Below are 450,704 nucleotides of genomic sequence, written 5' to 3' on the forward strand. Positions count from 1 at the left end.
GCCGCTTTGCCTGCGAAGCGCTGCGCCCGCGCGGCGTGTGGTGCGCGCACATCGCCCAGTTAAAGGAACAGCCGCAGCGGGCCTTGCCCCTGTTGCAGCCCTTGCGCGCCGACCCGGCCGTCTACGTGCAGGATTCCGTTGCCAACTGGCTCAACGATGCGGCCAAGAGCCAGCCGGAATGGGTGCGCAGCCTGTGCGCGCAATGGTTGCAGGAAAGTCCCGACGCCGCCACGCAACGCATCTGCAAGCGGGCCCAGCGCTCGCTGGCTTGACAATTGATTACCCAAGGAGAAAGTATGCATTATTTGTTAGAGCTGTACAGCCCGAAACCCGCCTGGCTGGTCCTCGATGGCGCCGCGCGCCAGGCGTATTTCGACACGGTGGGCGCCGGCATGGCGGCCTTGTCCGGCACTGGCGCCGAAGCGCTCGCCATGGGCGCCATCGATGGCGGCAAGCTGCATGCCGCTGCCCAGCAATTTTATGCCGTCTGGCGCTTCCCGGACGAGGCGGCGCTGGACGCTTTGCTGGCCGGCATCGCCGCCACGGGCTGGCATGATTATTTCGACACCGTCAATGCGGCTGGCCCGGCCGTGGATTTTCCTGGGCACCTGGCGCAGCTGGCCGCCTAAGCGTCCGACGTTTTTCTTGCCGCTGCGGTAAAGTTGGCATTTCCATCCGACCATCGACGTTGATGCCAACCAAACTGCTCTCCCTTCTGCTTCTTGCGCTGGCGCCCATGCTGACCTCGGCAGCCCCTGCTGCCACCCCGCAAGCCCTCGTCGCCGCTGCCCGCAGCCAGGTGGGCGTGACCCTGCAGTACGACCCGCGCTACGAACGTCTCGCCTATCCGGGCGGCGACGTGCCGCTCGAGCGGGGCGTATGCACGGATGTGATCGTGCGCGCCTATCGCAAGCTGGGCCAGGATTTGCAGGTGCTGGTGCATGAAGACATGCGCAAGGCCTGGCAGGTGTACCAGCAGCAGGGGCGCTGGCAGATGAAGGGGCCGGACCGCAATATTGACCACCGCCGCGTGCCGAACCTGGGCACGTTCTTTACGCGCCACGGCACCAGCCTGCGTCCAGCCAAGGAAGCGAACGCTTACCGCGCGGGCGACATCGTCACATGGCGCCTGCCGCGCAACCTCACGCATATCGGCATCGTCAGCGACAAGCAGTCATGGAGTGGCGTGCCGCTCATCATCCACAACATCGGCGAGGGCGCGCGCGAGGAAAATATCTTGTTCAGTTATCCCATCACGGGGCATTATCGTTGGCAACCCGGCTTGCAAGTCCGCTGAGGGGCAGCGGTGCCATCTCTTGCAGGATCGCCAGCACCTTGGCCAGCGCCGTGTCGATATCGAGCCTGTCGATGGCGCCATAGCCGAGGAACAGGCCTTCATGGCGGGCGGGGCCATCGTAAAAGCCGGATAGCGCATACAAGCTGATGTCGGCCAGGCGCGCGCGACGCAGCAATTCGGCGATATCGAGCGGCGCCTGCGCCAGCGCCGCCACATGGAAGCCGGCGCTGGCTGGCACCAGGCGGAACCATGGCGACAACGGACCGTTGAACCAGTGCTGCAGCCGTTCGCGCCGCCCTGCATAAATGTCGTGGCAGCGGCGTATGTGGCGCAGCAAATGGCCGTCCAGGATGAACTTGGCCAGCGCATGCTGGCCCAGGCTGGCAGTATGGCAGTCGCTCAGGTACTTCACTGTCTGCATGGCAGCCACGATGGCTTGCGGCAGCACCACATAGCCCAGGCGCAATTCCGGCAGCATGATCTTGGAAAAGCTGCCTACATGCGCGACGACGCCGTAGCGGTCCATGCTTTGCAGGGAATCCTCGGGCCGGCCTTCATAGCGGAAGGCGCTGTCGTAATCGTCCTCGATGATGATGGCCCCCAACTGCCGGGCACGCTCCAGCAAGGCATGGCGGCGCGCCATGCTCATCGGCATGCCGAGTGGAAATTGATGCGCGGGTGTGACATAGATCAAGCGCGTGCCGTCCGGGACTTGCGCGACGATGAGGCCATCCTCGTCCACGTCGACGCCCACCACGCGCGCGCCCTGGCTGGCGAACACGGTGCGCGCCACGGGGTAGCCGGGTTCTTCCACGACTACCGTGTCGCCCGCCTCCAGCAGGGTTTGCGCCAGCAGCTGCAAAGCCTGCTGCGCGCCGCTGGTGACGAGTACCTGTTCCTCGGTGCAATGGATGCCGCGGCTGAAGGCGGCATGGCCGGCAATCGCCGTGCGCAAGGCGGGCAAGCCTTCCACTGGACCGTAGCGGCCGCGCGCCTGTCCATCCTGGCGCAGCGCGTGCAGCATGCAGGCGCGCCATTCATCTTGCGGGAAGTGCGCGGGCGTGGCGCGCCCGCCGATGAAGGCGTAGCGGGCGGGCGTTTCCTGGCTGGCGCGGCGCAAGGGCGTGGGCGTCGCTTCCCAGTGGGCGATGCGCTGCGCGCTGGCCAGCGGCGTGCTGGCGTGGCGGCGCTGCGGCGAGGCACGCGGCGTCTGCACGAAGCTGCCCACGCCCACTTTTCCTATGAGCAGCTTCTCATAGCCCAGCTTTTCATACACGTCGGACACCGTCTTGCGGGACAGTCCCAGCTGGCTTGCCAGCAGGCGCGAAGGCGGCAATTGCTGGCCGTCGGCCAGGCGGCCCGAGCGGATGGCTTCGCTGAGCTGGCGATACAGCTGGCCGCCCAGGTCGCGCGTGCCGTCGATCAGGATATGTAATTCCATGGGGTATCTGTGGGTGGTCTGCCGTTTTTCGGCAGGATTGGCCTGCCGCGCGCTGTTGGTGCGCTTCTACAATGGCGCATCTTTCATTATCAAGGAATGCATCATGACACAGCAACGACTCGATTTTACACAAGCTTCGCCAGACGCCGTCAAGGCCATGTACGCGCTGGAAGCGGCGATTGCCAAGCTGGGCGTGGAACACTCGCTGGTCGAGCTGATCCGCCTGCGCGCCTCGCAAATCAATGGCTGCGCCTTTTGTGTGGACATGCACACGAGCGACGCGCGCAAGGCGGGCGAAACGGAGCGCCGCCTGTATGCCGTGTCCGTCTGGCGCGAAACGCCGTTCTTCACGCCGCGCGAGCGTGCCGTGCTGGCCTGGACGGAAGCGCTGACCTTGCTGCCACAGAATCATGCGTCGGACGAAGACTATGCGGCGCTGGCGGAGCAATTGACGCCGGCGGAAATGGTCAACGTCACCCTGGCCATCGGCGCCATCAATACCTGGAACCGCCTGGCCGTGGGTTTCCGCAAGATGCCCGAATAACTCTGTGTTCGTTCGCGAACAGACGCCTGGCATGTCTTTGCGTAGTCTGGCAAGATGATTGATCAGCCAGGGAGCAGCCATGCAGGTACATATCGGAGAAGGCGTCGAGAAGACGCCGGGGCAGCAGGAAGTAGCACTGGAAGAGGCGCGCCGTGAATTCATTACTGAACTATGGCGGCGCTTTGAAACCTTGCAGGAATGGGCCGTCAGCCACTGGCCGGACCAGCAACATCCTTTGAGTTCCGCCGACTTCGTCGAATCGCGCAAGGAAATCTTGAGTTTGCGTTCGCCGGCCGGGCCGTTGAACCAGCCGGCCGCGCGCGATGCGGCCGAGCCGGCCCCGGAGCAGGGCGGGGCGCAATATCTGGATGTGACGCCAGCACCGTGGCCGTAGGTTGGATTAGGACCGAAGGGCCGTAATCCGACAACGTGGTTGGCGGGTGATGTCGGATTACGCGCTTGCGCTAATCCGACCTACGCTTCAGCCTTACCCTGCGCAAACACCCAGCACAGCAAACTCACCAGCAGTCCCGCCATCACGCCATACGCCAGGTTCAGCGCGCTGTCGAACAGCAGCGGCGCCACCAGGCCCGAGACCAGCGCAAACAGCAGCATCTGGATGAACGACTGCATCGACGACGCCAGGCCGCTATTGTTGGGGAAGTGGTTCAGTGCCATCAGGGTCATCGGCGGCATGGCGATGGACAGGGCGAACGAGTAGAAGAACAGGGGCAGCACGGCCCATGGTACTTCGGCGGCAAAGAAGTAGTTGTAGCCGATGTTGGCCAGTGCGGCCACCAGCATCAATATGAAGCCGGCCCAGATCATCTGGCGCTGGCTGTAGCGGTGGGCAATTTTCGCCGACAGGGCCGAGCCGAACACCATGCCGCTGATCAGGGGAATGAACAGCCAGGCGAATGCCGTTTCCGGCAGGTGCAGGATGTTGATGATGAAGTAGGCGGCCGAGCCGATGTACAGGGCGAAGCCGCCAAAGGCGGCGCCGATGGCCGTGGACAGCAGCAGGAACTGGCGGTGGCACAGCACTTTCCAGTAATTGACGGCGATGTCGCCCAGGTGGAAGGCGTGGCGCTGCTCCTTCGGCAGGCTTTCCGGCAGCGCGCGCCAGACGACGACGAACATCAGCACGCCGAAGGCCGTGAGGAACCAGAAGATCCAGCGCCAGCCCAGGCCCACCTGCAGCCAGCCGCCCAGCACGGGGGCGATGGCCGGTGCCAGCGCGAACACCATCATGATGTGCGAGAGGATTTTTTGCGCGGCGGCGCCCGAATAGCGGTCTTGCACGATGGCGCGGCCGATGACGGAACCGGCGCCTGCGGACAGGCCCTGCAGCACGCGCCAGGCCAGCAGCCAGCCCAGCGACGGCGCCAGCGCGGCGCCCACGGAGGCGATCACATACAGCACCAGCGACACGAGGATCACGGGACGGCGGCCGAACGAATCGGACAGCGTGCCGTAAAACAGCATCATGAAGGCGAACGTGAACAGGAAAAAGCTCAGGGTTTGCTGCACCAGCAGGGGGCTGGCATTGAAATCGTGCACGATGGCGGGGAACGACGGCAGATAGGTGTCAATTGCAAGCGGTCCGACCATCGCCAGGCCCGCCAAAATCCATGTTAATAATTTAGTCATGTTAAAGAGTGTTTTTGTTAGCCCGTCATTTTACGCTAGTGGCAACAATCGGGTTTGGCGCCGCCGCTGTTTGCCATCCTTATGCGTTTTTCGTATATGGAATCTTGAAATTCTTCGTTTGAATCGTGATGCCTGGCCGCTAAGCTTGGGCGACCCGGCTTGTTTGCCGTTTTCTGGAAGTGATACGCCATGCACAGTATTTATCCCGCAGCGCCCGCTGACGACACGGCCCAGTGGAATCTGGGGCCCGTGATCCAGGCGCTGCGCACCTCGCGCGAAGACAAGCACAAGATCCGCCATAACGGCAGGGTGCGCGAACTGCCGTCGCGTGAAGCTTTGACCACCATCGTCAACGGCCTGTCGGCGGCCCTGTTCCCCACGCATTACGGGCGGCCCAACCTGACGGATGAAAGCATCGACTATTTTGTCGGCGACACGCTCAACACCACCCTGAACCGCCTCAGCGAACAGGTGCGGCGCGGCCTGCTGTTCTCCGTCCCGGCTGGCGATGAAGAGGGTGGTGCCAGCGACGATGCGGCGCTGGCGCAGCAGGCGCGCGACATCACACGCGCCTTTGCCGCCAGCCTGCCCGATATCCGCGCCCTGCTGGTGTCGGACGTGCAGGCCGCTTACGCGGGCGACCCGGCCGCCACCTCGGTAGCTGAAATCATGCTGTGCTATCCGGGCACTATCGCCATCCTGTACCACCGCCTCGCGCACCGCCTGCACGCTTTGGGTGCGCCGTTCCTGGCACGCCTGATCGCCGACATCGCGCACACTTTGACGGGCATCGACATCCATCCGGGCGCGCACATCGGCGCGTCCTTCTTCATTGACCATGGCACGGGCGTGGTGATCGGCGAGACGGCCATCATCGGCCAGCGCGTGCGTCTGTACCAGGCCGTCACCCTGGGCGCCAAGCGTTTTCCTGCGGATGCCAGCGGTGCGCTGATCAAGGGTACGCCGCGCCACCCCATCGTCGAGGACGACGTGGTCATTTACGCGGGCGCGACCGTGCTGGGGCGCATCACCATCGGCGCGGGATCGACCATCGGGGGGAATGTGTGGCTGACGCAAAGCGTACCGCCTGAGAGTAACGTATCGCAGGCGCAGATGCGCAACGACTAGGTACTGCGGACCGGAAAAAGCCCATAGTCAAGGCTGGGGTCAGACCCGGCGGGTCTGACCCCACAGTTTTACTTCACCGTCAGCGCTTCATAGCGTGCCACGGCCGCGCCATCCTTCAGCAGCAGCAGTTCCTGGTCGGCGTAGCGGTAGCCATTGACTTCGCCCAGGGTGGTCAAGAGCAGGCGCTCGAGGTCCATGTCCTGCGGCTGGCACATCATCATGGTGCCGGCCAGCTGCGAGAAGGCCAGGGTGCTGACGCCATCGCTGGTGTAGCCGCCCATCATCTGGTTGCAGCCGCTGTGGCCACTGGCGCGGCCTTCGGCCAGCTGCAGGGTCACCTCGCGCTGCTCGGGCGCCTTGCGGACCACTTGCTTGCCCTTCAATTCCTTCAGCTTCCATTGCGTGCCCGTCAGCTTCGGTGCCGGCTTGGCAGGCGAGGTGGCGCCTGGCGCGGCGGCGGCAGCGTCGCTGCGCACGGGCGTTTGCGCGCAGCCGGCGGTGATGGCGACGATGGCGGCGAGGGGGATCAGTCTGGCGAGTTTGAACATGGCATTTCCTTCTTGATGTGAATGGCGCCAGCGTAGCAGATTGGCGGCACGCCAGCGTGCACGGTTGACAAGTTCAATGGCAAGCTTACTGCTGTTTTTCCTGGTCCAGACGAGAGTCGAGCAAGGTGCGCGCCGCCGCCACGTAGGCGCGGCAGGCCTGCGGATCGACGAAGGCATCACTGCCGCCCGTGGCGCTCGCTTCCAGTCGTTCCCACAATTGCGACGCCTCCGGATGCGCCGAAATGAGCACGTCGCAGGGCAGTTTTTCCAGGGTCTCGAAGCTGTGGCGCAAGTCCGCCAGGGCGTTCGGATACTCACTGCTGGCGCTGAACTTGAAACCGGGGCGCGAGACGGCGTTGATGCTGTCCGCGTAGACCATGTTCAGGCAGCGGGGGCCGTCGCACGATTGCCACGTCCAGCTCAGGCCCCCGGGCGTGTGCCCTGGCGTGGCATGCGCCGTCAGGTAGACGGGGCCGACATTGAACTGGCTGCCGTCGCGCGCCAGGCGCATGTCCTTGACGGGCGGATATTTGGGCAGCGCATGGTATTGCGGGTCGTCCGGGCCCACTTCGCCCGACGCCAGGTCCAGCGCGGCCGACGGGCTGGCCGCCACCAGGGCATTGCTGCGCCGCTGCAGTTCGGCCAGGCCGCCCGCATGGTCGATATGGCCGTGCGAATTGAGGATCAGCTTGACGTCCTCTATGCGAAAGCCCAGCGCGCCGATATTGGCGATGATCTTGGGCGCCGATTCCGGCAAGCCGCCATCGATCAGCACATGGCCCTGCGGCGACGTCACCAGCACGGAACTGAGGCCTTTCACGCCCACGTAATAGGTATTGCCGAAGAGGCGGAACGGTGCCTGGTCGGCATTCCAGGTGGCGCAGACTTCGCAGCCCGGCGTTGGCGGCGTGGCTGGAGCCGGTGTTTGCGCCTGGGTGCCGGGGCTGGCCAGCAGCAGGGCCAGGACCAGCGCGCGTGGTGGTGTGAGGGACATTGCGATCCTTATCCGTATTGCCAAGGTGGCGTATGCTGACATGGAACGGGGCTGGACGCAAACGCTCACGGGGAGGCTGGCGGGGTGCCGGCGGCATCCTGCTGGTAGACCAGTTCGATCAGGGTATCGTCCGCATAGCGGGTGTCGCCGATGGGAGCGAGAAAGGAGCGCCCCTCTTTTTCCACCTTCACGGCGATGCGTTGCTCGCCAGCGAGCAGGGTGGCGCTGGCGAGCGGCGCATCGCTGCGGGTGCCCATCTTGAGCTGTTCGGCGGAGCACCAGTCGGTGGTGCGCAGCAAGGTGCCGACCAGGGTGCGTACCCAGAACGGGATCTCTTTCTTGGCGATGGCGATCATCACCTGGCATTGCAGTCGCAGGTCGCCCAGGCGGCGCATGCCGGCCGGCACGCCGTCGCTCTGGATGGCTGGCTGCCAGCGATACTGTCCCTTTTTCTTGTTGGTGATCAGGTCCGCGTCCTCGCTGTCGGCCTGCGCGCTGCGCGGCAAGGTAAAGCTGCCGTCGGCTGACAGGGGCAGTGCAATCGAGGTTTCGTTGCCGGCGATGCGCAAGGCCAGGTCCCGCATGGCGTCGGCCGGGGCGCGGCTGCCCGCGACCAGCTTGAAGCGCACTTCGCGCGCTGTCGGCGCCAGCGCATGGTGTTCGTCGAAGGCATCGAGGCCAGCCGCCATCACGCGGTACGATTTCAGCTCCGGATTGCGGATGCTGTTGATGTGGATGGACTGGCTGGTGTCGGCCGGCGCTTCGGCTGGGGTATCCGCCTGCGTGTCGGCGTGCGCCGCGATGTGACTGGCCGCCAGGATGGCGAGGATGGGAAGGAAAGAAAGGTGCACGTAGTCGCCTGTTTGTTTATAACATGGCAAGCTAACATGAATGACAAGGCTTGTCACTGGCGGCGGTGCGCAAGCTTCAGATCGCATGCGCGGCGTGCAGTTCGCCGAGGATGGCTTCCTTCAATGGGGCGTGCGCCGCCGGCGTGCGCAGGCGCGGCCGTGGCGCGGCCACGTCGTAACGGGCGCGTGGCGGTCCGGCGTGGGTGTCGAGCATGACGATGCGGTCGCTCAGGTACAGTGCTTCATCGATATCGTGCGTCACCAGCAGCACGCTCAAACCATGGCGCGCTGCGACGGTGGCCAGCAGGTCTTGCAGCTTCATGCGGGTAAATGCGTCGACGGCGGAAAACGGTTCGTCCAGCAGCAGGATGCGGGGTTGGCCAAACAGGCCGCGGGCAATCGCCGCCCGCTGCGCCTGGCCGCCCGACAGCTGCTTGGGCAGGCAGTGTGCGTGGCCTTGCAAGCCCACTTCCTCCAGCAATTGCGCGACCCTGGGATCGTGTTCGCCACCAGCACTGAGGCCGAAGGCGATGTTTTGCGCCACTGTCAGCCAGGGAAACAATCGCGGTTCCTGGAAGATCAGGCCGATGTCAGCTTGAACCCCCGCCAGCAGCTTGCCGTCGAGGCGCAGGGCGCCGTGATAGTCCGTATCGAGACCGGCTACGATCGATAGCAGGCTGCTCTTGCCGCAGCCGCTGGCGCCGATCAGGCTGACGATTTCGCCCTGGCGCAGCTGCAATTGCAGATTGTGCAGCACGCGCCGCGCGCCATAGGATTTGTCACGGATGGCAATGTCAAGCAGGGCAGTCATGCGTGGGTGCTTTCGTCAGGGAGTGGCATAGCTGTCGCGCCACGCGAGCAAGCGGGTTTCCAGGCGCTGCATCAGGCTGTCGCTGGACTTGCCCAGCACGGCCAGCAGCACGATGGCAGCAAGCACGATGTCGGCACGGCTCGTTTCGCGCCCGTCGCTGAGCAGGTAGCCGAGGCCCTGGCTGGCGGCGATCAGTTCGGCCGCCACCATGAACATCCAGGCCAGGCTCAAACCGTTGCGCAGCCCCGTGAAGATGGCTGGCAGCGCGGCCGGCAGCAGCACGCGCCACGCCAGCGCAGGGCGGCTCAAACGGTACATGCGGGCCGCGTCGATCAGCTTGCGGTCCACGTCGCGTATCCCCGACGCCACGCCCATGTAGACGGGGAAGAAGGCGCCGACGCCGATCAGCACCAGTTTCGGCGCTTCATCGATGCCTAGCCACAGCAGCAGCAAGGGCACCCAGGCCAGCGAAGGAATGGCACGCAGGGCCTGGAAAGTGGGGTCCAGCAGCGCCTCCATTGTGCGGTTCAGGCCCACGGCCGCACCAATGACAATGGCCAGCAGCGCGCCGCCGGCAAAGCCGATTGCCACGCGTACGGTACTGGCCAGCACGTGGCCGGCCAGGCCCTGGCGCACCAGCTCGGCGATGGTGGCGGCGATGTCGCTCGGCGCCGGCAGCAGGTTGGCAGGGATGGCGCCCGTGCGTACGCCCACTTCCGCCGCCAGCAGTGCCAGCGCGGGCAGCAGCAGGCCAAGCGCCGTGCGCGGCAAGGGCTGGCGAAAGAGCCTGCGCCGGACGCCGGTGTCGTGGGCCGATGCTGGAGCGGCGAGCGTGTTTCTGGCCATGATCGCTTACGCCTTGCGGATGAACGGCTGGGCAAAGCGCGTGTCGACCAGCTCTGCGATGGCGCGGTTCAAGTCGGCACCTGGCTTGATCAGCGCTTCGTCAACGAGGATGGGCGCGGCCACCAGCAGGGCCTTGACGTGTTCGTTCGATGGCTGCGGATTGCTGAAGTCACTGCGCAGTTTTACCTGCAGCAGCGCCACCGGAAGGCTGACCTTGGCTTCTTCCGACAGGATTTTCGCCGCTTCGGCCGGATTTTCGCGTATCCAGGCGCGGGCCCGTTCGTAGGCCTGTATCACCTTGCCGACTTCGGCGGGACGGCTGGCCAGGAAGTCCTCCCGCACGTTCAGGAAACCGTAGGTGTTGAAGGCCACGTTACGGTAGATCAGACGCGAGCCAGCTTCCAGTTCGCTGGCGGCCATGTGCGGATCGAGGCCGGCCCAGGCATCGACCTTGCCTTGCTCCAGCGCCGCGCGGCCATCGGCATGCTGCAGGCTGACGTGTTCTATATCGCTGCGTTTCAGGCCCGCAGTCTTCAATGACCGCAGCAGGAACAGATATGGGTCGGTGCCCTTGGTGGCGGCCACCTTCTTGCCCTTCAAGTCGGCGACGCTGCGGATGGGGCTATCCTTGCGCACCACCAGCGCCGTCCATTCTGGGCGCGAAAAAATGTACGGCGCGCGGATAGGGTTGCCATTGGCGCGCGCCAGCAGGGCGGCCAGGCCGGCGCTCGAGCCGATGTCGATGCTGTTGGCGTTCAGGTATTCGAGCGCGCGGTTGCTGCCCGCGCTGAGCACCCACTTGATGCTGGTGCCATCCGGCTTGAATGCTTCTTCCAGCCAGCCGAAGCGGCGCAGCACCAGGCTGGTGGGCGAATAATAGGCATAGTCGAGGCGCAACTCCTTCAGGGGCGCTTGCGTGGCTGCGCGGGTGAAGCTGGGCAAGGCGGCGAGGGCGGTGCCGCTGGCTGCCAGTTGCAAGATGGTTCTGCGTTTCATGGTGTCCTTGGATGTTGGGGAGAGGGGTCAGGCCGCCAGTGCAGAGGCGGGCGCGGACGCGGGGACGATGCTGACCTGGCGGCCCGCATGAGCAGCCGGCAGGCGCGGACCCTGGCCGAAGACCTTGTGGCGCAAGCTGCCTTCCTCATATTGCGTGCGGTAGCGGCCGCGCCGCTGCAGCTCCGGCACGATGTGGCGCACCACGTCGGCCATGCTGTCGTGGGCCACGGCAAAGGCCAGATTGAAGCCGTCGATGCCCGTCTCGTCCAACCAGCTTTCCAGCTGGTCGGCCACCTGGCGCGCATCGCCCACCAGCACCGGACCGCGCCCACCGAGGCCGATGTATTCGGCAGCCTCGCGCACCGTCCACGTGCGATCCGGATCGGCCTGGCTGAACGAGGCCAGCGCCGAGCGGCCGGCCGGGGAATCGATGTAGTCGATAGTGGCGTCGAGCGGATAGCGGCTGAAATCGACGCCCGTCCAGCCGGACAGCAGTACCAGCGCCGCCTCGATATTGATATGGCGCAGATATTCGGCGTGCTTGGCGCGCGCCTCTTCTTCCGTGGCACCCGTGATGACTAGCGCTTGCGCGTAGATCAGCAGCGCATCGCCATCGCGTCCCGCCAGTCGCACGGCGGCGCGCAAGTCGTCGGCGTAGCGCTTCACTACCGTCTTGCTGGGGCCACTGACAAAGGTGGCCTCCGCATGGCGCGCCGCGAAGCGCGTGCCGCGCGGCGAGGTGCCCGCCTGGTACAGCAGCGGCGTGCGTTGCGGCGACGGTTCGCACAGATGGATGCCGGGCACCTGGTAGTGGCGCCCGGCATGGTTGATCGGATGTACTCGGGCCGGATCGGCGTAGATGCCGCGCACCTTGTCGTTGACGACGGCATCGTCGTCCCAGCTTTTTTCCCACAGCTTGTAGACGACCTCGAGGTATTCATCGGCCAGGTCGTAGCGTTCGTCGTGGCCCAGTTGCTGGCTCAAGCCCAGGTTGCGCGCCGCGCTATCGAGATAGCCGGTGACGATATTCCAGCCGATGCGCCCGCCCGTCAGATGATCCAGGGTGGAGATGCGCCGCGCGAACGTGTACGGATGTTCGTAGGTGAGGGCGCAGGTGACGCCGAAACCCAGGTGCGTGGTGGCCTGCGCCATGATGGGTACGAGCGCCAGCGGATCGTTCAGCGGCACCTGCACGCCGTGTTCCAGGGCCGCATCGTTGCTGCCCCGGTACACGTCATACACGCCCAGCACGTCGGCCAGGAATACCGCGTCGAACAGGCCCGCTTCCAGCAGCCGCGCCAGTTCCGTCCAGTGCTGCGGGTCGGTATAGCGGTGGCTGCGGTCGCGCGCATGCGTCCACAGTCCCGGCGACTGGTGGCCCACCGTGTTCATCTGGAAGGCGTTGAAGCGTATCGACTTGGCCATGGCTTATTTCGCGGCCGTCTGCAAGGCTTGCTGGTAATCGGGTTTCGAGTAGCCGGCAAAGTGCTTGTTGGTGATGTCAAGGAATTCGCGCGAACGGTAGGCGGCCGCCAGGTCTTTCGCGAACTGCTTGTCCTTGTCCGCCGTGCGCACGGCCACCAGGTTGATGTAGTTGGGCGAGATTTTCTCGGCCACCAGCGCGTCCGTCAGCTTCAGTCCCGACGCCAGTGCGTAATTACCGTTGATGAAGGAGTAATCGGTGTCGCCCAGGGAGCGTGGCAGCTGCGCCGCTTCCAGCGGCAGCAGCTTGATTTTCTTCGTGTTGACGGCGATATCCTTTTCCGAGGCGCGCACGGGGTCGAAGCTGGCGCGCAACTTGATCCAGCCCAACTGGTCAAGCAGCACCAGCGCGCGCGCCTGGTTGGTCGGATCGTTCGGCAAGCCTACCGTCGTGCCTTCCTTCACCTCGTCCAGGCTCTTGTGCTTCTTGCTGTAGATGGCGATCGGCGCCGTGGGTATCGTGATCAGGTCGGTCAGGGCCAGCTTGTGTTCCAGCGCGAATTTCTTCAGGTAGACGATGTGCTGGAACACGTTGGCGTCCAGCGAACCTTCGGCCAGCGCGAAGTTCGGCTGGATGTAGTCATTGAATTCCACCAGCTTGACCTTGTAGCCCTGTTTTTCCAGGATAGGCTTGATGCCCAGCTTGATCTGGTCCGCGTACGGGCCGGCGCTGGTGCCGATGGTGATGTCTTTCGGCCCTTTCGCGTGGACGAAACCGCTGGCCAGAGCCAGGGTCAGGGCGGTGAGGAGGATGCTGCGGCGGGCGATGGTCATGTTAACTCCTGCTTAGTGAAGAACTGGGGTCAGACCCGCCGGGTCTGACCCCGGAAGTCCGCTAAATAGCCTGCGGCGCAAATGTATCGATGTGCCCAGGCCCGTTTTTACGAATACGCGGTCGGCTCGGGCACCGTGCCATTCAAGGCAAAGCGTCCCAGGTCGCGCAGCTTGTAGTCGATGGGGTCGTGCAGGGTATGCACGCGCACGTTGCGCCAGTAGCGGTCGAAGCCATACTGGGCCGAGGTGGATCGGGCGCCCGTCAGTTCGAACATCTGGCTGCTGATCTCCAGCCCCGCCTTGTGCGCCAGGCACTTGGCTTCGGCCACGGAGACGGCCAGCAAGCCCCGTTCGTGCGCCGTGACCAGCGGTCCCTTGCGGAACACGGTTTCCAGTGCCTGCGCCGCCGCGTCGGCCAGCACTTGCGCGGGGCGCAGCAGCAGCCACAGCTGGCCGTAGCGGTGCTGCACCAGCGGGTCGTCCGTCGCCTGCGCCACGCCCGAGGCAAACCAGGCTTTCGCCTGCTCGTCCGTGTAGCGGCGCGCCGCCTCAAACGCGCCTTCGGCGATACCCAGATACAGGTTGCTCATGATCAGTTGCGCGATCTGCGAGCGCACGGTGGCTTGCGGCGTGGCGGCCTGCGCGGGCGCCTGCAGCACCAGTTCCTGCGGCAGGGCTACCGCCTTGAAATGCACATTGCCGCTGTCCGTCTGGCGCTGGCCGAAGGCATCCCAGTCCGCCTGCACGGTCACGCCATCCTGGCGCGTGGGCAGGGCGGCGATCAGCGCCGTTTGCGTGGGGGCGTGCCAGGCCGAGACGGTCAGCCAGTCGGAACCGACGGAGCCGGAAGAAAAGCTCTTGATGCCATCGAGGATGAATCCGTCGTCACTGTCGGTTGCCGTGACCCGTTTGTCGAGGGGATTCAGGGCATTGCCCCAGAACAGGCGCTCGTTGACGGTCAAGGCAAGCAGGCGGCGCTGCTGCTGCGCGCTGCCATACAGCTGCAGGCCCGCCAGCTGCAAATGGTGGAAGCCAAAGACATGCGCCAGGGCGCTGTCGGCGCGCGCCAGGATGCGGATCACCTGGTACACGAGGGGCCACGACGCGCCCTGGCCGCCGAATTCCACGGGAATCGACAAGGTCAGCAAGCCTGATTCGCGCAGCCATTCGCGCTCCTGCGCGGCATGTCCGCCGGCCTGGTCGCGGGCATTGGCCGTTTCGGCCAGGCGCGCGGCCAGCGCGGTGGCGACGCTGATGGCGTCCTGCAGCGGTTCCGCTGCGGGGGCGGCGGGACGGGTGGCATGGAGAAAAGCGCTAGGCATGGGGCAGATTCCAGAAAGACGATGACGCCGATATTGCACCGCCAGGCGCGCGCCGTACACGAAGAAAACCGCGCATGGATATGCGAAAAAAGCCGCGCGGGGAGCGGTGCCTTCGCTTGCGGGGCGTCAGGCCCGGATAGTCAAAAAACGCATATCGAAGCGCGAAAGCATTCGTTTTACCAGGCTGCTGATGGCGATAGGCTGCAAGCATCCGAGCAAATCCACTTCGATAACCTACAGGGACGGGCATCACATGAGCATCTTGTTATTGGGCGGTAGCCCGCAACTCCCATCGAGTTCCAGTCGCCTCCTGCTGCATATCGGAGAGCAACTGGCGCTGCAGGGCCACAGCTACGCCGAGCTGCATGTGCGCGACCTGCCGGCGCGTGCCCTGCTGCAGGCCGACTACGACGATGTGACGATTGCCCACGCCGTGCGCGCCGTGGCCGATGCCGACGCCATCGTGATCGCGACGCCCATCTACAAGGCGTCCTATACGGGGCTGCTGAAAGCCTTCCTCGACCTGTTACCGCAAGATGGCCTGGCCGGCAAGCTGGTGCTGCCGCTAGCCACGGGCGGCGGCCATGCCCATACCCTGGCGCTGGACTATGCGCTGCGGCCCGTGCTGCATGCGCTGGGCGCCAAGCAGGTCTTCACCAGCATCTATGCCAATGCACAGCAACTGGAGTGGCACGAAGGGCGGGGCCTGAGCCTGGATGCGCCGATTGCCGCACGCGTGCAGGCCGGCATCGAGGAACTCTCCACCGGCCTGTTCGTGCTGCAGGGGAAGCGCCCGCCAGCACCAGCGCCTGCCGCTGCGGCGGATGCTTCCGTGCCCGGCCGCTCGCTGCGAGACCAGCCTTACGCTGCCCACTATCAAGCCGCCTGATTATTCACCGACCAAGGAAGCACCATGACACACCGCCACGCACAACGACTCTCGCGCCGTACCACTCTGGGCTTGCTGTTTGCAGCCGCCGCCGGCGTGATGGCGGCCGGCATGCCGGCCGCGGCGCTCGCGCAGTCCAAGGGGGAGGTCCGCATCGGTTATCAGAAATATGGCACCCTGACGCTGCTGAAAGGGCGCGGCACGCTGGAAAAACGCCTGGCCGAACAGGGCGTGGGCGTGAAATGGACGGAGTTCCCGGCCGGGCCCGTGCTGCTCGAAGGCTTGAATGTAGGCAGCATCGATTTCGGCACCGTGGGCGAAGCGCCGCCGATTTTTGCGCAGGCGGCCGGCGCCAACCTGGTGTATGTCGGCAATGAGCCGGCGTCGCCGGCCAGCGAAGCCATCGTCGTGCCCAAGGGCTCCGGCCTGCGCACCCTGGCCGACTTGAAGGGCAAGAAAATCGCCCTGAACAAGGGCTCCAACGTGCACTACCTGTTATTGAAAGCGCTGGAAAAGGCCGGTGTCGCGTACGCCGAGATCCAGCCCGTGTTCCTGCCGCCGGCCGATGCACGCGCCGCCTTTGAGCGGGGTAGCGTGGATGCCTGGGCTATCTGGGATCCGTTCCTGGCGGCCGCCGAAAAGCAGTTGGGCGCCCGCGTGCTGGCCGATGGCAAGGGCTTGGTGGCGAACTACCAGTTTTATCTGGCCTCGCGTACCTATGCGGAAAAAAATCCCGAGATCCTGCGCATCGTGCTCGATGAAGTGGCCAAGGTCGATGACTGGGGCCGCACGCACCCGGACGAAGTGGCGACGATCCTCGCCGCGCAGACGGGCTTGAGCACGGAAGTGGTGGCGCTGGCCGCCTCGCGCTATGCCTACGGCGTCAAACCCGTCTCGGTCGATGTCATCGCGTCGCAGCAAAGGGTGGCGGATGCATTTTCCAGCCTGAAGCTGATTCCAAAGCCCATCGTTGTCAAGGATGCGCTGCTGCCGGCGCGCCAACTGGCCACCAGTAGCAAATAATAAAGAGAGAACACCATGTCATTGAATATATTCTGGTTCATCCCCACCCACGGCGACAGCCGCTACCTGGGCACGTCGCAGGGCGCGCGGCCCGTCGATGCCGATTATTTGCGCCAGGTGGCCGTAGCCGCCGATACGCTGGGCTACGACGGCGTGCTGCTGCCCACGGGCCGCTCTTGCGAAGATGCGTGGGTGGTGGCGTCATCGCTAATCAGCGTGACGCAGAAACTCAAATTTTTAGTAGCCGTGCGGCCAGGCCTGTCCACGCCGGGCCTGGCCGTGCGCATGGCATCCACGTTTGACCGGCTGTCGAACGGGCGCCTCCTGATCAATGTCGTCACCGGGGGCGATCAGGGCGAACTGGAAGCGGATGGCCTGTTTGCTGACCATGCCAAGCGTTACGAGATCTCCGATGAATTCATCAAGGTCTGGCGTGCGACGCTGGCGGGCGAGGGCGGCGCGGCCGGCTATGATTTCGAGGGCAAGCATATCCAGGTCAAGGGCGCGAAAACCCTGTACCCGCCCGTGCAGAAACCATACCCACCGCTGTACTTCGGCGGCTCGTCGGAGCCGGCGCATGAACTGGCGGCCGAGCAGATGGACGTGTACCTGACCTGGGGCGAACCACCCGCCGCCGTGGCGGAAAAGATCGCCGACATCCGCTCGCGTGCGGCAAAAAAAGGCCGCACAGTCCGGTTTGGCATCCGATTGCACGTGATCGTGCGCGAGACCAACGAGGCGGCATGGCGCGCGGCCGATGAACTGATCAGCCACCTGGACGACGACATCATCGCCAAAGCGCAGGCGGCCTTCGGCAAGATGGATTCCGTGGGCCAGCAGCGCATGGCGGCCTTGCACGGCGGGCGGCGCGACAAGCTCGAAGTGTCGCCCAACCTGTGGGCCGGCGTGGGCCTGGTACGCGGCGGTGCGGGCACGGCCCTGGTGGGCGATGCGCCCACAGTGGTGGCGCGCATGCAGGAATACGCTGACCTGGGCATCGATACCTTCATTTTCTCGGGCTACCCGCACCTGGAAGAGTCGTACCGTTTCGCCGAACTGGTGTTCCCACTGCTGGGCAAGGGCAAGGCCTTGGGTGAGCAGTCCTTGAGCGGCCCTTTCGGCGAAGTCATGGCCAGCAATATCGTGCCGGCCGCGCCGCAGAAAAAGGCGGCCTGAGATGGGCGCCGGCCCCACTTTCTCCACCAAGCATCTGCGCGGCACTCTCTGGCGTCATGCGCTGGCGCCGTGGGCCTTGCCCGTGGCGCTGCTGCTGGCCTGGCAACTGGCGGCGCAGTGGGGCTGGCTGTCGAGCCGCATCCTGCCCGAGCCGTGGGCCGTGGCGAAAGCTTTCTGGCAGCTGGCCGTGTCGGGCGAATTGTGGCTGCACCTGAAAACGAGCTTGTGGCGTGCCACTGTCGGCTTCGTCATCGGCGCGGGACTGGGTCTGCTGCTGGGACTCTTGACGGGCAGCTTCCGCCATGCGGAAACCCTGCTCGACACGACATTGCAAATGGTGCGCAACATCCCGGCCCTGGCCCTGATCCCGCTGGTGATACTGTGGTTCGGCATCGACGAGACGGCCAAGCTGTTTCTGCTGGCCGTCGGCGTCTTCTTTCCCGTCTACCTGAACACCTTCCACGGCATCCGCTCGGCCGACCAGGGCTTGATCGAAATGGCTAAAAGCTATGGCCTGTCCGGCTGGCCGCTATACCGCGACGTGATCCTGCCTGCCGCCATGCCTTCCATTCTGGTCGGCGTACGCTTTTCGCTGGGACTCGTGTGGGTGCTGCTGATCGTCGCCGAAACCATCTCGGCGCAGGCGGGCATCGGCTACATGACCATGAATGCGCGCGAATTCCTGCAAACGGACGTGGTGCTGGTGGGGATACTGCTGTACGCCTTGCTGGGCAAGCTGGCCGATTTGTTTTCGCGGGGGCTGGAGCGCCACTGCCTGCGCTGGAATCCCGCCTACCGATAGTGACGAAATGAGGAAAGATAAAACCATGCTGCTCGCCCCCATCCAGATTGAAACGGATTTTTTGTCGCACTTCGTCCAATACGACCCGGCCGGCGCGCCGCCGCAAGCGAAGGTCGCCCCGCAGGTCCCTTTGGCGCGCCGTGGTGTGCCGCTGGCATTGACGCAATTGAGCAAGGCCTATGGCGAACGCCCCGTCCTGAACAATGTCGACCTGCGGCTGGAAGCGGGCGAGTTCGTCGCCATCGTGGGGCGCAGCGGATGCGGCAAGAGTACCTTGCTGCGCTCGATCGCCGGGCTGGAAAGCATCGATGAAGGCAAGATTGCCATCGGCAGCGGCGTGGGCGCGCCCGATATCCGCATCATGTTCCAGGAATCGCGTTTGCTGCCGTGGAAGACGGTGCTAGCCAACGTTGCTCTGGGCTTGCCCCGCTCCGTCGGCGCGGCGGCCGCCTCGCTGTGGACGGTGGGTCTGGCCGAGCGGGCCGACGACTGGCCGGCTTCCCTGTCGGGTGGCCAGAAGCAGCGCGTGGCGCTGGCGCGCGCCCTCGTGCACGAGCCGCAATTGCTGCTGCTCGACGAGCCATTGGGTGCGCTCGACGCCCTCACGCGCATTGAGATGCAGCAACTGATCGAGTCGCTGTGGCTGGCGCGCGGTTTCACGGCCGTGCTGGTGACGCACGACGTGGCCGAAGCAGTGGCCCTGGCCGACCGGGTGCTGCTGATCGAGGATGGGCGGATCACCCTGGACATGCAGGTGGACTTGCCGCGCCCCCGCCAGCGCGGTCATGCGGCTTTCGCCGCGCTGGAGCAGGCTATCTTGTCGCGGGTGCTGAAACCGCAGGGTCAGATAGCTGCGCCAGCACGATGAAACCGTCGCCATCGACCGTCGCCACGATGCCCTCGTAGCTGTCGATGGCGGGGTGGCGCGTGGCCAGTGGGTGTGCGTGCGTGGCGGTGACGACGATGATTTTCGCACCAGCGGCTTCGCCCGCCTCGATGCCGACGGACGCGTCTTCAAACACCAGGCAATCAACAGGCGCCACGCCCAGTTTTTCCGCCGCCAGCAGGTAGCAATCGGGTTTCGGCTTGCCCGCCTTGACGTCTTCCGCCGTCACCATGATGGCGGGAATGGGCATGCCGGCCGCCTTCAGGCGGGCCGTCGCCAGCGCGCGCGGCGCCGAGGTGACGATGGCCCATTGCGCCGGCGGCAGCGACTGCAGGAAGCGCAGCGCGCCCGCAATTTCAATAATTCCTTCCACATCGATGATTTCCGCATCCGTGATGCCCTGCGACTCGCGCTGCGCGTCGACGCCGGGCAAGGCCAGCTTGGCGATGGTGTCTACCGAGCGGGCGCCGTGGATGGTGGGCAAAAAGGCCGCCACGTCGAGGCCCTTGCGCTGCGCCCAGGTGCCCCAGATGCGTTCGGCGGCGGCGATGGAATTGATGACGGTGCCGTCCATGTCAAAGAGAAAAGCCCGGTAGCGGCCGGCGGCCGATGGTGTCGGGGATGAAGACGGCGAGGGCAGTGCGGACATGGCTTCCTTCCGGATGATGGGCTGGAAGCCATTGTAACGGCAGTCGATTTTTATTTCACAGGTAGACCGATTCAAAGCGGGCCACGGGTGCGCCATCCTTGAGCAGGATCAGGTATTCGCCATCGAAGCGGTAGCCCGTCACGCTGTTCAAATTGGCCAGCACGGCGCTTTCCAGCTGCATCAGTGGAGGCGGGCATGCCATGCGCGTGCCTGCCAGCTGCGTGAAGCGCAGGGCCGTGCCAGCCACCGTGTAGCCACCCATGACCTGGTTGCAGCCCGTAAAACCATGGACCTTGCCATCGTCGGTGAGGGTGATGCGCACTTCGCGCTCCTGCTCCGGCGCCATCGTGACTGGGGCACCATCGAGTTCTGTCAGCTTCCAGTAGGTATTTGTCAGGCTGTAGCTGGGCGTCAGGCCGGCGTCCGGCTTGGCGCTGTCTGACGTGGTGGTGCAACCGCCGGCCATGGCGATGGCGGCGGCGAGTGGCAGGTATTTCAGGCGATGCAGCATGGGACGCTCCTGTGAGAGGGAAAATGCCTGCAGACTAGCAGATTTTTCGCGCCACCCAGCGTACGGCAGCAGCGATTGTTTTCATTTTGCCAGCCTTGGCATTACACTCATGCTTTCTGCTGTTTTCACTTTATCGGGGAGCCGGGTCGATGCTGCATGCACAAGCGCTGGATAATCGACTGGTCGCCACCACTGGCGACGACGTGCTGGTCGACCGCATCGTGCCCGGCGCCCCGCTGGTGATCGCTTTTGGCTTCGTCTCATGGACCACGCGCCCCGCCTTTGATTTTTACGGGCGGTTGAGAAAACTGGAACAGGTCAGCGGCCAGCCGCTGAACAAAATCCTGGTGCGCGACTCCGGCAACGCCTGGTATCACCGCCAGATCGCGGGCCTGGGTAATCACGTGGATGAAACGGCGCAAGCCCTTCGGGAGCTGGTGCGCAGCATTGCGCCCGCCAGCATCACCACCATCGGCCAGTCCATGGGCGCGTATGCGGCCGTCATGTTTGGCTTGCTGATTGAGGCGCAGCAGATCGTCGCCTTTGGGCCATTGTCCTTCCTCGATGTGCAGCAGGCACGCCTGTACCACGAGCTGCGCTGGCTGCCCGTGATGGAGTCGCTGGCGCAAGACCCGCCACCCTCGGGCTATTACGACCTGGCGGCCCTGTGCCGCGCCAGGGCGTCGGAGCGAACGCATCTGCACCTGGTGTTCGGCACGCGGCCAGACGCGGTCCGGCCGGACGTGGCCAGCGCGGGAGGCAGTGCCAGCGCCAGCGAATCGGTGAACCTCGACGCCATGCATGCGCAGCGCCTGGCCGCCTTCGGCCGCTGCACCCTGCACCCGTTTCCCCATTCGGGGCACGCGGTGGTGCAGCACCTGATCGACACCAAGCGCCTCAACGGCTTGCTGGCAGCATGCATACTCGGTCTCACTTTGGCGCCCGAGCCCATGCCGGAGATCGGCGCCGCGTGGCAGGACTGGGTAGCGGAAAATCTGCGTTTGGGCTGCACCGGCGAACAGCTGGTGGCGGTACTGCAGCAGCATGGCTTTTCGCCGGCCAGCAGCACGGCCGCCGTGGATGCTGCCCGCGCCGCGCGGAAGGCGCCATGACGGCGCAGTTCGAACTCGACACCCTGAAGATCCGCATCGCCGCTCCTGAACTGGCGGCGCTCGACCTGCGCGTGCGCGTGCAGCGCGCGCTGCGCCAGCTGATACTCGATGGCGTGCTGGCGCCTGGCCTGCGCCTGCCGGCCACGCGCGCGCTGGCGCAATCGCTGGGCGTGTCGCGCGACACGGTGGAAATGGCGTACGCGCAGCTGCGCCTGGACGGGTATATCCAGCGGCAGGCCGGATCGGGCAGTTTCGTGTCACAGTCGATAGGCGCCAGCTTGCTGGGCACGTGCCAGAGCGCGCCGTTGCTTCACTTGCCGGCGCAGCCGGTGGCGCTCAGCGCCAGGGGCGCGCACATCCTCGCCAGCGGCGGCGTTGTCGACCAGCAGAGCGTGAAGGCGTTTGCCACGGGCTTGCCGGAAACGCGGGCCTTCCCCCACGACGTGTGGGAGCGCTTGCGGCGCCAGGCGGCCAGTAGCGAACACCATGTGCTGCTGCACGGCGACCCGCAAGGCGCCGCACCGCTGCGGCAAGCGATCGCCGACTATGTCAACCTGGAGCGGGGCGCGCGGGCCACGGCCAGCCAGGTGCTGGTGCTAAGCAGCACGCGCCAGGCCCTGTACCTGTGTGCGCAGGTGCTGGCCGATGCGCATGGCCCGATATTGATGGAAGATCCCGGCTATTTCGGCGCGCGCAAGGCGTTCGAGATGGCGCAGTTGCGGGTGCTGCCCGTGCCCGTCGATGCGCATGGACTGTCCATCGAACACCTGCGGGCGGACCGCAGCGGGGCCAATACGATTTACGTCACGCCGTCGCACCAGTATCCGACGGGCGTCACCCTGACGCTCGAGCGCCGCCTGGCGCTGAACGCCTGGGCTGCCGAGCGGCAGGGCTGGATCATCGAGGACGATTACGACAGCCAGTTTCACTACGCCGGCTTGCCGACGGCTTGCGTGCAGGGGCTAGATACGCAGCAGCGCACGATTTACCTGGGCACCTTCGCCAAGTCGCTGTATCCGGGCTTGCGCATCGGCTACATGGTGCTGCCGCCCGCCCTCGTCAAGCCGATGACGCATGCGCGCAGCATCCTCGACGGCCACACGCCGCAACTGGATCAACTGACACTGGCTCGTTTCATCGCCGACGGCCATTTCGCGGCCCATGTGCGCGCCATGCGCAAGGTCTATGCCGTGCGCCGCGACGCGATGGCGCAGGCCGTGCGCCGGCACTTGCCGCAGGTGGTCACGGCGCAGCTGCCGCCGGGCGGCTTGCAACTGCCGTGTCTGCTGCACGAGGGCAGGGATGAGCTGGAAACGATACGGCTGGCGGCGCAGGCGGGCATCGTGCTGCCGGGCTTGAGCCGGCTGTATGCGACGCCGCCGGAGCGGGGCGGCTGGCTGCTGGGCTTTGCCGCGTTGACCCCGCACGAGATCGATAGCGGCATCGTCCGCCTGGCGCGCGCGCTCGGATAAACACGCTAAAGTGGTCTGCTGTTGGCTGATGAATTGGCCTGCTTTGGCAGTCCACATGACCATTAAGATGCTCCCTTTTAATGGCGGGGCATATACATGACGACAAGCGCAACCACAACAAGCACAACAAGCACAACAAGCACAACAACCGCCGCCATGGCCAGCCGGCTGCGATGGCGCGATCTTGCTTCTCCCACGTTGGCGGCCTGCATTTCCGTCCTCGTCAACTATGGCGGAACCTTCGTGCTGGTATTCCAGGCGGCCCAGTTGGCCCAGCTGAGCGCGGCACAGACGGCGTCCTGGGTCTGGTCGCTGAGCATCGGCGTGGGTGTGACGGGCATCTGGCTCAGCTACCGCTACCGCGCGCCTGTCATCACGGCCTGGTCCACGCCCGGCGTGGCCTTCCTGGCCACCGTCATGCCGCACACGCCGTACGCGGAAGTGATCGGCGCGTACATGGTGTCCGCGCTCGCCTTCATTGTGCTGGGCATGTCCGGCGCCTTCGAGCGCCTGGTGCGCCTGATTCCTGGCGGCATCGCTGCCGGCTTGCTGGCCGGAATCTTGCTGCAATTTGGCGTGAATGCCTTCGGTGGCGCCAGCGCCGACCCGCTGCTGGTCGTGGTGCTGCTGCTGTCGTATGCCGTGCTGCGCCGTTTCACGGCCCGCTTTGCCGTGGTGGGCATCATGCTGATCGGCCTGGGCCTGCTGCTGGCGCAGGGACGCATCGATGCGCAAGGCATCGAACTGGCCCTGGCGGCGCCCGTGTTCGAGATGCCGCGCTTTTCCGTGGCGTCGCTCTTGGGCGTGGCGCTGCCGCTGTTCCTGATCACCCTGACGGGGCAATACATGCCCGGCATGCTGGTGCTGCGCAATGACGGTTACGGCGTCAGCGCCAATCCAATTCTCACGGTGACGGGCCTCGGTTCGCTGCTGATGGCGCCGTTTGGCGCGCATGCCTTCAACGTGGCCGCCATCACGGCTGCCATTTGCACGGGCAAGGATGCGCATGCGGACCCGTCGAAGCGCTATGTCGCCGGGCTCGCTTGCGGCGTGCTGTACATCCTGGTGGGCGTCTTCGGCGTCACCCTGGCCAGCCTGTTCATGGTCTTGCCGCGCCCCTTCATCACGGCGCTGGCTGGCCTGGCCCTGCTGGGCGCCATCGGCAACAGCCTGGCGCAGGCGATGGCGGACGTGCGCATGCGCGAAACGGCGCTGATCACTTTCCTGGCAACGGCCGCGAACGTGACCCTGCTGGGCGTGGGCGGCGCCCTGTGGGGGCTGGCGGCCGGACTGGCGGCGCATGGGCTGATGCATGGCTGGCGCAAGCCCGTGGCGGCTTGATCGGGACGCATGGGCGATTTTTTGCCCGTTTTCCTTGCCGCCGCATACAATTGCTGCCGCCCGTGCCCGTTGGCACCTTGTGACTGAACGATCTGAACGATGCCCGAGCTGACTTCCCTGGCGCAGTACCTGCTGGCGATCACGCCTGCCTTCCTCGTCTGCGCCGCCTTGCTGCTGGTGTTGCCACGTACTGTGCCAGGCTCGGTGCCACTGCTGCGCGTGCTCGTACACATTGTCTTTTTCGTGCTGGCACGCGATGCGATGACCACGCACGGTTACTGGCAGGTGGCGGCGGGCGGCTTGCGCTTCACGGCGCCGCCGCTGGTCTTGCTGGCGCTGGGCGCCATGTCACTGGGGCTGGTGGCAAGTACTTGCTGGCTGGAAAGCGAGGCGCGCCGCCAGATCCGCTGGCTCGGCCTGCGGCCGGCCCTGTCCCTGCTGCTGGGCGTGGCGGGCGCCGCCCTGATCATCGCGCTGGCGACGGGCTTGAAAGCCCTGTTCGGCCTGCCATCCCTGGCGCCCGTCGCGCCATCCATGCTGCCCTTGCTGCTGGGCTTTGCGCTGGCGGCCAACTGTTACGAGGAATTGCTGTTCCGCGGCTTGCTGCAGCAGCAATTGCTCGCCTGGCTGCCGGCCTGGCGCGCGGCGCTGGTGTCGGGTTTGCTGTTTGCCCTGTGCCACGCCTTCCTTGCCACCACCGTGACGCAGGTGGGGGCGCCCATCGTCGTATTTACCGTGATCGAAGGCGTGGTGGCTGGGCTGGTATATTGCCGTGCCGGCTTGCTGGGCGCGTCCCTGGCGCATGGACTTGCCATTTTTGCACTGGCCGCCGGCTGGGTGTGATGCCTGTTGTTTAATTTGATGAAGAGAGAGAGCGATGCCTGTCAGTTCCTACCTGAATACCCGCCCCGTGCTGGGCGAAAGAATCTACCTGCATGACACGGCGCAAGTGATTGGCGATGTGCAGATCGGCGACGACTGTTCCATCTGGTGCAACAGCGTGCTGCGCGGCGACGTGAACCGCATCGTCATCGGCGAGGGCAGCAATATCCAGGACTTTTCCATGGGTCATGTGTCGCACAAGAATGCGGCCAAGCCGGACGGTTCGCCCTTGACCATCGGCAAGTACGTGACCATCGGCCACTCCGTGATTTTGCATGGCTGCACCATCGGCGACGAATGCCTGATCGGCATGGGCAGCATCGTCATGGATGACGTGGTGGTGGAAAAACACGTCATGCTGGGCGCGGGTAGTCTGGTGTCGCCAGGCAAGGTCCTGGAAAGCGGGCATCTGTACGTGGGTCGCCCCGCCGCCAAGGTGCGCCCCTTAAGCGCAGCGGAGATTGCCTACCTGCGCTATTCGGCCGAGCACTATGTGCGCGTAAAGAACAATTACCTGGCGGGTGGGGACGGGGCCTGATAGTCCGCGCGGCCAAGGCGGCGCAATTCCGGCCGCGGCGCCAGGTCTTGCGGCAGGCGCAGGGCGGACACGAGTCCCAGGCGCCGCAAGAGCAGCAACATCCACCAGCCCGGATCCCATTCGCCCGGCAGCAGGCCCAGCCTGGCCGAGCCCGGATAGGCGTGATGGTTGTTGTGCCAGCACTCGCCCATGGTCAGCAGCGAGACCAGGCGGATATTTCTCCCTTGCACGGCGGCGCCACCGACATGAAAATGCATTTGCCCATGGTTGTGGGCAAAGTAGCCGATCAGCCAGTGGCCCAGCACGCCGGCGCTGACTCGGGCGCAGACACCCCAGCAGACCAGGCCCCAGCCGCCCCAGGCGAAGAAGAGCAGGGCCCACGGCAGTTGCTGCAACATCCATGTTGCTTCCAGAAAACGATAAAAGCGGTCGTGCGCGATGCGCGGCTCGATGGCGATGTGCGGCGGATGGACAAGCTGCAAGCTGCAGTGGAGTTGCCACCAGGCATCGCGCCAGAAGCCGGCGCCGTGGAGCAGGTAGGGGTGGCAGTCGGGCAGGCGCTGGGCATAGTCGCGCAGCTCGTGCTGGCGCAGCAGGCCCAGCGGGCCGCTGAGTCCCACCAGCACGCCCAGATACACCAGCAGGTATTCCAGCCAGCGGGGGCAGCAGTAGCTGTCGTGGATCAGTTTGCGATGGCTGCCCAGGGAATGGCCGAAGAGCAGGACGATGGCCGTGCTGCTCACAAACAGCAGCAGGCCCGTCCAGCTGAAGAAGAACAGGGCGCCAGTCACGGCGCCGGCCAGCATGGCCGTCAGCCACAGCGATTGCACTGGTGCATGGCGCACCGTGCCATCAAGCACGCTGTCGGCGTGGGTGGCGCGAGCGCGGTGGCTGTCCAGGCTGGCCGTAGGCATCAGCCTTTGGGGGCAGACGACGGTTGCGTGTACTTGTCGAAGTTGGTGATGTAGTCGTTGAAGTTGTCGGTCAGCATGCGTTTGTACTGTTCCGTGAAGAAGGCCACGGCGCCTTCCTTCTCTTCCTGCATCTTCGCCACGTCCTTGCTCTTGCTGGCGACGAGGAAGGCATTGAAGCGGGCGGCAGCGTACAGCAGCGAGGTGGCCACTTCATTGCCGCCGCTGTGCATGCATTGTTCGTTGGCCAGGGCGATGACCTGGTCGGCGCGTTCCCAGAATTCCGGGCCCGGTGCTGGTTTTGTCGTTGGTGTGGTCATAAACATCCTTCATGAAAGTGCGCGCCAGTCTACACAGGGGGCCGCGGGCTGTCCAGCCGCGCGCCTGTCAGGGCGCTTGCAGGATCTGTTCGACCAGCACGGCCAGAGGCTGGCGGATATCGAGCACGATGCCGGCTTCGTCCTGCTGTAGTGGCTGCAGGGTGGCCAGCTGGCTGGCGAGCAGGCTGGACGGCATGAAATGGCCAGGGCGCTGCATGCGGCGCTCCAGCACCTCGCGCGGACCGTCCAGGTGGGCAAAGCGCAGGGCCGGGTCGCCCTCGCGCAGCACGTCCCGGTAGGCGCGTTTCAGGGCCGAGCAGGATACCACCAGGCCACTGCCTTGCGCGCGGGCCATGGCGATCCGCTCGCTCAGGGTGGCCAGCCAGCCGGCCCGGTCGGCATCATCGAGCGCGATGCCGGCCGCCATCTTGGCCACGTTTTCCGGGGAATGCACGTCGTCGCCCTCCACGTAGGGCAGGTGCAAGGCTTCGGCCAGCAGGCTGCCGACGGCGCTCTTGCCGCAGCCGGATACGCCCATCACGACCCAGCGCACGGCGGGCACGCCCACGTTCAAGGCGCCGAAACGATGACGGTGACGCGGCGGTTTTCCGCCTTGCCCGTCTTGCTGGCGTTCGAGGCCACAGGTTTGCTCATGCCCAGGCCCTTGACGGTGATGTTGTCGCGCGGGATGCCCGATGCGCTCATGGCGTCGGCCACCACGTTGGCGCGCGCCAGCGACAGCCTGTTGTTGTACGCTTCCGTGCCTTCGTTATCCGTATGGCCTTCCACGCGCATGTGGGTGATGCCCACTTTCAGCAGGGCGGCGCTGATTTTCTGGATGGCGTTGCGGCTCGGCGGCGTCAGCTTGGCGGCGTCGAATTCGAACAGCAGCTTGTCGGTAAAGCTCAGTTCCCAGCCTTCGTCCGTCTGGTTGAAGCCCTGTTCCTTCAAGGTGGCGACTTGCTCGCCACTGAACAGCGGTTTGGCCTCTGGCGTACTCTGGCAGGCGGCCAGCAGGCCCAGCATGAACAGGCCGAGGAAGCCGCGGCATAATTGCTTGTAGATAAAGTGCATGGTGTTGCTCCTTGGTTCAGGGGTGAGTGTGGGGTTGGGGCAGGCGCGCCACCTGGCGCGTGCCGCGCTGCGCCTGCTTGGCGCGGTACATGGCTTCGTCCGCTGCACCGACCAGCGAGGCGGCGTCGATGGCGTGATCGGGGAAGACGGCCACGCCGATGGTCAGCGAGCTGACGATGCTGTTGCCAGTGGGTAGTTCAATGGCTTGCGCCATGGCGGCGATGATGTTGTCGGCGATGTGCATGGCGTCGCTACTGTTGCGCAGCGGCTTGAGCAAAATGGCGAATTCGTCGCCGCCCAGGCGCGCCACCAGGTCGCCTTCGCGCAATTGCTGCTTGATGCGCGCAGCGATCGTCACCAGCACGCGGTCGCCCGAGGCATGGCCGAAGGTATCGTTGATGTACTTGAACCGGTCGCTGTCAAGGAACAGCACGGCCACCTTGCCGTTGCCGATGCGCGCTTCGAGGATGGCCCGTTCCAGTTCCGCTTCCATGAAGGCGCGGTTCGACAAGCCCGTCAGGCTGTCGTGGTTGGCGCGGTGCGACAGCGAGGCGTGTTCCTTTTGCAGATGGCTTTGCCACTCCTCCAGTTCGTCGAGCAGGGCGTTAAAGTCGTCATTGATCTGGTTCAGTTCGGCGATGTTGGCGGGCGGCACGCGCAATTCGAACGAGCGGTCGCGCCGCACGCGGTGGGCCGTTTCCGCCAGATGGCGCAGGGGCGACGTGATCTCGGCTTCCATGCGGCGCGACAGGCGCACGGCGACGACCAGGCTTAGCACGAGACAAGCGAGCAAACAGGATAGGCCGCTCAGCAGGAAGGGCAGCAGGCTGCGGCTGTGCGGCACCAGCTTGATGTTGCCGATGGCCTGGTCATTGCGCATGATGGGAAACGTCAGCGAATCGGGCAGTATCCAGCCCGTCAGCGCGCGTTCGATGTAGTAGCGCGTGCCATGCTGGCCCCGTTCCCAGCGGGCCAGCACCTTGCCCGTCTTGTCGCTCACTTGCGCCTGGTCGACATCTTCATTGACGCCGATCAAGGCCAGCGCTTCCTTGGCGGCCATGGAGTCGCCAAAGACGACGGCCCCTTCCACCGTGTAGCTCATCGAGCGGGCCACCAGGCGCAGGTTCTGGTCCGAATACACGCGCAGGGCCAGCAGCGCCACGGCCGTCAGGGTCAGGCCGGCCGCCAGCACGGCGATCAGCGACACGCTCAGGTGGGCGCGCCGCAGCACGCTGTCGAGCGTGGGGCGGGGCTTGCGCGCCAACCGGGAAGGCATGCTGGCGCTCATGGCGGCGGTGCCTTGCGACGTGCAATTTGCAAGGCGTTCGGATGCACGCGCAGGCCGCTGCGGGCGATGGCGTCGAGGTTGACGTCAAAACCGATCTGCGCCTCGTTCAGGCGCAGGCAGAACATGGTGCCCACGGTACAGGACGTGCCGGGTTCGGCGACCGATAAAATCGGCTTGCCGATGATCTGCGCCAGCAGATGCTCGCGTTCGCCCTCGGGCAGGCTGCCCAGGTAGACGACGTCGCATTCGTTGACAGCGGCTGCCGCCGCCGGGATTTTCACGCGGATGCGCTGGCCCAGGCTGGAGGCGGGCGTGTCGACAATGGCCGCGCCATAGCGGGGCGCGCCTAGCATGCAGACGCGCACTTCCGGGCGCGCCACGGGCCAGCGCACATAACTGATGATGCCAAACAGGACCTGGGCCACCTCGGCCGGCCGCTTGGCTTCGGCAGTCGCGCCCGTTTGCGCCCGCGCCACGCACGGCGCCAGCACAATGCAGGCGAGCAGCGAAGCCAGCAGCGAGGTCAGCAGCACGGCGAGCAGGGCGGGCGGCGCGGAGCGCTGCCGATGGAGAGCGAAAGTGGGCACGGCGTCGGGTGTCTTTATGCAGGTCGGGTGGTTACTCAAATTGCTACTCAGCAACACACACTCTACGGAAGTCCATGCTGAAAGTAAATCACGGCACTAGGCCATAAACCTTGCATTATAAACACGAATGTTAAAACTTGCATTCCTTGCCATGAAAATTACTTATTAACACTGTCTTGGCGCGCCAGAGTGTTGCTATTCTTCCAGTGTTGCTTCCAGCAAGTCGATTTCGCGCAGCAGGCGCAAATGGATGGTGTCGTCCAGTTCGCCCGAGATGCGGCGGCGGAACAGTTCGTCCCGCTCCGCATTCAGCGCTTCCAGGCGCAGCGCGCGTTCAGCCTTGGCCAGCTCTTGCAGCCGCATCGCCTCGTCGTTGCTGCTTTCGCCGTATGCCAGGCGGCGCCGGTAGGCTTCGATCAGGCGGTTGGCCGCCTCGGTGACGACTTGCTGCTTGTCATTCTTGTCGATGCCTTCGCACACTTTTTCCAGCCGCGCAATAGCCGCTTCGGCGGCAGCGGCGCGGGCATTGCGCTCTTCCGTCGAGCGGCGCGCGGGCGGCGCGAACACCAGGCCCTTGGTCAGCAGGGGCAGGGTGACGCTTGCCAGCAACAGCGACAGCAAAATCACCCCCATGGCCAGGAAGATGACCAGATCGCGCGCGGGGAAACGATTTCCGTCAGGCAAGAACAAAGGCAGGGTCAAAATGCCGGCCAGGGTCAGCGCGCCGCGCACGCCCGCAAACGAGGCCACCAGCAGCAGGCGCAGGCTGGGACGGGCCAGCAGCGCCGCTTCCTTCGATTCGCCCGGCATTTTCTTGTGGTGCTTGAACAAGGTCAGTTTCATGGAAATGAAGACCCAGATGAAGCGCATGAAGGTCAGCCCCACCGTGATGGCGATGACGAACAGGGGCAGCTTCCAGGCGCTGCCGGCGCCCACTTCCATGGACGCGGCGGGCAAGCCGGCCACGGTGGTGGGCAGCTGCGCGCCCAGCATGACGAAGATCACGCCATTCAAGACCAGTTGCACGGTATCCCACACGGCCTTGCGCTGGGTGCGCGTGGCGGCCAGCGGACGCCCGATCAGGTCGGCGTAATGCATGGACACGCCCGCCGTGGCGGCCGCCAGGATGCCCGAGCCGTGGATTTGCTCGGCACCCAGGTAGGCGGCGAACGGGATCAGGATGCTGATGAGGATTTGCAGGCCAGGCTCTTCGCCGACCTTGCTCACCAGCCATTTATTCGCCAGGCCCACGCCCCAGGAGATCGCCAGGCCGATGACGATGCCGCCGCCCGCTTCCTGCAGGAAACTCAGCGAGGCGGCGCCGATGGAAAAGCCGCCCGTCATCATGGCGCCCACGGCAAACGTGAAGCAGACCAGGCCCGAGGCGTCGTTCAGCAGGGATTCGCCTTCCAGGATGTGCATCAGGCGCGGCGGGATCGGGTTGCCGGCCGCGATCGCCGACACGGCCACGGGGTCCGTCGGCGACAGGATGGCGCCCAGCGCAAAGGCGACGGCCAGCGGCACGCTGGGGATCAGCCAGTCGATGAAGAAACCCATGCCCAGCACGGTAAACAGCACCAGGCCGATGGCCAGCATCAGGATCGAGCGCGCATCGGAAAAGAAGGCGCCCTTGGGAATGCGCCAGCCATCGAGAAACAGCAGCGGCGGAATGAAGAGCAGGAAGAAAATATCGGGATCGAGCGGCACTTGCACGCCAAACAGGGCCAATCCCGTGCCGCCGGCGATCTGGATCAGGGGCAGCGGCAGCTTGACCCAGCGCGAACGGGCGATGAAGCCGCACAGGACGACGCTCAAGACGAGGATGAGGATGATGGTTACGGTATGCATGAAGGAGCGGCGGCGTGCTGAAACGCTGATTATAAGGTGCAGCCCGCCCGCGGCGTTGCCTGCGTGTCATTGCGTACATACAACAAGTCACAATCGCGGTAAGATTGTCCCTATCATTGTCAACATTTGCCCTGTTGCTGCCGTCCGTGCGCGGCAGGCGCGTGCTCAGCCTTTTATCGGACTCCTGTTTTGCTCAAAAAGATTTTCACCGGCTTGCTGCTATTGCTGGCGCTGCTCATCGTGGCCGCCCTGGCTGCCTACTTGTATTACTGGCGCCCCGCGCTGGCGCCCGTCAATCCGCCTGCCGCCACGGCATTTTCTCCGCAAGTGGTGGAAAAGGGCCGCGTCCTGGCTGGCATGGGCAATTGCGCGGCCTGCCATACGGCCAAGGGCGGTGCCGATTATGCGGGTGGCCACGGCCTGGCCACGCCGTTCGGCACGATCTACGCGACGAATATCACGCCGGACACGCAAACGGGTATCGGCCGCTGGTCGCTGGCCGCCTTCCAGCGGGCCATGCGCGAAGGCGTGGGCCGCGATGGCGCCCATTTGTTTCCCGTCTTTCCGTACACGCACTTCAACCTGGTCTCGGACGCCGACCTGACGGCCTTGTACGCGTATTTCATGACACGCCCGCCCGTGTATGCGGTGGCGCCCCCGAACAGTGTGCCTTTTCCTTTGAACCTGCGCCCCTTGCAGGCGGGCTGGAAGTTGCTGTTCTTTAAGCCGGCCAGCTATCAGCTTGATGCCGCGCAAGGACTGGACTGGAACCGGGGCCGGTATCTGGCCGAAGGCCTGGCCCATTGCGCGGCCTGCCACACGCCGCGCAATGCGCTGGGCGCCGAGCTTGCCGGGTCGTCGTATCTGGGTGCGTCCATCGATCACTGGTATGCACCGGCCCTGACCAGCGCCAATACGGCACCATTGCCGTGGACACAGGATGAACTGTATGCCTTCCTGCGCACGGGGGCGACGGCCCTGCACGGCGTGGCGGCCGGGCCCATGTCGGACGTCGTGCACGAAGGCATGGGCGCCTCGCCCGATGGCGATATCCGCGCGCTGTCCGTGTATTTTGCCGGTGTTTCCGGTGCTGCCGGGCGCAAGGTGGATGTGGATGCAGTGATAAAGACCGGCATCGCCCGTTCGCAGCGCGTCAGCCTGGTCGACAACGACCGTGGCGCCAGCCTGTACGTGGCCGCCTGCGCCTCGTGCCACTCGAACAGCGATGGCCAGCCTGTGGCATTGCGTCCGGAACTAAGCCTGAACAGCGCCGTCAGCGCGCCTGATCCCGCCAACCTGATCCAGGTCATCCTGCACGGTTTGTCCAGGGATGAGGCCATGCCCAACGTGCTGATGCCCGGCTTTGCCGCCTCGCTGACGGACAACGACGTGGCCCAGCTGGCCGCCTATCTGCGCCGCAGTCGCAGCCACCAGCCGGCATGGACCAATCTGGAAGCGGTGGTGGCACGCACGCGCGCCGGCAAGTAATTCTTGAAAATTTCTTATCCACAATACTTATGTATAACATTACCGTGAATGGCCAGCCCTTCGGCACCGAGGCCGACGCCGAGACGCCGCTGCTGTGGGTGCTGCGCGACGAAGCCCATTTGAAAGGCACCAAGTTTGGCTGCGGCATCGGCATGTGCGGCGCCTGCACCGTGCATGTGGATGGCCGCGCCATGCGTTCCTGTATCACGCCCATCGCCGCCGTGACGGGCTGCGCCATCACCACCATCGAAGGCTTGTCGGCGGACGGCACGCATCCTCTGCAGCGGGCTTGGATCGCCACGCAGGCTCCCCAGTGCGGTTATTGCCAGTCGGGCCAGATCATGCAGGCGGCGACCTTGCTGCGCGACTATCCGCAGCCGACGGATGCGAATATTGATGCCGTCATGAGCGGTAACCTGTGCCGTTGCATGGCGTACGTGCGCATCCGCAAGGCCATCAAGCTGGCGGCCGGGATGCAGGAGGCGTCCGGTGTTTAGGTTGCCGAAAGAAAATTCAGCTGCCCGACCCAGTTCGCTGGGCCGGCGCGGTTTCCTGATCGCCGCCGCCGGTACGGGTTTTTCTCTGGCCTTCTTGCGTGCCGACAGCTCATTGGCCGCCGGCAAGGTGGCGCCCGTGCCGCCGGTCAAAGCCAGCGCGCCCGTGTTCGATCCCAGCATCTGGTTTCAGATCGGCCGCGACGGCATCGTCACCGTCAACATTGCCAAGGCGGAAATGGGCCAGCATATCGGTACGGCCCTGGCGCGCATCGTGGCCGAGGAACTGGAGGCGGACTGGGACAAGGTGCGCCTGCATTACGTGGACACGGACCCGAAATGGGGCTTGATGGTGACGGGCGGTAGCTGGTCCGTCTGGCAGAATTTCGATCCGCTCAGCCGCGCTGGCGCGGCCGGCCGCCTCGCGCTGGTCGAGGAGGGCGCGCGCCTGCTGCGCTTGCCCGTGTCGGCCTGCCACGCCAGGCTGGGCGTCGTGCATGGCCGGGGGCGGTCCATCAGCTATGGCGACATCGTGCGTCGTGGCAAGCTGGCGCGCCAGTATACGCCCGAGCAACTGAAAGCCATCGTGCTCAAGTCGCCGCAGCAGCGCAGCCTGATCGGCCAGCATGTGCAGGCGCTCGATATTCCGGCAAAAACGGATGGCACGGCCGTGTATGGCATCGATGCGCAGGTGGAGGGCATGCTGTATGCGCGCCCGAAGATCCCGCCCACGCGCTACGGTGCCAAGGTGGTCTCTATCGACGACTCGGCCGCAAAAAAGGTCAAGGGCTACTTGCGCTCGGTTGCCTTGCAGGACCAAAGCGGCACGGTGCCCGGCTGGGTCATGGTGGTGGCCGACACGTATGCGGCCGCCATGCGCGCGGCCGACCTGGTGCAAGTGAAATGGCGGGCCGGCGCGGCAGCCCACGTGGCGGAGCAGGATATCCTCAACTACGCCACCAAGCAACTGGCCGATGCCAGCCTGGGCGCCCGCGTGGTCGATGATGATGGTGTGGAGCAGGCGTTCAAGGATGCCAGCCTGCAACTGGAACGCCACTACACGACCAGTACCGTGCTGCATTTCCAGCTCGAACCGGTGAATGCGCTGGCGCAGGAAATCGACGGCGTCTGGCATATCCATGCGGGCAACCAGTGGCAATCGTTGATCCTGCCCGTGCTGGCGCAGGCGTTGAAGGTGCCGGAAAGCAAGGTGATGCTGCATACCTATCTGCTGGGCGGCGGCTTCGGTCGACGCCTGAATGGCGATTATTGCGTGCCGGCCGCGCTGGCGGCACAAGCCGTGGGACGCCCCGTCAAGATGATTTGCACGCGGGCCGACGATGCCCGTTTCGATTCGCCCCGCTCGCCATCCGTGCAGCATGTGCGCATGGCGTTCGACGAAGCCGGCAAGGTGTCGGCGATGGTGCACGAAGCGAGCGCGGGCTGGCCCACGCAAGCGATGATACCCGCCTTCCTGGCCAAGGATACGCAGGGTCATCCATATGACCCGTTCGCCATCGCCGGCGCCGACCACTGGTACGCGGTGGGCGCGCACCGCGTACGGGCCGTGTCGAACGACCTGGCCAACAGCAGTTTCCGCCCCGGCTGGCTGCGTTCCGTGGGACCAGGCTGGACGAATTGGGCAGTGGAAAGTTTTATGGACGAGGCGGCGCAGGCGGCCAAGGTCGACCCGCTGGCCTTCCGTTTGTCGTTGCTGCAGGCGACGGGGCGCAATGCGGGCAGCGCACCGAACGCCGTCGGCGGCGCTGCGCGCCTGGCCCATGTGCTGCAGCGGGTGGCGGACAAGGCGGGCTGGGGCACGGCCATGCCGCCCGACACGGGCCTGGGCATCGCCGCCACGTTCGGCCAGGAACGCGACATGCCCACCTGGACGGCCTGCGTTGCCCGGGTGAAAGTAGACCGCAGCACTTGCATGGTGAAAGTCGAAAAGTTGTTCATGGTCATTGATGCGGGCAGCATCGTCGATCCTGATGGCGCGCTGGCGCAGGCGGAAGGGGGCGCCCTGTGGGGCGTGAGCATGGCCTTGCATGAAGGCACGGCTTTCCTGAATGGCGAGGTGAAGGATACCAACCTGAATACCTACACGCCCCTGCGCATGGCCGATGTGCCCGAGCTCGACATCGAATTCGTGGCCAGCACGGCAACTTCGACGGGCATGGGCGAGCCGCCCACGACGGCCGTGGCGCCCGCCATCGGCAACGCCATCTTCGCCGCCGTGGCGTCGCGCGTGCGGCATTTGCCGATCCGCCCGGAAGCCGTGCTGAAGGGGCTGGACCGGCACGGCGCCGTTTGATGCGGACGCGCGGCAAAATGACGTGCGCCGCGCGTGAACGGACGCAGGCTGGTACACTGAGGATTGCAGCGCAGGGCGCGCAGGCGGCGCCCGGTTCGGCAAAATCAGCGCAGCAGTGTGATTTCAGCTTGATGTCAGCTCGATTCCAGCTCGATAGCGGAGGCAGCCATGCAAGAACAATTTGTCAGCATCACGGCCGATGAACTTCAAATGGACGGCGTGCTTGAAATGCCCGAGCGACCGGTCGGCATCGTCCTGTTTGCCCACGGTGCAGGCGCCGATAGCGACTATCTGGGCGCTTCAAGCCACGCCACTTCCCAGGATTTTCTGCGGGCGGGCATCGCCACCCTGCGTTTCGACCAGGGCGGCGTCGGGCCCGGCGGCGGCAGCAATGGCCACTCTTATTTTGTGCGCAGCGACATCGTGCTGCTGGCGCGTCAACTGGAAAAAGCCCTGGGCTGGCTGCAAGTCGATCCAGCCACGCGGCGCTTGCCTTGCGGCCTGTATGGCTATGGCACCAGCGCCGCCGTGGTGATGCAGCTGGCGGCCTGGCGCAGCGCGGAGATCGCCGCGCTGGCTGTCTGTGATGGCCAGGTGGAAATGGCGGGCAAGGCGGCGCTGGAAAATGTGCGTGTGCCTTCGCTGCTGATCGTGGGCGGGCGCGACCCCGATGTGGCTGGCCTGAACCGCATGGCCTTCGCCACCTTACGCTGCGACAAACAACTGGAACAGATCGCCGCACCCGGTGCTCCCGACACGCGGCACCAGGCGGCCTTGCTGGCCACTGACTGGTACATGCGCCATTTCAACGGGCATACCAGCACGGCGCAATAGGCGCCAGTCAGTCTGTGGCGCGCAGGTTTTGTGCATGGAAGCGCAGATGCTCTTCCATGAAGCTGGCGATGAAATAATAGCCGTGGTCATAGCCGGCATGGCGGCGCAGCTGCAGGGGCTGGCCGGCGTCGCGGCACGCCGCTTCGAACACCTCGGGATACAGTTGCTCGGTCAAGAACTTGTCGGCCAGGCCCTGGTCGATCAAGATGCCGCCAGGAAATAGTGCCGGCTTGCCTTGCAAGCCGCGCATCAGGGCGCTGGCGTCGTATTGCTGCCAGCTGGCTGCATCGCTGCCCAGGTAGCCTGTAAAAGCCTTTTTGCCCCAGGGACACTGGCTCGGTGCGGCGATGGGCGCGAAGGCGGACACTGAGCGGAACAGTTCCGGGTTGCGCAAGGCCAGCACCAGCGCGCCGTGGCCGCCCATCGAGTGGCCGAAAATACCCGTGCGTTGCGCATCGATCGCCAGTTCCTGTTCCAGCAGCGCGCGCAGTTCCAGGAGGTAGCTGTACATGCGGTAGTGGCTGCTCCACGGCGCTTCGGTGGCATCGACGTAAAAGCCGGCGCCCGCGCCGAAATCCCAGGCATCCGTCTCGCCCGCGATGTTGGCGCCACGGGGGCTGGTGTCGGGCGCGATCAGGATCAGGCCTTCTTCGGCCGCCACGCGCTGCGCGCCACTCTTGATCATGAACGTTTCTTCCGTGCACGTCAGGCCAGCCAGGTAAAACAGGGCGGGGCGCTTGATGCTGACGGTGTCGCCTGGCGCCGTGTCGGGAATGAAGGCCGAAAAACGCATGGGCAAGCCGATGGCTTGCGCGTCGTGGCGATAAAAGCGTTGTACACCGCCAAAACAGGCGTGTTCACTCAACAGTTCCAGCATGAATTCTCCTCGTCAATGCCATAGTATAGCGAGAGCGGCGCACCGCTGAGCCCGGATCAGTCCAGCATGGCCGCTAATGCTGGCAAGATGTCCTGTGCCGGCGCATCGGTCTTGAATGCCAGCAAATGGTCGGCGCGCGTCTTGCCCATGTTGATGGCGGCCACGGGCTTGCCCGTCTCGGCCGCCATGCGGCACAGGCGAAAGCTGGAATACACCATCACGGACGAGCCGACTACCAGCAGGGCGCTGGCCTCCATCAGCTTGCGCTCGGCCTCGGCCGCGCAGGCGGAGGGTACGCCATCGCCAAAGAACACCACGTCGGGCTGCAGGGTGCCGCCGCAGCGGGGACAGACGGGAAGGTGGAAGGTGGCCAGTTGCGACGGCTCCAGCAAGGCGTCGCCATCGGGCGCCGGCGTGGCAGTGGCGCCCAGCAACTGCGGATTGTCGCGTTCCAGCATGCCCTGGATCAGGCGGCGCGTGTGGCGGGCCTGGCAATCGAGGCAAACCACGCCATGTATGCTGCCGTGCAACTCCGTGACGGTGGCGCTGCCTGCCTGCTGATGCAGGCCATCCACGTTTTGCGTGACCAGGCCGCCGATGTGCTGGCGCTGCGCCAAATGCGCGATGGCCAGGTGGCCGGGATTCGGTGTGGCGCGCGCCAGGGTGGGCCAGCCTACCATGCTGCGGGCCCAGTAGCGGCGGCGCACGGCTTCCTCGCGGCGAAAGTCGGGACCTTGCACGGGGGCATTGCCGCGCCGCACGCCTTCCGTATCGCGGTAAGCGGGAATGCCGGACGCCGTGCTGATGCCGGCGCCCGTCAGCAGCAGCACCTCGGGATGGCGCTGCAGGAACTGCGCCAGCTGCTCGAGGGCGGGATCGTCGCTGGCGCTCTGCTGGCTGGCTGAGGGAAAGTTTTGCATGATGCGCCATGCTAACCGAAAAGCACGGCGCCGTTGCAAGGGGGGTGTTTACTCCAGCTTCATGCCGAAACGCTGCAGCCGCGGCTGCCAATGCTCTTCGATATTGGCCGAGACGAGGATGCGCTCGGCCTTGCCAATCAGCAATGCCCGTGGCACGAAGCCGAAATAGCGCGAGTCGGCGCTGTTGTCGCGGTTATCGCCCAGCATGAGGAAATGGTCGGCCGGCACCGTCACGGGGGCAAAGCTGCGCGCCGCGCCCGCGATTTGCGGCAAGACCTGGATGCGGTGCTGCTCGGTCTGGTTGCGCTCGCTGATGCGCTGCGCTGTCAGCTGGCCCAGGTGGGCGATGGTTTCAGGCGCCGTGTCGAGCGCCGTGTACCGGGCGGGCTGGCCATTGATGATCAGCTGTTCATTGCGCATTTCCACCGTGTCGCCGGGCAGGGCGATGATGCGCTTGATCAAGCGCGTGCCATCTTTCGGCGAGGAAAAGGTGACGATATCGCCCCGCTGCGGGTCGCCCAGGCGTTGCAGCACGATATCGGTGAGCGGCACTTTCAGGTTGAAGGCCAGGCGGTTGACGAAGACGACGTCGCCTTCGAGCAGGTTGGGGCGCATGGATGCCGACGGTATCGGATTCCAGTCCGCCACGGCCGTGCGGAAGACGCCGAACAGCAGCAGGAACATCAAAAAACCTTTGTTGGCGCGCATCCATGTTTTCATATTGGCTCTTTCGCTGGGCCGTGCCCGTGATGGTGAGGAGAGGCGCCATGGCTGCTGGCGCCCTATCCACGATGCACGGCGAGGCTGAAGCCAGTCTTAAATCAGGTGCATGCATGGCCGGCAGCGTGGCCTTTGTTGCGTGCAAGCGTCAGCGACGCGGCTATTTGAAGGCCTTGATGACGGCATCGAGCTTGACCTTCAGCGACTTGTCGTGCGCGTGGATGGCCGGCACTTCGCGCTGTACGCCGAGCAGCTGGTAGACGGCCGTCTGCGCTGCGCGTACCGAGTATTCCACCGTGAAGACGACATCGTCGGCGATTTCCACGAACTGGCTGACGAAGGCCAGGTTGACGGAGTTGGCCGGCACGGGCAGGGGACGGTCGCTCTTTGCGCGGGGCATGAACATGCTGGTGATGTAGGGCATGCGGCAGGGAATGCAGTTGGCCGTGGCCATGATGTCGAGGTCGAAGTTCAGGTGGCCGCACAGCTCGCGCAGGATATCCGCGCCGCTGCATTCGGACATGGGCTTGGCGACGAAGTTGCCGATGCGGTCAGGGTGCAGCGCATAGCCCCAGAATACTTGCACGCCCTCGGGCTGGCCGGCGAAATGGGGCTGGTGCGCCAGCACGATGGACATGAACCAGTTGCTGTCCTTGAAGGTGACGAGGCCGCCCGTGCCCGCGCTGTTGCCCGTGAATTGCTCCATCCTGTCAAAGAAGGCGCTGTCTTTCAGGGTGACCGTGTACGAGGCCCAGTATGATTCGGGGATGCTGCTGTTGAAGGCGGCGGGGCGTCCCAGTTCCGGGCGGCCCTCGGCCAGCTTTTCCCACAGGCGCCAGCCCTGGCTGTCGTTTTTCGTGCGCTGGGCAGGCGCGCTGTGCATGCTGCCATAGCTGGAGGCATCCGTCATCGAGGCGTTCTGGAAAAAGACCAGGTCGCCGGCGGCCACGGGGATCACGTCGGCCAGGCCGTGCCGCTGGCAGGCGATGGCGGTGGCGCTCAGGCGGCCGTCGCTCTCCTGCACCTCGATATCGCTCACCGTGCAATCCATGATGATGTTCACGCCTTGCTCCTGCAGCCAGGCGACCAGGGGACGTACCAGCGAATCGTACTGGTTGTAGACGGTGCGCTTGACGCCGGCCAGGGTTTCGATGCGCGAAAACTCCATCATGAAGCGGTGCAGGTAGCGCTTGAACTCGACGGCGCTATGCCAGGGCTGGAAGGCAAACGTGGTGGCCCACATGGTCCAGAACTTGGTGTCGAAAAATTCGGGTGAGAGCCAGTCCGTGATGGCGCTGCTGCCCAAGGTGTCTTCGTCGGCTTCCGTCAGCTTCAGCAGTTCCAGCCTGTCCTGCATGGAAAAGCCCATGCTGCTGACATCGACCTTGAAGCGGTTGCGGTCGACCAGGCGCGCGCGCGAGTGGGGAAGGTGCTGTTCGTTGAAGGCGATGGTTTCATCGTAGACGCTCTGGCCCGCATGTTCGAGCGAGGGTATGCTCTTGAACAGGTCCCAGGTGCACTCGTAATTATCGGTGGTCAGCATGCGCCCGCCGCGCAAGGTGTAGCCATCCTCTGCATTGCCGCCGCCATCGAGGCTGCCCCCGGTCACGGGCGACGCTTCGAAGACGGTAATGTTGCAACCTTGCATGCCGCCGTCGCGTATCATGAATGCGGCTGCGGCCAGCGAGCCGATGCCGCCGCCGACGAGGTAGGCTTTTTTGTCTGTGTTAGGCATGGTTTTCCCCTGAGTGTGAGTGCATCTGCATGCGCGAAAGGCTGGCAAGCGGCACGGCTGATGCCGCGCCATATTTGCCTATTTTACAACATCAGGGGAGAATCGGCAGATAAATAGAGCGTTCGTTCGGTTTTTTCAGGCGCTGGCGTGTTCCTTGCGCCGTTCAAAGTACAGCAAATCCGACCAGGCATCCTGGAAGTGCATGGCTTTTTCCGAACGGCCATATTGGCGAAAACCGTTGCGTTGCATGACGGCGATCGAACCCAGGTTTTGCGGCCGCGCCGTCGCTTCCAGGCGCCACAGTTCCAGTGCACCGAACGCTTCTTCCAGCAACAGGGCGACCACGCGCGTGGCGTAGCCGCGTCCGCCAAACCGTTCGCCGATGCGATAGCCGAGCGTCGCCTTGTTGAAATACGGGCGCGTGACGGCAGTCAGGTTGACTCTGCCGATGATCTGCCCGTCCAGCTTGGCCAGGTACTGGTATGCGCTGTCTTTCTCACGTTCGCGCTGCGCCTGCTCGATGGCGGCGGCGATGGCTTCATGGTGGTAATAGGACGGTGCGCGCGCCGTGACCCAGGATTCAAAATAGGTGCGGTTTTCCAGTTCAAAGGCCAGCAAGGCGGGAAGGTCGGCGCTGGAGGGGGGGAGCAATTGAAGGCGGTCGAGGTCTGGCATGGGATCGTGTCGGAAAGCGATGCGCCATTATAATCAGCTGGCGCATTTCGCCGCACATGCTTGAATTCATGAAGGAGCAGCATGCTGTCCCATATTTGCCTCGGCACCAACGACTTTCCCCGCGCCTACGCCTTTTACACGGCACTGATGGGAGAACTCGACTTGATCGAGAAATTTCACGATCCGGCCCAACCCTGGGCGGGCTGGATGGCGCGGGGGGCGCCGCGCCCCCTGTTCGTGCTGACGGCGCCGCATGACGGCTTGCCGGCCACTCCCGGCAATGGCCAGATGACGGCCTTGCTGGCGGCCAGCCGCTTGCAGGTGGACCGTTGCCACCAGGCCGTGCTGGCGCTGGGCGCCGTGTGCGAAGGGCTACCCGGCTTGCGGCCCCATTACCATCCCAATTACTATGGCGCTTATTTCCGCGACCTCGATGGCAACAAGTTGTGCATCTGCTGCCACGGCGAAGAATGATTCAGCGCTCTTTCCACACGTCGTCTTCCGTCCAGCCCAGTTCCAGGAAATCCTGCGCCCGCTCGTCCGCTTCACCTGCGCAATAGAACTCGTCGAGCTGGGGCACTTCGATACGCGTGCCGGCCAGCATGGCGTGCACTTGCCCACGGTGGTGGATCTGGTGCTGGAACAAATGCGCCAGCATGCGCTGGCGCGTGTCGACTTGCGGGGTGTCGCGCAGGATCGTCACGGGCCGCGCCAGGTCCGCATCGCACAGGCTGCGGCAATGGGCGATCAGGCGCAGGTCCGATGCGCGCTGCGCCGCGTGCAGGGCCGCGCCATCGGTGTACGGTTCGTCCTGTGCAAAAAAGACATAGCAGTCGGAATGAGGCTTTTCGCCGCGCAGCTCGCGTTCGAGTGCGTCGAGATAGAACCAGTCGCACGTCAGTATGTGGTTCAGGGTGAACTGGATGGTGGGGAAAAAGCTGACGCGCGTGGCCTGGAACTCGGCCTGGGTCAGCTGCCCGCAAGCCTTCAGCAAGCGGTGGTTGGCCCAGGCGTTGTTATACGCCTGGCCGGTGACGTAACGGGCCAGTGGATTGTTCATGATGTACCTTGCAAGGCAGGGAAGGCTGCGAGAGCGCCACTGTAGCACTTTGCGCCAGGTGGACCCAGCCGGTCACGCCGGCCGCCCCAGTACTGCTGTCATCAAGTACAATCGCGCAGCGGATTTCGCGATAGTGATGCATAAAGGTTTGGATAGCAAAATGGGTTGGATAGGAAAATTACTGAACGGCGGCGATGAAAAAAACAAGGCTGCGCCGGTCACGGCAGCGGCGGCGCCCGATATGACGCGGCAGCCAGCCACCATCACCGAAATCGATGCCATCTACTACCGCTGGCTGGCCGCCGCCGGTTCGGCGCAGGCTCCCGAGCAGGCCGAACAACAGATTCTGGACGAATTGATGCGCCTGGCCCGTGAACCGATCGCTGGCGCCGCGCTGGTGCCGCGCATTCCGGCCATCATCCCGCAGTTGATGCGTACCTTGCAAAATGAAAACATGAGCGCAGCCGAGCTGTCGCGCCAGCTGGCCCAGGACGTATTGCTGGTCGCCGAGGTCTACCGCGAAGCGAACCGGCCGCGCTACCATTCTCGCTACAACGCCAGCCCGTCGATCAACAACATGGAAGGCGCCATCATGCTGCTCGGGCAAAACGGCATGCGCATGTTGCTCGCCCGCGTCGCCTTCCGCCCCATCGTCAGCATGCAAAGCGGCGGGTTGACCATACGCACGGCGCCGCTGATCTGGCGCCAGTCCGAGAAATGCGCGCTGGCGGCCAACCTGCTCGCGCCGGCCATGCAGGCAAACGCCTTCGACGCCTATCTGGCGGGACTGATGGCCAATGTCGGCCTGGTGGTGGCGTTCCGGCTGATCGACCAGATGCATGCGCCCGATGCCTTCCCGCAATCGGACGCCTTCATTGCCCAGGTGTTTGCGCAAGCGCGTATCTTGTCGGTACGGATCGCCGAATTATGGGAGTTTCCCGAGTCCGTGACCAATGCGATCGAGCATGCCGGCGTCGATGCCCACGCCGATGCCGATCCGCAGGCGCAAGCGCTGGCGCTGGGCGATCGCTTGAGCAAGCTGCGCATGCTGGTCGATACGGGCCGCTTTCCTGCCGACGATCCCTTCGTGATGGCCGGACTCGGAAAAAGTCAGATGCTGGTGTTCGACAAGCTGGCCGACGAGGACGAGGACGACGAGGAGTGATGCCAGCTGCATGCAGCGGATATCACTCAGCGCGCAAAATAGAGTTCGTGCAGATGCTCGAGATCGACCTCGGAAGCGGCCTGCGACAGCGCCACTTTGCCGCTCTGCATCAGGTAGACGTGATCGGCCACGCCCACGGCGCGCGCCGTGTTTTGCTCGACGAGGATGATGGTGCGCCGGCCATCGTTCAGGCGCGCGAGGATCTCGAACAGCTCGTTGACCACCAGCGGCGCCAGACCCAGCGAAGGTTCGTCGATGATCAATAGCGACGGGTCCGACATCAAGCCCCGCGCCATGGCCAGCATCTGCGCCTCGCCACCCGATAGTGACCCGGCCAACTGCTTGCGGCGCTCGTGCAGGCGCGGGAACATGGCGTAGGCTTCGGCCAGGCGCACCGGCATGTGGCTGCGGTGCTCTTTCGGGAAGGCGCCCATGATCAGGTTTTCTTCCACACTCATGTCACGGAAGGTCATGCGCCCCTCGGGTATCATGGTGACCCTCGCGTCACTCATCTTCCACGTCGGTGTGCCATTGATGCCCACGCCATCGAGCGCGATGCTGCCCGCGCCCACGGGCAGCAAACCCATGATGGCGCGCAGCAGGGTGGTTTTGCCGGCCCCGTTCGGGCCGATGATGGTGGTCAGCTTGCCTTTCTGGATGGACAGCGACACATCCCACAGCACATTGATGGCGCCATAGCCGGCGCGCAGTTGACTAATTTCAAGCATCGTTTCAGGCATGAACTGCTCCCGTATAGCTTTGGATGACGGCTGGATCGCGGAACACGGCGTCCGGCGTGCCATCGGCGATCAGCTGGCCAAAATTGAGCACGGCCACGCGCTGGCACAGATTGCTGATGGTTTCGATATCGTGCTCGATCATGACGATGCCTACGCCAAAGGCGGCATGCAAGTCCTTGAGCATGCCCATGAAGCGGCGCTTGCCGTTCGTTTCCAGGCCTGCCAGCACTTCATCGAGCAGCAGCAGTTTCGGATTGGTGGCCAGCGCCTTGGCCACTTCCAGCGCCTTCAGTTCCGTCAGCGCCAGTTCGCTGGCAGCGTCGCGCCCGGCCTTGTCCGCCAGGCTGGTGAAATCGAGGATTTCATCGATCTTGCGCTGATCCACCTTGCCGGTGCCGAAGCGCTGCGCCACGATGAGGTTTTCGCGCACCGTCAGTTCATGCATGGGCTGCGGAATCTGGAAGGTGCGGCCCAGCCCAAGCCGGGCGCGCTGGTACATGGGCGTGGCCATGATGTCGCGCCCGTCGAAGCGGATGTGGCCACTGGTGGGGCGCACCAGGCCGGAAATCGCATTGAACAGCGTGGTCTTGCCGGCACCGTTGGCGCCGACGAGGCCGATCACGTCGTGGCTGCCCACGTTCAGGGTGACGGCATCGACGGCCGTCAGGCCGCCGAAGCGCACGGAGACATTATCGAGTTCAAGCATGGGATTTCTCCTTGATCATCGCTTTTTTCAGCCATTTTCGTAGCAGCGGCAGCAGGCCGTTCGGACTGAAGACAATCATCGCCACCAGCAGCACGCCCAGCACCAGCTGGTGCCCGGTGGGTATCAGCGACTTGAAAATGAGCTGGTCTACCAGGTAGACCACCACGGCGCCCAGCACGGGGCCGAGTATCGTGCGGTAGCCGCCGAAGATGGCCGCCACGATGGGCAAGGTGACCCACAGGCTGTTGAAGGCGTAGTCCGGTTCCAGGAAGTTGATGTAGTGGGCGTTGAAGGCGCCGAACAGGCCGGCCATGAAGGCCGACACGAGCAGCATCATGCCTTTCAACAGGGTGCTGTTGACGCCGACGACGCGCGTGGCGTCTTCGCTGTCGTGCATGGCGCGCAGGGCGATGCCGTAATGGCTGGAACGGATGCGACTGTACGCCAGCGCGCAGGCCACGACGAGGGTCAGCACCACCAGGTAGGCGCCCGTCTTGCTGGCCAAATCAAAGCCGAAGACGGTGGGCAGGGTGGGAATATTGTTGACGCCGCCGGCGCCGCCCGTCAGCGCACTCCATTCCGTGGCCAGGATGCGGAAGATGTGGGCGTAGGCGAGGATGGCCAGCGCAAAATACGGCCCGCGCAGGCGCAGCACGGGTAGCATGATGACGGCTGCCGCCGCAGCGCCGACGCCGCCCAGCAGCATGGCGGCAAACACGGGCAAGCCCAGTTTCACGGTGGTCAGCGCGGAGACATACGCGCCCACGCCGAAGAACGCCGCATGGCCGAAGCTGACCATGCCGCCCAGGTTGCCCAGCAGGGCCCAGGACATGGCCACGCCGCCGATGATCAGGGCCGCCACCACCATGCTCATCACATACTGGTTGCCGCCAAGGGCCAGCGGCACGGCGACATACGCGGCCAGCAGAAGGCCCGTCGTGGATATCAGTGTCGAGCGCTTCATCCGCGCCTCCGTTGTGCGCCAAACAGGCCGTTTGGCATGATGAACAGCACCAGCAGGAACAGCACCATGCCGGACAATTCCTGCAGTGCGGAGCTGGCCAGGGTGACGGTCAGCGCCTCGGCGACGCCCAGCAGTACGGCAGCGAGCAGCACGCCAGGGATGGAACCAATGCCGGCCAATACGGTGATGATGAAGGCTTTCACCGTCAGCGCGCCGCCGTAGGCGGGCTGGATCACGCCATAGCTGAACAGGGCCACACCGGCGAAGGCGGCCAGGATGCCGGCGACTAAAAACGAGACCAGCTCCGTGCGGCCCGGGTCGATGCCCATCAGCTTGGCCGCGTCGCGGTTGCTGGAGACGGCGCGCACGGCGCGGCCATACCAGCTGGTGGCCAGCCAGCGCCACAGGGCCGCCATCAGCACCAGGCTGACGCCGAAGAAAATCACTTCGCTGCGCATGCTGAAGAAGGGGCCAATCTCGATGCCTTCCTGCAGCCAGCTCGATGAGGTCGAGCGAATGTCCGCCTTCCACACCAGCAGGATGAAATTGGTGAGAATGACGCCGATGCCGTAGGTGAGGATCAGCGAATTGATTTCGCGGTCTTTCTTGATGCGGCTGACGATCAGGTACACGCCCACGGATGTGAGGCTGACGATCACCAGTGCGATGGGAATGGCGAACATGGGACCGAGTCCCAGGCCTGACTCCACGCTGTAGGCGATATAGGCGGCCAGCAGCACCAGTTCGCCGTGCGCCAGGTTGATCACTTTCATGGTGCCAAAGACCAGCGCCAGTCCCAGTGCGATCAGGGCGTAGGAGCCGCCCTGCAGCAAGCCTGAATAGAGGGCTTGCAAGATTAATTCTGTCATGTCGTCATCCCGTCAGGCAGCCCTGGCGAGGGCCAGAACTGCCGTTCATCGGTGCGCGCCCTGGCGGGCGCGCGCGTGTGCGCAGGGGAGGCTGCTGTTACCAGGGCAGGGCAGGATAAGCCAGCTTGCCCGTCGCGTGTTCCTTCGGCCAGACGATTACCACCTTCTTGTCCTGGTGCTGCGCCATGCGGTGCACGAAGTTCTGGTTGTCACCATTGGCGGAGAATTGCACCCGGCCGATCAGGGTTTCCCGGTCCGTCTTGCGCATTTCCTCTGCCACGCCGCCTTTCTTGATCGTGCCCTTGTCGGCCGCGCGCGCAATCGCCTCGAACAGCAGCATCGATTGCACGTAGCCGAACTGGCCCAGGTAATCCGGCTCCTTCTTGTACAGCTGCTTGTAGGCATCGCTGAAGGCTTTGCCGTCGGCCGTCTTGAATTCGGTGGGGAAGGGCAGCAGGGCCGTGCCGAAGACATTCGGCATCAGGTCGGGGAAGTCGGCCGCCATTTTCGGCGTGGCCAGCGACCACACGCCCACCATGGCCTTGATCTTCGGCTTCAGTACGCGGGCGGCGCGGATGATGCCAACGTAGTCGTTTTCATAGCCGACCATGGCCACCACTTCCGATTTATCCTGCAGCTTGATCTTGTTGATGATGGGCTTGAAGTCGGTAATGGCCGGATCGAACGAGTGCGTCGTCACCTTGACGCCCCTGGCGGCCAGGGCCTTTTCCACGTCCTTCGCCAGGCCCGTGGTGGCATCCTTGGTCGAATACACGATGGAGACGGACTTGGCGCCCACGTCCTGCAGCAGCCCCAGCATGGCTTTTTCGTAGCCGGCCGTGTTATTGATGCGGAAAAAATTCTTGCGTCCGCTGGCCACCAGGCTGTCGTCCACGCCGCCCGAGGTGATGTAGACCAGGCCCAGTTTGTTCGCCGTGTCCGAGGCGGGCGAGATATTGTTCGAGCCATAGCCGCCCGTGATGGCCACCACGCCCTGGCTGGCCAGTTTTTCCACGGCGGCGATGGCCTTGGCGGGTGCCGATTCGTCGTCGACGGTGACGATCTTGACGGTGTGCTTGCCGTTGGTCTTGTTGAATACCTCGGCTGCCACCATGATCCCTTCCTGCATGCCGGCGCCGACCCTGGCCAGGTTGCCCGTCAAGGGGATTTCGGCCCCGACCAGGAATTCGTCGGCGCTGGCCTGCGCCATCCAGGCGCTGGCAACCAGCGCTGCCATGGCGATGCGTGTGTATGTGCGTTTCATCGTGTCTCCTCCGGTGATGTGACTCGGTTTGCCGGCGCCAGGATCGGCACCGGCAAAACCACCCGCCTGGGTTTTATTGTCGGGTGTATTGAAAGCAACTGCAATGGTGAATTTACTGCCTGTTTTTACTGCCTGTTTTGCGCCATCTGCCGCAGCTGCCCCTTTAAAATCTTGCCTGTGGCGGCCGCCGGCAGCGCTTCCATGACGATGATGGCTGATGGACATTTGTAAGGCGACAGGGTCTGCGCCAGGTAGTCCAGCAAGGCCTGCACCGTCACGGGGTGCTGCGGGTCCAGCTCTACATAGGCGATGACGTCCTCGTTGCCATCGTCCAGGGTGCGTCCCACCACGGCCGATTGCACCACGGAAGCGTGGGCGTTCAGCGCCGTTTCCACTTCCAGCGGATACACATTGAAGCCGGAGCGGATGATCAGTTCCTTGGTGCGGCCCACGATGAACAGCGCGCCATCTGGCTCTTGGCGCGCCATGTCGCCTGTATTGAGCCAGCCGCCGTCGCGCATGGTGGCTGCCGTCATGTCCGGTTCGCGGTAGTAGCCGGCCATGACATTCGGCCCGCGTATCCACAGTTCGCCCGCATCGCCCGGCGCCACGTCCGCGCCGGCCAGGTCCACCACGCGCACTTCCACGCCGGGGATCGGCGTGCCGACGGAACTGTCATGGCGCGGCGCATCGAGCCGCGTCTGGCTGATGGTGGGCGCGCTTTCCGTCATGCCGTAGCCGTTGTGCAGCGCGGTGCCCAGCAGCTTTTCCACGTCGCGCTTGAGCGATGGCGCCAGCGGCGAGCCGCCCGCATACGCAAAGCGCAGCCGCGTGGGCAGCGGCGTATCGGTGCCGCCCAGGGTTTGCAGCAGCTTGGCGTACATAGCGGGCACGCCCTGCACGATGGTCAATTCATCGTCTTTCAGCGCGGCCAGCAGGCCATCGACGGAAAAGCGCGGCACCAGATACAGAGCGGCGCCCGCATACAGGGTGCCAAGGGCAACCGAGGCCAGGCCGTACACGTGAGAAATCGGCAGCACGCCGTAGGCGCGGTCGCTGCGCGTCAATCCCCGCAAGGTGCTGGAGACGGCGGCAATGAACAGCAGATTGCGGTGCGTCAGCATGACGCCCTTCGATTGTCCCGTCGTGCCCGTGGTGTAGATCAGCGCGGCCACCTGTTCGTTGCCGGGTACGCAGGCTTCCGCGATAGCTGCGCTGTTCAATTCGCCCGCCAGCAGCTCGCCCATGCCGTCGACCGTGGCGCTGGCCGCGCCCAGACGTGCCGCATGCGCTGCCGCTTCCGGCGAGGCGCCGGCCAGGAACAGCACCCGCCGTGCGGAACTGTGCGCCGCGATGGTGTCGATCTCGCGCGCCGACAGGCGGGCGTTGACATTGACAACCCACGCATCGATGCTGGCGGCCGCGAAGATCAGCGCCACCTGCAGCGCGCTGTTCTCGCCCACCACCATCAGGCGGTCGCCGGCGCGCACGTCCAGCTGGCGCAGCAGTTGCGCGGCGCTCGCCACGCTGTGCTGCAGCTGCCCGTAGGTCCAGTGCCGTCCGCCTTCATGCAATGCCGGCGCGTCGGGCACGCGTGCTGCCCAGTGGGCGGGGATGGCCGAGAGGCGGGCCGGAAGACCGGCCAGCAAGGCTGGAATATCCATCGCTGCCTCCTTCACTTTTGCGCTGCCTTGATCATGTTGCGGGCGATGACGATCTGCTGGATCTGTGTCGTGCCTTCGTAGATGCGGAACAGGCGCACGTCGCGGTAGAAGCGTTCGGCCGCGTATTCGCTGATGTAGCCGGCGCCGCCGTGGATTTGCACGGAGCGGTCGGCCACGCGGCCGCACATTTCGGAGGCGAACAGCTTGCAGCACGACGCTTCCGTCGAAATGTCTTCCTTGTTGTCGCGCCGGCGCGCGGCGTCGAGCACCATGCTGCGTGCCGCGTAAATCTCGGCCTTGCTGTCGGCCAGCATGGCCTGGATCAGCTGGAATTCCGCAATGGGCTGGCCGAACTGCTGGCGCTCCATCGCATACGCCAGCGCGTCAGCCAGCATGCGTTCGGCCGCGCCCACGCAGACGGCGGCGATGTGCAGGCGGCCCTTGTCGAGCACCTTCATGGCTGTCTTGAAACCCACGCCTTCCTTGCCACCGATGATGTTCGCGGCTGGCACGCGGCAGTTTTCAAAGATCACGTCACAGGTGTGCGCGCCTTGCTGGCCCATCTTTTTATCGATTTTTCCCAGCGAGAGGCCCGGCGTGTCCCTTTCCACGATGAAGGCGGAGATGGCAGAGGCGCCCCGCTTGACGGGGTCCGTGCGCGCCATGACGGTAAAAATGCTCGCTTCGGGTGCGTTGGTGATATAGCGTTTGCTGCCATTGAGGATATAGAAGTCGCCGTCGCGCACGGCGCTCGTGCGCAGCGATGCCGCATCGGAGCCGGAACCGGCTTCCGTCAGGGCGAACGAGCCGATGATCTCGCCGGCCGCCAGTTTCGGCAAATAGTGCTGTTTCTGCGCTTCCGTGCCGTCGATGACAATGCCTTGCGAGCCGATGCCGTTGTTCGTGCCGATCAGCGAGCGGAAGGCGGGCGAAGTGCGGGCGATTTCAAACGCGACCCTGACTTCCTCTTCCATGCTCAGTTCCAGGCCGCCGTAGGCTTCCGGGATGGACAGGCCGAACAGGCCCAGTTCGCGCATCTGTGCCACGATGGCGGGCGGTATCGTATCCGTGTCGGCCACCAGCGCCTCGTTCGGCACCAGCACTTCGCGCACGAAACGGGCGATGCTATCGAGCAGGATGTTCAGGGTTTCTTCGTCGCGTATCATCGGGGTCCTCGGAGGCGATGTTGAGAGGGGGCGCGCAGTCTAACCGCGGCCCAGGTTTTTTTCCACTGTCTTGACCAGGGCGACCAGGCGTGGTCCCAGGTCCGATTCGAGTTTTTCACGCGATAGCAGGAAGGCGGGGCCACCGCAATTGAAGGCCATCACCTGTTCGCCGTCAAAGCCCTGCATGGGCACGCCCACTGCATGCACGTCGTTCTGCCACTCGCCGGCCGAGATGCAAAAGCCCCGGTCCTGGTAATCCTTGAAGCCTTGCTCGATGCCGGCCTTGATGCGCGGCCAGCGTTCCGTCTCGTGCACGCGCGCATGGTCCATCAGGTAGTCGCGTTCTGCCTGCGGCAGGATGCACAGCAGGGCCTTGCCCATGGCCGTCGTCATCAAGGGAATGCGCGAGCCGACGTCGAGGCGCAGGGTGACATTGGCGCTGCTGCGGCAGGTTTCCACGTAGACCATGCTGAGACGGTCGCGCGTGCCCAGAGAAACGGAGGCCTGTGCATGTTCGGCCAGTTCTTCCATCAGCGGGCGCGCCATCTTGCGCACGTCGAGGTTCGACAGCATGCGGTAGCCGAGGGCCAGTACGCCGGCGCCCAGCTGGTACTTGCCCAGACTATCCGAGTAATTCAGGTAGCCCAGTTTGGTGAGTGTGTAGGTGAGGCGCGAAATCGTGGGTTTCGGGATGGCCGTGCGCTTGGCCATGTCCGCGTTCGACAGGAATACTTCGCCGGGTCGGAAGCAGCGCAGCACTTCCAGGCCCCGCGCCAGCGCGTTGACGAACTGGCGGTCCTTGCCTTCCTCGTCATCGCTGAAAACGATGAGTTCCGGATCGGCTGCGGCCTGAGTATTTGTCATATTTGCTTTCATTTTCTGACTCCCTGCAAATCAGTTTGCCTAGCCGAATCTCGCATGTCAATCGTTTTGTGAAACATTCGTTCGCACAGCGAAATGCTGCGCTGCATGAAAAAGGCGTGAAATTTGACCTGCGCAAGTGTTTCCAGTCCTGTCGCTTGAGCATCGCTATATACGTCTGTATATTGCGCTATTGGGTGACGGCCGCTGCATGTGTGGCCGATTTTTTTGTATATCGCTATATAAAACGGTATATAACGCATATGACGAGAGTGGAAAGAACAAGACGATGTTGAAACAGGTAATGGCAGGCGCCGTGATGCTGGCGCTGGCGCAGATGGCACTGACGGCGCAGGCGCAGCAAACGGCAGGCAAGGAGGAAATGGAGGCGGCGCCGTTCGTGCTGGGCACGGTGACGGTGATCGGCCAGCGCGACCAGCTGGGGCAGGTGGCGCAGTTGGATGAGCAGCAAGTGGGTTCGCAGGTGAGCCGCGCCGAAATGCGCCGCTTTAACCGCGACAACGTGGGTGACGCCCTCAATTTGCTGTCGGGCGTGTCGCTGTCGACCAATTCGCGCAACGAAAAAACCGTCGCCATCCGCGGTTTCGATGCGCGCCAGGTGCCGCTGTACATCGATGGCATTCCCGTCTACGTGCCCTATGACGGCTATGTCGATTTCAACCGCTTCACGACGGCCGACCTGGCCGCCATCCAGGTGGCCAAGGGCTTCAGCTCCGTGGCGTATGGCGCCAACACCCTGGGCGGCGCCATCAATCTGATTTCGCGCAAACCCACGGCGCGCCTTGAGGGCGATACCTCCATCGGTTTCGGCTCGGGCAGCGAGCGCCAGGTGTCGGCCAACGTGGGCACCAACCAGGGCCTGTGGTATCTGCAGGCGGGTGTGTCTTACATCGACAGCGACGGTTTCCCCCTGTCGTCCGACTTCCGTCCCACGGCCACGGAGGACGGCGGCATGCGCAACAATGCTTACCGCAAGGACCATAAACTGTCGTTCAAAATGGGCTACACGCCCGGGGGCGGCGACGAGTATGCGCTCAGCTACTACAAGCAGCATGGCGAAAAGGGCCAGCCGCCATCGACTAATCCCGTGGGCGCGCGCTACTGGCAATGGCCGTACTGGAACAAGGAAAGCCTGTATTTCGTCTCGCAGACGCGCCTGGGCGAGGTCGAACGCCTGAAACTGCGGCTGTACCACGACAGCTACGACAATGAAATCACGTCCTACACGAACGGCAGCTACGCCACGCTGAAGACCAGCGGCCAGGGCAGCGTCAGCGGCGGGCGCAGCATCTATAACGACCGCACGAACGGCGGCGCAGTGGAGCTCGAATCGTTCCGCCTCGCCACGCACAGCCTGCGTTTCGTCGCCAGCGTCAAGGCCGACGAACACCAGGAACTGGACGCCAGGGGCGTGCGCAATACCTGGTACAAGGATGTCCTGTGGACCCTGGGTGCGGAAGACAGCATCGCCCTCAATGCGGCGACGGAGCTGTCGCTGGGCTTGTCGCGCAATGCACTGCGCCCGGACACCGTCTACAGCGCCGGCAATGCGTATACCTTGCCGAGCAATCAATCGGCCACCGACCTGCAGGCGGGCCTGTTCCACAAGATCGGTCTTGATGCGCGCGTGTACGCCACCGTTGCGCGCAAGTCGCGCCTGCCGACCTTGAAGGACCGCTACTCGCAGCGCCTGGGCACATATATCGAAAACCCGGCCCTGCGCGCGGAAGAGGCGATGAATTATGAGCTGGGGTATCAAGGAAACTCCCAGGGCGCCAAGGTGGAAGTTGCGCTGTTCTACAGCGACGTGAAGGACAAGATCCAGAGCGTGGCGAATGTCTCGGGTGTGCGCGCGCAGATGCGCAACGCGGGCAGGGCGCACATCAGCGGCGTGGAACTGGGCTTGCGCGGCCGCGCCGGCGCCTGGCTGGATGTCGGTGGCAACTATACGTATACGGAGATGAAGAATGTTAGCGACCGCGCCATCCGCCTGACGGACGTGCCGCGCCACAAGCTGACGGCGCACGCCGTGCTGCATGCTGCACGCCAGGTCGACGTGGTGGCCGTCGCGGAATCGAACAGCGGGCGCTGGGTTTCGAACACTTTGGCACTCGGTGGTTTTACGACGCTGAACCTGAAGGCCGTCTACCGCCCCTTGACGGACTTGACCCTGGAAGCGGGCGTGGCGAACCTGGGTGACCGCAATTACGCGCTGTCCGACGGCTTCCCCAGCGCCGGGCGCACCTGGCTGGCCAGTGCGCAGTACCAGTTCTGATTTTTGACTGTTCAATGAAAGGACACAGCATGTTCAAGAAAATATTTGCTGCTTGTACAGCGGCGTCGTTGCTGGCGTCGGCACCGGCCGCGTGGTCGGCACCCGCTGGCGCGCGCGACAACATGAGCCACGCGCTTGCCGTGACGGGCATGGTGGAAACACCTTTGATTCTGAAGGTGGCTGACCTGCGCCAGATGCCGCCCGCGAATGGCGGGGAAATCGCCGTCACACGCCATAATGGCGACAAGGCCGAGACCATCACCAGCTATCAGGGTGTGCGCCTGCGCGACATCCTCGACAAGGCGGTGCTCGATGCGCCGGGCCATAACGACGTCAAGAAGATCGCCATCATCGCCACGGCGACCGATGGCTATGCGGTGGTGTTTTCCTGGGGCGAGCTGTATAACGCACCGGCCGGCGAGGGCGTGATCGTCTACTACGAAAAAAACGGCAAGGCGCTCGACGACAACGATGGTGAAATCGCCCTCATCTCGGCGAAAGACATTCGCACGGGGCCGCGCCATGTGAAATGGTTGAACGGCATCGAGGTGCGCAAGCTGGTGGAGTAATGAGAAACGCCGCCGTGGAGCCTTCCCCGGCGGCGTATTTTTTACCGTCGCTGCTTACCTTCCCAGCGCTGTTCGCATCGCCTGGCCCGCCACTTCAAACAATCCCCGCGCCGCTGGCGTCAAGCCCAGCATGTGCATAGCCGCGTGGATCATGCCGTCGAGCTGCACGCATTGCGCCTCGACGCCATCGTCTTGCAAGCGCCGTGCATACGCCGCACCTTCGTCATGCAGCGGATCAAATTCGCACACCAGCACGGTCGCCGGCGGCAAGTCCTTCAGCGAGGCGGCCCGCAGGGGCGCCGCGTAGGGATGCGCGCCATCGGCCGGCTCGTTCAGGTACGCCGACCAGCAAAAACGCATCGCTTCGCGCGTCAGCGAATGGCCCTCAGCATAGCGCTGGTAGGACGGCGTGTCGAAAGCGAAATCGAGCGCCGGGTACAGCAGCAGCTGGTGCGCCAGCGCGGGACCGGCCTGGTCGCGTGCCATCAGTGCCGCTGCCGCGGCCAGGTTGCCGCCCGCACTGTCGCCGCCCACGGCCAGGCGCTTCACGTCGATGCCCAGCGCCGCGCCATGCTCGGCGACCCAGCACAGCGCCCCGTAAAAGTCGTTCAGCGGCACGGGGAACTTGTGCTCTGGCGCCAGCCGGTAGTCGACGGAAAAAATCACGCAGCCGGTGGCGTTGGCAAGCGCGCGGCACGGATTGTCGTACAGGTCCAGCGAACACAGGCACCAGCCGCCGCCATGCGCGAAGACGATGGCGGGCAGAAGCTTGCCCGTATCCGCGCCAGCCGGCACGTAGGTGCGCACGGTCAGCGCATGTTCGCCCGGCAGCACGTAATCCTTGATCGAGGCGACGTCTTCCAATGGCCCGTGCAACTGGCGCAGCCCCGTTTCCGTGGCGGCGCGCAGGTCTGCCAGCGAGGCGGGCGGCGGCGCATCGTTTACCTGTGCCAGGAAGGCCGCTACTTGCGGGTCCAGGCTCATGCCGGCGCTCCCGCCAGGAAGGGCAGCAGGTGGGCGATGAACGCTTCCGGCTGTTCTTCCATGATGAAGTGGCCGCATTCGGCGACGATGGCGCCTTGTAAAATGTCGGCCTTGCCCTGCATGGTCAGCAGGGGCGCGTCATTCGTCGCGTGGTCGGCGCCGATGGCCAGTACGGGCATGGCCAGGCTCTTTTTCGCCCGTTCCAGGTTTTGCCGGATGGTTTCGGGTATGGCCCGGTAGTAGGCGAAGCCCGCGCGCAGGGCGCCCGGCGTGGCGTAGGCATCCGCATACACGTCGACGGCCACCTTGTCGCGGCGGTACGACCAGCGGTCGAAAATGAAGCGGATGTATTCGCGCTCCTTGCCCGCCGTGAGCATTTCCGGCAAGTCCAGCACCTGGTTGAACATGAAATGCCACAGGAAGATGTTGTCGGACGGCGCCACGAAGATGGGCGGCGCCGGCGCGAGGCCGGGAATCACGGCTTCCGTCAGCGCCAGTTTCGTCACGGCCTGCGGGAAGTCGCTGGCCAGCGCATAGCCCACCCACATGCCGATGTCGTGACCGACCACATCGTAGTGCGCGTGGCCCAGGGCCAGCATGGCGCGGTGCAGGGTGGCCGCCACGGTGCCCGTATCGTAGCCATCGGCCGGGCGGCTGGAGTGGCCGCTGCCTGGCGGGTCGATGGCGATGGCCTGGTAGCCATTGGCCGCCAGGGCCGCCATCACGTGGCGCCACGCATACCAGGTCTGCGGCCAGCCGGGAATCAGCAGCACGGGTTTGCCTTCGCCGGCAATCACGCAATGCAGGCGCTGGCCGTCGATGCGGACGTAATCATGTGTAAATTCGTGGGTAAAATCGTTCACGGGGTTTCCTTGTTTAGTTGTGCTCGATGCCGAGCAGGGTGTTGATTTGTTGCGCGCTGACGGGGGCGCCGGCGAAGTCGTCGAAGATCTTGTCCGTCACGGGAATGATGTGGGCATTGATGAAAGCCACGCCCTCGCGCGCACCCACTTCCTGGTCCTTCAGGCAGCATTCCCATTCCAGGGTGGCCCAGCCCGCGTAATCGTTTTGCGCCATCTTCGAAAAGATCGCCTTGAAGTCGACCTGGCCATCGCCCAGCGAGCGGAAGCGCCCGGCGCGGTTTTCCCACGACTGGTAGCCGCCGTAAATGCCTTGCCGTCCCGTCGGATTGAACTCCGCATCCTTCACATGGAACATGCGGATGTGGTCTTTGTAAATATCGATGAATTCCAGGTAGTTCAGCTGCTGCAGCACGAAGTGGCTGGGGTCGAACAGCATCTTGCAGCGCGGGTGGCGTCCCACGCGCTCGTAAAACATCTCGAAGCTGATGCCATCATGCAGGTCTTCGCTGGGGTGGATTTCGTAGCACAGGTTGACGCCCTGTTCCTCGCACACGTCGAGGATAGGCAGCCAGCGGCGCGCCAGTTCGTCGAAGGCCGTTTCGATCAGGCCGGGCGGGCGCTGCGGGAACGGGAACAGATATGGCCAGGCGAATGAGCCGGAAAATGTGCCCATTTCCGTCAGGCCCAGGCGCTTCGAGGCCATGGCCGCCAGCTTGACCTGCTCGATGGCCCATGCCGTGCGTGCCGCCGGCTGGCCACGCAGGTGTTCCGGCGCGAAGCTGTCGCACAGCGCGTCGTAGGCCGGATGTACGGCCACCAGCTGGCCGAGGATGTGCGTTGTCAGTTCGCTGATGACCAGGCCGTGGCTGGCCAGCATGGCGACCAGTTCGTCGCAGTATTGCTGGCTGTGGGCGGCTTGCGCCACGTCGAACAGGCGCGCATCCCAGGCGGGAATCTGCAGGGCCTTGAAGCCCATGCCGGCCGCCCACTCGGCGATGGCAGGCAGGGTGTTGAAGGGCGCCGTATCGGCGGCGAATTGTGCCAGGTGCAGGCTGGGTCCTTGGATGGTTTTCATATCGGCTCCTATTGTTTGTCGATCGACAAAGAATAGGTGAAATTTTTTGCGCGGTCAAGGTGCAACTGCAAAATAAATCACGAAGGCGGCTTGCATGCCAGGCGTTATACTGGCCGCCAGTTTGCAAGCAGAGGATGAAAATGGCAGGAAGACCGAGGGAATTTGACCGCGCGCTGGCGCTGGCAAAAGCGCGCGACGCATTCTGGACGCGCGGCTACGAGGGTGTGTCGATGGCCGACCTGGTGGCGGCGCTGGGCATCGCCTCGGCGCGCATCTATGCGGCGTTTGGTTCGAAAGAGCAGCTGTTCCGCGAAGCCGTGGAGCTATACGAGTCGGGTGAGGGCGCGTTTGCCGTGCATGCCTTGGCCGCCAGCTTGAATGTGCGCGACGCGGTGGCGCGCATGCTGGAAGAAGCCGTGCTGCTGTACACGCGCAGCGGCCAGCCGCAAGGCTGCATGGTGGTCACGGCCGCCACGAATACGAGTGCGGAAAACGCCGGCATCGCCGACTGGCTGGCGCAACACCGCCGCGCGCGCACGCAAGCCGTCATCGAGCGCTTGCGCGCGGCGCAGCTGGCGGGAGAATTAAAAAAGGAAGCGGATGTGCAGGCGCTGGGCGACTACTATGCAGCCTTGCTGCACGGCCTGTCGGTGCAGGCGCGCGACGGCATTCCCGCCGAACGGCTGCTGGCGCTGATTCAGCCTGCCATGGCGCCGCTGGCGCTGGCTATGATGTAAATAGTCACAGGGTTCAGGTTTTGACGTCGATCAGGCTACCCAGGGCCTGGTCGGCTGCCTTGACGACATTGGCCGACAGGTTGAAACCTGCCTTGTAGACCAGGTTATCCGTCAGTTCAGAAGCGAGGCCCACGCCGTTCGGCCGGCTTTCAGCCGTCTTGGCCGCAGTCGCATTGGCGCCGCTGACGCTTTCGCCGGCGGCCAGCTTGCGCCCTTCGACGGAGAGGGTGACGCCCGTGCCGGCCGGGCTGGCTTCCTGGAAGTTGGCCGACTGTGGCTGGAAGCCCGGCGTATTCGCATTGGCGATATTGTTGGCGGCCACATCCAGCGCGCGCTGGTTGGCGGTCAGCCCCGAGGTGCCGGTGGTGAGGGCGGATATGGACATGGCAGCTCCTTCAGAATGCACCTAGTTTACTCCTGCCAGCGGGAAAAGTGTGGTGGTGCAAGGCAACAATTTTTCCTGGCGGTACTTGCCGGAAAAGGAGGTGCATGAGGTGATTTTTCATATTCTCCTGTGGCATTTCACTGCCTGGAGTGGCACGGTAGTCTTCCGCCGAGTCCGCCACTTCCTGCCTGTATCGTTTCATGCTCCGGAGGTGTGCTGCTCAACTTGTGTCGGCCAGCGGCGCAGCAGCATGCCGTGCCAGCTGTATTCGGTCGATGAAAGCGTTGCTTGGCCAGGCGCCAGCACCTGCGCGAGTACCGCCGCCGATGCGCAATAGGTGCACCGCGCACGATAGTTGTCGCCGAAACGGGGGATGGGCGAATATACTAGGCGAAAAGGGAGGCGTAGCGCTTCCCGTCCGCCCTTATCATCCAGCGAGAATTCACCCTTATGGCGTCATCCCCAGAAAACCTCAGCATGGCCGTGTTTTGCGACTTCGAGAACGTCGCGCTCGGCGTGCGAGATGCAAATTACGAAAAATTCGATATCAAGCCCATCCTTGAACGCTTGCTGCTCAAGGGCAGCATCGTTGTCAAGAAGGCATATTGCGATTGGGACCGTTATAAAAGTTTCAAGGGCACCATGCATGAGGCGAACTTCGAACTGATCGAAATTCCCCACGTGCGCCAGTCCGGCAAGAATTCGGCCGACATCCGCCTGGTGGTCGATGCCCTGGACCTGTGCTATACCAAGGCTCACGTGAACACCTTCGTCATCATCAGCGGCGATTCCGACTTTTCCCCGCTGGTGTCGAAGCTGCGCGAGAACGCCAAGCAGGTGATCGGCGTGGGCGTCAAGCAATCGACCTCCGACCTGCTGGTGGCCAACTGCGATGAATTCATTTTCTACGACGACCTGGTACGCGAGAGCCGCCGCACGGCCGCCAAGCGCGACGCGCGCGAAAGCCCGGCTGCGGCCACCAAGCGCTCGCCCGACGAAGAAGTGCGCCGCAAGGAAAAATACGAGTCGCGCAAGACGGAAGCGATCGAGATGGCCGTCGAAACTTTCGACGCGCTGGTGTCGGAGCGCGGCGACAGCGGCAAGATCTGGGCCTCGATGCTGAAAGAAGCGATCAAGCGCCGCAAGCCGGACTTCAGCGAGTCCTACTACGGTTTCCGCACCTTCGGCAACCTGCTGGAAGAAGCGCAGGCGCGCGGCTTGCTGGAATTTGGCCGCGATGAAAAATCGGGCGCCTATGTCTACCGCAGCAGCGGCCTGGTGGCCGTGCCGGCCGCCGTGAACGCGGATGCAGCCGGCGAGGCAAGCGGCAATGGCGAGACCGACGTGACGGCGGAAGAGGGCAATCATCGCGAAGGCGGCAATCGCCGCGATTCGCGCCGCAATGGCCGTGGCGGCCGCAAGCAGAACGAGCATCGCCGCGGCGAAGCGCCACAGGCCTTCGTGCCGGTGGCCGACGCCGAAGCAGTCGTCGTCGAGCAGTATGCGCCGACGCCGCAGCCGGAAGTGCAGCACGAGGTAGCCGAAGCGGTGGCCGAGGTGGTGGCCGAAGAAGGCAACGCCAAGCGCGGTTCGCGCCGCAATGGCCGTGGTGGCCGCAAGAATAGCGATGGCGCCCGTGAAGCGCGCGCCGAAGCGGTCGAGGTGGCGTCGGTGGAAGCCATGCCTGCGCCAGTGCCTGAACCTGTAGCCGAAGTGATCGTGGAAGCCGTCGCCGAAGCGAAGACTAAGGCCAAGCCGCGCACGCCGGCGCGCAAGACCGCAGCAGCCAAAAAGCCGGCCAAGAAGGCGGTCGACGTCGAGGTGGAAGCGGTGCCTGTCGTTGAAGCGGCGCCGGCGGAAGCGGCCGTCGTGGCGGAAGACAAGCCGGCCAAGGCGCCGCGCAAGACGCCGGCACGCCGTCCCGCGCGCAAGAAGGCGGAAGCGGCTTGATTGCAACCCCAAAGCAAGAACTGGGGTCAGACCCGGCGGGTCTGACCCCGGAATTTTGCTGCGTCTTGGCAAAGCGGCATTAGTCCATGTACCACGGTGAACGGTTCAACAGCATTTCCCATACGGTGGGCGCCGCGCTGGCGGCCATCGGCGGCGTCATCCTGATCGTCGCGGCGGCCCGCACGGGCGACCCCTGGAAAATCGTCAGCTGCAGCGTGTATGCTGCCATGCTGCTGACCTTGTACCTCACTTCAACCCTGTATCACAGCGTGCGTGGCAAAGCCAAGGCCGTGCTGCAGCGGCTCGACCACTGCGCCATCTACCTGCTCATCGCGGGAACCTACACGCCCTTCATGCTGGTGACCCTGCGCGGCCCGTGGGGCTGGTCGCTGTTTGGCGTCGTGTGGGGCCTGGCCCTGCTTGGCATCGTGCAGGAATATATGTACGCGAAAGGCGCGCGCATCCTGTCGCTGGTAATTTACGTGGCCATGGGCTGGCTGGTCGTCATCGGCATCAAGCCGCTGCTGGCGGCGCTCGAATGGAACGGCTTCCTGTGGCTGGTGGCAGGCGGGCTGTGCTACACGGGCGGCATCGTTTTCTACGCCACCGATCACAAGCTGCGCCATGGGCACGGCATCTGGCACCTGTTCGTGCTGGCCGGCAGTAGCTGTCACTTTATCGCCATTTTGTTCTACGTTGCCTGACGTTGCCTGTTGCCATCACTGTTGCTGTGATTCCTTTATAATGGCGCCATATGTGAAACACAGGCAATAATAAGGCAGCAATGGATATCAATTCGGACGACTTGAAAATCTTCGTCACCGTCATCGACAGCGGCACCCTGAGCGCGGCCGCCGTGCATCTGGGACAAACCACCTCGGGGGTCAGCCGCGCCCTGTCGCGCCTGGAAGACAAGTTGGCCACCTCGCTGCTGACGCGCACCACGCGGCGCATGGAGCTGACGGAAGAAGGGCAGTTGTTCCTGGACAAGGCGCGCGCCATCCTCGCCTCGATGGAAGATGTGGAGGAGTCGATCCGCATCCGCCGCCAGAAGCCGGCCGGGCGCTTGTCCGTGGATGCCGCCTCGCCCTTCATGCTGCATTGCGTGGTGCCCCATGTGGCCGAGTTTCGCGCCATGTACCCGGACATCCGCCTGGAGCTGACCAGCAACGACCAGATCGCCGACCTGCTCGAGCACCGTACCGATATCGCCATCCGCATCGGCGCCCTGGTCGACTCGACCCTGCATGCGCGCCCGCTCAGTGCCAGCCCGCTGCACGTGCTGGCCACGCCCGCCTACCTGGCGCGCCACGGCGTGCCAGAAACGCCGGAAGCGCTGTCCGGCCATGCGTTGCTGGGTTTTGCGCAATATGAACTGGGCAATCACTGGCCGCTGCGCCACGACGACGGCAACAGCCTGCAGATCGTGCCCGCGCTGGCGGCCTCCAGCGGAGAGACCCTGCGCCAGCTGGCGCTGCATGACCAGGGCATCGTCTGCCTGTCCGACTTCATGACGAAGGACGACATCGCTGCCGGCCGCCTGGTGCAGGTGCTGCAGCCGTTCTATACGGGCTACCGCCAGCAGATCCACGCCGTGTATTACCGCAACACGCAGCTGGCGCAGCGCATCAGCTGCTTCCTCGAATTTTTGCAGCACAAGCTGTAGGCATGATGGAGCGAGGCATGCAATGTCCGACTTGCGGCGAGTATGGCGACCTGCTGCACGCAACGGTCAAGAAAACGGGGCAGGCGGTGATCGTTTGCACAGAGTGCGATTTGCTGTGGGCGCATCCACAACAGGATATCGATCTGGCCCGTGCATCAGATGTGGAGTTGTTTTTGGCGCAAGCGGGTCTCGAACCCGATTGGCAAGAGCTGCAATTGGGTGCCAGGGTGCCGCCGCCCCCTAGTGCATGACGTGCGTTTCTTCCGCCCGCAGCAGAGCTTCGACTTCGTGCGCCGGCAGCGGGTGGCTGAAGTAATAGCCTTGCGCTTCGTCGCAGCCGTGCTGGCGCAGGTAATCGAGCTGCGCAGCCGTTTCCACGCCTTCGGCTACCACGCGCAACTTTAAATTGTGCGCCAGGGCGATGATGGAGACGACGATGGCAGCATCGTCCGCGTCGCGCGCCACGTCACCGACGAAACTGCGGTCGATCTTCAGCACGTCGATGGGGAAGGTGCGCAGGTAGGCGAAGCTGGAATAGCCGGTGCCGAAGTCGTCGATCGACAGCTGCACCCCCAGCGCCTTCATGTCGTGCAGCTGGCTGACGGCCAGCGCCACGTCGTGCATGAACAGGCTTTCCGTCAGTTCCAGTTCCAGGCAGGCGGGCGGCAGGCCCGTTGCAAGCAGCACTTCGGAGATCGAGGCGACCAGGTTCGGCTCGTTGAACTGGCGTGCCGACAGGTTGACGGCCAGACGCAGCTTGTCCAGTCCCGCCGCGTGCCAGCTTTTCACCTGCGCGCAGGCCTGGCGCATGACCCAGGCACCGATCGGCACGATCAGGCCCGTATCCTCTGCCAGCGCGATGAAGCGCTGCGGCGCCACCATGCCCAGGTCCGGGTGCTGCCAGCGCAGCAGCGCTTCCACGCCGACAATGCGTCCGCTGGCCAGGTCCACTTGCGGCTGGTAATACAGCACGAACTGCTCGCGCTCCAGCGCGTTGCGCAGCGCCGTCTCGATGCGCAGGCGCTCCAGGGTGGCCTGGTTCATGGCCGTCGTGTAGAACTTGATGTTGTTGCGGCCCTGTTTCTTGGCGCAGTACATGGCGATGTCGGCTTGCTCGATCAGGTTCTGCGTCTCGCCATTCAAGGTCACGTCGCCCGGGGCGTCGTAGCGCGACATGTCGTAGACGGCCACGCCGATGCTGCAGGTGACGAAAAATTCCTTCCCATCTAACAATACCGGCTGCGCCACGGCATCCATCACGCGCTGCACGATGGCGCCGCTGAGCACTTCGTCGGCCTGTTCGCACAGGATGGCGACGAATTCATCGCCCGACAGGCGCGCCACCGTATCGCTTTCGCGCAGGCTGGCCTGCAAGCGCGTGGCGATGGTTTTCAGCAGCAGGTCGCCGGCCTTGTGACCGAGGCTGTCATTGACGAACTTGAAACGGTCGAGGTCGATCAACAGTACCCACAATGCGCGGTTCTTGCGGCGCGACAGGGCCATCGCCTGGGCCAGGCGGTCGCGCAGCAGGGCGCGGTTGGGCAAGCCCGTCAGCACGTCGTGGTGGGCGATGTGCTGGATTTGCTGTTCGACCAGCTTGCGTTCCGTGATTTCGGACCCCGTACCCCGGTAGCCGCGAAATTCGCCCAGTTCGTTGAACAGCGGTTCGCCATTGATGCTGAACCAGCGCAACTGGCCATCGCGGTCTTTCATCGCATATTCGAGGTTGGAAAAGGGCAGGTGCGCTTCCAGATTGGCGATATGCTGCTTGCCCCAGCGCGAGTTGCGCATCTCCGGGTTGTTTTCCCAGCGCGTCATGCCGATGAAGCGTTCCAGCGGCATGTTCGACTTGTCCGTGAAACCGCTGGTGATGTGGGTGAAGCAGAAGTTGGCATCCTGTTCCCAGTACCAGTCCGAGGACAGGGCCAGCAGGCGGCGGAAGCGCTTTTCGCTTTCCTGCAAGGCGCGCTCCGTGCGCTGGCGCGCCCGCACGTCGGCGCTGAGCAGTTCATTGCTGCGCTTGAGGTCGGCCGTGCGCTGTTCCACCAGCAGCTGTACGCGGCGCGAGCGCTGCGTCAGTGTCTGCACGAAGGCCGCCGTCAGCACGCTGAACAGCAAACCCGTGATCAGGGTGAGCAATGAGCCCAGGTGGTCGGCCAGGAAGGGGCGCGGAAGGGCCACCACGCGCACATGCCAAGGCCGGCCGGCGGAGGAAAAGGCCCGGTCATAATGGCTGTGATAGGCAAATTGCAGCCAGCGTGGCAGCGACTTCCAGGCGTCGCCCGCTTCGTTGGCAGGCGCCTGGCCATGCCGGAAGATCAGCTGGTGCGGATCGGCGCCGGCGTCGGCGTAAACGCTGAGTTCGAGCTGCGGGTCGCCCAGCAGGTCGGCGCCGGCGAGGATCTTCTGCACCAGTTCCCCGGCGCGGACGACGACCGCGGTATCGCCGATCAGCGCCGCGCGCCGCTGCTGCACCGTTTGCAAGGGCACGCCGTGGCGGTACACGGGGCGCAGGATGACGAAACCCTGCTGCGGTCCCTGCGCCAGGGCCAGCAGGCCAGTGGCAGTGGTCTGGCCGCTGATGATGGCCTGCTCCAGCGCGCCGGCCAGCAAGCCGTCAGGGCGCACGTTCAGGCCGAAGGCGGGACGGTTGCCCTGCAGTGGTTCGAGATAGTCCACCACCAGGTAGCTGGCGCGCTTCGTGGCGGGCACGATGACGCCATCGCGCATTTCCGTCATGGCGTAATCGGGGGTGATGCGTCGCAGCTCGGCCTCGAAGGCCGCGCGCTGGGCATGCGGCACGATGCGGTGGAAGTTGAAAGCCTGGATGAAAGGGTGGCGCTGCAGCAGCGGCGTGGTGAAGGCGTGGAACTGCTCGCGTGAGACGGGCACGACGGCGGCAAACAGCTGGTTCGTCGTGGTCAGTACCTCGACCGCGTCATCGAGTCCCTGCTCGATGGCGGCCACGCGCGCGCCGGCGCGCTGCTGCAAGCTCAGGCTCATCTTGTCGTATTCGAGCTGGCTGATGGCGGCGAACAGCATGGCGGTGATGCCGACGCCGCTGGCAAAGGTCAGCGCAGCCGCGGCAGAAATCGACAATGGCAGGCGGCCACGCAGCATGGTTTTTCCTATCTCACTTCATGGACACTTGAATTGGGCGGCGCCTGCCGGCCCCGCGCTGGCCGTAGTTTGTCATAAACCACATTCATCATGCAGATTTTGCACCAAATTACTGCTAATAAGCAACAACATCCATGTCCATGGCGGGGGAAGACGGCAGTCAGTCTCTGCCCGCGCCTGACTGCCGGCGCATACGCCACAACTGCCATGCCGGCAGCCAGCGGTTCAGGAAAGCCATGCCGCACACCCGCCGCCAGCGCACCAGGCGCACGACGCGCAGTGCACGGCCCGCGCCTAGTTTGTCTGGCCTGGCGGCGAAGACGATGCGGTTATTGCCCGCGATGCCGTCGAAGTGGCAGACGGCGCCGCGGAAGGTGAGCATCAGGCGCGCGAGCATGGCGGGATAGTGTTCGTCATAACTGAACAGGTTTGCCACCAGCACGCCGCCGGGTAGCAGGGCGCGCAGGCAGTCCGCATAGAAGCGCGCGCTGCCCAGTGCGGGTGGCAGGCCCGTTTCATCATAGCCATCGAGCAGCAGTACGTCGGCGCAGCCCGGATGCTGGCGGATATAGCTGACGGCGTCCGTTTCGATGATATGCAGGCGCGCGTCGTCGGGCGGCAGCATGAACTGCTCGCGCAGGGCGATCACGTCGGCGCGCAATTCCAGCACGGTGATGCGCGCTTCGGGCAGGTGGCGGTGGCAGAATTTCAGCAGCGAACCGCCGCCCAGTCCCACCATCAGGATGTGCCGGGGACGCGGCACGAACAAGGTGAAGCACATCATGGCGCGCGCATAGCGCAGCAGCAGGTGGTCAGGGCGAGACAGCAGCATTTCGCTCTGGATCATGCCTGGCTGGAATTCCAGGCGGCGCCGGTCGCCGCAGGTATGCACCTGGGGCGCGCGTACGGCAGGTAATTTGCTATCCGACATAGGACGACTTCGCTGAGTGGACTGGGGGAGATGCTTTGTTGCATTCAGAGAAATCTGATAAGCTCCCGTGAGCATACCCGATTAATCCGCACCGAGCGTCCGTATATGGCAGAGGCGGGCTCGCCACTTGCCGTCCGACGTGCGGTGTGGCGCAGCGCAAGGCAGTCTACGGCACGCGGCGCCACGGCCGCGCAGTCGGGCACCATGGAGACAAGCATGTTTTTGGATCACCCCATCATTACCGCGACGAATAGTTTTACCGAGCCTGACCGCATCGAGCGGCTGACGCGCGTATATGGTTACGCAGCGGCGCTGGCCGACGTGGCCGCCAATGTCGGATTCATTGAAAAAGTGGCCCAGATCCACGATCACAAGGGTACCCTCATCGTGTTCTGGCATGAGGCGCCCAACGAAGTGGAAAAGCAGTATTTCGTGCAGGCGTGGGCCAGCAAGGTGGGCGACGGCAGCACGAATGTCGAACACGAAATCTGACCTGGCGCACCGCGCCTGCGCATCGATAGCGTAGCCCATGGATATCAAGACCCTGGTACTGGCCCTGGCGCTCGGCAACCTGAGCCTGTGCGCGGCCCTGTTCTTCTTCGAGTACGAGCGCAAGAAGTCGCTCAGCATGTCCACCTGGGCGGTGGCCAAGCAATGCCAGGCCGTGGCCTGGTGTTTGCTGTATTTCCGTGGCGTCTTGCCCGATGTGCTATCCATCCTGCTTGGCAACAGCCTGCTGTTTGCCGGCATGGCGCTGGACGCGGGCGCGCTGTGGCAGGCGGCCGGCCGCAGCGGCTGGCGCCGCACCATGCTGCCAGCGCTGGGCCTGTCGGTGGCGCTGTTTGCCGCCTGCTACCTGTTTGACGTGGCGCCGCTGCTGCGCAGTGCCGGCGGTTCGCTGATCGTGGCCGGTTTTTTCATTGCCGGCGTGGCCGCGTTGTGCATCAAATGGCGGGAGGCGAGCATGCTGCGCCGTTTTCTCGTCGTCAGCATGGGTATGCTGTCGCTGCTGATCGCCGCGCGCGGCGTGCTCGCTGCCGCCATGCCGTATGTTGACACCGAGCCGCTGCAGCTGGCCGGTTTTGGCGCCCTGTACCTGATGATGCTGACGAACGCCTTCGGCTATCTGCTGCTGTCGCGTGAAAAACTGGGCGGCGAACTGGCGCGCCTGGAAGTGCTCGACGCGGCCACGGGCGTGCCGAACCGGCGCGGCTTTTACCAGGCGCTGGCGCCGTGGATGGCGCTGGCGCGCCGGCCCGGCCTGCCGACGGCGCTGGTGGTGCTCAATATCGACCATTTCAAGCGCGTCAACGACAGCTACGGCCATCCGGTGGGTGACGCAGTGCTGAAAACCATCGTCGATACTTGCCGCCAGCAACTGCGCGACAGCGACCTGATGGGCCGCCTGGGCGGCGCCGAATTCGCCATCCAGCTGCCGCGCACGACCCTGGCCGATGCGCTGATGGTGGCCGAGCGCATCCGCGCCGCCGTCGAAGTGCTGCCCGTCAAGACGGAGCGCGCCGTGCTGCAACTGACGGCCAGCCTGGGCGTGACCACCATCCGTGCCGAGGACAGCACCGTCAGCCTGTTCAAGCGGGCCGACGAGGCGCTGCAGGCTGCCAAACAGGCGGGCCGCAACAGGGTGGTTGAAGCGCAGGGCGCGTGCACGCTGGACGTGTAGCGCCCCTATTTCTTGGGTGACCCCAGCCAGCTGGGCTCTTTGCCGCATTCCTTGCTAAGGAACAAGGCGTCGAGGCCGGGATCGCAGCGCCTGTCGGGCGCCTTCATGGGCTCCGCGCTGAACCATTCACTCCTGGGCAGGATCTTTTCTTCGCGTGGCGCCACCGGCGGCGCGGGCGGCAGGCGCAGGTGGGGTGGCCCAGTTTGCATCAACCTGCACTTCGCGGGCCTGTGGTTTGCTCGCGTCCTCGCGCGGCGCCTGCGTGCCTGCCTGTGCGGCGGCACACAGGACGCTGGCGAAGACGAATAATACGGTGCGCATGGCTGCGCTGCTTGATCGATTCATGGTCTGTCCTTGGTCGGTAGCGGGAGGGTCTGCCCTGCAGTATGACGGAATCTGCAAGCAAAAAGACAAGGAATTGCAACGGCATGTTACCAAAGGGACTATAGTTATGGGTAGCAAGCAGGTGCACTGCAGCAAGGTGAGCGAGGCGCGGGGCGCCGGCATGCGGACGTGTGTATTCCCTAACTTTCATTTAAGCTAAGCAAGTTATGCTGTGGGGTGCACGCTAGGCCCCTCTTGTCGTCCGCACCGCAGTTCCCCTTTTTTACTCTTGCCAGGCCCATAATGAAAATGCTTAAATCCCTGCCTGTATGGCCGCTTGCCGCCCCCCTTGCCGGCTGGCTGTTCCTGTTCGGTTCCACGTTCAATGTCGGCGGCGCTTACCAGATCCTGCTGGTGGCTGGCTTGATCGGCAGCGTGCTGGCCGCCGTGTACCATGCGGAAGTGGTGGCGCACCGCATCGGCGAACCGTATGGCACCCTGGTGCTGGCGCTGGCCGTGACCCTGATCGAGGTGGCGCTGATCGTTTCGCTGATGCTGGCCGGCGGGCCGGAAACGACGGGACTGGCGCGCGACACCGTGTTTGCCGCCATCATGATCATTTTAAACGGCATCGTCGGCATCTGTTTGTTGCTGGGCGCCGGGCGCCACAGGGAACAGACCTTCGGCCTGCTCGGCGTGAGCGCGTCGCTGGCGACCCTGGCGGCCATCGCGATCCTGACACTGGTGCTGCCGAATTACACCTCCAGCGCCGCCGGACCATATTACAACTCCAGCCAGCTCATTTTCATTGCCGTCATCTCGCTGGTCCTGTACGGCACTTTCGTGCTGGTGCAGACGGTGCGCCACCGGGACTACTTCCTGCCCAAGGAAGCCGTCGGCGACGAAGAGGTGCATGCTGCGCCGCCCACGCCCACCGTCGCCTGGGTCAGCGCCGGTGCGCTGCTGGTGTGCCTGGGCGCCGTGGTGTTGCTGGCCAAGTCGCTGGCGCCCGCGCTGGAAACGGCGATTGCCGCCATGGGGGCGCCGAAAACCCTGGTCGGCATCGTCATCGCCGCCATCGTGCTGCTCCCCGAAGGCCTGGCCGCCGTGCGCGCGGCGCGCGCCAACCGTTTGCAAACGAGCTTGAACCTGGCGCTCGGCTCCGCCCTGGCCAGCATCGGCCTGACGATTCCCGCCGTGGTGGTGGTATCGCTGGCGACTGGCCTGACGATCACCCTGGGACTCGATATCAAGTCGACAGTGCTGTTGCTGCTGTCGCTGATGGTCGCCACACTGTCGCTGGGCACGGGCCGCACCACGGTCATGCAGGGCACGGTGCACCTGGTGATTTTTGCTGTCTATTTGTTTACCACCATCGTGCCTTAAACGTCGTCGCCGCGCGACTTCTTGTCACAATCCTGTCACGCCGCTGTCATACGATGGGGGTAGTGTGGTAGGATTTTTAAATCGTTTAAATGATTTATATAGTTTAGCAACTGAGTTTGCCAACTTTTCCGGTTGGCACAGCAATGACAAGACAAGAGGCCAGTATGTATGCAGCGGTGGACCTAGGGTCCAACAGTTTTCGTTTACACGTCGGCAAGCATGATGGAGACACCATACGCGTAGTCAAGAGCGTGCGCGACCCGATACGCCTGGCCGCCGGCCTGGACGCCAATGGCGACCTGACCGAGGCGGCCATGCAGGGGGCGCTGGCCTGCCTGCAGCGCTTTCGCGCCATCCTCGCAGGCTTCGAACTCGATGCCGTGCGCGTCGTGGCCACGTCGGCCATGCGCGTGGCGCGCAATGGCGCCGTCTTCCTGCCGCTCGCCGAGCAAGCCATAGGCTACCCGATCGAGATCATCTCGGGCGAAGAAGAGGGGCGCTTGATCTACATGGGCGTGGCCAATGCGCTGGCCATTCCTGGCGAACGCCGGCTGGTGATGGATATCGGCGGCGGTTCGACCGAACTGATACTGGGGCGTGGCAACGATATCGAACGGGTAGAGTCCTTCAGCCTGGGCACCGTCAAGCAAAGCCTGTCGTTCTTCATCGGCGGGCGCATCGACGCACCGTCGTTCGAGGCGGCCATCCTGTCGGCGCGCAGCCATTTCGAGGATGCCGCGCCGCCGTACCGCCCGCAGCACTGGAAGACGGCCTACGGCTCTTCCGGCACCATTCGCACGATCGCCGACATCATCGCCCGCAACAAGCTCGGTGATGGCTTGCTGTCCGGCACCAGCCTCGATGCGCTGGCGCGCCGTTTCATCGAACTGGGCCACACCAGCCGCATCGACATGCCCGGCTTGCGCCCCGACCGCGCCAGCACCATCGTCGGCGGCCTGGCCATTTTGATCGGCCTGTTCCGCGAACTGGCCATTCCCGTCATGACGCCAATCGAGGCGGGCCTGCGCATGGGCGTGATGTGGGATTTGTACCTGCGTTCGACCAAGCGCGACCGCCGCGAACAGTCGGTGCAGGGCTGCATGGAGAAATTTCATATCGACCAGCAGCGCGCCGGCCGGGTGGCCGAGCAGGCACTGGCCATGTACGCGCAGCTCAAGCCCACGTCCGACGCCATGGTGAAATGCCTGCGCTGGAGCAGCCTGCTGCACGAAGTGGGCCTGGCCGTGTCGCAGACGGGTTACCACAAGCACGCATCCTATATCGTGGAAAATGCAGACTTGCCCGGTTTTACCACGCGCGAACAGAAGACCATGAGCCGCTTGATCCTGGCGCAGAAGGGCAACTTGCGCAAGATCGGCGAAGTGCTGTCCGATCCTGATTTCGCCAAGGCCGTGCTGGCGCTGCGCCTGTCGATTCTGCTCATGCATGCGCGCATCGAAGCCGATTTCAGCGAACTGCGCCTGCGCATGAAGAGCCGCATCGAGCTCGACATCAAGCGCGGCTGGGTGGCGCACCATCCCACCGTGTCGTTCTGGATCGAGAAGGAGCAGGAATTCTGGGATGAGGTCGGGGTCGATTTCACCATCCGCGCCAGCGCCTAGGAGGTCATGCCGTGTGCATGACTTGATGTGTAGCATGCAAGATTTTAAAAAACAGTATATATTGTTTATATTATTTGTTAAATTGGAAAATCCATGACCAAATCCACCCCAGTGAAAAAAGCCGAGGGCGCGCCCGTATCGATGTTCCCCACCAGCGCCTCGATCAATGCGGCAGCGGCAAAGAGCGCACCGGCCGCCAAGCCTGTCGTGAAGCCAGCTGCCAAGCCGGTGGCAAAAGCCGCAGTCAAGCCAGTGGCCGCCAAGGCCGCCGCAGCGAAGCCTGTTGCCGCCAAGCCTGCCGTTGCCAAGGCGCCCGCCGCCAAGCCGGCGGCCAAGGCCGTCGTCGCCAAACCAGTTGTGGCCAAGCCAGTCGCCAAAGCCGCTGCCAAGCCGGCCGCCAAGGTTGCGGCCAAGGTTGCTGCGAAACCCGCCGCCAAGGCTGCGGTCAAGCCGGCAGCGAAAACTGCCGTCAAACCGGTGGCCAAAGCTGCCGCCAAGGCTGCACCAGCGAAAAAAGCGCCGCTCGCCAAGGTCGCCGCCGTCAAGGAAAAAGCCCGCAAGCCGAAACTGGTGCGCGACAGCTTCACCATGCCGGAAGCGGAATATGAAGTTTTGGGCCAGGTCAAAAAAGCTTGCCTGAAGGCCGGTTTCGAGATCAAGAAAAGCGAATTGCTGCGCATCGGCGTGGCGCTGATCAGCCAGATCGACCTGGCGACCCTGCAAAACGTGCTGGCCGGCCTGCCGCAGCTGAAAACGGGCCGTCCGAAGAAGGATTGATGACGCGAGCGGAGGGGCCGCCCCCCGCTTGCCCGTTCTGGTTTACCATGGGGGCTGTGATAGTTCCCCCGTGGTTGCCATGTCAGAAGAAACCAGTATTGAACGCGCCGGCTTCGTCGAGCGCGCCATCATCCGCCACCGCGCGCACCAGTCCATTGATGCCATCGACCATGTCGCCGAGGAAATCCCCGTCGCGCTGGTCTTCAATGGCATTTCCCACGTCGTCATGATGGCCACCCCGCGCGACCTGGAAGCATTTGCCTACGGCTTCGCGCTGACGGAAGGCGTGGTCGCTTCCGCCGGCGCCATTTTCGATTGCGAAGTGGTCCTGCGCCCTGACTCCGCCGAAGTGGCTTTGAGCATTGCCCAGGAGGATTTCGTGCGCCTGAAGGACCGGCGCCGCCAGCTGACGGGCCGCACGGGCTGCGGCGTGTGCGGCATCGACAGCATCGACATGCTCGATTTGCAGCCCGAAGCGCTGCCGCCGCCTCTGATCCACGTCGACTTGCCGGCCGCGCTGGCGCGCGCGTCGGGCGGCTTGCACGAACACCAGGCGCTGATGCGGGCAACGGGCGGCGTGCACGCGGCCGCGTGGTGCACGCCCGAAGGCGATATCGTCCACGTGTTCGAGGATGTCGGCCGGCATAACGGCCTCGATAAACTGATAGGCCATTTGGCACTGAGCGGCACTGACATGCGGCGCGGCTTCGTATTCCTGTCCAGCCGCGGCAGCTACGAACTGGCGCGCAAGGCGGCGCGCATGCGGATCCCGCTGCTGGCGACGATCTCCGCCCCCAGTTCGCTGGCCATTTCCATTGCCACGCAGGCGGGCATGAAGCTGGTCGGCTTCTGCCGCCAGGATGCGTACGTCGATTACACGCCCGGGATCACCTTGTAAGTTCCGCTGCGTTCCAGCAGCACGGGGACAGATTTCGACGTCGGCGTGCCGGCGCCGTCCGCCGTGCTGGCGAGCGGCACCAGCGCGTTCGTCTCCGGGTAATACGCGGCCAGGCAGCCGCGCGGGATGTCGTAGTCCTCCAGCCGGAAACCATCGGCACGGCGCGCCACGCCATCGTCCCAGGCGCCGATCAAGTCCACCAGGTCGCCATCGGAAAAGCCCAGCATGGCGATATCGTCCTTGTTGGCGAAGACCACCTTGCGCGTGCCGTACACGCCGCGGTAGCGGTCATCCATGCCATAGATGGTGGTGTTGTACTGGTCGTGCGAGCGCGTGCTCATCAAGACCATCAGGCGCTCGCCGTGGCGCGCGCGGGCGCGATGCAACGGCGTGTCGAGGTCCAGCGGGGCGACGAGGAAGCTGGCCTTGCCGCTGGCCGTCTTCCACACGCGTTCGCGCGAGGCCACCGTCAGATGAAAGCCGCCCGGCTGCGCCACCCTGGCGTTGTAGTCATAAAAGTCGTCAAACACTTTCTCGATGTCGTCACGGATACGCGCATAGTCGGCCGCATACGCGCGCCAGTCCACCAGGCCGTTGCCCAGCGTCGCTTCGGCCATGCCGGCCACGATGGCCACTTCCGAGCGCAGCTGTGGCGAGGCGGGCGCATTGCGGCCGTACGAGATATGCACCATGCTCATCGAGTCTTCCACCGTCACGCCCTGCGCCACGCCGTGCTGCAGGTCGATCTCCGTGCGCCCCAGGGTAGGCAGCAGCAAGGCTTCCTTGCCGATGACCAGGTGGCTGCGATTGAGCTTGGTGGCCACTTGCACCGTCAGCGCGCACTGGCGCAACGCGGCAAAGGTCAGCGGCGTGTCGGGCGTGGCGGCCGCGAAATTGCCACCCAGCGCAATGAATACCTTGACGTCGCCGCGCTGCATGGCTTCGATGGTGGCCACGACGTCGTGGCCGTGCGCGCGCGGCGGCGCGAAGCCATACACCTGGCCCAGGCGGTCGAGGAAGGCGTTGGTGGGCTTTTCCTCGATGCCCATGGTACGGTCGCCCTGCACGTTCGAGTGCCCGCGCACGGGGCATAGGCCCGCGCCCGGCTTGCCGATCTGGCCGCGCAGCATCATCAGGTTCGACAACATGCGGATGGCTGCCACACTGTGCTTGTGCTGCGTCAGGCCCATGCCCCAGGTGGCGATAATGCGCTGGCCCTTGATGAAGATGTCCGTCAGCGCCTCGATCTGCGCGCGCGCCACGCCCGACTCCCGTACCAGCAGTTCCCAGCTTTCTGCGCGCAGGTCGTCGCGGAAGGCCTCGAAACCGCTACAGTGTTCAACGATGAAAGCATGGTCGATGACGGCGGGCTCGCCGCTGGCCTGCGCCGCATCGTCATGCTCGACGACGCGCTTGGCGACAGCCTTGATCAGGGCGAAGTCGCCGCCCAGGGTGGGTTGCACGAACAGGCCGGCCAGGCGCGTGCTGCCCAGAGTCGCCATTTCCAGCGCGCTTTGCGGGTCCATGAAGCGCTGCAAGCCCCGTTCGCGCAGGGGATTGATGGAAACGATGGAGCCGCCGCGGCGCGCGCAATCGCGCAGTTCGCCCAGCATGCGCGGATGGTTGGTGGCGGGATTCTGGCCGAAGATGAGGATGGTGTCGGCCAGTTCGAAGTCGGCCAAGGTCACCGTGCCCTTGCCGATGCCCACGGTGGCCGGCAAGCCGCGGCTGGTCGCCTCGTGGCACATGTTGGAGCAGTCGGGGAAGTTGTTCGTGCCGTACAGGCGCGCCATCAGCTGGTACAAAAAGGCCGCTTCGTTGCTGGCGCGGCCCGACGTATAAAACGCGGCCTGGTTCGGGTCGGGCAGGGCGCGCAGGTGGCGGCCCACGAGGGCGCAGGCGTCTTCCCAGGCGATGGGCACGTAGCGGTCGCTGGCAGGGTCGTACACCATCGGTTCGGTCAGGCGGCCGTGCTGCTCCAGCGCGTAGTCCGACTGTTCCAGCAGCTGGGTGACGGTATGGCTGGCAAACAGCTCCGGGCCGGCGCGGCGGCTGGTCGCTTCGGCGGCGACGGCCTTGGCGCCGTTTTCGCAAAAGGCAAACGTGGAAGCGTGGTTGCGGTCCGGCCAGGCGCAGCCGGGGCAGTCGAAGCCGTCCGGCTGGTTTTGCGCCAGCAAGGCTTTCAGATTGCCGGGCGTGACCCGTTCCTGGCGCAGGCTGATGACCACGTGTTTCAAGGCATCCCAGCCGGCGGCCGGCTTGGCATAGGGCGTGATGTGGGGCGCTTCGTGTTCGTCCATGGTGGCTTTCCGGAAGGGGCGTGTGGTAATTATGCACGATCCCCGAATGACATTGACTAGCGTCATGGAAATGACATTCGGCTGTCATTTTCCTGACATATTAGGCAAGTACGCTGGAGTCGTCTTGATCACAGGGATGAAACCATGCAAAACATAATCGCATCAAACGAAGCCAAGGCCCGGCCGGTTCAACTGGTGCTGAGCCAGGCCACTACAGCGGCGGAATTGCGCGAAGTCCAGCGTTTGCGTTACAAGGTGTTTATCGAGACCATGGGTCTGACGTCGCTGGCCAACGCCGATGGCCTCGACAGCGATGAATTCGACGCGCACTGCGATCATCTGATCGTGCGCGACGCCGATACCCTGAAAGTGGTGGGCACTTACCGCGTGCTGAGCGCGGCCAAGGCGGCCAAGATCGGCCGGCTGTATTCGGAAAACGAGTTCGACCTGAGCCGCCTGAAGAACCTGCGCGGACGCATGGTCGAAGCGGGCCGCGCCTGCATCCACCCGAAATACCGGGGCGGCAGCGTGATCATGCTGCTGTGGTCGGGCCTGGCCGAGTACATGCGCCGCGAGCGCTGCGATTACCTGGTCGGCTGCGCCAGCATCAGCCTGGCCGATGGCGGGCATAACGCTGTCGCCGTGTACCAGGCGCTGGCGGAAAAGCACATGGCGCCGGCCGAATACCGCGTCACGCCGCACCTGCCTTTCCCCATCCACCAGGTGGAAGCAGCGCACAAGCCGCAAGTGCCGCCGCTGATCAAGGGCTACCTGCGTTCGGGCGCCTGGATTTGCGGCGAACCGGCGTGGGATCCTGATTTCGAAAGCGCCGACATGTTCATGATGATGCCGCTGGCGAATCTGGACGAGCGCTATGCCCGCCATTACGGGGTGGTGCCTGGTTAAGGCTGCCAAGGCGAATGCCGGGCAGTGAGGCCAGCCTCGCTACTGCCAGCGCGGCCAGGCAGGCATCGGTCATGGCGCGCTGCGCCGGCGCGCCAATTTCACCGGCGCGCCAATTTCACCAGCGGGCCGCGATGGCCGCTTGCGAGCCCTTTTCAATGAAGGCCGTGGCGAGGATGGCGGCCAGTGTCGAGCATGGCGCGATGACGTCGGGGCGCATGTCGCCCAGGAGCGTCGCCGGGGTGCGCTTGAGATCGCTGGTTAAAAGCTGACCTTGATGCCTGCGGGGACTATGCGTGTTGTGTCAGATCAAAGGTGAGTGCTCATGCTGGCTGGCAGAGGGCAATGCGGAGTGAATGCGGGGGGGGGGTATGGCGCTGGAGCGGGTGGGCAGAGAAACGGTCAGCATGGTTTGGGCTGGGTCTCTTCGCTATCGTGCTCGGATGTTGTACTGTGAGCGAACTACGCGAATTTCATGGCAAAAGTTCATGGCGCCGGGGACCTGGGTGCCTGGCATGGCATTACAACAGCGGGTGACTCAATGGACTGGCGTGGCGGACAGTTCCTTCAGTTCGCGGATGGTGATGTCCGATTTTTCATGCATGCGCAATAAAATCGTTGCACCGACCGACAGTTTGCCGTGACGAATCTTGCTGATGATGGGGGGCTGGACTTCCAGAACACGGCACAGTTCCGCATCATTTTTCAGGTTCATCTTCTCGATCAGGGTATCGAGCAGCTTGTTGGGCACAAAACTCGATGGCTCGAGCGCCCGCGCCCGGTTCATCGCTTCAATCATTTCCAGCTTCTTTTGCCGAACGTTCATTTACTCCTCCTTCAGGTTATGCAAGGGACGGGACCACACTGATGCGGCCCCGGCTAAAGTTCGTCATCGCAGTACGGCTGTCTGGGTGACGTGACAACATTCGCGTTAAAACATTGATAACCAGGCAAGTGTTTTCAATAATACTACGATAACAAAACTTGTGACAGATGGTCAGTTAAATTAACTGATTGTTTGATCAATTTGGTTGACGGTTGTTGTATTTTGTAAGCCGTTTTTCGTCAGGATCATGGTTCTGTCCGCCATTTCTGCGGCGGCCAGCGAATGCGTGACCATGATCGCGCAACTGCCGTTGGCCTTGATTTCGGCGCGTAGCAATTGCAGGATGCTGTGCGCCGTATCCGGATCGAGGTTGCCGGTAGGCTCATCGGCCAGCACCAGTGCCGGCTTGTGCACGAGCGCGCGGGCAATGGCCACGCGCTGCATTTCGCCGCCCGACAGTTGCTGCGGAAAGTCGCCGCCGCGTCCGCCCAGGCCGACCGCTTCGAGCATGGTGGTGGCACGCTCCTGGGGCAGTCCGTTGAGCAGCAGCGGCAGGGCCACGTTTTGCAGCAGGGTCAGGTGCGGCAAGACGTGGAAGGCCTGGAAAATAAAGCCCATGCGGGCGCGACGCAGCCGGGTGGCGGCGGCGTCATCGAGGCTGGACATGGCTATGCCGTCCACCAGGATAGGATGCGCTTCGGTACCCGCATCGGGCGTATCGAGGCCGGCGATCAGGTTCAGCAAGGTCGACTTGCCGACGCCCGAGTCACCCATGATGGCGATGAATTCCCCGGCCTTGAAGCGGCAGGAAATGTTGGCCAGCACGGGACGGGCATGGGCATAGGACTTCGACAGATGGCGCAATTCGAGCATGGTGTTAACGGCTATCGTAAAGGGTGGCACGCGGGGGAGAGGGGGGCCTGGGAACTGCAAAGGGGCGCGGATTGTTTGGCCGGCAATGTGTAGTATACGACAGGCTTATCATTTTTGCTGGCTAATACCAATTTTGTTTGCACACTGTTAGTTTGACCTTAAGTTACCTGTCGCACGGCCGGCTTGTGCGGATTCCGCTATGATGGGAAAAAGTCATCGGCAAAGGCGCCCGCAAACCGCTGTGGCAGGGGCGGCGCCCGGTGGCTGACCGTGCAAGTCCATTGTGAACCTTGATAAACGACGCCAGCCCATGACCATGCCATTCGCCCAACAGCAGTCAGAGTTGTATCACCCTAACAACGTCCGGGTGGCCAGCGCCACTCCTGCCACAATAGTCGAAATTAGCAGCGGCCTGCTGGCGCGCGACGCCTGGACCTCGCCCAAGTACCTGTACGACGCCTTGGGCTCGAAACTGTTCGAAGCCATTTGCGCCTTGCCCGAGTACTATCCCACGCGCACGGAGGCCGCCATCTTCGCCCGTTACGGCGCCGAGATCGCGCACGCCGTGGGGCCCGGCAGCACCCTGATCGACCTCGGTGCGGGCAATTGCGCCAAGGCCGCCAGCCTGTTCCCCCTGCTGCACCCGGCCCAGTATGTGGCCGTGGATATTTCCTATGATTTCCTCAGCGAATCGCTGAGCCGGCTGCAGCAGCGCTTTCCGCACATCGAGATGACGGGCCTGGGCCTGGATTTCTCCAGCCGCCTGGACTTGCCCGACAGCGTGCGCGAGGCGCGGCGATTGTTCTTCTATCCTGGTTCGTCGATCGGCAATTTTGCTCCCGAGCAAGCGACTGCCTTCCTGCGCCGCCTGCGCGCGAATGCGGACGGCGATGGAGGCCTGTTGATCGGCGTCGATCTGATCAAGGATGATGCCGTCCTCGACGCCGCCTATGACGATGCGCTGGGCGTCACGGCCGCCTTCAACCTGAACATGTTGCGCCACGTGAACGGCCTGATTGGCGCGGACTTCGATGTGCGCGCCTGGCAGCATCATGGCTTTTTCAACGCCGACGAGCGCCGTGTCGAGATGCACCTGGAAGCACGCAGCGAGCAAGTTGTCCATTGGAAAGGTGGTCAGCGGCGTTTCGCGAAAGGCGAGCGTATCCATACAGAAGACAGCTACAAATACACGCGCGCGACCTTCGTCGGCTTGCTGGAGCAGGCGGGGTTTTCCACAGTGCAAGTCTGGACGGATCCGCAGCAGTGGTTTGCCGTCATTTACGCGCGCGTGATCCGGGATTGAGAAGGAAAAGATGCTGATCGATCATTACAACAAGGTGCGCCAGCACTCGCTGCGGCTGGCCGAACCCCTGTCCGACGAAGATTGCGGCGCCCAGTCGATGCCGGACGCCAGTCCCGTAAAATGGCATCTGGCGCATACCACCTGGTTTTTTGAAACGTTTATCCTGGAAAGCATGGAAGCGGCGTTCGTGCCATTCCACCCCGCCTTTCGCGTGCTGTTCAATTCCTACTACAACGGCGTGGGCGAGAAGCATCCGCGCGCGCAACGGGGCTTGCTGACGCGCCCCGGCATGGCGCAAGTACGCGCCTACCGGATGGATGTCGATGCGCGCATCGCCCGTTTGCTGGCGGGCGAACTGGCGCGGCCCGAGCGCGAACGCCTGACCATGCTGCTGGCGCTGGGCCTTGAACACGAGCAGCAGCACCAGGAATTACTGCTGACGGACGTGAAACACTTGCTGGCGCAGAGCGCCCTCTTTCCCGCTTACCTGGATAGCGCGCTTGGGCCAGCGCAAGAACATGCGCAGCCCACGGTCTGGCTCCCGTTTGACGGCGGCCTGGCGCAGATCGGCCATGCGGGCGATGGTTTTTGCTTCGACAATGAATTGCCGCGCCATCCGCAGTACGTGGCGCCGTTCGAACTGGCCAGCGCGCTGGTGACGAATGGCGAATTTCTCGCCTTCATCGAGGCGGGCGGCTACCGCATGGCGCACTTGTGGCTGGCCGAAGGCTGGGACTGGGTGCGCAGCCAGCAGCTCGTATGCCCGCTGTACTGGCAGCGCGACGAGGCGGGCCACTGGCAGGAATTCACCTTGTTTGGCTTGCGCCCGCTGGACCCGCACGCGCCGGCTACCCACCTGTCGCTGTTCGAGGCGGATGCGTATGCGCACTGGGCCGGCGCGCGCCTGCCGACGGAAGGGGAGTGGGAAGTGGCGGCGCAAGGCGTCGCCGTGGAAGTGGGCCAGCTGCATCCGGCCCCGGCCACCTTGGGCGCAGGCTTGCGGCAAATGTTCGGCCACTGCTGGCAGTGGACCAGCAGCAGCTACGCGCCGTATCCCGGCTACCGCACGGCGCCGGGGGCGCTGGGCGAGTACAACGGCAAGTTCATGTTGAACCAGTATGTGCTGCGCGGCTCGTCGTGCGCCACGCCGGTCGGCCATGCACGCGCCAGCTACCGCAATTTCTTCCCGGCTGGTGCGCGCTGGCAATTTTCCGGCATCCGCCTGGCGCGCCAGGTGGAATAGCTTGCTTACTGCAAGCGCGGAACGGACGGGGCAGGGCGGGGTGGCGCCTTGCGGTCGGCGTTTTGCTCCAGCTTGAACTGGCTGACGAGGGTCTCCAGTTCGCCTGCCTGTTCATGCATGGCTGCCGCTGCTGCCGCCGCCTCCTCGACCAGGGCCGCGTTCTGTTGCGTCGTCTGATCCATCTGCATGATGGCGGCATTGATCTGCTCGATACCTTCGCTCTGCTCGTGGTTGGCGACGCTGATTTCACCGACGATGGCGCTGACCCGGCCCACGCTGGCCACCACTTCTTCCATCGTGGCGCCCGCCTGACTGACCAGCTGCGCGCCCTGTCCTACCCGGGTGACGGAGTCGGCAATGAGTTCCTTGATTTCCTTGGCGGCCTGGCTTGACCGCTGCGCCAGGTTGCGCACTTCGGACGCCACCACGGCAAAGCCACGGCCTTGCTCGCCGGCCCTGGCCGCCTCGACTGCCGCGTTCAGGGCCAGGATATTCGTTTGGAAGGCGATGCCGTCGATGACGGCGATGATGTCGACGATCTTGCGCGAGGAAGCATTGATGGCATCCATGGTGCCGATCACTTCCGCCATGGCCGTGCCGCCGCGCTGCGCGATGGCCGACGCCGAGCGGGCCAGGCTGTCCGCCTGGCGCGCATTGTCGCTGTTGCTGCGCACGGTACCCGTCAGTTCGATCATCGACGAGGCCGTTTCTTCCAGTGCGCTGGCCTGCGCTTCCGTGCGGGCCGACAGGTCGGCATTGCCGCTGGCAATCTGGCTCGACGCCACGGCGATGGTGCCCGTGCCGCCGCGCACCTGTCCTACCAGGGTGGCCAGGTTGGTATTCATGTCGCGCAGTGCCTGCAGCAGCTGGCCCGTTTCATCCTTGCCATCGGCCGCGATTTTACTGCTCAGGTCGCCTGCGGCCACGGCTTGCGCCACGCGCAAGGCATACGCGATCGGCGTGGTGATCGAGCGCGTGACCCTCCAGGCGAAGAGCACGCCCAGCAGCAGGGCGACTGTGCCCAGGCAGGCCATCAGCACATTTGCCGCGGAAATATTCTGCTGGATTTGCTGGCCGCCATGCACGACCACTTGGCGCTGCAGTTCGTTCAGTTGGTTGACCGTTTTTTGCAAGCGGTTCAGGGCGGGCAGGGTATCGTCGCGCACATGCACGGCTGCTTCCGCGCGCTGTCCCGCCATCAGCAGCTTGTCGGCCTGGCTGAACGAGACGACATAGGCCTTGCGCTGCTGCTTCAGGGTGGCCAGCAGTTCCTTGCCTTCAGGCAGCACGATCAGGCGGTCGAGGATGGCCAGCGCATCGCTGATGGTGGCCTTGTTCGCGTCGATTTCTCCGTGGATGGCGTTGGCGCGGGCCGGATCTTCATGGATGAACAGCTCCAGCACGAGCGCAGCGTTCGACCGCGTGGTGCTGCGGATGGTGGCAATGGCATCGGCCTTGGCCCAGTCTTTCTCAATGATCGCTTCGCTGAGCGCGCCGATCTTGTCCAGCCGGAAAAGGCCCGTGCCTACCAGCACTGCCATCAGCAACAGCACCACGCCAAAACCGGCACCCAGGCGTACGCCTATCTTCATATCCGTCAATTTCATACTGATTCCCTCGGTAGCTAATGATCTGTCTCCGGTGGTCTTGTTATGAAACGATTATACGGTCGGCGATACCTGATTTGCACTATTAATTGCTCAATAGAAATGAAAAAGCGGCACGGCGATCAAGCCGTACCGCTTTTTCTCCCTATGAGGGATGCCCGAGTCGCGCTCAGGCGGCGCTGGCCGCCAAGTCGGACGCTGTTGTTTTTTCGGCTTCCGTCTGCCCGATGCGGCGGTTCACGGCCGACAGCACGGCCTTGAACGAGGCGGTGACGATATTGCTGTCGATGGCGGCGCCGAACAGGGTCGGGCCGTTGTCGAGGCGCAGTTCCACGTAGCAAGCCGCTTGCGCGTTGGCGCCCGAGCCGATCGAATGCTCATGGTAATCCATCAATTTGATGTCCAGGCCCAGCGCATTGACGAAGGCATCGATGGGGCCGTTGCCGCCGCCTTGCAGGGCCAGTGGTGTCTGGCGGTGCGACAGGTTGATGTCGATCTGCACGGATTCATCGCTGTTCGTGTCTTCCACCATGCGGTGCGAGGCGTAGGCGTACGGCGCCGTCTGCTCCAGGTATTCCTTCTGGAAAATTTCATGGATATCCTGTGCGGCGATTTCGCGGCCCGTGGCATCGGCCACGGCTTGCACGGCGCGCGAGAATTCGATCTGCAGGCGGCGCGGCAAGACCAGGCCGTATTCCTGTTCCAGCAAATACGCCATGCCGCCTTTGCCGGACTGGCTGTTGACGCGGATCACGGCATCGTAGCTGCGGCCCAGGTCGGCCGGGTCGATCGGCAAGTACGGTACTTCCCAGATGCTGTCCGGTTGTTGCTTGGCAAAACCTTTCTTGATGGCATCCTGGTGCGAGCCGGAAAACGCCGTGAAGACCAGGTCGCCCGCATACGGGTGGCGCGGGTGGACGGGTAACTGATTGCACTCCTCCACGCACTTGCGCACGGTGTCGATGTCGGAGAAATCCAGGCCCGGGTGCACACCCTGCGTGTACAAATTCATCGCCAGGGTGACCAGGTCGACGTTGCCGGTGCGCTCGCCATTGCCGAACAAGCAGCCTTCGACGCGGTCGGCGCCCGCCATCACGGCCAGTTCGGCCGACGCGACGGCCGTACCGCGGTCGTTGTGCGGGTGCACGCTGATGATGATGGAATCGCGGCGCGCCAGTTTGCGCGACATCCATTCGATCTGGTCCGCATACACGTTCGGCGTGCTGCATTCCACGGTCGATGGCAAGTTGATGATCATCTTGTTGGCCGGCGTCGGTTTCCAGATGGCGCTGACGGCGTCGCAGATATGCTTGGAGAAATCGAGTTCGGTAGTGGAAAACGATTCCGGCGTGTATTCAAAGCCCCATTCCGTTTCCGGATGCTGGGCTACCAACTGTTTTACCAAGGTGGTGCCGGTGGTGGCGATATTCGTGATTTCTTCGCGCGACATGCCGAACACGACCTTGCGGAACACGGGCGCCACCGAGTTGTACAGGTGGACGATGGCGCGCTTGGCGCCGACGACCGATTCCACCGTGCGGCGTATCAATTCTTCGCGCGACTGGGTCAGCACGATGATGGTGACGTCGTCCGGGATGCGGCCTTCATCGACGAGTTTGCGCACGAAGTCGAAATCTGTCTGTGATGCCGATGGGAAGCCCACTTCGATTTCCTTCAGGCCGATGGCGATCAGCATCTCGAAGAACCGCAGCTTCTTTTCCGCGCTCATGGGCTCGATCAAGGATTGGTTGCCGTCTCGCAAGTCGGTGCTCATCCAGATAGGCGGTTTGCTGATGATCTGGTTTGGCCATTGACGGTCGGTCAATTTGACGGGAGGAAAGGCGCGGTATTTGGAAGCTGGGTTTTGCAACATCATGATCGGGTACTCCTGAAGATAGGGGGAAATCAATGGTTGTGGCGCAAGCTTGCCGGGCGGCCACGCAACACTAGGCCAGGCAAGCGGTCGGTAGTTTTAGCAGGCAAAGCAGGGCAACGGCGCCAGCGGTGGCGGTCGCGTCAGAAGTTACGGGTGTAGCGGGGGATGGTGCAAACATCATCAAACCTTCCAGGGTTTTTGAAACACGCCGGCGTGTGGCCAGGCGAAGCAATGCGGCAAACTTATGCGCGTGCTAGGTGTAGTCGCGATAGCGACAGCAGGGAAGGGGAGGAATGTTTGAAGGAGGACATGCACTTAATGTACGGGAAGTTGGGCGCGGCTGTCAAGCGTTTCCGTTCTACATGTAATGTACCTGCGTCGCCCCGTCCGGCGCATCGTGCGCCATGCGCGCCAGGATGCGCTGCAGGAGGGCCGCATCGCGCGGCAGCCGCTCTTCCAGCATGTGCCACCCCATGAATTGTATCTGTTGCGGCATATCCACCAGGCCAGTGATGGCATCCCAGAAGGCATCCCAGTTCATGCCGTAATTGGCAGGAAAGGCCAGCGCGGCTGCCAGGGTGGCATGCAGCTGGCGCGCGGTGTTGATATCGCTCAAGTCGATGCTGATATGGACTGGCCTGTTCACAGTATGCCCTTGAGCAGGTTCTGCAGGTTTTGCCGCATGCCACCCACCACTGTTTCGTGCCGCTCCAGGATGGAGGAAGCATCGTTGAACGGTGCCGGGTCGAGGTACAGGCGCGGCAAGTCGGCCACGGCCACGCCGCGGGGTCCGCCGCGCAGGATGCCGTCCACATGCTTGTTGATCGAATTGACGGCCGCCTGGATGCGCGGCGTCGCTGACGCTGCCAGGCAGGCGGCCAGCGCGGCATCGAGGTAGGCGCGCGTGGGCGCTTGCGGCAGCACAGGCGCGGCAATCTGTTCCAGCGGCGACATGTTGGCGGCTGGTCTGCGGTAGGCATGCAGGGTATCGAGCGCCATCAGCCGGTGCGGGCCACCGCGCTGCAGCCAGGCAGCGATGCGCGGCCAAGGCGTGCCCAGCAGCGCCGCCGCCACGCCCCATTGCCCCGCCACGGGCGAGCCGACATAGTCGTCGATCCAGTCCAATGCGGCTGGATTGCCCGTGTAGGCCAGCAAGATGGCGTTCGACGAACGCAGCGCGGGCGCCTGTGTGGCGAGGATGGCAGTCAGCCAGGTGAGGGCGCCATCGGGAGGATAGCTGGATAACTGTTGTGCAAATGGGGCGCTCAGGGCGCGGCTGTCGGAAAATTGATATTCGTCGGACATGTCATTGAAGGGTGGGGAGTCAACGGCCAGTCTAACAGCCGGGGCAGCGCGCACGGAAACATTGTCACCGCAATCATTTAAGACAGCCTTCAGTGCGGGCAACCCAGCTTGCGCTACAATCGGCACTCCTTTGTTGCCACTGCCGCGCGCAGTTCTCTTCTGCCATTATGTTTCCTAAACGCCTGACCCTGCTTGCCCTGGCCGCCTTTGTGCTGGCCGGTTGCGATACCACCGCCCCGAAACCCGTACAAGTATTGACGCCACCCGAGCCCATCGTCGTGGCGCCGCGCAAGATCAAGATCGGCCTGGCGCTGGGTGGCGGCGCGGCACGCGGCTTTGCGCATATCGGGGTGATCAAAGCGCTCGAATCGCAGGGTATCCATGCCGACATTGTCACCGGCACCAGCGCCGGCAGCGTCGTGGGCGCCTTGTATGCGGCAGGCAACTCCGGCTTTGCCTTGCAAAAGATGGCCTTTGATATGGACGAGGCGGCCATTTCGGACTGGGCCTTGCCCCTGTTCGGCAAGTCGTCCGGCGTACTCAAAGGCGAAGCGCTGCAAAGCTATGTCAACAAGGCTGTCGGCGGCTTGCCCCTGGAAAAGCTGAAGATTCCGTTTGGCGTGGTGGCGACCGACCTGAAAAATGGCCAGCCGATCCTGTTCCAGCGTGGCAACACCGGCATGGCCGTGCGCGCCTCGTCGGCGGTGCCCGGTGTGTTCCAGCCCGTGACGATAGCCGGCCACACCTATGTCGATGGCGGCCTGGTCGCTCCCGTGCCCGTGCGCTTTGCGCGCGACATGGGCGCCGATTTCATTATCGCCGTGAATATCTCGTCGCAAACGGATACGCAAAAGGCCATCAGCTCGATGGAGGTGATCATGCAGACGTTTGCCATCATGGGTCAGCGCATCAACCAGTTCGAGCTCAAGGATGCGGACGTGGTGATCCAGCCCAGCCTGGGCACCATGAAGGGCAACGATTTTAACAGCCGCAACCAGGCCATTCTGGCGGGTGAGCAGGCGACGTTTGCCGTCATGGCGCAGCTCAAGCAAAAGCTGAAAGCCAAACGCGAGCAGTAAGCGATAGCGCTGCTGCGCATTTCGTATACAATTTTGATTCAACATAACAAGGATGCACCATGCAATCGAAACCGATTTTGACCCTGGACGACGTAAAGAAAATCGCTGCCGCCGCCGAAGCGGAAGCGGTCAAGAATAACTGGGCGGTCACGATCGCCATCGTCGATGACGGCGGCCACCTGCTGTGGCTGCAGCGCATGGATGGCGTGGCGCCGATCTCGTCGCACATTGCCCCATCGAAAGCCAAGACGGCGGCACTGGGCCGCCGCGAGTCGCGCATCTATGAAGAGATGATCAATGGCGGCCGAGTATCATTCCTGAGCGCGCCGGAAATCGACGGCTTGCTCGAAGGCGGCGTGCCCATCGTGTTTGATGGTCACTACGTGGGCGCCGTTGGCGTCTCGGGCGTCAAGTCGGCGGAAGACGCGCAAATCGCGAAAGCCGGTATTGCTGCGTTAGTGTAATTAATAAGGGTTATGGCCTTGCAAGCCGCCCCGCGCAAGCCGGGCGGCTTTTTTCATGGGGCGGTGGATTTATGCTGCTGTGCAAAAAAATGCCGGCCATTCCACATTTTCTTCCTTGTGGAAAAGCTTCCTTTTGGTTATAATTCAAAGGTTTAGCCAATCACACATATACCGTAGCGACTACCCATCCCCTCATTCAAAATGACCGTTGAAACACCCTGAGTGCATCTGGCTCGGGTATCTAGGCGGTCGGTCTGACGTGGCGCAGCTACGGTAACTTTATCAGGAGTTGCCCTTGCCGCCATTTTTTTCTGGCCCTGCCGTTCCAGCCATATTAGCGCTTGCTGATGGAACGATCTTTAAAGGTTTTTCGATCGGTGCCGCCGGTCATACCACGGGCGAGGTTGTTTTCAACACCTCCATGACCGGGTATCAGGAAATCCTTACCGACCCAAGCTATTGCCGCCAGATGGTCACCCTGACCTATCCGCATATCGGCAATACGGGCGTGAATCCGGAAGATGTCGAGTCTTCCAAAGTACACGCTGCTGGCCTCATCATCCGTGATCTGCCATTGCTGGCATCCAATTTCCGTTCCACCCTCTCCCTGTCCGATTACCTGAAAGCTGAAAATATCGTCGCCATCGCCGGCATCGATACACGCAAGCTCACGCGCATCCTGCGTGAAAAAGGTGCGCAGGGCGGCGCTATCCTGGTCGGCACGCAAGGCAACGAGCCATCCGCCGCGCAAGCGCTGGAACTGGCCCGTTCCTTCCCTGGCCTGGCCGGCATGGACCTGGCCAAGGTGGTATCAAGCAAGACTGCCTATGAATACCGCGAAACGGAATGGACCCTGGGTGCAGGCTACGGCCAGCTGGCGGACGCCGACGCGAAATACCACGTGGTCGCTTTCGACTACGGCGTCAAGCGCAACATCTTGCGCATGCTGACGGCACGCGGCTGCAAAGTCACCGTGCTGCCGGCGCAGGCGAGCGCTGCCGACGCCCTGGCTTTGAACCCGGACGGCATCTTCCTGTCGAACGGCCCCGGCGACCCGGAACCGTGCGATTACGCCATTGCGGCGACCAAGGAATTGATCGAGAAGGGTATCCCGACCTTCGGCATCTGCCTCGGCCACCAGATCATGGCGATCGCTTCCGGCGCGAAAACGCTGAAGATGAAGTTCGGCCACCACGGCGCCAACCACCCGGTACAAGACCTGGAAACCAAGCAAGTCTTGATTACCTCGCAAAACCACGGTTTCGCAGTCGATGCGGCAACCTTGCCCGCAAATTGCCGCGTGACCCATGAATCGCTGTTCGACGGCTCCCTGCAGGGCTTTGCCCGCACGGACAAGCCGGCCTTCTGCTTCCAGGGCCACCCTGAAGCGTCGCCGGGCCCGATGGATGTTGCTTACCTGTTTGACCGCTTCATCAACTTGATGGCTGCGGAGGAGAAAAAGAAAAATGCCTAAACGTTTAGATATTAAAAGTATTCTGATTATTGGCGCTGGCCCGATCGTGATCGGCCAGGCCTGCGAATTCGATTATTCCGGCGCGCAAGCGTGCAAGGCCCTGCGCGAAGAGGGCTATAAAGTCATCCTGGTCAACAGCAATCCTGCGACCATCATGACGGACCCGGAAATGGCCGACGTGACCTATATCGAACCGATCACCTGGTCGGTCGTTGAGCGCATCATCGCCAAGGAGCGTCCTGACGCCATCCTGCCGACGATGGGCGGCCAGACGGCGCTGAACTGCGCGCTGGACCTGTTCAACAATGGCGTGCTGGCAAAATACAACGTCGAGCTGATCGGCGCGTCGCCGGAAGCCATCGACAAGGCCGAAGACCGTTCCAAGTTCAAGGACGCGATGACCAAGATCGGCCTCGGTTCGGCCCGTTCCGGCGTGGCGCACTCGATGGAAGAATCGTGGGCCGTGCAGCGCACGCTGGGCTTCCCGACCATCATCCGTCCATCGTTCACCATGGGCGGTTCCGGCGGCGGCATCGCCTACAACGAAGAGGAATTCGAAACCATCTGCAAGCGCGGCCTGGAAGCCTCGCCGACGAAAGAGCTGCTGATCGAAGAATCGTTGCTGGGCTGGAAAGAGTACGAGATGGAAGTGGTGCGCGACAAGGCGGACAACTGCATCATCATTTGCTCGATCGAAAACCTTGATCCGATGGGCGTGCACACGGGCGACTCCATCACGGTGGCTCCTGCGCAAACCCTGACGGACAAGGAATACCAGATCATGCGCAATGCCTCCCTGGCAGTACTGCGCGAGATCGGCGTCGACACGGGTGGCTCGAACGTACAATTCTCGATCAACCCTGTCGATGGCCGCATGATCGTCATCGAGATGAACCCGCGCGTATCGCGTTCGTCGGCCCTGGCATCGAAAGCGACGGGTTTCCCGATCGCGAAAATCGCCGCCAAGCTGGCCGTCGGTTTCACCCTGGACGAGCTGCGCAATGAAATCACGGGCGGCGCCACGCCGGCCTCGTTCGAGCCGTCGATCGATTACGTCGTCACGAAGATCCCCCGTTTCACGTTCGAGAAATTCCCGACCGCCGACCACCACCTGACGACGCAGATGAAATCCGTCGGCGAAGTGATGGCCATAGGCCGTACCTTCCAGGAATCGTTCCAGAAAGCCTTGCGCGGCCTGGAAGTGGGCGTGGACGGCATGAATGAAAAGACCAAGGACCGCGAAAAGATCGAAGAAGAACTGGGCGAGCCCGGTCCTGAGCGCATCTGGTACGTGGGCGATGCGTTTGCCCAGGGTTTCACCCTGGAAGAAGTGCACAACCTGACCAAGATCGACCCATGGTTCCTGATACAGATCAAGGAAATCGTCGACCTGGAACTGTGGCTGGACACGCAGAAGCTGGACAACCTGGACAAGAACACCCTGTACAAGTTGAAACAGAAGGGCTTCTCGGACCGTCGCCTGGGCTTCCTGCTGCAGACATCGGACACTGCCATCCGCGCCAAGCGTCACGAGTTGGGTATCCGTCCCGTCTACAAACGCGTCGACACCTGCGCGGCGGAATTCTCGACCGACACGGCGTACATGTATTCCACGTACGACGAAGAGTGCGAATCGAATCCGACCGACAAGAAAAAGATCATGGTGCTGGGCGGTGGCCCGAACCGTATCGGCCAGGGTATCGAGTTTGACTATTGCTGCGTCCACGCTGCCCTCGCCATGCGCGAAGACGGCTATGAAACCATCATGGTCAATTGCAACCCAGAAACGGTTTCGACCGACTACGATACCTCGGACCGCCTGTACTTCGAGTCCCTGACCCTGGAAGACGTGCTGGAAATCGTCGCCATCGAAAAACCGGTGGGCGTGATCGTGCAGTACGGCGGCCAGACGCCATTGAAGCTGGCGCTGGATCTGGAAGCGAATGGCGTGCCTATCATCGGCACTTCGCCCGACATGATCGATGCGGCCGAAGACCGCGAGCGTTTCCAGCAAATGCTGCACAAGCTGGAGCTGCGCCAGCCGCCTAACCGCACCGCGCGCACGGAAGCCGACGCTCTGGCGCTGGCGCAGGAAATCGGCTACCCGCTGGTCGTGCGTCCATCGTACGTGCTGGGCGGCCGCGCCATGGAAATCGTCCATGAGCAACGCGACCTCGAGCGCTACATGCGCGAAGCCGTCAAGGTATCGCACGATTCGCCCGTGTTGCTGGACCGCTTCCTGAACGACGCCATCGAGTGCGACGTCGATTGCATCTCCGACGGCGAAACCACCTTCATCGGCGGCGTGATGGAACACATCGAACAGGCTGGCGTGCACTCGGGCGACTCGGCTTGCTCCTTGCCACCGTACTCGCTGTCGCAAGAAACCATTGATGAACTGAAACGCCAGACGGCGCTGATGGCCAAGGGCTTGAACGTGGTCGGCCTGATGAACGTGCAATTTGCGATCCAGAAACAAGAGATCGATGGCGAAATGAAAGACGTCGTCTTCGTACTGGAAGTCAATCCACGCGCTTCGCGTACCGTGCCTTTCGTGTCGAAAGCCACCGGTTTGCAGCTGGCGAAGATCGCCGCCCGCTGCATGGTCGGTCAGTCGCTGGCTTCGCAAGGCATCACGCAGGAAGTCGTGCCGCCATACTTCAGTGTCAAGGAAGCCGTGTTCCCGTTCGTCAAGTTCCCTGGCGTGGACACCATCCTGGGTCCTGAAATGAAATCGACGGGCGAAGTCATGGGCGTGGGCCTGACGTTCGGCGAAGCGTTCGTGAAATCGCAACTGGGCGCCGGCGTGAACCTGCCAAAATCGGGCAAGGTCTTCATCAGCGTGAAAGCGTCGGACAAGCCGCGCGCCGTGCAAGTGGCGCGCGATCTGGTCGAGTCCGGTTTCACCGTGGTCGCCACCAAGGGTACCGCCGCCGTGATCGCTGCTGCCGGCATCGCCGTCACGCCAGTGAACAAGGTGATCGAAGGTCGTCCGCACATCGTCGACATGATCAAGAACCATGAAATCGTGCTGGTGATCAACACCGTGGAAGAAAAGCGCAGCGCCATCGTCGATTCGCGGGCCATCCGCACCTCGGCCCTGGCCTCGCGCGTGACGACCTACACGACCATCGCCGGTGCGGAAGCGGCCGTTGAAGGCATCCGTCACCTCGATGAGTTGCGTGTGTACGATTTGCAAGGCTTGCACAAGACCCTGCAGCAAGCTGAATAGTCCGCGTGTCATTTGCAGTGGCCGCCGTTAGGCGGTACACTGCATACTTATCAACCACAGAGTTCCGTGCAGAGCAGCGCGCGGCCTCTGTGGTTTTCACTTGGTAAGTCCGTTAAGCGCGACAAAACGCTGCAACGGCGCCGATAACTAGCAGATAGTAGAGATAACATGACCTCAGTCCCATTGACCAAATACGGCGCAGAACTTCTGAAGGAAGAGCTGCATCATTTGAAGACCAAGGAACGCCGCATCGTCATCGATGCGATCGCCGAAGCGCGCTCGCACGGAGATTTGTCGGAAAACGCCGAGTACGATGCCGCCAAGGAACGTCAGGCCTTCGTCGAAGGCCGTATCGCCGAGCTCGAAGGCAAGCTGGGCGCAGCGCAAATCATCGACCCGACCGCGCTCGACGCGGAGGGCCGCGTGGTGTTTGCCTCCACCGTGAACCTGGAAGACCTGGAATCGGGTCAGAAAGTCACTTACCAGATCGTGGGCCTCGATGAAGCCGACCTGAAAAAGAATAAAGTGTCTGTGACGTCACCGATCGCCCGCGCGCTGATCGGCAAATACGCCGGCGACGTGGTGGAAGTGCAGGCGCCGTCCGGCCCGCGCGAATACGAAATCCTGGAAGTACTGTACATTTGATGCTGAACCGCGTGCGCCTCCTCGTTGCCACCCTGTGGGCGGGCAGCCTGTGGACCATCGGCTTCATCGTGGCGCCGACCCTGTTTGGCACCTTGAGCGACCGCGTGCTGGCTGGCAATATCGCCGGCAGCATGTTCCGCGCCGAGGCCTGGCTGTCCATCGCCTGTGCCTTGGTGTTGCTGGCCTTGCTGCAATGGGGCGCGGGCGCGCTGGAGCTGAAACGCCGGCGCCTGCTGGCCGCGCTGGTGCTGTCCATGCTGGTGTGCGCGCTGCTCAGCCATTTCGGCATCTCGCCCCTGATGGCTGAACTCAAGGCGCAAGCCCCGTCTGGCATCATGGACGAAGCCATGCGCAGGCGCTTCGGCATGCTGCATGGCGTGTCGACCCTGATCTTTGCCGTGCAAAGCTTGCTGGCGGGCGTGCTGATCTGGAAACAGCAGTAATCGCTGCCGTGCTTGTCGGATTACGCACTGCGCGCTAATCCGACCTACATGACAATACGTAGGTCGGATTAGCGAGGCCGTAGGCCACGCGTCATCCGACGCCGCAGCGGCAATAAAAAAGCGGAGCAGGGGATATCCCGTGCTCCGCTTCTTGTTTCAAGCCCGGCAGCCTTGCGGTTGCCGGGTGAACAGGCTTACTTGCTGCCCAGTGCGCTTTTCTTGGCGCTTTTCTGACGTGGCTTGGCACGCTTGATGGAACCGCCTTCAGTAACGCGCTCATTGCCCTTGATCATGACTTTCGTCACGCTGGGGCGCTTGGTGCCGCTGGCGCTGGCCTTGACGATGGTCACTTCGCGCATGCCTTTGCCGGCGCTGACCTTCTCCTTAACCACTTCTTTTTTCGGACGGTAGATTACCAGCAGTTTGCCAATATGTTGTACCGGGGCGGCGCCGAGATTGCCGCAAATCGTATCGTACATTCCGACGCGGGCTTCGCGGTCGTCGCCGAACACGCGGACTTTAATCAGACCGTGCGAATCCAGGCCAAGGTCGATCTCTTTGAGGACAGCAGGTGTCAAGCCCGCTTCGCCAATGATGACGATAGGCTTCAGCGCGTGTGCTTCGGCGCGCAGTGCGCTGCGCTCTACGGGTGTAAGTTTTAGCATAATAATATTTAGTAATTCCCTTAAAAGCAGTATTCTACGCGAATGGCAAAGAAGAAATTAAACAAAAACTGGTTGCACGACCACATAAATGATCCTTATGTGAAGTTGGCGCAAAAAGAGGGCTACCGTGCCCGGGCAGCATACAAGCTCAAAGAAATCGATGAAGACGAAAAACTGATCAAACCTGGCCAGGTGATTGTCGACCTTGGTTGTACTCCAGGCAGCTGGGCCCAGTACACGCGGCGCAAGCTGGCTGGCAAGGACGGCGGCGGGGTCAATGGTACCCTGATTGGCCTGGACATGCTGGAAATGGAGCCGATCGCCGACTTCCACTTCATTCAGGGCGACTTCCGCGAGGCGCGCGTGCTGCGCCAACTGGAAGTGGTGTTGCAAGGGCGCAAGGTTGACGTGGTCCTGTCGGACATGGCGCCGAACCTGTCGGGCATCGCCACGGCGGACGCTGCGCGCATGGAACACCTGATCGACCTGGCTATCGAATTTTCGCAATTGCATTTGAAACCATCGGGCGTCTTGCTGGTGAAATGCTTCAAAGACATGGGTTTCAGCCAGATCGTGGAAAAATTCCGCGCTGAATTCAAGGTCGTGGTGCAGAAAAAGCCCAAGGCTAGCCGCGATAAATCGTCGGAAATCTTCCTGATGGGCCGTGGAATCAAGAATCCCCTGAAAAATGCCGTGCAAGAAGATGATTCCGCCCTTGATATTTAAGAGGGAATCCGCACATGGGAACGAGAAGTGCAGTAGCGTCTGATGGCATAAAAGCCTAAATTGTTTATACTGCATTTTTTTTGCGTGAACGCGGTTTTTTCGCGCGCACGGATCGGCGGGCTTTGGCACGGCCCGCTTATTGCGAGTAAAATCGTGTTTCTAGCTATTGGTAAAGAGATGCGCACTGCATCCAAGGAGTCTTCGTGAATAACATGTTTTCCAAATCTGCCATCTGGGTAGTCGTATTGCTGCTGTTGTTCATGCTGTTCAAGCAATTCGACAGTCATGGCGCCACAGGCGGCAGCAAGGCCATCGCTTATTCCGATTTGCTGGATGAAGTCAAAGCCAAGCGCGTCAAGGATGTCGTGATCGAAGGTTCGTCGATCACCGCCAAGCTGATGGACGACACCAAGGTGCGTACCACCGCAACCAGCCTCGACAAGGGCCTGATCGGCGACCTGCGCGACAATGGCGTGCATTTCGATGTGCGCCCGCCTGAGGAAGCGTCGTTCCTGCAAACTATTTTTGTATCCTGGTTCCCCATGCTGCTGTTGATCGGCGTCTGGGTCTTCTTCATGCGTCAGATGCAAGGCGGCGGCAAGGGCGGGGCATTCTCGTTCGGCAAGTCGAAGGCGCGCATGATGGATGAAGCCAGCAACACCGTTACCTTCGCCGATGTCGCCGGTTGCGATGAAGCGAAAGAAGAAGTCAATGAAGTGGTCGACTTCCTCAAGGATCCGAGCAAATTCCAGAAACTGGGCGGCCGCATTCCCCGCGGCGTGCTGATGGTCGGTCCTCCGGGCACGGGTAAAACCCTGCTGGCACGCGCCATCGCAGGCGAAGCCAAGGTACCGTTCTTCTCGATTTCCGGTTCCGACTTCGTGGAAATGTTCGTCGGCGTGGGTGCTAGCCGTGTCCGCGACATGTTCGAAAACGCGAAAAAGCATTCGCCATGCATCATCTTCATCGATGAGATCGACGCTGTCGGTCGTCACCGCGGTGCCGGCATGGGCGGCGGCAATGACGAGCGCGAACAGACCTTGAACCAGTTGCTGGTCGAGATGGACGGTTTTGAAGCGAACTCCGGCGTGATCGTCGTGGCCGCCACCAACCGCGCCGACGTGCTCGACAAAGCTTTGCTGCGTCCGGGTCGTTTCGACCGCCAGGTCTCGGTCGGCTTGCCCGATATCCGCGGTCGCGAGCAGATCTTGAACGTGCACATGCGTAAAGTGCCTATCAGTACTGACGTGAAAGCCGATATCCTGGCCCGCGGCACCCCCGGTTTCTCGGGCGCCGACCTGGCCAACCTGGTCAACGAGGCAGCCCTGTTTGCCGCCCGTCGCAGCAAGCGCCTGGTGGAAATGGCTGACTTCGAAGATGCAAAAGACAAGATCTACATGGGTCCTGAGCGTAAATCGATGATCATCCGCGAGGAAGAGCGTCGCAATACGGCTTACCATGAGTCCGGTCATGCGGTGGTCGCCAAGCTGCTGCCGAAGGCTGATCCCGTGCATAAAGTGACGATCATGCCGCGCGGCTGGGCCCTGGGCCTGACCTGGCAATTGCCGGAACACGACAACTTGTCCGCCTACAAGGACAAGATGCTGGAAGAAATTTCCATCCTGTTCGGTGGCCGTATCGCCGAAGAGATTTTCGTGGGACAAATGTCCACCGGGGCATCGAACGACTTCTCACGCGCCACCAAGCTGGCCCGTTCCATGGTGACCCGCTTCGGCATGTCCGACAGCATGGGTGTGATGGTCTACGAAGACAGCGAAAACGAAGGTTTCTTCGGTGGCGCCACCAAGACGATCTCGGAAGCGACCCAGCAAAAGGTCGATGCTGAAATCCGTAACATTCTCGACAAGCAATATGCTTTGGCGCGTACCTTGCTGGAAAGCAATCGCGACAAGGTCGAAATGATGACCAAGGCCTTGCTGGAATGGGAAACCATTGATGCAGAGCAAATCAATGACATCATGGCCGGCCTGGAGCCGCGTCCACCGAAAGTCATTCCACCACGCCGCAATGCGGGCGGTGATAGCGGCACAGGCGGCATTTCGCCTAACGTGACGGCGCCAGCCTGATAGCGACCACTGCTTGATCGGTGGCGTGAAATAAAAGGGTAAGGAGCAATCCTTGCCCTTTTTCGTTGCCGCAGCAGTTTTTTCCCGACGACTACAAAGATTCACATGCGACACTATTTGCAATTCGGCCGTTTCGGCTTCAACCTGCAGGGTACGCAGGCGCTGGTGATGGGTATCCTGAATATCACGCCCGATTCCTTTTCCGATGCCGGCCAGTACCAACACCTGGAATTTGCCCTCTCGCGCGCGGAGCAGATGATAGTCGACGGCGTCGACATCATCGATATTGGCGGCGAATCGAGCCGTCCCGGCGCGCTGCCGCTGCCGCTGCAGGACGAGCTGCAGCGCGTCATGCCGGTGCTGTACGCCTTGCGCGACTGCGGCAAGCCCCTGTCCGTCGACACATATAAACCCGAAGTGATGCGCGAAGCCATTCTGGCGGGTGCCGACATGATCAACGACATCAACGGTTTCCGCGCGCCGGGCGCCATAGCGGCCGTGCAGGATAGCGATTGCGCGCTGTGCATCATGCACATGCAAAACGTGCCAGTAACCATGCAAGCCCAGCCCCAATATGAGGATGTGGTGCGTGAAGTCATCGACTTCCTGCGCGAGCGCATAGTGACGATGACGGCCGCCGGCATAGACCGCGAGCGCCTGTGCGTTGATCCCGGCTTTGGCTTCGGCAAGACGGTGGAGCAGAACTATGCCTTGCTGCGCGCCACGCGCCAGTTGCGAAGCGAGCTGGACCTGCCCGTGCTGGCCGGCCTGTCGCGCAAATCGATGATAGGCGCCGTGACGGGGCGTCCCGTCGAGCAGCGCCTGGCGGGCAGCGTTGCCGGTGCGCTTGCTGCGGTAGCGCAAGGTGCGGAAATTATCCGCGTGCATGATGTCGCTGAAACCGTCGATGCGCTGAAGGTCTGGCGCATGGTGCACTGAAGCTGTAAGATTCATTATAAACAACAAAAAGAGAAATATATGACGCGTAAATATTTTGGCACCGATGGTATTCGCGGCCTGGTGGGCACGGCCCCGATCACCCCCGATTTCGTCATGCGCCTCGGTTATGCGGCCGGCATGGTGCTGGCCAAGTCGCAGGGCGGCAAGGCGCGCCCGACTGTGCTGATCGGCAAGGACACGCGCATTTCCGGCTACATGCTGGAAGCGGCGCTGGAAGCTGGCCTGTCGGCGGCCGGCGTGGACGTGATGCTGGCCGGCCCCATGCCGACGCCGGCGATCGCCTACCTGACGCGGGCGCTGCGCCTGTCTGCCGGGGTGGTCATTTCCGCGTCGCACAATCCGTATCACGACAACGGTATCAAGTTCTTTTCCGGCCAGGGCACCAAGCTGCCCGACAGCGTGGAACTGGAAATCGAAGCGGCGCTCGACGAGCCCATGGCCTGCGTGCCATCCGACAAGCTGGGCCGCGCCAAGCGCCTGGACGATGCCCAGGGCCGCTACATCGAATTTTGCAAGAGCACCTTCCCGAACGAACTGGACTTGCGCGGCCTGAAGATCGTCGTCGATTGCGCGCATGGCGCCGCCTACCATATCGCGCCGCACGTGTTCCATGAGCTGGGCGCGGAAGTCATCGCCATCGGCAACAAGCCCGATGGCTTCAACATCAATGCGGGCTTTGGCGCCACGGCAACCAAGGCCATGGCCGAAGCCGTCGTCGAGCACGGTGCCGATCTCGGCATCGCCCTCGATGGCGACGCCGACCGGCTGATCATGTGCGACGCCACGGGGCGGCTGTATAACGGTGACGAGTTGTTGTATATCATGGTCAAGGACCGCCTGGCGACGGGCCCCGTGGCCGGCGCCGTAGGAACGTTGATGACCAACATGGCGCTGGAAGTGCTGTTCAAGCAGCAGGGCATCGGCTTTGCGCGCGCCAAGGTGGGCGACCGCTATGTGCTGGAAGTCATGAAGGAAAAGGGCTGGATACTGGGCGGCGAGGGCTCCGGCCATTTGCTGTGCCTGGACCGCCACACGACGGGAGACGGTATCGTCTCCGCGCTGCAAGTCTTGTCCGCGCTCAAACGCAGCGGCCAGAGCCTGCAGCAATGCCTGGCCGAACTGGTGCTGTTTCCGCAAACCCTGATCAACCTGCGCGTGGCGCCCGGTTTCGACTGGCAACAAAATGCCGCCATGGTGGCCGAGAAAGCATTGGTCGAGGCCGAACTGGGCGACACAGGCCGCGTGCTGATCCGCGCTTCGGGCACCGAACCGCTGATCCGCGTGATGGTCGAGGCGAAAGATAAAGTGCAGGCCGAGAGCATGGCGCGCCGCATTGCCGATAAAGTCACCGCGTGATAGGCAGGAACCGATAGTTATTTCCATCTAATTCGTCTATGGCAATTGACGAAATTGGGTGGGGGCGTTATTATCTTGTCTTCGGAGTGTGGCGCAGCCCGGTAGCGCACCTGGTTTGGGACCAGGGGGTCCAAGGTTCGAATCCTTGTACTCCGACCAAAGTCATAAGCGGGCTGTCAGAAATGACAGCCCGTTTTCTATTCCGCGCAGGCATTTCATTGCTAGCGCGCATGGATTAAAATACTGCACCTCTCCGCCCATCGTTCAACGGATAGGACAACGGTCTTCTAAACCGTGAATGGGGGTTCGATTCCCTCTGGGCGGACCAGTTTCATACTGGCCACGGCTTGCGCCATGCGGCCGCATCCTTCTCTCTTCCTGTCTATACGCTCGCGGCCTTATGGCTGCGCAAACAGCACCACGCTCAGCAAATACAGCAGCGGCACCGCGCACAGCAGCGCAGACAATACGGACAGTATTTTCTTGCTCGCCAGGCGTGCCAGGCGCAGCCTTTCACGCGCAGGCAAATGCTGGCGGATCAGGTCGCGCGCGCGTGGCTGGAATGGGGATTCATGCATGGAAGCTCCTTCGCAAGGGTGGCGGTGGTGCCAGCCAGCATAGCGAGAGAGGCATAAAGACGGTGTAAAGAGTCGGGCGCCGCGTGTATGCGGCGTGTAAACGCTGCGCTTATTTCTCGCTGTCGTCGGGACTCTTGCCAAACAGGCGGTCCTTGGCATTGAGCAGCTTTTGCACCTTGGCGCCCATTTTCATCAGTTGCGCCATCGATTCGGGCGACAGGCGCTGCAAGTCGTCGAACCAGGTGTTGGCCAGGTCGACCAGTTCATACATTTCGCGCATGCGCTCTTGCGCATACTGGTCCACGGGTTCCGTGGCCGGCGCCAGCAGCGATTCGCGCAGCACTGTCAAGGTGGGTGCCACTTCGCGACGGCGGCGTTCGGCGGCCACCACGCGGAAGATTTGCCACACATCGCCCAGCGAGGAAAAATATTCGCGCCGGTCGCCGGGGATGCGCGACTGGCGGATCAAGCCCCAGCCCTGCAATTCCTTCAAACCGATGCTGACGTTCGAGCGTGAAAAACTCAGGTGTTCCGCGATTTCGTCCGCGTGCAAAGGAAGCTCCGAGACAAACAACAAGGCGTACACTTGTCCCACCGTACGGTTAAAGCCCCAGCGGCTGCCCATCTCGCCGAAATGGCTGACAAAGGTCAGGATCAGCGGCGTCATGTGGATATTTTGAGTTTTCATAATTATCTGAATTTTTTCACGCCACACCCGCAGGGTCAATTGATTTATGTCATGTTTCGCAGTATTATACAAAAAATCGAATTTACAGAAAATTCTGAAAACTCAAAAAGTTTAGAGATGCCTGCCACGCCACCATCCTTGCCCCGCTTTATTCTTCCCCGTGCCGCCAGCCTGGCGCAAGGTGGTGCCGCCTTGCTGTGGCTGCCGCAAGCGGCCTTGCTGGCCTGGGCCGTGCAAGCCATGCTCGACGGTGCGCCCTGGCGCGCGGCCCTGCTGCCGACCGCTGGCGTGCTGCTGCTGGGCGTGCTGCGCGCCGGCTGTGAAGCGTGGGGCGCGCGGCGCATGTATGCTGCGGCGCGCGAGCACCTGTCCAGCCTGCGCGGGGAAGTGGCGCAGGCGCTGGCGCGCCGTTCGCCGCTGGACCGCCAGCGCGCGCAGTCGGGCCAGGCGGCCAGCGTCATCGCCGAGCAGGCCGAAGCCATCGTGCCGTATCTGGTGCGCTACAAGCCCGCGCGCTGGAAGGTGATGCTTGTGCCCCTCGTGATCCTCGCCGTGGTGACGCCGCTGTCATGGATCGCCGCCTTGATCCTGCTCATCGCCGCGCCCCTGATTCCCGTCTTCATGGCCCTGGTGGGCATGGGCGCGCAAGCGGCCAGCCGCGCGCAGATGGTGGAAATGGGCAGCATGAACGCCTTTTTGCTGGACCGCCTGCGCGGTCTGGCCACCTTGCGCGCGCTCGATGCCGTCGACGCCACGGCCGCAAGGCTGGATGTCTCGTCGCAATCCGTGCGCCGGCGCACGATGGTGGTGCTGCGCATCGCCTTCCTGTCGTCCGCCGTGCTGGAATTGTTTTCCGCGCTGGGCGTGGCCATGGTGGCGGCGTTCATCGGTTTCTCCTTGTTGGGCAGCATCAATTTCGGTACCTGGGGTCGGGAACTGAGCCTGGGGCAGGGCTTGTTCATCCTGCTGCTGGCGCCCGCATTCTTCGAGCCGCTGCGCGAACTGGCCGCCGTCTGGCACGACAAGGCGGCCGGCGAAGCGGGCCTGGCCGGCTTGCACGACCTGGCTGCCGATGGCGTGCCCTTGCCTGGCGCCGGGGTGGAAGCTGCTGCCGTTTCCGCCGCCGCCATGGCGGTGGCGCCACCTCCCGCCGTCGAGATCCATCAACTGCGCTTTGCCCATCCTGGCGAAGCGCCCGTGTTCGAGCAGTTCAAGCTGACTGTGCGCGCCGGCGAGCACGTGGCCCTGCTGGGTGCCAGCGGCGCCGGCAAGACCACCTTGCTATCCTTGCTGGCCGGCTTGCTGCCCGCCAGCGGCGGCGATATCCGCATCGGCGGCGTGCGCCTGACCGACAGTACCGTGAATACCTTGCGCCAGCGCATGGCCTGGATGGGCCAGCGTCCGCACGTGTTTGCCGCTTCCGTCAGCCAGAACGTGACCCTGGGCCGCGTTGGCGCAAATGCCGCGCACGTGACGCAGGCGCTGCACCTGGCCGATCTGGCCGCCGTGGCGCAGGCGCAGCCGGCCGTCATGCTCAGCGATGGCGGCCAGGGCTTGTCCGGCGGCGAGGCCGTGCGCCTGGCGCTGGCCCGCGTGGCCCTGCATCCGCACGCCGATTTGCTGCTGGTCGATGAACCGACGGCCCACCTGGACAGCGAAACGGCGGCACGCGTGACCGATGCCTTGCTGGAATTGGCCAAGGGCAAGACGATGATTGTCGCCACGCATGACCCCGTGCTGGCTGGCCGTTTGCAGCGCACGGTGCAGGTCGATGCGCAGGCGCAAGTGCAGGAGCATAAGGAAGAAGCGCGCGCATGAAAAATTCACTTATAGCGAACCCTGTCCTGCGGCAATTGCTGCTGGCCCAGCCGGGCAAACTGATCGGTGGCGCCATGCTGGCGGCCCTGACGGCGGTGGCCGGCATGGCCTTGCTGGGCCTGTCCGGCTGGTTCATTACGGCCACCTCTATCGCTGGCTTGCACGCTTCGACGGCCTTGCTGTTCGATGTGTTCGGTCCTTCGGCCGGCATCCGCCTGCTGGCCATCGGCCGCACGGGTTCGCGCTATGCGGAGCGCCTCGTCACGCATGACGCCACATTCGCCGCGCTGGCCAGCATCCGCGTGCAGCTGTTCCGTGGCTGGTCGCGCCCGGAAGCGGCCAGCCGCTTGCTGCGCCAGCCGGCCAAACTGCTGTTCCGCCTGACGGCCGATATCGATGCGCTCGAAGCGCTGTACCTGCGCCTGCTGGTGCCAGCCTTCACGGCACTGTGCGCGGCCTTGCTGGCGGGCGTGGCGCTGGGCGCGATGCAGTGGCAGCTGGGCCTGGGCCTGGCTGCGTGGCTGCTGGCCGCCGGCGGGGGCATCAGCTGGCTGGTCGCGCGCGCTGCCCGCCGTCCCGCCATCGTGCGCTCGCGCGCCATCGAAAAACTGCGTTCCGGCACCATCGACCTGGTGGCGGGCCAGACGGACCTCGTCATGGCGGGGCGCATCGACGCCCAGTGCGCCGCGCTGGGGCAGATTGATTGCTCGCTGGCGCAAGCCGATTTCGCCCTGCAGCGCCTGGAGACGGCGGCTGGCGCCGCTTACGGCGTGGCCGGCAGCGTGACCCTGGCCGGCGTGCTGCTGGCCGTGGCCGCGCTGGTGCAGCAGCAGGCGCTGAACGTGCCGCTGGCAGCCCTGGCCCTGCTGATCGCCCTGACGGCCGTGGAGCCGTTTGCGGGACTGCGCCGTGGCGCCCTGGAAGCGGGCCGCATGCTGCTGGCCATGCGCCGCCTGGCGCCGCGGCTCGATGCTCAAGAGATCGCCGCTCTGCCGGCTGACAGCGCGCCGGGCTTGCGCCTGGAACATGTCAGCGCCGCGCATGCGGGCAGCAATGTCGCCATTTTGCATGACGTATCGCTGCACATCGCGGATGGCGAAAGAGTGGCCTTGATCGGTCCCAGCGGCGTGGGCAAGTCCACCTTGCTGGCCATCGCCGCCCGCGAACTGGCGCCGTTGTCGGGCAAGGTGAGCGCGCCGCGCGCCTGCCTGTTTACCCAGAAAACGGAACTGTTCCAGGACAGCCTGCGCGATAACCTGCGCCTGGCCGACCCGTCCGCCAGCGATGCGCAGCTGTGGGCTGCGCTGCAATCGGCCGGCCTGGACGAAGAAGTGCGGGCTTTCGCGGGCGGCCTCGATACCTTGCTGGGCGAAGGCGGCCTGGGCTTGTCTGGCGGGCAGGCGCGGCGATTGGCACTGGCGCGATTGTTCCTGCACGAATCGACCTTGTGGCTGCTGGACGAAGCCACCGAGGCGCTCAATGCGCAGGTGGCAATCGATGTCCTGCAGCGCCTGCGCGCGCGCAGCGACGGACGTACCTTGTTGATCGCCACCCACTTGCGGCGCGAAGCGGCGCTGGCGGACCGGCTGGTCAGCCTGCGCGATGGCCGCATCGTGGCTGACGCGCACCGTGGCACGCAAGCCTTCGAGGCGGCGTTGGCCGGCTTGCGCGGCGATTGAAGAAGAATAGGGGAGCCACAGGCGGCGCTGACTGACAATTTTACAACACCGGCGCCAAGCGGACTGCAGCAGATAGATGCCAAGTTTACAATCACAGTAGGGACACACCAAGGAAATCATATGGACTTCGATATTGTCGCTTTATCCAGACTGCAGTTTGCGCTGACAGCTCTGTACCACTTTATATTCGTTCCGCTGACGATAGGCCTGTCAGTGATCCTCGCCATCATGGAGACGGTGTATGTGATGACGAACCGCCCCATCTGGCGCGACATGACCAAGTTCTGGGGTGTCTTGTTCGGCATCAACTTCGCCATGGGCGTGGCGACGGGCATCGTCATGGAGTTCCAGTTCGGCATGAACTGGAGCTATTACAGCCATTATGTGGGCGACATTTTCGGCGCGCCGCTGGCCATCGAGGGCTTGATGGCCTTCTTCCTGGAAGCGACCTTCGTCGGCCTGTTCTTCTTCGGCTGGGACAAGCTGTCGAAGCGCGGCCACCTGGTCACGACCTGGCTGGTGGCCATCGGCTCGAACTTCTCCGCCCTGTGGATACTGATCGCCAACGGCTGGATGCAAAATCCCGTCGGCGCGGCCTTCAATCCACAGACCATGCGCATGGAAGTGACGGACTTCGGCGCCGTGCTGACAAATCCTGTAGCACAGGCGAAATTCGTGCACACCGTGTCGGCTGGCTATACGGCTGCGGCGATTTTCGTGCTGGGTATTTCCGCCTGGTATTTGCTGAAAGGCCGCCACGTGCAGCTGGCCAAGCGCTCGATGACGGTGGCTGCCTCGTTCGGCCTGGCCGCCGCGCTGTCGGTGGTGGTGCTCGGCGATGAAAGCGGCTACCTGTCGTCAGAACATCAAAAGATGAAGCTGGCCGCCATCGAAGCCATGTGGACCACGGAGCCGGCGCCTGCCGCCTTCACGGCCTTCGGCTTCCCTGACGCGAAAGCGCGCGAGACGCATTACGCCGTGCATATCCCGATGGTGATGGGCCTGATCGGCACGCGTTCGCTGACGACGGAAATCCCCGGCATCGAGCAATTGGTCGATCGCGGCGAGCTGCTGATCCAGGATGGCATCAAGGCGTATGACGCGCTGCAAACCATCCGCAGCGTGGCGCCAGGCAGCCCCGTACCGCAAGAGGCGAAGGACATGTTCGAGTCGAAAGGCCAGTCCATGGGTTATGCCCTGTTGCTGAAACGCTATGTCGATGATCCGCGCCAGGCCACGCCCGAGCAGATCCGCAAGGCCGCGCTCGACACCGTGCCGCCCGTGGCGCCATTGTTCTGGTCCTTCCGCGTGATGGTTGGCCTGGGCATGTTCTTTATCTTGCTCACTGGCACGTTCTTCATCCTGTCGACGCGCCGCACCCTGGACAAGCACCGCTGGCTGCTGAAGCTGGCCGTGTTCGCCATTCCGCTGCCGTGGGTGGCGATTGAAGCGGGCTGGATCGTGGCCGAAGTGGGCCGCCAGCCGTGGGTGATCGAAGGCGTGCTGCCAACGGCCGTGGCTGTCTCTAACCTGGGCGCTTCGACCCTCTTGATCACGATTGCCGGCTTTGCCGCCATCTACACCGTGCTCTTGGTTATTGAAATGAAGCTCATGCTCAAGGCCATCCGCAAGGGGCCGGAAGAGAAGGCGCCGGCCCCCGTGCCAGCGGCCGCAGCCATTCATACTCAACGCGCCTAAGGAGGGCCAGACCATGATTTTGCATGAAATGATTTCTTACGAAACCCTGCGCCTGATCTGGTGGCTGCTGATCGGCATCTTGCTGGTGGGCTTTGCCATCACGGACGGCTTCGACCTGGGCACGGGCATCTTGCTGCCCTTCGCCGGCAAGACGGACCTGGAACGCCGGGTCATCATCAACAGTATCGGCCCCGTATGGGAAGGCAACCAGGTGTGGCTGATCCTCGGCGGCGGCGCCATCTTTGCCGCCTGGCCGCAGTTGTACGCCGTCTCGTTCTCGGGTTTTTACCTGGCCATGTTCGTCATCCTCGTGGCGCTGATCGTGCGTCCCGTGGCCTTCAAATTCCGCAGCAAGCGCGAAGACCCGCGTTGGCGTGCCCGCTGGGACGCGGCCCTGTTCGTGGGCGGCTTCGTACCGGCCCTGATCTGCGGCGTGGCGATAGGCAATGTGCTGCAGGGCGTGCCGTTCCGTTTCTCGTCAGACATGCACATCTTCTATGACGGCAGCTTCTTTGCGCTGCTCAACCCGTTCGCCTTGCTGTGCGGCCTCGTTTCGGTGGCCATGCTGGTGATGCACGGCGCCACCTGGCTGCAAGTGAAAACGGACGGTGCCGTGGCTGACCGTTCGCGCCGCTACGGCAGCGTGGCGGCGATTGCGACCGTCGCGCTGTATGCACTGGCCGGCGTGGCCCTGTGGCTGTGGGTCGATGGCTACCGCGTCACCAGCGCCGTCGTCGTCGATGGCCCGTCGAACCCCATGCTGAAAACGGCGGAAGTGCACGTGGGCGCCTGGTTCCTCAACTTTGCCGCCCATCCGTGGACCTGGATCGCCCCTGCGGTGGGCCTGCTGGGCCCCTTGCTGGCCTTCGCCTTCCTGCGCGCGCGCCGCGAAGTGCCTGCCTTGCTGGCCAGCGCGGCCAGCATCGCCGGCATCATCCTCAGCGTAGGCGCGGCCATGTTCCCGTTCATCCTGCCATCGTCGATCGATCCGCGCGCCAGCCTGACGGTGTGGGATTCATCGTCCAGCCACATGACCCTGTTCATCATGCTGGTCGTTACGGCCGTCTTCATTCCCCTCATCGTGGCTTACACGACCTGGGTATATAGAGTGCTGTGGGGTAAGGTTGACGGCAAAGCCATCGAAGACGAAACCGGTCACGCTTACTAAGAATTAACGAAAAGGAAATAATTATGTGGTATTTCGCCTGGATACTGGGTCTTCCGCTGGCGGCGACGTTCGCCGTGCTCAATGCGATGTGGTATGAAGTCGCCGATGGCGACACGACGCCCGAGCAGTACCGCGACACGCCCAAATAGGCGCGTGTCGGCTTGACTGGCCCCGCCTGGCGCAAGCGTGCCCGGCGGGGCTTTTGCTTTCTATTAAAGCAAAATGAATTCGCCGCGGATGCGCAGCTTCATGCCGCGCGGGGCGTCGGCGCCCGCCGCCACGGCCCAGGCCGTGATCCATTGCGCGCAGCGTTGCCGCTCCGCCGCATCGTGCAAGCGCTGCAAGCGCGCATCGGCCTGGTCGATGCGCTGGGCCAGGTACAGGCGCTGGTCCATGGGATCCGTCTTTTTGCTGTAATGCTGCATGGCAATTCCTTTCCGCGTGGTAACTTCGTTTGCTCATGGCATAGCCATGTACGCGGGGGCGGGGCGTCTGGATTCAGTTCAGGTAAAAAAGCCACCGCAAGGGTGGCTGGTCGGGTGTGCTCTCAGGCTGGCGCCTTGCTGGCCGGTTTGGGGGTGGCAATGGCGATCGGGTCGCTGGCCGGAAAGCTTTCTTTCAGTGCTTCATCGAGCGCTTGTTCGGCATGGCTTTCGCTGGCCGGCGTGGGCGAATCGCGTTCTGGTGGCGGGGTGGGCGTGGTGGCGGCGTTGGTGCTCGAATGCATGGTAATCCCCTTGCGGTGGTGCGCCTCGCGGCCGGGATGACCATGGCGCATGCTGATGTTTCCAGCCTAGCACATCGCGCAAAAAGAGCGCGCCCGCTGCGCCTGCGGAAGGGAAGGATGACGGCGTCTGCTACACTGCGCTCCACATTTATCGACGGAACTGCCATGACTTCGAACTCCCTGCCGTACCGCGCCACCGCCTTTGACGCCTGTGCCTGGCTGGCGCAACAGACGGGCACCCCGTGGACCCTGGCGCGCCTGCTGGAGCAGGGCGGCTTGCCATACGTCTGGCTCGATTACAGCGACGAGTGGGCCGAACTCTTCCATGACGGCGTGACGCGCTACGCGGCGCCCGTCGTGTTCATCGGCGACAAGGAGCACCTGGCCTCGGGTGCAGACGATGTGTGGCTGCGCTTTACGCGCGACTCCGGCAATATCGCCATCGAACTGAAGGCACCGGGCTTGCGCGTGCCGGTAGATGGCTTGCATTTCCAGGAACGCGATCTGCTGCGTTTGCTCAAGGACTTGCAGCATCCGCAGCCGGCAGAGGCCGAGATTGACAAGGCGCCGGTGGTCTTGCCCAGCGCCTTGAAGGGCCTGGGACGCGAACAGATTTTGATTGCCTTTGCCGGCGTGGGCAAGGTCAACCTGGACCTGGGGCTAGCCAGTGGCGTAGGCATCTTTGGCGACGATGGCGCGCGCGTGCGCAAGAATTCGCGGGGCGGCAAGAACAGCCACCTGTGGCATCCGGTGACGTTGGCATTCGGCTTGCACGATGTGCATCGGGTGCCGATGGCGCACCTGAAGAAGGCATTTGCCACGCAGCCCTTGCTGCGTGAATGGAAGGCGGACTGGCTGGAATCGCTGCGCCTGCTGGGCGAGTGAGCTTACAGCTCGATGGGCGCCACCTCGGTGCCGATGTCGGGCGCCGCGTAATGCATGCTGAAATACACGAAAGCGCCGATATTGAGGGCGACCGTGATCCAGAACAGGATGCGGAACGAGCGCTTGCTGGACTTGTGGCGCAGCCATTGCTGGGCCAGCACGGCCCCCGGCCAGCCGCACAGCAGTCCCAGCAGTAGCAAGGTGCGTTCCGAGGTGCGCCAGCGGCCCTGTTTGGCAGCCGACTTGTCGATCGCATAGGCAACGAAGCAGCTCAGGCTCAGCACGCCATACACGAGGGCGACCAGGGCGGGAATGTGGAAAAAGAACGTGGCCAGTAAATACAGAGCGACAAAGAACAGGATGACAAAGTAGGGCATAGGATGTGCAGACTTGAGCGGAGGGCGTGAGTATCCCACACGGGGAGCGATATTGCCGCCTAAAACAAACAGCCTTGTGCCGTATCCACATGCACGGCGCGGCGCCTGGCGTGGCCCGTCTTCAGCGCTTCGCGCTCGCTGGACAAGGAAATGCCTTCCAGTGCCAACAGGGTTGCCTTGGCATGCAGGCCGCCCGCAAAACCCGTCAGTTCGCCCGTGGCGCCGATGACGCGGTGGCAGGGGGCGATGATGGAAATGGGGTTCTTGCCGTTGGCGGCGCCCACGGCGCGCACGGCGGCGGGGCGGCCGATCTGGCGCGCGATCTCGCCATAGCTGCGGGTTTGGCCATAAGGTATCGTCAGCAGCGCGCGCCAGACTTCTTGCTGGAATGGCGTACCGGAAAAATCGAGCGGCACATCAAAGCATTGCAGCGTGCCGGCAAAATAGGCGCGCAGCTGGCGTGCCGTTTCCTGCAGCACGGTGCAACCGTCATCGACGCGCATCTGGCCCAGGCGCACGCGGTTCGGCGTGTCGTTTTCCCACAGGATGGCGGCCAGCGCCGCCCCGCGCGCCACCAGGGTCAGCTCGCCCACGGGCGAGGGCACCACGAGGCAGTCGTATTCCATGTTTCTTCCTTGGATCAGATGGCGCCAGTGTAGCAGGATGGCGGCAGCGTGCATATCGCGTGTAGCATAGTGTTTTTCGGCATGGAGAACTGGCTTTGACGACGATCCCCACTTATGACGCCATCCGCGCGATTGCCTTGCGGCTGGTGCAGGAACACTACCCCACGGCCGTGGCGGCCATCATCGGCGGCTCGTTCGCCACGGGCCGGCAGACGCCCACTTCCGATATCGACTTGCTGCTGCTGTTCGAGCACGTCGATTGCGCCTGGCGCGACACCCTTGTCGCCGAGGGACGCACGGTGGAACTGTTCGGGCATGACCAGGGCACGTTCACGTACTTTTGCCAGGAAATGGATGCACCGGGCGGCACGGCGCCGCTGGCGATGATGGTGGTGGAAGGGGAAAATATCCTCACTGGCAGCGATGCCTACGCCCGGCTTCACGCGCTGGCGCAAGGCATCGTCGTGGCCGGGCCGCCCGTGCTCGAGGTGGACAATGTGCAGCGGCGCCGCTACGCCATCACCACCGGGCTGGAAGACCTGGTCGACAGTCGGCACCCGGGCGAGGCGCTGGCCGTGGCTTGCCAGCTGTATCAAGCGCTGGCCGACCTGCACCTGCGCGCGGCCGGCGAATGGAGCGGCGGCGGCAAGCACCTGTTCCGCCGCCTGCAGGCATTCGACGCCGATGTCGCCACCCAGCTCGATGGTGCCCTGCGCCTGGTTGCCAGCGACTTGCCTGCCGGCCAGCGCGCCTTCGAGCAGCTGAGCGCCGTCGTGCTGGCGCCCGTGGGCGGACCCTTGCTGGAAGGATTTACCTTGCCCGCACCCGCCCACTGGCGTGCTTAGAATGCCGTTCGCACGGACAGGCTGATGTTGCGCGGCTCGCCCCAGAACACGCCATCGAAGAAGCCCACGTTGCGGTAGTACTTTTTATCGAGCAAGTTATTCACGTTCAGCTGCACGCTGGCGTGGCCGTTGAGCGCGTAGCTGGCCATGGCGTTGACCAGCGCATAGCCCGCTTGCGGGATGTTGGTGATGGTTCCTGATGGCGGGCGGCCGTACCACGATTCGCTGTAGGTGGCGCTTTGCGCCGTCATGCTGGCGCCTGCTTTCAGGCCAGCCAGGCGGCCGTCGAAGCGGAAGCTGGTGGCCAGGCGCAGCAAATGGCGCGGTTGCGTGGTGGCGGCGCGGCGGCCATCGGCTTCGGCCGCGTGCAGATAGGTGTAGCCGCCGCTCGCTTCCCAGGCGGGCGTGATCTGGCCGGAGACGTCGAATTCCACGCCCTTGGCCGTGATGCCGGCGCCATTGGCCACCATGGCCTGGCCACCGTCGGGCAGCAAAAATCCTGGCGGCACGCTGCGGTCGAGTTCCGCCAGATTCTTTTTCTTCGTGTGAAACACGGCGGCCGACGCGTTCAGCTTGCCTTCATAGAATTCGCCCTTGATGCCCAGTTCCGCATTGTCGCCCGTTTCCGGCGCCAGGAACTGGTTGTTGCGGTCCTTGCTCGATTGCGGGTTGAACAGCTGCGTGAAGCTGGCGTAGGCCGAATATTGCTTGTTGATATCGAACACGGCGCCCACATACGGCGTGACTTCATTGCGCGTTTCCGTAAAGTCGCCGCTGCCCGTGTACACGCCTTGCGTATTGTAGTTGCGCGTATCCGTGCGGTAAGTGCTGCTGCGCGCGCCGATGATCACGTGCAGCGGGTCGGCCAGGCTCAAACGCGTGGCCACATAGCCGCCCGCCAGGCGCGTCACGGTTTCCGTGTGCGCGCCGTCCGGGTGGAAGACGGGGCGGGGGATGTTGCCCGTCCAGCTGCGGTAATCGGGGATAAAGGCCGGGTAATTGATTTCCGCCTCGCCGCCCAGCGAGCGGGCGCGCTGGTTGCCGCCGTTCCAGCCGGCGATGGCCGTATGCTTGCGTCCCAGCAAGGTGAACGGTCCGCTGGCGTAGACGTCGAAATTGTCGCTGGTATTCTTGCCCGCGCCCCAGGCGCCCGTCCACAGGCGCATGCCTGCACCGGTGGCCGGGTCGGGGTAACCCGCGCCCGCGTAGGCGACGGTGGTGCGGTTCGTGCTTTCCGTGCGCGCATAACCGAGGTGCATATTCCAGTTGCCGGGCAGGCGCTGGTCCAGCGACGTGAACAGCGTATGCTGCTTGTTGGCCCAGGTGCTCCATGGCGTCGTGAAACTGGTGTTGCGCGGCAAGTTGGCCAGGCTGCCATCCGCATTCCAGTAGGGCACGGCACCCCAGGTGGCGCCTGTCGGCTTGTTGTCCTGGAAGTCGACGCCGGCCGTCAGCAGGGTGCCGGGACGCAAGTCCGCCTCGACGATGAGCATGCCGACTGTCTTGCGCTCGTGATACATATCCAGGTAGGAATCGCGTTTTTGCCAGGCCAGGGCCGTGCGTGCGCGCACGCTGCCTTCGGCGTTCAGCGGCGTGGACAGGTCGGCCTCGAAGCGCTGGTCATCCCAGCGTCCCATGATGAGTCCGGCGCTGGCCTGGAATTCCTTCGTCGGCCGCTTGCGTATCATGTTGATGGTGGCCGACGGATCGCCCGTGCCGCCCATTAGGCCGGTGGCGCCGCGCACGACTTCGATGCGGTCATACAGGATGGTGTCTTGCAGCGGCGCATTGCCGCCGCGCGCCATGCCGTCGATCTGGAGACTGTTGATGCCGAAGCCGCGCGCATAAAACGTCGTGCGCTCCGTGTCGTTCTGGCCTACCTGAATGCCCGTCGTCTGCGCCAGTGCCTGGTCCAGGCGCACAGCGCCCAGGTCGTCGAGCAACTGGCGTGTGATGATGCTGACCGATTGCGGCGTTTCGCGCAGGGACAGGTCCATGCGCGTGGCGCTGCGCGTTTCTCCTGCCGTGTACGATTGCGTGCCTTCCGTAGTCGCCGTCGACTGGCCCAGGACGGTGACGGCCGGCATGGTCACATCGGTCGCAGCGGCGTCGGTGGCCTGTGCCGGCAGGGCCACGCCGGCGGCAAGACTGAGCAGGCTGATGTGTAATAAACGGGGCAGGGGGCGCAAGGCGGGCTGGCGCGAAGAAGAGAGTACGGTAGTCGATTGCATTATTTTCCTGGCATATTTTTAGTCGTGTTTTCCTATCTCGTCTGGCGAAGTGCGCAGTAGCTGGGGGATGGCATGACGCTGGCCCGTGGTCTGGCTTGGATAGCAGTTCCACCGCAAGGCCCGGCGCGAACGGGTGGTGGAAAAGAGGGGCGCGCGATTTCCGTCGCATTGCGAATAGGAATCATTATCAATATAGATGATATTTGCTACATAATCAAGCGAACGCACCAAAAGAGTGCAGGCAGGCCAGAAGCGGCGCATTGGCTGGCCTTCTGCGATAATGCGGGGCTGATAAAATATTTTCCTTATTGAAAGAAATGCATGCGTACATGGATCGCTTGTGCCGGATGGTTGTGTGTCGTGTCGCTGGGCCAGGCCCAGGAGCACGCGCCGCCGCCAGCTGTTCCCGCGCCGCTGCAGAGCGCCAGCATGCCGCCCGCCATTGATGCCGTGCCTGCCACATCTGCTGCGCCGACGCTGCCGACGGTGCCGGCGCCCGCAGAAGACGCATTGCCCTCGCAAACGGTGACGATCACGGCCAACAGCGACGCCAAGGCGCCGCGCATCCGTTTCACGGCGTACCGCGAGAGTTATCTGACGGCCAGGAAAGTGTGGCAAGTGTCGAGCGGCAGTGTGGTCATGGCCCTGCGCCTGATTCCGGCCAAGCTGAGCGCCACCATCGACGATGTGCGCGTGGCCCTGCAAGGCAATGGCGCCCCTGTGCCGATCAAGGTGTCCGACGGCGGCGTGTTTGTCGTGCCGCTCAATGAGGACATTGCCGCGCAGGATGGCACGTTCCTGGTGAACAAGGGCAGGGGCGAACTGACGGCAAATATCGTGCTGCAGCCGTCCGTGGCGCGCGATGCGTGGAATGTCACGCGCGTGGGGCAAGTCTTGCGCGACGCGCGGCGCGCCGTGCGGGCCATCACGCCGTGGTACAAGCGGCCGTTCGCCAGCGATGTGCAAGCGCTGGCGTTTTGCGCGGCCGAGCGGGGCAGCGCCTTGCAGTTGATGGATGGTGAACAGCTGATCGCTACCTTGCCCATGCACGAGCCGGCCGTCAACGATATCAACCAGCCCGTGTTTTGCAAGATTTTCGACGGCGAAGACAAATACCCGGGACACTACCGCGTGGTCTTGCCCGAGCAAGCCACGGTGCTGCTGCTGTAGTGTCTAGTTCGGCTGGCGCTGCACCAGCTCCAGGGCCGCCGCCAGGGCCAGGTCCATGGTGGCTTGATGAAAGATCAGCCATTGCGGCAAGAGCGATAGCGCATGGCGCCCCTGTTCCAGGTCGCCTTCATCGACGGCGGCCCACGCATGGTGCAAGCCGCTGAGCACGCGCGCATGTTGTTCGCGGTGGTTGGCCAGCGAGGGAAAGGCGATTTGCTCCATCAAATCCTCTTCCTCGCGGAAATCGCGTTCGACGGCCGCAATCAGGTCGCGAAACGCCATGCTGAAATGCTGGTCGCTCAACTGCCCCAGCCGCGCAAGTTCTTGAAACAGCGCCTCATGCGCTTCGTCAATGGCGGGAACGCCCAGCGCCATCTCATCCTTCCAACCCGATATACCCATGCCGATGCTCCCGGTTAAGTCCGTCGCGATGTGGAGCGGACTGTTCCAGTGTGGGCGCAGCGAAGGTGGAAATCCATGATCTGGATCAAAAGTATGGCGAAGTGGAGAAAGTGTGGGCTACTGATCAATTTAAACAAAAAGTGGGGAACAAATTCCCACGTGCTACAAGGCGCTTTTGGAACGTGCATGCCACTAGCGAGCGCCGCTGAAAAACGCCGTCAGCAGCGCTTTCTCAGGCGCGCGTATTACTTAGTGCTTGGGCCAGTGGGCCCACAGGGCCTGCGCATCGACATTCGGCACCTGCAATTGCTGCCCGGCCGACAACTGCATGGTATCCCTCAACACGAGGGGGGCGAGCATCAAGGCCGACAGGGCAAGGCAGGCCAGCACTTTAAGCGTCAACATGGTCGTCTCCCGGTGTCCCGGTGGCGGCGCGGGGATGCGGCGCCTGCCGGTCACTTCCTTATGTACTACCATGCTTGCAGTTTAGTTCATCTGATTGTAATTTCAACTTATTGCTGTGATGCACCGCACCAGTTCGCCTATTGCCAGGGTCTTATTTTGCCTTGCGGCGGCGCCGCGGCTTGCCTGTTGGCGGAAGAAAGGAATCGAACCACACCTGCGTCAACTGCTGCGTATTTTTCGCCGCTTCACGCTTGACGGCGGCCGTGGCATGGCCGCGTGCCGTGCTGGCGATGCGGTTAGCGGCGCTCAGGTACATGCTCATCCAGGGGTTCTTCATGGCTAGTCTCGCAGAAAGTGGGTGGGGCGGCGCTTGTGCCGCGATGTCCCCACTCTAATCCGATGGCTGGCGCTGACTGTGCGCCCGCCCACATAGCCGGGCGGCGCCGGCAATGTGCTGAGGCAGATCAATACACGTCGCGGCGGTAGCGTCCGGCCGCCAGCAGGGCGTCGAGACCTTCCTGGCCCAGCACTTCTTGCAGTACAGCATCGATGCCAGCCGCCATGCCTTGCAGGCTGCCGCACACGTAGACGATGGCGCCTTGCGCAAGCCAGTCACGCAGTTCATCCGCGCAGGCGCGCAGGCGGTCCTGCACATATTCACGTTTGCCACCTTCCTTGCCATCGCGCGAAAAGACGCGGTCCAGGCGTGCCAGGTGGCCAGTGTCGAGCCAGCCTTGCAACTCTTCGCCGCAGACGCTGTCAAAAGCTTGCTGGCGCTCGCCGAACAGCAGCCAGTTGCGTGCCAGCCCCGCCCGCCGGCGTGCGCGCAGGTGCGCCCGCAGGCCCGCCAGGCCGGAACCGTTGCCAATATAGATGCAGGGCACGTCGACCAGGGCGGGCGCGAAGGCGGGATTGGCTTGCAGGCGCAGGCGGATGGTGGCGCCCGGCGGCGCGAAGCGCGTGAGCCAACCGGAACAGAGGCCAAAGCCCTGGTTGTCAATGCCCGCATGGCGTTCCTGGCGCACCAGCAACTGCAGTTCGCCATCCGATGGCAGCGAAGCGAGCGAATAGCTGCGCGGCGCATATTGTGCAAAATGTGCGTCGCCCTCGCTGCCGTCCGCGTTGCACCCGATGATTTCGGCCAGCGCACCCGCTTCCCAGGTGGCTTCGGCCGGGCCTGTCAAGGTAATTTCATGCAGTTCGCCGCCCAGGCTGCCCGGGTTGAGCAGCACGCGGCGCAGCAAACGCCACTCGTCATATGACGCGTCTTCCTGCACGCCGATGGCGTCGATGGCGCTGCCGCTGCAGCGGGCCAGCGCGTGCGACCAGTCGGCCAGCGCGTTCGCGTCGTGTTTGTCGACTTCGATCAGGGGGAACAATGGCGTTGCGCCCAGCGTTTGCAACTGTTGCGCCAGCGCATGGCCAAAGCCGCAGAAGGCGCTGTAATGGCGGTCGCCCAGGGCCAGCACACCCACTTGCAAGCCGGCCAGCGGCGTGCCCGATGTTTGCTGCAACAGGCGCGCGAAGCGGCGCGTGCCGTCCGGCGCCTCGCCTTCGCCAAAGGTGCTGGCGACGATCAGGGCCCGTTCGTACTGGCGCAATTGTGCTGGATCAAAGCGGTCCAGCGATTGCACGTCGACGGCCACGCCCGCCTGTTGCAGGGCGCGCGCGCTTTCCAGCGCCAGGCGCTCGGCCTGGCCCGACTGGCTGGCGTAGGCCACCAGGGTGGCCAATCCAGTATTTTTCTTGCCCGTCGCGCCGGCGCCCAGCATGGCCCGCTGCGCCTGCACAGCCCGTTTTGCCTTGCGGCGGCCCAGGTACAGCATCCAGCCTGTGATGGCGAACAGGGGCAGGCCCAGGCTGGCCACGGTGACGATGATGCGCCCCGGCAAGCCGAAATACGTGCCCATGTGCAGCGGATAAATGATGTTGACGAGGCGCGCTCCCAGCGCCTGCTGGCTGTACGGGTCGTTTTCCGTGACCGTGCCATCGGCCGGCAGAATACTCATGCGGCTGCGCGCCCGCTCGTGCGGTGCATCGCTGGCCAGCCACGTGAATTGCACGGCTTCTCCGGAACGGGTGGGCAGGCGCACCGTAGCCAGGGTCCAGCCGGGGGCGTGCTGCTGGAAGCTGCTCCAGGCCAGGCCGATGTCGACGGCGGGCGATAGCTCCTTGGGCGCGCCTTTCTTGCCTGGTGCTTGCGCCACCCGTGGGGGCTTGCCTGCCCAGGCGTCGATGTTGTCGCGCACCACGTCATAGCTCCAGTAAATGCCCGTCAGGGTCAGTGCCACGTAGACGAGCAGGCACCAGGTGCCGGCCACGGCGTGCAAGTTCCACAGGAAGGAGCGGCCTTTCAAGGCCGGGTCGACGGTCAGCCAGGTGCGCCAGTCCAGCGGGCGGCGCGGCCAGCGCAGGTACAGGCCGGACAGCGCCAGGCCCAGCAGGCACAGCGCCAGCGCGCCCGCCACTTGCCGGCCCGGATCGCGGGGCAGCAGCAGCCAGCGGTGCAATGACTCCGTCCACTCGAAAAAGCCCACGCCCGCCAGTGCCGGCCGGGTGGCGCCCGTGTACGGATGTACATAGATGGACTCGCCACGCCGCTGGCCATTCTTCGGCATGAAGAACAGGCGCGGCGCGGCGCCTGCCTGCGCATACACGGTGATGGACGCCACGCGCTGGCCATGTTCGGCTGCGGCAATGCTGCTCAGCTGGGCGGGCGTCAGCGGCGCGCGGGTTTCCACGGCCACATGGCGCACGCCGGGATTCATGACATCGAGCAATTCCTCCTTGAAGGCCAGGGTGGCCCCGCTCAGGCCGATGATCACCAGCACCGTGCCGGCCGTGATGCCGATGAACCAGTGCAGTTGAAACCAGACCTGCTTCCAGCTCCAGTGCCAGCGCCTTTGTTGCGGCGCGGCGGCAAGCGGGCGCTGCTGGCGGGTATCCGAAGCAGCGTCAGCGCTGGCGCGCAACTGGGGTTGTGGAAGGGTGGAGGTCGTCATGGCGGCTTTCGATAGCGCTGCCATGCGGGGCGTCAGGCATGGCAGGGAAGAAGGAAGGCTGACATATTAACGCAAACGAGAATCATTCGCAAATGATGGTGTGCGTTTTCGCGGGGCGGGGCCGTCGTCTTGCCCATCCTCCTGCCCATCCCTGTCTGGCCATCCTCCTGGCCATTCTCGTTTGCCTGATCGGGCGCCAGAGGCGCTACAATAGGGATACTGTTCACTAGTTACCATTGCTGCCATGACCACTTCCACACCGAATCTCGTCGTCACTCCATCCGCCCACCCCTTGTCCGATGCCGAGCGCGCCGCGCGCATGGTCAGTCCCGCCTTCGGCCGCATCTTCACGGACCACATGGTGGTAATTCCTTACCGTGACGGCAAGTGGCAGCAGGGCGAACTGAAGGCTTACGGCCCGCTGATGCTGGACCCGTCCGCCTCGTCCCTGCATTATGGCCAGGCCATTTTCGAAGGCTATAAAGCGTTTGCCCAGCCCGATGGCAGCATCAAGACTTTCCGTCCAGAGCAAAATGCCGCGCGTTTCAACCGCAGCGCCGCGCGCCTGGCCATGCCGGCCATCCCTGTCGAGCTGTTCCTGGAAGCGGGCGACGCGCTCATTTCCCAGGATCGCAACTGGGTGCCGAAGAACACGGGCGAGAGCCTGTACATGCGTCCGCTGATGATCGCCACCGATCCTTACCTGGGCGTGCGTCCATCGGAAGAATACCTGTTCGTGCTGTTCGCCTCGCCGGCCGGCGCCTATTTCCCGAAAGGCGTGAAGCCCGTCACCGTGTGGATCAGCGAAGACTTCGTGCGCGCCGCGCCGGGCGGCACCGGTGAAGCCAAGTGTGCAGGCAACTACGCGGCCAGCCTGATGGCCCAGTCGCAAGCACAAGAGAAGGGCTGCGACCAGGTCGTGTGGCTGGACGCCGTGCACCGTGAATTCATCGAAGAAATGGGCGGCATGAATTTGTTCTTCGTCTACAAGGATGGCGAGAAAATCACCGTCGTGACGCCGGAACTGACGGGCACCTTGCTGCCAGGCATTACTCGCCGCAGCCTGCTGGAAATGGCCAAAGACCTCGGCTATGCCACGGAAGAGCGTAAATTGTCCGTCCAGCAATGGCGCGACGACATCGCCTCGGGCCGCATGACGGAAGTGTTCGCCTGCGGCACGGCTGCCGTCATCACGCCCGTGGGCGTGGCCAAGGCCAATGGCTTTGAAATGACCATCAACAACAATGAAAACGGCGCCGTCACCCTGGCCCTGCGCGAAGCGCTGCTGGGCTTGCAGCATGGCACGGCTCCTGATACGCATGGCTGGATGCACACCGTTTGCTAGTAGATGTCACCTGACCAAACCTACTGCGCGTCGCGCTTTGCGGCCGGCGATGCTCACCGTACTAGAGTACGGTTGCGCTTCTCGGCCACAAATTACTGACGCTCGCTACGGTTTTGTCAGGTGTCGTGACTGATGTTGTTCGTTTTGACTCCGCCGGCACTTTGTTGCCGGCGTTTTTATATCTTGAAGGAAATACGATGAAAATTCGCTCTGTCTTGCCCGCGCTGGCCGCCATTTTCCTCAGCCTGTCGGCCGGTGCCGTCCACGCGGCCGATGCCACCTGCGCCATTCCCCGCAACGTCAGCTACGTCGATTACGACGTCAAGCCGTCGGACGAGAAAAACACCTGCTACAAGCAAAGCACAAACGTGCCCACGGATTCCTTCATCCTGGCGCTGTCGTGGTCGCCCGGTTTTTGCGACAGCCAGCGCCGCCGAGGCGAAGTGTCGAAAAAAGCCGCCTTCCAGTGCGCCGAGAGCAACCACTTCGGCTGGATCGTGCATGGCTTGTGGGCGCAGTCGGCCAATCCGGCCACCTGCGAGGATATTTCCGTGACGCCGCCGCGCAAGACGGAGCTGCATCCGCGTTACTGCAAGGGCAATCTGCCGAAGCTGGCGCCGTCCGAGATCTTGCCCTACATGTGCATGCAGCCCGGTGAAGCCTTGCTGCAGGGCGAATGGGAGAAGCATGGCGCCTGCGATTTCGCTACGGCCAAGGAATATTTCGAGAAAGAACGTGAATTGTTCCAGGCTTTGAAATTGCCGGACAGCACCATGCCAAAGAATGAGCTGTTCCAGTGGATGAAGCAGCACAACCCGCAACTGAAGGGCCGCTGGCTGGGCTATGAAAAGCACTCGGGCGAGTTGCGCATCTGTTATTCGAAAGACTACAAGGTCATCGACTGCCAGAAGTGATGCGGGGGAATCGGCGGGCCTGCCCGGCAGAGTCCATCCATCCATGCTAGTGTCTTGCCTGCGGCGAGTTGCCGCGCACGCTAGGCATGACGAACAGGCAACATGATGAAGCAGAAAAACGGGGCGCAGCCCTTCCTCGTGGGCGAGGACGGCTTGCCGCCCGATGCCCGGTTATGGGCCATGCTGGCGCTGGCCATTGGCGTGGGCATGGCCTCGCTCGATACGGCGATCGCCAACACGGCCTTGCCGGCCATCGCCAGCGAGCTGCACGCGACGCCGGCCGCTTCCGTCTGGATCGTGAATGTGTACCAGCTGGCCATGGTGGCGACCCTGCTGCCGTTTTCCGCCCTGGGCGAGATCGCTGGCTACCGCCGCGTGTTTATCTCCGGCATGTTTTTATTTACCCTGGCATCGCTCGCTTGCGCACTGGCCTGGTCCTTGCCGTCGCTGGTGGTAGCAAGGTTTTTTCAAGGCGTCGGCGCCAGCGCCATGATGAGCGTCAATACGGCGCTGCTGCGCGCCCTGTACCCTAAACATTTGCTGGGCCGCGCGTTCGGCAACAATGCGCTGGTGGTGGCTGTCGCGTTCGCCATCGGGCCCACGGCCGCCTCGCTGATCCTGGCGACGGCGTCGTGGCCGTGGCTGTTCGCCATCAATGTGCCGTTGGGCGTGATCGGCTTCTTCCTCGCCAGCCGCATGCTGCCGGCGACAAAACTCTCAGGGCACACGCTCGATGCGCGTACGGCGCTGTACAACGTGGGCGCCTTCGGCTTGCTGATTTTGCTGTTTGGCGATGCCGCCCATCACGCGTCCAGCGCCGTCCTGCTGCCGGAACTGGTGGCCGTGGCCGTGTTCTTTGTCTTGCTGCTGCGCCGCCAGGCGGGGCACGTGGCGCCCATGCTGCCCATCGACCTGTTTCGCCGCCCCCTGTTCCTGCTGTCATCGCTGACGGCCATCTGCACGTTTGCCGCGCAAGGACTGGCCTTCGTCTCGCTGCCATTCTATTTTGAAGTGACACTGGGCCGCTCACCCGTCGAGACGGGTTTTTTGATGACGCCTTGGGCCGTGCTGGTAGCCGTGATGGCGCCCGTGGCCGGGCGTTTGAGCGACCGTTATTCACCGGGCGTGCTGGGCGGCATCGGCCTTGCTGCGCTGGCCGGCGGCTTGCTGACATTGGTGTGGATACCGGCCCATCCGAGCGCTTTTGACATCGGCTGGCGCATGGCCTTGTGCGGCATCGGTTTCGGCTTTTTCCAGGCGCCCAATTTGAAAGCCATCATGGGCAGCGCGCCGCCCGAACGGGCTGGCGGCGCCAGCGGCGTGGTAGCCACGTCGCGCCTGATCGGACAGGCCACGGGCGCGGCGCTGGTCGCGTATTGTTTTACTGTTTCCGCCGCCAAGGGCACGACCTATGCGCTGTGCCTGGCGGCAGGATTCGCCGCCGTGGCCAGCATCGCCAGCTTTTCGCGCCTGGTGGTGGCGCAGCCGGCATGGCCGCAAGGCAGGCGCGACTGACGGGGTTGGGTCAGATGTCGATGGCCTTGTCTGACTGCATGCGCTTGCGCAACTCGAACTTCTGGATCTTGCCCGTCGAGGTGCGGGGCAGGGGGCCAAAATAAATGGCCTTCGGCACCTTGAAACCGGCCAGGTTGTTCTTGCAAAAGGCGATCAATTCCGCTTCCGTCACGGTGCCGCCTTCGCGCAGTTCGACGAAGGCGCATGGCGTCTCGCCCCATTTCTCGTCCGGCTGGGCGATGACTGCGGCGGCCAGCACTTGCGGGTGGTGGTACAGCGCATCTTCCACTTCCACGCTGGAAATATTCTCGCCTCCGGAAATGATAATGTCCTTGCTGCGGTCCTTCAGCTTGATATAGCCGTCCGGATACATGACGCCCAGATCGCCCGTGTGGAACCAGCCACCGGCGAATGCTTCCTGCGTCGCCCTTTCATTCTTCAGGTAACCCTTCATGCAGATGTTGCCTCGGAACATGATCTCGCCGATCTGCTCGCCGTCGGCCGCCACGTGCTGCATGGTTTCCGGGTCAATCACGGCGACCGCGCTTTGCAAATGGTAGCGCACGCCCTGGCGCGACTTTAATACCGCCCGCTCTTCCTGGCTCAAAGCCGCCCATTCGTCCTGCTCGGCGCAGATGGCGGCCGGGCCATATACTTCCGTCAAGCCATACGAGTGGATCAGATCAAAGCCCATGGCTTCGATCTTTGCCACCATGGCCGCTGGCGGCGGCGCGCCGGCCACCATGCCGCGTACTGACCAGTCGATTCCTTCGCGCCAGTTGGCGGGCGCGTTGGCCAGGGCTGCGTGCACGATGGGCGCCGCGCAATAGTGGGTGATGCGCAATTCGCGCATCAGGTCGAACACCAGTTTCGGCTCGAACTTGCGCAGGCACACGTTGACGCCGGCGCGCGCGGCGATCGTCCACGGGAAGCACCAGCCATTGCAGTGGAACATGGGCAAGGTCCACAGGTAGACGGCATGCTTGGGCATGTCCCACTCTAATATGTTCGACAGGGCATTCAGGGCCGCGCCCCGGTGATGGTAGACCACACCTTTGGGGTCGCCCGTGGTGCCGGACGTGTAGTTGAGGGCGATGGCATCCCACTCATCTGCTGGCGGCTGCCAGTCGTAATCGGGGTCGCCGCTGGCCAGCAAGCTTTCGTAGTCGAGGTCGGAAAAAGCCTCCACTTCCGGTCCCAGCACGTCATTGACCTGGATCACGCGCAGACCCGGGATCTGCGCCGCCATCTGGCGCGCCAGCTCGGCAAACTCCGTGTCGGCCAGCAAGACTTTCGCCTGGCCGTGGCGCAGCATGAAGGTCAAGGAGGCCAGGTCGAGGCGGATATTCAGGGCGTTGAGGACGGCGCCGGCCATGGGCACGCCAAAGCTCGCTTCCACCATGGCGGGCGTGTTCGGCAGCATCACGGCTACCGTGTCGCCCGTGCCCACGCCCAGCTTGATGAGGCCGGAGGCCAGGCGGCGCGTGCGCGCGTACGTTGTGCGCCAGGTCTGGCGCACGGCGCCATGTGCAATTGCCAGGCGATTGCCATATACTGCGGCTGCCCTGGCGATATAGTCGAGCGGGGTGAGGGCGGCGTAGTTGGCGCTGTTTTTGCCGAGGCCGGTGTTGAAATCAGGTGTCATGCTTGTCTCCTGGTAAATAATATTGGCACTGGAATTCTGTAGCTCCCTGTTTCGGGATTGATACCGGCCAGCATAGCACCGGCACTTGGAAATCACTGTCATCTTAGTGACAGGTCTGAAAGATGGAATGGATAGCAACGATAGTGTAGACCGTGCGGTGCCAGAACTCGATAGCCACGATTGGTTCAAGGCCCTCGATACGCGGCATCAGGCTCTGTTGCGCGCCGGCAGCGTGCTCCGGCATTACGAGGCGGGCGCCTTCATCACGCGGCGCGGCGAACCGTCGGCGCACTGGATAGGCGTGCACACGGGTTTGATCAAGCTGGCCGTCTACAACGCCGATGGGCGCGGCGCCACGTTTTCCGGCGTGCCGGCGGGCGGCTGGTGCGGCGAGGGCAGCGTGCTCAAGCGCGAACTGCGCCGCTATGACGTGGTGGCCGTGCGCGCCGCGAACATCATCCTGGTGCCGGTGGAGCTGTTTCATCTGCTGCTGGCCGAAAGCCTGTCGTTCAATGCCTTCGTCATCCGCCAGCTGAACGAACGCATGGGCCAATTCATCGCCACCATCCAGAACCAGCGCCTGCTGGCCGTCGACGCGCAAGTGGCGCAAGCGATCGCGCAGCTGTTCCACCCCATGCTATACCCGCGCACCTCCAGCGTGCTTGAGCTGTCGCAGGAAGAAATCGGTTTGCTGACCGGCATTTCGCGCCAGAGGGTGAACCTGGCCCTGGGCCGTCTTGCCGAATTGAAGCTGATCAGCATTGCCTACCAATCCATCCGCGTGGTGGACCTGGACGGCTTGCGCCGCTACGGCGTGGCGTCGCTGTGATGACAGACTGCTTGCGCGATGTGTGGCATGCTGATGGCTTGTTCACCAGATTGACCTGACGCATGGCCCTCGTTTCCGATCATCCCTTGCACTTGCTGGGCTTGCGCTTTCCGCTCAGGCTGCGCGTGACCGTGCGCCAGGGTTTTGTAACCTTGCACAATGAAATCACCACCAAAAAGCTGGGCAGCGGCGACAGCTTTGTCGTGCCCGCTTTCTTGCGCTTTGCCTGCGACGTGATGCCGGGGCGAGGCAAGCCGGCCGTGTTCACCCTGGCGCTGGAAGGCGACGCGCCGGAAGGCAGCCACGGCGGCGGCAAGCGCTGGAGCCAGGCGCTGGCGCAGCACATCTTTGATACACCGCAAGGCAAATGGACGGCGGCGCGTCTGGCGGCCCTGTGGCAAGTGACGCCGCACAAGGCCAGGGCGCGCCTGTTTGCCGAGGGCGAGGCATTGCTCAGCCTGGTGCGCGAACAGCGCCTGGCGCACGCGCTGCATACGGCGGCGCAAGCGGGCGCCGATGGCGAAGGCGGCGAGCGCGATCTGGCGCAAGTGGCGGCCGGTTCCGGTTTCGCCTCGATCCCCGCGTTTTGCGACGCCTGCGTGGACGTGGCGGGCGTGCGCCCCAGCCTGTTCCTGCGGGGACAGGCGGGCGCGCTTGCGCAACGCGAAAGCCATACTCCGCTATAATCGGCGGCATGGGATCTTTATTGAAGCGCAAACAATGGCATCTGTGGTTCGCCTGCCTGGCGATACTGCTCAATGCGCTGTCGCCGTCCCTGTCATATGCGTTTGCCTCGCTGCACGCGAACACGAACAATGCCGCCGTCGAGATTTGCTCAGCCAGTGGCGCCGTCTACACACAAGCGGACCTGGCGCCAGCCGTCAAATCCACCACCGATTCCGTACTGCACTACATCGAGCACTGCCCGTTCTGCATGAGCCATGCGGGTAGTGTGGGCCTGCCGCCGTCATCATCGCCGCTGGCCGTCATCACGGGCCATGACCACTATCCGCCCCTGTTCTACCAGGCGCCCCGGCCCCAGTTTGCGTGGCTGGGCGCCCGCCCGCGCGGCCCGCCCGCGCTGGCCTGAGCATCGCTGTTCTGCCTGCCGCACTGCGGCAGGGCATCTATCTCTTAATTTGTATTCACTACGCCCATTGGGCTGGAATTACCATGAAACGTCGTCTTTTCCTTCTCGCCGGCACGGCGGGACTGCTCACGCTTGCCGCTTGCGAACAAGCACCGAAACCCCATTACAACGGTCTGGACTTGACGGGAGGCGATTACAAGCCCGACTTCAAATTGAGCGGCCCCGATGGCAAGGTCTACACCCTGGCCGATTTCAAGGGCAAGTATGTGATGGTCTTCTTTGGCTTCACGCAATGCCCGGACGTGTGCCCGACTGCCCTGTCGCGCGCGCTGGAAATCCGCCAGAAACTGGGCGCCGATGGGGATAAACTGCAAGTGATCTTCATCAGCATCGATCCCGAGCGCGACACGCCCGAGTTGCTGGGCGAATACATGCGCGCCTTCGACCCCAGCTTCCTGGGCTTGCGCACGGACCCGCAGGCGACGGCGCAGACGGCCTTCAACTACAAGGTCTTCTACCGCCGCGTTCCCAGCGGCAGCTCGTACACGATGGACCACACGGCCATCAGCTATGTGCTCGATACCGAGGGACGCATGCGCCTGGGCTTGAAACACCAGCTGACGGGCGACGAGTGCGTGCAAGACATCAAGACCCTGATGAAATCGAAATACACCTTATAACAACACCGAGGAAATAATCATGACCCATTTGAAAACCCTGCTGGCCACGGCCCTGACCGTGCTGTCTTTCTCCGCCGTCGCACAAAACAGTGTGCAGATTACCGACCCGTGGGTGCGCGCCACCGTGCCGCAGCAAAAAGCCACGGGCGCCTTCATGCAGATCACGGCGCCGAAAGCCATGCGATTGCTGGAAGTGCGCTCGCCCGTGGCCGGCGTGGCGGAAATCCATGAAATGAGCATGACGGACAATATGATGCGCATGCGCCAGGTCAAGGAAATCGCCTTGCCGGCCGGCAAAGCCGTCGAACTGAAGCCGGGCGGCTACCACGTGATGCTGCTGGAACTCAAAGGGCAAGTAAAGGCGGGCGACAAGATCCCGCTGACCCTGGTGCTTGAGGGCGAGGACAAGCACCGCGAAACCATCGAAGTCAATGCCGTGGCACGTCCGCTGGGTGCGACCTCGACTTCACCCGCGATGCCCGCGATGAAACACTAACTCTGCCGCAATGCGCTTGAAAAGCCCGGTGCGCCGGGCTTTTTTGCGTCCATTTGAAAGTTAAACGGCTGTTTGATACAATGGAGGGCAATATTAAACAGCTGTTTAAATAATGGGAATGGCATGACGGAACAGATGGAAAACGATAAGTTCGGCGAACCGGCGCGTGCGCGTATCCTGCAGGCGGCGGCGGACCTGTTTGCCGAGGAGGGCTACAAGGCCGCGTCCGTGCGCAGGATATGCGAGGCGGCGAGGGTCAATGTGGCGATGGTCAATTACTATTTTCATAGCAAGGAAGAGCTGCACCTGGCCGCCTTCGACCATGCGCGCGAGCTGGCGCGGGCCTCGGCCGCCGACGTGGCGGCCGCCAGCGCGAGGGCGAAGCTGCCGCCCGTGGAACAGTTGCGCCTGGCCATCGAGGCGCTGGTGTCCGATATGCTGCGCTCGGGGTCGGCGTCGCTCTTCAGCCGCCTGGTGGCGCGCGAACTGATCGAACCGACGGCCGCCATCCACAAGCTGGCCGAACGTAATGTGCGCCCGCAGCATGCCTTGTTCACGGGTTTGATCCGTGGCGTGGTGGGGCCTTCCATGCCGGCGGACGTGGTGCAGAAATGCGTGTTCAGCGTGATCGGCCAGGCCGTGTTCTATGCCCGTTCGCGCATCGTGCATGAACTGGTGGTGCCGGAAATAACGTATGACGAGGCGGGCATCGCCAGCATCGCGCGCCATGTGTCGCAATTCTCGCTGGCGGCCCTGGCTGGCTTGCGCCGCCAGTGTGACGATGCGCAGGCGGGCGCATGAAGGCCCGCAACCTGACCCTGGTGCTGGCCGGCCTGGCCATGCTGGGCCCGTTCGCCACCGATACCTTTCTGCCATCATTTCCCGCGATCGGCATGCATTTCGACGTCAGCAGCGTGCTGGTGCAGCAAACCCTGAGCGTCTACCTGGCCGCCTATGCCTTCATGACCTTGTTCTACGGCACCTTGTCCGACTCCTTCGGCCGCCGTCCCGTGATCCTCGCTTCCCTGCTGATCTTTGCCGTCGGCTCCATCGGCACCGCGTTTGCGCCCAGCTTTGGCTGGCTGCTGTTCTTCCGTGGCATGCAGGGCGCCTCGGCGGGAGCGGGCAGGGTAGTCGGGCAAGCCATCGTGCGCGACACCCTGTCAGGCGCGGCCGCGCAAAAGATGCTGGCCAATATCATGATGGTGTTCGGCATCGCGCCCGCCATCGCCCCCATCATCGGCGGCTGGCTGCACGTGGCCTATGGCTGGCAATCAACGTTCGTGTTCACCTTTTCCGTCACGGTGCTGCTGGCGCTCGCTTGCCTGAAAGGCTTGCCGGAAAGTTTATCCGTAGAGCAACGCCAGCCTTTCCATCCAGGCAACATCGCGCGCAATTACTGGCTGGCGTTGCGCCACCGGGCATTCCTCTTGCGTTCGCTGGCCGTGGCCTTCGCCTTCGGCGGTTTCGCCCTGTACATCGCGTCCGCGCCGCATTTCATCCTGGAATTGCTGCGCCTGCCGGAAACGGCGTTTGGCTGGATGTTCATCCCCATGGTGGCCGGTTTGGTGCTGGGCTCGGCGCTGTCGGGCAAGCTGGCCCATGCGGTGAAAAGCACCGTGCTGGTGCGCTGGGGCTTGCTGGCCATGGCCGCCACGGGGGCGATCAACATAGGCTACAACCACTGGTTTAGCGCCAGCATCCCCTTTGCCGTCGTGCCGGTGATGCTATACGCCTTCGGCATGTCGCTGGCCTTGCCGGGCATGACCATGTCCACGCTCGACATTTTCCCGCAGATGCGGGGCCTGGCCGCCTCCTTGCAAAACTTCGTGCAAATGCTGGTGTTTGCGCTGGTGTCCGGTTTTGTCGCACCCTTGCTGTTCGACAGTGCCTTCAAGCTGGCGCTGGGACAGGCTTCGGCCGTGGCGCTGGCCGCCGTGTTCTGGTGGCTGGGCAGCCGCCAGGCGGCGGGGCAGGGCGCATCTGCCATTATTAAAACAATATGATAGGCCTTGGAAAATAGTGGCATGCTTCCTGCTTTGTTACACTGTGACAATCAGACCCGTGCTGCGGGCGCCAAAGCACGCGCGCGGGTCTAAGCAGTTTTGCAACTTTACCTTTGGCTATCATGCACTTGATTAACTCCAGTTTGAACCACGCCTTGCGCGTGCCGCTGGCTGCGGAAATCCACTCGCGGCCGTTTTTGCAGCTCGATGCCCCCGAGCTGATCACCCATCTGGCCGTCTACAAGGATGACAGCGCGGCACCGGGCGCGTCGAATATGGCGGCCCAGCACGCCACTTTGGCTGCCCTGTGCACGCATTTCGGCGTCACGCCCCCGACCACCGAAGCCAAGTATTTTTATTACGACTTTGGCCGCTTCCGCCTGAAATGGGAATGCCACACGGAATTTGCCACGTTTACCTTCGCCGAACATGGGGGCGCCGCCTTGCCGCTGGAGCAGGCGTTCGAGCGCATGCCGTTGGAACAGTTGCCGCAGCAATGGCTGGCGGGCTTGAAGGGCAAGCTGATGGTGGCCGCGCACGTGGTGCTGGAGCAGGCGACGGAGCCCGCCGAGATTTTCATGCAGGATTTGTCACGCGTATTCGAGGGCAATACCCTGGCCGGCAGCAAGGTGTTGCAGGGTGGCGAATTGTGGACGGACTTCACCATCCAGTCTGACGGCTTCAGCCGTTTCGTCATCCGCGATGCGGGCATGCGCTCGCAGCAGTCGGGCCGTTTGGTGCAGCGCGTGCTGGAAATCGAAACCTACCGCATGATGGCATTGCTGGGCTTGCCCTACGCCATGCAGGCGGCGCCATCCTTGAACGCCATCGAGAACGAACTGGCGACCTTGGCCGCCGCCATGGTAGACACGGATGACGCGCCGGGCCTGGCCAAGGGCGACGAGGGCCTTGCGGAGCAAGCCTTGCTTGACCGCATCACGCGCCTGGCGGCCCGCATTGAAAAGCTGTCACTTGACAATAGCTACCGTTTTTCTGCCTCGAAAGCCTACATGGGCCTGGTCAAGGCGCGCATCGAGGAATTGCGCGAAGTGCGCATCGAGGGTATTCCCACGGTCGAGGAATTCATGGATCGCCGCTTGACGCCCGCCATGAATACCTGCGAAGCGATGGCCAGCCGACAGGAAGCGATGGCGCAGCGTATCGCCAACACGAATGATTTGCTGCGCACGCGCGTGGGCATCGTGCAGGAATTGCAAAACCGGCAAATCCTGCAATCGATGAACGCCCGCGCGGCGCAGCAGCTGCAGCTGCAGCAAGCGGTGGAAGGCCTCTCCGTGGCGGCAATCTCGTATTACGTAATCGGCCTGTTCAGCTACACGGGCAAGGCGGCCAAGGTGATGGGCTTGCCCGTGAACCCTGAAATCCTCGTCGGCGCCCTGGTGCCCTTCGTGGCGGCCGGCGTCTGGCTGGGGCTGCGGCGCATGCACCACAAGCTGCACGCGCACTGAGCGGGACGACAGGGGGGCAACATTTTTGCTATCTTCCGGCATTCGACCGTCAGGTGTTCTGAAAAGGAAAATGCGTGCTACCGAATGTTGGAGATGTTTACTGTGTGTTTTCGTCCGAGCTGCAGCAATATGTGGCTTGCCAGGTCACCCGCATCAAGGATGCGTCCTCGTCCAGGCCGCTCGCTGCCGTGCTGGAGCTGGACTGGAGTGGTGACGCCTTGCCCGATGCGGCGGCCGTGCAAGCCATGCAGCCGCTCGTGTGCGACTATTTCTTCTGGAATAAGCGCCACGATCACTGCTATGCCACGGCGAATGTGCCGCCTGGACATACCCTCATTGGCAATATCGCGCCGCTGGTCGATGTGGAAGTCAATAGCTACCGCAGCGGCTGGAACGTGGGGGATAGCGTTGTACGCCAACGCCGCTGGGAGCGCATCGATCCGGTGCGGCGCCAGCAGTTCAAGGCAGCGTCGCGCGAGCATGAAGTGACGCTCGGCGGCCAGGCCTTCCGGCAGGATGCGACGAAAATCAATGACAGCGTCTTGCAGGCGCTGGGCGACATGTCCGAGCTGGAGCAACTGCCTTGCCTGATGTCGATCGAGACTGGTGACGGCACGCAGGCATTGATGGAGTTTATCCAGGGCAATCCCTTCATCAATGAACTGCACTGGCAATCATCGACAGTGCATGTGCTCGATTTCAGCGGCAGCGGCCTGGAACGCCTGATCCTGCAGCCCGATGGCGTCACCAGCCTGGTCTTGAACAAAGGCTTGAGCCTTCTCGCGCTGCGCAGCGCGCCGTCGCCGTCGTTGCGCATCGACGATGGCGCGGATGGCCGCCATCTGACACTCCAGTGTACGCACGCGCTGCCGCCGTTCCACGGTCTCGACCGGCTGGGTGGCCTGTCGCTGGTGAGCATGAAAGAAGTTGATTTGGCACAAGTGGCACAGCGCTTTCCTCATCTGACGGCCTTGCGGATCTGGGGCAAGCCGGGGCTGGCGTCGCATATGACCAGCCTTGCGCAGCTGACCCAGCTGCAAATGTTTACCACCTATGATCTGTTCGGTTTCAAGGCGGAGGACTTTCCTCTTGCCACACAATTGCCGAAGCTGGCAACCCTGAGGATGACCAGCTTGCCCGCCGATGCGGCCAAGGTCATCAAGGCCGGTTACAAGAAAGCGGCGGCGCTGGGACTGGACTTATCGGTGACCAAGGCGCGCAAGCCGGAATGGCTGGCTGAAAACCTGCTCAACCCCTTCCGCGACTGGGATGGCCGCGAGCATATTTCTCCCGCGTATGCGAAAAAGGCGGCACTGGCCTACAAGAACATGCTGGCCGTGACGCGCAGCATCGATGCCGCCATGGAGGCAACGGCCGCCACTGCGGCGCTGGAGGCCATGGTCGCCGCCTATGTGGACGCCTTCAACAAGATGGACCGGCGCTCTGGCATCATCGAGACGGTGGAACGCGAGGAAATTTACGTGGTGCTGGTGGCGTTGCTGGCTCAGCTGGTACAGCAGCTGGGAGAGCAGGGTGCGGCGCTCGTCGACGAAGCGGCCTTGCTGGAGTTGTTCGACCATTTGCGCGATTTTTAGCTCCTTTCGCTCTCTAGAAAAAAAGTTCTAGACAATCGATTCTAGAATGGGTATTCTGGCTGCATGTTAAAAAATACTTCCACCCCCCATCCCACGGCCGCCGAACTGGACTTGCTGCGCATCTTGTGGCAACGCGGTCCTTCCGACGCCCGGGCCGTGTACGACGCCCTGGCTGCAGAGCGTGCCGACGCCAGTTACGCCACCGTGCTGCGCCAGCTGCAATTGATGCATGGCAAGGGACTCTTGAGCCGCGATGAAAGCCAGCGGCCGCAGTTGTATGCCGCCGTCGACGCGCAGGAAAAGTTGCAAACCAGTTTGCTCAAGGATTTGATCGGCAAGGTGTTTTCCGGTTCCGGCAAGGCGCTGGTGCTGACGGCGCTGCGTGAACACGTGAGCGACGCGGAACGCCTGGAAATTGAAAAGGTACTGCGCAGCAAGGATGGCAAGGCGCCATGAACCTGGACATGCGCTTGGGCATAGAGTTGGGCAACCTTGTCCCGGCGCTGGGCTGGGTCTTGCTGTACTTTGTCTGGCAGGGCGTGATCGTCGGCGCCGTGTCCGCTGTCCTGCTCTGGCTGCTGCGCCACGCCAGCGCGCGCTGGCGCTATGCGGTCTGCGCGCTGGCGCTGCTGCTATGCCTGTGTATTCCCTTGCTTCATCTGCTTACTCTCCTGTCTGGCACATCGCTGGCCCAGTTGCCGATGGCCGCGCCGCCCGCCTGGCGCGCCGCGCTGCAAGCGTGGATGCCGGCCCTGGTGCTGGCCTGGAGCGCGGGCGTTGGGCTGATGAGCTTGCGCCTGTGCCTGGGCCTGGCATGGGTCGGCAAGCTGCGCCGCCAGGCAGTGGCCGCGCCGGCCATCTGGCAGACGCGCCTCGATGCGCTGGCGCTGCGCATGGGCTTGCGCGGCAGTCAGCAAGTGCCGCTGAAGCTGCACGCGGGACTGTCCAGCCCCGTGACCGTGGGTTTCTGGCGCCCCGTCATCCTGCTGCCAGCCGCCTTGCTAAGCGGCATGCCCGTCGCCCTGCTCGAGGCGCTGCTGGCGCATGAGCTGGCGCACGTGCGGCGCTGGGATTACCTGGTCAATCTGCTGCAAAGCGTGGCCGAGGCGCTGCTGTTCTTCCATCCAGTCGTCTGGTGGCTGTCGGCGCGCATGCGGGCCGAGCGCGAACAGGTGGCCGACGCCCTGGCTGCACAGGCACTGCAAGACCCGCAGCAGCTGGCCACGGCGCTGCATGCGCTGTCCTTGCACGCTGCCACGCCGAGCCAGCCCGGCTTGCTGATGTCGGCCCGGGGCGGAGCGCTGCTGACGCGCATCGAACGCCTGATGGCGCCCGGCCCCGACACGGCCGGCTGGAAACTGGCCGTGCCCGCCTTGCTGCTGGCCTGCGCCACCTTGCTGCTGCAGGTGCAGGGCAAGCCTGCCGTCAGCGGGGCGACCCTGGCCGAGGCCGCCGCCGGCATGCTGGCCTTGCCCGTCAGCGCGAAACATATGCTGGTGTTCGACGACGCCAGCGGCAAGGTATTGATGGCGAAAGATGCGGACGCCGTCGTGCCCATCGCTTCGATCACCAAGCTGATGACGGCCATGGTGGTGCTGGACGCGGGCCTCGACCCGGATGAACAGCTGCGCATCGTGCGCGCCGATGGCGACTCTTCGCTGCAGCGCCACAGCCTGCTGGCCGACGGCGTGGCCGTGTCGCGCGGCGCGCTGTTGCAACTGGCGCTGCTGCCGTCCGAAAACCGCGCCGCCGCCGCGCTGGCGCGCACCTATCCGGGTGGCAGTGCGGCGTTTCATCAGGCACTGCAGGCGAAGATCCACAGCCTGGGCCTGGTGCGCACCACCCTGACGGACCCGGTCGGCAGTTCTCCCGCGAATACCTCCACGGCCAGCGAGGTGGCCAAGATCGTGGCGGCCGCCGCGCGCTATCCGGACATTGCCCGCATCACTAGCCACCCGCAGGCCAGCGTGGCCGTCAATGGCAAGACGCGCACCCTGCACAACACGAATCCGCTGGTAGGCGGCAAGGGCTGGGACATTTTGCTGTCCAAGACGGGCAGCAGCCACGAGGCGGGCAGCTGCCTGACCATGCGCATGCGCAGCGGCGGCAAGCACGTCACCGTGGTGCTGCTGGACGCCGATGGCGCGCAGCGGCGCTCGCTCGACGCCGGACACATCCGCGACACCCTGGCCGACAGGACTGGCCGCATGTAGTGATACCCCCCCGGGCGCGCCAGTGCGGGCGCCCTTCTTTTTACACTCTGGAGATGAAGATGACACTATTGGCGAAGTTGATGCTGGCTACGGTTGCGACCATGGCGGCAGGTACGGTGCAGGCGAAGACGCCGGCACCGGTGCAGGATAAACCGGTCAATTGCGATAATTGCAAAGAATGGAATGCGCCCGTCAAGCCGTTCAATATCCATGGCAACAGCTGGTATGTGGGCACGGCCGGTCTGTCCGCCGTGCTGGTGACGAGTCCGCAGGGCCATATCCTGCTCGACGGCGCGCTGCCGCAATCGGCACCCCTGATCATCGCCAGCATCAAGGCGCTGGGTTTTCGCATCGAGGACGTGAAATACATCCTCAATTCGCATGCCCATTGGGATCATGCGGGCGGCATCGCCGCGCTGCAGCGGGCCAGTGGCGCCACCGTCATGGCCAGCGCAGCGGCGGCCCCGGTGTTGCAAAGCGGCACCAATGGCAAAGATGATCCGCAGTACCAGGCCGATCCCGTCGTGCACGTTGCCAAGATAAGCAAGGTCAGCCTGGTGGGCGAGGGCGATACCGTCAAGGTGGGCCCTTTGACCTTGACGGCCCACATGACGCCGGGCCACACGCCCGGCGGCACGACATGGACCTGGACGTCGTGCGAAGGCCAGCGCTGCCTGGATGTGGTGTATGCGGATAGCCTGAACCCGTATGCCAGCGGCGATTTCCGCTATACGGGCAAAGGCGCGGGCAAGGGTGGCTCGCCTGACGTTTCGGCCTCGTTCGAAGCGAGCATCGCCAAGGTGGCTGCCTTGCCATGCGACATCATCATCCCCGTGCATCCGGGCACGACGGACGTGCTGGGCAAGGCGGCCAAGCGCAGCGGCACGGACAATCCCCTGATTGACGCCAACGCCTGCCGCGCCTATGCAGCCGAAGCGGGCGGCATGCTGGCCAAGCGCCTGGCGAAAGAACGGGGCGTTGCGTTACCAGCCGAAGCCAAAGACGCCGCGCACGCGCATTAATCGTTTTACTCTGCCGCCTGCTGCTGTTTTTGCAGGCGTTTCAGGAACACCGTCATTTCCTTGACGGCTTGCAGGTCGCCTTTCTGCTGGGCCACAGTCACGCCCGTTGTCCAGGCGGCCTGCGCTTCGTCCAGCCGGCCCAGCTGCTGCAAGGCCTTGCCCAGCAGTTTCCAGGCGGCGGAATAGCCCGCTTGCTGTTGCGTCGCCTGCGCCAAGTGCAGGGCTGCTTGCCCGGCGTCATGCTCTTTCAGACAGGCGTCGCCCAGGCCGAAGCGCAGCAGGGCGCTGTCGCGTCCCTGCGCCAGCAGTTTTTCCAGCTTTTCACGCATTCCCGGCCTCATCTTGATATGCAAGTATATTCTTGCATATTAACGCTTCGGCCTGCAAGTAACAAGCCGGCGTTCAATTGGCCACATCCACCACCAGCTTGCCGCGCGCGCTGCCATCGATTTGGGCTACATGCGCATCGTGCACCGTGCGCAAGCTAAAGCGGCGTGGATCAAGCCGCACCCGCAGCTTGCCCGCGTCGATCAGCTTGTTAGCTTCGCGCAAGATCGCGCCATGGCGCGCATGGCCCTCGCCGCTCAACAGGGGCAATAAGGTGAACACGCCCGAGTAGCTGGCCGCGCGCGCCGTCAGCGGGCTCAGGGCGAACGTGCCCCAGCCCAGGCAACTGACGACATGGCCACCATAAACCTTCGCTGCCCGGAAACTGGCGTCCAGGGTGGCGCCGCCCACCGTATCGTAGACGATGTCGAAGCCGGCGCCGCCCGTGTGTTCGGCCACGTAGTCATCCACCGTGCTGGTGCGGTAATCGATGAAGCGCGCGCCCAGCGCCTCGATGGCAGCGCGGCTGGCGGCGCTGCCCGTGGCATACACCGTGGCGCCAAAGGTGAGCGCGAGCTGCACGGCCATGTGCCCAACGCCGCCCGCGCCGCCATGCACCAGTACGGTGTCGCCCGCCTTCACATGGGCGCGGTCGACCAGCCCTTCCCAGGCCGTGATGAAAACGAGGGGCAGGGCGGCCGCTTCGCGCATGCTCAGCGCTGGCGGCACGGGCGCCAGCAGGGCAGCGTCGAAGACGCCGTACTCGGCTAGCGAGCCCTGGACACCTCCGATGCCGCCCGCCATGCCATAGACTGTTGCGCCAACGTGAAAAGTCGTCACGCCCTCGCCCACGGCCGCCACCGTGCCGGCCACGTCGATGCCGAGGATGGCGGGCAGGCGGGGCCGGGCGTGCGGGGCGGTGCCGGCGGCGATTTTCGTGTCCAGCGGATTGACGCCGCTGGCGGCGATGCGCACGAGGACTTGGCCGGGGCCGGGCTGTGGCAAGGGCAGGTTTGCTATGGTCATGGGGGCGGCAAAGGTGGTGAGGACGAGGGCTTGCATGGGGTTCTCCTGTGGTTGATGCCCCAGTCTAGGCGGCGACGGCACAAAGAAAAACGGGGCGCGGCCCGATGCACTATTTCAGTATCGTGGATAATCGCCGGCATCAAGGAGTTCACAGGGAGACAGAAATGGACAGGCTGGAAGCGATGCAGGTGTTTTGCGCGGTGGTCGAGGCGGGCGGCTTCAGCAAGGCAGCGCAGCGTCTGGGCATCTCGACCTCGTCCGTGACGAACCAGGTGGCGGCGCTGGAAAAGCATTTCGGCGTACGGCTCTTGCAGCGCACCACGCGCAGCATGTCGCTCACGGCTGAAGGCCTGCAGTGCCATGCGCAGGCGCGCCAGATGCTGGCCGACATGGCGGCGCTGGAAACGAGCCTGCTGCAGGCGGCCGCGCGGCCATCGGGCAGCTTGCGCGTGGATATGCCCAGCAGCATCAGCCGCAACCTGGTGGCGCCCGCCTTGCCCCGCTTTATCGCCGCCTATCCCGACATCGCCCTGCGCCTGACGGTCAGCGACCGCCTGGTCGACATGGTGGAAGAGGGCGTCGACGTCATGCTGCGCATCGGCGAGCCGCAGGATTCATCGCTGGTGGCGCGCAGCCTGCTGGCAATGGATTATCTGTGCTGCGCCTCGCCCGCCTTTGTCGCCCGGCATGGCATGCCGCAGGCCCCGCAGGAACTGGATCAGTTTTCCTGTCTGCATTTCCTGTACCCGAAATCGCGCCAGGTGCGGCCCTGGCTGTTCCAGGACGGGGGCGCGGGCGCACCGTATGCCCACACGCCTGCGGCTGCCTTGGCCTTCGACCATATCGAATCGATGATCGCCGCCGCCCAGTCCGGTTGCGGCATCGTCCAGGCGCTGTCCGTTTCTGTGTTGCAGCCTTTGCGTGACGGCAGCCTGGTGCCCGTGCTGCAGCCATTTCGCACGGCTGGCCCCGACGTGTGGGCGCTGTTCCACCCGCGCCAGTTGCGTGCGGCCAAGGTGCAAGTGTTCGTGGATTTTTTGGCGCAGATCTTCCGGGAAGGCTTTAATGGGAATTGATTATCAATTATAATGCAAGTCTATTGCATTAATTTGCGCTATTGTCAGGTATCCCATGTCCTTGTTTTCACGCCGCCCCGTGGCGCTCCTGCTGGCCGCTGCCAGCCCCTGGTCACTGGCAGTCGACAGCGCCGCTACCGATTCCGCGCCGTCCGACGCTGTCGTCACCGTCAGTGCGCAGCGCCAGCATTACCGCAGCCTGTCCGCCACGGGCGCCACCAAGACGGATGCCTTGCTGATGGACTTGCCGCAAAGCGTGCGCGTGCTGACCAGCGACCTGCTGCGCGACGCGGGCGTGACGACACTGGCCGGTGCGCTGGACCTGGCCAGCGGCATCGCGAAGCAAAGCCCGCTGGGCGGCCTTTGGGACAGCTACGCCATGCGCGGCTTCACGGGTGACCCGAATTTCGGTTCCGACTACATGGTCAACGGTTTCAGTTCCAGCCGGGGCTACAACGGCATGCGCGACGCCGGCAACACGCAGAACGTGGAAGTGCTGAAAGGCCCCGCTGCGGCCCTGTACGGCCGGGGCGAGCCGGGCGGTACCGTTAATATCACGACGAAAAAGCCGAAGTTCGCGCCCGAAGTCAGCGCCGATGTGTCCTTCGGCAGTTTCCAGACGCGCCGCGCCGCGCTGGACTTGACGGGGCCCTTGAGCGACAGCTTTGCCTACCGCCTGAACGCGGCGCATGAAGAAGGGCACAGCTTCCGCGATACGCTGCACGTCGAGCGCAGCCTGTTTTCTCCCTCCTTCCTCTGGCTGGTGGGCGAGCACACGACCGTGTCCTACGAAATCGAAGCGGTGCGGCAGCGCGCGCCGTTCGACCGGGGCGTGGTGGCTGTGAATGGCAAGCTGGGCGCCGTGCCCGTGTCGCGCTTCCTGGGCGAACCGGACGACGGCCCCATGACGGTCAAGTCGCTGGGGCAGCAGTTATTTATCCACCATGCGCTGTCCGACGACTGGACGTTGCAGGCAGGTGCCTCTTACCGCGACAGTGCATTGAACGGCTATTCGACTGAGGCGAACAAGCTGTTGGCCGATGGCCGCACCCTGAACCGCCAGCGCCGCCACCGCGATTTTTCTGCCATCGACGTGTCGGCCCGCGTTGAATTACTGGGCAAGTTCAAAACGGGCGCGCTGGCGCACGAGGTGCTGGCCGGTGTCGACGCCTATCACTTCGACGACCACCGGGTGCAGCTGCGGCGCAATCCCACCGCCGCGTATGCGTATGCCATCGATATTTTTGCACCCGTGTATGGCGGCAAGGCCGCTCCGCTGGCCCTGTCCATCGACACGCAGGAAGGGCAACAGGCACGCGGCCTGTATGTGCAAGATCAACTGGACCTGGGCGCGCAGTGGAAGGCGCTGGTCGGCGTGCGCCGCGATACATACACGCAGGACGTCACGAACAATCGCCTGAACGTGAGCAACCGCCAGTCGCTGTCGGCCACTAGCCCCCGCGCGGGCCTCGTCTACCAGCCGTCAACAACATGGTCGCTGTATGCGAGCGTGGCCAAGGGCTTCCGGCCCAACAGCGGCATCAGCATAAACAACCGGGCCTTCCCTGCAGAGCGCAGCCGCTCGTATGAGCTGGGCGCGAAGCTGGATACGGGCAAACTGACGGGCACCGTGGCCGTGTACGACATCCGCAAGAGCAATGTGCTGACGACGAATCCCGCCAACACGGACTTCGCCATTGCGGCGGGCGAGGTGGGGAGCCGGGGCCTGGAACTGGACGTGTCGGGCGAAGTGGCGCGCCGCTTGCGCGTCTCGGGCGCCTATGCGTACACGGACGCCACCGTCACGCGCGGCGACAATACGATTTTGACGGGCAGCCGCTTCGCCAACGTGCCGCGCCACAGCGCCAACCTGCTGGCCACGCAGCAATTCGCGCTGGGCACGGGCACGGCCAGCGTGGGTGGCGGGGTGCAGTATGTGGGTGAGCGCCAGGGCGACGTGGCCGTCAGCAGCAGCTTTACCCTGCCGGCCTATACGACGGCCAGGCTGCTTGCTTCCTATTCGCCGACTGCGAAGCTGCGCCTGGCTTTGAGCGTGGAAAACCTGTTCAGCCGCAGCTACTATGCGAGTTCCTATAGCCAGCTGTGGGTGGCGCCGGGGGCCGAACGCACGGCGACCTTGAATGCGCATTACAGGTTTTGATTTGCTAAATGCCGGGGCATTGTTTAGAACCAGCAGCATAAAGCTGGGGTCAGACCCGACGGGTCTGACCCCGGATTTTTGCCTGTGCGGCAAGTGACGTCTACGACACTCCAACGCACCAAGGCACCAATACATAGACATAAACTAATGACTGTTTCCACATCCCTAAATTCCCCCGTCACCCTGCGCACCCGCATCGCCGTCATCGACGTCATGCGCGGCCTCGTGATGCTGATTATGCTGTTCGACCATGTGCGCGAAACGGTCTTCCTGCACCACCAGGTCGGCGACCCGATGGATGTGGCCAGCGTCGATCCGGCCCTGTTCTTCACGCGCCTGGCCGCGCACTTTTGCGCGCCCATGTTCGTCTTCCTGACGGGCTTGTCGGCCTGGCTGTATGCGCATCCGGCCGCCGGCCCCCGCAGCGCGGCCGGCTTTTTGTTCAAGCGGGGCTTGCTGCTGGTGGTGCTGGAACTGGTGTTCGTCAACTTCGCCTGGAGCGGGGCGTTTCCGCCAGCCGTGCTGTATTTGCAGGTGATCTGGGTCATCGGCCTGGCCATGATGGCGCTGGCCGTGCTGCACCGGTTGCCATTGAAAGTGCTGGTGCTGCTGGGCGTGGCGATCATCGCGGGACAGCATCTGTTGACTGGTTTGCGCGCGGAAGAGGGCAGCTTTGCTTATTATCTGCTGACGGTGCTGCTGCAACGTGGTTATCTGGTGGCGGACGGCGCCATGAAAATCAAGGTCAGCTATCCGCTGCTGCCATGGATAGGCGTGATCGTGCTTGGCTATGCGGCCGGCCCGCTGTATGCGCGCGGGCAGTCTGCCGAAGGCCGGTGCCGCCTGTTGCTGGTGCTGGGCGGTGGCAGCTTGCTGCTGCTAGCCGTCTTGCGCGGCTTCAATCTGTATGGCGAAACCCTGCCGTGGGTGGCGGGCGACACGGCCCTGCGCACGGCCATGAGCGTGCTGAACTTCACCAAGTATCCGCCGTCGCTGGACTTTTTGTTGTTCACCCTGGGCCTGGGCCTGCTGGGCCTGGCCTGGCTGGAACGCGTCGACAACTGGTTTACAAGGGCTTGCGCCACCTTTGGCGGCGCGCCCATGTTTTATTATCTGCTGCACCTGTATCTGCTGCTGGCCATCGGCATCACCTTGACGGCGGTGCTGGGCGCCAATCATGGTGCCCGCTATGGCGTCGAACATATCTGGCAAGTGTGGCTGATCGCGCTGTCCCTGATGCCCTTGCTGTACTTTCCCTGCCGCGCGTTTGCCAATTACAAGCGCACGTCGAAGCAGGCGTGGGTGCGTTATTTCTAGGCTAGTCTATTGCGTGAGAATGGCTATTTGATCAGCGCCAGCACCTCGCGGAAACGCGGGTGCTTGCAGTCGCGCAGCCATTCAAAGGCCAGCATTTCCACCGTCACCAGATGGGCGCCCAGCTTGCCCAGGCGGGCCAGTGCCGCATCGCGGCTGGCGCCATGGCGCGAACCGACTGCGTCGATGGCGATGATCACCTCACACCCCAGCTCCAGCAAACCGATGGCCGTCTGCAGCATGCACACATGGGCTTCGCAACCCGTGACGACGATTTGCCTGCGCCCCGCGGGCAGTATGGCTTGCAAGCCGTCGGCACAGGCGCCGAAATGCGTCTTGTGCAAGGTCTGTTCGCACAGGGCGGCGATTTCTTCCACGTTCGGTCCCAGTCCCTGGCGGTTCTGTTCCGTGCCCAGCACGGGCACGTCGAGCAGGCGGGCGATCTTTGCCAGGCGCAGGTTCTGCGCCAGCACCAGGCCCGCATCGTGGATGGCCGGCATCAAGCGCCCTTGCAGGTCGACAATGACCAAAACAGCCTGGTTCGCATCCATCAGCATGGCATTCTCCTTTAATCAGTAGTGGCGACAGTGTAGCGTGCTCAGGCTGGCCAGCTGGGCGTGGACGTTTCGCCCATCAGGTAGCCGTGATTGAGGTCGATGGCGGTACGCAGGTAATTCCACAGGGCGCTGACCCGCGCGATGTTGCGCCGCTCGCTCGGTGAAATCATCCAGAAGGCGCGCAGCAAATCGATCTCGCCCTCGAGCACGGGTACCAGTTCGTTCGACTGCTGGGCCACGAAGCAGGGCAGGATCGCCAGCGCCTGGCCCGCGCGCGCCGCGTGGTACTGGGCGATCACGCTGGTGCTGCGAAACGCGCGCAGCGAATCGGGCGCCACATTGTCCATGTAGCGCAGCTCCGCGCTGAAAACCAGGTCGTCCACGTAGCCGATGATGGGGTGCTGCGCCAGCTGCGCCACGCTGGTAATGGGCGCGTGGCGCGCCAGGTAGGCCGGCGTGGCATACAGTTTCAAGCGGTAGTCGGACAGCTTCGTCACGACATACGGGCCAGAGAGGGGGCGCTCGATGGAAATGGCCACGTCCGCCTCGCGCTTGGACAGGCTGACGAAACGGGGTACGGCGATCAGATCCACGCTGATGTGCGGGTATTTCCCGCAAAACTGCGCCAGGTGGGGCGCCAGCACGATGGCGCCGAAGCCCTCGGTAGCGCCCAGGCGCACCTGGCCCGACAGCAGGCGGTTATGTTCGCCCAGTTCCTCGGTGGCGGCAAACACCGTGCTTTCCATCGTTTCCGCGTATTCCATCAGCCGGTGGCCCTCGGGCGTCAGCTGGTAGCCCACGTAGTTGCGGTCGAAGAGCTGCGTGCCCACCTGCTCCTCGAACTTGCGCATGCGCCGCGACACGGTGGAATGGTCGATGCCCAGCTTTTTCGCCGCATCCACCAGGCCAGCGCTGCGCGTCAGTTCCAGGAAGACCCGTACATTGTCCCAATCGAGCATGGCAATCCCTCTCTGTGCATTTTTGCAAAGGAATTATGCATTAATTTCACTTGAGTGCATATTTTTACACATGCAGAATGCATCTAAACATATAAGAAAACCCATCCACCTGGAGACACGCATGAAAAAAACCGTACTGGCCATGGGCGCGCTGGCGCTTTCCCTTTCCTTTGGCGGCGCGCAGGCGCAGATTTCCGATGGCGTCGTCAAGGTCGGCATCCTGACCGACATGTCCGGCCCGTATTCGGCCATGGGCGGGCGCGGCTCCGTCGTCGCCAGCCAGATGGCCGTCGAAGATTGCCTGAAAGCCGAATGCAAGGGCATGAAGATCGAGATTCTCTCGGCCGACCATTTGAACAAGGCGGACATCGCCGCCTCCAAGGCGCGCGAATGGATAGACCGCGACAAGGTCGACGCCATCGCCGACCTGACCAATTCCTCGGTGGCCCTGTCCGTGCAAAAGCTGATGAAAGAGAAGGGCGGCATCGCCATGTTCAGCGGCCCTGCCACCGGGCGCCTGACGAACGAGGATTGCTCGCCGAACGGCTTCCACTGGATGTTCGATACCTATTCGCAGGCGGCCGGCACGGCGGCGGCACTGACTAAATTAGGGCAGAAATCGTGGTATTTCGTCACTGTCGATTACGCGTTCGGCCACTCGCTGGAAAAGGACGCCAGTGAAGTCGTCAAGCGCAATGGTGGCACGGTGCTGGGCGCCGTGCGCCATCCGCTCAACGCGTCCGATTTCTCGTCCTTCCTGGTGCAGGCGCAAGGCTCGAAAGCGCAGGTGATCGGCCTGGCCAATGGCGGCGCCGACACGGTATCCGCCATCAAGCAGGCGCGCGAATTCCGCATTGGCAGCGGCAAGGACCAACGGCTGGCCGCCTTGCTGGTGTTCCTCTCCGACGTGCATGCGCTGGGGCTGGAAACGGCCCAGGGCCTGGTCTACGCGGACGGTTTTTACTGGGATTTCGATGACCGCAGCCGCGCCTTCGCCAAGCGTTTCGAGGCGCTCAACAAGGGCGCCAAGCCAACCATGGTGCAGGCGGGCGTGTATTCCAGCGTCTACCACTACCTGAAATCGGTGGCGGCCGCGAAGAGTGACGACTCGAAGATCGTCGCCCAGAAAATGCGCGAACTGCCCATCAAGGATGCCGTCATGAACAACGCCTCCATCCGTCCCGATGGCCGCGTCATCCACGACATGTATCTGGTGCAGGTGAAAACCCCGGCCGAATCGAAAGGCGCGTGGGATTACCTGAAGGTGCTGTCTACCATCCCCGCCGACCAGGCCTTCAAGCCTATGGATGCGGCCGCGTGCAACCTGGTCAAGAAATAATTTTCGGCTGAGCAGCAGAGGGCCGGGGTCAGTTCCTTCGGAATCGGAATTTCCCCCACTGGGGGAAATTCCCCCGGCGGGTCTGACCCCAGTACTCATTTGCTCAGCCGCACCCTATGAATATCGCACACCCGGAGCAAACCATGAACCAAGCACTCACCCAAGTCCCAAGCATCCCCCTGCATATCGGCGGCAAGCACCACGCTTCAATCAGCACCGAGTGGCGCGACGTCGTCAACCCGGCCACGCAGGAAATCGTCGCCAAGGTGCCGTTTTCCACGCCGGACGAAGTCAAGCTGGCCGTCGCCACGGCCAAGGAAGCATTCAAGACGTGGCGGCATACCCCGCTGGCCGCGCGCATGCGCATCATGCTCAAGTACCAGCACCTGATCCGCGAAAATATCGGCACCCTGGCCGCACTGATCACGCGCGAGCACGGCAAGACCCTGCCCGACGCGGAAGGGGAAGTCATGCGCGGCCTGGAAGTGGTGGAGCACGCGTGCTCGATCGCCACCCTGCAGCTGGGAGAAATTGCTGAAAACGCGGCCACCGGCGTCGATGTCTACAATATCTACCAGCCGCTGGGCGTGGGTGCCGGCATCACGGCCTTCAACTTCCCCGTCATGCTGCCGTGCTTCATGTTCCCCATCGCTATCGCCTGCGGCAATACTTTTGTCCTGAAACCGTCGGAGCAGGATCCGTCGTCGACCATGTACCTGGTCGAACTGATGTACCAGGCGGGCTTGCCGGCCGGCGTGCTGAACGTCGTGCATGGCGGTGCCGACGTCGTCAACATGCTGTGCGACCATCCCGACATCAAGGCCGTGTCCTTCATCGGCTCCACCCACGTGGGCACGCATGTGTACCGCCGCGCCAGCGAATCTGGCAAGCGCGCGCAATCGATGATGGGGGCGAAAAACCATTGCGTGGTGCTGGCCGACGCTAACAAGGAACAGGCGATCAATAACCTGATCGGCGCCGCCTTCGGCGCGGCCGGCCAGCGCTGCATGGCCAATTCCGTGGTGGTGCTGGTGGGCGAGGCGCGTTCCTGGCTGCCGGAAATCGTCGCCCGCTCGCAAGCGTTGAAAGTGGGGCCGGGCAGCGACCGCACGGCGGACCTGGGGCCGATGGTCTCGAAAGCGGCCATGCAGCGCGCCGAAAAGCTGATACAGGCGGGCGTGGACGAAGGCGCGGAATTGCTGCTGGACGGCCGTGGCCTCAAGGTGGCCGGCTACGAGGGCGGCAACTTCATGGGGCCGACGATTTTCTCTAAGGTGGCAGCATCGAATTCCGTCTACACGCAGGAAATCTTCGGCCCCGCCATGTGCGTCGTCGAGACGGAAACCCTGGACCAGGCCATCGCCTTCATCAACGCGAACCCGAACGGCAACGGCACCTCGATCTTCACCTCGTCCGGCTGGGCAGGGCGCAAATTCCAGAACGAGATCGACGTGGGGCAGGTGGGTATCAACGTTGCCATACCCGTCCCTGTCGCCTATTTCAGTTTTACGGGGTCGCGCGCGTCGAAACTGGGCGACCTGGGCCCGAACGGCAAGCAAGCCTTGTACTTCTGGACGCAGACCAAGACCGTCACGGCGCGCTGGTTCGCCCCGGACGACGGCGGCAGCGGCGTCAATACCACCATTTCGATGAAATAAGGGGCGGTGATGAGCGCAAACATCGTTTTTATCGGCCTCGGCAACATGGGGCTGCCCATGGCGCAGAACCTGGTGCGCGCCGGCCATGCGGTCACGGGCTTTGACTTGCTGCCGGCCAGCGTACGGCAGTTTGCCGATGGCGGCGGCCTGGTGTCTGATGACCAGGCGGCGGCGATCCAGGCGGCCGACATCGTCATTACCATGTTGCCTGCCAGCCGCCACGTGCTGGGTGCTTATTTGGGTAACCCTTTGGGTGGGACTGGCATTCTGGCGCAGGCGCGGCCCGGCACCCTGCTGATCGACTGTTCGACGATTTCCACCGAAGCAGCGCGCCAGGTGGGCCGCGCTGCGCAGGAGAAGGGCATGCCCATGCTGGATGCGCCCGTCTCGGGCGGCACGGCGGGCGCCACCAACGGCACCCTGACCTTCATGGTGGGCGGCGAAGAGTCCGCGCTGGCGGCGGCGCGACCCTACCTGGAGATCATGGGCAAGGCGATTTTCCACGCGGGCGGCTCGGGTTGCGGCCAGACGGTCAAGATCTGCAACAACATGCTGCTGGGCATACTCATGATCGGCACCAGCGAAGCGATACGCCTGGGCGTGGCCAATGGCCTGGACCCGAAGGTGGTGTCGGACGTGATGGCGAAAAGCTCGGGCCGCAATTGGACCCTGGAAGTGTACAACCCGTGCCCCGGCGTGGCGGAGAACGTGCCCGCGTCGCGCGGCTACACGGGCGGCTTCGGCGTCGACCTGATGCTGAAAGACCTGGGCCTGGCCGTGGAAAGCGCGCTGGCCAGCGGCGCGAGCGTGCCGCTGGGCGCCCTGTCGCGCAATTTATATAGTGTGCACAGCAAGGCGGGAGCGGGCGCGCTGGATTTTTCCAGCATTTATCAACTGCTGGGGGAAAAAGCTTAAGGCTGTTGTGCCTGCAGGGCGGCCAGATCCGCCCTGGCTTTTTCCAGCTTCCCTTCCAGCTTGGCGATCTTTTTCGGCTGCTTGTTCGCTTCCTGGGCCAGGCGCAGCGAACGCTCCGTCTGGTTCACCTTCGCCTGCGCCTTCAGCACCTTCTTGTTGTGACGTTCGACCAGCATGTTGTCGCGGCAGTGGGCGTTGACTTCGTCGAGCGCGCGCGTGAGGCCCGCGACCTTGTCGGACAAGCCCTGTTCCTGCGCCTGGCGCAATTCGCTGCGGATGCTTTCGCGCTTGGCGGCGCAGCCCGTCAGTTGGGTGTCGGCGGCGCTGGCAGTGGCGCTGGCGGCGAGGGCGACGAGCAAGGTCAAGGCGGTTTTCGATAGGCGATTCATGGCGTTCCTGGGGAGGTTGGTTTAGTTGATGCAATGTAAGCCTGCCGGCGTACCCTGTCAAACTTCCCGTGCAGTGCGCGCCTCCCGTGCGGGGCATCGGCTACCATGCGTATTTTCTTCCTCCCGACTCCCTCGCATGCACAAGAATTTGATTCCGCTGGCGCTGTTGCTGCCGCTGGCAGTCCTGGCGCAAACTTCCCCCACTTTGCTCGACCTGCAGTTGCTGGCCATCGAAGCGCGTGCCGATGCGCCGGCCAGGGACCCGGCCAATATCGCCGCATTTGCCGAGACACGGCGTGCTGCCGAAGCGGGCGATGTGGTAGCGCAGCTGGAACTGGCACGCAAGCTACAGCTGGGCGTCGGTGCGCCGCAAAGCACGGCGCAGTCGATGGCCTGGCTGCGCAAGTCGGCCGAAGGCGGCTATGCGCCGGCACAAGGAGACATGGGACTGGCCTATACCGTAGGCGGCAAGGTGCCCATCGACCGCGTGCAGGGCGAGTACTGGCTGCGCAAGGGCGTAGCGCAAGGCGACGTACTGGCGCAAACGATTCTGGCGCTGGAGTTCATCGACGGCGGCAGCAGTGCCGAAGAACAGGCGCTGGCCATCATCTGGCTGAAGGCGGCGGCAGAGCAGCACTTTGTTCCTGCCTACAATGCGCTGGGCGAGCGCCTGATGCGGGTGGCCACGGACGATGAACAGCGCAGCGAGGCCTTCGCCTGGTATGAAAAGTCGGCGCGTGAAACGGATCCGGCGGGCATGCGCAACCTGGCCCGCGCGCACGAGCTGGGCCTGGGTGTGAAACAGTCGGACAAGTGGGCGCTGACCTGGTATGAACGGGCCGGATGGAGCGGCGACCTGCCCGCCATGCGGCGCATGATTGACGTGTATGTCAAAGGCGAACTGGGACAACAGGCGAATGCCGAGGACGCCGCCGAATGGCGCGGCAAGCTGGCTGAGAAGGAAAAGAAATGAAGACTATCCTGTTCATCTTGAGCCTGACGCTGGCGCAGCCCGTGCTGGCGCAGCAGGCGTCCACCAAAGCACCGCGCCAGCATCCGGCGCTGGCCGAATTCGATATGTCCGGCCTCGATGACATGCGCGCGCGCGTGCAGGCCGTGATCAACCGCCCAGCCGACCTGTCGCCGGACAAGGTCGCCGCCTTCGAGAAGGCGCGTATCGCTGCCGAAGGGGGCGACACGGTCGCCCAGCTGGACCTGGCGCAACTGCTGCACGAAGGCGAGGGCACGCCGCGCGACCGCGACCTGGGTCTGGCGTGGATGCAGAAATCGGCGGAAGGCGGTTATGGTCCGGCGCAGGCTTTCCTGGGCGTGGCGTACACGCTGGGCCAGGGCATGGCAATCGACCGCAAGCTGGGCGAATACTGGTCGCGCAAGGGTGCAGCGCAAGGCGTGGAGCTGGCCAATTTCACGCTGGCCATGCACTTCGAAAACATCCGCAGCAGCGTGGAAGAACAGGCGCACGCGCTGCACTGGCTGAAGTTTTACGCCGAAAAGGGCTTCATCCCCGCCTACAATGAAATCGGCTACCGGCTGATGATGACGGCGCACGATGACGCGCAACGCAAGGAAGCATTTGGCTGGTACATGCAGGCGGCCAAGGTGCTCGACCCGCCCGGCTTGAACAATGTGGCCTACTCGTACGAAGTGGGGCAGGGCGTGCCGCAGAGCGACGAGGCGGCTTTGGGCTGGTACGAAATGGCTGCCATCGCGAAAAGTCCACCGGGCCAGACGGGCTTCGCGCGCCTGCTGGAGCAGGGCCGTGGCGGACCCACCCGGCAGGGGCCGGCGCCAGCGCCGTTCACGCTGTACCTGCTGGCCGCGAAGCAGGGCGACGTGGAAGCCATGGAACGGCTGGTCAAGGTGTACGCTAAGGGCGAACTGGGACAGCTGGCCGATCCCGCGCAGGCGGCGCTGTGGCGTGAAAAGCTCAGACTGGCCAAGACCCCCTGACTGGGCATGACGGAGTGGGGGCGGCATGCTATCATCATTGTTATCGATAACAATATGAAGAGACATTCATGAATCCCGATTTCCGCTCCAGGGAAATGCTCGAAAAGCATATCCTGCACACAATGCACTTTTATCACCCGCGCGCCATCGATGCGAGCGGCGGCTTTTATCACTTCTTCCGCGATGACGGCACGGTGTATGACGCCAGCACGCGCCACCTGGTCAGCAGTACGCGCTTCATCTTCAATTACGCCATGGCTTACCGCCGTTTCGGCGACGACGATTACCAGGCGGCCCTGCGCCACGGCGTGGCCTTTTTGCGCGACGTGCACCGCGATCCGGTCACGGGCGGCTATGCCTGGCAACTGAAATGGCAAGACGGCGGCAAGACGGTGGAAGACGGCGCCAACCACTGCTACGGCCTGGCCTTCGTGCTGCTCGCGTATGCGCACGCCTTGCAAGCGGGTATGCAGGAAGCACGCGCGTATCTGGACGAGACGTTCGAACTGATGGAGCAGCGCTTCTGGCTGCCCGAACACGGCCTGTATGCGGACGTGGCCAGCGCCGACTGGGCCACCCTTGACGGCTACCGGGGCCAGAATGCCAATATGCACGCCTGCGAAGCCATGCTGGCCGCGTTCGAGGCGACGGGCGAAGCGCGCTACCTGCACCGCGCAGAAACCCTGGCACACAATATCACCGTGCGCCAGGCCGGCCTGGCCAATGGCATGATCTGGGAGCACTACAAGTCCGACTGGTCGATCGACTGGGACTACAACCTGCACGACAAGAGCAATATCTTCCGCCCTTGGGGCTACCAGCCCGGCCACTTCACGGAATGGGCCAAGCTGCTGCTGATCATGGAGCGCCACGCCAAGTTCATGGCTGGCCCGTCCGACTGGCTGCTGCCGCGCGCGCGCGCCCTGTACGACACGGCGCTGGCCAAGGCCTGGGATGGCGTGCATGGCGGCATCCACTACGGCTTCGGCCCGCACGATGAAATCTGCGATGGCGACAAATACTTCTGGGTGCAGGCGGAAAGCTTTGCGGCCGCCGCCGTGCTGGCCGCGCGCACGGGCGACGACGCCTATTGGCGCAGCTACGACAAGATCTGGGACTACAGCTGGACGCATTTTGTCGACCATGAACACGGCGCCTGGTACCGCATTTTGACTCCGGAGAATCGCAAGATCAGCGACGAGAAAAGCCCGGCCGGCAAGGTCGATTACCACACCATGGGCGCCTGCCATGAAGTGCTGAACGTGATTGGTGGTGCCGCATGAGCGCCACTTTCCCTCCTTTTGTTTCAGCCGGCGAAGCGCTGACGGATATGCTGCGCACGGGCGCGGATACCTGGAGCAGCCAGGTGGGCGGCTCGACCTGGAACGTGGCGCGCGTGATGGCGCGCCTGGGCGTGCCCAGTGCCTTTGCCGGCGCCGTCAGCCTCGACGTCTTCGGCGATGCGCTGGCAGCGGCCACCAAAGCGTCGGGCCTGGACATGCGCTTCTTGCAGCGCTGTGCGAAGTCGCCGCTGCTGGCCATCGTGCACGAACTGCATCCACCCACGTATTACTTCATCGGCGACGACAGCGCCGACCTGCATTTCGACGCGGCGCTCTTGCCGGCCGGCTGGATGCAGGGGGCGCAATGGGTGCATTTCGGCGGCATCAGCCTGGCGCGCGAACCGCTGGCGGGCAAGCTGGTGGCGCTGGCGCAGGAACTCAAGGCGGCTGGCGTGAAAATCAGCTATGACCCGAATTTCCGCGTCATGATGGATGAGCGCTACGACGCCACCCTGCGCCGCATGGTGGAACTGGCTGACGTCGTCAAAGTGTCGGACGAAGACCTGGCGGGTCTGTTTCGCCACGATGACATCGATGGCGCGTTTGCCGTGCTGCGCGGCTGGAATCCGCAAGCCACGTATCTGTATACGCGTGGCGCGCAGGGCGCCGCCCTGTACCAGGGCGAACAGACATGGCAGGCGGCGCCGCCCGTCATCGAGGTGGTCGACTCGGTGGGGGCGGGCGACGCCAGCATCGGCGGCTTGCTGTATAGCCTGATGTACCGGCCCGATGCCGATGGTGGCCAGCACTTGCGCTTCGCCGTCGCGGCCGGGGCGGGCGCCTGCCTGGCCGCTGGCGGCTCGCCGCCCTCCGTGCAATTGGTGGAATCGTTGCTGGAGCGCACTATATTGGGATGATGTGGGCATGGTGTGTGTATTCAGCAGCGCCAGTGCGCCCTTCTTGCAATAAAAGGCGTAAGATTTGCTTTCTTGCCATGTCAAGAGCCTGTCCCTGGAGCGCATTCATCTGCGGGGACAGGCTGCAAGTCATGCGCTGAAAAATATGCCGTTCCTCCCAGTGCCATGCATGGCGCTACCTGGCCGGATCTGTGCGCTTTACAGAGCATGGGCGCTGAGAAGGAAGTCCGCATGCATAAGGTCCGGAAATTTTTCAATCCCAGGAGCTTCAAATTCAAGATGGCTGTGCTTGTGGGCGTGCTGGTGCTGTGCGCGACGGGTTCTGTTGCGCTCACATCGCTCTCTGTCGCGCAAGGGCAGATGGCATCCGTCATCGGCAATCAGCAATATGCCTTGCTGGCCAGCGCGGCCGCATATATCGACGACGATTTGAATGCGAAGAAAGCACTGCTCAGGGTGCTGGCGGAAGGGCTACCCGCGGACGTGGTTGAACATCCGCAGCGCATGCAGGCATTTATTGAAAATCATCCAAGCCTGCGCGAGGAATTTTTCAATCTCGTCGCCTTTGATGCTACGGGAAAATTGATTGCCAGCATGAATGACCGGAGCGTGGTCGGCAAGCTCAATTTCGCCACGCGTGACTACTTTATCGATACCGTCAAATTCAGGGAGGGCGTGATATCGCGTCCATTCAGGAGCATGCTGTCGGGCAAGCCCATCGTGCTGGTAACCGAACCGATCTATGACGAAGCCGGTCAATTGCGGTATATCATCGCTGCCGGTATCAATTTGCAAAGCCCCACATTTTTCGGCCAGTGGGAGCAGCTCAAGCCGGGCAAGAGCGGCTATCTGTTCATGTTGACCCACGACGGCACGATCCTCCACCATCCTGACCCGGCGCGCGTCCTGAAGCGGGTGAGTGAGGAAAAGGGTGGGGCGACGCCTTCCACCGTGGCTGCATTGCGTGGATTCGACGGCTGGATGCAGGGTAAAACCAAGCTGGGCGTGCAGGCAATTATCACGTACAAGCATTTGCGCGCGGCAGATTGGATCATCGGCGCCGTCTACCCTGAAAGCGAGGCATTCACGCCGATCACCGATATTTATGCCAAAGTCATCATTGCTTCGTCAGGCGTCGCCTTGCTGGCCAGTTGTGCCGGCTGGTTCGCGGTGCTGCTGCTCTTGCGCCCCTTGGGCGATCTGGGCCGACATGTGGCGAACATACGCTCAGGCAATGCCGATATTGAGGTTTTTGATATCGCCCGCAAAGACGAATTCGGAAAGCTGAGCCGTGCATTCTATGCGCTGTCGCTGCAGAGGGAGGCTGCGGAGAGCAACCTCGCTGCTTTGGCGCGCACTGACATGCTGACCGGCCTGCACAACAGGCGCATGTTTGACGAGGCGCTGGCTGGGGCATTGACGCGTGCCCGGCGCGCTGGTACGGGCCTGGCGCTGGCTTATCTGGATATCGATTATTTTAAATCAATAAATGACACATATGGGCATGGCATCGGCGACCTGGTATTGATTGAATTTGCCAAACGGCTCAAGGCTTGCGTCCGGGCCTCGGACACGGTGGCGCGCCTTGCAGGCGATGAGTTTGTGATCATTTTTGAACAACTGACGGATCAGTCCGAACTCGCGATACTGGGCAAGAAAATCGTGCAAGAGATGGTTGTGCGCTTTGATTGCAGCGGTATCGGTCTGCATGTCGCCACCAGTGTCGGCCTGGCGTTCTGCGCCCGGGGCGACACGACGGAAGGGGCTTTATTGACGGCGGCCGATACGGCGCTCTACAAGGCAAAAAGCGCTGGCCGCAACGGTTATGCCATCACTTCGGTCGGCAGCCTCGCCTTGACCGAGGCGCTGTAGGGGCGGGTGCGCCGGCAAGGCGAGTGACTGGCATCGCCTGTTCTGGCAGCGTCAAGGCCTGCGCTGGTCTTTTTCCGCCGGCGGCGCAAATCTACCCGACGATGCCCGCTCTACCAGGGTAAATTCCATCAAGCGATGGGTGGCCGGCATGGTTTCCCCCGCGCGGCGCTGGCGTATCTCATCGATGACGAGATTGACGGCGGCGCGCGCCATGTCGGCAATGGGCTGGTGGATGGTGGTCAGCTCGGGCCAGACGGTGCTGGCGACGGGTGTGTCGTCGAAGCCGCACACGCTCAATTGCGCCGGTACCTGCAAGCCCATGCCGTGCGCCACGGCCAGGGTGGCGGCCGCCATGTCGTCGTTGCTGGCGAAGATGGCGCTGGGGTACGGTTGTTGCGCCAGCAACTGGCGTGCCGCGTCGAGACCCGAACGATAGGTAAAGTAACCTTGCGCCACCCTGTGCGGCGGCACCTGCAAGCCCGCTTCCCGCATGGCGTCCTCGAAGGCCTGGCGGCGTAGCAGGGCGGGCGTATGCGCCGGATCGCCTTCGATGAAGCCGATGTCGCGGTGGCCCAGCGCGAGCAGATGGCGCGTCATGGCCAGCGCGCCTTCGTAGTCGTCGATGCGCACGGCCGACACATCGGGCGAGGGGCGCGCCGTGGCAACGGCGATGGCGGGGATACCCATCTGATTCAGCTGCGCCAGCACTGCGGGCGAATCGCACAGGGGCGGCGGCACCAGGATGCCATCCACGCCGGCCGCCACCAGGCAGGCGATGCCGGCGCGCTGGCTGTCCAGGTCTTCGCAGCGCTCGAGCAGCAGCTGGCCGCCGCCCTGACGGCATTGATCCATGGCGCCGACCAGGAATTCGCTGAGGAAGGCGGCGCTGGGGTTGCTGTACAGCAAGCCGATGCGGAGGGTGCCTGTGCGGGCCGCCCTGGCCGCCAGGTTGGGTTGATAGTGCAGGCTGGCGATCGCCGCCTCGACCTTGTCCCGCGTGGCCGTGCTGACGCTGGCGCGTCCGTTGATGACGCGCGATACCGTCATGGCCGACACGCCTGCCACGCGCGCCACGTCATGCACGGTCGCGCCGCTGGCGGTATCGGGGGCGGCGTGCGCCGCCTTATTCGAGGTGGCCACCGAATTTCAGCTTGCCGCTGATGCGCATGCCGTGCAATTGTCCCTCTTCCAGTTCGGCGGCGCTGGTGCGCTGCGCCGTGTCGCGCCGCGCCAGTCCCACCGACAGGATATCGAGCATCATCAGCTGCAGCAGCCGCACGATCATGGGCACGAAATTGAGGTTGCCCTCCGGGTGGTTCAGGGTCAGCAGCACGTCGGCCAGCTTGGCCAGCGGCGAACCGCTGGCGGTAATGGCCAGCACGCGCGCGCCGCAGCCCTGCGCCACCTTGACGGTGCGCAGCAGCTCGGGCAGGGCGCCCGAGCGGGAAATGACCAGCGCCACGTCGCCGGGCTTGAGCATGGCGGCGCTCATTTCCTGCGCCTGCGGATCGGCAAAGAAGCTGCTGATGATGCCCAGGTTGAGCAGCTTCTGCTGCATGTCATCGGCCACCACGCGGGCGCTGCCCACGGCCAGCAATTCCACGCGCTGCGCGCCGCGCAACAGTTCGATGGCGGCCGTCAGCGCCTTCACGTCGAGCATGTCGCGCAGGGCCAGCGCGGCCGAGGCGTTGTTGCCCAGCACCTTGCGCGCCAGTTCGGCATCGGAGTCCGAAATCTCCACATGGCAGTGGGCCACTGTGATGGCGCCGCCCGTCAGGCCGGAAGCGAGCTTCAATTTGAAGTCGGCCAGGCCCTGTACGCCGATCGAGCGGCAAAATCGCATCACGGTCGGCTGGCTGACGCCGACCCTTTGGGCGATCTCGGCGATCGGCAGGGTCAGCATGGCGTTTGGCTCCTTCAGCACCCAGTCGGCCACCTTGCATTCCGAGGGGCTCATGCGCCCGCGCGCCTGGCGTACGGATTCGAGCACGGGTGCGCCGGAATGGGCGCGCTTGAGCTTTTGCGCCAGGATGGCGGCGATGCCCAGAAAGGTCGGCAGTTCGGCTGTGATTAGGAAAGTGGGGATCTGCGCCAGGTATTCGTTCAGGCGGCCCTTTTGCTCGAAGCGGGCACGGAACTGCGACTGTTCGAACAGGGGCCCCAGGCGCGGCACGATGCCACCGCCGATATAGATACCGCCCAGCGCACCGAGGGTCATGGCCACGTTGCCGGCGATGGAGCCAAGGATGGCGCAAAAGCAGTCCACCGCTTCGATGCAGACGTGGCATTCATTGTTCAGGGCACGGCTGGTGATGTCGGCCGCCAGCAGCGGTAGGGCATCGGGCTTGCCGGCGCGCTCGGACAGGGCGCGGTAGATCAGTTCCAGCCCGCGCCCGGAGGCGAGACGCTCGGCCGAGACGTGCGACAGCTCGCGCCAGGCGAAGGACAGCACGTCCATCTCGCGCTGGTCGCAGGGCGCGAAGCTGACGTGGCCGCCTTCGCTGCCCAGCGCGATCCAGCGGTCTTCGGCGGGAATCATGCCCGATACGCCCAGGCCCGTGCCCGAACCGAGCAGGCCGATGACGCTGTCGGCGCGCGCCATGCCGCCACCGATCTGCAGGCGCTGGTCGGGCCGCAGATAGGGCAGGGCCATGGCCAGCGCCGTGAAGTCATTCACCACCAGCAAAGTATCGAGGCCCAGCGCGGCGCGCATGGCCTCGATCGAGAAGAACCAGTGATGGTTCATCATGCGGATATTGTCGTCGTCGATGGGATTGGCGATGGCAATGGCCGCATGGCGCACGCGTGCCGAACCGGCGGCGCGCGCCTCGCTGCTATCCATATAGGCGGTGATGGCGTCGAGCAGCGAAGCATAGTCGTCGCAGGGCAGCACGGCTACCGCTTCCAGGTGGCCCTGGCGGGTTTCGAGCACGAAGCGGGCATTGGTGCCGCCGATGTCGGCCAGCAGGCGTGGCCCTTCACTGAAACGCTCCGCCGGATCGCTGCCTGCTACTTCCATTTTTTCATCAATTTTCATGGCGGTGCTTTGTCTCGTCTGCGTGCGCGGTCGTGGCGGCGCACTATCGTTATGGGCAAAAACCAAGGATTTTAATTCGTATACGTGCCGCGTGCCGAAAAATGCAGGGTGCCTGCGCAAATGCCTGTCCACTGTGCCAGATAGGTGGGCGGCAGTGGAAAAAACAGGGCAGTCGAGCCGCACATCAGTACGCAAATAAAGTGTCGCAGAGTAGTCGTAGGATTACAACATAATATGTTGATATTTGTTCGTAGTATAGTTACTATGTCCCTGCTGGAAAGAATTCTGGCCAGTACATTCGGCCACGAATGACTAGATAAAAAATAACTACTGAGGAGACTTACCATGCTGCATAGCACCATGTTGAAGGCCGTGTTGAAAACGCTGCCAGCTGCCATCGTCTTAGCCATCGCCAGCGGTTCCGCTGCCGCCGACCCAATGTACCCAAGTGACTCCGAAGGCTTCCATGGCTACCTGCGCGCTGGCGCCGGCAGCAATACATCGGGCGACGGCGGTTCGCAAGGCTGCTTCGGCCTGGGTGGCAACACCATGAAATACCGTCTGGGCAATGAGTGCGACGCCTACACGGAATTCGGCTACACCAAGTCCGTCGCCAAGTCCGGCGGCGTGAACTACCTGGCCACCATCTGGGTCAATGCCTACGCGCCAAATTCCGATTTCGGCGACAACAAGCTGGGCATCGTCAAGGCCTATGTCGAAGCGCAGGGACTCGATTTCCTGAACGGCGGCACGGCCTGGATCGGTAAGCGCTTCTACTACCGTCCTGACATCCACATGCTGGACTTGCAATACATCAACATGAACGGCACGGGCGCCGGCCTGGACCGCATTCCTGCAGGCCCGGGTAAATTCTCGTATGCCTTCTTCAAGGACAACGATATCAATACCGTGTCGCCGACCGGCGTCGTGAGCACCAAGTCTGCCGTGCGCCAGAACTTCATTTTCGGTGAAATTCCCGTCAATGAAAACGGCACGCTGGACCTGGCTGCGACCTATATCATCGGTGAAGGCAAGGACAACGACGCTTTTGGCCAGAAACACAATGGCTGGCAGTTGTCGGCATTCCACCGTCAAGGTAAAGTATTTGGCGGCGGCAATACCTTCGGCGTGCAATACGGCGTCGGTCCTGGCACCGGCAAGGGCGCGCAGTTCGGCGCTTCGGGCGACACCAATTTCGGTTCGGACGTGAAACGCACGCGCATCTTCAATGACATGGCGATCCAGCCGATGGCCAACTTCGGCATGGAATTCGTCGCCCTGTGGCAAAAAGACGAGTCGAATGCCACCGGTTCCTCGACCTGGACCTCGGTTGGCGTGCGTCCCGTGTACGCGTTCACCGACAACTTCAAACTGGTGGGCGAACTGGGCACGGACCGCGTAACGCAAGCGGGCGGCCTGCCAGCCAAGCGTTTGACCAAGCTGACCATCGCACCGACGATCTCCGCCGGCCCTGGCCTGTGGTCGCGTCCTGAACTGCGCGCTTTCGTCACCTACGGCAAATGGAACGATGCGGCCACCGCGTCGGTCAATGCATCGAACAACGGCGGCCCGATCTATAACAACAATACCAGCGGCACGTCGTATGGCTTCCAGGTAGAAACCTGGTTTTAAACACCGAACCAAGCCTGTTGCGCGGCGCGCTTTTCGGCCACACATGAGTGCCGCGCGCGACGGTTTTGTTCAGCGTTGATGTTTGTAAGTGCAGATCAACCTGGCGCATCCTTCGCGGATGTGTTTTTGGCGCCGCCCCGTGATATAAATACAATGTAAGCATGTCATGGATCACGGCGCCGTCTTTTCACTGATGATGATGCCCGTTTGCAAGCGGGTCTGAGCACAAGAGCGCCGGTACAGGCGCACTATCACCTTTTTCGGCCACCGTATGCCGAAGCCCCCTAAAAGCTTGATCAAAAAAGGAATGTGGAGATGAAACTGAAATTCAAGATTACCCAACTGGCCGCACTGACCACCCTGGCATTTGCCGGCAGCGCTTTTGCAACCGACGTGGAAGTGTTGCACTACTGGACCTCCGGCGGCGAAGCGAAGTCCGTGGGCCAGTTGCAGCAAATCGTGAAGGAAAGCGGCTTTGGCTGGAAAGACTTCGCCGTGGCTGGTGGCGCTGGCGAAAACGCCGCGACCGCGCTGAAAACCCGCGTCATTTCCGGCAACCCGCCAACGGCCGCTCAGATCAAGGGACCATCGATCCAGGAATGGGGCGCGGAAGGCGTGCTGGCCAATATCGATGATGCAGCCATTCCAGGCAAATGGGATGCCGTGCTGCCGAAAGTTGTCGCCGACATCATGAAATACAAGGGCCATTACGTTGCCGCCCCTGTCAACGTCCACCGCGTCAACTGGATGTGGGTGAATCCGGAAGTGCTGAAAAAGGCCGGCGTGGCCACCACTCCGACGACTTGGGATGCGTTCTTCGACGCGGCCGAGAAAATCAAGAAATCGGGCGGCATCGCGATTGCCCACGGCGGCCAGCCATGGCAGGACGCCACCGTGTTTGAATCCGTCGCGCTGGGCGTAGGTGGCACCGAATTCTACAAGAAGGCCATCCTCAAGCTGGACCAGAAGGAATTGACCGGCCCGACCATGCTCAAGGTGTTCGACACCCTGGGCAAGGTGAAGACCTACATCGACAAGGATGCGGCCGGCCGCGACTGGAACCTGGCCACTGCCATGGTCATCAACAACAAGGCCGGCTTCCAGTTCATGGGTGACTGGGCCAAGGGCGAGTTCACGGCTGCCGGCAAGGTGCCGGGCAAGGACTACCTGTGCGTGGCAGCGCCTGGCACGGACAAGGCCTATACCTTCAACATCGATTCGTTTGCCATGTTCACGCAAAAGGATGCGAATGCGAAGAAAGGGCAGATCGCCCTGGCCAACGCCATCATGAATCCGAAGTTCCAGTCGATCTTCAACCTGAACAAGGGTTCCATCCCCGTGCGTTCCGGCGTTTCCAAGGACAAGTTTGACGCTTGCGCCCTGAAATCGATGGAAGACATGGATGCCACCAACAAGACCGGCGGCCTGGTGCCATCGTTCGCCCACGGCATGGCGCTGCCATCGGCCACCCAAGGCGCCGTGACCGACGTCATCGCCAAGTTCATGAATACCAACATGAGCTCGAAAGACGCGGTTGCAGCTTTGGCCAAAGCGGCAAAAGTGAAGTAATCACGCCGGCGCCGGCACTCCCGCCGGCGCCCGCAGTATCGCATGCATCGCAGGCGCCCGCCCTGGCGTTCGTCCAGGCCGGCGCCACACGCAGTTTTACTTCTACGGCTGTCCTATGTCCATACGCAAGCAATTCGACCGATGGATACCGCAGATGGTGCTGGGCCCCACGCTCATCGCCAGCTTGGTATTTGTCTATGGTTTTATCTTTTTGACCGGTTGGCTGTCGCTGACCGAATCGCGGCTGATGCCGAACTACGAGTTCGCCGGCCTGGTGCAATACGTCGAGCTGTTCGACAATGAGCGCTGGTGGACCTCGCTCAAGAACCTCGGTATCTTTGGTGTCCTGTTCATCGGTTGCAGCATCGCCATCGGCCTGTTCCTGGCGATCCTGCTGGACCAGAAAATCCGCGCCGAAGGCGCGCTGCGCGCCATCTACCTGTATCCGATGGCGCTGTCCTTCATCGTCACCGGCACGGCCTGGAAATGGATGCTCAATCCCAGCCTGGGCCTGGAAAAAGTCATGCACGACTGGGGCTGGACGTCGTTTACCTTCGACTGGCTGGTGAACTCCGACATGGCCATCTACACGGTGGTGATCGCCGGCGTATGGCAATCGTCGGGCTTTGTCATGGCCCTGTTCCTGGCCGGCCTGCGCGGCATCGATGATGAAATCATCAAGGCGGCGCAAGTCGATGGCGCGTCCTTGCCGACGATCTACTGGCGCATCGTGATTCCCGCCATGCGTCCCGTGTTCTTCAGCGTGCTGCTGATCCTCGCGCATATCGCCATCAAGAGCTTCGACCTGGTCATCGCTTTGACCGCCGGCGGACCTGGCAATTCGTCGTCCGTGCCGGCCATCTTCATGTACCAGTTTTCCTTCACCCGCGGCCAGCTGGGCCTGGGCTCGGCATCGGCAATGATGATGCTGGCCACCATCGTGGCCGTGCTCGTGCCGCTGATGTACCTGGAAACGCGCAGCGCAAAGGCGATGAGATGACACCTACACGTAATAATCGCCTCACCCTCGGACGGGTGGTTGTATACCTGCTGCTGATTCTGTTTGCGGTGTACTACATCGTGCCCCTGTACGTGACCCTGTCGACGTCGTTCAAGTCGCTCGACGAGATCCGCAGCGGCAACCTGCTGGCCTTGCCGCACGTGTGGCAGTTCGAGTCCTGGTCCAAGGCCTGGTCTTCGGCCTGCACGGGCGTCACCTGCGACGGCATGCAGCCGTTCTTCTGGAACTCGATCAAGATGGTGATTCCCGCCGTGCTGATTTCGACCTTCCTGGGCGCCTTCAATGGCTATGTGTTCGCGCACTGGCGCTTCCGTGGTTCGGAAATCCTGTTTGCCGCCTTGCTGGTGGGCTGCTTCATTCCGTTCCAGGTGGTGATCCTGCCGATGGCGCGCCTGCTGGGTGAATTTGGCCTGGCCAATACCACCACGGGCCTCGTTTTCGTGCACGTGGTGTATGGCACGGCCTTCACGACCCTGTTCTTCCGTAACTACTATATCGGCGTACCGGAAGAACTGATCAAGGCAGCGCGCATCGACGGCGCCGGCTTCTTCCTGATCTTCCGCAAGATCGTGCTGCCGATTTCGGGTCCGATTTTCGTCGTCTGCATCATCTGGCAGTTCACGCAGATCTGGAACGACTTCCTGTTCGGTATCGTTTTCGCCAGCGGCGATTCGCAGCCGATCACGGTGGGCTTGAACAACCTGGTCAACACGTCCACGGGCGTGAAGGAATACAACGTCAACATGGCCGCCGCGGTGATTGCCGCGCTGCCGACCCTGCTGGTCTATCTGGTCGCAGGCCGTTATTTTGTGCGCGGTCTGACCGCAGGCGCAGTCAAAGGTTAAGGAAATAATATGTCCAGTTTATCGATACGCGGTATCCGCAAGGTGTACACGAATGGCGTCGAAGTCCTCAAGGGCATCGACATCGAGATCAAGGATGGCCAGTTCCTGATCCTCGTCGGCGGCTCCGGCTCCGGCAAATCGACCTTGCTCAACATGGTGGCCGGCCTGGAAAGCGTCACCTCGGGCGAAATCCTCATCGACGGCAAGGTCGTCAACGACCTGCCGCCAAAGGACCGCGACATCGCCATGGTGTTCCAGTCCTATGCACTGTATCCGTCCATGACGGTGCGCGAAAACATCGCGTTTGGTTTGAACGTGAAAAAAGTGCCGAAGGCCGAGCAGGAAGAAATCGTCGCCCGTGTCGCCGAAACCCTGCAGATCACACACTTGCTCGACCGCCGTCCGGCGCAGCTGTCGGGCGGCCAGCGGCAGAGGGTCGCCATGGGGCGCGCCATTTCGCGCAAGCCCTCGCTGTTCCTGTTCGACGAACCGCTGTCGAACCTGGACGCCAAGCTGCGCGTGGAAATGCGCGCCGAGATCAAGCTGCTGCACCAGCGCCTGAAGGCCACCATCGTCTACGTCACGCATGATCAGATCGAGGCGATGACCATGGGCGACCTGATCGCCGTCATGAAGGATGGGGTGGTGCAGCAACTGGGCACGCCGCAGGAGATTTACGACAATCCGGCCAACCTGTTCGTGGCCGGTTTCATCGGCTCGCCATCGATGAACTTCATCACCGTCAAGCCTGTCATCGAGGGCAACGAGGTGTTTGTTGCCATCGAGAATGCGGGCAAGAGCATGCGCCTGGCCCTGCCATTTGCCGCCGACAAGCTGCGCAGCTATGCGGGCCGCGACGTGATCCTGGGCGTGCGCCCGGAGCAAATCACGGACATGAGCAGTGCGCACGGCGACGTGGGCCAGGAACTGGGCTGCCTGATCGACCTGGTCGAGCCAACCGGCCCCGATACCTTGCTGACGACGCGCCTGAATGGTGCTGCCGTGACTTGCCGCACGCATCCGCGCGAAGCCGTGCTGCCGGGGCAGACCATGCAACTGTCGTTCAACCTGTCGAAGGCGGCCATGTTTGATCCGGCCAATGGTGAACGCATCGCGTAAGCAGTATCTGCATAGATAACGGCCCGCCTGTCAGCTGACAGGCGGGCCGTTGTTGTTTACGCCGGCGCGCCTATTTGGCCAGCGATTGCTTGTACGCGATGGCGTAGCGCAGCTTGCCCGTCGGCGTGACCAGCTCGTCCAGCGCCCCCTGCTTGAAGACACCCGTCCAGCCCAGCGTTTGCGCCGTCATGCCGCCGCTGACGATATCGTTCGCCTTCAGGCCCGCCATCGCCATCGATGCGCTCCTGATGGTGCCCATGTAGCTGCCGGCATCGCGCATGTCGGTCTTTGCCAGGTCAATGCCGGCCTGCTTGCGCAGCCAGTCTGCCCAGTAGAATTCGAGGAATTCCGTGGCCGTCGATGGCACCACGTAGCCGGCGTCGCGCGTGAAGTAGACGAGCGAGCGGTATGGGTCATCCCCCAGGGCTTTCAAGCCGATGGAGGCCGGCAGCTGGCTGGTATTGATGGCCTTGTTGCTACCATCTTTCAGCCAGACCTTGTTTGCCTTCTTCATCTGCGTCCAGAAATCGTCTTCATTGAGCTTGCTGAAATTGTCTGTCACCTTGACCCACACTTTCAGCTGATGGTTCTGGCCATTGTCTGCATCCCAGAAAGTGGAAAACGTGTGGTGGCCATCGGTCAGGTACAGGGTGCCGCGCGGGCCGATCACGACAGTCTTCATGTCATGCGGACGGCTTCCCACGGCCGCCTTGCAGCGGTAGGCGGCCGGTGGCGCGGCCAGGGTGGCGCCAGGTACATTGGCCGTGTTGGGCAAGACGTCGCCCTGGCCATTGGCTACACACAGGTCGGCGAACTTCTTTGGTTTTGCGATGTCGGTGATGTGCTTTTCTTCGGCGGCATAGCGTCCCAGCTTGTAATACACCTGGTCGTAGCCGATGGCCGGCTGGGTGGGATGCAGTTCATCGAGGCGCACCTGCAGAATGCGCGGATGCGCTGCGCTGCCCACCACGGTGGCCATCAGCGCTTGCTGGCGCGCGCCGAGCGCCGGTGCCGTGGCGACGGCCGCATCCCTGGCCCACGCCACATTGCTGAAGGACAGGGCCAGCAGCAGGGCGCTGGCAGTGTGCGTCGTGTGCATGCGACTCTCCATTATCGTTTGCGCCTCATTCCAGCAGCGCGCTGGGCACGCGCGGCGAAGACATCAGGTCACGAAAGGCGGCCCAGTGCTCGGCACGCGTGGCGCCCTGGCGTTCGACATAGGCTTTCGCCATGTCCTGGCCCAGGTTGTAATTGATGACATAAGCACCCATGGCATCGTAGAACTGCAGGCGTTGCGCGGATTTTTCGGCCGGATACAGGCGCACATTGACCAGCCATTCCAGTGCTTCTTCGCGCGTGATGCTACCTTCGAGGTACTGGCGCGCGATGTCGTTGTCGGCGTAGCCGAGTTTGGCCAGCAGCGCATTGAGTTGCGCATAGCGGGGCGCCAGCGCAGGGTCCAGGCCGGCCAGCGGGTACAGCACCTGCTGCTCGAAATTCAGTCGTTCCGCATCCGTAAAACTCAGTTCGATGCCGTAATTGGCCGTGCCTTCGGCGATCAAGGATTGCGGCGAATACAGCGGATAAATGCAGTACTCCATCCAGCCCTTGCCGCGCACCAGGTCGCGCTCCAGCAGCACATTGTAGACATGGTGGCCCGGATAAGCCTCGTGGCAACCGAGGTCGACCGCACGGTCTATATACACGGGCAAGTCCGTATTGATCTGGATCACGCTCTGGTAATTGCCCTTGTACCAGTTGTAGCCGCTCCAGGGTTTATCTGTCACAAATTCCAGCACGAAATCTTCGCCTTCGGGCAGGGCGATGTACTGCAAGGTGTGCTCGCGGCCCGCGCGGATGGCCGCATCCATGACGGCGCGCAGCTTGTCCGCGGGAATGACGAGTTGCGCGCGCAAGGCGTTGACCCTGTCGCTCACCGTGCCGTCGCCGGGCAGCAGGGCATCGATCTGCGCCACCAGCTGTTCGTACCAGGCTCGGTCGTGGTGCGGCGAGACAGCGTCGTACAGGCGCGCGCTTTCCGTATCGAAATCGAGGCGTGCGCCTTGCAGCATGTCTACCTTGGCCAGTACGGCTTGCAACTGCTTGCGCAGGTTGAGGGCGCGCAGGCAGTGTCCGTCAGCCAGCTGAGCCAACGCTTCATGCGCAGCAGCCTTGATGTCGTTCAAACCCTGTTGCTGTTCGACCGCTTCAGCCTGCCAAACGGGCGGGCCGTAATAGGCGTCGACATACGAGGCATCGTGCTGGCCCATGGCCAGGACCAGCTTGACGTAGCGTTCGGCCACGTGGGCAAGAATGGGGGAATGGCTGTCGTTGATCGTCATGGCGGCGCGGCAGGGGCGGAAATGGTCAGGCGCTTATTGTATAGCGCAATGCCAGGGGGCGGTTTCACTGATGGGCTGCGCCTGGCGGTGCAGCCCGTGCAACCATGTCCGCTGGCGGCCTCCTAGAACTCGACCGGGCGTCCTGCGCGCATCGCTTGCGTCATGGCCAGGCCGATGCGCGTCGCCTCTGTCGCGTCGTGCAAGGTCAATGACAGGATGCGCCGGCCCAGCGCCGCATCGGCAAACTCCTGCGCCTCGATCAGAAAAGCGTCGGCGAAGCGGGCATAGAAGTCTGGCGTGCATTCATTGCGTACGCCATGCGCATCCGAGATGTCCACGCGGTTCAGGCGCGGATTGCTGCCTACGGCCAGGCGGCCGCCCGTGCCGAACACTTCCGTCAGGGTTTCATGGCCATGCGCCATGGTGCGCGACGCCATGAAGCTGGCCATGCTGCCATCGGCAAACTCGACCGTTGCCAGGCCATTGTCGACGTCGCCGTACGCCTGCAAGCCCGTGTGGATGGCGTTGGTGCCGCTCGCATACACGCGTTTAGGCACGGGGTTGCCCAGCAGCCAGCGCGCCAGGTCGATATCGTGCACGCTGCAATCGAGAAAGATGCCGCCGCTGGTGGGGGCGAAGCGCATGAAGGCGCCGCTGGGGTCGTTCTGGTCGCAGGTTTGCGAACGGACTAGATAGGGCTTGCCGATCAGGCCCTGGGCGATCTTTTGCTGCGCGTCATGGTAGCTGGCGTCGAAACGGCGCACGAAGCCGATCATGATGGTCAGCTGCGGATGGCGCGCCGCTTCCGCCTCTACTTTCAGGCAGTCGGCCAGGTCCAGCGACAGCGGCTTTTCGCAAAACACGTGCTTGCCTGCGCGCAGGGCGGCGATGATCTGCTCCGCATGCAGCGAGGTGGGCGTGACGAGGAAAACGGCGTCCAGGCCAGGGTGGGCCAGCAGGGCATCATAGTCGGCATAGCCGGTGGTGACGCCCAGCTGGCTGGCCGCCCAGTCGAGTTCGGCCGGCACGGGGCTGCAGGCGGCCACCACTTCGGCGTTGGGCACGCGCTGCGCCAGGTTGATGGCGTGGCGCTGGCCCAGTCGGCCCAGGCCGACGATGCCGACTTTTAATGTTGGGGATGACATGGTGTCTCCAGATATTTTTATTATTGGTTTATAAATTGACTACGCGCTGTTCGCGCCACGACAGCGTGGCCGCCTCGGCCAGTTCCAGTGCCTTCAAGCCATCATGGACGGTGGTGCGCAGCGGCGTGCCGTGGCTGAGGGCATCAAAGAAATGCGCCATTTCCTGCGCGTATGCCACGCGATAACGTTCCAGGAAAAAATCTTCCGGCTTGTCCACGCTGACGTTGACAGCACCATACGCCGTCACTTCCGTCGGCTTGTGGTTGCCCGCCTGCAGCATGCCGGCGCTGCCCAGCACTTCGAAGCGCTGGTCGTAGCCATACGCGGCGCGGCGCGAGGCATTGATCTGGCACAAGCGTCCTTTTGCCGTGCGGATGGTGACGACGGCGGTGTCCAGGTCGCCCGCCTCGCCGATGGCCGGGTCGACCAGGCAGCTGCCCGTCGCGTGCACGCTGACGGCTTCATCGTCGAGTATCCAGCGGAAGATGTCGAAATCGTGGATCAGCATATCCTTGAAGATGCCGCCCGAGACCTTGATGTAGCTCACGGGGGGCGGGCCCGGATCGCGGCTGGTAACAATGAGCAGCTCCGGCGTGCCGATTTCGCCCGCTTCGATACGTGTCTTGACGGCATTGAACGTGGGATCATAGCGGCGCTGGAAGCCCAGCATGCACATGACCTTGGCTTCCTTGACGGCGGCGGCGCAGGCGCGTGCCCGGTCTAGCGTCAGGTCGACGGGCTTTTCGCAAAAGATGGCCTTGCCAGCAGCGGCCGAGCGCAGTATCAGGTCCGCGTGCGTGTCCGTGCTGGAAGCGATGACGACGGCCTTGACGGACGGGTCGGCCAGTGCCGCTTCAACGGTGGCACTGCTGCCGCCGTGCAGGCCGGCCAGCGCGGCGGCCGCTTCCTGGTTGACGTCAACCACGTATTTGAACTGCACGCCGGGTTGGGCGGCCAGGTTGGCCGCGTGGATTTTGCCGATGCGTCCGGCGCCGAACAACGCTACTTCAATCATCATGTTCTCCTGGGGTGTGGATTTCTTCGATATCGAGCTCTAATTTGTATGCCAGCGCGATGAATAGCGCCTGGCACAGGCAGATGGTGCTGGTCAGCGAGCGGAAAGCGAAGGCGCTGCCCTCGGTGACGGTCAACAGCGCGTCGGCGGCCCGCGCGAGCGGCGCCAGCTTGCTGTCGGTAATCACCAGTACCTTGGCGCCCTTGTCTTGCGCTGCCTTGATGCACTGCTGGGTTTCCTTGCCGTAAGGCGAGAAACTGATGGCGATCGCCACATCGCGTTCGCGCACGCTGCGCATCTGCTCGCGGTGCATGCCGCCCAGTCCGCTAATCAGGTGCACGCGCTTGTCCGTGTGTTCCAGCGCGTAGGCGATGTAGGAGGCGATCGGAAACGACCGGCGTACGCCGATCACATAAATATTTTCAGCCTTGAGCAGCAGGTTGACGGCCGCTTCCAGCTGCGCGTCGTCGAGGCCGGCGGCCAGGTCGTCGAGGCCGGCACGGCTGGCGCCGACGAATTCGCGCGTCAGGTCGCCTGCGCTGAGCGCGGCGTCGCGCGTGGAAATGAGCTTGCGGATGCGCTGCTGGTAGTCGGGCGTGGCGCCGGCCTGGTCTGTGTATGCCTGGCGGAACACATCTTGCATTTCGCTGAAACCCGTGTAACCGAAGCGCTGCGCGAAACGCACGATGGCCGATGGCTGCACGTCGCAGGCGGTGGCGATATCGCTGATGCGCTCAAGCATCAGGCTGGCGCGGTGCTTTTCGATGTATTGGGCGATGACTTTCAACTGGCGCGACAGATTGTCGTACTCGGCGGCAATGTGCTGCATCAGCTGTTCGATGGGGGCGGTGGCTGCCATGTTGTTTCCTTTGTGCTCTATGTACTGACTGGGCCGCGATGGTCGATGCACGCGGCTGGTTCTGGCGAGAATTATAGGAGTGAATCCAGAAAATAGAAATGATTTTCTATTTAAATATATTTTGAAAATTTTATTGCATTTGTCTTTTTTGTGGCCTAAGCTGTGCGCAGTGCATCGGGTCTTGCCGGTTTTCCGGTTCCCCGCTGACACGCGACAAAAGCTGGCAACTATAAAAATTAATCCTTCAAGGAGACATTCATGCAAAGCAATAAGCGTAAGGGATTTCTGAAGAGCCTGGCCATGCTGGGCCTCGGCCTGGGACTGGGTCTGGGCATGAGCGCCAGCCACGCGGCGGGCGAGAAATTCGTGTTGATCAGCCATGCGCCTGATTCCGATTCCTGGTGGAACACGATTAAAAATTCCGTCAAGCAAGCAGGTGAAGACTTCAATGTCACCGTCGACTACCGCAACCCGCCGAATGGCGACCTGGCCGACATGGCGCGCCTGGTCGAGCAATCGGCAGCCCGCAACTACGACGGCGTGATCGTCAGCATCGCCGACTTCAGCGTGCTGCAAAAACCGCTGGGCCTTGTCGCCGCCAAGAAGATTCCGTTTGTCACGATTAATTCCGGCACCCTGGCGCAAAGCGAGCAGCTGGGCGCCGTGATGCACGTGGGCCAGCCTGAGTACGAGGCAGGCAAGGGTGCCGGCGAAAAAGCCAAGGCGGCTGGCATCAAGTCCTTCGTCTGTGTTAACCACTATGCGACGAATCCATCGTCGTTCGAGCGTTGCCGCGGCTTTGCCGAGGCCATCGGCGTCGATTTCAAGGCCGCCACCCTGGATGCGGGCGAAGATCCCACCACCATCGAAAGCAAGTTGAGCGCCTATCTGCGCAACAACCCGAAAACCCAGGCCGTGCTGGCGCTGGGGCCCACCTCGGCCCACGCTTCGTTGAAAGCATTGGAAAAAATGGGCTTGAAGGGCAAGATGTGGTTCGCCACCTTCGACCTGTCCGATGAAATCTCGAAAGGCATCAAGGATGGCAGCATCCAGTTCGCCATCGACCAGCAACCCTACCTGCAAGGCTATATCCCCGTTGCCGTGCTGGCCATCATGAAGCAGGACAAGACCACGGACCTGGCCAAGGTACGCGAAAAGCTGATCAATAACGCCAAGTTCAAGGCGCGCCTGGCCGAATATGGCCTGGCACCATCATATGGCCCGCGCCATATCGGTTCCGGTCCTGGTTATGTCACCAAGGACAATATCGGCAAGGTGGAGAAATACGCCGGCCAGTTCCGTTAAGCCTCCGCTTTTCAATTCCACCAATACCTTAGTCGTTGTCCCCGCGCGCAGGCCATGCTTGCCGGCGCGCGGGTCCTGCTGCCCTGGAATGGTTGTTTGGGCTGGCAGGTTGCTATAAAACAAGGGAGACATAGCATGAGTACCGTGAAATTAAGCGTGAAGCAGGGTGGCATGGCCGCCTCGGGCACGCCGCCGCAAAAGCAGGGCGCCGATGAACGCGTGGGGCAGGTCAGCTGGCTCAAGCGGCTGTTCAGCCGCCCGGAATTCGCCTCGATCTCGGGCGCCATCCTGGTGTTCGCCTTCTTCATCCTGACGGCCGGCGACTCTGGCATGTTCAACCTCGACGGCGTGATCAACTGGGCGCAAGTGGCCGCCTACCTGGGCATCATCGCCATCGGCGCCTGCGTATTGATGATCGCCGGCGAATTCGACCTGTCGATCGGCTCCATGATCGGCTTTGCCGGCATGATGATCGCCATCCCTTCCGTCTACTTCCACTGGCCCGTGTGGGCCGCCATCCTGTTCGCCTTTGCCGGTTCAATGGCGCTGGGCTGGCTCAACGGCTACCTGGTCATCAAGACGCGCTTGCCGTCGTTTATCGTCACCCTGGCCTTTTTGTTCATCCTGCGCGGCCTGACCCTGGCCCTGTCCATCATGTTTGCCAACCGCACCATCGTCAGCGGCATCGGCGCGCTGGCCGCCGATGACTGGCTGGCACTGACGCTGTTCCATGGCGAAGTGGGCACCTCGCTGTTCGCCTGGATGGCCAAGGCGGGCTGGATCACGGCGCTCGACAATGGCGCGCCATTGGTCAAGGGCATACCCAAGGTCATCGTCTGGTGGGCCGGCCTGGCGCTGGTGTCCGGCTTCGTCCTGGCGCGTACCCGCATCGGCAACTGGATTTTCGCCGTCGGCGGCGACGCCAACGCTGCCAAGAATGTGGGCGTGCCCGTGAAAACAATCAAGGTATCGCTGTTTGTCTTCACCGCTTTCTGCGCCTGTTTGTTTGCCACGCTGCAAGTATTTGACGTGGGATCGGCTGCCGCCGACCGCGGCATGCAAAAGGAATTCGAAGCCATCATCGCAGCCGTCATCGGCGGCGCCTTGCTGACGGGCGGCTACGGTTCCGTCGTCGGCGCCTGCTTCGGCGCGCTGATCTTTGGCGTGGTGCAGATCGGCATTACTTATACCAACATCAATTCGGACTGGTTCCGCGTCTTCCTCGGCGTCATGCTGCTGATCGCGGTACTGTTCAACAACTTTGTCCGTGCCCGCGTCACGGAAGCGAGATAAACCATGAGCGAATACATCCTTGCGCTGGAAAATATCAGCAAACGTTTCGGCTCCGTCATCGCCCTGCAAAACGTCACCCTGCGTTTGAAACCGGGCGAGGTGCATTGCCTGCTGGGCGACAACGGCGCCGGCAAGTCGACCCTGATCAAGACCCTGGCCGGCGTGCACCGGCCCACCAGCGGCGACTACCTGGTCGACGGCAAGAGCGTCAGCTTCAATTCGCCGAAAGAGGCGCTGGACCTGGGCGTGGCTACCGTCTACCAGGACCTGGCGCTGGTGCCATTGCTGTCCGTGGCGCGCAATTTCTTCATGGGGCGCGAGCCGATCAGGAAAATGTTCGGTGTGCTGCCCGTGATGGACATGGAGTACGCCGCTACCACGGCGCGCGACAAGCTGGCCGACATGGGCATCATGGTGCGCGACCCGCACCAGGCCGTGGGCACCATGTCGGGCGGCGAGCGGCAATGCCTGGCCATTGCCCGCGCCATCCACTTCGGCGCGCGCGTGCTGATCCTCGACGAGCCGACGGCCGCGCTGGGCGTGAAGCAATCGTTCAATGTGCTGAAACTGATTTACAAGGCGCGCGAACGGGGTTTGTCCGTGATCTTTATTACCCACAATGTGCATCATGCCTATCCCGTGGGCGACTCGTTCACCCTCTTGAACCGGGGCAGGTCGCTGGGTACCTACACCAAGGAAACCGTTTCCAAGGACGAAGTACTCGACATGATGGCGGGTGGTGCGGAAATGCAAACGCTGATGGCTGAACTCGACGGTGTCACGATTTAAGGATAACCATGAATAACCCGACACAATTTGCCCAGGGCCGCGCGCTGGACGTGATTTGCCTGGGCCGCCTGGCGGTGGACCTGTATGCGCAGCAGATCGGCAGCACCCTGGAAGACGTGACGAGTTTCGCCAAGTACCTGGGCGGCTCATCGGCGAATATCGCCTTCGGCACGGCCAGGCTGGGCTTGCAGTCCGCCATGCTGTCGAAGGTGGGCGACGACCACATGGGGCGTTTCCTTACCGACACCTTGTCGAAGGAAGGCTGCGACGTCAGCCATGTGGGCATCGACCGCGACCGCCTGACGGCCCTCGTCATGCTGGGCATCAAGGATAAAAACACCTTCCCCCTGATCTTCTACAGGGAAAATTGCGCCGACATGGCCATCGACGCGTCGTCGGTGGATGCGGCCTTCATTGCGTCGAGCAAAGCGCTCCTGATCACCGGCACGCATTTCTCTACGAGCGCCATGCACGCTGTCAGCACGCAAGCCCTGAAATTGGCCCGCGCCAACAACGTGCGTACCGTACTCGACATCGATTACCGGCCCGTGCTGTGGGGCTTGTCGGGCAAGGCGGACGGCGAAACGCGTTTCGTTTCCAACGAAGGCGTGACCCGCCACCTGCAGGCGATCCTGCCGCAGTTCGACCTGATCGTCGGCACGGAAGAGGAATTCATGATCGCCGGCGGCGGTGCCGATATCATGGCCAGCTTGCGCGCCGTGCGGGCCGCCACCCTCGCCACACTGGTGGTCAAGCGGGGCCCGCTGGGCAGCGCTGTCATCGACACGACCATTCCGCACAGTCTCGACGAAGCGTACAACTACCGTGGCGTGCGCGTGGAAGTGCTGAACGTGCTGGGCGCCGGCGACGCTTTTCTTTCCGGCTTCTTGAAAGGCTGGCTGCGCGGCGAGGATTACGAAGCGTGCTGCCGCTATGCGAATGGCTGCGGCGCCCTCGTCGTGTCGCGCCACGGTTGCGCGCCGGCCATGCCGTCGCCAGTCGAGCTCGACTATTTCCTGGCCCATGCGGCGACACTGACGCAGCCGGATCAGGATGCGACCCTGTCGCGCCTGCACCGCACGACTGTAGCGCGCAAGCAATGGGATGAGTTGTGCGTGTTTGCGTTTGATCATCGCACGCAGTTCTTTGAGCTGGCACAACAAACGGGCGCAGCCGAATCGCGTATCTCGGCTTTGAAGCAATTGATGGTGCAAGCCGTGGCCCAGACGGAAGCGGCCTTGCAGCTGGCTGGCAAGACGGGCGTACTGATCGATGGCCGCTATGGTGTCGATGCGCTCAACGATGCGACGGGGCGGGGCTGGTGGATAGGCCGTCCCGTGGAATTGCCGGGATCTAACCCGCTGCAATTTGACTGGGGCCGTTCCATCGGTTCGCACCTGCTCAGCTGGCCAAAGGAACACGTGATCAAATGCCTGGTGCAGCTGCACCCCGATGATGCCGTGGAAAACCGGCTGGAACAGGAAGCGCAGATCAAGGCCCTGTATGACGCGGCGCAAGTGAGCGGTCACGAACTGTTGCTGGAAGTGATACCGTCGGACGCCTTGCCGCAGAGTGACGATACCGTCTTGCGTGCCGTCAAGCGCCTGTATAACCTGGGCATTTACCCCGAATGGTGGAAGCTGGAAAGCATGTCGGCCCGGCAATGGCAAGCCATCGATGCCCTGGTGCACGAGCGCGATCCCTATTGCCGTGGCGTCGTCTTGCTGGGCTTGAATGCTCCGATCGAAAAACTTGCCGCCAGTTTTGACCAAGCCAGTGCCAGCACGACGTGCCGCGGCTTCATGGTAGGACGCACCATCTTCCAGGAACCGAGCCGCCGCTGGCTGGCAGGCGAACTCGACGATGCGGGCCTGATTGCCGCCGTGCGCGCCAACTTCGAACAGCTTATTGGCCTGTGGCAGCGTACGCGCAAGCACCTGGAGCGTGCAGCATGAGCGCCACGATCAGATTGACCATGGCGCAGGCGCTGGTGCGCTACCTGGCTGCCTTGCGGGTGGAAGGGGGCGAACCATTATTTGGCGGCGCCTTCGCCATCTTTGGCCACGGCAATGTCGCTGGCCTGGGCGAAGCGCTGTACCAGTATCGCGACAGCTTTCCCACTTACCGCGCCCACAACGAACAGGCGATGGCGCACTCGGCTATTGCGTATGCGAAAGCCCACATGCGCCGGCGCATGATGGCCGTCACCAGCTCCATCGGCCCGGGCGCCACGAATTTGCTGACGGCCGCCGCCCTGGCGCATGTGAACCGCCTGCCCGTGCTCTTGCTGCCAGGCGACGTGTTCGTCTCTCGCGCACCGGACCCGGTGCTGCAGCAGCTGGAAGATGCCACGGATGGCAGCGTGTCGGTGAACGATGCCTTCAAACCGCTGTCGCGCTATTTTGACCGCATCGTGTATCCGGAGCAATTGCTCACGGCCTTGCCACGCGCCATTGCCGCCTTGACGGACCCGGCCGCCTGCGGTCCCGTGACTTTGTCTCTGCCGCAAGACGTGCAAACGATGGCGTATGACTATCCGGCCGACTTTTTCGAGCCGAGAGTCGTGCGTTTTCGCGCCGTGCCGCCGGTGGAATCCGAACTGCAAGAAGCGGCGCTGCTATTGAAAAATGCGAAACAGCCGCTAATCGTGGCCGGTGGCGGTGTGCTGTACGGCAAGGCCAGCCCCGCCCTGCAGGCGTTCGCCGAGCGCCACGGCATTCCCGTGGCGGAAACCCAGGCGGGTAAAAGTTCCTTGCCGTGGGACCACCCTTTGCAGCTGGGCGCCATCGGCGTGACGGGCTCGCCCGCCGCGAACGCGCTGGCGGCGGACGCGGACGTGGTGCTGGCCATCGGCACGCGCCTGCAGGATTTCACGACCGGCTCGCATTCCCTGTTTGCGCAGGCGCAGTTGCTCAGCCTGAACGTCAACAGTTTTGACGCGCTGAAACGCCGTGGCCTGGGCTTGCAGGCGGACGCGACGCTGGGCTTGCAGGGACTGTCGCGGCTGCTGGGGAACTGGAACAGTGCGGGCCACTGGCTGGACCGTGCGCAGCAGGCGGGCAATGCCTGGCGCGCGACAGTTGCAGGCATCACCGGCCAGCGCGAGGTGGCGGGCTTGCCGTACGACGGTGAAGTCATCGGTGCCGTGCAGCGTTCATCCAGGGATTCCACCACCCGCGACATCGTCGTCTGCGCGGCAGGCACCTTGCCGGCCGAGCTGCACAAGCTGTGGCGCACCAGTACACCGGGCGGCTACCACATGGAATACGGCTATTCGTGCATGGGCTATGAAATCGCCGGCGGCCTCGGTGTCAAGATGGCCAAGCCGGATGCCGAGGTGATCGTCATGGTGGGCGATGGCAGCTATCTGATGATGAATTCGGAAATCGCCACTTCCGTCATGCTGGACAAAAAGCTGATTATTGTCGTGCTCGACAACCGCGGCTATGGCTGCATCAACCGCCTGCAGCAGGCGTGCGGCAATGCCTCGTTCAACAATATGTTGCCCGACAGCGCACCCGTGGTCGACTTCGCCCTGCATGCGCAATCGCTGGGCGCCTTGAGCGAACACGTGGACTCGATTGCTGAACTGGAACAGGCCATGCTGCGCGCCCGCGCCGCACCGCGTACGTATCTGATCTGCATCAATACGGACGACACGCGCACGACAGAAGAGGGTGGTTGCTGGTGGGAAGTGGCCGTGCCCGAGGTGTCCACCCAGCCAGGCGTGCAAGCTGCGCGCGCCCGTTATGAACTTGACCGTCTGAAACAAAGGAATTGAGATGACTACCTGGAATGTCAAGATCGGCATCAACCCGATCTCGTGGATGAACGACGATTTGCCAAGCCTGGGCGGCGAAACGCCCCTGGAGACAGCGCTGAAAGAGGGCGCCGAGATTGGCTACGTGGGTTTCGAGCTGGGCAACAAGTTTCCCAAGGATGCCCCCGCGCTGAATGCCGTACTGGGCAAGTATGGCCTGGCGTGCGTGTCCGGCTGGTATTCGGGCCGGCTGGCGCACCGCTCGGTGGAAGAAGAGATCGCTTCCGTAGCCTCGCATTTACGCTTGCTTGCCGACAGCGGCGCCAGCGTCATGGTCTACGGCGAAGTGGCCGACGCTATCCAGGGCGAAGCCCGTCCCCTGTATAAACGACCACGTTTCCAGACGCAGCAGCAATGGCAGGCATATGCGGACAAACTGACGGCCTTTTCCGCCCACCTGCTGGCGCATGGCGTGCGGCTGGCCTACCATCATCACATGGGTGCCTACGTGGAAACCCCGGCCGACGTGGATCAACTGATGGCCTTGACGGGGCCGGAAGTGGGCTTGTTGTTTGATACGGGTCATATCACGTTTGCCGGCGGCGACGCGGTGGCGGTGTTAAACAAGCATATCGATCGCATCTGCCACGTGCATTGCAAGGATGTGCGCCCCAACGTGGTGAAACTGGCCCGCAATGGCCACTGGAGTTTCCTGCAGGCTGTCATCAATGGCGCCTTCAGCGTGCCTGGCGACGGCTGCATCGACTTTCCGGCGATCCTGAGGCGTTTGTATCTGCACGGCTACGAGGGCTGGCTGGTGGTGGAGGCGGAGCAAGACCCGGCCGTCGCGCCCAGTTACCAGTACGCCAAGATGGGCCACGATTACCTGGCCCAGCTCGTCGGCGCCATTCCCCGCCTGGGCCGGGAGGCAGCATGAGCCCGCTGCTGGTCAAGGCGCGGCCTGGCGCCACCATCGTCGAGGTCACGCCCGAGTCGGCAGGCTGGACGCATGTGGGCTTTGCCGCGCACCGCCTGGCTGCAGGGGAACAGTTGAATCTGGACACGGGCAGCCGCGAGCTGTGCATCGTTGTATTGACGGGCACGGTCACCGTCCAGGCGGGCGAGCAGAGCTGGGAAGCCATCGGCGGGCGCGCCAGCGTCTTCGAGGACCGCTCGCCATATGCCGTGTATGTCCCCCTGGATACGAAGGTCAGCATCACGGCGGTGGACGCCGCCGAAGTGGCCTTGTGCAGCGCGCCAGCCACAACGCACCGCCCGGCACGCCTGATTGAACCGGCCGCCATGACGCGCTCCGTGCGCGGCAAGGGCGCCAATACCCGCTATGTGTGCGACATCCTGCCGCAGACGGCAGAGGCCGATGGCTTGCTGGTGGTGGAGGTGCTCACGCCGTCCGGCCACTCGTCCAGCTATCCGCCCCATAAACACGACAGCGACAACGTCCCGCTGGAAAGTTCACTGGAAGAAACGTATTACCACCGCCTCAATCCCGAGCAGGGCTTTGCGTACCAAAGAGTCTACACGGATGACCGCTCCATCGACGAGGCCATGGCAGTGGAAAACCACGACGTGGTGATGGTGCCCAGGGGTTACCACCCCGTGACCGTGCCGTATGGCTACGACGGCTATTACCTGAACGTGATGGCCGGCCCGAAACGCGTGTGGCATTTTAAAAACGACCCGGCCCATGAGTGGCTGATGAATACCAAATAATCGAGGATCCTGCTATGACAACGCAACAGATCGGCCACTTTATTGGTGGCAACCCCATGGCTTCGCGCTCCGAGCGTACGAGCGACGTCTTCAATCCCGCCACGGGCGCCGTCACGGCCAAGGTGTCGCTGGCGACTGCCGCCGAGCTGAACGCGGCCGTGGCCGCTGCCCACGCGGCCTTTCCCGCCTGGTCGCAAACCTCGCCCTTGCGCCGCGCGCGGGTCATGTTCAAATTCAAGGAATTGCTGGAAGAACATGCGGATCAATTGGCCGCCCTGATCACGGCCGAGCACGGCAAGGTGTTTACGGATGCCAAAGGGGAAGTGACGCGCGGCATAGAAGTAGTGGAATTTGCCTGCGGCATTCCGCAAATGATGAAGGGAGAGTACTCGGAACAGGTGGCTGGCGGCATCGACGCCTGGTCCATCCGCCAGGCGCTGGGCGTCTGCGTCGGCATCACGCCCTTCAACTTCCCTGTCATGGTGCCGATGTGGATGTTCCCCATGGCGATTGCCTGCGGCAATACCTTTGTCTTGAAACCGTCCGAGCGGGACCCGTCGGCCAGCCTGCTGCTGGCACAGCTGTTGACAGACGCGGGCTTGCCCGACGGCGTTTTCAACGTGGTGCAGGGAGATAAGGAAGCGGTGGACGGCTTGCTGCACCACCCGGACGTGCGCGCCGTCAGTTTTGTCGGTTCCACGCCGATTGCCGAGTATATCTATGCCACCGGCTGCGCGCAGGGCAAGCGTGTGCAAGCCTTGGGTGGCGCGAAAAATCACATGGTCGTCATGCCCGACGCGGATATCCCGCAAACGATAGACGCCCTGATGGGCGCCGCCTTCGGGTCGGCGGGCGAGCGCTGCATGGCCATTTCTGTCGTCGTGGCGGTGGGCAATGTCGCCGATCAGCTGGTCGAAGCGCTGGTGCCGCGCATCGCGGCCTTGAAAATCACGCAGGGCATGGATTTACAAGCGGAAATGGGTCCTGTCGTCACGCAAGTGCACAAGGAAAAGATCGCCGGCTACATCGCCACGGGCGTCAAGGAAGGCGCCAGGCTGGTGGCCGACGGGCGCGGCTTCGTGCTGCCGGGCCATGAAAATGGCTTTTTCCTCGGCGGCAGCCTGTTCGACCATGTCACGCCGGAAATGACCATCTATAAAGAGGAAATCTTCGGCCCCGTGCTGTGCATCGTGCGCGTGCCCGATTTCGCCACGGCGCTCGATCTCGTCAATGCGCATGAATACGGCAATGGCACGGCGATCTACACGCGCGACGGCAACACGGCGCGCGAATACACGCACAGGGTGCAAGTCGGGATGGTCGGCGTCAACGTGCCCATCCCCGTGCCGATGGCCTTCCACAGCTTCGGCGGCTGGAAGCGCAGCCTGTTCGGCGACCACCACGCGCATGGCCCGGAATCGGTGCGCTTCTATACGAAGCAGAAGGCTGTGACGCAGCGCTGGCCAGCCTCCACGGCCGCCGGTGCCGAATTTGCCATGCCGACCCTGAAGTAAGGCATAGAGCGCCATCTGGTTCGCTTCTTGCTTACTGCAATGGTTAATTGTTTAGCCATTGCAGAATGCTCCCATGACGTCCAGCCGTACCCAGCCTTTGCGCATCGTTGTCGTCAACACCATCGTCGAGCACGGCGTGCACGCGGATGCGGCATTGGCTGCCCAGGTGCAGCGCGGCAATGCCTTGCGCATCGGCTTGCTGGAATCGGGCTTTGACATCGTCGCTTCCTTGCCAGCCGACCTCTACCTTCCTGAGCGCATTGCGCAGCTGCAGCCTGACCTCATCATCATCGATGCCGAATCGGACGCGCGCGACGTGCTCGAGCACATCGTCATCGCCACGCGCGACGAGCGCCGCCCCATCGTCCTGTTTACGGAAGACGGCGCCACGGCCAGCATCGACGCGGCCATGGCGGCCGGCGTGTCCGCCTATATCGTGGCCGGCTTGCATGCCGAGCGCATCTTGCCCGTGCTGAACGTGGCGCTGGCGCGCTTCCGCCAGGAAGAAAAATTGCGCGCCGAATTGCTCGACACGCGGCACAAGCTGCTCGAACGCAAGGTGATCGAACGGGCCAAGGGCTTGTTGATGACGCATCAGGGCTTGACGGAAGAGCAGGCATACCAGCGCTTGCGCAGCATGGCCATGAACAAGAAACTGAAGCTGGCGGACATTGCCCAGCGCATCCTCGACGTGGAGGATTTGCTGGGATGACCCGTCCATTTCCTGACACATGCTGGTGCAGTGCACCATCGCGGTGCGTTGCCAGCCTTTCTGAACAGGGCGTATATTTGGCTCAGTCTAGGCACGGTCCTTGCTGCTGGACGGGGAGAGCCTTGCCCATGGTGGCGCGGAAAAACAGTATTTATCATCAAGGAATAGTATGACGGCGCAAGTGGGCAAAGAGGCAGGGCATGGCTCCCAGGTGATGCGGACCCTGCCGCCGGAAAAACAGACGCTACGCATCGGCTATCTGCCGCTGACCGATTGTGCCTCGCTGGTGATGGCCTCGAAGCTCGGCCTGGACGAGAAATATGGCATCAAGATCGAACTGAGACGCGAGATGTCGTGGGCCGGCGTGCGCGACAAATTGAACAACGGTGAACTCGACGCCGCCCACGTATTGTACGGACTCGCATATGGCGTGCAGATGGGCATCGGTGGGCAGCAGCGCGACATGGCCGTATTGATGAACCTCAATCATAGCGGCCAGGCCGTGACATTGTCTGCGGCGCTGGCGCGCGAGGGTGCCCACGATGGTCCCACTTTGGCGCGGCATATGCGCACCGTGGCGCGGCCTTTTGCGTTTGCGCATACTTTCCCGACCGGCAACCACGCGATGCTGCTGCAATACTGGCTGGCCGCGCATGGCATCGACCCGCTGCGCGACGCGCGCGTGATGACGGTGCCGCCATCGCAAATGGTGGCGTCCCTGCGCGCGGGCCAGATGGACGGTTTTTGCGCGGGCGAACCGTGGGGCTACAAGGCCATCGTCGACGGCGTGGGCGTGACGGCCGCCACCAGCGGCGCCATCTGGCCCGACCATCCGGGCAAGGTGCTGGGCACCAGCGCCGCATTTGCGCAGGCGCATCCGAACAGCTGCCGCGCCCTGATCGCCGCCGTGCTCGAGGCGGGGCGCTGGATCGACGCCAGCGATGCCAACCGGCTGGCCATGGCGGCCACCCTGGCCGAGCCCGCTTACTTGAATACACCGCAGGAAATGCTGGCACCGCGCATGCTGGGCCATTATCAGGATGGCCTGGGCAAGACCTGGGACGAGGCGCACTGTGTGAAGTTTTATCAGGGCGGCGCCGTCAATTTCCCCTACCTGTCCGACGGCATGTGGTTCATGACCCAGCACCGGCGCTGGGGCTTGCTGCGCGATGAGCCCGATTACCTGTCGGTGGCAAGGCAGGTGAACCGCATCGACCTGTATCGCCAGGCGGCAGAAATGACGGCCACGCCCTTGCCGCCATCTGCCCTGCGCAGCTCCACCCTGTGCGACGGCGTGGTGTGGGATGGCAGCGCGCCGGAAGCGTACGCGGCATCGTTTGCCATCGGCCATTTTTTCTGATTGGAGAGTGCATCATGGCACAACACGGTAGCGTGACACTTGTCGGCGCGGGGCCAGGCGATCCGGACTTGCTGACGATCAAGGCAGTGAAGGCCATCGCTCGGGCCGACGTGGTGCTGATCGACGACCTCGTCAACCCGGCCATCCTCGCGCATGCGGCACCCGGCGTGCGCGTGGTTGAGGTGGGCAAGCGGGGCGGCTGTGCGTCCACGCCGCAAGCCTTCATCGAGCGCCTGATGCTGGCCGAAGCCCGCGCCGGACTGCATGTGGTGCGCTTGAAAGGGGGCGACCCCTATCTGTTCGGGCGCGGCGGCGAAGAGCGCGCCTACCTGCACAGCCACGGCGTGGCCGTCGAGGTCATACCCGGTATCAGCAGCGGCCTGGCCGCGCCATCGGCCATCGGCGTGCCGCTGACGCACCGCAGCTGGAGCCAGGGCGCGATTTTCGTCACGGGCCACGGCAAGGATAGCGCCTCCGAACCGAACTGGGCGGCATTGGCACAAAGCGGCCTGACCCTGGTCATCTACATGGGCGTGGCGCGGGTGGCGGCCATCCAGGCGGGCTTGCTGGCAGGCGGCATGGCGCCGGGCACGCCGGTAGCCGTGGTGCAGTCGGCCAGCTTGCCGGCGCAGCGCCAGTTGCTGAGTACCTTGCACGCCTTGCCGCACGACTTGCTGGCGAGCGGCCTGGGCAGCCCCAGCATCATCGTCGTGGGCGACGTGGTGCGCTGCGCCGATGCCTGGGATGACCACGGCGCCGCTACCTTGCAGGCCGCTGCCGTCTGACCCTGGCGGATCGGCAGTGCCACTGGGCGGATGGGTGCCGCGTCGCCGCCGCGAAATTTCAGCGAGGCGCCGATGAAGGCAAACTGGTAGACCTTGTCGCGCGACAGCGCTTCCAGGTCGACCAGTTCCATGATGGGCGTGCCCTGCTGCGCCAGCAAATAGGTGTGCACGGGCAGGTAATTGCCCGCCACTTCGGAGGGGAACGCTTCGAAACTGAGGTTGTCCGCCCCCACCACCATGGCGCCGCCATCTTCCACGAGGAATTTCGCCGCATCGAGCGACAGGCCGGGGGGATTCGCCATGTACGCTTGCGCCTGCTCATAGTGCTGCATGCGGCCCGTGCGTATCAGCACCACGTCGCCCTTTTCCAGCGTGACCTTCTGATGCGCCAGCGCCGCGCGCAGGTCCTGCCGCGTCACCCGGTAATTGTCGGGCAGTTGTTGCAATCCCTTGGCCACGGCCACGTCGATCAGCACACCGCGTGCGACGATGGGCGGCAGCTTTTCAGCGCCTGTCACCGTCCAGCCCCGGTCACCCAGGTATTGCGCTTCCGTAAAACCATTCCAGATCTTGCCGTTCAGGCCGAAGTGGTTGAGCGCGTCGATATGCGTGCCCATGTGCGCATACATGGACACGGCCGAGCCCGTGTAACTGACGTGGCGGTTCATCTGTTCGCCCACGCGCATCGAGTCGGCCACCACATTGCCTTTCGGCGTGTGCGTCATCCACATCTGGTAGGGTGGATCGCCGGCCGCCTGCCAGCTGGGCATGCCGATATGGAAATCGACGGCCAGGTCATAGCTCTTGCCGCCATCGATGCGCGCCAGGATGGCGGTGCGCGAGGCCGGCGTCATCAGGTTCAGGCGGCCGATTTCGTCTTTCGGCCCCCAGGGGCTGATGCCCACTTCAGGCAGGGCGGCGGTGGCCGGCGTTGCCTGTGCTGTGCCGGCCAGGAGGGCCAGCAGCAGGGGCACGGTTGTTAACGGGGAAGGGACGGTGAACATGGGGTGCTCCGTGTGTCAGGTGAAGAAAGAAGCCAGCATCATATTGTTTTTCATTTGCATGATAATCAGCGATAAAATAATAAGATATTCAACTGCAAGGAAAGAATGATGGATGTCCTCGCGCACATGCGCGTGTTTCGCAAGGTGGTCGAGCGTGACAGCTTCAGCAAGGCGGCGCTGGACCTGAGCCAGTCGGCGGCGGCCATCAGCAAGCAAGTGCGCCAGTTGGAGGCGCGCTTGGGCATCGTGCTGCTGGTGCGCACCACGCGGCGCATGAGCTTGTCGGACGGCGGGCGCGCCTACTATGTGGAATGCTGCCGCCTGCTTGACGAGGTCGATGCGCTGGAACTGGCTACGCGCGGCAGCGCTGGCAAGGTGGCGGGGCGGCTGCGCGTGAATGCGCCGCTGTCGTTTGGCTTGAAAGTGCTGTCGCCGCTGCTGCCGGATTTCATGGCCCGCTATCCGGAAGTCAAGCTCGAACTGACGCTGGACGACCGCCTGCGCGATGTGGTGGGCGAGGGCTATGACGTGTCGCTGCGCATCCGCGCCGCGCTGGCCGATTCGTCCTTGGTGGCGCGCCGCCTGGGGGACGTCGAGCAGATGATTTGCGCGGCGCCCGATTACCTGGCGCGGCGCGGCACGCCGCTGCGGGCGCTGGATCTGCATGACCACGATTGCCTGGCCTACCGCCTGGCCGACAGCCCCGGCGTCTGGCAGCTCGATGGCCCGGAAGGGGCGAGCAGCATCGTGCTGCCCGTGCGTTTTTCCGCCGACAGCAGCCTGCTGCTGGCCGACATGCTGGTGGCGGGCATCGGCGTGGGCGCGCTGCCATCGTTCGTCGCCGCGCCGCTGCTGGCCAGCGGCGCCCTGGTGCGCGTGCTGCCGTCGCACGGCATGGCCAGGCGCGGCGTGTATGCCTTGACGCCCGACGGACGCCATGTGCAGGAAAAAGTGCGCGCCTTTTGCGACTTCCTGGCGGGGGTGCTGCAGACGGCATAGGGACGCGGTGTTTTCCAGGGCAACCATCGCGCACGCTTTTTTTCGTCCACAAGCGCGTCGGGCAGGGGCTTTGATAGTATCCTCGTACTTGCTGGGCTGCCTGCACGGCCCATTCGAGGAACCGGAATAAGCGATTGACAATGCACACTTTGAGCAAGGGCGGGGCGGGATCAGGCATCAGGATATGGGCAGGCGGCCTGCTGCTGGCGTTGGCGGTGGGCGGCGCCCTGTACGCTGGCGCGGCGCGCACGGTCAATGACGACGCCGAACAGCGTTTCGACAATCTCACGCATGACGCCCAGCATAGCCTGGCCACGCGGGTGAAAAGCTATGCCGACCTGCTGCGCGGCCTCGAAGCCCTGTTCCGCACCAGCGAGCATCTGACGCGCCGCCAGTTCCACGATTACGTGGCCGGCCTCGATATCGCGCGCCAGTTTCCCGCCATCGAATCGGTCAATTATGCGGTGGCGCTGACGCAGGCACAGCGCGCGGCCTATGTCGCCGAGGTGCGCCGCGACTCCAGCCTGTCGCCGCGCGGCTATCCGGCCTTCACCATTCGCCCGCCCGGCGAGCGGCCGGAATACACCGTGCTCACTTACCTGGAGCCCGATTCCCTGCTGCCAGAACGCATGGGCGTCGATATCGGCGCCAACCCGCTGGTGGCGCAGGCCCTGGCGCAGGCGCGCGACAGCGGCGAGCTCAGCGCATCGGGACAGGTGATCATGATCAAGGGCCCGCCCGCGCATGTGGGCCTGGGCATGCGCTTGCCCGTATACCGCAATGGCATGCCGCAAGGCAGCGTGGCCGAGCGCCGCGCCGCTTACCAGGGGTCAGTGGGCATCGGTTTTGGCGTGGCGCAGCTGGTGCACAGCGCGCTCGAACGCAGCGCACTGGAACCGCTGCACCTGACCCTGTACAGCGCGGTCGAACCTCTGCCGGCCCAAGGCGTCCTGCGCATCACGCCGCAGGATCGTTTGCTGTTCAACGATGACGGCGATCTGGCGATACCGCCGCCGCAAGCGGGCAGCGATGCCACATATTTTGACCAAGTCCTGCCCATCGTATATCAGGGAGGACTGTGGAAAGCCCATTTCCGCGTACGCAAGGTGGAGATGTACAGCGGCTTTGACCGCTATTTTCCATGGCTGGCGCTGGCCGTCGGTGTGGCCGGCACCCTGCTCATTTACGGCTATATCTTTACCCTGTACCGTTCGCGACGCAACGCGGTGGCGCAGCGCACCCTGCTCGATACGGTACTCGACAGCGTCGACGCCTACGTCTACATGAAGGATGCCGACCTGCGCTACCGCTACGTGAATGCGCGCACGGCGAAGATACTGGGCCGTTCGGCGGAGCAGCTGATAGGTCGTCAGGATGGCGAGTTGATGCTCGGCGATGCGGCGGCGGCCGCACAGCTGACCGAACGCCAGGTGTTCGACAGCGGCACCAAGTTCGTCGGCGAGGAGCGCTTCGTCGATGCGCAGGGGCAGGTGCATCACTTGTGGAGCGTGAAGGTGCCGCTGGGATTGCCCGGTCCCGTCACTGGCCTGATCGGCCTGTCCACCGACGTGACGGAACTGCATCGTCTGAAAGAGCAGGCCGACGCGGCCAGCCAGGCCAAGAGCGACTTCCTGTCGAACATGAGCCATGAAATCCGCACGCCGATGAACAGCATCATCGGCATGGCGCACCTGGCGCTGAAATCCGTGGCTGACGCGCGCCAGCGCGACTATCTGCAAAAAATATTCCATTCGGGCCAGCACTTGCTGGGTCTGATCAACGATATCCTCGATTTTTCCAAGATCGAGGCAGGCAAGCTGGAACTGGAAGTGCTGGACCTCCGGCTCGACACCCTGCTGGCAAACATCGCCAGCCAGCTCGGCGATGCGGCCGCCGTCAAGGGATTGACGCTGCAGTTCGATATCGCACCCGAGCTGCCGCAGCGCTGGCGTGGCGATCTGCTGCGCCTGGAGCAGGTCTTGCTGAACCTGACCAGCAACGCCATCAAGTTTTCGGACAATGGCAGCATCTTCGTGCGCGTGCGCCAGTCCGAGGAGCGCGGCAGCCACGCCATGCTGCGCTTCGAGGTACAGGACCGGGGCATCGGCATGAAGCAGGAAGAGGTGGCCCAGCTGTTCCGATCCTTCCACCAGGCCGACCCGTCGACCACGCGCAAGTATGGCGGCAGCGGCCTGGGGCTGGTGATCAGCAAACAGCTGGTTGAACTCATGGGCGGCAAGGTGGGCGTGTACAGCCAGCCGGGCCTGGGTAGCACCTTCTGGTTCACGGCGCGCCTGGAGAAAAGCGCGCAGGCGGGCGACGAGCGCATCGCCGAGGTGGAGCCCGAAGTATTGGGCGTGATCCGCGGCGCATCCATCCTGCTGGTGGAGGATAACGTCTTCAGCCAGCAGGTGGGTTGCGAATTGCTGGAAGATGCCGGCGCCACTGTCTGCGTTGCCTGCAATGGCCGCGAAGCGCTGGAATTGCTGGCACACCAGCGCTACGACTGCGTGCTGATGGACGTGCAAATGCCGGAGATGGACGGCTTCGAGGCGACGCGCCGCATCCGCGCCGACCCCAGGCTCAGCGGCCTCTTGGTGATCGCCATGACGGCCAATGCGGGCAGCGAAGACCGTGCCCGCTGCCTGGCGGCCGGCATGGATGAATTCGTGACCAAGCCGATCGCCCCGAATCTGCTGTTTCACCTGTTGGCGAAATGGTTCCGCCTGCGCGGTGGCATCGGCAGCATCGGTCATGCGCGCGCGGGCGACAGGCTAGCGGCGGTGCCGAAAGCGCCGCGATCGGCCGCATCGCTGGAATTGCGCGATACGGCCATCCTTGACCTGGCCACCCTGGCGCTCACATTCAGCAATGACGCCGTGAAGATGCGCAAATACACCCAGCTGTTTCTCGATACGGCGCGCGACGGCATCGCCGAAATGGAGCAGGCCATGGCGCTGGAAGACCTGGGCCGCCTGGCCGACCTGGGACACCGCAGCAAATCGTCGGCGCTGGCCGTGGGCGCCCATGCTTTCGCCAGCCTGTGCACGTCGATCGAAGGCTTGCGCCTGGGCGGCGACCTGCCGCAGGCGCGCGCCCTGCTGACGGCGCTGGAGCCGGCTCTGGCGCAGGTGGCAGAACAAATTTCACTGGAATTTGTCGCCAGCGACTCCCCCTGACGCAGGCAGCGGCGATAATATGCCTTTGACGTTTCTGGCCACCCGGCCGGAGACGCGGCAACCCATCGGATCAGCATGCATACTCCCGTCACACCCGGCCTCCTCATCCTGCATGGCAACCAGCTGGAACAGCTGCGCGCCGCCGTCTTCCAGTGGCTGCGCCAGCATCCGCTGGCGCCCCTGGAAACGGATATCTTCCTGGTGCAGTCGAACGGCGTGGCCGAGTGGCTGAAGATCGCCCTGGCGGAGGAGATGGGAGTCTGCGCCGCCACGCGCATCGCGCTGCCGGCGCGCTTGCTGTGGGAAAGCTACCGTGGCATGTTGGGGCGCGAGCGCGTCCCGCGCGTGTCGCCATTCGATAAATCCCCGCTGACCTGGCGTTTGATGCGCCTGTTGCCCTCCCTGCTGGCCGACCCGGTGTTTGCGCCGTTGCGCTACTTCCTTGCCGATGGCGATTGCGAACGCCGGCTGCAGCTGGCCGAGCGCCTGGCCGACTTGTTCGACCAGTACCAGGTGTACCGCGCCGACTGGCTGGCCGATTGGGCCGCCGGACGCGACCAGTTGCGCACGGCGCGCGGCGAATTTATCCCATTGAAGGAAGATCAGCGCTGGCAGGCGCAGTTGTGGCGTGCCGTGTCGGCTGACGTCGAGGCCTTCGAGCGCGACACGGGCCGCGCCGATATCCACGACGCCTTCCTGGCGGCGATCGCCGCCGGCGAGCCGCCTGCCGGCAAGCTGCCGCGCCGGGTGGTGCTGTTTGGCGTGTCGGCCTTGCCGTACCAGACCTTGCAGGCGCTGGCCGCGCTGGCGCGCCACACGCAGGTGGTGCTGGCCGTGCCCAACCCGTGCCAGTTCTACTGGGGCGACATCATCGACGGGCGCGACTTGCTGCGCGCGGAAAACAAGCGCCAGCGGCAGCGCAACGGCACCGATCTGGCGCAAATTCCGCTCGAAGCGCTGCATGCGCACAGCCATCCGTTGCTGGCCAGCTGGGGCAGGCAAGGGCGCGATTTCATCCGCATGCTCGACGAATTCGACGAACATGCGCAAGCCGAGGGGCGCGACGACAGCCTGCGCATCGACCTGTTTGGCGAGGAAACGGGCGAGACTCTGCTGCAGCAGGTGCAGGTGGCCATCCGCGAACTGCGCCCGCTGGCCGAGCACGAGCAAACGCCGCCCGACGCCGGCGACCGCTCAATCGAATTTCACGTGGCGCACAGCGTGCAGCGCGAAGTGGAAGTGCTGCACGACCAGCTGCTGGCCATGTTTGCGCACAGCGCCGAGACGGGCTTGCGTCCGCGCGACGTGGTGGTAATGGTGCCCGATATCGATACCTTCACGGCCGCCATCCACGCCGTCTTTGGCCAATACCGGCGCAATGACGAGCGTTTCATCCCGTTCGAGATCGGCGACGTGAAGGACCGCAGCGTCAACCCGCTGCTCGTCGCGCTCGAGTGGCTGTTGCAACTGCCGCAGCAGCGCTGCCGCCAGAGCGAGGTGCGCGACCTGCTCGACGTGCCCGCGCTGGCGGCCCGTTTCGGCCTGCAGCCGGACGACCTGGCCACCCTGGGCGCCTGGATCGAAGGGGCGGGCGTGCGCTGGGGCCTGGATCAGGCGCACCGCGCCGGCCTCGGTCTGGGCGCGGCCGGAGAACAAAATGCGTGGATCTTCGGCGTGCGGCGCATGCTGCTCGGCTATGCCAGCGGCAGTGGCGCCAGCTTTGGCGGCATCGAACCGTATGCGGAGGTGGGCGGTCTCGATGCGGCGCTGGCCGGATCGCTGGCGCAGCTGGTCGAGGCGCTGCTGCACTGGCGCACCGTGCTGGCCAGCGCCTGCACGCCAGCCGAGTGGGGCGTGCAGGCGCGCGCGCTGCTGGCCGCTTTTTTCGATGCCGACGACGAAGGCGACCGTTTGACCCTGGCGCAGCTGGAAGGCGCCTTGCAGGGCTGGCTGGAAACCTGCGAGCATGCGGGCTTTGTCGAGCAGGTGCCGCTGTCCGTGCTGCGCGTGGCGTGGCTGGGCGCGCTGGACGAGCCGACCCTGAACCACCAGTTTGTCTCCGGCGGGGTGACCTTCTGTACCCTGATGCCGATGCGCGCCGTGCCGTTCCGCGTCGTGTGCCTGCTGGGCATGAACGATGGCGACTTTCCGCGCCGTGCCCAAAAGGCGGATTTCGACTTGCTGGCGCTGCCCGGTATGGCCCGCCCGGGCGACCGCTCGCGCCGCGACGATGACCGCTACCTGATGCTGGAAGCCTTGCTGGCCGCGCGCGACAAACTGTACCTAAGCTGGGTGGGGCGAAATGTGCGCGACAATTCCGAGCAGCCGCCGTCCGTGCTGGTGTCGCAGCTGCGCGATTACCTGGCCGCCGGCTGGTCGCTGGACCGGCACCTGGCGTCGCTCACCACCGAGCATGCGCTGCAGCCATTCAGCCGCCGCTACTTCGAGGCGGACGGCCTGCTCACGTATGCGCGCGAATGGCGCGTGGCCCATGCCGATGCCGATACGGTCGATGCGGATGCACAGGCCGCCGTGCTGCCGCTGGGGCCTTACGAGCTCGATCCCGGCACGCGCTTGAAACTGGGCGAGCTGGCCAGCTTCCTGCGCCAGCCCGTCAAATATTTTTTCCGCCGCCGCTTGAGTGTGCACTTTGCCGACGCGGCCATGCTGGGCGAGGATGAAGAGCCGTTTGGCCTGAATGCGCTCGAGCGCTATCTGCTGGAAGACACCATGCTGGACGACGGCGGCGCCGTCGAAGCGCTCGATGACGTGCGCGCGAGCCTGGAAGCGCGCGCAGGGAAACTGGCGCGCGAAGGGGTGCTGCCCATCGGCCTGATCGGCCAGCAAGTACAGGCGCAATTGGTCGAGGCGCTGGTGCCCGTGCGCAGCGCGTGGCTGTCCTTGCGCGCCTCGTTCCCGCTGGCGGCCGACAAGCGCGCCATCAACCTGCCGTTTGGCGAGCTGCAGATCGACGACTGGCTCGATAAATTGTGCAGCAACGGGCAGGAAACGGCCTGGCTGATGCAGATTTCCTCTAAGGTGACGGACAAGGGCGGCCAGGCGCGCGGCGACAAGCTGATGCTCATGTGGCTGCGCCAGCTGGCCGCCGCCGCCCTCGGCTTTCCCGTCACCGGCTACCTGGTGGCGCGCGACGCCATCGTCAGCATGGCGCCGCTCGATCCGGCCACGTCGCGCGAAGCCCTGGCCACTTTGCTGGCGCTATGGCGCGAAGGCATGAACCATCCCTTGCCCACGGCATGCAAAACGGGCCTGGCGCTGGTGCAGCAGGGCGACCCGCGCGCCGTGTACGACGGCGGCTTTGACATGTCGGGCGAGCGCGATGAACTGTGCCTGGCGCGCCTGTGGCCCGAGTTTTCCGCGCTGGCCGCCGAGGAGGCATGGGAAGACTGCACGCGCGAGCTGTACGGCCCGCTGGCCGACTGGCTGCAGCAACATATTACGATTGACCCGATCACAATGGACCCGATCAGCGCGCCCTATGACGGCGCCGGAGAAGAACAATGACGAGCCATTTGCTCAACCCCCTGGCATTCCCGCTGCACGGCTCACGCCTGATAGAAGCCTCGGCCGGCACCGGTAAAACCTGGACCATCGCTGCGCTGTACGTGCGCCTCGTTCTGGGCCATGGCGACGACGACAGCCGCTTTACCCGTCCGCTGCTGCCGGCCGATATCCTCGTGATGACGTTTACCCGCGCCGCCACGCGCGAATTGTCGAACCGCGTGCGCGAGCGCCTGATCGAGGCGGCCGCTTATTTTCGCAATGAGTTCCGTCACGAGTCCGGCGGCAGCGATCCCTTTCTCGATGCCTTGCTCGAGTCGTATCCGGACGAGAGCGAGCGGCAAAAGGCCGCGCACCGGCTGATGCTGGCCGCCGAGACGATGGATGAAGCGGCCATTTTCACCATCGACGCGTGGTGCCAGCGCATGCTGCGCGAGCATGCGTTCGACAGCGGCAGCCTGTTCGACGAAGAACTGGTGAGCGATGAGCAAGCCCTGTTCGAGGATGCGGCCCATGATTACTGGCGCCAGCAAGTCTATCCCTTGCCGCCGCAGGCGCTCGACGTGCTGCTGGCCTGCTGGCCCGACGTGGGGGCGCTGAAGAAAGGCGCGCGCGATCTGGCGCGCCGCGCGGATATCATGGGTATGGCGGACGAAGAACCGGTATCGGCACTGATCATGCGCGAACAGCGTGCGCTGGCCGCGCAGCTGGCCACCCTGAAGGCTGGCTGGATCGAGCGCGTGGACCGGATGGCCGCGTGGATCAACGACCAGCGCGCCGCCAATCCCAAGTGTTTTAACGGCGTCAAGATGAAGCCGGACAACCTGGCGAAGTGGTTCGACGGCTTGCGGCGCTGGGCGCAAGATCCCCTGTTGCTGCAGCCGGCCATCACGGCCAAGGCGTGGGAGCGCTTGACGCCCTTCGGCATCGAGGATGCGTTTGCCAAGAGTTTCACGGCGCAAGTGCCGGAGTGCTTCGAACATACCGAGGCGCTGGGGATCGCCCTGGCGGCTTTGACGCCGCTGGCGCACAAACTGCACCTGCATGCGGCGGCGGCCATCGCGCGGCGCATGGACCAATTGAAGCGCCAGTCACGCCAGTTCGGCTTTGCCGACATGCTGCAGCGCCTGCATGACGCGCTCGCTGGCGAGAATGGCGCGGCCCTGCGCCAGCGCATCGTCGACCAGTATCCGCTGGCGATGGTCGATGAATTCCAGGACACGGCGCCGGCGCAGTACCAGATTTTTAACCTGCTGTACCGCATCGCCGACAACGATCCGGCCCTGGGGCTGTTCCTGATCGGCGACCCGAAACAGTCGATCTACGGCTTTCGTGGCGCCGATATCCAGAGCTACCTGGCGGCGCGGCGCGCCACCGCCGGGCGCCACTACCAGCTGGGCACCAACTATCGATCGACGGCGCCCCTGGTGGCGGCTGTCAACCAGCTATTCCTGCATGCCGAGCGCGCCGAAGTGCCGGCCGGCGCTTTTCGCTATCGTAGAAATGGCGACAATCCGCTGCCGTTCGAAGCCGTCGATGCCAAGGGGCGCGCCGAGCACCTGGTGAACACCGGCGGCCCGCTGCCTGCGCTGCTGGCGGCCTGCGCCAGTGATGAAGGGCTGCGCGGCGAGAGCTACCGCGAGTATTTCGCACAGCATTGCGCGGAGCACATCGTCGCCATGCTGGCCGATGCGCAAGCCGGTTTCGCCGGCCCTGACGGCTTCGTGCGGCTGCAGCCGGCCGATGTCGCCGTTCTCGTGCGCGACCGCAAGGAAGCGGCGGCCATCCGCCGCGCGCTGGCGCGCCGCCGGGTCGCCAGCGTCTACCTTTCCGACAAGGATTCCGTCGTCGACAGCGAGGAGGCGCAAGACGTGCTGCGCTGGCTGGCGGCGCTGGCCAATCCCCTCGACGGGGCGCTGGCGCGCGCCGCGTTTGCCACGCGCACCATCGGCCTGTCGCTGGGAGAGCTGGCGCGCCTGTCCAGCGACGAACTGGAATGGGAGCGCCGGGTCGAGCAACTGAAGGCCTTGCACCTGATCTGGCAGCGCCAGGGCGTGCTGGCCATGCTGCGCCGCTTCATCCACGAACTGCAGCTGCCCGCCATGCTGCTGCAGCAGACGGGCGGCGAGCGGCGCTTGACGAATCTGCTGCACCTGGCCGAACTGCTGCAATCGGCCAGCCGCCAGCTCGATGGCGAACAGGCGCTGATACGCTGGCTTGCCGAGCAGATTGCCGGCGAAGGCGAGGGCGGCGACGAGCGCGTGCTGCGCCTGGAAAGCGATGCTGAGCTGGTGAAGGTCATCACCGTGCACAAATCCAAGGGCCTCGAATACCCGCTGGTCTATTTGCCGTTCGCCGTCACGGCGCGCAAGGTGGATAAGCGCAACCGCAGCTTCTTCGAGTATGCGGGCGAAGACGGCGAGCGCCGCCTCGACCTGTCGCTGTCCGACGAGGCGATGGCAGCGGTCGAAGAGGCGCGCATCGAGGAAGACCTGCGCCTGCTGTACGTGGCCCTGACGCGCGCGCGCCATTTCCTGTGGCTGGGCGTGGCCGCCCAGGCGGCGCGCAAGGCTGGCGAGAATACCTTGCACGAATCGGCGCTTGGCTACCTGCTGACGGGGGGCGACAAGCTGCCGTCCGGGCAACTGCTGCTGCGCTGGCAGCAGGTGGCGGGCGATTGCGACGCCATTTATGTCACTTCGCTGGCGCAGCCCGATGCCTGCACGGTGCTGGACCGCGTCGAGCGGCGCCCCGAGTTGCGGCCCGCGCCCGTGTTCGCGGGCGAATTCGAGCGCGACTGGTCGGTGGGCAGCTTTACGTCGCTGACGCGCCAGATCGGCGCCGTGGCTGCCCCCCACGTGCCGCAGCGGGCATTGGAAGAGACCTTGCTGGAAGACGGCGCCAGCGTGGCGGCCGTATCGCCGCTGCAGGCGGGCGACGCCCCGTGGCACCGCTTCCCGCGCGGTTCCGTACCCGGCAATTTCCTGCACGAGCAGCTGGAATGGATGGGCGGCGAAGGCTTTGATAGCGTCCACGACGACAATTTCAATACGCGCCTGGCCGCGCGATGCGAGCGGGCGGGCTGGGGACACCGCCAGGAAGATGCCATCGCCTGGCTCCGGGAAATCGCCATCACGCCGCTGCCCCTGCTCGACGCGTCGCTGTCGCAGCTCGATAGCACACTGTCCGAGATGGAGTTCTGGTTCCCCAGCGAGCATTTGTCCACCGGCGCGCTCGACCAGTTGTGCACGCGTTTGCTGCTCGATGGCGCGCCGCGCCCCGTGCTGCCTCGGCGCCAGCTGAACGGCATGTTGAAAGGCTTTGCCGACCTGGTCATCGAACGCGATGGGCGCTACTGGGTGCTCGACTACAAGTCGAATGCGCTGGGCGCCAACGATGCCGCCTACCACACGCAAGCGCTGGCGTCCGGCATGGCGCAGCACCGCTACGATATCCAGGGCGCCATCTATATGCTGGCCCTGCACCGGCTGCTGAAAAGCCGGCTCGGTGATGCCTACGATCCTGCCGAGCACCTGGGCGGCGCGATCTTCCTGTTCTTGCGCGGCATCGCGAATGCGGATACGCATGGCTGCTACTGGCTGGCGCCGCAGCTGGAACTGCTGGACGGCCTCGATCAACTGTTAGAAGAAACGGAACACCATGCAGCATAATGAGCAGATGGATGCCTTGCAAATGAATGCCTTGTTCAGCCATGTCGACGGCATCGCCGGGGCGGGTCATCTGCGCCGCCTGAGCGCCGCCTTCGCGCGCTTTATCGCCAGCCTGGACGACCATGCATCGGATGCACCCGCCGTGGCCGTGGCCTGCGTGGTGCTGTCCGAGCTGGAAGGGCGGGGGCACAGCTGTTTGATGCTGTCTGACCTGGCCGGCGAACCGTCGCAACTGCTGGGTTGGAGCGAGGAGCTGTGGCATGGCGTGCTGGCCGTTTCCGGCCCGCTGCCCGCATCGCTTGAGGGCTGGCGTGCGCTGCTGGCCGGCGCGCCGCAGGTGTGGCAAGTGGGTGCGCCAGATGTGCGCCAGCCGCTGGTGCTCGACGGCGACCGCCTGTACCTGCGCCGCTACTGGCGCGACGAGACCCTGGTGGGCGAGAAAATCGCCGTGCGCGCGCAGGATTTGGGCAATCCGCCGCTGGCGCAGGTGCGCCAATGGCTCGATATCCTGTTCGACCAGCCGACGCAGGATGGTGGCCCGGACTGGCAAAAGGTGGCGTGCGCCATCGCCCTGCGCGGCAAGGTGGCCATCATCACGGGTGGCCCCGGAACGGGCAAAACCTATACGGTGGCGAGCCTGTTGACCTTGCTGTTTGCCGTTTCGCCGCAGCCGGAGCAGCTGCGCATCGCGCTGGCCGCACCCACGGGCAAGGCGGCGGCGCGGTTGAAACAGTCGATCGACAAGGCCCTCGAAGGGCTGGCGGCGAAGGCGGGCGATGCGCTGCCCTTGCTGGAACTGGCGCGGCGCATGGGCGCGGCGCGTACCCTGCATAGTTTGCTGGGCGCGCGGCCCGATACGCGCGCCTTTGCCCACCACGCGGGCAATCCGCTCGACGTCGATGTGCTGATCGTCGATGAAGCGTCGATGGTGCACCTGGAAATGATGGCCTCGGTGCTCGATGCCTTGCCGCCGAAGGCCATCTTGATACTGCTGGGCGACAAGGACCAGCTGGCATCGGTGGAAGCGGGCGCCGTGCTGGGCGACTTGTGCCACGATGCGCAGGCGGGCGGTTACACGCCGTCTACCATCGCGTATGCGCAGGCGGCCAGCGGCGTCGCCATTCCGCCCGCCTTCGCGGGAGCGGCGGGCGCGCTGGCGCAGCAGACGGTGATGCTGCGCCACAGCCACCGTTTCAGCGGCCCGATTGGCGAACTGGCGCTGGCCGTGAATGGCGGCAGGCCCGATCTCGCCAAGGCCTGCTTCGCTGGCGACAGCGGCGGCCAGCTGGCGTGGACGGTGCCGGCGCAGCAGGAGGATGTGCTGCGCCTGGCCTTGCGCGGCAGAGTCGACGCGCCGGGTGGCTACCAGCCTTACCTGGCACTGGTGAATGCCGGTGAAGCGGCGTACGCGCAGCATGACGACTGGGTGCGCGCCGTGCTGCACGCTTTTGAAGCGTTCCGCATCCTGTGCGCCGTGCGCGAAGGCGAGTGGGGCGTGGCGGGCTTGAACACGGCCATCGAGCTGCGCCTGGAAAAGGAAGGTCTGATCCGCCGCAGCGAGTGGTATGTGGGCCGCCCCGTGATGGTCACGCGCAACGACTATGGCACGGGCGTGTTCAACGGCGACATCGGCCTGACCTTGCGCGACCCTGCGCGACCCGGTTCCCTGCGCGTGTATTTTTTGGAAGGCGAGAATGTGCGCAGCGTGCTGGCCACGCGCTTGCGCCATGTGGAAACGGCGTTCGCCATGACGGTGCATAAATCGCAGGGCTCGGAGTTTCGCCACACGGTCCTGGTGCTGCCGCAGGAAGGCGGCGCCATGCTGGCGCGCGAACTGGTCTACACGGGCATCACGCGTGCGCGCGACTTCTTTACCCTTGTCTCGCCCACGCAGGCCGTGCTCTTCGACGCGATCTTGCGCCGCACGCAGCGCGCCAGCGGGCTGCGGGGCTTGATCGGCTGATTTACTTCGCCAGCTTCGCCTTCGCCACCAGCGCCTGCACCACTTGCAGGGTCGCTTGCTCCACGCCCTGGCGCGGCAAGCCCGTGTTGGCGCCGGCGACCATCGATGGATTGGTCAGGTAGCGCCCGCCCACGATCAGGGTGGGCGTGCTGTCGACCTGGTAGCCGGCGGCCAGGCGGGGCAGGTTTTTCAGCTTGGTCTGCACGCCAAACGACTGGTAGGCGCCTTCGAAGGCGGCTTTGTCGAGGCCATTTTTCAGCGCCCAATCGAGGTTGTCCCTGTCGCTGGCCAGGCGCTTGCGCTCCACATGCCAGGTGTGCATGACTTGCGCGTGCAGCGCCTCTTCCTTCTTCAGCGCTTCCAGGGTCAGGAACAGATGCGCTTCCGGATCATTTTCCGGCGTGTGCGGTAAATGGATGCGGCGGAACGACACGCTGGCGGCATTCTCCCTGACCCAGCGCGCCAGGCCCGGCTCCAGCGCGTTGCAGGCGGGGCAGTGGTACATGAAAAATTCGATCACTTCCACCTTGCCCGGCGCCGCCTGCACGGGCTGCGGCGTGGCCAGCACCAGATAATCGGCGCCCTGCACGGGCGCTTGTGGCGAGGCGATGGCGCTGGCGGCGGCGAAGCTGGCGCAGGCCAGGAAGACGTGGTGCAAACGCATGGAAGCTCCTTGGAAAAATTGATTATGAGGCAATCATGGTAGAGCATTAATGATTGATGGTGTTGCTTTGATGTAATAAACGTTTATTATTCCGAATATTGAATAATAATGTTCCGATTTTTGTGTGAAAATACAAAAACGGGGTGACGGGCGAAAGCGCTGTGTCATACCATCAAACTCAAAAACCAGGAGTCCATCATGTTGTCTTCCCTACGCACGCGGTTGGTGCTCATCTGTGTGGCCATCGTCGTGCTGTCCATGCTGGCCTTGTCGCTCGCCAATTACCTCACCACGCGCAACAGCATGCTGGCGTCGTCCGACCAGCAGATGCAGCAGTTGCTTCAAAGCCAGTCGGCCGTGCTGGCCCAATGGGTCGATGGCAAGAAAAAGGTCATGGCATCCGTCGTCATGTCGGCCGAGACTCCTGATCCGATGCGCGCCTTCCAGATCGCGGAAAAGGCCGGCGATTTTGCGGAAGTGTTCATCGGCTATGCGGACAAGCGCTCCGTGTTTACCCATCCGGGCCGTCCGGCCGATTTCGATCCCACCGCGCGCGCCTGGTACACGGACACCGTCAAGGCAGGCGTGCCGATGCTCACGCCGCCGTATGTGGACGCGGCCAGCCACAAGCTGGTGGTGTCGTTCACGGCGCCCGTCGGCTCGAAAGGGGCACTGGTGGGCGTGGCGGGCGCGGACGTGTTGCTCGACACGGTGATCGCCAACGTGGTGGCGATCAAGCCAACACCGCACAGTTTTGCCTTCCTGGTCGACCAGAGCGGCACCATCATCGCTCATGCCAACAAGGACCTGAGCCTGCAGCCGGTGGCGAAACTCGATGCCACGCTGTCGGCCGCGCAGGTCAACCGGCTGGAAAACACGCGCACGAGCGATGCCGTGCGCCTGAACGACCGCGATGGCAAATTGTATGTCACACGCGTGGCGGGCACCGACTGGCTGCTGGCCGTGGTACTGGATCAGCAGGAAGCCATGCAAGCCTTGCAGACGATGCTGACGGCGGCCACCGTCACAGCGGCGCTGCTGACCGGACTGGCGGCGCTGCTCTTGTCGCTGCTGGTGTTCAAAATGCTCAAGCGCCTGGAATTGGTGCGCGACGCGCTCGACGATATCGCCTCCGGCGAAGGCGACCTGACGCGCCGCCTCGACGCTTCCGGCGTGGATGAGCTGGCGCAGATTGCCGGCGCCTTCAACCGCTTCATCGACAAGATCGCCGCCGTGCTGGTGAAAATCCGCACGGCCAGCGAATCGGTGAAGGTCTCGTCGATGGAAATCGCCGCCGGCAACCAGGACCTGTCGTCGCGCACGGAACAGCAAGCGAGCTCGCTGGAAGAAACGGCCGCCTCGATGGAGGAGCTGACCAGCACCGTCAAGCAAAATGCCGACAATGCGCGCCAGGCTAACCAGATGGCGCAATCGGCGTCCGGCGTGGCCAGCAAGGGCGGGCAAGTGGTGGCGCAGGTGGTCGATACCATGGCGTCGATCAACGATTCGTCGAAGAAGATCGTCGACATCATCAGCGTCATCGACGGCATCGCCTTCCAGACGAATATCCTGGCCTTGAACGCGGCAGTGGAAGCGGCGCGCGCAGGCGAGCAGGGACGGGGCTTTGCCGTGGTGGCGACGGAGGTGCGCAGCCTGGCGCAGCGCTCCAGCCAGGCGGCCAAGGAAATCAAGCTGCTGATCGACGATTCGGTGGACAAGGTCGATTCCGGCGCGCGCCTGGTCGACGAGGCTGGCGCGACGATGCAGGAAATCGTCGACAGCGTGCGCCGTGTGACCGACATCATGGGGGAAATCACGGCCGCCAGCGTCGAACAAAGTTCGGGCATCGAACAGGTGAACCAGGCGATTGCGCAAATGGACCAGGTGACGCAGCAAAATGCGGCCCTGGTGGAAGAGGCGGCGGCCGCCGCGGAAAGCCTGCAGGATCAGGCCAGCACCCTGTCGCAGGTGGTGGGCGTGTTCAAGCTCGATGAAGCACAGGTTGCCGTGGCGCAGCCAGCCAGGCCCGTGGTGCGCGCACCCATCGCGCCGCGCATCGCCAGCCGCCCCGCAGCGAGGGCTGTCGCCAAGCCCGAGCGCAGCGAGGAGTGGGAAACGTTTTAAGGCAGTTTACGTCCGTTTAAGTCAGCGTTTAAGCGCGCCGGGGCGCCAGGGTTGGTGCCATCTGCCGGGCCACCTCGAAGAAGGCATCGGTGGCTGGCGTGTTCTGGCGCCTGTCGCGCACGGCCAGGCCCACCTTGCGGCTGACGGGCGGGTTCAAGGGCAGGGCCAGCAAGTCCGGATACTGCTCGCGCAGGCGCTGCGGCAGGGCCAGTTCAGCCACGATGGACAGGCCGTCGCCGCGGCTGACCATGTCGAGGATGGTGATCACCTGGCTGATGCGGTAAGGAACATTTGGCTGCAAGCCCGCGTTGGCGAACAGCGGTTCGATCAGGCAGGCGCAGCCTGCCTCGGACATGATGAATGGCCCTTCGCACAATTGGGCCAGGGTGATGGTGCTTTCGCTGGACAGCGGATGGCTGCGCGGCACCAGCGCCATCATCTGGTCTTCCACCAGCGGCGCCGTGTCGAAGCGCTCGTCGGGCAGCACGACGAAACCCACATCCACGCGGCGTTCGCGTATCCATTGCACCACCTCGTGATCGGCGCCTTCGTCGATGCGCAGGGCTATGCCCGGATAGCGCAGGCGGAACTGCGCCGTGATGGCCGGCAGCAGGTTTAACGACGAGGTGGGGCCGAAGGAACCGATGCGCAAGCTGCCCTGGCGCTGGCCCAGCACATCGGCCGCTTCCTGGCGCATGGCTTCCGACAAGCCGAGGATTTCACGCGCGCGCACCAGCAGCTGGCGGCCCACGTCCGTCAGCTCGGCCGAGGCCTGGTGGCGTACTATCAGGTCCACGCCCATCTCCTTTTCCAATGCCTTCAAGGCGTGCGAGACGGCCGACTGGCTGATGCCCAGCTGCGCGGCGGCGGCGGAAAAGCCGTGCAGTTCGGCCACCAGGGTAAAAATTTCCAGTTGCGTGAAGGTCATGGTGTGGTTTCTTTGTGTTATGAGTATTTACTCATTATTTCATGAGCTGATATTAGTATTAATATATAAGTATACCGCACGTGCAGCGTCCGCTGTACAAGCGACATCATAGGACTTTCCATGCGTACTTCCGCCGTACCCTCAGCCGCCTTGCCCTCCGTGCAATCGCCGCTCGTCTATATCAAACTGATTTTCGTCGCCCTGTTCTGGGGCGGCACTTTTATCGCCGGGCGCGTGCTGGCGCAGCAGATGCCGCCCATGACGGCCGCCAGCGGGCGCTTCGGCGTGGCCGTGCTGCTGCTCGTCGTGCTGGCGTGGAAACTGGAAGGGGGCTTGCCACGTCTGGACCGCAAGCAGCTGGCGACGACGGCGGCGCTGGGCCTGACGGGCATTTTTCTCTACAACCTGTGTTTCCTGGCGGCCCTGTCGCGCATGCCGGCGGGGCGCACGGCCCTGTTCGTGGCCTTGAACCCCATCGTCACGGCGCTCGCCTCGGCCATGCTGTTTCGCGAACGCCTCGGTTCCTTCAAATGGCTGGGCATCATGCTGGCATTTTGCGGCACGGCCATCGTCATCACGCGCGGCGACCTCGCCGGCGTGCTGCACGGTACGGGCGGCGGCATCGGCATGGGCGAAGTGTTCATGTTTTGCGGTATTTCCAGCTGGGCCGCCTATACCCTGATCGGCCGGGTGGCGCTGAAGGGCCTGAGCCCGATTGCCGCCACCACGTATGCGTCGATGTGGGGCCTGGCTTTCCTGCTGGTGGGGGCAGTGGTGGAATTCCCGAGCGTGCCGTGGCACAGCTTCGGCTGGCAAGTGTGGGCCGCCATCGCCTATCTGGGCGTGTTCGGCACGGTGATCGGCTTTGTCTGGTATTACGAGGGCGTGAAAGCGCTGGGGCCGTCGCGCACGGCCGTGTTCAACAACCTCGTGCCCGTGTTCGGTATCGTGCTGGCGGCGGGGCTCTTGGGCGAGCCGGTGCTGGCCTCGATGCTGGTGGGCGGCGCGGTGACGATTGCCGGCGTGGTGATGACCAACCGGCAAGCGAAATAGTTACTTTGCGCGGCGGCGCTTGCTCGGTTTTGCCGGCGCCTTCTTGTGGCGGCTGACGGAAGCGCGCATCACTTTCGGCTCTTCGATGCCGTTCTCGGCCGCCAGCATGCGGCGGATGTTGACGGCGTCCATGGCGCGCACGGAATTGGCGCGCGCGTTGAGCAAGATCATGGTGGCAAACTTGCCGGCCGACTTGATGCGCATGATCAGGCAGCGGCCCGCTTCATTCGTGTAGCCCGTTTTCGACAGGCCGATATCCCAGCCCTTGGCGCCCACCAGGCGGTTCGTGTTGTGGTATTCCACGTCGCGTCCCTTGATCTGGATCACGTCCTTCGAATCGGTGGTGATGCGGCTGATTTCCGGGTAGCGTGAGGCGGCCACGGCCATCTTGACCAGGTCCGCTGCCGTCGACTGGTTGTTCGGCGACAAACCCGTCGGCTCTTCGATGACGGTCTGGCGCATGCCCAGGGCCTTGATCTTGGCGTTGACGGCCACGGCAAACGCCGTCGGGCCGCCGGGGAAGGTGCGCGCCAGCGAGGCGGCGGCGCGGTTGTCGGACGACATCAGCGCCAGCTGCAGCACGTCGTGGCGGCTCAGGGTGGCACCCACGGGCACGCGCGAAGTGCTGTGTTTCAAGGTGTCGACATCTTCGCGATCGATGCTGATCTCTTCCTGCATATTGGCCTTGGAGTCGAGCACGACCATGGCCGTCATGAGCTTGGTCAGCGAGGCGATGGGCACCACCACGTTGGAATTTTTTTCAAGCAAGACTTTGCCTGTGCCATCTTCGACCACCAGGATCGACTGGGAACCGAAGGGCACGGCGATGGCCGCTGTCGAAAGCGTCATCAGCACCGCGGCGAACATTTTTTTGAGCATGGGATTGTAATGGGAAGCAGTTTTGGGGCGCCATCGAGGGCGCTGCGCGCAAATCCGGGACAGACCTGCGCGGGAACGCGGCGTGTATCTCGGAGGCAATATTTGCCAAGAGTAGACAATACCATTAAAAATATTGCGATGTCTACGGCACACTGGCCGCGCAAGCCGCTTTGCGGCGCGAAACGTGAAAATAATCGTGATCCGGCATGTAACTATTGCCTCACTGAAAATTGTCGCCGTATTATTGATTTCATTTAAGAAATCTAATATTCTTTCTGCAATCTTGCTGCGCATCATATAAGGCAGGTCGCCATCGTCGCTGGTACCCGCAAAATCGTGCCTGGTCATTTCCCCCTGTGCGCCTGCCCATCCCGCCCCCAAACTGCGTTCATGCATGTTGAACTTATCGAGGAGAACGCAATATGTGGGGAAAAATCAAGCAATTGCACCAGCAAATGGACGACGACGCCATCCTGGTGCTGGAATCGCCCGACGCCGCTGCTACTTTGCCGGCCGGCTACCGGCGCTATATCGGCGAGCGGCTGGCCACCATGTCATGGATAGAACGTCAGCAATTCCGTGAGTTCCTGTTGAAATACCGCGGCGCCCGCTTCTACAAGGCGGCCGCCAAGCTGCTCATTCCCTTCACTGCGGTAGGCGTGCTGCAGCAACTGCTGTGGCCGGAAAAGCTGAGCTGGCTTGTATCGCTGGTGTTGAGCAACCTGATCGGCTTTTCGCTCGCTTGTGGCCTGATGGGCGTCTGGTTCAACTACCGCATGCTGGTGGCAAACAGGTCATTCAAGCCCTTGCTGCGCATTTTGCTGGCGTGCATGGGCGGCCTGGCTGTCGGTATGGGCGCGGCGACCATCTTCAGCGACCGGCCCATGCTGCTCTCGCCGGAGAAGCTCGCGCGCAACCTGGGTATCGCCCTGCTGGTGGTGAGCCTGCTTTACTTCGTGCCGCTGGGAATAGTCGCCATGTGGCGCAACCGCCAGTACGAAGCACTGACTCTGCAACTGCAGCAAGGTGCCGAGCGCGACCGCCTGGCGCGCGAACTGAGCGAGTCGCAGCTGCGGCTGTTGCGTGCCCAGATCGAACCGCATTTCCTGTTCAATACCCTGGGTGCGGTGCAGCAGCTGGCCGAGCAGGGTGAGCAAGGCGCCGGCAAGGCCGCAGCGTTGACAGCCGACCTGATCGCATTTTTGCGCGCCAGCCTGGCGGAGATGCGCAGCGAGCAAGTGCCGCTGCATAGCGAATTCGACATGGTGGCGGCGTATTTGCGTGTGATGCAGGCGCGCATGGGCGCCCGCCTGCGCTACACACTGGATTTGCCGGCCGAGTTTGCGCACGCGACGATACCCAGCATGATCTTGCTGACCTTGGCGGAAAATGCCATCAAGCACGGTATTGAACCCTCCTTGCGCGGCGGCGAGATCCGCCTGTCGGCGCTGCTGGTGGATGGCATGCTGCGCCTGCGCGTGCAGGATACGGGCATGGGTTTGCCAGAAAGCGGCGCGGAGAGCGCGCAGGAAAGTGGTCTGGGCCTGGAAAACGTGCGCAGCCGGCTGTTGCTGTCCGATCCGTCCGCCAGCCTGATCGTGCGCGACGGTGAAGAGGGCGGCGTGATCGCTGAAATATTGCTGTCCATCAAAATTGCATCCAGCCTGAAAGAAGCCGCCGCATGAACACCACCATCCTGATCGCCGAAGACGAACCTTTGATGCGCGAGCGCCTGCAAACGATGCTGGCGCTGGCCTGGCCCGAGGCGCGCATCGTACTGGCGGCGGAAAACGGCAACGATGCCTGGGACGGCTTCCTCGAGCACGAGCCGGACGTGGTCTTTCTCGATATCCGCATGCCTGGCCTGTCGGGCCTGGAAGTGGCCGAGCGCATCGGCAAGCGCGCCCACGTGGTGTTTGTCACGGCCTATGACCAGTACGCCGTTGATGCGTTCGACGCGGGCGCCGTCGACTACCTGTTGAAACCCGTGCAGGCTGGGCGACTGCAGCGGGCGCTGGCGCGTTTGCGCGACAAGCTCGGGGCCCAGCCGGCCGACATGGCCAATTTATTGCAGTCGCTGCGCGCGGCGTTGCCGGCCGCTCCGCGCGACAAGTTGAAATGGATCAAGGCCAGCGTGGGCAAGCAGATCCGTTTGATCGACATCGACGACGTGCTGTTTTTTCAGGCCGACACCAAGTACACGCGCGTGGTGCTGGCCGGCTCGGAAGCGCTGGTGCGCACGCCGCTGAAGGATTTGCTGGGCGGTCTTGATCCCGACCAGTTCTGGCAAATCCACCGCGGCACCATGGTCAACGTGAAAGCCATCGAGGCGGCCGAACGTATCGACGCCGAGCGCATGCAGGTACTGGTGCGCGGCAGCACGGAAAAGTTGCCCGTCAGCCGCACATTCACGTATTTGTTTCGCGATTAGCCTGTAATGCAAACGCCCCGCACTTGGCGGGGCGGGGCGATCAGCGGCGCTGCTGTGCTTACTGGATCTTGGCGATCGACACTTCCGTCGATTTCACCAGGGCGATGACTTCGCTGCCCACTTTCAGGTCCAGGTCCTTGATCGAGCGCGAGGTGATCACCGAAGTGACGATGCCGTGCGGCGTTTCCACGTCCACTTCCGAGACCACGGGGCCAAAGATGATTTCCTTGATCTTGCCGCGAAACTGGTTGCGTACATTCACTTCCGAGATAGCCATGATTTTTCCTTTGTGCCCGTAATACGCCGTGCGGCGCGACATGGCCAGAGTACGGCGCGCGCACGCTTTTGACCACGAATCGATGCGCATATCGATATGCGCAAACCGGGCGGACATGAAAAAACCGGGACAAGTCCCGGTTTTTGTTGATACAGCGCAAGCTTACTTCTGATAAATCTTGTCGAATTCGCCGCCATCGTCAAAATGTTTCTTTTGTGCTTGTTTCCAGCCGCCAAAGACATCGTCGATGGTAAACAGGGAGATCGGCTTGAAGCTGGCCGCATATTTCTTCGCGACGGCTGCCGAACGGGGACGCAGGTAGTGCTTGGCGACCAGTTCCTGGCCCGGTTCCGAGTACAGGTATTGCAGGTAGGCCGTGGCTTCCTTGCGGATGCCGCGGCGGTCGACCACCTTGTCGACGACGGCCACTGGCGACTCGGCCAGGATGGAGATGCTCGGATAGACCACTTCGAAGTTGTCGCCGAATTCGGCGCGCACCAGTTGTACTTCGTTTTCAAACGTCACCAGCACGTCGCCGATTTCACGCTGCGTGAAGGTGGTGGTGGCGCCGCGGCCGCCGCCGTCGAGCACGGGCACGTTCTTGAACAGCTTGGTCACCAGCTCGCGCGCCTGCGCTTCGCTGCCACCTTTTTTCACGGCATAGCCCCAGGCTGCCAGATAGGTGTAGCGGCCGTTGCCCGAGGTTTTCGGGTTCGGCACGATGACCTTGATGCCGGGCTTGGCCAGGTCGTCCCAATCCTTGATGTGTTTCGGGTTGCCTTTGCGCACCAGATACACCATGGTGGAATAGAACGGCGCCGCATTGTTCGGGAACTTCTTGGCCCAGTCGGCCACCACCAGGCCACGGTCGACGAGGATATCGATGTCATTCGCCTGGTTCATGGTCACGACGGACGCTTCCAGGCCATCGGCAACGGAGCGCGCCTGCTTGCTCGAGCCGCCGTGCGACTGCTTGATGGTGATGGTTTCGCCCGTTTTGGCTTTCCAATCAGCAATAAATGCGGGATTCACATCCTTGAACAGTTCGCGCATCACGTCGTACGAGGCGTTCAGCAAGACCACGGGTTCGGCGGCGCTGGCGGCCATCGGCAGGCTCATGGCGGCAGCGGAAGCGGCCAGGGCGCTGGCCAGGAACCAGCGGCGCGAGCGTTGGGTGAGTGTCGCTGCGGCAGTCGATACGGCGTTGGAATGGGTCATGTTGAACTCTTATTGTGAGAATAGACAGTCATAGTCTAAAATTCCGGCCGGAAAAGAAACGAATTTTTCGTAATATGCTTAGATCCGATTCCCGTTTGCGCTGAAAAACAGATATCGATTTTTGAAATGATTCGTGGGCAAGACGACAGTCAAGGCTTAGCCTGCAAGAAGTCCGTCATAGGCAAATCCGTCCCGTGGCGTGGCGCGAAAAAACCCGATCGCGCCGCTTGGTGTATAGTCGAACGGCGCGATACAGGGGCAAAACCGTCTGCATCGGCAACTGGAATATTTTGTGAGCGTACATGAGTCTTGAAATTCGTATTGCAACATCGACCGACGCTTTCGAGGCGTGCAACGTATTACGACGCTCCATCGTCGAATGCTGCAGCCTCGATCATCGGGACGATCCGGTCATCCTGGAAGCTTGGCTGGGCAATAAAACACCGCAGATGGTGGCGTGCTGGTTTGCGTCGCCTACCAATTTTTCGCTGGTCGCAATCGAGCATGGCGCCGTCGTCGGCGTCGGTTTGCTGACGCGCGCCGGCAAGCTGGCCCTGTGCTACCTGCTGCCCGAGGCGCAAGGCCGGGGCGCGGGCAAGGCGCTGGTGGAACAGCTGGAAGCGCAGGCGCGCGAGTGGGGCATCAAGGCCCTGCAATTGCACAGCACGGCCAGCAGCCAGGCCTTTTTCGTCAAGCAGGGATATATCGAGGCGGGCAATGTGCGTTCGCCGTATGGCGTGGAAACGATTTTTTGCTGGAAACAGATTGACCCCGCAGGCATCTCCAGCGGCGACCCCAAGCGCAAGCGCTTTTGCAACTGCAATTCGGCCTGACTTACCGTTGGCGCCTCAGCCCGCCCATCCGGCGGCGGGCCTTCCCCCCCCTTTGAATATTTCCCTTCAGTAACTGATCTGGATATACACGCCTTGTTGCGCGCTATCGTTTGCCGGCAGCAAGGTGCCGCCGGCAAACATTTTCAGTTCGCCGGGCGCGAACGCCAGCCAGTCTTCGTTTTGCGTCAGGGGATGCGTGGCGATCACGGCGATGCGGTCGTCCAGGTGGTTGTGCTGGCGAAAGTCGATGCTGCGCTCGCAGTCGATCAGTTGCGCTACGGAAAATGGGTATTCGCGTATCACATAGTGCAAATGCGTGGAGCAGTGGGCAAACAGCAGTTCGCCGTCCGACAGGATGAAGTTGAAACTGCCGTGCGCGGCGATGTCCGTGGCGACCTCGGCGATAGCCGCGCGCAGGGCGGCGCGCGTCGGTACGCCCAGGGGAAACTGCGTGCGCAAGCGGGCCAGCAGGTGGCAAAAGGCTTGTTCGCTGTCCGTGTCGCCGCTGGCACGGTAGTAGGCATTGGCAGGCGGGCGCCACGTTTTCAAGTCGCCATTGTGGGCGAAGGACCAGGTCTTGCCCCACAGTTCGCGGGCGAACGGATGGGTGTTTTCCGGTGCGATGCGGCCCTGCGTGGCCTTGCGGATGTGCGCGACGATGTTTTTCGCCTTCACGGGATGCTGCTGCACGGCGGCAGCCAGCGGCGAATCGACGGCGGCCAGGTGATCCGTCAGCAAGGTGCAGCCGCTACTGGAATGATAGGCGATGCCCCAGCCGTCGCGGTGCTCGTCCGTGCGTCCTCCCCGCTCGGCAAAACCGGCAAAGGAAAATCCCAGCGCGGCCGGCTTGCTGCTGTTCATTGCGAGTAACTGGCACATGGCGGCCCTTCCTGATGGTCTTGGTACATGCCCACAGTAAAGGCGGGCGTCTGTGGCGGGAAGGAATGTTTCCGACTATCGTTATGCGCTGTCCATTGCGGTGTTCTTATTTGCTGGCCGCATATCAAAGGGCGAAACCATTCGTTCTCCATTGCCTGGCGCTGCCTTACTCTGCACACTTTGGCGCCGCCTTCCCCACGAGGGATGCCGGCGCAGCCCGATGAAGGAGCATCCATGCCATTTCCCGTCCTGCAAAATTACCTGGCCCGCTTGTCGCATCAAACCCAGGCCGGCACCAGTGTCTGGCTTGACGGGGAGGGCAGGGCGCTGGGGCGCTTTTTCAATTGCACCATGACCAGCGCTTTCCAGCCGCTGCGCGAACTGGGCAGCGGCAAACTGGTGGCGTTCGAGGGACTGGCGCGCAGCGTGTCGAAGGCGGACGAGGGCTTGTCGCTGTGGCGTTTGCTCGACCATGCGGCCAGCGACGATGAATCCGTGGAGTTGGACCGGCTGTGCCGCATGTTGCATGCGATTAACTTTTTCCGCCAGAGCGAAGCAGAGCAGTCAGACTTGTACCTGAACGTGCACGACCGCCTGCTGAGTGCCGTCAGCAGCAATCATGGCCATGCCTTCCAGCGCATCCTCGACGCGCTGGGCTTGCCCATCGAGCGCATCGTGCTGCAATTGCCCGCAGTGACACCGAACCAGGGCTGGCTGCTCAACTACGTGGCCGACAATTACCGTCGCAACGGGTTCCGCCTGGCCATCAACGTGGCCAGCGTGCACGAGGCAAGCGGCATGCTGGAGCGCTTGCACCCGCATGCGTTCAAGCTTGACGCGGGCAACCTCAGCGACGAGCAGGCCGTTGCCAGCTTCGTCACACTGTGCCATGCGGCCAAAATTCGCGTCATCTTCAAACGCCTCGACACGCCAGCGGCGCTGGCTTCGCTGCAGCGCGTCGCCGCCATCACGGGTTTGCCCATCGTGGCGCAGGGCTATTTGCTGGACAAACCGCTGACGGCACTGGCGCAGGCAAAGCAGGACGTCGCGGCCACCGCCGTCGCTGCGTAGGGTGCCAGATGCTGAAATGAGGGCGACACGATAGGCATTGAGGGTTTTTCTTCGCAGCACAATACGCTATAGTATTCCCATCGTTAAATTGGACTGACTATGGCATCGCGCAGAAATTTTTTACACAACGGTATGGGCTTGGCCGCGCTGGGCCTGGTCGCCACTCCTCTCATCGGCTGCGCCTCGCGCACGGCCGCCCCCGCCTCGGCTTCTGCCAGCGCCAAGCCGCGCGCGCCGCGCACTGGCGTGCCACCCCAGCCGACGCAATTGGCCAGCGTCGACCGTTCGATCACTTCGCAGTCGCGCCAGGCCATCACGGAGATGGAACCGCCTCCCGATATATTCGATGCGCAGGCGCTGGATCTGGAATTCTGGCTCAAGCCCCGCACCCTGGAAGTGGTGCGTCCTGCCAGCAATGAGAAGGCCAGGCTGCTGTACTGGAAAGATGGCGAAGTCATCGATTCGGCCTACCAGGAACTGTGCCATTTGCTACGCGACGTGAACGGCAAGAAGACGGCGCCCATCGACCCGAAACTGCTGGAAACCCTGTGGGGCACGCAAGCGTTTGTGGCCCGCTACGGCATCGAGCAGCCGCTGGAGATCCTGTCGGGCTACCGCACGGCCGAGTCGAACAGCCGGCTGCGCGAAGCGGGCGTGCCGGCCGCGCGTCAGTCGCTGCACATCTCGGGCCGCGCCGCAGACATCCGCGTCGCCAACCTGAACGCGGAAGTGCTCGGTTCCCTGGTGCGCAGTTTCAAACAGGGTGGCGTGGGCTTTTATTACCGCTCCGGCCCCCGTGGCGGCTGGATTCATGCCGATACTGGCTTGCAGCGCACCTGGAAAGGTTAAGCACCTGACTAAACCTCGCGCGGCGCGCTTTGCGGCCTGTGATGCTCGCCGTACCATGGTACGGCTGCGCGTCTCGGCCACAAATCATTGCCGCTCGCGACGGTTTTGTCAGGCGTTTGTTTGATCAGTCATCGTGATATGGCGGTTCGGGCACGCTATCGTGTCCGGTGCGCCGCCATGTCCTCAAAATTCATGGGGCGTTCCCGGTGAATTCCCACTTCAGCTTCCCATGAAACTGTCCAGCCATAACATCGAACTGTTCCTGGCCGTCGTCGACGGCGGTTCGTTCTCGGCCGCCGCGCGCGCCTTGCGCCGGGCGCCATCGGCTGTCAGCATGGCCATTGCCAACATCGAGGCGGAACTGGGCATCGCCCTGTTTGACCGCGGCGCGCGCGAAGCCGTGCCCACGCCTGCTGCGATGGCGCTGATGCCCCACGCGCGCCTGATCGCCGAGCAGTTGAAGCAGTTGCACCTGCACGTACAGGAATTGTCGCAGGGACTGGAAAGCCGCATTTCGCTGGGCATCGCGGCCGAGCTCGACCATGCACCTTTCCTGGCCGCCGTGCGCGCGCTGTCGCAGCGCCATCCGCTGCTCGACATCGAGGTGCTGACGGCGCCGCAGGACGATGTGCTTGACATGCTGCACCGCGGCCGCATCAGCGCCTGCATGGCCTTCGCTGGAGGGCGCATCAATCACGAGGAACAGTTCCAGTTGGTGGGTAGTGATGCCTTGCTGGCAATTATTTCCACCCAGCATCCGCCCAGTGCGGCGGGCCGGCCCCTGTATATCGAGGAATTGGTGAATTTGCGGCAGATCATCGTGGCCAGCCGCGAACTGGACCTGGCCGATGCGCGCCCCGTCGTCGGACTGTCTTATTGGCGCACCGACAGTTTGCCGATGGCGCTGGCGATGGTGGAGGCGGGACTGGGGTGGGGTAACTTTGCCGCCTCGGCCATTGCCCACTCGCTGGCGGCTGGGCGGGTGCGCCGCGTGGCGTTCAAGAATACGGGCAATGGCCTGGTCGTGCCCATCCACCTGGTGTGGATGAAGGACCGGCCGCTGGGCATGGCGGCGCGGTCCTTTCTTCAGTTGCTGACCGAAGTGCCGGCAGTGGCACCCTGAAGTCCGGTCGCTTCTTCCTTCGGCTGCTGCGCCGACAGGGGCACGCCGAACAGGCCATCGAAGAAATAGTTGAAGATGAAGCTGTAGCACGGGATAATCAGCATCAGGGCGAAGTCCAGCACGAAGGCTTGCCACAGGCTGATGTTCAGCCACCAGGCGATCAGCGGGATCAGGTAGATCACCAGCGTGATCTGGAAGCCGATCGCGTGCAGGATGCGGCGCCAGACGGTGCGGGTGCGTGACACTTGGCGGATTTCCCAGTATTCGAAGGCCGTGTTGTAGAGCAGGTTCCAGATCACGGCAATGGTGGTGATCATGATCGCCAGCGGGCCCGTGCTGGTGGGCGATTCGCCCGAAAGCAGGGTCAGCCAAGCCGTGGAAATGGCCATGCCGATGATTTCAAAGGCGGTGACGTAGACGATTTTGCGTTTGATGCCTTGCATGTAAAGCCTGTAAAGAAGAGATAGCGCGTATTTTAAGTCAGGTATGTTGATGTTAAAAGTTGATAGCTATCAGTTTATCTGATGAATGTGTGCCAGCAATACCATGCTGGCCATGAACGGTGGATAATGGCGGCAGGCGGGCAACCGGTCCCGCCGCATCACCGCAGAAAAGGTCAACGAGCATGCAAGGCGTAGCAGACAGCAACATTCCCGACACCCCCGTCAGCCCGGACGAACGTCCCCGTTTTCGCCCCTGTCCTTGGGAGCACCTGGAAACGCCGTACGACGTGGAAGTGTGGATCGAGGAGCATAACCGCAGCATGCAGGACAATATCCGTGCCACGGAAACGGGCGTGGGCATCTGCTTTACCCTGGCTGAAGGGGGCGATATCTATATGCAGACCAGCGCCGACGGCGCCGTCGTGCTGGACGTGACGCCGGACGCGGCCTGGGTCTCTCCCCTGATCAGCGCGGCGACGGGCTGCGAGGCGCCTGACTCGTCGCTGTGGATCTTGCCTGACGACAAGCTGATCCAGCTGATCGTGGGCCTGTCCAGCCTGGTGGCCAGCACCTTGCTGGTGGTGGGCCATGACTTCGGCTTGCGCCGGCGCAGCATGGGCCGCTGAACCGTTCGCACGGCGGTGGGGAGGGGCGGCCATGCCTCTTGTATGGCTCCGGTTTGCGCTGCATGACGCGTGCGTTGCAAAAATATGGCATGCCCGCGCCTGTCATGCCTTCCGCCGTACACTCCGATGAAAAGTCCGCGATGCATAATGACAAGCTGGACCTCCGCAACATCAGTCTGGTGTGCGTGGAAACGCGTTATCCCGAGCTGGCCAGCTTTGCCATCGAGCGCTGTCTGGCCGGCGCCGATTTCAAGGAATGCCTGCTCTTCACATCCCGCCTGCATGACTTGCCCCCTCATATGCGCCAGGTGTTGATCGCCCCCATCGAGAGCGTGGAGGCGTATTCGGCATTCGTGGTGCATGAGCTGGGCGACCATTTCAAGGGCACGCATGTGCTCATCATGCAGTGGGACGGTTTCATCGTGGATGCGCGTCAATGGCAAAGCGCTTTCCTGGACTGTGACTACATAGGCGCACCGTGGTCGCATCGCCCCGTGGCCGTCGGCAATGGCGGTTTTTCGCTGCGATCGCGGCGCCTGTACGAAGTCTTGCCACAGCTGGCCATCACGCAAGTCCGTCGCGAGGACTATGCGATCTGCGAGTTGCATGGCGACCAGTTGCGCGAGGATTTTGGCGTGCGCTTTGCCGATGCCAGTCTGGCCTCCAGCTTTGCCTTCGAATGCGTTGTGCCCACCGGTCCCACCTTTGGTTTCCATGGTTTTTTCAACTTTGGCCGGGTGCTGGACGACGTGGCGTTGCGCGACTATCTGCTCATGTGCGACGATGCCATGATGCATGCGGCCGCCGTGCGCAGGCTGGTCAAGCAGCTGTATGGCTCCGGCCGCTACTGGATGGCGGCACACGTATTGCGCCGGCGCCTCAACGGGGGCGCCGCCATGTTCGCCGATGCCTGCCTGCTTGCCCTGCGCGCCAGCTGGCATGCACTTGTGCGTGGCCGCTCGCGCACCGCTGTGCTGCCGGCGCAGGGGGCTTGACGGCCCGTGCTTGTGGTGAAATTGGCCTACCTGCGTGCTTTGCTCGACACTGCGCTTTGCACATGCTAGTCTCGGTACTGCACCCACCTTTTTGCCAGGGCGGCAGTGCAAAGGACAGCCATGGATACGCCACCGCAAGCGGTACCTGTTCCGGATTTCTCTCCACGCTGCCACGACGGCATGCCGCTGCATGCCGCGCCCCTGCTTGATGATGGCGTCTTCAGCCCGGAACGGGTGGAGGCTGAACGCGAGCAAGCCTATTTCAACGATTTATACCTGCTGGCGCCCGTCGCCCATTTCGTGCTGGGACTCGATGGCGTGATCCTGCAAGTCAACCTGGTGGCGGCCGAGCTGTTCGGCCTGCCCCGGGAACGGCCCGGCCACGTGCTGTTCCGCTCCTATGTGCACGAGGCGTTTCGTCACGATTACGAGCGCTTCGTGCAGCGCGTGCTCAATAGCAGCGAGCCCGAGCGTATCCAGCTGCAGGTGCAGTCCCGTCCCGGCGCGCGCGAGGCCGGCTTGCCCGTCTGCCTGCTAGGTAGCGCCGACCCGAACGGCCAGGCCTTGCGCCTGGTGCTGGAGCAGGCCGAGGGCAAACTGGCGGCGCTTGAACGCAGCGAAGAACGCTTCCGGCGCATCGTGCACAGCGCCGAGGAGGGGATCTGGGAAATCGATGCGCAGGCGCTGACCAGCTTTGTCAATCCGAAGATGGCGCACATGCTTGGCTGCCAGATCGAGGATATGCTGGGCCAACCGCTGGTGGCCTTCATGGATGACGAGGGACGCGCCATCCTGGAGCGCAATATTGCGCGGCGCCAGGTTGGCATTGCCGAACGCCACGAATTCAAGTTCCTGCGGCGTGATGGCAGCACCCTGTGGGCCACCCTGGCCACCAATCCCATCTTCGACTCCGGCGGCACCTATCTGGGTGCGCTGGCGCTGGTCAGCGACATCACGGCGCAGCGCGCAGCATCCGAGCGCATCTGGCGGCAAGCCAATTTCGATGAGCTGACGGGCTTGCCGAACCGCCACATGTTTCTCGACCGGCTGCAGCACGAGGCGCACCACGCCAGGCGCGAAGGCACTTGCCTGGCCCTGCTGTTCATCGACCTCGACCATTTCAAGCAGGTGAATGACCGTCTGGGCCACGAGAAGGGCGACATGCTGCTGCGCCAGGCGGCGCGGCGCATCAGCGAACGCGTGCGCGCCACCGATACGGTAGCGCGCCTGGGCGGCGACGAGTTCACCGTCATCCTGGCCGGCGTGGGGCAGTTGGGTGGCATCGAGCGTGTGCTGCAGGAACTGACGGCCGGGCTGACCCAGCCTTTCGTGCTTGACGGCGATACGGTGCACGTGTCGGCCAGCGTGGGCGTGGCGCTGTATCCAGCTGACGGCGATACGCCGGACAGCTTGCTGCGGCATGCCGATCAGGCCATGTATGCGGCCAAGAACGGGGGGCGCAACGGCTACAGCTATTTCACGCCGGCGTTGCAGCAGGCGGCCGAAGTGCGCCGCCATACGGTGCGCGAGATGCGCCTGGCCCTGACGCATGAGCAATTTGAAGTGCATTACCAGCCCATCATCCGCCTGCGCGATGGCGCCATCGAGCGGGCCGAGGCGCTGCTGCGCTGGCGCCATCCGCTGCGCGGCCTGTTGCTGCCCGCCGACTTCATCGCTTTTGCCGAGACGAACGGCCTGATCATCGATATCGGCGAGTGGGTGTTTCGCCAGGTCGTGCGCCAGGCACGGCAGTGGCAAGACGAGCATGGTGCCGCGCTACAGATCAGTATCAACAAGTCGGCCGTGGAATTTCGCTGCGACGGTGCGCTGTACCAGGACTGGGGCGGGCACCTGGCGCGGCAGGGCCTGGCGTCGGGCGCCATCGTTATCGAAACAACAGAAGCGGTGCTGCTCGACAAGGCATGCCAGGTGGCCGACCGGCTGCGCCAGTTTCGCGCCATGGGCCTGGCGCTGGCGCTCGACGATTTCGGCAGCGGGCAAGTGTCGCTCGCGTGCCTGAAAACAGCCGATATCGACTTTCTCAAGATTGACCGTTCCCTGGTCGGCGAACTGGAACGCGACGATGCCGGGCTGGGCCTGTGCGAATCGATCATTGCGCTGGCGCAGCGGCTGGGACTGAAAGTCGTGGCCGAAGGGGTGGAAACGGCGTCGCAGCGCGATCTGCTGCGCGCTGCCGGCTGCGATTATGCGCAGGGGTATTTCTTCTCCCACGCGCTGCCGGCAGGGCAAATGGACCGCCTGCTGGCGGCTCAGGCGGCTGGCTGAACGGTTTCCTGCGCCTGCCCTTCGCCCTCCATCAGCTGTTCCACGGCGGCCAGGGTGTCGGCGTCGCTGACCTTGGCCAAGGTCAGGCCAGGCGCCAGGATGACACGGTAGTGGCGGCTGGCCGGGTAAAACCAGCGGTAGTTATCGGTGCGGATGTAGTAGCCGACGATTTTCTTGTCATACGCCGAGGCGATGTGGATCACCGAGGTGTCGGGCGACAGCACCAGTTCGCAGCGGCGGATCAGGGCCGCCAGTTCGAGGATGTGGCCGGTGGGTGGTGCGGCCATCACGTTGGCATGGCCGGCACCGTCCACGATTTCGGCGGCGCGCGCCTCGGTGCCCGGCGCGGCGATCACCAGCAGCGCATGGCGCGGATAGCGTGCCGCCAGGGTGGCGCAGCAGCGCTGGGCGTCAGCCACGCTGACCGTGCGTTGCGCATTGCTGCCCTGGAAGTTGAGGCAGAACAAGCCTTCATAGCTACGCAGCAGGGTGTCGCAGGCGGCGTCGACCTGTGCCGCGTGCGCATCGACACCGAACAGTTCATAGCGCATGTCGATGTCGCGCAGGCCAAATTGCCCGAACGTGGCGAAAAAGCTGTGCAGAATGTGGCGGCTGCGGTCGCAGGGCACAGTATGGTCGAACATGCCCAGATTTTCCGTCGAGGTGCCATACTTTGGAATGGCAAAGCCCGTCAAATAGCGCGCGCCCAGCCATTTGATGCGCAGCAGCAAGGGAATCGAAAAACGGTTGTAGGGGTTGAAGATGACGTCGTAGCGGCGTCGGCGCAGCTCGGCGATGGTGGTGCGCAAATCGCGCAGCAGCGGCTGCTTGTCCCAAATGAGGATGTCGCTCACATGCGGATTGTCGGCGATGATGTCGCGGTTGGCGCTGCTGGCTGCCACGTCGATCTGCCAGTGCGGATAGTTCTTTTTCAGCTCGCGCAGCAGTGCGGAGGTCACGATCATGTCGCCGATCTTGTCGTTGCGCAAAATCAATACCTTGCGCACCTTGGCGATATCGAGTGGCTGCTTGTCGGATTTGCCCAGCAGGGCGTAACTGATCAGCCGGGCGGCGGTTTTTATCAAGGGAACTCCGGAAATGGATGGCAGGATGCGCTGGCGTATTGGCTAATAAGCAAGCGACACCAGCATCTTACGGATTTCCACCATCCTGGGCTAGGGGGCAGGCCCCGTTTATTGCTGCGTGCGCCAAGATAGCGCACGCGGGGGGGGGCGAACTTACTCCAGGCCCAGCAGGGCGACGACGCGCTCGCGGCTGATGCCGACCAGCGCCGAACTGATCGCCAGCAGCGACTCATAGCCAGGCTGGCTGGCCTTTTGCGTGAAGTTTTCGGCCAGCGTATCCATGCTGACGTTCACTTGCACCGGTTGCGCCCGTGCCACCCGTCCCGTGGCCTGCGCCAGGGCCAGGCTGACGGAACTGCGCGCCGCCTGCAACCGCGCCAGCGCCTGGACCACTTGCTGCAAGGTGGCGCGCAGGGCTTCCATGTCGCCGGTATGCCATTCTTCCGGGGTAATGGCGGCCGGTTCCGCATCCGTGCGCACGCGGCTCATCTGGCCGGTCGGGTAGCGGATGCCGCTGCCGCGCACCGACAGGCTGTCGCGCACGTTGGCCCAGGCCGCTTCCGACGTGCTGAACACCAGTTCGCCATTCTCGCCCAGTTTGACGCCGATGCCGGACGGCATCAGTGCACGGTCGAAGCGGGAAACGATTTCATTCTCGCTCAGGCCAGGTTCGATATTCACAGAGCGCAAGGCCTGGTTCGCGCCGCCGACGGAAAAGGCCAGCACTTCCTGCGGGCCTTCCTGCAGACTGGCCATGGTCAGGCCGCGGATGCTGAAGTTCTGCTGTGACGCCTGCGGGCTGGTATAGCTGAGCTGTGCGTCCAGCGTGCCGCCCGAGGCGCTGGCGCGCTGGCGCCAGGTATTGCTGAACTGGCGTACTCTTGCCTCGACTTGCCCTTCGCGGCCCAGGCGCGCTGCCAGCTTGGCCGCCAGCTCGCTTTTCAGCGACTGCAACTGGCTGCTGCTGCGTTCCAGGTAGTCCAGGGTTTGTTGTGCGTTAGAAATTTCCCCCTGCAACTGGTGATCCCAGTTGCTCAGGCCGCGCTGCAGGCCCGCCGCCGACCTCCTTGCCGCCGGCGCCTCGCTGCGCGCGCTGGCGCTGCCGCTGATGGCGGCGGACGCGTCATCGACGACGCGGGCTGTGCCGGCGCCTTTGGCATTGACGCCGGAAGTGGAGGAGGTCTGAACGATTTGCATGATGGTCAGAGAAGATCAAACAGGGAAATAGTGCCAACCTTGGCGTAGGCTTTATAGGTTGCCTGCAGGGCCGTCTGGTAGCCGGTCAGTTCAATGGCTGCCGCACCCATGTCGGTCTTTTTCAGGTCCAGCAGGGCCGAATTGTTCGACAGCGACACATTGGCCAGGTTGCCGGAGAGCGTGGTGAGGATGTTTTGCGCGCCGCCGAAGATGGCGATCTTGCCAGAGAGTAAATCCATGCCGTCATCGGTGCCATCGAGCGCGGCGACCACCACGCTGCGCACGGCCGGATCGTTGGGGCTGACGCCCTTCGTACCGAGGGTGGTGATGGCCTGGTCGATCTTGTTCAGCCATACTTCCAGGTTCTTCACGTCTACGTTGGCCGCCTGTGTGACGCCATTGCCCACCACCACGGTCTGCGTGTCGGTATTGCCGATGTAGGCGTAGCGCGAACCTGCAGTTGCTGCCGGATCGTATTTGATGGCGGGTTGGTCGGTAGCGGTGCCGGAAAACATGTAGCGGCCTTCCTGGTCCTTCAGATTGGCCGTGTACAGTACGCTGTCGCGCATGGCGATCAGCGACTGCGTCATCGCATTCAGGTCGTCCGGCGCATTGCCGCCGTCGGCAGCCCACACCAGCAGGTCGCGCGCCTGGCCCATGTCGGTGACCATGCTCGACAGGTAGTTTTCGTTCTTCAGCAGGCGCACTTTCACCGTGGCGATATTGTCCTGGTATTGCGTGACCATGGCTTGCTCGCGCGTCAGGCGCGAAATGCGCACGTTGCCGATTGGATCGTCCGAGGGCAGCTGGATGCGCAAGCCCGAAGACATTTGCTGGGTCAGGTAATTGATGCGTTCCTGATTTTGCTGAAGCGATATATTAATCAGCGATTGGTATTGGCTGCTGGCGACACGCATAGTCTTCTCCTTAACCCATCATTTGCAAAGTGGCATCAAACAAGGTGTTCGCCACGGAAATGACTTTCATGTTTGCCTGGTACATATTCTGGAATTCGACCAGATTCATCGCTTCCTCGTCCTTGTTCACGCCGCTGGTGGACTTCCAGTCGTCGATGGCTTGCGCGCGCACCGTGTTGGACGTCTTCAGCAGGGCCTGGTTCTGCTGGCTGTAAATAGCCAGCTTGCCGACGAGCTGCGTATCCGCATCGCTCATCAGGACGGAACCCACCCAGCTGACATTGATCGATTGATTCTTGATATCGATCAATTTTTGCAAGTTGCCGCTGTCGCCTGCCGCACCTGTCAGCGACAGGGCCAGGTCCTTGGCGTTGAAGCCGGGGGTAATGCTCAGCTTGCCGTTCGCGTAGGCCAGCAGGGGGCCGCCGGCGGCGCCAGCCATGGTCTTGCCCAGGGCCAGCTGCGCATTGACCTGGCTGGTCAACTGTGTGGCCATGTCTTGCAGCGACTGCTGCAGCGGTCTCAGGGTGTTTTGCTCGAACTCGCCCAGGCCGCCCATCTGGCCGCCGATGGCTGACAGATCGAGGTTGTACGAAGACTTGGCGAAATCGAGGCTCAGGGTTTGCTGGCCCGTGTTCGTCATGCCGCTGGTCAAGGTGCCGGCCAGGCTGCCGATGACCAGCGGCTGGCCCGACTTCAGCGAAATATTGCGCGAGCCGTCCGGCTGGTCGAGGACGTCGATGCCCATTTGCGAGGCCAGGCCGTCGATCAGCTGGTCGCGCGCATCCATCAGCGATGACACGTTCGTGCCCGAGGCCGTGGAGGTGCTGATGCGCTGGTTCAGCGCGGCGATATTGGCCAGGGTGGTATTGGCTTGTGGCACGATCGCTGCTCGTTGCTGCTGCACCGACAGCAACTGGTTGGCCATGACGGTGCTGATGCTGTTGAAGCGCTGCGCCATGGCGTCGGCGGAAGTGACAATCTGCTGGCGCAGCGGTGTCGAGGTCGGGTCAACGGCGGCCGCGTTGAGGGCGGCGAAAAAGCCGTCGATGCCGTTGCTGATGCTGGAGGCATCGTCGCCCATCACGCGCTCGAGCTGGGTCAGGTAAGGCTGGGTCTGCGAACGGGCGCCCTGGTCGGACGCGGCACGCCACATTTGCTGGCTTTTATACGCATCGGCAAAGCGCAGCAAGGCGGACACTTCCACGCCATTGCCGGCCGAGCGCACGCCGGCGGTGGCGCCCAGCGATGACAGCAGCACGCCCTGGCGCGTGTAGCCCGCCGTTTGCAGGTTGGCGATGTTCTGGCTGGCCGCATTGAGTGCGGCCTGGGCGGCGATGCTGCCTGACAATGCATTGCTGATGATGCTCATTGGGCAAGTTTCTTTCGTGAAGAGTGTGGCGCGTGCGGGTGGGCAGGCATTGAATCGTTGTTACCTTGTACAGGCGACGCTTCAGACAGATTTATTAAGCGGCGCCGCAATATTGTCGGTCTTGACAGGGCTTTTGGCAGCCACGGGGGCGCCGGCCGCCGGCAGCAGCTGGCGCAGGATGGCGTCGGCGATGCCGAAGGCGCGCTGGCCGGCCATCTTGTCGGCCACCAGGTTGTCGGCCATTTCCAGCATGTCGCTGTTGATGGGGTCCTTGAAGACGCTGTCCTCGCCTGCCATCTCGCGCGTACCCGAACGCATCTGGCGCAGCATGTGCGAGATGAAGAAGGCTTCGAACTTGACGGCCGCCTCGGTGGCCTTGGCCGCGTAGCGGGGATCGGCCGGCGTGGCCGCGGCAGGAGAGCGGTCGTCGAGCGCCGAAGGCAGGGCGCTGCTGCTGTCATTGATATTAAGCATCAGATTACCACCAGTTCGCCTTCGATGGCGCCAGCCTGGTCGAGGGCTTGTAAAATTGCCATGATGTCATCGGGCGAGGCGCCCAGGCTGTTGACCACATCGATGATAGACTGCAGTTTGGCGCCGGCCGGCCATTTGAACATATTGCCGTTGCCCTGGTCGACGGACACTTTTGATTGCGGTGTGACAGTGGTCTGGCCGCGGCCGAACGGCGCCGGCTGGCTCACTGCCGAGCTTTCGGAAATGACGACCTTGAGCGAGCCGTGCGTGACGGCAGCCGCCTTCACGCGCAAGCCTTCGGCGATGACTACGGTGCCGGTGCGCGAATTGAAGACCACTTTCGGGGTGTCGACACCCACATCGACGCTCAAGGCTTCCAGTTTGGCCATGAAAGCCACGCGCTGGGTCGGGTTTTCCGGCGCCAGCACGTCCACGCTGGTGGCGTCGCGCGTGGTGGCGACGGCACCGAAGCGGCGGTTCACGGCTTCGACGATATTGATGGCCGTCTCGAAATGCGGATGGCGCAAGTTCAGGGTGACGGAAGGCCTGGTGGAAAAGTCGCTGAGAATCTCGCGTTCGATGTTGGCACCGTTGGGAATGCGGCCCGAGGTGGGCGTGTTGACGGTGACGGACGAGCCGCTCTTGCCGGTGGCGTTCAAGCCGCCGACGACCACGTTGCCTTGCGCCAGCGCATACGTTTCATTATCGGCTGCGCGCAATTGCGTCAGCAGCAAGGTGCCGCCACGCAAGCTTTTCGCATCGCCCAGGGACGAGACGGTGACGTCGATGGCCTGGCCACGGCGGTATCCTGGTGGAAACACGGCGCTGACCATGACGGTGGCGACGTTCTTGCTTTTCGCTTCGGCACCGTCCGGCATCTTCACGCCGAATTGCTTGAGCATGTTGACCACGGACTGGCTGGAAAATTTTACCTGGGTGGTGTCGCCGCTGCCGTTCAGGCCCACGACGAGGCCATAGCCGACCAGCGGGTTGTCGCGCACGCCCTCGATGCTGACCAGGTTGCGCAGCACTTGCGCGGCGCTGGCGGGCAGGGACAGGCCGGAGAGCACGGCCAGCATGGCTGCCAGGGGCAGGGCGGAACGAAATTTCATGAGCTCACCTTAAAACGGCATCCATGGGCCGACGAAGAAGCGCGTCAGCCAGCCTGGTGTATTGGCTTCGGCCAGGGTGCCCTGGCCGGAATAGGCGATTTGCGCATTGGCGATGCGCAAGGACGATACCTGGTTGTTGGAATCGATGTCGGCTGCGCGCAGGTAGCCGCGCAGGCGCACGAATTCTTCGCCCTGGTTCAGGGTCAGCGTCTTCTCGCCTTGCACGCGCAGCAAGCCGTTCGGCAGCACTTCCTGCACGATCACGGTGATGGCGCCGGACAGCGCATTTTGCTGCGTGCTGGTCGAGTCGCCGGCGAAGTCGCGTTCGGCAGAGAGGTCTATGCCCGTCTTGGGGAAAGTCTTGCCGAGGATGTTGGCCGCTTTCACGCCGACGGACGAGCCCTTGTTGAAGGAGGTACCGGCCTTCTTGCTGGCCTGCGTGGTTTCCTGCAGGGCCACGGTGACGACGTCACCCACGCGGAAGGCGCGGCTGTCCGAGATCAGGTCCAGGCCCGCGTCAGGATTGAACACGCCGCCTCCCACGCCGCCGCGCGCAGCGCTGCGCGGCGCCACGGGCAGCGGTGTATCGGAAAAGCTGGGCGCCACCGGCGCGGCGGGCTGGCTGGCACAACCGGCCATCAATACCAGCAGCGCGGCCGCCGTGGCTTTCATGGCGCCTGTCATCAGCGTGCCGCTTGCGCCAGGTATTGCAGCATATTGTCGGCGGCCGACAGCACCTTGGTGTTCATTTCATAGGTGCGCTGGGCAGCGATCATGTCGACCATCTCTTCGACCACCTGCACGTTCGAGCCTTCCAGCGCAAACTGCTTCAGCTTGCCCAGGGCGCCTTCACCGGGACGGCCTTCGGTCGGCGTGCCGCTCGATGCCGTTTCCTGGAACAGGTTTTCGCCCAGTGCCAGCAGGCCCGTCGGGTTGATAAAGCTGGTCAGGTTCAGCTGGCCCAGCTGGGTGCCGTTGACATTGCCCGGCACGGTGGCCGTGACCATGCCGTTTTCGCCGATGGTGATCGCCGTGGCATTGTTTGGCACGGTGATCTGCGGCACCAGCGGCAAGCCCTGGGCGTTGACCATCACGCCGTTTTCATTGATGCCCAGCTGGCCGGCGCGCGTGTAGGCTGCTTCGCCGTTCGGGCGCAACACTTGCAAAAAGCCGTTGCCGGTGATGGCGACGTCGAATTCGCGGCTCGTCGTTTGCAGGCTGCCGGTGGTAAACACTTTTTGCGTGCCCACCATGTGCGTGCCGTTACCCAGCTGTACGCCCGATGGCGAGAGTGTATTGTCGGCGCGCTGCGTGCCCGGTTGCTGTTCGACCTGGTAGAACAGGTCTTCGAACACGACGCGGTCGCGCTTGAAACCGACGGTGTTGACGTTGGCCAGGTTATTCGCGATGGCTTGCAGTTTGGCATCTTGTGCCTGCACGCCGGTCTTGCTGATCCACATTGCTGGATTCATGTGTTGCTCCTAGTAATAGTTTGGCGTTGGGCTTAAGCGCCCAGCAGGCGGTTACCGGATTCCGTCATGGAATCGCTGGCCTTGAATATTTTCATTTGCATCTCGAAACTGCGGTTCAGGCTCATGGTGGCGACCATTTCCTCGACGGCCGAGACGTTGCTGCCTTCCAGATGGCGGTCGCGCAGGCGTACCGTCGGGTCAGCCTGCAAGTCTTCGCCGCTGCGCGCGACGATCAGGCCCGCCTCGTTCTTGGTCAGCTCGCCCGCTTCGGCGTTGACCAGCTTGAGTTTGTCGACAGTCTGCATTTGCGCAGTGCCCGGCACCTGGATGGAGATCGTGCCATCACCGCCGATCGACAGGCTGGTGTGCTCGGGAATCGTAATCGGGCCACCTTCGCCCAGCACAGGGCGGCCGTTGATGGTCAGCGCGCCCGTTTCATCGAGGTCCATGGCGCCGGCGCGCGTGTAGGCTTCGCCGTTTTGCCACTGTACCGCAAGAAAACCGTTGCCCGTGACGGCCACGTCGAGTTCGCGTCCCGTTTCCTTGATGGCGCCCGTGCGCGTGCCGACGGCGCTCGACTGCGTCTGCGTCATGTGGCGGTCGTCGTAGCCATAGCCGTTTTGCAGCGGCTGGGCAGTGGACACTTCCAGATTGGCGCGAAAGCCGCCCGTCTCGATGTTGGCCAGGTTGTTGGCGTGTACCTGCTGTGCCCGCAGGGCACGGTCGGCCCCGCTCATGGCGGTATAAATCAGCGCATCCATTGCTCTTTACCTTCGCGTATCGTGGATTACAACGCTTGCATCAGCGATTGCAGCATGGCGTTCTCGGTCGAGATGACCTTCGAATTCGCCTGGTAATTACGCTGCGACGTCATCAGGCCCACCAGTTCGGAGGTGATGTCGACGTTCGACTGTTCCAGCGAGCTCGTCACCAGTTTGCCGGCCATGCCGACGCCAGGACGGTCATAGATGGCGGTGCCGGACGTGGTCGAGGCGACCCAGCTGGTATCGTTGACGGCCGTCAGCGCGCCTTCGTCTGGGAAGGTGGCCAGGGCGATCACGCCGATGCTTTGCTTCTGGCCGTTCGTGTATTTCGCCACAACGGAGCCGTCATTGGCCAGTTCCACGCCCGTGTAGGTGCCCGAGGCATAGCCGTCGGCGCGGTCGGTCGAGGTGGTGGCTTCGCCCGCGAACTGGGTCGTGCCCGTGTAGTCGATGGCGATCGACAGCGGCGCGGCGCCGGGCGGCGTGCCCAGCGCCAGCGTGACCGCCGTGCCGGTCTGCAGCTTGCCGGACGTGTCGAAGGTCATGTTTGTCACCGGTGCCAGATCGGCGTTGTCGAGGGTGTAGTGCACGGTCACGCCCGTTGCCGTCTTGACGAAGTACTGGCCCAGCGAGTGCTTGGCACCCAGCGAATCGTAGACGATCGAGGACTTGGCGCTGTTGTAGGTCAGTTCATTGGTCTTGTCGAAAGGCGGGGTCTTGATAGGCCACTCGGACGACATGTTGGCGGCATACGCCAGCTTGGTCGACGCTTCTGCAGGAATCTGGCCCGTCGGAATGTTCATGTCGCCCATGGTGCCCAGGGTGGTGCTGCCCTTGACGGAGGCATAGCCCTGTACCAGGCGGCCGTTCGAGTCGATCAGCTTGCCGTCATTGCTGGCCGAAAAGATGCCAACGCGGCTGTAGCTCATGGTGTTTTGCGCATCGCGCGCGACGAAGTAGCCGCGGCCATCGATGGCGGCGTCGAGCGCGCGGCCCGTGTTCAGCACGCCGCCATTGAGCGACATGCTTTGCGTGATCGAGCCGATTTCCGTGCCCGTTGCGCGCGAACCGGCGTACATGGCCGAAAAGTTGGCGCGGCTGCTCTTGAAGCCGTAGGTGCCGGCATTGGCGATATTGTTACTGGTGCTGTTCAACTGTTGGTTGATGGACTGGATACCGGACAGGGCGATGTCGAAACTCATGTTGACTTCCTTTAGTGAAGGACGAGATTAGTGTGCAGGAAACGAAGGGGCGAGCGGATCAGGCCGTCTTGCCGTTGAAGCCGGTGATCGCGCCAGGGTTGACTTCGCCCAGGTTCGACACGCTCAATATCATGCTGCCACCAGACGACAGGCGCACGCTGTTGAGTTTGCCTGCAATATCGACCGATGGTTTTTCGGTGCCGCTGGTGCTGACCTTCATGCTGTAGGTACCGGCAGGCAAGCCCAAGGCCACAGGATCGATGGTAAACGGCACCGTGCCGGGCGATTTGGCGCCCAGTTCGATCTTGTATTCCTTGTCGTCCAGCCCTTTCAGGGTCACGGTGGTCTTGGTGGTGCTGGCGGCCAGCGCGATGGTGCCGCTGACCTTGCTCTTGTCGAGCTGGACCGTTTCGCTGTTGACCATGACTTCTGAGCCCACTTGCGCGCCTAATGCCAGCACCTGCATCGATTGCAGCACGCTGGCATTGGCGCTGGTCAGCGCCGACAGATTCTGCATCGCTTCTGTTTGCGCCTGCTGCGTCAATTGATTGACGAACTGGCTCGGGTCGGTCGGCGCGAGGGGATCCTGGTTTTTGATCTGCGCGACCAGCAACTTGGTGAACATATCCTGGGTGGCATTGCCTTGCGACTTGACGGCATTGTTGTTGCTGCCGCTGCCGCTGGTGTTGTTTGTAAAGAGATTGGTTTCCATGGATTATGCTTCACCTAATTTGAGGAGCGATTGCTGCATCGACTTGATGCGGCCCAGAACTTCGACATTTGTTTCAAACGCGCGCGACGCCGACATCATGTCGGTCATCTCTGCCACCTGATTGACGTTGGGGTAGAACACCATGCCATCGGCATTGGCCATCGGGTGGCCCGGTTCATACACCTTGCGCAGCGGCTCATCGCTTTGCACCACGTCGAGCACTTGTACTCTTCCACCGGCGCCGCTGGCGCCGGGGCCATCCATCACGGCTGCAAACACGGGCTTGCGCGCGCGATAGGTTTCGCCTTCGGAACCGGCAACGGAATCGGCATTGGCCAGGTTGCTGGCGATGGTATTGAGGCGCACGGTCTGCGCCGCCATCGCCGAACCGGCGATCTTGGAAATATCCTGGAAGCTCATGCTGATCCTTATTGTCCGGAAATGGCCTTGGACAGACCCTTCAGTTTCATGTTGACGAAAGTAAGGCTGGTCTGGAAGTCGGTGGCATTCTGAGAGAACGCCGCCTGCTCGACACCGATTTCGACGGTATTGCCGTCGCGGCTGGGGTGGTAGGGTACGCGGTACAGGGCACTGGCATCGTCATCGGTCGACAGCAGGCCGGCCTCGTTGTCCTGCAACTGCTGCAGGGCGCTGCCGAAATCCATGTCCATGGCCTGGAAGCCGGGCGTATTTTCATTGGCAATATTGGCCGCCAGCACGCGGGTACGGTCGGCACGCAGCGCGAGTGCATCAGCGTGCACGCCCAGCGCATCCTTGAAATTAATCCCCATGGTCATCCTTTGTATTGAATTCGATCGTGCTTTTTGCGGTTCGGGCTAGAAAATAGGTGGTGCAGAGGTAAAATCCCCGCCTGGTCATGTTGACGCATGGTAAGGTCATGCCGCTTCAGTATCTTTGATTAAGGTTAGCAATGATTCATTTCAACAGCATTACGATGATCCGAAACAAGGTGCCACTCCCTCATATACTGCTTCCCGGCCTATTTTTACTGACCAGCCTATATAGTAGTGCAGGTCGCGCAGAATTGCCAGCCGACAATATATTTTCGCGTGTGGAACAGTTGGCGCGAGAGCAATTGGCGCAGCAGGCAGGCAAGGCGGGGTTGCTGGAACCGCAGTTCCAGGTGGCCGTGGTGAAAAGCACGCGCCCCGTGCCTGCTTGCGCGGCGCCTGTTACCCTGGAAACGGCGGACAGCCGTTCGGCGCAGCGCATGCGCTTTGTGGCAGTGTGTCCTGGAAGCAACGGTTGGCGTTACGAAATGCTGGCGCGCGGCAGCATCACGGCCCAGGTCGCCGTCACCAGCGCGCCCGTCACGGCCAATACGCCGTTGCAGGCGGGCGACGTGACGATGGCGCGACGCGATGTGACGATGGTGCCGGACAGTATTTCCTCCCTGCCGGGCGCAGTCGGCCTGTCGAGCCGGCGCAGCTTGCGTGCCGGCGAAGTGCTGCGCCAGGGACAACTGGCAGCGCCCATGTTGATCAAGCGGGGCAGTGCGGTCAATATCGTGGCACGCAAGGAGCAGGTGGAAGTGAGCATGGCCGGCGAAGCGCTGGATCCCGGCGCGCTGGGGGAGGTGATCCGCGTGCGCAACGCCACCAGCGGCACGGTGATACGTGCCAGGGTGGTCGATGCGGGCGTGGTGGAACCGGCCGACATTAGCGGCCGTTAAGGAAGGTCAGTCTGCGGCGGCCGTGCGCTGCAAGCGGGTCGCCAGCTGCGTGAGCTTGGCGGCATAGTTGGGGTCGGTGGCATAGCCGCCGCGCGCCAGACCTTGCGCGAAGGCGCCCGCGTCGGTACCCGTGTTCAGGGCGGCGCGGTAGCGTGGATTATCGAGCAACACCTGTGCATAGTCGCGGAAGGCGCTGGCCTGGTCCGGATAGCTGCGGAAGCGCTCGGTTTTCTTCAGCGCCGTGCCGCTGCCCGCTTCGTACTCGGTGGTGACATTGCTGGCCACATCGCCCTGCCATTTGCCGCCGGCCTTGATGCCGAACAGATTATTCGTGTCTGCCCCCGTGCCCTGGCGCAGCGGACGCTGGCCCCAGCCCGATTCCAGCGCGGCGTGGGCGGCGACAATTTCCGGCGCCACGCCCAGGCGCGCGCCCGTTTCTTGCGTCCACGGCTTGATCGAGGCGAGGAACTGCTGCTGCACTTCTCCGATCTCGCCACCCTGGTTGATACTGCCCAGTACATTCACGGGCTGGCTCTGCTCCAGGTAGGCGCGGCCTTGCGGGCTCAGGCTAGTGGCGTTGCCGCCACCCTGTTCGATGAAGCGGGCCACTTCGCCCTGTACCTGCTGGAAAACGCTGCCAAAACTGCCAGCGGCCACCGTGGCAGGGGTAGCGCGCATATTGCTCTGCACGGCGGAGGTGGCCAACGTCGACGGCGTCGCCGCCGTGGCGCGGGTGGTGGGGAAATCAGCCTGGCGCATAGGTATCTTCCTCGCCATGCAGCACACGCCGCATGATGCTGTACTGCTCTGTTAATAAATCACTGTTGCGGGCATTCAGGCGCTTGCATTCCAGCACCATCTGCTCCAGCGCTGCCCAGTCGGCCTCCGCCTTGCTGCGCGCGTCTTCTTGCAACAACGCAAACAATTGCGGCATATCGCCTTGCGGGCCCAGCAGGGCAGTGACCAGGCTGACGCGCTGACGGCGGCGTGCATCGAGGGGATCGACCGCGGCGATGACCTGGTCGGCCAGCGCCGTCAGTCTGGTGCTCTGGTGGTGCAAGGTGGCCTGAAATTGTTCTTCCAGCAAGGTTTTCAGGGCGGCGTAGCCGACGCTGTCGTCCGTCATGCCTTGCAGCACGCGGTGCACGGCTTCCTGACGCGTGATGCCCTTGCGCGATGCGGTCATGACTCACCACCGTGGAAACGCTGGATCAAGCCTGCCAGTTTTGCTGGATCGAATGGCAATTCGCCCTTGGCCAGCGCATCGCGCAGCATTGCCACGCGCTCGTGGTCGATCTCGGGCATGGCGCGCAGGGCGGCCATGGCTGGTTGCAGCACGGCCGACTGCAATTCCGCTCCGGCGGACGAGCCGTGCATGGCGCCTGCGGCGCCCGCGTTCTCGGCGATCGCCTCGGCGGGCGCGACGGCGCTGCTGCGTACGGCAGCGCCGGTATTGCCGGAGGAGATTTTCATACGTTGTCCCTTGCCCTTAATTTGCATGCTCATCGCGCTCCTTCTTTGCGGGCAGGCCCAGTTTTTCGCGCAGGCGCTGCAAGGTTCCCGAGTCCGGTTCACCCACTTGCAGCTCTTCGCCTTGCGCCTTTTGCCCCGCCATGCCAAACATGGCGGCGATGCTGTCGGCCTGGCCACGCGTCAATATTAACAGTTCGATGCGGCGGTTGATGCCGGCGCTGGCATTTTTCACGTCCAGCGGCGCGCGGTCGGCCATGCCCACCACTTGCAGCACGCTGTCCGGACTCATGCTGCCAATCAACAATTGCGCGCGCGCCGACATGGCGCGGTTGGCCGACAGGGTCCAGTTCGAATAGCCTTCATAGCCGTTATTGGCGTATTGCATCGAATCCGTGTGGCCGACGATCAGCATCTGGTTGTCCATCTGGGCGAAGACGGGCCCCATCTGGCGCAGCAGCTTGCGGAAACGGTCGGTCGGCACGGCGCTGCCGCGCACGAACATGCCTTGCTTGTCCGTATCGTGCAGCATGACGCGCAAGCCATATGGCGTGATCACCGATTGCAGATTGCTTTTCAATCCCGCTTCGTCGCTGAGCTTGTCGAGTGCGCGCGACAGGGACAGCAAGTCTTCCGGTGACTGGTAGCTGACCTTGGTCTGGTTTTGCGGCGCGGCGCCGGCCTTGCCATCGTGCGTTTGCTTGCCTTCCGTGCGCGTGTCGCCCGTGCCCTTGCGGGGCATGGGGAAGCGCTCGATCAGGCTGCCGCGCGGGCCGCCTTTCTGTTCCGGCATGACGCCCTGGCCTTCGCCCTGGCGGCTGCCTGCCGACGCGTCCATCATGATTTCCTTCATCGCCTGCTGCTCGCGCGCGGCCATCAGCCACAGCACGAGGAAGAGCGACAGCAGGGCCAGGCAAAAGTCGGCGAACGCTACTTTCCAGGCGCCGCCATGGCCATCGTCATCATGCTTGCGACCGGCACGCTTGATGATGGCCTGTTCATGTTTCTCATGCGGCTTTAGCACGGCGGCCTCCCCGGCCTTGGCCTTGCTCTTGCTCGGCGCCGCCATCTTCCAGCGCATTGATCCAGCTTTCCAGCTGGGCGAAGCTCGGCTTGATGTTCAGCTGCACTAGGCGGCGGCCTGCATCGATGGCCAGCAGGGGCGGCTTGCCCGCCACGTGCGTGACCAGCACGACTTTCACGCATTCCATGGTCGAACCTTCCTCGCCCACCAGCTGTTTCATCATGTTGCACATCGGATCGAGCACGCCGTAGCAGAAGAAGATGCCGATGAAGGTACCCACCATCGCGGCGCCCACTTTTTCCGAAATTTCCGCCGCATCGGCGCCGTCTGCCACGGAATTCATGGCCATCACAATACCCAGAACGGCGGCCAGAATACCGAAACCGGGCATGGCTTCGGCGATCTTGTGCAGGGACTTCGACGGTTGCAGCAGTTCGTCGTGAATGGCCTCCAGTTCCTGCTCCAGCACACCTTCGAGCTCATGCGCGTTGATCTTGCCCATCGCCATCAAACGGAAGTTGTCGACGATGAAGGCCAGCAGCTTCGGTTCTTCCAGCACCAGCGGATAGCGCTGGAACAGGGCGCTTTCGCGCGGTGCTTCGACGTGGGCGTCGAGCGCCTTCAGGCCGCCGGCGGCCGTTTGCAGCAGTTCATACATCAGCAGCAGCAACTGGCGCTGGAATTCCGAACCTTGCTTCTTGTGCGTGACGATCTTGCGCATCTGGTGCAGCATTTCCCCGAGTACATGCTTCGGGTTGCCCAGCACCAGGGCGCCGACGGCGGCGCCGATGATGATGATCAACTCGACCGGTTGCCAGATCGCGTGGACGGTGCCGCCCATCAGGGCGAAGCCTCCGAATACACACCCCATCACGATTAAGATACCGATAATTACCATGTCAACTGCCTTTCTGCGTCATTGTGCTGCGTCAATTTGATTGGTGCTTCTGAAACTTTTGCTGAAACCTATGCGTCTTGCAGCATGGCTTTCATCTTGCCCAGCGCCGTCTTGTTCAACTGGCAGACGCGGGCGTCGCTCAGGTCCAGCACGGCGGCAATTTCTTTATAGCTCAGTTCGAATTCGTAATACATCTGGATCACGCGCTGCTCGCGTTCGTCGAGCGCGCGCAGGGCTTGCTCCAGGCTGCGTCGCACCATCAATTGCTCTTCCGGGCTCGGTGCGCTGTCGGCCTGGCCCAGGCTTTCCTGCAGCACTTCGTCGAAACTGACGATCAGCTCGGCGTTTTCCGCCAGCTGGTATTCCTGGAAAGCTTCCGGCGTCAGCTTCAGGGCGGCCATGATTTCCGCATCCAGCGGTTCGCGCCCCAGGCGCCGGGTCAGGGCGCGCACGCTGTCGCGCAGGCGATGGCTTTCCTGGCGCACTGCGCGCGGGCGCCAGTCCTGGCGCCGCAGTTCATCGAGGATGGCGCCGCGGATGCGCAGGCTGGCATAGCTGCCGAATGACTGGTCCGGCACGCCGTAGCGGCGCAGCGCCTCCAGCAAACCCATCAGGCCGATCTGTTCCATGTCGTCGCGGTCGATGGCGCCCGACACCTGCGAATTGAGCTGGCGCACGATGCGCTTCACCAAAGGGGCATACGCCACCAGATGTTGTTGCTCTTCGGTAACGCTGAGCACGGCCGCGCAAGCGCTGGCGGCGGCATATTCACCGGCGCCATACGCTTCCTGGTATTGCTCTACATAGGCCACGGGGTCTCCCACTAGGTCGGCTGGCGTGTTGGCTTATTCAATGATCAGCTTGCCGACCATGACTTCGGTGTAGGGTTTTTCCATCTGCTCGCGTTCATAGCTGACATTGAAGGCCTTGTTGATCTGCTCGGCATATTGCTCCACCGTCATGGTCTGTGCCTTGTCCATCGGAAAGCTCGACAGGGTGCTGACGGCGATCGAGCGCATCAGCGGCAAGTGGTCCTTGGTCAGCTTTTCCTTTTCTTCGGTGGTGGCGATCACCAGGTCGGCAGACAGATAATGCGTTTCGGTGTCGCCAGGTCCGCGGCGCAGCATCACGATGACCTTGTCCAGCGTGAGGAACTTGCGGGCCTTCTTGCCCGTGGCGGGCGGTGGCGGGGCTTTTGCGTCGGCAACCTCGGCATGGCCGGCGACCGGCTTGGCCAAATACCACATGGCGCCGCCAGCCGCGCCGGCGGCCAGCACGGCCACGGCGACAAAGCCGACTATCAGTTTCAGTTTCATATTCATCAGGCGTTCTCTCGCTCGTGCATGGCGTAAGTGGTGCTGGAAGAAGTGCCGGACGGCGTGCCGTCGGACAGGGCGCGGCCCGGCTCGGCATCGTCCTGCTGGCGTCCCGGTTGACGCTGGCCGCGCGCATCGCCTTCGGCAAACGCCTGGGCGGCGGGGCTGCGCGGAGTCGCGCTGATATTCACGGCCACGTCGGTGAACTGGCGCTGTGCCAGGTCGCTGCGCATGTTTTCGCCTATGCCTTGCAACTGGCGCAACACCTCCGAGTTCGACGCCGTGACGTTCACCTGCAGCGCGCCGGCCGTGTGGCGGATGGAAATTTCAATGCGGCCCAGCATGGGCGGATCGAGGCGGATCGTCGCATGTTCGCTGTTGCGCCCGATCTGCGTCTGCAGGCGTTCGCCCAGCGCTTCGCGCAGCGGTCCCTGCCATTGCTGGGCAGGGCCGTTGAGCTTGATGGTGTCGCCGGCCGGGGCCGCCGTGGCGGTATTGCCGACCGTGCCCGTCAAGCCCAGGTTGGGCGTGGCTGGGGCAGGCGTAGCGGCGCCACGCTCGCCCTCGCGTGCGGCAGGGGCGGCGACGGCTGTCGCCGGAGCGCCTTGTTGCAGCAACGCTTCGAACGGCTGTGCCGGCGCGTTGCCTTTGGCAACTGTCGCCGGATTGGCGGCGGCCAGCGGCTCGCGCGTGTCGCGCCCTGATGCCGGCGCTGGCGCCGTGGCCGGTGCGGCGAGGGTGATCGCCGCAGGATGCACGCTGATGTTGAGTGCCGGGTTGGCTTGCGCGACATTCGCCTGCACTGGTGTCTGCACTTGCGCCTGGGCAGCGGCACGCGCCTCGGCTGCGGCCGCGTCCGTCGGCGGCATCGTCACCGGTAGCATTGCCACCGGCAAGCCAATGAGGGGGGCGGTCATGGCTGGCAGGGCGCTGTCGGCCTGGCTGTCGCTGTCGCTGTCGCTGTCGCTGTCCTTGGCGGGTGCGGGCGCGGGCGCGGGCGTGCCGGCATCGGCTGTTTCCACAGCCGTCACATCGAGCACCTGCGCAAACAGGGGCAGGGCGGAGGCCGCGGCGCCATTGCCGGCATAGCCTGGCGCACCTGGCGCACCGGGAAAGGCCGCAGCCTGCTCCGACGCTGGCGCCGGTGCCGCTGCAGTTGCCGCAGTGGCTGCCGGTGCCGGAGCGGCCGGCGCCGTGTTGAAGTTCATGATCATGCTTGATACCCTTCAGAGTCGTATTCGCCGAGCGCGGCGTAGGCGACCCAACCTTCTTTATTTGCCTGTAATGCACCCAGGTGTAAGCCTAGGCGTTCTTTTTCCTCAGAGCAAATTTTAACCGCTTGCGCGTGAATTTTGCGCAATTGCAACAATTCTGCGTGTTCCAGCGCAGTCCATGCGCCACGTTCGGCCAAGAGCGGGATGTTTTTCGCCAGGCTGGCCGAGAGTTTTTCCATCGCATCCCAGTCCGGCTGCGCGATTGCCGCGCTCAATTGCCTGCTCAGCTGCTGCAGCGCAGCGCGCCTAGGCATTGTTGGCCTGCACGCCTACCCAGCCGCGCTTGATGGTGGTCATCAAGGTCGTTACTTCATCGATCAGGGTCGGGTCGAGCTTGATGCCGGCCGTGTACAGGCGCGCCACGCAGTAGTCGTACAGGCGGGCCAGGTTGACCACCACCTCGCCGCCATTGTCGAAATCGAGCGAGCTCGACAGACCGTTGATGATCTGCGTGCATTTATCCAGGCTGATGGCCTTCTGTTCGTAGCGCTTGCCCACGATATGCCCGCGCGCGCGCGCCAGTTCTTCCAGCAAGCCATCGGTCAGGACCAGTACCAGTTCCACCGGCGAGGCGCGCGAGGTCTGGGCATCCAGGTTGACTGCATGGTAATTGCCGTAAGCTTCATTGTTTAACATTATTTCTTCTCGCTATGTTAACGTGCGGCGGCGCGGCAGGCGCATCCGCCTTAGGATTTATTGTTGCTGAACATGGCATCGAACATGTCGGACGTCTTGCTCATTTGTTCCTGCATGACTTGCAGGCGGGTAAATTGATCGAGGAAACGTTTGTATGCCGTGTCATATTGGGCCGTGAGGCGTTCACCGCTCTTGACCAGGCTCTTCTGCAGCTTGTCCGTGGCGGCCTGACGCTGGACGATCTGGCCCTTGGTGATATTGCTCCACTGGCCCAGTACTTTGTCCAGACCGCCCAGCACGCCGGCCGGGGAGGACAGGCTGTTGTTGCCGAACAGCTGATCCAGGCCGGTCGGGTTGGTGGCCAGCTTGGCCGTCAGCTTGGCGGTATTGAGGCTAATGGAGCCATCACGCTGAGCGGTGATGCCATACGACACCAGCGAATCGCCACCGATGCTCAGGCGCAGGGCATTGCCCATGCTGCTGCGCAGCGCGTTCAGTCCGGAATCATGGGCAAAGATGCCCGCGGCGATATTCTTTTCCGGGTTGCCGGGACTGGCCAGTCCATCGATCAGGGTTTTCAGTTTGTTGTAGGCATCGACGAAAGTTTGCACGTTGGCGGCGGTGCCGCTGCTGTCCGTGGCGACGGTCAGCAGCACGGGCGCTTCGCTGGCCATCATGGCGCGCGTGAAGGTGATTTTCACATCCTGCACGTTGGTGAAGGTGTTCGACGCTTGCGTGATTTTCGTGCCTGTATCCTTGCCGCCCAGCCAGACGATGGCGTCGTCGGCCTTCACCACTTCCTTGATGTTGGCAGGGGCGATCAGCGCGCCTTTCAGCGCGACGTTGGCGACGCCGCTGGCGTCGAGTATGGCAGCGTTCGCGCTGCCCGTCACATTCGACGTCAGCACCAGTTGCGCTTCGTTGCCGACGGTGACGATGGACGCAGTCACGCGGGAATTGTTCTTGCTGTTGCCATTGATGGCGGCGGCGACTTCCTGTGGCGTCAGCGTGCCATTGCCATCCTTGTCGGCGGCGGCCAGGTCGATATCGAGCGTGTTGTCGCCCACACCATCGCCGATTTTCACTTTCAGAGTGCCGGTGCCGTCGGCCGTGGCAACGCCGCTCAGGCCACCATATGACACCTGGCTGGCCGTGGCGAGTTTTTCCACGAAAAAGCTGTATGAGCCTGGCACGGCCTTGATGCCGGCCGTGGCCGTGCCATAGCCGGCGGTCGGGAAGGTAGCGGACTGGCTCAGCACCGACTTGCTGCCGGTCATGGCCGACATGGCGCTCTGGAAGGTCGAGATGGCCGACTTCAGGTTACCCAGCGCCGTCGTGGTGTTATTGGCCAGCGCCGTTTGCGCCGCCAGGGCAGCTTTCTGCCCTGCGACTGCCTTGGTCGCCAGCTTCTCCGCCGTTGGGATCGGATCGTATTGCGGTGAGGTAATTACGCTTGCCATGCCAGACTCCTGAATAAAGGGATATACCGGTACAAGGCGACCCCCATTCCCGTTTTGTGAAGTTTTCCTGAAAGAAACTTACACAAACCTCATTTTACCTGCCCGCGGAACCAGAATTGCGTCGCCAGCTCATCTTGCCGCTTGGCATCGACACGCTGTTGCTCATTTGCAACATGCTTTTGTTTTTGCGTCAGCACCTGGTCCAGTACCTCGCGTTTGGCCCAGGCCGTATTCAGGGCGCGCTGCGACACGGCCATGTTGGCTTCGTGCAGGTGCAAATCGGTACGGTGCTGGTCGGCCATCTGCATGACCGCCTGCTTGAAATTGCCGCAATTGACGGACAGGGCCAGGGGCAGGGCGCCGCTGGGGCCGCTATCCGTGTACAGGCCCGTCAGGCGTTCCAGGTTTTTCTGGTAGCGCTCGCGCACGGCCGTCTGCGCCGCCATGTCACTCTGCAGGCGTTCCACTTCAGTGCTGCGCAGGCCGACCAGGGTGGTCAGGTTGCGGATGGTATGCGCGTCGCTCACATATGCTCCTAGGCCATGATCTGTTCAAGTTGGGCTATGCACGGCCCCATCGGCGCCTCTTCCTTGGTGCCCTGGCACAGGAAGGTTTCGATGGGGGCGTGCAGCTGTACGGCGCGGTCGGTAATCGGGTCGGCGCCAGGCACGTAGGCGCCCAGCGGGATCAGGTCGCGCACGCGCGCATGGCGCGCCATCGACGCTTTCAGCGCGCGCGCCGCCTGCATGTGCTCGGGCGTGATCACCTGCGCCATGCAGCGGCTGATCGAGGCGGCGATGTCGATGGCGGGGTAGTGGCCCCGCTCGGCCAGTTCGCGCGTGAGCACGATGTGGCCGTCGAGAATCGCGCGCGCCGTGTCGACCACCGGGTCCTGCTGGTCGTCGCCTTCGGCCAGCACCGTATAGATGGCGCTCATGCTGCCGTCAGGGTGGGCGCCATTGCCGGCGCTCTCCACCAGTTGCGGCAGGTTCGAAAAGACGGACGGCGGATAGCCGCGCGTGGCCGGCGGCTCGCCCAGGGCCAGCGCCACTTCGCGCAAGGCCATCGCATAGCGCGTCAACGAATCGACCAGCAGCAGCACGTGCTTGCCCTGGTCGCGATAATGCGCGGCAATCGAATGGCACAGTTCGGTGGCCATGATGCGCATCAAGGGCGATTCATCGGCCGGCGCGATCACCAGCACGGCTTTCTTCAGACCTTCGGCGCCCAGCGATTTTTCCACGAATTCGCGCACTTCGCGGCCCCGTTCGCCGATCAGGCCGACGACGACGACATCGGCCACCGTCTGGCGCGTGATCAGGCCCAGCAGCACGCTCTTGCCCACGCCGGAACCGGCCATCAGGCCCACTCGCTGTCCCTTGCCCAGGGTCAGCATGCTGTTAATCGCCCGCACGCCCACGTCCAGTGGTTCGATGACGGGCTGTTTCTTCAGGGGGTTGATTTTCGGCGGCGTGACTTCCAGAATGTGTTCGCCACCGAGGCGGCCCAGGTCATCGATCGGCTCGCCCAGTCCATTCACCATGCGGCCCAGCCACGACGGGCCGATCTGCAGGCTGGCCTTATCGGGCAGGGGCAGCACGCGGGCGCCCGTGGTCAGGCCCGTGGCTTTCTTGAAGGGCATCAGGTAGGACAGTTTTTCGCGGAAACCGACGACTTGCGCATCGAGCCACTCGCCGCTCACAGTTTCAATTTGACAACGCTGGCCCGTGTGCAGGCGGCAGCCGGCGCTTTCCAGCAGCAGGCCGGACGCGCCGACCAGGCGGCCGGTGGGCGTCGCGACCGGAATGTCGCCGATCTCGAAGCTGCGCAGCGTGTCGGCGATCATGCAGGCGCGCCCTGGTCCGCGTGTTCGGCGGCCAGCGCCAGGTGGCTGCTGACCTGTTCCATGCAGGCCGACAGGCGCTGGTGACAGCCCGCGTCGACTTCATTGTCGCCCGCCTTGATGCGGCATTCGCCCGCGTCGAGGCGGGCGTCGGCGATCAGGTTCCAGCGCTTGGCGCGCTTCGGATCGAGTTCGCTGATGCGTTTGAGTTCTTCCGGATTGAGGAAGACGTCGATTTCTTCTCGCGTGGGCGGCATCGAGGCGAGGGTCTCGTCGACCAGGGCCAGCAATTGCACCGGTTGCAGCGCCAGTTCCGCGCGGATCACCTGGCGGGCCACCTTGGCCACCAGGTCGACCACTTCCTTGCGCTGTGCTTCGCGGTAATCCGCGCGCACTTTTTTCAGGTCGCGCAAGATGGCGTCGACGGGGCGCGCCAGGCGGTCCAGCGCCACCAGGGTTTCATTGCGGCCTTCTTCGCGGCCCTGCGCCATGCCATCGCTGCGCCCGGAGTCGTAGCCGTCCTGCTGGCCTTGCACCAGGCCCACTTCGTAGCCGTCGCGCTGGCCCTGCTCGAAACCTTCCGAGACGGAGGCCTGCCACTGGCCATCCGTATCCTCGTTGGAGGCGCGCTGGCCGGCGGCGATGAATTGCGACAGGGGCGGGAAACGATACGAGCGGAAGTGTTTCATTCGATCACCGCTTCAGCAAACAGTTGCACTTCGATCTCGCCCGCATCGGCGAGGCCTTTGACGGTGGCCATGATTTCCTGGCGCGTCTGCTCGATACGGGAAAGGGGCACGGGGCCGGAGCGGCGCATCATGTCTTCGAAGCTCTGTGCCTGGCGACGCGGCATGGTTTTCAGCACGGCGTCGCGGATCGACGGTTCCGCGCCCTTGAGGGCGATGGCCCACTGTTCCATCGGCACGTCTTCCAGGATGCGTGTGAGCGTGACATCGCTTTGCGTGGCCAGGATCAGGAAGTCGTACATGCTCAGTTCGATTTCCGAGACGACGTCCGGGTCGTGTGCGCGCAGCAGTTCGACCAGCGCGGCGCGGTTGCCCGGCATGCGGTTGAGGATCTCGGCGGCCTGGCGGATGCCTTCCACGCTGGTGCTTTGCGTGTCGAGCGTGCCCAGGCAGCGGCCTACCAGTTCGTCGAGCTCGACCAGCAGGTCGCGGTCGATTTCGTCCAGGCGCGCCAGGTTCAGCAAAACCAGGTCGCGGCCTTCGACGGGCAGGGCGTCGAGGATCTGGCCTGCCAGCGCGGGTGGCAAAAAGGCCAGGAACACGGCTTGCATCTGCACGTGCTCGTTGACGATGTATTCGGCCAGCCATTTTGGTGAAGCCCACTGCAGGCGCGCCATTTTCGGACGGATCGCGTCGCCATAAATGTTGTTCAGCACGCTGTTTGCGATATCGCTGCCCAGCGCCATGTCCAGCGAGCGCTTCAGGTAGCTGCGCGAGGCGCCGTGCACGCCGCTTTGCTGGCGATAGTCGTCGAAGAAGGTCTGCATGGCCGTTTTCACGGATTCGACCTTGATACCGCTCATGCGCGACATCACTTGCGTGACTTCCAGCAATTCTTCGCGCGACAGGCAGCGCAGCACGTTGGCTGCCTGCTCTTCGCCTATGCTCAGCAGCACGATGGCGGCCTGTTCCACGGGATTCAGGCTGACGCTTTCGTACTCAGCGCCGTCGGAGGGATTATTGTTGTTGAGTTCGGCCATTTTTCTGCATCCATTGTTTGACGACTTCGGCGACACGCTCGGGTTCTTTTTCAGCCAGCACTTTCAGGTGATCGACCATCACGTCGACCGCCGAGCCTGGTGGCGGCAAATCATAATTTTCCAGCAGGGGCACGACTGGCATGTTGCCAGCGCTGGCCTCGCCTTCGAGCGCCAGCGGACTGCCATTCACGCCCAGGGCTGGCGCGCCAGCGGCGGCCACGCCATTCGCGCCGGCGCCGCTGCTGCCGCCCAGTGCCAGGGCAGGATCGAGCTGTTTCAGTGCCGGCGGCGCCAGGCGCGTGGTCAGCAAACGCATCAGCGGACGCAGGATCAGGAAGTAGCCGAGCACGGCGCCCAGGGCGTACAGCAGCCAGCTGCTGAAATCGACAACGGTGTCACGCTCTTCCCACCACTGCGCCACGGGCGGCTTGGCAGGGAAGGTCAGCGCAGTCAGGCTCAGGCTGTCGCCGCGCTGGGCGTTGATGCCCAGGCCGCTGCTCAGCATTTTTTCAATATTGCCCAGTTCGGCAGGGGTCCAGCCGGTTTTCGGATTCGGTGCGGCGGCGCTGTTGAGGACAACGGCGACGCTGAGTTTTTCCAGGCGGCCACGGCTACGCTTGATCTGCGTGATGCTGCGGTCGTAGGCGTACTGGCGCGTGGTGGCGTTCTTGCGGGCCGTGCCATCGTCGGACGGCCTCGGTGCCCCATCGGCCGGCGCGGCGCCTGCTGCATCGGCCGGCGCCGGCACGGCGGCCGCTGGCGGACGGTTCGACAGGCTGCCCGGGATGCCGGCCACGGTGCGGTTGCGTTCCTGCTCTTCACGCATCGCTTCGCTGGTCACTTTCGGGGCTTCGCCGTATTTTTCCAGCGTTTCGTCCACGCGGTCGTTGTTCACGGCGGCCGTCACGCTGAGCTTGAAGTTGTCTTCGCCGATAACGGGACCCAGCAAGCCCGTGACGTTGCGGCGGATTTCATCCTGGAAACGCTTCGCGCCTTCATTGCCGGCGGCCGACGCATCGAAGCCGTCCGTCAGGTCGACGTGCGAGGACAGCAGGTTGCCGCCCTGGTCGACCAGGCTCACGCGCGTAGGCGCCAGGCTGGCGACGCTGCCGGCCACCATATTGATGACGGCGGCGATCTGTTCCGGCGCCAGGGTGCGGCCCGGTTTCAGCGCCACGACGATCGAGGCGGACGATTTGTCGCCGTCGCTGGCGACGAACGACGTCGACTTCGCAATCGACAGATGGACGCGCGCCGAAGCGATCGCGTCCATCGTCATGATGCTTTGTGCCAGTTCGCCTTCGAGGCCGCGGCGGAAGCGTACGTCCTGCACGAATTGCGATACGCCCAGCGGGTCGTTCTTGTCCATCAGTTCCAGGCCTGCCGGCAGCTGCGCCGTCACGCCCTTCGAGGCGAGCAGCATGCGCACCTTGCCCAGCATGGCATCGGGCACCAGCACCTGGCCACTGTCCGGATGCAAACGGTAGGGGATGTGCTCGGCGTCCAGGGTTGCCATCATGTCCGTCACGGCCACTTTTTCGCGCGCGCCAAACACCGGCTTGTAGTTGGCCTGGTCGCGCCAGGCATACATAGTCACCATGGCGGTGATGCCGATGGCCAGCACGACGATGGGAACCAGGTTTTTCAGCAGGGCGGGCGGGATGGCGGGCTGGGCACCAAGGCGCCAGCGCGCAAATGCGGACTTCATGGGGGTAATCACTTGGGGTAACTTTCGCTGGGAGGCTGGGCGTGGATCAGGACGTGAAGATTACAGAGGCAGTTTGATGAGTTCGTCGACGGCGCCCATGACCTTGTTGCGCACTTGCATCAACATGGAGAAGGACAGGCTCGCTTCCTGGCTGGCCAGCATGGCGCCGACCATGTCGTCACTCTTGCCGCTATCGACGTCGCTCATTTTCTGCGCGGCCATGCGGTCGTCGCCATTGACCTTGCCGATGGCGTCTTTCATGCTTTGCGCAAAGGAGAAGCCGGATTGTTCCGGTGCGCCGAACTGGGCGGCCGGGGCGATGCTGGCGCCCAGGGCGTGCGCATCATTGCTCAGTGCTGCCAGATCGGCCTTGATCAAACCTGCGAGTTCGTTGCTCATCGTGCCCTCTACTTTCAATATGCGGTGACGTATCAATCAGAATTACTGGTGTTGCCAATCCGGCGGAAGTGCATACGAATGCCTTCCTGCCCGGCCCGATCCGCAAGGCCCATCAGTTTTATCAGTTGCCACACCATCCGCTCAAGCAGATTCAAACAAACCCGGCAAAAACACGCCAACATGATTTACATGGCCATGACAACTAATAATTATCTGATAAAAGTTTCTGCTAGTGGCAATAAGAGGAACTGGAATTGCCATAAAAACCGGAATCAGGTAAGCGGAATGGCGCACTGCAAATCACTATTTTGTGGCTATAAGCTTACCTCGGGGCAACTATAAAGTAAAGAGAGGATTGCCTCAAGGAATATTGATACATGGCAATATTCGACTTTTTCATGTATTGTTCAGCACCGTAGTCATCTAGCATGCGATACGATGCGCAATCGTTTGCTTGCACACCTGTCGGCAAGGCCAAGATGATGCTGTATTTAATTTCGGGCGATCCGTATAATTTGTTCTGCCACCGCAATACCGACATGACCACTACATGACAATCCTTACCAAGACAGATCAAACTGTGCGCCATCAAGTCCTCGATTCCTGTCTGCTTGGACGTCCTGTCCATTTGCTGCATGTATTCGGCGCCCAGCTGCGCGACGACCTGGCCGTGGCGCTGCGCCAACCGATGAGCCGTCGCTACTGGGGTAATTTCCAGGTCGACGCCGTGACCTTGTCGCGCGCCGAAAACGAGGACAGCGTGAATCGCTGGCTGAGTTTTTCCACGCCGGCCGGCCAGACGGGCTTTACGCTCGAACGGCAGATACTCTTGAGCGTGCTGAACTATCGCTACGGTAGTGCCGGCGCCAAGGGTGTGCTGCCCGATCCGGCGCAGGTGCGCGTGACGGCCACGGAAGAGCGCCTCGCTGTGGTGTTGGGACAACAGTTGGTGAACAGTTTGTTCGCCCGCGTCCACAAAAACCTGCAAACATTGGGCAAAAGCAGCGACATCGACACCAGTGCCGAGTTTGCCGTGCAGTCGGGCGTGCACCCGTCGCGCGGCAGCTGGATTGTCACCGTGGCGCTCAGCGACGTCGAAGCCGGGCAGAGCGGCCACTTCTGGTTCTCGCTGGACAAGCGCCTGATGACCGACGTGCTGCGCGGCTTGCTGCCCGAGCGCGCGCAGGCGAAGAAGGCGCTGCGCAGCGTGCGCCCGCTCGCTTCGCGCCTGCAAGTGACGCTGGAAGGCCGGCTCGTCAGCAAGCAGGTGCAACTGGGCGCCTTGTTCGACTTGCGCGTGGGCGACGTGATTCCTGTCAGCCTCAGCCGTACTGACGTCATGCTCGACGACTCCCGTCTCTTTACAGCTGCTGTTTCCGAACACAAGGGCAAGCTCTGTTTAACCTCCTTTGAAGATGTCGAATAATATGAATATGACCGATACCAACCAGAGCGAAACCCTGCTGGAAGACCTGGGTGATGACATGATCATCGACCAGGGCGACGTGTCCGACGTGGCCAGCACCCGCGCGCGGCGCGACATTCCGCAGATGATGCGCAAGATTCCCGTCACGCTGACCCTGGAAGTGGGCTCGGCCCGCATTTCGCTGGAAGAACTGATGGCCATCGGCCCGGAAAGCGTGATCGAACTCGACATGCTGGCCGGCGAACCGCTGGTGATCAAGGTCAACGGCACGCCGATCGGCCGTGCCGAAGTGGTGGTGGCCGGCGAGAACTATGGCCTGAAAGTCATCGACCTCGACGGCCTCAATCTCGACCTGATGACAGCATGAAGCTGGCGGTACCCGGTCTGAGCCGGCGCCGCGGCGCGCTGGCTGCCGCGCTGGCTGTCCCCGTTCTGATGCTGTGCTGCAGCTCCGTCGGGGCGCAGGATTTGCTGTCCGGCGTGGTGCCGGGCGCGAAGACTGACCTGTCGGTGAAGATGCAGATCCTCGTCGTCATGACCCTGCTCGGGCTTCTGCCCGTGATGGTCATGATGATGACCAGCTTTACCCGCTTCGTCATCGTGCTGTCCCTGCTGCGCCAGGCCCTGGGCCTGCAGCAGGGTTTGCCCAACCGCATCGTCACGGGCATCGCCCTGATTCTCACCCTGCTGGTCATGCGTCCCATCGGCGACCAGGTGTGGAAGGATGCGTTCGTGCCCTACGACCGTGACCAGATCGGCATGCAGGAAGCCCTGAAGATCGCCGAGGTGCCGATTTCGCGCTTCATGCTGGCGCAGACGAGCAAGGCTGCGCTGGCGCAGATCGCCCATCTGGCAGGCGAGCCGTCGACCATGCGTCCGCAAGACCATAGTTTCACGGTCAAGTTGGCGGCGTTTGTCTTGTCCGAACTCAAGACGGCGTTCCAGATTGGCTGCATGCTGTTCATCCCGTTCCTCATCATCGATCTGGTGGTGGCGTCGGTGCTGATGGCGATGGGCATGATGATGCTCTCGCCGCTGGTAATTTCGCTGCCGTTCAAGCTGCTGCTGTTCGTGCTGGTCGACGGCTGGACCCTGACCGTCAACACCTTGGTTACCAGCATACAGGGCTATTGAACGATGTTTACCCCTGAAGTCGCCGTCGACCTGATCATCGAAGCGCTGCATGTCGTCATGCTGCTGGTGGTGATCCTGGTCGTGCCAGGTCTGCTCATGGGCCTGTTGGTTGCGCTGGTGCAGGCGGCCACCTCGATCAATGAACAGACCATGAGTTTCCTGCCGCGCCTGCTGGTCACCCTGTTGGCGTTGATCCTGGCCGGACGCTGGATGGCCGGTTACCTGATGGATTATTGCGTGTCCATTTTTCAGCGCGCGGCCACCCTGGTCGGATAGCGCCGCGCGCCCATGGATCAGATTTTCAATCAGGTGCTGCCGTTTCTGCTGGCCGTGTGGTGGCCGTTCTGCCGCATCCTGGCCATGCTCAGCGCCTCGCCCGTCATCGGTGACGCCATGGTGCCCGTTCCCGTGCGAGTGTTGCTGTCGCTGGTGCTGGCGATCCTGATGCTGCCCGTGATGCAGGCGTCGGGCATCTCGCAGGACTTGTTGAAAATCGATCCATTTTCCCTGCACGCCGTCGTCGCCACCCTGGAGCAGGCCATCATCGGCTTCGTCCTCGGCCTGGCTTTCCACTTTGCCATGTCGGTCATGTCGGTGCTCGGCTACCTGGTGTCTAGCCAGGTGGGCTTTTCCATGGCCGTCATGAACGATCCGCTCAATGGCACCTCGTCGGACGTGATTACGGGGATGCTCACCATCATGTGCATGATCGTGTTTTTCGCCATCGACGGCCACCTCGTGCTGACGGGCGTGATCGGCGCCAGTTTTACTGCCTGGCCCGTGGGACAGGGCTACGGGCCCCTGTTGCTGCAGACGGTGGCCTACAACGTGGCGTGGATCTTTGCCGCCGCCATGCTGCTGGCCTTGCCCATCGTTTTTTCCACCATGGTGGTGCAGCTGGGCTTCGGCTTCCTGAACCGCGTGGCGCCGTCGCTGAACCTGTTTTCGCTTGGCTTTTCCATGATCACCATGTTCGGCCTGCTGATGCTGGTGCAGATCGTGCGCTTTATCCCGGAACACTATATAGCGATGACGAACCGCGTGCTCGACATGATCGCCGAACAGATGCGGGTGGCCCATGGCGGATAGCAGCACCGGCGACAAGACAGAAAAGGCCTCACAGCAAAAGCTGAAGAAGTCGCGACAGGAAGGGCAGGTGGTGCGCTCGCGCGACCTGTCGACGGCGCTGGGCATCCTGATCAGTATGAAGGTCTTTATTTACCTGCTGCCGGGCTACCTGCAAAGCTTTCGCGAGCTGTTCGCCATGGCCTTTATGCCGCTCGACAGCAAGGGCGCGCTGGAAAATGCCATGTCGATGGCGTTTACGACGTCGGTGGGCTTGCTGATCAAGATGATCGTACCGCTGTTCTGCGTGCCACTGTTCGTCGTGCTGGGCTCATTGATCCCTGGCGGCTGGGTCATCAGCTCGAAGAACTGGATGCCGAAAATGGAGCGCCTGAGCCCGGCCAAGAACCTCGGTCGTCTGATTGCGCCCAAGCATGCTTTTGAATTCGGCCTGTCCATCGCCAAGGCCGCCGTGCTGGGCATGGTGCTCGTGCATGTGAGCCGCTCCAGCCTGACGCAGTACGTGGACTTGCAGCACCGGCCCCTGCAACAGGCCATGCTCGATGGCTCGGCGCTGATGCTCGACGGCTTGATGGCGCTCATTTCCGTCTTCGTCCTGTTTGCCATCATCGACGTGCCGGCGCAGGCGTTTTTCTTTGCCCGCAACCAGCGCATGAGCAAGCAGGATGTCAAGGAAGAGCACAAGAGCAGCGAAGGCCGGCCCGAAGTGCGCCAGCGCATCCGCCAGCTGCAGCAGCAGATCGGCCGGCGCAGCGTGCGCAAGACCGTGCCCGACGCCGACGTGGTGATCGTCAATCCCGAGCATTACGCCGTCGCGCTCAAGTATGACCAGGACCGCGCCGAGGCGCCGTTTGTCGTTGCCAAGGGCGTCGACGAGATGGCGCTGTATATCCGGCAAGTGGCGAAGGAACACAATATAGAAACGCTGGAGTTGCCGCCGCTGGCGCGCGCCATCTACAACACCAGCCAGGTACAGCAGCAGATTCCCGTGCAGCTGTACCAGGCCGTGTCGCAGGTACTCAACTACATCCTGCAATTGAAAGCATTCCGGTCCGGGCAGCGTGCTGCCCAGCCCGTATTACCCACCGAGATGGCCGTGCCATCTCATTTGAGCGAGGTAGTCCCTTCATGAATTTCCTGAACCGGTTGGTTGCCGAAATGCGCCGCCACAAGTTCGCCACGCCGCTGTTCCTGCTGGTGATCCTGGCGATGATCATCCTGCCGCTGCCGCCCGTGCTGCTCGATATCTTGTTCACTTTCAATATCGTGCTGGCTCTGATCGTCATCCTGGTCAGCGTGTCGGCCAAGCGGCCGCTTGATTTCTCCGTCTTCCCGACGGTGATCCTGGCCACCACCATGCTCAGGCTGACGTTGAACGTGGCGTCCACGCGCGTGGTGCTGCTGCACGGCCATACGGGCGCGGACGCGGCCGGTAAGGTGATCGAAGCCTTCGGTAATGTGGTGATCGGTGGTAACTTCGTCGTCGGTATCGTGGTCTTCGTGATCTTGATGATCATCAACTTCGCCGTCGTCACCAAGGGCGCCGAACGTATTTCCGAAGTGTCCGCGCGCTTTACCCTCGATGCCTTGCCGGGCAAGCAGATGGCCATCGACGCCGACCTGAACGCCGGCCTGATCAACCAGGAAAAAGCCCAGATCCGGCGCAAGGATGTGGCCGCTGAAGCCGATTTCTATGGCGCCATGGACGGCGCGTCGAAGTTCGTGCGCGGCGATGCCGTCGCCAGTATCCTGATTTTGATCATTAATATGGTCGGTGGCGTGGCCATCGGCTCGCTGATGCACGACCTGTCGTTCGGCGATGCTTTCCGTCAATACGCACTGCTGACCATCGGTGATGGCCTGGTGGCGCAGATCCCGGCGCTGCTGCTGTCGGCTGCGGCCGCCATTCTCGTCACCCGCATCAGCGATTCGGGCGACTTCGAACAGCAAGTGGCGGGCCAGGTACTGACTTCGCCAACGGTGATCTTCAGCGCGTCCGGCATGATGGTGGCGCTGGCATTGATCCCGGGCATGCCGTGGTTCATGTTCATGACCTTCGCCGGTGTGCTGGCCTTCGTGGCATGGCGCCTGACCAAGCGCGTGAAGGGACCCGATGCGGCCGGCATGGCGGCCATCGAGGCGGCCTTGCGCGACGACAAGCCTGCCGAGCTGGAGTGGCAGCAACTGCCCGCCGTGCAACCGCTGATGGTGATGCTCGGCTATAAACTGGTGGGCATGGTGGATAAAACGCAAGGCGAACCGCTGAACAAGCGTGTCAAGGGTGTGCGCCAGAGCCTGTCCGAATCGATGGGCTTGCTGCTGCCGAACATCGGCGTGCGAGACGACTTGGCCCTGAAGCCATCGCAATATGCCATCGTGTTGTCGGGCACCGTGGTGGCGCAGGCGGAAGTGCAGGCCGACCGCCTGATGGCGATCCCGTCGCCGAACGTGTATGGCCAGCTCGATGGCATTCCCGGCATTGAGCCGGCTTACGGCATGCCCGTCACCTGGATCGAACCCGGTGAAAAGGCGCATGCGCTTGGCCTGGGTTACCAGGTCATTGAGGCGCCCAGCGTGATCGCCACGCACTTGTCGAAGATGGTGCGCGAGTACTTGCCGGAATTGTTCCGCCACGAAGACGTCTCGAACATGATGGAGCGCCTGACGGCCCTGTCGCCCAAGCTGGCCGGCGCGCTCGACAAGGCGCTCACGCACACCCAGATGCTGCGCGTGTTTCGCGTCTTGCTGGCAGAAAATGTGTCACTGAAGGATATCGTGCCCATCGCCACCACCTTGCTCGACAGTTCGGAAACCACCAAGGACCCGATCCTGCTGGCGGCAGAAGTGCGCTGTGCGCTGCGGCGCCAGATCGTCAGCGGCCTGTTTGGCCAGAAGATGGAAATGCAGGCGTTTAACCTGGGTGGCGAGCTGGAAAACATGCTGCTCGGTTCGCTGAACCAGGCGCGCCAGTCGGGCAAGGTCACGCTGGATAATTACCCGATCGACCCGCATCTGCTGTCGCAGCTGCAGGTGAACATGCCGGTGGCGCGCGAGCAGATGAAGCAGCAGGCCACGCCGCCGCTGCTGCTGGTGCTGCCGCAGATCCGTCCGTTGCTGGCCCGCTACGCGCGCCTGTTCGCGCCTGGCCTGCATGTGCTGTCGTATAACGAAATCCCGGAGAACCGCGAGGTGAGCATTATCGGCACGGTGGGGTAAACGGTGGAATAAACAAAAAAACGGCGCCTCGGGCGCCGTTTTTTTATGTTGTATCAATCTTGTTGTATCAATCTTGCTGTATCAATCCTGCTCGTCGATGGGCGGCAGCAGGTCGTGCTCCTGGCCGTCGGCCAGCAGCAACACGGTGCTGCCTTGCGCCATGTCTTCCTCATCGCCATAGTCGTATCCGAGCGGCGCCGCCACTTCCTTCGAGGTGATGATGGTTTCCTCTTCAGTTTCGCCCCGGGAAGCCGCGGGCGCCTCGGGATCGGCCGCCGCTTCCGCTTCCGGCTGCGTCAGCAGCAGCGCCACTTCGGCCATGGCGCGGAACAGGGGCAGCGACAGCGATGCGGCGCCCGCCTGCATCGGGTAATTGCCATGCACGCGCTGCGCATGCAGCTGGCGGTTCAGGCGGCAGCGCACCACGCGCAGGCCGGCGCGCCGCACCGCGTCGGCGATTTCGGGCAGGGCCAGGCGCACATGGCGCAATGCGGCTTCCTCGTCGGCAGCCAGTTCCAGCAGCACGCCGTCGCCGGCCGGTTCCATCTGGATCACGACCCGGCCGATGCCGATGATGATCAGTTCGACGCGCAGCGCCACCTTGCCGCGCCGCCGGGGTGCCGCATCGTCTTCCTCGTCGCTGGCCAGCACGCGCAGCAGCAGGCGCTGGCCGCCCCAGCCATACACGGCAAAGCGCCACGCTTCGCTGTCGACGCTTAGTGGAGGACGGGCGCCTTCGCGCAGCAGGGCCGGTTGCTGCTCGGCCATGAACAGGTTGCCCGGTACGTGCTGGCCGCGCGCCTGTTCCTGCAGGGCCGCATATTGCTCGCCGTACGTCTTGACCATCACGCGCCACGAGGCGGCCAGCTGCGCCGCGTCAGGCGGCTGCCAGACCAGTTGGCGCGTGAAGAACAGCTGATTGACCTGCATCGCGCTGCTGTCGCGCGGCATGGCGCCGCCCGTACCATCGGCATTGGGCTTGATGAGGGATGCCAGGCTGTCCTGTCCCTTCTGTTGCAGCTGGGCGGGCAGGGTGCCGGCGTCCGGCGCGGGCGCCATGTAGGGGCCGATGGGCACCAGCGGCTGCACCACGCCCGGCACCATCGGCGTCGCGGGGCTGACGTCGAAGCGCTGGGTAATCAGGGGAACCGGGTTACCCGATGAAATGCGGTCTATCGCCATGCCACTATGTCCGGAAGAGAGTCTATACGAGCTGGTGAATCAGGCTGTATCAGCCGTCATGGCTGCAACAGCGACAGTATCATTTTCTGCATGCTCTGGCTTTGCTTGAGCATCGCCGTGCTCGCCTGCAGCAACATTTGTGCTGACACCATGTTGGCGCTTTCCGCCGCGTAATCGACATCCATGATGCGGCCGATGGCGGCCTTGGTATTGGTGACCATGTTGGCCAGGTTGTTGTGCACGTGGCCGAGGCGGTTGGCCGCCGCGCCCAGGGCCGAGCGCACGCCGCCGACCTGGTCGAGCGCTGCCGCCAGCTGGTCGATCATGCTGTTGGCGCCGCCATTCGTGGCGATTTCGCTGCCGGCCGTGGCGCCTGGCGCAAAGTTGGCCGAAATGGCTTTCAGAACCGTGTCCAGTCCGCCCATCTTGCCTGACACGTCGAACTTCATGGTTTCGCTGCTGCTGGCGCCGATCTGGAAGGTCATCGCCTCCGACAGCGTGCCCTTGCCAAGACTACCATTGCCCAGCAACAGGCTGCCGCCGTAGGTGGTATTCGTCATGACGTTGTACAGTTCCAGCCCCAGCGCATCGTATTCGGACTGCATGGCGTCGCGGTCTGTCTGGTTGGAGGAAGCGTCGGCCGCCTGCGTGGCCAGGTCTTTCATGCGTACCAGCATGCTGGTCACTTCGCCAAACGCGCCTTCGGCCGTCTGCAGCATCGAGGTACTGTTCTGCGTATTGCGCATGGCCACCGTCATGCCGCTCACCTGGGCACTGAGGCGCGTGGCGATTTGCAGGCCAGCTGCGTCGTCCATGGCCGAGTTGATGCGAAAGCCGGTGGAGAGGCGCTGCATCGATGTGGATAACTGGCTATGCGCCCATCCCATCGCGCGTTGTGCGTACAGTGCGGCGATATTGGTGTGAATGCTCAGCACTTGGCGGCTCCGGTGGGCGGTGAGGGTGAAACGGGTCTATCTTGTATAGGCGACTGTGGCGCCAACATTGTTAAATCGAAAGGCAATATAGTCAAATTAATACGTTTCGCACATAAAAAAAGCCAGACCGCAGCCTGGCTTTGCGTTGCTGGCCGCAAGCGGCCAAGCATAGATTATTGCAGCAGGGACATGACCATCGAGGACATGCTGTTGCTTTGTTTCAGCATCGCGGTGCCGGCTTGCAGCAGCATTTGCGACGATGTCATGTTCGAGCTTTCGGTGGCGAAGTCAACGTCCATGATGCGGCCGGTAGCGGCTTTGGTGTTGGTGGCGATGTTCGACAGGTTGCTGTTGATGTGGTCGAGACGGTTGGCGGCGGCGCCCAGGGCGGAACGCACGGTGCCGACGTTGTCGATGGCAGCTGCCAGTTTGTCGATGGTGGTATTGGCGGTACCGGCGGCAGTCAGTTCGGTACCCACGCCTGCGGTGCTGGCCTTGAAATTGTTGGCCGACAGCGCAATCAGCTTGGTGTTCAGCGCGCCCATGTCAGTGGATACGTTGATGCTCATTTTTTCCGTCGAGCTTGCGCCGATCTGGAAGGTCATCGCATCCGACAGCGTACCCTTGCCGGCGGTGCCGTCGCCCAGCAGGGTCTGGCCACCAAAGGTGGTGTTGGTCATGACGTTGTACAGTTCCAGGCCCAGCGCGTCGTATTCGGCTTGCATGGCGGTTTTGTCCTGGCCGTTCGACGAAGCATCGGCCGCTTGCGTAGCCAGATCCTTCATCCGTACCAGCATGTTAGTGACTTCGCCAAACGCACCTTCAGCCGTTTGCAGCATCGAGGTGCTGTTTTGCGTGTTGCTCATGGCAACGGTCATGCCGCTGGTCTGCGCTTTCAGGCGCGTGGCGATCTGCAGGCCGGCGGCGTCGTCCATGGCTGAGTTGATGCGGTAGCCGGTGGACAAGCGTGTCATCGAGGTCGACAGTTGCGATTGGGTCTTGGCGATCGAGTTCTGTGCGGACAGCGATGCGTTGTTGGTGTGTAGGCTCAGCATATGGTAACTCCTGTGGTGAATGCATTGCAGGACGGTAGTATTTTTCGTCCTCAATCAAGACAGGCGACCACTTGGAGGTAAACGTTAAATGCTGTGTGGAAATTATTTAATGGAATGCGATGGGTGTAAGAAAGCCAGACGCGCGGTCTGGCTTTCTTGCTGGCCTGTACCAGCGGGTAATGCGGGATAAAAATTATTGCAGCAAGGACATGACCATCGAGGACATGCTGTTGCTTTGTTTCAACATCGCGGTGCCAGCTTGCAGCAGCATTTGCGACGACGTCATGTTCGAGCTTTCGGTGGCGAAATCGACGTCCATGATGCGGCCGGTTGCAGCCTTGGTGTTGGTGGCAATGTTCGACAGGTTGCTGTTGATGTGGTCCAGGCGGTTGGCGGCAGCGCCCAGTGCCGAGCGTACGGTGCCCACGTCGTTGATGGCCGTGGCAAGCAGGTCGATGGTGGCGTTGGCGGTGGCGGTCAGTTCCGACGCGCCGGTCGAGGCAGCGGCGGCGAAGTTCTTCGTCGCGGCCAGCAGCGATGCCGACAGGGTGACCATGTTGGTCTTGACATCGATCGTCATGTTTTCCGTCGAGCTCGCACCGATCTGGAAGGTCATGGCGGCCGACAGCGTGCCGGTGGTGCCAGTGCCATTGCCCATCAGCAAGCTGCCGCCGAAGGTGGTGTTGGTCATGACGTTGTACAGTTCCTGGCCCAGGGCGTTGTACTCTGCCTGCATGGCGGTCTTGTCTTGTGCGTTCGACGAGGCATCGGCAGCTTGGGTGGCCAGATCCTTCATGCGTACCAGCATGTTGGTGACTTCGCCAAACGCGCCTTCAGCAGTTTGCAGCATCGAGGTGCTGTTTTGCGTGTTGCTCATGGCAACGGTCATGCCGCTGGTCTGGGCTTTCAGGCGCGTGGCGATCTGCAGGCCGGCCGCGTCATCCATGGCGGAGTTGATGCGGTAGCCGGTGCTCAGGCGTGTCATCGAGGTCGACAGCTGCGATTGGGTCTTGGCAATCGAGTTCTGTGCGGACAGCGATGCGTTATTGGTGTGAAGGCTCAGCATGGTGTTGCTCCTGTAAGGTGAATTCGTCGAGGGGCAACGTTTCTTGCCCTCAATAGTACAAGACGACCAGATCTGCCAGCTTATTAAATGCTGTATGGAAATTTTTCATATTCACGTGCGGCCATGAAAAAGCCCCGGCAATCGCTTGCCGGGGCTGGTCGTGAAACGCAGTCGATTATTGCAGCAAGGACATGACCATCGAGGACATGCTGTTGCTTTGTTTCAGCATCGCGGTGCCGGCTTGCAGCAGCATTTGCGACGATGTCATGTTCGAGCTTTCGGTGGCGAAGTCAACATCCATAATACGGCCGGTAGCGGCCTTGGTGTTGGTGGCGATGTTCGACAGGTTGCTGTTGATGTGGTCGAGACGGTTGGCGGCAGCGCCCAGTGCCGAACGTACGGTGCCGACTTTGTCGATGGCGGTGGTCAGGTTGCCGATGGCGGTGTTGGCCGCTGCCGTCAATTCCGTACCGGCGGCGCCGGCGGTGGAGAAGCTGGCCGATACGGCTTTCAGGGCAGCTGCCAGGCCGGTCATGCCGGCGGTGACGTCGATCGACATTTTTTCCGTCGAGCTCGCGCCGATCTGGAAGGTCATGGCCGACGACAGCGTGCCGGTGGCGCCCGTGCCATCGCCCAGCAACAAGCTGCCGCCGAAGGTGGTGTTGGTCATGACGTTGGCCAGTTCCGAGCCCAGGGCATCGAATTCTGCCTGCATGGCCTTTTTGTCGTCCACGTTCGACGAGGCATCGGCAGCTTGGGTGGCCAGGTCCTTCATGCGGATCAGCATGTTGGTGACTTCGCCAAACGCGCCTTCAGCCGTTTGCAGCATCGAGGTGCTGTTTTGGGTGTTGCTCATGGCAACGGTCATGCCGCTGGTCTGAGCTTTCAAGCGCGTGGCGATCTGCAGGCCGGCCGCGTCATCCATGGCCGAATTGATGCGGTAGCCTGTGCTCAGGCGGGTCATCGAGGTGGACAGTTGCGATTGTGTTTTAGCAATCGAATTTTGCGCGGACAGCGACGCATTGTTGGTATGCAGGCTCAGCATTGGAAAAACTCCTAATAAGTATGTTCGGTCGGGAGCCGCGAACCATCGCGCTCTCCCTAGTACAAGACGACCATGTCGCGACGCTTATTAAATGCCATATGGAAATTTTTTATATGGATGTTGCTGGATGAAAAAAGCCCCGGCAATCGCTTGCCGGGGCTGGTCTGGAAGCGCAGTCGATTATTGCAGCAGGGACATGACCATCGAGGACATGCTGTTGCTTTGTTTCAGCATCGCGGTGCCGGCTTGCAGCAGCATTTGCGACGACGTCATGTTCGAGCTTTCGGTGGCGAAGTCAACGTCCATGATGCGGCCGGTCGCGGCCTTGGTGTTGGTCGAGATATTTGACAGGTTGCTGTTGATGTGGTCCAGACGGTTTGCTGCGGCGCCCAGTGCGGAGCGCACGGTGCCGACGTTGTCGATGGCATCGGCCAGCGTCTTGATCATGGTATTGGCGGCGGTGCCCGTGGAGATTTCGGCGCCGGCGGTCGTCGTGGCAACCGACGAGAATTTGGTCGACACGAGTTTCAGCGCCGTGTTCAGGGTCGACATGCCGCCCGAGACGTCGATCGACATTTTTTCCGTCGAGCTTGCGCCAATCTGGAACGTCATGGTGGTCGACAGGGTTGGCGAGCCGGCGGTGCCGGCACCGTCGCCCAGCAGCTTGCTGCCGCCGAACGTGGTGTTGCTCATGATGTTGTACAGTTCTTGGCCCAGGGCATCGAACTCCGCCTGCATGGCTTTCTGATCATCCGTGTTCGACGAGGCATCTGCCGCTTGCGTGGCCAGATCCTTCATGCGCACCAGCATGTTGGTCACTTCGCCAAACGCGCCTTCGGCCGTTTGCAGCATCGAGGTGCTGTTTTGCGTGTTGCTCATGGCAACGGTCATGCCGCTGGTCTGGGCTTTCAGGCGTGTGGCGATCTGCAGGCCGGCGGCGTCGTCCATAGCCGAATTGATGCGGTAGCCGGTGCTCAGGCGGGTCATCGAGGTCGACAATTGCGATTGCGTTTTTGCAATCGAGTTTTGTGCGGACAGCGACGCGTTGTTGGTATGCAAACTCAGCATGGGAAAAACTCCTAATAGGGTGAATTCAGTCGAGAGCCGCGAGTTTGCGCTCTCCTTGAGTACAAGACGACTGTTTTTACCTCTATATTAAATAAAAATTTCTGTATGGGAATATTTACTTGCCGTTTGCCCATCCGTCACGGATGATTGCGATGATGCGCTCGACCTGTTCCGTAGGCAGCTCGGGGTAGAGCGGCAGGCATATCACCCGCTCCGCCATGGCGCTGGCGTTGGGCAGGTTGGCCCGCGCTGCAGATGGCATGTGCCGGTACATGGGGAAGTCGCTGATCAGGGGGTAGAAGTAGCGGCGCGCATAGATGCCGGCATCGCGCAGCTTCTGGAACAGCGCATCGCGGCTGAGCGGGTATTGCGCCTGCACCAGGATGGGGAAATAGGCGTGATTGAAGGCCGTTTCGGATGGCAGGGCAGGGCACAGTATGCCCCCGGTGGTCTCCAGCCCTGTGCGGTAGTGCCGGTCGATGGCCGCGCGCTGCTGCAGGGCCTGGCCGATGCCTTTCAGTTGCAGCATGCCGAAAGCGGCGCTCACTTCGTTCATTTTCCCGTTGATTCCTGGGGCCACCACTGTCACTTCATCAACAAAACCGAAATTCTTCAGGTGATCGATATGCCGCTTGGCCTTGGCGTTCGGCGAAATGATGGCGCCGCCTTCAAAGGTATTGAATACCTTGGTAGCATGAAAACTGAGTACGGAGAGATCGCCATGCTTAAGGACGCTGTCGTCGCGGTACTGGACTCCAAAGGCGTGCGCAGCGTCATAGATGACCTTCAGTCCATAGTTGCTGGCGATTTCTTCAATTTTTTCTACATTGCATGGCCGGCCATAGCAGTGCACGGGCATGATGGCGCTGGTGTGCGGCGTGATCGCCGCCTCGATCCTGGCCGGGTCCATATTGAAGCCGCCCGGCTCGATATCGACGAAGACTGGCTTGATGTCATTCCACATCAGAGAGTGTGCCGTGGCGACAAATGAGTACGGTGTCGTGATGACTTCGCCCGTGATGCGCAGTGACTGCAGCGCTGTCATCAGCGCCAGGGTGCCATTGGCGAATAGCGAGATATGCTCTACGCCCAAGTAAGTAGCCAGTGCCTGTTCCAGCTGCTGGTGAAACGGGCCGCCGTTGGTGAGAATCTTGTTCCCCCATATTTGTTCCAGATAGGGCAGGAATTCCTCCAGCGGGGGCAGCGTTGGTTGGGTGACGTAGACAGGCGGCTGACCAGCGTGCGGTTTCATGCCTGTCCTTCGGCTCGCACCGGCTCCAGTTCGATTTCAAACGAGGTCGGCGCCTGGCCAGCGCACCAGCGGTGCCACATGACGCGCAGCGCGCCTTCGAAGCCGGCCGAGATAACGGCGGGCTGGCCCATCGCCGAGTTTTCGATGATTTGCCGCATGTTCGTACGGATATCGGCAAGCAGTGCGGGCTGGTTTGCGATAAATATACCTTTTGCAACGAAATCGTCGACGTCATTGGCGATGAAGGCCGACAGTCCGATATGGCCGAGCGCACAGGCGGTGGGGCGCCCTGGCAGGGTATTGCCGGGAATCGTCAGCACTGGCACGCCCATCCACAGGGCGTGCATGGTGGTGGTGCCGCCCGTGTATGGGAAGGTGTCGAGGCACAGGTCGACCTTGTGGTGCAGGGCCAGGTAGTCGGCGGTCGAGGCGCGCGGGTAAAAATCCAGGCGTTCACGCGCGATGCCTTCGCTGGCGAACCAGTCGATGTAGATCTCGTAGGCACCGTTCTTTGGCATGGCGCCCATCAGCATGCGCGCAGTGGGCACGGCGCGCAGCAGACGTGCCCATGCGGCGATGACTTCACGGCTGAGTTTGTTTGGCCGATTGAAGCTGCCAAAGGTCAGATAGTCGTTTTCGAGGGCGGGCAAGCGGTTGACCGCTGGCGATAGTGCCGACGGCAGGAACGGCGCGGCCGCCGGCAAATACACAATGGATTCACTGAATTGTTTTTCCATGGCGCCAGGCGGCAGGTAAAAGCGGTCCGACAGGAAATAATCCATCGCTTCCAAGCCGGTCGTGCCAGGGTAGCCAATCCAACTCGCCTGCACGGGAGCTGGCTTGTGGGCGAAGGCCAGCAAACGGTTGGCGCCCGTATGTCCTGCCAGGTCGATCAGGATATCAATTTGATCACCTTCGATCTGGCTGGCCAACTCGGCATCGCTCAGGTGGTGGATGGCATGCCAGTGATCGAGCAGCGTGCGAACACGTGCGGTACAGTCATCATCCAAGAGACTCGTGTAGTAACCATGCAGCACGAACTGCGAGGAGCGGCTCAGATGATCAAAAATTGGCAGGATGAAATTGGCCACGGCATGGTTGTTGAAATCGCCTGAAACAAAGCCGATGTGCAGCACCCGCTCCGGATCCCGGTCGTTCCCGTGTTCTGGCCAGTTGGCGCGTAGTGGAGTCTCGAAGCGCGTGGCGAATGCCTGGTGTTCCGCAAATAGCGCCGCGGGATCGGGGTAGTCGAGATGCGTGAGGCAGAACAGCAAATTACTGTGGATCGGGGCGCAGTGTGGATCGAACGTCAATGCGCTGCGGCAAGTAAGAATGGCTTCCTTTAGCAAGCCCTTTTCGCATAGCGTAGCGCCCAGGCTAGTATATGCTTCCAGATAGCCGGAACGCAGTTCGATCGCCTGCTTAAACGCCGCAATGGATTCGTCGTATTGGCTCAGCATGCGATAAGCCATGCCCATGTTCAGGTGGGCGGCAGCGAAACCGGCATCCAGGGAGATAGCTGTGCGGTAGTGCTCTAGCGCTTCTTCATAGCGGCAGAGATCATGCAGTACGGCACCGATATTACTGTGCACGACGGCAGGCTCGGCGTCGAATTCCAGTGCCTTGCCATAAACGGCGAGCGCCTCGTCATAGTTTTTGACTTTTTGCAAGGCGATGCCGAGCCGGTTATATTTGTCCGCCGAGTTCGGCTCCAGCGCCAGCGCCCGCCGACGGCAGGCTACCGCGCCGTCAAAGTCGCGCGCGAAGGTCAAGGTATCCGCGAGGTATTCCAGAGTATTGCAGCAGCCGGGATCGAGCGCGCTTGCTGCGCGGTGCATGACAATGGCCTCATCCACGCGCCCCATGGCCTGCAAGACCATGCCCAGGTGGTTATAGTTGGCGATACTGCCGCCATCGCTTTTCTGCAGGGCTTGATAGACGGCTAGCGCCTCGTCTTCACGCTTGAGCGCGAAGAATGCACTGCCGAGGTTTGTTTGAATTCCAAGGTCGTGCGGATTGATGCGATGCGCAAGCTGGAAGGCGGCCAGGGCCTCTTCTTGCCGGTTCAGGGCTTTCAGGCACAGGCCCATGCTGTTCTGGAATGCTGCCGCGCTCGCATCAAGCCGCACCGCCGTTGCATGGCTTGCCAGCGCCTCGTCCAGCCGCTGCATGTCTTGCAAGGTGCTGCCCAGGTTGGAATGCGCCAGCGCATAGTCCGGGGCCAGCGCGATGGCGCGCCGGTAGCAGCCTTCCGCTTCATCGTGCTGCCGCAGGGCTTGTAGCGTATTGCCCAGATTGTTGTGCAGTTCCGCATCGTTGGGCGCGAGTTCTATCGCGTTGTAGTAGCTGGCCGCCGCACCGTCGAGGTCGCCAATGGCTTTGAGCGTGTTTCCCAGGTTGAAATGCGCCATGGCATAGGCAGGTTGGATGGCCAGCGCCTGGCGATATGCATGTGCCGCTTCTTCCAGCCTGTTCTGGGCTTGTAGCGCGCCGCCAAGGTTGCTGTGCGCCTCGGCAAATTCCGGCTGGATTTCCAGCGCGCGCAAATAGCAGTCGATCGCTTGCTCGTGCTCACCGATGGCTTGCCATGCATTGCCCAGATTGCCATGGGCTTCGGCGTCGTGGGGCGTCAGCTGCACGGTTTTTTGCAGGGTAGGCAGGGCATCCTTGCCCTGCATTTGGAGGGCGGTACCCAGGACGCTCCAGGCGAAAGGCGATTCCGGATAGGTGGCGATCAGCGCGCGCGTGGCGCTTTCCATCTGCGCATGCTGGCCAGCGCGGTACAGGTCGATGACATGTTGCATTTCTTCGACGGATGGCATCTGCGCCAGTTGTGCAACCGCGGCGCGCGCGCGCGCGCGCAAGGCTTGAGATTCTGCATTGTCGAGCCCGCGTTGGATTGCGCTTTCGATAATTTCTAGCCCATGGCTAGGCTGCTCCGCCTGCAGCAGGCCGTTCGCATACGATAGCCAGAATTGTCCTTCGTCAGGGTTGACGGAGAGGGCAGTACGCAAGTAGGGAAGGGCGGCATCGTGGAATCCCATTTGCCCCGCTAGCAAGCCAACATTGTGGTTGGCTACCGCATGATAGGGCTGTGCGTTGACGATGGCAAGATACAGCGGTTCCGCGTCGGCAAAACGGCCTGCCTGGTGGTGCGCGATGGCGCGTTGCAATTCTGCCTCGACGTTTTCTGCTGCTGGTGAATTCATGCTCATGGGGGGAGGGAGAAGATTTGCCAAAGGTAATTGTAACTGCTTGGTATTGAATTAGAAAATTTCCACAGGGAATTTTTCATATCCGCTTTTTCTTGCAATAAAGGTGTTGTATCGGCGCCCCAAAACCTATTCCTGGAGCCGACGCAAGGTTTTTGAACCGGTTTTCAAACCGCCATAGTAATAGTCATTGAAGCCAGCGGTTTCCATCAGGTCGAATACTCTCTGCATGTCATACGCCACGCGATGCAAGGCAAATTCACCGTGCGCATACACGGCAAATGCCGCGCGGGGATCACCGTCGCGTGGCTGGCCAACGGAGCCGGGATTGCAATACGTCTTGTCGCCATACTGGCGCACCATTTGTACATGGGTGTGACCGGAAACAAAAATGTTCCCGATGACCCGTTCAAAATATTCCTCGCTGGGTTTCAGGTACTCATCGAGCGGATCGCCCCATCCGCCATGCACCATGCGGATATCGCCAATCTGTAAATGGACTGGGAGCGTTTTTAGCCACTGCAAGTGATCCGGCTCGATGATTGTGCGCTGGTAGATGAGGCAATCATTGACGCTCCTGGAGCGGGGGCAAAAGCCGCCGCCCGCCATATACCAGTCATGATTGCCCATGACGCTGGGGATATTGCGCTCGCGCAGGGCGGCGCAGCACTCGTTGATTTGTGTGTAATAACCAACAATGTCGCCAGCACAATAAATATCTGTAATGCCCAGCGCGTCGATGGCCTTCAGGACTGCCTTGAGCGCTTCGAAGTTGCCGTGTATGTCAGCGATGAATGCTATCGTCATAAAATATGTGATCCTCGATATAGCGTATTGCTTTTCCATAGCGCGTGGGTGGCTGATGCGGAATTAAGCCATCGAGCGTATAAGTTACGGCCATCGCGCTCTCGTTGTAGCCAAACGCCGTGCGGATGGAGGTGGAGGAAGAAATGCGCGGGTTGATCTCAAGCAGCTTGATACCGTCCAGACATTTTCTGAATTGAAAGTTGGTGGGGCCGACAGGATTGAACATGGCGCATAGGGCACTGAGCGTATCGAGAAAGGGGGTGCTGGAGACGGCTTCGGCACGCTCGGTATAGCCGTCTTTGGACAAATGCCGGCGCAGGGTCTGGCATGCGTAAAACCCGCCATGGCCATCGCAGAAGGCTGAAGTCGTATATTCCTCGTCGTCACTGCCGATCAGTGGCTGTGCCATCAGGATCTGCCCTAGCAGATGCTGATGCAGCATGAAGCTGTCCTCGTCCGTTATACGGACGATGCCCTTGGATCCAAATCCCTGTCGCGGCTTTAGCAAAAATGGTAGACCGAAGCGGGCCTTCAAGGTGGCGAACGAATTGTCCAGACTGCTTTCGATGGCGCACGGCAAAGCAGCGGCCGCAAGTGCCTGGTAGAACAGCCATTTGTCCTGGCAGGCATGGAGTAATTGAGGATTATTGAGCAATGCCTTGGCGCCGCTGCGTTCGATCTCCTGCTGCCTGGCCAGCCAGCCATACATGTCGATTTCAATGGAGGGAATGATCAGGTCGACGCGGTGACGGTGTATGGTCTCGCCCAGCCACGCGATGTAGCCGTCATCATTGCTGGGCGGCGCTTGCTCGAATACATCGCAAAAGGCGGTCGCCACAGAGTGGGCATGCATGGACGTGCCGACAAGGCGCAGGGCTTCCGCTGATTGCCGCAGGCTGCGCAGGATGCCGTAGCCAACAATGCCGCTCGCGCCCGAGACAAGGATGGTACGCATTATTGGCTCACCGTGATGGGTTGATGGCAGGCACGCTGGTGCCGCTTATGCAACTGAAATTTGCGCAAGTATGCCGCATGATAATTCTGGATAAGCAATGCCGGCCTGGCACATGGCTTGAGTAATGCTTTCGGGTAAGTTCAACGCCAGCATTTGGCGCGTGGTCACCGGCTTGAGAAAAATCCCTTCCAGTGCATCGATCCGGTAGCCTGCCTGCTGGATTTCGGCAGAAAGTGATGCCACGGTGTAATAGCGTTTGTGCCCTTGTATGAAGTCGTTCTCGGACAATGCCTGCATGTCCGGCAGCATGCCGGCCAAATGGCCTAGGCGCCGGTTCAGTGCTTCGGCATTTGGCACGGCCAGAAACATTTTTCCACCTGGGGCCAGGAAGCGTTTGTAGTGCTGCAGCAGGAGCAGCGGGTCGTCCACGTGCTCCAAGACAAAGCCCATCACGATGACATCGAACGTCTCGTCGGTGGAGAACTCTTCAAAATAGGTTTCCGTGATGTTGGCCAGGCATGCCGGAAATTGCTTCTGAAAGTTATTGATGATGGCTGGCGAACCTTCGAGTATCAGGTGGCGACTGTACAAGCGCGAAAAAATATTGGCCGTGTAGCCATGGCCCAGGCCCAGTTCCAGCAGAGATACCGCGCCTCCAGTGAGGGCGGCGATGCGCGGCGGATACCAGCTCAGCAGAATTTGGTTGTCGAAATCATACAGCTGGTCGCCCTGGTACGCCACGACATGTTGATCTAATGTATTTTTCATGAGTGCAATTTTCACTTGGCAGGTGGCTGCCGCTTTTTATTCCGGTAGCTATGGGAAAGACGCCGTCTGGCCTGGCCGCTGAGGTGACAGGTGCTCGCGCAGTTGAATGAACAGCGCGCTGCCAATGAGGAAGGCCGATGAGATGCTGGACATGTGCTGGGCCAGAAATTCATCGCCCGCGCGCCGTGGTCCATCACCATAGGGCCAGACGTAGTCATCGATAATGATCCAGCCGCCGGCGGTAACCAGGCCGCACCATGACACGACATCAGCCTTGACGGCAGCATAGGTGTGGTTGCCATCGATGTGTAAGATGGCTATTTTCTTGTAGAAGCGCGTACTGCCGAACGCTGCGCTTTCCACCGTGTCGTGCCCCGTGTAATGGCGCACGGCTTGCATGGAAGTCATGCGCAGAAAATTGATATGCTGCTGGTTGTATGGCAGCAGGTTCATGTGAAATACGGTCAGCGCTTCATCCGCGTCGTATTGCGCGGAAACGCTGTCGACGAGTCCGGCGTCGTCATGCTGCACCAGGTTATCGTTGGTCCAGGGATCGATGCACAGCAGTTTTCCGATGGCATGGCAGCTTGCCAGTCTTGCCAGCACGAAGGCCGATTTTCCCCACCAGCTTCCGATTTCCACCAGATCGCCACTCACGCTATAGCGGGCTATTTCGCACAAGGCATAGATTTTTTCGTGATCGCACATGCCCGGAATGATGTCGGCATGCTTGAACAGTGCGGCCAGTTCAATCTCGGAAAGAGCTGGCTTGGCTGGCGTTGCCGAAGCCAGTGGCAACGGCGCTGCCAGCCAAGTCTGTGCATAGGCACGCGCCGAGCGGAACGGTGTCAGTTCCGCGCTGGCCGGTAGTTCATTGACGAGACCGACGCCTGCCGGCAATTGACTGGCGATGCGGTGGATGCGGTCCCAAACTACCGGATTTGCCGTATAAATACCACCTATGCCGGCCTTGCTGATCGCTTCGATCAGGGCCTGGTCAAAGGCCGCTTCCGTGATGTAGGGGAGGTAGAGCCAGCCAGGGTAGCGCGCGCGCGAGGGGTCGTGGCCAAGCGATGACGCACCGATGACGGGTTGATTCTCACGCTGGCATTTTTCCAGAAATTCCAGCGAGCGGGGTGCCCCGCCAGGGAATATCAGAATCGGCTTTGTGGAATTTTCCCTCGGCTCATGCATTGTCATATTCGTAGTAGATAAGGAGAATCGGGAAGTATAGATGGCACATGGGCGGCCCGGTCAGCGTCAGCAAGGGCAGCATGCACAGAATTGTCAATTGCCCGCTTCAGCTGAGGCTATAGCCATTGCGCAACAGTGAATGTGTTGTATCTGGGCAATTGTACATTATCACATCGAGGATGGATAGCATCCCAACATGTTCATGTTTCCCTTGTGGATAGCATGTCTTCTGCATTGTCAGGAACTGCAGTTGGATTTTGTGCTGGCGAAACGTTTCGTGCTGGTACAGAAGCATCCCGCCAACGGCGTTCAGGTAGCGCGATGCGCCTTCCTGACGGCAAATATCGAGCACGCGCTCTTCGCCGTGCATGGCGCTGTTGCCATACTTACGCGAGGTTGGCACAAGTTCCGTATCGAGCGACAGGTAGTCCATGGTCTCGCGCAGGCTGTTGAGCAGGAAGGCGTCGAGTTGTGTCGAAGAAAAATGGACAATCCTCTCGAGCAAGGCGGCCGCGGTGCGGTAATGGGGCGCGCGCGCATAGGCGTGATGTACGCTGGATAGCAGCTTGTCGCGCCACGCTGGTTGCGTTGCAACTTGCAGGTCGCAAATGCGGCGATGGGGGCTAGCGCCATTTACGGGCACGGTGAAAAGGTGTGGCGCGCCATTGAGCAGTATGCGGTTGCGATTGATCCATCCCTGTTTCATGTAGGCGGCATCGTCGAGCACGACAAATTTTTCCACTGCGGCGATCAGCTGGAAATAGCCCAGGTAGGGTAAAAAATACGGTTGCATGACTGCGATGGTCGTCATGGCGCGGTACCTGCGGCAAGGAACAGTTTGAGGGGATTGTTGTGCATGCCGTGACGTCTGAAAAGTGAGTAAGGACGGTCCCAATTGTAACGGTTAGTGGTGCCTTAGGAAATGTTTCCTGGCGGGCGAATGGTGGCGCCTGGCCAGCACTGCAGCGTAAGCCATGAAAAAAATGGCATGAAAACCAGCGGATCTTCACGCCATTGCCACCGTCAACTGAGTGGGGGTGCTTTACCTGCTTACATATTCGGATAATTCGGCCCGCCACCACCCTCCGGCGTCACCCACACGATGTTCTGCGTCGGGTCCTTGATGTCGCAGGTCTTGCAGTGCACGCAGTTCTGCGCATTGATCTGCAGGCGTTCGGCGCCGTCATCATTCTTCACGAATTCGTACACGCCGGCGGGACAGTAACGCGCTTCCGGGCCCGCATACGTGGTCAGGTTGACGTCGACGGGGACGCTGGCGTTCTTCAAGGTCAGGTGGATGGGCTGGTCTTCCGCGTGGTTCGTGTTCGAGATGAAGACGGAGGACATCTTGTCGAAAGTCAGCTTGCCATCCGGTTTCGGATACACGATCTTTTTCGACTGGGCCGCAGGCTTCAGGCATTCGTGGTCGCCATGCGAATGGTGCAGGGTCCACGGCGCCTTGCCACGGAAGAGGATCTGGTCGATGCCCGTCATCAGGCTGCCCAGGTACAGGCCTTTCGACAGCCATGGCTTGACGTTGCGCGCCACGTGCAGTTCTTCATGCAGCCACGACTGTTCAAAAGCAACAGGGTAGCTGGCCAGTTCGTCGTGCTGGCGTTGTTCGCCCAGCGCGCCGAAGGCCGCTTCCGCCGCCAGCATGCCGCTCTTGATGGCTGCGTGGCTGCCCTTGATGCGGCTCATGTTCAAAAAGCCCGCATCGCAGCCGATCAGCGCGCCGCCGGCAAACACCAGTTTCGGCAGCGATTGCAGGCCGCCGGCCGTGATGGCGCGCGCGCCGTACGAGATGCGCTTGCCGCCTTCGAAGAACTTGCGGATTTCCGGATGTGTTTTATAACGCTGGAATTCCTCGTACGGCGACAGATACGGGTTTTCGTAGGCCAGGCCCACCACATAGCCGACCATGACCTGGTTGTTTTCCAGGTGGTACAGGAAGGAGCCGCCATAGGTTTTGGCGTCCAGCGGCCAGCCCGTCGAGTGGATCACCAGGCCCGGCTTGTGCTGCGCCGGGTCGATTTCCCACAATTCCTTGATGCCGATACCGTAAGATTGGGGATCCTTGCCGGCGTTCAAATCATACTTGGCCATCAGCTGCTTGCCCAGGTGGCCGCGCGCGCCTTCGGCGAACAAGGTGTACTTGGCGTGCAATTCCATGCCCAGCTGGAAGTCGGGACCGGGTTCACCGTCGCGCTTGACACCCATGTTGCCAGTTGCCACGCCCTTGACGGAGCCGTCGTCGTTGTAAAGGATTTCCGCGGCAGGGAAGCCCGGGAAGATTTCCACGCCCAGGTTTTCCGCCTGCTGGCCCATCCAGCGCACCACATTGCCCAGCGAGACAATGTAGTTGCCGTGGTTTTCAAAGCATGCTGGCACGGCGAAGTTCGGTGTCTTGTACGCTTTGGTTTCCGTCAGGAACAGGATGCGGTCTTCCGTCACTGCCGTGTTCAGGGGCGCGCCCAGTTCTTTCCAGTTCGGAATCAGTTCGGTCAGCGCTTTCGGGTCCATGATGGCGCCGGACAGGATGTGAGCGCCCAGTTCGCCGCCTTTTTCCAGCACGCAGACGGACACTTCCTGGCTCTTTTCAGCGGCCAGCTGCTTCAGGCGGATTGCCGCCGCCAAGCCTGCGGGGCCACCGCCGACGATCACCACGTCATACTCCATGGTTTCGCGCGGTCCGTACTGTTCAACTAAGTTATTAGGCTGTGTCATGGTCTCGATTGTTAGTCACTAAATGGGTGGGTGAGGAATCTTCGGATAAATTTAAGCACGAGTGTGCTTGTTTTTGGCGAGGATTGCAACTTTGGCGCCATTTTGCGTGACATTGCCCCTCGCCGCAATCTAAATCCGGCCATTTTGTGTAATGATGGCGTTTACCTTTGCTCAAGTGCGACGCAGGGTATTTTGCCCCTGTGCCAGTGGCACGGTGTAAAGTGTTATCTAAAATAAAACAGGAGTAGCTCGTGGGCATAGAAGTTAATTTCGAGGGCAAGATTGCCCTGATTACCGGCGCATCGAGCGGCCTCGGCGCGCGTTTTGCGAAAGTACTGGCCCAGGCTGGCGCACAGGTCGTGCTGGCCTCGCGCCGCACCGAGCGCCTGAAGGAGCTGCGCGCCGAAATCGAAGCCGATGGCGGCGCCGCGCACGTCGTTTCGCTCGACGTGACCGACTTTGCCAGCATCAAGTCCGCCATTGCGCATGCGGAAACGGAAGCTGGCCCGATCGATATACTCGTCAACAATTCCGGTGTCTCTACCACGCAACGCCTGGTCGATGTCACGCCCGAAGATTATTCGTTCGTGATGGACACCAACCTGCGCGGTTCCTTCTTCGTGGCCCAGCAGACGGCCAAGCGCATGATCGCGCGCGCCAAGGGAGACCCGAAGAAACAGCACCGCATCATCAATATCGCCTCGATGGCGGGCTTGCAAGTGCTGCCGCAGATCGGCGTGTATTGCATGAGCAAGGCGGGCATGGTGCACATGACGCGTGCCATGGCCGTGGAGTGGGGCAAATACGGCATCAACACCAACGCCATCTGTCCCGGCTACATCTCGACCGAGATCAACGAAGATTATTTCGCCACCGAGCAGGGCAAGAAGCTGATCGAAATGCTGCCCAATAAACGTCCGGGGAAACCGGAAGACCTCGATGGCCTGCTGTTGTTGCTGGCGGGCGAGGATTCGCACTTCATCAATGGCGCGATTATCTCGGCCGATGGCGGCATGAGCACCTTTTAATCCATGTAGAGTAACAGGCAGCTGCAGCGTCAGCGCTGCAGCTGCAGTCCCACCAGCTTGTGCACCAGCTCGGATGACGTGGCGGCCGCGAACTTGCGCATCAGCTTGGCGCGGTGCATTTCCACCGTGCGGGGGCTGAGGTCGATCTGGCGGGCGATGACCTTGCTGGTTTTGCCTTCCACCAGCAGGGCGGCGATTTCGCGCTCGCGCGGGGTCAGCTCCGCCGTCACGGGGCGTTTCTCGCTGACATCCTCGAACGTCCAGATGCCGGCCCCCAGTGGCTGGCCCGGCAGCATGGCGTGGCCCGTCACATGGCACCAGAACAATTCTCCATTGCTGCGGCGCATGATGCGCTCGTCCGAATAGCGTCCCCTGGTGTTCATGATGGGGATGATGCGGTCACCCGTGCGCAGGAATTCGTCGTGCGTGGGGTAGAGTACTTCGAAGGACTGGTTGTCGAGCTGGGCGCGTGCATAGCCGAACATGGCCGCCAGTGCCTCGTTGCAACTGCGCATGATGCGGTTTTCCGACATGCACATGCCCACGGGCGCGTGCAGGAAGATGCTTTCATAATCGATGGCTGACGCGGCGTTCATCTGATACGTATCACTCTCACAGGGGGATGGCTGGCACGGCGCCGGTAGTTCTACGGTATTGTACTTTCCACTCGCGTATTTTATGCTGAGTCGCTGCCTGAGTCATGGACTCAAGACCAAAGCTTAACAAAAGATAGAGGGACACCCATGAATAAAGTTTATCCTGACGCCGCCTCGGCGCTGGCCGGTATCGTCCAAGATGGCCAGACCATCGCCGTTGGCGGCTTTGGCCTGTGCGGCATTCCCGAAGCTCTGATCGCTGCCTTGCGCGACTCGGGCGTGACGGGCCTGACGGCCATTTCCAACAATGCCGGCGTGGACGGCTTCGGCCTGGGCCAGCTGCTTACCACGCGCCAGATCAAGAAAATGATCGCCTCCTACGTGGGCGAAAACAAGGAGTTCGCCCGCCAGTACCTGGCCGGCGAACTGGAACTGGAATTCACGCCGCAAGGCACACTGGCCGAGAAACTGCGCGCCGGCGGCGCAGGCATTCCCGCCTTCTTCACCAAGACGGGGGTGGGCACCATCGTTGCCGACGGCAAGGAGCTGCGTGAGTTCGACGGCGAACAATACGTGATGGAACGCAGCCTGGTGGCCGATGTGTCGCTGGTGAAAGCCTACATGGCCGACCGCGCCGGTAATTTGGTTTACCGCAAGACGGCGCGCAATTTCAACCCGAACGTGGCCATGGCGGGCAAGATTACCATCGTCGAAGTGGAAAAACTGGTGGAAGTGGGCGAGATCGACCCGGACCAGGTGCACACGCCGAGCATCTTCGTGCACCGCATCGTGGTCAACGCGAACCCGGAAAAACGCATCGAGCAGCGCACGGTGCGCACCGAAGCATAAAAAAGAATACGGAGATTAATATGGCTTGGACGAGAGATCAAATGGCCGCGCGCGCGGCGAAAGAGCTGCAAGACGGCTTCTATGTGAACCTGGGCATCGGCTTGCCGACCCTGGTGGCGAACTATGTGCCGGAGAACATCGAAGTGTTCCTGCAGTCGGAAAACGGCTTGCTGGGTATCGGCCCGTTTCCCACCGACGCGGAAGTCGATGCTGACCTGATCAACGCGGGCAAGCAGACGGTGACGGCCTTGCCGGGCGCCGCCTACTTCAGCTCGGCTGACTCCTTTGGCATGATCCGTGGCGGCAAGATCAACCTGGCCATCCTGGGCGCCATGCAAGTGTCGGAAAAGGGCGACCTGGCAAACTGGATGATTCCAGGCAAGATGGTCAAGGGCATGGGCGGCGCAATGGACCTCGTCGCTGGCGTCAAGCGCGTCGTTGTGCTGATGGAGCACGTGGCCACGGCCAAGGATGGCACGACGTCGCACAAGTTGCTCAAGCAGTGCGACTTGCCGCTGACGGGCGTGGGCGTGGTCGATGTCATCATCAGCGACCTGGGCGTCATCGACGTGACGGAAAACGGACTGAAGCTGGTGGAACTGGCGCCGGGCGTCACCAAGGAACAAGTGCAGGCGGCCACGGGCGCGGAACTGGACGTTTCCGCCGTGTAAACGGCTCGTTGCAGGCAATAACAGGGCGGACAGCGATGTCCGCCTTTTTTTATGCGTCCGCCTTGCCGCGCAAGCCGTCCAGGCTGTAGGCGCCGGCGCCCGCAACTGCAAAGTACAGGAAGGTGAAGCAGTACATCACGGCCATCTCGCCGCCGTTCAGGATGGGCAGAAAGCCGGCAGGTGCATGTGCCATGAAGTAGGCGGCCGCCATCTGGCCCGACAGGATGAAGGCGACGGGGCGCGTGAACAGGCCCACCAGCAGCAAGCTGCCGCCCACCAGTTCGATGACGCCGGCCGCGCCCATCAAGGACAACAGTTGCAGGCCGTCGAACATGGCCACGTGCGGTGCGCCGAACAGCTTGGCAGTGCCGTGCTGCAGGAAGAGAAAACCGAGGATGATGCGCAGCAGGCCAAGCAGGCGTGGGTTCCAGGTGGCGTAGAAGGCGGGCGTGAGGGACATGACGTACTCCATTCAAAAAGGTGGATGGTTCTGTGTCAGGCTTGTATTAACGCAATGTCATTATGCGCGAGCCTGGCGGCGAACAGGTGACAGCACTGTAATGGTTTTTGATTCATTGATCATTATGGTAAATATTGATGCATGATTTACTGTGTGTTGATGATGCGATAAAGTGCGCGCGCATGAAAAAAGCCCCGCAGATCGCTCTGCGGGGCTCCTAGTGGAGAGGTCAGCTTACTTGACGATATTCACGGCTGGTGCAATGTAGGCATCGTCGGTCGGGTGGGTGGGATGAGCCAGCTCGCTGTGCAGCTTGTCCATGTCCAGTTCTTTTTCCCATTTCGACACGACGATGGTGGCCACGCCGTTGCCGACGAAGTTGGTCAGCGCGCGGCATTCGCTCATGAAGCGGTCGATGCCCAGGATCAGCGCCATGCCGGCCACGGGAATCGTCGGCACCACGGCCAGGGTGGCGGCCAGGGTAATGAAGCCGGCGCCGGTGATGCCTGAGGCGCCTTTCGAGGTCAGCATCGCCACGCCCAGGATGGTCAGTTCCTGCCAGATGGTCAGTTCCGTGTTGGTCGCTTGCGCCACGAACAGGGCGGCCATGGTCATGTAGATGTTGGTGCCGTCCAGGTTGAACGAGTAGCCGGTGGGCACGACCAGGCCGACCACCGGTTTCGAGCAGCCCAGGCGCTCGAGTTTTTTCATCAGCGCCGGCAGGGCCGATTCCGACGAGCTCGTACCCAGCACGATCAGCAGTTCTTCCTTGATGTACAACAAGAAGCGACCGATGGAAAAGCCCGTGTACTTGGCGATCAGTCCCAGCACGACGAAGACGAACAGGAAGCAGGTCAGGTAGAACGAACCCATCAGTTTAGCCAGCGGGATCAGCGAAGCCAGGCCGTATTTGCCGATGGTGAAGGCCATCGCGCCGAACGCACCGATGGGAGCGACTTTCATGATGATGTTGACCATGCCGAAGATGGCATGCGACAGTTCATCGATCAGCTTGGTGACCGGACGGCCGCGCTCGCCCAGCAGGGACAGCGAGAAGCCGAACAGGATGGCGATCAAGAGCACTTGCAGGATGTCGCCCTTGGCGAAGGCATCGACGAAGGTCTTCGGGATGATATTCATCAGGAAGTCGACGGTGGTCAAGCCTTCGGCGTGCGTATATTGCGCGATCGACTTGGCATCCAGGTGAGCCGGGTCGGCGTTGAAGCCGGCGCCCGGTTTCAGGATATTGGCAACCAGCAAGCCGATGGCCAGCGCAAAAGTGGAGACCACTTCGAAGTACAGCAGTGCCTTGCCGCCCACTCTGCCGATCTTCTTGACGTCCTGCATGCCGGCAATGCCGGAGACCACGGTACAGAAGATCACCGGGGCGATGATCATCTTGATCAGTTTGATAAAGCCGTCACCCAGCGGTTTCATGTCGACGGCGTTCGATGGGTAGAACACCCCCAGCAGCACGCCAGCCACGATGGCGAACAGGACCTGTACATACAGGATTTTATAGAATGGTTTTTTCACGAGTGGTCTCCTCTTGCGGGTTGATGCTGCGATCATCCGCCCATTGCCAGGCTGGCTCAATTGTGGATAACCGCAGATATGCATTTTCGCTATATCGGGTATTGCTTCATGGCTGGCGTGCTGCGGCGCAGCATTTCAGGCGCGCGCTTGGAGCATTGCCCGCGCTGCGCTACACTGCCGTAGCGTCGCGCGCGGGATACTCCATGGCAGGCAGGAAGCGGTGCTCTTTTTATATCGAATAAGGAAATCGCATGATCGAAGCCAGTATCAAGTCAGTGCAATGCATCTCGCCGGCGGGCTTGCACAGCATGTCGTATAAAGAGTGGGGCGCGCCCGATAATCCGAACGTGCTCGTCTGCGCCCATGGCGTGACGCGCGTGGCGGACGACTTCGATAGCCTGGCGCGCGCCATGGCCAGCGATTACCGCGTGATCTGCCCCGATGTGGTGGGACGAGGACGCTCGGGCTGGCTGGCCAACCCGCAGTTTTACCGCGTACCGCAATATGTGAGCGACATGGTGACCTTGCTGGCGCGCGTGCTGGCCAATGGCGAGCGCCAGACGGTGGACTGGTTCGGTACTTCGATGGGCGGCTTGATCGGCCTGGGTCTTGCATCGTTGCCGGACAGCCCGATCAGCAAGCTGGTGCTGAACGATATCGGCCCGACCCTGGCGCCGGAAGCCTTGCAGCGCATCGGCGACTACATCGGCCAGGATCTGCGTTTCGAGACGTTCGAGCAGGGTGCCAGGTTTGTGCGCGATGTGTCCGCCAGCTTCGGCCCGCACACGGACGCGGAATGGCATAAACTGGCCGTGGATGTGTTGCGCCAGGATAAGGATGGCCATTGGCGCCGTCACTATGACATGGGACTGGCCATGCCGTTCCGCTCGGCCACACCGGAATCGGCAGCCAGTGACGAAGCCATGCTGTGGGCCGCGTATGATGCCGTGCGCTGTCCCACCTTGCTGGTGCGCGGTTCGGAATCCGATTTGCTGTCGCACGCGACGGCGCAAAGTATGCTGGGCCGTGGTCCGAAGGCGGAGCTGGTGGAAATTGCCGGCGTGGGCCATGCGCCCACTTTTGTCCATGACGACCAGATCGCCATCGCGCGCAAGTTTCTGCTGGGCAAGTAAGTAGTGGTAAGAGATAACGCTGTACAGATTTTGAAACAACCGAAAGAAGAAGCATGGAAATTACACGACTGCACGTAGGCAAACGCCTCTCCGAAGTAGCGATACACAACAACACCATCTACCTGGCTGGGCAGATTGCCGAAGACACGACGCAAGACATCGTCGGCCAGACGCGCGAAGTGCTCGGTCACGTCGACCGCCTGCTGATGGAAGCGGGCAGCGACAAGACCTGCATCCTGTCGTGCCAGATCTATATCGCCGACATGAAAGACTTCCCCGGCATGAATGAAGTGTGGGATGACTGGGTCGCGTCCGGCCACACGCCGCCGCGCGCCACGGTGGAGGCGAAGCTGGCCAATCCGGCATGCCTGGTTGAAATCGTCATCATCGCTGCAGAGCGCTAGGTTATTAAGTTATTTAGTTTTTAAGTTTATAAGGCATTACATGGTTTCCATCTCGGCCCCGAATAGCGTCACATCGGAACAACTGGTAGAGGGCTTGAGTGCGCCGGACAGCGCCCGCGTGCTGGACGCGCTCGCGTATGCCACCGAAGCGTATGGTGACAAGCAGACCTTTGCCGGCCGTTCTGCGCTGGACTTCGCCATCGGCGTGGCCACCACCCTGGCTTTCCTGCGCAGCGATGCGGAAACGCGCATTGCCGGTCTGATGTTCGAGCTGACGATGCTGGACCCGGATACGGCGGCCGACATCGAGCCGCGCTTCGGCAAGCAGGTGTGCGACCTGGCCACCGGCGTGCGCCAGCTGATTCGCCTGCGCGCGCTGACCCAGGCACAGCACGGCAGCGCTGCCGGTCGTGGCAAGAACGCGGCGCAGCAAGCCGTGGCCCAGGTGGAAACCTTGCGCAAGATGCTGCTGGCGATGGCCTCCGACATGCGCGTGGTGCTGGTGCGCCTGGCCGCATGCGTGACGACCTTGCGCTATTTTGCCGAATTGAAGCTGTTCAACGAAATGACGCGTGAATACGGCAAGGAAACGCTGGATTTGTACGCGCCGCTGGCCAACCGCCTCGGCATCTGGCAACTGAAGTGGGAACTGGAAGACTTGTCGTTCCGCTTCATCGAGCCGGAAGCGTATAAACGCATCGCCAAGATGCTGGAAGAAAAGCGCATGATGCGCGAGGGCTTTGTTTCCTCGGCCATCTTGCGCCTGCAGACGGAACTGGCCTCGGCCGGTATCCAGGCGGAAGTATTTGGCCGCCCGAAACACATTTACAGCATCTGGAACAAGATGCGCGGCAAGGAACTCGATTTTACGGCCCTGTACGATGTGCGCGCCTTCCGCGTCATCGTCGCCGACGTGAAAACCTGCTACACGGTACTGGGCGTGGTCCACAATATCTGGACCCCCATCCCGAAAGAATTCGACGATTACATTTCGCGGCCAAAACCTAACGGTTATCAGTCGCTGCACACGGTGGTGACGGCCGAGGATGGCCGGCCGCTGGAAGTGCAGATACGCACGAATGAAATGCACAGCTTTGCCGAGTACGGCGTGGCTGCGCACTGGCGCTACAAGGAAGAGGGCGGCTCGAACTTTGCCGGCCAGAAATACGACGAAAAGATCGCCTGGCTACGCCAGTTGCTGGCGTGGAAGACGGAAGTGGCCGATGCTGTCGTGGGCCAGGAAGAAATCCAGCGCGAATGGGTGGAAAAGTTGAAATCCGCCACGCTGGACGACCGCATCTTCGTCATGACGCCGCAGGCGCGGGTGCTGGAATTGCCTGTGGGCGCCACGCCCGTCGATTTTGCGTATCACCTGCATACGGATGTGGGCCACCGCTGCCGCGGCGCCAAGGTCGACGGCATCATGGTGCCCCTGAATACGCAATTAAAGAACGGCCAGACCTGCGAAATCATCACGGCCAAGGGCGCGCCCGGTACGGCCGGGCCGTCGCGCGACTGGTTGGGCGCCGGCTACGCCGTCAGCACGCGCACGCGTTCGAAGATCCGCGCGTGGTTCCATGCCATCGACATGCAGGAAACCCTGGCCCACGGCCGCGCGCTGGTGGAGAAATCCCTGCAGCGCGAAGGCAAGACGGCCGTCAATCTGGAAGCGCTGGCGCAAAAACTGGGCTTTGCCAAGGTCGACGAGCTGTTCCTGTCGGTCGGCAAGGATGAGTTCAGCCTGCGCCACGTAGAGCAGGCGCTGCACGACACTGGCGAAGTGGTGGTGCCGGAAGACGCTGTGCTGGTCGGCAAGAGCCGCGCCTCCAGTGTGGAGCAGGGTGCCAAGTCCGGCGTGCTGGTGGTGGGAACGGAGGGCTTGATGACGGTGCTGGCCAAGTGCTGCAAGCCGGCGCCGCCCGATAGCATCGTGGGCTTCGTGACGCGCGGCAAGGGCGTCTCTATCCACCGCGCCACCTGCAAGAATTTCGAGGAAATGCGCGCCAAGTCGCCCGAACGGGTGATTTTCACGGAGTGGGGCAGCACGGGCGGGCAAGACACCGTGTATCCGGTCGATATTTTCATTCTGGCCGGCGACCGTCAGGGCTTGCTGCGCGACATCTCCGAAATCTTTTCGCGCGAAAAGATCAACGTGATCGGCGTCAACACCCAAAGCGCCAAGGGCCAGGCCCGCATGACATTTACGGCCGAGATCAGCTCGACGGCGCAGCTATTGAAGGCCTTGAATGTCATCAAGGACGTGAGTGGTGTCCTGGAGGCAAGGCGCAGTTGACGCAATAAACTGCCAGGGTCAGACCCCCAAGGCCGCTAACGCAAAGTGCTGAGCTAGCGTGGTCGAGGGTCTGACCCCAGGCCTTGCTGGTGGGTCTTGTCACCCGCATGCAGCCCAGCCATCGCGGCCGTCTCCGGCTGCAGAGTGATGTGATCGATACCGTGCTTGCTGAGTAACATCTTCTTGATCGCGCGCAATACCTTGGGCCAATGGTCGAGGTGTTCGATTTCCACGTGGCCGATCAGGGCCGGATGGCCCGGCGACATGTCCCACACATGCAGATCGTGCACGGCAATCACGCCGTCCACCTGTTCCACGTCCGTGCCCACGGCGATGTAGTCGATGTGCAAGGGCACGCCTTCCATCAGGAAGTGATAGGACTCGCGCAGCACGCCAAATGTCGACTTTAAAATCAGCAGGGACACCAGCACCGACAGCAGCGGGTCGATCTGCATCCAGCCCGTAAAGTAAATCACGGCGCCGGCGATGATGGCGGCGACCGAACCGAGCAAATCGCCCATCACATGCACGAGGGCGGCACGCGTGTTGACGCTTTGCTTGTCTTTCGACAATACCCACGCCACTACCACATTGATCGCCAGGCCGATGAAGGCGACGATGAAAACCATGCCGCCCTTGACGGGTTGCGGGGCGGAAAAGCGTAACGCGGCTTCATAGCAGATCCAGCCCACCACGCACAGCATGGCCAGGCCGTTGACGAAGGCGGCCAGTGCCTCGGCGCGGCCAAAGCCGAACGAGTGGCGTGGAGACGGGGGGCGGCGCGCGATGAGCTGCGCCAGCAGGGCCAGGCCCAGCGCGGCCGCGTCCGTGACCATGTGGCCCGCGTCGGAAATCAGGGCCAGCGAATTGGACATGAAGCCGGCCACGACCTCGATGCCGGCAAACGACAGGGTTAGTCCCAGCGCCCACGCGAGGATGCTCTGGCTGCGCCCCTCGAACGAGTGGGTGTGCTGGGCGTCGCCCTTCAGGTGGGCGTGCAAATGGGTGGCGTCGTGTTCGGTGTGCGTCGGCTGCATGGAATGCTTTGTGGAATGAGGTTGCCGTCAGTGTAATTGAAAAGCAACAAGACAGTCGGCACGTAAAAAAACCTGCAGGGCCCGAGGCGCCGCAGGTTTTTGATGGAGCAGACAACTTTACTGCGCGGCCGTCTCGCCAAACTTGCCCTCGCGGAAGTCCTGCACGGCCTGGAACACTTCTGCCTGGGTATTCATGACAAACGGACCGTACTGCGCGATGGGCTCGTTCAAGGGCTGGCCGGCGACGAGGATTACGCGTCCGCCTTGCGGCGCCTCGATGCGCACGCCGTCGCTGCCCGGCGTGTTGGCGAAGATCGCCATGCGCAGGGCGGGCACGGCCTTGCCGTCCACCTGCACTTCGCCACGGAAGGTGTAGAGGAAAGCGTTATGGCCTTGCGGCAAGGGCTGCTCGAAGCTGCTGCCGGCAGGCAAGTCGATGTCCAGGTACAGCGGTTCCGTCAGCTCGCGCTGCACGGCGCCCGTCACGCCATGGCTCGCGCCGGCGATCACTTGCACGGCCACGCCCGCGTCCGTCGTGTAGCGGGGGATTTCGCTGCTGGTGAAATCGCGGTACCACGGCGTGCGCATCTTGTCGCGCGCGGGCAGGTTCAGCCACAGCTGAAAACCTTCCATCACGCCTTCTTCCTGTTCCGGCATCTCCGAATGGATCACGCCGCTGCCGGCCGTCATCCATTGCACGCCGCCCGAGCTCAGCAAGCCTTCGTGGCCCGCGCTGTCCTTGTGGCGCATGCGTCCCGTGATCATGTACGAGACCGTTTCAAAACCCCGGTGCGGATGCTCGGGGAAGCCGGCGATGTAGTCGTTCGGCTTGTCGCTGGCGAAATTGTCGAGCATCAAAAACGGGTCGAGACGGCGCTGCAGCTGCTGCGTCAGCACGCGGTTGATCTTCACGCCAGCGCCATCCATGACAGCCTGGCCGGCGATCACGCGCTCGACGGCGCGTGCTTTGTTGACGGTGGTGATGTCGCTCATTGTGTTCTCCTGTTTGGGGTCAGACCCGCCGGGTCTGACCCCGTCTGACCCCGGCTTGGTACGTGCGTTACACCAAAATGGCGTTGATCTCGGCATCGGCTTGCGCCTGTGCCTTGGCCACGGCGTCCGGGCCCATGCCCATGCCTTCCGAATACACGTATTGCACGTCGGTCAGGCCCAGGAAGCCGAACATGGTGTTCAGGTAAGGCACCTGGCTATCGTTGGCGCTGTCGCGGTGCAAGCCGCCGCGGGACAGGCCCACATAGACTTTCTTGCCGGTCAGCAGGCCAACGGGGCCGTTTTCCGTGTACTTGAAAGTGACGTTGGCGCGGGCAATTGCGTCGAACCAGCTTTTCAGTTGCACGGTGATGCCGAAGTTGTACATCGGTGCGCCGATGACGATGACGTCGGCTGCTTGTACTTGCGCAATCAGCGCGTCGTCCAGGGCGATGCGGGCCGCCTGCTCCGGCGTGCGCTTGTCCGCCGGCGTGAACAGCGCTTGCAGGGTCGGCTCGTCGAGCACGGGGTGTGGTTGGGCAGCCAGGTCGCGGCGCACCAGGGTGGCTTCAGGGTTGCTGGCTTGCACGCGGGCAACGATGGCGTCAGCCAGACGGGTCGAGGCGGAACCGGTGCTGCGGGCGCTGGAATTGATTTGCAGGATGTTCATCTTGTTTCTCCGTGTGAGGTGTCTTGCGATGGATGAACTATAGCAATTCCAAAAACCATCCGGAAGCCGTTAAAATGGATAACATTAATCCACTAATGGAACAATTGGAACATATGGATATCGATCCTGGAGATTTGCTGCTGTTCGCTCGCGTCGTCGAATGCGGCAGTTTCTCGCGCGCCGCCCAGCGCGTGGACTTGCCCAAGTCGACCCTGTCGCGGCGTATTTCACTGCTGGAGGCCAAACTGGGCGAACGGCTGCTGCTGCGCACCACGCGCAAGCTGGCGCTGACGGAATTTGGCGCCAGTTTGCTCGAGCATGCGCGCAAGGTAGTCGAGGAAACAGAAGCGGCCGGCGCCTTGGCCCAGCACCGCCAGGCGGGCCCCAGTGGCTTGTTGCGTATTTCCATGCCGGCCGATTTCGGCGATGCGCTGATGCGCCAGGTGCTGGCCGAGTTCGTGCGCCGCTACCCGGCCATTTCGCTGGAACTGGACTTGTCGGCGCGGCGCGTGGATTTGCTGGAAGAAAATTTTGACCTGGCCATCCGCATGGGCAACTTGCCCGATGATGCCAGCCTGTCCGCGCGCCGGGTGGCGTTCAGCACCCTGTCCCTGTATGCCTCGCCGCAATATACGAGCGTGCACGGCCTGCCCGAGCATCCCGACGACCTCTACGGCCATGATTTGCTCAGCTTGCCCCGTGCCGTGCATGGCCTCGTGCACTGGACTTTGATCCGCGGCAAGACAACGTGGGAGCGCGATTTGCCCGTGCGCCTGTTGGCGAACTCGCCGGAATTGCTGGTGCGCATGGCCTGCACGGGCGTGGGGATTGCGGCCAGCACGGACCGCTTCGCCAGGGCCTATGTGGCGACGGGGGAATTGGTGCGCGTGCTGCCGGAGTGGAGTTTCCCGCTGGTCACGGGCTGGGCCGTGTTTCCCGGCCGGCGCTTGATGCCGGCCAAGACGCGCGCGTTTCTGGACCTGATGGAGGAAATGTATCAAACCGACGCGCCCGTGTAGGCGCGCGTCCCGTTGGCTTACTTGGGCAGATTGCCCATGACTTCGCCCAGCTGCACTGGGCCGGCAGGTTGCCAGTTGGCATTGAATGCCACGGCGTCTTTCGGGAACAGCATGACGACGGTGGAGCCCAGCAGGAAGCGTCCCAGCTCTTCGCCTTGTTTCAGCACGACATTGTCATTCGCATAGCTCCAGTCGCGTACCTGGCCCGTTCGGGGCGGGTTGACGACGCCGTGCCAGACGGTGGCCATGCTGCCGACGATGGTGGCGCCCACCAGGGTCATGACGAAGGGACCGTTGGCCGTGTCGAACACGCAGACGACTCTCTCGTTGCGCGCGAACAGGCCGGGAATGCCGCGCGCCGTCGTCGGGTTGACGGAAAACAGTTCACCAGGGACATAAATCATGCGCGTCAGGCGGCCATCGCACGGCATGTGGATGCGGTGGTAGTCGCGCGGGCTCAGGTACAGGTTGGCGAAGCTGCCGTGATCGAACCGGGCCGCCAGGGTCGCATCGCCGCCCACCAGGGCCGTGGTGCTGAAGTTGTGGCCCTTGGCCTGGAAAATCTGGTCCTTGTCGATGTTGCCGAACTGGCTGATGCGGCCATCGACGGGGCAGACGTAGTCGGCCTTGGCCAAGGGACGGGCGTCCGGGCGCAGCGCGCGCGTGAAAAAGTCGTTGAAGCTCGTGTAGTGCGTGATGTCCGGGTCCAGCGCCTCATCCATGTTGACGTTGTAGCGGCCCACGAACCAGCGGATCAAACGCGTCGTCATGGCGCCGCCCTTGGCGCCGGCGATGCGGCCGGCAAAGTTGGTCAACGCTCCTTTTGGAAGCAGATATTGAGGCAGGACGGCAAGACGGTCAGACACGATGGGAAGCCTTTGACGGGGTGATGGGAATAATGATGAAAACGCATTATAGCGGCGATGTGGCGCGCAATGATATGCACCGTATGCAAGGGTGCGTATCGCAGGCTGTCACCAAATTTAATTTGCTAAAGGAAATATTTTCAGGAAACTGTGCCGCTCGTAAAAAATTGCAGCACAATACAGCGGCCTGTTTTTTAGCATTTAGCCATTTTTATTCAGCCAACTTTTTTCAGCCAAGTCATGATGCCACGCCGTTGCTTCCGCCTTACCGTTGTTTGTTCCGCTGTCCTGTTTGCCTGGAATGCCCAGGCGCAGCAATCCGAAGCGCCAGTCGGCGCTGACGTTGCCGCCGCGCCGCTGAAGGCTGAAAAGCCTGCCGCGCCCGCCATGCAGACCGTCGAAGTCAAGGGCAGCGGCTATGATCCGCGCCGCGACGATACGGCAAGCAAGATGGTCGTGGGCAGCGAGGAAATCCTCAAGTATGGCGACACGAATGTCACCGATGTGCTCAAGCGCTTGCCCGGCATTACCGTTTCCGGTGCGGCCGGGCGCTCGGGCGGCGAAATCCGCATGCGCGGACTGGGCAGCGGCTACACGCAGATCCTGCTTAACGGAGAGCGGGCGCCGGCCGGTTTTTCGCTCGATACCCTGTCGCCCGACGTGATCGAGCGCATCGAGATTTTGCATGCGGCCAGCGCCGAGTACAGCACGCAGTCGATCGCCGGCACCATCAACGTGGTGCTGAAAAAGGCCGTCAAGACAGCGCAGCGCGAGATCAAGCTGGGCGTGCAGGGCAGTGACGTGAGCTTTTCGCCCAGTGTCAACGTGCAACTGTCCGACCGCGATGGTAATTTCTCATACTCGATGGCCGGTTCGCTGTTCCGCTATGACTATCATTATGATAATCCCGGACTGGAACTGGGCTACGCGCCCGATGGCCGGCAAAACCTGCTGCGCCGCACGAATGGCACCGGTGATGGCCGCCCGGAAGGCATCAATCTGTCGCCCCGCCTGAATTGGGCGCTGGCCAACGGCGACAATGTGACGGCGCAATTGTTCTTCAACGGCGGGCGCTCGAACCATCGCAATATCAGCCGTGCGGAAACAGAACAGGGCTTGCGCCCCGACTACGACACGAACACGGGCAGCTCCAGCAACCACAATGCCTTCGGCCGCAGCGACCTGACGTGGATGCACAAGCTGGCCGGCGGCGCCAAGCTGGAACTGAAAATTGGCGCCTCTGCCGCCCGCAATACGTCCGACAGCTTGCAGCAAGGCTTCATCGATGGCAGCGCCCTGGCGCTTGAGCGCAAGGTGGGCGTGAAGGCGACGGAAAACGGCGTCAGTTCCACCGGCAAGTATTCCTCGCCCTTGCTGCCGGGCCATGCCCTGTCCATGGGTTGGGACGGTGCCTACACGGAGCGCGAGGAAACCCGCCGCCAGCGCGAAGCGGCCCTGGGCGCGTTGGGTGCACGCCCGCCCGTCAACAGCGACGAAGGTTTCGACGCCACCATCCAGCGCCTGGCCCTGTACGTGCAGGATGAGTGGGAAATTACGCCGCGCTGGTCCATGTATGCGGGCGTGCGCTGGGAAGGCATCGATACGCGCAGCGCGGGCGATACCTATGAGGAAGTGAATCAGCGCACCAGCGTGTGGAGCCCGCTGCTGCAAACCCTGTGGAAGTTGCCTGATACCAAGGGCGACCAGGTGCGCCTGGCCCTGACGCGCACCTACAAGGCGCAGCCCACGTCCAGCCTGATTCCGCGCCGCAATACCTCGACCAACAACAGCCAGACGGACCCTGACCGCGAAGGCAATCCGTATCTGAAACCGGAGCTGGCGCTGGGCATCGATGCCTCGTACGAGCACTACTGGGCCGAAGGCGCCTTGCTCAGCGCGCGCGCCTCGGCCCGCCGCATCGACGGCTATACGCGCCAGGGCTTGCTGTTCATCAATGACCGCTGGGTATCGACGCCCGTCAACGATGGCCGCGCCAATACGCAGACACTGGAACTGGAAGCGAAGTTCCCGCTGCGCGCCGTGCTGTCCGCGCCCGTGCCGGCCATCGACTTGCGCGCCAGTGTCAGCCGCAACTGGTCGCAGGTGGAACAGGTGCCGGGGCCGGACAACCGGCTCGACCAGCAAACCCCCGTCAGCGGCAACTTTGGCCTCGACTACAAGACGCCGGACGGCGTGCTGACCACGGGTGGCAGCTTCAATTTCCGCAATGGCGGCCCCGTGCGCATCACCGAGCGCCAGAGCGCCTACACGTCGCCGCGGCGCGACCTCGACATTTATGCGCTGTGGAAATTCGATGCGAAGAACCAGCTGCGCCTGGCCGTGTCGAATTTGCTGGCACAAGACTTTGAAAGCAACACCATCTATACGGACGCCAGCGGCACGATAGTGCGCAACAGCATTTCGCCGAGTTCGCCGCAGGCGCGCGCGACCCTGGAAATGAAGTTCTGATCGTGACGTTCTCGTACTGAAATCCCCGGCCCGCATCCCCGCTGGCCTATAATCTCGGCAATTGCGCGCGCGGCCAGTCCGTGCGCGCCACCTTTTCCTTTGCCAAGATTGCTTTCCCCATGACGTTTTCCTCCCTCGGCCTGATCGATCCCCTGGTCCGCAAACTTGATGAGCTCGGCTATGCCAAGCCCACGCCGGTGCAGGCGCAAGCGATTCCTGCCGTACTGGCCGGGCGCGACCTGATGGCCGCCGCCCAGACGGGCACGGGCAAGACGGCCGGCTTTGCCGTGCCGCTGCTGCAGCGCTTGACCCTGGAAGGCGTGGTGGCGCCCCAGTGCGTGCGCGTGCTGGTGCTGGTGCCCACGCGCGAACTGGCCGAGCAAGTCTATGCCAGCTTCCGCAGCTATGGCGGCAACTTGCCTCTGCGCAGCTTTGTCGCCTATGGCGGCGTGCCGATCGAGCCGCAGATCAGCAAATTGCGCAAGGGCCTCGACGTGCTGGTGGCCACGCCAGGCCGCCTGCTGGACTTGCAGACGCAGGGCGCCGTCAAGTTCGAGCAAGTGCAGACGTTGGTACTGGACGAGGCGGACCGCATGCTGGACCTGGGCTTCGAGCGCGAGCTCGATATATTGCTGATGACCATGCCCAAGCAGCGCCAGACCCTGCTGTTTTCGGCCACCTTTTCGGATGCCATCCGCGCCATGGCGAAAACCATGCTGAAGGATCCCGTTTCGGTGGAAGTGAGCGCGCGCAACAGCACGGTCAAGGCCGTCAAGCAGTCGGTGATCGTGTGCGACAAGAAACGCAAGCCGGAACTGTTTTTGCACCTGCTGAAGAAAAAGCGCTGGGGCCAGGTATTGGTCTTCGTCAAGACGCGCAAGGGTGTCGAGCTACTGGTGAACACCTTGCTGGAGCAGGGCGTGCGCGCCGACTCCATCCACGGCGACAAGACGCAGCCGAACCGCCTGCGCGCGCTGGCCCGTTTCAAGGAGGCCGAGGTGCAGGTGCTGGTGGCCACCGACGTGGCCGCCCGTGGCCTGGATATCGATCAATTGCCCGTCGTCGTCAATTTCGACTTGCCCACCGTGGCGGAAGACTATATCCACCGCATCGGCCGTACGGGCCGCGCGGGCGCCTCGGGCGAAGCGATATCGCTGGTCTGCGCCGACGAAGTGGAATTGCTGTCGGCCGTGGAAGCGCTGACGCGGCAAACGCTGAAACGCAATGAGGAACCCGGTTTCGAGGCGGAGCACCGCGTGCCGGGCACGTCCGCCGGCGGTACCATCCAGAAGAAGGCCGTCAAGGTGCTGGCGCCGAAGGCGGCGGAGCGGGCCAAGAAGCGCCGCTTCTACAAATAAGCGGCGCAGTCAGCTTGGCGAGGCAAGGCGCGCAGCACGGATATGCCATTCGTGCCATCATGCGCCTATGACCTCGATACCTTTGTTCCCGCTCAATACGGTGCTGTATCCCGATGGCTATCTGCCCTTGCAGATCTTCGAGGTACGCTACTTGGACATGATACGTCAGTGCATCATGGGTGAGCAGCCGTTTGGCGTGGTGCAACTGCTGGACGGCGCGGAAGTGCGCAAGCCGGGCCAGCAGGAAACTCTGGCGCCCGTGGGCACCCTGGCGCGCGTCATCGACTGGGCGGCGCCCCTGTCGGGCTTGCTGCAAATCAAATGCATGGGCATGCAGCGCTTTCACATCGTGGCCAGCGAGCAGCTCAAGTACGGCTTGTGGATGGCGCAGATTGAAACCTTGCCGCCCGATAAAACGATTCCCATCCCGCAAGAGCAACAGAACGTGGCCGATGCGCTGGGCGCGTTGATACGCACCTTGCAGGAGCAAAAGATTCCGCCAGAGCAGATGCCCCTGCAGCCGCCGTACCGCCTTGACGAATGCGGCTGGGTGGCGAACCGCTGGTGCGAGCTCTTGTCCCTGAGCGCCATGCAAAAGCAATTGCTGCTGAGCCAAGACAATCCCGTGCTGCGCCTGGAACTGGTGCAAGATATGCTCACTGAAAATGGTTTGCTCGAAGAGTAAATTCGCGGAAGCCGCATGTTTTCTCATGCTTCCGTTGTGCAATTGCAATTTCTATTGAGAAATACTTTACGCTTTGCCGCCGCTAGCATAAGATAATGCCCCTGGGCAAGATTGCCCTGAGCAACATTCAAGAGCACACGATAATGGCAAAAGTAAGCGCGGAACAGATCAATGCGGCAATGGAAGCGATGGCGGGGGAAGGCCAGGCCATCACGGTGCGCGCCTTGCGCGAGCGGCTGGGCAATGGCGCCTGCCTGGGCACTATCAGCAAGCTCTTGCAGCGCCGCAAGGCCGGCGCGCAGCGCCAGATCGCTGCCGCCGCCGAACTGTCGCCCGTGCTGCAGCAAGCCATTCTCGATTATGTAGGACAGGAATTAAGCGCCAGCCACAATGCGCATGAAGCCGAGATGAACGACAATCAACAGGAATTGATGGACCTGGCCAGCGAGAACGAGCGCCAGCAAGAGTTGCTTGACCTGCAGGCGGGCGAGCTGGAAACCTTGCGCGAGGAACTCGAACGCGAGCGGCAAGTCGCCAACCAGGCACGCACGGACTTGGCCAAGGCGCAGCTGCGCCTGGAAGGCTTGCCGCGCCTGGAAGAGGCCGCCGAGCAGGCGCGCATGGACCTGGCCAAGGCGCAATTCAAGCTCGAAGGCATCCCCCGCCTGGAAGAGGCGGCCGAAGCGGCGCGCGCCGAATTGATCCAGGCCCAGCTGAAGCTGGAAAGCCTGACCCGCGTGGAAACGGAACTGGCTGCCGCGCGTCTGGAACTGGAAGCGGAACGCGAAGAGCTGGGCGAAACGCGCGCCGAACTGGACGAAGAGCGCACCTTGCGTATCAAGGCGCAGCAGTTCATCGTCGATCCTATCTTCAAGACCCCTGTCTGAGGACACCTGACCAAACCTGCTGCGCGTTGGTATAGGCGGCTTGCGATGCTCACCGTGCTCTAGCACGGTTGCGCTTCGCGGCCACCTCTACCTTCCGCTCGCGACGGTTTTGTCAGGTGCCGATACGTTCCTGGGTAACCCTGGCGGGCGATATCACTCTTTTTGCTGGCTTGCACTCTGCCTTGCAGCCACGCTGATGCGCGCAGTCGGGCCTTGCTGGCTTAAAATGGCGCACTGTCGCGTCATGCCGTGCGACGCCTTGATCGCAAAGAAGGTTTATGTCTGTAGAAAAAGAAGTGCCGCTCCCGCTTGCGGCCACCCCCCTATCGTCGCGCGCGTTGCCGCCCAGGCCGCCAGCCGCATTCAGTTCGCCCGAAGCGGCACTCGCGCGCAAGCAGGCGCGCGAAGACAAGGATGCGCAGGTGCGCGGCGTTACCTCCATCGATGCCATGCGCGAGGCCATCAAGCAGGCGGCGCGCGACTTGCCCACCATCAGCGCCGTGCCGCGCCTGGCCATGCTCGGCGCCGCCGCATTCCGCGCGCGCGCAGCGCTGGGCTTGCCTTTCCTGATGCGCGGGCTGGTGCAGCGCTGGCCCCTGTCTGCAGTGGGTCCGGAAATCTTGCGCGAGCAGTTCAGCCACGTGCCCGTGCGCGCGCGGGTGGGCGATTACATCAACACGGCATTTGCGGCCGATCGCGCCATGCAGGACATGTCGATGGGGCAATACCTGGACCTGGTGGCAGAGGGCAAGTACGCGCTGCCGCCGTATCTGGGTAACCTGGAGTTGCGCGAATTGAACCGCCTGTGCCACTGGCCCACGTATTTTGACAAGATGGGTCCGCCGCGTTTCTGGGTGGGGCCGGCTGGCACGGTAACGCCTTTGCATTGCGATTACGATGACAATATCTTCGCCCAGGTATGGGGCTGCAAGCGCATCATTTTATCCCCGCCGCACCACGACGAATTCCTGTATCCCAGCGAAGCGAACGCCATCCTGTTCGGCTCGCCGTTTGACCCGGAAGCGCCCGATTTCGAGCGTTTTCCCCTGGCGCGCCAGGCCAGCATGATCGAATGCCTTGTCGAACCGGGCGACATGTTGTACGTGCCCGCCGGCTGGTATCACCAGGTGCGCGCGCTGACGTTTTCGCTCTCCTCGAACCGCTGGGCCAGGGCCATGCCGCTGGCGCTGCATGGCGGGGCGGCGCTGCGGCGTACCGAGGCTTAATCTGATGCCGCGATGGCCTTGCCATCGGCGCGCAAGCGCCTGGGCCGCCATTCGCTGAGGATGCCTGCGCCAATGATCAGGATGGCCCCGACGATGGCCAGCGCGGGCAAGCGCTCGCCCGCGATGCGCCCTATCACGCCAGCCCAGACTGGCTCGCCCGCATAGATCAGCGTGGCCTTGGTGGCGGAGATGCGCTTTTGCGCCCAGTTCATCACATACTGGATCAGCGCACTGGCGCAGCCCAGCGCGAGGACGCTGAGAATGAAAGTTTTGCTCAGGGCCGGCGGCGCTTCGCCCATGACGGGCATCAACAGCAGGGCAATCAACGACGCCGTTGCCAACTGCACGATGGTCACGCGCAAGATGTTCAGCTGCGGCGAGACCCGGCTGATGAGGATGATTTCCAGGGCAATCGCGATGGCGCCTATCGCCGTGATCAGCTCGCCTTTGCCCAGGCCCAGGCCCAGGCCCAGGCCCAGGCCATCCGTGCCCGTGAGCAGCAGCAAGCCGACGAATGCCAGCACGACGGCCACCCACACTGCGGGGCGGGGCCGCTGCTTGAAGACCAGCCATTGCACCAGCGGCACAATGGGTACATAGAAGGCCGTGATGAAGGCGGACTTGCTGCTGGAAATATGCATCAAGCCATAGGTTTGCAGTGCGTAGCCGCCAAAGATGCTGACGCCGATGAGCATGCCGGTGAATAACTCGGCCTTGCTCAAGTGACGTAGCTGGCCCCGGCAAACGAGGGCGCCGATGCTGGCGGCGACGGCAAAGCGGGCGGCTACAAAGGCCAGTGGGCCGCTGACCGTCACGGCATGCTGCACGATGAGAAATGTTCCGCCCCAGATGAAGGTGATGGCGATCAGGGCCAGTTCGGGCAGGCCGAAGGCGGGCGGGGGACTTGCGTGCGTTTTCATGGGAAGCTATGCTATGAGCAAAATATTTCCCATCATAATAGGAGCAATATATTGCGCAGTCAAGCCGAGGCCGGTGGCGTGCTGGAGCACCTGGCCAAAAATCTGCGGCGCTTGCGCCTCGCCGCCGGCCTCAGTCAGGAGGAGCTGGCGCGCCAGTCTGGCCTCAGCCGGCGCATGGTCAACGGCGTCGAGGCGGGCAGCACCAACATCAGCCTGGCCAACCTCGACCATGTGGCCGCCGCCTTGGGCGTGGCCTTTGTCGACCTGGTGCAGCCGCCGCGGCAGCCGCACGACAGCCTGCGCGTGCTGATGTGGCAAAGCGCATCGCAAGCGAGCCGGGCAGTGCTGCTGGGCGCCGCGCCCGCCAGCCGCCAGGTGGAGCTGTGGTCGTGGACCCTGGCGCCGGGCGAGCGCTATGATGCGCAAGCCGACCAGGCCGGATTCAGCGAAATGCTCTACGTGCTGGAAGGCGAGCTGCAACTGGTCCTGGCGGCCGGGACGAGAACGCTGGCCACCGGTGATTTTCTTGTATTCAGCAGCGCGCAAGCGTATGCCTACGTCAATGCCGGCGTATCGACCTTGCGCTTTACGCGCAATGTGGCCAGCTAGGAATCAATGGAAACCATGATGACATCAACTTTGCACAACCGTTATCTGGGCGCCATGCTGGCGCTGGCCTGTGGCGATGCCATCGGCACGAGCGTGGAGTTTTCTCCGCGTGGCAGCTTCGCGCCCGTGACGGGCATGACTGGCGGCGGCCCGTTCGGCCTGCAGCCGGGACAATGGACGGACGATACCTCGATGGCGCTATGCCTGGCCGAGAGCCTGGTGCTCAAGGGGACATTCGCCCCTGAAGACCAGATGGCACGGTATCTGAACTGGTGGCAATGGGGCTATCTGAGCTCCACCGGCACCTGCTTCGATATCGGTGGCACGGTAAGAGACGCGCTGGCCAGGTTCCAGGAAACGGGCAATCCCTGGAGCGGCTCTACCGCGCCGGATTCGGCTGGCAATGGTTCGCTCATGCGCCTGGCCCCGGTGGTGCTGTTCGCTTATCCCGATGTGACGGCGGCCGTGGCCTATGCCGCCGATAGCTCGCGCACGACCCATGCGGCGCCGGAGGCGGTCGAAGGCTGTCAATTGTTTGCTGCCTTGCTGTGCAGCGCGCTGGCGGGTACGCCGAAAGAGGCGCTCATGGGCAGTGTTGCATATCGGCCTGCCGAACCCAGGCTGAGGGAGATGGCCACTGGCCGTTTCATCGCCAAGACGGAAGGGCAGATACGCGGCACGGGCTATTGCGTGGAGTCGCTGGAAGCGGCGCTCTGGTGCTTTTTCAATACCGACTCACTGGAAGAGGCCGTGTTGCGCGCCGTCAATCTGGGCGAGGATGCCGATACGACTGGCGCCATCGTCGGCCAGCTTGCCGGCGCCTATTATGGCGCCCAGGCGATTCCCCCGTGCTGGCTGGATGCGCTGGCCATGCGCGGCGATATCGAAGAGCTTGCGGGCAAATTGTTCGAGCGCACCCGGGGCTAGCGCAGGGCGCAGCCCACCAGCAACAGCATCGGCCGCTCACGCTCTTCGGCCAGGGCTGGCTGCTGCGCGAGCTGTGCGTCGGTGGGACCCCATTCTTCCACATGTTCCAGCTGGAAACCGGCGCGTAGCAGGGCATTCAAGGTGGTGCCCAGGGTGCGGTGCTGCTTGATCACGCCGGGCGCCAGCCAGTCCGACACGCGCGGGCCTTGCTGCTGGTAGCTGTCGACAGGCCAGCACTTGCGGCCTTGCGCATCGGTCAGCCAGCCGGGCTGGCGCGGCGCCATGAAGATCGGGTGCTCGACTGAAAACACCAGCTTGCCACCCGGTTTCAAGCCGTGCCGGATGGTGGCCAGCATGGCGTCGAAACCTTCGATGTAGTGGAAGGCCAGCGAGCTGTAGATCAGATCGTAGCTGGCGTGCGGCAAGGCCAGTTGTTCCAGGTCAATCCGGGCATAATCGACCTCCGCGTGGCTCCCCATGCCACGCGCCTGCGCCAGCATCTTTTCCGAAACGTCGACGCCCAGCACCCGTGCCGCGCCGGCATCGGCAGCCCAGCGGCAGAACCAGCCATAGCCGCAGCCCAGATCCAGTACGCTTTTGCCTTGCAACTCTGGCAGCATGGCGCGCAGGGCTGGCCACTCGGGGGCGCTGTCGAGGCCGCCGACGGAGCGGGGCAGCTGGCTGTAGGCCGTGAAGAAAGTGTCGTTGTCGTAGATATTCTGTGTCATGTGTCTTGGTCCTTTTGGGCTATGCGTTTGGCGTGGCCGCCCCGCTGCGCCCGGTAAATGCCCGCGTGGCCGGAAAACAGATACGCCACGACGCAGGCGATGGCCGCATACACGCCGATCTCGGCGCCGAACAGTTCCATCGCCATCAGGGTCGAGGCGATGGGCGTGTTGGCCGCGCCTGCAAACACGGCAACAAAGCCGATGGCGGCCAGCAGGGTGACGGGCTGGTGCAGCAGGGGGGCCAGCGCATTGCCCAGGGTCGCGCCGATGTAGAACAGGGGCGTCACTTCGCCGCCCTTGAAGCCCGTGCCCAGCGAAACGATGGTGAACGCCATCTTGCCCAGAAAGTCCCAGGCTGGCAGCGGTTCCTTCAGGGCGTCGACGATGGTGGGAATGCCCAGGCCGATGTAGCGATCCGTACCGATCAGCCAGACGGCAGCGGCGATGACCACGCCGCCGGCCAGCGGGCGCAGTGGCGCGTAGCTGATCCAGCGCTTCATCAAGCCGCTCAAGCCATGCGTGGCTTGCGCAAACACTTTGCCCGTCACGCCGAACACCACGCCCGCGATGACCATGGCGCACAAGGTCCAGGCAGAGAGGGCGTGGGGCAAAGGCACGGCGTAATGCGTGTGGTGGACGCCCCACAGCAAGCCCACCTGGTCGGCGATGACGGCAGCAGCCAGGCAGGGCAACATGGCTTCGTAGCGCAATCGGCCGATGGCCAGTACTTCCAGGCCGAAGATGGCGCCGGCCAGCGGCGTGCCGAAGACGGAGGCAAAGCCGGCGCTGATGCCGGCCATCAGGATGATGCGGCGGTCTTCATTGTTCAAACGAAATATGCGGGTCAGCTGGTCGGCCAGCGCGCCACCCATCTGCACGGCCGTGCCTTCGCGCCCGACGGAGGCGCCAAACAAATGCGAGAGCACCGTACCGCCCAGCACCAGCGGCGCCATGCGCAGCGGGATGATTTTTTTCGGGTCGTGGATTTCATCGATGAGCAGGTTCGCGCCGCCTTCGACACTGCTGCCGTAGCGCAAGTACAGCCAGCCGACGGCAAAGCCCGCCACAGGAAGCAGCCAGATCAGCCAGGCGTGCGCCAGGCGCGTGCGCGTCGCCCAGTCCAGGGCAAACAGGAAGCCTGCCGAGGCCGTCCCTGCCAGCACGGCCACAACGAAGGCAAGCAGCAGCCATTTCAACAGATATCGTAACAGATCGGTGAGGGCGCTCAGGCGGTGCATCGGGCATCCAGTCGGGGCTGATGGGTGGGATTGCCTACAGGCCCAGTTCGGCCACCAGCGCCTGGCCGATGGCCCGCTGTTCGGCCAGGATGGCGCGCAGGTGGTGGGGGCGCGTCTTGACATTTGTCATGACTACGCGCAGCACATTGGTCGGGCCAGGGTAGCGCGTCGATTCGAGCACCGTGCGCGACACAAAGCTGTGGCCCTGCGCCTTTTGCCTGTTTTGCAGCTTGGCGTTGAGCGTGTTCAGCTGCTTGTTCAGCTCGGTCGCCGCCTCCGCCTGGCCGCTGGCCAGCAAGCTTTCCATGCGCTGGCGCAAGTGTGCGGGCACGTAGCGGTAGGTCAGAATGAAGGTGTCGGAGCGCGTAAGCAGTTCGAAATCCTGCTGGTCGGCCAATAAATCCTGCAACTGGCCGGACAGTGTGGCAGCCTGCTGCAGCAAGGTCGTGTAGCCGGACACGCCCAGCACCTTGAACGAGGTCCACAGTTTCAAGGCGTCGAAGCGGCGCGACCCTTCCAGCGAAGTCTGGCCCAGGTCGCCCGAGTTGTCGCGCAAGATGTAGTTGGCGTTGTGTTTCAGCAAGTTCAGGCTGGCGCTGTCCTTGAACAGCACCATGCTTTGCGCCATCGGCACCCACAGCAGCTTATGTCCGTCGATGACGACGGAGTCGGCCAGGGCTATGCCGTCGTACAGCGCGCGGTACTGTTCCGCGATCAGCAGGGCGCCGCCCCAGGCCGCGTCCACATGGAACCAGATGCTTTCTCGGGCGGCAATTGCCGCCATGGCGGCCAGCGGATCGATGGCGCCCGTTTCCGTCGTGCCAGCGATGCCGATCATGGCGATGACCTTGATCTTGCGCGACTTCAATTCGGTAATCGTCGCTTCCAGTGCGGCGATATCAATGCGGTTGTCGCGGTCGACGGCCACCAGGTGCAGGGCGTTTTCGCCCAGGCCCAGGGTCGCCAGCGCCTTTTTCACGGAATAATGGCTGCGGGCCGAGCCGATCACGGCCAGCCCCGCATAGCCCGATTCCTGCATGGCGGCAAACAGGCCCCGCTTGCGCGTGCCGGGTAGCTGCTGTTCCAGCGCCACGGCCAGCGCCGTCAAATTGCCCATGGTGCCGCCATTGACGACATTGCCCAGCGCGCCGCTGGTGGCGGCCATCGCCTGCGTGTAGACGCTATCGGGCTGCTGGTATACCTGGCGGTGCAGCCAGCCCAGGATCTGTTTTTCGATCAGGGTCGAGACGTACGCTGTCTCGATCTTCACCTGGTTCTGGTTCAGGGTGGCCGTAAATGCTTCGGCCAGCACGCTGATCCAAGGCAGGGCCTGGGTCATGTGGCCGATGTATTGCGGGTGGTTCAGCTGGGCCGTATTGGCCAGCACGGTGGCGTCGAGTTCCTGCAGGAATGCCGCCACGGGCATGCCGTGCGCGGGCAGGCAGGTGTCGGACAGTTGCGTCAGCAGTTCCGCGTACGGCGTGTGCGGATACGGCGTGTCGCGGTCAGCCGCCAGCCAGCCGCCCAGCATGTGCAGCGCCTGCTGCAGGGGCGCGGGAGAGCGTTGCAGCGCATCGATGGAAAAATGCTGCTGCAGCAGCTGTTCGACAGTGGTATCGGTCATGGCACTTTGTCTTCTCTACGGATTGCTGATGCCACGGTGACAAACGAATTGCGCCCAGGCGGAAGCGGGATTTTACCCGACTCCGCCTGGGCGCATCAGTTTGCTGTTACTGTCTGTGATCAGAAGTAGTTCAGGCCCAGCGCGGACTTGACTTCATCGGCCGTGCGGGCCGCTACTTCGCGTGCCTTGAAGGTACCTTCCTTGAGCATCTGGATGACTTGGCCCTTGTCCTTGGCGAACTCTTCGCGGCGGGCGCGGATCGGCGCCAGCATTTCCTGCAAGACCAGGTCCAGGCGCTTTTTGACGATGCTGTCGCCCAGGCCGCCACGCACGTAATGGGCTTTCATGTCGGCCAGCGCCGCTTTTTCCGGGTCAAACGCATCCAGGTAAGTGAAGGCGATGTTGCCTTCGAGGTGGCCCGGGTCTTCCACGCGCAGGTGCAGTGGGTCCGTGTAGACTTTTTTCACGGCGGCCGTGATTTCGGCCGATGTGGCGCCCAGGTTGATGGTATTGCCCAGCGACTTGCTCATCTTGGCCTTGCCGTCGATGCCGGGCAGGCGACCAATGTCCGGCACCAGCGCCTTGCATTCCATCAGCACTTCACGGTTGTACATGCGGTTGAAGCGGCGCACGATTTCATTGGTTTGTTCGATCATGGGGATCTGGTCTTCGCCCACGGGAACCACGCCTGCCTTGAAGGCCGTGATGTCGGCCGCCTGGCTGGCCGGGTAAGTCAAAAAGCCGGCCGGGATGTCCCGCTCGAAGCCGCGCAGGCGGATTTCTTCCTTGACGGTGGGGTTGCGCTCGAGGCGCGCCACGGTGACAATGTTCAGGTAGTAAAAGGTGAGTTCGGCCAGTTCCGGAATTTGCGACTGGATGAATACCGTGGTCTTGGTCGGGTCGATGCCGACGGCCAGGTAATCGAGCGCCACTTCGACGACGTTGCGGTGCACCTTGTCGATGTCATCCATATTGTCCGTCAGCGCTTGCGCGTCGGCCAGCATGATGAATTGCTTGTAGTTGTTTTGATAGGAAACACGGTCGCGCAGGCTGCCGACAAAGTGGCCCAGGTGCAAGGGGCCGGTAGGGCGGTCGCCCGTCAGGATCACGGATTGCGAGGCGATGGCGGCGGCGGACAGCGGTGCGGCTGGGGCGTTATCGGTGTCGGGGGTATCGGGCGTGTTAGGCAAGCTCATCAAGTTTCCTTTTGAGCCGCCTGCATCGGGGATGATCCAGGCTGAGCCTGTTACGCCACCGATCGAGGCGGCGTGGATCAAATTCACATCACTATGCAGTGGCCGCGCGAAAGTGAGCGGGACCACCAATTCAAGCAGGCGTGTTGTGACGGGATAAATTTCATGGCGTTATGGTTGCAGTTCGTGCGCGTTCTGTCAAGTTGCGTGCCGATATATCTGCTGCGCCGCGTCAGAGCTTGGTCTACTGCGGAACTTGCTTTCCGGGTACTATTGCCGTTCGGCCACTTTTGCGTGGCATGAATCTATTGGAGAACAGTATGCGCGTGTCGTCCCCCGTCCGGCTCACCGGCCTGGCCCTGGTATTGAGTACCACCTTCGGTTCCCTGTTTGCTGCACCCGTTCTGGCGCAAACGCCACCCATGGCGCCCGATATCGGTGCCAAGCTGGTGATGCCCGACCTGAACGATTACGTCAAGCGCGTGGTGATGATCCCCATGCGCGACGGCGTCAAGCTGTACACGGTAATCGTCGTGCCGAAAGATGCCAAGAGAGCGCCTATCATGCTTACGCGCACGCCGTACAACGCGGCCCGCCGTGCCCAGCGCGCGACCAGCGCCAGCATGCTGGCCACCTTGCCGCAGGGTGACGATACCCTGGTGGAAAACGGATACATCCGCGTGTTCCAGGACGTGCGCGGCAAGCATGGCTCGGAAGGCGACTACGTGATGACGCGCCCTGTGCGCGGCCCGCTGAACAATACCAAGGTTGATAACGTCACGGATGCGTGGGACACCATCGAGTGGCTGTCGAAGAATATTCCGGAGAGCAATGGCAAGGTGGGCATGCTGGGTTCCTCGTACGAGGGCCATACGGTGCTGATGGCCCTGGTCGACCCGCATCCGGCGCTGAAGGTGGCCATACCCATGAGCGCCATGGTCGATGGCTGGCGCGGCGATGACTGGTTCCACAATGGCGCCTTCCGCATGCCGAGCCTGTCTTACCTGGCATGGCAGACGAGCGTGCGCGGCAGCGCCGAGGCGCCCGTGCTGGGCGTCTACGACGATTACGACGCGTATCTGCGCATAGGCTCGGCCAGCGATTACGCGAAGAAATTCGGCATCGACAAGCTGACCTACACGAAAAAGCTGTTCGAACACCCGGCTTACGACAGTTACTGGCAGGAACAGGCACTCGACAAGATACTGGCGAAGCGCCCGTTGATCGTGCCCACCATGCACGTGGTGGGGCAGTGGGACCAGGAAGATATCTACGGCCCCTACGCCACGTACACGGCATTGGAGGGACGCGACAAGCGCAACAACCTCAATTATCTGGCCATTGGCCCGTGGCGTCATAGCGGCGTTAATTATGACGGTTCCAGTCTGGGCGCCCTGAAGTTTGACGGCGACACGGCGCGCCAGTTCCGCGAAAAAGTCATGCAGCCATTCCTGAATCAATACTTGAAGGATGGCGCACCGGACGCGAACACGGCGCCCGTGGTGTCCTACCAGAGCGGCACGAACCAGTGGCAGCGCCTGCAGCAGTGGCCGCTGGCTTGCGAGACTTGCGAGACCAAGCTGACGCCGATCTACCTGCAGGATGGCTACAAGCTGGGCTTTGCGCCGGCGCAAGCGGCGGCTGACTCCGCCAATGGCGCGTATGACGAGTACGTGGCCGACCCGGCGAAACCTGTGCCGTTTGTCGCGCGTCCCGTGCGTCTCGGTGATGCCGACCAGTGGAAACCATGGCTGGTCAGCGACCAGCGCGGCTATGCCGACCGCACGGATGTGCTTAGCTATGTTTCCGAACCGTTGAAGACGGCCGTGCGCATCGCCGGCGCGCCGATGGTCAACCTGTTCGCCGCCACCAGCGGCACGGATGCCGACTGGGTGGTGAAACTGATCGATGTGTATCCGGACGAAGTGCCGTCGCAGCCGGCCATGGGCGGCTACCAGTTGGGCGTGGCGATGGATATCTTCCGTGGCCGCTATCGCGACAGCCTCGAGCATCCGACGGCGATTCCAGCGGGCAAGGTGGAGCGCTACCGCTTTGCCTTGCCGAATGCGAATCACGTCTTCCTGCCTGGCCACCGCATCGCCGTGCAAGTGCAGTCGAGCTGGTTCCCTCTGTACGACCGCAATCCGCAAACCTTCGTGCCAAACATCTTCCTGGCCCAGCCAGGCGATTACAAGAAAGCCACGCAGCGCGTCTACCACGCGGCAGGCGCGGCCAGCGCGATCGAGTTGCCGATAGCGCCGCTAGACGCGCGTTAGGCGATTCGCATCAGGATGGCTCCCGCCGCGATCAGGGCGATGGCCTGGTAGCGGCGGCGGCTGATTTTTTCGCGCAGGAACAGGGCGGCAATCGCGATGGCGAACAGGATCGACGTTTCGCGCAGTGCCGCAATGGCCGCCACGGGCGCCTGGGTCATGGCCCACAGGGCCAGCCCATACGAGGCGAGGGTGCCGAAACCGCCCAGGGCGGCCAGCCGCCATTGCGTTTGCGCATACGCCAGCAAGTCGGCGGGGCGGCGCAATGCCGTCCACAGCAGCAGTCCCGCGCCGTTCAAGACAAAAATCCACATGGTGTAGGCGGCCGGCGCGCCGGACAGCCGTACGCCGACGCCATCGATCAAGGTATAACTGGCAATGACGCAGGCGTTGCCCAGTGCAAAGGCGGTGGCGCGTCCCGTGTTTTTCGGCAGGCTGTCAATGGCGGGCAGGCGCGCCGCAAAATACAGGCCGAAGATGCCCGCGCAGATGCAGGCGACGGCGGCCATTTGCATGGAAGAAAGACGTTCGCCTATCAGCGGCCAGCTGGCCAGCGCCACGAGCAGGGGCGCGCTGCCGCGCATCAGTGGGTAGGCATGGCTCATGTCGCCCGCCTTGTAGGCCGCCGCCAGCAGAGAGTAATACGCCAGTTGCGCCACGGCCGAGGCGGCCAGGTAGGGCCAGCTGGCGGAGGCGGGAGTATCGACGAAGGGCAGCGCCGCCAGCGAGATCAGGGCCGCGCCCACGGAAACGAGCACGGTGCTGAGAAAGGTATCCTTGCCGGACTTGACGATGGCATTCCAGCTGGCATGCAGCAGGGCGGCAAACAGAACGACGGCGACAACGAAGCCCGACATGCGAATATCCTTAGCGCGGACGTATGCTGAGCGACAGCAATTCCTGGCGGTGATGGCGCTGGAAGCCTTCCATCAAGGTGCCCGAGCGGCCCGCTTTTTCCAGCAGTTCACGCAGGGTCGCCTGGTCTTCCGCCGTCAGCGACTTGCGCGACAGGTAGACGCCGCTCATGCCCCACGGCAATTCCGGCAAGGCTTCCAGGCGCAGGCGGTCGGCCAGGCCATACACGCGCGCGTCGTTTTGCGCCACGCCGGCCAGGATGGTGGGACTCATGATGGTGGCGTCGATGAAGCCGCTTTGCATCAGGCGCGCCACGGAGAGTGCATCGACTTCGTAGAACAGGCGGCCCTGGCTGCTCAGCTCCTTGGCCAGCGCCTGGTAGGACACGCCATAATCGTAGCCGCGCACCAGCGCCACGCGCAATTCGCGCCGCTCGATCAGTTCCTGCATGGTGTTGACGGGCGCGCGCGCGCTTTGCAGCGAGATCAGCAGGGGACGGTTGCCCATCAGGGGGATGAACAGGCCGTGCTGGTCGCGCCGCGGCGTGCTGCTGGCGGGAATCAGCATATCGGCCTTGCCCGCCTCGAACATCGCTTCCAGGCGCGCGCGCGGCACGGCCGTGAAGATGAAGTTGCAGCCGAGCTTGGCGCCCATGCTGCGCAGCAAGTCGGGATAGATGCCGCCGATGCTGGCGCCATTGATCACCACGCTGGCGCCGATGGCCGAGACGGGCACCTGGATATCGCGCGAGCATTGCGCGCCCGCCAGTGACGGCAGCGCCAGCGCCAGCGCCAGCATGGCCACGGTTCGGCGCCAGGCGCTGGAATAAAAGTCAGTCATACCCATCCTTGCTTGCCATCGAATCGCGGGCGTTGGCAACGCCCGCTTGATTATCCCATTCTCGCCTATTAATTTCTCAAATGCAATATTATCTTGCCGACTACTTTGTGGTGGAAACCACAAGTCTGGCCTGGCGTTGTGCCTTGAAGTAGCGCCAAGCCACCAGGATGCCCAGGGTTTGCATGATGGCGCACAGATAGAAGGTGCTGCCGATGCGCCAGTCCTGCGGCGGCAAGTGGCTCACTTCGCCGAGGATCATGCTACCGAGCAAGGGCATGATGATGATGCCAAGGCTGCTGATCGATTGCAGGGAGCCCATCAGCTCTCCCTGTTCGCTGGCGGCGGACGCCTTCGAGATGATGCCTTGCAGGGCCGGACCGGCGGCAAAGGCCAGCAGGTTGCACAAAATCAACGCATACATCATCCAGCCTTGCGTGGCCAGGCCGTACAGCAGGTAGGTGAGGGCGCCCGAGGCCATGCCCAGCAGCGACAAGCGCACTTCGCCAAAGCGCTTGATGAGTATCCCCAGCAAGCCCGCCTGCACCACGGCCGCGCACAGGCCCACGCAGAACAGGGCGATGCCGTTCTGGCGCGGCGTCCAGTCGAAGCGGAAATGCGTGTACAGCACCCAGGTGGTGTTGAGCATCATTTGCGCAAACGTCATCAGGCCGAAGGCCAGCACCAGGCCGCGGATGTCCACGCGGCGCACCAGTTTCAGCAGGGCGGCAAACGGATTGATGCGCGCCAAAGTAAATGGCGCGCGCGGACCCGGCGGCAGCGATTCGGGCACGAAGAAATAGCCGTAGATGAAATTGGCCGCCGACAGGCCCGCCGCCACGTAAAACGGCAGGTGCAGATTGATCTCGCCCAGCAGGCCTCCCAGCATGGGCCCGCAAATGAAGCCCAGGCCAAAGGCCGCGCCGATCTTGCCAAAGCTCTTGGCGCGGTTGTCGTGCGTGGAAATGTCGGAGGCATAGGCGGACGCGACCGACATGCTGGCCGACGAGACGCCGCCGATGATGCGCCCGATGAACAGGCAGGCCAGGTTGGGCGCCCAGCCCGTGGCGAGAAAATTGATGCCCATGCCGGCCATCGAGTACAGCAGCACGGGACGGCGTCCCACGCGGTCGCTGATGGCGCCCAGCATGGGCATGAAGATGAACTGCAGCAAGCCGAAGACGGCTGCCATGATGCCGTACCAGAATGCTTGCGCTTCCTTGCCGCTGACAAAGTCGCCGATCAGGATGGGCAGCACGGGCACCACCAGGCCGATACCCAGCATGTCGATGAAGACGCAGACGAGGATAAAATTGAGGTTGCCGGCGCGCGCGGGGGCGGACGGGGAATGGCTGTCGGGGCTGGCTTTATCGGTCATGCATGCTTTCGGCGCGTTGGCGTTGCGCCGGCGCGTTGCAGTTTTTGCTGAGGCGCGGCGCGATAGCTTAGCCTTGTATTATAGACAGCATGCGCGCTGCTGGCTATCGCCACCCATGCTAGAACCCACCCGCCCATTCGGCGGCGAAGGCGGCGCGAAAATCCGTCAGCACGGCCAGGCGCTGTGCGGCCAGGGCGCGCCCAGCCACCGTCTGCATCTTGCCGGGCAGCTTGTCGAGCTTGGTGACGATATGGTCGAGCGCGTATGCCTTGTCGTCCAGTGCGCGATGTTCGGCCAGCGGATCGCTGCCATGCGCCAATGCGCTATCCATGCGCGCCGCCGTATAGAACAGGCGTGCCAATCCCACGGCCCCCAGCGCATCGATGCGGTCGGCATCCTGCACGATTTGCGCTTCGATGGTGTGCGGCGGCAGATTGGCGGAAAAGCTGTGCGTTTCGATGGCGTGCGCTACGCTTGCCAGTTTTTCTGCAGGAAAATCCAGCTCTGCCAGTTGGTGGCAAGCCAGCACGGCCGCCTGGCGCGAGGCCAGGTGGCGTTCAGGATGATTTTTCGGCAAGTTGACCAGGTCGTGCAGGTAACAAGCAGCCATCACGACGAGCGCATCGGCCTGCCCATGCTCCTGCAGCAGGACGGCGGCGTTGCGCCACACGCGGTGCAAATGGTTGATATCGTGGGCGCTGTCGTCGCCCAAGCCGGCCATGGCCAGCGCCAGCAGGCGTGGTTGCCATTGGGAAAGTAAAGAGTGCATGGTTCAAAGTCGTCAAAAGCAGGGGCCGCCAGTGTGGCATAAAACGCCGCCGCACGTGGGCGGGAGCTTGGTGCGCTGGCGTGCCGTATTTGCTACATAAGTGCATTTTGGAAAAGCATCAGTCCGGGAATCGCTCTTTTTTAGTGCATGTAAAATTTACATGGGGTAACATTGCCGCACGGAAATTAGAGACATCAGCTAATTGCTGAAAAGTATTTGCAAAAACATACAAGTGGCAGCCATTTCATTGAATCGTGAATGGCTTGTCACGTCCAGGGCGCGCGTGCAGCGTGTCCTGGCCTGCGCCCCAGGCGAGTTAACGAAAGGATTATCATGAACACCATTTCCAGCGATACTGGCGCAACCGTTGCCAAGGCTGCCGAATACCTGGCCTTTACCCTGGGCCAGGAAGAGTATGGCATCGACATCCAGAAAGTCAGCGAAATCCGCAGCTATGAAACGCCGACCCGCATCGCCAACGCGCCCGAGTTCGTCAAGGGCGTGGTCAACTTGCGCGGCATTATCGTGCCGATCGTCGACATGCGCATCAAGTTCAACCTGGGCACGCCCAGCTATGACCAGTTCACCGTCGTCATCATCCTCAATATCGGCAACCGCGTGGTCGGCATGGTCGTGGACCGCGTGTCCGACGTCACTACCTTGCTGCCGGAACAGATCAAGCCGGCGCCGGACATGGGCCGCTCGATCAACACGGAATACGTGATTGGCCTGGGCACCATCGACGAGCGCATGCTGATCCTGGTCGATATCGACCAGCTGATGTCCAGCGCCGACATGGGCCTGATCGAGAAACTGGCTGCTTAATGGCGCAGTGAAGAGAATTGCCCTGCATATTGTCAAAAACTATTGACATTAAGTATTGCATATCGTTTCCGCAGGGAGCACGCTAGCGCATTTTCTTGGCGCACGGTTCAACCGAACCGTGCGCCAGTTTACTTGGCGGGACAGATTTGGCGGCGTCCGCCATGCTGTTCCAGGCGCTGGCTGCAGGGCCTCTCTTCGAGATATTAGGATAGTTCACATGAATTTGTTAAGAAACGTCAGCATCGGGGTCCGTCTGGGACTGGGCTTTGCCGTCATTTTGCTGTTTTCCATGATCATCACCGGCATCAGTGTCTGGCGTCTGCATGACGTGGCCAGCGCCACGCGCACGATGATGGAAGAACCGCTGGCCAAGGAACGTTATATTTCCGACTGGTATACACGCATTGACAGCGCCGTGCGGCGCACGATCGCCATCGCCCGCAGCAGCGACACCTCGCTGAGCGGTTATTTCGCCGAAGAGTCGAAAGTGTCTACCGCCAGCTCGGCTGTCCTGCAAAAGAAGATCGCGGCGCTGCTCAAGGACCCGCAAGAGCAGGCCATGTTCGCCAGCTTGCTGGAATTGCGCGAGGTCTACGTCGGCTCGCGCGACCAGGTCTACAAACTCAAGGGCGGGGCCCAGGCCGAGGCCGCCAACGAAGTGTTCGAAAAAACCTTTGTCCCCGCTGCAGCCAAGTACCAGAAGATGGTTTACGGCTTGCTGGAGCACCAGCGCGCCACCATAGACGCCACTGCGCGCCAGATTGATGACATCGCCAGCACCAGCCGCAACTTGCTGTTATTGATGTCGACGCTGGCACTGGCCTTTGGCGTCGTCTGTGCCTGGCTGTTGACGATGGGCATCGTACGTCCGCTGCGCACGGCCGTGGAGATTGCCCGCAAGGTGGCCGATGGCGACTTGACGGCGCAGATCGATGCCAGCGCCAAGGATGAAACGGGCCAGTTGCTGCAAGCGTTGAAGGACATGAACACCAGCCTGCTCAACATCGTCAGTGAAGTGCGCAGCGGCACGGACAGCATCGCCACATCATCGACGCAAATTGCCGCCGGCAACCAGGACTTGTCTTCCCGTACGGAAGAGCAGGCCGGTTCGCTGGAAGAAACAGCTTCCTCGATGGAGGAGCTGACCAGTACCGTGAAACAGAATGCGGACAATGCGCGCCAGGCGAATCAACTGGCAGCGTCGGCCGCGCAGGTGGCCGTCAAGGGCGGCGCCGTGGTGGCGCAAGTGGTGGGCACGATGGAATCGATCAACGCTTCGTCGAACAAGATCGTCGACATCATTTCGGTCATCGATGGCATTGCCTTCCAGACGAACATCCTGGCCCTGAATGCGGCCGTGGAAGCGGCGCGCGCCGGCGAGCAGGGCCGTGGCTTTGCCGTGGTGGCGTCCGAAGTGCGCAACCTGGCGCAGCGTTCGGCTTCTGCAGCAAAAGAGATCAAGACCCTGATCGGCGCCTCGGTGGAACAAGTCAACGCGGGCAGCATGCTGGTGGCGCAAGCCGGTTCGACGATGAACGATATCGTCGACAGCGTGCAGCGCGTGAGCGATATCATCACGGAAATCACGGCGGCCAGCAGCGAGCAAAGCGTGGGCATTGACGAGATCAACCGGGCCATCGGCCAGATGGATGCCGTGACGCAACAAAACGCGGCCCTGGTGGAAGAGTCGGCGGCCGCCGCCGAATCGATGCAGCACCAGGCGCACAATCTGGCGCAAGTGGTCAGCGTATTCAAGCTCAATGGCCAGCAGGCCAAGGTGAGTGGCGCGAGCACGCTGAAGCGCCCGGCAGCGCCACAATCCGCCTTGCGCCTGGGCGCACGCTGAAGGCTGCGGCCGCCCCGTGCCGCCGCAGCCTTCAGTTCCTTTTATATAGTCTGGTTCCGATTTTTTAGGATATTCACATGAATTTGTTAAGAAACGTCAGTATTGGTGTGCGTCTCGGCCTGGGTTTTGCCGTCATTTTGCTGTTTTCCATGGTCATTACCGGCATCAGCGTCTGGCGTTTGCACGACGTGGCCACCGCTACGCGCACCATGATGGAGCAGCCGCTGGCGAAGGAACGCTATATTTCCGACTGGTACAGCAAGATCGACAGCGGCATCCGCCGCACCACGGCCATCGTGCGTAGCGCCGACACCTCGCTGGGACCGTATTTTGCGGAAGAAGCGAAACAGTCGTCCGTTGTCTCGAGTGAATTACAAAAGAAAATCGAAGCGCTGATTTCCGGCCCGCAAGAAACAGAACTGTTCCGCCAGGTCAGTGAGATGCGCAAGGTATATCTGGATTCCCGTGAGCAAGTATCGAAGCTGAAGGCGGCTGGCCAGACGGAGGAAGCGGAGAAGGCCTTCCAGACCGTGTTCGTGCCTGGCTCGACGAAGTACCAGAAAGTCATCATGAACATGCTGGAACACCAGCGCGCCAGCATCGACGCCACCGCGCGCGAGATCGATGCCGTAGCCAAGACCAGCCGCAACCTGCTGCTGGCGCTGGCCGCGCTGGCGCTGGCTTTTGGCGTCGTCTGCGCCTGGGTCTTGACGATGGGCATCGTGCGTCCGCTGCGCACGGCCGTGGAGATTGCCCGCAAGGTGGCCGATGGCGACTTGACGGCGCAAATCGATGCCAGCGCCAAGGATGAAACGGGCCAGTTGCTGCAAGCGTTGAAGGACATGAACACCAGCCTGCTCAACATCGTCAGTGAAGTGCGCAGCGGCACCGACAGCATCGCCACATCCTCGACGCAAATTGCCGCCGGCAACCAGGACTTGTCTTCCCGTACGGAAGAGCAGGCCGGTTCGCTGGAAGAAACAGCTTCCTCGATGGAGGAGCTGACCAGTACCGTGAAACAGAATGCGGACAATGCGCGCCAGGCGAATCAACTGGCGGCGTCGGCCGCGCAGGTGGCCGTCAAGGGCGGCGCCGTGGTGGCGCAAGTGGTGGGCACGATGGAATCGATCAACGCTTCGTCCAACAAGATCGTCGACATCATTTCGGTCATCGATGGCATTGCCTTCCAGACGAATATCCTGGCCCTGAATGCGGCCGTGGAAGCGGCGCGCGCCGGCGAGCAGGGCCGTGGCTTTGCCGTGGTGGCGTCCGAAGTGCGCAACCTGGCGCAGCGTTCGGCTTCTGCAGCAAAAGAGATCAAGACCCTGATCGGCGCCTCGGTGGAACAAGTCAACGCGGGCAGCATGCTGGTGGCGCAAGCCGGTTCGACGATGAACGATATCGTCGACAGCGTGCAGCGCGTGAGCGACATCATCACGGAAATCACGGCGGCCAGCAGCGAGCAAAGCGTGGGCATTGACGAGATCAACCGGGCCATCGGCCAGATGGATGCCGTGACGCAACAAAACGCGGCCCTGGTGGAAGAGTCGGCGGCCGCCGCCGAATCGATGCAGCACCAGGCGCACAATCTGGCGCAAGTGGTCAGCGTATTCAAGCTCAATGGCCAGCAGGCCAGTGTCAGTGGCTTGAAGGGGATGAAGCGCCCAGCTGTAAAAGAACAGAAAGAAACGTTGCAGATCGGCCGCGCTGCTTAATCTTCCGGCAATGCAGCATCCTCTACCCAGCCGGCGATCGCCAGCTGCGATAGCCGGTCCGCCTCGCCATTCCTGTGGCGAGGCAGCCAGCGCAAGCTCACATCATTGAATTGTTCCAGCAGGGCCACTACGGTGGCCCTGTGCGTTTCCAGTCCCTTGGCGCCCTGCGGCGTCGTTCCCAGCACATCGTTGATCACCACCTGGCTGTCGCCGTACAGCAGCAGTTGCACGGGCGGCGGGCGCACGCCCTGGGCCGCCTGCAGCACGGCTATCAGTGCCGCATATTCCGCTTCGCTGCTGCTGCCATGGCCGGCCGCCTGGCTCACTTCGATGCGCTCGCCATCCGGCCCCAGCAGCAGGGCGCCTATGCCCAGCTTGCCCGGGTTCGGGTGGGCGGAGCCATCGAACCAGCCGCGCCAGGCCTGCGGGCCGCCGTCGTCCTGGCGCCTGAGCGCCAGCTGCGCGCGGCGCGCCTGCATCTTTGCTTCCTTGCGCTGTTTGCGCGCCTGTGATTCTGCCGTCATGGCTTGATGAGCAAGGTGTCGATCAGGCTGCCTATCCAGCACGCCACCAGCACGCCCACGGCCACCGTCATGGCGGGGCCGTCATTGGCAGAGAGCAGCTCCACTTTTTCCATGATCAGCTGCACATCGAGGGGCAGGGCGCCACTGTCGATCTGTGCCATAAGCTGGTCCAAGCGTGCCATGATCTGGCGCAATATGAGCAACAGGGCGATCAACGCCGGCACGAGGAACAGGCAGCCACGCGTCTTGCGTCCGAGCAGGAAATGCCCGCTGCCGGGAAATACCAGCGCCGACAGCAGCAGGGCCTGATGACGTTTGGAAAGGGGGGAGCCGCTCATGCGCGCCTTTTGTAGAGGAAACAGCCTTTCATCATACTATTGCCAGCCGAATTTGCGCAGATACACGCGTTTCATGAACGTCGTCAGCACGGTGTAGCAGACGAGGATGCCCAGCAGCCATGGAAAGTAGCCCAGTGGCAAGGCTTGCAGCTTGAAGTAAGTCGCCAGCGGTCCCATCGGCAAGAACACGCCCACGGCCATGATGGCAGTGGTGGCCACCAGCAGGGGCACGGACGCGATGCTGTCGATGAAGGGCAGCTTGGGCGTGCGGATCAGGTGCACGATCAGGGTTTGCGTCAGCAAGCCGACGACGAACCAGCCGGATTGGAACAGGGTCTGCTGTTCTGGCGTATTCGCGCCAAACACATGCCACATCAAAATAAAGGTGCTGATGTCGAAGATCGAGCTGATGGGACCGAAGAACACCATGAAGCGGCCAATGTCGCGCGGGTTCCAGCTCAGCGGCTTCTGGATCAGTTCAGCGTCGACATTGTCGAAGGGAATGGCGATCTGCGACACGTCATACAGCAGGTTTTGCACCAATAAGTGCAGCGGCAGCATCGGCAAAAACGGCAGGAAGGCGCTGGCCACCAGCACGGAAAATACATTGCCGAAGTTCGAGCTGGCCGTCATGCGGATGTATTTGAGCATGTTGCTGAAGGTGCGCCGGCCTTCCAGCACGCCTTCTTCCAGCACCATCAGGCTTTTTTCCAGGAGGATGATGTCGGCCGCTTCCTTGGCGATATCGACGGCCGAATCGACGGAAATGCCGATGTCGGCCGCGCGCAGGGCTGGCGCGTCGTTGATGCCGTCGCCCATGAAACCGACGATATGGCCATTGCCGCGCAGGGCGCGCACCAGGCGCTCCTTGTGCAGCGGGCTGAGCTTGGCAAACACGGTATTGTCTTCGGCTGCCCTGGCCAGGGTAGCGTCATCCATGTCGTCCAGTTGCGGGCCTTGCAGCACGCCATGCACGGCCAGGCCCACTTCGCGGCAAATCTTCGCCGTCACCAGATGGTTGTCGCCTGTCAAGACTTTCACGGTGACGCCATGTTCCGCCAGCGCGCGCAGGGCGGGCGCCGTCGATTCCTTCGGCGGATCGAGGAAGGCGACATAGCCGATCAGGGTCAGTGCCGTCTCATCGGCCACGCCGTACACGGTTTTATGCGGCGGCACTTCCTTGACGGCCACGGCCACCACGCGCAAGCCTTCCGCGTTCAAGCCGTGCGTGGTTTCCAGCACTTTCGCCAGCAGGGCGGCATCGAGCGGCACGTTCACGCCATTCAGGCGCAAATGGCTGCAGGCGGCGAGGATTTCTTCGACGGCGCCCTTGCAAATCAGTTCATGGTGATCATTTTTTTCGGAAACGACAACGGACATGCGGCGGCGCACGAAATCGAAGGGGATTTCATCGACTTTGACGTAATCGCGTGCCAGCTGCATTTCCGTTTGCAGTTCAACATGGTCGAGCACGGCCCGGTCCAGCAGGTTTTTGAGGCCTGTCTGGTAATGGCTGTTCAGGTAGGCAAATTGCAGTACCTCATCGGATTGCTGGCCGAATACGTCGGTATGGCGCTCCAGCACGATCTTGTCCTGCGTCAAGGTGCCTGTCTTGTCCGTGCACAGCACATCCATGGCGCCGAAGTTCTGGATCGCATCCAGGCGTTTCACGACGACTTTCTTTTTCGACAGTTTCACGGCGCCCTTGGCCAGGGTGCTGGTGACAATCATGGGCAGCATCTCCGGCGTCAGGCCTACGGCCACGGACAGGGCGAAGAGGAACGCTTCCATCCAGTCGCCCTTGGTCCAGCCATTGATCAGGAACACCAGCGGCGCCATCACGAGGGCGAAGCGGATCAGCAGCCAGCTGACGCTATTCACGCCCGCTTCAAACGCCGTCGGCGTGCGCTCGGTGGCCGTCACGCGCGTGGCGATGGTGCCGAAATAGGTGCGGTTGCCTGTGGCCAAGACCAGCGCCGTGGCGGCGCCCGAGATGACGTTCGTGCCCATGAACAGCAAATTGCCCAGGTCCATCGGGTCTTTGCCATGGGCATCGGCCAGTTCCGCCATCTTTTCCACGGGCAAGGATTCACCCGTCATGGCGGCCTGGCTGACGAACAGGTCTTTCGCGGAAAGCAAGCGGCAATCGGCGGGGATCATGTCGCCGGCCGACAGCACGATGATGTCGCCCTGCACCAGCTGGCGGATAGGCAGCTCGATCTGCTGGCCATTGCGCAGCACGGTGGCGGTATTGCTGACCATGGCTTTCAGGCGCTCGGCGGCCCGGTTCGAGCGGCCTTCCTGCACGAAGCGCAGCAGGGTCGACAAAATCACCATGGTGCCGATGACGATGGTGGCCTTAGGGTCTTCCGTCAGGTAGGACACGATGGCCAGCACCGTCAGCAGCAGGTTGAACGGATTCTTGTAGCAAAGCCACAGGTGCTGGTACCAGGCCAGCGGCTTTTCATGCTCGACTTCATTCGGACCCGTCTGTGCGCCGATGACTTGCGCCTCGGCATCGCGCAAGCCTTCCAGGCGCGTATGCAGGCGGTTCAGGGCACTGTCCAGATCTTCGTGGGCGGCGCCCAGCAGCTGGCGCGCCAGGTGGTCGGGCACGGGACGGGCCGTGCTGTTTTCCAGTGGCATGGCGCGGCGACGGAAATGGCCGGCCGTATGGCGCTTGCGCAGGAACGATTCGAACAAACGGGTGAAGAGATTCATGCTCTTCCTTTCACGACGAGGTGTTGACGGGCGGCGCAGCCGCAGGCAAGACTTGCGTGCCGCCAACGCGGCATGTCGAAGCATGGCGCTGGCGGGCAATCCGGGTCAGTAGCCGGTCGCGATCGGAAAGAGGGGGGAGGCGCGCGGCCAGACTGGCCGCACGAGACACCGCACCTTGCTCAGCAAGGCACGGAGGAAAGAGAGTTCCGCGTTGCTTGCTGTTTAGCTGCCGAGGCAATCACCGATACAAGATCGGCTACTGTCACTAGAACAAGTACCCACGTGGGACTCCGTAAATGAATAATGAGGGCATCTTATGGATGCGCTGCAAGGGTGTCAACTGAAGAAATCTTAGGTTTCCAAAGTGTAATGTGGGTGTGGGCGATTATGAAAGCAAGATGCCAAATAATAAAGGTTGATAGAAGTAGTGCAGGCGGACTTGCTCGTGGGGACCAGAAGCGGCCATTCGCGTTGATGTGACAATGTGTTATTTTTTCCGCCCGGCAATCCGTTATGCTCGGGTACGCTGATGGGCTAGCAATAGCCATGGTAAACGCTATGCATATACAGAAAAACAAATGACTATGGAATTGATCGTGGGGGCAATAGTAGCCGGACTTGTTGTCATGCTCTTTGCCGGCAAGTACTTTTCTAAAAAACTACCCAAAGAAACACATTTCGAATGTGCCCGTTGCGGCACGGTTGCACGCCATACCGATCGAACCATCGAAGCCTGGCGTAACAACAAAACCACCTTTTTTTGCCAGTCCTGTCATATCAAATGGGTGCATGCCAGGACGCCACGAGAGCGTGCGCGTAGCGCTTCTCCTGCCGGTTCCAGATCTGGATCGAAATCAGGATGCCTTGGCGTTGTTGTGCTGTTTGCCGTCGTTCCGCTTGCTGGCTTTCTACTGGTGCACGCATATGCCTGACCCATTTCTGGCGTGGTGCGCCTTGCCAGAAACATCTCCTTCCTTTCCAGCTTCTGGGATGTTGCTGCTCAGTATGTCTGGAAACGGGAAGATGACTGTTTTACGGCGAGCACTATTGGCAGCGACGAATGTCTTGCGGCCTATTGTGTTGAAAAGATCGAGCGGCAACAATTTCGGATGGTCTCAGACCTCCAGGCAAGCGGTGAGCGTTCGCTATCAACGATGAACGACAAAATCGACGTTGACGCCGCCGAGAAATATCACCCGCTTGACGTGACGTCAGCGCTCGGCCAAGAGCATACGGTCGCTTTATCAACGAGAAACAGCTTACGCACGCTAACCACCAATTCGGTTGAGCCCCAAACGAAAGATGCCAAACTAAAGTTGCCTCAAGTAAGTAATTGCCGATTTTAAGTGGATGCAGGTTTGTTGGGATAATACGGCCCCTTGGATTACTTTGAAAGTGCGATAGTGGCTATAACGGACGTATCGACCCTATTCTTCGGCATGACACTTAACCTGTCGATCATGGCCGTGGCGTTGCCCTATTTTATGGGGCGGGTGAACCGTGCTGCGCGCTATGCACAAGCCGGTATCGTATTGCAAACTGCAGGTTGGATTTTCCTGCTGTGGTCAAGCACTTTTGAACGGGGCGGCTGGGCCGACCACCTATTGTCAACGATGGCAATGGGCAGCGTCTCGGGCGGCATGGTTTTCAATGCCATGGCCTTTCAATTGTGGTACGGCCGTAAGGCGAGTGCTCGCATTCCAGCCGCCATAGCCGTACTGATGACAGTAGGCTACTGCATCGGTTTTTCCGACTATCCGTTCAGGGTAGGCTGGGCGAATGGCCTGCTGGCATTGCAGATTGCAACCATCATAGTTCCCCTGTGCCGTGCGCCACAGGTAGCAGTTGGACGCTGGCGTTGGCTATTAATCATATGTCTTACAGTTCAGATGCTGGTACTTGCCGGCCGCGCCGTGCTGGGTGCGTTCTACACCGCTGAGTTTCCGAATTTTTTTGGGCCGTATCTGATCAACCGGGTGTTTGCCTTGTCATCGAACTCGATGATGATGATGTCGGTGGTGGCCATCCTCCTTGCGCACCGCGACGAGGCGGCCCGGGAACTGGAACGGTTGGCTACGCTAGACGGTCTGACCGGCGCCTTGAACCGCCGCGCCTGGATACTAAAGTCCGAAATCGACCTGGCCAGAAGTTTGCGATACAAGCAGCCGCTCGGCGTGTTGATGCTTGACCTCGACTATTTCAAGCAAATCAACGACAAGCACGGCCATGCCGGTGGCGACAGGGCGTTGCAAGTTTTCGTCACTGGCTTACGGGCTGTGAGCCGTGCCGGAGATCTGTTCTGCCGCTACGGCGGCGAGGAATTCTGCGTGCTACTCAACTGTGCCGACCTCGCCTCGATCATAGCTTACGACGAACGCATGCGGCAGTGGCTGGCGCTGCATTCGTTCAACGAACTGGGTTTTGCACTCTCTTACAGCGGAGGCATCGCCATGCGTATGCACAAAACCGACTCCATAGAGAATATGCTTGAGCGTGCCGACGTCGCCCTCTACAAAGCCAAGTCGCAGGGGCGTGGCTGTACGCTTGCCAGCTCGGAAGTTCTCTGCGCATAAATCGGTGGTTTCTGTTTCATCTTCAACACTCCTGTAACCTAGCCGTTTAGGTTAGAGTGTTGCGACCACCGATTGAATCCGCAGCCAGAAGCAGCCGTTGAAGCGAAACTTGAATAACTAAAATCAATGATAAAAATTATGGAATATAAAATACGACTTCAGTTGGGACAGAAAATTTCCCGCATTTCTCTATTTTTTTTCTCGTTAATGTTCTTTGGCTGTGCCTTTGCTCCTGAAGTTTTACCGGCTCATGTAAGGTTTTTTTCCTTGGCGCTATCGGCACTATTTGCTTGCGTAGGGAGCAATAAATCTGCTTTGGTTTCACCGGCGAAGAGCTTGCAATGGAAGTTCATGCCGCCGACACCACGAGCTTTGTTTCTCGCTTTTTTTCAGTTGCTAGTATTGTCGGCTGTGATGATGTTCTTGGATGTTTAAATTGCCACGAGTTCACTAGACACTGCTGAACTGCTCATAAGCACTGGCTGGACGACAGTTGCAAAGGGTCAGTAAAGCATCCAATGGGGCGGTACCTGCCAACGACGGCAAGCGGCCAATAGCGGCCAGTCAACTCGCTCCGAAAAATACTACAATTTATATGACGACCCTTTTAATCATTGACATGCAAGTTGGAATGACTTGGCCTAAAGCTGAAGTTCGGAATAATCACCAAGCAGAGGACACGATTGCTAGGCTTCTGAGGGATTGGCGGCTTCGAAAAGCGCCAGTGGTTCACGTTCGCCACATCTCTAGAACGCCCGGTTCGCCGTTTTGGCCTGGCCAACCTGGTGTAGAGTTTCAACCGAAGTTGTCGCCATTGGCGCATGAGCATGTGGTCGAGAAGAATGTGCCGGATGCCTTCATCAATACCGGTCTTGACCGCTGGCTTCATGCGCGCGGAGAATCAAGTATCGTCATCGTCGGAGTAAGCACCAATAATTCCGTGGAGAGTACAGCGCGGACCGCAGGCAATCTAGGCTTCAAAACCTTCGTTGTATCAGACGGTACGTATGCATATGCGAAAACCGATTTCAACGGGGTAGCGCGTTCTGCCGATGAGGTTCACGCGATGGCGCTTGCTAATCTAGATGGTGAGTATGCGACAATTATTCGCTCGGGCGATGCACTGAATGTGGCGCATTCTCTGGTATAAAAAACTGAGGTGCGGTCGTCAATCGGCCAGAAGCGGTCGTATAGCAACATTCATTTTTTGACCTGGCTACTCAATCATCTAGAGGTAGAAATGGCATCTTTACTACATGAGGTTTGGGAGGAGGAAGATGGAATAACGGTTTGTATTGCTAACGGGAGTCGGCCGGAATTTATGACGGCTGATGCTCGATTTATTGCAACGTTTGAAGCATCTTCCTGGACAGAAGCAATGACAAAGTATTATGAAATGTACGATTTGGGAGTTTACAAGCCCTTCGATTCATCCTCAGAGCCTTACTCCGAAGAGTCGAAAGCTCGCCAAATCGATCAGTTAAAAACGCGTCAAATACGACTGACTTAAGTTAATCTTGGACATGTCGGTTACGTCTGCTTCGGGGCGAAAGCGGAACTTCGCATGCGAAAAATCTGGCAGCAAGTCGTACCACATTTGAATGTGGCAATCCGCTTACTTTGGAGCTACGGCATTGGCATTCGGCGGAGTATCCGACGAATGTCACTTTATCGGGGATGAGTGGTAGTTACCTGGTGGTGAATGGAGTCAACGTCAAATTTTTTAGTTTCCAACATCACCGTCAGTTAGAACCTATCACTGTTAACGCTTGATTAGTGACATGCTATGCTAGGGGCAGCCGACTGCATTTGACCAAAGCGAACTTAGCTCAGTTCGATTTTATGATGTTTTAGCGAAAGAATATAGATGGCTCGAGACAATGAACGAGCGACCTCAGGATTTCATGCTGCGCCTTCGAGATGCGCTAACTGCCTCCTGGGACAAACGAACAGCTTATCTGGAAGTGGAACAAAGAGGCAACCCGCCAATAGCAGCCGGACGTTTTCCAGTATTTGAGATGTTGCATATGAAATTCGATTGGCATGGTGGAGAAATATCACGCACAACGGCAATCGATGTTGACTACCGCAACAGGCAAAACGTTCGGCGGTTTCTTGCCCATGAGTGTGGACCACATTTCAAATTCGACCGTGAACTCATGGCGTGGATGCGCAATGGCAATGCGAAAAACACGGGCGAGGTTGCGGACGAGTGGACGCGTAGCCGTTTAGGACGCGACTGAGTTCGGCTAATCGCGGACTGTCGCGTATTTCTCAAAACGGTGGCTTCAGTATTTATTCATTAGGGGAAAGCAATGAGTCGATTATTTCCAGAAGATCGCATGGCGTTTGCCTGGTTGCGCAACAACTAGTTCTACCCATTGGCAAGTGCCGTAGTCCTTGGCGACGTAAGCGCGCTTTATGTCCAGGACTGGAGCGATCCTCGCCTGCTCGAAGCCGCAGTGGTATTCGACTTGGTGGTTGTTCTGCCGCTACTCTACCTTTGGTGCTACCGCTCCCGAGGAGCAGCGGCGATCGTGCGCGCGGTATGTCTCGCTTCGCTCGGGATCTGGGCAACTGGCCACATTGTTCCCCTTGAGCATCAGCACGTGCTCGGTTCACTCAGCTGGCTGCGCACGACGGCGATGGTGGTGCTTGTACTGATCGAGATCAGAATCTTGTTTAACTTTTATAAGGCAATTTTCGCGTCTGACAAAACGCCTGAAGAAATCGCTGAAAAGCTGGCCAGCGACGTCAAGTTACCGACTTGGCTGACGCGCTTGTTCGCGCTGGAGGCGCGCGCGCTGCGCAGCCTGGCCGGTTTTGTAAAAGGCTTCTTGGGTCGTCGTTAGTATGGGGTTCAAGGTACAACGGAACGGAGAACCGGGTTAGTCTTTTAAAAGACGCTAAGGATGTAGTTGCAACGGCACGCAATTCAAACCGACCATGCTCGCATTTGACGCCGATCCCGGTTCGAATTAACTGCAACTGACGGCCAGGCCGTATTCACGCCAACGTCCGCAGCCAGAAGCGGTCCTTCTAGCGTGATGTTGCTAAATGGGGCCGCCGATCCTCAATAAACTGGAGTCTTGATGTTTCGACATGCGTTTACACTGATTTTGATGGGATGGGCTTTTATTGCGCATGCGCAGGGCCAAAGCGCCGAGTTGAAGGCTCGCATTGAGAAAATTGAGAATGGATTGCTGGAGCCAGTTGCTGTACGTGGGGCGCCCACACGTAAGATGCGGCTGATTGATCGAATGCAAGCCTTGCATGTACCGGGGGTGAGTATCGCCGTGATCAACGCCGGCATGGTGGAATGGGTTGGTTCCTACGGTGTTGCGGACGTGAAGACGGGACGTCCCATCACATCAAACACGTTCTTTCAAGTAGCCTCAATTAGTAAACCGGTGACCGCCTTTGTGACAATGAGGCTAGTGGCCGGTGGAAAGATTGATCTTGATGAAGACGTGAATCGAAGGCTTCGTCAGTGGCATTTGCCTGTCGCGCAGCAGGCCACTACGGCTCGGGCACTGCTAAGCCATACGGCTGGTATGCCAGAGTTTGGACTGCTGGGCTACCGCAACGATGAACCAAAGCCTACACTTTTGCAGGTATTAGAAGGCTTGGTCCCCGCGACCAATCCCCCAGTCGCAGTGAAGAACTCTTTGACCGACCGCTATGCGTACTCTGGCTTGGGCTATGTTGTGCTGCAACAGTACATAAATGACGCTACTGATCTGCCGTTTGACGTTTTGGCCAGTGAAACGGTATTTAAGCCGCTCAGGATGCACGACTCACTATATGCGCAGTCGCTTCCGCCAACCCTAGCTTCACGAGCAGCATTTGGCCACGAAGTGGACGGCACTATCGTTGCGGGAAACTGGCGCGAATATCCTGAGTTAGCCCCCGCTGGTTTATGGAGCACTGCGTACGACTTAGCTCTCTTTGCGGTTGCCATTCAGCGCGCTGCATCCGGACAGGATTCGCGCCTTATTACTCAGCAACACGCAAGGTCGATGCTGACGCCAGTGCGCGGTCATTATGGCCTCGGATTCGAACTCGATCATACCGGGGAGGAGGCCGTATTCCATCACAGCGGTTCGAATGCTGGTTACAAATCGCTGTTGTTTGCATATGAGCGTACCGGGCAAGGCGTGGTAATTCTCGCAAATTCGGATAACGGATGGATTCTAATTGAAGAAATCGCGCGCAGCGTTGCTGCCGAATATGCGTGGGGTGACTACCATCCAATGGAACGCGTAAGCGTCAAACCTAATACTTCTCTATTTAGCCAATTTTCTGGCGACTTCGCAGTGTCCAACACAAAGGTGCGCATCAGCCACGACAATGGTCATCTATTTATTACTGGGCCGCCGGTCGGGCCTCTGTCAGTGGAATTGATCTCGGCAGGCGACTACGATTACTTTATTCGTGAAAAGGACGTCACCTTGCATTTCGATAGCAATGGTAGTGACAAGATTCAGACACTTACTTTTGTCGATGGCCGGCCGCGTAAGGGCACGCGGATTACCCAGACAGCGCCCCACGCAGATTAGCTGCTCAGTACGACGTTGTGCAAGGTTGGTGACCGTCCGCTATGGGTGCGGATTCAATCGATCAACGCAACACACTGTTCAAATTGTTGAGCTGGTGTTTGGTAGTCTAGCGTCTTCCTGGGGCGCTCGTTGAGTCTTCTGGCTACCGCATCGAGTTGCTCTTGCGAATACGTGGAAATATCCAGCCCCTTGGGGAAATACTGGCGCAACAGGCCGTTGGTATTTTCATTTGAACCGCGCTGCCACGGATTCTGTGGATCACAGAAGTAGACCTGGATGTCAGTGGCCAAAGTAAAACTCTTGTGGCCAGCCATCTCTTTGCCTCTGTCCCAGGTCAGTGATTTATACAGTTCGTGGGGCAGCCTGCGGGCATTGTCGATCAGCGCATTGACAACCGTCTCGGTGTCCTTGGCGGCAACTTTCACTAGCATGACGCAGCGCGTCTGGCGCTCGACCAAGGTCACGATCTGGCTGTTGTGGCTGCCGCATAGCAGGTCCCCCTCCCAATGCCCGGGCACCGCTCGATCCGCTGCCGTCGCTGGACGCTCGCTGATCGACACGGCGTCGACAATTCTGCCGTGGTTGTCCGTCTTTTGGGTGTGATGACGTGAACGGCGCATGGCGCGCGTCCGGCGTAAGTGCTCCAGCAGCTCTTTCTTTAAGGCGCCTCGTGCCTGGATATAGAGGCTGCGGTAAATGGTTTCGTGCGACACGTGATACTGCTCGTGGCGCGTGAACAGCTGCTTGAGCCAGCCAGCAATCTGTTCCGGCGACCACTGCAATTGGAGCTTGCTGGCAACCATGTTGGCCAGCATGTGGCTCTCCGTCAGCTTACAAGGTTTGGGGCGGCGGGTCTGATCCCAAGCATGCTGATCGGCTTGAGTTGCGCGATATGCTTCGCGGCCACCGTTGCGCTTGAGTTCCCTGCTGATGGTCGACGGTGCTCGTCCAGGGCGACTGGCAAGTGCGCGGATGGATACGTCGGTAACGATGGCGCGCGATACCTCCTCGCGCTCGGCCAGCGTCAGCGCCATTCTGGAACGGCATCGCGGCGCTGGCCGTATGCCACCAGACTCAGCCAGAATTCGCTGTATCGACGAGTGATTCCGATCAAATAGTTGGGCTATCATTTGTAGGGAATCACCTTGCTTCCAGCGTTTCCACATCAAGGCCTTCTGAGTCTCGGTGTAATAAATACGTGGTTTCTGTTTCATCTCCAACACTCCTGTAACCTAGGTGTTTAGGTTAGAGTGTTGCGACCACCGATTGAATCCGCAGCCAAAAGCGGCCAGTCAACATTCTTCCATGACGCTAAAAATGTAAGTGTATGGAATTATGTTGCGCCCACCGTCAGGCCTGACGGATGCAGGACTCTGACTGGCAGCGCTATTCACTGACAATAATAGATTTGCCTTGATCTAGAATGTGATGATGAAGTGAGCGCCATCGTTGACCGGGCGGGCGTAGCGCACAGTACCGCCGTTCAACTGAATTAGCTGCCGCACCATTGCAAGGCCAATACCGCTTCCCTGTTTTTTGGTCGAGAAAAATGGCGTAAACATTTCTCCCGCTACCCCATCGGCAATGCCATGTCCATTGTCACGCACATCGATGCGCAACCGGCCACCTGTCGTGAGGCGCGCATCGACGGCCACTTGTGGCACCCGACTCGCGGTGGTTGCTTCTAACGCATTCTGGAGCAGGTTAACCAGAGCTTGTTCGATCTGGCCAGAGTCAGCCCGTAATGCCAGCGTGCTTGATGCGACGACGAAAGTCGCGCTTCCTCCGCGGGCCTGCCAGCTCGGTGCCACCAAAGCCGATAAACGTGCAAACAAGTCTTTGATTAGAAATTGCTGCGGCAGAGGCGTAGGTAGGCTAGCCAACACGCGGTAATGGCTGACGAAATGAGCCAGACTTTCAGCGCGACGGCTTATTGCGTCTAGCGCGACGTCAAGGTCTGCGGCCACGTCGGGAGCAAGAGAACCTGCTGCCTCAGCGAGCAGCGTGCGCGACGTTTGCGAAAGGGACGCCACTGGTGTCAGTGAATTCATGATCTCATGGGTCAATACGTGGACGAGCTTGCGCCAGGCTTGCATGGCTTCAGCGGATAGTTCGTCCTCCAGCGGCAGCAGTGCAACGAGGGACTGCGGCGCACCATCGACGGTCAAAGCATTGCGGACGGCTAGGGCACGTTCAGTGCCATGCTCACTGTCGAACTGAACCAGCGTTCGCGTGCCAACGGAAAGGCCGGCTAAAGCCGTATTTAGGGGAACCGTGTCAGTGACACGTCCAGGCGCCAGAAGGCGCCGCGCGCTTGCATTCAATGGTTCCATCCTGGTCGGAGTCATGTTGAACAGAGGGACCGGTGCATGTTCAAGGCGTGCTTCAAGCAATAGCAGTCGGGCAGTCTCAGGCGCTTGCAAAGTCGTGAGTGGAAACTGTCTCTCTGGCGTCATTGCCGTAACGTGTCCGATTGAATGCCACATCAGCGCTGCAGCGAGCACCACTGTCAGGACGAGCAAAACGGCGGCGCGTGCTCCCAGGCCATCAACGCTCTCATTTAGCGTACCTCCTACCCACCCAGCCGCAGCAAGCAGTGTCCCGCCGAGGGCGACGCGAGCCTGTCTATAAGCCATGTTTGTCCAGCTTGCGATACAGCGCTGCCCGGCTTACACCCAGCGTCTTGGCAGCCTTGCTGATATTTCCCTTAACTTCCAGCAGCGCCGCGGCGATGGCGGCACGTTCGAGTGTACCCAGTTCACGTGGGACGTCGATGGTGAGCGGGGACGATAATGCAGGCACAGCTGTCTTCGCTGAAATACCAAAGTCAGCGATGGTATAGACATTTTCCCGACCTAGGATGACAGCGCGTTCACAGGCATGGCGCAAGGAGCGAACATTGCCTGGCCATGCATTCGAGCACAGTACATCGAATGCAGTCGCTGCTATGGCGCGCGCGGGTTTGCTATATTGGTGCTCGTAGTGGGCCAAATAATGGCGCAGCAAGTCCGGAATGTCACCCGCGCGCTCGCGTAAGGGCGGGACGCGCAGGATGATAGTATTTAGGCGAAACAGTAGGTCTGTGCGAAAAAGCGCAACGTCGTGCAGCCGGTCTTCTTCGAGATTGGTAGCACTAATGACGCGCACGTCAACGCCCTCGGGAGTGTCCGCGCCCAAGGGCGTCACCTGGCGTCGTTCGAGCACTGTTAGCAGCTTCGCTTGTGCTGTCAAGGGCATATTGCTGACTTCGTCAAGAAACAATGTGCCACCGCACGCTGCCTGGAAGCGGCCCGCGCGGTCATTGCGTGCATCGGTGAACGCACCGCGCCGGTGTCCGAACAATTCGCTTTCCAGCGTTGCCTCTGGCAGGCTCCCCATATCCACTGCGAGAAACTGCCGGGATGCCCGGTGTGAAGCCCGGTGAACGGCTCGCGCCACCAGTTCCTTGCCAACGCCGTTTTCTCCTAGGATCATGACGTTTGCCTCGGTGGGCCCCACACTGGCGATCATGTCACGCAAGGCAGCCATCGCAGTCGAGTTTCCGAGCAATCCATCGGCGTCGGCTGGCGCCGCGTCAGATGCTTTAGCATGAATAGGCTGACGCAAGGCCTGTCGCGCAAAGGCTGCCTCGACAGCATGCACTAGGCGAACGTTATCCCACGGCTTTGTCAGAAAATCGCTTACGCCGCCCTGCATCGCCGCAACGGCCAGAGGAACATCAGCGTACGCGGTCATCGCGATGATATCGGGTGGGTTGGGCAGCGCCCTCAATTGCGCCAAAACTTGCATACCTTCGCCACCATCCGTCCGTCCCGCCGAAAAATTCAAATCGAGGAGAACAACGTCAGGACGATTGCTTGCGAGCCATGCGGGTAACTGTCCAGGATGGTCAAGTGTCGCGACCTGCGCAACGTGCCGGCGCAGCAGCATACGCGCTGCCAGCGCCACGTCTGCATCGTCGTCGAGGATCAGTACATTTGCTTGCTTGCCGGACATTGGAAATAAAGGAATTAACAGAACTCGAGTTTATCAGCATGCGTTGCATGATTCCACAGCGCGATATCACTTTGCCCAAAGTGTCCGGAAGTGGACAGTTTGCATGTGCGTTTGCGGACGAATGAGCGGGCAAGTGAAAAAAAATACCGGTCGATTCGTCCGAAACCGCGTGGCACGGATGTTGCAACAGTAGAAATCATGACAAAAGACCACAGCGTAAATACATCACGCCCTACGGGTGCGGCTATGGACCAACCGGTCCTACGACAGCGCGGCCGGCGTTGGGGCATGGCAATAGCGATTTTGCTCATCTTGATTGGACTTGCTGCACTGGCGTGGTGGCTCTGGCCCAGCGGACTACAGGTACCCGCTGCCAGCGTGCGCATCGCTGTCGTCGAGCGCGGCATCCTGCGCGACGACGTGGCCGCGCGTGCAACGGCCCAGCCGCTGCACTCGGTCGTGCTGGATGTGGTGGAAAATGGTCGGGCCGAAGAGGTGATGGTGCGCGATGGCGCGCTGGTACGCCAAGGCGAATTACTGTTCCGGCTGTCGAATCCACAGCGCCGGCTTGAGGTGCTTGCACGCGAAGCCGAGCATGCGCAGCAGATTTCAAACCTGTTGAACCTGCGCCTCGCGGGTGAATCCAGCCGGGCGGAAAGTGCGCGGCGCAGCGCCGACCTCGCGTTTGCAGTCGTTCAGGCTGAGAAGCAATTCGCGAGGAGCGCGGCACTGGCCAAGCAGGGTTTCGTGTCGGGTTCTGCACTGGAAGAAGTAGCCGACCAGCTGACGCGGCAGCGCCACGCGCTAGCCAGCGAAGACGCTGCTGGGAAAAGCGAAGAGGCAGCCCGGCGCGACGCTATCGGACAGATTGCCCAGGCGGTATCCAGGCTGGAAGATGGCCTGAAGTTGGTCAATGCCGGCGTCGATGCACTGGCCGTGCGCGCGCCCGTTACCGGCCGCCTTGCAGATTTCAAATTGCAGGTAGGGGAAACAGTCCGATCAGGACAGCGCCTTGGACGCATCGACGACATCGCGCAATTTTGTTTGGCGGCCCAGCTCGACGAATACTATTTACGTCGCCTTGCCACCGGCCGACCGGCGACAGCCGTGATCGATGGCCAGACCAAGCACGTGATTGTCAGCCGCATATATCCGCAAGTGAGCGACGGCAAATTCACGGTTGAGTTGACGTTCGTTGATGGCCAGCCGGCTACCCTCAGCCCAGGCCAGAGCGTCGACGTCCTGATCACGCTGGGTGCTGCGCGGACTAGCTTGCTTCTTCCAAATGATGCGTTCAGCAATGACACCGGCGGCGGCTGGGTATTCGTCGTGCGCGCTGACGGCGTACAAGCGGAGCACCGGGCCGTGCGTTTTGGCCGGCGCAACAGCACGCAGATCGAAGTACTCGACGGCGTGGTCGCCGGCGAGCGCGTCATCGTGTCGTCATACACGCCGTATGGAACGGCGCTGCATCTTCAGCTTACCCACTAACAGGTCTCTCACGGAAATGACAACATCATGCAATTGAATCGCACACAACAGGAAAGCATGTTCAGGCTCGTCAACATAACGAAAACGTATCGTGGCGGCGAGGTGCAGACAACGGCGCTTGACCGGATTGACCTCACCATCGCCGCGGGTGAATATGTGGCGATCACCGGGCCGTCCGGCTGTGGCAAGTCAACACTCTTGGCTATGCTGGGACTGCTGGACACGCCCGACGGTGGCGAATGCTGGTTCGACGGTCGCAATGTGGCGGGCTGGAGCGAGGCACAGCTCAACCGATTACGGCGCGGACGTATCGGCTTCATTTTTCAGAATTTCAATCTAATCGAAGAATTGACGGTTGCCGAAAATGTGGCATTGGCACTTGACTACCTGGATGTGCCTGCAACGCAACGAAAGGTTCGCGTCGCCGCGATGCTTGATCAACTAGGCGTGGCGCACCGCGCCGGTCACCGTCCGTCGCAACTTTCCGGTGGACAGCAACAGCGTGTAGCCATCGCGCGCGCGCTCGTGGCCAGTCCAGCGCTGCTGCTTGCTGATGAGCCGACGGGCAATCTTGATACAGCACACGGCGACGAGGTGATGCGCATTCTGCGTCAGATCAATGCAGATGGCACGACCATCGTCATGGTGACGCACTCGCCGACGCACGCCGCGCAAGCTTCGCGTACGGTACGGCTGCTGGACGGCCGTATCCTGATCGACGCCCTGCAACCCGCCTGACCGGAGAGCGAACATGTTATTGACCACGATGCGCCACAGCGCACGCGCACTGCGGCGGGAACCCGCCTACGCTGCCATTGTCATAGTCACCCTAGCTATCGGCATTGCTTCAGCCATACTGATTCTCGGCTTAGTGCGTTACTGCTGGCAATATAATGCCGAAGTGCCCGATGTGGAACATGTCTACGTCGTGAAGCAACGCGACAATGTCGATCCCACGGGCCCCTGGTACGACCAGGCGCCGCTGCTGCTGCGCTCTGTTGCAGCGGCAGCGCCCGGTGTGGCTGCGGCCACCGGCTACTTGCCATCACGTCCCGAGACAGCAGGCTTGACGGTCAACGTCGACGGCAAGCTGCATGCCCTGAAAAGCCTGACTGTCTTGCCTGGGTTTGTCGAGATGTTGGGCCTGAGGGCAGTGCAGGGCGATCTTGCCACCGCATTGGAAGCGCCGGATCAGATCGCGGTCACCGAATTAACTGCAATGCGCTTGTTTGGCACCAAGCAGGCGCTGGGCCGCAGTCTGTTTGCGGAAGGTAAATTGTTACGGGTTGGCGCGGTTCTGCGTACGCCGGCAGCGAATACCACCATGCCATTTGAAGCACTACTAGGCACCGATTCAACGCTAGCGGCCGATGTCCGCGATGAAATGCGAACCGGCCTCAAAGGCTGGCCAGGCAAGCTCCTGGTGCGTGTGCACACCAGCGCGTCTGTGCCGATGCTTGTCCGACAGCTGCAGGACGCAGTCGACGGTGCACCAGCATTACATCAGCAGACCCCCGATATCAAGGCGCGCCTGGGCCGGCGCCCAGTAATGGACATTGCGCTAGCGCGGCTCGACGCAGCCTATTTCGATACGGGCATCAAGGGTAATTTCATCGCCAGCGCGGGCCAGCGGGGCGATCCGGTGGTCGTTGCCGGCCTTGCCGCTGTCGCCGTGCTCATCCTTGTTCTGGCTTCGATCAATTTCGTGAACCTGGCGACCGTGCGGGTAGTGCGGCGCCAGCGTGAACTGGCCATGCGCAAAGTGCTCGGCGCCTCAGCTTGGAGCATTGCGCTGGAATTGCTGGCGGAGGCATGGCTGATTACGTTCTTGGCGGCCTCTGTCGGCCTACTCCTGGCATGGCTGGCACTGCCGCTGTTTTCGACCCTGGTCGGCCGCCAACTCAACGACGCGTTCACAGTTGGCGACCTGGGTTGGGTCGGTATCCTTGTCGTCGGGCTCGGGCTGTTGACGGCGGCCTGGCCGGCGTGGATCGCCTGGTCTGTCCCTTCGGCAAAATCATTGGTCGGGCGCACGGCAACTGAATCGCGTGCGACTGCACGCCTGCGGCGCAGTATGACCGTGGCGCAGCTAACGGCAGCGATTGGATTTGCCAGTGTGACCTTAGCCATCGCCTGGCAGACAAGTTACGCCATGCGCGCTTCGCCTGGATTCGACCCGGCCTCCATACTCATCGTAGATATGCCTGAACAGGTCAAATACAGCGCGCCAGCGCGCGGCCTGATGACGGCTTTGGCGGCTGCGCCCGGGGTACAAGACGTAGCTGTGTCGGATGACGCGATCGGCCGTCATAACGACACGTGGCGCCGCGACCTGAAACGTCCGGATGGCACCAGTGCCACGATGGAAATCAAGCAAGTTAGCCACAATTTTTTTATGCTTTACGCCATCAAGCCAGAAGCCGGGCGCTTATTCGATCGAACCCTGGACCATGACGACGACTCCGTGCCGCTGGTTCTAAATGCACTTGCAGCACGCCAGCTCGGCTTTGCCGACGCACGAGCAGCACTTGGTCAAATCGTCATCACGACAAGTTTTGATAACAAGCCGGTCCCAGGTCGTGTCATCGGGATCGCGCCACCACTGCGGTTCCAGTCATTGCGCGAAGCACTGGCGCCGATGGCGTTCCAATTGAGTACAGGCGGTAGTGCCTTGAGCGTTCGCGCGGATGGCGACCCCGCCAAGGTAGTTGATGTCATCAGGTCCATATGGCCAAGTTATTTTCCCTCGGCCATTGCGTCCATCCAGCCAGCGTCGAGCGTCCTTGCCGCCAATTATGCTGACGATGCGCGCATGGCCAGCCTGCTCGCACTGGCAACAGGTATCGCCCTAACCCTTGCAGCATGTGGAACCTACGTTCTGTCGGCCGATACAGTGCAGCGCCGCGCTCGCGAAATCGTCTTGCGCAAGCTGCATGGTGCAAGTGACTCTGCTATCGGCCTCCTGGTCTTGCGCGGCGTCGGAACTATGCTGTTGGTAGCCGCGTTAATTGGATTGCCGGTTGCAGCAGTGGCCATCGCACGTTATCTGTCTACTTGGGTCGAAACGGCACCTGTCGGTTACTTGACCTTACTGCTCGCGTTCGTCGTGACCAGCGTTGTTGCATTGGCGGCAGCCAGTCGACAAGCGTGGATCGCGATGAAGGTCCGTCCCGCCAATGCCCTTCGAATGTAACGCATCAATGTTCGTTACGAGCACTCGACGTAAGCAAAACGCAGCCTTTGAAAGGCTGCTTTGGGGGGCAAGCGGAACTTCGCATGTGAAAAATCTGGCAGCAAGCCGTACCACATTTGAATGTGGCAAACCGGTGCTGTCGAAGAGTCGATAGCGGCTTGTGTCAGACCTGTCCATCGGTTCATGGTGTGCCTGCAAGCTATAACGCTTCAGGACGATGGCGCCGCCATCGCCAGCGAATCGGAGAGGATATGCCACAAGGCCGCGTGGCGCTGCTGCAGGGCGGCGCCGCCCGCGTAGATCAGTTCCACGTGCAGGCTGTCGACGATGCCCAGGTAGGCCTGCGAATACAGGTCGAGGCGCTGGGGTGCCAGGGCGGGCGCCATGCGGCCCAGGCTCTTCACGTAATACTGCTGCAATTGCGCCAGCAAGGCTTCGTAGCCCGTACCGACATCGATGCGCAGGGGGGCGGGCGGCAAATACGCCGTGCGCAGCAAAAAGCGCAAATGGGCCGAATCCGCATAGCGCTGCGCCATGCGGTCGCAGTACAGCGAGCCGGCCAGTTGCCCGTCGGCTGCCTCCAGCGCCGCCTCGTCGGCGAAACAGGCGTCCATGAAGGCTTGCTCTTCGGCCAGCGCGTCGGCAAACACGTCCAGAAACAGGGCGTCCTTGCCGGCGAAATGGGAGTAGAGCGACGCCTTGCGCATGCCGGCTTGCGCGGCGATGTCGCTGAGAGACGAGGCATCGTAGCCATGTTCCGAAAAGTGCACGACGGCGACGGCACAGATGTTATCGGCCGAAGCCGAGCGTTTTTTCATCATTGGGGTGAGAGTGAGTGAGGCGTCAGTGCGCTCCCAGGCTGCTGGCATGGGCCGGATGGACGCGCGCAGTGGCCAGGGTCAGCCATGATACCAGCAGGCCGGCCACCGTCAAGAACAGCAGCCAGGGTAGCGGCCCCCATTCGGACAGGCTGGCCGCCAGCGGCGTGGCCAGCGAGGACAAGGTCATCTGGATGGCGCCCAGCAATGCCGCCGTGGAACCGAGCGCGCGCTGTTGCGAGCCCATGGCCATGGCCATCAGTGCCGCTTCCGCGATGCCCAGGCCAAACAGGGCCACGAACATGCCGGGCACGACGGCGACAATGCCGAAGCCCGCCCACGCACCCAGCAGGGCCAGCACGGCGCCGCCCAGCATGGCGGTGCTACCCGCCACGCAGAGGCGCGCCACACCGTGCTGTTCCACCAGGCGGCCGCTGGCCATGGCGCCCAGTAGAACTGCCACGCCCGTGGCGCCGAACACCAGGCCGAAGCTGCCGGCGGACAGGCCGAAATCGCGCTGGTACACCAGAGACGCCCCGCCGATATAGGCAAACAGGAAAAAGAAAGTGGCGGACAGGGCCAGCGCGGGTAGCAGGAAGGCGCGGTCCAGCGCGATGCGCGCATAGGTGCGGTGCAGGCCGCGCGGCGAGACCCGCTTGGCGATGGGTAAAGTTTCCGGCAAGAACAGTGCGCTATTGAGCAGGGTCAAGGCGCCCAGCGCGGCCAGGGCCAGCATCACGGCGCGCCAGCCGTATTGGGCATCGAGCAAGCCGCCCACGGCGGGCGCCAGCACGGGCGCCAGGCCCACGATGGTCATCAACAGGGCAAACAGCTGCGCCGCTTTGACCCCATCTGCCACGTCGCGCACCATGCTCATCACCACGACCAAGGTCAGCGCCGCGCCCAGGCCCTGCAGCAAACGCGCCAGCAGCAGGGTGGACAGCTGGTCCGCCTGCGACGCCCATACGGCCGCCACGATGTAGACGGCGATGCCGGCCAGCAGCGGATAGCGCCGGCCCAGCATGTCCGTCAGCGGCCCACACAGCAATTGTCCGCCGCCCAGGGCCAGCAGGAAAACGGTCAGGCTCAGCTGCACATTCGCATACGAGGTGTGCAGTTCGCGCGCCATCGCAGGCATCGAGGCCAGGTACATGTCGATGCCTGCCGGACCGAGCACGGCCACCAGGGCCAGGGAAGCCGCCAGCCCAAGACTGGCGGCGGGGAGAGTGGTTTGCTGCTGCATTGCGATTCCTTCGTGTCATCAAAACATCGGGGCATGGACGCCGCCGTGTTTTTTATTGTACACTTACTGCCTACCGGTAGGTAGTTTGTTCAATTATGTGAAGGGGATGAGAGCAATGAAGAAAGAAACAATGACGGGAGAACTGGCATGACGGAAGTGGGAATTTCGCTCAGCGGCGTGGCCGTCGCGTTGCTGTTTGCCGCCTGGAGTTCGCACCGCAGCCGCTGTGAGCGGCGCGATGTCATGTTGCTGACGATACTGGGCACCGTGCTGGGGCTGCCGGGTGCGGCCTTGCTGGCGTTGTAAAAGTGAGTCGCGTAGGTCGGATTAGCGGAGCGTAATCCGACCTCACCACACACGCCAACCATGTTGTCGGATTACGGCCCTCCGGGCCTAATCCGACCTACGTACCCTTGCGGGCATGAAAAAAGGCAGGCCGTCTGGCCTGCCTTCCTGTCGCTGGCACGCCCGCGGAAGCGGGCGCGTGGCGTTTACTCTTCTTCGTACGAGCTGATAGGTGCGCAGCCGCAGAACAGGTTGCGGTCGCCGTACACATTGTCGGCGCGGCCGACTGGTGGCCAGTATTTGCGCTGGCGCAGGGACGCGACTGGGTAAGCCGCGATTTCACGGCTGTACTTGCGTTCCCAGTTGTCCGACATCAACACCTGCGCCGTGTGCGGCGCGTTTCTCAGGGGGTTGTCGTCGTGGTCGAATTCACCGCTGGCGACCTTGGCGATTTCCGCGCGGATGGCGATCATGGCGTCGATGAAGCGGTCGATTTCCACTTTCGATTCGCTTTCCGTCGGTTCGATCATCAGCGTGCCCGGCACGGGGAAGCTCATGGTCGGCGCATGGAAACCGAAGTCCATCAGGCGCTTGGCCACGTCTTCGTTGCTGATGCCGGTGGCGTCCGTGATCGGGCGCAGGTCCAGGATGCATTCGTGCGCGACCAGGCCGTCGTGGCCCGAGTACAGCACAGGGTAGTGCGGCGCCAGGCGGCGCGCGATGTAGTTCGCCGCCAGAATCGCCGTCTCGGTCGCTGCCGTCAAGCCTTCCGCGCCCATCATGGCGATGTACATCCACGAAATCGGCAGGATGCTGGCCGAGCCGAATGGCGCGGCGCTGACAGCGCCGATACCGGCGGCATCGCGCTGGTAGCCCGACGAACGCTGGTTCGGCAGGAATTTCGCCAGGTGGGCGCCCACGCCGATCGGGCCGACGCCTGGTCCGCCGCCGCCGTGCGGGATGCAGAAGGTCTTGTGCAGGTTCAGGTGGGACACGTCGCCGCCAAACGAGCCGGGAGCGGCCACGCCGACCAGCGCGTTCATGTTGGCGCCGTCGATGTAGACCTGGCCGCCGTGCGAGTGGATAATCTCGCACAGTTCCTGGATGCCTTCTTCAAACACGCCGTGGGTGGATGGGTAGGTGACCATCACGCAAGCCAGGTTGGCGCTGTGCTTTTCCGCTTTCGCTTTCAGGTCGGCCAGGTCCACGTTGCCGTTGGCGTCGCAGCTGGTGACGACCACCTGCATACCGACCATGTTGGCCGAGGCAGGATTGGTGCCGTGCGCCGACGATGGAATCAAACAGATGTTGCGGTGGCCTTCGCCGCGCGACTCATGGTAGGCCTTGATCACCAGCAGGCCCGCATATTCGCCCTGCGAGCCGGCGTTCGGCTGCAGCGAGACGGCCGCATAGCCAGTCAGCGCGCACAGCATTTCTTCCAGCTGCGCAATCATTTCGCGGTAGCCCACGGTTTGCGCATCGGGCGCGAACGGGTGGATGTTCGAGAATTCCGGCCAGGTCACGGGAATCATTTCGCTCGTCGCGTTCAGCTTCATGGTGCATGAGCCGAGCGGGATCATGGTGCGGTCCAGCGCCAGGTCCTTGTCGGCCAGGCTGCGCAGGTAGCGCAGCATTTCGTGTTCCGAATGGTAGCTGTTGAAGACGGGGTGGGTCAGGTAGGCGCTCTCGCGCGCCAGGTTGGCCGGCAGCGCGCTGGTCACATTCGCTTCCACGCTGTCCAGGTCCGGCGCGGCAGGCGCGTTGACCAGGCCGTGCGCGAACACTTTCCACAGCAGCGCGATATCGTCGCGCGTGGTGGTTTCATCGAGCGACACGCCCACGTGGGTATTGTCGATCTTGCGCAGGTTGACGCCGTGGTGAATGGCCGTCGCGTGCAGTTGCGCCGCATCGGCGACGTTGATGGTCAGGGTGTCGAAGTAGCTTGCATTGACGACGCCATAGCCCAGGGTCTTCAGGTTGGCGGCCAGCACGCCCGTGTAACGGTGCACGCGCTGGGCGATCTGCAGCAGGCCGGCAGGGCCGTGGTAGACGGCGTACATCGAGGCCATCACGGCCAGCAGCACTTGCGCCGTGCAGATGTTGGACGTCGCTTTTTCGCGGCGGATATGCTGTTCGCGCGTTTGCAGGGCCAGGCGATACGCCTTGTTGCCTTGCGCATCGACGGTCACGCCGACCAGGCGGCCCGACATATTGCGCTTGAATTCATCGCGCGTGGACAGGAAGCCAGCGTGCGGGCCGCCGAAACCGAGCGGCACGCCGAAACGCTGGCTGTTGCCGACGACGACGTCGGCGCCCCATTCGCCAGGAGGCGTCAGCATGGTCAGGGCCAGCAGGTCGGCTGCGACGATGACCATGGCGCCATGCGCGTGCAGTTTTTCCACGCCGGCGCGGTAGTCGCGCACGACACCGTTCACGCCAGGATATTGCAGCAGCACGCCGAAGCAGGCGTCCAGCGACTCGATTTCCGCCGGGTCGAAGGTGCGCACCTCGATGCCGATCGGCTGGGCGCGCGTCTGCACCACTTCCAGCGTTTGCGGCAGCACGTCATTGGCGACATACAGCACGTTCGATTTCGACTTGCCCACGCGCTGGATCAACGTCATCGCTTCGGCGGCGGCCGTGCCTTCGTCCAGCATCGAGGCATTCGAGATGCCCATGCCGGTCAGGTCGGTGATCACTTGCTGGAAGTTCAGGATCGCTTCCAGGCGGCCTTGCGAAATCTCGGGCTGGTAGGGCGTGTAGGCCGTGTACCAGGCAGGATTTTCAAAGATGTTGCGTAAAACCACACCAGGGGTGAACGTGTTGTAATAGCCTTGGCCAATCAGCGACTTGAGCACCTGGTTCTTGCCGGCGATGGCTTTCAGGCGCGACAAAGCTTCCTGTTCCGGCATCGGCTGCGAATACGCGCCCAATGGCAGGGCGCCTTTGTTGCGGATGTTGGCCGGTACCAGGGCATCGATCAGCGCGGCGCGCGATGGATAGCCGAGGGTCGCCAGCATGGCTTGCTGTTCGGTGGAGGAAGGGCCGATGTGGCGGGCGATGAAGGCATCGCGTGCTTCGAGTTGGGTCAGGCTGGTGCGGGTCATGATATAGAGGCCAAAAAAGACTGAAAAACCGGGAGGCGGCGCGCGGGCGCTGCTGGAAAAAAGCAAACGGGCCGCAAGCGCGGCCCGTGAGTCAAACGCGATTACGCGCTGGTGGTGGCGCCATAGGCGGCAGCGTCGAGCAAGCCGTCCAGGGCCGACACGTCGGCTGGCTTGATCTTGAACAGCCAGTTGGCGTAGGCGTCGGTGTTGATCGATTCAGGCGCATTGACCACGTCGTCGTTGACGGCCACGACTTCGCCGGCGATAGGCGCGTAGATGTCGCTCGCGGCCTTGACCGATTCCACCACGGCGGCGTCGTCGCCGGCGCCATAGGTATTGCCCACGGTTGGCAGTTCGACGAAGACGATGTCGCCCAGGGCGTCCTGCGCGTACTCGGTGATGCCGACGGTGATAGTGCCGTCGCCTTCAAGGCGTACCCATTCGTGGGAGGCTGTGTACTTCAGGTCTGCAGGAATGTTCATGTGTGGCTCCAGATGGTAAGTGTTCGTTATTGATTATGGTTGTTCGGTCTTGCGGGCGGTGGCTCTCTATCGCTAATCGCTTACGCAGCCAGGATTTTACCGTTACGCACGAAAGGCAGCTTGACGACGGAGGCGGCCAGTTGTTTGCCGCGGATTTCCACGTGCACGGTGTCGCCCACATTCACGCCATTCGGCACGCGCGCCAGGGCAATCGCTTCCTGCATGGTCGGGCTGAAGGTGCCGCTGGTGATTTCGCCTGTGGCTTCGTTGCCGGCGATGATGACTTTTTGGTGGGCGCGCAGCACGCCGCCTTTTTCACGCAGGATCAGACCGACGAATTGCGCGTTCTGGCCTTTTGCCAGCAGGGCGGCCTTGCCGATGAAGTCACGCTCGCTGACCAGGTCGATGGTCCACGCCAGGCCCGCATCGAGCGGGTTGACGGTTTCATCCATGTCCTGGCCGTACAGGTTCATGCCCGCTTCCAGGCGCAGGGTGTCGCGCGCACCCAGGCCGGCCGGCTTGACGCCGGCGGCGATCAGGGCGTTCCACAGCGCTTCCACCTGGGTCGCGGCCACGCCGATTTCAAAACCGTCTTCGCCCGTGTAGCCGGTGCGCGCCAGCATGACTTCGCCGAACGCGGTGTCCTTGACGATGACGACATTGAAGGGCTTGATGGCTTCGGACGCGGCTTGCGTCTCCGGCAGCACTTGCCACACCTTGGCGCGTGCGTTCGGCCCTTGCACGGCCACCAGGGCCATGGCGTCATTGCCGTCGCGGCGTTCGGTAATCGTCAGGCCGCTGTTGGTGTTGGTATTTTGCTGCTGCATCCAGGCCACGTCTTTTTCCGCCGTGCCCGCATTGACGACCAGGCGGAACCAGTTTTCGCTGAAGAAGTAGACGATCAGGTCATCGATGACGGTACCTTCGGCATTCAACATGCACGAATACAGCGCCTTGCCCGATACTTGCAGCTTGTCGACGTTGTTGGCCAGCAAGCCGCGCAAAAAGGCGCGCACGTTCGGGCCTTCGATATCGACCACGCACATATGGGACACGTCGAACATGCCGGCGTCGCTACGCACGGCATTGTGTTCTTCGATTTGCGAGCCGTAGTTGACGGGCATGTCCCAGCCGCCGAAATCGACCATGCGGGCGCCGAGGGCACGGTGGGCGTTGTTGAGTGGGGTCGCTTTGAGCGTCATGGATTCCTCGGGACGAAGGTAAAGGGGGAAGTTAACAGAACACACAGAGCCAAACACGGCTTTCCGGCGTGATCACTGACCCCCCTGTCCTTTGTACCTGAGAGATTACGGGGGGCTTGCCCCGTGCGCCCCTTCGGTGGGCCGCCGGCAATAGCCGCGGCCGCTCTCCAGAGTTGAGCTAAAGGTGTCGCCAAAGCAACAACTTCAGTCCGCCTGATCGGTCCTTTTGCCTGAGAGTTTTTGGGTAGTGCCCCTTCGGCGGCAACGCTGGGTTGCCCTCTCCCGATCAAGTGTGAGGAATATATGCCAGCAGGGGTATTCTGTCAATCTGTAAAGGCGTTGCCAAATTGCCGTAAAAGCCCCGATTTGCGGGGCTGTTGAGGGGGCTGATCCAGTGCAAAAGGGCGCCCGGCCCCGCGCGAATGGGCTATGATGAAGTTCGGGCTTTCTTGTGGGTGGCTGCCATGAACACGACACAGAGCGGGATACAATACGAGATACAACACGAGATACAAAACAACACCGAGCAGCACGGTTACTTCACCCTCTCGGGCGACGTCAACAGTGACATGGTGCGGCGCGTCTTCAACGCCGTGTCCGACATCACGGAAGACAAGCTCACTACCGCGCACATCCTGATTCAATCGAACGGCGGCTATGTCAGTGATGGTATCTGTCTGTACAACTTCATCAGTCAGTTGCCGCTCGACATCATTACCTATAACGCAGGCGCCGTGGCGTCCATCGCCGTCACCCTGTTTCTGGCAGGGCGGCACCGCCATGCCAGCGACACGGCCCGTTTCATGGTGCACAAGTCGCATGCAACCGCCTCGCCCGGTTCCCGGCCCGATGCGCTGAGCATCATCGTCGAGGGCTTGCGCGCTGATGACATGCGTACGGAGCGCATCCTGCGCGCCCACGTCAAACTGACGGACGAGCAGTGGCAAGTGCATGCGTATTCCGACCTGCACCTGACGGCCGACCAGGCGCTGGAAGTGGGCATGATTGAATCGATCCGCGATTTTGCGCCGCCCAAGGGCAAACGCCTGACGAATATCTGAGGCGCGCCCGGCGCTGTCAGGCGGATGGTTGGGCGTGGAAATTTTGTAATCGAATGTAATTCTTCGCTGCAGCACAGCAAAAGCCGCGCGGAACAGGGCCGAGTCATGGCATAGTGCGAGTTGTTCATGAAATAAGTGCAAGCACGATGACTTGGTGGAATGGGATTTCTTTTGCGGCTGACATGTCCGTGATGGGGCCGGCTGGTGTGGCGATCGCCCTGTGGCTGCTCGTGTCGCGCCAATGGCGCCTGGTGCTCAGCTGGAGCTTGTGGTACGGCGGCGGACTGGCCCTCGTGGTGCTGTCAAAACTGGCCTTCATGAGCTGGGGCGTGGGTAGCAGCGCGCTCGATTTTACCGGTTTCAGCGGCCACGCCATGCGCGCCGGCGCCGTGTTTCCCGTGCTGATGTATGTGCTGCTGCAGCGGGCTGAACCGCGCTGGCGTGATGCCGGCGTCTTGATCGGCGTGGCATTTGCCGTGCTGGTCGCCATTTCCCGCGTGGTCGTGCAGGCGCACAGCGTGTCGGAAGCCGTCAGCGGCTGCGTGCTGGGTCTGGCGCTGGCACTGGGCTTCATGTGGAATGCCCGCGGCGTCGTCAATTTCGCCGTCAGTCATGCGCTGGCGCTGGCCAGCATGGTGCTGATGGTGGCGCTGAGCTTCAAGGCCGAGCCCATGCCGACCGAGCAGTGGCTGCAAAAACTGGCCATGTTGCTGTCCGGCCATGAGCGTGTTTTTTCGCGCGAAGACTGGAAGCTGGCGCAGGATGGCCGCCCAGCCCCGTGACAAGGGGCGCGCTGCTGCCTGGCGCTGCTGTTTTTTGGCCAGAAAAGCATCAGGAAATGGTATGATGAACCACTTTTCAGCGGTGAGCAGCCAGGCTGCCGTCGCAATGGTGCATCTGAACTGAATATGAACCGGGTTCGCCGATCTCAACCGCCAGCATAGGCCAGGAACTCTAAAACACGTGCGTCTCTCTTCCATCAAGTTGTCGGGATTTAAGTCTTTCGTCGATCCCACCAATTTCCAGGTGCCAGGCCAGCTCGTGGGCGTGGTCGGGCCTAATGGCTGCGGCAAGTCGAATATCATCGACGCCGTGCGCTGGGTGCTGGGCGAATCGAAAGCGTCTGAATTGCGCGGCGAGTCGATGCAGGACGTCATTTTCAACGGCTCCACTCATCGCAAGCCTGCCGGGCGCGCTTCCGTGGAACTCGTGTTCGACAATAACGATGGCAAGGCGTCCGGCCAGTGGGGCCAGTACGCCGAGATCGCCGTCAAGCGCACCCTGACGCGCGACGGCACGTCCACCTATTACATCAATGGCCAGCCCGTGCGCCGGCGCGACATCCAGGATATTTTCCTCGGCACGGGCCTCGGCCCGCGTGCCTACGCCATCATCGGCCAGGGCATGATTTCGCGCATCATCGAATCGCGCCCCGAAGAATTGCGCGTCTTCCTGGAAGAAGCGGCCGGCGTGTCGAAATACAAGGAACGCCGCCGCGAGACGGAAAACCGTCTGCAGGATACGCGCGAGAATTTGCTGCGCGTGGAAGACATCTTGCGCGAACTCAATGCCAATCTGGAAAAGCTGGAAGCGCAGGCGGCCGTGGCCACGCGTTTCCACGCCTTGCAGGCGGACCAGGAAGAAAAGCAGAAGTTGTTGTGGCTGCTACGCAAGAACGAGGCGCAGAACGAGCAGACGCGCTATTTCCGTGAAGTGGAACAGGCGCAGACGGACCTGGAAGAACAGACGGCCAAGCTGCGCAACGTGGAACTGACCCTGGAGCAGATGCGCCAGGCGCACTTCGCCGTGGGCGACCGTTTGCATACGGCGCAGGGTCATCTGTACCAGACGAATGCGGAAATCGGCAGCCTGGAAGCGCAGATCAAGTTCGTCATCGAATCGCGCGCCCGCCTGCAGGCCCAGCTGGCCACCCTGACAGCCCAGCGCGACCAGTGGAACAGCCAAGGCAGCGAGTACCAGGAACAGATCGAAGAGGCAGAATTCCACCTCGAGGAACTTGCCGCCAAGGTGGAACAATCGCAAATGATGGCCGAGCAGAAGGGCGAGCAATTGCCCGAGCTGGACGCCGCCTGGCGCGCCGCGCAAAACAAGAGCACGGAATCGCGCGCGCGGATCATGCAGGCCCAGCAGCAACTGGAACTGGAATCGGCGCACCAGCGCAATGCCTCCAACATCCTGGCCAGCCTGTTGACGCGCCGCGAGCGCTTGCAGCAGGAAAAGAACAGCCTGAGCCTGCCAGACAGCAGCCATCTGGAAAACCTGAAACTGCAGCTGGAAGAAAAACAGCAAACGCTGGAAGAACAGGGTTTTTACCTGGAAGAAGCGCTGGAGCAGCAGCCGAAGCTGGAGCAGGAACGGATGGAGGCGCAGGCGCAGGTCAATGCCGAGACGGCCGCCAACGCGCAGCTGGAAGCGCGTCTTTCCGCTTTGAAACAATTGCAGGAACGAGTACAGACGCAGGGCAAGGTTCAGCCGTGGCTGAAAAAGCACGAACTCGACACCTTGCCGCGCCTGTGGCAAAAGCTGCAGATCGAAGCGGGCTGGGAAGCGGCCATGGAATCGATCCTGCGCGAGCGCACGTCGGCCCTGCAACTGTCGAATATCGACTGGGCCAAGGCTTTCTTTGCCGACGCGCCGCCAGCCAAGCTGGCCCTGTATGCGCCGTCCACCGTGGCGCCGCTGCCCCTGCCAGAAGTGGCGGGCCTGAAACCGTTCCTGAACTTGCTCAAACTCAACGATCCTGGCTTGCGCGGCTTGCTGCAGGATTGGCTGTACAACGCCTACGCCGTGGAAGACGCGGCCGAGGCGCTGGCCGAGCGGGGCAAGTTACCGCCAGGCGGCTATTTCGTCACGCGCGCCGGCCATGTGGTCACAGCGTCCAGCGTGCGCTTCTATGCGGCCGATTCGGAGCAGGAAGGCATGCTGGGCCGCCAGCAGGAAATCGAGAATATCGGCAAACAGTTGCGCGCACAGCAATTGCTGGCCGAAGAGGCGCGCGCCCGTTCCGTGCGGGCCGACGCGGCCGTCGCTACCCTGACGCGCAACCTGTCCGACTTGCGCCTGCGCATACAGCAACTGACCTCGTCCGTGCATACGTTGCAACTGGACGTGGTGAAACTGTCGGAAGTGGAAGCGCGCTTCAACCAGCGCAGCACGCAGATCGGCGCGGACCTGGCCGAAATCGCCGCGCAGGAAACGGAACAGATGCAGACCAAGCTGGAATCGGAAGAAAAATTCGAACAGCTGGATATGGAACTGGGCAACTTGCAGGAAGCGCACGAAGACGGCCATACGGACTTCTTGCAAAAGGAACAGCGTCTGGCCGAGGCACGCGAAGCCTTGCGCGACCTGGAGCGGGCCGCCAAGGATACGGAATACGCGGAAAAAGCCCACCGCGCGAAGATCGAGGAATTGCGCCGCAACATCGCCACGGCCAGCACGCAGGCGCAGCAAGTGACGGCCAGCCTGCAGGCGGGCGAACTGGAGTTGGCCAACCTGGAAAGCGGCGCGGCCGCCGACGGCTTGCAGGACTTGCTTGAGCGCCGTACCACGCAGGAGCGGGCGCTGGCGGACGCGCGCCATGAACTGGACCAGATCACGCAGCAACTGCGCCTGTCCGAAGATGCGCGCACGCAGTCGGAGCGCAGCTTGCAGCCGCAGCGCGACAAGATCATGGAAATGCAGCTCAAGGAACAGGCCGCGCGCCTGAATCAGGAGCAGTTCGCCCAGCAATTGCTCGAATCGGGCGCCGATGAAGCGGCCTTGACGGAAAAGTTGCATCCGGACATGCGTCCGTCGTATCTGCAGGGCGAAGTCACGCGGTTGACGAATGCGATCACGTCCCTGGGCGCCGTCAACCTGGCCGCGCTGGATGAACTGGCACAGGCCTCCGAGCGCAAGAACTTCCTCGACGCCCAGAATGCCGACCTGACGGAAGCGATCAACACCTTGGAAGACGCGATCCACAAGATCGACAAGGAGACGCGCGACCTGTTGCAAGACACGTTCGACAAGGTCAACCATCACTTTTCCGAGCTATTCCCGATTCTGTTTGGCGGCGGCCAGGCGAAACTGACCATGACGGGCGACGAGATTCTCGATTCCGGTGTACAAGTCATGGCGCAGCCTCCCGGCAAGAAAAATGCCACCATCCACCTGTTGTCCGGTGGAGAGAAGGCGCTGACCGCGACCGCATTGGTGTTTTCCATGTTCCGCCTGAATCCGGCGCCGTTCTGCCTGCTCGACGAAGTCGATGCACCGCTGGACGATTCGAACACGGAACGCTTCTGCCGCATGGTCAAGCGCATGTCCGACCAGACCCAATTCCTTTTCATTTCGCATAACAAGATTGCGATGGAAATGGCCCATCAATTGATCGGTGTGACGATGCAGGAGCAGGGCGTATCGCGCATCGTGGCGGTGGACATGGAGTCTGCCGCAAATTTTGCTACCGAGGCACAAGCAGCATGACAGACTTACAAATTACCTTGTTCGGCGCCGGCGGCGTCTTTATCGTCGGTGTTTTCTCATACAACAAATGGCAGGAGTACAAGGCCAAGAAAAGCGTGGAACGGGCCTTTTCCACCGACCACGACGATGTGCTGATGCGCGAGGGCGACGCCCCCGTGACGGATGTCCCGGAACCTGTCTTGCGCCAGGAACCGCGCTTTGATGCCGCGCCTGCCGCCAAGGCCGAACCGTCGTTCGGCGCGCCGCCGGCGGCACCCGTGTCCGACGCCCCTGTGCATGCGGAACCGTCGCTGGGGGATAGCCCAGCCGAGCCGGTCCAGGCACCTGCTGCCGAGCCCGTGCAAGAGGTGAGCGCCGCCAGCGAACAGGCGACCAGCCTGGTTGACCCGCTGATCGATTGCCTGCTGCCCCTGTCGCTGGAAGCGCCCGTGCGGGGCGACAAGATCCTGCCGGTCCTGCAAACCTTGCGCCTGGTGGGCAACAAGCCCGTGCACTTCATTGGCTTGCACGTGAATGGCGACTGGGAACCGATCACGCATGGCGGTGTCTATACCAAGATGCAGGGCGGCGTGCAGCTGGCCAGCCGCAGCACGGCCTTGAATGAACTGGAATACTCGGAACTGGTTACGCGGCTGCGCGGTGTGGCGGACGAAATCGGCGCCGAACCGGAAGTGCCCGACATGATGGAAGTGATGGCCGAAGCGCGCAATCTGCACCGCTTTGTTGCCGGTCACGATGCCCAGCTGGGCGTCAACCTGCACACGAACGGCGCGCCATGGGCCATTTCCACCTTGCTCTTCGCCTTGGAAAAGCAAGGCTTTGATGTGCGTCCGGACGGCCGTTTCGTCATGCCTGATGGCGACGGCAGCTATCTGTTCTCGCTGTCGACGAATGTCACGCTGGCCGAGGAAACCACGCCCCGCCTGACCCTGCTGCTGGACGTGCCTTGCGTGGCGCCCGCGCGCGACGGCTTCGGCTCCATGGTTGCCTGCGCCAAAGCGCTGGTGGGCCGCCTCGACGCGACCATCGTCGACGATTACAACCAGGCCTTGTCCGATGCGGCCCTGGCCGAGATCGCCGGCCAGGTGCAAGAGTTTTACCAGGAAATGGACGCGGCCGACATTCCGGCCGGTTCCACCCGCGCCCTGCGTTTATTTAGCTGAAGAATCCCGCAACAATGACTGATCCGACTAACCAGGACGCCGCCCGGCGCGTCCTGGCACTCACTGCCGAACTTAACCGGCATCTGCACGCCTACCACGTGCTCGACAACCCCACCATTCCCGACGCCGAGTACGACAAGCTGTTCGTCGAACTGCAGGCGCTGGAAGCGGCCCACCCTGACTTGCGCACGCCCGATTCGCCCACCTTGCGCGTGGGTGCGGCGCCCTTGCCGCAATTCGAGCAAGTCACGCATACGGTGCCGATGTTGTCGCTGAACAATGGTTTCACCGATGACGATATTGTCAATTTCGACCGTCGCGTGCGCGAAGGCCTGGACCTTGATGGTGCAGAAGTCGAGTATGCCGCCGAAGTGAAATTCGATGGCCTGGCCATCAACCTGCGCTATGAAAACGGTTTGTTCGTGCAGGCGGCCACGCGCGGCGATGGCGCCACGGGCGAGGACGTGACGGCCAATATCCGCACCATCGCTGGCATTCCGCTGCGCTTGCAGGGTGACATGATTCCCTCCGTGCTCGATGTGCGCGGCGAAGTGATGATGTTCAAGGCCGATTTTGCCCGCCTGAACGAACGCCAGCGTGTAGCGGGGCACAAGGAGTTCGCCAATCCCCGCAATGCGGCAGCCGGCAGCCTGCGCCAGCTCGATTCGCGTATCACTGCACAGCGCAAGCTGCGTTTTTATGCCTACGGCATCGGCGCCCTCGATGGCGCCGCCATGCCGGTGTCGCATTCGGCCTTGCTGGACTGGTACGCAACCCTGGGCATACCCGTTTCGAAGGAGCGCAAGGTGGTGCTGGGCGCAAAGGGCTTGCTGGCATACTACGCCGATATCGGCGCGCGTCGTCCCGCCTTGCCCTATGAAATCGACGGTGTGGTCTACAAGGTGAACGCGACGCAAGACCAGCAGGAGCTGGGCTTTGTGTCGCGCGCCCCCCGTTTTGCGCTGGCGCACAAGTTCCCCGCCGAAGAAGCCTTGACCGTGGTGCTGGGCATCGATATCCAGGTGGGCCGCACGGGCGCCATGACGCCCGTGGCGCGCCTGGCGCCCGTGTCCGTCGGCGGCGTGACGGTGACCAACGCCACCTTGCATAATGAAGATGAAGTGCTGCGCAAGGATGTGCGCGTGGGCGATACCGTCGTCGTGCGTCGTGCCGGCGATGTGATCCCTGAAGTGCTGTCCGTGGTGCTGGACAAGCGCCCCGAACCGCCGCCGCCGCCTTTCAAGATGCTGGAACGCTGCCCTGTCTGCGATTCCCACGTGGTGCGGGAAGAGGGCGAAGCGATTGCCCGCTGCTCGGGCGGCCTGTTCTGTTCGGCCCAGCGCAAGGAAGCATTCCGCCATTTCGCGGGCCGCCGCATGATGGATATCGAAGGCCTGGGCGAACGTTATATCGATACCCTGGTCGAACTGGAATACGTGCATGGCCTGGCCGACCTGTACAGCCTGACCCTGGACAAACTGCTGGAAATGAAGCTGCGCGCCGACGAGCGCGATGGTTCGACGCCAGAAACAGTGCAACAAGGCAAGATTCCCACCAAATGGGCGGAAAACTTGCTGGCTGGCATAGACGCGAGCAAGCGCCCGCCGCTCGAGCGTTTCCTGTTCGCGCTGGGCATCCGCCACGTGGGTGAGTCGACGGCCAAGACCCTTGCCGAGTGGCTGGGCAGTCTGGCGTATGTGCGGCAGGCGCCGGCGGCCTTGCTGCGCGTGCTGCCCGATATCGGCGGCACGGTGGCCGAGTCGATTGCCGATTTCTTTGCCGAAGAAAAGAACCAGCAGGCGCTGCAGGCATTGCTGGATGCTGGCGTCACGCCGCAGGGTGAACACGCGCCCAGTGCGAAGCTGCGCACGCAACTGGAACAAACCACGCTGCTGGCCGCTATCGGTATCCCAAAGCTGACGGAACCGCGCAGCAAGCAACTGGTGGAGCGGGGCGTGACCCTGGCCAGTCTGGCGGCGCAGGGCGCGAGCTTCCACGCGGGCTTGCCCGCCGCCGTGGCTGAATCCCTGGCGCAATGGCTGGCCAATGACGGCAATGTCAGGTTGCTAGCTCAACTGGACGCCTTGCGAAATGAATTACTGTCACAATTACCTGAAATGCCAGCGGCCGGTGGCAAGCTGGACGGCAAGACTTTCGTCCTGACGGGCACCTTGCCCACTATGAGCCGCGACGAGGCTGCGGAGCTGATCGAGGCGGCCGGTGGCAAGGTCAGCGGTTCCGTGTCGAAGAAAACCGCTTACGTCGTGGCCGGCTCGGACGCTGGCAGCAAGCTGGCCAAGGCGCAGGAACTGGGCGTGGCCATACTCGACGAAGCTGGTTTGCTAGCCTTGCTCGCGCAAGACTAATCATTAAAATATTATAGAAGACCCATGAAAAAAATCAGAAAAGCAGTCTTTCCCGTCGCCGGCCTGGGCAGCCGTTTCTTGCCTGCGACCAAGGCACAACCGAAGGAAATGCTGCCCATCGTCGACAAGCCGTTGATCCAGTACGCGGTGGAAGAAGCGGTGGCGGCCGGCATCACGGAAATGATCTTCATCACGGGTCGCAACAAGCGCGCCATTGAAGATCATTTCGATACTGCCTATGAGCTGGAGTCGGAGCTGGAAGCGGCCGGCAAGCGCCAGTTGCTCGAGATGGTGCAAAATGTCATTCCCAAGCACGTCAATTGCATTTACATACGCCAGTCGGCGCCGCTGGGCCTGGGGCATGCCGTGCTGTGCGCCCGTCCCGTGATCGGCGACGAACCGTTTGCTGTCTTGCTGGCCGACGATTTCATGGATGTGGAAGAGGGCGTGCGCCCCGTGCTGGCGCAGATGACCGATGTCTTCCAGTATGAAAATTGCTCGCTGCTGGCGGTGCAGGATGTGCCGCGCGCGGAAACCAAGCAATACGGTATCGTATCGGCAAAGAATTATCAGCCCGACCTGGAACTGGTCTCGGCCATTGTGGAAAAGCCTGCGCCGGAAGAGGCGCCATCGACCCTGGCCGTGGTGGGCCGTTATGTGCTGACCAGCCGTATCTTTAACCACCTGGAAAATATCGGCACGGGCGCCGGCGGCGAAATCCAGTTGACGGACGGCATCGCTGCCCTGATGCGCGAAGAGCGCGTGCTGGCTTACCGCTACCAGGGGCAGCGTTATGATTGCGGCTCCAAACTTGGTTATCTGAAGGCCACGACGGCGATGGGCATGAAGCATCCGGAAACGGGTGCTGCCTTCCGCGCTTACTTGCAAGAACTGCAAACAACACTGGGCGAAAAATGACGGTACGCGAGATTCTGAAGATGGGCGATCCACGCTTGCTGCGCATGGCCGAGCCCGTGCGTGACTTCGATACGCCCGAATTACACGCCTTGATCGCCGACATGTTCGACACCATGCATGCCGCCAATGGCGCGGGCCTGGCGGCGCCGCAGATCGGCATCAACCTGCAACTGGTGATTTACGGCTTCAAGCAGAATCTGCGCTATCCCGATGCGCCGCAAGTGCCGGAAACCGTGTTGATCAACCCTGTGCTGACGCCTTTGTCAGAGCGCAAGGAAGAGGGCTTTGAAGGCTGCCTGTCCGTGCCTGGTATGCGCGGCAGCGTGCCGCGCTGGAGCGAACTGCACTATGAAGGCGTGGACCAGTTTGGCCAGCCCATCAGCCGCGACTGCGACGGCTTCCATGCCCGCGTGGTGCAGCATGAAGTGGATCACTTGCACGGTATTTTGTATCCGATGCGTATCGTTGATTTTACGCAATTCGGTTATACGGAAGTGATGTTCCCCGACCTGGACCCGAACGACGACGATTGATTGGCGCTTAAGCTGGGGGCTGACCAGCCGGGTCAGGCCCCGAACGTTGTCAGTCGCAGTGCCGGGTAAGTATAAAAAATGGCCGCGCAGCTATCAGCTGGGCGGCCATTTTTTCATGTGGTGCAGCTCAGCGCACCTTGCGGTTGCTGCCCAGGTTGTCGAGCAAGGCTTTCAACTCATCTTGCATGGCAACCGTCAGGTTCAGGAAGCGGCAGCCGATCTGCACTTGCTCGCCCAGCAGGAAGGAGCGGAAGGTGCGCGACAGGCGGATTTCCAGGTCCGCGATCATGACTTTGTCCGGCCCCAGTTCCAGGCGCACGCGCGACAGCTTGCGGCCCACATACAGGCCGACCGTATCGCGCGGGTGGGCACGCATGCCGATGCCGCCGGCCGAGAAGTCATACAGCTGCAATTCGTACGGCCGTCCTTCCAGCACAAAGGCGGCCAGGTAGTACACGCCCAGCGGTGTTTCCAGGCGTGCCGATTCGCGCCGTTCCAGCACCAGGCAATGGCTGGGGAAGTTCGTCAGGTAGACGTTCGGCCGCTCGGGATAGGCCTCCCATTCGCCATTGATGGTAAATTGCAGCTTGGCGCTTTGCACCCACGACACAAACGTGGCGCCACCAGGCGGCAGGGTCGCGCCTTCGTTCAGTTCCAGCACGAATTGCGGCAAGTCGTCGTCGACGGACAATATGCGCGCCATGATGACATCTTCACCGCCTGTCGGGTAGATGGAAATGGCGTCGCCGTTATCAGCCAGGCTGCATAGGGTTTCGCCGATATCCCACGGATCGCTCATATGGTGCGGCTTGGTGCCTGGCTCCATAGGCTCGGCCACATCGGCCAGGCTGGGCGCGCCTTTGCGCAGGGGATTGGGGATGGGATCGTTCACGACAGCGTATCTCTTTTGTTCTAATGGGGAATAGTGTATAGGTTTAAGGCAATATTTACTAAGTAAATCACAATAATTGTTTTTATATCACTATATTCCTGTTGCTTATGTTGCATGGCATGCCGGGGCGCATGCCATCTCGATGCCGTCGCTTAAAACTGTTCGTCCGCGCTCAGGTAGCGCCATTGGCCCGTTGGCAAGTCGCCCAGCTTGACCTTGCCGATGCGCACGCGTTTCAGGCCCAGCACTTTCAGGCCGACGGCTTCGCACATGCGGCGGATCTGGCGTTTCTTGCCTTCGCGCAAGGTAAAGCTCAGCTGGTCTTCATTTTGCCAGCGCACCTTGGCCGGCAGCAGCGGTTTGCCGTCGAGCCACAAGCCATGGTTGAGCCTTTTCAGCTCGCTGTCGGGCAGGGTATCGCCTTTGGTGTAGCTCACGCGCACCAGGTATTCCTTGTCGATATCGGTATCGTGGCCGATCAGCTGTTTGGCCACGCGCCCATCCTGCGTCAAGACCAGCAAGCCGACGGAATCGATGTCCAGGCGGCCGGCGGCAACCAGGCTGCGCAGCTGGGTCGGGTGGAACTGTTCCGGGCTGCGGTCTTCCGCCCAGCGGTTTTCCGCCTTGATCAACGCCACGGCGGGCGTGTAGCCGTCTTCGGCCTGGCCGCTGACATAGCCGACGGGTTTGTTGATCAATACGGTGACGCGCTTCGACTGCTCGGCTGCCGCCTGGCGTTCCACGGTGACGCGCTGGCTGGGATAGACCTTGCTGCCCAGCTCGGACACCACCTTGCCATCGACGCGGACCCAGCCGCGCGCGATCCATTCATCGGCTTCACGGCGCGAGCACAGGCCCAGTTCGGACATGCGTTTGGACAAGCGTAATAATTCTTCGGTCATGTTGTTTCAGTTTCAGTAAGGGTAGGCGCTGCACGCAAGGTTTACACCTTCAGCGCATCGAGTAAATCGGTTTCCAGCAATATCTGGTTGCGGGCATTGTTGAGCGCGGGACCGTCGACGAGGAAGACGTCTTCGACCCGTTCGCCCAGGGTCATGATCTTGGCCGTGTGCAGGTTGATGCGGTACTTGGTCAGCACATTGGCGATCGCATACAGCAGGCCCGTGCGGTCGTTGGCGGCCACCGACAGCAGGTAGTACTGTCCCCTTTCGTCGGGCCGCAAATCCACCGTCGGCTGGAAGGGGAAAGTGCGCGACAGGCGCGACAGCCGTCCCTTGCCCGGCGGCGGCAGCGGCGTTTGCGACTGCAGCAGTTCGCCCAGCTCGTGCTCGATCAGGCTGATGATGTCGCGGTAGCTCTTGGCGAAGTTCTGCTCCGTGACGAGGAAAGTGTCGAGCGCGTAGCCATTCCTGGTCGTGTGGATCTTCGCGTCGAGGATGCTGAAATTCTTGCGGTCGAAATAGCTGCAGATGCGTGCGAACAGGTCGGGCTGGTCGGGCACGTACACGGCTACCTGCAAGCCTTCGCCGATGGGCGCCAGCCGGCATTTTACCACCGGCAACTTGCTGTCGAGCTTGTCATACAGCGAGCGCGTCTGCCAGGCGATGTCGGAGGCGTCGTGGCGCAGGAAATACGCCACGTCCAGCTGCTGCCACAGTTTCAGATGGGCATCGGGCGGCAGGCCGTACAGGCGCAGTGTGGCCAGCGCTTCCTGCTGGCGGTTCTTCAGTTCGCGGTCGGCCGTATGCGGTTCGCCGCCCAGCACGCGCAGGGTGATCTTGTACAGGTCTTCCAGCAGTTTGCCTTTCCATGCGTTCCACACTTTCGGACTGGTGCCGCGGATGTCGGCGACCGTCAGCAGGTACAGGCCCGTCAGGTGGCGCTCGTCCTTGACCACTTTCGCAAAGGCGGCGATGACGTCGGGGTCGGACAGGTCTTGCTTTTGCGCCACTTGCGACATGGTCAGGTGATTTTCCACCAGGAAGGCCACCAGTTCCGTGTCCTCTGCCGACATGCCGTGGTCCTGGCAGAACTGGGTGGCGTCGGCCACGCCCAGCTTGGAATGGTCGCCGCCGCGGCCCTTGGCGATGTCGTGGAACAGGGCCGCCACGTACAGCAGCCACGATTGCGAGAAATCGGCCATCAGCTGGCTGCAGAACGGGTATTCGTGCGCATGTTCGCTCATGGTGAAGCGGCGCATGTTGCGCACCACCATCAAAATGTGCTGGTCGACCGTGTACACGTGGAACAGGTCATGCTGCATCTGCCCCACGATGCGGCGGAAATTCGGCAGGTAGCGCCCCAGGATGCTCATCTCGTTCATACGCCGCAGCGCATGGATGATGCCCACGGGCGCCCGCATGATGCGCAGGAAGAGGGCGCGGTTGACGGGATCCTGGCGGAAGGCGGCATCGATCTTGAAGCGCGCATGCCACAGGGCCCGCGTGGCGCGCGACGTCATGCCCTTCAGGGCAGGGCGTTCCGTCATCAGGACAAATATTTCCAGCATGGCCGACGGGTATTGCTCGAACGTATCGTCGGCGCTGATGTCGATCAGGCTGTTGACTTCATTGAAGCGTTCGTTGATGGGCACGGCCACATCGTCTTGGGGAAACAGCCGTGCCTCGATATTTTGCAGCAGAATCGTGTTGAGCTGGGTCACCGTCTTGGCGGCCCAGTAATAGCGCTGCATGAGAAATTCGCTGGCGCGGCGCATGTGCGGCCCGCTACCCGTGGCTTGCAGGCCCAGTGATTCGGCAATCGCCGTCTGCACGTCGAACACCAGGCGGTCTTCGCGCCGCCCCGCATGCAGGTGCAAACGCACGCGGATATCTTTGAAGGCGCGCTCCTTTTCCATCAACTGGCGCGCTTCCGTCAGGGTGATCAGGCCTCCCGTGGCCAGGGTGCGCCAGGAATTGGCCAGGCCGGCCGCCTTGGCCACCCACAAAATCACCTGCAAGTCGCGCAAGCCGCCCGGGCTTTCCTTGCAATTGGGCTCCAGGCTGAAGGCCGTGTCTTCGTATTTGGCATGGCGCTGGCGCATTTCCGCCGTTTTCGCCTGGAAAAACGCCTGCGGGTCCATGGCGGCCTCGTAGCGCTGCTGCAATTGCGCGAACAAGTCCGCGTTGCCGCACACGAGGCGCGCTTCGAGCAGGCTGGTTTGCACGGTGATGTCGGCTTTCGATTCGACCATGCACTCCTCGACCGTACGGATGCTGTGGCCGATTTCCAGGCCCAGGTCCCACAGCAGTTGCACCAGTTCCTCGAGCTTTTCCTGTGTCGCCGCGTCCGGCGCCTGCTGCAGCAGGATCAGCAGATCGACGTCGGAATACGGAAACAGTTCACCGCGGCCGTAGCCGCCCACGCCCACCAGGGCAGTGCCGGGAGGCAAACCCGCTTCCTGCCAGGCGCGCGCCAGCACCCCATCGACGCTGTGGCGAAGGCCGCGCAGCAGTTTTTCAGGCTTGCCATCGGCCTGGAAGGCCGCAATGACGACCTGGCGGTCGGCTTTCAGTTGCTGTTTCAGCTGTTCCCGAACTTGCTTTTTCATCTGGGCCCTGGGGTGGCGGTGCGTGGGATGGAAGAATCAGGCTTTGTTCAGGATCAAGGCTGGCGGCGGCGGCATGCCAGGCGAGACGGTCAGCACTTCATAGCCCGTTTCCGTCACCAGCACCGTGTGTTCCCATTGCGCCGACAGGCTGCGGTCCTTGGTTTTGATGGTCCAGCCATCGTTCATTTCGCGGATCTCGCGGCGGCCCGAGTTGATCATCGGTTCCACGGTGAAAATCATGCCCGCCTCCAGGCGCTCCAGGGTGCCTGGTTTGCCGTAGTGCAGCACTTGCGGTTCTTCATGGAAGACCTTGCCGATGCCGTGGCCGCAGAATTCGCGCACCACGCTGTAGCCTGCTTTTTCCGCGTGCTGCTGGATGGCGTGCCCGATATCGCCCAGGTGCGCGCCCGGTTTGATCTGGTCTATGCCCAGCCACATGCATTCATAGGTGATTTCCGACAGGCGCTTGGCCAGGATGGTGGGCGTGCCGACGAGGAACATGCGGCTGTTGTCGCCGTGATAGCCATCCTTGATGACGGTGATGTCGAGGTTGACGGAGTCGCCGCTCTTCAAGACCTTGTCGCCCGGAATGCCATGGCAGATGACGTCGTTGACGGAGGTGCAGATGGCTTTCGGGTACGGCGTATAGCCGGGCGGGCAGTAGTTCAGCGGGGCGGGAATGGTGCCCTGCACATTGACCATGTATTCGTGGCACAGGCGGTCAAGTTCGCCCGTGGTGACGCCCACCTTGACGAAGGGGGTGATGTAGTCGAGCACTTCGGCGCCGAGCTTGCCGGCAACGCGCATGCCTTCGATGTCGGCGGCGCTATTAATACGGATGGTGGACATGGTGTAATTCGCAATCTGCAAGATATTCGGCTGAAAAGCGCGGGTGAAAAGCACAGACGATTCCTGTGTAGGGGAAAAAGTCTGCAAATATGTCGAAATTATAAACGAGCCGCCCTGAATCCGCCGCCTCCTTCCTATGGCCGGGTGGCGATTTGTGGGGGGAATGGAGAGGCGCTGCCGCGGCGGCCATGTCTTGCACCATAATGGTGCATAGGACGTTTCCGCCGGGCGGGCGATTTGCAGTGCGGACTTGATGCGGCGGTCATTTTGGTGTAGAATCCCGGGTTGCTTGAATTCACTTTTGAGCAATGCAATAAATAGTGTCTTTAATTTTAAATAAACACGCGAATCCGGTCGACAAGGGTGCCTGTATGGTGACTGATCGGATTCCAGACCCAACCCTGGAGTTAATAATGTCCGTAACAATGCGCGAAATGCTGGAAGCCGGTGTCCACTTTGGTCACCAAACCCGTTTTTGGAATCCAAAAATGGCACCGTTCATCTTCGGCCATCGCAACAAGATCCACATCATCAACCTGGAAAAAACCATGGCGATGTACCAGGACGCAATGAAGCACGTGCGTCAACTGGCTGCAAACCGTGGCACCATCCTGATGGTCGGCACCAAGCGTCAAGCTCGCGAAATCATCGCTGCTGAAGCACAACGCGCTGGCGTGCCTTTCGTTGATCAACGTTGGTTGGGCGGCATGCTGACCAACTTCAAAACGATCAAAACCTCGATCAAGCGTCTGAAGGACATGGAAGTGATGGTCGAAGACGGTTCGATCGAGAAGCTGTCGAAAAAAGAAGCGCTGATGTTCTCCCGCGAAATGATCAAGCTGCAAAAATCGATCGGCGGCATCAAGGATATGGGCGGCATTCCTGACGCAATCTTCGTTGTGGACGTCGGCTACCACAAAGGTGCGATCACCGAAGCAGCTAAACTGGGTATCCCGGTCATCGGCGTTGTCGATACCAACCACTCCCCAGAAGGCGTGAACTTCGTGATCCCAGGTAACGATGACTCCTCGAAAGCCATCATGTTGTACGCTCGCGGTGTTGCTGATGCAATCATCGAAGGCCGTGCAGCTGCCGGTAACGAAGTTGTTGAAATGGTTAAAGCAGCCGCTGGCGACGAATTCGTCGAAGTGAACGAACAGGCTTAATAGCCAGGCTATCGCGAGATAGCCGTTTGTAAGCACAGCAGTAAGGGAAAAGGGGTGGCAGCAGCTCCCCCTTTTTTTTAACAAAAAAACGATAGTGACCGCTGGCGAGGCATACCTGCCCGGCCGCGACTATCGACTCACCGAATCAGGAGAAACACATGGCAGCGATTACAGCAGCGATGGTAGGCGAATTGCGCGGCAAAACCGACGCACCAATGATGGAATGCAAAAAAGCACTGACCGAAGCCGATGGCGACATGGCTCGTGCGGAAGAGATCCTGCGCGTCAAACTGGGCGGCAAGGCATCGAAAGCATCGGCACGTATCACCGCTGAAGGCGTCGTGGCAACCTACATCGCCAATGGCGTAGGCGCCCTGGTCGAAGTCAACTCGGAAACCGACTTCGTTGCGAAGAACGACGATTTCCTGGCACTGGCCAACAACGCTGCCCGTCTGGTAGCAGAACACAACCCGGCTGACGTAGCTGCCCTGCTGGCCCTGCCACTCGATGGCAAGACCCTGGAAGAAGTGCGCGCTGCCCTGATCGGCAAAATTGGCGAAAACATGACCATCCGCCGCTTCCAGCGTTTCGAAACCAGCAACAAGCTGGCTTCGTACCTGCACGGTTCGCGCATTGGCGTGATCGTCGAATTCGACGGTGCCGATGAGCAAGTAGGCAAAGACGTGGCCATGCACATCGCTGCCATGAAGCCAGTGTCGCTGTCTTCGAACGAAGTTCCAGCGGAACTGATCGAAAAAGAGCGTTCGGTTGCCCAACTGAAAGCCGAAGAAGACGCAGCCAAAGCGGCCGCCGAAGGCAAGCCAGCGCAATCGCCGGAAATCCTGGCCAAGCGCCTGGAAGGTTCCGTACAGAAGTTCCTGAAAGAAGTATCGCTGCTGAACCAGGCTTTCGTGAAAAACGACAAGCTGTCGGTTGAGCAAATGCTGAAGGCGGCTAACACCAGCGTCAAGGGTTTTGCCATGTACGTGGTAGGCGAGGGCATCGAGAAGAAGCAAGACGACTTCGCAGCAGAAGTCGCAGCACAGATGGCTGCCTCCCAGGGAGCGTAAGTAAAGCGGGCCGAGAGGCCCGTTTTTTTGGCCCGCCCGCACCTGTCGTGCCGGGCGGCGGCATGGGCAGCCCCGCGCGCCTGTCCGGCGCTGCAAGGCGCTGCGCCATGTCATACTCGAATAAACTCATTTATGGAGCCCCAGCTCATGTCAAAACCAGCCTACAAGCGCGTCCTCCTCAAGTTGTCCGGCGAAGCCCTGATGGGCGATGATCCCTACGGCATCAACCGCGCCACGATCGAGCGCATGGTGGCCGATGTGGCCGAGGTGGCGAAATTGGGTGTGGAACTGGCAATCGTGATTGGCGGCGGCAATATCTTCCGCGGCGTCGCGCCTGGTGCGCAAGGCATGGATCGTGCCACCGCCGACTACATGGGCATGCTCGCCACCGTGATGAATGCACTGGCCCTGGCCGATGCCATGCGCCATGTCGGGATCACCGCACGCGTCATGTCGGCCATCGGCATCGAGCAAGTCGTCGAGCCGTACGTCCGTCCGAAAGCCCTGCAATACCTGGAAGAAGGCAAAGTGGTCGTCTTCGCCGCCGGCACCGGCAATCCGTTCTTCACTACCGACACGGCGGCCGCCCTGCGCGGTTCCGAGATCAGTGCCGAGATCGTCCTGAAGGCCACCAAGGTCGACGGCGTCTACACGGCCGATCCGAAGAAGGATCCGAACGCCACTCTGTTCCACACGATTACGTTCGACGACGCCATCGCCAAGCACCTGCAAGTGATGGATGCCACCGCATTCGCCCTGTGCCGCGACCAGAAACTGCCAATTAAAGTGTTTTCGATCACCAAGCCAGGCGCGCTGATACGCGTCATCATGGGCGAGGATGAAGGCACCTTAGTGCACGTTTAAGGAGATATGGAAGCCATCCATGGTTGCCATGGATGGTTTCCAGACTCCCGACTGCGCGGGCTTGTTTCCTGAGCCTGGCACAGTAGTATATTTATTATTATCAAGATTGGAGAGCAGCATGTCCTTAGCTGACGTTAAAAAGAACGCCCAGGAACGCATGACGAAGTCGCTGGAAACACTGCGGGCCGACCTGGCCAAGGTGCGTACCGGTCGCGCCCATACGGGTATCCTGGACCACGTGATGGTCGATTACTACGGTTCGCCGACTGCGCTGACCCAGGTTGCCAACGTGACCCTGATCGACGCGCGTACCATCGGTGTGCAGCCGTACGAAAAGAAAATGGCCTCGACCGTTGAAAAAGCTATCCGCGACGCCGACCTGGGCTTGAACCCATCGGCACAGGGCGACCTGATCCGCGTCCCGACGCCGCCGCTGACGGAAGAGCGCCGCAAGGAAATGGTCAAGCTGGTCAAGAGCGAAGCGGAAGACGCGAAGATTGCCGTGCGTAATATTCGTCGCGACGCGAACGAGTCGCTGAAGAAGCTGGTCAAGGAAAAAGCCTGCTCCGAGGACGATGAGCGTCGCTCGTCGGAAGAAGTGCAGAAGCTGACGGACAAGTTTATTGCCGACATAGACAAGATGGTAGTCGATAAAGAAAAAGAAGTGCTGACGGTCTAGTTTTCAGTCCTTTTGACGCTGCCCGGAAAAGCATGGCTTTTCCGGGCAGTGCTATTTGGCGCATAATAGTTATCTGTTATTTTTTGGTATTCGTGTTTTCATGATCTATTCGAGTTCGACAACGGCAGTACCTGAGGTTGGCACGGTGCCGCGCCATGTGGCAATCATTATGGATGGCAATGGCCGCTGGGCAACCAAACGCTTCTTGCCGCGCGTGGCTGGCCACGTAAAGGGCGCTGACGCCGTGCGCGGTGTCGTCGAGACCTGCCTGGAACGGGGCGTCGAGTATCTGACCCTGTTTGCTTTCAGTTCGGAAAACTGGCGCCGCCCGGAAGAAGAGGTGTCGATGCTGATGCGCCTGTTCGTTACCATGCTGGAACGCGAAGTGGTCAAAATGCATGCCAATGACATCCGCCTGAAAGTGGTGGGCGACTTGTCCCGCTTCAACGACCAATTGCAAACCCTGATCGCCGATGCGGAACGCAAGACGGCCCGCAACACGCGTCTGACGGTGACCATCTGCGCTAATTATGGCGGCCGATGGGACATCATGCAGGCAGTCAACAGAATGACGGTCGAGGCTGCAGCCAAGGGCCAGCCTGCCGGACAGGCTTACACGGAAGAACAACTGGCGCCGCACCTGGCCATGGCCTATGCGCCCGAGCCTGACCTGTTCATCCGCACCGGCGGCGAGCAGCGCATTTCCAATTTCCTGCTGTGGCAACTGGCGTACACTGAGCTGTTTTTCACCGAGACTTTCTGGCCCGACTTCAATGAAGAATGCCTCGACGCGGCAATCGCGTCTTACCAGCAGCGCGAACGGCGCTTTGGCCGCACTAGCGCGCAATTAACTGAAAAGACAAACTGATGCTGAAAACACGGATAATCACCGCCCTGGTCCTGTTGGCGGTCTTGCTGCCGGTTCTGTATCTGAATTATTTCCCTGCCTTCGCCGTGATCGCCACGGCGTTCTTCGGCGCCGCCGTATGGGAAAGCTTCCGCATCTTCAAAAATCGCCAGGCGCTCCTGATTGCTGCCGTCTGGACTGCCGCCTTCGCGTATACGTTTTTTGTCGGTAACGGTATGGCGCAGCTCAATTTCTGGTTCGCCCTGTGCGTGGCCATCTGGCTGATCCGTTTCGTGCCATCGCTGGCGACGGGCTTGCCACCCACCGAAGGCTTGGGCAATACCTTGCTCAGTCTGGTGTATCCGGTCACCATCGTCGGCTGCTTCGTCGCCATCATTGCCTTGTTCCTGCATAGCCCTTTGTTCCTGCTGTCCGTCATGGCGCTCGTGTGGATCGCCGATATCGGCGCGTATTTCTCGGGCAAGGCTTTCGGCAAGCGCAAGCTGGCGCCAAGTATTTCCCCGGGGAAATCCTGGGAGGGTGCCATCGGTGGCGGGATCGCCGTCTTGCTCATCGCCGCCATCACCATCGTTGCCGCGCCATCGCTGCCAGTGCTGCAAGACACCTTTGCCGTGCAGCTGCAATTGCGCCGCGGTTGGCTGGTGGCCTTGCTGGTGCTGCTGCTGGTCGTCGCTGCCAGCATCGTCGGCGACCTGTTTGAATCCCAACTGAAGCGCCGCGCCGGCATCAAGGACAGCAGCAACCTGCTGCCCGGCCACGGCGGTGTACTCGACCGTATCGACGCGCTGATCCCGGTCCTGCCATTTGCCGCCCTCGTGGCCAGTTGGCTTTAAGGAAACTCATGCAATACATCACCATCCTTGGCGCGACCGGCTCGATCGGCGTGTCTACCCTGGACGTGCTCGCGCGTCATCCCGAGCAATACAGCGTGTATGCGCTGAGTGCGCACAGCCGCGTGGCCGAACTGGCCGCCCAGTGTCTGAAGTTCCGTCCGCAGCGCGCTGTCGTTGGCACTGCGGAAGCCGCTCTTGAACTGACGCGTTTGCTGCGCGGGCAGGGCGTCGATACGCAAGTCGAGTACGGCGTGGAGGCCCTGTGCGCCATTGCCAGCGCGCCGCAGGTGACGGGCGTGATGGCGGCCATCGTTGGCGCGGCAGGCCTGGCGCCTACCTTGGCGGCGGCACGTGCTGGCAAGAAAGTATTGTTGGCCAATAAGGAGGCGCTGGTCATGTCTGGCCAGCTGTTCATCGATGCCGTGCACGATAACGGCGCCGTGCTGTTGCCCATCGACAGTGAGCATAACGCCATCTTCCAATGCATGCCGCACGCCCATGGTCGCGCGCCAGGCGCCGCTGGCGTGGCAAAAATCGTGCTGACGGCTTCCGGCGGTCCCTTCCTCACGCGCGACGTCGAGACGCTCGACAAGGTTACGCCGGACCAGGCCTGCAAGCATCCGACCTGGGCCATGGGGCGCAAGATTTCCGTCGATTCGGCCACCATGATGAACAAGGGGCTGGAGGTAATCGAGGCGCACTGGCTGTTCGGCGCGCCTGCCGAGCAGATCGAAGTGCTGATCCACCCGCAAAGCGTGATCCATTCGATGGTGTCGTATATCGACGGTTCCGTGCTGGCCCAGTTGGGTAACCCGGACATGCGCACGCCGATCGCCCATGCGTTGGCGTATCCGCAGCGCATCGCTTCCGGCGTGGCGCAGCTGGACCTGGCGCAAGTGGCAACCCTGCAGTTCGAACGTCCCGATTTCCGTCGTTTCCCTTGCCTGGCGCTGGCGTTCGACGCCTTGCGCGCGGGCGGAACGGCGCCGGCCCTGCTCAATGCGGCCAATGAAGTGGCTGTGCAATCCTTCCTCGACGAGCAGATCGGCTTCCGCCAGATCGACCGCGTCATCGCCCATGTGATCGAGACTGTGCCGCATGGCGCCGCCTCCAGCATCGAGGCCGTGATGGAGCAGGACCGCCTGGCCCGCGTGGCCGCGCACGCGTATATCGCCCAAAGGCTGGCCGCATGACGCTGATCACCACCTTGCTGGCTTTTATCGTCGCGCTCGGTTCGCTGATTACCTTGCACGAGCTGGGTCACTACCTGGTGGCGCGCTGGTGCGGCGTGAAAGTGCTGCGCTTCTCGATCGGCATGGGGAAAGTGGTGTATTCGCGCAAGTTTGGCAAGGACCAGACGGAATGGGCTATTTCCGCGCTGCCGCTGGGCGGCTATGTCAGCATGCTCGACAGCCGCGCGCAAGACCTCAGCGACTTGCCGGAAAGCGAATTGCGCCGCGAATTCACGCGCCAGAGCGTGTGGCGCCGCATCGCCATCGTGGCCGCCGGCCCGCTGGCCAATTTCCTCGTCGCCATCGTGCTGTACGCGGGCCTGTTCATGCATGGCATCGAAGAGCCGTCAAGCAAGCTCGGCCCCGTAGCCGAGCAGACAGCCGCCTATGCGGCTGGCTTGCGCAGCGGCGATACGGTCGAAGCGGTGAATGGCAAGGCCGTGGCCAGCTGGTCCGAGCTGCGCTGGGAGCTGATCCAGGCCACCCTCGACAAGCAGCCGGCCCGCATCGAAGTGCGCCGCCCCGACCGCGGCCAGCAGGAAGCGACCTTGCCGACGGCCAGCCTGACGGAGACGGACCTTGAAGGCGACGTGCTGGGCAAGCTGGGCCTGACCCTGGCCCGTTCCGCGCCTACCCTGATGGAAATCATGCCCGATGGCGCCGCCGCGCGCGCCGGCCTGCAGAAAAACGACCAGATCCTGGCCATCGACGAACAGCCCGTGCACGACGTGGCGGCCGTCATCGCCACCCTGAGCCAGGCGCCTGGCCGGACCTTGCAATTGCAACTGTTGCGCCAGGGCCAGGACCTGACCTTGCCCATTACGCCGGACGCCGTGCCGGGCACAGGGACAGAGGGAGCTGTAACAGTTGGTAAGATCCAGGCAAAGCTGGGACAGGTGCCGGATATGATTACCGTGGCCTCCGGACCGTTCTCTGCCGTGGGCAAGGCGTCTGCCAAGGTCTGGGATACCAGTGTCATGAGCCTGAAAATGCTGGGTAAAATGGTCACCGGCCAGGTCTCGCTGAAGAATGTGACGGGGCCCATTACCATCGCCGATTACGCGGGCCAGACGGCGCGCATCGGCCTGGTAAGCTACCTGAGCTTCATCGCCTTCATCAGTATCAGTCTGGGCGTGATGAATTTGCTACCCATTCCTGTTCTGGATGGCGGGCATTTGCTGTATTATTCGCTGGAAGTTTTGACCGGACGCCCCTTGCCGGAGCGCGTAGGCGAGATTGCCCAGCGCCTGGGGATCGGTTTGTTACTGACCTTGATGGTGCTTGCCGTCTTTAATGACGTGTTGCGATTGCTTAATTAGGGCGGTGGTTGATGCCATTGCGTGAGTCGCACAAGCAATCTTTTGTGTATGTTGTCCATTGATTTACCCATTGAATAACCCCAATGAAATTACATTCTGCTCGTTTTGCCTTGCCTTCCTTTCGTCGCAGCCTGATCGGCGCCGCCGTCATGGCCTTCTGTGCCGGCCATGCGCTGGCCGTCCAGCCATTTACTGTCAAGGACATCCGGGTCGAAGGGATCCAGCGTACTGAAGCGGGCACTGTTTTCAGCTACCTGCCGGTGCGCGTCGGCGAAACGTTCTCCGACGAGAAGAGTATCGCCGCCATCAAAGCCCTGTACGCGACGGGTTTCTTCAAGGACGTGCGCCTGGAAGTCGATGGCGACGTGCTGGTGGTGCTGGTCGAGGAGCGCCCGGCCATCGCTGCCGTGGAATTCACGGGCACCAAGGAATTTGAAAAAGATGTGCTGGTCAAGGCATTGAAGGAAATTGGCGTCGGCGAAGCCAAGATTTTCGACAAGGCCTCGGTCGACCGCGCTGAACAGGAACTCAAGCGCCAGTACCTGTCGCATGGCCTGTACGGCGTGAAGATCACCACCACCGTCACGCCGATCGAGCGTAACCGCGTCAACGTGGTGTTCGCCGTCGACGAGGGCGACGTGGCCCGCATCAAGCAGATCAACATCGTCGGCAACAAGGCCTTCACCGACAAGGAACTGCGCGAACAGCTGGCCCTGAACACGGGCGGCTGGTTCAGCTGGTATACCAAGGCGGATCAATATTCGAAGACCAAGCTGACGGGCGACATCGAGTCGCTGAAGTCCTACTACCTGGACCGCGGCTATATCGAGATGCAGGTCGACTCCACGCAAGTGTCAATCACGCCCGATAAAAAAGATATCTATCTGACAATCAATATCACCGAAGGTGAAAAGTACAAGATTGCCGGCACCAAGTTCGAAGGCGAGATGTTCGGCCGCGAAGAAGAGCTGAAAGCCCTGAACCTGATGCGCGAAGGCGAGATTTACTCGGGTGCGCGCCTGACAGCCACGAACAAGCGCATCCAGGACCGCCTGGCCACGTTCGGCTATGCCTTTGCCAACGTCAATGCCAATCCGGAAATCAACCGTGAGAAGCATGAAGTGGGTTTTACTTTCTTCATCGATCCGGGCAAGCGCGTCTACGTGCGCCACATGAATATCGCCGGCAACACCACCACGCGCGATGAAGTCATCCGCCGTGAATTCCGCCAGTTCGAATCGTCCTGGTACGACAGCAACAAGATCAAGCTGTCGCGCGACAGGGTCGACCGCCTGGGCTACTTCAAGGACGTGACCATCGACACGCCGGAAGCACAGGGCACGACCGACCAGGTCGACGTCAACGTGACGGTGGTGGAAAAACCGACGGGTAACTTCCTGATCGGTGGTGCCTTCTCGCAATCGGAGAAGTTCACCCTGTCGGCATCGATTTCGCAGGCCAACTTCGCCGGTAGCGGCAACACCGTTGGCATCGAACTCAATACCAGCCATTACAGCCGCACGATCGCGTTTTCGCAAACCAATCCGTACTTTACGGACGATGGCATTTCGCGCAGCTTTGAAGTTTACCTGCGTACGACGGAACCGCCGGCGCTGAACATCGGCAGCTACAAGATCAAGCAAACCGGTGGCCGTGTCAGTTTCGGCGTGCCATTCTCGGAAGTCGACACTGTCTTCTTCGGCATCGGCGCCGAGCGCTCGCGCATCGAAACCGACATCACCAGCCCGATCCGCTTCAAGCAGTACGTGATCGACAATGGCGGCCCGTCAGACGGTATCGGTTCGGCCACCACGAATTCCATCCCGCTGACGGCGGCATGGCAGCGCGACAGCCGCGACAGCGCCCTGACGCCATCGATCGGCCGCTACCAGCGCGTCAACCTGGAGGCTGACCTGATCGGCGACCAGAAGTACTTCCGTGCCATCTATGAGCACCAGTATTTCCGTCCGCTGTTCAGCAAGGTCACCCTGGCGCTGAAAGGCGAGATCGATTACGGCCACGGCATCGGCAATCACGTGTATCCGGTCTTCAAGAACTTCTACGGCGGCGGTATCGGTTCGGTGCGCGGCTACCTGAGTTCCTCGCTGGGCGCGGTCGAACCGAGCACCAACGATGCACTGGGCGGCGCTTCGCGCCTGATCGGTAATGCCGAACTGCAGATGCCATTCCCCGGTTCGGGCAATGACCGCAGCCTGCGCTGGTTCGGTTTTCTTGACGGCGGCCAGGTCTACCAGGAAGGCGAAAAAATGCGGATCTCGCAATTGCGCTATTCTGCTGGCTTGGGCATCAGCTGGATTTCACCGGTGGGTCCGCTCAAGCTGAGCTATGCCAAACCGCTGAACGCCAAGCCGACTGACCGCCTGGAGCGCTTCCAGTTCCAGATGGGCACCGGTTTCTAACCGGCCATCTGAACCGGGGCGACAGCTTTTACCTTTTGACCATGGAGTATCATGAACACCGCATCCGCTACCCTGCCCAAGTCCCTTGCCGTGATCGCATTGTGCTGGAGTTCGCTGTTGCCGGTGCAGGCGCAGGCTCAGGAGTCGAAAATCGCCTGGATCAGCAGCGAACGTATTTATAACGAGTCAAGGCTGGCCAAAGCGGCCAGCGCCAAGCTGGCCGAAGAGTTCCGCGCGCGCGAAAAAGCCGTGCAGGAACTGGCCAGCCGCTTCAAGGTGGCCAACGAAGCCCTGGAAAAGGACATGCCTACCCTGAGCGAGGCCGAGCGCGCCAAGCGCCAGCGCGAGTTTTTCGAGCTGGACAAGGAGCTGCAACGCCGCCAGCGCGAATTTCGCGAAGACTTGAGCCAGCGCACGAACGAAGAGCGCAGCGCCATCGCGGAAAAAGCCAACACCATCATCCAGCAGATGGCGCATATCGAAGGATATGACATCGTGCTGCAGGAAGCCCTGTGGGCCAGTCCGCGCATCGACATTACCGACAAGGTCTTGAAGGCGCTGGACAAGTAATCGAAACGGTTTTAAGCCTGGCAGTGCCTTAGCGAGCGGATGTGAGTTGTGGTTGAGAAGCGGAGCTGTGCGTATGCACGGGGCCGCCCGAGGCAGTGAGCTTCGGAGACCGCAATTCGCGCCGCGCAGCAGGCGTAGTCAGGCGTTCTTATAAGGGTAAAAGATGGGCACTCGACTAGGAGACTTGGTCGAACGCTTCGGTGGTCAATTGGCGGGCGATCCCAACCTGGAAGTCACAGGGATCGCGCCGCTGGCCGACGCCGGCGCTTCGCACATCAGCTTTCTCAGCAATAGCAAATTTCGCGCACAGGCGGCGCAAAGCGGAGCTGCCGCGCTGATCCTCACGCCTGTCGACGATGCGCTGATCGGCGCCGAGTACGCCGGCACGCGCATCGTCACACCGAATCCCTATGTCTATTTCGCGCGCGCGGCGCAGTATTTCGCCGCACTGCATGAGATCAAGGCACCGGCAGGCATCCATCCGAGCGCCTTTGTCGATGCCGGCGCGCAGGTCGATGCCAGCGCCTCTGTCGGCGCACACGCGGTGATCGAGGCCGGCGCCATTGTCGGAGCCGGCTGCATCATCGGCCCTGGCTGCGTGGTGGGGCGCGATGCGGTCATCGGCGCGGGCACGCAATTGCTCGCCAACGTGACCTTTCATGCGCGCTGCGTGATCGGCCAGCGCGGCATCATCCATTCCGGCGCCGTGATTGGTACCGACGGATTCGGCTTTGCCAACGAAGGCGGCGTGTACATCAAGATTCCGCAAACGGGCAGGGTGGTGATCGGTGACGATGTCGATATCGGCGCCAATACCACCATCGACCGTGGCGCACTGGCTGACACCGTCATCGAAGATGGTGTCAAGCTCGATAACCAGATCCAGATCGGCCATAACTGCCATATCGGCGCGCATACGGCCATGGCCGGCTGCGTGGGCGTGGCCGGTAGCGCCGTCATCGGCAAGTACTGCACCTTTGGCGGCGCTGCCATGGTGCTGGGCCATTTGACAATCGCCGACCGCGTCCATGTCGGCTCTGGCAGCATGGTGTCTCGCTCGATCGCGGAACCGGGCCAGTACACGGGTTTTTATCCGCTGGCCAAGAACGCCGACTGGGAAAAGAGCGCCGCCATCGTGCGCAACCTGTCAAGCATGCGCGAGAAGATACGCGCGCTTGAAAAAACAATTAGAACACTGACCACGCAAGACGAAAAATGACTACTGAGAAGAAGACCCTCGACATCCTGGCCATCAAATCGCTGCTGCCGCACCGCTATCCGCTGCTGCTGGTTGACCGCGTGCTGGACTGGGAAGCGAACAAATCCATCACTGCCATCAAGAACGTGACGGTCAACGAAGAGTTCTTCCAGGGGCATTTTCCGCACAAGCCGGTCATGCCCGGCGTGCTGATGATCGAAGCGCTGGCGCAGACGGCGGCCTTGCTGTCGTTCCTGACGATGGGCGTGAAACCGGATGAAAATTCGGTGGTGTACCTTGTCGGCATCGACAATGCGCGCTTCAAGCGTCCCGTCGAACCGGGCGACCAATTGAAGATGGACGTGGAAATCCTGCGCGTGTCGCGCGGCCTCTGGAAATACAAGGCAGTCGGCTCGGTCGACGGCACGGTGGCGCTGGAAGCGGAAATCATGTGCACCATCCGCAGCGCGCAGGATGCGAGCCAGCCAGCGGGGTAGTAATATGGCGATCATTCACTCTACGCCAGTGATTGATCCGAAAGCTGAGCTCGATAGCTTGGTCTAGGTGGGGCCGTACACCGGCATCGGTCCGCACGTGTACATCGCGCGGAACCGGGCCAGTACACGGGTTTTTATCCGCTGGCCAAGAACGCCGACTGGGAAAAGAGCGCCGCCATCGTGCGCAACCTGTCAAGCATGCGCGAGAAGATACGCACGCTTGAAAAAACAATTAAAACACTGACCACGCAAGACGAAAAATGACTACTGAAAAAAAGACCCTCGACATCCTGGCCATCAAATCGCTGCTGCCGCACCGCTATCCGCTGCTGCTGGTTGACCGCGTGCTGGACTGGGAAGCGAACAAAACCATCACCGCCATCAAGAACGTGACGGTCAACGAAGAGTTCTTCCAGGGCCATTTCCCGCACAAGCCGGTCATGCCTGGCGTGCTGATGATCGAAGCGCTGGCGCAAACGGCGGCCTTGCTGTCGTTCCTGTCGATGGGCGTCAAGCCCGACGAAAATTCGGTGGTGTACTTTGTCGGCATCGACAATGCGCGTTTCAAGCGTCCTGTCGAACCGGGCGACCAACTGAAGATGGATGTGGAAATCCTGCGCGTCTCGCGCGGCATCTGGAAATACAAGGCAGTCGGCTCGGTCGACGGCAAAGTGGCGCTGGAAGCGGAATTGATGTGCACCATCCGTAGCGCGCAGGATGCGAGCCAGTCTGCGAGCCAGCCAGCGGGGCAGTGATGGCGGCCATCCACTCTACGGCAGTGATTGACCCGAAGGCTGAGCTCGACAGCTCGGTCGAGGTGGGTCCGTATACCATCATCGGTCCGCACGTGCGTATCGGCGCTGGTACCAAGGTCGGCCCGCATGTGGTCATCGATGGCCACACGACGATCGGCTGCGACAACCACCTGTTCCAGTTTTCCTCCATCGGCGCGCAGCCGCAGGATAAAAAATGGGCGGGTGAGGCGACGCGTCTGGAAATCGGCGACCGCAACACCATCCGCGAATTCTGCACCTTCAACACGGGCACCGTGCAGGGTGGCGGCGTGACGCGCCTGGGCAATGACAACTGGATTTCGGCGTACGTTCACCTGGCGCACGACTGCCTGGTTGGCAACAACACGATTTTTTCGAACAACGCGCAGCTGGCGGGCCACGTGGAAATCGGCGACTGGGTCATCATGAGCGGCTTCGCCAATGTGCACCAGTTCTGCAAGATCGGCGCCCACGCCTTTGTCGGCATGAGCACCAGCCTGACGCAGGACGTGCCGCCTTTCGTACTGCTGAACGGCAATCCGGCGCAGGCACATGGCGTCAACATCGAGGGCTTGAAACGCCGCGGCTTTACGCGCGAGCAGATCAACGGCATCCGCACCGCGTATAAACTCATCTATCGCGCGGGACTGACCCTGGAAGAATCCAAGGCAGCCCTGTTCGAAGAAGAAGCGGCGTCGTCGCCTGAGGTGGCGCAACACATTCGCGCCATGCGCGAATTTTTGGGCGTGGCGTCGCGTGGTATCGTCCGCTGACCAGGCCAGCGACCTGTCGGTCGCCAATGTCGCCATCGTCGCCGGCGAGGTGTCGGGCGACCTGCTGGCCAGCCGGCTGCTGTCCGGTCTCGTGCCGCAGTTGCCCGGTGCCCGCTTCCACGGCATCGGCGGCGAGCACATGGCCAAACAGGGTTTCATTTCCGACTGGCCGCTGGACAAGCTGACCGTGCGCGGCCTGTTCGAGATCATTCCCCGCTACCGCGAAATCAAGGGTATCCAGAACGCGCTGCGTGACCAGTTGCTGGCGGAGCGTCCCGCCGTCTTCATCGGCGCCGACTATCCGGGCTTTAACCTGGGGCTGGAGCAGCAGCTCAAGGAAGGCGGCATCCCCACCGTGCACTACATCGGGCCGCAGATCTGGGCCTGGCGCGGCGGACGCATCAAGAAAATCATCAAGGCTGTCTCGCACATGCTGGTGATCTTCCCGTTCGAGGAAGAGATCTACCGCAAGGCGGGCGTGCCCGTCACCTATGTCGGCCATCCACTTGCTGAAATGATTCCCCTGCAGCCGGACGAGGCGGCCGCGCGCCGCGCCCTGGGCTTGCCGGAAGATGCCAACGTGATGACCCTGATGCCGGGCAGCCGCATGGGTGAACTCAAATACAATGCGGTGGCCTTTGTGGCCGCCTGCAAGCTGTTGCTGGCGCGCGACCGCTCGCTGCGTTTCGTCGCGCCCATGGCCGGTGAAAAGCAGCGCCAGTACTTTTTACAGCTGATTGCGGAAGCGGGCTTGCAGGACGTCGAGATACTGCTCACCGATGGCGGCTCGCACACGGCCATTTGCGCCGCCGATGCAGTACTGGTGGCGTCCGGCACGGCGTCGCTGGAAGTGGCGCTGTACAAGAAGCCCATGGTCATCGCCTACAAGATGATGCGCGCATCGTGGGAAATCATGCGCCATATGGGCTACCAGCCGTGGATTGGTTTGCCAAATATCCTGGCGCGCGACTACCTGGTGCCTGAGCTGCTGCAGAACGCGGCCAGCCCGCAAGCGCTTGCCGACGCCATGTGGCAGCAGCTGAGTGACGTGCCAGGGCGATTGCGCCTGGTGCAGCGCTTCACGGACATGCACCACAGCCTGCTGCGCGACAGCGCGCGCGAGAGCGCCAACGCCGTCATGCAAGTCATCGCCGCCCACCGCAAGTAAATTCCGTTCATCGCTTCAATCGCAGTACCAACCAAAGATTCAACGTGAAAAATATCTATCCCGGCCTGTTTGACGACTTGCCATTCTCGCTCGATGAAATCATCTGTGGCGTCGACGAGGCAGGCCGCGGTCCGCTGGCCGGCCCCGTCTTCGCCGCTGCCGTGATCCTCGACCCGCACCAGCCCATCGATGGCTTGCGCGATTCGAAAAAACTCACCGAAGCCAAGCGCGACTTGCTGGCGCCACAGATCAAGGCAAAGGCCCTGGCCTGGGCCATCGCCGAAGCGTCGGAAGAGGAAATCGACCGCCTGAACATTTTGCAAGCGTCGATGCTGGCCATGCGCCGCGCCGTCGAGGCGTTGAGTACCGTACCCACGCTGGCCCTGATCGACGGCAACCGCTGCCCTGTGATGCCGATACGCGGCATGGCCATCATCGGCGGCGACGACAAGGTCGATTCGATTTCCGCCGCCTCGATCCTGGCCAAGACGGCGCGCGACGCGGCCCTGGTGCACCTGCATGCGGCCTATCCGGAGTACTGCTTCGACCAGCACAAGGGCTATGGCACCAAATTGCACCTGGAGCGCTTGCACTTGCACGGCGCCTCGCCCGTGCACCGCCGCTCGTTCGCGCCCGTGCGCAATGTGATCTCCCTGTTCGGTGGACAAGAGGTGGTGGCATGAAGACGATTACCTCGCGCGACAACGCGCAATACAAGGATTTGTTGAAACTGGCGGGCAGTTCGCAGGTGCGCCGCAAGTCGGGCCGTACCTTGCTCGACGGCGTGCATTTGTGCCAGTCTTACTTGCAGCTGCGCGGCATGCCGGAGCAGTGCATCGTCAGCGAAAGCGCCTTGCGTAACCCGGAAGTGGCGGACATCGTCGGCCAGCTGGAAAGCCAGCGCGCGCACGTGCTGGGCTTGCCCGATGCGCTGTACCACGCGGTCAGCCAGGTCGAACACGGCGTGGGCGTGATGTTCCTTATCGAGACACCGGAACGCGCCGTGACGCAGCCCCTGAGCGTGTCGGCCGTGCTGCTCGATAACCTGCAAGACCCGGGCAACGTGGGCTCCATCCTGCGCAGCGCGGCCGCTGCGGGCATCACGCAGGTGTACTGCAGCGCCGGCACGGCCTTCTGCTGGTCGCCGAAAGTCCTGCGCGCGGCGATGGGAGCGCACTTCGTGCTCGACATCTTTGAAAACGTCGACCTGGCGGCGCTTGTTTCCGGCGCCAAAGTGGCGACACTCGCCACCAGCGGCTACGCCACCCAGCGATTGTACGACGTCGATCTGCGTCAGCCCGTCGCCTGGCTGTTTGGCCATGAAGGGCAGGGCGTGGCCGACGATCTGCTGTCGATGGCGACACACCAGGTGGTCATTCCGCACCTGGGCCAGATCGAATCGCTGAACGTGGCCGCCTGCGCCGCCGTCTGCTTCTTCGAGCAGTTGCGCCAGGGCCAGTCCTGAACAGGGGCGCCATGTCTTTCCCTGTGCTCGCCGACGGTGCCACACGTGACGAGGCCTGGTGGCGCCAGGTCGCCGCGTTGTATCCCGCGCCGCCGAATGCCATCGTCAATCTCGAACACGGCTATTTCGGCGCCATGGCGGCGCCCGTGCAAGCCGCCTTCGAACAAGCCGTGCGCTACACGAATGAACAGCTGAGTCCCTTCGTGCGCGGCGAATTCACGCGCACGCATGTGGATATCCTGCGCCAGCGCGTCGCCGCGCTGATCCGGGCGGAGCCGCACGAGATCCTGCTGACCCGCAGCGGCACCGAGTCCATGCAGGTGCTGATCACGCAATACCACGGTCTGGCGCCCGGTAATACGGTGCTGTGGAGTAATCTCGACTATCCGGCCATGCGGACGGCCATGCGCTGGCTGGCGCAGCGCCGTGGCGTCACGAGCACGCAAGTCACGTTGCGCTTGCCCATCAGCGATGACGAGATCATCGCCAGTTACGCGCAAGCCATGCGCCAGGCTGTCAAGCCCAAATTGCTGCTGCTGTCGCAGGTGGCGCCAGCCAATGGCCAGCAACTGCCGGTGAAGGACATCATGGCGCTGGCGCGCGAACACGGCATCGACGTACTGCTCGACAGCGCCCATGCGCTGGGGCAGGTCGACGTGGACGTGCAGGCCATGGGCGTCGATTTCGCCGGTTTCAATCTGCACAAATGGCTGGGGGCGCCGGCGGGATTGGGCGTCGTGTATATACGCGCATCGCAGTTGCACAAGATCGAGCCGCATTTTGGCGACGATGATTATCCGCTTGACGATATCCGCAGCCGCCTGCACATGGGCATGCCGCCAATCGGCGCCATCCTGGCCGCGCCTGCCGCGTTCGACTTTCATGAGCGCCTGGGCGGCACGCCGGCCAAGATGGAGCGCCTGGCGTGGCTGCGCAATTACTGGGTCAGCCGCGCCGCGCAACTGCCTGGCGTGCGCCTGCTGTCGCCGCTGGACGCGGCGCACGGCACGGCGCTGGTGGCGTTTGCCGTCGATGGCATGGACGCACGCGCGCTGCAACAGACCTTGTTGCACCGTTTCGGGATCTTTACCGTGCAGCGCAATGTCGGTGATACCGATATCGTGCGCGCCACGGTGGCCGTCACGACGCAGACCAGCGAACTTGATCAGCTGGTCGCAGCGCTGACCGTGCTGTCCAGCGAGGCGAACGCCTGACAGGTTTGGTCAAGCGCTCTAGTACTCGCGGCGGTTCGGCTTGATCTCTTGCAGGATCGTCGTGGAGATCTCTTCGATCGACTTGGTGGTCGAGGAGAGCCAGCGAATACCTTCGCGTTTCATCATTTTTTCCGCCTCGTTGACCTCGTAACGGCAATTTTCGATGGCCGCATACTTGCTTCCAGCGCGTCTTTCGTTGCGTATTTCCGACAAACGTTCGGGCGTAATGCTCAATCCGAAAATTTTATTCTTAAATTCCAGCAGGGCCGATGGCAGTTTGTCGCGCTCGAAATCGTCGGGAATCAGCGGATAGTTGGCCGCTTTGATACCGTACTGCATGGCCAGATACAGGCTGGTCGGGGTCTTGCCAGAGCGCGAAACACCCACCAGAATGACATCGGCCGAGGACAGGTTCTTGTGCGACTGGCCGTCGTCGTGCGCCAGCGAATAGTTGATCGCCTCGATGCGGTTCTTGTATTCCTCGCTGTCCACGATATTGTGCGAACGCCCGATGGTATGGGTCGACATCACGCCCAGTTCCTGCTCCAGCGGAGCGACAAAGGTCTGGATCAGGTCCATGTGCATGCCGCTGGACTTGCGGATCACGGCCGACAGGTCGTTCTTCACCAGGGTGGAGAAAATGATCGGGCGCTGGCCATCGGTGACAAAGGCTTCGTTGATCTTGCGCGCCGCCTCGTAGGCCTTGTCCATGGTATCGATGAAGGGCAGGCGGATCTGGCGGAAACGCAGATCGAACTGCGTCAGCACCGAGTGGCCGAAGGTCTCGGCGGTAATGCCGGTGCCGTCGGAAACGAAGAAGACGGTGCGGGCCGCGGAGGGCAGAGGGGGGCGTGGATCTTGTGTCATGGGTTTTCGGATCAAGATTGTGCGTCGTCAATTTGCGCCGCACAAGGTAAAATGGCTGCAACGGTATGATTGTGCTGCACGACGCCAAGAATAACAAGAAGACTGTCCGTGCGCCGCGCGTAAAGATTTCTATCATCAGTAAGGGTGTCATTATGACCAACGCAGTATCGCAACAGCAGGAAGACAAGGACGCGGTGTATGTGGCCTCGTTCGAGCATTTGCGCATGACGGATGTCGAATCCGTCGGCGGCAAGAACGCCTCCCTGGGCGAAATGATCAGTCAGCTGGCGGAAGCCGGCGTGCGCGTGCCCGGTGGCTTTGCCACCACGGCGCAGGCATTCCGCGATTTCCTGTCGTACAGCGCCAACGGCGGCTTGCCGCTGGCCGAACGCATCGCCCAGCGCCTCGAAGGGCTGAACATCGATGATGTGCGCTCGCTGGCGCAAGCCGGCGCCGAGATCCGTCAATGGATCGTCGAAACCCCGTTCCAGCCGCGCCTGGCCGCCGAAATCGATCAGTTCTATGCCAAGCTGGTGGCCGATTCCGACACGGAAATGTCGTTTGCCGTACGTTCCTCGGCAACGGCGGAAGACCTGCCGGACGCGTCTTTTGCTGGTCAGCAAGAAACCTTCCTGAACGTGGTCGGCATCGACAACGTGCTCGACGCCATGAAGCAGGTGTTCGCGTCGCTGTATAACGACCGCGCCATTTCGTATCGCGTGCACAAGGGCTTTACGCATGCTGAAGTAGCCTTGTCGGCTGGCGTGCAGCGCATGGTGCGTTCCGACCTGGGCGCGGCCGGCGTGATGTTTACCATCGATACCGAGTCGGGCTTCAAGGACGTGGTTTTCGTTACCTCCAGCTATGGCCTGGGCGAGACCGTGGTGCAGGGCGCCGTCAATCCCGACGAATTCTATGTGCACAAGCCGATGCTGGAAAAAGGCAAGTCGCCTGTGATCCGCCGCAATATCGGCTCGAAGCTGCTGAAAATGGAATTTACGAACGAAGCGAAAGCTGGCCGTTCCGTGAAAACCGTCGACGTGCCCGTCGAAATGCGCAACCGCTACTCGCTGAACGACAGTGAAGTGGTGGAGCTGGCAAAGTACGCCGTCATCATCGAAAACCACTACGGCCGTGCGATGGACATCGAGTGGGGCAAGGATGGCCGCGACGGCAAGCTGTACATCCTGCAAGCGCGTCCTGAAACCGTCAAGTCGCAGCAAAAGGCGACTGACGTGCAGGAACGCTTCAAGCTGAAAAGCACGGGCACCGTGCTGACGTCCGGCCGTGCCATCGGCCAGAAGATCGGCGCCGGCCCTGTGCGCGTGATTCACGATCCGGCCGACATGGAACGCGTGCAGCCAGGCGACGTGCTCGTTGCTGACATGACGGACCCGAACTGGGAACCGGTCATGAAGCGTGCATCGGCCATCGTCACCAACCGTGGCGGCCGTACTTGCCACGCGGCAATTATTGCGCGTGAACTGGGCGTGCCTGCTGTCGTCGGCTGCGGCAATGCCACCGACGTGCTGAAAGACGGCACCTTTGTCACCGTGGTGTGCTCCGAAGGCGACGAAGGCAAGATCTACGATGGCTTGCTGGAAACGGAAGTGTCGGAAGTGTCGCGTGGCGAATTGCCGAAGCTTGACACCAAGATCATGCTCAACGTGGGCAATCCGCAGCTGGCGTTCGACTTCCAGTCCGTGCCGAATGCGGGCGTGGGCCTGGCGCGCCTGGAATTCATCATCAATAACAATATTGGTGTGCATCCGCGCGCGATCCTGGAATACCCGAACATCGACGCCGACCTGAAAAAGGCCGTGGAATCGGTGGCGCGTGGCCACGCTTCGCCGAAAGCCTTCTATATCGACAAGCTGGCCGAAGGCATCGCCACCATCGCCGCCGCCTTCTGGCCGAAAAAGGTCATCGTGCGCCTGTCCGACTTCAAGTCGAACGAGTACAAGAAGCTGATCGGCGGTTCGCGCTACGAGCCGGACGAGGAAAACCCGATGCTGGGCTTCCGCGGCGCGGCGCGCTACCTGTCGGCCGACTTTTCCGAAGCGTTCAACATGGAATGCGAAGCGATGAAGCGCGTGCGCAATGACATGGGCCTGACGAACGTGGAAATCATGGTGCCATTCGTGCGTACCCTGGGCCAGGCCGAGAAAGTCATCGACCTGCTGGCGAAAAACGGCTTGAAGCGCGGCGAGAATGACTTGCGCGTCATCATGATGTGCGAAGTACCGTCGAACGCCATCCTGGCCGACCAGTTCCTCGACCATTTCGACGGCTTCTCGATTGGTTCGAACGATCTGACCCAGCTGACCTTGGGCCTGGACCGCGATTCCGGCATGGAATTGCTTGCCGCCGACTTCGACGAGCGCGATCCAGCCGTGAAAGCGCTGCTGTCGCTGGCTATCAAGGCTTGCCTGGCGCGCGGCAAGTACATCGGCATTTGCGGCCAGGGTCCTTCGGATCACCCTGACTTCGCCGTATGGCTGATGGAGCAGGGCATCGAGTCGATGTCCCTGAATCCTGACTCGGTGATCGACACCTGGCAGAAGCTCGCTGCGCTGAAAGCGTAAGCATCTTTTCGCCCTCTGAAAACCCGCTGCCGCTCACCTGGCAGCGGGTTTTTTTTATGTCTTGCTCATTGCCATCAAGTTCATCGCGGTCGGCGCACGCGCCTGAACGATGAGGTGGCGCAAGATCAGCTAAAATGATTCCACCAACACATAGACGGGAGTTCACATGGCAAGCAAGAAACCGAGCAAAGCTGCAAAGATCGACATCGGTATTTCCGAGGCGGACCGCGCGAAGATCGCGGAAGGCCTGTCCGGCCTGCTGGCCGACAGCTATACCCTGTACCTGATGACGCATAATTTCCACTGGAACGTCAAGGGACCGATGTTCAACACCCTGCACCTGATGTTCATGACGCAATACACGGAGCAGTGGGCCGCGCTGGACCTGATCGCCGAGCGTATCCGCGCCCTTGGCTATCCGGCGCCGGGCACCTACAAGGAATTCGTCAAACTGGCCTCGATCAAGGAAATCGACGGCGTGCCGCCGGCGCTGGATATGGTCAGCCACCTGGTGGCGGCACAGGAAGCGACCGCGCGCACGGCGCGCCGCTTGTTCCCGCTGCTGGAAAAAGCCAATGACCAGCCGACCGCCGACCTGATCACGCAGCGCCTCGATGTGCATGAAAAGACGGCGTGGATGCTGCGCAGTCTGCTCGAGGAATAAAAGCCTGGCCGGCGGCGCTAATTCGCCCCCGGCTATTGACGCCATCAGGAATTGCGTTAGACTGTTTGTATATAGGTGTTTGGCAAGAGGAATATCAGGCAGCACTGCGCAGTAAACCCCGTCGCTTATATAGGCCGCGGGGTTTTTTTATTTTTGGATTCGCAAGGATGGAGGCATCATGGCTGAATGGGTAGGCTGGTTTGTTGCGGCTGGCGCGGTATTGATCCTGGAACTGTTTACGGGCACGTTTTATTTGCTGATGATCGCCATCGGTATTGGTGCCGGAGGACTGGTGGCGCTGGCGGGAGGCAATGGCAGCTGGCAGGCCGCGACCGCCGCCATAGTCGGCGTGGCGGCCACGCTGTTATTGCGGCGCAGCCGCTTTGGCAGGGCGGCGCGGCGCGATGCGGCACAGGATCCGAATGTGAACCTGGATATTGGCCAAAGCGTGGCGGTCGCGCATTGGGTCGATGGCGCTGCGCGCGTCATGTATCGCGGCGCCTTGTGGGATGTGGAACTGATTGCCGGCAGCGATACGCAGGCCGGTCATTACACCATACGTGCCGTACGTGGCAGCCGTTTGATTGTTGGATAACCTGGAGAGTAGATTATGGAAGTAAGCATCGGAAGCATGTCGCTGATCTTGTTATTGCTGGCATTGGTATTTGTCTTCAAGACGGTCAATGTGGTGCCGCAGCAGCATGCCTGGGTGGTGGAGCGCCTGGGCAAGTTCCACGCGGTATTGGGTCCTGGCCTGAATATCGTTGTGCCCTTCGTCGACCGCATCGCTTACAAGCACGTGCTTAAGGAAATTCCACTCGACGTGCCGCCACAGGTATGCATTACGCGTGACAATACGCAATTACAGGTCGATGGCATTCTGTATTTTCAGATTACCGACGCCATGCGTGCTTCATATGGTTCGTCGAATTATATTGCCGCCATTACGCAGTTGGCGCAAACGACCTTGCGTTCGGTGATCGGTAAAATGGAACTCGACAAGACATTTGAAGAGCGCGACCATATTAATACCGCCATCGTGAATGCCATCGATGAATCGGCAGCGAATTGGGGGGTCAAGGTGTTGCGTTATGAAATCAAGGATTTGACGCCGCCCAAGGAGATTCTGCATGCGATGCAGGCGCAGATTACGGCCGAGCGTGAAAAGCGCGCACTGATTGCCGCCTCGGAAGGGCGCAAGCAGGAGCAGATCAATATTGCCAGCGGCGAGCGCGAAGCGAACATTGCCCGCTCGGAAGGCGAAAAGCAGGCATCCATCAACCGCGCCGAAGGCCAGGCCACGGCTATCGTCGCGCTGGCGCAAGCCAGTGCTGAAGCGCTGCGCCAGGTAGGCGCCGCCATCCGCGAGCCGGGCGGTGAGGATGCCGTCAATTTGAAAGTGGCCGAGCAGTATGTGGGCGCGTTTGCGCAATTGGCGAAAACGAATAACTCGATTATCGTGCCGGCCAATCTGGGCGATATGAGTGGTTTGATCGCCACGGCGATGCAAGTAGTGAAGACGCAGAAGCCGAAGGGCAGCGTGGCTATGCCCTGATTGCCTGACTGGCTGGGTAAATAGCAAGCTTGTAGCAAGGTTTCATCAATACTGCCCGCTGTATAGCGGGCAGTTTGCATTTGCGCTTTCCCTATTATCTGGTGGTGTTAGGGCTGACGTATCGGTGGCTACATGAATTGCGTTGAAAATATTTTCTTTATGCTATGCTAAGCGCACATTCAGGATTACTTGCTGTCATGTTGCGCTTATTTCTTTGACTGGCGTACCGTCTGCTGCGCAGGATCCCTGGTAGCATTTGCAGGCGATGTGCGATTGGCGATAGTATCGGACCCATGTATATTTTGAATTGCATTTTATAGTTGTTATAAATTGCAATGAAACAAAAAGTGCTGCAGAATAAATATAGCCGATGGCGCTGTATTGAATCGCAGCCGCACAAGGCAGGGTACTTGCACAGACAGTCCATGGCCGATTTTCGCTCCCGTGATTGAACACCAACATCGCTTGATCGCCCGGGATGCAGTTTTTTGGTCAGAGAATTGTAAAAAACAATCAAATCTTAAGAAAAATCACCTTAGGCGCGTTACAATTGGATAGAATTTAACTATTCAGTTATATTTTTCAACTCACACAAGGAAATATCATGGATCTGTCGAGCTTATCCCTGTCCGAGCTGCGCACCTTGCAGGACGACATCAAGAAGCAAATGAAGAAGCGCGAACAGGACGATCTGTCCAAGGCGCGCGAACAAATCCTGGCGATTGCCCAGAGCGTCGGCGTTTCCGTAAAAGATCTGGTTGGTACGGGTATCCGCGCTAAAACCGGCACGGTTGCAGTACGCTATCGCAATCCGGATGATGCGACACAACAATGGACTGGCCGTGGCCGTCAACCGAAATGGGTCAAAGAATGGACCGATTCGGGCAAGTCGCGTGATCTGCTGAAGGTTTGATTCTGAAGGTTTAAAAAACCGTTCATTCGGATGCTTGTACTGTGGAGTAGTGCAGGTGTAGTACACGGCAGCATGCAAGCATCCGGAACTTTCCAGCTTTATCGTCTTTGGCCAGACAGGCCAAGCTAATGTACACAGGCTTATCTCAATGGTATTTTCGCCAATACCAGTCTTTTCCCCGCCTTACCTGCTTCCTCTCCCGTTTTATTTCCGTCGCGCTGAGTTCTTTTCCGTTTGCTGCAGGCAATCGGCAAAATAAAACCCGGCATATAGCCGGGCTTGTTGATATGGCGTCAGCACGCTGCGCGCAGCGGCGTATCAGCGGCGGTGCGACTTCATTGCCGCCTGCACTTCGCGCGCGCCATCGCGGTCGCGCTCTGCAGCCCGCTTGTCGTGCTGTTTCTTGCCCTTGGCCAGGCCGATCTCGCATTTCACGCGGCCGCCCTTGTAGTGCAGGTTGAGCGGCACCAGCGTGTAGCCGGAGCGCTCCACCTTGCCGATCAGTTTATCCATTTCCGTGCGGTGCAGCAGCAGCTTGCGCGTGCGTACGGCTTCCGGATGAATATGGGTGGAGGCGGTCGGCAGGGCGCTGATATGCGTGCCGAACAGGAAGAGTTCGTCGCCGCGGACGACGACGTAGGCTTCCTTGATTTGTACACGGGCGTCGCGGATGGCTTTGACTTCCCAGCCTTCCAGCACGATGCCGGCTTCGTAGCGATCCTCGATAAAGTAGTCGTGGAAGGCTTTTCTGTTGTCTGCTATGGTCATGAGATGGTAAATGTGCGCGGGTCGGTTAAACTACTGTCTCGCGCAAGCGCGATAAAATCAAATGTATCCAACATCATAGCAAATGGTTCTTCAATGGCAGTAGTACATAAATCAGTTTTTCTCGGGTATAGCGCCGAACAAATGTTCGCGCTGGTGGCGGCGGTGGAAGATTATCCCAAATTCCTGCCCTGGTGTGGTGCGGTCGAGATTCGCGAGCGGAGCGAGAACACGGTTGTCGCCAGCGTGGGCATACATTACCACGGCGTGCGCCAAAGCTTCACCACGTCCAACGAGAACGTGCCGCCGACATCCATCAAGATGAAGCTGGTGGACGGTCCTTTCAAGACCCTCGACGGCGTGTGGACCTTCAAGGCCCTGCGCGAAGATGCCTGCAAGATCGAACTGGATCTGCACTACGAGTTCTCCAGCCGCGTGCTCGAGCAGATCATCGGCCCCGTCTTCGGCATGATCGCCAACAGCATGGTCGATTCCTTCTGCAAGCGCGCGGAGACGGTGTATGGCTGAAGCAGACATCACGGTACAAGTATGCTACGCGATGCCGGACAGCACGTTCCTGCGCTCCTTGAGCGTGCCTGTGGGCACTACCATCGGGCAGGCTGTGGCGCAGAGCGGCTTGCTGCAGGCCATCCCGGGCATCGATCTGGCCATCAATATGGCTGGCATCTATGGCAAGAGGAAGCCGCTCGATACCGTATTGCACGAGCATGACCGTGTGGAAGTGTACCGGCCCTTGCTGGCCGACCCGAAGGAGGCGCGCCGGCGCCGCGCCAGCAGCAAGCCTGCCAAAGGCTGAGGCGCCAGGGCCGCACCGTCTGACGACCGCTATTTTTTGCCATTCTCAAGTATCTTTTCTATGCTGCAAGGATGGAGGGCGCTTTTTCCTTGATAAGTTGCTTTTATCCGTCACAAGCGATTATCCATGCGGGTTCCAGCCATTCCGCAATAGGCATGGGCGAAACGTGGGCGAAAAAGCTAAGCGCCCCTTGCCTTAAGCCCATCCGTCAATTCGCAGTAGTGATCGGGCAATACCCCACCTTGCTGCTCAACCCGGCGGCCGTAAGTTCTCATGGTCGTATCGGTATGTCCCATTTGCTTTGCCACGTACATCGCGTTGGCGCCCGTCGTTAGCAGGGGCGACGCGAAGGTGTGCCTTGTTTGATACGGATTTCGGTAGCGGACCTGGGCCTTCTCGATCATTGCCGTCCAGAAGAGGGGCAGGCGCTGCGTGTTGTCCCAGCCCTGACAGGTAGCCGGATCAAGGAATACCAGGCCGCCAGCAAGCAGGCTATGTCGTTTCTGCGCAAGCAGCGCGTCGACGGCGCCGCTACGCAGATCGACCAGGCGGCCGGCGCGCGTCTCCAGTGCCTCCCGAGACTTGCCCATCACGCGTCACCGTGCTGGGCCATTGCTATCCGAACGTATCGAACCTGGGCGACATGACCAAGATCGCCGTCCTGGTCCGAGTCGGCTTCTTGCCTGCGCCGGACGTCTTCTGCAGCGGCACGCCGTGCCAAGTGTTTTCGATTGCGGGCCTGCGCAATTCGCTCGACGACGAGCGCAGTAACCTTTCCCTTGTTTTTTGCGAGATCGCAGATGAAATTGACGCACGACGCGCTGCAGATGGTCTTCTTCCAACCGTTGTTTTTTAGCCGACCTGGAGCGGCGCTTGGTCGATCAAGCCCGCGCCAACGAAATCGAAGCGCAGCGTTTGCGCGACGAAACGGCAGCACGGGCTGCTGGGGCTGTCGCCAATTCGCAAGTTGCCAGCCTGAGCAAGGAGCAACTGCAGACTGCGCTGGATCACAAAGGCATCAACTATCCCACAGCAGCAAACAAGGCTGAACTGCAAGCGCTGCTGGGCGTTTGAGCGAGCCAGTCGTGACCGGCAATGAAACGGGCGCCATCATGCCAGGCGCCGGCTTCGATCAAGTGGACTTGTTCTTGCGACGAGCCACGAAGCCGAGGAGGCCCAGGCCCGCCAGGAGCATGCCGTAGGTTTCTGGCTCAGGCACGGCGGCGGTGATATTCGCTGTATAGGTCAGATTGCTTACATAATAGGTGTCCCACGCCTGATTCAAATCAAGGGGATTTTTGCCACCAGAATTCAGATACACGAAATTACCTGCCAAGCCACCGTCGCCGGTCGACCCTAGCATCGTTACGCTTGAAATGGGATTGGTGATGCCCGCGACTGTTAAGTATGCGATGTAATTTGCATTGGCCTCTAATGTCAAATTGATTCCATTTGCTCCGAGCAGCTGGCTGCCGCCGGTGTACGCGATGGGTGAACTGGTGTACAAGGCGGGCCCGATGGCTTTGCTGCCATCCCAGGCTGCAATTGTCAGCCCTACGTTGCCTCTAGCCCCTGAAGTCGCATAAAAGGTGAAATCTTGAAGCACTCCGCCGAGTGAGGTGAAAGTTTCGCCATAACTGGTCGTGTCAGGAGCGCCGAGGGAGGAGATTGCCGTACCTATTGTCCCGACGTTGGAATAGGTCGTGGCTTGTGCATGGATAGAGGAGCAGCAAATGAGAGCGCTGAGTACAATTTTGGCAACGGCTTGTGTGTTCATTTTTCCCCCGTATTATTGATGTTTAAAAGGTACGAAAATTAATTATATGATAATTTCTGCGGGGTATTCCGCCTATAGTTTTTTATTATAAAAACAACATAAGTGATTGTGATCATCATAGAATCTGGCACCGGCCTGCCTAATGCCGACTCCCAAGCCGGCATTGCCGCAGCGGACGCCCGTTGCACCAGCCTGGGCGGCGCTGGATGAGGCAGCCAAGGAAGTCGCGTTGCGCAAGCGTCAGACGATGGGCAATGTTGTCGGAAAACCGCACGCCGCGGTATGCCACGAATTGGATGGAACTGCCCAAGGTGAGGGCGCAGTAAAACCCGGCATGCCTATTGGCCTCGACGTGAATTTCTATGCTACTGCCTCGCGGAGTGGCGTTGCGCTGACAGCGACTTGGGGAGCGTTGCAGTAGTTCGACCAGATATGCAGCAGCAGGATGCGTTTTTCCAGCAAGTCGTCCCTGCGATACGCTGCCTCCACCTTGTCAGGCAAGCTGTGCGCCAGCGCATGCTCGCATACCTCGCGCGGGAAAAAGTTTGCAACCCGTTCCAAGCACCAGTCGCGTAACGTCGACCGCAGGCCGTGCACGGTGATAGTAGACCGGTTCCTATGGCGCCGCTGCCGGCGTTGCGGCCTATCCCACCGGCGGGCTACCTCCTGACGCAGTGGCGCGAGATATTCAAGCCTTGATCCTGCAGACGGAAGAGGTGGCCGCGACAGAGCGCACTTGCCAGGCGTTTGTGAGTCGGAACGGCATGAGTCAGTAGCATCATGCAATCGCCCTGTGTTGCCTACGGCTATCATTTATTGACAATGAGCTTCAGCTCCAGTAGCCTGAGGATATTGTCTAAAGTATAAAGAAAAAAGATGCCTCAGCCCCTTATCTCCAATGTCCAAGCCTATATCGGCGAGCAATTTCTCACGATGTATTTCGATGTGGCGCTCGACGCCGCACATCCGCCGCCAATCGAGGCCTTCGAGGTGTATATCGACGGATTCCCGACCCTGGTGACCGGAGTGCAAGTCGATAGCGTCGCCAAGACCGTCACGTTGAGCTTCAGTGGCTCGCCGCTTAGCGCCAACAACTCCATCGATATCGTGTACTACGATCCGAGCGGCGGCAACGACCTTAATGCCATCCAGGGCGTAGACGGCGCCGATGCGCCCGATTTTATTAGTGGCACCACCGTCTCCGGCGTCCGTCCCCCCCCGTCCGCACCGTCGACGCCGGCGCTCTCCAGCGGCAGCGACAGCGGCATACTGGGCGACGGCATCACGAATGACACAACGCCGACGGTGACCGGCACCGCCGCCGCTAATGCCACCGTCAAGCTGTACGACACCAACGGCACCACCTTACTGGGTAGCAGCACCGCCGATGGTTCCGGCAACTGGAGCATCACCAGCAGCGCGCTGACCGAGGGTACGCACTCGCTTAAGGCGACCCAGACCGACAGCGGCAACAAAACATCGCCGCTGAGCACCGGACTGTCGCTGACCATCGACACCACGGTGATCGCGCCGAGCAGCCTGCAGTTGTCGAACGGCAGCGACAGCGGCAGCCTGGGCGACGGCATTACCAACGCCGGCACGCCGACCATCACCGGCCACGCCGAAGCCAACGCCGCCGTGCGCCTGTACGACACTAACGGCACCACCTTGCTGGGCTCGACCACCGCTGACGGCTCCGGCAACTGGAGCATCACCAGCAGCACGCTGATCGAGGGTGCGCACACGCTGACGGCCAAGCAGACCGACGCCGCCGGCAACGTCTCCGGTACCTCCAGCGGCTTCAGCTACATGCTCGACACCATCGGCCCCGTCGGCATGGCGCTGAGTTCGACCTCGGTGGCGATGTCCAACGCCACCAACGGCGCCACCATCGCCACGCTGTCGGCCACCGATGCCACCGCCATCACCTACGGCTTCGCGGTCGGCAACGGCACCATCGACGCCGACAACGGCAAATTCACCGTCTCCGGCACATCACTTGTGGCGGCGCAGAGCCTGGCCGCCGGCACTTACCATATCTACATGAAGGCCACCGACGCTTCCGGCAATGGCGCGTACCAGATTTTCGCCATCCAAGTGGTCAACGCCCCCAGCGTCACCGCCATCGAGCGCACCGCAGGGGCCTCGCTCACCGTGCCGAGCGGCGCCACCTCGGTGAACTACACTGTCACCTTCGACCAGTCGGTCACCGGCGTCGACACCGGCGACTTCACGCTGACCGCCACCGGCAACGCCGCCGGCACCATCAGCGGGGTCGTCGGCAGTGGCAGCACCTACACCGTCACCGTGAATGGCGTCAGCGGCGACGGCACGCTGCGGCTGGACCTGAACAGTAGCGGCACCGGCATCCAGAACGGCTCGTCGGTCGCTATCATCGGCGGCTACGCGGCGGGCCAGATCTTCGGGCTGGACCACACGGCCTCCTCCGCGCCGTCCACTCCGGTGATGACGGCCGGCGCCGACACAGGCACTTCCAACACCGACGGCATCACCAGCAATGCCATGCCGGAATTCACCGGCACCGCAGAGGCCAACGCCACCGTCAAGCTGTACGACGCCAACGGCACCACCTTGCTGGGCTCGACCACCGCCGACGGCTCCGGCAACTGGAGCATCGCCAGCAGTACGCTGACCGACGGCAGCCATACGCTGACGGCCAAGCAGACCGACGCCGCCGGTAACACCTCGGGCGCCAGCGGTGGATTGGTGGTGGTGATCGACACCAGCGCCGCAGCGCCGGCTGCACCCACGCTGGCCGTTGCCAGCGATGGTGGCGTGCCGGGTGACGGCATCACCAAGTATGCCACGCCGACCATCACAGGCACGGCCGAAGCCCATGCCAGTGTGACGCTGTACGATACCGATGGCACGACCGTGCTGGGTATTGCGACGGCCGATGCCAGCGGTGCCTGGAGCCTCGTTTCTTCTCCCCTGAGCGAAGGCAGTCATACGCTGAGCGTGAAGCAGGTCGACCTGGCAGGCAACGTTTCGTCCATCAGCGCCGGCCTGGCGCTGACCATCGATACGCAGGCGCCGCCCGCGCCGTCCGTTCCTGTGCTGGCAGTCGCCAGCGACAGCGGCACCGTGGGCGACAACATCACCGATATCACCGCACCCGTGATCAAGGGCAGCGCGGAGGCCAACGCCACCGTCAAGCTGTACGATACCGACGGCACGACGGTGTTGGGCACGGCCGTCGCCGATGGCGCGGGTAACTGGAGCATCACGAGCAGTACGTTGGCGGTCGGCGTGCATACCCTGAGCGCCAGGCAGGTCGACCTGGCCGGCAACGAGTCGTCGGCCAGTGCATCGCTGGCGCTGACGATCAAGGCCTTGCCAACGCCGTCGCTGCCGACGACACCCGTTACCTCGATCGATGGCGTGGACGTGACGCAGCAGCCGGTTGCCTTGCCGGGCGGCGGCACAGGTACCCAGACCACGATTCCGATCGTCAGCAACGACCGCAGCGAATCGACCGGCAATGCCAGCGTCGCCGACATTCCACTGGTAACGGCGGGTGTCAATAACCTGCTGCTGGCGCAGCTGTCCCCCGGCTTCGGCTTGACGGCCAGCGGCGGAGCCAGTCAACCGGCCGGCAGTTCGATCGAGCATCTGCTTCAAGCCATCCTGGCGGCCACATCTGGCCATGCCGCCAGCGATCAGGGGCATCTGACCGGCAACGGCCTGGCGTTTTTGAACCAGTTGGCCGCCAGCGTGCCGCTGCTGGTACAGACCATTGTGCCGACCAGTACGCCGACGGCGCCGAGCGGCGCGCTGACGCTGACCGGCACCAGCACCGACGCGCAACACACGGCGTTGGTCATCGACGCCAGCCATCTGGCCGCCAGCAGCTCGCTGGTGCTAAACGCTGTGGATTTCGCCGCCATCGTCGGTGCCGCCAACGTGGTTGCCAATACCAGCGGGCAGGTTTTGGCGGGCGACGCCGCCAGCCAGCAATTCACGGTTTCTTCAGCCAGTGGCGGTGCAGTATTCTCGGGCGGCGGCAACGATACCCTGCTGTTCAATTCGCCGTCGGCCGCACCGGCCGGTGCCACGGGAGTGGCCGCGCGGGCTGCTGCCGGCGCTGACACGACCACTATCCTGCACGGTGGACTGGGCAGCGATACTGTGGCTTTCAGCGGCGCCAGTTCCGACTACACGGTGGAGGCCCATGAAGGCTATCTGATTGTGACCGCCAAGACGCAGCCGACGCAGCACGCGCTGGTATTGAACGCGGAGAACCTAAAGTTCAGCGATACCACGGTGGCCGTCGAAAATCGAGGGGTGCTGACGTCGATTGCCGGCCTGTACCAGGATATTCTGGGGCGCCAGGCCGACTACTTGGGCATCGAGTATTGGGCCACGGCGGAAAAGAATGGCGTCAGCATGGGCAAAATTGCGCTCGACATGATCAGCGCGTCAGAGGGCCACCTCTTGCAGTCCACGCCTTTTAACGGTAATAGCGCGCATGATCTGGAACTGCTGTACCAAGGGATCTTCAGTCGCCACAGCGATGCTGGTGGATTGACGTACTGGAGCGACAAGATGGCGCAGGGCATGAGCCTGGAATTGGTGGCACAGAACATGATCGCCGCCGAGGAAATGAACGGGCACAAGGTGGCGGTGCAGGACTGGAATTTCTTCGCCTAGCCGTGCCGTCGGTGCGGAGATCTGCTGCCTGAGGTCTCCGCTCGCCTGAGCTGTCGGGTGTGGCGCGACATCAAGTAACGATTTCGCGCCGCACACCAAGAGGCCTATTGATGCCCATCATGGGTAGCATGGCGAATGACCGGGCTGCCGCCTGTTGTTTTGACCTGGCGGTTTGCATTGGCCCGTACGCTACCGGAACCCGGCCGCCTCGCCACCTTAATTGCGCTGTAGGCGCTCGCTCGGGTGCTGACAGCTGACGGGCGCGCTGTAGCGGGTGGCGAGGGCGAAGCTGTCCAGCCCTATCAGATCGCCGCTGCGGTGTTCGACAATGCCGCTTGATCTGCAACGGCACACTGCAAGCAGAGGAGGGCGCCCAGCGCGTGCTTCATTGCAATCTTTCTATTTGCTCATGCTTGCAGATGGCACTGCCTTCGATTATGTCGGGTGCCTGTCTACCTGATCTTGGGCAGCATCAGAAAGAGACGAAGAAGCCGCCAAAACAGGGGCGAAATTTGGGCGAAAACGTGGACATTTCCAGACATTTCGATGGGGCCGAAAACGGCATTCCCACTATGTCTACCGAGGTTTGTGAATGTTCAAGACAAGAGGCAGGAATTTCTGTATAAATTGCTTCCTATCCCAAGGGCCAGCATTCATGCGGGCTCCAAGGGGGCGCGACAATTTGAGGGCGAAACGAGGGCGAATTGCTTACCGAATCATTCTTTTCTTTCCTTCGATCATTCTCAGGTAGAAGTCGGGCAGCAAACCATCATCGTGCTCAAGCCAGCGTGCATAAATTCGCGTGACCATCGTCGTATCCGCATGCCCCATCTGCTTGGCCACGTACATCAAATTTTCTCCGCATGAGAGCAGCGTCGAGGCGAAAGTGTGGCGCGTTTGGTACTGTGTTCGGTGCCTGACGCCCGCTTTCTTCAATGTTGGAATCCACACTCTATTCAGCCTGTCACTGGTGTCCCAGCCTCGTCCGGTCGCCGGATCGAGGAAAACGGGGCCATTGGCAAGACGGCTATATTGCTCTTGAGCTCTCAAAGCGTCATACGCGCCGCGACGAAGATCGATCACGCGCTTGCTGGATTTCGTCTTTGTATTATTGCTTGTTACGCCGACAACTCGCGCGCGCTCCACTTTTACCGTGCAATTTTCCCAATCGATCGACTCCCATTTCAATGCCATGTATTCGCTTGGGCGCATACCTGTTGCGAAGGCGAATAGCCAGATGTTGCGCAGTTGCTCATCTGCGGCTGTCAGTATTTTTTTGATCTCTTCAGCGCTGAACGGGTCAGCTGTGGGTGTTTTTGCGTACGCATCGCGACTGAGCACCTTCCGCAGCCTGACTCTATCAAGAGGGCTGCTTTCAATAAGATCATCATTCACTGCCTGGTCGAGCACGCTGCGAAAAGGTATCAACATCTGACTGATGGACGCGGCCGATAGGTGCAAAGTGCCAAGCCAGGCTCTTATCGCGGCTGGAGTCAGGTCGCGGACACGAGTTGACTCCCACTGCGGCTGCAGCTTTGAGGTATAGCTGCGGCGATAATTTTTTAGGCTGCTGGGCGCAAGTGTCCGCTCGTACACTGCGTACTGCTCCACGAGTAATTCGCCCACCGTCACGTTATTGCGATCCGTGCGAATCCCCAGCTTTGCGAGTTGAGGCGAATCAGGAAAATATTTGACGTACGAGAACGTGCCCATTTCGATCGCGTTGAGGATCTCGCCGCGCAGGCGCTCCGCATACCTAATATTTGCCTTCGAATGGGTCAGCAGCAAGGTCTCCCTGCATTCCGATCCACGATACATGAACTTTATTCTTATCGACTCGCTTTTGGCATGCGCACGTAGCTCAATGCCTGGCGCGACGGACTTACTTGTTCCCATTTTGCAACCCATTCTTCTACTGCCGGCAGGTTGATCCACAGCCGGCCATCCACAATTTTGCATTGATTGCCGTCGAGCCACTTGCCAGCCTTACGGCGGGCCTGCACGGAATCGACGGAATCGCCTGATATTTCGACGTAGCGCTCCAGCTTCACCCAGGTAAGGGGCTGGTGTGCACGCTCAATTGCGGCAACCATTCTGGCCACCACGTCGTGCTCGCTCATGTTCATGGCGCGCTCCCATCCGCCTTACTGACAGCGATAGCGGCCAAGCCAACAACTCGCGTTGGCGCCTTGATGTACCCGCTGTTCATTTCCACGTTTTCCAGGTTCTCGTGGCTGTAGACGACGCGGCCATTCAGATCTAACGCTGCGAAAAGGACGGCATACGGGTTTGTTTCGCCCTGAATCGCTGGGGCGGCAGGCGCTGCAGCGAGTATGGCGCGGAACACAGCATTGCCAGTCCAAATTTTATTGATGGCCGTGGTGTCGATCCGCACAGCCTGCGCGCCAGCGGCCTGCATGGCGTCATTTGGCTCGGCGGGCACCTGCTTCCAGCCATCCGGCACGGCCAGGTGCTGCGGCGCTGCGGCGACCGAAGGAGGCGCAGCTTGCTCCAGCGCGTCAATACTATCGTTGTTGATCATTCTGCATGCTCCAAAAAGGTTATCTCGCTGGGCTGGCGCGGTGTCGCGTCGCCCATCAGGTAAAGCACGGAAGACACGCCGCCGCCCAGCACCTGGGCACCCATGGCGCGCAAGTGGTGCTGCTTGCCCTCGAACAGCACGGGCTGGCAGGTGTGGATCGCACGCAGCACCGCACGGTCCAGCTTGTAGGCGGCCTCGCCGGGGTTTCCGGCGCAGGCGCTGGGCTGCGGCCGCTCATTGCGCCACCGGCGCACGGCGGGCAAACCAAGCCACCGGGCCGTCTTCGCTTTCGTGCAGGGCCAGCAGGAACCAGTCATCGCCAGCTGGCGACGCAGGCTGCCAGGAGGCAATTGCACAGGGATCACCATCACCGTAGCTATCGAACATGGCCGGCGCGTCACTCTCCATCCAGACCATCTGCATCAGTAGCCCATGGGACTGGAGCCATTTCTTCACATTCTCGACGTCGCCATAATCAATAGCTGGCAGGTCCGGATGGGCATACGATCCGTTGGTGTCGCGCACGACCGGCGCCCATTCAATAAGCTTGCTCATATTTACCTTTCAGGTTGTCGCGGCCAGGACGCCCGCCAGGGTCGCCACCACGTAAATCAGGATCAGGGCCGCCGCCACTCGCGCGGCGCCGGGGCTACGCTCGCTGTTCGGCATTTCGTCGTTGTCGGTCATGGCTTCACCTTTACGGCTCTCCCGCCGCGCCACCGCCAGCCTGGCGCAATCTGGCTGTAGCGCCACATACCCATGCGATCGCTGGTGGTCATGCGCGGCCACGGCTTGCCGCCGCACTCCCATTCCGGCCCCTCCCAGTAGTCCGCTGGCAAGCGGGCGTGATCGTAATGCTGGCACCAGCCGACGCGCGAATCATGGCCGTACCACTCGCCATCAAAGTCCTGGCGGCCAAATTCCGGGATGCCACTGATGCGCTGCCACAGGGCATATTCAGCTGGCCGGTGCAGGCGTAACCATTTTGCGCGCGTAAAGGAGAATGGCTCGTCAGCCAGGCCTTGCTCGCCCGATGGGGCATACTTCGTCGTGTCACCATGGCTGCGCAGCAACTGGACGGCGCGCTTTGCCTGCTTCTTATAGATGCGCGGGTTCACGGTGCCACCCGCTTGAACTCGATCACCCACACCCATGGGTTGGCTGCCCAGCTACCGGCGCCGTTGATGGATTCCCAGAGGTGGCTGAAGTGCTCGCTCGGTGTCGCGTGGTAGTTGTAACTTGGAATGACGCCATGGCCACCAGGCGTGCCTTCGGCGCGTGCGTCGGCGTCGCTGCAGTCATTCAGGCGCTCGACGCGCACGGACACGATCTCCAGCAGGATGCGGCTGGCGCGCCGGGGCATGTGGATGGATGGATGCCACGCCGAACGCGGGTCGCCATCACCATCGTCATCGCCGGACCATTGAAAGGCACCGTCAGCCGCATAGATTACATGGCCAGAGTAGTAGCCTTGGCCGAATGGCATTTCGCTGATTGCCGTCGCAGGGCGATCAGGCGCCCAATCAATCAGATTGCAGGCCTCATCCCATGCGTGGCTGATGACGCCCCACGTCTCGCGCACCCAGTTGCGATCGCCTGGCTGGCCATAGGGGCAATGCGCGACCATGCCACCCGCATAGGTGGCCGCGCCATCAATAACCGATTGCGGCGCAGGCGCCGCCAATCCGACTTTCTTGACGATGCGCCGTGTCTGCGTCTTGCTGCCGTCGAGCGCGGCGCGCACCATGGCGCCGTTCATGAGGATAGGGCGCTCTTTCATGCTTTTTCTCCAACAGCCGGCGTGGCCGCAAACATATCGGCGGTTTTGGTATCGCGCACCACCGGCGGCGGCAGCACGTCCAGGAATTCGCCGATGGTCAGTGCGTTGTCGCGTGGGCCATACGGCAGACAGTCGACGGTCCAGTCGTCCGGAAGGTCGGCCTCGGTCCGGATTTCTCCATCGGCCACCGCGTCGATGGGCTGGTCTTTGATCTCGCCAAAGTCCGACTTAAAGCGGATTTCGGCTTCGCGCTCGCTGGTGGCCATGATGACGGCCGTCAGGGTGGCGCTGACGGTGTAAAGGCGGTTGATCATGTGGCGCCGCCTTTCAAGACTTCGCGCACGCCGACCATCACCTCATCGAACTCGGCCGACGTGCACGGCATGCCTTCGTCGTGATCGGCGATGCTGTCGCTGTCGTCGAGCTTCTTGATCGCCAGGAGCAGGGCGCTCGCCGTGCGCAGCTTTTCTTCCAGGACTTTGGCATATGCATTCATGCCAGCCGCCGTCCAGCCACCGCCAAGGGCATCGTCATGCAAGCTATCGAGCGCATTCCAGCAGGCGACCAGGCGACGGGCGTTGGCCTCGCGCATGCCGGGCGCGTTCTTGAAGTCGATGACGACGGCGATGGCGTGGCCAGTGAACTCCGGCCCGGTGCCGCAGATGACAGTTTCGTGCGCGCCGTCATTGTCGAAAATCTGGTCGTCCACCACCAGCAGGCAGGGGGTCTGTTCGCTCATGCTGCTGCTCCCGCCACGGCCGCGACCGTGTAGATACCCTGCGTGCCCTTGACCACGCCGCCGGCTTCCATCGCCTCGATCAGCCGGGCCGCCCGGTTGTATCCAATGCCCAAATACCGCTGCACCAGGGATATCGATGCGCGCTGCCGGCTGCGCACCAGCTCGACGGACTGCTCGTACAGCGGATCGCTCGCGCTGCCGTCAGCTGGCGGCACGGTACCGGGCGCTTGGCCGTTCAATTCCAGCACCACGCGTTGCTCACGCACAGGCTCATGGCCTTTGGCTGGCGCCGCGTTTGCGGCCGGGCGCGCCGCAGGCTCCAAGGCATCCACTTCACCGCCCAGCGCATCGACCAGGTCGGCCAGCAGCTTGGCCAGCTCGCCCGCCATCAGGGCGAAATCGCTGTCGAAGCGCTCGTCGTCGTTGCGCGTGGCGCTTTCTTTGATGATTTCCAGCGGCTTGACCGACTTGATGGCCAGGCTCTCGTCCAGCACGAAGCTGATCTTGTCGCTCCAGGTCATGGCCAGGCGCGTGCACTGCTTGCCGGCGGCGATGTGGCGACGGATATCGTCCGCTTCCAGGGTGTGGCGCTTGTATGCCACCTGGGCCTTACTCTCTCCAGTGGCGCGCATGATTGCGTCCTGGTCGACCGTGAAGCCGGCAGGGGATTCGTCCGCTTGCAGCCACTCCGTCATTGCGCCCACTGGTGAGCGCTGCACGCGCAGGCTTTCCAGCGGCAGCTTGTCCACGGACTTGAGCAGCAGCTTGATCACTTCATCGGCCTTGGCCGGGCTGGCCGCGTCCACCACCAGCCAGCCGTTGACCGGATCGATCCACACGGCCGTGCTGCTGAGGATGGCAAAGGCGCGCGGCAGCAGCTCGTCAGTGACGCGCTCCTTCAGTTCCTTCATGGCCTTCTTTCCGGGCGCGAAGCCCTGGGCTTCTTCCATTTCCAGCGCGCGGGCGGCGGCCACCTGGTTGATCACGGTCGACGGCAGCAGCTTTTTCTCGGTTTTCAGCTGCAGCAGGAACTGGCCGCCGACGGCGTGCACGAGCGGCTGATCGGCGCCGCGCGGCGCGGCCCAGCCTTGGCGTACCAGATCCATACTGGTGGCGGGCGTGAACTGCTGCGGCGCCAGTGCCTGCTCGAGCAGGGCGGCCGTCATGGAGAACCCGGCCAGACGGTAGATTTGTAAGTTTTTGAAGAACATGGTCATTTCCTAAGTAGTTCGAAGGCGTTTTCAATGCCTAGCTTTTCGATTTGTCGATTTAAACGCTGGGCGGTTACCCCAAGTTCAATAGCCCAATCCTTTCGACATTGAGTTTTACCGCCGTACTCAATCAAATGTGTGCTACGTCTATTCCTGCACTGCTCACTGTTCGACGCCCACCTGCAGTTTTCTGGCGCATAACCTTTGCTGTTGTCGATGCGCTCGATCGACATGCCAGGTGGCCGCTCACCCATGTCAGCTAGGAATACTTCGAAAGAATCCCATGCTTCACAAACGGTAATTCCCCGGCTGCCATAATCTGCATAGCCAGATGCAGTTGGGTTCTGGCAGCGCGCACGCATGGTTTTCCAGATGACATGAGTTGTTGTGCGGGACATGCCATGCGTCGCACGGCCTCGATTTCTCTCGACAGTGAGGCAACCGCATGACTGAGTAGCACCGGATGAAAGGTGCTGACTACGAACAGTCGCCTCTCTTCCGCAGTCGCACACGCAGCGCCACATAACGCGCTTTGCTCCGTTTGGATTACGCTCGATTACGCGTAGGCGGCCGAATCGCTGACCTGCTAGTTGCAACATTTTCATGAGAATCCTTTTCGTACTGCAATGCGCCACTCAGGTGAATGCCAGCAACTGGTTAATTACGTTGTCCAGGTCCTGCCTGGTGTATTTGGTCAAAATCCGGGACAGGATCACGTCGATGGTGGCGCTGTACAGCGCCTCAAACTGGATCTCGTCCATTTGCGCAAACGAAATGCTTTTCGCCTCCAGGCGCACCTCGCCCTTGAGGTTCACCGTCGATTCGAAGAAGCCGGCCAGGATCGCTAGGTCTTTCCGGAAGCGCTCCTTGTTCTTCGCCACTGGCTGGCCCTGGTAGGTCAGGCCGCCGCGCGGTTCCCACTGATCAAAGGCGAAAGTCACCAGGGCGAAGTATTTTTTGTGGAACTGGTAGTTCCGCACCTTCTTGAAGTCGGCGTGCATCAGCGCGCCGGCTTTCATCTTCTGGATGAAATCGGCTGCCGCCTCGTCGTGCGGCACGAGGATGTTGGCCATTTTCATGAGCACGATTTCTGTCAAGGCGGTGCTCCTGCAGCGCGGCGCGCCGTCACGCTGGCACCGCTTTCCCGATATCAGCAGCGACTCGGACGATGGCGCGGCGTGTGGCGGCCTCCACACCTCTCACCAATCCCCTCACATCAACGAGGTAATTCGCATGACTAACTTCGCTCGGGTCATCCGACGAAAACATACTTTCTGGAACATAAGGGACAGTGATGCCGCGTGGATGTTTTGTATATCTGGATCGCAAACTCTCAGACTTATGAGCAGCAACATAGTAGTTTTGATCGGCGCGAAAGATGAATTCGACTCCCATTTTTACAGCCAGGCACAGCGCGTGACCATCGTCGGTGAGCGGGTTCCAGTTCGTCTTGTCGGTGGTCCAGAGGCCAAGGTGATCAGCGCCGGCGGCGTCACGTTCAGCTTGCTTTGTGGCGTTGACGGTCAATCCCGCCGCCTTGGCCGCCAGCACCAGCAGTTCGCGGTCGGTACTCACGCCGCAACTTTCGACGGCGTCACGCGCTCCAGGTCATAGCAGCCGCGAATACCATCTAGCCAGATGACGGCGGTGTGCCCGCTTAGCACCTGAGCCTCGCTGGTGGTGACCGTCTCGCGGATTTCGCCACTATCCAGTTCGACGCTGACGGCGGCGCCGACCTGGTGCGCGGCATTGAACTTGTCGCAAGCAGCCTGGAGCTTTGCAGACGCCTGTGCCTGACGTTCGGCTCGGGTGGTCATGCTGCACCGCCCAGGTCAGCCACGTCGATCACGATGCCTCGGCAGTACGGTTCGCCGCCTTCCACGATTTCAAACGTGGCGTGCGGCATGTCGGTGCGGTAAGTCCAGCTATAGCCGTCTTCCTTGGCCCACAGGGCATCAACGGCGCGCACCTGCGGCGCCCGGGCGAAATAATCCTTGAGTGCATCGTCGTCGTGCTGGATATCCTCGCGGAACGGCAGCAAGCCCTTGGCGTCGAGCAGAGCGATGGTCGGCGCGCCGCACTCGTCGTCTATGAAGCCACGGAACTCCATCAGGTCGTCGCTGGCACCAAAGATCACGATCAAGCCGGCCGCCTTGGCCTGCATTTCCTCTTCTTTCAGCATTTCCTTGCCGTATTCGCGGCCCGTCAGCAGGCCAGCCAACAGTTCCTTGCTCAGCTTGATCGGCGCGGCTTCGGCCAAGCTGGCCGGTTTAACGGCCGGCTGCGGCGCAGTGTGGTTGAACGCCGCCTGATCGATCTTCGAATACGGAAACTGGTCGGCGAACTTCTTGATGCGATGGATGAAAAACTTGCCTTGCGACTCAGCGCCCAGGAATTCAGCGAACAGATCGGCGCTGAAATTCTGGTAGTGGTAAATGTCGCTCTGGCCGGTCGACTTCTTCGGGTGGAACTGGATGGCCAGCACGTTCAGTTCTGGCACGTGGCCGATGGCTGCAAACTGGCTGGACTCGACCTGATACATGACGATTTGAGGGATGGTGCTCACAATGTTTTCCTAGTAATGGGTGGGGCGGTGGTTATGCGGCTTCGGCGATCAGGCCGGCGCGCGCGGCGACAAAGTCGAACTTGGCCAAGCGGTCGATGGCCTCGGCCGCCGTCAGGCCGAACTGTTCGAACAGCACATCGAGGATGTCGCTGTCGGATGGGTAGAGGTCATCGGCAGCGGCGTCGAGGAGGTCAGGCGATGGCGCTGGGCGGCTCGGCGCCGGGACCGGTGCAGCGGCTGCTGGCGTGCGGCGCGTGGTGATAGGCGCGGTAGATTTGGGCGTCGCCACTTGGGTGACCGGCTCGGCGGCACGCTCCGCAGCGATCTGCGAGGCTTGTTCTGCCAGTTGGCGTTGCGTGTCGGCGGCCGTGCGCTCGCGTTCGGCCTGTGCCGCCTCTGCCGCGAGGCGGTCAGATTCGACCTGTGCCAGGCGGATCGTTTCGGCGGCTGCCTTTTCTGCCTTGACGCGCTCCTCTTCCCGGATCCGTGCCCGCTCGGCTTCGGCCTTTGCTTCCTCCGCGCGCTTGTGGTCCGCGATGCGGGTGGTGATGATGAGCTGGAAGTCTTCCATTGGCTTGCCGATGATGTTGGCCATGTCCATGAACAGGAAGCCGTAGGTAGCGGCGTGTTCGCGGCACCAGGCCTGCTTGGCGCGGTAGTCGGCGGCTTGTGTGTTGGCGGCGATCTTGGCATTGGCCAGCGTGGTGCTGACGGCATCGCGCAGGCTGCCCAGGGTGCGCTTGTTTTTCATGGCGCCTGCAAAATCCGGCTGGGGCTGCTGCAGGCGCAGCGGCGTGATTTCGGTTTCGAGCGCGGCGATGTGGGCGGTAAAGGCGTGCCGGCCTTCGTTCAGGATGGTTTCCTTGATCTGTTCCTTGCGGGTTTTCACCAGCTTTTCCAGTTCCAGGCGCTTAGCGCGGAACTGCGCCTTAATGTGGTCGACCGTGCGCATCACCTCGTCAATGGTAGCGGTCTGTGCCAGGGCAGCAGACTTGGCCAGTTCCAGCTTGTCTTCCGCTTCGCCGCAATACTTGACGGTGTTTTCGGCATTGGCGAAGTCTTCGTCGGTTTCCAGCTTGGTGTTGATTTTGGCAATGAACTTCTCGGCGGCGGCCTTGTACGCTACCAAATTGCTGCTGACGACCTTGCCTTCGGTCTGGACGACCAGGGCGGGTAGGGCGGCGATAGGCTCGGCTGCTGGCTTCTCGGCAATGTCCATCTGTGTGTAATTTGCGACGTCGATATCGAACTGCTCCCAGCCGCCGACAATGCGCGCGAACCAGGCTGTGTCCGGATATACCCACATCCAGACCATGTTGTTTTCAGTGCCGTCGGACGTCATGAACAGCCACTTCTCGGCGCCGGTCACCATCAGCTGCTGCTGGACCTGCGGCTGGTGCTCTTCCGGCAGCTCGTCGGAGCGAACCGACGCCGCCAGCTCTGCATTCCATTGCTTGTGCTCGAAGCCGATGGTTTCGGCCATGTTTAAGCCGTCGCACGAGGCGCTTTCGCGGCCCAGCGACAGGGTGGCGGGGTAGAGGTCGTCGCCGATGATGCGCTCGGCGAACGGGCGCGCCAGCGCTTCGACCTCGTGGCCATAATCCAGGATGTTTTCCTGTACCCAATCGCTGAATTCCTTGGCCAGGCCTGTCGCCTTCATGCGCACCAGTTCGCTGCGAGTTACCTTCTTCGACAGACCCAGCATCGCGGCTGCCTCGCTGGCGCCGTGGTGGTTGAAGCGGAACGCGTGCCAGTCGTCGCTGCCTTGGAGCAGATTGTGGATTTCGCGGGTGAGTGTGTTTTCGCGTTGCATGATGTGTCCTCGATGGTTTTATTGTTGGATGTGGCGATTACTCGTTTTCATGCGACCAGCTGTCGATGGTCAGTTTTTGCGCTTCGGTGAAGGTTGCGCGGGTGCTGAGCATTGCGATCAGCTGCGCCGGCGTTTTCTTCTTACTCAGGATGGTTTGGCGCCATTCCGGCGTTTTTTGCTTGAACAGCTCGTCAGTACATTCCGGCAGCTGATCGATGGTGCGATCATCTGCAGCAGGTGCGGCCGGCGTGATGTCGCGCATTTCGCGGTTCGTTTCTTCAAGCTCGTCGGGCGTATAGACGCCCAAGATCACGTCAGGGGCATACAGCCGGCTCCAGCGCTTCACAGCGAGGTAGGCCAATTGCTGGCGCGGGTCGGTCGCCCAGAGCGGCGAGTTGCGCACGGTGGCCTGGACCAGCAGCAGTTCGAGATAGCGCGGCTCGCTTTCGCCGCGCAGCGTCGCCCAAATGCGTACGCCGCAACCTTCTTCGTCTTGCATGGGATAATCCGGCACGCGGTATTGATAAGCTTTTTTGTAGTCTTTATCGCCCGGCTTGCCCTTGGCAGCCGCCTCGCACACGCGCGTTTTGCCAATGATTTTCTCCCACGTCCCGAACCATTCGTAATTGAACCGGTCGCGGGTGACGCCGCTGGACTGGATGGCCGCGTTCACCAGTTGCCCTTCGTATCCGAGCGTGCCGTTCACCAGGTGCGTCTTCTGCGCCACTGCGAATGGGTTCATCTTCCACTGCATGGCCTGCATGACGACAGCAGCGCAGTCGGCAGAGCTTCCTTTCAGGTGATCCGGGATGGTTGAGCGGCCCTTGGCCATGATGTCGGCCAGGCGCATGATGCTATCCATGCTCGCAACATCGAGGATCAGGGAGGCGCTGCTGGTACTGGCGACGGACAGATCGCCTTGACCGTACTGTGCTGTTTGCAGGGCCGTTTGACCCTCTTGGGTTGCTGCGTTCATGACTTTTTCCTTGTGAGTTTTATGATTTCCGACTTCAACAGCGCCAGGCGGACGGCGTAGACGATGGCGTGGCCGGCATGCCAGTTGCGCAGGGCCTGGCTGGCCACGTCCACCACGGCTTGGCTTACGATGTCCACTGCGCCTCCCGGTGGGCGCGGCCCAGGCGCTTGACGCGCGCAGCGGATTCGTCCAGGTCGATTAGCGCTTCGATCTGCGCGGTGATCAGTTCCTTGCGCATTTCTTCAAGCCCTGCCAGCTCGCGGCGCACGCCGGCCAGGCGCATCTTGTTCATGTGGTGCTGGTGCTGCGCCTGGTAGTGGCGGTGGGCGGCCAGCAGGCGGTGGAAGAGGGCGATCATGGGCGCACCATCGCAGTCACACCCAGGGCGCCATTGTCGTAAGCCGCGTCCTGCAGGGCGCCCAGGTCGCCAATGGCGGGATAGCTGTGCATTCCTTCGGCAGTGCGGATGGTGATGATGTAGCTCACGATGCGCTCCCTTCACGTCCAGCCAGCAGCACGCGGATGCCGTTGCGTGCGGTCGTGGCCTTGGGTCCGTAGCAGGCGCCGGCCGGGATATGGTCGGTTGCGTCCAGGCAGCCGCTGTTCAGCGCCGATTCGACGCCAGCGTCCTGGTGGGCAAAGGCGAGGGCGGCAGACACGGCCAGGCGGGACTGGCGTCCGGCGGTGACATTGCGGGCGGCGATCATTTGGCGCGCTCCGCAAGCATGGCGTCGGCCATGTTGTATGCCTCGCTTGCCGTGAGCGTCCAATGGTCTTCTTCTGGATACTCGAGCGCCCAGTTATATGCTGCCGGCAGAGCTTTTGCGGCAAAGTAGTCGCGCAGCGTCATGCCTTCCGCGAGGCGTTGCGCCAGGCCTACTGTGCCTGGCTGGTGCGCGGCAAAAGGGTCATGCACTGGAAACGCTGGCCCGCCTGTGTTTTTGCTCATGTCCCGCTCCTTTGGTTAATTGGCTGTTGACGACCCGGTCAATTCGTCGGGCGTGTGATTCCTGCGGCTGGTGGGCCGCCAACAAAGCAAGGGGCTGGTCACAAACCCAGCTGCTTCAAGGCCGGTCTTCGCTTTTGCTGCGCGACGATCGAGGCGAAGTTCACGCCCGTCCCTTGCTTTGTTGGCCGCCGGTTACGCCGGCGAAACGGGCCAGGGCGACTGACCGGACTGAAATTAGGCTGCCGACACCTGCGAAGGGCGAAAGCGCTGGCTTTGCGTCGAGCCGTCCAGCAGCACTTCCAGGAAGTCCCCACGGGCGCCCGGATGCGTCTTCACGAACTTGCCCGGGCGCGGCAGCGGCTCGGTTTTCGTGCCCTTCACATTTACCTTCTGGTTTTCTTTGAAATTCGACATGCTGTATTTCCTTCAAGGTTGGTTGCGGCGCCGGGCTTCCCCGGGCGCCTGATCCTCACGAAGATCAATCGGGGCATGCTGATCCCACAGGGCATTTATCCGGCCTGCCGGCCTGTCCCGCCTTGAACTACGGCGCGGGCGACCGCTGATCTTGTTTGGCCAGCTCGACCAGGTGGCCGACCTCCTTGCCGTAGAAGGTGTTGCAGGGCGAGGCCATGCGTGCATCCGTCAGGGCCATGGCATGCGCCACACTTTTGTTGCGGGCGCGGACCTTGTTGCGGTACGTGCCGTCCGTGAAGCGAATCGTGACGTCGAAATGAAAGCGCGGGGCTGGCGCCTGGTGCTGCGCCAGTTCAGCTTGCAGTTGGGCGGCGTCGTGGTCGCGGGCGCTCACGCTGCAACCTTCGAAAACTCGCCGACAGCGTCCTCGACAGACCAGTCCGAGGCGAACAGTTCGTCAGCGAGTTCCAGTGCTGTCGCATCGAGCTTGAATTCCAGCAGCGCTTCAAGAACCGTCACCCAGCGGGCGAAGGCGCGTTCTAGTGCAAAGTCGCTGCAAGCCTCGGCGCTGCGGAAGCTGCGGACATTGGCGATGATGTCTGTGTGCATGGTCTCCTCCAGTGAGTGATGGACTAGCCGTGCGCTTCGACGTGCACCACCGGCATTACTTCGCCGGCGGCAATCAGGGCTGCTTCAAGGGCTTTCAGTTCGGCTGGCGACATAGTTTGCTCCGGTGTTTGTTGTTGGATAAATGAACTATAGCAATTTGCTTTCAGCATAGCAAGAGCAATTTGCTTTTATCTTTTTGAATTCCTGTAAAATGTTTCAGTCGCCGGAAATTTCAGGCGACTGGAAGCCCGAACCAAATCTCGCCGGGTTGTGCAAGTCCAGATAGATGGAGCTGGTACCGCCTCCCACTACCCAAGGGGCAACCAGCGAAACGAGCAAGGCGTGTAGGGCGGCAAGAAGGCGTGGATTGGCCGCAGGCGTGGGTGATAGAGGGCAGAGCGCCAATTGACGGGAGCCGGAAACGGCCGAACGTCTGCCCTGTGAAACGCGTCCCTGGATACTCAGCAGAAATGTGGTACTTCACGGAGTAAAGTTTATTGCTTGACTAATGGAAAGTGCTGTTCTCGGTCCCGAAGCATAGGGCATAGAAAAAAACGCAGTGCTCTGGACCTTGAAGACCAAGGTCAAGAGCTAACTTCAAGAGCAAGTTAACGATTTTTGAGTACCTTTTAGAGCGGAAAACATAGTGGAAAATAATTTGGTCCCGATGGGACAAAAAAAATCCCCGACTGGCGGGGAGGTTGCAGAGCTATTGAATGCTGATGATGGCAGTCATCTTGACATGATTATGATGCCGTGTACTCCATCCAAGGAATCCGCGATGGGTCCACGTTTGCAAGGAATTGCACCAGATCTTTTCGACCCTGATACTGGAATCTGCCGCGGGAATCTTGCGACGCCAGAACAATTGGCGCGCCTGGGAAATATGGTTGGAAAGCTCTCATTGCGTCCTGTGCCGCGATCTGACTTTGCATAGCGCTCGGTTTAACGACAACGATGGCAAAGGTTACATTCTGCTCTTTAATTAAAGCTCCTTGAAATTTCATTCTTACCTTTCGTAGTAAATGGATGCGCCCACAGCAGGGAAGCAATAGGGCGCACATCATTGTAGTGAAATTGATAAGTTGAATTATCACGAAAGGTAACACGGGCGTGGATTGGCGAACTACATGCTTAAGCTGGAAATCGAGGACTGACTGCGTGTCAGCACCTAACCAGCCAGCCCATCGCATGGTGCGCTGCTGGTGCCCGGCATAAAAAAACCCGCGCGCGGCTGGCTGATGGCCTAATCAAGATGCTTTAGAGTCTTAAAAGTAAGGCCCAAATTAGTTGCCTTGAGCACTTCAAATCTGGCCCCCTTAAAGCCGATAACGCGCCCTTCTCCCAGATCGTACTTTAGGTCCTGACTAAACGCGGGTCGAGCAAGGTCATTTTGATACTCTCGATAAACGAGAGAAATCACGTTTTTGGACACTCCGGTGTAGATCAATTCTTTCTTCTGATTGTCAGGGGAGATTTCGACCATATCTGATACTTTTTCAAAAATTATGGGCATCGTAGGTTTGTCAACAAAGGCATGGGTTTGTGTTCTTGGCGACCAAAATACCAGTACCGCTTCGGACGCATTCTTCGGAACGAAAATTCCTGCTCGACTTTTCTCACGGGAATTGACTGTTGGCAGGGTTCTGTAGGCATTCTCAGAGGCAAAAAATGAGCCATTTAGATCTTCGCCGATTTTTCTTAGTGTCCCAGATGGAATATCTAAGCGAACTAGCACACCGTTATTGCGCGTTTCATGAGTCAGGTCATTTGGTAATTTTATCGCTTGAGTAGATAGCGAATAACGTCGCGATATCAATGTATTTCCCAACTCCGTGGTTATTACTTGATCCAGTGAGGGGCTATTTTCAACGCTAAAGACTCCGGGTTTAAGGTTGATTGTATGTTGCTCAAGTGTGGTGCGCTGCACAGCTATAGGTCCACCCGGTTCGATATTCGGACTTGCGCAGCCGATAATAACGGATGCCAGTGCTAATGCGCTAAAAGTTTTTCTCACCTGAATCCCAATCGTAGACTTAATGAATAACAACCACATTTCTATAGTCGATCCTTGAAATTGCGCGCCTCGAACCGCACTATGCGCCCAACAATAATGCAATCACCTCCACGGCAAAGCCTTCTCGCGTATTGCGGGTCGCCATTTTCGGAGGTCATGTACCACTCGCGCCCCTCATATTTTAGGCGCTTAATGACGGACTCGCCATTGAAATTAATGGCGTAGACGCCTCCACTTATTTTTTTATTATCGGCGATATTTACCACGGCGATATCGCCCTGGTACAGCAGGGGTTGCATGCTATCACCTCGCACTTTGACTGCAATCAGACAGTGCGGGACATAATCATTTTCCTCGACCCACTGCAATGGTACATCTAATGTGCCGCCATCTTCAAAGTCTTGCTCCACTTCAAATCCCATGATCCCGGCCTGCAGGTGCATTGTGACGAGTTTGATGGGAATCGTCGCAGGGCTGGATTCGCCTACCGTAACGCGGCGGGCGCCTGGCAATAGAGGGTGGGCAGGGGAGGTAGACACGGGATCGCCGTGATCTTGAGGGACATCCTCAATCTGGTCGCTGCCGTGGTTAGCATCCATCCAACCCTCCGGTTTGCCGCAGCCGGCTTCCAGCTTGCGAGCCAACTTATCGCCCACTCCGCGCGCGGTGCCGGTGGATGACTTCGCACTATTCAATATTTGACTGAGATACATGGGGGCTGTGGCTGCGCGTTGCGCCACGGCGTCCGCTGTCCTGAATTCTTTGACGAGCGTTCGGAGATTTTCGATGCGGATTTCTTTAGATGTAGCCATAGGGACATTTAATAGCAAAACGCTTTATATAGGAATATGCAAATTGCTATTGCCAGAGTAAAAGCAAATTGCTATAGTGAGGTCATGAAACTCATCGAATACGTCAAAGGTCGCGGATCCCAGCGCGACTTAGCCGACAAGATCGGCATCACCCCAGTGCTTATTAGCCAATGGGCGAATGCGCTGCGGCCAGTTCCTCCTGAGCGCTGCGTCGAGATCGAACGCGCTACAGGAGGCGAGGTTTCCCGCAAAGACCTGCGCCCAGAAGACTGGCACAAGATCTGGCCCGAACTGGTTGCTGTCGACCCGGGCCACGCCGTCCGCCAGCCGCCCACCACCAACGCCATCTTTGACACCGTACCTGCGCGCACTGCAGTCGGCATTGACGCAGGAGCGAAGCCATGATGCCCCTGATCCCAATTTCCCCGCCTCGGCCGGCAGATGACTTCGTGCACGTCCCGCTGCTTGAAACGCAACAGTTGCCGCCTGTTGTGCCGTTCGAGGAGTGCGCATCGCCCTCAAGCGAGCGCCCACCGTAAAACAGCACCAAGCACGACCTGCATTTCGCTGCACCCAAACCCTGTAACACCGACCACCAGGAGAAAACCATGAAACAGAAGCAAAAACGCACCGCACTCGTAAAGGGCTACATCACGGACGACAACAAGGATGCCTTGCAAGCCGCGTGCACTGCGATGCGCAAGAGCGTCAGCGACGTGCTGAACGAATGCACCATCGTAATCATCCGCAATCACCTGGACGCCAGGCCGAAACGGAATGATACGCCGCCGTTTTCCAGCGGAGCTAGGCCCAAATTAATAAATAACAGGGCCCAGATTGTGCCGGCACCGCGCCCGTGCTTCGGCGTCGTCCCACGCGTCGTGCGGATGCGGGTTTAACGGCATGGAGGCAGCTATTGAATAAACATGCCGAGGTCACAGCCGAGGAGAAGGAGCTGATCTTCCAGCGTTCGATGATTTACCGCCAGGCCGAGAAAGACCTGCAGGGCGCCAAGGACGGGGAGGGCGAGATCGCGGCGAAGGCCGCGCACAAGGAAGCGCGCCAGAAATGGCGCGATGCCACCGACAGGGTGGCGAAGAAATACGAGGTGCCGCGGCGCGAGCCGCCATAACGAACCCGCACCCAACAGCTACAGCATCGCATGGCCGGAATCGGCCACTTTAATCACCATCAATTAGGAATATGACATGACGCAAACAACTGCAATCAAGCCGTACCGCTCACTGGACGACGCCCACGGCAACAACGAATTGCTCGACTTGCTGCTGGCCAAGGGCCCGAAGAACGACGCAGCTCTGGCTCGCGCGCTGGAAGTGGCGCCACCAGTGATTTCCAAGATTCGCCATGGCCGCCTGCCTATCGGCGCCTCGCTGTTGATCCGCATGCACGAGGTGTTCGACGTGTCCATCGGCGAGCTCAAGCGCATCGCGCGCGCCGAGGTGGCGGCTTGACCTGGACGACCAAGCAGCCGGAAGGTGGCGCGCCGACGCAGGCCGAGCAGGGCGCCCAGCATCAAGAGCACGTCGAGCGTGAACTGGCGGTCGACCCCGGCCATGTCCGAACGCGTCAGCACTACGAAGCAATGCTGCAGGAACTGCAAGGCCAGAAATGAAAAAAGCCCGCTTGCAGGCGGGCTTCCTTGAAACGCAATAAATCCCGGAAAGAATTTATGACGCCAATTGTACAACAACATCCGACCATGACCAGTCGTGAAATCGCGGAATTGACTGGCAGCACGCATGATGCGGTGCTGAAAACCATTCGCCGCTTGCTCGCCGAGGGTGTCGTTTCTGGAAACGAGACCCCATACAAGCACCCGCAGAACAGCCAAACGTATAGCGAGTTCCTCCTGTCGTTCCGCGACACGATGGTGGTCGTTTCCGGCTATAGCGCCGAGCTGCGCGCCAAGATCATCGATCGTTGGCAGGAACTTGAGGCGAAGCAGTTGGCCACGCCGGCCGCCGCACCGAAGCCCAGCGCAATCTCGCCCGCCAAGGAATTCCGCGCCATCTTCGGTATTGCGCGCCTGATCGGCCTCGACAAGAATGCCGCTGCCATCAGCGCGAACCAGGGCACGGCCGCCCTGACCGGAGTCAACATGCTGCAGCTAATGGAGCGCACGCACCTGGCCACGCCCGAGCAAGAAATCTGTTTCACGCCTACAGAAATGGGCCGCCGCTTCGTCAAAAGCGCCAAGGACTTCAACCAGCTGCTGGCCCAGGCTGGCCTGCAAGAGCAGATCGCCGGCCACTGGGTGCCGACGGCGAAAGGGCGCGCGCATGCCGTGGTGCTCGATACCGGCAAGGCGCATTCCAGCGGCACGCCCATCCAGCAAGTGAAATGGCGCGATTCCGTGCTGGCGGAGGTGGCATTGTGACTGGCCAAGCTGACAATCGCGCGCGCCCGCCTGTTGGCGTAGCTACCATCCGCAATTCCGCCAACGCCGACCGCGCTGCCGAAATCCTGGCCACAGTCAAGCGCTGCGGCGCCGCAACCATCGGCGATATCGCTCTTGATCTGACCCTGCACCGCGAAACCGTCCGCAAGCGCCTGGCCAAGCTGGTCAAAGCCGGCCAGCTGGTGCTGATTGAGCCAGCAGCTGCGCACGTTCGCGCCCTGTACGGCATGCCCGATCTGGACGATCAGGCTGAATTTGACCTATACCGCAAACGTAGCAGCAACTGGCCGCGGGGAGAGCATAGCCGTGATCCTTTGGTGGCTGCGATGTTTGGCGCACCTGCAGCAGAGGTGGTGCGATGCTGAAAATGCAATCTTCAAATGTTGTCGGCGAACCATTGATCGTCGATCCAGTCCTTTGCGATCTTCAATGCATGCTCACGGGCCTCCTTCTCTGTTTCTGGAGGCCGCAACTCGTTGCGGATTCCGGATGCCGTCTGAACCTTGGCAAGCGGAGCTCTCGAAATTATAAAACTTCCCGTGAATTTCCCCGAGTTACCCCGAGTGCTGAGTTGCTGGGCGGAGACTTCGATGTCACAACCGCGGTATTTGTAACTTTCGCGCATCAGGATCTCCCAGTTGAGAAAGGAATCTTAGCATGAAGCGTGATTCCTTCAATATGGCCATGCCCATTACTTTCGGCTCCGTATGCAGCGGCCTTGAGGCTGCCAGCGTCGCCTGGACCCCGCTCGGCTGGCGCGCTGCTTGGTTAGCTGAGATCGAGCCTTTCCCCTGTGCCGTGCTGGCGCATCACTATCCGGACGTGCCGAACCTGGGCGACATGACCAAGGTTGCTGCTCTGGTCCGTGACAGGTTCGTGCCGGCGCCGGACGTGTTTTGCGGCGGCACGCCATGCCAAGCGTTCTCGATTGCGGGCCTGCGCAATTCACTCGACGACGAACGCGGCAACCTTTCCCTTGTTTTTTGTGAGATTGCAGATGAAATTGACGCACGACGCGCTGCAGCTGGACTTCTTCCAACCGTTGTCTTCTGGGAAAACGTTCCTGGCGTACTCTCCACAAAAGACAATGCCTTCGGCTGCTTCCTTGCTGGCCTTTCCGGCGAAGATGATCCAATCGAACCGGCAGGGGGCAAATGGACGAACGCTGGTTGTGTGTATGGCCCCGCGCGAACAGTCGCGTGGCGGATCCTCGACGCCCAATATTTCGGAGTGGCCCAACGACGCCGTCGTGTGTTCATTATCGCAAGTGCTGGAGAAGGGTTCGATCCCGCACAGGTACTTTTTGAGTTCGACGGCGTGCGCCGGGATTCTCCGCCGAGCCGAGAATCGCCACAAGACATTGCCGGCACAGTTAGAGCGAGCGCTGCGCGCCGTGGCGGAGTGCAAGACGAATGTGGCCTCGGGTTGCAGCCAGTCAGTACCGAGGATACTGGCGGAACACGACAGAGCGACGGGGGCGACCTTGCTTTCGGTGCTTCCGTAGCTGCTCCGGAGGTGCACAGTGTCGAGCGTCCGCGCGGAGATGGCCTTGACATGCTAATCGCTGGCACGCTCCAGGCGAACGGCAAGGCAGCTGGCAGCGCCACGCAGCAGGATGCAGAGTCCGGCATGCTGATCCCCATGGCATTTGGCGGCAACAATCTTGCCGGTGAAATCCACGTTGCCACCGCTTGTCGCGCACATGCTGGCCCGCACCTGGATTTTGAAAGCGAGACATTCCTGGTGCAGCAGGCAGCCTATCCGATCCAAAACGCTACGCGCGGCAAGGATCAGAACGGCCTGGGTATCGGCGATGCCGACGCGCCAATGTACACGCTGGACAACGGGGCGCAGCATGGTGTTGCTGTAGCGCCCATCGCCTTCAGCAGCAAGGACTACGGCGGCGACGCCTGCTACGACCTGTCACCGACGCTACGCGCTGGAAACCACGCCGGTAGTCATGCCAACGCCGCCAGTCCGCCGGCTATTGCCTTCGACGCGCGCCAGGACTGCGTGAGCAGTACCAGCGTATTCGGCGCTCTGGGCACGTCCAGCCCGCAAGCGCAGGCGGTCTGCATCACCGGCAATATCACCCACACTCTCAAGGCCGAGGGCTTCGATGCCAGTGAGGATGGCACCGGGCGTGGGCAGCCGATTGTGGCTGCCTTCGCCGAGAACAGCCGCGCCGAAATCCGCCTGGAAGGCGGCGACGGCAGGCGCACCGGCGCGCTGTCGACCGGCGGCGGCAAGGCTGGCCAAGGCACGCCTATGGTGCTGGCGGGCATGGCAGTCCGCCGCCTCACGCCCCGCGAATGTGAGCGCCTGCAGGATATGCCCGACGACTACACCCTTATACCCTTCGGCCGCGCCATCCACCCGGAAAAGCTTGATCGGGACTGGATTAAGTACCTGATGCGCGGCGGCGTGATGACACGCGACCAGGTTGCGCGCGCAGCAGCTGACGGCCCGCGCTACAAGGCTATCGGCAACAGCTGGGCCGTGTCGAACGTGGCCTGGCTCGGTCGCCGGATTGATGCTGCTATGCGCGCCAACTTCGCGCATGAGCGCGAGATTGCGAGGGTGGCATGAGCATCGAGTCCCCGCGAATATCTAAAAAATCAGGTTACCCCTATGTCGACCAACCCAGCCATAACCGTTTCTTTAGCTTCCTTAGCCATTTTGGCGAGATCCGGGACCTCTTTCAAAATGTCTTGAGGGGTCAAGGTGCCTTGAGGTTGGCGTTGCCAGCTTTCCGCCATTCGCTCGAACATAGAGATAGCGTCAATAACCAGATGCAAACCCTGAACCAAAGTATAGGAGCCCAACTCATGTGCTGGAATCTGTTCGAGCGTCACCCTGCTGTGATTCAAAACAACCCGAGAAGTTGTGCACACCGCTCTAATGCTTATATCGTCCTGCTTCTCAGCTGCTTTCCTAGCATTGTCAATGCACATGCACAACTTCTGATAGGCCCTGTCTATTACTGCCGAAACGGCTTGAGCCCGGCGTTGCATCGTCCTTATATCAGTGTCTGCAACAAGCTTGACTGCAGCTGCACTTTGCTTGCGCATCAGGTGGAAAGATACCAATATTGCAATAATAGTCCCAATCGCCTGCACCCAATATGCGGTAACGGTCACATCCACGACGGACCAAGGAGTTGTTCGATAGCCATAGTAGCCGGTTATGCTCAAAATAATAATAAGGGTCGCCCATCTGAACCACGTCAGCCAAGTCAGCATAAATTTCCTTGTCAAAAGGCAATTTTATCATGAGCCTGATCCACTTGATTTCACTTTCGGGCGGCAAGGACAGCACGGCTACCGCCATTCTTGCCCTAGAACAGCACCGTACGGCCGCATGCCGCTTCGTCATGGCCGATACGGGCAACGAGCACGAGAGCACGCTGGAATATGCGCTGGACTACTTGCCGGCGGCCCTGGGCATCAAGGTCGACGTGGTGCGAGCCGACTTCGCTGACGAGTTCGCTACCAAACGCGCCAACTTGGCACGCATCGCAGCTGGCGAGCCGGAGTCCGCCGTTTATGGAAAACGCAAGTTCATGTACCACTGGACGGCAAAAGCCGCCCAACGTGCCCTTGAACTACTTCATCCGACTGGAAACCCGTACCTGGACCTTTGCATGGTGCGAGGTGGCTTCCCATCGCGCAAACGGCAGTTTTGCACGGAATATCTCAAAACCAAGCCCTTGACGGAGTTCGCCATGAATTTGATCGATCGTGAATGCGATGCGATCTGGTCTTGGCAGGGCGTCCGTATCGATGAAAGCCAATCACGTCGCGAGCGGCTGCAAGGTACTGGCGCATGCGTCAAGCACTTTGAGGTGGTGGGCGGCGGCCTGTTCACCTACCGGCCCATCTTGCGCTGGAACGTCGGTGACGTGTTCGAGGCCCATCGCTTGGCTGGCATCGAGCCAAATCCGCTCTACAAGCAAGGCATGTCGCGCGTCGGCTGCATGCCTTGCATCAATTGCAGTAAAGGGGAGTTGCACGAGGTGTCGCGCCGGTTCCCTGAGCACATCGCCCGAATCGCCGAATGGGAGGCTCTGGTATCGGAAGTGTGCCGGCCGCGCTCGCCCGTGTCCTTCTTTCATATGGGTACCAAGGCGCATGCCGGCCAAGCTTCAACCATCGAATCGGTGGTCGAGTGGTCGAAGACGAGCCGCGGCGGCAAACAATTTTCGCTGCTCACAGCGTTGGACGAGCCAACGGCGTGCAGCTCTGCTTACGGACTTTGCGAATGATGAAGAATATAACCAACGACAAATGGCCCGGCAAGCGCGCCTCACCGATCGCCACGACCATCATGGATACGGTCTACGCCAACGGCGCTGTACAGCCGCGCCTATTTTCGGAGGCAGAATTATGACAGCCTTGCCGTCACCGCATTATTGCATCGAGAAGTCGCTCATCCTTCGATGCCTGCGATTGAATTTTTGCACATTGGTGCTCGAGCCGAGTATTCAGCGCCCGATCTTCCGGCGAATTAAGCAATGCGACCGCCGCGTCCGAACAGTCACCCATCAATTTTTGCCGGGAAAACATAGCTTGAACCGAAATTGCCATGTAACCAGCGTAAGCAACGCAAAGTACCACACCCAATCGTTTCATAAAAATCCTTTGATAAATAAATTGTGCTTTAAGGCAATATTATCATGATGCGCCGATCACCCATGAAGTCCGGTGCATCCCCGATGAAGCGCGCGGGCTTCGCACGCGGCGAGTGGATCGAGGCGCGCGAAGTGTCGAAGCTCAAGCACACCTCGCCGGCTGCCAACACCGGCATGCTCTCCGTGCAGTCGCACCAGCGCACGGCGAAGACGCGCAAGGCCGAATTGAAATCGAAAGAGCGCACCGTCACGGCCGCCGAAAAGCTGCTGTGGTCCCGCCTGGCCGCGCTGGGCTGCGTCGCCTGCAAGAAAGACGGCAATTTCAATACGCACGTCAGCATCCATCACGTCGACGGCCGCACGAAGCCTGGCTGCCACCAGCTCGTGCTGCCACTTTGCGCAGGTCACCACCAGGACGGCACCGGCGAAGACAAAACCATGATCGCAGTTCATCCATGGAAGGCGCGCTTCGAAGCGCGCTACGGCTCGCAGGCCGAGCTGATGGATGAGTGCGCGCAGCTCTTATTTGCACAGCGGGACGCTGCAGCAGCGCCTGCCACCACACAACCTACATTGGAGCACCCATGAGCGCCTTTAGCCCGCAAGAGCAAAAACACCTGAAAGAAGCCGCGTACAGCGAATTCCTTCGTGCCAAGATCAAGTTGGCGCAGCGCAAGGGCTTCGACGTCCCGCTGGCCGACATCCATCCTGGCCTCAAACCGCACACCCGCGACATCGTGCGCTGGGCCCTGGCCGGCGGCCAGCGCGCCATCTTCGCCTCGTTCGGCCTGCACAAGACCAGCACCAACCTGGAGGTGATGCGCCAGATCGGTATCCACCGGCCAGGCCTGCGCCTGATCGTGCTGCCGCTGGGCGTGCGCCAGGAGTTCATCCGCGAGGCCGCCAAGCGCTTCACCGGCGAATACGAAGTGCAGGTGCGGTTCATCCGCACGGACGCCGAGATCGACGGCCAGGACGTCGTCTACCTGACGAACTACGAATCGGTGCGCGAGGGCAAGATCGACGTGCGCAAGTTCCGCGCCGTCGGCCTGGACGAGGCCAGCGTGCTGCGCAGCTACGGCAGCAAGACCTATCAAGAATTCCTGCCGCTGTTCGAGCAGGTCGAGTTCAAATTCGTCTACACGGCCACGCCGTCGCCGAACCGCTTCAAGGAACTGATCCACTATGCCGGCTTCCTGGGCGTGATGGACACGGGCCAGGCCCTGACGCGCTTTTTCCAGCGGGACAGCGAGAAGGCAGGCAACCTGACGCTGTATCCGCATAAGGAACAGGAATTCTGGCTGTGGGTGGGCAGCTGGGCGGTCTTCATCCAGCGCCCGAGCGACCTGGGCCATTCGGACGACGGCTACGACCTGCCGACGCTGGACGTGCGCTTTCACGAGGTGCCGAGCAACTACAGCACGGCCGGCGCCGAGAAGAATGGGCAGGGCCTGTTGATTCCTAACGTTGCCATGGGCCTGTCGGCGGCCGCAGGCGAGAAGCGCGATAGTATGGCCGCGCGCGTGGCCAAGGTGGCCGAGATCATGGCTGCGGATCCTGATGATCATTTCCTGATCTGGCACGATCTGGAGGACGAGCGCCACGCCATCCAGGCGGCCGTGCCCGGCGTTGTCAGCGTTTGGGGCACGCAGGACCTGGATCAGCGCGAGCAGCGCATCGCCGACTTCAGCGACGGCAAGATCAAGGATTTGTCGACAAAGCCGATCATCGCCGGCAGCGGCTGCAACTTCCAAGTGCACTGTCACCGTGAGATTTTCGCAGGCATTGGGTTCAAGTTTAACGATTTCATCCAAGCCATTCACCGCGTCCAGCGTTTCCAGCAGCAGCATGCGGTACGCATCGACATCATCCATACGGAGGTCGAGCGCAAGGTGCTGGCCGACCTGATGGAGAAATGGCGCCGCCACGACGAAATGCAGGCCAAGATGGGACAGATCATCCGCGCCTATGGCCTGGACCAGCTATCCATGCAGGACTCGCTGGCGCGCACCATTGGCGTCGAGCGCGCCGTGGTGGCCGGCGAGCGCTTCTTGGTAGCCAATAACGACTGCGTGCTCGAAGCCATGCAGCAGCAGGAAAACTCGGTCGGCATGATCATCACCAGCGTTCCATTCGCCAACCATTACGAATACACGCCCAGCTACAACGACTTTGGCCACACCCAGGACAACGATCACTTCTGGGCGCAGATGGATTTCCTCACGCCCGAGCTGCTGCGCATCCTGCAGCCGGGCCGCATTTACGCCTGCCACGTCAAGGACCGCATCAACTTCGGCAACGTGACCGGCGCCGGCATCCCGACGGTCAGCCCATTCCACGCCGAAGCGCTGTTCCATGGCATCAAGCACGGTTTCGACTACATGGGCATGATCACCGTCGTGACCGATGTGGTGCGCGAAAACAACCAGACCTACCGGCTGGGCTATTCCGAGGTATGCAAGGACGGCACGAAGATGGGCGTCGGCTCGCCGGAATACATCCTGCTGTTCCACAAGCCGCAGACGGACCGCAGCCGTGGCTATGCCGATACGCCCGTGATCAAGGCCAAGCCGATGTGCCTGGACGATGCCGGCGACCGGATCCCTTTTGACCGCAAGGCCGCCCCCATTCCTGGTACCGGCTACAGCGTCGCGCGCTGGCAGGTCGACGCGCATGCGTTCTGGCGCTCGAGCGGCGATCGCCTACTGGGCGCGGCCGAGCTGGCCAGCATTGGCCCGGGCAAATTGGCGAAGCTGTTCACCAGCATGTCGCTGGAGAATGTCTACAACTACGAATATCACGTCGAGGTGAGCGAGGCGCTGCTGGCCGGCAAGGCACTGCCTGCGGATTACCTCAGCCTGGCGCCTGGCAGCGCCGATCCGGCCGTGTGGCACGACATCGTGCGCATGCGCACCCTGAACGGCGAGCAGTCGGCGCGCGCGGTCGAAAAGCACGTTTGCCCGTTCCAGATCGACATCGTGGACCGCCTGATCGGCCGTTACAGCAACCCGGGCGAGGTGATCTATGACCCGTTCTGCGGCCTGGGTACCGTGCCGGTGCGTGCAATGAAGCTGGGCCGCCAGGGCCGCGGCAGCGAGCTGAACCCGGCATATTTCGCTGACCAGGTGCACTACTGCCAGGCGATGGAGCGCGAAGTCAGCATGCCCACGTTGTTCGATATGGAACTGATGGACGAGGAGAATGCAAAGTGACGCGCGCAAATTTCAGTGAATTCGTGCTGGGCGCCATGCCCGGCACCAAAGCCGAGATCGTCATCAAGTCTGGTGTAAGCCAGGCGGCCGTGCTGCGGTGGGTGCGCCTGCCGCATGCCGGGCGCAAGATTTACATCGCCAGTTGGAAGCCGCATCCGCGCGCCGGCGCCGCCATGGCCGTGTATGCCGTCGGCGACCTGCCAGACGCGCCGTGCGAGCTGCAGCACCTGTCCAAGCGCCAGATTCGCCTGCGCTTCGAGGCCAAGGCCAAGCAGGACGGCCGCTGGGACTCGATGAAGGCACGCTGGCGCAGCAAGTACTGGATCCGCAAGGCTGGCGCCGTGGGCGATCCGCTCGTGGCTGCGCTGTTCGGCGCGGCGCGCGCACAGGAGGCTCGCTGATGGGCCGCATTCGTACTGTAAAACCGGAGCTGTTTAAGCACGAGGATCTGTTCGACCTGGAAAAGGAGACTGGCCTGCCTATTCGCACGGCCTTTATGGGCCTGTTCACCTGCTGCGACAAAGAAGGGCGCTTTAAGTGGCGCCCGCGCGCGCTAAAGCTCGACATTCTGCCATACGACGAGCTCGATTTTTCACGCGTGCTTGACGCGTTGATGACGCGTGGATTTGTAGTGAAATATGAGGTCGAAGGTGAGTTTTTCGGCTTTATTCCGACATTTTCCAAGCACCAAGTCATAAATAACCGTGAATCTGACTCAGAATTGCCTGCACCGGACGAATCCTTATATATATCAATGACTTCGACGCGTGCGGCACGCGTGGATGACGCGACAGCCACGCCCCTTAAGCATGCTCAAGTGGAAGGGAAGGGAAAGGAAGGGAAAGGAAGGGAAGGGGAACAGGAAGGGAAGGAGACTCTTGTCGAGCAAACCCAGCTCGACCCCGTGACGACGATCTTCGCGTTCTGGCAAAAAGTCATGGACTCGCCCAAGTCGGTTCTGGACGACAAGCGCAAGCGGCTGATCGTTAAGGCGCTCAAGGGCTACTCGCCGGCTGATATCTGCAAAGCCATCCGTGGTTGCTCGAAGACGCCGCACAACATGGGGCAGAACGACCGGAACACGAAATACAACGGCCTGGACCTGATCCTGCGCGATGCCGACCACATCGACCGCTTCATCCGCAACGATGCTGGCCAGGCCCGCGCCAGCGCCGGCAACGAGTCGATCGAGCAGACGAATGCCCGCGTGATGCGCGAGCTGATGGGGACTGCTGCGCCAGCCGGCGACATCATCGAAATGGTGCCCGCATGAACGCCGCCGATACCCCGCGCTTCATGCAGCTGCTGGCCGAAACGCTGGCCGCCTACGGCAAGCCGCTCCCGGAGCCTGCCATGGCCCGCGCCTGGCTGGCAAACCTTGAGCCCTATCCGCTGTGCACGGTGGCGGCTGCCATGCAGGCCTACCGTGACGAGAATGGCGAATTTGCGCCGGTACCGGCTGGCATAGCCAAGCGTTGCAAGCTCATGGACGGCCGCCCAGGCGCCGAGGAAGCATGGGCAATCGCGCTGATCGGCAAGGACGAAATGGCCAGCGTGGTCTGGACGACCGAAATCGCCGAGGCTTTCCGCATTTGCCGGCCGGTGCTCGACTCCAGCGGCGCCATCAGCGCACGCAAGCCGTTTCTGGAGGCATACGAGCGCATCGTTGCCGCTGCGCGCCTGGATCGGCGTCCGGCCGAGTGGCTGGCATCCGTGGGATGGGACAAGGCGCGCCACATCGAGGTGCTGGGCAATGCGGTGAGGGCTGGGCTACTGCCGGCACCGGCCGTGGCGGGCCTGCTGCAGGGCAAGCAGGACCAGACGCCGGACGATGCCGCGCGTGCGCAACTCGCTGCGATCAAAAAAATGATTGCCGACGGCGCGGCCGCAAAGGAAGCGGCGCGCTTGGAACGTGTCGAGCAGCAGCGTCTGGCGGACGAAGAGTTCAAGCGGTCGACCGCCGAGCGTGTGCAGCTTTACCTGGCTGGCGGCACAAATGCACCCGGCCAGGCAAGCGCGAATGCCGCTCAGGATTTGCCAGAGGCACCGCCGCACTGCGCAAGGGTCATGGCTGCTACGAAGTGACGTACCCATCAGAAAAAATGGCTTAAAAGGCTTTAAATGAAAAATCAAGAAAACAAAATCGCAGCAAACAAACGCCTGGCCGAGCTGCTGGGCTGGTCCAAACTGATCGAAGTGGGTGGCGCCCTGGTCGGAACGCCGTCAGCGGGCGCCGCCGAAAGCCGTGGCCAGGCGCTGGTGCCGGACTGGATGGGCGACTGGGCTGCAGCCGGGCCGCTGCTCGCGCAGTTCGACATCCGGCTGATACCGATGTCGGCGGGCGTCGATGCCGCCGGCTTCCTGGAGTGGTACCGGTTCTATCCGGACAAGGATGCGGCGGCGCGCGCCGCAATCGTCAAGGCGGCCACGCATCACCTGGAGCGTGCTCGATAGCGGACTTCAGTATGGCTCTTGGTCACCTGGGCTGTTCGAACCTCGTTATATATGAGAGGTTCCATTTACGCGCGGGCAATAGCTGTGCACCGAAATTGGCAAGTTTATCTGTGAAAAATAGTCCTTGTTGATTGCGGCGTGTGAATGTGCCTGATATTGAATTCAGAAGGTGTTTCGTTGGCCGGTATATCTAGGTCATTGTCGTTTGCTAGTGCCTTGATCGCTTCGTAGTTGCAGATGCGAATATTTTTACCCTCGATGGTAATCCAGCCATTCTTCTTGAATTTTGACATCAGACGGCTGATGCTTTCCATGGTTAGCCCCACGTAACTACCTATTAGCTCGCGAGACATGAGCAATTGGAACTGTATGTTGGAGAATCCTCTTTCCTCATAACGCAGCGACAGATCAAGTAGGAAAGTAGCTAAGCGTTGTTCCGCTCTGGCACTCATCATCCGTTTTTTATCTCTTTCGCGAGTAATTTCCTTGCTAAGTATCCTATGGAAGTGTTGTTGTAGATTCGGGGCTTCCGCACAAAGTTCTTGCAGCTTAAGAAAAGGTATTTCACATACGTCGCTATCTTCAAGAGCCAGCGCATTGCTATCCTGAAAGCCAGTATTAATCGCCCCCAGTCCGAGGATTTCGCCGACCATATGAAAGCCAACAACGTTTTGTTTTCCTCTAGCGTCATCCTGAAAAGTCATGAACTGACCACAGTGGATAATGTGCAGATTACTAAACGGGTCTCCAACTCGAAAGAGCATCGTGTTTCGTTCTACCGAATGACGTTTGCCAATCAATCTATCGAATTGGCTAATGAGTCGCTCATTCAAACTGCTCGGAAAACACCTACTCTTCGAACTGCACTTCGAACAAGTGGTGGATGAGGGGAAATTAATTTCCCCTGAGAAACGTAGTGTGGAGAATGTCTCATCCATAGTAATATTCCTTCCTAGAAAGTATTTCTATTGCTATGTTGTAGTGAATTTTTCATAATTCAGTATATTATTAGGGACGGTAGTTGACTGTAGTGTGTTTTTGATATTTTGTGCAGGGGAATACCTACAAATGTTTTTTTGGAGAGGATGGGGGCCATGTAAGATGGGTGCGCAGGGAGGCCAAAGGGGAAGATGAGAGCATTTACCGCAGCCAGGCAACGAATAGAATTTCTTACGAATGTGATACGTTTTCACATCAAAAATTGTGCGGCATCGATGGAATAGTCAGCTTGGACGCTGTTAATCAGCATGTGTATTGATTTAACCTGAGCGTGTAAAGCAGGTTAGCGCCGCATGCAAGTCCTACATGATAGGTGTCAAGTAGGGTGAGTCTTTGGCACTGGCTTGATCACGATCAATACCTTGATCTTCACCTGTCGTATTCTTCTGAAACAGGGAGGGTGCTATGTTTGATAACGCCACTGAAAGAACGTTACGGCTAATTTCCGCCGGAGTTCATTTGAAAAAAATTCATGGGCTGGAGTTTGCGTATCTAGTGCTTATAGATGCAGGGTTTCGTGAAGGCGTTGCTCGAGCTGCACTACAAAATGAAGAGGCTTATTTCGACACCATTATTACGAAGGCAGGCTGTCAATATTGTGAAGTCCCCCCGGAATGAGCCAATTGCTAAAGTATTTCACTATTATGGGATTCCTTGGCTATCGTTGCGTACGAGCAATAAAGTATTTTTTTCTTTAAGTGGCGGTCTGGCGACATCATCGCCGATAATATTTTCCAGCGCCAAATGACGTTCCCGAACTTTCTTATTGCCGGATATCAAAGTTACTTTACTATTGAAACGATGTGTGATTTGCATCAACAACTTTCGAGAATCTGTCCACATATCAGTTCGGCCCCGAGTGTGCGAATCCTGTGCCGTGTACTTACTGAAGGTTCTTGCTTTCTCAAAAGTGAGCAGCTTTTAGCTTGCACTGATGTTGATGCGGAGGCTTTCCACAGCCATGCTGGTGGAATTGCATGTTACGATTGTTGAATTCGGAAAGGAGTAAAGGATGGGATTTGCTGAAAGATATGTTGCGTCAATCGGATCGAGCAACCTGATGGACGATGCGCTGCACCATAAGACCGACCCACTGGTCGCTGCCGCGTTGGCAGGTGACATCGGTGCGCTGCTGTGCCGCGTGAAGTATGCCGATGGCACGCTTAACCGTATGTTCGAGGGCAGCCAGCAGAACCTGGTGCAACTGCTGCGCATCTGGACTGTCGAGGTGATCAAGCGCGGACGGTCCCGTCGTTGGGTGCCGGAAAATACAGCTTGGGATGCGGCAGCGGCGCAAGCGCTGTATCGCCGCGTGGCCGAGAAGTCGCTGGCTCATTGGCTGGACGGCAAGTGCAGGGGCTGCGGCGGCACCGGCGTCAAGGTGCTGCTGGGAAATGGCATCTGCACGAGCTGCAAGGGAACCGGAGTGGGAGCAGTATATGGCGTGGCGGGCCTCGAACTGGAGCGCGTCAAGGACATGGTCAGCGAATTGAGCTCCATTCACGACAGTCATTCTGGCCGGGCGGGTGGATTGTTACGCGGCGGAGACATGTAGTGCAGGTTTTCTTTACTCCTGTGTTTACAAACAGTATTTCTGCGGTATACTTCAATCCTCAGTTCAAGAAAATTCTTCCGGAAATCGTAATGTGCGCACCGCGCCACCGATAGCTGGAACTCGCGACAGTACCCGGACCCAGCGCCGGACCTGCTCGCCTTGAATTTGCTGCTCACCACGCACTATGGCCGTGGGAGCAAACACCTAAGCCCGCTCATGCGGGCTTTTTCTATTGCGGGCCCACTTTCGAGGCCGCCATGTCTGAAACCACACAAACACCACGCCGCTTGGCTCACGACTACCTGGCGCGCCGTACGCTGGCGCCCGAACCTTTGCCCACACGAGAAGAGGTACGCTGCGAGCTGGGCTGGGCTCTGATTGTCGCTGAGCGTCAGGCGCAGGCCGAGCGCGACGAACGAAACTGAACTGGCCGGATGCGCGCGCGATCATGCCGCCGCAGACCTGAAAAGGAGGTGCGCCATGAAGTAGCGAAGAATTCCACCATAGCGCCACGCGGCGTAATGTGAAGGCGACTTACCGCGCATTTAGCCATCGGCGCAGCGGGTAGTTTGGCACTGGCGAGGCCTTAGCGCATCAATCAGCCTACAACCACGAGCAGGATAAGCAGCACCCAGCCGACGCGCGTTGTAACCGCGGCTATTCGGCGCCGGACGCTGTAACCGGTAATCGAATGCAAATGACTGCGGATCGTAGGGGTCGCAACCCTTGGCCGCCGGCGGCAATACACGGGTCAAATTCCTTCCAGCGTTTAGCGCTGAGCGGGTCCGGCACCTCGACCATTTGCGCTTTTAAGCGAGGCGACCATGACGCAGACGACTAAGCCGACAAAGCAGCCGATCCGCGACTACATGGACGCGCAACGCGCTCCCTGGAACCGCCGCTGAAGCCTGAAATGTCTGCTGATGGTTTTAGAAAGAGGAATTGATGTGTTCGTGAATCTGAGGCTTGATGTACTCAGCCAATCGCGATGCTTGATTTCTGGTTGAATCGCCAGACGCGAATGCGAAAGCGCTTGAGTAGGAAAATGGTAGCTCTTTTATATCTGTGGCTGCTACTGAAGACCCGGCGCTGATCGCATACATACCCATAGATGAGGTGTAATTAACATGCGCGCCAAAACTTACACCGCACAATTTCACGTCAAACTGTACTCGCAGACCGTCGGTCGCCTCCTGCTTGGTGTTGGCGATTACGTATCCTTTCTTGATTAAGGCTTCGCGCGCCAAGCTGTTAATGAAGTTCTCATTGATTCCGTCGACTCTACTGTTGCAGCCGTTGACTTGGGAAATTTTGGAGCTCACGAAGACACGCATGGGACCAGCAGCGCTGGATTGCGTCGCTACAAAAGAGGCTAGGAGCGCGAGAAGGATTTTTGCTTTCATCTTTGATTCCTAAGTTGAATTTCGTTAATCGGCGCGGCCATCAGAAATTAGCGATTGTTGCCTTCTGGAAATTGTATCCGTGGTTTGAGGTTTTGGCAACTTAGACCAGTAAGGTGACTTTTTCATTTGGGGCGCAAGATGAAAGACCAACCCCTCTACGCCCGCCCGGCCAACGCCAGGCTTTTGCCGCTGCCCGCATTTGCGCCAGCGGCTTTTTATTTGAGGTTGCATATGACGCAGGTCCCCGAGTAGGTAGGGCATGAATTTACTCGCGAGGCTCCCGAGAGCGATAACTGCGACCTGCCAGCGCGCTCCAGTGGCAGAGCTTGAAGAAACGGGCGCAGTCACCGACGTAGCAATGCCCCAGAGGACTCCAGCCGCGATGCACTGCGGCGCCTGCTGGGGGCGGGCGGTGATATGCAGACAGAAATGTTCTAGCGTTGCTTTCGACGTACCAGCGAATTATGGCTCAGCACTCGCAAGGCAGTTCTCTTGCTCACGCCTTGACCGCGCAGATATTCCTCTGCAGCGGCCAAGCCGACGTCCATCACCATGCGCACGGCAGTATTAATTATTTCCTCAGCCGCCGCGTCAGGCCGAGAGCTCAATGGGGCGGTGGGTGTGCCTTTGTGGTGGGTGCGCGAGTTCATAAATTTCTTTTCGCAAAATAGAAATCGTACGTCGTTGAAATATCCAGGCGTTGATTTCGATCATGCTTCGTACAAATATTTTATGAATAAAATTCAGCACCCTTCGAACAACGGCGTTCTCGGTGCACCAGCGGGCTGGGACCAAGGCGAGTTGCCCTGCAGCGCGCTGCCAATCACCCACACGCACGTTGGTGATCTGCTGGCAGTCGTGTCGTACTGGCGCCCGAGCGTCGAGGAGCTGGCCGTGCTGGATGCTGGCGGGGCCATCGCGCTGTGGGTGCTTGGCGCGACGATGCCACCTGTCATCTTGAGTGTCGAAAGCACTTGAGACGCTACATATAGTAGGTGGCGGACGAAAGTGTCAAAAATCACCGGGCTGAGACCGCCAGAATTACTGTCAAACACTACATCTAGTAGGTCGGAATGAAGAAAAGCCACAATTCCGCAGTGCCCACGTCGGCGCGCCCGATGCCGCCGCCCGAATTCGCCGACCCGTTGAACAATCGGTACGTGTCCGCGCCCGAGGTACTCAAGTGGGCGCGCGCAACCATCCTCACCGAAGGCGGCGCGCTCTACAACGAAGACCACGCCCACCTGGAATATGCCGACGTGCAGTTCCTGTGGGCGCCAGTAGGGTTCGTGAAGGCCGGCCGCACCGTGCTGGGCCAGTGCGAAGAAGTGACGTTCCGCTGTGGACCGTGGCAGAAGGGCCGCCAGCAACAGCAGATGGCCGACTGGTTCGGCGCGGTACCAGATTTCCTCATCACCTTGGACGCCCCGTATTGCCTGACCTGCAGCGACGCCGAATTCTGCGCGCTGCTCGAGCACGAGCTTTATCACATCGCCCAGGAGATGGATGACTTCGGTGCGCCGGCCTTCAACAAGTACGGACTGCCGAAGCTGTGCATGCGCGCACATGACGTCGAAGAGTTCGTCGGCGTGGTCCGGCGCTACGGCGCCAGCGAGGACGTGCAACGGATCATTGACGCAGCAAAGACAGCGCCAGAAGTGGCGAAAATCAACATAGCGAGGGCGTGCGGAACGTGTCTGCTGAAGGCCGCGTAGGCTTTACGTTGCTTTACAGGAAACTAAAACATGGCCGCACTCAAGGACGAGGTGAAGCTGTACATCGTCAACGCGCTGGCCTGTTTCGACTCGCCGACGCAGGTTTCGATTGCAGTAAAGGAAGAATTTGGCCTCGACGTGCCGCGCCAGCAGGTGTCGCTGTATGACCCGAACACTTTCGTCGGCCGCAACCTCAGCCAGAAGTGGAGGGTGATCTTCGAAGATACCCGGGCCAAGTTTCGCGCCACGGCCGAGGAAATCCCGATCGCCAGCAAGGCGTTTCGCTTGCGTGGCCTGGGCCGCCTGGCGCAGAAGGCCGAGAACATGCGCAACTTGCCGCTGGTGGCCAGCCTCTACGAGCAGGCCGCCAAGGAAGTGGGCGACATCTACGTGAACAAGGGCAAGGCCGAGCCGACCGACCAGGCGCCCACACCTGTCGCCATCACCTTCGGCGTGAAAGACGCCAAGCGCCATGACGACAATCCAGTTTGACCTGAACGTCCCGCAATCGAGCTTCCTGCAGCTGCCGCACAAGTTCAAGGCCTACGTGGCCGGGTTCGGCTCGGGCAAAACGTTTGTGGGCTGCGCCGGAATCTGCGCCCACTTTTGGGAGTGGCCGGGCATCAACCAGGGCTACTTCGCGCCGACCTATCCGCAAATCCGCGACATCTTCTATCCCACGATGGAGGAGGTGGCCTATGCGATGGGCCTGCGCATCAAGGTGAAGCAGGGCGACCACGAAGTCGAGGTATATGAGGGCCGGCGCTGTCGCGGCACGGTCATTTGCCGCTCGATGGAGAAGCCGGAAACCATCGTCGGCTTCAAGATCGGCCACGCGCTGATCGATGAGCTGGATGTGATGCCGCTGAAAAGGGCGCAGATGGCCTGGCGCAAGATCATCGCCCGCATGCGCTACAACGTGCCGGGCTTGATGAACGGCATCGATGTGACGACGACGCCCGAGGGCTTCAAGTTCGTCTATCAGCAGTTTGTGAAGGCTATTCGGGACAAGCCAGAGCTGGCCAGCCTGTACGGCCTGATCCAGGCAAGCACGTTCGACAACGAGCTGAACCTGCCAGGCGACTACATCCCGTCGCTGATGGCCAGCTACCCGCCGGCGTTGATCGACGCCTACCTGCGCGGCAAGTTCACCAACCTGACCAGCGGCAGCGTGTATGCCGATTTCGACCGCGCGCTGAACCACACGAACGAGATCATCCTGCCCGGTGAGCCGCTGATGGTAGGCCTCGATTTCAACGTGCAGAACATGACTGCCTGCATCAACGTGGTCCGGGAAGGGCTGCCGCGCACGCTGGCCGAGCGCGTGCAAGTGAGGGATACACCGGCCATGGCCAAGCTCTTGAAGGAAGACTTCAAGGACAAAGGCCACCAGGTGAAGATTTTCCCGGATGCGTCCGGCCAGAACACCAGTAGCAAGAACGCCAGCGAGTCCGACCTGTCCATTTTGCGCCAGGCGGGCTTCCTGCTCGAGGTGAACCACTCAAACCCAGCGGTCAAGGACCGGGTCAACGCCTATAACGGGATGATCCTGAACGCCCAGGGCGAGCGCCGCTGGAAGATCAACACTGACCAGTGCCCGACCACCACCGAGGCGCTGGAGCAGCAGGTGTGGGGCGCCGACGGCCAGCCGGACAAGAAATCTGGGCATGACCACCCGAATGATGCGAACGGCTACTTCCTCGTGAAGCGCTACCCGATCGTGAAGAGCACGACGACCACTGCGCCGCTGCGCATGTAACAACAAGGATTTCCATGACCGATGTACGCACACAATCAGCCGAAGCCGCAAAGCTGAACGAGGATTGCGCGCTGATCGCCGCGCTGCTGGGCGGCACGAAGACCATGCGGGCCGCTGGCAAGAAGTATTTGCCGCAGTGGCCTGGCGAGGACGCTGGAAGCTATGATCTGCGCCTGGCCGTGGCCACGCTGTTCCCGGCCTATGCCCGCACCATCGATGTGCTCTCGGCCAAGCCATTCAGCAAGCCGGTGACGCTGGGCGAGGACGTGCCGGAACGGCTCAAGCCTTGGTTGCAAAATGTCGACCTCTCCGGCCGCGACCTGCACAGCTTCCTGTCGGAGATCACACAGGAGGCCATGGGCTACGGCTTCGCTGGCATCCTGATCGACTTCCCCAAGGCGGGCAACCTGGTCACGAAGGCCGACGAGCAGGCCGCCGGCGTGCGCCCGTACTTCGTCCAGGTGCATGTGCAGAACGTGCTGGGCTGGTTGCCGAAGAATGCGACCAGCCTTGATGGGCTGACCCAGTTGCGGCTACTGGAAAGCGTGTCCGAGCCGAATGGCGACTTTGACACCAAGGAAATCGAGCAGGTGCGCGTCCTCGGGCGCGGCACCTGGCAGACCTGGCGCCAGAGCGAGACCGGCAGCAAGAAGGAGTGGGCGTTGTACGAAGAGGGCGTCACCAGCCTGAAAATCATCCCCTTCGTGCCCGTCTATGGCAAGCGCCTGGGATACATGCAGGCCACGCCGCCACTGCTCGAGCTGGCGCACAGCAACGTCGAGCATTGGCAGAGCAAGAGCGACCAGCAGAACATCCTGCACGTCGCGCGCGTGCCGATCCTGTTTGCCAAGATGCTGGGCGAGGGCGGCATCACGGTCGGCGCCGGCAGCGCGGTCAAGTCCGAATCGCCAGAAGGTGACCTGAAATTTGTGGAGCACGGCGGCAAGGCCATCGAAGCCGGCCGTCTGTCCATCCTCGATCTGGAAGACCGGATGCGCCAGGCTGGCGCCGAGCTGCTGGTGATCAAGCCAGGCAACGTGACCGAGAGCCAGACCCTGGCCGACAACGAACAGGGCGCGTGCGCATTGCAGAAGATCGCGGGCAACGTCGAGGACGCCGGTGACCAGGCGCTGCAGTTCATGGCTGAATGGGTGGGGGAGGGCGAAGGCGGTCACATCACCATTTTCAAAGACTTCGGCGCCGCATCACTCGCCGAGGCCAGTGCTGAGCTGCTGTTCAAGAGTGCCGCCGGGGGGAAAATCTCGGGCGAAACCTACTTCAACGAGCTGCAGCGCCGCGGCATCCTGTCGCCGGATCTGGACTGGGAGGCGGAGCAAGAGCGCATCCAGTCGGCTTTGCCAGACCTGATGGGAGCATAAATGGGTGCGCTCGAAGAGTGGATTGCCGAGATGTTCCTCGTGCATTCGCTGAACCTGCTGCGCTTTTCATCCGGCGCGCAAGAGAAGATCCTGCTGCTGATGGCCGCCATGTCGAAGGAATTGACGGCCAAGCTGAACGAAGGCGAGATATCGACCTACGGCAAGCAGCGCCTGGGCGCACTGCTGCGCGAGTCGAATGCCGTGATTTCGTCGCACTACACCGGCATGCAGGCGGAAATAACCCGTAACTTGGCCGGCATGGTACGCATCGAGGCCGATTACACGGCCAAAGTGCTGACGCAGGCGCTCAAGATCGAGCTGGGCGCCAAGCTGGCGCCAGCCGCATACCTCGAAAAGCTGGTCGGCGATACGCTGATCAAAGGCGCGCCGTCGGCGGACTGGTGGAAGCGCCAGGCACTTGATACACAATTCCGCTTCGCCAGCCAAGTGCGGCTCGGTGCCGCGCAGGGCGAGACAACGTCGCAGATCGTGTCGCGGGTGCTGGGCAAGAGCGCCAGGGCGGCCGATTCGCTGGTCAACAAGCCGGCATTGCCCGCCACGCCGCCAATGCCCGACTCGAAGGCGCCGCCGGCCGTGCCCGCAACGAAGCCGGGTGTGCCGCCAGCTGATCCAGCCGCCAAGCCGCCTGGCTCCGCGCCGGATCCTGTTGCGGCGGGCGAGCAGGGTATCCTGAAAACGTCAGCCGCAAATGCGCGCGCGCTGGTGCACAGTTCAGTGCAGGCCGTGTCCAACGCCGCGCGCCTGGCTAGCTTCCAGGCGAACGCGGACCTGATCGAATGCCTGGTCTGGCTGTCCACGCTGGATTCGCACACATGCCTGTTGTGCGCTATGCGCGACCTGCACGAGTATTCGCTTGACGGCCAGGAGCCAATCAACCACACGCACGAGTGGGCGGGCGGCCCTGGTGCTATCCATTTCAGCTGCCGATGCGTGCTCAGCACGCGCACGAAGTCTTTCAAGGACCTGGACATCGAACTGGATGAACCGGGCGATAGTACGCGCCCCAGTGACGGCGGGGCGGTCAGCAGCAAGATGAACTTTAAGGACTTCCTGGCCAGCAAGGATAAGGCCTGGCGGGCGGAGTACCTTGGACCAGGCCGCGCCGAGATGTACGAGGCAGGTAAGATCACGCTGAACGACCTGATGAACCTCAAGGGCCGGAAGATGACTCTGGAGGAACTTCGGGCGAAATACAAGTAGCAAATATGCGGTTAAACCTCTATTCGGCGAGTTATCAAGTAACCGTGAAGATTCCCAAGTAACTGTCAGTACACTCGCATGTATCGACTTAGTTCATTCAAGCTTGGGAACTTAGAGGTGCGAGGAAAGCTCTAATGGGTCGTACAAATAGGAACATCCCTTGTTTGTTGCATGAAATAGGAGTTGCATCACATGTGTGTTGCATGTAATATTTGGATATCGGGCGGTAGCGCTCCTTAACCAGAGGCGATTGTGAAAAATGTAAGAGTTACTTTGACTGATGCTCAATATGAGCAAGCATCAAAAGCAGCAAAAGAGGGTGGCTTTGCCGGTATTAGTTCCTATTTTGTCAGTTTTGTGGGCGGATCCGATAATGACGCTGATGTCTCTAAGATCATTGCTGAGGCTCGTGCACCCGCATTGACAATGACCTCGATCAATTCATTGTTCACGTTGAAGGCATTGTTTAATAGAGAATATTGGAATGCCTTTCCTGCAGGCGTGCGAACTAAAGCTGGAAAGCGATTTTATGCGGATGTGATTGCGGGGAAATTTCCCGGAATCGAAGCTGGACCACTTACAGGCTCCAACCATCAAACCTACCGTCGAACAAAGTAATATCCAAATTGTTAAATTTATCTCAGGCCGCCCGGGCAACCAGGCGGCTTTTTTTATGCCGCTAGCGGACGCGATGCGGTGCACGGCCGGAAGGCCCTTCACAAGGGCGGATGCCCAGAAAGCCACCATATGAAACTCAAACTCGATGTAAATGGCAATGTCGTTGTCCAGGATGGCAAGCCAGTCTACGTACATGACGACGGGAAGGAAGTCCCGTTCGATGCGGCCGCCGCCGTGCAGAAGATCCAGGGCCTGAATGGTGAGGCGAAGTCCCACCGCGAAGCAAAGGAAGCTGCTGAAGCAAAGCTGCAAGCGTTCGCTGGCATTGACGACCCTGCCGCTGCAGCGAAGGCGATCGAACTGATGAAGAACGTCGACGAAGGCAAGTTGGTCGCGGCCGGCAAGGTTGAAGAAATCAAGCTGGCAGCGAAAAAGGCAGCAGAAGAGCAGGTCGCTGCCGCCAACAAGGCCCATGCCGACGAGCTGGCCCGCACCAAGACCGAACTGGACGCCATTACCGGCAACCTGTATTCGGAAATGATCGGCGGCAGCTTCAATCGCTCGAAACTCATCGCCGACAAGTTTGCTATTCCGGTCGACCTGGTCCAGGCGCGCTTCGGCCAGGCCTTTAAGGTGGAGGCAGGCAAGGTTGTGGCCTACGACGGCGCGGGCAACAAGATCTTCTCGCGCTCGCGCCCGGGCGATTTGGCCGACTTCGATGAAGCACTCGAAACCTTGGTGGATCAATATCCCTACAAGGATCAGATCCTCAAAGGCTCGGGCGCGTCCGGCGGCGGTGCACAACATGCTGGTGGTGGCGGACAAAAACAAACTGGCAATCTCGGCGGGACGCGTGAAGAGCGCGCCGCTGCTTTTGCTGCTCAATATCCCGAATTAGCGAAAGGCTAAAAAATGTCTCTCTCCCAAATGCAAGTCTTCAATAAGTACATCATGCCAGCGACCATCGAGACGCTGGCACAGATGGTGGACAAGTTCAACGCCGCCAGCAATGGCGCCATCCGCCTCACCACCGAAGGCTTCGAAGGCGACTTCCTGCAGGAATCCTTCTTTGCGGCTATCCATTCCGCCCAGCGCCGCGTAAATCGCTACGGCGCCAACGGCGTTGCGGCTTCGACCGACCTGACCCAATTGAAGCACAATTCGGTGAAGATCGCCGGCGGCTTCGGTCCGATTCGCTTTGAACCATCGCAGATGACCTGGTTGCACAAGCCGACGGCTGAAGGCATCGAAGTTGCCTCGCGCAATTTCGCCGAAGCGATGCTGGCGGATCAGCTGAACACGGCCATCCTGGCGCTGGTAGCGGCCATCAGCAACAACGCCAACACGGTCAACGATGTGAGCGCGACGCGTGGTGTGGACTATATCGCCATGAACGAAGCCCATGGCAAGTTCGGCGACCACAGCGGCAATCTGGTGGCGCAGATCATGAACGGCACGACCTTCCACAAGCTGATCGGCGCCAACCTGGCCAATGCAACTCAGCTGTTCCAGGCCCAAAACGTGCGCGTGGTGGATGTGCTGGGCAAGCCGGTGGTGGTTACCGACGCGCCGGCGCTGTATTCGGCTGCCGTCGGCCCTGCGCCTGGTCCTGCTGCACCTGCCAAGCTGCGCGTGCTGTCCCTGGCCGAGGGTGCTGCAACCGTTACCGACGGCTCTGACATCATCAGCAACATCGAAACGACCAATGGTAATCAGCGCATTGAAACCACGATGCAGGTTGACTACACCTTCGGCCTGGGCTTGAAGGGCTACACCTGGGATGAAGCCTCGGGCGGCAAGTCGCCATCCGATGCCGCGCTGGGCACCGGCTCCAACTGGGACAAGGTCGCCACCACCGACAAGCATACGGCTGGCGTGATCACCATCGGTGACGCGACCAAGTAAGCCCGCGCCGCGCCTCTCAACGGGGCGCGGCTTCTTCCATCAAGCAAAAAAAACGGAGTTCCAAATGGAAAATGTACCGGCAAACATCTGGTATCTGCCAGGGCCGATGTTCCAATACAACGAGGACGTCAAGGCGCTCGCGCGCCAGGCTGGCCTCAAAATCATCGATGCAAACGTGGCTGTTGGCCGCGCCAATGCCGCAGAAGACGTGCCGGACGTCACGATCAAGGCCGAACTCCTTGATCAAGGCGCGGGCGAGCGCGTGCCGACCGCGGCCGAGTTGATGACTGCCCGTGCTGATCTGCTGGCTGCGCACGATGATTTGCAGCAACGCGAACGCGAGCTGGCGGCCGAGAAAGAGCGCGTTGCCAAGCAGGCGAAAGAAAATGAACTCGCTGCCGCACGCAACGCGGAGCAGGCCGCCGCCAACGAAGTCGAGGCCCAACGCCTGCGCGACGAAGCGGCCAAGCAGGCCGCAGTCACCCAGACGGCAGCCTCTGAATCGAAGCCCACCAAGGCCAAGACCACTTAAGCGCTGTCCGCCGCCGCCCCCGTCCCAAGTCGGGGCATTCATTGATCCTCCATCCGAAAGCTGTTATGCCCATCATCATCGAAACCGGCGAAGGCCTGGCCGGCGCCGAATCCTATGCCAGTGTTGCCGCGGCGGACGCGCGTTGCGCCCGCCTGGGCCTGACTGCCTGGGCGGCGCTGGCCGAAGCTGATAAAGAAATCGCCCTGCGCAAGGCCATGATCTTCATGGCCACCTACCGCACGCGCTGGGCCGGCCGTCGCGCCTATCAGCACCAGGCGCTGGACTGGCCGCGCTATGGCGTGGCCGTTGATGGCTTCGCCGTGCTCAGCACTATCGTGCCGGCGGAGGTGGTCAATGCCTGCATCGACCTAGCCGTGCGCGCAGGGCGGGGCGAGGATCTGCTGCCTGACCTCGACATCGGCTCGAACGCGATCAAGATAGACAAGACTGGCCCACTAGAAACGGAGTACTTCCAGAACGCCACGGATGCGCGCGAGCGCTTCGTGGCGGTTGATGCGCTCCTGGCACCTTACTTCGGCTCGGCTGGGGGCGGCAATTCGGTCAAGGTGATACGAGGATGAGCACCTATCCGGCAGTGAGGATCGATGGCTGTTTCGTCGCTGATAACACCTACCGCGAAGACGACAAGGTATGGATCGTCACCAACCTGATCGCGCGCGCTAAGGACTTGGTGCCATTCGACCTTCCGCTGGCCGCGATCTACAGCGGCTCGGAGGTCTGGCCGGCAGTCGGATCGGCCTACGGCATGGCGCATCACGTGCGCCGCGCGCTGGACGTCAACACCGAGTATCCGATCATTCTGTGCCAGCAGGGCTTCATCATGGACGGCTGGCATCGCGTGCTGCGTGCCCTGATCGACGGCAAGACCACGATCAAGGCCGTGCGCTTCGTGGAGACGCCGCCGTATGACTACTTGAAAGCGCCATAGGCTATGAACGACTACAGCAAAACCGCTGCGCGCGCCGACCAGTCCCTGCGCCGAAAGGGTGGCATCGTGGTGCTGCGCCAGGTAGTGACCGGCGAGTACGACCCGGACCTTGGCGCCGCGCCCAGCGCAACCACGGACTACGAAGGCACGGGCGTCAAGATCAACTATGAGGCCGAGAACATCGACGGCACGCTGATCCAAGCGGGCGACCAGCAGCTCCTGCTGTCGCCGCTGCAGCGCAACGGCGCGCCAATGCCGACGCCGAGCACGGCCGATCTGGTGCTGTTCGGCGGCGCCAGTTACACAGTGAAGGCCGTCGAAATCACGGCACCGGTCGATGTGGCCGTGCTGCACACGTTGCAACTGCGGGGGCTTTGATGGCGAACATGTCGTTCTCGATGCAGATTGCCGAGTTCATCGCCAAGACGAAGGCCAACCAGGATCTGGTGGTGCGCTCCATCACCATGAAAATCGACAACAAGCTGGTGCATCGCTCGCCGGTAGGCGACGCGAAGTACTGGAAGCACAAACCACCGCCTGGCTACACAGGAGGCCGCTTCCGCGCCAACTGGCAGCTCTCCATCGGCTCACCGTCTGCTGGCGTGCGCGACCTGATCGACAAGGACGGCAGTGCCACGATTGCCGCGCACGGTAGCGTCATCAGCGCGGCGAAGGCGGGGGACGTGATCTATCTGGTGAACAATTTGCCTTACGCGCGCCGCATCGAGGAGGGCTGGTCTCGCCAGGCTCCCGTCGGCGTGGTGATGCTGACGGTCGTGGAATTCCGCACCATTGTGGACAATGCTGTGAACGGCGTGCGCGACGGCACCACCGCAAGCGAGTTCGCCCAAGGCTATTCGAGCTATAAATTATGAGCCAACCCACAATACGAGCGGCGCTGGAGGCGGCCTTGGCCAGCCTCGCGCCAGCCATCGACACCGCTTGGCAGAACGTGCCTTACACGCCAGTCACCGGCCGACCGTATCAAGCGGCCTATTTGCTGCCGGCGGAACCGGACAATCATTCCTTGGGCGACGGCTCGCGCCAGGAGCGTGGCATCTTCCAGGTCAGCCTGATGTATCCGCAAGGGCAGGGCACTGCCGCCGCCGGCGCCCGCGCTGAAATGATCGCGGGACTCTTCAAGCGCGGCGCAAGCTTCACGAAGGGCGATGTGACCGTGCAGATTGAGCGCACGCCCCTAATCGCCGACGGCCGCGAAGACGGCGACCGCTGGATGGTCCCGGTAAAGATCCGGTATTTCTGCAACCTGTAACTCGCATCACTCCCCACAGATCGCCTCGGCGGTCTTTTTTTTCGACCAAAGAAAGGCAATCTATACCATGACCACAGCAAACGGCATCGACAGTCTGCTCGTTATCGCCAAACAGCCGGCAGAAGGCACGAAGGCGCTGGCCGCCGCTGGCCGCCTCTATCCGCGCGTGACCGCGACGTTCGACACGGACGCCGACAAGTACTCGAGCAACGAGATCGACCCAAGCCAGCAACAAGGCGACACGCGCCTGGGTAACTTCCGTACGTCGGGCGTCATCAAGGGCGAGGCCTCGTGCGGCACCTATGCAGTGCTGCTGGCCGCGCTGCTGCGCCGCGACTTCACTGCCGGCGGCGTCACCGCGGCGCAAAATACCATCGCATCGGGCGCAACGGGCCTGACGCGTAGCGCTGGATCCTGGCTGGCCGACGGCCACCGCGCCGGTACCGTCGTGCGCATCGGCGGCTTCTTGACCACGGGCGCTGCCAACAATGGCAAGAATTTCTTCGTCACGTCGGTCACCGCCTTGAAGCTGACGGGCCAGTTCATGGACGGCAGCGCCATGACGGTGAAGGTCGAAGGCGACCCGGTGACTGTGACTGCAACCGGCAAACGCAGCTTCACGCCGCTGACTGGGCACACCACGGACTGGTTCACCGCCGAAGTGCAGGATCCGGGCATCGCCGTCAATCGCTGCTTCATCGACCAACTGGTGAGCAAGGTGGATATCGCCGTGCAGCCGAACGGCATCACAAGCATGGACTTCACCCTGATGGGCAAATCGGAAGGCCCGACCACACCGGCCGCCTACTTCAACGCGCCTGCCGCCACGCTTGCTACCGGCAAGTTCTCCGGCGCCACCGCAATGCTGTCGGTCGCCGGCATCCCGTCCCAAATCTGCACGGGCATGTCGCTGTCGCTGGATGGCCAGGTCAAGATCGATCCGGTGATCGGCTCAAAGTTCGCCGCGGCCGCCTCGCGCGGCAAGGTGCTGGGCAGCGGCCAGTTCACGGTGCTGATGCAGGATTCGGCCTATATCGACTACTTCAAGCAGGAAGTCGAGCTGCCGCTGGCCTACGCCATGGCAGCCAGCACTGCGCCGCTGGCCGAAGTGATGACCATCGCCATGGGCCGCATCAAGATCACCTCGGCCAAGGTCGATGATGGCGAGAAAAACAAGATCGTCACCTGCGCCTTCGACATCCTGCGCTACCAAGGCGCCGATGCGCAGCACGAGGCCACCACCGTGGCGTTCCAGGACACCAGTTTGTAACCATCCCGCCCGGCCCCCGTGCCGGGTTTCCTTTTTGGCGCAAGCCAACCCCAGCACCGACCGGTCGCTGTCGCCTTCGTGGGCGCGGCGGCCGGCACGGGCACTTATCAAAACCCACGAAAGGCATAACCCATGAATACCACCCAAGCACCTGCAGCCCTGAACGCCGCTCAAGTCATCGCCGTCGCCGGCTTCGACATCGCCAACCTGTCCGCGCCGGCCGCGCGCGTGACCTTCGACGTGCCAGTGATCTTCGATGCCGACGGCGAGCCCGTGGCCGGCATCAAGATCGTCGGCAAGAATTCCGACGAGTACCGCAAGGAAAGCCATGCCGTGCGTGCAGAAGGCTACAAGAAGTCGGCCAAGCGCAAGACCGCAATCGACGCCTCTACCGATGAAGGCGCCGATCAGCTGGTGCACGTCATCGATGACAATCAGAAGCGCCTGGCGCTGGCCGTGACCGTCGACTGGTACGGCTTTACCAGCAATGGCGCCGCCGTGCCGTTCGACAAGGGCCTGATAGCCACGGCGTTCGACAAATTCCCGACCTGGCAAGAGCGCATCACGGCCGCCTTGGAAAACGACGCCAATTTTTTGAAGGTCTAACCCAGGCCCTGCTGTTGTACGCCGATCACCTGTTTGATCGCGCGGCAGCGGCAGGCGATGGCAACGCCAAGGGCGATCACCTGGATACCGCCCGGCAAAACCCGCTTTATCGGGCGCCCGAGGCGCAGGAGGTGCCGCAGTTGCCGCCCGAGCTGGCCTATATCTGGACCTGGTTCACCCGGCTGACCCAGAAACGCCAGTGCGGTATGGCTGTGAATGCGCTGACTAGCGCCGAGATACTGGCCTGGCAGGCGCGCCACGGCGTGCGCTTTGACCCGTTCGAAGAAGGTGTGATCGATCGCCTCGATGCGCTGTTTATTTATCACCAAAACAAGAAGGAAAAATAATGCCTGATATCGCCGAGCTTGGCCTTTCGATTGACACGCGCCAACTGGAGCAGGGAGCCGAGGCCATGGATCGCCTCGGCGTCGCCAGCGAGAGTGTCGAGAAGAAGGTCGACAGCGCGACGACGGCCATAGACAAACTTGGCAAGGCGAGCGCGGACGCCAAGGGTAAAACTGCGGAAGGTGCAGCCGCTGTCGATGCCGTGGGCGAGGCAGGCGCGCGCGTGGTCCAAAAGGTGGATGCGGCGACCGCTTCTATCGACGCGATGGGCGCCACTGCTACCCGCATCCGCACGGTATTCCTGGGCGGCAGTAACACGCTCGATGGGTTCATGGGCTCATCTATGGGCGTATGGCGTAGCAGTGAGGCCGCCGCCGCTGGGATTGATAGTCTCGGCAATGCCACCGAGCGAACTTGGAAGAAGCAGGCTGACTACAACGGTGCGATGGCCGACACGACCCGCATCATGCGGCAGGCCGCCGACGCAGCTCGGACCCTGGAAGAGTCCAATCACAGAATGCTGATGCAGCTGCAGCGCGAGATCGATACCTTCGGAATGGCACGCGGCGAACTGGAGCGCTATCGCGCCGCTGAATTGGGCTTGGGTAGCGCGGTCCAGACCAAGGCAGCGGCATTGGGCAATAGCATTGATGCCATGCATCGCGAGGAGCGGGCTGCCCGCGACGCCGCTGGCGCACAGGATCGGGCAGCAGCCGCTGGCGATCGTTTTATCAAGAGCTTACAGGACCAAGTGGCCACGCTGGGTATGACGACCCAGCAGCTACAAACCTACCGCGCGGCTCAGTTGGGTGTTTCCGACGCGGCTGCGCCGCTGATTAACAAGCTTGCCGAGACGGGTGAGGGCGCAAAAAAGGCAGGCGGCCACATGGAAGGATTTAGCTTCCAGTCGGCGAGCGCCAAACGTGAGTTGTTGGTGCTCGCGCACGAACTGAGCCAAGGACAATTCAGCCGCTTCGGCGGCTCGATGATGGTGCTGGGCGAGCAGACGGGCGCTGCGGGCTTGCTGTTTAGCGCCGCCGGTCTGGCTGCGCTAGGCCTGGCGGCCGCCATCGGCACGGTCGTTTATGCCATGGTCAAAGGCGCCGGCGAACAGCGTGAAATGAACAATGCCCTGATCTCGACCAGTAACTATGCAGGCGTGACCAGCGATAGGCTGAATGAGATGGCGCATGCGGCGACCGAGGCAGGAGGAAGTATCCGCGAGGCAAAGAAGGTCGTCACGGAGCTGGCTGGTACCGGTAAATTTACGGGCGACCAGATTGCCTATATCTCTGAGGCTGTGATTGCGCTTGAGCATGCGGGCAGTAGCTCCATTAAAAAAACCATTGCTGAATTCGAGTCACTGGCTGTGCAAATGACGGGCAATGGCGCGCGCTCCACGGAGGCAATTACCCGCGCCGCATTGAAGCTTGATGACACCTATCACTTCTTGACCATCGAGGTGTATGCGCATATCCGCGCCTTGGAAAAAGAAGGAGATCAGAAGGCTGCATCCGCCTTGGCAACGTCAGAATTTGCAAAGGCTACGAAAGACGGTGCTGAGCAGATGGCAAAAAATCTTGGGTCGGTGGCCACGGCTTGGCATTCTGTCACCGAGGCTATTGGAGAGGCAATGTCTGCGATTGGGGATTTTGCCAAGAAGGGCTCGCTATCTAAGGATGTGGATAGCTACGGTTTTCGCCTGAGTGAATTTGATCGCGAGTTAAAAGAAAGCAATGTTCGCCTGGGCCGGGCGCCGGATGCTATCTCGCCCGAAATGGATGCGACGCGTACCAAAATCGTCTTGGGATTGACCGCCGCCGTTGAAAAACTGAATATTGCCGAGGCCGAAGCTATTGGAAAAGGAAAAGAGCAGCAGGATAAATCCGCAATGCTGCACGATCTGCAGCGTATGCAGGCGGCTGACGACAAGCGCAAAGAAGAAGCCCTTGGTCGCCTCAACGTCGAGTTGGAGAAGAATCTAAAGACAGAGGAGAAGATTCGCGCCTCAAAAACCAATGACCCGCTTCTTTTGGCAATGATTGCCCCAGATGCCATAGAGGCGCGCCGCCTTGCGACTATCAAGGAATATTCCAAGAAGCCGACCGCCGCCAAGGTTGATCAGGCCGAAAACACGGCGATGGCCGACCATCTAGCCCGTATCCAAGACGATGTAAATGCCGAAAAGGCCAACATCGATCTGCTTACCAAGATGAATGAAATGTTCCACAAGGCCGGCCGTTTGGGCGATGAGGAATATTTCAAGAACAAGCGCGACTATGCCCAGGCCACAGCAGCCGAAGAGATCAATGGCTACACAGTTCAGATCGCCGCATTGCGCGCGCATCACAGTGCCACCGCCGCCGAGGCCGCGAAGCACGCCAAGCAGATTAATGACCTGACAGGCAAGCGCGCAGCCGCTGAAGCTCAGGCTGATAAGGCAACCCAATTGCTCGACACAGAAGAGATGTTGCGCAAGGACGCCCTTGGCGAGGCGGCAGTGAAGGCGACAAATAAGGAAGTCAATGCGATCAATGCCCAAATTGCCGCAGTGGAAGAGCAAATCCGCGCCTACGGCATGCTTCCGGCGCAAAAGACAGCTCTGGCTGTCGCCGACCTTGAAGAGCAAAAAGCCGCGCTGGCAGGGTTTGAGAACAACGATAAAGTTATCGATGGCATTAATCGCAAGATCGAAGCGATGAAACGCCTTGGCATCGTCCAAGGCAAGGCTTCGACGCAAGAGCAGGGCGGCGACGTGGCCAAGGCCAAAGAGTTGCTGGATATCCTGACGGCTGTCGACACCGCAACGAAGTCGGCAGCGCAAGGCATGGCGGCGTCGTTCGGCGCGGTCGGCACTGCCATTGGCGGACTGACGACAGCATTGTCCGGCTATGCCGTGCAGCAGCAGGCTATCGCTGCCCAGTTGGCCGCTGCGACTAAAGATGCCTATGGTGACCCGACCAAAGTCGCCAAGGCCCAGGCTGCTGCGGCCCAGCAGGGTGCCCAAGCGCAAATCAAGTCCTATGGCGACATGGCCGGCGCAGCCAAAGGATTCTTCAAGGAAAACACCGCAGGCTATCGAGCAATGGAAGGTGCTGAAAAAGCCTATCGCGCCGTCGAAATGGCTATGGCGATTGAATCAATGGTGAAAAAACTGTTCACCGTTACCGCCGTCACGACTGCCACGGTGGGTGGCGAGGCTGCGAAAGCGGCGGCGGTGCAGGCTGGCGTGGCCACGCAACTGGCTGCCGATACCGTCAAAGGCACGTCCGCAGCAGCGGTGGCAGTGGCAACCCAGGCGCAGGGCGATCCTTACAGTGCCTGGATTCGCATGGCTGCAATGGCGGCCGCGATGGCGGCCCTGGGCTTCGCCGTCTCTGGCGGTGGCGGATCGGATACGACGGCCAAGGACCGCCAGGCCGCCACCGGCACCGGTTCTATCTTGGGCGACTCGTCCGCAAAGTCGGAATCGATCGCGCACAGCCTGGCCATCATGGAGAAGAACTCCGGGCTGGGCCTAGCGCACACCATTTCGATGGACTCGTCCCTCAAGCAGATGGTGGCCGGCATCGGTAACTTGTCCGGCCTGTTGGCGCGCTCCGGTGTGACTACTGCTGGCGGCGGCGCCGCGGCTGGCGTGCAAACCGGCACGACCACGCTGGGCGGCAGCCTGGGCATGGCCGCTGGCACGCTGGCGGGTGGCGTCGGTGGCGCTGCACTCGGCACATACCTGGGAATGGGTATGGCGGCCATTGGCGGCCCGCTAGGCTTGGCCGTTGGGTCTGTGCTCGGTTCGGTGCTCGGTGGCGTTGTGTCGAAACTGTTCAATACATCGACATCGATTAAGGACCAAGGCATCACCGGCAAGGCCATGTCACTAGGGAATGTGGACGAGCTGGGCTTCATTGCTCAGGCCTACGCAGACGTCAATACGAAGAAAAAGGTGTTCGGCATCAGCTACAGCAGCAAGGACAGCACGCAAACCGCTGCGCTGTCAGACGAAATGAACGACCAGTTCAGCATGATCATCAGCAGTATGGGGCAGACCATCCGCAGCGCGGCCGACGTGCTGGGCTTGGGCGGCGATGCGTTCAATGCAAAGCTGAACACCTTCGTGGTCGACTTGGGCAAGATCAGCTTGAAAGACCTGAAGGGCGAAGAGCAGCAGAAAGCGCTGGAAACGGCGTTTTCCAAGCTTGGCGACGACATGGCCAAGTTCGGTGTGGCAGGCCTGCAGCAGTATCAAGCTGTAGGTGAGGGCTACCTGGAAACCTTGGCGCGTGTTGCCAATGATTACATGCAGGTGACCGACGTGCTGGCCGTGCTGGGCAAGTCGTTCAATACCACCGGCCTGGGGGCGGTGGCGCTGAGTGAAAGCCTGATCGCTGCGGCCGGCGATCTCGAAAAGCTGACCAGTGGCACCAGCTATTTCGTCGAGAACTTCCTGACGGAAGCGGAGCGCATGGCTCCGATTACCAAGTCGGTGAACGACGCCATGGGCAAGCTGGGGCAGTCGGGCGTGTCCACGGTCGAGCAGTTTAAGGCCCTGGTGTTGGCGCAGGACATGAACACGGCCGCTGGCCAGGCCATGTATGCGCAGCTGATTGCCATCGCGGAGCCGTTCAAGAAGGCGGCCGATTACGCGGCTGAGCTGGCGGCGGCCACTGGCGACTTTGCTGCAGTAGCAAAGACGGCCAGCGAAATCGCCAGCGAGCGGCGCGACCTGCAATCGCAGTATGACGAGCTGACCATGACGTCGATTCAGCTGCGCGAGAAAGAGCGTGCCGCCATTGCCGTCAGCAATCTGGCCCTGTACGACAGCGTGATTGCTCTCAAGGACAAAAAATCGGCAGAGGAAGCGGCGACGGCGGCAACGCAGGCGGCAGCCGCTGCTGCCTCGGGCCTGTTATCGGCGGTCGATGCGGCATTTGCCACACTGCAAACCGTGGTCGGCCGTGAGAAGACGGCGCTGGCCAAGGCGAATGAGATCGCGGCAAAGGCGATGCAGATCCGGATCGACAACGAAACGGCGGCGCTGGCGAAGCACAAGTCGCTGCGCGATGCGCTCAAGTCGAGTCTCGACCAAATGAACGTGTCGGGCACGATGGAGGATATGGGCCGTGCCAGCGCTCAGGCGCAGATCGCGGCAGTCCTGGCCAGCGTCAAGGCTGGCGGCGCGCTGCCTGATGCCGACACGCTGAAAGATGCGCTGTCAAGCGTGACGAAGGATGCTAGCGACAAGTTCGCCACCTACGACGACTACCTGGTCGATTTCTACAGGACGCAGAACGACATCGCGGCATTGGGGAAATTGACTGATTTCTCGCTGTCGGTCGAGCAGAAAACGCTGGATCTGCTTCAGGCGCAGAAAGATGCCAGCCAAGTGGCCTACGAGGCGGAAGTGGCGCGCCTGGACGGTATCCTGGAAACGGCGCGCTCGCAGATCGATGTGCTCAAGGGCATCGATACCACCTCGCTGTCGATCCTGCAGGCGATAGCAGGCCTGGCCAGTGCGATGACGGCAGCGCAGGCCAATTCGAGTGTGGGCGCATTGGCGGGCATCAACAATGCCTACCAGGCTGCGCTGGGCCGTGCGCCTGAAAAAGCTGGCATGGACTACTGGGGCGGCCTGGCCAACAGCGGCACGTCGATAGGCGATATCGTTTCCGGCATCAAGAATTCGCCAGAGGCGCAGGCGCAGGCACTCTACAAATCGGTGATGGGGCGAGCAGGCGACGCGGCCGGCATTGATTACTGGACCAATGTACTTGCCGGTGGCTCGTCCATCGACCAGGTGCGGGCCGCGATGATGGGCAGCGCCGAGTACCAGAAATTGCATTCGTTTGATGTGGGCACTAATTACTTGCCATCCGACATGCTTGCCCAGGTACACGAGGGTGAACGCATCATTCCCGCCGCCGACAACCGCGAGTTGATGGCGCGCCTGAGCAGCCCGGCGTCGAACAACGACGCGCTGGCTGCTGAGGTGCGTGAGCTGCGCCGCGAGAACAGGGAGATGCGCGCGATGATGGAGTCGCATCTGTACGCCATCGCCAAAAACACGCTCAACGCGGCCGACTCGCTAGAAGGCGCCGCGAATGGCGACATGCCGCTGACCACCAAGAAAGTTGAGGAGACTGCATGATTATTCTGGACCCGATTGCCGTGTCCGACGCTGGTGTATTTGTCAGCTCAAACGTGCCGGAGGACGACTACCCGGCGCAGAGCCTGACGAAAGTGTATGTGGCCGGCGAGCGCGTGATTGATCCTGCCACGCACACGGTTTCCGAATCGAAGGTTGGCGTGAGCAGCGCCGTCACCGTGTCCATCGCCTCGCCAGGCATCGTCACATGGGTGGCGCATGGGCAGGCAGCCGGCACGCCGGTGTCGTTTGGCACGACCGGCGCGTTGCCGACAGGCCTGATGGCTGGCGCCACCTATTACGTGCTGAATCCGGCCGTCAATACCTTCAACCTCAGCGCGACGGTGGGCGGCGCTGCCATCGCGCTGACGGGCAGCCAATCAGGTGTGCACACCGCCAGCGCGGGCCTGAACGTCAACAAACCACTGAGCGACACGACGTACTGGCTGCTGAAAGGTGCAACAAATCGCTGGAAAATGGTCGACGCCTACAACAACACGCAGACCGAGCGCGCCGAATCTATCGTGCTCACACTCAAACCGCATGCCATCGCGCAGGGCATTTACCTGGGCAATCTGGACGCGGCAGAGGTGGTTATCACGTCCACCGATCCGGCGGCCGGCGTGGTCTACCAGCAGGCATTCAGCCTGATCGTGTCGAGTTCCGGCAGCAGCATGTATCGCTGGCTGTTTAACCGGCGGCGCCGCAGGACGAGTTTTCTGGCGCTCGATCTGCCCCTGTATTACAACGCGGCAGTGACGATTGCCATCAACAACCCCGGCGGCATTGCCAAATGCGGCATGTGTTGCATCGGGCCTATCGAAGAAATTGGCGGCACGGAATATGGCCTGGGCCGGGATTTCAAGGATTGGTCGACGACGAAATTCAATTTCGACGGTACCAGCGAGACCACGGAGAGGGGCTTTTCCAAGCGCATGTCGCTCGATCTGATCATCGATAACGACCAGATCGAGTATGCGCATGAGCGCATGGAGGGGCTGCGGCAGAAAACCATTGTCTACATCGGTGCCACTGTATATGGCGGTTTTACGGTCGTTTGCGGCAAATTTTCGTCGCTCAAGAGCGTTATCGCAGGCGTCACACATTCAAAAATGGCGATGCAAATTGAAGGAACAGTGTAAATGATCACAAAATTGATGGATGGCCTGCCGAATCAGTCGATGGCACAGGGGCCATTTGACGAGGCGGTAGCCAAATACATGGCCGATCTGCCCCTACGAGGCGCGGAGGAAAACGCCCTGTTGGCGGATGTGAGTACCAAACAGGCGCTGGCGAGCGATGCGGCCGTCAGTGCCACGGCTTCGGCCAGCACTGCCAAGGCATCTGCCGATGCCGCCGTGTTGGCCTCTGGCGTGAGCGAGTGGGTCGGCGGTACGACTTACGCAAGGGGCGTGTCGGCCTGGAGTCCCGTCACTTTCCAGACCTACCGCCGCAAAACGGCGGGTGCGGGAGCGCTCGATCCATCGCTGGACCCTGCAAACTGGCAGGCTTTGGCGAGGCAATCGACGTTCACGCCGGTAGCAGTAGCTGCGCTGAACATTGACCTCTCCCTGGGCAGCTATTTCACCAAAACTGTGACAGCTAGTTCGACATTCACTTTCTCGAATGTACCTGCCGGTGGCTCCAGCTTCCTCCTGAAAATACGGCTCGATGGTGGCAGCATCGCTTTGCCTGCATCTGTGCGCCCCGCCAATGGCTCGATACCGCCGCTTACCTTGGGTAAAACCCATCGGCTGATGTTCGAGTCCGACGATGGCGGCGCGACGTGGGCGCTGGTAGTTGCCCCCAATTTTGCTAATTAAGAGGTAGGTATGGACACAACAGTATTTCGCGTGGCGATGGGCGCGGCTGGCTCGACCACAGTTCCGGGGCAGCAGGCATTTACCGTCCCGGGCACTTACAGCCTCACCGTTGCGCGTGACACCTACCTACTGAGCGTCGTCCTGATTGGCGGTGCCTCTGCCGCTACCGTCCCGTTTAGCACGACGGAGTTTGGCCTCGGGGGCAATGGCGGCAGCCTGCGATGGATTAAGGACCTGCCTGTTACGCCGGGCGAGGTTTTGACGGTGGTAGTCGGCAAGGGTGGAGCACCAGGTATCTCTGGTGAGAGCTCATTCCTAAAGCGCGGTACGTTAAATCTCTTGGTCGCCGCAGGAGGCAATCGGACTGATTCAACCCCATTTGGTCCAGGCCCGTACGGAGGCGTAGTAGGCGGCGGAAATGGCGGACCTGGCGGCATACTAGGGAGCCATCAGAATGGACCACGTGGCGGGGGTGGTGGCGGTGCTGGGGGTTATTCTGGCGATGGCGGGAAAGGGGCATCAGCACCGAGTACCTACGCCACCAATGGTAGTGGGGGGGGCGGTGGTGGTGGCGGATGGGGCGGGCAGGGCGCAGGGGCTAGTGGCGGCGGTGGTGTTGGGCTGCTTGGGGAGGGTGTGAGCGGAGTCGGTAACGACGTTTCGGGCGGCACTGGCGGATCAGGCGGGGCGGCAGGCTCCAGCGCTACCTATAGCGGCGCGTATAACACTAGCGGCGTGGGAGGCACATATGGTGGGGCTTCAGGCGGTGCAGGCAGCCCGGTAACCATGAACTACGCTAGCGTAGGCCCGTCCTCTGGCGGGGCCGGTCGAGTCATTTGGGGTCCTGGCCGCTCGTATCCATCAACAAGAACAGCAGACGAGTAAGGAAGACCATGTTTTATCAGCCAGCAACAAGCACTATTTTTACAGACCACAGCGCGATTCGTCGCGTCCTGACAAACGTTCTGTTCCCAGACGCGATCACCGACGACATGCTCGAATATCACGGCATCGTGACGTTGGGAGGCAGCGCGCCTACCGTCGCTCCCGGGCAGATAGCCGAATGCGGCGCCGTGGAGATGGTCGGGGGCGTGTGGACGATGACCTGGACGGTGCGCGTGGAAACGCAGGATGAGAATCGGGCACGAGTGCCGCAAAAAGTCAGCCGCCGGAAGGGCCGCCTGGCGCTGCTGCTGGCAGGCAAACTTGACCAGGTGCCGCTAGTTATCGCTGCCATCGAGGACGAGACAAAGCGGCGCCTGGCGCAGATCGAATGGGATGATGCGCAGGACTACGAGCGGTGGCACCCGCTGGTGGTGCTGATAGGGGCCGCCCTGGATCTGGATCTCGACGCGCTGTTCATCCACGCGGACACGCTGTAAAGCGCCTCAGCCTCCTGGCCGTCTGGCTGGCCTGCATTGGCGCGGCCGTGCTCACGCTGCTGCGCATGCTCTGGTCGATTCTGTCGAATCCGGCCAAAGCGCTGCGCATCGTCGTGGCGCTGGACCGGGCGGGCAATGCCGCCGCCAATGGTGTCGAAACCGAAACGCTCAGCAGCCGCGACAACCGGGCGCGCGCCGAGAGTATCAGCCCTCGCCCGCCGCTGCCGCTGCCGGACAATCGAAGTTGGCCAGCAGGTCTGCGATGTAGCCGGTCTTGGCGCACTCCATGGCCACCTCGGTTATTAGGGTGCGAAATTCGGCCAGGTCGCCCAGGCCTTCTCGCACAATAGGCACCGGTGTATGTCGGTCAACGATACGCCCGCACACGTTGACGATTTTGGTCGGCCGGGCTACCCAATCCGCGTGCGCGATGAATTTATCGCGCTTGAACATCACCAGGTCGTGAAGCGGCATGCGGTTTGCCAACGCGTCGATCTTACTGGCGACGATGCAACGATCAGCGTCTCCCTTTGATTGACTGTACTTATAAGGGCGGCAGTAAGCCACAATGGCCGCAATGAGCAACCCCTCACAATGGTCAAAAAACTCACTGGTGCCGCGATCTTGCTGCAGCCGATCCAGTTCGTCGTGGGCATCTAAATAGCGCAAGGCGTCCTGCATGTCACGCACGGCAAGCGCCAGGCGATTGGTGGAAGGGTCTTGCTTGATACCCTGAGGCTGGTCATTGTTCATAAAGTCTCCGATAAATAAACGGTACTGGCTCTTGCCACCCACATAATGCTCGTTCCACGGGTGTCAGTCACTAGTAAAGCAACTACTCGCACTCAGCTTCGTGTTTTCACACACGCCAACCCGGTTTTACGTTCCGTTGCTTCTGGAACCCCAGCCTGCTGACTCTGTGAACAGGGCACTCCTCGGAGTGCCCTTTGTCTTTTCTACTGCGGTAATTCCTCCGAACACTGCGCCAGGGCGAAAAATTAGTCATTTTGAGTAGCTTAGCTGGCCAGCGGCAGTGCGTGTGTGAAAACACGAGGATTGGGCCTTTCCTGGGAGTTCTTCATTACGCTGGCCTACCGCCACGCCCGTGCAGGGCAACAAACCTGCTTGGCGATGGGGCATGGCCTCGTGTTTTTACACACGCTCTCGGCGGGAGTTACTCAAATTGAGTAATTCCCGCCATGCAATTATTAGTCATTTTGAGTAAGTGGGATTCGTGTACACGCTAGGCGCTGGGGTTGCGTCCTATGCCGCTGGCTCGACTGGCTGGACCCGCATCATTGCCGCGATTCTGCTGGCACGTAGCTGTTGTAGACATTCCTCCCCAAACAACCCGCTTCTGCGGGTTTTTGCATTTCCACCGCCTGAAAGGCATCCATGACTGAACCCGCAACAATTACCGCCGCCGGCGGCGCACTCGCCCTTGGCACCGTGACCTTGACAGGCTCGATTCTCGGGCTGGAATACGACGTGCTGCTTGTCGGCCTGGCTGGCGGCCTAGTCGCGCTGTCGATGGTCGACCAGACCAGCCGCCTGAAAATGGTCATTTCCGTCATGACCAGCGCCCTGGTGGCCGGCTATGTCGGCCCCATCGCGCATGCTGGCGCACTGGAGTACTTCCCTTGGACGGCGAAATCGGCCGATGCTGTGCGCTGGTTCTGCGCATTCGCCGCTGGCGTCTCGGCGCAAACCATCGTACCGCTGGCCTTGGGCTGGCTCAAAAAACGTGGAGGCGCACAATGAGCATGCTCACCCTGAACTGGCTGGCCGGCATCGTTCTGCTGGCCCACTCTCTGTGCGTGCTCAATCGCATGCACCGCCGCAGCAACCATCTGTACCGCTTGTTCTACGTGCTGTTGGGCGTGGGCGCCGTTGCCTTGCTGACCGGCCCGTTGTACGGCTACACGCAGCCGCCAGCTGGCGAGGTGCTACTGAATGCAGGTATGGCGGGCGTGGTCATGGTCGGCTGGTTTGCTAAAAATCGGAGGGCTGTGCCATGAAATTAACCGAACACTTCAGCCTGGCCGAGCTGGTCGCCTCGCAAGTGGCTACCCGCAAGGGCATCGACAACGCGCCGGGCCCGGCCGTCATCGCCAACCTCACGCGCCTGGCCGCGCTGCTCGAACAGGTGCGCGCGCTGGTCGGCGGCCCGATCACCGTTTCCAGTGGCTACCGCTCGCCGGCGCTGAACCGTGCCGTGGGCGGCGCAGCCAGCAGCGCCCACGTGCTGGGCCTGGCCGCCGACATCAGCACCAACAAGCTGGCACCGAAAGCGCTGGCCCTGCTGATCCGGCAAAGCGGCATTATCTACGACCAACTGATCTACGAGGGCACGTGGGTGCACATCGCGCTGTCGGCCGGCGCGCCGCGGCGCCAGGTGCTGACGGCCAAGTTTGTCGGCGGCAGCGTCAGCTACGTGTCGGGCATCGTATGAGCTCCCTTGGCACGCTGGCTGCTGGTGCAGTCAGCGGAATCTGGAAGGTGGCGGCCGTGCTGCTGGCCACCGCGCTGCTGCTGGTGGCCAGCTCCACTGGCACGGGCTGGTGGCTGGCCGCCGGCGACCGTGACGCCGCGCGCGCCGCGTTGGTGCTGGAGCAAGGCGTTAGCGCGGAGCTGCGCAGCTCGATCACCGAGCAAAACCACGCCATAGATGGCATGGCCAAGGCAACCCTGGCAGCGCAGGAGCGCGGCGCAGCGGCGCAGGCGGCCTCCGCTGTCAAGGGCAAGAAGTACGACTCAGCCCTGGCGCAGATCGCTAGCGCGCGAGCCAATACCTGCGACGAGGCTATGCCGGCCGTCAGACTGCTGCTGGAGGGCGTGCGATGAAATGGATGCTTGTATTGGTGCTGGCCGGCTGCAGCAGCGCGCCGATGATGCCGCAGAGGGTCGAAGTTCCCGTCTTTACACCATGTGTAAAGGTGGTGCCGAAGCGGCCGGCCTATGAGTTCGACCAGTTGGCGCCAGCGGCAACGGATGGGGAGATCGTCCTGGCGCTGGCGCGGGACTGGCCGCGCGGGCGGAAGTACGAAGGGGAGTTGGAGGCGGTAATTGCGGGCTGCATTCCGCCAGATGAAAAAACAGAGCGCTGATTGTCGCAGCGCCTGTGCACGCGTTCCTAACTGCGCGATAGAAAAAACGCAGACTCCGCTGGCCAAGAACTGGTTTTGCCATCTTCTGGCACAAGAGCAACCATCGCGCCAGTTTCTATAAGTTGGCATGCGAGTGCCGAAGCCTCAATCGTTGCACCTCGTTCCGTTTTGAATACACTAGGCGTTGGAATTTCTATAATCGGAGAGTACTGGATGCCCGCGTGAGCACTCAGCAGTATCATCCCCTGATACATTCCGTTCGCCTTTCTGTAACTAACTATTTGGTACTCGTATTCACCATGTTGCATTTTTCGATCGGTCTCCATGGGCTTTTCCATCAAGTCGGATGACAGTGAATAGATTCGCAGAGCTATATTTTAGTTCTAATGTCGATAGTTGGAAACTGCTGTTTTGCAAACATTTCCAAATTGATTTATTACAAAAAATCGTTGTAGGAGTGGCATGTGTGCTGGCTGAACTCTCAGCCGTAAATAGCAAATCGAGAATCGCTTCGGTATCCTATTTCCTCAACTTGAACTTTCACCCGAGGCATGACCTGGCTACATGGCGCCAATCCTGGCCAGCTCGCTCGAGGCGCACCGCGAGATGAATGTTGCCCCGGCCATGTTCGGCATGGTGACTCATTGGGCCCACCGCAAGTTGGCTCGTGGAACCTGCATTGCCCGCTCTGGTGTGGTAGGTCAGCAGTCCTTCCCTCTGTGCAACCCCATGAGGCGTTGCAACCGATTCCACTGACAGACTACTTCCAGGAGTGGTCGCGCGAAGTATTCAAACCTTGATCCTGCGTACGGAGGAAGTGGCTGCAACGGGCCGAGCATGTTAGGCGTTCGTAAAAGGCAATGCTTTTGGAGTATGAAGGACGGTGGATCCGGCCAGATGCGTACTCTTGAAAACTGGCAATCTATGGGTTTGCCTACGGTGACTCCGGCGAGCTCTGAGCATCGTCTTGCGGGAGAAGTACGCTGATCGCACCAGTGTGTATCAGTTGAAACGCTAACGCTGAGGCTTCAATTCGCGCGGCATGATCCGATTTGAAGGTGGTGGGAGTCGGAATTTTAACGTGAGGAACGAGCGCTTTTCCCGAGAGTGCAGTAAATAAAATCAGTCCGCGAAAGGTGCCTTCTGCCGTTAGGTACGCATTTAACTGATAATCGTAGCCGTTTAGGTGGTTCAGTTTCGCCGTCTCCATACGACCTTTTGATTGTGTTGTGATGGCGACATGAGCCGGGATGAGGTCAGCGGTAATTATATGTCATCGGTTTCCCTTTCATTTAGTGTACAAATGATATAAGTCAAGTACAGCTAAAATGAATTAGTAGAAGCAGAGCGCTGATTGTCGCTGCATCAACAGCGGCAATCAGCCTCGGCACGCTGGCTAGGCCAGTGAACCAAGTAGGCTCGTGCTACCTCGGGGAGGTAATTCGACTCTAACACTAGGAGGTTCACATTTTGGCTTTTCCCATCATCCCCTGGATCGGAGGCAAGCGACGCCTGGCCGACCGCATCATTCCGCAATTTCCGCCGCATACCTGCTACATTGAGGTCTTTGCCGGCGGCGCCGCGCTGTACTTCATGCGGCCGCCGGCGGAAATCGAGGTGCTGAACGACGTTAACGGCGAGCAAACGCGCAGTACAGAAGTACGGCCCGATAGCTTACGCCAGGCGCCCCTCTAACTAGTCAGCCAGTGTCGGTCGGAGCGGAGGCTTGTGCAACATATTCTTCATTGGTTATGAGGTCGTGCGTGTAGACGAAACGAGGACCATCCACGGCGAGTGTCTTGAAATGAACTCTGAATGCTAGCTGACCAAGCAAGCGGATTTGCACTATCGCGTACGGGCTGTTCCCCTCGAAGAGTAACCCATGAAATGCCTTTGCCTCTGGGGCATGGAGCCTCTCAACAATGATGTGCGTTTGATCAATTGGGTCACCCTGTAAAGCTCTGCGTGCAGCTACTAGGGCCGGTGCGTCCTGAAAAATTGCCGTGCTCAAATGGAGAGCCAAGAATTCATATGCCGTCTTTAGCGGGGCTGCGAGGTTCAATAGGGGGCCGTCAAGCGCTGGCTTAATGTTTTCAATGCCCCACTTCACAATCTCAATTTTTTCGGAAAGTGCTATGCGAGTGTTTTCAGGCGCTTGCTCGAAGAGGCTCAGCGCCTCCGATATTTCAGCGGCATGGCGACCATCACGCTCAAACATTCGCCGAATGGAATGCGCTGCAATCGGCGTGGGTAGTATCAGTGAATTCTCAGAAATTTTCGCGGCTTGGACCACGAACTCCCCATCTTTAATTCGGCCGCGAGATGAGCCTCCGGGCCCAGAGGACAGGAACGTCTGGCCCTTAAACAATCGGGCCGCCAAATGTGGCACGTTGTCGGCAAGGCTCCTGGCTAAGAGCTGAATCGTTGGGTCAGCCTTTGCATCTCCCTCAATTTTGTGGCCGAGCCTCGAATTGCAGCCCGCGCAAAGAAAATTGCATGTCAGACGACCACCGAGTGCGGCCGGAATGATGTGCTCTTCAGTGAAATTAGCCCCACCAAGGCAAATAATGCACTGCGTGGCTTCCCAAGGGACTTTCATCGTGGATTGCTCCTTGTAATGAAGGCTAATGTGACAGGGTCAGATATTGCGTCACAGGTGGAATTCATCTATGACTTCCCGCTCGCGGAAGTTGCCAACTTGGCAGGCTGCCGGCGCCGCTACGAGACTTGATGTGCCTCTCTTGAGGCGGTCCGGCAATGGCGTGCCGCCAAGACGAACCAACTGCTCAGAAGTTGGCGCTGGCGCGCTCACAAAACCCCGAAAATCCCCACCGGCCGCCATCTTTCGGCGATTCGGTCACAGTAAATCCGGCGTACGTTTGCCCGTTGATGCGGTTTATCGTGATTTGAGCATCGATAATGCGTCCATCTAGGACTTCTAGGTCCAATTGCTTCGAGCCAAAGTAATGCTCGCCATCGGTCGTCAGGTCGAAGACTTGTTCTCCGAGATTTACGAAGCGCACTGTCGCCGTTGACGCATCAGGCCCCAGCTTGATGTTCATCTTTGCCTGGCTATCACTCAATCCCTGCGGCGGCGCAAGCCAGCTAGATATCCAAACTGGCATGGTCCCCGCGCACCTCAGGTAGGTCGGCGCAACTTTCGCCTTAGGCGGCGTAGCGTGAGCACTGAAGATGACAGTAAGGAGGAGGGCTGGCAGAGTAGTTTTCATCTGTGGCAAGGTTCGTTTAAGTAGCGCGTTGTACGGCTCGTTTATGACTATCGGCAGCGTGTTCCAAAGCGCGGGGGGGCGTCTAATTTGCCGCGTACAGAACTGTAACTCATCTGACAATTCGTGTCAGACGGTAATCCCCCCATTTTTAGAGCGCGCTAAAAGTAGAGGTTAAGCGGCCATGGCAAGCTTCTGTTTTGGTGTGATGCCGCCAAGTGCCTTGTTGGGCCGGTCGTGATTGTAAGTCCACAGCCAGCGAGTTGCAAAATCCTGGATCTCATCGAGCGTTTCAAACAGGTGATGAGCCAACCAATCGTAGCGCACCGTGCGGTTATAGCGCTCGACATAAGCATTCTGCTGCGGCTGGCCAGGCTGGATGAAGTCGAGGCGAATGCCGCGTTTGGCGGCCCAGGCCAGCGTCCCGGCGCTGATGTACTCCGGGCCGTTATCGCAGCGAATAACCTGGGGTTTGCCACGCCATTCGATGATCCTGTCGAGGGAGCGGATGACGCGTTCGGACGGCAAGGAGAAATCGACCTCGATGCCGAGTGCCTCACGGTTGTAGTCGTCGATCACATTGAACAAGCGGATGCTTCTGCCATCGGCCAGTTGGTCATGCATGAAGTCCATCGACCAGGTGTCGTTGATCTGTGCAGGCACGGCCAGCGGCAGCGGCTTTTCCCGTACCAGCCGATGGCGTGGCTTGATCCGCAGGTTCAGTTCCAGTTCGCGATAGATCCTGTAGACGCGCTTGTGGTTCCATTTAAACCCCTTCACGTTGCGCAAATACAGGAAGCACAGGCCGAAGCCCCAGTTGCGCTGGTTGTTGGTCAGGCGTACCAGCCAGTCGGCCACGACAGCGTTTTCTGCGTCGAGCTTGGCGCGATAGCGATAGCAGGTCTGGCTAATGCCAAAGGCCTGACAGGCCAGTCCTATGGTGGCTGAACGCTGGGCCACGGCCCATTGCGCCATCTCCCGCCGCTGAGATGGCGTTACCACTTTTTTGTCAGGGCCTCCGCGACGATCTCGGCTTGCAAGCGCTCCTCCGCATACATCTTCTTCAGGCGCCGGTTTTCGTCCTCCAGTTCCTTCATGCGGGCCATCAGCGAGGCATCCATGCCGCCGAACTTGGAACGCCATTTGTAGAACGTGGCGTTGCTGATGCCGTGCTCGCGGCACAGCTCTGGGACTGGCGATCCGCCCTCGGCTTGCTTGAGGATGGCAATGATCTGACTATCGGTAAAACGGGACGTCTTCATGTAGAACTTTCAAAAATCTGAATTTGGAAAATTCTACTTTTAAACGCGATCATTTGCTGGGGGAATTACCTCTGCACTTTTGTACATCGCCGGACAGAAATCTTCTTCAAAATCAGCAAAGCCGCCAGGTTCGGCGGTTGACCAAGCCAGGGAAGCTCTTCGGTCTGCGCGCCTCAAAACAACTCTCACCGCCACGGCCATAGCGATGCTATGCCGACGCATATATAGAATGGCGTGTAACGACCCGAGTGTTTCTTCCATATCAATCGCTGAGTTAACGATTGATTCTGAAAGGGTGTCATTCCTTCTATCGGCCACTGCAGAAGGTAATGATAAAAAAATGTTGTTCATTTTTCACCATTTGTTTTATATGTGGATTCACATCAACTACAGGTATCCTACTCTAGAGGAAGTTTCAGATGATAACGGCCACGAACTGGAACTGGAACTGTCATCTTGGGGCACGAGTGCAACCAGCGCGCCGGTTTCTATAAGTTGGCAAGCGAGAGCCGAAGCTTCAATCTTTGCCGCACGCTCCGCTTTGAAAGCGCTGGGTGTCGGGATTTTAATAATTGGTGTGTACTGAATGCCTCCATGAGCGGTAAGCAGGATCATTCCTTGAAACATTCCATCACCCTTTCTGTAACTGGTTATCTGGTACTCATAACCTCTATGTTGCATATTTTGACAGGTGTCCATGGGGCTTCTCCGTCAAGTCGGTTTATAGGAAGATTTGCGAAGTCTTAGATTAGTTCCATCTATGGCATTTGAAAAATATCCTTTTGTAATTACGTCAGAAACAAGCTCGTGCAAAAACCGTTATATTAGTGTTATGTGCGCTGACTACACTCCCAGCCGTAAAGAGCAGATCGAAGAAAGTTTTCGAGCCGGATATCCGCTGCTTGATCTGCCGCCCGACGCATGGCCCGGCTACATGGCTTCTATCTTGCGTGGCTCGCATGAGGTGCCGGGCGAGCTTGAAATCGCTCCCTCCATGTTCGGCATGGTGCCGCACCGGGCAGATCACAAGCTGGCTCGCCAGACGTGGGTTACCGTCCCGGTCAGGCAGCGACAGTGACCACAACGCGAGCCTGCGGGATGGCGTTGTGGTTTGTGGCCTATACTAAAAATGCTCTATGCACGATTAGTTCCATGCTGCCGGTGGTATAGTCGCCACACTTCCAAACGCATGTTATAACCATGTCCACAAGTTCGCCTCTTCCCGCCATGCGCGCTTGCCTGAGCCAACAACATCCCGTTGCAGCTTTGCGCGCCTGCGTTGTGCAATTACATGCGGACGGCATGACGCGCGACGCCATATATTCCGCCTGCCTTGAGTTACAGAGTCTGCTGGAAGCAGAAGGAAAACTGCTGGAATGTGACCATCTGTTTGATGTAATGGACATGCTGACTGGATATTACGTCAGCCAAAATATCGATCTAGACTGATCCATGTTGCTTGCGCGCCGGCCGGGAGTGTCGGCCGGTAGATCAGTTGCTGTCGTTCTCAATGCTGATGATCAACGCCGACGGTCACCCACTGACGCAATGATTCCACAAGCCGGCCGACGAAAAGCACGTGATGATGATCCTGGCTCCTGGCCAGTATCAAGGCTGGCCGGACGATTCTATGGTGTCGGAATAGGATGTTTATCGGCAGTATCCAGCGGAACTGCTTGTCGCGCAGCCCGACCCTATGCAGCCGCGATCCCGTGCAAAAACACCGGCGCCGGCCGCGCCAGCGGAGCAAGGCGGGCTCTTCTAGTTACAAATTTCGCCTTCTGGTTTCCCTTGTCTGGCAATATACTGTGTTTTTGTACAGTATTTTTAAGGTGGCTGATGAAAGCTTGGGCATCAAGGCGGCGAGAGGATGGGGCAGTACTGGCGGCCCCTGCACCGGTAGTAGAGGGCGCCATACTGCTCGAACTGTTGGTGGTCAACGTAACGCTGGAGGGGAATCGACGCCCTTCAAAGGTGGCACGCCTGCAGACGATAGGCGCGCCGCGCATTCTGGCGCAACTGGCCAGGCCCAGGCTGGTGCGGGTGCAGGGATGGAATATTGTAATCAGCGGCATTGAAGTAACGAGAGATGAAGCTGGCCAAGCCCGGGAGGTCGCCCAGACCTGGGTATGCAAACTTTTCGTACCGGAAAACGCTATCGGATTCCGCGTCAAGGAGCTGTATAGATCTGGAGTAGCGCTACCGAAAAAACTTGCGCGCGAGAGCAGTGGCTCGCGCGGGTTGCTTGCTGTGGCCGACGACTACTCAAATGTGCTGCATCGGAACACCACTTGCGCCGAGCTGCGCAGGCACCAGATTTCCACGTTTCCGGAGGGGCGTTTGATAGACTGCCACATCGAGTGGATGTCGGAAGAGTCGTTCGAGTTGGGAGGCTTGTTGTTGCGGGAAGCATTTGAGAGCCGGCCCGAGCAGTTGGAACGAGGCGGGTGGCTGATCGATATCGATCTCAAAGAACGCGAGCTGTCGAAGAGCGAGGCGCGCATGCTGCGATAAAGTCACTCCAGCACGTCTTTTAAGGTCTATTCCACCTTCTTGCAATGATTGCCCGATGACGCCCAGCCAGCCACTCGCTGCGCCTGGTCGACCAGAACGATGACCTGGCCGCCGGCCGCCGTGCTGCCATAGTTCAGCTGCAGATATTCTCAAAGGTGTTGATAGCTGGCGGGCGTGCCGTAGCGGGCGGCGAGGGCGAAGCTGTTCATGCCAATAACGTCGCCACTGCCATTGCGAGCGCTGTCATTTATAGTGCAGGCACACAGAGCTGGTACGATGATGGCTGCAAGTTTATGCCTCATTACCGTCCTTTGAACAATCCTTATCTTATTGTCATCCTTAGCGGCCAGCGACCGTTGCGCCACCTCAGCAAGCAAGTGGCACATGGCGCGAAATACGATAAAAAATGAGGGCGAAATGAGGGCGAAAATGTAGACTTTTCTAGACCTTTCCAGACCTTTTGAAAAATGCAACAGCCGCATTTTCACTATGGCGGCAGTGGTTTGCAATGGTTCAAGACAAAAGCTGATAATTTCTGTATAATCTGCTTTTGCGCCAATAGGAAATGCTATGCGTCTACTTCAAAAAGCACTCACATTCGATGACGTGCTGCTCGTCCCAGCCTACTCCAACGTTCTGCCCGCCGATACGTCCCTCAAAACTCGCCTGACCCGCAATATCACCCTGAATATTCCCTTGCTGTCCGCAGCCATGGATACGGTGACGGAAGCCCGCCTGGCGATCGCGATGGCCCAGGAAGGCGGCATCGGCATCATCCACAAGAATTTGAATCCGAAGGACCAGGCGCGTGAAGTGGCCCGCGTAAAGCGTTTCGAAGCTGGCGTATTGCGTGATCCAATCACGATTCCGCCGGATATGAAAATCCGCGACGTGATTGCGCTGACGGAACAATACGGCATCAGCGGTTTCCCTGTCGTCAAGGGTAAGGAAGTCGTCGGTATCATCACCAACCGCGATTTGCGCTTTGAAAAGGAACTCGACGCGGAAGCTTCCGCCAAGATGACCCCGCGCGAAAAACTCGTGGTGGTCAATGAAGATGCCGATACGGCCGAAGCCAAGCGCCTGATGAACAAGCACCGCCTCGAGCGCGTGCTGGTCGTCAACGACGCATTCGAATTGCGCGGCCTGATCACGGTCAAGGATATCCAGAAGTCCACTTCTCACCCGTTCGCGTCGAAAGACAGTCAGGGCAAGCTGCTGGTCGGCGCGGCCGTCGGCGTAGGCGCCAAGGATGAAGAGCGCATCGACCTGCTGGTCGCTGCTGGCGTCGACGTGCTGGTGGTCGACACGGCCCACGGCCACTCGCAGGGCATCCTGGACCGCGTACGCTGGATCAAGACGAAGTATCCGCAAGTAGAAGTGATTGGCGGCAATATCGCCACTGCTGCTGCCGCCAAGGCGCTGGTGGAATACGGCGCCGATGCAGTCAAGGTCGGTATCGGTCCTGGCTCCATTTGCACCACGCGTATCGTCGCCGGTGTGGGCGTGCCGCAAATCACGGCCATCTCGAACGTTGCCGAAGCACTGGAAGGCACAGGCGTGCCATGTATCGCCGACGGCGGTATCCGCTTCTCGGGCGATATCTCGAAAGCGCTGGCCGCTGGCGCTTCGACCGTCATGATGGGTTCCATGTTTGCCGGTACGGAAGAAGCACCGGGCGAAGTGATCCTGTACCAGGGCCGCAGCTACAAATCGTACCGCGGCATGGGTTCGCTGGGCGCGATGTCCGATGGTTCGGCTGACCGTTATTTCCAGGACGCCACCATGAAGGCCGACAAGTTCGTGCCTGAAGGTATCGAAGGCCGCGTCGCTTACAAGGGCAGTGTGCTGGCGATCATCTTCCAGCTGGTCGGCGGCGTGCGTCAATCGATGGGTTACTGCGGTTGCGCAACCATCGACGAATTGCGCGAAAAAGCGGAATTTGTGGAAATCACCTCGGCCGGCATGCGCGAGTCGCATGTCCATGATGTGCAGATCACGAAAGAAGCGCCAAACTACCGTTCAGAGTAATTAGCGACAGACCAGACCGGCGCCTAGTGCGCCGGTTTTGTAATGACCTCAGATAAAGTCCCCATCATGCATTCTAAAATCCTCATTCTCGATTTCGGTTCCCAAGTCACCCAGTTGATCGCCCGCCGCGTGCGCGATTCCGGCGTGTTTTCCGAAGTCTTTCCGTATGACGTCAGCGACGAATTTGTGCGCAACTATGGCGCCGCCGGCGTGATCCTCTCGGGCAGCCACAACTCTACCCTGGACGGTGATTCGCCGCGTGCGCCGCAAGCCGTGTTCGAGCTGGGCGTGCCTGTGCTGGGCATCTGCTACGGCATGCAAACCATGGCGGCCCAGCTGGGCGGCAAGGTTGAAAACGGCCTGGTACGCGAATTTGGCTACGCCGAAGTGCGCGCCCGCAGCCACACCAAGTTGCTCAACGGTATTGCCGACTTCGTCACCGACGAAGGCCACGGCATGTTGAAAGTGTGGATGAGCCACGGCGACAAAGTGCTGGAGATGCCGCCTGGCTTCAAGCTGATGGGCAACACCCCGAGCTGCCCGATCGCCGCCATGGCCGATGAAGAGCGCCAGTTCTACGGTGTGCAATTCCACCCGGAAGTGACGCACACGGTGCAGGGCAAGGCCATGATCGGTCGTTTTGTGCATGAAATCTGCGGCTGCAAGTCGGACTGGAACATGCCTGACTACATCAGCGAAGCGGTGGAAAAAATCCGTGCGCAAGTCGGCACCGACGACGTCATCCTGGGCCTGTCGGGCGGCGTCGATTCCTCCGTGGCCGCTGCCCTGATCCACCGCGCCATCGGCGACCAGCTGACCTGCGTCTTCGTCGACCACGGCCTGCTGCGCCTGGACGAAGGCAAGATGGTGATGGACATGTTCGCCAAGAACCTGGGCGTGAAGGTCATCCGCGTCGATGCGGAAGACCAGTTCATGGGCCACCTGGCCGGCGTCACCGACCCGGAGCAGAAGCGCAAGATCATCGGCCGAGAGTTCGTCGAAGTATTCCAGGTCGAATCGGGCAAGCTGGTCAACGCAAAATGGCTGGCGCAGGGCACGATTTACCCGGACGTCATCGAATCGGCCGGCAAGGGCAAGAAAGGCCAGACCATCAAGAGCCACCACAACGTGGGCGGCTTGCCGGACACCATGAAGCTCAAGCTGCTCGAACCCTTGCGTGAATTGTTCAAGGATGAAGTGCGTAAGCTGGGCGTGGCCCTGGGCTTGCCGCATGACATGGTCTACCGTCACCCATTCCCGGGCCCGGGCCTGGGCGTGCGCATCCTCGGTGAAGTCAAGAAAGACTACGCCGACCTGCTGCGCCGTGCCGATGCCATCTTCATCGAAGAACTGCGCAACACGCCTTACGAATTCGTCGCCGGCCAGGCCGTCGACCCGGACGCGCTGCCAGCGAACTGGTACGAGGCTACCAGCCAGGCTTTCGCCGTCTTCCTGCCCGTCAAATCGGTGGGCGTGATGGGCGATGGCCGCACCTATGAATACGTGGTGGCCCTGCGCGCCGTGCAGACGCAAGACTTCATGACGGCCCACTGGGCGCATCTGCCGCACAGTCTGCTGGGCAAGGTGTCGAACCGCATCATCAATGAAGTACGCGGCATCAACCGCGTCGTCTACGACATTTCGGGCAAGCCGCCGGCGACCATCGAATGGGAATGACGAGTTCGCTTTAACTGATTGACTTAAAGTGAAAAACATATGGCCCTGGATCATTCAAAGAGAATTATCCAGGGCCATTTTTTTGATGTGCATTCGCTTGATCATCTCAGCGCACATGCGCTGAACTGGACAGGCATCGTTTTACCTGGTCTTGTCGACCTCAGACCAATGGCAAGGCTGAACGCTTCATTCCATCGGCGCTGTGCGAATGGGTCTATGGCTTTGCCTGCCAGAACTTGCAGGGGCGTTTGCGCATGCTCAAGGAATGGAATCATCACGACAAATGGCGCCCGCCACATCAGGGCGTTGCTGGCAAGGCCCCGATGTCACGGCGCAGATCCTGTGCGAATAATTTCTTGCAATTCCACATATTCTTTGAGAACAGGCTGCGTAGTCATAGCGAGGATTGGCCTGTGCCGCCGCGACGCAGGAGAGAGTTGAAACTTGCGGATATCTTGCTCGAATTTCAAGCACGCGCCGCTACTTCATCTGCTGTAACTGCACCAGCAATCCATTTAGCGCACCTTGCGCCGGGGGGCTCAGTTGTGGGGAGCGCCGGTCGATTTCATTGGCCAGGTCGGATGCCAGCCACTCCAGTTCGTCGAGCATGTGGCGTAATTCTGCCAACATATCGGGGTCATCCTGGGCAATGACAAGCATGCTCGCCATGCTTTCCGGGTCGAATCCTGCCTGTAAAATCAAGGAGCGCATGGTGGCCATGCGTTCGAACAGGAATTCCAGTGCCGTGGTGTCGGGCTTTGCAGGGGCAGCTTCCTGCCTGATGATGCCACGCAAGGTGATCCACGTTTCCAGCAATGCAGTCATATGCTCCACCTGGGCAGTTGCATTGCGGGCCGGCCGCATATTCTGTGCATCGGTGGTGGTAATGTGCAGCAGGTCGCGCAAGGCATTGACGATGTTGCTGTCAAAGCGCTTCTGACCGAGCCTGAACAGCATCTCCACACGCAGAAGGTCAAAACGCCGGATGGCGGTCTCCGCGACGTCGGCGACCGCCAGCACTCGTGCGGGCATCGCTATGCTGTCGCCCTGCAGGGCGTTGGGATAGCCGCTGCCGTCGAGTCGTTCATGATGCTGCAAAATGGCCAGGGTGGCATCGTTTGAAAAACCGGACAAGCCTTGCACCAGTACATGACCCGTGATGGGGTGGACATGGATGTACCGGCGTTCGTCTTGGGTAATGTCGTGCTCAGCAACAAGTATTTCGGGGTCGGTATGCATCTCGCCGAAATCGTGGCAAAGTGCTCCCAACAGGATGGCGGCCCGTTGCCCCTCGGGCAGATCGAGGCTCTGCGCCAGGGCGAAGGCGATCAGTGCCGTATGTATCGAATGCATGAACAGTTCGGGCCGGCGCTCGCGCATGACCGTCAGGCGTAGCATGACCTCCGGCGCGAGCTGCATGCTGGAGAGCGCTTGTTTCATGGCGTGCGGGTCGCCCGTCCGCGTCAATATGCGCCGATAGACAGCTTCATGTTTGACGACACTGTCCAGCTCCATCACGAGGCTGTGCGTATTGACCGGATGCTTTGCCGTGAGCATGCTGTCCAGCGGTGCCGTGAGGCGGTGCTGGGTAAGCCGGTTGAACAGACGGCTATCGATACGTGTGCCCTTGGCAACCAACTTCATGCCATTGCTTTCGAAGATGTCCACATGGGCGATCACTTCCTGCGTGTCGCCCACTTGCGTGACGGCGCGAATATAGTGCGGATTTTCGTCTGGCGGAAAGGAGAGGCGGATGTCAGGAACATTTTTGTTCATCAAAGTACCTCTGTGCAGAAGGAAATCCACAGGCCGGACATATGCGACACTCTGCCGTGCATGGCGCCTGCAATTGTTTCTAGTAGGACACAGTATGTGCTTGCATGTGTACACCAGGTACTGCGTAAACTCTCAGTACTGTGTGGCAATTACATGGCATTTAATGTAGGGGAACACCTGCATGCGCCGACAGTTTGTTGTCAGCAGCCCCCGGGATCTCCCAAAGCTGACTATGCTGTCGCCGGCGCACCTGGATCTGCGGTCCACTTCAGCCGCAGCGACACGGGTGTTCAAGGTGTCGTTGAATGCTCGTCAGAAGCGGGCAGGGCTGGTTTGACTGCGGATGCGGCGCAAGCCAGGTCCTTCTGGCGCATGGCATCAAGGCCCAGATGTACCAGGTCCAGCACTTCCATCTCGACGGTGCTGCCATTTTGCATGGCCAGTCGCTTTACGACGAAGGCAAGCGCGGGGGGAAGTTCCAGGAATTTCAGGATCAGCCCCCCTCCGGCCGGCACGGGAGGGTCGATTTGTGTCCCTCTTGCAACAGGTAACGTCCCGTGCACGAGCCAGGCGGTGCTGACGCCGAGCGCTGCGGCGATCTTCTCTGCCGCTTCCGGCCGCAGTTTGGCTTTTCCTGATTCGTAGCGATAAAGCTGCGTTGGATTGATGCCCGCCAGTTCGGCAAGAAACACTTGCGAGATACGCAGATTTTCGCGGCAGTTTTTGATCCGTTCAGAAACATGGGTGTCGCCAGACATACATTTTGCCTTTCAATAGACAGCGTTCGTAAATGACCGGCTGTCGCGCACTTGTCAGCGGAGTGATGAACGGTACGGTCACGCTTTTCCAGCGACAGCCTGGTCACCAGCATGAATTTTACCGCCTGGGCGTGCCACCGCGGCATCTCCTTGTCTGGATAGGGGCCGGTTTGTGTTGACGAGATAGCCAAGGCTCATGCTAGTGCCGCTCGCCGGCGATTGACCATGATCTACATCACTGTTCTCGTTCGTGCCAGGCCTCAGGCCCCAGTCTCCCAGGCAGTGGCAGTGCCACTTGACGCATTGGCAGCGCTGCGACAGTATGGCTGCACAATGAGGAGCCAGCATGTCAACGCCAATGCCAAAGCCAGCGGTTACCAAGATCGAGCCTTCCCCCGGCGCGCCCATGGTGCAGTCCTTGATCTCGTTTCTCGAACACGAGGTCCAGCCGATTATCGTGCTCGACCCCAATTACACCATTCTGGCTGCGAACCTCGCTTACCAGCGGCAATTTGGCAGCATCGGCCAGCCGGTGACCGGCCACAAGTGCTACCGCATCTCGCATCACTACGATGCCCCTTGCGACCAGGCCGGTGAACATTGCCCCATGAAGAAAGCGCGGGAATTGCGCGGACCCGACCGTGTGCTGCACATCCACCATACGCCGCGGGGCCCCGAACACGTCGCCGTCGAACTGCGTCCGATCTTCGATGCCGGCGGCACTATTACCGCGTATGTCGAGCGGCTGGAAGTGGTGCGCAGCGCTTCGGCCAAGCCGAGCGAGGAAGGGCTGGTTGGGTGTTCCGCGCCATTTAACCGGGTGCTGTCGGCATTGCAGCGGGTGGCGCCCTCGATGCTGTCGGTGCTGCTGCTGGGCGAGTCAGGCACCGGCAAGGAACTGTTTGCGCGCGCCGTGCATGAAAGCAGCACGCGGGCCGCAGGACCGTTCGTCGTGGTCGATTGCTCCGGACTGACCGAAACGCTGTTTGAAAGTGAATTGTTCGGGCACGAAAAGGGCGCCTTCACCGGCGCGACCTCGCGCAAACCGGGGCTGGTCGATACGGCGCAAGGCGGCACCTTGTTTCTTGACGAAATAGGCGACGTGCCCCTTTCCATGCAAGTCAAGCTGCTGCGCCTGATTGAGTCGGGCACTTACCGGCGCGTGGGCAGTGTCGAGACCCAACATGCGAATTTCCGCCTGGTCGCCGCCACCCACAAGTCGCTGGAACACATGATGGCGCGGGGCGAGTTCCGGCAGGACTTGTATTACCGCATCAGTGCCTTCCCCATTGCCTTGCCGCCGCTGCGCGAGCGGCCGGACGATATCGCGTTGCTGGTGCAGTCATTCCTGCGCCGCGCCGGTGCGGGCAAACGCCCCTTGACGATAGACGCCGATGCCATGGCGCAGCTGCAGCGGCGCCCATGGCCCGGCAATATCCGCGAACTGCGCAACGTGCTGGACAGGGCCAGCCTGTTCGCCGATGATGGCGTGACCCGCGTCGAGCAGCTGCTGGCGGCACCGGTGGAGCAGGGCGCCTCGTCAGGCATGGCGCTGCGCGGCGCCAGCATACCGCTGGCCGAGGTGCACGCCACCTTCGGCGGCACGCGCAAGGAACTGGCCGCCCACCTGGGCCTCAGCGAGCGCACCTTGTACCGCCGCCTGAAAGCGCTGGGTATCGCCTAGCGGGAGCCGGGAGCGATGGCCGGCCGGGGCCTGGCGGCACTGCCATGCTGCCAGTGTGGCAGTGCCGCCGGTCGAATGGCAGCGCGCTGCTGCCTGCCACATCGTCCCAAGTCCCTGTTTTCTATCCATTCCTCACCTCGTGTAACGCTGGCATGAAATATGCTCAGATGTAGCATGACGCGTACCGGGAATGAGGGCGCGCGTCTCTTGTTGTCATCGCGACGATCAACCATTGAGGAGCAAGACCATGAACGCGAACGTCGGCAATATCGATCGTGCCATTCGGATACTGTTGGGGCTGGGCCTGATCACCGCCACCCTGGCTGGCGCCATCGGCGTCTGGGGCTGGCTGGGCGTCATTCCCCTGGCGACAGGCATCTTCCGCTTCTGTCCCGCGTATCTGCCGTTTGGGATTCGTACCTGTGCGGTGAAAAAATGAAACTGGGAAGGGAGGTGGAAACATGATCATGCATGCTGGCGGCTATCGCGCATTGACGCAGTCGGTGTCACAACAATTGGCGACCCTGCGCACCGATATTCCCGACGTGATGAAAGGCTTTGGCGATCTGGCGCGCGCGGCAACGCGCGATGGTGCGCTGGACAAGAAAACCAAGGAGTTCATCGCGCTGGCCCTGGGCATCGCGGCCCATTGCGATGCCTGCATCGGATTTCATGTCCAGGCTCTCGTCAAATTGGGCGCTACCCGGGCCGAATTCGAAGAGACCCTGGGCATGGCCATCTACATGGGCGGCGGGCCGTCGGCGATGTATTGCGCCAATGCGCTGGCGGCGTTCGAGGAGTTTTCCGTTCCTGCGTGAGCCGCATGCTGCTGCCGCGCATCGCCTTTGGCCTCAAGCCGCAATGTGTCACTTTAGTCTCGCAGCGATTGATCTATGTCATGAAGGGCCAGTGACGTGACTGCCCGCAGTCGCGTACATTGGC

Annotated in this window: 445 protein-coding genes, 2 tRNA genes, 5 pseudogenes and 2 riboswitches (1 of these 454 running past the window's edge); of the genes and pseudogenes, 248 read left to right on the forward strand and 204 right to left on the reverse strand. The window is 61.6% G+C overall.

Annotation, left to right across the window (positions count from 1 at the left end; translation table 11 throughout):
- The 3 genes from CLU92_RS02875 to CLU92_RS02885 all read left to right on the forward strand — a co-directional run.
- Positions 1-272: the final stretch of a HEAT repeat domain-containing protein gene (locus tag CLU92_RS02875; protein ID WP_101480640.1), read on the forward strand. It extends 475 nt beyond the left edge of the window; the window shows 272 of its 747 coding nt (coding positions 476-747); its start codon lies beyond the left edge, outside the window; its stop codon occupies positions 270-272.
- A gap of 24 nt (positions 273-296) precedes the next feature.
- Positions 297-629, forward strand: coding sequence for a DUF6616 family protein (locus CLU92_RS02880; protein WP_101480641.1), 333 nt, complete (start codon positions 297-299; stop codon positions 627-629).
- A gap of 62 nt (positions 630-691) precedes the next feature.
- Positions 692-1,297, forward strand: a complete 606-nt coding sequence (locus tag CLU92_RS02885) for a DUF1287 domain-containing protein (protein ID WP_101480642.1) — start codon at positions 692-694, stop codon at positions 1,295-1,297.
- On the opposite strand, the gene CLU92_RS02890 is transcribed toward CLU92_RS02885, so the two are convergent.
- On the reverse strand, positions 1,254-2,738 hold the full coding sequence (locus CLU92_RS02890) for a PLP-dependent aminotransferase family protein (protein WP_101480643.1): 1,485 nt from the start codon (positions 2,736-2,738) through the stop codon (positions 1,254-1,256). The genes CLU92_RS02885 and CLU92_RS02890 overlap by 44 nt on opposite strands.
- Before the next feature lie 103 nt (positions 2,739-2,841).
- Between CLU92_RS02890 and CLU92_RS02895 the strand changes: the two genes are divergently transcribed.
- Together CLU92_RS02895 and CLU92_RS02900 are read left to right on the forward strand one after the other, a co-directional pair.
- Positions 2,842-3,282: a carboxymuconolactone decarboxylase family protein gene (locus CLU92_RS02895; protein WP_101484462.1), complete on the forward strand. Its 441-nt coding sequence runs from the start codon at positions 2,842-2,844 to the stop codon at positions 3,280-3,282.
- A 79-nt stretch (positions 3,283-3,361) separates the two neighbouring features.
- On the forward strand, positions 3,362-3,676 hold the full coding sequence (locus tag CLU92_RS02900) for a hypothetical protein (RefSeq protein WP_101484463.1): 315 nt from the start codon (positions 3,362-3,364) through the stop codon (positions 3,674-3,676).
- 80 nt (positions 3,677-3,756) lie between these two features.
- Here the strand turns inward: CLU92_RS02900 and CLU92_RS02905 are convergent, their stop codons facing one another.
- A complete protein-coding gene (locus CLU92_RS02905; protein WP_101480644.1) occupies positions 3,757-4,932 on the reverse strand; it encodes a multidrug effflux MFS transporter in 1,176 nt (391 codons plus the stop codon).
- Between the two features lie 189 nt (positions 4,933-5,121).
- On the opposite strand from CLU92_RS02905, the gene epsC reads away from it, so the two are divergent.
- A complete protein-coding gene (gene epsC, locus CLU92_RS02910; RefSeq protein ID WP_101480645.1) occupies positions 5,122-6,060 on the forward strand; it encodes a serine O-acetyltransferase EpsC in 939 nt (312 codons plus the stop codon).
- 68 nt (positions 6,061-6,128) lie between these two features.
- On the opposite strand, the gene CLU92_RS02915 is transcribed toward epsC, so the two are convergent.
- From CLU92_RS02915 to CLU92_RS02955, 9 genes are all read right to left on the reverse strand, one after another.
- Positions 6,129-6,608 (reverse strand): META domain-containing protein, encoded by a 480-nt coding sequence (locus CLU92_RS02915; protein ID WP_166674818.1) that lies wholly within the window; start codon positions 6,606-6,608, stop codon positions 6,129-6,131.
- Positions 6,609-6,693: 85 nt separating this feature from the next.
- Positions 6,694-7,602, reverse strand: a complete 909-nt coding sequence (bla, locus tag CLU92_RS02920; RefSeq protein WP_101480647.1) for a subclass B3 metallo-beta-lactamase — start codon at positions 7,600-7,602, stop codon at positions 6,694-6,696.
- A 65-nt stretch (positions 7,603-7,667) separates the two neighbouring features.
- A complete protein-coding gene (locus CLU92_RS02925) occupies positions 7,668-8,453 on the reverse strand; it encodes a hypothetical protein (protein WP_101480648.1) in 786 nt (261 codons plus the stop codon).
- Between the two features lie 76 nt (positions 8,454-8,529).
- Positions 8,530-9,264, reverse strand: coding sequence for an ABC transporter ATP-binding protein (locus CLU92_RS02930; protein WP_101480649.1), 735 nt, complete (start codon positions 9,262-9,264; stop codon positions 8,530-8,532).
- A gap of 15 nt (positions 9,265-9,279) precedes the next feature.
- Positions 9,280-10,110: an ABC transporter permease gene (locus CLU92_RS02935; RefSeq protein ID WP_101480650.1), complete on the reverse strand. Its 831-nt coding sequence runs from the start codon at positions 10,108-10,110 to the stop codon at positions 9,280-9,282.
- 6 nt (positions 10,111-10,116) lie between these two features.
- On the reverse strand, positions 10,117-11,106 hold the full coding sequence (locus CLU92_RS02940; RefSeq protein WP_101480651.1) for an aliphatic sulfonate ABC transporter substrate-binding protein: 990 nt from the start codon (positions 11,104-11,106) through the stop codon (positions 10,117-10,119).
- A 27-nt stretch (positions 11,107-11,133) separates the two neighbouring features.
- Positions 11,134-12,531 (reverse strand): LLM class flavin-dependent oxidoreductase, encoded by a 1,398-nt coding sequence (locus CLU92_RS02945; RefSeq protein WP_101480652.1) that lies wholly within the window; start codon positions 12,529-12,531, stop codon positions 11,134-11,136.
- Between the two features lie 3 nt (positions 12,532-12,534).
- Positions 12,535-13,362 (reverse strand): MetQ/NlpA family ABC transporter substrate-binding protein, encoded by an 828-nt coding sequence (locus tag CLU92_RS02950; protein WP_101480653.1) that lies wholly within the window; start codon positions 13,360-13,362, stop codon positions 12,535-12,537.
- A 107-nt stretch (positions 13,363-13,469) separates the two neighbouring features.
- Complete coding sequence (locus tag CLU92_RS02955) at positions 13,470-14,684, reverse strand: acyl-CoA dehydrogenase family protein (RefSeq protein ID WP_101480654.1); 1,215 nt, start codon at positions 14,682-14,684, stop codon at positions 13,470-13,472.
- 253 nt (positions 14,685-14,937) lie between these two features.
- Between CLU92_RS02955 and ssuE the strand changes: the two genes are divergently transcribed.
- From ssuE to CLU92_RS02980, 5 genes are read left to right on the forward strand one after another with little or no spacing between them, the layout of a single operon-like run.
- On the forward strand, positions 14,938-15,573 hold the full coding sequence (gene ssuE, locus CLU92_RS02960; RefSeq protein ID WP_101480655.1) for an NADPH-dependent FMN reductase: 636 nt from the start codon (positions 14,938-14,940) through the stop codon (positions 15,571-15,573).
- A gap of 24 nt (positions 15,574-15,597) precedes the next feature.
- Complete coding sequence (locus CLU92_RS02965; protein ID WP_166674817.1) at positions 15,598-16,596, forward strand: sulfonate ABC transporter substrate-binding protein; 999 nt, start codon at positions 15,598-15,600, stop codon at positions 16,594-16,596.
- Positions 16,597-16,611: 15 nt separating this feature from the next.
- A complete protein-coding gene (gene ssuD, locus CLU92_RS02970; RefSeq protein WP_101480656.1) occupies positions 16,612-17,772 on the forward strand; it encodes an FMNH2-dependent alkanesulfonate monooxygenase in 1,161 nt (386 codons plus the stop codon).
- A gap of 1 nt (position 17,773) precedes the next feature.
- Positions 17,774-18,574, forward strand: a complete 801-nt coding sequence (gene ssuC / locus CLU92_RS02975) for an aliphatic sulfonate ABC transporter permease SsuC (protein ID WP_101480657.1) — start codon at positions 17,774-17,776, stop codon at positions 18,572-18,574.
- Positions 18,575-18,599: 25 nt separating this feature from the next.
- Positions 18,600-19,442, forward strand: a complete 843-nt coding sequence (locus CLU92_RS02980) for an ATP-binding cassette domain-containing protein (RefSeq protein WP_101480658.1) — start codon at positions 18,600-18,602, stop codon at positions 19,440-19,442.
- On the opposite strand, the gene CLU92_RS02985 is transcribed toward CLU92_RS02980, so the two are convergent.
- Complete coding sequence (locus tag CLU92_RS02985; protein ID WP_101480659.1) at positions 19,387-20,109, reverse strand: HAD-IA family hydrolase; 723 nt, start codon at positions 20,107-20,109, stop codon at positions 19,387-19,389. The genes CLU92_RS02980 and CLU92_RS02985 overlap by 56 nt on opposite strands.
- A gap of 55 nt (positions 20,110-20,164) precedes the next feature.
- Positions 20,165-20,620, reverse strand: coding sequence for an META domain-containing protein (locus CLU92_RS02990; protein ID WP_101480660.1), 456 nt, complete (start codon positions 20,618-20,620; stop codon positions 20,165-20,167).
- Between the two features lie 149 nt (positions 20,621-20,769).
- Between CLU92_RS02990 and CLU92_RS02995 the strand changes: the two genes are divergently transcribed.
- The 5 genes from CLU92_RS02995 to CLU92_RS03015 all read left to right on the forward strand — a co-directional run bounded on the left by CLU92_RS02995 (position 20,770) and on the right by CLU92_RS03015 (position 25,965).
- On the forward strand, positions 20,770-21,732 hold the full coding sequence (locus CLU92_RS02995; protein ID WP_101480661.1) for a hypothetical protein: 963 nt from the start codon (positions 20,770-20,772) through the stop codon (positions 21,730-21,732).
- Positions 21,729-23,204: a PLP-dependent aminotransferase family protein gene (locus CLU92_RS03000; protein ID WP_101480662.1), complete on the forward strand. Its 1,476-nt coding sequence runs from the start codon at positions 21,729-21,731 to the stop codon at positions 23,202-23,204. Before CLU92_RS02995 ends, CLU92_RS03000 begins: the two co-directional genes overlap by 4 nt.
- Positions 23,205-23,360: 156 nt before the next feature.
- Positions 23,361-24,545 (forward strand): benzoate/H(+) symporter BenE family transporter, encoded by a 1,185-nt coding sequence (locus CLU92_RS03005; protein WP_101480663.1) that lies wholly within the window; start codon positions 23,361-23,363, stop codon positions 24,543-24,545.
- A gap of 99 nt (positions 24,546-24,644) precedes the next feature.
- Positions 24,645-25,388, forward strand: a complete 744-nt coding sequence (locus CLU92_RS03010; RefSeq protein ID WP_101480664.1) for a type II CAAX prenyl endopeptidase Rce1 family protein — start codon at positions 24,645-24,647, stop codon at positions 25,386-25,388.
- A gap of 34 nt (positions 25,389-25,422) precedes the next feature.
- Entirely contained in the window at positions 25,423-25,965 is a 543-nt protein-coding gene (locus CLU92_RS03015) for a gamma carbonic anhydrase family protein (RefSeq protein WP_101480665.1), read from the forward strand.
- Here CLU92_RS03015 and CLU92_RS03020 read toward each other — a convergent pair.
- From CLU92_RS03020 to CLU92_RS03050, 7 genes are all read right to left on the reverse strand, one after another.
- Complete coding sequence (locus CLU92_RS03020; RefSeq protein ID WP_143452519.1) at positions 25,938-26,879, reverse strand: fatty acid desaturase; 942 nt, start codon at positions 26,877-26,879, stop codon at positions 25,938-25,940. The genes CLU92_RS03015 and CLU92_RS03020 overlap by 28 nt on opposite strands.
- A complete protein-coding gene (locus CLU92_RS03025; RefSeq protein WP_101480667.1) occupies positions 26,879-27,196 on the reverse strand; it encodes a DUF3144 domain-containing protein in 318 nt (105 codons plus the stop codon). The genes CLU92_RS03020 and CLU92_RS03025 overlap by 1 nt, the downstream gene beginning before the upstream one ends.
- Before the next feature lie 67 nt (positions 27,197-27,263).
- Positions 27,264-27,734 carry a gluconokinase gene (locus CLU92_RS03030; protein WP_180338616.1) on the reverse strand — a complete coding sequence of 157 codons (471 nt, stop codon included), beginning with the start codon at positions 27,732-27,734 and terminating at the stop codon, positions 27,264-27,266.
- A gap of 32 nt (positions 27,735-27,766) precedes the next feature.
- Entirely contained in the window at positions 27,767-28,270 is a 504-nt protein-coding gene (locus CLU92_RS03035; RefSeq protein ID WP_101480668.1) for an OmpA family protein, read from the reverse strand.
- Between the two features lie 16 nt (positions 28,271-28,286).
- Positions 28,287-29,558 (reverse strand): diguanylate cyclase domain-containing protein, encoded by a 1,272-nt coding sequence (locus CLU92_RS03040; protein WP_101480669.1) that lies wholly within the window; start codon positions 29,556-29,558, stop codon positions 28,287-28,289.
- A complete protein-coding gene (locus tag CLU92_RS03045; protein ID WP_257560962.1) occupies positions 29,555-30,145 on the reverse strand; it encodes a YfiR family protein in 591 nt (196 codons plus the stop codon). The genes CLU92_RS03040 and CLU92_RS03045 overlap by 4 nt, the downstream gene beginning before the upstream one ends.
- 195 nt (positions 30,146-30,340) lie before the next feature.
- Complete coding sequence (locus CLU92_RS03050) at positions 30,341-31,993, reverse strand: Na+/H+ antiporter (RefSeq protein ID WP_101480670.1); 1,653 nt, start codon at positions 31,991-31,993, stop codon at positions 30,341-30,343.
- A gap of 189 nt (positions 31,994-32,182) precedes the next feature.
- Between CLU92_RS03050 and CLU92_RS03055 the strand changes: the two genes are divergently transcribed.
- The 4 genes from CLU92_RS03055 (at position 32,183) to CLU92_RS03070 (ending at position 37,123) form a co-directional block, all read left to right on the forward strand.
- Positions 32,183-33,481 carry a cytochrome c gene (locus CLU92_RS03055; RefSeq protein WP_101480671.1) on the forward strand — a complete coding sequence of 433 codons (1,299 nt, stop codon included), beginning with the start codon at positions 32,183-32,185 and terminating at the stop codon, positions 33,479-33,481.
- 29 nt (positions 33,482-33,510) lie between these two features.
- Entirely contained in the window at positions 33,511-33,978 is a 468-nt protein-coding gene (locus tag CLU92_RS03060) for a (2Fe-2S)-binding protein (RefSeq protein ID WP_101480672.1), read from the forward strand.
- Positions 33,971-36,289 carry a molybdopterin cofactor-binding domain-containing protein gene (locus CLU92_RS03065; RefSeq protein ID WP_101480673.1) on the forward strand — a complete coding sequence of 773 codons (2,319 nt, stop codon included), beginning with the start codon at positions 33,971-33,973 and terminating at the stop codon, positions 36,287-36,289. Before CLU92_RS03060 ends, CLU92_RS03065 begins: the two co-directional genes overlap by 8 nt.
- A gap of 168 nt (positions 36,290-36,457) precedes the next feature.
- The gene (locus CLU92_RS03070) at positions 36,458-37,123 is read left to right on the forward strand and encodes a dienelactone hydrolase family protein (RefSeq protein ID WP_101480674.1); all 666 of its coding nucleotides are present in this window, start codon (positions 36,458-36,460) and stop codon (positions 37,121-37,123) included.
- 7 nt (positions 37,124-37,130) lie between these two features.
- Here the strand turns inward: CLU92_RS03070 and fghA are convergent, their stop codons facing one another.
- The 5 genes from fghA to CLU92_RS03095 form a co-directional block, all read right to left on the reverse strand.
- Positions 37,131-38,000: an S-formylglutathione hydrolase gene (fghA, locus tag CLU92_RS03075; RefSeq protein WP_101480675.1), complete on the reverse strand. Its 870-nt coding sequence runs from the start codon at positions 37,998-38,000 to the stop codon at positions 37,131-37,133.
- A gap of 56 nt (positions 38,001-38,056) precedes the next feature.
- Positions 38,057-38,920, reverse strand: coding sequence for an NAD-dependent protein deacetylase (locus CLU92_RS03080; RefSeq protein ID WP_101480676.1), 864 nt, complete (start codon positions 38,918-38,920; stop codon positions 38,057-38,059).
- Positions 38,921-38,968: 48 nt separating this feature from the next.
- Positions 38,969-39,640: a signal peptidase I gene (lepB, locus tag CLU92_RS03085; RefSeq protein WP_101480677.1), complete on the reverse strand. Its 672-nt coding sequence runs from the start codon at positions 39,638-39,640 to the stop codon at positions 38,969-38,971.
- 160 nt (positions 39,641-39,800) lie between these two features.
- Entirely contained in the window at positions 39,801-41,375 is a 1,575-nt protein-coding gene (locus CLU92_RS03090) for an oleate hydratase (RefSeq protein WP_101480678.1), read from the reverse strand.
- A 135-nt stretch (positions 41,376-41,510) separates the two neighbouring features.
- Complete coding sequence (locus CLU92_RS03095) at positions 41,511-42,050, reverse strand: GNAT family N-acetyltransferase (protein ID WP_101480679.1); 540 nt, start codon at positions 42,048-42,050, stop codon at positions 41,511-41,513.
- 81 nt (positions 42,051-42,131) lie between these two features.
- Between CLU92_RS03095 and CLU92_RS03100 the strand changes: the two genes are divergently transcribed.
- A complete protein-coding gene (locus CLU92_RS03100; RefSeq protein ID WP_101480680.1) occupies positions 42,132-42,524 on the forward strand; it encodes a VOC family protein in 393 nt (130 codons plus the stop codon).
- Position 42,525: 1 nt separating this feature from the next.
- On the opposite strand, the gene CLU92_RS03105 is transcribed toward CLU92_RS03100, so the two are convergent.
- On the reverse strand, positions 42,526-43,110 hold the full coding sequence (locus CLU92_RS03105) for a DinB family protein (protein WP_101480681.1): 585 nt from the start codon (positions 43,108-43,110) through the stop codon (positions 42,526-42,528).
- A 160-nt stretch (positions 43,111-43,270) separates the two neighbouring features.
- Between CLU92_RS03105 and CLU92_RS03110 the strand changes: the two genes are divergently transcribed.
- Positions 43,271-44,275: an HDOD domain-containing protein gene (locus tag CLU92_RS03110; protein ID WP_180338410.1), complete on the forward strand. Its 1,005-nt coding sequence runs from the start codon at positions 43,271-43,273 to the stop codon at positions 44,273-44,275.
- A gap of 26 nt (positions 44,276-44,301) precedes the next feature.
- On the opposite strand, the gene CLU92_RS03115 is transcribed toward CLU92_RS03110, so the two are convergent.
- The 8 genes from CLU92_RS03115 to CLU92_RS03150 all read right to left on the reverse strand — a co-directional run bounded on the left by CLU92_RS03115 (position 44,302) and on the right by CLU92_RS03150 (position 52,512).
- Positions 44,302-45,003: an ABC transporter ATP-binding protein gene (locus CLU92_RS03115; RefSeq protein WP_101480683.1), complete on the reverse strand. Its 702-nt coding sequence runs from the start codon at positions 45,001-45,003 to the stop codon at positions 44,302-44,304.
- A 4-nt stretch (positions 45,004-45,007) separates the two neighbouring features.
- A complete protein-coding gene (locus tag CLU92_RS03120; RefSeq protein WP_101480684.1) occupies positions 45,008-45,721 on the reverse strand; it encodes an ABC transporter ATP-binding protein in 714 nt (237 codons plus the stop codon).
- Positions 45,714-46,685: a branched-chain amino acid ABC transporter permease gene (locus CLU92_RS03125; protein ID WP_101480685.1), complete on the reverse strand. Its 972-nt coding sequence runs from the start codon at positions 46,683-46,685 to the stop codon at positions 45,714-45,716. Before CLU92_RS03125 ends, CLU92_RS03120 begins: the two co-directional genes overlap by 8 nt.
- Positions 46,682-47,554 carry a branched-chain amino acid ABC transporter permease gene (locus CLU92_RS03130; protein ID WP_099379617.1) on the reverse strand — a complete coding sequence of 291 codons (873 nt, stop codon included), beginning with the start codon at positions 47,552-47,554 and terminating at the stop codon, positions 46,682-46,684. The genes CLU92_RS03125 and CLU92_RS03130 overlap by 4 nt, the downstream gene beginning before the upstream one ends.
- Positions 47,555-47,651: 97 nt before the next feature.
- Positions 47,652-48,818, reverse strand: a complete 1,167-nt coding sequence (locus tag CLU92_RS03135) for an ABC transporter substrate-binding protein (RefSeq protein ID WP_101480686.1) — start codon at positions 48,816-48,818, stop codon at positions 47,652-47,654.
- Between the two features lie 125 nt (positions 48,819-48,943).
- A complete protein-coding gene (locus CLU92_RS03140; RefSeq protein WP_101480687.1) occupies positions 48,944-50,482 on the reverse strand; it encodes a class I adenylate-forming enzyme family protein in 1,539 nt (512 codons plus the stop codon).
- An 11-nt stretch (positions 50,483-50,493) separates the two neighbouring features.
- Positions 50,494-51,648 (reverse strand): acyl-CoA dehydrogenase family protein, encoded by a 1,155-nt coding sequence (locus CLU92_RS03145; protein WP_101480688.1) that lies wholly within the window; start codon positions 51,646-51,648, stop codon positions 50,494-50,496.
- A 39-nt stretch (positions 51,649-51,687) separates the two neighbouring features.
- Positions 51,688-52,512: an IclR family transcriptional regulator gene (locus tag CLU92_RS03150; RefSeq protein ID WP_101480689.1), complete on the reverse strand. Its 825-nt coding sequence runs from the start codon at positions 52,510-52,512 to the stop codon at positions 51,688-51,690.
- Positions 52,513-52,798: 286 nt separating this feature from the next.
- Between CLU92_RS03150 and CLU92_RS03155 the strand changes: the two genes are divergently transcribed.
- Together CLU92_RS03155 and CLU92_RS03160 are read left to right on the forward strand one after the other, a co-directional pair.
- Positions 52,799-54,805 carry a TonB-dependent siderophore receptor gene (locus tag CLU92_RS03155; protein ID WP_101480690.1) on the forward strand — a complete coding sequence of 669 codons (2,007 nt, stop codon included), beginning with the start codon at positions 52,799-52,801 and terminating at the stop codon, positions 54,803-54,805.
- Positions 54,806-54,834: 29 nt separating this feature from the next.
- Positions 54,835-55,374: a molybdopterin-dependent oxidoreductase gene (locus CLU92_RS03160; protein WP_101480691.1), complete on the forward strand. Its 540-nt coding sequence runs from the start codon at positions 54,835-54,837 to the stop codon at positions 55,372-55,374.
- 54 nt (positions 55,375-55,428) lie between these two features.
- Here the strand turns inward: CLU92_RS03160 and CLU92_RS03165 are convergent, their stop codons facing one another.
- Genes CLU92_RS03165 through CLU92_RS03175 form a run of 3 tightly spaced genes read right to left on the reverse strand, consistent with a single transcriptional unit; the run spans position 55,429 to position 58,296 of the window.
- Positions 55,429-56,358 (reverse strand): alpha/beta hydrolase, encoded by a 930-nt coding sequence (locus tag CLU92_RS03165; protein WP_101480692.1) that lies wholly within the window; start codon positions 56,356-56,358, stop codon positions 55,429-55,431.
- Positions 56,355-57,221 (reverse strand): alpha/beta fold hydrolase, encoded by an 867-nt coding sequence (locus tag CLU92_RS03170; protein ID WP_101480693.1) that lies wholly within the window; start codon positions 57,219-57,221, stop codon positions 56,355-56,357. Before CLU92_RS03170 ends, CLU92_RS03165 begins: the two co-directional genes overlap by 4 nt.
- A 13-nt stretch (positions 57,222-57,234) precedes the next feature.
- Positions 57,235-58,296 (reverse strand): sugar phosphate isomerase/epimerase, encoded by a 1,062-nt coding sequence (locus CLU92_RS03175; RefSeq protein WP_101480694.1) that lies wholly within the window; start codon positions 58,294-58,296, stop codon positions 57,235-57,237.
- A gap of 140 nt (positions 58,297-58,436) precedes the next feature.
- Between CLU92_RS03175 and CLU92_RS03180 the strand changes: the two genes are divergently transcribed.
- Positions 58,437-59,033 carry a TetR/AcrR family transcriptional regulator gene (locus tag CLU92_RS03180; protein WP_101484467.1) on the forward strand — a complete coding sequence of 199 codons (597 nt, stop codon included), beginning with the start codon at positions 58,437-58,439 and terminating at the stop codon, positions 59,031-59,033.
- 13 nt (positions 59,034-59,046) lie between these two features.
- On the opposite strand, the gene CLU92_RS03185 is transcribed toward CLU92_RS03180, so the two are convergent.
- Positions 59,047-59,418 carry a flagellar basal body protein gene (locus CLU92_RS03185; protein ID WP_101480695.1) on the reverse strand — a complete coding sequence of 124 codons (372 nt, stop codon included), beginning with the start codon at positions 59,416-59,418 and terminating at the stop codon, positions 59,047-59,049.
- Between the two features lie 450 nt (positions 59,419-59,868).
- Between CLU92_RS03185 and CLU92_RS03190 the strand changes: the two genes are divergently transcribed.
- The 4 genes from CLU92_RS03190 to CLU92_RS03205 all read left to right on the forward strand — a co-directional run bounded on the left by CLU92_RS03190 (position 59,869) and on the right by CLU92_RS03205 (position 63,285).
- Positions 59,869-61,368 (forward strand): NYN domain-containing protein, encoded by a 1,500-nt coding sequence (locus CLU92_RS03190; protein WP_101480696.1) that lies wholly within the window; start codon positions 59,869-59,871, stop codon positions 61,366-61,368.
- Positions 61,369-61,454: 86 nt separating this feature from the next.
- Positions 61,455-62,072, forward strand: coding sequence for a hemolysin III family protein (locus CLU92_RS03195; RefSeq protein WP_101480697.1), 618 nt, complete (start codon positions 61,455-61,457; stop codon positions 62,070-62,072).
- Between the two features lie 80 nt (positions 62,073-62,152).
- The gene (locus CLU92_RS03200; RefSeq protein ID WP_101480698.1) at positions 62,153-63,034 is read left to right on the forward strand and encodes a LysR family transcriptional regulator; all 882 of its coding nucleotides are present in this window, start codon (positions 62,153-62,155) and stop codon (positions 63,032-63,034) included.
- Positions 63,035-63,051: 17 nt separating this feature from the next.
- Positions 63,052-63,285, forward strand: a complete 234-nt coding sequence (locus CLU92_RS03205) for a hypothetical protein (RefSeq protein WP_143452520.1) — start codon at positions 63,052-63,054, stop codon at positions 63,283-63,285.
- Here CLU92_RS03205 and CLU92_RS03210 read toward each other — a convergent pair.
- Both CLU92_RS03210 and CLU92_RS03215 read right to left on the reverse strand, forming a co-directional pair.
- Complete coding sequence (locus tag CLU92_RS03210) at positions 63,275-66,154, reverse strand: EAL domain-containing protein (protein WP_101480700.1); 2,880 nt, start codon at positions 66,152-66,154, stop codon at positions 63,275-63,277. The two genes, CLU92_RS03205 and CLU92_RS03210, sit on opposite strands and share 11 nt — an antisense overlap.
- Before the next feature lie 160 nt (positions 66,155-66,314).
- Positions 66,315-67,085 (reverse strand): transferase spermidine synthase, encoded by a 771-nt coding sequence (locus CLU92_RS03215; protein WP_101480701.1) that lies wholly within the window; start codon positions 67,083-67,085, stop codon positions 66,315-66,317.
- 216 nt (positions 67,086-67,301) lie between these two features.
- Here CLU92_RS03215 and CLU92_RS03220 point away from each other — a divergent pair, with 216 nt between their 5' ends.
- Positions 67,302-67,577, forward strand: a complete 276-nt coding sequence (locus CLU92_RS03220; protein WP_101480702.1) for a hypothetical protein — start codon at positions 67,302-67,304, stop codon at positions 67,575-67,577.
- Positions 67,578-67,614: 37 nt separating this feature from the next.
- Complete coding sequence (locus CLU92_RS03225) at positions 67,615-68,766, forward strand: diguanylate cyclase (RefSeq protein ID WP_101480703.1); 1,152 nt, start codon at positions 67,615-67,617, stop codon at positions 68,764-68,766.
- Between the two features lie 126 nt (positions 68,767-68,892).
- Here the strand turns inward: CLU92_RS03225 and CLU92_RS03230 are convergent, their stop codons facing one another.
- Positions 68,893-69,087: a hypothetical protein gene (locus tag CLU92_RS03230; protein WP_101480704.1), complete on the reverse strand. Its 195-nt coding sequence runs from the start codon at positions 69,085-69,087 to the stop codon at positions 68,893-68,895.
- Between the two features lie 306 nt (positions 69,088-69,393).
- On the opposite strand from CLU92_RS03230, the gene CLU92_RS03240 reads away from it, so the two are divergent.
- From CLU92_RS03240 to fdhD, 4 genes are all read left to right on the forward strand, one after another.
- The gene (locus tag CLU92_RS03240; protein WP_071077959.1) at positions 69,394-70,476 is read left to right on the forward strand and encodes a calcium:proton antiporter; all 1,083 of its coding nucleotides are present in this window, start codon (positions 69,394-69,396) and stop codon (positions 70,474-70,476) included.
- A gap of 164 nt (positions 70,477-70,640) precedes the next feature.
- Positions 70,641-72,098, forward strand: a complete 1,458-nt coding sequence (locus tag CLU92_RS03245; protein ID WP_101480706.1) for a Ppx/GppA phosphatase family protein — start codon at positions 70,641-70,643, stop codon at positions 72,096-72,098.
- A 93-nt stretch (positions 72,099-72,191) separates the two neighbouring features.
- Positions 72,192-72,875, forward strand: coding sequence for a hypothetical protein (locus CLU92_RS03250; protein WP_101480707.1), 684 nt, complete (start codon positions 72,192-72,194; stop codon positions 72,873-72,875).
- A 79-nt stretch (positions 72,876-72,954) separates the two neighbouring features.
- Entirely contained in the window at positions 72,955-73,773 is an 819-nt protein-coding gene (fdhD, locus tag CLU92_RS03255; RefSeq protein ID WP_180338412.1) for a formate dehydrogenase accessory sulfurtransferase FdhD, read from the forward strand.
- Here fdhD and CLU92_RS03260 read toward each other — a convergent pair.
- Complete coding sequence (locus CLU92_RS03260; protein WP_101480709.1) at positions 73,749-76,073, reverse strand: FdhF/YdeP family oxidoreductase; 2,325 nt, start codon at positions 76,071-76,073, stop codon at positions 73,749-73,751. The two genes, fdhD and CLU92_RS03260, sit on opposite strands and share 25 nt — an antisense overlap.
- A gap of 144 nt (positions 76,074-76,217) precedes the next feature.
- Here CLU92_RS03260 and CLU92_RS03265 point away from each other — a divergent pair, with 144 nt between their 5' ends.
- A complete protein-coding gene (locus CLU92_RS03265; RefSeq protein WP_101480710.1) occupies positions 76,218-76,979 on the forward strand; it encodes a GNAT family N-acetyltransferase in 762 nt (253 codons plus the stop codon).
- A 535-nt stretch (positions 76,980-77,514) separates the two neighbouring features.
- Here the strand turns inward: CLU92_RS03265 and CLU92_RS03270 are convergent.
- Complete coding sequence (locus CLU92_RS03270; protein ID WP_034786045.1) at positions 77,515-77,802, reverse strand: hypothetical protein; 288 nt, start codon at positions 77,800-77,802, stop codon at positions 77,515-77,517.
- A 180-nt stretch (positions 77,803-77,982) separates the two neighbouring features.
- Entirely contained in the window at positions 77,983-78,675 is a 693-nt protein-coding gene (locus CLU92_RS03275) for an ABC transporter ATP-binding protein (RefSeq protein WP_101480711.1), read from the reverse strand.
- Positions 78,676-78,985: 310 nt separating this feature from the next.
- Between CLU92_RS03275 and egtD the strand changes: the two genes are divergently transcribed.
- Together egtD and egtB are read left to right on the forward strand one after the other, a co-directional pair.
- The gene (egtD, locus tag CLU92_RS03280) at positions 78,986-79,978 is read left to right on the forward strand and encodes an L-histidine N(alpha)-methyltransferase (protein WP_101480712.1); all 993 of its coding nucleotides are present in this window, start codon (positions 78,986-78,988) and stop codon (positions 79,976-79,978) included.
- 10 nt (positions 79,979-79,988) lie between these two features.
- Entirely contained in the window at positions 79,989-81,221 is a 1,233-nt protein-coding gene (gene egtB, locus CLU92_RS03285) for an ergothioneine biosynthesis protein EgtB (protein ID WP_101480713.1), read from the forward strand.
- Positions 81,222-81,226: 5 nt separating this feature from the next.
- Here egtB and CLU92_RS03290 read toward each other — a convergent pair whose 3' ends face one another.
- From CLU92_RS03290 to CLU92_RS27980, 4 genes are all read right to left on the reverse strand, one after another.
- On the reverse strand, positions 81,227-82,828 hold the full coding sequence (locus tag CLU92_RS03290) for a methyl-accepting chemotaxis protein (protein ID WP_180338413.1): 1,602 nt from the start codon (positions 82,826-82,828) through the stop codon (positions 81,227-81,229).
- Positions 82,829-82,997: 169 nt separating this feature from the next.
- Positions 82,998-84,704, reverse strand: a complete 1,707-nt coding sequence (gene leuA, locus CLU92_RS03295) for a 2-isopropylmalate synthase (protein WP_101480715.1) — start codon at positions 84,702-84,704, stop codon at positions 82,998-83,000.
- A gap of 358 nt (positions 84,705-85,062) precedes the next feature.
- Positions 85,063-85,350: a barstar family protein gene (locus CLU92_RS27975; RefSeq protein WP_218973437.1), complete on the reverse strand. Its 288-nt coding sequence runs from the start codon at positions 85,348-85,350 to the stop codon at positions 85,063-85,065.
- Positions 85,347-86,009, reverse strand: a complete 663-nt coding sequence (locus tag CLU92_RS27980) for a hypothetical protein (RefSeq protein ID WP_218973438.1) — start codon at positions 86,007-86,009, stop codon at positions 85,347-85,349. Before CLU92_RS27980 ends, CLU92_RS27975 begins: the two co-directional genes overlap by 4 nt.
- Positions 86,010-86,176: 167 nt before the next feature.
- Here CLU92_RS27980 and CLU92_RS03305 point away from each other — a divergent pair, with 167 nt between their 5' ends.
- The 6 genes from CLU92_RS03305 (at position 86,177) to CLU92_RS03330 (ending at position 93,346) form a co-directional block, all read left to right on the forward strand.
- Complete coding sequence (locus CLU92_RS03305) at positions 86,177-87,088, forward strand: patatin-like phospholipase family protein (protein ID WP_101480717.1); 912 nt, start codon at positions 86,177-86,179, stop codon at positions 87,086-87,088.
- A 59-nt stretch (positions 87,089-87,147) separates the two neighbouring features.
- Entirely contained in the window at positions 87,148-87,552 is a 405-nt protein-coding gene (locus CLU92_RS03310) for a heme-binding protein (protein WP_034757420.1), read from the forward strand.
- 295 nt (positions 87,553-87,847) lie between these two features.
- A complete protein-coding gene (gene carA / locus CLU92_RS03315; protein ID WP_101480718.1) occupies positions 87,848-89,026 on the forward strand; it encodes a glutamine-hydrolyzing carbamoyl-phosphate synthase small subunit in 1,179 nt (392 codons plus the stop codon).
- The gene (gene carB, locus CLU92_RS03320) at positions 89,019-92,258 is read left to right on the forward strand and encodes a carbamoyl-phosphate synthase large subunit (protein WP_101480719.1); all 3,240 of its coding nucleotides are present in this window, start codon (positions 89,019-89,021) and stop codon (positions 92,256-92,258) included. Before carA ends, carB begins: the two co-directional genes overlap by 8 nt.
- Before the next feature lie 168 nt (positions 92,259-92,426).
- Positions 92,427-92,903 (forward strand): transcription elongation factor GreA, encoded by a 477-nt coding sequence (gene greA / locus CLU92_RS03325; RefSeq protein WP_010397233.1) that lies wholly within the window; start codon positions 92,427-92,429, stop codon positions 92,901-92,903.
- The gene (locus CLU92_RS03330) at positions 92,903-93,346 is read left to right on the forward strand and encodes a DUF4149 domain-containing protein (RefSeq protein WP_180338618.1); all 444 of its coding nucleotides are present in this window, start codon (positions 92,903-92,905) and stop codon (positions 93,344-93,346) included. Before greA ends, CLU92_RS03330 begins: the two co-directional genes overlap by 1 nt.
- Before the next feature lie 194 nt (positions 93,347-93,540).
- Here CLU92_RS03330 and CLU92_RS03335 read toward each other — a convergent pair whose 3' ends face one another.
- On the reverse strand, positions 93,541-94,011 hold the full coding sequence (locus CLU92_RS03335; protein ID WP_010397237.1) for a YhbY family RNA-binding protein: 471 nt from the start codon (positions 94,009-94,011) through the stop codon (positions 93,541-93,543).
- Between the two features lie 42 nt (positions 94,012-94,053).
- Between CLU92_RS03335 and CLU92_RS03340 the strand changes: the two genes are divergently transcribed.
- The 6 genes from CLU92_RS03340 (at position 94,054) to CLU92_RS03365 (ending at position 99,468) form a co-directional block, all read left to right on the forward strand.
- Positions 94,054-94,737: an RlmE family RNA methyltransferase gene (locus CLU92_RS03340; protein WP_101480721.1), complete on the forward strand. Its 684-nt coding sequence runs from the start codon at positions 94,054-94,056 to the stop codon at positions 94,735-94,737.
- A 203-nt stretch (positions 94,738-94,940) separates the two neighbouring features.
- Complete coding sequence (gene ftsH / locus CLU92_RS03345) at positions 94,941-96,824, forward strand: ATP-dependent zinc metalloprotease FtsH (RefSeq protein WP_071077941.1); 1,884 nt, start codon at positions 94,941-94,943, stop codon at positions 96,822-96,824.
- Between the two features lie 105 nt (positions 96,825-96,929).
- Positions 96,930-97,763, forward strand: a complete 834-nt coding sequence (folP, locus tag CLU92_RS03350) for a dihydropteroate synthase (RefSeq protein WP_101480722.1) — start codon at positions 96,930-96,932, stop codon at positions 97,761-97,763.
- Positions 97,764-97,802: 39 nt separating this feature from the next.
- Positions 97,803-99,140 carry a phosphoglucosamine mutase gene (gene glmM / locus CLU92_RS03355; protein WP_101480723.1) on the forward strand — a complete coding sequence of 446 codons (1,338 nt, stop codon included), beginning with the start codon at positions 97,803-97,805 and terminating at the stop codon, positions 99,138-99,140.
- Positions 99,141-99,222: 82 nt separating this feature from the next.
- A tRNA-Pro gene (locus CLU92_RS03360) sits at positions 99,223-99,299 on the forward strand.
- A 94-nt stretch (positions 99,300-99,393) separates the two neighbouring features.
- Positions 99,394-99,468: transfer RNA gene (locus CLU92_RS03365), tRNA-Arg, on the forward strand.
- A 70-nt stretch (positions 99,469-99,538) separates the two neighbouring features.
- Here the strand turns inward: CLU92_RS03365 and CLU92_RS03370 are convergent.
- Together CLU92_RS03370 and CLU92_RS03375 are read right to left on the reverse strand one after the other, a co-directional pair.
- Positions 99,539-99,718, reverse strand: coding sequence for a hypothetical protein (locus CLU92_RS03370; RefSeq protein ID WP_101480724.1), 180 nt, complete (start codon positions 99,716-99,718; stop codon positions 99,539-99,541).
- Between the two features lie 109 nt (positions 99,719-99,827).
- Positions 99,828-100,406 carry a GbsR/MarR family transcriptional regulator gene (locus tag CLU92_RS03375; protein WP_243858160.1) on the reverse strand — a complete coding sequence of 193 codons (579 nt, stop codon included), beginning with the start codon at positions 100,404-100,406 and terminating at the stop codon, positions 99,828-99,830.
- Positions 100,407-100,523: 117 nt separating this feature from the next.
- Between CLU92_RS03375 and cydD the strand changes: the two genes are divergently transcribed.
- From cydD to cydX, 5 genes are all read left to right on the forward strand, one after another.
- Positions 100,524-102,224, forward strand: a complete 1,701-nt coding sequence (gene cydD, locus CLU92_RS03380) for a thiol reductant ABC exporter subunit CydD (RefSeq protein WP_101480726.1) — start codon at positions 100,524-100,526, stop codon at positions 102,222-102,224.
- On the forward strand, positions 102,221-103,903 hold the full coding sequence (locus CLU92_RS03385; protein ID WP_101480727.1) for an amino acid ABC transporter ATP-binding/permease protein: 1,683 nt from the start codon (positions 102,221-102,223) through the stop codon (positions 103,901-103,903). Before cydD ends, CLU92_RS03385 begins: the two co-directional genes overlap by 4 nt.
- Before the next feature lie 120 nt (positions 103,904-104,023).
- Positions 104,024-105,601, forward strand: a complete 1,578-nt coding sequence (locus CLU92_RS03390) for a cytochrome ubiquinol oxidase subunit I (protein ID WP_101480728.1) — start codon at positions 104,024-104,026, stop codon at positions 105,599-105,601.
- 13 nt (positions 105,602-105,614) lie between these two features.
- Positions 105,615-106,769 (forward strand): cytochrome d ubiquinol oxidase subunit II, encoded by a 1,155-nt coding sequence (gene cydB, locus CLU92_RS03395; RefSeq protein ID WP_101480729.1) that lies wholly within the window; start codon positions 105,615-105,617, stop codon positions 106,767-106,769.
- A 23-nt stretch (positions 106,770-106,792) separates the two neighbouring features.
- Complete coding sequence (gene cydX, locus CLU92_RS03400; RefSeq protein ID WP_076570210.1) at positions 106,793-106,918, forward strand: cytochrome bd-I oxidase subunit CydX; 126 nt, start codon at positions 106,793-106,795, stop codon at positions 106,916-106,918.
- A 63-nt stretch (positions 106,919-106,981) separates the two neighbouring features.
- Here the strand turns inward: cydX and CLU92_RS03405 are convergent, their stop codons facing one another.
- A complete protein-coding gene (locus CLU92_RS03405) occupies positions 106,982-107,194 on the reverse strand; it encodes a hypothetical protein (protein WP_101480730.1) in 213 nt (70 codons plus the stop codon).
- 122 nt (positions 107,195-107,316) lie between these two features.
- Positions 107,317-107,547 (reverse strand): hypothetical protein, encoded by a 231-nt coding sequence (locus CLU92_RS03410; RefSeq protein ID WP_101480731.1) that lies wholly within the window; start codon positions 107,545-107,547, stop codon positions 107,317-107,319.
- A 114-nt stretch (positions 107,548-107,661) separates the two neighbouring features.
- On the opposite strand from CLU92_RS03410, the gene CLU92_RS03415 reads away from it, so the two are divergent.
- Entirely contained in the window at positions 107,662-108,381 is a 720-nt protein-coding gene (locus CLU92_RS03415; protein ID WP_101480732.1) for a hypothetical protein, read from the forward strand.
- A gap of 2 nt (positions 108,382-108,383) precedes the next feature.
- Here the strand turns inward: CLU92_RS03415 and CLU92_RS03420 are convergent, their stop codons facing one another.
- Positions 108,384-108,758, reverse strand: a complete 375-nt coding sequence (locus CLU92_RS03420) for a DUF1294 domain-containing protein (RefSeq protein WP_101480733.1) — start codon at positions 108,756-108,758, stop codon at positions 108,384-108,386.
- A 59-nt stretch (positions 108,759-108,817) separates the two neighbouring features.
- Entirely contained in the window at positions 108,818-109,384 is a 567-nt protein-coding gene (locus CLU92_RS03425; RefSeq protein ID WP_101480734.1) for a methylated-DNA--[protein]-cysteine S-methyltransferase, read from the reverse strand.
- A 95-nt stretch (positions 109,385-109,479) separates the two neighbouring features.
- Between CLU92_RS03425 and CLU92_RS03430 the strand changes: the two genes are divergently transcribed.
- Entirely contained in the window at positions 109,480-110,229 is a 750-nt protein-coding gene (locus tag CLU92_RS03430; RefSeq protein WP_101480735.1) for a nucleotidyltransferase domain-containing protein, read from the forward strand.
- Here CLU92_RS03430 and CLU92_RS03435 read toward each other — a convergent pair.
- Positions 110,226-112,460 carry a TonB-dependent siderophore receptor gene (locus tag CLU92_RS03435; protein ID WP_101480736.1) on the reverse strand — a complete coding sequence of 745 codons (2,235 nt, stop codon included), beginning with the start codon at positions 112,458-112,460 and terminating at the stop codon, positions 110,226-110,228. The genes CLU92_RS03430 and CLU92_RS03435 overlap by 4 nt on opposite strands.
- Before the next feature lie 72 nt (positions 112,461-112,532).
- Here CLU92_RS03435 and CLU92_RS27320 point away from each other — a divergent pair, with 72 nt between their 5' ends.
- Positions 112,533-112,772 (forward strand): hypothetical protein, encoded by a 240-nt coding sequence (locus tag CLU92_RS27320; protein WP_143452521.1) that lies wholly within the window; start codon positions 112,533-112,535, stop codon positions 112,770-112,772.
- Positions 112,773-112,781: 9 nt separating this feature from the next.
- Positions 112,782-113,630, forward strand: a complete 849-nt coding sequence (locus CLU92_RS03440) for a hypothetical protein (RefSeq protein ID WP_143452522.1) — start codon at positions 112,782-112,784, stop codon at positions 113,628-113,630.
- Positions 113,631-113,633: 3 nt separating this feature from the next.
- Here the strand turns inward: CLU92_RS03440 and CLU92_RS03445 are convergent, their stop codons facing one another.
- The 4 genes from CLU92_RS03445 to CLU92_RS03460 all read right to left on the reverse strand — a co-directional run bounded on the left by CLU92_RS03445 (position 113,634) and on the right by CLU92_RS03460 (position 117,439).
- Positions 113,634-114,032, reverse strand: coding sequence for a bacteriohemerythrin (locus CLU92_RS03445; RefSeq protein WP_101480738.1), 399 nt, complete (start codon positions 114,030-114,032; stop codon positions 113,634-113,636).
- A gap of 249 nt (positions 114,033-114,281) precedes the next feature.
- Positions 114,282-114,437 (reverse strand): hypothetical protein, encoded by a 156-nt coding sequence (locus tag CLU92_RS27665; RefSeq protein ID WP_160309290.1) that lies wholly within the window; start codon positions 114,435-114,437, stop codon positions 114,282-114,284.
- A 151-nt stretch (positions 114,438-114,588) separates the two neighbouring features.
- Positions 114,589-114,774: a hypothetical protein gene (locus tag CLU92_RS03455; protein ID WP_101480739.1), complete on the reverse strand. Its 186-nt coding sequence runs from the start codon at positions 114,772-114,774 to the stop codon at positions 114,589-114,591.
- A 127-nt stretch (positions 114,775-114,901) separates the two neighbouring features.
- Positions 114,902-117,439: a sulfite reductase flavoprotein subunit alpha gene (locus tag CLU92_RS03460; RefSeq protein WP_101484468.1), complete on the reverse strand. Its 2,538-nt coding sequence runs from the start codon at positions 117,437-117,439 to the stop codon at positions 114,902-114,904.
- Positions 117,440-117,683: 244 nt separating this feature from the next.
- Here CLU92_RS03460 and CLU92_RS03465 point away from each other — a divergent pair, with 244 nt between their 5' ends.
- From CLU92_RS03465 to CLU92_RS03475, 3 genes are all read left to right on the forward strand, one after another.
- Positions 117,684-118,784, forward strand: coding sequence for a branched-chain amino acid aminotransferase (locus CLU92_RS03465; protein WP_101480740.1), 1,101 nt, complete (start codon positions 117,684-117,686; stop codon positions 118,782-118,784).
- A 197-nt stretch (positions 118,785-118,981) separates the two neighbouring features.
- Positions 118,982-119,698: a ribonuclease gene (locus CLU92_RS03470; RefSeq protein WP_101480741.1), complete on the forward strand. Its 717-nt coding sequence runs from the start codon at positions 118,982-118,984 to the stop codon at positions 119,696-119,698.
- A 102-nt stretch (positions 119,699-119,800) separates the two neighbouring features.
- Entirely contained in the window at positions 119,801-121,213 is a 1,413-nt protein-coding gene (locus tag CLU92_RS03475) for an MFS transporter (RefSeq protein ID WP_101480742.1), read from the forward strand.
- 10 nt (positions 121,214-121,223) lie between these two features.
- Here the strand turns inward: CLU92_RS03475 and CLU92_RS03480 are convergent, their stop codons facing one another.
- Positions 121,224-122,858 (reverse strand): acyl-CoA synthetase, encoded by a 1,635-nt coding sequence (locus CLU92_RS03480; RefSeq protein WP_101480743.1) that lies wholly within the window; start codon positions 122,856-122,858, stop codon positions 121,224-121,226.
- 127 nt (positions 122,859-122,985) lie between these two features.
- Between CLU92_RS03480 and CLU92_RS03485 the strand changes: the two genes are divergently transcribed.
- The 12 genes from CLU92_RS03485 (at position 122,986) to bla (CLU92_RS03540) (ending at position 134,258) form a co-directional block, all read left to right on the forward strand.
- Complete coding sequence (locus CLU92_RS03485) at positions 122,986-123,687, forward strand: Crp/Fnr family transcriptional regulator (protein ID WP_101480744.1); 702 nt, start codon at positions 122,986-122,988, stop codon at positions 123,685-123,687.
- A gap of 62 nt (positions 123,688-123,749) precedes the next feature.
- Positions 123,750-124,373 carry a hypothetical protein gene (locus CLU92_RS03490; RefSeq protein ID WP_101480745.1) on the forward strand — a complete coding sequence of 208 codons (624 nt, stop codon included), beginning with the start codon at positions 123,750-123,752 and terminating at the stop codon, positions 124,371-124,373.
- Positions 124,374-124,393: 20 nt separating this feature from the next.
- Positions 124,394-124,777 carry a DUF2946 domain-containing protein gene (locus CLU92_RS03495; protein WP_257560963.1) on the forward strand — a complete coding sequence of 128 codons (384 nt, stop codon included), beginning with the start codon at positions 124,394-124,396 and terminating at the stop codon, positions 124,775-124,777.
- 83 nt (positions 124,778-124,860) lie between these two features.
- Positions 124,861-125,457: an SCO family protein gene (locus CLU92_RS03500; RefSeq protein ID WP_101480747.1), complete on the forward strand. Its 597-nt coding sequence runs from the start codon at positions 124,861-124,863 to the stop codon at positions 125,455-125,457.
- 19 nt (positions 125,458-125,476) lie between these two features.
- Positions 125,477-125,953, forward strand: a complete 477-nt coding sequence (locus CLU92_RS03505; protein WP_180338414.1) for a copper chaperone PCu(A)C — start codon at positions 125,477-125,479, stop codon at positions 125,951-125,953.
- Between the two features lie 123 nt (positions 125,954-126,076).
- On the forward strand, positions 126,077-126,754 hold the full coding sequence (locus CLU92_RS03510) for a CerR family C-terminal domain-containing protein (RefSeq protein ID WP_101480748.1): 678 nt from the start codon (positions 126,077-126,079) through the stop codon (positions 126,752-126,754).
- Positions 126,751-127,959 carry a multidrug effflux MFS transporter gene (locus tag CLU92_RS03515; RefSeq protein ID WP_101480749.1) on the forward strand — a complete coding sequence of 403 codons (1,209 nt, stop codon included), beginning with the start codon at positions 126,751-126,753 and terminating at the stop codon, positions 127,957-127,959. Before CLU92_RS03510 ends, CLU92_RS03515 begins: the two co-directional genes overlap by 4 nt.
- 122 nt (positions 127,960-128,081) lie before the next feature.
- The gene (locus CLU92_RS03520) at positions 128,082-129,428 is read left to right on the forward strand and encodes a DUF3422 family protein (RefSeq protein ID WP_101484470.1); all 1,347 of its coding nucleotides are present in this window, start codon (positions 128,082-128,084) and stop codon (positions 129,426-129,428) included.
- A gap of 104 nt (positions 129,429-129,532) precedes the next feature.
- Entirely contained in the window at positions 129,533-131,023 is a 1,491-nt protein-coding gene (locus CLU92_RS03525) for a hypothetical protein (RefSeq protein ID WP_218973439.1), read from the forward strand.
- Between the two features lie 63 nt (positions 131,024-131,086).
- A complete protein-coding gene (locus CLU92_RS03530) occupies positions 131,087-131,479 on the forward strand; it encodes a BlaI/MecI/CopY family transcriptional regulator (RefSeq protein ID WP_101480751.1) in 393 nt (130 codons plus the stop codon).
- Positions 131,476-133,236, forward strand: a complete 1,761-nt coding sequence (locus CLU92_RS03535) for a M56 family metallopeptidase (protein WP_101480752.1) — start codon at positions 131,476-131,478, stop codon at positions 133,234-133,236. The genes CLU92_RS03530 and CLU92_RS03535 overlap by 4 nt, the downstream gene beginning before the upstream one ends.
- A 59-nt stretch (positions 133,237-133,295) precedes the next feature.
- The gene (gene bla / locus CLU92_RS03540) at positions 133,296-134,258 is read left to right on the forward strand and encodes a subclass B3 metallo-beta-lactamase (protein ID WP_243858155.1); all 963 of its coding nucleotides are present in this window, start codon (positions 133,296-133,298) and stop codon (positions 134,256-134,258) included.
- A gap of 5 nt (positions 134,259-134,263) precedes the next feature.
- On the opposite strand, the gene CLU92_RS03545 is transcribed toward bla (CLU92_RS03540), so the two are convergent.
- Both CLU92_RS03545 and CLU92_RS03550 read right to left on the reverse strand, forming a co-directional pair.
- Positions 134,264-134,587 carry a tetratricopeptide repeat protein gene (locus CLU92_RS03545; RefSeq protein WP_180338415.1) on the reverse strand — a complete coding sequence of 108 codons (324 nt, stop codon included), beginning with the start codon at positions 134,585-134,587 and terminating at the stop codon, positions 134,264-134,266.
- Positions 134,588-134,660: 73 nt separating this feature from the next.
- Positions 134,661-135,647, reverse strand: coding sequence for a zinc-dependent alcohol dehydrogenase family protein (locus tag CLU92_RS03550; protein ID WP_101480753.1), 987 nt, complete (start codon positions 135,645-135,647; stop codon positions 134,661-134,663).
- A 128-nt stretch (positions 135,648-135,775) separates the two neighbouring features.
- Between CLU92_RS03550 and CLU92_RS03555 the strand changes: the two genes are divergently transcribed.
- The 3 genes from CLU92_RS03555 (at position 135,776) to CLU92_RS03565 (ending at position 140,165) form a co-directional block, all read left to right on the forward strand.
- Positions 135,776-136,687, forward strand: coding sequence for a LysR family transcriptional regulator (locus CLU92_RS03555; RefSeq protein WP_101480754.1), 912 nt, complete (start codon positions 135,776-135,778; stop codon positions 136,685-136,687).
- A gap of 55 nt (positions 136,688-136,742) precedes the next feature.
- Positions 136,743-138,848, forward strand: coding sequence for a TonB-dependent siderophore receptor (locus CLU92_RS03560; RefSeq protein WP_180338416.1), 2,106 nt, complete (start codon positions 136,743-136,745; stop codon positions 138,846-138,848).
- Positions 138,849-138,995: 147 nt separating this feature from the next.
- Positions 138,996-140,165, forward strand: a complete 1,170-nt coding sequence (locus CLU92_RS03565) for a DUF1624 domain-containing protein (protein ID WP_101480755.1) — start codon at positions 138,996-138,998, stop codon at positions 140,163-140,165.
- Between the two features lie 23 nt (positions 140,166-140,188).
- Here the strand turns inward: CLU92_RS03565 and CLU92_RS03570 are convergent, their stop codons facing one another.
- Entirely contained in the window at positions 140,189-140,719 is a 531-nt protein-coding gene (locus tag CLU92_RS03570) for an isochorismatase family protein (RefSeq protein WP_101480756.1), read from the reverse strand.
- A 41-nt stretch (positions 140,720-140,760) separates the two neighbouring features.
- Positions 140,761-141,678: a LysR family transcriptional regulator gene (locus CLU92_RS03575; RefSeq protein WP_101480757.1), complete on the reverse strand. Its 918-nt coding sequence runs from the start codon at positions 141,676-141,678 to the stop codon at positions 140,761-140,763.
- Between the two features lie 121 nt (positions 141,679-141,799).
- Here CLU92_RS03575 and CLU92_RS03580 point away from each other — a divergent pair, with 121 nt between their 5' ends.
- From CLU92_RS03580 to mmsB, 3 genes are all read left to right on the forward strand, one after another.
- Positions 141,800-143,017 carry an ABC transporter substrate-binding protein gene (locus CLU92_RS03580; RefSeq protein WP_101480758.1) on the forward strand — a complete coding sequence of 406 codons (1,218 nt, stop codon included), beginning with the start codon at positions 141,800-141,802 and terminating at the stop codon, positions 143,015-143,017.
- 143 nt (positions 143,018-143,160) lie between these two features.
- Entirely contained in the window at positions 143,161-144,675 is a 1,515-nt protein-coding gene (locus CLU92_RS03585) for a CoA-acylating methylmalonate-semialdehyde dehydrogenase (RefSeq protein WP_101480759.1), read from the forward strand.
- Between the two features lie 9 nt (positions 144,676-144,684).
- On the forward strand, positions 144,685-145,590 hold the full coding sequence (gene mmsB, locus CLU92_RS03590; protein WP_101480760.1) for a 3-hydroxyisobutyrate dehydrogenase: 906 nt from the start codon (positions 144,685-144,687) through the stop codon (positions 145,588-145,590).
- Here the strand turns inward: mmsB and CLU92_RS03595 are convergent.
- The gene (locus CLU92_RS03595) at positions 145,587-145,979 is read right to left on the reverse strand and encodes a DUF1090 family protein (RefSeq protein WP_101480761.1); all 393 of its coding nucleotides are present in this window, start codon (positions 145,977-145,979) and stop codon (positions 145,587-145,589) included. The genes mmsB and CLU92_RS03595 overlap by 4 nt on opposite strands.
- A 136-nt stretch (positions 145,980-146,115) precedes the next feature.
- Between CLU92_RS03595 and CLU92_RS03600 the strand changes: the two genes are divergently transcribed.
- The 5 genes from CLU92_RS03600 (at position 146,116) to CLU92_RS03620 (ending at position 152,022) form a co-directional block, all read left to right on the forward strand.
- Positions 146,116-146,952 (forward strand): tetratricopeptide repeat protein, encoded by an 837-nt coding sequence (locus CLU92_RS03600; protein WP_101480762.1) that lies wholly within the window; start codon positions 146,116-146,118, stop codon positions 146,950-146,952.
- Positions 146,949-147,950 carry a tetratricopeptide repeat protein gene (locus CLU92_RS03605; protein WP_101480763.1) on the forward strand — a complete coding sequence of 334 codons (1,002 nt, stop codon included), beginning with the start codon at positions 146,949-146,951 and terminating at the stop codon, positions 147,948-147,950. The genes CLU92_RS03600 and CLU92_RS03605 overlap by 4 nt, the downstream gene beginning before the upstream one ends.
- Before the next feature lie 68 nt (positions 147,951-148,018).
- Positions 148,019-149,233 (forward strand): AGE family epimerase/isomerase, encoded by a 1,215-nt coding sequence (locus tag CLU92_RS03610; RefSeq protein WP_101480764.1) that lies wholly within the window; start codon positions 148,019-148,021, stop codon positions 149,231-149,233.
- A complete protein-coding gene (locus CLU92_RS03615) occupies positions 149,230-150,150 on the forward strand; it encodes a carbohydrate kinase (RefSeq protein WP_101480765.1) in 921 nt (306 codons plus the stop codon). Before CLU92_RS03610 ends, CLU92_RS03615 begins: the two co-directional genes overlap by 4 nt.
- 231 nt (positions 150,151-150,381) lie before the next feature.
- Positions 150,382-152,022 carry a sensor domain-containing diguanylate cyclase gene (locus tag CLU92_RS03620; RefSeq protein WP_180338417.1) on the forward strand — a complete coding sequence of 547 codons (1,641 nt, stop codon included), beginning with the start codon at positions 150,382-150,384 and terminating at the stop codon, positions 152,020-152,022.
- A gap of 51 nt (positions 152,023-152,073) precedes the next feature.
- Here the strand turns inward: CLU92_RS03620 and CLU92_RS03625 are convergent, their stop codons facing one another.
- Together CLU92_RS03625 and CLU92_RS03630 are read right to left on the reverse strand one after the other, a co-directional pair.
- Complete coding sequence (locus CLU92_RS03625; RefSeq protein ID WP_101480767.1) at positions 152,074-153,162, reverse strand: LacI family DNA-binding transcriptional regulator; 1,089 nt, start codon at positions 153,160-153,162, stop codon at positions 152,074-152,076.
- Positions 153,146-155,059 (reverse strand): glucokinase, encoded by a 1,914-nt coding sequence (locus tag CLU92_RS03630; protein ID WP_101480768.1) that lies wholly within the window; start codon positions 155,057-155,059, stop codon positions 153,146-153,148. The genes CLU92_RS03625 and CLU92_RS03630 overlap by 17 nt, the downstream gene beginning before the upstream one ends.
- Before the next feature lie 345 nt (positions 155,060-155,404).
- Here CLU92_RS03630 and CLU92_RS03635 point away from each other — a divergent pair, with 345 nt between their 5' ends.
- The 5 genes from CLU92_RS03635 to CLU92_RS03655 all read left to right on the forward strand — a co-directional run bounded on the left by CLU92_RS03635 (position 155,405) and on the right by CLU92_RS03655 (position 161,245).
- Positions 155,405-156,691, forward strand: coding sequence for a carbohydrate porin (locus tag CLU92_RS03635; protein ID WP_101480769.1), 1,287 nt, complete (start codon positions 155,405-155,407; stop codon positions 156,689-156,691).
- A 315-nt stretch (positions 156,692-157,006) separates the two neighbouring features.
- Entirely contained in the window at positions 157,007-158,260 is a 1,254-nt protein-coding gene (locus tag CLU92_RS03640; protein WP_035817882.1) for an ABC transporter substrate-binding protein, read from the forward strand.
- 115 nt (positions 158,261-158,375) lie between these two features.
- Positions 158,376-159,260: a carbohydrate ABC transporter permease gene (locus tag CLU92_RS03645; protein ID WP_010397323.1), complete on the forward strand. Its 885-nt coding sequence runs from the start codon at positions 158,376-158,378 to the stop codon at positions 159,258-159,260.
- Positions 159,257-160,126, forward strand: a complete 870-nt coding sequence (locus CLU92_RS03650; protein ID WP_101480770.1) for a carbohydrate ABC transporter permease — start codon at positions 159,257-159,259, stop codon at positions 160,124-160,126. Before CLU92_RS03645 ends, CLU92_RS03650 begins: the two co-directional genes overlap by 4 nt.
- Before the next feature lie 9 nt (positions 160,127-160,135).
- Positions 160,136-161,245 carry an ABC transporter ATP-binding protein gene (locus tag CLU92_RS03655; RefSeq protein WP_101480771.1) on the forward strand — a complete coding sequence of 370 codons (1,110 nt, stop codon included), beginning with the start codon at positions 160,136-160,138 and terminating at the stop codon, positions 161,243-161,245.
- A 70-nt stretch (positions 161,246-161,315) separates the two neighbouring features.
- Here the strand turns inward: CLU92_RS03655 and CLU92_RS03660 are convergent, their stop codons facing one another.
- The 5 genes from CLU92_RS03660 to CLU92_RS03680 all read right to left on the reverse strand — a co-directional run bounded on the left by CLU92_RS03660 (position 161,316) and on the right by CLU92_RS03680 (position 166,606).
- A complete protein-coding gene (locus CLU92_RS03660) occupies positions 161,316-162,344 on the reverse strand; it encodes a ParB/Srx family N-terminal domain-containing protein (protein ID WP_180338418.1) in 1,029 nt (342 codons plus the stop codon).
- 25 nt (positions 162,345-162,369) lie between these two features.
- Positions 162,370-163,587: a hypothetical protein gene (locus tag CLU92_RS03665; protein WP_180338419.1), complete on the reverse strand. Its 1,218-nt coding sequence runs from the start codon at positions 163,585-163,587 to the stop codon at positions 162,370-162,372.
- A 122-nt stretch (positions 163,588-163,709) separates the two neighbouring features.
- The gene (locus CLU92_RS03670; RefSeq protein WP_101480773.1) at positions 163,710-164,732 is read right to left on the reverse strand and encodes a Gfo/Idh/MocA family oxidoreductase; all 1,023 of its coding nucleotides are present in this window, start codon (positions 164,730-164,732) and stop codon (positions 163,710-163,712) included.
- Positions 164,733-164,760: 28 nt separating this feature from the next.
- Complete coding sequence (gene iolG, locus CLU92_RS03675) at positions 164,761-165,747, reverse strand: inositol 2-dehydrogenase (RefSeq protein WP_101480774.1); 987 nt, start codon at positions 165,745-165,747, stop codon at positions 164,761-164,763.
- Complete coding sequence (locus CLU92_RS03680; protein WP_071077880.1) at positions 165,740-166,606, reverse strand: MurR/RpiR family transcriptional regulator; 867 nt, start codon at positions 166,604-166,606, stop codon at positions 165,740-165,742. Before CLU92_RS03680 ends, iolG begins: the two co-directional genes overlap by 8 nt.
- Before the next feature lie 258 nt (positions 166,607-166,864).
- On the opposite strand from CLU92_RS03680, the gene CLU92_RS03685 reads away from it, so the two are divergent.
- The 11 genes from CLU92_RS03685 to cobA all read left to right on the forward strand — a co-directional run bounded on the left by CLU92_RS03685 (position 166,865) and on the right by cobA (position 179,855).
- The gene (locus CLU92_RS03685) at positions 166,865-167,911 is read left to right on the forward strand and encodes a sugar ABC transporter substrate-binding protein (RefSeq protein WP_076573035.1); all 1,047 of its coding nucleotides are present in this window, start codon (positions 166,865-166,867) and stop codon (positions 167,909-167,911) included.
- Between the two features lie 171 nt (positions 167,912-168,082).
- Positions 168,083-169,204 (forward strand): ABC transporter permease, encoded by a 1,122-nt coding sequence (locus CLU92_RS03690; RefSeq protein WP_101484474.1) that lies wholly within the window; start codon positions 168,083-168,085, stop codon positions 169,202-169,204.
- 3 nt (positions 169,205-169,207) lie between these two features.
- Positions 169,208-169,993 (forward strand): ATP-binding cassette domain-containing protein, encoded by a 786-nt coding sequence (locus CLU92_RS03695; protein ID WP_101480775.1) that lies wholly within the window; start codon positions 169,208-169,210, stop codon positions 169,991-169,993.
- Positions 169,994-170,001: 8 nt separating this feature from the next.
- Complete coding sequence (gene iolC, locus CLU92_RS03700) at positions 170,002-171,948, forward strand: 5-dehydro-2-deoxygluconokinase (protein ID WP_101480776.1); 1,947 nt, start codon at positions 170,002-170,004, stop codon at positions 171,946-171,948.
- On the forward strand, positions 171,945-173,774 hold the full coding sequence (iolD, locus tag CLU92_RS03705; protein WP_101480777.1) for a 3D-(3,5/4)-trihydroxycyclohexane-1,2-dione acylhydrolase (decyclizing): 1,830 nt from the start codon (positions 171,945-171,947) through the stop codon (positions 173,772-173,774). The genes iolC and iolD overlap by 4 nt, the downstream gene beginning before the upstream one ends.
- Before the next feature lies 1 nt (position 173,775).
- Entirely contained in the window at positions 173,776-174,690 is a 915-nt protein-coding gene (gene iolE / locus CLU92_RS03710) for a myo-inosose-2 dehydratase (protein ID WP_101480778.1), read from the forward strand.
- A complete protein-coding gene (gene iolB / locus CLU92_RS03715; RefSeq protein WP_101480779.1) occupies positions 174,687-175,484 on the forward strand; it encodes a 5-deoxy-glucuronate isomerase in 798 nt (265 codons plus the stop codon). The genes iolE and iolB overlap by 4 nt, the downstream gene beginning before the upstream one ends.
- 14 nt (positions 175,485-175,498) lie before the next feature.
- The gene (locus CLU92_RS03720) at positions 175,499-176,998 is read left to right on the forward strand and encodes a CoA-acylating methylmalonate-semialdehyde dehydrogenase (protein WP_101480780.1); all 1,500 of its coding nucleotides are present in this window, start codon (positions 175,499-175,501) and stop codon (positions 176,996-176,998) included.
- A 73-nt stretch (positions 176,999-177,071) separates the two neighbouring features.
- Entirely contained in the window at positions 177,072-177,710 is a 639-nt protein-coding gene (locus CLU92_RS03725; protein WP_101480781.1) for an ANTAR domain-containing response regulator, read from the forward strand.
- A 169-nt stretch (positions 177,711-177,879) separates the two neighbouring features.
- Complete coding sequence (locus CLU92_RS03730) at positions 177,880-179,070, forward strand: CmpA/NrtA family ABC transporter substrate-binding protein (RefSeq protein ID WP_101480782.1); 1,191 nt, start codon at positions 177,880-177,882, stop codon at positions 179,068-179,070.
- Between the two features lie 14 nt (positions 179,071-179,084).
- On the forward strand, positions 179,085-179,855 hold the full coding sequence (gene cobA, locus CLU92_RS03735) for a uroporphyrinogen-III C-methyltransferase (RefSeq protein WP_101480783.1): 771 nt from the start codon (positions 179,085-179,087) through the stop codon (positions 179,853-179,855).
- 5 nt (positions 179,856-179,860) lie between these two features.
- Here cobA and CLU92_RS03740 read toward each other — a convergent pair.
- Positions 179,861-180,859 (reverse strand): annotated as a pseudogene (locus tag CLU92_RS03740) (cyclase family protein); the annotation flags it as partial.
- Between the two features lie 108 nt (positions 180,860-180,967).
- On the opposite strand from CLU92_RS03740, the gene CLU92_RS03745 reads away from it, so the two are divergent.
- The 5 genes from CLU92_RS03745 (at position 180,968) to recD (ending at position 194,193) form a co-directional block, all read left to right on the forward strand.
- The gene (locus CLU92_RS03745) at positions 180,968-181,858 is read left to right on the forward strand and encodes a LysR family transcriptional regulator (protein ID WP_101480784.1); all 891 of its coding nucleotides are present in this window, start codon (positions 180,968-180,970) and stop codon (positions 181,856-181,858) included.
- A 140-nt stretch (positions 181,859-181,998) separates the two neighbouring features.
- Complete coding sequence (locus CLU92_RS03750; RefSeq protein ID WP_101480785.1) at positions 181,999-185,037, forward strand: CHASE domain-containing protein; 3,039 nt, start codon at positions 181,999-182,001, stop codon at positions 185,035-185,037.
- 75 nt (positions 185,038-185,112) lie between these two features.
- Positions 185,113-188,562: an exodeoxyribonuclease V subunit gamma gene (recC, locus tag CLU92_RS03755; RefSeq protein WP_101480786.1), complete on the forward strand. Its 3,450-nt coding sequence runs from the start codon at positions 185,113-185,115 to the stop codon at positions 188,560-188,562.
- Complete coding sequence (gene recB / locus CLU92_RS03760; RefSeq protein WP_101480787.1) at positions 188,559-192,230, forward strand: exodeoxyribonuclease V subunit beta; 3,672 nt, start codon at positions 188,559-188,561, stop codon at positions 192,228-192,230. The genes recC and recB overlap by 4 nt, the downstream gene beginning before the upstream one ends.
- The gene (gene recD, locus CLU92_RS03765) at positions 192,220-194,193 is read left to right on the forward strand and encodes an exodeoxyribonuclease V subunit alpha (protein WP_257560964.1); all 1,974 of its coding nucleotides are present in this window, start codon (positions 192,220-192,222) and stop codon (positions 194,191-194,193) included. Before recB ends, recD begins: the two co-directional genes overlap by 11 nt.
- A 1-nt stretch (position 194,194) precedes the next feature.
- Here recD and CLU92_RS03770 read toward each other — a convergent pair whose 3' ends face one another.
- Positions 194,195-194,857: a thiol:disulfide interchange protein DsbA/DsbL gene (locus tag CLU92_RS03770; RefSeq protein ID WP_101480788.1), complete on the reverse strand. Its 663-nt coding sequence runs from the start codon at positions 194,855-194,857 to the stop codon at positions 194,195-194,197.
- Positions 194,858-195,055: 198 nt separating this feature from the next.
- On the opposite strand from CLU92_RS03770, the gene CLU92_RS03775 reads away from it, so the two are divergent.
- Positions 195,056-196,981, forward strand: a complete 1,926-nt coding sequence (locus CLU92_RS03775; RefSeq protein WP_101480789.1) for a methyl-accepting chemotaxis protein — start codon at positions 195,056-195,058, stop codon at positions 196,979-196,981.
- Between the two features lie 28 nt (positions 196,982-197,009).
- Here CLU92_RS03775 and CLU92_RS03780 read toward each other — a convergent pair whose 3' ends face one another.
- Positions 197,010-197,909: a LysR family transcriptional regulator gene (locus tag CLU92_RS03780; RefSeq protein ID WP_101480790.1), complete on the reverse strand. Its 900-nt coding sequence runs from the start codon at positions 197,907-197,909 to the stop codon at positions 197,010-197,012.
- A gap of 120 nt (positions 197,910-198,029) precedes the next feature.
- On the opposite strand from CLU92_RS03780, the gene CLU92_RS03785 reads away from it, so the two are divergent.
- Positions 198,030-198,962 carry a DMT family transporter gene (locus CLU92_RS03785; protein ID WP_101480791.1) on the forward strand — a complete coding sequence of 311 codons (933 nt, stop codon included), beginning with the start codon at positions 198,030-198,032 and terminating at the stop codon, positions 198,960-198,962.
- Here the strand turns inward: CLU92_RS03785 and CLU92_RS03790 are convergent, their stop codons facing one another.
- Entirely contained in the window at positions 198,963-199,841 is an 879-nt protein-coding gene (locus CLU92_RS03790) for a serine hydrolase (protein ID WP_035826880.1), read from the reverse strand.
- 422 nt (positions 199,842-200,263) lie between these two features.
- Here CLU92_RS03790 and CLU92_RS03795 point away from each other — a divergent pair, with 422 nt between their 5' ends.
- Together CLU92_RS03795 and CLU92_RS03800 are read left to right on the forward strand one after the other, a co-directional pair.
- Positions 200,264-201,526 carry a sensor histidine kinase gene (locus CLU92_RS03795; protein WP_101480792.1) on the forward strand — a complete coding sequence of 421 codons (1,263 nt, stop codon included), beginning with the start codon at positions 200,264-200,266 and terminating at the stop codon, positions 201,524-201,526.
- Positions 201,523-202,272: a LytTR family DNA-binding domain-containing protein gene (locus CLU92_RS03800; RefSeq protein ID WP_101480793.1), complete on the forward strand. Its 750-nt coding sequence runs from the start codon at positions 201,523-201,525 to the stop codon at positions 202,270-202,272. The genes CLU92_RS03795 and CLU92_RS03800 overlap by 4 nt, the downstream gene beginning before the upstream one ends.
- A gap of 58 nt (positions 202,273-202,330) precedes the next feature.
- Here CLU92_RS03800 and CLU92_RS03805 read toward each other — a convergent pair whose 3' ends face one another.
- On the reverse strand, positions 202,331-202,549 hold the full coding sequence (locus CLU92_RS03805) for a molybdopterin-binding protein (protein ID WP_034757699.1): 219 nt from the start codon (positions 202,547-202,549) through the stop codon (positions 202,331-202,333).
- A gap of 162 nt (positions 202,550-202,711) precedes the next feature.
- On the reverse strand, positions 202,712-203,767 hold the full coding sequence (locus tag CLU92_RS03810; protein ID WP_101480794.1) for a sulfate ABC transporter substrate-binding protein: 1,056 nt from the start codon (positions 203,765-203,767) through the stop codon (positions 202,712-202,714).
- A 302-nt stretch (positions 203,768-204,069) separates the two neighbouring features.
- On the opposite strand from CLU92_RS03810, the gene CLU92_RS03815 reads away from it, so the two are divergent.
- Complete coding sequence (locus tag CLU92_RS03815; RefSeq protein ID WP_101480795.1) at positions 204,070-204,600, forward strand: GNAT family N-acetyltransferase; 531 nt, start codon at positions 204,070-204,072, stop codon at positions 204,598-204,600.
- A 66-nt stretch (positions 204,601-204,666) separates the two neighbouring features.
- Here the strand turns inward: CLU92_RS03815 and CLU92_RS03820 are convergent, their stop codons facing one another.
- The gene (locus CLU92_RS03820) at positions 204,667-205,479 is read right to left on the reverse strand and encodes a class II glutamine amidotransferase (RefSeq protein ID WP_101480796.1); all 813 of its coding nucleotides are present in this window, start codon (positions 205,477-205,479) and stop codon (positions 204,667-204,669) included.
- A gap of 234 nt (positions 205,480-205,713) precedes the next feature.
- Between CLU92_RS03820 and CLU92_RS03825 the strand changes: the two genes are divergently transcribed.
- From CLU92_RS03825 to CLU92_RS03835, 3 genes are all read left to right on the forward strand, one after another.
- Entirely contained in the window at positions 205,714-206,550 is an 837-nt protein-coding gene (locus CLU92_RS03825; RefSeq protein WP_101480797.1) for an EAL domain-containing protein, read from the forward strand.
- A 99-nt stretch (positions 206,551-206,649) separates the two neighbouring features.
- Positions 206,650-207,399, forward strand: a complete 750-nt coding sequence (locus tag CLU92_RS03830; RefSeq protein WP_373917355.1) for a YcbK family protein — start codon at positions 206,650-206,652, stop codon at positions 207,397-207,399.
- A gap of 229 nt (positions 207,400-207,628) precedes the next feature.
- Positions 207,629-208,522, forward strand: a complete 894-nt coding sequence (locus tag CLU92_RS03835) for a LysR family transcriptional regulator (RefSeq protein WP_101480799.1) — start codon at positions 207,629-207,631, stop codon at positions 208,520-208,522.
- Here CLU92_RS03835 and CLU92_RS03840 read toward each other — a convergent pair.
- The gene (locus CLU92_RS03840; RefSeq protein WP_101480800.1) at positions 208,486-208,965 is read right to left on the reverse strand and encodes a PACE efflux transporter; all 480 of its coding nucleotides are present in this window, start codon (positions 208,963-208,965) and stop codon (positions 208,486-208,488) included. The genes CLU92_RS03835 and CLU92_RS03840 overlap by 37 nt on opposite strands.
- 182 nt (positions 208,966-209,147) lie before the next feature.
- Between CLU92_RS03840 and CLU92_RS03845 the strand changes: the two genes are divergently transcribed.
- From CLU92_RS03845 to CLU92_RS03855, 3 genes are all read left to right on the forward strand, one after another.
- Positions 209,148-209,591: a hypothetical protein gene (locus CLU92_RS03845; RefSeq protein ID WP_101480801.1), complete on the forward strand. Its 444-nt coding sequence runs from the start codon at positions 209,148-209,150 to the stop codon at positions 209,589-209,591.
- Between the two features lie 140 nt (positions 209,592-209,731).
- Positions 209,732-210,586, forward strand: a complete 855-nt coding sequence (locus CLU92_RS03850; protein WP_143452524.1) for a DUF5672 family protein — start codon at positions 209,732-209,734, stop codon at positions 210,584-210,586.
- A 120-nt stretch (positions 210,587-210,706) separates the two neighbouring features.
- Entirely contained in the window at positions 210,707-212,872 is a 2,166-nt protein-coding gene (locus tag CLU92_RS03855) for a bifunctional diguanylate cyclase/phosphodiesterase (protein ID WP_180338420.1), read from the forward strand.
- On the opposite strand, the gene CLU92_RS03860 is transcribed toward CLU92_RS03855, so the two are convergent.
- The 13 genes from CLU92_RS03860 to flgB all read right to left on the reverse strand — a co-directional run bounded on the left by CLU92_RS03860 (position 212,857) and on the right by flgB (position 223,970).
- Positions 212,857-213,957 carry a glycosyltransferase family 9 protein gene (locus CLU92_RS03860; RefSeq protein ID WP_101480803.1) on the reverse strand — a complete coding sequence of 367 codons (1,101 nt, stop codon included), beginning with the start codon at positions 213,955-213,957 and terminating at the stop codon, positions 212,857-212,859. The genes CLU92_RS03855 and CLU92_RS03860 overlap by 16 nt on opposite strands.
- 153 nt (positions 213,958-214,110) lie before the next feature.
- Positions 214,111-215,154 (reverse strand): hypothetical protein, encoded by a 1,044-nt coding sequence (locus CLU92_RS03865; protein WP_257560965.1) that lies wholly within the window; start codon positions 215,152-215,154, stop codon positions 214,111-214,113.
- Between the two features lie 5 nt (positions 215,155-215,159).
- Entirely contained in the window at positions 215,160-216,071 is a 912-nt protein-coding gene (gene flgL, locus CLU92_RS03870; protein WP_101480804.1) for a flagellar hook-associated protein FlgL, read from the reverse strand.
- 10 nt (positions 216,072-216,081) lie between these two features.
- Positions 216,082-217,443, reverse strand: a complete 1,362-nt coding sequence (gene flgK, locus CLU92_RS03875; protein ID WP_101480805.1) for a flagellar hook-associated protein FlgK — start codon at positions 217,441-217,443, stop codon at positions 216,082-216,084.
- A gap of 81 nt (positions 217,444-217,524) precedes the next feature.
- Positions 217,525-217,917: a rod-binding protein gene (locus CLU92_RS03880; protein ID WP_101480806.1), complete on the reverse strand. Its 393-nt coding sequence runs from the start codon at positions 217,915-217,917 to the stop codon at positions 217,525-217,527.
- On the reverse strand, positions 217,917-219,029 hold the full coding sequence (locus CLU92_RS03885; protein ID WP_101480807.1) for a flagellar basal body P-ring protein FlgI: 1,113 nt from the start codon (positions 219,027-219,029) through the stop codon (positions 217,917-217,919). The genes CLU92_RS03880 and CLU92_RS03885 overlap by 1 nt, the downstream gene beginning before the upstream one ends.
- Positions 219,030-219,038: 9 nt before the next feature.
- Positions 219,039-219,701 carry a flagellar basal body L-ring protein FlgH gene (gene flgH / locus CLU92_RS03890; RefSeq protein WP_166674808.1) on the reverse strand — a complete coding sequence of 221 codons (663 nt, stop codon included), beginning with the start codon at positions 219,699-219,701 and terminating at the stop codon, positions 219,039-219,041.
- An 11-nt stretch (positions 219,702-219,712) separates the two neighbouring features.
- Positions 219,713-220,501, reverse strand: coding sequence for a flagellar basal-body rod protein FlgG (gene flgG / locus CLU92_RS03895; RefSeq protein WP_180338421.1), 789 nt, complete (start codon positions 220,499-220,501; stop codon positions 219,713-219,715).
- 32 nt (positions 220,502-220,533) lie between these two features.
- Positions 220,534-221,262, reverse strand: coding sequence for a flagellar basal body rod protein FlgF (locus tag CLU92_RS03900; protein ID WP_101480810.1), 729 nt, complete (start codon positions 221,260-221,262; stop codon positions 220,534-220,536).
- A 26-nt stretch (positions 221,263-221,288) separates the two neighbouring features.
- On the reverse strand, positions 221,289-222,467 hold the full coding sequence (locus CLU92_RS03905) for a flagellar hook protein FlgE (RefSeq protein WP_101480811.1): 1,179 nt from the start codon (positions 222,465-222,467) through the stop codon (positions 221,289-221,291).
- Between the two features lie 58 nt (positions 222,468-222,525).
- Positions 222,526-223,179: a flagellar hook capping FlgD N-terminal domain-containing protein gene (locus tag CLU92_RS03910; protein WP_101480812.1), complete on the reverse strand. Its 654-nt coding sequence runs from the start codon at positions 223,177-223,179 to the stop codon at positions 222,526-222,528.
- A gap of 3 nt (positions 223,180-223,182) precedes the next feature.
- Complete coding sequence (flgC, locus tag CLU92_RS03915; RefSeq protein WP_034757795.1) at positions 223,183-223,599, reverse strand: flagellar basal body rod protein FlgC; 417 nt, start codon at positions 223,597-223,599, stop codon at positions 223,183-223,185.
- A gap of 8 nt (positions 223,600-223,607) precedes the next feature.
- Positions 223,608-223,970: a flagellar basal body rod protein FlgB gene (gene flgB, locus CLU92_RS03920; protein WP_034758109.1), complete on the reverse strand. Its 363-nt coding sequence runs from the start codon at positions 223,968-223,970 to the stop codon at positions 223,608-223,610.
- 281 nt (positions 223,971-224,251) lie between these two features.
- Here flgB and flgA point away from each other — a divergent pair, with 281 nt between their 5' ends.
- Positions 224,252-224,872, forward strand: coding sequence for a flagellar basal body P-ring formation chaperone FlgA (gene flgA / locus CLU92_RS03925; protein ID WP_257562352.1), 621 nt, complete (start codon positions 224,252-224,254; stop codon positions 224,870-224,872).
- Between the two features lie 6 nt (positions 224,873-224,878).
- Here flgA and CLU92_RS03930 read toward each other — a convergent pair whose 3' ends face one another.
- The 17 genes from CLU92_RS03930 to CLU92_RS04010 form a co-directional block, all read right to left on the reverse strand.
- A complete protein-coding gene (locus CLU92_RS03930; protein ID WP_101480814.1) occupies positions 224,879-225,631 on the reverse strand; it encodes a glycoside hydrolase family 73 protein in 753 nt (250 codons plus the stop codon).
- Entirely contained in the window at positions 225,618-226,058 is a 441-nt protein-coding gene (flgN, locus tag CLU92_RS03935; RefSeq protein ID WP_101480815.1) for a flagellar export chaperone FlgN, read from the reverse strand. Before flgN ends, CLU92_RS03930 begins: the two co-directional genes overlap by 14 nt.
- Positions 226,055-226,345 carry a flagellar biosynthesis anti-sigma factor FlgM gene (gene flgM, locus CLU92_RS03940; RefSeq protein WP_101480816.1) on the reverse strand — a complete coding sequence of 97 codons (291 nt, stop codon included), beginning with the start codon at positions 226,343-226,345 and terminating at the stop codon, positions 226,055-226,057. Before flgM ends, flgN begins: the two co-directional genes overlap by 4 nt.
- 16 nt (positions 226,346-226,361) lie before the next feature.
- Positions 226,362-227,423 (reverse strand): flagellar motor protein MotB, encoded by a 1,062-nt coding sequence (locus CLU92_RS03945; protein ID WP_101480817.1) that lies wholly within the window; start codon positions 227,421-227,423, stop codon positions 226,362-226,364.
- Positions 227,350-228,264 (reverse strand): flagellar motor stator protein MotA, encoded by a 915-nt coding sequence (motA, locus tag CLU92_RS03950; RefSeq protein WP_034757817.1) that lies wholly within the window; start codon positions 228,262-228,264, stop codon positions 227,350-227,352. The genes CLU92_RS03945 and motA overlap by 74 nt, the downstream gene beginning before the upstream one ends.
- A 68-nt stretch (positions 228,265-228,332) precedes the next feature.
- Positions 228,333-229,076 (reverse strand): FliA/WhiG family RNA polymerase sigma factor, encoded by a 744-nt coding sequence (locus CLU92_RS03955; RefSeq protein WP_101484478.1) that lies wholly within the window; start codon positions 229,074-229,076, stop codon positions 228,333-228,335.
- 33 nt (positions 229,077-229,109) lie between these two features.
- Entirely contained in the window at positions 229,110-229,586 is a 477-nt protein-coding gene (locus CLU92_RS03960; protein ID WP_101480818.1) for a flagellar basal body-associated FliL family protein, read from the reverse strand.
- On the reverse strand, positions 229,586-230,794 hold the full coding sequence (locus tag CLU92_RS03965) for a flagellar hook-length control protein FliK (RefSeq protein WP_101480819.1): 1,209 nt from the start codon (positions 230,792-230,794) through the stop codon (positions 229,586-229,588). Before CLU92_RS03965 ends, CLU92_RS03960 begins: the two co-directional genes overlap by 1 nt.
- On the reverse strand, positions 230,791-231,069 hold the full coding sequence (locus CLU92_RS03970; protein WP_243858149.1) for a hypothetical protein: 279 nt from the start codon (positions 231,067-231,069) through the stop codon (positions 230,791-230,793). The genes CLU92_RS03965 and CLU92_RS03970 overlap by 4 nt, the downstream gene beginning before the upstream one ends.
- Positions 231,070-231,100: 31 nt before the next feature.
- A complete protein-coding gene (gene fliS, locus CLU92_RS03975; RefSeq protein WP_092802392.1) occupies positions 231,101-231,490 on the reverse strand; it encodes a flagellar export chaperone FliS in 390 nt (129 codons plus the stop codon).
- Between the two features lie 50 nt (positions 231,491-231,540).
- Positions 231,541-232,950, reverse strand: a complete 1,410-nt coding sequence (fliD, locus tag CLU92_RS03980) for a flagellar filament capping protein FliD (protein WP_101480821.1) — start codon at positions 232,948-232,950, stop codon at positions 231,541-231,543.
- Positions 232,951-233,039: 89 nt separating this feature from the next.
- The gene (gene fliJ, locus CLU92_RS03985) at positions 233,040-233,477 is read right to left on the reverse strand and encodes a flagellar export protein FliJ (protein ID WP_096235040.1); all 438 of its coding nucleotides are present in this window, start codon (positions 233,475-233,477) and stop codon (positions 233,040-233,042) included.
- Positions 233,478-233,485: 8 nt separating this feature from the next.
- Positions 233,486-234,796: a flagellar protein export ATPase FliI gene (gene fliI / locus CLU92_RS03990; RefSeq protein WP_101480822.1), complete on the reverse strand. Its 1,311-nt coding sequence runs from the start codon at positions 234,794-234,796 to the stop codon at positions 233,486-233,488.
- Entirely contained in the window at positions 234,793-235,482 is a 690-nt protein-coding gene (gene fliH, locus CLU92_RS03995; RefSeq protein WP_077403169.1) for a flagellar assembly protein FliH, read from the reverse strand. The genes fliI and fliH overlap by 4 nt, the downstream gene beginning before the upstream one ends.
- Positions 235,479-236,519 (reverse strand): flagellar motor switch protein FliG, encoded by a 1,041-nt coding sequence (locus CLU92_RS04000; RefSeq protein ID WP_035818015.1) that lies wholly within the window; start codon positions 236,517-236,519, stop codon positions 235,479-235,481. The genes fliH and CLU92_RS04000 overlap by 4 nt, the downstream gene beginning before the upstream one ends.
- Complete coding sequence (fliF, locus tag CLU92_RS04005) at positions 236,497-238,227, reverse strand: flagellar basal-body MS-ring/collar protein FliF (RefSeq protein ID WP_101480823.1); 1,731 nt, start codon at positions 238,225-238,227, stop codon at positions 236,497-236,499. Before fliF ends, CLU92_RS04000 begins: the two co-directional genes overlap by 23 nt.
- A gap of 60 nt (positions 238,228-238,287) precedes the next feature.
- Positions 238,288-238,626 carry a flagellar hook-basal body complex protein FliE gene (locus CLU92_RS04010; protein ID WP_096235044.1) on the reverse strand — a complete coding sequence of 113 codons (339 nt, stop codon included), beginning with the start codon at positions 238,624-238,626 and terminating at the stop codon, positions 238,288-238,290.
- A 550-nt stretch (positions 238,627-239,176) separates the two neighbouring features.
- On the opposite strand from CLU92_RS04010, the gene CLU92_RS04020 reads away from it, so the two are divergent.
- Genes CLU92_RS04020 through CLU92_RS04050 form a run of 7 tightly spaced genes read left to right on the forward strand, consistent with a single transcriptional unit; the run spans position 239,177 to position 245,488 of the window.
- Positions 239,177-240,052 carry a FliM/FliN family flagellar motor switch protein gene (locus CLU92_RS04020; RefSeq protein ID WP_257560966.1) on the forward strand — a complete coding sequence of 292 codons (876 nt, stop codon included), beginning with the start codon at positions 239,177-239,179 and terminating at the stop codon, positions 240,050-240,052.
- A 1-nt stretch (position 240,053) separates the two neighbouring features.
- On the forward strand, positions 240,054-240,419 hold the full coding sequence (locus CLU92_RS04025; protein WP_046684914.1) for a FliM/FliN family flagellar motor switch protein: 366 nt from the start codon (positions 240,054-240,056) through the stop codon (positions 240,417-240,419).
- The gene (gene fliP / locus CLU92_RS04030) at positions 240,416-241,186 is read left to right on the forward strand and encodes a flagellar type III secretion system pore protein FliP (protein WP_101480826.1); all 771 of its coding nucleotides are present in this window, start codon (positions 240,416-240,418) and stop codon (positions 241,184-241,186) included. Before CLU92_RS04025 ends, fliP begins: the two co-directional genes overlap by 4 nt.
- Before the next feature lie 3 nt (positions 241,187-241,189).
- On the forward strand, positions 241,190-241,462 hold the full coding sequence (locus CLU92_RS04035) for a flagellar biosynthetic protein FliQ (RefSeq protein WP_034757874.1): 273 nt from the start codon (positions 241,190-241,192) through the stop codon (positions 241,460-241,462).
- 12 nt (positions 241,463-241,474) lie between these two features.
- Positions 241,475-242,275 carry a flagellar biosynthetic protein FliR gene (locus tag CLU92_RS04040; protein WP_101480827.1) on the forward strand — a complete coding sequence of 267 codons (801 nt, stop codon included), beginning with the start codon at positions 241,475-241,477 and terminating at the stop codon, positions 242,273-242,275.
- Positions 242,265-243,404, forward strand: coding sequence for a flagellar biosynthesis protein FlhB (locus CLU92_RS04045; protein ID WP_101480828.1), 1,140 nt, complete (start codon positions 242,265-242,267; stop codon positions 243,402-243,404). The genes CLU92_RS04040 and CLU92_RS04045 overlap by 11 nt, the downstream gene beginning before the upstream one ends.
- Entirely contained in the window at positions 243,401-245,488 is a 2,088-nt protein-coding gene (locus CLU92_RS04050) for a flagellar biosynthesis protein FlhA (RefSeq protein ID WP_101480829.1), read from the forward strand. Before CLU92_RS04045 ends, CLU92_RS04050 begins: the two co-directional genes overlap by 4 nt.
- A gap of 81 nt (positions 245,489-245,569) precedes the next feature.
- On the opposite strand, the gene CLU92_RS04055 is transcribed toward CLU92_RS04050, so the two are convergent.
- The 14 genes from CLU92_RS04055 to CLU92_RS04120 form a co-directional block, all read right to left on the reverse strand.
- Positions 245,570-246,670, reverse strand: coding sequence for a hypothetical protein (locus CLU92_RS04055; RefSeq protein ID WP_180338422.1), 1,101 nt, complete (start codon positions 246,668-246,670; stop codon positions 245,570-245,572).
- 56 nt (positions 246,671-246,726) lie between these two features.
- A complete protein-coding gene (locus CLU92_RS04060; protein ID WP_101480830.1) occupies positions 246,727-247,605 on the reverse strand; it encodes a flagellin in 879 nt (292 codons plus the stop codon).
- A 173-nt stretch (positions 247,606-247,778) separates the two neighbouring features.
- Entirely contained in the window at positions 247,779-248,660 is an 882-nt protein-coding gene (locus tag CLU92_RS04065; RefSeq protein WP_101480831.1) for a flagellin, read from the reverse strand.
- Between the two features lie 193 nt (positions 248,661-248,853).
- Complete coding sequence (locus CLU92_RS04070; RefSeq protein WP_101480832.1) at positions 248,854-249,726, reverse strand: flagellin; 873 nt, start codon at positions 249,724-249,726, stop codon at positions 248,854-248,856.
- A 175-nt stretch (positions 249,727-249,901) separates the two neighbouring features.
- On the reverse strand, positions 249,902-250,771 hold the full coding sequence (locus CLU92_RS04075) for a flagellin (protein WP_101480833.1): 870 nt from the start codon (positions 250,769-250,771) through the stop codon (positions 249,902-249,904).
- A 180-nt stretch (positions 250,772-250,951) separates the two neighbouring features.
- Positions 250,952-251,839: a flagellin gene (locus CLU92_RS04080; protein ID WP_101480834.1), complete on the reverse strand. Its 888-nt coding sequence runs from the start codon at positions 251,837-251,839 to the stop codon at positions 250,952-250,954.
- Between the two features lie 115 nt (positions 251,840-251,954).
- Positions 251,955-253,091: a DegT/DnrJ/EryC1/StrS aminotransferase family protein gene (locus CLU92_RS04085; protein WP_101480835.1), complete on the reverse strand. Its 1,137-nt coding sequence runs from the start codon at positions 253,089-253,091 to the stop codon at positions 251,955-251,957.
- Entirely contained in the window at positions 253,088-256,300 is a 3,213-nt protein-coding gene (locus tag CLU92_RS04090; RefSeq protein ID WP_180338423.1) for a tetratricopeptide repeat protein, read from the reverse strand. Before CLU92_RS04090 ends, CLU92_RS04085 begins: the two co-directional genes overlap by 4 nt.
- Positions 256,301-256,432: 132 nt before the next feature.
- The gene (locus tag CLU92_RS04095; protein WP_218973440.1) at positions 256,433-257,149 is read right to left on the reverse strand and encodes a metallophosphoesterase; all 717 of its coding nucleotides are present in this window, start codon (positions 257,147-257,149) and stop codon (positions 256,433-256,435) included.
- A complete protein-coding gene (locus CLU92_RS04100; RefSeq protein ID WP_101480838.1) occupies positions 257,088-258,065 on the reverse strand; it encodes an ATP-grasp domain-containing protein in 978 nt (325 codons plus the stop codon). Before CLU92_RS04100 ends, CLU92_RS04095 begins: the two co-directional genes overlap by 62 nt.
- A 45-nt stretch (positions 258,066-258,110) precedes the next feature.
- Positions 258,111-258,833: a class I SAM-dependent methyltransferase gene (locus tag CLU92_RS04105; protein ID WP_101480839.1), complete on the reverse strand. Its 723-nt coding sequence runs from the start codon at positions 258,831-258,833 to the stop codon at positions 258,111-258,113.
- Positions 258,834-258,881: 48 nt separating this feature from the next.
- Complete coding sequence (locus CLU92_RS04110) at positions 258,882-260,027, reverse strand: class I SAM-dependent methyltransferase (RefSeq protein ID WP_180338424.1); 1,146 nt, start codon at positions 260,025-260,027, stop codon at positions 258,882-258,884.
- A gap of 106 nt (positions 260,028-260,133) precedes the next feature.
- Positions 260,134-260,838 (reverse strand): WbqC family protein, encoded by a 705-nt coding sequence (locus tag CLU92_RS04115; protein WP_101480841.1) that lies wholly within the window; start codon positions 260,836-260,838, stop codon positions 260,134-260,136.
- A gap of 239 nt (positions 260,839-261,077) precedes the next feature.
- Positions 261,078-262,754 (reverse strand): electron transfer flavoprotein-ubiquinone oxidoreductase, encoded by a 1,677-nt coding sequence (locus CLU92_RS04120; protein WP_180338425.1) that lies wholly within the window; start codon positions 262,752-262,754, stop codon positions 261,078-261,080.
- Between the two features lie 251 nt (positions 262,755-263,005).
- On the opposite strand from CLU92_RS04120, the gene CLU92_RS04125 reads away from it, so the two are divergent.
- Positions 263,006-263,782: an SDR family oxidoreductase gene (locus CLU92_RS04125; protein ID WP_034752351.1), complete on the forward strand. Its 777-nt coding sequence runs from the start codon at positions 263,006-263,008 to the stop codon at positions 263,780-263,782.
- A gap of 29 nt (positions 263,783-263,811) precedes the next feature.
- Here the strand turns inward: CLU92_RS04125 and CLU92_RS04130 are convergent, their stop codons facing one another.
- The gene (locus CLU92_RS04130) at positions 263,812-264,378 is read right to left on the reverse strand and encodes a LuxR C-terminal-related transcriptional regulator (protein WP_101480843.1); all 567 of its coding nucleotides are present in this window, start codon (positions 264,376-264,378) and stop codon (positions 263,812-263,814) included.
- Positions 264,379-264,525: 147 nt separating this feature from the next.
- Here CLU92_RS04130 and CLU92_RS04135 point away from each other — a divergent pair, with 147 nt between their 5' ends.
- Together CLU92_RS04135 and CLU92_RS04140 are read left to right on the forward strand one after the other, a co-directional pair.
- On the forward strand, positions 264,526-265,227 hold the full coding sequence (locus CLU92_RS04135; RefSeq protein ID WP_101480844.1) for a CoA transferase subunit A: 702 nt from the start codon (positions 264,526-264,528) through the stop codon (positions 265,225-265,227).
- A 20-nt stretch (positions 265,228-265,247) separates the two neighbouring features.
- A complete protein-coding gene (locus CLU92_RS04140) occupies positions 265,248-265,898 on the forward strand; it encodes a CoA transferase subunit B (RefSeq protein ID WP_101480845.1) in 651 nt (216 codons plus the stop codon).
- Between the two features lie 49 nt (positions 265,899-265,947).
- Here the strand turns inward: CLU92_RS04140 and CLU92_RS04145 are convergent, their stop codons facing one another.
- On the reverse strand, positions 265,948-266,358 hold the full coding sequence (locus CLU92_RS04145) for a DoxX family protein (RefSeq protein WP_101480846.1): 411 nt from the start codon (positions 266,356-266,358) through the stop codon (positions 265,948-265,950).
- A 234-nt stretch (positions 266,359-266,592) separates the two neighbouring features.
- On the reverse strand, positions 266,593-267,930 hold the full coding sequence (locus CLU92_RS04150) for a dicarboxylate/amino acid:cation symporter (protein WP_243858145.1): 1,338 nt from the start codon (positions 267,928-267,930) through the stop codon (positions 266,593-266,595).
- A 215-nt stretch (positions 267,931-268,145) separates the two neighbouring features.
- Here CLU92_RS04150 and CLU92_RS04155 point away from each other — a divergent pair, with 215 nt between their 5' ends.
- The 3 genes from CLU92_RS04155 to CLU92_RS04165 are packed head-to-tail and all read left to right on the forward strand — an operon-like array spanning position 268,146 to position 271,724.
- Positions 268,146-269,027 carry an alpha/beta fold hydrolase gene (locus CLU92_RS04155; RefSeq protein WP_101480848.1) on the forward strand — a complete coding sequence of 294 codons (882 nt, stop codon included), beginning with the start codon at positions 268,146-268,148 and terminating at the stop codon, positions 269,025-269,027.
- A gap of 53 nt (positions 269,028-269,080) precedes the next feature.
- Positions 269,081-269,431, forward strand: coding sequence for a RidA family protein (locus CLU92_RS04160; RefSeq protein ID WP_101480849.1), 351 nt, complete (start codon positions 269,081-269,083; stop codon positions 269,429-269,431).
- Between the two features lie 40 nt (positions 269,432-269,471).
- The gene (locus CLU92_RS04165; protein ID WP_101480850.1) at positions 269,472-271,724 is read left to right on the forward strand and encodes a bifunctional (p)ppGpp synthetase/guanosine-3',5'-bis(diphosphate) 3'-pyrophosphohydrolase; all 2,253 of its coding nucleotides are present in this window, start codon (positions 269,472-269,474) and stop codon (positions 271,722-271,724) included.
- A gap of 53 nt (positions 271,725-271,777) precedes the next feature.
- Here CLU92_RS04165 and CLU92_RS04170 read toward each other — a convergent pair whose 3' ends face one another.
- From CLU92_RS04170 to CLU92_RS04180, 3 genes are all read right to left on the reverse strand, one after another.
- A complete protein-coding gene (locus CLU92_RS04170) occupies positions 271,778-272,761 on the reverse strand; it encodes a cation diffusion facilitator family transporter (RefSeq protein WP_101480851.1) in 984 nt (327 codons plus the stop codon).
- Positions 272,762-272,878: 117 nt separating this feature from the next.
- Entirely contained in the window at positions 272,879-273,754 is an 876-nt protein-coding gene (locus tag CLU92_RS04175; RefSeq protein ID WP_101480852.1) for a pirin family protein, read from the reverse strand.
- Between the two features lie 67 nt (positions 273,755-273,821).
- A complete protein-coding gene (locus CLU92_RS04180) occupies positions 273,822-274,421 on the reverse strand; it encodes an FMN-dependent NADH-azoreductase (RefSeq protein WP_101480853.1) in 600 nt (199 codons plus the stop codon).
- Between the two features lie 113 nt (positions 274,422-274,534).
- On the opposite strand from CLU92_RS04180, the gene CLU92_RS04185 reads away from it, so the two are divergent.
- Positions 274,535-275,440 carry a LysR family transcriptional regulator gene (locus CLU92_RS04185; protein WP_101484479.1) on the forward strand — a complete coding sequence of 302 codons (906 nt, stop codon included), beginning with the start codon at positions 274,535-274,537 and terminating at the stop codon, positions 275,438-275,440.
- A 17-nt stretch (positions 275,441-275,457) separates the two neighbouring features.
- Here CLU92_RS04185 and asd read toward each other — a convergent pair whose 3' ends face one another.
- Entirely contained in the window at positions 275,458-276,306 is an 849-nt protein-coding gene (gene asd, locus CLU92_RS04190; RefSeq protein ID WP_101480854.1) for an archaetidylserine decarboxylase, read from the reverse strand.
- A 240-nt stretch (positions 276,307-276,546) separates the two neighbouring features.
- Here asd and CLU92_RS04195 point away from each other — a divergent pair, with 240 nt between their 5' ends.
- The 5 genes from CLU92_RS04195 (at position 276,547) to CLU92_RS04215 (ending at position 282,931) form a co-directional block, all read left to right on the forward strand.
- Positions 276,547-278,775: a TonB-dependent siderophore receptor gene (locus CLU92_RS04195; RefSeq protein WP_257560967.1), complete on the forward strand. Its 2,229-nt coding sequence runs from the start codon at positions 276,547-276,549 to the stop codon at positions 278,773-278,775.
- A gap of 119 nt (positions 278,776-278,894) precedes the next feature.
- Positions 278,895-280,133, forward strand: a complete 1,239-nt coding sequence (locus CLU92_RS04200; RefSeq protein WP_101484481.1) for a DEAD/DEAH box helicase — start codon at positions 278,895-278,897, stop codon at positions 280,131-280,133.
- Between the two features lie 67 nt (positions 280,134-280,200).
- On the forward strand, positions 280,201-280,818 hold the full coding sequence (locus CLU92_RS04205) for an LON peptidase substrate-binding domain-containing protein (protein ID WP_101480855.1): 618 nt from the start codon (positions 280,201-280,203) through the stop codon (positions 280,816-280,818).
- A gap of 143 nt (positions 280,819-280,961) precedes the next feature.
- On the forward strand, positions 280,962-281,705 hold the full coding sequence (locus tag CLU92_RS04210) for a DNA-binding protein (RefSeq protein ID WP_101484482.1): 744 nt from the start codon (positions 280,962-280,964) through the stop codon (positions 281,703-281,705).
- Between the two features lie 278 nt (positions 281,706-281,983).
- Complete coding sequence (locus tag CLU92_RS04215; protein WP_101480856.1) at positions 281,984-282,931, forward strand: cupin-like domain-containing protein; 948 nt, start codon at positions 281,984-281,986, stop codon at positions 282,929-282,931.
- On the opposite strand, the gene CLU92_RS04220 is transcribed toward CLU92_RS04215, so the two are convergent.
- Positions 282,928-283,851 (reverse strand): DMT family transporter, encoded by a 924-nt coding sequence (locus tag CLU92_RS04220; protein ID WP_101480857.1) that lies wholly within the window; start codon positions 283,849-283,851, stop codon positions 282,928-282,930. The two genes, CLU92_RS04215 and CLU92_RS04220, sit on opposite strands and share 4 nt — an antisense overlap.
- Before the next feature lie 51 nt (positions 283,852-283,902).
- On the opposite strand from CLU92_RS04220, the gene CLU92_RS04225 reads away from it, so the two are divergent.
- On the forward strand, positions 283,903-284,460 hold the full coding sequence (locus CLU92_RS04225; RefSeq protein WP_101480858.1) for an XRE family transcriptional regulator: 558 nt from the start codon (positions 283,903-283,905) through the stop codon (positions 284,458-284,460).
- A 15-nt stretch (positions 284,461-284,475) separates the two neighbouring features.
- On the forward strand, positions 284,476-285,387 hold the full coding sequence (locus tag CLU92_RS04230) for an ADP-ribosylglycohydrolase family protein (RefSeq protein WP_218973441.1): 912 nt from the start codon (positions 284,476-284,478) through the stop codon (positions 285,385-285,387).
- Here CLU92_RS04230 and CLU92_RS04235 read toward each other — a convergent pair.
- From CLU92_RS04235 to trpS, 4 genes are all read right to left on the reverse strand, one after another.
- Positions 285,384-286,115 (reverse strand): bifunctional 2-polyprenyl-6-hydroxyphenol methylase/3-demethylubiquinol 3-O-methyltransferase UbiG, encoded by a 732-nt coding sequence (locus CLU92_RS04235; RefSeq protein WP_101480859.1) that lies wholly within the window; start codon positions 286,113-286,115, stop codon positions 285,384-285,386. The genes CLU92_RS04230 and CLU92_RS04235 overlap by 4 nt on opposite strands.
- Positions 286,112-287,353, reverse strand: a complete 1,242-nt coding sequence (locus tag CLU92_RS04240; RefSeq protein WP_101480860.1) for a voltage-gated chloride channel family protein — start codon at positions 287,351-287,353, stop codon at positions 286,112-286,114. Before CLU92_RS04240 ends, CLU92_RS04235 begins: the two co-directional genes overlap by 4 nt.
- Positions 287,354-287,387: 34 nt before the next feature.
- Positions 287,388-288,977 carry a pyridoxal-dependent decarboxylase gene (locus tag CLU92_RS04245; protein ID WP_101480861.1) on the reverse strand — a complete coding sequence of 530 codons (1,590 nt, stop codon included), beginning with the start codon at positions 288,975-288,977 and terminating at the stop codon, positions 287,388-287,390.
- Positions 288,978-289,096: 119 nt separating this feature from the next.
- Positions 289,097-290,173 carry a tryptophan--tRNA ligase gene (gene trpS, locus CLU92_RS04250; RefSeq protein ID WP_243858142.1) on the reverse strand — a complete coding sequence of 359 codons (1,077 nt, stop codon included), beginning with the start codon at positions 290,171-290,173 and terminating at the stop codon, positions 289,097-289,099.
- Positions 290,174-290,490: 317 nt separating this feature from the next.
- On the opposite strand from trpS, the gene CLU92_RS04255 reads away from it, so the two are divergent.
- Positions 290,491-292,446 carry a CocE/NonD family hydrolase gene (locus CLU92_RS04255; protein ID WP_218973442.1) on the forward strand — a complete coding sequence of 652 codons (1,956 nt, stop codon included), beginning with the start codon at positions 290,491-290,493 and terminating at the stop codon, positions 292,444-292,446.
- Here the strand turns inward: CLU92_RS04255 and CLU92_RS04260 are convergent.
- The 4 genes from CLU92_RS04260 to CLU92_RS04275 all read right to left on the reverse strand — a co-directional run bounded on the left by CLU92_RS04260 (position 292,443) and on the right by CLU92_RS04275 (position 296,282).
- The gene (locus CLU92_RS04260; protein WP_101480862.1) at positions 292,443-293,300 is read right to left on the reverse strand and encodes a DMT family transporter; all 858 of its coding nucleotides are present in this window, start codon (positions 293,298-293,300) and stop codon (positions 292,443-292,445) included. The two genes, CLU92_RS04255 and CLU92_RS04260, sit on opposite strands and share 4 nt — an antisense overlap.
- 10 nt (positions 293,301-293,310) lie before the next feature.
- On the reverse strand, positions 293,311-294,138 hold the full coding sequence (locus tag CLU92_RS04265; protein ID WP_101484486.1) for an ABC transporter substrate-binding protein: 828 nt from the start codon (positions 294,136-294,138) through the stop codon (positions 293,311-293,313).
- Positions 294,139-294,238: 100 nt separating this feature from the next.
- A complete protein-coding gene (locus CLU92_RS04270; protein WP_101480863.1) occupies positions 294,239-295,513 on the reverse strand; it encodes a TCR/Tet family MFS transporter in 1,275 nt (424 codons plus the stop codon).
- Positions 295,514-295,631: 118 nt separating this feature from the next.
- The gene (locus tag CLU92_RS04275; RefSeq protein WP_101480864.1) at positions 295,632-296,282 is read right to left on the reverse strand and encodes an HD domain-containing protein; all 651 of its coding nucleotides are present in this window, start codon (positions 296,280-296,282) and stop codon (positions 295,632-295,634) included.
- A gap of 333 nt (positions 296,283-296,615) precedes the next feature.
- Here CLU92_RS04275 and CLU92_RS04280 point away from each other — a divergent pair, with 333 nt between their 5' ends.
- The 3 genes from CLU92_RS04280 to CLU92_RS04290 all read left to right on the forward strand — a co-directional run bounded on the left by CLU92_RS04280 (position 296,616) and on the right by CLU92_RS04290 (position 300,668).
- Positions 296,616-297,107: a chemotaxis protein CheW gene (locus CLU92_RS04280; protein ID WP_101480865.1), complete on the forward strand. Its 492-nt coding sequence runs from the start codon at positions 296,616-296,618 to the stop codon at positions 297,105-297,107.
- A gap of 217 nt (positions 297,108-297,324) precedes the next feature.
- Positions 297,325-298,953 (forward strand): methyl-accepting chemotaxis protein, encoded by a 1,629-nt coding sequence (locus tag CLU92_RS04285; protein ID WP_101480866.1) that lies wholly within the window; start codon positions 297,325-297,327, stop codon positions 298,951-298,953.
- Between the two features lie 77 nt (positions 298,954-299,030).
- Positions 299,031-300,668, forward strand: coding sequence for a methyl-accepting chemotaxis protein (locus CLU92_RS04290; protein ID WP_101480867.1), 1,638 nt, complete (start codon positions 299,031-299,033; stop codon positions 300,666-300,668).
- Here CLU92_RS04290 and CLU92_RS04295 read toward each other — a convergent pair.
- The 3 genes from CLU92_RS04295 to mgtA are packed head-to-tail and all read right to left on the reverse strand — an operon-like array spanning position 300,665 to position 304,251.
- Positions 300,665-301,192, reverse strand: a complete 528-nt coding sequence (locus tag CLU92_RS04295; protein WP_101480868.1) for a ribonuclease HI family protein — start codon at positions 301,190-301,192, stop codon at positions 300,665-300,667. The two genes, CLU92_RS04290 and CLU92_RS04295, sit on opposite strands and share 4 nt — an antisense overlap.
- A complete protein-coding gene (locus CLU92_RS04300; protein WP_101480869.1) occupies positions 301,189-301,530 on the reverse strand; it encodes a DUF6677 family protein in 342 nt (113 codons plus the stop codon). Before CLU92_RS04300 ends, CLU92_RS04295 begins: the two co-directional genes overlap by 4 nt.
- Before the next feature lie 36 nt (positions 301,531-301,566).
- Complete coding sequence (mgtA, locus tag CLU92_RS04305) at positions 301,567-304,251, reverse strand: magnesium-translocating P-type ATPase (protein WP_101480870.1); 2,685 nt, start codon at positions 304,249-304,251, stop codon at positions 301,567-301,569.
- Positions 304,252-304,829: 578 nt separating this feature from the next.
- On the opposite strand from mgtA, the gene CLU92_RS27325 reads away from it, so the two are divergent.
- The 9 genes from CLU92_RS27325 (at position 304,830) to CLU92_RS04335 (ending at position 311,383) form a co-directional block, all read left to right on the forward strand.
- Positions 304,830-305,183, forward strand: coding sequence for a hypothetical protein (locus tag CLU92_RS27325; RefSeq protein WP_143452525.1), 354 nt, complete (start codon positions 304,830-304,832; stop codon positions 305,181-305,183).
- Positions 305,184-305,195: 12 nt separating this feature from the next.
- Entirely contained in the window at positions 305,196-305,597 is a 402-nt protein-coding gene (locus tag CLU92_RS27330) for a hypothetical protein (protein ID WP_133992111.1), read from the forward strand.
- A 33-nt stretch (positions 305,598-305,630) separates the two neighbouring features.
- Positions 305,631-306,824 carry a GGDEF domain-containing protein gene (locus CLU92_RS04315; protein ID WP_243858140.1) on the forward strand — a complete coding sequence of 398 codons (1,194 nt, stop codon included), beginning with the start codon at positions 305,631-305,633 and terminating at the stop codon, positions 306,822-306,824.
- Positions 306,825-306,962: 138 nt separating this feature from the next.
- A complete protein-coding gene (locus tag CLU92_RS27335; RefSeq protein WP_133992109.1) occupies positions 306,963-307,259 on the forward strand; it encodes a hypothetical protein in 297 nt (98 codons plus the stop codon).
- 160 nt (positions 307,260-307,419) lie between these two features.
- Positions 307,420-307,974 carry a cysteine hydrolase family protein gene (locus tag CLU92_RS04320; protein WP_101480873.1) on the forward strand — a complete coding sequence of 185 codons (555 nt, stop codon included), beginning with the start codon at positions 307,420-307,422 and terminating at the stop codon, positions 307,972-307,974.
- 90 nt (positions 307,975-308,064) lie between these two features.
- Entirely contained in the window at positions 308,065-308,334 is a 270-nt protein-coding gene (locus CLU92_RS27340; protein WP_143452526.1) for a hypothetical protein, read from the forward strand.
- Between the two features lie 370 nt (positions 308,335-308,704).
- Positions 308,705-309,067 (forward strand): DUF6434 domain-containing protein, encoded by a 363-nt coding sequence (locus CLU92_RS28080; protein WP_257560968.1) that lies wholly within the window; start codon positions 308,705-308,707, stop codon positions 309,065-309,067.
- Positions 309,068-309,205: 138 nt separating this feature from the next.
- Positions 309,206-309,676, forward strand: coding sequence for a hypothetical protein (locus CLU92_RS27345; protein WP_143452527.1), 471 nt, complete (start codon positions 309,206-309,208; stop codon positions 309,674-309,676).
- Positions 309,677-309,916: 240 nt separating this feature from the next.
- Complete coding sequence (locus tag CLU92_RS04335) at positions 309,917-311,383, forward strand: serine hydrolase (RefSeq protein WP_101480876.1); 1,467 nt, start codon at positions 309,917-309,919, stop codon at positions 311,381-311,383.
- 53 nt (positions 311,384-311,436) lie between these two features.
- Here CLU92_RS04335 and CLU92_RS04340 read toward each other — a convergent pair whose 3' ends face one another.
- The 3 genes from CLU92_RS04340 to CLU92_RS04350 form a co-directional block, all read right to left on the reverse strand.
- The gene (locus tag CLU92_RS04340) at positions 311,437-312,597 is read right to left on the reverse strand and encodes an IS30 family transposase (RefSeq protein WP_101480877.1); all 1,161 of its coding nucleotides are present in this window, start codon (positions 312,595-312,597) and stop codon (positions 311,437-311,439) included.
- Between the two features lie 204 nt (positions 312,598-312,801).
- The gene (locus tag CLU92_RS04345) at positions 312,802-314,019 is read right to left on the reverse strand and encodes a PAS domain-containing sensor histidine kinase (protein ID WP_101480878.1); all 1,218 of its coding nucleotides are present in this window, start codon (positions 314,017-314,019) and stop codon (positions 312,802-312,804) included.
- The gene (locus tag CLU92_RS04350) at positions 314,009-315,379 is read right to left on the reverse strand and encodes a sigma-54 dependent transcriptional regulator (RefSeq protein ID WP_101480879.1); all 1,371 of its coding nucleotides are present in this window, start codon (positions 315,377-315,379) and stop codon (positions 314,009-314,011) included. The genes CLU92_RS04345 and CLU92_RS04350 overlap by 11 nt, the downstream gene beginning before the upstream one ends.
- 288 nt (positions 315,380-315,667) lie before the next feature.
- Here CLU92_RS04350 and CLU92_RS04355 point away from each other — a divergent pair, with 288 nt between their 5' ends.
- The 3 genes from CLU92_RS04355 to CLU92_RS04365 are packed head-to-tail and all read left to right on the forward strand — an operon-like array spanning position 315,668 to position 320,063.
- The gene (locus CLU92_RS04355) at positions 315,668-316,870 is read left to right on the forward strand and encodes an efflux RND transporter periplasmic adaptor subunit (RefSeq protein WP_257560969.1); all 1,203 of its coding nucleotides are present in this window, start codon (positions 315,668-315,670) and stop codon (positions 316,868-316,870) included.
- Between the two features lie 57 nt (positions 316,871-316,927).
- A complete protein-coding gene (locus CLU92_RS04360) occupies positions 316,928-317,608 on the forward strand; it encodes an ABC transporter ATP-binding protein (protein ID WP_101480881.1) in 681 nt (226 codons plus the stop codon).
- Between the two features lie 13 nt (positions 317,609-317,621).
- On the forward strand, positions 317,622-320,063 hold the full coding sequence (locus CLU92_RS04365) for an ABC transporter permease (protein WP_101480882.1): 2,442 nt from the start codon (positions 317,622-317,624) through the stop codon (positions 320,061-320,063).
- A 209-nt stretch (positions 320,064-320,272) separates the two neighbouring features.
- Here the strand turns inward: CLU92_RS04365 and CLU92_RS04370 are convergent, their stop codons facing one another.
- Both CLU92_RS04370 and CLU92_RS04375 read right to left on the reverse strand, forming a co-directional pair.
- Positions 320,273-320,884 carry a TetR/AcrR family transcriptional regulator gene (locus tag CLU92_RS04370; RefSeq protein ID WP_101480883.1) on the reverse strand — a complete coding sequence of 204 codons (612 nt, stop codon included), beginning with the start codon at positions 320,882-320,884 and terminating at the stop codon, positions 320,273-320,275.
- Between the two features lie 22 nt (positions 320,885-320,906).
- The gene (locus CLU92_RS04375; protein WP_101480884.1) at positions 320,907-322,124 is read right to left on the reverse strand and encodes a Bcr/CflA family efflux MFS transporter; all 1,218 of its coding nucleotides are present in this window, start codon (positions 322,122-322,124) and stop codon (positions 320,907-320,909) included.
- Positions 322,125-322,271: 147 nt separating this feature from the next.
- On the opposite strand from CLU92_RS04375, the gene CLU92_RS27670 reads away from it, so the two are divergent.
- On the forward strand, positions 322,272-322,430 hold the full coding sequence (locus tag CLU92_RS27670; RefSeq protein ID WP_166674806.1) for a hypothetical protein: 159 nt from the start codon (positions 322,272-322,274) through the stop codon (positions 322,428-322,430).
- 185 nt (positions 322,431-322,615) lie between these two features.
- Here the strand turns inward: CLU92_RS27670 and gcvP are convergent, their stop codons facing one another.
- The 3 genes from gcvP to gcvT form a co-directional block, all read right to left on the reverse strand.
- On the reverse strand, positions 322,616-325,516 hold the full coding sequence (gcvP, locus tag CLU92_RS04380; protein ID WP_101484487.1) for an aminomethyl-transferring glycine dehydrogenase: 2,901 nt from the start codon (positions 325,514-325,516) through the stop codon (positions 322,616-322,618).
- A 101-nt stretch (positions 325,517-325,617) separates the two neighbouring features.
- Positions 325,618-325,998, reverse strand: a complete 381-nt coding sequence (gene gcvH, locus CLU92_RS04385) for a glycine cleavage system protein GcvH (RefSeq protein WP_101480885.1) — start codon at positions 325,996-325,998, stop codon at positions 325,618-325,620.
- An 80-nt stretch (positions 325,999-326,078) separates the two neighbouring features.
- The gene (gene gcvT, locus CLU92_RS04390) at positions 326,079-327,200 is read right to left on the reverse strand and encodes a glycine cleavage system aminomethyltransferase GcvT (protein WP_101480886.1); all 1,122 of its coding nucleotides are present in this window, start codon (positions 327,198-327,200) and stop codon (positions 326,079-326,081) included.
- Positions 327,201-327,274: 74 nt separating this feature from the next.
- Positions 327,275-327,381, reverse strand: a riboswitch (glycine riboswitch).
- Positions 327,382-327,408: 27 nt separating this feature from the next.
- Positions 327,409-327,495, reverse strand: a riboswitch (glycine riboswitch).
- 169 nt (positions 327,496-327,664) lie between these two features.
- Between gcvT and CLU92_RS04395 the strand changes: the two genes are divergently transcribed.
- The 7 genes from CLU92_RS04395 to def all read left to right on the forward strand — a co-directional run bounded on the left by CLU92_RS04395 (position 327,665) and on the right by def (position 337,732).
- Entirely contained in the window at positions 327,665-328,261 is a 597-nt protein-coding gene (locus CLU92_RS04395) for an ATP-dependent Clp protease proteolytic subunit (RefSeq protein WP_243858132.1), read from the forward strand.
- Positions 328,262-328,443: 182 nt separating this feature from the next.
- Complete coding sequence (locus CLU92_RS04400) at positions 328,444-329,043, forward strand: phosphatase PAP2 family protein (RefSeq protein ID WP_101480888.1); 600 nt, start codon at positions 328,444-328,446, stop codon at positions 329,041-329,043.
- Positions 329,044-329,224: 181 nt separating this feature from the next.
- Complete coding sequence (gene smc / locus CLU92_RS04405; protein WP_101480889.1) at positions 329,225-332,752, forward strand: chromosome segregation protein SMC; 3,528 nt, start codon at positions 329,225-329,227, stop codon at positions 332,750-332,752.
- Positions 332,749-333,915, forward strand: a complete 1,167-nt coding sequence (locus CLU92_RS04410) for a cell division protein ZipA C-terminal FtsZ-binding domain-containing protein (protein WP_101480890.1) — start codon at positions 332,749-332,751, stop codon at positions 333,913-333,915. Before smc ends, CLU92_RS04410 begins: the two co-directional genes overlap by 4 nt.
- A gap of 14 nt (positions 333,916-333,929) precedes the next feature.
- Positions 333,930-336,281: an NAD-dependent DNA ligase LigA gene (ligA, locus tag CLU92_RS04415; RefSeq protein WP_101480891.1), complete on the forward strand. Its 2,352-nt coding sequence runs from the start codon at positions 333,930-333,932 to the stop codon at positions 336,279-336,281.
- A gap of 24 nt (positions 336,282-336,305) precedes the next feature.
- The gene (galU, locus tag CLU92_RS04420; RefSeq protein WP_101480892.1) at positions 336,306-337,199 is read left to right on the forward strand and encodes a UTP--glucose-1-phosphate uridylyltransferase GalU; all 894 of its coding nucleotides are present in this window, start codon (positions 336,306-336,308) and stop codon (positions 337,197-337,199) included.
- Positions 337,196-337,732 (forward strand): peptide deformylase, encoded by a 537-nt coding sequence (gene def, locus CLU92_RS04425; RefSeq protein ID WP_101480893.1) that lies wholly within the window; start codon positions 337,196-337,198, stop codon positions 337,730-337,732. Before galU ends, def begins: the two co-directional genes overlap by 4 nt.
- Before the next feature lie 127 nt (positions 337,733-337,859).
- On the opposite strand, the gene CLU92_RS04430 is transcribed toward def, so the two are convergent.
- The 4 genes from CLU92_RS04430 to map form a co-directional block, all read right to left on the reverse strand.
- Entirely contained in the window at positions 337,860-338,624 is a 765-nt protein-coding gene (locus tag CLU92_RS04430; RefSeq protein ID WP_101480894.1) for a flagellar brake protein, read from the reverse strand.
- Positions 338,625-338,776: 152 nt separating this feature from the next.
- The gene (locus tag CLU92_RS04435; RefSeq protein WP_101480895.1) at positions 338,777-339,526 is read right to left on the reverse strand and encodes a pseudouridine synthase; all 750 of its coding nucleotides are present in this window, start codon (positions 339,524-339,526) and stop codon (positions 338,777-338,779) included.
- A gap of 41 nt (positions 339,527-339,567) precedes the next feature.
- A complete protein-coding gene (locus CLU92_RS04440) occupies positions 339,568-342,135 on the reverse strand; it encodes a [protein-PII] uridylyltransferase (RefSeq protein ID WP_101480896.1) in 2,568 nt (855 codons plus the stop codon).
- 36 nt (positions 342,136-342,171) lie between these two features.
- Positions 342,172-342,984: a type I methionyl aminopeptidase gene (gene map / locus CLU92_RS04445; protein ID WP_096238442.1), complete on the reverse strand. Its 813-nt coding sequence runs from the start codon at positions 342,982-342,984 to the stop codon at positions 342,172-342,174.
- A gap of 413 nt (positions 342,985-343,397) precedes the next feature.
- Between map and rpsB the strand changes: the two genes are divergently transcribed.
- The 19 genes and pseudogenes from rpsB to CLU92_RS04540 all read left to right on the forward strand — a co-directional run bounded on the left by rpsB (position 343,398) and on the right by CLU92_RS04540 (position 361,093).
- Complete coding sequence (gene rpsB, locus CLU92_RS04450; RefSeq protein ID WP_071077760.1) at positions 343,398-344,150, forward strand: 30S ribosomal protein S2; 753 nt, start codon at positions 343,398-343,400, stop codon at positions 344,148-344,150.
- A 158-nt stretch (positions 344,151-344,308) separates the two neighbouring features.
- On the forward strand, positions 344,309-345,220 hold the full coding sequence (gene tsf / locus CLU92_RS04455; RefSeq protein ID WP_101480897.1) for a translation elongation factor Ts: 912 nt from the start codon (positions 344,309-344,311) through the stop codon (positions 345,218-345,220).
- Between the two features lie 147 nt (positions 345,221-345,367).
- Complete coding sequence (gene pyrH, locus CLU92_RS04460) at positions 345,368-346,084, forward strand: UMP kinase (RefSeq protein ID WP_101480898.1); 717 nt, start codon at positions 345,368-345,370, stop codon at positions 346,082-346,084.
- A 118-nt stretch (positions 346,085-346,202) separates the two neighbouring features.
- The gene (gene frr, locus CLU92_RS04465; protein ID WP_092802600.1) at positions 346,203-346,763 is read left to right on the forward strand and encodes a ribosome recycling factor; all 561 of its coding nucleotides are present in this window, start codon (positions 346,203-346,205) and stop codon (positions 346,761-346,763) included.
- Positions 346,764-346,863: 100 nt separating this feature from the next.
- Entirely contained in the window at positions 346,864-347,631 is a 768-nt protein-coding gene (gene uppS, locus CLU92_RS04470) for a polyprenyl diphosphate synthase (protein ID WP_101480899.1), read from the forward strand.
- A complete protein-coding gene (locus tag CLU92_RS04475; RefSeq protein ID WP_101480900.1) occupies positions 347,631-348,464 on the forward strand; it encodes a phosphatidate cytidylyltransferase in 834 nt (277 codons plus the stop codon). Before uppS ends, CLU92_RS04475 begins: the two co-directional genes overlap by 1 nt.
- Positions 348,465-348,472: 8 nt before the next feature.
- Positions 348,473-349,657: a 1-deoxy-D-xylulose-5-phosphate reductoisomerase gene (gene ispC, locus CLU92_RS04480; protein WP_101480901.1), complete on the forward strand. Its 1,185-nt coding sequence runs from the start codon at positions 348,473-348,475 to the stop codon at positions 349,655-349,657.
- Positions 349,654-351,015 (forward strand): RIP metalloprotease RseP, encoded by a 1,362-nt coding sequence (rseP, locus tag CLU92_RS04485; RefSeq protein ID WP_101480902.1) that lies wholly within the window; start codon positions 349,654-349,656, stop codon positions 351,013-351,015. Before ispC ends, rseP begins: the two co-directional genes overlap by 4 nt.
- Positions 351,016-351,098: 83 nt before the next feature.
- A complete protein-coding gene (gene bamA, locus CLU92_RS04490; RefSeq protein WP_101480903.1) occupies positions 351,099-353,435 on the forward strand; it encodes an outer membrane protein assembly factor BamA in 2,337 nt (778 codons plus the stop codon).
- A 51-nt stretch (positions 353,436-353,486) separates the two neighbouring features.
- The gene (locus CLU92_RS04495; RefSeq protein ID WP_101480904.1) at positions 353,487-354,005 is read left to right on the forward strand and encodes an OmpH family outer membrane protein; all 519 of its coding nucleotides are present in this window, start codon (positions 353,487-353,489) and stop codon (positions 354,003-354,005) included.
- Between the two features lie 163 nt (positions 354,006-354,168).
- The gene (gene lpxD / locus CLU92_RS04500; protein WP_101480905.1) at positions 354,169-355,224 is read left to right on the forward strand and encodes a UDP-3-O-(3-hydroxymyristoyl)glucosamine N-acyltransferase; all 1,056 of its coding nucleotides are present in this window, start codon (positions 354,169-354,171) and stop codon (positions 355,222-355,224) included.
- Positions 355,221-355,700 carry a 3-hydroxyacyl-ACP dehydratase FabZ gene (fabZ, locus tag CLU92_RS04505; protein ID WP_101480906.1) on the forward strand — a complete coding sequence of 160 codons (480 nt, stop codon included), beginning with the start codon at positions 355,221-355,223 and terminating at the stop codon, positions 355,698-355,700. Before lpxD ends, fabZ (CLU92_RS04505) begins: the two co-directional genes overlap by 4 nt.
- 105 nt (positions 355,701-355,805) lie before the next feature.
- Positions 355,806-355,964, forward strand: a pseudogene (locus CLU92_RS28085) (UDP-3-O-(3-hydroxymyristoyl)glucosamine N-acyltransferase); the annotation flags it as partial.
- A complete protein-coding gene (gene fabZ / locus CLU92_RS04515) occupies positions 355,961-356,455 on the forward strand; it encodes a 3-hydroxyacyl-ACP dehydratase FabZ (RefSeq protein WP_071077748.1) in 495 nt (164 codons plus the stop codon). The pseudogene CLU92_RS28085 and the gene fabZ (CLU92_RS04515), both read left to right, overlap by 4 nt.
- The gene (lpxA, locus tag CLU92_RS04520; protein ID WP_101480907.1) at positions 356,455-357,246 is read left to right on the forward strand and encodes an acyl-ACP--UDP-N-acetylglucosamine O-acyltransferase; all 792 of its coding nucleotides are present in this window, start codon (positions 356,455-356,457) and stop codon (positions 357,244-357,246) included. Before fabZ (CLU92_RS04515) ends, lpxA begins: the two co-directional genes overlap by 1 nt.
- Positions 357,230-358,414: a lipid-A-disaccharide synthase gene (gene lpxB / locus CLU92_RS04525; protein ID WP_101480908.1), complete on the forward strand. Its 1,185-nt coding sequence runs from the start codon at positions 357,230-357,232 to the stop codon at positions 358,412-358,414. The genes lpxA and lpxB overlap by 17 nt, the downstream gene beginning before the upstream one ends.
- A 44-nt stretch (positions 358,415-358,458) precedes the next feature.
- Positions 358,459-359,097: a ribonuclease HII gene (gene rnhB / locus CLU92_RS04530; RefSeq protein WP_101480909.1), complete on the forward strand. Its 639-nt coding sequence runs from the start codon at positions 358,459-358,461 to the stop codon at positions 359,095-359,097.
- Positions 359,094-359,879 (forward strand): RNA methyltransferase, encoded by a 786-nt coding sequence (locus CLU92_RS04535; protein WP_101480910.1) that lies wholly within the window; start codon positions 359,094-359,096, stop codon positions 359,877-359,879. Before rnhB ends, CLU92_RS04535 begins: the two co-directional genes overlap by 4 nt.
- A gap of 11 nt (positions 359,880-359,890) precedes the next feature.
- The gene (locus CLU92_RS04540; protein ID WP_101480911.1) at positions 359,891-361,093 is read left to right on the forward strand and encodes an aminotransferase class V-fold PLP-dependent enzyme; all 1,203 of its coding nucleotides are present in this window, start codon (positions 359,891-359,893) and stop codon (positions 361,091-361,093) included.
- A gap of 18 nt (positions 361,094-361,111) precedes the next feature.
- Here the strand turns inward: CLU92_RS04540 and CLU92_RS04545 are convergent, their stop codons facing one another.
- On the reverse strand, positions 361,112-361,960 hold the full coding sequence (locus CLU92_RS04545) for a pyruvate, water dikinase regulatory protein (RefSeq protein ID WP_100872735.1): 849 nt from the start codon (positions 361,958-361,960) through the stop codon (positions 361,112-361,114).
- Between the two features lie 152 nt (positions 361,961-362,112).
- Between CLU92_RS04545 and ppsA the strand changes: the two genes are divergently transcribed.
- The 5 genes from ppsA (at position 362,113) to CLU92_RS04570 (ending at position 367,677) form a co-directional block, all read left to right on the forward strand.
- Positions 362,113-364,545, forward strand: coding sequence for a phosphoenolpyruvate synthase (gene ppsA, locus CLU92_RS04550; RefSeq protein WP_101484488.1), 2,433 nt, complete (start codon positions 362,113-362,115; stop codon positions 364,543-364,545).
- A gap of 166 nt (positions 364,546-364,711) precedes the next feature.
- Positions 364,712-365,209, forward strand: a complete 498-nt coding sequence (locus CLU92_RS04555; RefSeq protein WP_101480912.1) for a Dps family protein — start codon at positions 364,712-364,714, stop codon at positions 365,207-365,209.
- A gap of 178 nt (positions 365,210-365,387) precedes the next feature.
- Positions 365,388-365,804, forward strand: a complete 417-nt coding sequence (locus CLU92_RS04560; RefSeq protein ID WP_101480913.1) for an NfeD family protein — start codon at positions 365,388-365,390, stop codon at positions 365,802-365,804.
- A 15-nt stretch (positions 365,805-365,819) separates the two neighbouring features.
- Positions 365,820-366,764, forward strand: a complete 945-nt coding sequence (locus tag CLU92_RS04565) for an SPFH domain-containing protein (protein WP_101480914.1) — start codon at positions 365,820-365,822, stop codon at positions 366,762-366,764.
- 604 nt (positions 366,765-367,368) lie between these two features.
- A complete protein-coding gene (locus tag CLU92_RS04570; protein ID WP_010397665.1) occupies positions 367,369-367,677 on the forward strand; it encodes an H-NS family nucleoid-associated regulatory protein in 309 nt (102 codons plus the stop codon).
- Between the two features lie 318 nt (positions 367,678-367,995).
- Here CLU92_RS04570 and smpB read toward each other — a convergent pair whose 3' ends face one another.
- Complete coding sequence (gene smpB, locus CLU92_RS04575) at positions 367,996-368,445, reverse strand: SsrA-binding protein SmpB (protein ID WP_101480915.1); 450 nt, start codon at positions 368,443-368,445, stop codon at positions 367,996-367,998.
- Positions 368,446-368,538: 93 nt separating this feature from the next.
- Between smpB and CLU92_RS04580 the strand changes: the two genes are divergently transcribed.
- Both CLU92_RS04580 and CLU92_RS04585 read left to right on the forward strand, forming a co-directional pair.
- Positions 368,539-368,970 (forward strand): type II toxin-antitoxin system RatA family toxin, encoded by a 432-nt coding sequence (locus CLU92_RS04580; RefSeq protein WP_070257383.1) that lies wholly within the window; start codon positions 368,539-368,541, stop codon positions 368,968-368,970.
- The gene (locus CLU92_RS04585; RefSeq protein ID WP_101480916.1) at positions 368,963-369,259 is read left to right on the forward strand and encodes an RnfH family protein; all 297 of its coding nucleotides are present in this window, start codon (positions 368,963-368,965) and stop codon (positions 369,257-369,259) included. The genes CLU92_RS04580 and CLU92_RS04585 overlap by 8 nt, the downstream gene beginning before the upstream one ends.
- Before the next feature lie 179 nt (positions 369,260-369,438).
- On the opposite strand, the gene CLU92_RS04590 is transcribed toward CLU92_RS04585, so the two are convergent.
- A complete protein-coding gene (locus CLU92_RS04590; protein ID WP_143452528.1) occupies positions 369,439-369,852 on the reverse strand; it encodes a tyrosine-type recombinase/integrase in 414 nt (137 codons plus the stop codon).
- 8 nt (positions 369,853-369,860) lie between these two features.
- Between CLU92_RS04590 and CLU92_RS04595 the strand changes: the two genes are divergently transcribed.
- Complete coding sequence (locus tag CLU92_RS04595) at positions 369,861-370,115, forward strand: DNA cytosine methyltransferase (RefSeq protein WP_257560970.1); 255 nt, start codon at positions 369,861-369,863, stop codon at positions 370,113-370,115.
- Between the two features lie 17 nt (positions 370,116-370,132).
- Positions 370,133-370,333 (forward strand): hypothetical protein, encoded by a 201-nt coding sequence (locus CLU92_RS04600; protein ID WP_101480919.1) that lies wholly within the window; start codon positions 370,133-370,135, stop codon positions 370,331-370,333.
- Positions 370,334-370,391: 58 nt separating this feature from the next.
- Here the strand turns inward: CLU92_RS04600 and CLU92_RS28090 are convergent, their stop codons facing one another.
- Positions 370,392-371,036: a PEP-CTERM sorting domain-containing protein gene (locus CLU92_RS28090; protein WP_257560971.1), complete on the reverse strand. Its 645-nt coding sequence runs from the start codon at positions 371,034-371,036 to the stop codon at positions 370,392-370,394.
- A gap of 206 nt (positions 371,037-371,242) precedes the next feature.
- Between CLU92_RS28090 and CLU92_RS28465 the strand changes: the two genes are divergently transcribed.
- Positions 371,243-371,362, forward strand: a complete 120-nt coding sequence (locus tag CLU92_RS28465) for a DUF4113 domain-containing protein (protein ID WP_143452529.1) — start codon at positions 371,243-371,245, stop codon at positions 371,360-371,362.
- Between the two features lie 550 nt (positions 371,363-371,912).
- A complete protein-coding gene (locus tag CLU92_RS04615) occupies positions 371,913-375,707 on the forward strand; it encodes an Ig-like domain-containing protein (RefSeq protein WP_101480920.1) in 3,795 nt (1,264 codons plus the stop codon).
- Between the two features lie 708 nt (positions 375,708-376,415).
- Here CLU92_RS04615 and CLU92_RS04620 read toward each other — a convergent pair.
- The 29 genes and pseudogenes from CLU92_RS04620 to CLU92_RS04745 form a co-directional block, all read right to left on the reverse strand.
- Positions 376,416-377,615, reverse strand: coding sequence for a tyrosine-type recombinase/integrase (locus CLU92_RS04620; RefSeq protein WP_306821358.1), 1,200 nt, complete (start codon positions 377,613-377,615; stop codon positions 376,416-376,418).
- On the reverse strand, positions 377,537-377,833 hold the full coding sequence (locus tag CLU92_RS27985) for a hypothetical protein (RefSeq protein WP_218973443.1): 297 nt from the start codon (positions 377,831-377,833) through the stop codon (positions 377,537-377,539). Before CLU92_RS27985 ends, CLU92_RS04620 begins: the two co-directional genes overlap by 79 nt.
- The gene (locus CLU92_RS04630) at positions 377,830-378,249 is read right to left on the reverse strand and encodes a hypothetical protein (protein WP_101480922.1); all 420 of its coding nucleotides are present in this window, start codon (positions 378,247-378,249) and stop codon (positions 377,830-377,832) included. The genes CLU92_RS27985 and CLU92_RS04630 overlap by 4 nt, the downstream gene beginning before the upstream one ends.
- Positions 378,246-378,503: a hypothetical protein gene (locus CLU92_RS04635; RefSeq protein WP_143452530.1), complete on the reverse strand. Its 258-nt coding sequence runs from the start codon at positions 378,501-378,503 to the stop codon at positions 378,246-378,248. The genes CLU92_RS04630 and CLU92_RS04635 overlap by 4 nt, the downstream gene beginning before the upstream one ends.
- Positions 378,484-378,804 (reverse strand): hypothetical protein, encoded by a 321-nt coding sequence (locus CLU92_RS04640; RefSeq protein WP_101480924.1) that lies wholly within the window; start codon positions 378,802-378,804, stop codon positions 378,484-378,486. Before CLU92_RS04640 ends, CLU92_RS04635 begins: the two co-directional genes overlap by 20 nt.
- A gap of 9 nt (positions 378,805-378,813) precedes the next feature.
- Entirely contained in the window at positions 378,814-378,936 is a 123-nt protein-coding gene (locus tag CLU92_RS28095) for a hypothetical protein (RefSeq protein ID WP_257560973.1), read from the reverse strand.
- Positions 378,933-379,367, reverse strand: a complete 435-nt coding sequence (locus CLU92_RS04645; RefSeq protein ID WP_101480925.1) for a hypothetical protein — start codon at positions 379,365-379,367, stop codon at positions 378,933-378,935. Before CLU92_RS04645 ends, CLU92_RS28095 begins: the two co-directional genes overlap by 4 nt.
- A complete protein-coding gene (locus CLU92_RS04650; protein ID WP_101480926.1) occupies positions 379,364-380,029 on the reverse strand; it encodes a hypothetical protein in 666 nt (221 codons plus the stop codon). Before CLU92_RS04650 ends, CLU92_RS04645 begins: the two co-directional genes overlap by 4 nt.
- Positions 380,026-380,343 (reverse strand): hypothetical protein, encoded by a 318-nt coding sequence (locus CLU92_RS04655; RefSeq protein WP_101480927.1) that lies wholly within the window; start codon positions 380,341-380,343, stop codon positions 380,026-380,028. Before CLU92_RS04655 ends, CLU92_RS04650 begins: the two co-directional genes overlap by 4 nt.
- On the reverse strand, positions 380,340-380,768 hold the full coding sequence (locus CLU92_RS04660) for a hypothetical protein (protein WP_101480928.1): 429 nt from the start codon (positions 380,766-380,768) through the stop codon (positions 380,340-380,342). Before CLU92_RS04660 ends, CLU92_RS04655 begins: the two co-directional genes overlap by 4 nt.
- The gene (locus tag CLU92_RS28405) at positions 380,765-381,100 is read right to left on the reverse strand and encodes a DNA translocase FtsK (RefSeq protein ID WP_306821377.1); all 336 of its coding nucleotides are present in this window, start codon (positions 381,098-381,100) and stop codon (positions 380,765-380,767) included. Before CLU92_RS28405 ends, CLU92_RS04660 begins: the two co-directional genes overlap by 4 nt.
- A pseudogene (locus CLU92_RS04665) lies at positions 381,092-381,979 on the reverse strand (recombination-associated protein RdgC); the annotation flags it as partial. The gene CLU92_RS28405 and the pseudogene CLU92_RS04665, both read right to left, overlap by 9 nt.
- 2 nt (positions 381,980-381,981) lie before the next feature.
- A complete protein-coding gene (locus tag CLU92_RS27355; protein WP_143452531.1) occupies positions 381,982-382,377 on the reverse strand; it encodes a hypothetical protein in 396 nt (131 codons plus the stop codon).
- A gap of 237 nt (positions 382,378-382,614) precedes the next feature.
- Positions 382,615-383,175 carry a DUF1367 family protein gene (locus tag CLU92_RS04670; protein ID WP_373917414.1) on the reverse strand — a complete coding sequence of 187 codons (561 nt, stop codon included), beginning with the start codon at positions 383,173-383,175 and terminating at the stop codon, positions 382,615-382,617.
- Positions 383,105-383,554, reverse strand: a complete 450-nt coding sequence (locus CLU92_RS04675; RefSeq protein ID WP_101480930.1) for a hypothetical protein — start codon at positions 383,552-383,554, stop codon at positions 383,105-383,107. The genes CLU92_RS04670 and CLU92_RS04675 overlap by 71 nt, the downstream gene beginning before the upstream one ends.
- On the reverse strand, positions 383,551-383,796 hold the full coding sequence (locus CLU92_RS04680; RefSeq protein ID WP_101480931.1) for a hypothetical protein: 246 nt from the start codon (positions 383,794-383,796) through the stop codon (positions 383,551-383,553). The genes CLU92_RS04675 and CLU92_RS04680 overlap by 4 nt, the downstream gene beginning before the upstream one ends.
- On the reverse strand, positions 383,793-384,545 hold the full coding sequence (locus CLU92_RS27990) for a KTSC domain-containing protein (RefSeq protein ID WP_257560974.1): 753 nt from the start codon (positions 384,543-384,545) through the stop codon (positions 383,793-383,795). The genes CLU92_RS04680 and CLU92_RS27990 overlap by 4 nt, the downstream gene beginning before the upstream one ends.
- Before the next feature lie 31 nt (positions 384,546-384,576).
- Positions 384,577-386,358, reverse strand: coding sequence for a YqaJ viral recombinase family protein (locus CLU92_RS04695; RefSeq protein WP_101480932.1), 1,782 nt, complete (start codon positions 386,356-386,358; stop codon positions 384,577-384,579).
- Positions 386,359-386,395: 37 nt separating this feature from the next.
- On the reverse strand, positions 386,396-387,334 hold the full coding sequence (locus tag CLU92_RS04700) for a RecT family recombinase (protein ID WP_101480933.1): 939 nt from the start codon (positions 387,332-387,334) through the stop codon (positions 386,396-386,398).
- Entirely contained in the window at positions 387,331-387,471 is a 141-nt protein-coding gene (locus CLU92_RS27675) for a hypothetical protein (RefSeq protein WP_180338427.1), read from the reverse strand. Before CLU92_RS27675 ends, CLU92_RS04700 begins: the two co-directional genes overlap by 4 nt.
- On the reverse strand, positions 387,459-387,692 hold the full coding sequence (locus CLU92_RS04705) for a hypothetical protein (protein ID WP_101480934.1): 234 nt from the start codon (positions 387,690-387,692) through the stop codon (positions 387,459-387,461). Before CLU92_RS04705 ends, CLU92_RS27675 begins: the two co-directional genes overlap by 13 nt.
- Complete coding sequence (locus CLU92_RS28105) at positions 387,689-387,820, reverse strand: hypothetical protein (protein WP_257560975.1); 132 nt, start codon at positions 387,818-387,820, stop codon at positions 387,689-387,691. Before CLU92_RS28105 ends, CLU92_RS04705 begins: the two co-directional genes overlap by 4 nt.
- The gene (locus CLU92_RS04710) at positions 387,817-388,041 is read right to left on the reverse strand and encodes a hypothetical protein (RefSeq protein ID WP_101480935.1); all 225 of its coding nucleotides are present in this window, start codon (positions 388,039-388,041) and stop codon (positions 387,817-387,819) included. The genes CLU92_RS28105 and CLU92_RS04710 overlap by 4 nt, the downstream gene beginning before the upstream one ends.
- The gene (locus CLU92_RS04715; protein WP_101480936.1) at positions 388,038-388,283 is read right to left on the reverse strand and encodes a hypothetical protein; all 246 of its coding nucleotides are present in this window, start codon (positions 388,281-388,283) and stop codon (positions 388,038-388,040) included. The genes CLU92_RS04710 and CLU92_RS04715 overlap by 4 nt, the downstream gene beginning before the upstream one ends.
- 234 nt (positions 388,284-388,517) lie before the next feature.
- A complete protein-coding gene (locus tag CLU92_RS04720; protein ID WP_101480937.1) occupies positions 388,518-388,697 on the reverse strand; it encodes a hypothetical protein in 180 nt (59 codons plus the stop codon).
- Positions 388,698-388,824: 127 nt separating this feature from the next.
- Positions 388,825-389,091, reverse strand: a complete 267-nt coding sequence (locus CLU92_RS04725; protein WP_101480938.1) for a hypothetical protein — start codon at positions 389,089-389,091, stop codon at positions 388,825-388,827.
- The gene (locus tag CLU92_RS04730) at positions 389,088-389,306 is read right to left on the reverse strand and encodes a hypothetical protein (protein ID WP_101480939.1); all 219 of its coding nucleotides are present in this window, start codon (positions 389,304-389,306) and stop codon (positions 389,088-389,090) included. The genes CLU92_RS04725 and CLU92_RS04730 overlap by 4 nt, the downstream gene beginning before the upstream one ends.
- A gap of 1,246 nt (positions 389,307-390,552) precedes the next feature.
- Positions 390,553-391,362, reverse strand: a complete 810-nt coding sequence (locus tag CLU92_RS27360) for a hypothetical protein (protein ID WP_143452532.1) — start codon at positions 391,360-391,362, stop codon at positions 390,553-390,555.
- Between the two features lie 2 nt (positions 391,363-391,364).
- Entirely contained in the window at positions 391,365-392,135 is a 771-nt protein-coding gene (locus CLU92_RS04745; protein WP_101480941.1) for a S24 family peptidase, read from the reverse strand.
- Positions 392,136-392,219: 84 nt separating this feature from the next.
- Here CLU92_RS04745 and CLU92_RS04750 point away from each other — a divergent pair, with 84 nt between their 5' ends.
- The 7 genes and pseudogenes from CLU92_RS04750 (at position 392,220) to CLU92_RS04775 (ending at position 394,919) form a co-directional block, all read left to right on the forward strand.
- On the forward strand, positions 392,220-392,540 hold the full coding sequence (locus CLU92_RS04750) for a Cro/CI family transcriptional regulator (protein ID WP_101484493.1): 321 nt from the start codon (positions 392,220-392,222) through the stop codon (positions 392,538-392,540).
- Between the two features lie 203 nt (positions 392,541-392,743).
- Positions 392,744-393,034: a hypothetical protein gene (locus CLU92_RS04755; protein WP_101480942.1), complete on the forward strand. Its 291-nt coding sequence runs from the start codon at positions 392,744-392,746 to the stop codon at positions 393,032-393,034.
- Positions 393,035-393,051: 17 nt separating this feature from the next.
- On the forward strand, positions 393,052-393,267 hold the full coding sequence (locus CLU92_RS04760; protein ID WP_101480943.1) for a hypothetical protein: 216 nt from the start codon (positions 393,052-393,054) through the stop codon (positions 393,265-393,267).
- A gap of 76 nt (positions 393,268-393,343) precedes the next feature.
- Positions 393,344-393,583, forward strand: a pseudogene (locus tag CLU92_RS04765) (helix-turn-helix domain-containing protein); the annotation flags it as partial.
- Between the two features lie 20 nt (positions 393,584-393,603).
- Complete coding sequence (locus CLU92_RS27680) at positions 393,604-393,768, forward strand: hypothetical protein (protein WP_180338428.1); 165 nt, start codon at positions 393,604-393,606, stop codon at positions 393,766-393,768.
- A gap of 57 nt (positions 393,769-393,825) precedes the next feature.
- A complete protein-coding gene (locus CLU92_RS27995) occupies positions 393,826-394,533 on the forward strand; it encodes a Rha family transcriptional regulator (protein WP_218973444.1) in 708 nt (235 codons plus the stop codon).
- The gene (locus CLU92_RS04775; protein WP_101480945.1) at positions 394,530-394,919 is read left to right on the forward strand and encodes a hypothetical protein; all 390 of its coding nucleotides are present in this window, start codon (positions 394,530-394,532) and stop codon (positions 394,917-394,919) included. Before CLU92_RS27995 ends, CLU92_RS04775 begins: the two co-directional genes overlap by 4 nt.
- 11 nt (positions 394,920-394,930) lie before the next feature.
- Here CLU92_RS04775 and CLU92_RS04780 read toward each other — a convergent pair whose 3' ends face one another.
- On the reverse strand, positions 394,931-395,179 hold the full coding sequence (locus CLU92_RS04780; RefSeq protein ID WP_101480946.1) for a hypothetical protein: 249 nt from the start codon (positions 395,177-395,179) through the stop codon (positions 394,931-394,933).
- A 32-nt stretch (positions 395,180-395,211) separates the two neighbouring features.
- On the opposite strand from CLU92_RS04780, the gene CLU92_RS28110 reads away from it, so the two are divergent.
- Positions 395,212-397,143: a DNA cytosine methyltransferase gene (locus tag CLU92_RS28110; protein WP_257560976.1), complete on the forward strand. Its 1,932-nt coding sequence runs from the start codon at positions 395,212-395,214 to the stop codon at positions 397,141-397,143.
- Positions 397,144-397,172: 29 nt separating this feature from the next.
- Here the strand turns inward: CLU92_RS28110 and CLU92_RS04790 are convergent, their stop codons facing one another.
- Positions 397,173-397,796 (reverse strand): hypothetical protein, encoded by a 624-nt coding sequence (locus CLU92_RS04790; RefSeq protein WP_101480947.1) that lies wholly within the window; start codon positions 397,794-397,796, stop codon positions 397,173-397,175.
- A 29-nt stretch (positions 397,797-397,825) separates the two neighbouring features.
- Between CLU92_RS04790 and CLU92_RS04795 the strand changes: the two genes are divergently transcribed.
- On the forward strand, positions 397,826-398,818 hold the full coding sequence (locus tag CLU92_RS04795; RefSeq protein ID WP_101480948.1) for a phosphoadenosine phosphosulfate reductase family protein: 993 nt from the start codon (positions 397,826-397,828) through the stop codon (positions 398,816-398,818).
- Positions 398,815-398,943, forward strand: a complete 129-nt coding sequence (locus tag CLU92_RS28115) for a hypothetical protein (protein ID WP_257560977.1) — start codon at positions 398,815-398,817, stop codon at positions 398,941-398,943. The genes CLU92_RS04795 and CLU92_RS28115 overlap by 4 nt, the downstream gene beginning before the upstream one ends.
- An 11-nt stretch (positions 398,944-398,954) precedes the next feature.
- On the opposite strand, the gene CLU92_RS27685 is transcribed toward CLU92_RS28115, so the two are convergent.
- Positions 398,955-399,185: a hypothetical protein gene (locus tag CLU92_RS27685; protein ID WP_180338429.1), complete on the reverse strand. Its 231-nt coding sequence runs from the start codon at positions 399,183-399,185 to the stop codon at positions 398,955-398,957.
- Between the two features lie 44 nt (positions 399,186-399,229).
- On the opposite strand from CLU92_RS27685, the gene CLU92_RS04800 reads away from it, so the two are divergent.
- From CLU92_RS04800 to CLU92_RS04825, 6 genes are read left to right on the forward strand one after another with little or no spacing between them, the layout of a single operon-like run.
- Positions 399,230-399,772 (forward strand): Ref family recombination enhancement nuclease, encoded by a 543-nt coding sequence (locus CLU92_RS04800; protein ID WP_218973445.1) that lies wholly within the window; start codon positions 399,230-399,232, stop codon positions 399,770-399,772.
- Positions 399,769-402,396, forward strand: coding sequence for a DNA methyltransferase (locus tag CLU92_RS04805; RefSeq protein WP_101480949.1), 2,628 nt, complete (start codon positions 399,769-399,771; stop codon positions 402,394-402,396). Before CLU92_RS04800 ends, CLU92_RS04805 begins: the two co-directional genes overlap by 4 nt.
- The gene (locus CLU92_RS04810) at positions 402,393-402,797 is read left to right on the forward strand and encodes a hypothetical protein (protein WP_101480950.1); all 405 of its coding nucleotides are present in this window, start codon (positions 402,393-402,395) and stop codon (positions 402,795-402,797) included. Before CLU92_RS04805 ends, CLU92_RS04810 begins: the two co-directional genes overlap by 4 nt.
- Positions 402,797-403,669, forward strand: coding sequence for a hypothetical protein (locus CLU92_RS04815; protein ID WP_101480951.1), 873 nt, complete (start codon positions 402,797-402,799; stop codon positions 403,667-403,669). Before CLU92_RS04810 ends, CLU92_RS04815 begins: the two co-directional genes overlap by 1 nt.
- The gene (locus CLU92_RS04820) at positions 403,666-404,481 is read left to right on the forward strand and encodes a hypothetical protein (RefSeq protein WP_101480952.1); all 816 of its coding nucleotides are present in this window, start codon (positions 403,666-403,668) and stop codon (positions 404,479-404,481) included. The genes CLU92_RS04815 and CLU92_RS04820 overlap by 4 nt, the downstream gene beginning before the upstream one ends.
- 36 nt (positions 404,482-404,517) lie before the next feature.
- Positions 404,518-404,850, forward strand: coding sequence for a hypothetical protein (locus CLU92_RS04825; RefSeq protein ID WP_101480953.1), 333 nt, complete (start codon positions 404,518-404,520; stop codon positions 404,848-404,850).
- Positions 404,851-404,954: 104 nt separating this feature from the next.
- Here CLU92_RS04825 and CLU92_RS04830 read toward each other — a convergent pair whose 3' ends face one another.
- Complete coding sequence (locus CLU92_RS04830) at positions 404,955-405,788, reverse strand: helix-turn-helix domain-containing protein (protein ID WP_101480954.1); 834 nt, start codon at positions 405,786-405,788, stop codon at positions 404,955-404,957.
- 466 nt (positions 405,789-406,254) lie between these two features.
- Between CLU92_RS04830 and CLU92_RS27365 the strand changes: the two genes are divergently transcribed.
- The gene (locus CLU92_RS27365; protein WP_143452533.1) at positions 406,255-406,467 is read left to right on the forward strand and encodes a hypothetical protein; all 213 of its coding nucleotides are present in this window, start codon (positions 406,255-406,257) and stop codon (positions 406,465-406,467) included.
- 24 nt (positions 406,468-406,491) lie between these two features.
- On the opposite strand, the gene CLU92_RS27690 is transcribed toward CLU92_RS27365, so the two are convergent.
- Positions 406,492-406,665: a hypothetical protein gene (locus CLU92_RS27690; RefSeq protein WP_180338430.1), complete on the reverse strand. Its 174-nt coding sequence runs from the start codon at positions 406,663-406,665 to the stop codon at positions 406,492-406,494.
- Positions 406,666-406,861: 196 nt separating this feature from the next.
- Between CLU92_RS27690 and CLU92_RS04835 the strand changes: the two genes are divergently transcribed.
- Both CLU92_RS04835 and CLU92_RS27695 read left to right on the forward strand, forming a co-directional pair.
- Positions 406,862-407,404, forward strand: a complete 543-nt coding sequence (locus tag CLU92_RS04835; RefSeq protein ID WP_101480955.1) for a hypothetical protein — start codon at positions 406,862-406,864, stop codon at positions 407,402-407,404.
- A 257-nt stretch (positions 407,405-407,661) separates the two neighbouring features.
- On the forward strand, positions 407,662-407,829 hold the full coding sequence (locus CLU92_RS27695) for a hypothetical protein (protein WP_180338431.1): 168 nt from the start codon (positions 407,662-407,664) through the stop codon (positions 407,827-407,829).
- A 504-nt stretch (positions 407,830-408,333) separates the two neighbouring features.
- Here the strand turns inward: CLU92_RS27695 and CLU92_RS04840 are convergent.
- The gene (locus tag CLU92_RS04840; protein ID WP_101480956.1) at positions 408,334-408,807 is read right to left on the reverse strand and encodes a hypothetical protein; all 474 of its coding nucleotides are present in this window, start codon (positions 408,805-408,807) and stop codon (positions 408,334-408,336) included.
- A gap of 552 nt (positions 408,808-409,359) precedes the next feature.
- Between CLU92_RS04840 and CLU92_RS28120 the strand changes: the two genes are divergently transcribed.
- The 22 genes from CLU92_RS28120 to CLU92_RS04950 all read left to right on the forward strand — a co-directional run bounded on the left by CLU92_RS28120 (position 409,360) and on the right by CLU92_RS04950 (position 431,726).
- Complete coding sequence (locus tag CLU92_RS28120) at positions 409,360-409,785, forward strand: hypothetical protein (protein WP_257560978.1); 426 nt, start codon at positions 409,360-409,362, stop codon at positions 409,783-409,785.
- Between the two features lie 95 nt (positions 409,786-409,880).
- A complete protein-coding gene (locus tag CLU92_RS04850; RefSeq protein ID WP_373917427.1) occupies positions 409,881-410,522 on the forward strand; it encodes a putative metallopeptidase in 642 nt (213 codons plus the stop codon).
- Positions 410,523-410,552: 30 nt separating this feature from the next.
- On the forward strand, positions 410,553-411,014 hold the full coding sequence (locus CLU92_RS04855) for a DUF2280 domain-containing protein (protein ID WP_101480957.1): 462 nt from the start codon (positions 410,553-410,555) through the stop codon (positions 411,012-411,014).
- Positions 410,995-412,281, forward strand: coding sequence for a terminase large subunit domain-containing protein (locus tag CLU92_RS04860; RefSeq protein ID WP_101480958.1), 1,287 nt, complete (start codon positions 410,995-410,997; stop codon positions 412,279-412,281). Before CLU92_RS04855 ends, CLU92_RS04860 begins: the two co-directional genes overlap by 20 nt.
- A gap of 14 nt (positions 412,282-412,295) precedes the next feature.
- Entirely contained in the window at positions 412,296-413,660 is a 1,365-nt protein-coding gene (locus CLU92_RS04865) for a DUF4055 domain-containing protein (protein ID WP_101480959.1), read from the forward strand.
- Entirely contained in the window at positions 413,661-414,881 is a 1,221-nt protein-coding gene (locus CLU92_RS04870) for a hypothetical protein (RefSeq protein WP_101480960.1), read from the forward strand.
- 273 nt (positions 414,882-415,154) lie between these two features.
- Positions 415,155-415,499, forward strand: a complete 345-nt coding sequence (locus CLU92_RS04875; protein ID WP_101480961.1) for a DUF1413 domain-containing protein — start codon at positions 415,155-415,157, stop codon at positions 415,497-415,499.
- Positions 415,500-415,628: 129 nt separating this feature from the next.
- On the forward strand, positions 415,629-416,408 hold the full coding sequence (locus CLU92_RS04880) for a DUF6651 domain-containing protein (RefSeq protein ID WP_101480962.1): 780 nt from the start codon (positions 415,629-415,631) through the stop codon (positions 416,406-416,408).
- Positions 416,409-416,411: 3 nt separating this feature from the next.
- A complete protein-coding gene (locus CLU92_RS04885) occupies positions 416,412-417,404 on the forward strand; it encodes a major capsid protein (RefSeq protein WP_101480963.1) in 993 nt (330 codons plus the stop codon).
- 64 nt (positions 417,405-417,468) lie between these two features.
- Positions 417,469-417,936, forward strand: a complete 468-nt coding sequence (locus CLU92_RS04890) for a hypothetical protein (RefSeq protein WP_101480964.1) — start codon at positions 417,469-417,471, stop codon at positions 417,934-417,936.
- A gap of 65 nt (positions 417,937-418,001) precedes the next feature.
- Entirely contained in the window at positions 418,002-418,517 is a 516-nt protein-coding gene (locus CLU92_RS04895; RefSeq protein WP_101480965.1) for a DnaT-like ssDNA-binding protein, read from the forward strand.
- Positions 418,514-418,885, forward strand: coding sequence for a hypothetical protein (locus CLU92_RS04900; protein ID WP_101480966.1), 372 nt, complete (start codon positions 418,514-418,516; stop codon positions 418,883-418,885). The genes CLU92_RS04895 and CLU92_RS04900 overlap by 4 nt, the downstream gene beginning before the upstream one ends.
- Positions 418,886-418,888: 3 nt before the next feature.
- Positions 418,889-419,263 carry a hypothetical protein gene (locus CLU92_RS04905; RefSeq protein ID WP_101480967.1) on the forward strand — a complete coding sequence of 125 codons (375 nt, stop codon included), beginning with the start codon at positions 418,889-418,891 and terminating at the stop codon, positions 419,261-419,263.
- On the forward strand, positions 419,263-419,760 hold the full coding sequence (locus tag CLU92_RS04910) for a hypothetical protein (protein ID WP_101480968.1): 498 nt from the start codon (positions 419,263-419,265) through the stop codon (positions 419,758-419,760). Before CLU92_RS04905 ends, CLU92_RS04910 begins: the two co-directional genes overlap by 1 nt.
- Positions 419,757-420,158 (forward strand): DUF4128 domain-containing protein, encoded by a 402-nt coding sequence (locus CLU92_RS04915; protein ID WP_101480969.1) that lies wholly within the window; start codon positions 419,757-419,759, stop codon positions 420,156-420,158. The genes CLU92_RS04910 and CLU92_RS04915 overlap by 4 nt, the downstream gene beginning before the upstream one ends.
- 67 nt (positions 420,159-420,225) lie before the next feature.
- The gene (locus CLU92_RS04920; RefSeq protein ID WP_101480970.1) at positions 420,226-421,428 is read left to right on the forward strand and encodes a phage tail tube protein; all 1,203 of its coding nucleotides are present in this window, start codon (positions 420,226-420,228) and stop codon (positions 421,426-421,428) included.
- 132 nt (positions 421,429-421,560) lie between these two features.
- Positions 421,561-422,034 (forward strand): hypothetical protein, encoded by a 474-nt coding sequence (locus tag CLU92_RS04925; protein ID WP_101480971.1) that lies wholly within the window; start codon positions 421,561-421,563, stop codon positions 422,032-422,034.
- Positions 422,035-422,048: 14 nt separating this feature from the next.
- Positions 422,049-422,381, forward strand: coding sequence for a hypothetical protein (locus CLU92_RS04930; protein WP_101480972.1), 333 nt, complete (start codon positions 422,049-422,051; stop codon positions 422,379-422,381).
- Entirely contained in the window at positions 422,381-428,524 is a 6,144-nt protein-coding gene (locus CLU92_RS04935) for a phage tail length tape measure family protein (protein WP_101480973.1), read from the forward strand. Before CLU92_RS04930 ends, CLU92_RS04935 begins: the two co-directional genes overlap by 1 nt.
- Positions 428,521-429,663, forward strand: a complete 1,143-nt coding sequence (locus tag CLU92_RS04940) for a hypothetical protein (RefSeq protein WP_101480974.1) — start codon at positions 428,521-428,523, stop codon at positions 429,661-429,663. Before CLU92_RS04935 ends, CLU92_RS04940 begins: the two co-directional genes overlap by 4 nt.
- Positions 429,664-430,344, forward strand: a complete 681-nt coding sequence (locus CLU92_RS04945; protein WP_101480975.1) for a hypothetical protein — start codon at positions 429,664-429,666, stop codon at positions 430,342-430,344.
- 893 nt (positions 430,345-431,237) lie between these two features.
- Complete coding sequence (locus tag CLU92_RS04950; protein ID WP_101480976.1) at positions 431,238-431,726, forward strand: hypothetical protein; 489 nt, start codon at positions 431,238-431,240, stop codon at positions 431,724-431,726.
- A gap of 204 nt (positions 431,727-431,930) precedes the next feature.
- Here the strand turns inward: CLU92_RS04950 and CLU92_RS04955 are convergent, their stop codons facing one another.
- Entirely contained in the window at positions 431,931-432,479 is a 549-nt protein-coding gene (locus CLU92_RS04955; protein WP_101480977.1) for a hypothetical protein, read from the reverse strand.
- A gap of 642 nt (positions 432,480-433,121) precedes the next feature.
- Between CLU92_RS04955 and CLU92_RS04960 the strand changes: the two genes are divergently transcribed.
- The 6 genes and pseudogenes from CLU92_RS04960 to CLU92_RS04990 form a co-directional block, all read left to right on the forward strand.
- Positions 433,122-433,487 (forward strand): putative holin, encoded by a 366-nt coding sequence (locus tag CLU92_RS04960; RefSeq protein WP_101480978.1) that lies wholly within the window; start codon positions 433,122-433,124, stop codon positions 433,485-433,487.
- Positions 433,484-433,744: a hypothetical protein gene (locus CLU92_RS04965; RefSeq protein WP_101480979.1), complete on the forward strand. Its 261-nt coding sequence runs from the start codon at positions 433,484-433,486 to the stop codon at positions 433,742-433,744. The genes CLU92_RS04960 and CLU92_RS04965 overlap by 4 nt, the downstream gene beginning before the upstream one ends.
- Positions 433,741-434,178, forward strand: a complete 438-nt coding sequence (locus tag CLU92_RS04970) for a D-Ala-D-Ala carboxypeptidase family metallohydrolase (protein WP_101480980.1) — start codon at positions 433,741-433,743, stop codon at positions 434,176-434,178. Before CLU92_RS04965 ends, CLU92_RS04970 begins: the two co-directional genes overlap by 4 nt.
- Positions 434,175-434,570, forward strand: coding sequence for a hypothetical protein (locus CLU92_RS04975; RefSeq protein ID WP_101480981.1), 396 nt, complete (start codon positions 434,175-434,177; stop codon positions 434,568-434,570). Before CLU92_RS04970 ends, CLU92_RS04975 begins: the two co-directional genes overlap by 4 nt.
- Positions 434,567-434,833 carry a hypothetical protein gene (locus CLU92_RS04980; RefSeq protein ID WP_101480982.1) on the forward strand — a complete coding sequence of 89 codons (267 nt, stop codon included), beginning with the start codon at positions 434,567-434,569 and terminating at the stop codon, positions 434,831-434,833. Before CLU92_RS04975 ends, CLU92_RS04980 begins: the two co-directional genes overlap by 4 nt.
- A gap of 1,470 nt (positions 434,834-436,303) precedes the next feature.
- A pseudogene (locus CLU92_RS04990) lies at positions 436,304-436,474 on the forward strand (DNA adenine methylase); the annotation flags it as partial.
- A 58-nt stretch (positions 436,475-436,532) separates the two neighbouring features.
- Here CLU92_RS04990 and CLU92_RS04995 read toward each other — a convergent pair.
- From CLU92_RS04995 to CLU92_RS27380, 5 genes are all read right to left on the reverse strand, one after another.
- Positions 436,533-437,432 (reverse strand): HNH endonuclease, encoded by a 900-nt coding sequence (locus CLU92_RS04995; RefSeq protein ID WP_101480984.1) that lies wholly within the window; start codon positions 437,430-437,432, stop codon positions 436,533-436,535.
- Positions 437,433-437,619: 187 nt separating this feature from the next.
- A complete protein-coding gene (locus CLU92_RS27370) occupies positions 437,620-437,895 on the reverse strand; it encodes a hypothetical protein (RefSeq protein ID WP_143452534.1) in 276 nt (91 codons plus the stop codon).
- A gap of 339 nt (positions 437,896-438,234) precedes the next feature.
- Positions 438,235-439,322 (reverse strand): IS3 family transposase gene (locus CLU92_RS05005; RefSeq protein WP_101480986.1). Its coding sequence is split into 2 segments (ribosomal slippage): positions 438,235-439,070 and positions 439,070-439,322, totalling 1,089 coding nucleotides; the frame shifts between segments, so codons are not numbered across the junction.
- 39 nt (positions 439,323-439,361) lie between these two features.
- Complete coding sequence (locus tag CLU92_RS27375; RefSeq protein ID WP_143452535.1) at positions 439,362-439,673, reverse strand: hypothetical protein; 312 nt, start codon at positions 439,671-439,673, stop codon at positions 439,362-439,364.
- Positions 439,674-439,709: 36 nt separating this feature from the next.
- Complete coding sequence (locus tag CLU92_RS27380) at positions 439,710-440,021, reverse strand: hypothetical protein (protein ID WP_143452536.1); 312 nt, start codon at positions 440,019-440,021, stop codon at positions 439,710-439,712.
- Positions 440,022-440,082: 61 nt separating this feature from the next.
- Between CLU92_RS27380 and CLU92_RS05015 the strand changes: the two genes are divergently transcribed.
- From CLU92_RS05015 to CLU92_RS05025, 3 genes are all read left to right on the forward strand, one after another.
- A complete protein-coding gene (locus CLU92_RS05015; protein WP_143452537.1) occupies positions 440,083-440,400 on the forward strand; it encodes a hypothetical protein in 318 nt (105 codons plus the stop codon).
- Positions 440,401-440,522: 122 nt separating this feature from the next.
- Positions 440,523-440,771 carry a hypothetical protein gene (locus CLU92_RS27385; protein WP_143452538.1) on the forward strand — a complete coding sequence of 83 codons (249 nt, stop codon included), beginning with the start codon at positions 440,523-440,525 and terminating at the stop codon, positions 440,769-440,771.
- A gap of 390 nt (positions 440,772-441,161) precedes the next feature.
- Complete coding sequence (locus tag CLU92_RS05025) at positions 441,162-441,836, forward strand: hypothetical protein (protein ID WP_101480989.1); 675 nt, start codon at positions 441,162-441,164, stop codon at positions 441,834-441,836.
- 149 nt (positions 441,837-441,985) lie between these two features.
- On the opposite strand, the gene CLU92_RS05030 is transcribed toward CLU92_RS05025, so the two are convergent.
- The gene (locus tag CLU92_RS05030; RefSeq protein WP_143452539.1) at positions 441,986-442,345 is read right to left on the reverse strand and encodes a hypothetical protein; all 360 of its coding nucleotides are present in this window, start codon (positions 442,343-442,345) and stop codon (positions 441,986-441,988) included.
- Positions 442,346-442,406: 61 nt separating this feature from the next.
- Here CLU92_RS05030 and guaB point away from each other — a divergent pair, with 61 nt between their 5' ends.
- Together guaB and guaA are read left to right on the forward strand one after the other, a co-directional pair.
- Positions 442,407-443,867, forward strand: a complete 1,461-nt coding sequence (guaB, locus tag CLU92_RS05035) for an IMP dehydrogenase (RefSeq protein ID WP_071077665.1) — start codon at positions 442,407-442,409, stop codon at positions 443,865-443,867.
- Positions 443,868-443,933: 66 nt separating this feature from the next.
- Positions 443,934-445,544 carry a glutamine-hydrolyzing GMP synthase gene (gene guaA / locus CLU92_RS05040; RefSeq protein ID WP_101480991.1) on the forward strand — a complete coding sequence of 537 codons (1,611 nt, stop codon included), beginning with the start codon at positions 443,934-443,936 and terminating at the stop codon, positions 445,542-445,544.
- Between the two features lie 480 nt (positions 445,545-446,024).
- Here guaA and CLU92_RS05045 read toward each other — a convergent pair whose 3' ends face one another.
- Both CLU92_RS05045 and CLU92_RS05050 read right to left on the reverse strand, forming a co-directional pair.
- Complete coding sequence (locus CLU92_RS05045; protein WP_101480992.1) at positions 446,025-447,320, reverse strand: HD-GYP domain-containing protein; 1,296 nt, start codon at positions 447,318-447,320, stop codon at positions 446,025-446,027.
- Positions 447,321-447,610: 290 nt separating this feature from the next.
- The gene (locus tag CLU92_RS05050; protein WP_101480993.1) at positions 447,611-448,078 is read right to left on the reverse strand and encodes a helix-turn-helix transcriptional regulator; all 468 of its coding nucleotides are present in this window, start codon (positions 448,076-448,078) and stop codon (positions 447,611-447,613) included.
- Positions 448,079-448,424: 346 nt separating this feature from the next.
- Here CLU92_RS05050 and CLU92_RS05055 point away from each other — a divergent pair, with 346 nt between their 5' ends.
- The 3 genes from CLU92_RS05055 to CLU92_RS05065 all read left to right on the forward strand — a co-directional run bounded on the left by CLU92_RS05055 (position 448,425) and on the right by CLU92_RS05065 (position 450,580).
- Positions 448,425-449,762, forward strand: a complete 1,338-nt coding sequence (locus CLU92_RS05055) for a sigma-54 interaction domain-containing protein (RefSeq protein ID WP_373917441.1) — start codon at positions 448,425-448,427, stop codon at positions 449,760-449,762.
- Positions 449,763-450,009: 247 nt separating this feature from the next.
- Positions 450,010-450,201 (forward strand): DUF2892 domain-containing protein, encoded by a 192-nt coding sequence (locus CLU92_RS05060; protein ID WP_101480995.1) that lies wholly within the window; start codon positions 450,010-450,012, stop codon positions 450,199-450,201.
- A 28-nt stretch (positions 450,202-450,229) separates the two neighbouring features.
- Positions 450,230-450,580, forward strand: coding sequence for a carboxymuconolactone decarboxylase family protein (locus CLU92_RS05065; RefSeq protein ID WP_101484498.1), 351 nt, complete (start codon positions 450,230-450,232; stop codon positions 450,578-450,580).
- The last annotated feature ends 124 nt before the right edge of the window (positions 450,581-450,704 follow it).

The organism is Janthinobacterium sp. 61, from assembly GCF_002846335.1.
In the GTDB taxonomy this organism is placed as follows: domain Bacteria; phylum Pseudomonadota; class Gammaproteobacteria; order Burkholderiales; family Burkholderiaceae_D; genus Janthinobacterium.

Excerpts from the sequence above, each read along its gene's own strand:
- CLU92_RS04165 (WP_101480850.1), top strand. The coding sequence starts at position 269,472 with ATGGTTTCCATCTCGGCCCCGAATAGCGTCACATCGGAACAACTGGTA.
- CLU92_RS04640 (WP_101480924.1), bottom strand. The coding sequence starts at position 378,804 with ATGAGCAAGCTTATTGAATGGGCGCCGGTCGTGCGCGACACCAACGGA.
- CLU92_RS27980 (WP_218973438.1), bottom strand. The coding sequence starts at position 86,009 with ATGTCCGACGAATATCAATTTTCCGACAGCCGCGCCCTGAGCGCCCCA.
- CLU92_RS04140 (WP_101480845.1), top strand. The coding sequence starts at position 265,248 with ATGGCTTGGACGAGAGATCAAATGGCCGCGCGCGCGGCGAAAGAGCTG.
- CLU92_RS04035 (WP_034757874.1), top strand. The coding sequence starts at position 241,190 with ATGTTTACCCCTGAAGTCGCCGTCGACCTGATCATCGAAGCGCTGCAT.
- CLU92_RS04905 (WP_101480967.1), top strand. The coding sequence starts at position 418,889 with ATGAACGACTACAGCAAAACCGCTGCGCGCGCCGACCAGTCCCTGCGC.
- CLU92_RS03815 (WP_101480795.1), top strand. The coding sequence starts at position 204,070 with ATGAGTCTTGAAATTCGTATTGCAACATCGACCGACGCTTTCGAGGCG.
- glmM (WP_101480723.1), top strand. The coding sequence starts at position 97,803 with ATGACGCGTAAATATTTTGGCACCGATGGTATTCGCGGCCTGGTGGGC.
- CLU92_RS04900 (WP_101480966.1), top strand. The coding sequence starts at position 418,514 with ATGAGCACCTATCCGGCAGTGAGGATCGATGGCTGTTTCGTCGCTGAT.
- CLU92_RS04280 (WP_101480865.1), top strand. The coding sequence starts at position 296,616 with ATGAACACCATTTCCAGCGATACTGGCGCAACCGTTGCCAAGGCTGCC.
- CLU92_RS02965 (WP_166674817.1), top strand. The coding sequence starts at position 15,598 with ATGACACACCGCCACGCACAACGACTCTCGCGCCGTACCACTCTGGGC.
- CLU92_RS04870 (WP_101480960.1), top strand. The coding sequence starts at position 413,661 with ATGGGTGCGCTCGAAGAGTGGATTGCCGAGATGTTCCTCGTGCATTCG.
- CLU92_RS03290 (WP_180338413.1), bottom strand. The coding sequence starts at position 82,828 with ATGAAATTGACGGATATGAAGATAGGCGTACGCCTGGGTGCCGGTTTT.
- CLU92_RS02900 (WP_101484463.1), top strand. The coding sequence starts at position 3,362 with ATGCAGGTACATATCGGAGAAGGCGTCGAGAAGACGCCGGGGCAGCAG.
- CLU92_RS03800 (WP_101480793.1), top strand. The coding sequence starts at position 201,523 with ATGAACACCACCATCCTGATCGCCGAAGACGAACCTTTGATGCGCGAG.
- CLU92_RS03425 (WP_101480734.1), bottom strand. The coding sequence starts at position 109,384 with ATGGAATACGACTGCCTCGTGGTGCCCTCGCCCGTGGGCGAGCTGACC.
- CLU92_RS03490 (WP_101480745.1), top strand. The coding sequence starts at position 123,750 with ATGGCCCTCGTTTCCGATCATCCCTTGCACTTGCTGGGCTTGCGCTTT.
- CLU92_RS03485 (WP_101480744.1), top strand. The coding sequence starts at position 122,986 with ATGGATAGCAACGATAGTGTAGACCGTGCGGTGCCAGAACTCGATAGC.
- fliP (WP_101480826.1), top strand. The coding sequence starts at position 240,416 with ATGAAGCTGGCGGTACCCGGTCTGAGCCGGCGCCGCGGCGCGCTGGCT.
- fliI (WP_101480822.1), bottom strand. The coding sequence starts at position 234,796 with ATGATCGCCGACACGCTGCGCAGCTTCGAGATCGGCGACATTCCGGTC.
- ppsA (WP_101484488.1), top strand. The coding sequence starts at position 362,113 with ATGACCAACGCAGTATCGCAACAGCAGGAAGACAAGGACGCGGTGTAT.
- CLU92_RS04100 (WP_101480838.1), bottom strand. The coding sequence starts at position 258,065 with ATGCGTACCATCCTTGTCTCGGGCGCGAGCGGCATTGTTGGCTACGGC.
- CLU92_RS04160 (WP_101480849.1), top strand. The coding sequence starts at position 269,081 with ATGGAAATTACACGACTGCACGTAGGCAAACGCCTCTCCGAAGTAGCG.
- trpS (WP_243858142.1), bottom strand. The coding sequence starts at position 290,173 with ATGAGCTTGCCTAACACGCCCGATACCCCCGACACCGATAACGCCCCA.
- cydX (WP_076570210.1), top strand. The coding sequence starts at position 106,793 with ATGTGGTATTTCGCCTGGATACTGGGTCTTCCGCTGGCGGCGACGTTC.
- CLU92_RS02945 (WP_101480652.1), bottom strand. The coding sequence starts at position 12,531 with ATGGCCAAGTCGATACGCTTCAACGCCTTCCAGATGAACACGGTGGGC.
- CLU92_RS27375 (WP_143452535.1), bottom strand. The coding sequence starts at position 439,673 with ATGAACAACATTTTTTTATCATTACCTTCTGCAGTGGCCGATAGAAGG.
- CLU92_RS02915 (WP_166674818.1), bottom strand. The coding sequence starts at position 6,608 with ATGTTCAAACTCGCCAGACTGATCCCCCTCGCCGCCATCGTCGCCATC.
- CLU92_RS04710 (WP_101480935.1), bottom strand. The coding sequence starts at position 388,041 with ATGATCGCCGCCCGCAATGTCACCGCCGGACGCCAGTCCCGCCTGGCC.
- CLU92_RS04105 (WP_101480839.1), bottom strand. The coding sequence starts at position 258,833 with ATGAAAAATACATTAGATCAACATGTCGTGGCGTACCAGGGCGACCAG.
- ligA (WP_101480891.1), top strand. The coding sequence starts at position 333,930 with ATGACTGATCCGACTAACCAGGACGCCGCCCGGCGCGTCCTGGCACTC.
- CLU92_RS27670 (WP_166674806.1), top strand. The coding sequence starts at position 322,272 with ATGACGGAAGTGGGAATTTCGCTCAGCGGCGTGGCCGTCGCGTTGCTG.
- CLU92_RS02940 (WP_101480651.1), bottom strand. The coding sequence starts at position 11,106 with ATGAAACGCAGAACCATCTTGCAACTGGCAGCCAGCGGCACCGCCCTC.
- CLU92_RS03245 (WP_101480706.1), top strand. The coding sequence starts at position 70,641 with ATGTATGCAGCGGTGGACCTAGGGTCCAACAGTTTTCGTTTACACGTC.
- CLU92_RS04220 (WP_101480857.1), bottom strand. The coding sequence starts at position 283,851 with ATGAAAACGCACGCAAGTCCCCCGCCCGCCTTCGGCCTGCCCGAACTG.
- CLU92_RS03650 (WP_101480770.1), top strand. The coding sequence starts at position 159,257 with ATGACACCTACACGTAATAATCGCCTCACCCTCGGACGGGTGGTTGTA.
- CLU92_RS03655 (WP_101480771.1), top strand. The coding sequence starts at position 160,136 with ATGTCCAGTTTATCGATACGCGGTATCCGCAAGGTGTACACGAATGGC.
- CLU92_RS04915 (WP_101480969.1), top strand. The coding sequence starts at position 419,757 with ATGAGCCAACCCACAATACGAGCGGCGCTGGAGGCGGCCTTGGCCAGC.
- CLU92_RS04135 (WP_101480844.1), top strand. The coding sequence starts at position 264,526 with ATGAATAAAGTTTATCCTGACGCCGCCTCGGCGCTGGCCGGTATCGTC.
- CLU92_RS03070 (WP_101480674.1), top strand. The coding sequence starts at position 36,458 with ATGCAAGAACAATTTGTCAGCATCACGGCCGATGAACTTCAAATGGAC.
- CLU92_RS03415 (WP_101480732.1), top strand. The coding sequence starts at position 107,662 with ATGACTTCGAACTCCCTGCCGTACCGCGCCACCGCCTTTGACGCCTGT.
- CLU92_RS03805 (WP_034757699.1), bottom strand. The coding sequence starts at position 202,549 with ATGGCTATCTCGGAAGTGAATGTACGCAACCAGTTTCGCGGCAAGATC.
- CLU92_RS03190 (WP_101480696.1), top strand. The coding sequence starts at position 59,869 with ATGGCGTCATCCCCAGAAAACCTCAGCATGGCCGTGTTTTGCGACTTC.
- CLU92_RS27685 (WP_180338429.1), bottom strand. The coding sequence starts at position 399,185 with ATGAAACGATTGGGTGTGGTACTTTGCGTTGCTTACGCTGGTTACATG.
- CLU92_RS04800 (WP_218973445.1), top strand. The coding sequence starts at position 399,230 with ATGATGCGCCGATCACCCATGAAGTCCGGTGCATCCCCGATGAAGCGC.
- CLU92_RS04400 (WP_101480888.1), top strand. The coding sequence starts at position 328,444 with ATGTCCGTGATGGGGCCGGCTGGTGTGGCGATCGCCCTGTGGCTGCTC.
- CLU92_RS03555 (WP_101480754.1), top strand. The coding sequence starts at position 135,776 with ATGGACAGGCTGGAAGCGATGCAGGTGTTTTGCGCGGTGGTCGAGGCG.
- epsC (WP_101480645.1), top strand. The coding sequence starts at position 5,122 with ATGCACAGTATTTATCCCGCAGCGCCCGCTGACGACACGGCCCAGTGG.
- CLU92_RS04860 (WP_101480958.1), top strand. The coding sequence starts at position 410,995 with ATGACGACAATCCAGTTTGACCTGAACGTCCCGCAATCGAGCTTCCTG.
- CLU92_RS03165 (WP_101480692.1), bottom strand. The coding sequence starts at position 56,358 with ATGAGCCTGGACCCGCAAGTAGCGGCCTTCCTGGCACAGGTAAACGAT.
- flgH (WP_166674808.1), bottom strand. The coding sequence starts at position 219,701 with ATGAAAGCCACGGCGGCCGCGCTGCTGGTATTGATGGCCGGTTGTGCC.
- CLU92_RS04975 (WP_101480981.1), top strand. The coding sequence starts at position 434,175 with ATGAGCTCCCTTGGCACGCTGGCTGCTGGTGCAGTCAGCGGAATCTGG.
- CLU92_RS27360 (WP_143452532.1), bottom strand. The coding sequence starts at position 391,362 with ATGTGGTTGTTATTCATTAAGTCTACGATTGGGATTCAGGTGAGAAAA.
- CLU92_RS04230 (WP_218973441.1), top strand. The coding sequence starts at position 284,476 with ATGATGACATCAACTTTGCACAACCGTTATCTGGGCGCCATGCTGGCG.
- CLU92_RS04025 (WP_046684914.1), top strand. The coding sequence starts at position 240,054 with ATGAATATGACCGATACCAACCAGAGCGAAACCCTGCTGGAAGACCTG.
- ssuD (WP_101480656.1), top strand. The coding sequence starts at position 16,612 with ATGTCATTGAATATATTCTGGTTCATCCCCACCCACGGCGACAGCCGC.
- CLU92_RS03130 (WP_099379617.1), bottom strand. The coding sequence starts at position 47,554 with ATGACAGAATTAATCTTGCAAGCCCTCTATTCAGGCTTGCTGCAGGGC.
- CLU92_RS28110 (WP_257560976.1), top strand. The coding sequence starts at position 395,212 with ATGAAGCGTGATTCCTTCAATATGGCCATGCCCATTACTTTCGGCTCC.
- CLU92_RS27695 (WP_180338431.1), top strand. The coding sequence starts at position 407,662 with ATGTCTGAAACCACACAAACACCACGCCGCTTGGCTCACGACTACCTG.
- CLU92_RS04655 (WP_101480927.1), bottom strand. The coding sequence starts at position 380,343 with ATGATCAACCGCCTTTACACCGTCAGCGCCACCCTGACGGCCGTCATC.
- ssuE (WP_101480655.1), top strand. The coding sequence starts at position 14,938 with ATGAGCATCTTGTTATTGGGCGGTAGCCCGCAACTCCCATCGAGTTCC.
- CLU92_RS04535 (WP_101480910.1), top strand. The coding sequence starts at position 359,094 with ATGAAGACGATTACCTCGCGCGACAACGCGCAATACAAGGATTTGTTG.
- CLU92_RS03470 (WP_101480741.1), top strand. The coding sequence starts at position 118,982 with ATGAAAATTCGCTCTGTCTTGCCCGCGCTGGCCGCCATTTTCCTCAGC.
- fliD (WP_101480821.1), bottom strand. The coding sequence starts at position 232,950 with ATGGCAAGCGTAATTACCTCACCGCAATACGATCCGATCCCAACGGCG.
- flgK (WP_101480805.1), bottom strand. The coding sequence starts at position 217,443 with ATGAGCATCATCAGCAATGCATTGTCAGGCAGCATCGCCGCCCAGGCC.
- CLU92_RS04790 (WP_101480947.1), bottom strand. The coding sequence starts at position 397,796 with ATGCTGACTTGGCTGACGTGGTTCAGATGGGCGACCCTTATTATTATT.
- CLU92_RS02880 (WP_101480641.1), top strand. The coding sequence starts at position 297 with ATGCATTATTTGTTAGAGCTGTACAGCCCGAAACCCGCCTGGCTGGTC.
- CLU92_RS28095 (WP_257560973.1), bottom strand. The coding sequence starts at position 378,936 with ATGACCGACAACGACGAAATGCCGAACAGCGAGCGTAGCCCCGGCGCC.
- CLU92_RS03845 (WP_101480801.1), top strand. The coding sequence starts at position 209,148 with ATGCAAGGCGTAGCAGACAGCAACATTCCCGACACCCCCGTCAGCCCG.
- CLU92_RS03515 (WP_101480749.1), top strand. The coding sequence starts at position 126,751 with ATGAAGGCCCGCAACCTGACCCTGGTGCTGGCCGGCCTGGCCATGCTG.
- CLU92_RS04255 (WP_218973442.1), top strand. The coding sequence starts at position 290,491 with ATGCGCGTGTCGTCCCCCGTCCGGCTCACCGGCCTGGCCCTGGTATTG.
- CLU92_RS27370 (WP_143452534.1), bottom strand. The coding sequence starts at position 437,895 with ATGAACATCAAGCTGGGGCCTGATGCGTCAACGGCGACAGTGCGCTTC.
- flgC (WP_034757795.1), bottom strand. The coding sequence starts at position 223,599 with ATGAGCTTCCAGGATATTTCCAAGATCGCCGGTTCGGCGATGGCGGCG.
- fliS (WP_092802392.1), bottom strand. The coding sequence starts at position 231,490 with ATGTTAAACAATGAAGCTTACGGCAATTACCATGCAGTCAACCTGGAT.
- CLU92_RS03620 (WP_180338417.1), top strand. The coding sequence starts at position 150,382 with ATGCATAAGGTCCGGAAATTTTTCAATCCCAGGAGCTTCAAATTCAAG.
- lpxA (WP_101480907.1), top strand. The coding sequence starts at position 356,455 with ATGGCGGCCATCCACTCTACGGCAGTGATTGACCCGAAGGCTGAGCTC.
- CLU92_RS04885 (WP_101480963.1), top strand. The coding sequence starts at position 416,412 with ATGTCTCTCTCCCAAATGCAAGTCTTCAATAAGTACATCATGCCAGCG.
- CLU92_RS03445 (WP_101480738.1), bottom strand. The coding sequence starts at position 114,032 with ATGGGTATATCGGGTTGGAAGGATGAGATGGCGCTGGGCGTTCCCGCC.
- CLU92_RS04745 (WP_101480941.1), bottom strand. The coding sequence starts at position 392,135 with ATGGCTACATCTAAAGAAATCCGCATCGAAAATCTCCGAACGCTCGTC.
- CLU92_RS28090 (WP_257560971.1), bottom strand. The coding sequence starts at position 371,036 with ATGAACACACAAGCCGTTGCCAAAATTGTACTCAGCGCTCTCATTTGC.
- CLU92_RS03040 (WP_101480669.1), bottom strand. The coding sequence starts at position 29,558 with ATGAGCGCCAGCATGCCTTCCCGGTTGGCGCGCAAGCCCCGCCCCACG.
- CLU92_RS04350 (WP_101480879.1), bottom strand. The coding sequence starts at position 315,379 with ATGTCCGGCAAGCAAGCAAATGTACTGATCCTCGACGACGATGCAGAC.
- CLU92_RS03110 (WP_180338410.1), top strand. The coding sequence starts at position 43,271 with ATGGGTTGGATAGGAAAATTACTGAACGGCGGCGATGAAAAAAACAAG.
- flgL (WP_101480804.1), bottom strand. The coding sequence starts at position 216,071 with ATGCGTGTCGCCAGCAGCCAATACCAATCGCTGATTAATATATCGCTT.
- CLU92_RS04055 (WP_180338422.1), bottom strand. The coding sequence starts at position 246,670 with ATGGCGATAGACCGCATTTCATCGGGTAACCCGGTTCCCCTGATTACC.
- CLU92_RS05065 (WP_101484498.1), top strand. The coding sequence starts at position 450,230 with ATGCATGCTGGCGGCTATCGCGCATTGACGCAGTCGGTGTCACAACAA.
- tsf (WP_101480897.1), top strand. The coding sequence starts at position 344,309 with ATGGCAGCGATTACAGCAGCGATGGTAGGCGAATTGCGCGGCAAAACC.
- CLU92_RS03375 (WP_243858160.1), bottom strand. The coding sequence starts at position 100,406 with ATGAAAACTCAAAATATCCACATGACGCCGCTGATCCTGACCTTTGTC.
- CLU92_RS03435 (WP_101480736.1), bottom strand. The coding sequence starts at position 112,460 with ATGCAATCGACTACCGTACTCTCTTCTTCGCGCCAGCCCGCCTTGCGC.
- CLU92_RS04370 (WP_101480883.1), bottom strand. The coding sequence starts at position 320,884 with ATGATGAAAAAACGCTCGGCTTCGGCCGATAACATCTGTGCCGTCGCC.
- CLU92_RS03330 (WP_180338618.1), top strand. The coding sequence starts at position 92,903 with ATGCTGAACCGCGTGCGCCTCCTCGTTGCCACCCTGTGGGCGGGCAGC.
- CLU92_RS28080 (WP_257560968.1), top strand. The coding sequence starts at position 308,705 with ATGAACGAGCGACCTCAGGATTTCATGCTGCGCCTTCGAGATGCGCTA.
- CLU92_RS03695 (WP_101480775.1), top strand. The coding sequence starts at position 169,208 with ATGAGCGAATACATCCTTGCGCTGGAAAATATCAGCAAACGTTTCGGC.
- CLU92_RS03095 (WP_101480679.1), bottom strand. The coding sequence starts at position 42,050 with ATGCCAGACCTCGACCGCCTTCAATTGCTCCCCCCCTCCAGCGCCGAC.
- CLU92_RS03210 (WP_101480700.1), bottom strand. The coding sequence starts at position 66,154 with ATGCTGCGTGGCCGCCTGCCATTGTCGATTTCTGCCGCGGCTGCGCTG.
- CLU92_RS03585 (WP_101480759.1), top strand. The coding sequence starts at position 143,161 with ATGAACCAAGCACTCACCCAAGTCCCAAGCATCCCCCTGCATATCGGC.
- egtB (WP_101480713.1), top strand. The coding sequence starts at position 79,989 with ATGCTGATCGATCATTACAACAAGGTGCGCCAGCACTCGCTGCGGCTG.
- CLU92_RS03680 (WP_071077880.1), bottom strand. The coding sequence starts at position 166,606 with ATGGCAGCCACCGCCCCCATCGAACAGCTGATGCAGCACATTGCCGCC.
- smpB (WP_101480915.1), bottom strand. The coding sequence starts at position 368,445 with ATGACCATAGCAGACAACAGAAAAGCCTTCCACGACTACTTTATCGAG.
- recC (WP_101480786.1), top strand. The coding sequence starts at position 185,113 with ATGCATACTCCCGTCACACCCGGCCTCCTCATCCTGCATGGCAACCAG.
- CLU92_RS04335 (WP_101480876.1), top strand. The coding sequence starts at position 309,917 with ATGTTTCGACATGCGTTTACACTGATTTTGATGGGATGGGCTTTTATT.
- CLU92_RS03670 (WP_101480773.1), bottom strand. The coding sequence starts at position 164,732 with ATGTCATCCCCAACATTAAAAGTCGGCATCGTCGGCCTGGGCCGACTG.
- CLU92_RS03385 (WP_101480727.1), top strand. The coding sequence starts at position 102,221 with ATGAAAAATTCACTTATAGCGAACCCTGTCCTGCGGCAATTGCTGCTG.
- CLU92_RS04410 (WP_101480890.1), top strand. The coding sequence starts at position 332,749 with ATGACAGACTTACAAATTACCTTGTTCGGCGCCGGCGGCGTCTTTATC.
- CLU92_RS04195 (WP_257560967.1), top strand. The coding sequence starts at position 276,547 with ATGATGCCACGCCGTTGCTTCCGCCTTACCGTTGTTTGTTCCGCTGTC.
- CLU92_RS02980 (WP_101480658.1), top strand. The coding sequence starts at position 18,600 with ATGCTGCTCGCCCCCATCCAGATTGAAACGGATTTTTTGTCGCACTTC.
- CLU92_RS03020 (WP_143452519.1), bottom strand. The coding sequence starts at position 26,879 with ATGCCTACGGCCAGCCTGGACAGCCACCGCGCTCGCGCCACCCACGCC.
- CLU92_RS03605 (WP_101480763.1), top strand. The coding sequence starts at position 146,949 with ATGAAGACTATCCTGTTCATCTTGAGCCTGACGCTGGCGCAGCCCGTG.
- fliH (WP_077403169.1), bottom strand. The coding sequence starts at position 235,482 with ATGAAACACTTCCGCTCGTATCGTTTCCCGCCCCTGTCGCAATTCATC.
- CLU92_RS04730 (WP_101480939.1), bottom strand. The coding sequence starts at position 389,306 with ATGCACACAGACATCATCGCCAATGTCCGCAGCTTCCGCAGCGCCGAG.
- CLU92_RS04720 (WP_101480937.1), bottom strand. The coding sequence starts at position 388,697 with ATGTCGAATTTCAAAGAAAACCAGAAGGTAAATGTGAAGGGCACGAAA.
- CLU92_RS04295 (WP_101480868.1), bottom strand. The coding sequence starts at position 301,192 with ATGACGGCAGAATCACAGGCGCGCAAACAGCGCAAGGAAGCAAAGATG.
- CLU92_RS04865 (WP_101480959.1), top strand. The coding sequence starts at position 412,296 with ATGACCGATGTACGCACACAATCAGCCGAAGCCGCAAAGCTGAACGAG.
- CLU92_RS03750 (WP_101480785.1), top strand. The coding sequence starts at position 181,999 with ATGCACACTTTGAGCAAGGGCGGGGCGGGATCAGGCATCAGGATATGG.
- gcvP (WP_101484487.1), bottom strand. The coding sequence starts at position 325,516 with ATGACCCGCACCAGCCTGACCCAACTCGAAGCACGCGATGCCTTCATC.
- CLU92_RS04180 (WP_101480853.1), bottom strand. The coding sequence starts at position 274,421 with ATGAACATCCTGCAAATCAATTCCAGCGCCCGCAGCACCGGTTCCGCC.
- CLU92_RS04795 (WP_101480948.1), top strand. The coding sequence starts at position 397,826 with ATGAGCCTGATCCACTTGATTTCACTTTCGGGCGGCAAGGACAGCACG.
- CLU92_RS27380 (WP_143452536.1), bottom strand. The coding sequence starts at position 440,021 with ATGGACACCTGTCAAAATATGCAACATAGAGGTTATGAGTACCAGATA.
- CLU92_RS04715 (WP_101480936.1), bottom strand. The coding sequence starts at position 388,283 with ATGAGCAAAAACACAGGCGGGCCAGCGTTTCCAGTGCATGACCCTTTT.
- CLU92_RS04435 (WP_101480895.1), bottom strand. The coding sequence starts at position 339,526 with ATGACCGAAGAATTATTACGCTTGTCCAAACGCATGTCCGAACTGGGC.
- iolC (WP_101480776.1), top strand. The coding sequence starts at position 170,002 with ATGAATAACCCGACACAATTTGCCCAGGGCCGCGCGCTGGACGTGATT.
- CLU92_RS27665 (WP_160309290.1), bottom strand. The coding sequence starts at position 114,437 with ATGTTGACGCTTAAAGTGCTGGCCTGCCTTGCCCTGTCGGCCTTGATG.
- CLU92_RS28465 (WP_143452529.1), top strand. The coding sequence starts at position 371,243 with ATGAGGCAGCCAAGGAAGTCGCGTTGCGCAAGCGTCAGACGATGGGCA.
- CLU92_RS03025 (WP_101480667.1), bottom strand. The coding sequence starts at position 27,196 with ATGACCACACCAACGACAAAACCAGCACCGGGCCCGGAATTCTGGGAA.
- CLU92_RS03460 (WP_101484468.1), bottom strand. The coding sequence starts at position 117,439 with ATGACGACCTCCACCCTTCCACAACCCCAGTTGCGCGCCAGCGCTGAC.
- CLU92_RS04570 (WP_010397665.1), top strand. The coding sequence starts at position 367,369 with ATGGATCTGTCGAGCTTATCCCTGTCCGAGCTGCGCACCTTGCAGGAC.
- CLU92_RS27355 (WP_143452531.1), bottom strand. The coding sequence starts at position 382,377 with ATGTCCCGCACAACAACTCATGTCATCTGGAAAACCATGCGTGCGCGC.
- CLU92_RS03305 (WP_101480717.1), top strand. The coding sequence starts at position 86,177 with ATGTTTCCTAAACGCCTGACCCTGCTTGCCCTGGCCGCCTTTGTGCTG.
- bamA (WP_101480903.1), top strand. The coding sequence starts at position 351,099 with ATGAAATTACATTCTGCTCGTTTTGCCTTGCCTTCCTTTCGTCGCAGC.
- iolG (WP_101480774.1), bottom strand. The coding sequence starts at position 165,747 with ATGATTGAAGTAGCGTTGTTCGGCGCCGGACGCATCGGCAAAATCCAC.
- CLU92_RS04320 (WP_101480873.1), top strand. The coding sequence starts at position 307,420 with ATGACGACCCTTTTAATCATTGACATGCAAGTTGGAATGACTTGGCCT.
- CLU92_RS03930 (WP_101480814.1), bottom strand. The coding sequence starts at position 225,631 with ATGCGCCAGGCTGATTTCCCCACCACCCGCGCCACGGCGGCGACGCCG.
- CLU92_RS03115 (WP_101480683.1), bottom strand. The coding sequence starts at position 45,003 with ATGCTTGAAATTAGTCAACTGCGCGCCGGCTATGGCGCCATCAATGTG.
- CLU92_RS04375 (WP_101480884.1), bottom strand. The coding sequence starts at position 322,124 with ATGCAGCAGCAAACCACTCTCCCCGCCGCCAGTCTTGGGCTGGCGGCT.
- CLU92_RS04995 (WP_101480984.1), bottom strand. The coding sequence starts at position 437,432 with ATGAAAGTCCCTTGGGAAGCCACGCAGTGCATTATTTGCCTTGGTGGG.
- CLU92_RS04695 (WP_101480932.1), bottom strand. The coding sequence starts at position 386,358 with ATGCAACGCGAAAACACACTCACCCGCGAAATCCACAATCTGCTCCAA.
- ssuC (WP_101480657.1), top strand. The coding sequence starts at position 17,774 with ATGGGCGCCGGCCCCACTTTCTCCACCAAGCATCTGCGCGGCACTCTC.
- CLU92_RS03690 (WP_101484474.1), top strand. The coding sequence starts at position 168,083 with ATGGCCGCCTCGGGCACGCCGCCGCAAAAGCAGGGCGCCGATGAACGC.
- flgG (WP_180338421.1), bottom strand. The coding sequence starts at position 220,501 with ATGAATCCAGCAATGTGGATCAGCAAGACCGGCGTGCAGGCACAAGAT.
- CLU92_RS03610 (WP_101480764.1), top strand. The coding sequence starts at position 148,019 with ATGAATCCCGATTTCCGCTCCAGGGAAATGCTCGAAAAGCATATCCTG.
- CLU92_RS03595 (WP_101480761.1), bottom strand. The coding sequence starts at position 145,979 with ATGAATCGCCTATCGAAAACCGCCTTGACCTTGCTCGTCGCCCTCGCC.
- CLU92_RS04650 (WP_101480926.1), bottom strand. The coding sequence starts at position 380,029 with ATGAAAGAGCGCCCTATCCTCATGAACGGCGCCATGGTGCGCGCCGCG.
- CLU92_RS03000 (WP_101480662.1), top strand. The coding sequence starts at position 21,729 with ATGACGGCGCAGTTCGAACTCGACACCCTGAAGATCCGCATCGCCGCT.
- CLU92_RS04275 (WP_101480864.1), bottom strand. The coding sequence starts at position 296,282 with ATGCACTCTTTACTTTCCCAATGGCAACCACGCCTGCTGGCGCTGGCC.
- CLU92_RS03600 (WP_101480762.1), top strand. The coding sequence starts at position 146,116 with ATGCACAAGAATTTGATTCCGCTGGCGCTGTTGCTGCCGCTGGCAGTC.
- CLU92_RS04205 (WP_101480855.1), top strand. The coding sequence starts at position 280,201 with ATGACCTCGATACCTTTGTTCCCGCTCAATACGGTGCTGTATCCCGAT.
- guaB (WP_071077665.1), top strand. The coding sequence starts at position 442,407 with ATGCGTCTACTTCAAAAAGCACTCACATTCGATGACGTGCTGCTCGTC.
- fdhD (WP_180338412.1), top strand. The coding sequence starts at position 72,955 with ATGTCAGAAGAAACCAGTATTGAACGCGCCGGCTTCGTCGAGCGCGCC.
- CLU92_RS03880 (WP_101480806.1), bottom strand. The coding sequence starts at position 217,917 with ATGCTTAATATCAATGACAGCAGCAGCGCCCTGCCTTCGGCGCTCGAC.
- CLU92_RS03665 (WP_180338419.1), bottom strand. The coding sequence starts at position 163,587 with ATGACGATCAACGACAGCCATTCCCCCATTCTTGCCCACGTGGCCGAA.
- CLU92_RS04945 (WP_101480975.1), top strand. The coding sequence starts at position 429,664 with ATGATCACAAAATTGATGGATGGCCTGCCGAATCAGTCGATGGCACAG.
- CLU92_RS04955 (WP_101480977.1), bottom strand. The coding sequence starts at position 432,479 with ATGAACAATGACCAGCCTCAGGGTATCAAGCAAGACCCTTCCACCAAT.
- CLU92_RS27985 (WP_218973443.1), bottom strand. The coding sequence starts at position 377,833 with ATGAACATGAGCGAGCACGACGTGGTGGCCAGAATGGTTGCCGCAATT.
- CLU92_RS03810 (WP_101480794.1), bottom strand. The coding sequence starts at position 203,767 with ATGACCCATTCCAACGCCGTATCGACTGCCGCAGCGACACTCACCCAA.
- CLU92_RS04145 (WP_101480846.1), bottom strand. The coding sequence starts at position 266,358 with ATGTCCCTCACGCCCGCCTTCTACGCCACCTGGAACCCACGCCTGCTT.
- CLU92_RS04010 (WP_096235044.1), bottom strand. The coding sequence starts at position 238,626 with ATGAGCAACGAACTCGCAGGTTTGATCAAGGCCGATCTGGCAGCACTG.
- CLU92_RS04020 (WP_257560966.1), top strand. The coding sequence starts at position 239,177 with ATGACAATCCTTACCAAGACAGATCAAACTGTGCGCCATCAAGTCCTC.
- CLU92_RS04895 (WP_101480965.1), top strand. The coding sequence starts at position 418,002 with ATGCCCATCATCATCGAAACCGGCGAAGGCCTGGCCGGCGCCGAATCC.
- CLU92_RS04265 (WP_101484486.1), bottom strand. The coding sequence starts at position 294,138 with ATGACTGACTTTTATTCCAGCGCCTGGCGCCGAACCGTGGCCATGCTG.
- CLU92_RS04300 (WP_101480869.1), bottom strand. The coding sequence starts at position 301,530 with ATGAGCGGCTCCCCCCTTTCCAAACGTCATCAGGCCCTGCTGCTGTCG.
- CLU92_RS04095 (WP_218973440.1), bottom strand. The coding sequence starts at position 257,149 with ATGGAAAAGCAATACGCTATATCGAGGATCACATATTTTATGACGATA.
- CLU92_RS04110 (WP_180338424.1), bottom strand. The coding sequence starts at position 260,027 with ATGCATGAGCCGAGGGAAAATTCCACAAAGCCGATTCTGATATTCCCT.
- CLU92_RS03185 (WP_101480695.1), bottom strand. The coding sequence starts at position 59,418 with ATGTCCATATCCGCCCTCACCACCGGCACCTCGGGGCTGACCGCCAAC.
- CLU92_RS02935 (WP_101480650.1), bottom strand. The coding sequence starts at position 10,110 with ATGGCCAGAAACACGCTCGCCGCTCCAGCATCGGCCCACGACACCGGC.
- flgN (WP_101480815.1), bottom strand. The coding sequence starts at position 226,058 with ATGACCGCATCGCGCAAGGGCATCACGCGTCAGGAAGCCGTGCACCGC.
- CLU92_RS03335 (WP_010397237.1), bottom strand. The coding sequence starts at position 94,011 with ATGCTAAAACTTACACCCGTAGAGCGCAGCGCACTGCGCGCCGAAGCA.
- CLU92_RS02890 (WP_101480643.1), bottom strand. The coding sequence starts at position 2,738 with ATGGAATTACATATCCTGATCGACGGCACGCGCGACCTGGGCGGCCAG.
- CLU92_RS04075 (WP_101480833.1), bottom strand. The coding sequence starts at position 250,771 with ATGCTGAGCCTGCATACCAACAATGCGTCGCTGTCCGCGCAAAATTCG.
- CLU92_RS04920 (WP_101480970.1), top strand. The coding sequence starts at position 420,226 with ATGACCACAGCAAACGGCATCGACAGTCTGCTCGTTATCGCCAAACAG.
- CLU92_RS04580 (WP_070257383.1), top strand. The coding sequence starts at position 368,539 with ATGGCAGTAGTACATAAATCAGTTTTTCTCGGGTATAGCGCCGAACAA.
- CLU92_RS28120 (WP_257560978.1), top strand. The coding sequence starts at position 409,360 with ATGCGCACGGCAGTATTAATTATTTCCTCAGCCGCCGCGTCAGGCCGA.
- CLU92_RS03965 (WP_101480819.1), bottom strand. The coding sequence starts at position 230,794 with ATGATCATGAACTTCAACACGGCGCCGGCCGCTCCGGCACCGGCAGCC.
- CLU92_RS03215 (WP_101480701.1), bottom strand. The coding sequence starts at position 67,085 with ATGTCGGATAGCAAATTACCTGCCGTACGCGCGCCCCAGGTGCATACC.
- CLU92_RS04085 (WP_101480835.1), bottom strand. The coding sequence starts at position 253,091 with ATGAAACCGCACGCTGGTCAGCCGCCTGTCTACGTCACCCAACCAACG.
- CLU92_RS03175 (WP_101480694.1), bottom strand. The coding sequence starts at position 58,296 with ATGAAAACCATCCAAGGACCCAGCCTGCACCTGGCACAATTCGCCGCC.
- CLU92_RS04070 (WP_101480832.1), bottom strand. The coding sequence starts at position 249,726 with ATGCTGAGCCTTCACACCAATAACGCATCGCTGTCCGCACAGAACTCG.
- CLU92_RS03645 (WP_010397323.1), top strand. The coding sequence starts at position 158,376 with ATGTCCATACGCAAGCAATTCGACCGATGGATACCGCAGATGGTGCTG.
- CLU92_RS03520 (WP_101484470.1), top strand. The coding sequence starts at position 128,082 with ATGCACTTGATTAACTCCAGTTTGAACCACGCCTTGCGCGTGCCGCTG.
- cydD (WP_101480726.1), top strand. The coding sequence starts at position 100,524 with ATGCCTGCCACGCCACCATCCTTGCCCCGCTTTATTCTTCCCCGTGCC.
- CLU92_RS03370 (WP_101480724.1), bottom strand. The coding sequence starts at position 99,718 with ATGCATGAATCCCCATTCCAGCCACGCGCGCGCGACCTGATCCGCCAG.
- CLU92_RS04130 (WP_101480843.1), bottom strand. The coding sequence starts at position 264,378 with ATGAACGCCGCGTCAGCCATCGATTATGAAAGCATCTTCCTGCACGCG.
- CLU92_RS03840 (WP_101480800.1), bottom strand. The coding sequence starts at position 208,965 with ATGCAAGGCATCAAACGCAAAATCGTCTACGTCACCGCCTTTGAAATC.
- CLU92_RS03010 (WP_101480664.1), top strand. The coding sequence starts at position 24,645 with ATGCCCGAGCTGACTTCCCTGGCGCAGTACCTGCTGGCGATCACGCCT.
- CLU92_RS02990 (WP_101480660.1), bottom strand. The coding sequence starts at position 20,620 with ATGCTGCATCGCCTGAAATACCTGCCACTCGCCGCCGCCATCGCCATG.
- CLU92_RS03775 (WP_101480789.1), top strand. The coding sequence starts at position 195,056 with ATGTTGTCTTCCCTACGCACGCGGTTGGTGCTCATCTGTGTGGCCATC.
- CLU92_RS04855 (WP_101480957.1), top strand. The coding sequence starts at position 410,553 with ATGGCCGCACTCAAGGACGAGGTGAAGCTGTACATCGTCAACGCGCTG.
- CLU92_RS02885 (WP_101480642.1), top strand. The coding sequence starts at position 692 with ATGCCAACCAAACTGCTCTCCCTTCTGCTTCTTGCGCTGGCGCCCATG.
- CLU92_RS04000 (WP_035818015.1), bottom strand. The coding sequence starts at position 236,519 with ATGGCCGAACTCAACAACAATAATCCCTCCGACGGCGCTGAGTACGAA.
- CLU92_RS05025 (WP_101480989.1), top strand. The coding sequence starts at position 441,162 with ATGAAAGCTTGGGCATCAAGGCGGCGAGAGGATGGGGCAGTACTGGCG.
- CLU92_RS03635 (WP_101480769.1), top strand. The coding sequence starts at position 155,405 with ATGCTGCATAGCACCATGTTGAAGGCCGTGTTGAAAACGCTGCCAGCT.
- CLU92_RS03390 (WP_101480728.1), top strand. The coding sequence starts at position 104,024 with ATGGACTTCGATATTGTCGCTTTATCCAGACTGCAGTTTGCGCTGACA.
- CLU92_RS04755 (WP_101480942.1), top strand. The coding sequence starts at position 392,744 with ATGAAACAGAAGCAAAAACGCACCGCACTCGTAAAGGGCTACATCACG.
- CLU92_RS03910 (WP_101480812.1), bottom strand. The coding sequence starts at position 223,179 with ATGGAAACCAATCTCTTTACAAACAACACCAGCGGCAGCGGCAGCAAC.
- CLU92_RS04960 (WP_101480978.1), top strand. The coding sequence starts at position 433,122 with ATGACTGAACCCGCAACAATTACCGCCGCCGGCGGCGCACTCGCCCTT.
- CLU92_RS05045 (WP_101480992.1), bottom strand. The coding sequence starts at position 447,320 with ATGAACAAAAATGTTCCTGACATCCGCCTCTCCTTTCCGCCAGACGAA.
- CLU92_RS03505 (WP_180338414.1), top strand. The coding sequence starts at position 125,477 with ATGACCCATTTGAAAACCCTGCTGGCCACGGCCCTGACCGTGCTGTCT.
- CLU92_RS04065 (WP_101480831.1), bottom strand. The coding sequence starts at position 248,660 with ATGCTGAGCCTACACACCAACAACGCATCGCTGTCCGCACAGAACTCG.
- CLU92_RS03145 (WP_101480688.1), bottom strand. The coding sequence starts at position 51,648 with ATGATACGCGACGAAGAAACCCTGAACATCCTGCTCGATAGCATCGCC.
- CLU92_RS04340 (WP_101480877.1), bottom strand. The coding sequence starts at position 312,597 with ATGAAACAGAAACCACGTATTTATTACACCGAGACTCAGAAGGCCTTG.
- CLU92_RS03465 (WP_101480740.1), top strand. The coding sequence starts at position 117,684 with ATGACCACTTCCACACCGAATCTCGTCGTCACTCCATCCGCCCACCCC.
- CLU92_RS03785 (WP_101480791.1), top strand. The coding sequence starts at position 198,030 with ATGCGTACTTCCGCCGTACCCTCAGCCGCCTTGCCCTCCGTGCAATCG.
- CLU92_RS04910 (WP_101480968.1), top strand. The coding sequence starts at position 419,263 with ATGGCGAACATGTCGTTCTCGATGCAGATTGCCGAGTTCATCGCCAAG.
- CLU92_RS03180 (WP_101484467.1), top strand. The coding sequence starts at position 58,437 with ATGGCAGGAAGACCGAGGGAATTTGACCGCGCGCTGGCGCTGGCAAAA.
- CLU92_RS04680 (WP_101480931.1), bottom strand. The coding sequence starts at position 383,796 with ATGACCACCCGAGCCGAACGTCAGGCACAGGCGTCTGCAAAGCTCCAG.
- CLU92_RS03310 (WP_034757420.1), top strand. The coding sequence starts at position 87,148 with ATGCAATCGAAACCGATTTTGACCCTGGACGACGTAAAGAAAATCGCT.
- CLU92_RS04825 (WP_101480953.1), top strand. The coding sequence starts at position 404,518 with ATGAAAAATCAAGAAAACAAAATCGCAGCAAACAAACGCCTGGCCGAG.
- carB (WP_101480719.1), top strand. The coding sequence starts at position 89,019 with ATGCCTAAACGTTTAGATATTAAAAGTATTCTGATTATTGGCGCTGGC.
- CLU92_RS03270 (WP_034786045.1), bottom strand. The coding sequence starts at position 77,802 with ATGAACGTTCGGCAAAAGAAGCTGGAAATGATTGAAGCGATGAACCGG.
- CLU92_RS02985 (WP_101480659.1), bottom strand. The coding sequence starts at position 20,109 with ATGTCCGCACTGCCCTCGCCGTCTTCATCCCCGACACCATCGGCCGCC.
- CLU92_RS03195 (WP_101480697.1), top strand. The coding sequence starts at position 61,455 with ATGTACCACGGTGAACGGTTCAACAGCATTTCCCATACGGTGGGCGCC.
- bla (WP_101480647.1), bottom strand. The coding sequence starts at position 7,602 with ATGTCCCTCACACCACCACGCGCGCTGGTCCTGGCCCTGCTGCTGGCC.
- CLU92_RS04050 (WP_101480829.1), top strand. The coding sequence starts at position 243,401 with ATGAATTTCCTGAACCGGTTGGTTGCCGAAATGCGCCGCCACAAGTTC.
- CLU92_RS04345 (WP_101480878.1), bottom strand. The coding sequence starts at position 314,019 with ATGGCTTATAGACAGGCTCGCGTCGCCCTCGGCGGGACACTGCTTGCT.
- guaA (WP_101480991.1), top strand. The coding sequence starts at position 443,934 with ATGCATTCTAAAATCCTCATTCTCGATTTCGGTTCCCAAGTCACCCAG.
- fliF (WP_101480823.1), bottom strand. The coding sequence starts at position 238,227 with ATGAAGTCCGCATTTGCGCGCTGGCGCCTTGGTGCCCAGCCCGCCATC.
- CLU92_RS04840 (WP_101480956.1), bottom strand. The coding sequence starts at position 408,807 with ATGAAAGCAAAAATCCTTCTCGCGCTCCTAGCCTCTTTTGTAGCGACG.
- CLU92_RS02895 (WP_101484462.1), top strand. The coding sequence starts at position 2,842 with ATGACACAGCAACGACTCGATTTTACACAAGCTTCGCCAGACGCCGTC.
- CLU92_RS03545 (WP_180338415.1), bottom strand. The coding sequence starts at position 134,587 with ATGCGTGAAAAGCTGGAAAAACTGCTGGCGCAGGGACGCGACAGCGCC.
- CLU92_RS04365 (WP_101480882.1), top strand. The coding sequence starts at position 317,622 with ATGTTATTGACCACGATGCGCCACAGCGCACGCGCACTGCGGCGGGAA.
- CLU92_RS04360 (WP_101480881.1), top strand. The coding sequence starts at position 316,928 with ATGTTCAGGCTCGTCAACATAACGAAAACGTATCGTGGCGGCGAGGTG.
- CLU92_RS03580 (WP_101480758.1), top strand. The coding sequence starts at position 141,800 with ATGAAAAAAACCGTACTGGCCATGGGCGCGCTGGCGCTTTCCCTTTCC.
- CLU92_RS04115 (WP_101480841.1), bottom strand. The coding sequence starts at position 260,838 with ATGACGACCATCGCAGTCATGCAACCGTATTTTTTACCCTACCTGGGC.
- CLU92_RS04475 (WP_101480900.1), top strand. The coding sequence starts at position 347,631 with ATGCTGAAAACACGGATAATCACCGCCCTGGTCCTGTTGGCGGTCTTG.
- CLU92_RS04495 (WP_101480904.1), top strand. The coding sequence starts at position 353,487 with ATGAACACCGCATCCGCTACCCTGCCCAAGTCCCTTGCCGTGATCGCA.
- CLU92_RS05015 (WP_143452537.1), top strand. The coding sequence starts at position 440,083 with ATGGCATTTGAAAAATATCCTTTTGTAATTACGTCAGAAACAAGCTCG.
- CLU92_RS04585 (WP_101480916.1), top strand. The coding sequence starts at position 368,963 with ATGGCTGAAGCAGACATCACGGTACAAGTATGCTACGCGATGCCGGAC.
- CLU92_RS02905 (WP_101480644.1), bottom strand. The coding sequence starts at position 4,932 with ATGACTAAATTATTAACATGGATTTTGGCGGGCCTGGCGATGGTCGGA.
- CLU92_RS04215 (WP_101480856.1), top strand. The coding sequence starts at position 281,984 with ATGTCTGTAGAAAAAGAAGTGCCGCTCCCGCTTGCGGCCACCCCCCTA.
- egtD (WP_101480712.1), top strand. The coding sequence starts at position 78,986 with ATGACCATGCCATTCGCCCAACAGCAGTCAGAGTTGTATCACCCTAAC.
- CLU92_RS03420 (WP_101480733.1), bottom strand. The coding sequence starts at position 108,758 with ATGCCCTACTTTGTCATCCTGTTCTTTGTCGCTCTGTATTTACTGGCC.
- CLU92_RS04120 (WP_180338425.1), bottom strand. The coding sequence starts at position 262,754 with ATGACACAGCCTAATAACTTAGTTGAACAGTACGGACCGCGCGAAACC.
- galU (WP_101480892.1), top strand. The coding sequence starts at position 336,306 with ATGAAAAAAATCAGAAAAGCAGTCTTTCCCGTCGCCGGCCTGGGCAGC.
- iolB (WP_101480779.1), top strand. The coding sequence starts at position 174,687 with ATGAGCCCGCTGCTGGTCAAGGCGCGGCCTGGCGCCACCATCGTCGAG.
- CLU92_RS04830 (WP_101480954.1), bottom strand. The coding sequence starts at position 405,788 with ATGGATGAGACATTCTCCACACTACGTTTCTCAGGGGAAATTAATTTC.
- CLU92_RS03550 (WP_101480753.1), bottom strand. The coding sequence starts at position 135,647 with ATGCAAGCCCTCGTCCTCACCACCTTTGCCGCCCCCATGACCATAGCA.
- CLU92_RS04615 (WP_101480920.1), top strand. The coding sequence starts at position 371,913 with ATGCCTCAGCCCCTTATCTCCAATGTCCAAGCCTATATCGGCGAGCAA.
- CLU92_RS04155 (WP_101480848.1), top strand. The coding sequence starts at position 268,146 with ATGATCGAAGCCAGTATCAAGTCAGTGCAATGCATCTCGCCGGCGGGC.
- CLU92_RS04705 (WP_101480934.1), bottom strand. The coding sequence starts at position 387,692 with ATGATCGCCCTCTTCCACCGCCTGCTGGCCGCCCACCGCCACTACCAG.
- CLU92_RS03850 (WP_143452524.1), top strand. The coding sequence starts at position 209,732 with ATGCATAATGACAAGCTGGACCTCCGCAACATCAGTCTGGTGTGCGTG.
- CLU92_RS04700 (WP_101480933.1), bottom strand. The coding sequence starts at position 387,334 with ATGAACGCAGCAACCCAAGAGGGTCAAACGGCCCTGCAAACAGCACAG.
- CLU92_RS03405 (WP_101480730.1), bottom strand. The coding sequence starts at position 107,194 with ATGCAGCATTACAGCAAAAAGACGGATCCCATGGACCAGCGCCTGTAC.
- uppS (WP_101480899.1), top strand. The coding sequence starts at position 346,864 with ATGATCTATTCGAGTTCGACAACGGCAGTACCTGAGGTTGGCACGGTG.
- CLU92_RS03100 (WP_101480680.1), top strand. The coding sequence starts at position 42,132 with ATGCTGTCCCATATTTGCCTCGGCACCAACGACTTTCCCCGCGCCTAC.
- CLU92_RS03575 (WP_101480757.1), bottom strand. The coding sequence starts at position 141,678 with ATGCTCGATTGGGACAATGTACGGGTCTTCCTGGAACTGACGCGCAGC.
- CLU92_RS03500 (WP_101480747.1), top strand. The coding sequence starts at position 124,861 with ATGAAACGTCGTCTTTTCCTTCTCGCCGGCACGGCGGGACTGCTCACG.
- iolE (WP_101480778.1), top strand. The coding sequence starts at position 173,776 with ATGACTACCTGGAATGTCAAGATCGGCATCAACCCGATCTCGTGGATG.
- fabZ (WP_101480906.1), top strand. The coding sequence starts at position 355,221 with ATGACTACTGAGAAGAAGACCCTCGACATCCTGGCCATCAAATCGCTG.
- CLU92_RS27365 (WP_143452533.1), top strand. The coding sequence starts at position 406,255 with ATGTTTGATAACGCCACTGAAAGAACGTTACGGCTAATTTCCGCCGGA.
- CLU92_RS03960 (WP_101480818.1), bottom strand. The coding sequence starts at position 229,586 with ATGAATATGAAACTGAAACTGATAGTCGGCTTTGTCGCCGTGGCCGTG.
- folP (WP_101480722.1), top strand. The coding sequence starts at position 96,930 with ATGCGACACTATTTGCAATTCGGCCGTTTCGGCTTCAACCTGCAGGGT.
- CLU92_RS04950 (WP_101480976.1), top strand. The coding sequence starts at position 431,238 with ATGTTTTATCAGCCAGCAACAAGCACTATTTTTACAGACCACAGCGCG.
- CLU92_RS03265 (WP_101480710.1), top strand. The coding sequence starts at position 76,218 with ATGCAAAACATAATCGCATCAAACGAAGCCAAGGCCCGGCCGGTTCAA.
- lpxD (WP_101480905.1), top strand. The coding sequence starts at position 354,169 with ATGGGCACTCGACTAGGAGACTTGGTCGAACGCTTCGGTGGTCAATTG.
- CLU92_RS03855 (WP_180338420.1), top strand. The coding sequence starts at position 210,707 with ATGGATACGCCACCGCAAGCGGTACCTGTTCCGGATTTCTCTCCACGC.
- CLU92_RS02995 (WP_101480661.1), top strand. The coding sequence starts at position 20,770 with ATGCTGCATGCACAAGCGCTGGATAATCGACTGGTCGCCACCACTGGC.
- CLU92_RS27340 (WP_143452526.1), top strand. The coding sequence starts at position 308,065 with ATGGCATCTTTACTACATGAGGTTTGGGAGGAGGAAGATGGAATAACG.
- CLU92_RS27995 (WP_218973444.1), top strand. The coding sequence starts at position 393,826 with ATGACGCCAATTGTACAACAACATCCGACCATGACCAGTCGTGAAATC.
- CLU92_RS03060 (WP_101480672.1), top strand. The coding sequence starts at position 33,511 with ATGTATAACATTACCGTGAATGGCCAGCCCTTCGGCACCGAGGCCGAC.
- CLU92_RS03225 (WP_101480703.1), top strand. The coding sequence starts at position 67,615 with ATGGATATCAAGACCCTGGTACTGGCCCTGGCGCTCGGCAACCTGAGC.
- CLU92_RS03125 (WP_101480685.1), bottom strand. The coding sequence starts at position 46,685 with ATGAAGCGCTCGACACTGATATCCACGACGGGCCTTCTGCTGGCCGCG.
- CLU92_RS02930 (WP_101480649.1), bottom strand. The coding sequence starts at position 9,264 with ATGACTGCCCTGCTTGACATTGCCATCCGTGACAAATCCTATGGCGCG.
- CLU92_RS04940 (WP_101480974.1), top strand. The coding sequence starts at position 428,521 with ATGATTATTCTGGACCCGATTGCCGTGTCCGACGCTGGTGTATTTGTC.
- CLU92_RS03205 (WP_143452520.1), top strand. The coding sequence starts at position 63,052 with ATGCAATGTCCGACTTGCGGCGAGTATGGCGACCTGCTGCACGCAACG.
- CLU92_RS03475 (WP_101480742.1), top strand. The coding sequence starts at position 119,801 with ATGATGAAGCAGAAAAACGGGGCGCAGCCCTTCCTCGTGGGCGAGGAC.
- CLU92_RS04820 (WP_101480952.1), top strand. The coding sequence starts at position 403,666 with ATGAACGCCGCCGATACCCCGCGCTTCATGCAGCTGCTGGCCGAAACG.
- CLU92_RS03730 (WP_101480782.1), top strand. The coding sequence starts at position 177,880 with ATGACGGCGCAAGTGGGCAAAGAGGCAGGGCATGGCTCCCAGGTGATG.
- CLU92_RS04355 (WP_257560969.1), top strand. The coding sequence starts at position 315,668 with ATGGCAATAGCGATTTTGCTCATCTTGATTGGACTTGCTGCACTGGCG.
- CLU92_RS04150 (WP_243858145.1), bottom strand. The coding sequence starts at position 267,930 with ATGATCGCAGCATCAACCCGCAAGAGGAGACCACTCGTGAAAAAACCA.
- motA (WP_034757817.1), bottom strand. The coding sequence starts at position 228,264 with ATGGTAATTATCGGTATCTTAATCGTGATGGGGTGTGTATTCGGAGGC.
- gcvT (WP_101480886.1), bottom strand. The coding sequence starts at position 327,200 with ATGACGCTCAAAGCGACCCCACTCAACAACGCCCACCGTGCCCTCGGC.
- CLU92_RS03945 (WP_101480817.1), bottom strand. The coding sequence starts at position 227,423 with ATGCGCTGGAAGATGGCGGCGCCGAGCAAGAGCAAGGCCAAGGCCGGG.
- CLU92_RS04780 (WP_101480946.1), bottom strand. The coding sequence starts at position 395,179 with ATGCGCGAAAGTTACAAATACCGCGGTTGTGACATCGAAGTCTCCGCC.
- CLU92_RS03820 (WP_101480796.1), bottom strand. The coding sequence starts at position 205,479 with ATGTGCCAGTTACTCGCAATGAACAGCAGCAAGCCGGCCGCGCTGGGA.
- CLU92_RS03455 (WP_101480739.1), bottom strand. The coding sequence starts at position 114,774 with ATGAAGAACCCCTGGATGAGCATGTACCTGAGCGCCGCTAACCGCATC.
- CLU92_RS03090 (WP_101480678.1), bottom strand. The coding sequence starts at position 41,375 with ATGCCTAACACAGACAAAAAAGCCTACCTCGTCGGCGGCGGCATCGGC.
- cydB (WP_101480729.1), top strand. The coding sequence starts at position 105,615 with ATGATTTTGCATGAAATGATTTCTTACGAAACCCTGCGCCTGATCTGG.
- CLU92_RS03795 (WP_101480792.1), top strand. The coding sequence starts at position 200,264 with ATGTGGGGAAAAATCAAGCAATTGCACCAGCAAATGGACGACGACGCC.
- CLU92_RS27325 (WP_143452525.1), top strand. The coding sequence starts at position 304,830 with ATGACTATGGAATTGATCGTGGGGGCAATAGTAGCCGGACTTGTTGTC.
- CLU92_RS04630 (WP_101480922.1), bottom strand. The coding sequence starts at position 378,249 with ATGATCAACAACGATAGTATTGACGCGCTGGAGCAAGCTGCGCCTCCT.
- CLU92_RS03240 (WP_071077959.1), top strand. The coding sequence starts at position 69,394 with ATGAAAATGCTTAAATCCCTGCCTGTATGGCCGCTTGCCGCCCCCCTT.
- rpsB (WP_071077760.1), top strand. The coding sequence starts at position 343,398 with ATGTCCGTAACAATGCGCGAAATGCTGGAAGCCGGTGTCCACTTTGGT.
- CLU92_RS03565 (WP_101480755.1), top strand. The coding sequence starts at position 138,996 with ATGACTGTTTCCACATCCCTAAATTCCCCCGTCACCCTGCGCACCCGC.
- lepB (WP_101480677.1), bottom strand. The coding sequence starts at position 39,640 with ATGAAAACATGGATGCGCGCCAACAAAGGTTTTTTGATGTTCCTGCTG.
- CLU92_RS03725 (WP_101480781.1), top strand. The coding sequence starts at position 177,072 with ATGACGTCCAGCCGTACCCAGCCTTTGCGCATCGTTGTCGTCAACACC.
- CLU92_RS03050 (WP_101480670.1), bottom strand. The coding sequence starts at position 31,993 with ATGCATACCGTAACCATCATCCTCATCCTCGTCTTGAGCGTCGTCCTG.
- CLU92_RS04925 (WP_101480971.1), top strand. The coding sequence starts at position 421,561 with ATGAATACCACCCAAGCACCTGCAGCCCTGAACGCCGCTCAAGTCATC.
- CLU92_RS04545 (WP_100872735.1), bottom strand. The coding sequence starts at position 361,960 with ATGACACAAGATCCACGCCCCCCTCTGCCCTCCGCGGCCCGCACCGTC.
- CLU92_RS03640 (WP_035817882.1), top strand. The coding sequence starts at position 157,007 with ATGAAACTGAAATTCAAGATTACCCAACTGGCCGCACTGACCACCCTG.
- CLU92_RS03570 (WP_101480756.1), bottom strand. The coding sequence starts at position 140,719 with ATGCTGATGGATGCGAACCAGGCTGTTTTGGTCATTGTCGACCTGCAA.
- CLU92_RS04185 (WP_101484479.1), top strand. The coding sequence starts at position 274,535 with ATGGATATCGATCCTGGAGATTTGCTGCTGTTCGCTCGCGTCGTCGAA.
- CLU92_RS04270 (WP_101480863.1), bottom strand. The coding sequence starts at position 295,513 with ATGACCGATAAAGCCAGCCCCGACAGCCATTCCCCGTCCGCCCCCGCG.
- CLU92_RS04835 (WP_101480955.1), top strand. The coding sequence starts at position 406,862 with ATGGGATTTGCTGAAAGATATGTTGCGTCAATCGGATCGAGCAACCTG.
- CLU92_RS03830 (WP_373917355.1), top strand. The coding sequence starts at position 206,650 with ATGGCATCGCGCAGAAATTTTTTACACAACGGTATGGGCTTGGCCGCG.
- ispC (WP_101480901.1), top strand. The coding sequence starts at position 348,473 with ATGCAATACATCACCATCCTTGGCGCGACCGGCTCGATCGGCGTGTCT.
- flgM (WP_101480816.1), bottom strand. The coding sequence starts at position 226,345 with ATGAAAATCTCCTCCGGCAATACCGGCGCTGCCGTACGCAGCAGCGCC.
- map (WP_096238442.1), bottom strand. The coding sequence starts at position 342,984 with ATGTCCACCATCCGTATTAATAGCGCCGCCGACATCGAAGGCATGCGC.
- mgtA (WP_101480870.1), bottom strand. The coding sequence starts at position 304,251 with ATGAATCTCTTCACCCGTTTGTTCGAATCGTTCCTGCGCAAGCGCCAT.
- CLU92_RS03250 (WP_101480707.1), top strand. The coding sequence starts at position 72,192 with ATGACCAAATCCACCCCAGTGAAAAAAGCCGAGGGCGCGCCCGTATCG.
- recB (WP_101480787.1), top strand. The coding sequence starts at position 188,559 with ATGACGAGCCATTTGCTCAACCCCCTGGCATTCCCGCTGCACGGCTCA.
- CLU92_RS03780 (WP_101480790.1), bottom strand. The coding sequence starts at position 197,909 with ATGACCTTCACGCAACTGGAAATTTTTACCCTGGTGGCCGAACTGCAC.
- CLU92_RS04935 (WP_101480973.1), top strand. The coding sequence starts at position 422,381 with ATGCCTGATATCGCCGAGCTTGGCCTTTCGATTGACACGCGCCAACTG.
- CLU92_RS04980 (WP_101480982.1), top strand. The coding sequence starts at position 434,567 with ATGAAATGGATGCTTGTATTGGTGCTGGCCGGCTGCAGCAGCGCGCCG.
- CLU92_RS03135 (WP_101480686.1), bottom strand. The coding sequence starts at position 48,818 with ATGAAACGCACATACACACGCATCGCCATGGCAGCGCTGGTTGCCAGC.
- cobA (WP_101480783.1), top strand. The coding sequence starts at position 179,085 with ATGGCACAACACGGTAGCGTGACACTTGTCGGCGCGGGGCCAGGCGAT.
- CLU92_RS03275 (WP_101480711.1), bottom strand. The coding sequence starts at position 78,675 with ATGCTCGAATTGCGCCATCTGTCGAAGTCCTATGCCCATGCCCGTCCC.
- CLU92_RS03005 (WP_101480663.1), top strand. The coding sequence starts at position 23,361 with ATGGCCAGCCGGCTGCGATGGCGCGATCTTGCTTCTCCCACGTTGGCG.
- CLU92_RS03825 (WP_101480797.1), top strand. The coding sequence starts at position 205,714 with ATGCCATTTCCCGTCCTGCAAAATTACCTGGCCCGCTTGTCGCATCAA.
- CLU92_RS03790 (WP_035826880.1), bottom strand. The coding sequence starts at position 199,841 with ATGCTCAAAAAAATGTTCGCCGCGGTGCTGATGACGCTTTCGACAGCG.
- CLU92_RS03035 (WP_101480668.1), bottom strand. The coding sequence starts at position 28,270 with ATGCACTTTATCTACAAGCAATTATGCCGCGGCTTCCTCGGCCTGTTC.
- CLU92_RS03745 (WP_101480784.1), top strand. The coding sequence starts at position 180,968 with ATGGATGTCCTCGCGCACATGCGCGTGTTTCGCAAGGTGGTCGAGCGT.
- CLU92_RS05060 (WP_101480995.1), top strand. The coding sequence starts at position 450,010 with ATGAACGCGAACGTCGGCAATATCGATCGTGCCATTCGGATACTGTTG.
- CLU92_RS04090 (WP_180338423.1), bottom strand. The coding sequence starts at position 256,300 with ATGAATTCACCAGCAGCAGAAAACGTCGAGGCAGAATTGCAACGCGCC.
- CLU92_RS04750 (WP_101484493.1), top strand. The coding sequence starts at position 392,220 with ATGAAACTCATCGAATACGTCAAAGGTCGCGGATCCCAGCGCGACTTA.
- CLU92_RS04235 (WP_101480859.1), bottom strand. The coding sequence starts at position 286,115 with ATGACACAGAATATCTACGACAACGACACTTTCTTCACGGCCTACAGC.
- CLU92_RS04815 (WP_101480951.1), top strand. The coding sequence starts at position 402,797 with ATGGGCCGCATTCGTACTGTAAAACCGGAGCTGTTTAAGCACGAGGAT.
- CLU92_RS02955 (WP_101480654.1), bottom strand. The coding sequence starts at position 14,684 with ATGCCTAGCGCTTTTCTCCATGCCACCCGTCCCGCCGCCCCCGCAGCG.
- CLU92_RS04660 (WP_101480928.1), bottom strand. The coding sequence starts at position 380,768 with ATGAGCGAACAGACCCCCTGCCTGCTGGTGGTGGACGACCAGATTTTC.
- CLU92_RS04290 (WP_101480867.1), top strand. The coding sequence starts at position 299,031 with ATGAATTTGTTAAGAAACGTCAGTATTGGTGTGCGTCTCGGCCTGGGT.
- CLU92_RS04880 (WP_101480962.1), top strand. The coding sequence starts at position 415,629 with ATGAAACTCAAACTCGATGTAAATGGCAATGTCGTTGTCCAGGATGGC.
- CLU92_RS03200 (WP_101480698.1), top strand. The coding sequence starts at position 62,153 with ATGGATATCAATTCGGACGACTTGAAAATCTTCGTCACCGTCATCGAC.
- iolD (WP_101480777.1), top strand. The coding sequence starts at position 171,945 with ATGAGCGCCACGATCAGATTGACCATGGCGCAGGCGCTGGTGCGCTAC.
- CLU92_RS04440 (WP_101480896.1), bottom strand. The coding sequence starts at position 342,135 with ATGAAAAAGCAAGTTCGGGAACAGCTGAAACAGCAACTGAAAGCCGAC.
- CLU92_RS04540 (WP_101480911.1), top strand. The coding sequence starts at position 359,891 with ATGTCTTTCCCTGTGCTCGCCGACGGTGCCACACGTGACGAGGCCTGG.
- CLU92_RS04555 (WP_101480912.1), top strand. The coding sequence starts at position 364,712 with ATGGCAAGCAAGAAACCGAGCAAAGCTGCAAAGATCGACATCGGTATT.
- fabZ (WP_071077748.1), top strand. The coding sequence starts at position 355,961 with ATGACTACTGAAAAAAAGACCCTCGACATCCTGGCCATCAAATCGCTG.
- CLU92_RS03685 (WP_076573035.1), top strand. The coding sequence starts at position 166,865 with ATGCAAAGCAATAAGCGTAAGGGATTTCTGAAGAGCCTGGCCATGCTG.
- CLU92_RS03155 (WP_101480690.1), top strand. The coding sequence starts at position 52,799 with ATGTTGAAACAGGTAATGGCAGGCGCCGTGATGCTGGCGCTGGCGCAG.
- CLU92_RS03160 (WP_101480691.1), top strand. The coding sequence starts at position 54,835 with ATGTTCAAGAAAATATTTGCTGCTTGTACAGCGGCGTCGTTGCTGGCG.
- CLU92_RS03630 (WP_101480768.1), bottom strand. The coding sequence starts at position 155,059 with ATGAAAATTGATGAAAAAATGGAAGTAGCAGGCAGCGATCCGGCGGAG.
- CLU92_RS03615 (WP_101480765.1), top strand. The coding sequence starts at position 149,230 with ATGAGCGCCACTTTCCCTCCTTTTGTTTCAGCCGGCGAAGCGCTGACG.
- CLU92_RS04260 (WP_101480862.1), bottom strand. The coding sequence starts at position 293,300 with ATGTCGGGCTTCGTTGTCGCCGTCGTTCTGTTTGCCGCCCTGCTGCAT.
- frr (WP_092802600.1), top strand. The coding sequence starts at position 346,203 with ATGTCCTTAGCTGACGTTAAAAAGAACGCCCAGGAACGCATGACGAAG.
- CLU92_RS03535 (WP_101480752.1), top strand. The coding sequence starts at position 131,476 with ATGAACCTGGACATGCGCTTGGGCATAGAGTTGGGCAACCTTGTCCCG.
- CLU92_RS03410 (WP_101480731.1), bottom strand. The coding sequence starts at position 107,547 with ATGCGCCATGGTCATCCCGGCCGCGAGGCGCACCACCGCAAGGGGATT.
- CLU92_RS04970 (WP_101480980.1), top strand. The coding sequence starts at position 433,741 with ATGAAATTAACCGAACACTTCAGCCTGGCCGAGCTGGTCGCCTCGCAA.
- rseP (WP_101480902.1), top strand. The coding sequence starts at position 349,654 with ATGACGCTGATCACCACCTTGCTGGCTTTTATCGTCGCGCTCGGTTCG.
- CLU92_RS27690 (WP_180338430.1), bottom strand. The coding sequence starts at position 406,665 with ATGCAAATCACACATCGTTTCAATAGTAAAGTAACTTTGATATCCGGC.
- recD (WP_257560964.1), top strand. The coding sequence starts at position 192,220 with ATGCAGCATAATGAGCAGATGGATGCCTTGCAAATGAATGCCTTGTTC.
- CLU92_RS03140 (WP_101480687.1), bottom strand. The coding sequence starts at position 50,482 with ATGGATATTCCAGCCTTGCTGGCCGGTCTTCCGGCCCGCCTCTCGGCC.
- CLU92_RS04850 (WP_373917427.1), top strand. The coding sequence starts at position 409,881 with ATGAAGAAAAGCCACAATTCCGCAGTGCCCACGTCGGCGCGCCCGATG.
- CLU92_RS04240 (WP_101480860.1), bottom strand. The coding sequence starts at position 287,353 with ATGCACCGCCTGAGCGCCCTCACCGATCTGTTACGATATCTGTTGAAA.
- CLU92_RS04620 (WP_306821358.1), bottom strand. The coding sequence starts at position 377,615 with ATGGGTTGCAAAATGGGAACAAGTAAGTCCGTCGCGCCAGGCATTGAG.
- CLU92_RS28115 (WP_257560977.1), top strand. The coding sequence starts at position 398,815 with ATGATGAAGAATATAACCAACGACAAATGGCCCGGCAAGCGCGCCTCA.
- CLU92_RS04285 (WP_101480866.1), top strand. The coding sequence starts at position 297,325 with ATGAATTTGTTAAGAAACGTCAGCATCGGGGTCCGTCTGGGACTGGGC.
- mmsB (WP_101480760.1), top strand. The coding sequence starts at position 144,685 with ATGAGCGCAAACATCGTTTTTATCGGCCTCGGCAACATGGGGCTGCCC.
- gcvH (WP_101480885.1), bottom strand. The coding sequence starts at position 325,998 with ATGAACATTCCTGCAGACCTGAAGTACACAGCCTCCCACGAATGGGTA.
- CLU92_RS03720 (WP_101480780.1), top strand. The coding sequence starts at position 175,499 with ATGACAACGCAACAGATCGGCCACTTTATTGGTGGCAACCCCATGGCT.
- CLU92_RS04170 (WP_101480851.1), bottom strand. The coding sequence starts at position 272,761 with ATGCAGCCGACGCACACCGAACACGACGCCACCCATTTGCACGCCCAC.
- fghA (WP_101480675.1), bottom strand. The coding sequence starts at position 38,000 with ATGCTGGAACTGTTGAGTGAACACGCCTGTTTTGGCGGTGTACAACGC.
- CLU92_RS04565 (WP_101480914.1), top strand. The coding sequence starts at position 365,820 with ATGGAAGTAAGCATCGGAAGCATGTCGCTGATCTTGTTATTGCTGGCA.
- CLU92_RS04890 (WP_101480964.1), top strand. The coding sequence starts at position 417,469 with ATGGAAAATGTACCGGCAAACATCTGGTATCTGCCAGGGCCGATGTTC.
- CLU92_RS04805 (WP_101480949.1), top strand. The coding sequence starts at position 399,769 with ATGAGCGCCTTTAGCCCGCAAGAGCAAAAACACCTGAAAGAAGCCGCG.
- CLU92_RS05055 (WP_373917441.1), top strand. The coding sequence starts at position 448,425 with ATGTCAACGCCAATGCCAAAGCCAGCGGTTACCAAGATCGAGCCTTCC.
- CLU92_RS03015 (WP_101480665.1), top strand. The coding sequence starts at position 25,423 with ATGCCTGTCAGTTCCTACCTGAATACCCGCCCCGTGCTGGGCGAAAGA.
- CLU92_RS03770 (WP_101480788.1), bottom strand. The coding sequence starts at position 194,857 with ATGCGTTTGCACCACGTCTTCCTGGCCTGCGCCAGCTTCGCCGCCGCC.
- CLU92_RS03835 (WP_101480799.1), top strand. The coding sequence starts at position 207,629 with ATGAAACTGTCCAGCCATAACATCGAACTGTTCCTGGCCGTCGTCGAC.
- greA (WP_010397233.1), top strand. The coding sequence starts at position 92,427 with ATGACCTCAGTCCCATTGACCAAATACGGCGCAGAACTTCTGAAGGAA.
- CLU92_RS03440 (WP_143452522.1), top strand. The coding sequence starts at position 112,782 with ATGCGTACATGGATCGCTTGTGCCGGATGGTTGTGTGTCGTGTCGCTG.
- flgB (WP_034758109.1), bottom strand. The coding sequence starts at position 223,970 with ATGGGGATTAATTTCAAGGATGCGCTGGGCGTGCACGCTGATGCACTC.
- CLU92_RS03865 (WP_257560965.1), bottom strand. The coding sequence starts at position 215,154 with ATGCAAATCGTTCAGACCTCCTCCACTTCCGGCGTCAATGCCAAAGGC.
- CLU92_RS04080 (WP_101480834.1), bottom strand. The coding sequence starts at position 251,839 with ATGCTGAGTTTGCATACCAACAACGCGTCGCTGTCCGCACAAAACTCG.
- bla (WP_243858155.1), top strand. The coding sequence starts at position 133,296 with ATGACACTATTGGCGAAGTTGATGCTGGCTACGGTTGCGACCATGGCG.
- CLU92_RS03905 (WP_101480811.1), bottom strand. The coding sequence starts at position 222,467 with ATGAGTTTCGACATCGCCCTGTCCGGTATCCAGTCCATCAACCAACAG.
- CLU92_RS02950 (WP_101480653.1), bottom strand. The coding sequence starts at position 13,362 with ATGACCATCGCCCGCCGCAGCATCCTCCTCACCGCCCTGACCCTGGCT.
- CLU92_RS03340 (WP_101480721.1), top strand. The coding sequence starts at position 94,054 with ATGGCAAAGAAGAAATTAAACAAAAACTGGTTGCACGACCACATAAAT.
- CLU92_RS03260 (WP_101480709.1), bottom strand. The coding sequence starts at position 76,073 with ATGGACGAACACGAAGCGCCCCACATCACGCCCTATGCCAAGCCGGCC.
- CLU92_RS03885 (WP_101480807.1), bottom strand. The coding sequence starts at position 219,029 with ATGAAATTTCGTTCCGCCCTGCCCCTGGCAGCCATGCTGGCCGTGCTC.
- CLU92_RS04040 (WP_101480827.1), top strand. The coding sequence starts at position 241,475 with ATGGATCAGATTTTCAATCAGGTGCTGCCGTTTCTGCTGGCCGTGTGG.
- CLU92_RS05050 (WP_101480993.1), bottom strand. The coding sequence starts at position 448,078 with ATGTCTGGCGACACCCATGTTTCTGAACGGATCAAAAACTGCCGCGAA.
- CLU92_RS04395 (WP_243858132.1), top strand. The coding sequence starts at position 327,665 with ATGAACACGACACAGAGCGGGATACAATACGAGATACAACACGAGATA.
- CLU92_RS03120 (WP_101480684.1), bottom strand. The coding sequence starts at position 45,721 with ATGCTTGAACTCGATAATGTCTCCGTGCGCTTCGGCGGCCTGACGGCC.
- CLU92_RS03230 (WP_101480704.1), bottom strand. The coding sequence starts at position 69,087 with ATGCGCACCGTATTATTCGTCTTCGCCAGCGTCCTGTGTGCCGCCGCA.
- CLU92_RS03660 (WP_180338418.1), bottom strand. The coding sequence starts at position 162,344 with ATGCACACGACGCACACTGCCAGCGCCCTGCTGCTGGCCCTGTCCTTC.
- CLU92_RS03220 (WP_101480702.1), top strand. The coding sequence starts at position 67,302 with ATGTTTTTGGATCACCCCATCATTACCGCGACGAATAGTTTTACCGAG.
- CLU92_RS04210 (WP_101484482.1), top strand. The coding sequence starts at position 280,962 with ATGGCAAAAGTAAGCGCGGAACAGATCAATGCGGCAATGGAAGCGATG.
- CLU92_RS03030 (WP_180338616.1), bottom strand. The coding sequence starts at position 27,734 with ATGGGCGTATCCGGCTGCGGCAAGAGCGCCGTCGGCAGCCTGCTGGCC.
- CLU92_RS03150 (WP_101480689.1), bottom strand. The coding sequence starts at position 52,512 with ATGACAAATACTCAGGCCGCAGCCGATCCGGAACTCATCGTTTTCAGC.
- CLU92_RS03480 (WP_101480743.1), bottom strand. The coding sequence starts at position 122,858 with ATGACACCTGATTTCAACACCGGCCTCGGCAAAAACAGCGCCAACTAC.
- def (WP_101480893.1), top strand. The coding sequence starts at position 337,196 with ATGACGGTACGCGAGATTCTGAAGATGGGCGATCCACGCTTGCTGCGC.
- CLU92_RS04200 (WP_101484481.1), top strand. The coding sequence starts at position 278,895 with ATGACGTTTTCCTCCCTCGGCCTGATCGATCCCCTGGTCCGCAAACTT.
- CLU92_RS03080 (WP_101480676.1), bottom strand. The coding sequence starts at position 38,920 with ATGCAAAACTTTCCCTCAGCCAGCCAGCAGAGCGCCAGCGACGATCCC.
- CLU92_RS27385 (WP_143452538.1), top strand. The coding sequence starts at position 440,523 with ATGTCCACAAGTTCGCCTCTTCCCGCCATGCGCGCTTGCCTGAGCCAA.
- CLU92_RS04045 (WP_101480828.1), top strand. The coding sequence starts at position 242,265 with ATGGCGGATAGCAGCACCGGCGACAAGACAGAAAAGGCCTCACAGCAA.
- CLU92_RS27320 (WP_143452521.1), top strand. The coding sequence starts at position 112,533 with ATGACGCTGGCCCGTGGTCTGGCTTGGATAGCAGTTCCACCGCAAGGC.
- CLU92_RS27335 (WP_133992109.1), top strand. The coding sequence starts at position 306,963 with ATGGAATATAAAATACGACTTCAGTTGGGACAGAAAATTTCCCGCATT.
- CLU92_RS04175 (WP_101480852.1), bottom strand. The coding sequence starts at position 273,754 with ATGAGCGACATCACCACCGTCAACAAAGCACGCGCCGTCGAGCGCGTG.
- CLU92_RS03530 (WP_101480751.1), top strand. The coding sequence starts at position 131,087 with ATGTTAAAAAATACTTCCACCCCCCATCCCACGGCCGCCGAACTGGAC.
- CLU92_RS04965 (WP_101480979.1), top strand. The coding sequence starts at position 433,484 with ATGAGCATGCTCACCCTGAACTGGCTGGCCGGCATCGTTCTGCTGGCC.
- CLU92_RS03900 (WP_101480810.1), bottom strand. The coding sequence starts at position 221,262 with ATGGATGCGCTGATTTATACCGCCATGAGCGGGGCCGACCGTGCCCTG.
- CLU92_RS04245 (WP_101480861.1), bottom strand. The coding sequence starts at position 288,977 with ATGACCGATACCACTGTCGAACAGCTGCTGCAGCAGCATTTTTCCATC.
- CLU92_RS04560 (WP_101480913.1), top strand. The coding sequence starts at position 365,388 with ATGGCTGAATGGGTAGGCTGGTTTGTTGCGGCTGGCGCGGTATTGATC.
- CLU92_RS03510 (WP_101480748.1), top strand. The coding sequence starts at position 126,077 with ATGACGGAACAGATGGAAAACGATAAGTTCGGCGAACCGGCGCGTGCG.
- CLU92_RS03105 (WP_101480681.1), bottom strand. The coding sequence starts at position 43,110 with ATGAACAATCCACTGGCCCGTTACGTCACCGGCCAGGCGTATAACAAC.
- leuA (WP_101480715.1), bottom strand. The coding sequence starts at position 84,704 with ATGATGTTGCAAAACCCAGCTTCCAAATACCGCGCCTTTCCTCCCGTC.
- pyrH (WP_101480898.1), top strand. The coding sequence starts at position 345,368 with ATGTCAAAACCAGCCTACAAGCGCGTCCTCCTCAAGTTGTCCGGCGAA.
- CLU92_RS03560 (WP_180338416.1), top strand. The coding sequence starts at position 136,743 with ATGTCCTTGTTTTCACGCCGCCCCGTGGCGCTCCTGCTGGCCGCTGCC.